This is a genomic window from Priestia sp. ST2 (assembly GCF_055810735.1).
Genome location: NZ_JBVVNT010000002.1, coordinates 863,702 through 1,197,818, shown reverse-complemented (window position 1 = coordinate 1,197,818; position 334,117 = coordinate 863,702). Strand labels below are relative to the sequence as shown.

Annotated in this window: 324 protein-coding genes, 6 pseudogenes, 1 riboswitch and 1 other annotated feature (1 of these 332 only partly in view); of the genes and pseudogenes, 238 read left to right on the top strand and 92 right to left on the bottom strand. The window is 36.1% G+C overall.

Annotated features, from left to right (window positions below; all coding sequences use genetic code 11):
* Positions 1-200: 200 nt before the first annotated feature.
* Positions 201-404 carry a hypothetical protein gene (locus AC0KUU_RS12480; RefSeq protein ID WP_043979244.1) on the top strand — a complete coding sequence of 68 codons (204 nt, stop codon included), beginning with the start codon at positions 201-203 and terminating at the stop codon, positions 402-404.
* 593 nt (positions 405-997) lie between these two features.
* On the opposite strand, the gene AC0KUU_RS12475 is transcribed toward AC0KUU_RS12480, so the two are convergent.
* Positions 998-1,180: an aspartyl-phosphate phosphatase Spo0E family protein gene (locus AC0KUU_RS12475; protein ID WP_043979242.1), complete on the bottom strand. Its 183-nt coding sequence runs from the start codon at positions 1,178-1,180 to the stop codon at positions 998-1,000.
* Between the two features lie 634 nt (positions 1,181-1,814).
* Here AC0KUU_RS12475 and AC0KUU_RS12470 point away from each other — a divergent pair.
* A complete protein-coding gene (locus tag AC0KUU_RS12470) occupies positions 1,815-3,428 on the top strand; it encodes a C40 family peptidase (RefSeq protein WP_322551922.1) in 1,614 nt (537 codons plus the stop codon).
* Between the two features lie 130 nt (positions 3,429-3,558).
* Positions 3,559-3,945, top strand: coding sequence for a hypothetical protein (locus AC0KUU_RS12465; protein WP_043979239.1), 387 nt, complete (start codon positions 3,559-3,561; stop codon positions 3,943-3,945).
* Between the two features lie 545 nt (positions 3,946-4,490).
* Here the strand turns inward: AC0KUU_RS12465 and AC0KUU_RS12460 are convergent.
* Positions 4,491-4,868: a RidA family protein gene (locus AC0KUU_RS12460; RefSeq protein WP_043979237.1), complete on the bottom strand. Its 378-nt coding sequence runs from the start codon at positions 4,866-4,868 to the stop codon at positions 4,491-4,493.
* Positions 4,869-4,912: 44 nt separating this feature from the next.
* On the opposite strand from AC0KUU_RS12460, the gene AC0KUU_RS12455 reads away from it, so the two are divergent.
* The 6 genes from AC0KUU_RS12455 to AC0KUU_RS12430 all read left to right on the top strand — a co-directional run bounded on the left by AC0KUU_RS12455 (position 4,913) and on the right by AC0KUU_RS12430 (position 8,613).
* On the top strand, positions 4,913-5,812 hold the full coding sequence (locus AC0KUU_RS12455) for a DinB/UmuC family translesion DNA polymerase (protein WP_241771355.1): 900 nt from the start codon (positions 4,913-4,915) through the stop codon (positions 5,810-5,812).
* 14 nt (positions 5,813-5,826) lie between these two features.
* Positions 5,827-6,162 carry a YolD-like family protein gene (locus tag AC0KUU_RS12450; protein ID WP_043979234.1) on the top strand — a complete coding sequence of 112 codons (336 nt, stop codon included), beginning with the start codon at positions 5,827-5,829 and terminating at the stop codon, positions 6,160-6,162.
* Between the two features lie 83 nt (positions 6,163-6,245).
* The gene (locus tag AC0KUU_RS12445) at positions 6,246-7,448 is read left to right on the top strand and encodes a macrolide family glycosyltransferase (RefSeq protein ID WP_043979231.1); all 1,203 of its coding nucleotides are present in this window, start codon (positions 6,246-6,248) and stop codon (positions 7,446-7,448) included.
* Between the two features lie 279 nt (positions 7,449-7,727).
* Entirely contained in the window at positions 7,728-7,877 is a 150-nt protein-coding gene (locus AC0KUU_RS12440) for a hypothetical protein (protein ID WP_165575345.1), read from the top strand.
* A gap of 73 nt (positions 7,878-7,950) precedes the next feature.
* Complete coding sequence (locus AC0KUU_RS12435; RefSeq protein WP_473452315.1) at positions 7,951-8,127, top strand: DUF8096 family protein; 177 nt, start codon at positions 7,951-7,953, stop codon at positions 8,125-8,127.
* Between the two features lie 27 nt (positions 8,128-8,154).
* Positions 8,155-8,613 carry an SMI1/KNR4 family protein gene (locus AC0KUU_RS12430; RefSeq protein ID WP_043979228.1) on the top strand — a complete coding sequence of 153 codons (459 nt, stop codon included), beginning with the start codon at positions 8,155-8,157 and terminating at the stop codon, positions 8,611-8,613.
* A 244-nt stretch (positions 8,614-8,857) separates the two neighbouring features.
* On the opposite strand, the gene AC0KUU_RS12425 is transcribed toward AC0KUU_RS12430, so the two are convergent.
* Both AC0KUU_RS12425 and AC0KUU_RS12420 read right to left on the bottom strand, forming a co-directional pair.
* Positions 8,858-9,418 (bottom strand): CBO0543 family protein, encoded by a 561-nt coding sequence (locus tag AC0KUU_RS12425; RefSeq protein ID WP_052500314.1) that lies wholly within the window; start codon positions 9,416-9,418, stop codon positions 8,858-8,860.
* 415 nt (positions 9,419-9,833) lie between these two features.
* Positions 9,834-10,172, bottom strand: a complete 339-nt coding sequence (locus AC0KUU_RS12420) for a winged helix-turn-helix transcriptional regulator (protein ID WP_029324137.1) — start codon at positions 10,170-10,172, stop codon at positions 9,834-9,836.
* Between the two features lie 615 nt (positions 10,173-10,787).
* On the opposite strand from AC0KUU_RS12420, the gene AC0KUU_RS12415 reads away from it, so the two are divergent.
* The 5 genes from AC0KUU_RS12415 (at position 10,788) to AC0KUU_RS12395 (ending at position 13,964) form a co-directional block, all read left to right on the top strand.
* The gene (locus AC0KUU_RS12415) at positions 10,788-11,330 is read left to right on the top strand and encodes an ester cyclase (RefSeq protein WP_377570263.1); all 543 of its coding nucleotides are present in this window, start codon (positions 10,788-10,790) and stop codon (positions 11,328-11,330) included.
* Positions 11,331-11,380: 50 nt separating this feature from the next.
* Entirely contained in the window at positions 11,381-11,932 is a 552-nt protein-coding gene (locus AC0KUU_RS12410; protein WP_322551924.1) for an NAD(P)H-dependent oxidoreductase, read from the top strand.
* Between the two features lie 32 nt (positions 11,933-11,964).
* A complete protein-coding gene (locus tag AC0KUU_RS12405) occupies positions 11,965-12,678 on the top strand; it encodes an SDR family oxidoreductase (RefSeq protein WP_165575344.1) in 714 nt (237 codons plus the stop codon).
* Between the two features lie 276 nt (positions 12,679-12,954).
* Complete coding sequence (locus tag AC0KUU_RS12400; RefSeq protein WP_322551926.1) at positions 12,955-13,206, top strand: hypothetical protein; 252 nt, start codon at positions 12,955-12,957, stop codon at positions 13,204-13,206.
* 482 nt (positions 13,207-13,688) lie between these two features.
* Positions 13,689-13,964: a hypothetical protein gene (locus tag AC0KUU_RS12395; RefSeq protein WP_237074719.1), complete on the top strand. Its 276-nt coding sequence runs from the start codon at positions 13,689-13,691 to the stop codon at positions 13,962-13,964.
* A gap of 381 nt (positions 13,965-14,345) precedes the next feature.
* Here the strand turns inward: AC0KUU_RS12395 and AC0KUU_RS12390 are convergent, their stop codons facing one another.
* On the bottom strand, positions 14,346-14,639 hold the full coding sequence (locus tag AC0KUU_RS12390; protein ID WP_427670722.1) for a VOC family protein: 294 nt from the start codon (positions 14,637-14,639) through the stop codon (positions 14,346-14,348).
* Positions 14,640-14,781: 142 nt separating this feature from the next.
* On the opposite strand from AC0KUU_RS12390, the gene AC0KUU_RS12385 reads away from it, so the two are divergent.
* Together AC0KUU_RS12385 and AC0KUU_RS12380 are read left to right on the top strand one after the other, a co-directional pair.
* Entirely contained in the window at positions 14,782-15,102 is a 321-nt protein-coding gene (locus AC0KUU_RS12385; RefSeq protein ID WP_165575342.1) for a hypothetical protein, read from the top strand.
* A gap of 145 nt (positions 15,103-15,247) precedes the next feature.
* A complete protein-coding gene (locus tag AC0KUU_RS12380) occupies positions 15,248-15,697 on the top strand; it encodes a DUF6843 domain-containing protein (protein WP_043979212.1) in 450 nt (149 codons plus the stop codon).
* A gap of 204 nt (positions 15,698-15,901) precedes the next feature.
* On the opposite strand, the gene AC0KUU_RS12375 is transcribed toward AC0KUU_RS12380, so the two are convergent.
* Both AC0KUU_RS12375 and AC0KUU_RS12370 read right to left on the bottom strand, forming a co-directional pair.
* The gene (locus AC0KUU_RS12375) at positions 15,902-17,326 is read right to left on the bottom strand and encodes a spore germination protein (protein WP_322551927.1); all 1,425 of its coding nucleotides are present in this window, start codon (positions 17,324-17,326) and stop codon (positions 15,902-15,904) included.
* 209 nt (positions 17,327-17,535) lie between these two features.
* Entirely contained in the window at positions 17,536-18,429 is an 894-nt protein-coding gene (locus AC0KUU_RS12370) for an EamA family transporter (protein WP_043979210.1), read from the bottom strand.
* A gap of 336 nt (positions 18,430-18,765) precedes the next feature.
* Here AC0KUU_RS12370 and AC0KUU_RS12365 point away from each other — a divergent pair, with 336 nt between their 5' ends.
* On the top strand, positions 18,766-19,299 hold the full coding sequence (locus tag AC0KUU_RS12365; protein ID WP_043979207.1) for a GNAT family N-acetyltransferase: 534 nt from the start codon (positions 18,766-18,768) through the stop codon (positions 19,297-19,299).
* On the opposite strand, the gene AC0KUU_RS12360 is transcribed toward AC0KUU_RS12365, so the two are convergent.
* Positions 19,280-19,657 carry a L,D-transpeptidase gene (locus AC0KUU_RS12360; RefSeq protein WP_237074721.1) on the bottom strand — a complete coding sequence of 126 codons (378 nt, stop codon included), beginning with the start codon at positions 19,655-19,657 and terminating at the stop codon, positions 19,280-19,282. The two genes, AC0KUU_RS12365 and AC0KUU_RS12360, sit on opposite strands and share 20 nt — an antisense overlap.
* Before the next feature lie 236 nt (positions 19,658-19,893).
* On the opposite strand from AC0KUU_RS12360, the gene AC0KUU_RS12355 reads away from it, so the two are divergent.
* Complete coding sequence (locus AC0KUU_RS12355) at positions 19,894-20,379, top strand: PaaI family thioesterase (RefSeq protein ID WP_043979205.1); 486 nt, start codon at positions 19,894-19,896, stop codon at positions 20,377-20,379.
* A gap of 38 nt (positions 20,380-20,417) precedes the next feature.
* A complete protein-coding gene (locus AC0KUU_RS12350; RefSeq protein WP_162213935.1) occupies positions 20,418-20,666 on the top strand; it encodes a group-specific protein in 249 nt (82 codons plus the stop codon).
* A gap of 254 nt (positions 20,667-20,920) precedes the next feature.
* On the opposite strand, the gene zwf is transcribed toward AC0KUU_RS12350, so the two are convergent.
* A complete protein-coding gene (gene zwf / locus AC0KUU_RS12345; protein WP_162213936.1) occupies positions 20,921-22,435 on the bottom strand; it encodes a glucose-6-phosphate dehydrogenase in 1,515 nt (504 codons plus the stop codon).
* Between the two features lie 164 nt (positions 22,436-22,599).
* Here zwf and AC0KUU_RS12340 point away from each other — a divergent pair, with 164 nt between their 5' ends.
* The 10 genes from AC0KUU_RS12340 (at position 22,600) to AC0KUU_RS12295 (ending at position 36,352) form a co-directional block, all read left to right on the top strand.
* A complete protein-coding gene (locus AC0KUU_RS12340; RefSeq protein WP_043979201.1) occupies positions 22,600-22,965 on the top strand; it encodes a winged helix-turn-helix transcriptional regulator in 366 nt (121 codons plus the stop codon).
* Positions 22,966-23,167: 202 nt separating this feature from the next.
* The gene (hxlA, locus tag AC0KUU_RS12335) at positions 23,168-23,809 is read left to right on the top strand and encodes a 3-hexulose-6-phosphate synthase (protein ID WP_322551928.1); all 642 of its coding nucleotides are present in this window, start codon (positions 23,168-23,170) and stop codon (positions 23,807-23,809) included.
* A gap of 363 nt (positions 23,810-24,172) precedes the next feature.
* Positions 24,173-26,596, top strand: coding sequence for a GcvT family protein (locus AC0KUU_RS12330; RefSeq protein ID WP_322552494.1), 2,424 nt, complete (start codon positions 24,173-24,175; stop codon positions 26,594-26,596).
* Positions 26,597-26,626: 30 nt separating this feature from the next.
* The gene (solA, locus tag AC0KUU_RS12325; protein WP_322551929.1) at positions 26,627-27,787 is read left to right on the top strand and encodes an N-methyl-L-tryptophan oxidase; all 1,161 of its coding nucleotides are present in this window, start codon (positions 26,627-26,629) and stop codon (positions 27,785-27,787) included.
* Between the two features lie 66 nt (positions 27,788-27,853).
* A complete protein-coding gene (locus AC0KUU_RS12320) occupies positions 27,854-29,002 on the top strand; it encodes an aromatic ring-hydroxylating oxygenase subunit alpha (RefSeq protein WP_043979196.1) in 1,149 nt (382 codons plus the stop codon).
* A gap of 80 nt (positions 29,003-29,082) precedes the next feature.
* Positions 29,083-30,336 carry a quaternary amine ABC transporter ATP-binding protein gene (locus tag AC0KUU_RS12315; protein WP_043979194.1) on the top strand — a complete coding sequence of 418 codons (1,254 nt, stop codon included), beginning with the start codon at positions 29,083-29,085 and terminating at the stop codon, positions 30,334-30,336.
* A 2-nt stretch (positions 30,337-30,338) separates the two neighbouring features.
* The gene (locus AC0KUU_RS12310; protein WP_043979191.1) at positions 30,339-31,202 is read left to right on the top strand and encodes an ABC transporter permease; all 864 of its coding nucleotides are present in this window, start codon (positions 30,339-30,341) and stop codon (positions 31,200-31,202) included.
* Positions 31,203-31,223: 21 nt separating this feature from the next.
* Complete coding sequence (locus tag AC0KUU_RS12305) at positions 31,224-32,105, top strand: glycine betaine ABC transporter substrate-binding protein (RefSeq protein ID WP_322551930.1); 882 nt, start codon at positions 31,224-31,226, stop codon at positions 32,103-32,105.
* Between the two features lie 620 nt (positions 32,106-32,725).
* Complete coding sequence (locus AC0KUU_RS12300) at positions 32,726-35,479, top strand: CHASE3 domain-containing protein (protein ID WP_322551931.1); 2,754 nt, start codon at positions 32,726-32,728, stop codon at positions 35,477-35,479.
* Positions 35,480-35,497: 18 nt separating this feature from the next.
* The gene (locus tag AC0KUU_RS12295) at positions 35,498-36,352 is read left to right on the top strand and encodes a CheR family methyltransferase (RefSeq protein ID WP_013056253.1); all 855 of its coding nucleotides are present in this window, start codon (positions 35,498-35,500) and stop codon (positions 36,350-36,352) included.
* A 28-nt stretch (positions 36,353-36,380) separates the two neighbouring features.
* Here AC0KUU_RS12295 and AC0KUU_RS12290 read toward each other — a convergent pair whose 3' ends face one another.
* Complete coding sequence (locus AC0KUU_RS12290; RefSeq protein WP_028408099.1) at positions 36,381-37,523, bottom strand: SpoIIE family protein phosphatase; 1,143 nt, start codon at positions 37,521-37,523, stop codon at positions 36,381-36,383.
* Positions 37,524-37,708: 185 nt separating this feature from the next.
* Complete coding sequence (locus AC0KUU_RS12285; RefSeq protein ID WP_322551932.1) at positions 37,709-38,323, bottom strand: LysE family translocator; 615 nt, start codon at positions 38,321-38,323, stop codon at positions 37,709-37,711.
* A 289-nt stretch (positions 38,324-38,612) separates the two neighbouring features.
* Here AC0KUU_RS12285 and AC0KUU_RS12280 point away from each other — a divergent pair, with 289 nt between their 5' ends.
* The 16 genes from AC0KUU_RS12280 (at position 38,613) to AC0KUU_RS12205 (ending at position 58,621) form a co-directional block, all read left to right on the top strand.
* Complete coding sequence (locus AC0KUU_RS12280) at positions 38,613-39,986, top strand: amino acid permease (RefSeq protein ID WP_043979177.1); 1,374 nt, start codon at positions 38,613-38,615, stop codon at positions 39,984-39,986.
* 172 nt (positions 39,987-40,158) lie between these two features.
* Positions 40,159-40,851, top strand: a complete 693-nt coding sequence (locus AC0KUU_RS12275) for a Crp/Fnr family transcriptional regulator (RefSeq protein WP_043979174.1) — start codon at positions 40,159-40,161, stop codon at positions 40,849-40,851.
* Positions 40,852-40,887: 36 nt separating this feature from the next.
* On the top strand, positions 40,888-41,604 hold the full coding sequence (locus tag AC0KUU_RS12270) for a YjjG family noncanonical pyrimidine nucleotidase (protein WP_043979171.1): 717 nt from the start codon (positions 40,888-40,890) through the stop codon (positions 41,602-41,604).
* Positions 41,605-41,833: 229 nt separating this feature from the next.
* Positions 41,834-43,522, top strand: coding sequence for a gamma-glutamyltransferase (gene ggt / locus AC0KUU_RS12265; protein WP_043979169.1), 1,689 nt, complete (start codon positions 41,834-41,836; stop codon positions 43,520-43,522).
* 588 nt (positions 43,523-44,110) lie between these two features.
* Complete coding sequence (locus AC0KUU_RS12260) at positions 44,111-45,565, top strand: glycoside hydrolase family 68 protein (protein WP_043979166.1); 1,455 nt, start codon at positions 44,111-44,113, stop codon at positions 45,563-45,565.
* A 97-nt stretch (positions 45,566-45,662) separates the two neighbouring features.
* Entirely contained in the window at positions 45,663-47,228 is a 1,566-nt protein-coding gene (locus AC0KUU_RS12255; RefSeq protein ID WP_165575336.1) for a glycoside hydrolase family 32 protein, read from the top strand.
* Between the two features lie 107 nt (positions 47,229-47,335).
* A complete protein-coding gene (locus AC0KUU_RS12250) occupies positions 47,336-47,770 on the top strand; it encodes a ferritin-like domain-containing protein (RefSeq protein ID WP_013056263.1) in 435 nt (144 codons plus the stop codon).
* Between the two features lie 301 nt (positions 47,771-48,071).
* Positions 48,072-49,532: an MDR family MFS transporter gene (locus tag AC0KUU_RS12245; protein ID WP_322551933.1), complete on the top strand. Its 1,461-nt coding sequence runs from the start codon at positions 48,072-48,074 to the stop codon at positions 49,530-49,532.
* Positions 49,533-50,007: 475 nt separating this feature from the next.
* Positions 50,008-51,198 (top strand): glycine C-acetyltransferase, encoded by a 1,191-nt coding sequence (locus AC0KUU_RS12240; protein WP_043979160.1) that lies wholly within the window; start codon positions 50,008-50,010, stop codon positions 51,196-51,198.
* Between the two features lie 37 nt (positions 51,199-51,235).
* Positions 51,236-52,195, top strand: a complete 960-nt coding sequence (locus tag AC0KUU_RS12235) for an L-threonine 3-dehydrogenase (RefSeq protein ID WP_043979157.1) — start codon at positions 51,236-51,238, stop codon at positions 52,193-52,195.
* Between the two features lie 210 nt (positions 52,196-52,405).
* Entirely contained in the window at positions 52,406-52,870 is a 465-nt protein-coding gene (hutP, locus tag AC0KUU_RS12230) for a hut operon transcriptional regulator HutP (protein ID WP_013056267.1), read from the top strand.
* Positions 52,871-53,225: 355 nt separating this feature from the next.
* Positions 53,226-54,446 (top strand): MFS transporter, encoded by a 1,221-nt coding sequence (locus AC0KUU_RS12225; protein WP_028408110.1) that lies wholly within the window; start codon positions 53,226-53,228, stop codon positions 54,444-54,446.
* A 258-nt stretch (positions 54,447-54,704) separates the two neighbouring features.
* Positions 54,705-55,370: a type 1 glutamine amidotransferase domain-containing protein gene (locus tag AC0KUU_RS12220; protein WP_043979154.1), complete on the top strand. Its 666-nt coding sequence runs from the start codon at positions 54,705-54,707 to the stop codon at positions 55,368-55,370.
* Between the two features lie 203 nt (positions 55,371-55,573).
* Positions 55,574-55,864: a putative quinol monooxygenase gene (locus AC0KUU_RS12215; RefSeq protein ID WP_028408112.1), complete on the top strand. Its 291-nt coding sequence runs from the start codon at positions 55,574-55,576 to the stop codon at positions 55,862-55,864.
* Between the two features lie 316 nt (positions 55,865-56,180).
* Entirely contained in the window at positions 56,181-57,620 is a 1,440-nt protein-coding gene (locus AC0KUU_RS12210; protein WP_043979153.1) for an aldehyde dehydrogenase family protein, read from the top strand.
* Between the two features lie 152 nt (positions 57,621-57,772).
* Positions 57,773-58,621, top strand: coding sequence for an MBL fold metallo-hydrolase (locus AC0KUU_RS12205; RefSeq protein ID WP_043979152.1), 849 nt, complete (start codon positions 57,773-57,775; stop codon positions 58,619-58,621).
* Between the two features lie 139 nt (positions 58,622-58,760).
* On the opposite strand, the gene AC0KUU_RS12200 is transcribed toward AC0KUU_RS12205, so the two are convergent.
* Positions 58,761-58,997: a hypothetical protein gene (locus AC0KUU_RS12200; RefSeq protein WP_043979151.1), complete on the bottom strand. Its 237-nt coding sequence runs from the start codon at positions 58,995-58,997 to the stop codon at positions 58,761-58,763.
* 165 nt (positions 58,998-59,162) lie between these two features.
* Between AC0KUU_RS12200 and AC0KUU_RS12195 the strand changes: the two genes are divergently transcribed.
* The 3 genes from AC0KUU_RS12195 to AC0KUU_RS12185 all read left to right on the top strand — a co-directional run bounded on the left by AC0KUU_RS12195 (position 59,163) and on the right by AC0KUU_RS12185 (position 61,471).
* The gene (locus tag AC0KUU_RS12195; protein ID WP_280559338.1) at positions 59,163-59,789 is read left to right on the top strand and encodes a LysE family transporter; all 627 of its coding nucleotides are present in this window, start codon (positions 59,163-59,165) and stop codon (positions 59,787-59,789) included.
* Between the two features lie 127 nt (positions 59,790-59,916).
* Positions 59,917-61,260 carry an amino acid permease gene (locus AC0KUU_RS12190; RefSeq protein ID WP_097823860.1) on the top strand — a complete coding sequence of 448 codons (1,344 nt, stop codon included), beginning with the start codon at positions 59,917-59,919 and terminating at the stop codon, positions 61,258-61,260.
* A 70-nt stretch (positions 61,261-61,330) separates the two neighbouring features.
* Complete coding sequence (locus AC0KUU_RS12185; RefSeq protein WP_013082476.1) at positions 61,331-61,471, top strand: hypothetical protein; 141 nt, start codon at positions 61,331-61,333, stop codon at positions 61,469-61,471.
* Positions 61,472-61,514: 43 nt separating this feature from the next.
* Here AC0KUU_RS12185 and AC0KUU_RS12180 read toward each other — a convergent pair whose 3' ends face one another.
* Both AC0KUU_RS12180 and AC0KUU_RS12175 read right to left on the bottom strand, forming a co-directional pair.
* A complete protein-coding gene (locus tag AC0KUU_RS12180) occupies positions 61,515-61,667 on the bottom strand; it encodes a YpzG family protein (protein ID WP_014460817.1) in 153 nt (50 codons plus the stop codon).
* Between the two features lie 228 nt (positions 61,668-61,895).
* Entirely contained in the window at positions 61,896-63,569 is a 1,674-nt protein-coding gene (locus AC0KUU_RS12175) for a ribonuclease J (protein WP_043979148.1), read from the bottom strand.
* Between the two features lie 218 nt (positions 63,570-63,787).
* On the opposite strand from AC0KUU_RS12175, the gene AC0KUU_RS12170 reads away from it, so the two are divergent.
* From AC0KUU_RS12170 to AC0KUU_RS12155, 4 genes are all read left to right on the top strand, one after another.
* Positions 63,788-63,928, top strand: a complete 141-nt coding sequence (locus AC0KUU_RS12170; RefSeq protein WP_165575335.1) for a hypothetical protein — start codon at positions 63,788-63,790, stop codon at positions 63,926-63,928.
* 68 nt (positions 63,929-63,996) lie between these two features.
* Complete coding sequence (locus AC0KUU_RS12165; RefSeq protein WP_157842256.1) at positions 63,997-64,143, top strand: hypothetical protein; 147 nt, start codon at positions 63,997-63,999, stop codon at positions 64,141-64,143.
* A gap of 181 nt (positions 64,144-64,324) precedes the next feature.
* Positions 64,325-65,911 carry a type 1 glutamine amidotransferase family protein gene (locus AC0KUU_RS12160; protein ID WP_162213950.1) on the top strand — a complete coding sequence of 529 codons (1,587 nt, stop codon included), beginning with the start codon at positions 64,325-64,327 and terminating at the stop codon, positions 65,909-65,911.
* A gap of 147 nt (positions 65,912-66,058) precedes the next feature.
* Positions 66,059-66,283: a hypothetical protein gene (locus tag AC0KUU_RS12155; protein ID WP_028408120.1), complete on the top strand. Its 225-nt coding sequence runs from the start codon at positions 66,059-66,061 to the stop codon at positions 66,281-66,283.
* 96 nt (positions 66,284-66,379) lie between these two features.
* Here the strand turns inward: AC0KUU_RS12155 and AC0KUU_RS12150 are convergent, their stop codons facing one another.
* A complete protein-coding gene (locus AC0KUU_RS12150) occupies positions 66,380-67,111 on the bottom strand; it encodes a ZIP family metal transporter (protein WP_043979143.1) in 732 nt (243 codons plus the stop codon).
* A 462-nt stretch (positions 67,112-67,573) separates the two neighbouring features.
* On the opposite strand from AC0KUU_RS12150, the gene AC0KUU_RS12145 reads away from it, so the two are divergent.
* The 3 genes from AC0KUU_RS12145 (at position 67,574) to AC0KUU_RS12135 (ending at position 69,693) form a co-directional block, all read left to right on the top strand.
* Positions 67,574-68,959, top strand: a complete 1,386-nt coding sequence (locus AC0KUU_RS12145; RefSeq protein WP_043979140.1) for an amino acid permease — start codon at positions 67,574-67,576, stop codon at positions 68,957-68,959.
* A 155-nt stretch (positions 68,960-69,114) separates the two neighbouring features.
* On the top strand, positions 69,115-69,336 hold the full coding sequence (locus AC0KUU_RS12140; RefSeq protein ID WP_043979137.1) for a hypothetical protein: 222 nt from the start codon (positions 69,115-69,117) through the stop codon (positions 69,334-69,336).
* A gap of 156 nt (positions 69,337-69,492) precedes the next feature.
* The gene (locus AC0KUU_RS12135) at positions 69,493-69,693 is read left to right on the top strand and encodes a hypothetical protein (RefSeq protein WP_165575332.1); all 201 of its coding nucleotides are present in this window, start codon (positions 69,493-69,495) and stop codon (positions 69,691-69,693) included.
* A gap of 89 nt (positions 69,694-69,782) precedes the next feature.
* Here the strand turns inward: AC0KUU_RS12135 and AC0KUU_RS12130 are convergent, their stop codons facing one another.
* Both AC0KUU_RS12130 and AC0KUU_RS12125 read right to left on the bottom strand, forming a co-directional pair.
* Positions 69,783-69,992, bottom strand: coding sequence for an alpha/beta-type small acid-soluble spore protein (locus tag AC0KUU_RS12130; protein ID WP_013058452.1), 210 nt, complete (start codon positions 69,990-69,992; stop codon positions 69,783-69,785).
* 90 nt (positions 69,993-70,082) lie between these two features.
* Positions 70,083-71,066, bottom strand: coding sequence for a LacI family DNA-binding transcriptional regulator (locus AC0KUU_RS12125; protein ID WP_043979135.1), 984 nt, complete (start codon positions 71,064-71,066; stop codon positions 70,083-70,085).
* 327 nt (positions 71,067-71,393) lie between these two features.
* Between AC0KUU_RS12125 and AC0KUU_RS12120 the strand changes: the two genes are divergently transcribed.
* From AC0KUU_RS12120 to AC0KUU_RS12065, 12 genes and pseudogenes are all read left to right on the top strand, one after another.
* On the top strand, positions 71,394-72,635 hold the full coding sequence (locus AC0KUU_RS12120; RefSeq protein ID WP_043979132.1) for an MFS transporter: 1,242 nt from the start codon (positions 71,394-71,396) through the stop codon (positions 72,633-72,635).
* A 12-nt stretch (positions 72,636-72,647) separates the two neighbouring features.
* Entirely contained in the window at positions 72,648-74,114 is a 1,467-nt protein-coding gene (locus AC0KUU_RS12115) for a glycoside hydrolase family 32 protein (protein WP_043979130.1), read from the top strand.
* A 273-nt stretch (positions 74,115-74,387) separates the two neighbouring features.
* On the top strand, positions 74,388-75,848 hold the full coding sequence (locus tag AC0KUU_RS12110; protein WP_280559348.1) for a protein adenylyltransferase SelO: 1,461 nt from the start codon (positions 74,388-74,390) through the stop codon (positions 75,846-75,848).
* 588 nt (positions 75,849-76,436) lie between these two features.
* Positions 76,437-77,888: a glycoside hydrolase family 68 protein gene (locus tag AC0KUU_RS12105; RefSeq protein WP_043980541.1), complete on the top strand. Its 1,452-nt coding sequence runs from the start codon at positions 76,437-76,439 to the stop codon at positions 77,886-77,888.
* A gap of 352 nt (positions 77,889-78,240) precedes the next feature.
* Positions 78,241-81,027 (top strand): sigma-54-dependent transcriptional regulator, encoded by a 2,787-nt coding sequence (locus AC0KUU_RS12100; protein ID WP_280559354.1) that lies wholly within the window; start codon positions 78,241-78,243, stop codon positions 81,025-81,027.
* Between the two features lie 254 nt (positions 81,028-81,281).
* Positions 81,282-81,722: a mannose/fructose/sorbose PTS transporter subunit IIA gene (locus AC0KUU_RS12095; RefSeq protein ID WP_014460796.1), complete on the top strand. Its 441-nt coding sequence runs from the start codon at positions 81,282-81,284 to the stop codon at positions 81,720-81,722.
* Complete coding sequence (locus AC0KUU_RS12090) at positions 81,719-82,213, top strand: PTS sugar transporter subunit IIB (RefSeq protein ID WP_013056296.1); 495 nt, start codon at positions 81,719-81,721, stop codon at positions 82,211-82,213. The genes AC0KUU_RS12095 and AC0KUU_RS12090 overlap by 4 nt, the downstream gene beginning before the upstream one ends.
* Positions 82,214-82,225: 12 nt before the next feature.
* Entirely contained in the window at positions 82,226-83,038 is an 813-nt protein-coding gene (locus AC0KUU_RS12085) for a PTS mannose/fructose/sorbose transporter subunit IIC (protein ID WP_280559359.1), read from the top strand.
* Positions 83,039-83,064: 26 nt separating this feature from the next.
* Positions 83,065-83,892 (top strand): mannose/fructose/sorbose PTS transporter subunit IID, encoded by an 828-nt coding sequence (locus tag AC0KUU_RS12080; RefSeq protein WP_013056298.1) that lies wholly within the window; start codon positions 83,065-83,067, stop codon positions 83,890-83,892.
* A gap of 86 nt (positions 83,893-83,978) precedes the next feature.
* A complete protein-coding gene (locus AC0KUU_RS12075; RefSeq protein WP_322551934.1) occupies positions 83,979-87,557 on the top strand; it encodes a GH32 C-terminal domain-containing protein in 3,579 nt (1,192 codons plus the stop codon).
* Positions 87,558-87,751: 194 nt separating this feature from the next.
* Positions 87,752-88,547, top strand: a pseudogene (gene map, locus AC0KUU_RS12070) (type I methionyl aminopeptidase).
* A gap of 230 nt (positions 88,548-88,777) precedes the next feature.
* Positions 88,778-89,086 (top strand): DUF5634 family protein, encoded by a 309-nt coding sequence (locus tag AC0KUU_RS12065; protein WP_052500311.1) that lies wholly within the window; start codon positions 88,778-88,780, stop codon positions 89,084-89,086.
* Positions 89,087-89,952: 866 nt separating this feature from the next.
* On the opposite strand, the gene AC0KUU_RS12060 is transcribed toward AC0KUU_RS12065, so the two are convergent.
* Positions 89,953-90,426 carry a YbaK/EbsC family protein gene (locus tag AC0KUU_RS12060; protein WP_013082511.1) on the bottom strand — a complete coding sequence of 158 codons (474 nt, stop codon included), beginning with the start codon at positions 90,424-90,426 and terminating at the stop codon, positions 89,953-89,955.
* A 315-nt stretch (positions 90,427-90,741) separates the two neighbouring features.
* On the opposite strand from AC0KUU_RS12060, the gene AC0KUU_RS12055 reads away from it, so the two are divergent.
* The 8 genes from AC0KUU_RS12055 (at position 90,742) to AC0KUU_RS12020 (ending at position 98,428) form a co-directional block, all read left to right on the top strand.
* Positions 90,742-90,933, top strand: coding sequence for a hypothetical protein (locus tag AC0KUU_RS12055; RefSeq protein ID WP_034275619.1), 192 nt, complete (start codon positions 90,742-90,744; stop codon positions 90,931-90,933).
* Between the two features lie 37 nt (positions 90,934-90,970).
* Entirely contained in the window at positions 90,971-91,795 is an 825-nt protein-coding gene (locus tag AC0KUU_RS12050; protein WP_043979105.1) for an aldo/keto reductase, read from the top strand.
* Between the two features lie 356 nt (positions 91,796-92,151).
* On the top strand, positions 92,152-93,663 hold the full coding sequence (gene hutH, locus AC0KUU_RS12045; RefSeq protein ID WP_165575984.1) for a histidine ammonia-lyase: 1,512 nt from the start codon (positions 92,152-92,154) through the stop codon (positions 93,661-93,663).
* 50 nt (positions 93,664-93,713) lie between these two features.
* The gene (hutU, locus tag AC0KUU_RS12040) at positions 93,714-95,375 is read left to right on the top strand and encodes a urocanate hydratase (protein WP_043979099.1); all 1,662 of its coding nucleotides are present in this window, start codon (positions 93,714-93,716) and stop codon (positions 95,373-95,375) included.
* 16 nt (positions 95,376-95,391) lie between these two features.
* A complete protein-coding gene (hutI, locus tag AC0KUU_RS12035) occupies positions 95,392-96,681 on the top strand; it encodes an imidazolonepropionase (RefSeq protein ID WP_043979098.1) in 1,290 nt (429 codons plus the stop codon).
* Positions 96,656-97,639, top strand: a complete 984-nt coding sequence (locus tag AC0KUU_RS12030) for an agmatinase family protein (protein ID WP_043979095.1) — start codon at positions 96,656-96,658, stop codon at positions 97,637-97,639. The genes hutI and AC0KUU_RS12030 overlap by 26 nt, the downstream gene beginning before the upstream one ends.
* A 189-nt stretch (positions 97,640-97,828) precedes the next feature.
* Positions 97,829-98,260 carry a MarR family winged helix-turn-helix transcriptional regulator gene (locus tag AC0KUU_RS12025; protein ID WP_165575328.1) on the top strand — a complete coding sequence of 144 codons (432 nt, stop codon included), beginning with the start codon at positions 97,829-97,831 and terminating at the stop codon, positions 98,258-98,260.
* Positions 98,261-98,263: 3 nt separating this feature from the next.
* Positions 98,264-98,428 carry a hypothetical protein gene (locus AC0KUU_RS12020; protein ID WP_164797590.1) on the top strand — a complete coding sequence of 55 codons (165 nt, stop codon included), beginning with the start codon at positions 98,264-98,266 and terminating at the stop codon, positions 98,426-98,428.
* Between the two features lie 85 nt (positions 98,429-98,513).
* Here AC0KUU_RS12020 and AC0KUU_RS12015 read toward each other — a convergent pair whose 3' ends face one another.
* Together AC0KUU_RS12015 and AC0KUU_RS12010 are read right to left on the bottom strand one after the other, a co-directional pair.
* On the bottom strand, positions 98,514-99,452 hold the full coding sequence (locus AC0KUU_RS12015) for a nucleoside hydrolase (protein ID WP_230184315.1): 939 nt from the start codon (positions 99,450-99,452) through the stop codon (positions 98,514-98,516).
* 39 nt (positions 99,453-99,491) lie between these two features.
* Complete coding sequence (locus AC0KUU_RS12010) at positions 99,492-100,562, bottom strand: isocitrate/isopropylmalate dehydrogenase family protein (protein ID WP_322551936.1); 1,071 nt, start codon at positions 100,560-100,562, stop codon at positions 99,492-99,494.
* Between the two features lie 434 nt (positions 100,563-100,996).
* On the opposite strand from AC0KUU_RS12010, the gene AC0KUU_RS12005 reads away from it, so the two are divergent.
* The 4 genes from AC0KUU_RS12005 to AC0KUU_RS11990 all read left to right on the top strand — a co-directional run bounded on the left by AC0KUU_RS12005 (position 100,997) and on the right by AC0KUU_RS11990 (position 108,564).
* Entirely contained in the window at positions 100,997-102,418 is a 1,422-nt protein-coding gene (locus AC0KUU_RS12005) for a YfcC family protein (RefSeq protein ID WP_097823843.1), read from the top strand.
* Positions 102,419-102,481: 63 nt separating this feature from the next.
* Entirely contained in the window at positions 102,482-103,654 is a 1,173-nt protein-coding gene (iadA, locus tag AC0KUU_RS12000) for a beta-aspartyl-peptidase (RefSeq protein ID WP_162213957.1), read from the top strand.
* 92 nt (positions 103,655-103,746) lie between these two features.
* Positions 103,747-106,299, top strand: coding sequence for a cyanophycinase (locus tag AC0KUU_RS11995; RefSeq protein WP_322551938.1), 2,553 nt, complete (start codon positions 103,747-103,749; stop codon positions 106,297-106,299).
* A gap of 219 nt (positions 106,300-106,518) precedes the next feature.
* The gene (locus tag AC0KUU_RS11990; RefSeq protein ID WP_280559364.1) at positions 106,519-108,564 is read left to right on the top strand and encodes a sigma 54-interacting transcriptional regulator; all 2,046 of its coding nucleotides are present in this window, start codon (positions 106,519-106,521) and stop codon (positions 108,562-108,564) included.
* 74 nt (positions 108,565-108,638) lie between these two features.
* Here the strand turns inward: AC0KUU_RS11990 and AC0KUU_RS11985 are convergent, their stop codons facing one another.
* Entirely contained in the window at positions 108,639-109,715 is a 1,077-nt protein-coding gene (locus AC0KUU_RS11985) for a cyanophycinase (protein WP_047930844.1), read from the bottom strand.
* Between the two features lie 423 nt (positions 109,716-110,138).
* On the opposite strand from AC0KUU_RS11985, the gene AC0KUU_RS11980 reads away from it, so the two are divergent.
* Both AC0KUU_RS11980 and AC0KUU_RS11975 read left to right on the top strand, forming a co-directional pair.
* On the top strand, positions 110,139-111,407 hold the full coding sequence (locus AC0KUU_RS11980) for an MFS transporter (RefSeq protein ID WP_043979070.1): 1,269 nt from the start codon (positions 110,139-110,141) through the stop codon (positions 111,405-111,407).
* Positions 111,407-111,793, top strand: a complete 387-nt coding sequence (locus AC0KUU_RS11975) for a MerR family transcriptional regulator (protein ID WP_043979067.1) — start codon at positions 111,407-111,409, stop codon at positions 111,791-111,793. Before AC0KUU_RS11980 ends, AC0KUU_RS11975 begins: the two co-directional genes overlap by 1 nt.
* Before the next feature lie 109 nt (positions 111,794-111,902).
* On the opposite strand, the gene AC0KUU_RS11970 is transcribed toward AC0KUU_RS11975, so the two are convergent.
* Positions 111,903-112,649 (bottom strand): phosphorylase family protein, encoded by a 747-nt coding sequence (locus tag AC0KUU_RS11970; protein ID WP_165575325.1) that lies wholly within the window; start codon positions 112,647-112,649, stop codon positions 111,903-111,905.
* 281 nt (positions 112,650-112,930) lie between these two features.
* Here AC0KUU_RS11970 and AC0KUU_RS11965 point away from each other — a divergent pair, with 281 nt between their 5' ends.
* From AC0KUU_RS11965 to AC0KUU_RS11955, 3 genes and pseudogenes are all read left to right on the top strand, one after another.
* Entirely contained in the window at positions 112,931-113,503 is a 573-nt protein-coding gene (locus AC0KUU_RS11965; RefSeq protein WP_043979063.1) for a GNAT family N-acetyltransferase, read from the top strand.
* A gap of 51 nt (positions 113,504-113,554) precedes the next feature.
* Positions 113,555-114,004 (top strand): GNAT family N-acetyltransferase, encoded by a 450-nt coding sequence (locus AC0KUU_RS11960; protein ID WP_165575324.1) that lies wholly within the window; start codon positions 113,555-113,557, stop codon positions 114,002-114,004.
* Positions 114,005-114,148: 144 nt separating this feature from the next.
* Positions 114,149-114,912: pseudogene (locus AC0KUU_RS11955) on the top strand (class I SAM-dependent methyltransferase).
* Positions 114,913-114,963: 51 nt separating this feature from the next.
* On the opposite strand, the gene AC0KUU_RS11950 reads toward AC0KUU_RS11955, so the two are convergent.
* Positions 114,964-115,464, bottom strand: a complete 501-nt coding sequence (locus tag AC0KUU_RS11950) for a GNAT family N-acetyltransferase (protein ID WP_097823833.1) — start codon at positions 115,462-115,464, stop codon at positions 114,964-114,966.
* 109 nt (positions 115,465-115,573) lie between these two features.
* Positions 115,574-116,218 (bottom strand): YczE/YyaS/YitT family protein, encoded by a 645-nt coding sequence (locus AC0KUU_RS11945; RefSeq protein ID WP_322551939.1) that lies wholly within the window; start codon positions 116,216-116,218, stop codon positions 115,574-115,576.
* A gap of 116 nt (positions 116,219-116,334) precedes the next feature.
* Here AC0KUU_RS11945 and AC0KUU_RS11940 point away from each other — a divergent pair, with 116 nt between their 5' ends.
* Both AC0KUU_RS11940 and paiA read left to right on the top strand, forming a co-directional pair.
* On the top strand, positions 116,335-116,787 hold the full coding sequence (locus AC0KUU_RS11940) for a MarR family winged helix-turn-helix transcriptional regulator (RefSeq protein WP_043980681.1): 453 nt from the start codon (positions 116,335-116,337) through the stop codon (positions 116,785-116,787).
* A 19-nt stretch (positions 116,788-116,806) separates the two neighbouring features.
* Positions 116,807-117,331 carry a spermidine/spermine N(1)-acetyltransferase gene (gene paiA / locus AC0KUU_RS11935; protein WP_043980683.1) on the top strand — a complete coding sequence of 175 codons (525 nt, stop codon included), beginning with the start codon at positions 116,807-116,809 and terminating at the stop codon, positions 117,329-117,331.
* A 278-nt stretch (positions 117,332-117,609) separates the two neighbouring features.
* On the opposite strand, the gene AC0KUU_RS11930 is transcribed toward paiA, so the two are convergent.
* Positions 117,610-118,191, bottom strand: a complete 582-nt coding sequence (locus tag AC0KUU_RS11930) for a DUF2087 domain-containing protein (RefSeq protein WP_097823829.1) — start codon at positions 118,189-118,191, stop codon at positions 117,610-117,612.
* Between the two features lie 332 nt (positions 118,192-118,523).
* Between AC0KUU_RS11930 and AC0KUU_RS11925 the strand changes: the two genes are divergently transcribed.
* Positions 118,524-119,192: a type 1 glutamine amidotransferase domain-containing protein gene (locus AC0KUU_RS11925; RefSeq protein ID WP_043980686.1), complete on the top strand. Its 669-nt coding sequence runs from the start codon at positions 118,524-118,526 to the stop codon at positions 119,190-119,192.
* A gap of 122 nt (positions 119,193-119,314) precedes the next feature.
* Here AC0KUU_RS11925 and AC0KUU_RS11920 read toward each other — a convergent pair whose 3' ends face one another.
* Positions 119,315-119,509: a hypothetical protein gene (locus AC0KUU_RS11920; protein WP_165575323.1), complete on the bottom strand. Its 195-nt coding sequence runs from the start codon at positions 119,507-119,509 to the stop codon at positions 119,315-119,317.
* A gap of 232 nt (positions 119,510-119,741) precedes the next feature.
* Between AC0KUU_RS11920 and AC0KUU_RS11915 the strand changes: the two genes are divergently transcribed.
* The 20 genes from AC0KUU_RS11915 (at position 119,742) to AC0KUU_RS11820 (ending at position 139,536) form a co-directional block, all read left to right on the top strand.
* Positions 119,742-120,206, top strand: a complete 465-nt coding sequence (locus AC0KUU_RS11915; RefSeq protein ID WP_043980687.1) for a hypothetical protein — start codon at positions 119,742-119,744, stop codon at positions 120,204-120,206.
* Positions 120,207-120,255: 49 nt separating this feature from the next.
* Complete coding sequence (locus AC0KUU_RS11910) at positions 120,256-120,615, top strand: hypothetical protein (protein ID WP_043980689.1); 360 nt, start codon at positions 120,256-120,258, stop codon at positions 120,613-120,615.
* 29 nt (positions 120,616-120,644) lie between these two features.
* Positions 120,645-120,839 carry a DUF6980 family protein gene (locus tag AC0KUU_RS11905; protein ID WP_016763636.1) on the top strand — a complete coding sequence of 65 codons (195 nt, stop codon included), beginning with the start codon at positions 120,645-120,647 and terminating at the stop codon, positions 120,837-120,839.
* Positions 120,840-121,206: 367 nt separating this feature from the next.
* Entirely contained in the window at positions 121,207-121,731 is a 525-nt protein-coding gene (locus tag AC0KUU_RS11900; protein WP_043980690.1) for a hypothetical protein, read from the top strand.
* Between the two features lie 693 nt (positions 121,732-122,424).
* Positions 122,425-122,640: a DUF6366 family protein gene (locus AC0KUU_RS11895; RefSeq protein WP_043980691.1), complete on the top strand. Its 216-nt coding sequence runs from the start codon at positions 122,425-122,427 to the stop codon at positions 122,638-122,640.
* Between the two features lie 392 nt (positions 122,641-123,032).
* A complete protein-coding gene (locus AC0KUU_RS11890) occupies positions 123,033-123,704 on the top strand; it encodes an HAD family hydrolase (RefSeq protein WP_043980694.1) in 672 nt (223 codons plus the stop codon).
* A gap of 799 nt (positions 123,705-124,503) precedes the next feature.
* Complete coding sequence (locus tag AC0KUU_RS11885) at positions 124,504-127,017, top strand: PEP/pyruvate-binding domain-containing protein (RefSeq protein WP_322551940.1); 2,514 nt, start codon at positions 124,504-124,506, stop codon at positions 127,015-127,017.
* Positions 127,018-127,118: 101 nt separating this feature from the next.
* Entirely contained in the window at positions 127,119-127,694 is a 576-nt protein-coding gene (locus tag AC0KUU_RS11880) for a TetR/AcrR family transcriptional regulator (RefSeq protein WP_251468295.1), read from the top strand.
* Between the two features lie 16 nt (positions 127,695-127,710).
* The gene (locus tag AC0KUU_RS11875) at positions 127,711-129,057 is read left to right on the top strand and encodes an MFS transporter (RefSeq protein WP_165575320.1); all 1,347 of its coding nucleotides are present in this window, start codon (positions 127,711-127,713) and stop codon (positions 129,055-129,057) included.
* A gap of 311 nt (positions 129,058-129,368) precedes the next feature.
* Complete coding sequence (locus AC0KUU_RS11870; protein WP_308115081.1) at positions 129,369-130,220, top strand: transketolase; 852 nt, start codon at positions 129,369-129,371, stop codon at positions 130,218-130,220.
* Positions 130,220-131,167, top strand: a complete 948-nt coding sequence (locus tag AC0KUU_RS11865; protein WP_013056350.1) for a transketolase family protein — start codon at positions 130,220-130,222, stop codon at positions 131,165-131,167. The genes AC0KUU_RS11870 and AC0KUU_RS11865 overlap by 1 nt, the downstream gene beginning before the upstream one ends.
* 49 nt (positions 131,168-131,216) lie before the next feature.
* Positions 131,217-131,975: an SDR family NAD(P)-dependent oxidoreductase gene (locus tag AC0KUU_RS11860; RefSeq protein ID WP_043980703.1), complete on the top strand. Its 759-nt coding sequence runs from the start codon at positions 131,217-131,219 to the stop codon at positions 131,973-131,975.
* 208 nt (positions 131,976-132,183) lie between these two features.
* Entirely contained in the window at positions 132,184-132,894 is a 711-nt protein-coding gene (locus tag AC0KUU_RS11855; protein ID WP_043980704.1) for a FadR/GntR family transcriptional regulator, read from the top strand.
* A 703-nt stretch (positions 132,895-133,597) separates the two neighbouring features.
* Positions 133,598-134,929, top strand: a complete 1,332-nt coding sequence (locus AC0KUU_RS11850; RefSeq protein ID WP_237074739.1) for an MFS transporter — start codon at positions 133,598-133,600, stop codon at positions 134,927-134,929.
* A gap of 106 nt (positions 134,930-135,035) precedes the next feature.
* On the top strand, positions 135,036-135,992 hold the full coding sequence (gene pfkA / locus AC0KUU_RS11845; protein WP_162213975.1) for a 6-phosphofructokinase: 957 nt from the start codon (positions 135,036-135,038) through the stop codon (positions 135,990-135,992).
* An 89-nt stretch (positions 135,993-136,081) separates the two neighbouring features.
* Positions 136,082-136,216, top strand: coding sequence for a GapA-binding peptide SR1P (locus AC0KUU_RS11840; RefSeq protein ID WP_107917869.1), 135 nt, complete (start codon positions 136,082-136,084; stop codon positions 136,214-136,216).
* A 75-nt stretch (positions 136,217-136,291) separates the two neighbouring features.
* Complete coding sequence (rpiB, locus tag AC0KUU_RS11835) at positions 136,292-136,756, top strand: ribose 5-phosphate isomerase B (protein WP_165575318.1); 465 nt, start codon at positions 136,292-136,294, stop codon at positions 136,754-136,756.
* 284 nt (positions 136,757-137,040) lie between these two features.
* Positions 137,041-137,478: an NUDIX hydrolase gene (locus AC0KUU_RS11830; protein ID WP_162213977.1), complete on the top strand. Its 438-nt coding sequence runs from the start codon at positions 137,041-137,043 to the stop codon at positions 137,476-137,478.
* A 104-nt stretch (positions 137,479-137,582) separates the two neighbouring features.
* Positions 137,583-137,966 carry a YkvA family protein gene (locus AC0KUU_RS11825; RefSeq protein ID WP_043980709.1) on the top strand — a complete coding sequence of 128 codons (384 nt, stop codon included), beginning with the start codon at positions 137,583-137,585 and terminating at the stop codon, positions 137,964-137,966.
* 100 nt (positions 137,967-138,066) lie between these two features.
* Positions 138,067-139,536, top strand: a complete 1,470-nt coding sequence (locus AC0KUU_RS11820; RefSeq protein WP_043980710.1) for a hypothetical protein — start codon at positions 138,067-138,069, stop codon at positions 139,534-139,536.
* Positions 139,537-139,701: 165 nt separating this feature from the next.
* On the opposite strand, the gene AC0KUU_RS11815 is transcribed toward AC0KUU_RS11820, so the two are convergent.
* On the bottom strand, positions 139,702-140,214 hold the full coding sequence (locus AC0KUU_RS11815) for a DUF2062 domain-containing protein (RefSeq protein WP_043980711.1): 513 nt from the start codon (positions 140,212-140,214) through the stop codon (positions 139,702-139,704).
* A 315-nt stretch (positions 140,215-140,529) separates the two neighbouring features.
* Here AC0KUU_RS11815 and AC0KUU_RS11810 point away from each other — a divergent pair, with 315 nt between their 5' ends.
* Complete coding sequence (locus tag AC0KUU_RS11810) at positions 140,530-141,441, top strand: C40 family peptidase (RefSeq protein ID WP_043980712.1); 912 nt, start codon at positions 140,530-140,532, stop codon at positions 141,439-141,441.
* A gap of 223 nt (positions 141,442-141,664) precedes the next feature.
* Here the strand turns inward: AC0KUU_RS11810 and AC0KUU_RS11805 are convergent, their stop codons facing one another.
* The gene (locus tag AC0KUU_RS11805; protein ID WP_237074744.1) at positions 141,665-142,855 is read right to left on the bottom strand and encodes an FtsW/RodA/SpoVE family cell cycle protein; all 1,191 of its coding nucleotides are present in this window, start codon (positions 142,853-142,855) and stop codon (positions 141,665-141,667) included.
* 142 nt (positions 142,856-142,997) lie between these two features.
* Positions 142,998-144,167, bottom strand: a complete 1,170-nt coding sequence (locus AC0KUU_RS11800) for an FtsW/RodA/SpoVE family cell cycle protein (protein ID WP_237074745.1) — start codon at positions 144,165-144,167, stop codon at positions 142,998-143,000.
* An 845-nt stretch (positions 144,168-145,012) separates the two neighbouring features.
* On the opposite strand from AC0KUU_RS11800, the gene AC0KUU_RS11795 reads away from it, so the two are divergent.
* Positions 145,013-145,609: a YdcF family protein gene (locus AC0KUU_RS11795; protein WP_043980719.1), complete on the top strand. Its 597-nt coding sequence runs from the start codon at positions 145,013-145,015 to the stop codon at positions 145,607-145,609.
* 112 nt (positions 145,610-145,721) lie between these two features.
* Here AC0KUU_RS11795 and AC0KUU_RS11790 read toward each other — a convergent pair whose 3' ends face one another.
* Positions 145,722-146,336 (bottom strand): DUF998 domain-containing protein, encoded by a 615-nt coding sequence (locus AC0KUU_RS11790; RefSeq protein ID WP_043980720.1) that lies wholly within the window; start codon positions 146,334-146,336, stop codon positions 145,722-145,724.
* A gap of 262 nt (positions 146,337-146,598) precedes the next feature.
* A complete protein-coding gene (locus tag AC0KUU_RS11785) occupies positions 146,599-147,033 on the bottom strand; it encodes a diguanylate cyclase (protein ID WP_162213980.1) in 435 nt (144 codons plus the stop codon).
* Between the two features lie 96 nt (positions 147,034-147,129).
* On the opposite strand from AC0KUU_RS11785, the gene AC0KUU_RS11780 reads away from it, so the two are divergent.
* The gene (locus AC0KUU_RS11780; protein WP_162213981.1) at positions 147,130-147,633 is read left to right on the top strand and encodes a DinB family protein; all 504 of its coding nucleotides are present in this window, start codon (positions 147,130-147,132) and stop codon (positions 147,631-147,633) included.
* Positions 147,634-147,835: 202 nt separating this feature from the next.
* Here AC0KUU_RS11780 and AC0KUU_RS11775 read toward each other — a convergent pair.
* Positions 147,836-147,937, bottom strand: a pseudogene (locus AC0KUU_RS11775) (GNAT family acetyltransferase); the annotation flags it as partial.
* A gap of 130 nt (positions 147,938-148,067) precedes the next feature.
* On the opposite strand from AC0KUU_RS11775, the gene AC0KUU_RS11770 reads away from it, so the two are divergent.
* The 9 genes from AC0KUU_RS11770 (at position 148,068) to AC0KUU_RS11730 (ending at position 153,438) form a co-directional block, all read left to right on the top strand.
* On the top strand, positions 148,068-148,373 hold the full coding sequence (locus AC0KUU_RS11770) for a hypothetical protein (protein WP_162213983.1): 306 nt from the start codon (positions 148,068-148,070) through the stop codon (positions 148,371-148,373).
* A gap of 211 nt (positions 148,374-148,584) precedes the next feature.
* Positions 148,585-148,815: a DUF3923 family protein gene (locus AC0KUU_RS11765; protein WP_074897119.1), complete on the top strand. Its 231-nt coding sequence runs from the start codon at positions 148,585-148,587 to the stop codon at positions 148,813-148,815.
* Between the two features lie 41 nt (positions 148,816-148,856).
* Positions 148,857-149,057, top strand: coding sequence for a hypothetical protein (locus AC0KUU_RS11760; RefSeq protein WP_322551943.1), 201 nt, complete (start codon positions 148,857-148,859; stop codon positions 149,055-149,057).
* 115 nt (positions 149,058-149,172) lie between these two features.
* A complete protein-coding gene (locus AC0KUU_RS11755) occupies positions 149,173-149,523 on the top strand; it encodes a hypothetical protein (RefSeq protein WP_237074747.1) in 351 nt (116 codons plus the stop codon).
* Positions 149,524-149,633: 110 nt separating this feature from the next.
* Complete coding sequence (locus AC0KUU_RS11750; RefSeq protein WP_237074749.1) at positions 149,634-149,966, top strand: hypothetical protein; 333 nt, start codon at positions 149,634-149,636, stop codon at positions 149,964-149,966.
* 95 nt (positions 149,967-150,061) lie between these two features.
* Positions 150,062-150,409 carry an outer membrane protein assembly factor BamD gene (locus tag AC0KUU_RS11745; RefSeq protein ID WP_162213987.1) on the top strand — a complete coding sequence of 116 codons (348 nt, stop codon included), beginning with the start codon at positions 150,062-150,064 and terminating at the stop codon, positions 150,407-150,409.
* Between the two features lie 280 nt (positions 150,410-150,689).
* Entirely contained in the window at positions 150,690-151,265 is a 576-nt protein-coding gene (locus AC0KUU_RS11740) for a hypothetical protein (protein WP_237074750.1), read from the top strand.
* Between the two features lie 394 nt (positions 151,266-151,659).
* Positions 151,660-152,583: a LysR family transcriptional regulator gene (locus tag AC0KUU_RS11735; protein WP_237074795.1), complete on the top strand. Its 924-nt coding sequence runs from the start codon at positions 151,660-151,662 to the stop codon at positions 152,581-152,583.
* A gap of 165 nt (positions 152,584-152,748) precedes the next feature.
* Positions 152,749-153,438 (top strand): alpha/beta fold hydrolase, encoded by a 690-nt coding sequence (locus tag AC0KUU_RS11730; RefSeq protein WP_237074751.1) that lies wholly within the window; start codon positions 152,749-152,751, stop codon positions 153,436-153,438.
* Between the two features lie 87 nt (positions 153,439-153,525).
* On the opposite strand, the gene AC0KUU_RS11725 is transcribed toward AC0KUU_RS11730, so the two are convergent.
* Both AC0KUU_RS11725 and mle read right to left on the bottom strand, forming a co-directional pair.
* The gene (locus tag AC0KUU_RS11725) at positions 153,526-154,113 is read right to left on the bottom strand and encodes a DUF4825 domain-containing protein (RefSeq protein ID WP_162213993.1); all 588 of its coding nucleotides are present in this window, start codon (positions 154,111-154,113) and stop codon (positions 153,526-153,528) included.
* A gap of 230 nt (positions 154,114-154,343) precedes the next feature.
* Complete coding sequence (mle, locus tag AC0KUU_RS11720) at positions 154,344-155,183, bottom strand: alpha/beta fold macrolide esterase (protein WP_322551944.1); 840 nt, start codon at positions 155,181-155,183, stop codon at positions 154,344-154,346.
* Between the two features lie 441 nt (positions 155,184-155,624).
* Here mle and AC0KUU_RS11715 point away from each other — a divergent pair, with 441 nt between their 5' ends.
* The 3 genes from AC0KUU_RS11715 to AC0KUU_RS11705 all read left to right on the top strand — a co-directional run bounded on the left by AC0KUU_RS11715 (position 155,625) and on the right by AC0KUU_RS11705 (position 158,419).
* Positions 155,625-156,401 (top strand): SDR family oxidoreductase, encoded by a 777-nt coding sequence (locus tag AC0KUU_RS11715; RefSeq protein WP_043980738.1) that lies wholly within the window; start codon positions 155,625-155,627, stop codon positions 156,399-156,401.
* 283 nt (positions 156,402-156,684) lie between these two features.
* On the top strand, positions 156,685-157,476 hold the full coding sequence (locus AC0KUU_RS11710; RefSeq protein WP_043980740.1) for an aminoglycoside phosphotransferase family protein: 792 nt from the start codon (positions 156,685-156,687) through the stop codon (positions 157,474-157,476).
* A 703-nt stretch (positions 157,477-158,179) separates the two neighbouring features.
* Positions 158,180-158,419, top strand: a complete 240-nt coding sequence (locus AC0KUU_RS11705; RefSeq protein ID WP_043980742.1) for a hypothetical protein — start codon at positions 158,180-158,182, stop codon at positions 158,417-158,419.
* A 218-nt stretch (positions 158,420-158,637) separates the two neighbouring features.
* Here the strand turns inward: AC0KUU_RS11705 and AC0KUU_RS11700 are convergent, their stop codons facing one another.
* The 3 genes from AC0KUU_RS11700 to AC0KUU_RS11690 all read right to left on the bottom strand — a co-directional run bounded on the left by AC0KUU_RS11700 (position 158,638) and on the right by AC0KUU_RS11690 (position 162,072).
* The gene (locus AC0KUU_RS11700; RefSeq protein ID WP_043980744.1) at positions 158,638-159,990 is read right to left on the bottom strand and encodes a sensor histidine kinase; all 1,353 of its coding nucleotides are present in this window, start codon (positions 159,988-159,990) and stop codon (positions 158,638-158,640) included.
* Positions 159,968-160,687, bottom strand: coding sequence for a response regulator transcription factor (locus AC0KUU_RS11695; protein ID WP_043980746.1), 720 nt, complete (start codon positions 160,685-160,687; stop codon positions 159,968-159,970). The genes AC0KUU_RS11700 and AC0KUU_RS11695 overlap by 23 nt, the downstream gene beginning before the upstream one ends.
* A gap of 92 nt (positions 160,688-160,779) precedes the next feature.
* On the bottom strand, positions 160,780-162,072 hold the full coding sequence (locus AC0KUU_RS11690; protein ID WP_043980748.1) for a VTT domain-containing protein: 1,293 nt from the start codon (positions 162,070-162,072) through the stop codon (positions 160,780-160,782).
* Between the two features lie 484 nt (positions 162,073-162,556).
* Between AC0KUU_RS11690 and AC0KUU_RS11685 the strand changes: the two genes are divergently transcribed.
* The 4 genes from AC0KUU_RS11685 (at position 162,557) to AC0KUU_RS11670 (ending at position 165,814) form a co-directional block, all read left to right on the top strand.
* Positions 162,557-163,759 (top strand): MGDG synthase family glycosyltransferase, encoded by a 1,203-nt coding sequence (locus tag AC0KUU_RS11685; protein ID WP_043980750.1) that lies wholly within the window; start codon positions 162,557-162,559, stop codon positions 163,757-163,759.
* Between the two features lies 1 nt (position 163,760).
* The gene (locus tag AC0KUU_RS11680) at positions 163,761-164,459 is read left to right on the top strand and encodes a polysaccharide deacetylase family protein (protein WP_043980752.1); all 699 of its coding nucleotides are present in this window, start codon (positions 163,761-163,763) and stop codon (positions 164,457-164,459) included.
* A 315-nt stretch (positions 164,460-164,774) separates the two neighbouring features.
* Entirely contained in the window at positions 164,775-164,897 is a 123-nt protein-coding gene (locus AC0KUU_RS11675; protein WP_255255999.1) for a hypothetical protein, read from the top strand.
* A 521-nt stretch (positions 164,898-165,418) separates the two neighbouring features.
* Entirely contained in the window at positions 165,419-165,814 is a 396-nt protein-coding gene (locus AC0KUU_RS11670; RefSeq protein WP_377560003.1) for a YczF family membrane protein, read from the top strand.
* A 9-nt stretch (positions 165,815-165,823) separates the two neighbouring features.
* Here AC0KUU_RS11670 and AC0KUU_RS11665 read toward each other — a convergent pair whose 3' ends face one another.
* The 6 genes from AC0KUU_RS11665 to cax form a co-directional block, all read right to left on the bottom strand.
* Positions 165,824-166,927 (bottom strand): GerAB/ArcD/ProY family transporter, encoded by a 1,104-nt coding sequence (locus AC0KUU_RS11665; protein ID WP_043980756.1) that lies wholly within the window; start codon positions 166,925-166,927, stop codon positions 165,824-165,826.
* Positions 166,928-166,946: 19 nt separating this feature from the next.
* The gene (locus tag AC0KUU_RS11660) at positions 166,947-168,140 is read right to left on the bottom strand and encodes a Ger(x)C family spore germination protein (RefSeq protein WP_080781648.1); all 1,194 of its coding nucleotides are present in this window, start codon (positions 168,138-168,140) and stop codon (positions 166,947-166,949) included.
* 30 nt (positions 168,141-168,170) lie between these two features.
* Positions 168,171-169,679: a spore germination protein gene (locus AC0KUU_RS11655; protein ID WP_043980761.1), complete on the bottom strand. Its 1,509-nt coding sequence runs from the start codon at positions 169,677-169,679 to the stop codon at positions 168,171-168,173.
* A gap of 518 nt (positions 169,680-170,197) precedes the next feature.
* Entirely contained in the window at positions 170,198-171,091 is an 894-nt protein-coding gene (locus AC0KUU_RS11650) for an AraC family transcriptional regulator (protein ID WP_043980763.1), read from the bottom strand.
* 492 nt (positions 171,092-171,583) lie between these two features.
* Entirely contained in the window at positions 171,584-173,098 is a 1,515-nt protein-coding gene (locus tag AC0KUU_RS11645; protein WP_043980787.1) for an arylsulfotransferase family protein, read from the bottom strand.
* Between the two features lie 434 nt (positions 173,099-173,532).
* Positions 173,533-174,576 carry a calcium/proton exchanger gene (cax, locus tag AC0KUU_RS11640; protein WP_043980765.1) on the bottom strand — a complete coding sequence of 348 codons (1,044 nt, stop codon included), beginning with the start codon at positions 174,574-174,576 and terminating at the stop codon, positions 173,533-173,535.
* A 433-nt stretch (positions 174,577-175,009) separates the two neighbouring features.
* Here cax and AC0KUU_RS11635 point away from each other — a divergent pair, with 433 nt between their 5' ends.
* A complete protein-coding gene (locus tag AC0KUU_RS11635) occupies positions 175,010-176,506 on the top strand; it encodes a class I adenylate-forming enzyme family protein (RefSeq protein ID WP_043980767.1) in 1,497 nt (498 codons plus the stop codon).
* Between the two features lie 92 nt (positions 176,507-176,598).
* Here AC0KUU_RS11635 and AC0KUU_RS11630 read toward each other — a convergent pair whose 3' ends face one another.
* Positions 176,599-176,820 (bottom strand): hypothetical protein, encoded by a 222-nt coding sequence (locus tag AC0KUU_RS11630; protein WP_043980769.1) that lies wholly within the window; start codon positions 176,818-176,820, stop codon positions 176,599-176,601.
* A gap of 263 nt (positions 176,821-177,083) precedes the next feature.
* A complete protein-coding gene (locus AC0KUU_RS11625; protein ID WP_043980771.1) occupies positions 177,084-179,306 on the bottom strand; it encodes an MMPL family transporter in 2,223 nt (740 codons plus the stop codon).
* A gap of 135 nt (positions 179,307-179,441) precedes the next feature.
* Here AC0KUU_RS11625 and AC0KUU_RS11620 point away from each other — a divergent pair, with 135 nt between their 5' ends.
* From AC0KUU_RS11620 to AC0KUU_RS11595, 6 genes are all read left to right on the top strand, one after another.
* The gene (locus tag AC0KUU_RS11620) at positions 179,442-180,062 is read left to right on the top strand and encodes a TetR/AcrR family transcriptional regulator (protein ID WP_043980773.1); all 621 of its coding nucleotides are present in this window, start codon (positions 179,442-179,444) and stop codon (positions 180,060-180,062) included.
* 330 nt (positions 180,063-180,392) lie between these two features.
* Positions 180,393-181,166 carry a TerC family protein gene (locus tag AC0KUU_RS11615; RefSeq protein WP_043980775.1) on the top strand — a complete coding sequence of 258 codons (774 nt, stop codon included), beginning with the start codon at positions 180,393-180,395 and terminating at the stop codon, positions 181,164-181,166.
* Positions 181,167-181,852: 686 nt separating this feature from the next.
* Positions 181,853-182,050, top strand: coding sequence for a hypothetical protein (locus AC0KUU_RS11610; RefSeq protein ID WP_016766364.1), 198 nt, complete (start codon positions 181,853-181,855; stop codon positions 182,048-182,050).
* A gap of 17 nt (positions 182,051-182,067) precedes the next feature.
* A complete protein-coding gene (locus AC0KUU_RS11605) occupies positions 182,068-182,358 on the top strand; it encodes a spore coat protein (protein WP_043980777.1) in 291 nt (96 codons plus the stop codon).
* Between the two features lie 259 nt (positions 182,359-182,617).
* Positions 182,618-182,944 carry a YflT domain-containing protein gene (locus tag AC0KUU_RS11600; RefSeq protein ID WP_043980779.1) on the top strand — a complete coding sequence of 109 codons (327 nt, stop codon included), beginning with the start codon at positions 182,618-182,620 and terminating at the stop codon, positions 182,942-182,944.
* Positions 182,945-183,671: 727 nt separating this feature from the next.
* A complete protein-coding gene (locus tag AC0KUU_RS11595) occupies positions 183,672-184,433 on the top strand; it encodes a PAS domain S-box protein (RefSeq protein ID WP_043980783.1) in 762 nt (253 codons plus the stop codon).
* Positions 184,434-184,738: 305 nt separating this feature from the next.
* Here AC0KUU_RS11595 and AC0KUU_RS11590 read toward each other — a convergent pair whose 3' ends face one another.
* Both AC0KUU_RS11590 and AC0KUU_RS11585 read right to left on the bottom strand, forming a co-directional pair.
* Positions 184,739-184,951, bottom strand: a complete 213-nt coding sequence (locus AC0KUU_RS11590) for a hypothetical protein (protein ID WP_016766369.1) — start codon at positions 184,949-184,951, stop codon at positions 184,739-184,741.
* 266 nt (positions 184,952-185,217) lie between these two features.
* Positions 185,218-185,640, bottom strand: coding sequence for an Lrp/AsnC family transcriptional regulator (locus AC0KUU_RS11585; protein WP_182006884.1), 423 nt, complete (start codon positions 185,638-185,640; stop codon positions 185,218-185,220).
* A 144-nt stretch (positions 185,641-185,784) separates the two neighbouring features.
* Here AC0KUU_RS11585 and AC0KUU_RS11580 point away from each other — a divergent pair, with 144 nt between their 5' ends.
* On the top strand, positions 185,785-185,991 hold the full coding sequence (locus AC0KUU_RS11580) for a DUF1272 domain-containing protein (RefSeq protein ID WP_080781682.1): 207 nt from the start codon (positions 185,785-185,787) through the stop codon (positions 185,989-185,991).
* Positions 185,992-186,382: 391 nt separating this feature from the next.
* On the opposite strand, the gene AC0KUU_RS11575 is transcribed toward AC0KUU_RS11580, so the two are convergent.
* On the bottom strand, positions 186,383-186,880 hold the full coding sequence (locus tag AC0KUU_RS11575) for a DinB family protein (RefSeq protein ID WP_043981797.1): 498 nt from the start codon (positions 186,878-186,880) through the stop codon (positions 186,383-186,385).
* 214 nt (positions 186,881-187,094) lie between these two features.
* Here AC0KUU_RS11575 and AC0KUU_RS11570 point away from each other — a divergent pair, with 214 nt between their 5' ends.
* Entirely contained in the window at positions 187,095-187,889 is a 795-nt protein-coding gene (locus tag AC0KUU_RS11570; RefSeq protein ID WP_043981798.1) for a hypothetical protein, read from the top strand.
* A 41-nt stretch (positions 187,890-187,930) separates the two neighbouring features.
* Positions 187,931-188,443, top strand: coding sequence for a DIP1984 family protein (locus AC0KUU_RS11565; RefSeq protein WP_016766374.1), 513 nt, complete (start codon positions 187,931-187,933; stop codon positions 188,441-188,443).
* Between the two features lie 237 nt (positions 188,444-188,680).
* Here the strand turns inward: AC0KUU_RS11565 and AC0KUU_RS11560 are convergent, their stop codons facing one another.
* Together AC0KUU_RS11560 and AC0KUU_RS11555 are read right to left on the bottom strand one after the other, a co-directional pair.
* Positions 188,681-188,992 (bottom strand): DMT family transporter, encoded by a 312-nt coding sequence (locus tag AC0KUU_RS11560; RefSeq protein ID WP_043981799.1) that lies wholly within the window; start codon positions 188,990-188,992, stop codon positions 188,681-188,683.
* Positions 188,992-189,330 (bottom strand): DMT family transporter, encoded by a 339-nt coding sequence (locus AC0KUU_RS11555; protein ID WP_016766376.1) that lies wholly within the window; start codon positions 189,328-189,330, stop codon positions 188,992-188,994. The genes AC0KUU_RS11560 and AC0KUU_RS11555 overlap by 1 nt, the downstream gene beginning before the upstream one ends.
* A gap of 184 nt (positions 189,331-189,514) precedes the next feature.
* Here AC0KUU_RS11555 and AC0KUU_RS11550 point away from each other — a divergent pair, with 184 nt between their 5' ends.
* Positions 189,515-190,408, top strand: a complete 894-nt coding sequence (locus tag AC0KUU_RS11550) for a LysR family transcriptional regulator (protein ID WP_043981800.1) — start codon at positions 189,515-189,517, stop codon at positions 190,406-190,408.
* A gap of 298 nt (positions 190,409-190,706) precedes the next feature.
* Here AC0KUU_RS11550 and AC0KUU_RS11545 read toward each other — a convergent pair whose 3' ends face one another.
* A complete protein-coding gene (locus AC0KUU_RS11545; protein ID WP_013056404.1) occupies positions 190,707-190,853 on the bottom strand; it encodes a BH0509 family protein in 147 nt (48 codons plus the stop codon).
* A 947-nt stretch (positions 190,854-191,800) separates the two neighbouring features.
* Between AC0KUU_RS11545 and AC0KUU_RS11540 the strand changes: the two genes are divergently transcribed.
* Complete coding sequence (locus tag AC0KUU_RS11540; protein ID WP_013056405.1) at positions 191,801-192,004, top strand: cold-shock protein; 204 nt, start codon at positions 191,801-191,803, stop codon at positions 192,002-192,004.
* 283 nt (positions 192,005-192,287) lie between these two features.
* Here the strand turns inward: AC0KUU_RS11540 and AC0KUU_RS11535 are convergent, their stop codons facing one another.
* On the bottom strand, positions 192,288-192,491 hold the full coding sequence (locus AC0KUU_RS11535; RefSeq protein ID WP_043981801.1) for a cold-shock protein: 204 nt from the start codon (positions 192,489-192,491) through the stop codon (positions 192,288-192,290).
* A gap of 284 nt (positions 192,492-192,775) precedes the next feature.
* Between AC0KUU_RS11535 and cshA the strand changes: the two genes are divergently transcribed.
* Positions 192,776-194,176, top strand: a complete 1,401-nt coding sequence (cshA, locus tag AC0KUU_RS11530) for a degradosome RNA helicase CshA (RefSeq protein ID WP_043981802.1) — start codon at positions 192,776-192,778, stop codon at positions 194,174-194,176.
* Between the two features lie 295 nt (positions 194,177-194,471).
* Here cshA and AC0KUU_RS11525 read toward each other — a convergent pair whose 3' ends face one another.
* Positions 194,472-194,672, bottom strand: coding sequence for a cold-shock protein (locus tag AC0KUU_RS11525; protein ID WP_013056409.1), 201 nt, complete (start codon positions 194,670-194,672; stop codon positions 194,472-194,474).
* Between the two features lie 620 nt (positions 194,673-195,292).
* Positions 195,293-195,937: a hypothetical protein gene (locus AC0KUU_RS11520; protein WP_043981803.1), complete on the bottom strand. Its 645-nt coding sequence runs from the start codon at positions 195,935-195,937 to the stop codon at positions 195,293-195,295.
* Between the two features lie 458 nt (positions 195,938-196,395).
* On the opposite strand from AC0KUU_RS11520, the gene AC0KUU_RS11515 reads away from it, so the two are divergent.
* The gene (locus AC0KUU_RS11515; RefSeq protein WP_162214008.1) at positions 196,396-197,991 is read left to right on the top strand and encodes an acetolactate synthase large subunit; all 1,596 of its coding nucleotides are present in this window, start codon (positions 196,396-196,398) and stop codon (positions 197,989-197,991) included.
* Positions 197,992-198,051: 60 nt separating this feature from the next.
* Here the strand turns inward: AC0KUU_RS11515 and AC0KUU_RS11510 are convergent, their stop codons facing one another.
* A complete protein-coding gene (locus AC0KUU_RS11510; RefSeq protein WP_322551945.1) occupies positions 198,052-198,612 on the bottom strand; it encodes a hypothetical protein in 561 nt (186 codons plus the stop codon).
* A 351-nt stretch (positions 198,613-198,963) separates the two neighbouring features.
* Complete coding sequence (locus tag AC0KUU_RS11505) at positions 198,964-200,394, bottom strand: PQQ-dependent sugar dehydrogenase (protein WP_322551946.1); 1,431 nt, start codon at positions 200,392-200,394, stop codon at positions 198,964-198,966.
* Between the two features lie 316 nt (positions 200,395-200,710).
* Here AC0KUU_RS11505 and AC0KUU_RS11500 point away from each other — a divergent pair, with 316 nt between their 5' ends.
* The 3 genes from AC0KUU_RS11500 (at position 200,711) to AC0KUU_RS11490 (ending at position 202,300) form a co-directional block, all read left to right on the top strand.
* Positions 200,711-201,085, top strand: a complete 375-nt coding sequence (locus AC0KUU_RS11500; protein ID WP_043981807.1) for a cupredoxin domain-containing protein — start codon at positions 200,711-200,713, stop codon at positions 201,083-201,085.
* Between the two features lie 256 nt (positions 201,086-201,341).
* Entirely contained in the window at positions 201,342-201,530 is a 189-nt protein-coding gene (locus tag AC0KUU_RS11495) for a hypothetical protein (RefSeq protein ID WP_043981808.1), read from the top strand.
* 452 nt (positions 201,531-201,982) lie between these two features.
* A complete protein-coding gene (locus AC0KUU_RS11490; protein WP_014460657.1) occupies positions 201,983-202,300 on the top strand; it encodes a DUF3243 domain-containing protein in 318 nt (105 codons plus the stop codon).
* Positions 202,301-202,548: 248 nt separating this feature from the next.
* On the opposite strand, the gene AC0KUU_RS11485 is transcribed toward AC0KUU_RS11490, so the two are convergent.
* Together AC0KUU_RS11485 and AC0KUU_RS11480 are read right to left on the bottom strand one after the other, a co-directional pair.
* On the bottom strand, positions 202,549-202,719 hold the full coding sequence (locus AC0KUU_RS11485) for a hypothetical protein (RefSeq protein WP_165575304.1): 171 nt from the start codon (positions 202,717-202,719) through the stop codon (positions 202,549-202,551).
* Between the two features lie 117 nt (positions 202,720-202,836).
* Positions 202,837-203,016, bottom strand: a complete 180-nt coding sequence (locus tag AC0KUU_RS11480) for an H-type small acid-soluble spore protein (protein ID WP_043981809.1) — start codon at positions 203,014-203,016, stop codon at positions 202,837-202,839.
* 405 nt (positions 203,017-203,421) lie between these two features.
* Between AC0KUU_RS11480 and AC0KUU_RS11475 the strand changes: the two genes are divergently transcribed.
* The 3 genes from AC0KUU_RS11475 to dapA all read left to right on the top strand — a co-directional run bounded on the left by AC0KUU_RS11475 (position 203,422) and on the right by dapA (position 205,480).
* Positions 203,422-203,709 (top strand): hypothetical protein, encoded by a 288-nt coding sequence (locus AC0KUU_RS11475; RefSeq protein ID WP_043981810.1) that lies wholly within the window; start codon positions 203,422-203,424, stop codon positions 203,707-203,709.
* Between the two features lie 61 nt (positions 203,710-203,770).
* Positions 203,771-204,028, top strand: a complete 258-nt coding sequence (locus tag AC0KUU_RS11470; RefSeq protein WP_043981811.1) for a hypothetical protein — start codon at positions 203,771-203,773, stop codon at positions 204,026-204,028.
* 258 nt (positions 204,029-204,286) lie between these two features.
* Positions 204,287-204,465: riboswitch (Lysine riboswitch) on the top strand.
* A gap of 127 nt (positions 204,466-204,592) precedes the next feature.
* On the top strand, positions 204,593-205,480 hold the full coding sequence (dapA, locus tag AC0KUU_RS11465; RefSeq protein ID WP_043981812.1) for a 4-hydroxy-tetrahydrodipicolinate synthase: 888 nt from the start codon (positions 204,593-204,595) through the stop codon (positions 205,478-205,480).
* 262 nt (positions 205,481-205,742) lie between these two features.
* Here dapA and AC0KUU_RS11460 read toward each other — a convergent pair whose 3' ends face one another.
* On the bottom strand, positions 205,743-206,588 hold the full coding sequence (locus AC0KUU_RS11460; protein ID WP_043981813.1) for a DMT family transporter: 846 nt from the start codon (positions 206,586-206,588) through the stop codon (positions 205,743-205,745).
* A 368-nt stretch (positions 206,589-206,956) separates the two neighbouring features.
* Here AC0KUU_RS11460 and AC0KUU_RS11455 point away from each other — a divergent pair, with 368 nt between their 5' ends.
* Complete coding sequence (locus tag AC0KUU_RS11455) at positions 206,957-207,382, top strand: CBS domain-containing protein (RefSeq protein WP_043981814.1); 426 nt, start codon at positions 206,957-206,959, stop codon at positions 207,380-207,382.
* Positions 207,383-207,571: 189 nt separating this feature from the next.
* Here AC0KUU_RS11455 and AC0KUU_RS11450 read toward each other — a convergent pair whose 3' ends face one another.
* Positions 207,572-208,222 (bottom strand): DUF421 domain-containing protein, encoded by a 651-nt coding sequence (locus AC0KUU_RS11450; RefSeq protein ID WP_043981815.1) that lies wholly within the window; start codon positions 208,220-208,222, stop codon positions 207,572-207,574.
* A 478-nt stretch (positions 208,223-208,700) separates the two neighbouring features.
* Between AC0KUU_RS11450 and AC0KUU_RS11445 the strand changes: the two genes are divergently transcribed.
* Both AC0KUU_RS11445 and AC0KUU_RS11440 read left to right on the top strand, forming a co-directional pair.
* On the top strand, positions 208,701-208,904 hold the full coding sequence (locus AC0KUU_RS11445; RefSeq protein ID WP_411970565.1) for a hypothetical protein: 204 nt from the start codon (positions 208,701-208,703) through the stop codon (positions 208,902-208,904).
* Between the two features lie 190 nt (positions 208,905-209,094).
* Positions 209,095-210,321, top strand: a complete 1,227-nt coding sequence (locus AC0KUU_RS11440) for a CynX/NimT family MFS transporter (protein WP_043981816.1) — start codon at positions 209,095-209,097, stop codon at positions 210,319-210,321.
* A 128-nt stretch (positions 210,322-210,449) separates the two neighbouring features.
* Here AC0KUU_RS11440 and AC0KUU_RS11435 read toward each other — a convergent pair whose 3' ends face one another.
* Positions 210,450-210,731 carry a YesK family protein gene (locus tag AC0KUU_RS11435; protein ID WP_043981817.1) on the bottom strand — a complete coding sequence of 94 codons (282 nt, stop codon included), beginning with the start codon at positions 210,729-210,731 and terminating at the stop codon, positions 210,450-210,452.
* A gap of 56 nt (positions 210,732-210,787) precedes the next feature.
* Positions 210,788-212,170, bottom strand: a complete 1,383-nt coding sequence (gdhA, locus tag AC0KUU_RS11430) for an NADP-specific glutamate dehydrogenase (RefSeq protein ID WP_043981818.1) — start codon at positions 212,168-212,170, stop codon at positions 210,788-210,790.
* Between the two features lie 169 nt (positions 212,171-212,339).
* Between gdhA and AC0KUU_RS11425 the strand changes: the two genes are divergently transcribed.
* The 15 genes from AC0KUU_RS11425 (at position 212,340) to AC0KUU_RS11355 (ending at position 228,924) form a co-directional block, all read left to right on the top strand.
* Positions 212,340-213,245 carry a LysR family transcriptional regulator gene (locus AC0KUU_RS11425; protein WP_043981819.1) on the top strand — a complete coding sequence of 302 codons (906 nt, stop codon included), beginning with the start codon at positions 212,340-212,342 and terminating at the stop codon, positions 213,243-213,245.
* Positions 213,246-213,788: 543 nt separating this feature from the next.
* Positions 213,789-215,414: a nickel ABC transporter substrate-binding protein gene (nikA, locus tag AC0KUU_RS11420; protein WP_043981820.1), complete on the top strand. Its 1,626-nt coding sequence runs from the start codon at positions 213,789-213,791 to the stop codon at positions 215,412-215,414.
* A 16-nt stretch (positions 215,415-215,430) separates the two neighbouring features.
* Positions 215,431-216,375: a nickel ABC transporter permease subunit NikB gene (nikB, locus tag AC0KUU_RS11415; RefSeq protein WP_043981821.1), complete on the top strand. Its 945-nt coding sequence runs from the start codon at positions 215,431-215,433 to the stop codon at positions 216,373-216,375.
* Positions 216,372-217,205, top strand: a complete 834-nt coding sequence (gene nikC, locus AC0KUU_RS11410) for a nickel ABC transporter permease subunit NikC (RefSeq protein ID WP_043981822.1) — start codon at positions 216,372-216,374, stop codon at positions 217,203-217,205. Before nikB ends, nikC begins: the two co-directional genes overlap by 4 nt.
* A 16-nt stretch (positions 217,206-217,221) precedes the next feature.
* Entirely contained in the window at positions 217,222-218,049 is an 828-nt protein-coding gene (gene nikD / locus AC0KUU_RS11405) for a nickel import ATP-binding protein NikD (RefSeq protein ID WP_043981823.1), read from the top strand.
* A gap of 32 nt (positions 218,050-218,081) precedes the next feature.
* Positions 218,082-218,903, top strand: coding sequence for a nickel import ATP-binding protein NikE (gene nikE / locus AC0KUU_RS11400; protein WP_162214016.1), 822 nt, complete (start codon positions 218,082-218,084; stop codon positions 218,901-218,903).
* A 106-nt stretch (positions 218,904-219,009) separates the two neighbouring features.
* Positions 219,010-220,326, top strand: coding sequence for an MATE family efflux transporter (locus AC0KUU_RS11395; RefSeq protein WP_165575300.1), 1,317 nt, complete (start codon positions 219,010-219,012; stop codon positions 220,324-220,326).
* A gap of 579 nt (positions 220,327-220,905) precedes the next feature.
* A complete protein-coding gene (locus AC0KUU_RS11390; RefSeq protein ID WP_043981826.1) occupies positions 220,906-221,601 on the top strand; it encodes a Na-translocating system protein MpsC family protein in 696 nt (231 codons plus the stop codon).
* Between the two features lie 177 nt (positions 221,602-221,778).
* Positions 221,779-221,994, top strand: coding sequence for a hypothetical protein (locus AC0KUU_RS11385; RefSeq protein ID WP_043981827.1), 216 nt, complete (start codon positions 221,779-221,781; stop codon positions 221,992-221,994).
* A gap of 141 nt (positions 221,995-222,135) precedes the next feature.
* The gene (locus AC0KUU_RS11380) at positions 222,136-222,825 is read left to right on the top strand and encodes a Na-translocating system protein MpsC family protein (protein ID WP_043981828.1); all 690 of its coding nucleotides are present in this window, start codon (positions 222,136-222,138) and stop codon (positions 222,823-222,825) included.
* A gap of 117 nt (positions 222,826-222,942) precedes the next feature.
* On the top strand, positions 222,943-223,374 hold the full coding sequence (locus tag AC0KUU_RS11375; RefSeq protein WP_043981829.1) for an anti-sigma regulatory factor: 432 nt from the start codon (positions 222,943-222,945) through the stop codon (positions 223,372-223,374).
* A 504-nt stretch (positions 223,375-223,878) separates the two neighbouring features.
* Positions 223,879-225,267: an aminotransferase-like domain-containing protein gene (locus AC0KUU_RS11370; RefSeq protein WP_043981830.1), complete on the top strand. Its 1,389-nt coding sequence runs from the start codon at positions 223,879-223,881 to the stop codon at positions 225,265-225,267.
* Between the two features lie 112 nt (positions 225,268-225,379).
* The gene (locus AC0KUU_RS11365; RefSeq protein WP_116733229.1) at positions 225,380-226,708 is read left to right on the top strand and encodes an MFS transporter; all 1,329 of its coding nucleotides are present in this window, start codon (positions 225,380-225,382) and stop codon (positions 226,706-226,708) included.
* A 498-nt stretch (positions 226,709-227,206) separates the two neighbouring features.
* Positions 227,207-228,469 (top strand): glycoside hydrolase family 18 protein, encoded by a 1,263-nt coding sequence (locus AC0KUU_RS11360; RefSeq protein WP_043981832.1) that lies wholly within the window; start codon positions 227,207-227,209, stop codon positions 228,467-228,469.
* Positions 228,470-228,588: 119 nt separating this feature from the next.
* Positions 228,589-228,924, top strand: a complete 336-nt coding sequence (locus AC0KUU_RS11355) for a L,D-transpeptidase (protein WP_013082624.1) — start codon at positions 228,589-228,591, stop codon at positions 228,922-228,924.
* A gap of 147 nt (positions 228,925-229,071) precedes the next feature.
* Here the strand turns inward: AC0KUU_RS11355 and AC0KUU_RS11350 are convergent, their stop codons facing one another.
* The 3 genes from AC0KUU_RS11350 to lgt form a co-directional block, all read right to left on the bottom strand.
* Positions 229,072-230,031 (bottom strand): aldolase catalytic domain-containing protein, encoded by a 960-nt coding sequence (locus tag AC0KUU_RS11350; RefSeq protein ID WP_322551947.1) that lies wholly within the window; start codon positions 230,029-230,031, stop codon positions 229,072-229,074.
* A gap of 476 nt (positions 230,032-230,507) precedes the next feature.
* Positions 230,508-231,554 carry a YeiH family protein gene (locus AC0KUU_RS11345; protein ID WP_043981834.1) on the bottom strand — a complete coding sequence of 349 codons (1,047 nt, stop codon included), beginning with the start codon at positions 231,552-231,554 and terminating at the stop codon, positions 230,508-230,510.
* Between the two features lie 281 nt (positions 231,555-231,835).
* Positions 231,836-232,651, bottom strand: a complete 816-nt coding sequence (lgt, locus tag AC0KUU_RS11340; RefSeq protein WP_043981835.1) for a prolipoprotein diacylglyceryl transferase — start codon at positions 232,649-232,651, stop codon at positions 231,836-231,838.
* A 260-nt stretch (positions 232,652-232,911) separates the two neighbouring features.
* Here lgt and AC0KUU_RS11335 point away from each other — a divergent pair, with 260 nt between their 5' ends.
* From AC0KUU_RS11335 to AC0KUU_RS11320, 4 genes are all read left to right on the top strand, one after another.
* Positions 232,912-233,481, top strand: a complete 570-nt coding sequence (locus AC0KUU_RS11335; RefSeq protein WP_043981836.1) for a MarR family winged helix-turn-helix transcriptional regulator — start codon at positions 232,912-232,914, stop codon at positions 233,479-233,481.
* A gap of 87 nt (positions 233,482-233,568) precedes the next feature.
* Entirely contained in the window at positions 233,569-234,597 is a 1,029-nt protein-coding gene (locus tag AC0KUU_RS11330; protein WP_043981837.1) for a serine hydrolase domain-containing protein, read from the top strand.
* A 229-nt stretch (positions 234,598-234,826) separates the two neighbouring features.
* Positions 234,827-235,645 carry a mechanosensitive ion channel family protein gene (locus AC0KUU_RS11325; protein WP_043981838.1) on the top strand — a complete coding sequence of 273 codons (819 nt, stop codon included), beginning with the start codon at positions 234,827-234,829 and terminating at the stop codon, positions 235,643-235,645.
* Positions 235,646-235,871: 226 nt separating this feature from the next.
* Positions 235,872-236,633, top strand: coding sequence for a class I SAM-dependent methyltransferase (locus AC0KUU_RS11320; protein WP_043981839.1), 762 nt, complete (start codon positions 235,872-235,874; stop codon positions 236,631-236,633).
* A gap of 173 nt (positions 236,634-236,806) precedes the next feature.
* Here AC0KUU_RS11320 and AC0KUU_RS11315 read toward each other — a convergent pair whose 3' ends face one another.
* Positions 236,807-237,211: a MerR family transcriptional regulator gene (locus tag AC0KUU_RS11315; protein WP_043981840.1), complete on the bottom strand. Its 405-nt coding sequence runs from the start codon at positions 237,209-237,211 to the stop codon at positions 236,807-236,809.
* A gap of 244 nt (positions 237,212-237,455) precedes the next feature.
* Here AC0KUU_RS11315 and AC0KUU_RS11310 point away from each other — a divergent pair, with 244 nt between their 5' ends.
* The 4 genes and pseudogenes from AC0KUU_RS11310 to AC0KUU_RS11295 all read left to right on the top strand — a co-directional run bounded on the left by AC0KUU_RS11310 (position 237,456) and on the right by AC0KUU_RS11295 (position 239,126).
* Positions 237,456-237,776 (top strand): carboxymuconolactone decarboxylase family protein, encoded by a 321-nt coding sequence (locus tag AC0KUU_RS11310; RefSeq protein ID WP_043981841.1) that lies wholly within the window; start codon positions 237,456-237,458, stop codon positions 237,774-237,776.
* A 17-nt stretch (positions 237,777-237,793) separates the two neighbouring features.
* Entirely contained in the window at positions 237,794-238,189 is a 396-nt protein-coding gene (locus tag AC0KUU_RS11305) for a cupin domain-containing protein (RefSeq protein ID WP_043981842.1), read from the top strand.
* A gap of 201 nt (positions 238,190-238,390) precedes the next feature.
* Positions 238,391-238,513: pseudogene (locus AC0KUU_RS11300) on the top strand (TetR-like C-terminal domain-containing protein); the annotation flags it as partial.
* A 139-nt stretch (positions 238,514-238,652) separates the two neighbouring features.
* Complete coding sequence (locus AC0KUU_RS11295) at positions 238,653-239,126, top strand: hypothetical protein (RefSeq protein ID WP_043981843.1); 474 nt, start codon at positions 238,653-238,655, stop codon at positions 239,124-239,126.
* A 214-nt stretch (positions 239,127-239,340) separates the two neighbouring features.
* Here the strand turns inward: AC0KUU_RS11295 and AC0KUU_RS11290 are convergent, their stop codons facing one another.
* Positions 239,341-239,715, bottom strand: coding sequence for a winged helix-turn-helix transcriptional regulator (locus AC0KUU_RS11290; protein WP_043981844.1), 375 nt, complete (start codon positions 239,713-239,715; stop codon positions 239,341-239,343).
* 102 nt (positions 239,716-239,817) lie between these two features.
* On the opposite strand from AC0KUU_RS11290, the gene AC0KUU_RS11285 reads away from it, so the two are divergent.
* The 3 genes from AC0KUU_RS11285 to AC0KUU_RS11275 all read left to right on the top strand — a co-directional run bounded on the left by AC0KUU_RS11285 (position 239,818) and on the right by AC0KUU_RS11275 (position 242,267).
* Complete coding sequence (locus AC0KUU_RS11285; RefSeq protein WP_043981845.1) at positions 239,818-240,477, top strand: MBL fold metallo-hydrolase; 660 nt, start codon at positions 239,818-239,820, stop codon at positions 240,475-240,477.
* Positions 240,478-240,488: 11 nt separating this feature from the next.
* Positions 240,489-241,295: a carbon-nitrogen family hydrolase gene (locus AC0KUU_RS11280; protein WP_043981846.1), complete on the top strand. Its 807-nt coding sequence runs from the start codon at positions 240,489-240,491 to the stop codon at positions 241,293-241,295.
* Positions 241,296-241,673: 378 nt separating this feature from the next.
* Positions 241,674-242,267, top strand: coding sequence for a hypothetical protein (locus AC0KUU_RS11275; RefSeq protein WP_043981847.1), 594 nt, complete (start codon positions 241,674-241,676; stop codon positions 242,265-242,267).
* Positions 242,268-242,592: 325 nt separating this feature from the next.
* Here AC0KUU_RS11275 and recA read toward each other — a convergent pair whose 3' ends face one another.
* The 4 genes from recA to AC0KUU_RS11255 all read right to left on the bottom strand — a co-directional run bounded on the left by recA (position 242,593) and on the right by AC0KUU_RS11255 (position 246,239).
* Positions 242,593-243,636 (bottom strand): recombinase RecA, encoded by a 1,044-nt coding sequence (gene recA / locus AC0KUU_RS11270; protein ID WP_322551948.1) that lies wholly within the window; start codon positions 243,634-243,636, stop codon positions 242,593-242,595.
* Between the two features lie 491 nt (positions 243,637-244,127).
* On the bottom strand, positions 244,128-244,550 hold the full coding sequence (arsC, locus tag AC0KUU_RS11265) for an arsenate reductase (thioredoxin) (RefSeq protein ID WP_043981850.1): 423 nt from the start codon (positions 244,548-244,550) through the stop codon (positions 244,128-244,130).
* A 24-nt stretch (positions 244,551-244,574) separates the two neighbouring features.
* Positions 244,575-245,873: an arsenic transporter gene (locus AC0KUU_RS11260; RefSeq protein WP_318331380.1), complete on the bottom strand. Its 1,299-nt coding sequence runs from the start codon at positions 245,871-245,873 to the stop codon at positions 244,575-244,577.
* Positions 245,874-245,891: 18 nt separating this feature from the next.
* Entirely contained in the window at positions 245,892-246,239 is a 348-nt protein-coding gene (locus tag AC0KUU_RS11255; protein WP_028410070.1) for an ArsR/SmtB family transcription factor, read from the bottom strand.
* Between the two features lie 407 nt (positions 246,240-246,646).
* Between AC0KUU_RS11255 and AC0KUU_RS11250 the strand changes: the two genes are divergently transcribed.
* Positions 246,647-246,976 carry an ArsR/SmtB family transcription factor gene (locus AC0KUU_RS11250; protein WP_165575295.1) on the top strand — a complete coding sequence of 110 codons (330 nt, stop codon included), beginning with the start codon at positions 246,647-246,649 and terminating at the stop codon, positions 246,974-246,976.
* A gap of 50 nt (positions 246,977-247,026) precedes the next feature.
* Positions 247,027-247,455 (top strand): ArsI/CadI family heavy metal resistance metalloenzyme, encoded by a 429-nt coding sequence (locus tag AC0KUU_RS11245; RefSeq protein WP_162214031.1) that lies wholly within the window; start codon positions 247,027-247,029, stop codon positions 247,453-247,455.
* Positions 247,456-247,504: 49 nt separating this feature from the next.
* On the opposite strand, the gene AC0KUU_RS11240 is transcribed toward AC0KUU_RS11245, so the two are convergent.
* Both AC0KUU_RS11240 and AC0KUU_RS11235 read right to left on the bottom strand, forming a co-directional pair.
* On the bottom strand, positions 247,505-247,738 hold the full coding sequence (locus AC0KUU_RS11240) for a hypothetical protein (RefSeq protein WP_043981855.1): 234 nt from the start codon (positions 247,736-247,738) through the stop codon (positions 247,505-247,507).
* A gap of 347 nt (positions 247,739-248,085) precedes the next feature.
* Positions 248,086-248,283: pseudogene (locus AC0KUU_RS11235) on the bottom strand (MerR family transcriptional regulator); the annotation flags it as partial.
* Between the two features lie 1,092 nt (positions 248,284-249,375).
* On the opposite strand from AC0KUU_RS11235, the gene AC0KUU_RS11230 reads away from it, so the two are divergent.
* Complete coding sequence (locus AC0KUU_RS11230; RefSeq protein ID WP_013056497.1) at positions 249,376-249,576, top strand: cold-shock protein; 201 nt, start codon at positions 249,376-249,378, stop codon at positions 249,574-249,576.
* Positions 249,577-249,843: 267 nt separating this feature from the next.
* Here AC0KUU_RS11230 and AC0KUU_RS11225 read toward each other — a convergent pair whose 3' ends face one another.
* A complete protein-coding gene (locus tag AC0KUU_RS11225) occupies positions 249,844-250,047 on the bottom strand; it encodes a cold-shock protein (RefSeq protein WP_043981856.1) in 204 nt (67 codons plus the stop codon).
* 640 nt (positions 250,048-250,687) lie between these two features.
* Between AC0KUU_RS11225 and AC0KUU_RS11220 the strand changes: the two genes are divergently transcribed.
* The 4 genes from AC0KUU_RS11220 to AC0KUU_RS11205 all read left to right on the top strand — a co-directional run bounded on the left by AC0KUU_RS11220 (position 250,688) and on the right by AC0KUU_RS11205 (position 253,511).
* Positions 250,688-251,542, top strand: a complete 855-nt coding sequence (locus tag AC0KUU_RS11220) for a hypothetical protein (RefSeq protein WP_043981857.1) — start codon at positions 250,688-250,690, stop codon at positions 251,540-251,542.
* Between the two features lie 315 nt (positions 251,543-251,857).
* Positions 251,858-252,046: a hypothetical protein gene (locus AC0KUU_RS11215; protein ID WP_013082641.1), complete on the top strand. Its 189-nt coding sequence runs from the start codon at positions 251,858-251,860 to the stop codon at positions 252,044-252,046.
* Positions 252,047-252,335: 289 nt separating this feature from the next.
* Complete coding sequence (locus AC0KUU_RS11210) at positions 252,336-253,004, top strand: DUF3885 domain-containing protein (RefSeq protein ID WP_165575293.1); 669 nt, start codon at positions 252,336-252,338, stop codon at positions 253,002-253,004.
* Between the two features lie 174 nt (positions 253,005-253,178).
* The gene (locus AC0KUU_RS11205; protein ID WP_322551949.1) at positions 253,179-253,511 is read left to right on the top strand and encodes a hypothetical protein; all 333 of its coding nucleotides are present in this window, start codon (positions 253,179-253,181) and stop codon (positions 253,509-253,511) included.
* Between the two features lie 192 nt (positions 253,512-253,703).
* Here AC0KUU_RS11205 and AC0KUU_RS11200 read toward each other — a convergent pair whose 3' ends face one another.
* On the bottom strand, positions 253,704-254,429 hold the full coding sequence (locus AC0KUU_RS11200) for a ZIP family metal transporter (RefSeq protein WP_098248815.1): 726 nt from the start codon (positions 254,427-254,429) through the stop codon (positions 253,704-253,706).
* Positions 254,430-254,614: 185 nt separating this feature from the next.
* Between AC0KUU_RS11200 and AC0KUU_RS11195 the strand changes: the two genes are divergently transcribed.
* On the top strand, positions 254,615-255,058 hold the full coding sequence (locus AC0KUU_RS11195; RefSeq protein WP_043981861.1) for a hypothetical protein: 444 nt from the start codon (positions 254,615-254,617) through the stop codon (positions 255,056-255,058).
* A 167-nt stretch (positions 255,059-255,225) separates the two neighbouring features.
* On the opposite strand, the gene AC0KUU_RS11190 is transcribed toward AC0KUU_RS11195, so the two are convergent.
* Entirely contained in the window at positions 255,226-256,602 is a 1,377-nt protein-coding gene (locus AC0KUU_RS11190; RefSeq protein ID WP_043981862.1) for an amino acid permease, read from the bottom strand.
* A 43-nt stretch (positions 256,603-256,645) separates the two neighbouring features.
* Positions 256,646-256,860, bottom strand: a binding site (T-box leader).
* A gap of 531 nt (positions 256,861-257,391) precedes the next feature.
* On the opposite strand from AC0KUU_RS11190, the gene AC0KUU_RS11185 reads away from it, so the two are divergent.
* Together AC0KUU_RS11185 and AC0KUU_RS11180 are read left to right on the top strand one after the other, a co-directional pair.
* Positions 257,392-257,907, top strand: a complete 516-nt coding sequence (locus tag AC0KUU_RS11185; RefSeq protein ID WP_043981863.1) for a DinB family protein — start codon at positions 257,392-257,394, stop codon at positions 257,905-257,907.
* Positions 257,908-258,244: 337 nt separating this feature from the next.
* Positions 258,245-258,421: pseudogene (locus AC0KUU_RS11180) on the top strand (IS3 family transposase); the annotation flags it as partial.
* Positions 258,422-258,598: 177 nt separating this feature from the next.
* On the opposite strand, the gene AC0KUU_RS11175 reads toward AC0KUU_RS11180, so the two are convergent.
* From AC0KUU_RS11175 to AC0KUU_RS11165, 3 genes are all read right to left on the bottom strand, one after another.
* A complete protein-coding gene (locus tag AC0KUU_RS11175; RefSeq protein ID WP_322551950.1) occupies positions 258,599-259,798 on the bottom strand; it encodes an MFS transporter in 1,200 nt (399 codons plus the stop codon).
* Between the two features lie 100 nt (positions 259,799-259,898).
* Positions 259,899-260,345, bottom strand: coding sequence for a MarR family transcriptional regulator (locus tag AC0KUU_RS11170; protein ID WP_043981865.1), 447 nt, complete (start codon positions 260,343-260,345; stop codon positions 259,899-259,901).
* Positions 260,346-260,678: 333 nt separating this feature from the next.
* Positions 260,679-261,722 carry a PocR ligand-binding domain-containing protein gene (locus AC0KUU_RS11165; protein WP_116733231.1) on the bottom strand — a complete coding sequence of 348 codons (1,044 nt, stop codon included), beginning with the start codon at positions 261,720-261,722 and terminating at the stop codon, positions 260,679-260,681.
* 311 nt (positions 261,723-262,033) lie between these two features.
* On the opposite strand from AC0KUU_RS11165, the gene AC0KUU_RS11160 reads away from it, so the two are divergent.
* From AC0KUU_RS11160 to AC0KUU_RS11150, 3 genes are all read left to right on the top strand, one after another.
* Entirely contained in the window at positions 262,034-263,167 is a 1,134-nt protein-coding gene (locus tag AC0KUU_RS11160; protein ID WP_097823719.1) for a glycerol dehydrogenase, read from the top strand.
* A 1-nt stretch (position 263,168) separates the two neighbouring features.
* Positions 263,169-264,932, top strand: coding sequence for a dihydroxyacetone kinase subunit DhaK (gene dhaK, locus AC0KUU_RS11155; RefSeq protein WP_322551951.1), 1,764 nt, complete (start codon positions 263,169-263,171; stop codon positions 264,930-264,932).
* A 378-nt stretch (positions 264,933-265,310) separates the two neighbouring features.
* Positions 265,311-265,466: a hypothetical protein gene (locus AC0KUU_RS11150; RefSeq protein ID WP_237074799.1), complete on the top strand. Its 156-nt coding sequence runs from the start codon at positions 265,311-265,313 to the stop codon at positions 265,464-265,466.
* A 627-nt stretch (positions 265,467-266,093) separates the two neighbouring features.
* On the opposite strand, the gene brnQ is transcribed toward AC0KUU_RS11150, so the two are convergent.
* Both brnQ and AC0KUU_RS11140 read right to left on the bottom strand, forming a co-directional pair.
* Positions 266,094-267,446 carry a branched-chain amino acid transport system II carrier protein gene (gene brnQ, locus AC0KUU_RS11145; protein WP_043981872.1) on the bottom strand — a complete coding sequence of 451 codons (1,353 nt, stop codon included), beginning with the start codon at positions 267,444-267,446 and terminating at the stop codon, positions 266,094-266,096.
* Between the two features lie 542 nt (positions 267,447-267,988).
* A complete protein-coding gene (locus AC0KUU_RS11140) occupies positions 267,989-268,231 on the bottom strand; it encodes a hypothetical protein (protein WP_043981873.1) in 243 nt (80 codons plus the stop codon).
* 154 nt (positions 268,232-268,385) lie between these two features.
* On the opposite strand from AC0KUU_RS11140, the gene AC0KUU_RS11135 reads away from it, so the two are divergent.
* From AC0KUU_RS11135 to ppsA, 9 genes are all read left to right on the top strand, one after another.
* On the top strand, positions 268,386-269,651 hold the full coding sequence (locus tag AC0KUU_RS11135) for a Y-family DNA polymerase (protein ID WP_116515720.1): 1,266 nt from the start codon (positions 268,386-268,388) through the stop codon (positions 269,649-269,651).
* A gap of 14 nt (positions 269,652-269,665) precedes the next feature.
* On the top strand, positions 269,666-269,998 hold the full coding sequence (locus tag AC0KUU_RS11130) for a YolD-like family protein (protein WP_097823712.1): 333 nt from the start codon (positions 269,666-269,668) through the stop codon (positions 269,996-269,998).
* A 121-nt stretch (positions 269,999-270,119) separates the two neighbouring features.
* Positions 270,120-270,635 (top strand): SMI1/KNR4 family protein, encoded by a 516-nt coding sequence (locus AC0KUU_RS11125; RefSeq protein ID WP_116515721.1) that lies wholly within the window; start codon positions 270,120-270,122, stop codon positions 270,633-270,635.
* A 13-nt stretch (positions 270,636-270,648) separates the two neighbouring features.
* The gene (locus AC0KUU_RS11120) at positions 270,649-271,026 is read left to right on the top strand and encodes a hypothetical protein (protein ID WP_043981877.1); all 378 of its coding nucleotides are present in this window, start codon (positions 270,649-270,651) and stop codon (positions 271,024-271,026) included.
* 132 nt (positions 271,027-271,158) lie between these two features.
* Positions 271,159-271,491 (top strand): hypothetical protein, encoded by a 333-nt coding sequence (locus AC0KUU_RS11115; RefSeq protein ID WP_043981878.1) that lies wholly within the window; start codon positions 271,159-271,161, stop codon positions 271,489-271,491.
* Between the two features lie 80 nt (positions 271,492-271,571).
* Positions 271,572-272,072, top strand: coding sequence for a hypothetical protein (locus AC0KUU_RS11110; RefSeq protein ID WP_043981880.1), 501 nt, complete (start codon positions 271,572-271,574; stop codon positions 272,070-272,072).
* Positions 272,073-272,192: 120 nt separating this feature from the next.
* Positions 272,193-272,636, top strand: coding sequence for a hypothetical protein (locus tag AC0KUU_RS11105; protein ID WP_237074801.1), 444 nt, complete (start codon positions 272,193-272,195; stop codon positions 272,634-272,636).
* A 165-nt stretch (positions 272,637-272,801) separates the two neighbouring features.
* Positions 272,802-274,022 (top strand): NO-inducible flavohemoprotein, encoded by a 1,221-nt coding sequence (gene hmpA, locus AC0KUU_RS11100; RefSeq protein ID WP_322551953.1) that lies wholly within the window; start codon positions 272,802-272,804, stop codon positions 274,020-274,022.
* A gap of 979 nt (positions 274,023-275,001) precedes the next feature.
* A complete protein-coding gene (gene ppsA / locus AC0KUU_RS11095; RefSeq protein ID WP_322551954.1) occupies positions 275,002-277,608 on the top strand; it encodes a phosphoenolpyruvate synthase in 2,607 nt (868 codons plus the stop codon).
* Positions 277,609-277,753: 145 nt separating this feature from the next.
* Here ppsA and AC0KUU_RS11090 read toward each other — a convergent pair whose 3' ends face one another.
* Positions 277,754-278,500 carry a gamma-glutamyl-gamma-aminobutyrate hydrolase family protein gene (locus AC0KUU_RS11090; protein ID WP_043981888.1) on the bottom strand — a complete coding sequence of 249 codons (747 nt, stop codon included), beginning with the start codon at positions 278,498-278,500 and terminating at the stop codon, positions 277,754-277,756.
* A 290-nt stretch (positions 278,501-278,790) separates the two neighbouring features.
* Between AC0KUU_RS11090 and AC0KUU_RS11085 the strand changes: the two genes are divergently transcribed.
* The 9 genes from AC0KUU_RS11085 (at position 278,791) to AC0KUU_RS11045 (ending at position 288,696) form a co-directional block, all read left to right on the top strand.
* Positions 278,791-280,329 (top strand): ABC transporter substrate-binding protein, encoded by a 1,539-nt coding sequence (locus tag AC0KUU_RS11085; protein WP_043981890.1) that lies wholly within the window; start codon positions 278,791-278,793, stop codon positions 280,327-280,329.
* A 59-nt stretch (positions 280,330-280,388) separates the two neighbouring features.
* The gene (locus AC0KUU_RS11080; protein ID WP_043981892.1) at positions 280,389-281,342 is read left to right on the top strand and encodes an ABC transporter permease; all 954 of its coding nucleotides are present in this window, start codon (positions 280,389-280,391) and stop codon (positions 281,340-281,342) included.
* Positions 281,343-281,351: 9 nt separating this feature from the next.
* On the top strand, positions 281,352-282,260 hold the full coding sequence (locus AC0KUU_RS11075; RefSeq protein WP_043981894.1) for an ABC transporter permease: 909 nt from the start codon (positions 281,352-281,354) through the stop codon (positions 282,258-282,260).
* Complete coding sequence (locus tag AC0KUU_RS11070; protein WP_162214050.1) at positions 282,257-283,255, top strand: ABC transporter ATP-binding protein; 999 nt, start codon at positions 282,257-282,259, stop codon at positions 283,253-283,255. Before AC0KUU_RS11075 ends, AC0KUU_RS11070 begins: the two co-directional genes overlap by 4 nt.
* Entirely contained in the window at positions 283,248-284,237 is a 990-nt protein-coding gene (locus AC0KUU_RS11065; RefSeq protein WP_043981897.1) for an ABC transporter ATP-binding protein, read from the top strand. Before AC0KUU_RS11070 ends, AC0KUU_RS11065 begins: the two co-directional genes overlap by 8 nt.
* Positions 284,238-284,496: 259 nt before the next feature.
* Positions 284,497-284,979, top strand: coding sequence for a Cys-tRNA(Pro) deacylase (gene ybaK / locus AC0KUU_RS11060; protein WP_043982614.1), 483 nt, complete (start codon positions 284,497-284,499; stop codon positions 284,977-284,979).
* A 175-nt stretch (positions 284,980-285,154) separates the two neighbouring features.
* Positions 285,155-285,439: a DUF5316 family protein gene (locus AC0KUU_RS11055; RefSeq protein WP_043981900.1), complete on the top strand. Its 285-nt coding sequence runs from the start codon at positions 285,155-285,157 to the stop codon at positions 285,437-285,439.
* 656 nt (positions 285,440-286,095) lie between these two features.
* Positions 286,096-287,442 (top strand): MFS transporter, encoded by a 1,347-nt coding sequence (locus AC0KUU_RS11050; protein ID WP_043981901.1) that lies wholly within the window; start codon positions 286,096-286,098, stop codon positions 287,440-287,442.
* Between the two features lie 285 nt (positions 287,443-287,727).
* Entirely contained in the window at positions 287,728-288,696 is a 969-nt protein-coding gene (locus AC0KUU_RS11045) for an extracellular catalytic domain type 1 short-chain-length polyhydroxyalkanoate depolymerase (protein WP_043981903.1), read from the top strand.
* Positions 288,697-288,832: 136 nt separating this feature from the next.
* Here AC0KUU_RS11045 and AC0KUU_RS11040 read toward each other — a convergent pair whose 3' ends face one another.
* Positions 288,833-288,988 carry an aspartyl-phosphate phosphatase Spo0E family protein gene (locus tag AC0KUU_RS11040; protein WP_016763750.1) on the bottom strand — a complete coding sequence of 52 codons (156 nt, stop codon included), beginning with the start codon at positions 288,986-288,988 and terminating at the stop codon, positions 288,833-288,835.
* Between the two features lie 326 nt (positions 288,989-289,314).
* Between AC0KUU_RS11040 and AC0KUU_RS11035 the strand changes: the two genes are divergently transcribed.
* Positions 289,315-289,761 (top strand): hypothetical protein, encoded by a 447-nt coding sequence (locus AC0KUU_RS11035; protein ID WP_043981904.1) that lies wholly within the window; start codon positions 289,315-289,317, stop codon positions 289,759-289,761.
* Positions 289,762-289,832: 71 nt separating this feature from the next.
* Here AC0KUU_RS11035 and AC0KUU_RS11030 read toward each other — a convergent pair whose 3' ends face one another.
* Positions 289,833-289,973, bottom strand: coding sequence for a hypothetical protein (locus AC0KUU_RS11030; protein ID WP_013082747.1), 141 nt, complete (start codon positions 289,971-289,973; stop codon positions 289,833-289,835).
* Between the two features lie 511 nt (positions 289,974-290,484).
* Here AC0KUU_RS11030 and AC0KUU_RS11025 point away from each other — a divergent pair.
* Positions 290,485-291,936, top strand: coding sequence for an NADP-dependent glyceraldehyde-3-phosphate dehydrogenase (locus AC0KUU_RS11025; protein ID WP_322551955.1), 1,452 nt, complete (start codon positions 290,485-290,487; stop codon positions 291,934-291,936).
* Between the two features lie 106 nt (positions 291,937-292,042).
* Here AC0KUU_RS11025 and AC0KUU_RS11020 read toward each other — a convergent pair whose 3' ends face one another.
* Positions 292,043-292,339 (bottom strand): hypothetical protein, encoded by a 297-nt coding sequence (locus AC0KUU_RS11020; protein WP_013082749.1) that lies wholly within the window; start codon positions 292,337-292,339, stop codon positions 292,043-292,045.
* Positions 292,340-292,829: 490 nt separating this feature from the next.
* Between AC0KUU_RS11020 and AC0KUU_RS11015 the strand changes: the two genes are divergently transcribed.
* Both AC0KUU_RS11015 and fsa read left to right on the top strand, forming a co-directional pair.
* On the top strand, positions 292,830-293,339 hold the full coding sequence (locus tag AC0KUU_RS11015) for a hypothetical protein (RefSeq protein ID WP_025749002.1): 510 nt from the start codon (positions 292,830-292,832) through the stop codon (positions 293,337-293,339).
* A 60-nt stretch (positions 293,340-293,399) separates the two neighbouring features.
* Positions 293,400-294,068, top strand: coding sequence for a fructose-6-phosphate aldolase (gene fsa, locus AC0KUU_RS11010; protein WP_013082751.1), 669 nt, complete (start codon positions 293,400-293,402; stop codon positions 294,066-294,068).
* Positions 294,069-294,131: 63 nt separating this feature from the next.
* Here the strand turns inward: fsa and AC0KUU_RS11005 are convergent, their stop codons facing one another.
* Entirely contained in the window at positions 294,132-295,025 is an 894-nt protein-coding gene (locus AC0KUU_RS11005; RefSeq protein WP_043981908.1) for a hypothetical protein, read from the bottom strand.
* Between the two features lie 296 nt (positions 295,026-295,321).
* Here AC0KUU_RS11005 and AC0KUU_RS11000 point away from each other — a divergent pair, with 296 nt between their 5' ends.
* Both AC0KUU_RS11000 and AC0KUU_RS10995 read left to right on the top strand, forming a co-directional pair.
* Entirely contained in the window at positions 295,322-295,846 is a 525-nt protein-coding gene (locus tag AC0KUU_RS11000) for a DinB family protein (protein ID WP_043981910.1), read from the top strand.
* A gap of 189 nt (positions 295,847-296,035) precedes the next feature.
* Positions 296,036-297,091: an aldose epimerase family protein gene (locus AC0KUU_RS10995; RefSeq protein ID WP_322551956.1), complete on the top strand. Its 1,056-nt coding sequence runs from the start codon at positions 296,036-296,038 to the stop codon at positions 297,089-297,091.
* 60 nt (positions 297,092-297,151) lie between these two features.
* On the opposite strand, the gene AC0KUU_RS10990 is transcribed toward AC0KUU_RS10995, so the two are convergent.
* Together AC0KUU_RS10990 and AC0KUU_RS10985 are read right to left on the bottom strand one after the other, a co-directional pair.
* Entirely contained in the window at positions 297,152-297,277 is a 126-nt protein-coding gene (locus tag AC0KUU_RS10990) for a hypothetical protein (protein WP_013056562.1), read from the bottom strand.
* Between the two features lie 65 nt (positions 297,278-297,342).
* On the bottom strand, positions 297,343-297,765 hold the full coding sequence (locus tag AC0KUU_RS10985) for a CBS domain-containing protein (RefSeq protein ID WP_013056563.1): 423 nt from the start codon (positions 297,763-297,765) through the stop codon (positions 297,343-297,345).
* A gap of 246 nt (positions 297,766-298,011) precedes the next feature.
* Here AC0KUU_RS10985 and AC0KUU_RS10980 point away from each other — a divergent pair, with 246 nt between their 5' ends.
* Positions 298,012-298,476: a hypothetical protein gene (locus tag AC0KUU_RS10980; protein WP_043981912.1), complete on the top strand. Its 465-nt coding sequence runs from the start codon at positions 298,012-298,014 to the stop codon at positions 298,474-298,476.
* A gap of 178 nt (positions 298,477-298,654) precedes the next feature.
* Here the strand turns inward: AC0KUU_RS10980 and AC0KUU_RS10975 are convergent, their stop codons facing one another.
* A complete protein-coding gene (locus tag AC0KUU_RS10975) occupies positions 298,655-299,887 on the bottom strand; it encodes a cytochrome P450 (RefSeq protein WP_043981914.1) in 1,233 nt (410 codons plus the stop codon).
* 267 nt (positions 299,888-300,154) lie between these two features.
* On the opposite strand from AC0KUU_RS10975, the gene AC0KUU_RS10970 reads away from it, so the two are divergent.
* Positions 300,155-301,051: a TetR/AcrR family transcriptional regulator gene (locus tag AC0KUU_RS10970; RefSeq protein ID WP_322551957.1), complete on the top strand. Its 897-nt coding sequence runs from the start codon at positions 300,155-300,157 to the stop codon at positions 301,049-301,051.
* A gap of 264 nt (positions 301,052-301,315) precedes the next feature.
* On the opposite strand, the gene xylR is transcribed toward AC0KUU_RS10970, so the two are convergent.
* Positions 301,316-302,473 carry a transcriptional repressor XylR gene (gene xylR / locus AC0KUU_RS10965; protein WP_028408895.1) on the bottom strand — a complete coding sequence of 386 codons (1,158 nt, stop codon included), beginning with the start codon at positions 302,471-302,473 and terminating at the stop codon, positions 301,316-301,318.
* Positions 302,474-302,707: 234 nt separating this feature from the next.
* Between xylR and xylA the strand changes: the two genes are divergently transcribed.
* The 10 genes from xylA to AC0KUU_RS10915 all read left to right on the top strand — a co-directional run bounded on the left by xylA (position 302,708) and on the right by AC0KUU_RS10915 (position 313,746).
* A complete protein-coding gene (gene xylA, locus AC0KUU_RS10960) occupies positions 302,708-304,045 on the top strand; it encodes a xylose isomerase (RefSeq protein WP_162214056.1) in 1,338 nt (445 codons plus the stop codon).
* 58 nt (positions 304,046-304,103) lie between these two features.
* The gene (xylB, locus tag AC0KUU_RS10955) at positions 304,104-305,606 is read left to right on the top strand and encodes a xylulokinase (RefSeq protein ID WP_165575280.1); all 1,503 of its coding nucleotides are present in this window, start codon (positions 304,104-304,106) and stop codon (positions 305,604-305,606) included.
* A 301-nt stretch (positions 305,607-305,907) separates the two neighbouring features.
* A complete protein-coding gene (gene xylE / locus AC0KUU_RS10950) occupies positions 305,908-307,329 on the top strand; it encodes a D-xylose transporter XylE (RefSeq protein WP_162214058.1) in 1,422 nt (473 codons plus the stop codon).
* Between the two features lie 205 nt (positions 307,330-307,534).
* Entirely contained in the window at positions 307,535-307,681 is a 147-nt protein-coding gene (locus tag AC0KUU_RS10945; protein WP_157842273.1) for a hypothetical protein, read from the top strand.
* A gap of 383 nt (positions 307,682-308,064) precedes the next feature.
* Complete coding sequence (locus tag AC0KUU_RS10940; RefSeq protein WP_165575981.1) at positions 308,065-309,003, top strand: cytochrome c oxidase subunit II; 939 nt, start codon at positions 308,065-308,067, stop codon at positions 309,001-309,003.
* 1 nt (position 309,004) lies between these two features.
* The gene (qoxB, locus tag AC0KUU_RS10935; protein ID WP_237074807.1) at positions 309,005-310,972 is read left to right on the top strand and encodes a cytochrome aa3 quinol oxidase subunit I; all 1,968 of its coding nucleotides are present in this window, start codon (positions 309,005-309,007) and stop codon (positions 310,970-310,972) included.
* A gap of 1 nt (position 310,973) precedes the next feature.
* Positions 310,974-311,573: a cytochrome o ubiquinol oxidase subunit III gene (cyoC, locus tag AC0KUU_RS10930; protein WP_043981922.1), complete on the top strand. Its 600-nt coding sequence runs from the start codon at positions 310,974-310,976 to the stop codon at positions 311,571-311,573.
* The gene (gene cyoD / locus AC0KUU_RS10925) at positions 311,574-311,870 is read left to right on the top strand and encodes a cytochrome o ubiquinol oxidase subunit IV (RefSeq protein ID WP_043981923.1); all 297 of its coding nucleotides are present in this window, start codon (positions 311,574-311,576) and stop codon (positions 311,868-311,870) included.
* A gap of 147 nt (positions 311,871-312,017) precedes the next feature.
* A complete protein-coding gene (locus tag AC0KUU_RS10920) occupies positions 312,018-312,512 on the top strand; it encodes a universal stress protein (RefSeq protein ID WP_043981924.1) in 495 nt (164 codons plus the stop codon).
* Between the two features lie 349 nt (positions 312,513-312,861).
* A complete protein-coding gene (locus tag AC0KUU_RS10915) occupies positions 312,862-313,746 on the top strand; it encodes an SDR family oxidoreductase (RefSeq protein WP_043981925.1) in 885 nt (294 codons plus the stop codon).
* Between the two features lie 45 nt (positions 313,747-313,791).
* Here the strand turns inward: AC0KUU_RS10915 and AC0KUU_RS10910 are convergent, their stop codons facing one another.
* On the bottom strand, positions 313,792-314,694 hold the full coding sequence (locus AC0KUU_RS10910) for a COX15/CtaA family protein (RefSeq protein WP_322551958.1): 903 nt from the start codon (positions 314,692-314,694) through the stop codon (positions 313,792-313,794).
* 390 nt (positions 314,695-315,084) lie between these two features.
* On the opposite strand from AC0KUU_RS10910, the gene AC0KUU_RS10905 reads away from it, so the two are divergent.
* From AC0KUU_RS10905 to AC0KUU_RS10895, 3 genes are all read left to right on the top strand, one after another.
* Entirely contained in the window at positions 315,085-316,521 is a 1,437-nt protein-coding gene (locus tag AC0KUU_RS10905) for an NAD(P)-binding domain-containing protein (protein WP_043981927.1), read from the top strand.
* Between the two features lie 37 nt (positions 316,522-316,558).
* Entirely contained in the window at positions 316,559-316,885 is a 327-nt protein-coding gene (locus AC0KUU_RS10900) for a Na-translocating system protein MpsC family protein (RefSeq protein WP_043981928.1), read from the top strand.
* 255 nt (positions 316,886-317,140) lie between these two features.
* The gene (locus AC0KUU_RS10895; protein ID WP_322551959.1) at positions 317,141-318,517 is read left to right on the top strand and encodes an NCS2 family permease; all 1,377 of its coding nucleotides are present in this window, start codon (positions 317,141-317,143) and stop codon (positions 318,515-318,517) included.
* A 79-nt stretch (positions 318,518-318,596) separates the two neighbouring features.
* Here the strand turns inward: AC0KUU_RS10895 and AC0KUU_RS10890 are convergent, their stop codons facing one another.
* The gene (locus AC0KUU_RS10890; RefSeq protein WP_043981930.1) at positions 318,597-319,931 is read right to left on the bottom strand and encodes an ArsB/NhaD family transporter; all 1,335 of its coding nucleotides are present in this window, start codon (positions 319,929-319,931) and stop codon (positions 318,597-318,599) included.
* 474 nt (positions 319,932-320,405) lie between these two features.
* Here AC0KUU_RS10890 and AC0KUU_RS10885 point away from each other — a divergent pair, with 474 nt between their 5' ends.
* From AC0KUU_RS10885 to AC0KUU_RS10835, 11 genes are all read left to right on the top strand, one after another.
* On the top strand, positions 320,406-321,398 hold the full coding sequence (locus tag AC0KUU_RS10885; protein ID WP_043981931.1) for a thiamine pyrophosphate-dependent dehydrogenase E1 component subunit alpha: 993 nt from the start codon (positions 320,406-320,408) through the stop codon (positions 321,396-321,398).
* Positions 321,399-321,416: 18 nt separating this feature from the next.
* Positions 321,417-322,451 (top strand): alpha-ketoacid dehydrogenase subunit beta, encoded by a 1,035-nt coding sequence (locus AC0KUU_RS10880; RefSeq protein WP_013082775.1) that lies wholly within the window; start codon positions 321,417-321,419, stop codon positions 322,449-322,451.
* Positions 322,452-322,475: 24 nt separating this feature from the next.
* Positions 322,476-323,702 carry a dihydrolipoamide acetyltransferase family protein gene (locus tag AC0KUU_RS10875; protein WP_322551960.1) on the top strand — a complete coding sequence of 409 codons (1,227 nt, stop codon included), beginning with the start codon at positions 322,476-322,478 and terminating at the stop codon, positions 323,700-323,702.
* Positions 323,703-323,717: 15 nt separating this feature from the next.
* A complete protein-coding gene (gene lpdA / locus AC0KUU_RS10870) occupies positions 323,718-325,097 on the top strand; it encodes a dihydrolipoyl dehydrogenase (protein ID WP_237074811.1) in 1,380 nt (459 codons plus the stop codon).
* A gap of 264 nt (positions 325,098-325,361) precedes the next feature.
* Positions 325,362-327,239 (top strand): sigma-54-dependent Fis family transcriptional regulator, encoded by a 1,878-nt coding sequence (locus AC0KUU_RS10865; RefSeq protein ID WP_322551961.1) that lies wholly within the window; start codon positions 325,362-325,364, stop codon positions 327,237-327,239.
* A 54-nt stretch (positions 327,240-327,293) separates the two neighbouring features.
* Positions 327,294-328,343, top strand: coding sequence for a 2,3-butanediol dehydrogenase (locus AC0KUU_RS10860; protein ID WP_322551962.1), 1,050 nt, complete (start codon positions 327,294-327,296; stop codon positions 328,341-328,343).
* Positions 328,344-328,795: 452 nt separating this feature from the next.
* Positions 328,796-330,010, top strand: a complete 1,215-nt coding sequence (locus AC0KUU_RS10855) for a cystathionine gamma-synthase family protein (RefSeq protein WP_322551963.1) — start codon at positions 328,796-328,798, stop codon at positions 330,008-330,010.
* Between the two features lie 232 nt (positions 330,011-330,242).
* Positions 330,243-330,821, top strand: a complete 579-nt coding sequence (locus tag AC0KUU_RS10850) for an HTH-type transcriptional regulator Hpr (protein ID WP_043981939.1) — start codon at positions 330,243-330,245, stop codon at positions 330,819-330,821.
* A gap of 193 nt (positions 330,822-331,014) precedes the next feature.
* Positions 331,015-332,112 carry a GerAB/ArcD/ProY family transporter gene (locus AC0KUU_RS10845; protein WP_043981941.1) on the top strand — a complete coding sequence of 366 codons (1,098 nt, stop codon included), beginning with the start codon at positions 331,015-331,017 and terminating at the stop codon, positions 332,110-332,112.
* Positions 332,099-333,622: a spore germination protein gene (locus tag AC0KUU_RS10840; protein ID WP_052500347.1), complete on the top strand. Its 1,524-nt coding sequence runs from the start codon at positions 332,099-332,101 to the stop codon at positions 333,620-333,622. The genes AC0KUU_RS10845 and AC0KUU_RS10840 overlap by 14 nt, the downstream gene beginning before the upstream one ends.
* Positions 333,622-334,117: the 5' portion of a Ger(x)C family spore germination protein gene (locus AC0KUU_RS10835; RefSeq protein WP_230184721.1), read on the top strand. It continues 665 nt past the right edge of the window; the window shows 496 of its 1,161 coding nt (coding positions 1-496); its start codon is at positions 333,622-333,624; its stop codon lies off the right edge, out of view. Before AC0KUU_RS10840 ends, AC0KUU_RS10835 begins: the two co-directional genes overlap by 1 nt.

Genomic DNA, 334,117 nt, shown 5'->3' with positions numbered 1-334,117 from the left:
CACATTTCCTCATGCAACCGACAGACTCGTTATCAAGAATGCCGTTTCGGATGGAGATCATCTTCGCGTCTAGATGAGTAGCGTTAGCTACACTGTAAGAAAGCGACTTCTTGTCGCACCATAATACCAATTATCGGTAGAAGTAAAACACATTTTAGATAAATATGATAAAATTGAGAAAACTAAACTTAGGGGTAAATATGAAAACAGATGATAAGAAAAAACAGATTCAACAAAAATATAAGGAAGAGCTTGAGAATAAGAGTGAGTCCAAGCATTATCCTAAGAAGTTGCTCATTTTTGCTGTAATTGTTGTTATCTTTTTTGTTTTTAGCTACTACTTTGGAATAAGACCTTTTCCAAAAAAAGAAGAACCTGAAATTATCAAACCAATAAGTGAATAAATAAAAGCCTTCTATATAGCTAGGAGGCTTTTATTTCATATCAATCATTACTTTAATTTAATATTATTGTTGTTTCTTTTTACTTCTTAATAAAACAACGATCCATATTAAAGCAATCGTATTAATTAATTCTAATAAATGGCTAATCCTAGCTAAAAATAAACTAATAACATTCCATAACATTTACTTTTCACAACCTTCTAATCCAAGCTTGATTTGTAACACTTTAAAATGTATGTATCGACTTTTCGCTATGAATACTATATACAACATCAGTTTACATAATTCCTCTTTCCGATACACAACCCAAAAAAGAACCCTTGTCGCAGAACGGTTCCGCCGAGGGTTCTTTTTCCGGAGTATGCAGCTTTTTATACATCCTTGATGTAGCAACGTTCTCTAGCAAGGGTATTAGCAAAAGTGATGTATAAAAAGTGCACCTTTTATCCATATGCTTGTACGGTAAAATATAGTCTTTATGGAAAGAATATGTTACTATTTATCTAAAGTTATAGAGTTACCTTAAAAAGCAACCTCACTCCAATGCCATTAGAGAATGAGGTTGTTTTTACTCTTTTCATAAAAAACCAAAACTAATCAGTTGAAGTGATCTTTTCTAAGTGGTTTAACAATTGATCAACTAATTGACTGATTAGAATGGTATTATGACTAGTAAACCCTTCTTCTAACCCTACTTTAATCATAAGTTCTCTTGCTGCCTCTATATCTACAAGTAAAGCCTTTCTTAAAGTACCGTCATATCTATATCTCTGCAATTATGTAGTCACCTATCCCTCTAAGTTGTTAAATCTTTATTTAACAACAACTGGACTTCTACCGTATAACAATAATTGTTCTTGTAAAATGTAATTAAGAGCGTAGAATGCGGATTTTAGGGTTTGAACAGTTAAGTTTTTATACTTAATGCATAGTGTAAAAGTATACATTTTTAGTTACCATAATGAAGTTTATAATGATGCTAGAATTGATAAAAAAGGCTTTTCTCTATTAAGAAAAAGGCTTTTCTCTATTAAGAGAAAAGCCTTTTTCTTAATGCCTATCAGTTTGTAAACTGATTTGATCACATATTCATTATTTAATGCGATGAGTTTTATAAGTTTACCTTCCAAGTTCTTGTTCGCCATCTTGATGTATCATTCGCTATATTTGCATGTATAAGCTCTTTTTTCATTTTTATTAGAAAGAACTAAATTAGTAAAAATGCATAACTAGAGGTTTAACTGCAACAAAACAAATACAACTATATAAAAAGCGTATCTCTGTGATAAAATAAAATTCTGTTTTATCTAGTAGATATTGGGTAACTAGACAAAAAACAGTTTTTTTAGATGTTTTATCCACTATCTAGTTACCAAAATAATAGTGAAGTAAAAAGAAAGGGTGAGAGATTTGCCAAAATGGTCGCATATATATATATTCCTAGGCGTTTTTTTTCTATCTGTTTTTCTTACTAATCCAGCGCTGGCAGATGAAGAACTAAGTATTTCGGAAACAGCTCAAAAATACTTGGGTGCTTCTTACCTTACAGACGGTCAAGAACCCAGTGAGGGATTCAGTACAGGTGGACTAGTTCAATATGTCTTTAAAGAAGCTAAAGGTGTAGAGTTACCTTTGTATCCAAGAGAACAATTCAAGCTTGGTATAGATGTGGACAAGGGGGATCTACAGCCTGGTGATCTCGTCTTTTTTAAAGGGGCAAATACGGATAATGTCACAAGTGTTGGCATTTACAATGGCAATAATGAAATGATTATTAGTTCTGTTTCAAAGGGCGTCATAAAGACTGAACTAACAGAGGGAGGCTACTACAATGATAAGTATATTGGTGCAAAACGCCTAGATACTGATAATATCTATCAGGTCGAATCTCCTCTTTTAAAAGAAGCAATGAAATACATAGGTGTAGACTATTCAGACAGTGGAAAGACACCTGATGAGGGCTTTAATTCTGCAGGATTTGTTCAGTATGTGTTTGAACAAGCCTTAAATCTTAAAATCCCAGATAATTCAAGTGAACAGTGGAGTTTAGGACAAAACATATCAAAGGAAAATCTTCAGCCTGGTGACGTTCTTTTCTTTAAAAATCTAGATACAGACTATATTACAACAACGTCTTTTTATCTAGGAAATAGGCAAATGATTTATAGTTCACCTTCAAAAGGCATTACCTTAGCTAATTTTGAGGATTCTTCTTATTGGAATGATCGTTTTTATGGAGCTAAACGAATAGAAGAAGTTGCAGATATTGATCGTGGAGATCCCTTAATCACCGAGGCTTTGAAGTATATAGGGGTACCTTATCTCGAAGGTGGAAAAACACCAAATGGATTCGATTGTTCTGGATTCACAAAATATGTGTATGAAAAAGCGATGGGAATTTACTTGCCAGGTGCACCTGAACAACAATGGGAGGTAGGTACACCTGTTGAAAAGAAGGATATTCAAGTAGGCGATCTAGTGTTCTTTCAAGATACGCATCGACCAGGTATATCCCACGTGGGAATATATGCAGGAAACAATCAAATAATACAAGCGTCAAGAACTGATACGGCACAGGTAAGAATCAATTACTTGTCCTATAATTTCTATACAGAAAAATTCGCTGGTATTAGACGTGTGAGAAATCTAATCATTCCTAAGAATATCCCAGTTGTTAAAGAAGCTACAGATCTTCTAAATGTTCCCTATCAATCAGGGGGGACATCACCCCAAGGGTTTGATACTGGTGGGTTTGTTCAATATGTTTATAAACAAGTAGGTATCAACTTACCTCGTTATGGGAAAGACATGCTTCAAAATGGAACAGAAGTGAAAGAGGAGGATTTACAACCAGGAGACCTCGTATTCTTTGAATCCACTAGCATCATCCCTGCCATCTATGTTGGAAATGGGCAAATTGCAGTGGTTTCGAGAAACGACGGAGTTCAAATTGTTAATTATAAAGTGAGCTCTTATTGGAACCCCATTTATTATGGTGCCAGACATATCAACATCGGAGAGTAAATTATTCTCATCATCGCTTTAACTATGTGATGATGAGAAGTTTTGGTTCTGGTGTAAAAATACTTTTTAGAAATATAAAGCGTCAATTTTGTCCTTAATTTAAAAACTATAAAGAAAGAGAAAGAGAATAATGGATAATTATAATGTATTTAGATTAAATTTGATCTTACGTACGGATAGTATGAGAACCTTGAAATTACTCGTGAATGATATAGTAGCAGAGGACATCAAAGGAGACTATTTTTACAAACTTAAAAACCATGAAGATTTTGTGAAAAGTTTAGAGCATCTGGTAAGTCAAAAATCTATATTGACTAAATCAAATCTCCTGCTATCTGATATGGAATATGTCTTTTTAAATGCAAATAATTATTTATATGATTCATACCTTCAATATTATCTTATTGATAAAATGCCAGAAATAAAGAAAGCGAAGATTATGAGGGTAGGTGAACTAAGAAAATTAATAGAAGAATATAATAAATTACATAAAGAATTACATAAAGAAAATTTTTGACTTCATTCCTTTAACGTTTGAAATGAAAGCAAACACACAGTCCGTAAAAGTATAACTTTACGGACTGTTCCGAGTATTAATTTTTGGAGACTATTCTTAATAAACTTAAGCCTAAATTTGTAATTCAGACATTGTATTCCTCAACACTATAAAGGCTAAAAGAATTATCTAGTTATCAAACTTACCCTTCATAAAACCAAGCTATGTATAGAAAAGATTACTGTGTAGAAATTTGAACAGTAGTTTTCCTTGTTTCTAGACTGTAAAACATATACGTTCTCATTACAAAAATAATTGTAATTATGGAATATAGACTATAGGTGTAAACTTTCTAGGCATCAAGAATTTACGAGTTGCTATAGTAAGATAAATCATTTGTTTTTTTCCTCATTATTATAAATTGGCTCACTAAGTAATACTGTGCCAATTTATAATTCTTGTCAAATGGCTTTATCTTGTATTTTTAGTTATATAAAACATTCTTTCACTCAAGTATCCACTAGAGTAGAAAAGTGCTCTATCCACAAGATAATTTCCTATATTTGTTATCTCTTAGCGATCATCTCTATTTCAATTCGTGCACCCATAGGTAAAGAGGCCACGCCTATAGTTGTACGAGCTGGATATGGTGCAGAAAACCGCGAAGCATAAACTTCATTCATTTTCGCAAAATCATCCATATTTGTTAAAAATACATTCACTTTTTTTACATCCTCAGGAGTTAAACCTGAAGCTTCTAATACATTAAATAGATTCTTAAAACATTGCTCTGTTTGGTCTGCGATATCACCTTTCAAAAGTTTTTGTGTCTGTGAATCTATAGGAGTTTGACCAGATAAAAATATTAAATCTCCTGCTTCAACAGCATGAGAATATGGACCAACGGCCACAGCACCTTCGGAATTAAAGCATTTTCGTGTCATGCAGAACATCCCCCTTAGTAATTATCCTTACCATAATTAAATCAATGCATTTATTTGCCCGAACACCAGAGGAGCTAGCTCATCGAATACGTAATGAGATCTATCGTAAAACAAGACTGACAGCTACCGCAGGAATCGGTCCTAATCTCTTACTAGCTAAAGTCAGCTTAGATCATGAAGCAAAGCACAGCCCAACAGGGGTTGCTTATTGGCGATATGAGGATATTCCCTTTAAGTTATGGTGCATTCATCCAATGAAGGATTTCTGGGGGATCTCGTCAGCTACAGAAAGACGCTTAAATCGTTTAGGTATCCATACCATAAAAGAACTCGCTCTTTCTTCGAAGGAGATGTTACAAAAAGAATTTGGCATTATGGGCGAAGAATTACACCAACATGCGAATGGAATTGATTTTAGTCGTATTTCCGATGTGTACATCCCTAGTTCCCGTTCCTTTGGGAAAAGTCAGATTCTCTTTCGAGATAATACAAGCCGAAAAGAAGTGGAATTATTACTATTGGAGCTATTGGACGATGTTTGTTTTCGTTTACGCATGCATCAAGTGGTAGCTCAAACGATCCATTTATCCATTGGCTATAGCAAACAAACAGGTGGAGGCTTCTCAAGACAAAAGAAAATGGGGCGAGCTTCGAACTTAAGCCACGATATCTTTCCGTACTGCTTAACCATTTTACATACGTTTGATAGTGGCATGCCCATCCGTTCTATTGGGATTTCACTATCGGATACGAGCATTGAAGAAGAGGAGCAAATGAGCTTATTTGAGAATATCGATCAGCGTGAAAGAGCCTATGCTCTTGCCAAAACGATAGATGAAATTAGGCTGCGTTATGGGAAGAATAGTGTTCTGCGGGCTTCAAGCTATCTAGATCATTCAACAGCTCGTTATCGAAATGGTCTTATTGGCGGCCATAAAGCTTAAAGGAGGATGATATCATGAATAACGATAGAGGAATGAAAAAATGGCGCCCGTTTGCGAGTATGCCCGAACAATACCTAGGATTGCAGGAAGTTATAAACAAGCAAGCAGAGGTACCTCAACCTCTTTTAACAGAAGAACAAATGGAACATATTAATTTCACCTTGATTAAAGCCTTACATACAAATAAACAAGTTTATCTTACATACTACAAAAAGGGACAATGTATTACAGAAAAGGGATTCATCCAATTTGGTGATTCCCTGGGGAATTTGTTTGTTTTTATCGATGAAGTGTTTGAATTAAAGAACAAAATGAGGTTAAGTGAACTAATTGATGTTCGATTCGTTTAAAATTAAATTTAGTTTCATTATTTTAAGTTAAGTAAGAGTTTTCAGTGGAATCCAAATAATATTTAACTTGAGGAGGAGTTATATTGGCACGTGTTTTATTTATTAATGGTGGATCAGAAGGACATGTCAATCCAACCATTGGAGTTGTACAGGAGCTTATTTCGCGTGGAGAAGAGGTCGTATACTTTTCAATAGAAGAGTTTCAAGAACGTATTGAAAAGACGGGAGCTGATGTGAGAACATTTGACGGCCAAAAATTTTTAAAAGCTTTCATCTCAGGTGGAAGAAATTATTTGATTGAAAGAATTAACGGTCTTTTACATACAGCAGATATCGTTATACCTAGTGTTCTTGAACAGATACAGGGAGAACATTTTGATTACATCATTCACGATTCTATGTTTGGGTGCGGGCGTTTACTTTCTCAAATTCTAAATCTCCCGGCCATTAACTCATGTACATCTTTTGCTCAAACTGAAACATCGTTTAAAAAAATGTTCGAATATCTATCTCAAAATATTCCATTAGAACATGCTAACAGAATAAATGGTGAGTTTCAAAGCTTAACAAGAAAGATTAAAGAGAAATATGGGGTTGAAATCACTTCTCCTTACGAAGTTTTTTGTAATCCTGCACCACTTACTATTGTATATACAACGAGGGAATTTCAGCCTTCTGGAGAAATGTTTGATCAAACATACAAATTCGTAGGGCCATCTATTGCTACAATGGAACCACAAGGAAGCTTTGATTTTTCTGTATTAAAAGGAAAAGACGTTATTTACATTTCATTAGGTACTGTCTTTAATCAAGAGATTGATTTCTATAAACTTTGCTTTAAAGCTTTTGAGAACACTGACTATACCGTCGTTATGTCTATTGGTGAAAAAACTCAACTATCTGATTTAGGGAAAATCCCTAAAAACTTCATTGTGAAAAATTACGTTCCACAAACTGACGTGCTAAAGTACACGAAATTATTTATCACACATGGTGGAATGAATAGCACCAGTGAAGGTCTCTATTATGGGGTGCCACTTATTGTAATCCCACAGAGTGCAGATCAGCCAGTGATTGCTCAACAAGTTGAGCATCTTGAAGCTGGAATGAAGTTGCAAATGCAAAACTTAACTGTAAATCAACTATGTGAAACTGTGAATCATGTGTTGGAACATTCCTCTTTCCAGAAAGCCCTTACAGATATAAGAAAATCTTTTCAAAAATCAGGGGGATACCGTCAGGCTGTAAATGAGATTTTTAAATTTAACAGGAAATTTAATATTTAAATAGAGAGCATATAAGAAATGGAACAGATGAATTTCACCTTAATTGAAGCCTTACATACAAATAAACAAGTGTACCTTACCTATTATAAGAGAGGCCAATGCATAACAGAGATAGGATTCACTCAGTTTGTTGATTCTCTAGGGGATTTATTTATTTTCATCGATGACGTATTTGAGTTAAAGAATAAAATGAGGTTAAGCGAGCTCGTCGATGTTCCCTTGGCCTAGCTCCTGAAGAAATCGCGTACAGGAATCATTTATTTTGGTGGAGGTATATTCATGTGCAATTTTAGAGTATACACCTTACGTGACGGTTCGAAGAGAATCATTAAACTAAAAGAAGGAGAATCATTTCAACAGGAACTCCAAAGAGCAGGTATTCAAGAAACGCAAATTTTTCAGATGCAGCTAGTGGAGAAACCTGAGTAATTTTAACATGCCCCTTTTATATAGACATAAGTGTGTTAGTCTAATAAAAGCCAAATAGAAAAGAGTGATTAACCTGGAAGAAACAAAAGAGCAAGAAACAGATCTTGATAAAGTGTATGAATACGATGAATTTCCGGATAAAGTTAGTAGAAGATACGATCACTGCAACTCAGCTTACTTCAAAAGTTCCGTAAAAGGTGGCATTTTCTTACGTGAATGCAGGGAATGTGGCATGAAGAAAAGCATTTAGTTGGTAAGGGTTGAAAGGGATGGGGAAATGAGAGATATTTGGGATGATGGATACAGTCAATCAAAAAAATTAACAGAAGAAATGGTCAACCAAGCAGAAAAGAAGTTGGGTGTGAAGTTACCAAAATCCTATATTGAGTTATGTAAAATACAGAATGGGGGCAATTTAAAGTATTGTGACTATCCTACCTCTGTTCCAACAAATTGGGCAAACGATCATGTAAACGTTCCTGAAATTTATGGAATAGGAAAAGAAGGCATTTTATCCAGTGATTATTATATAGAAGAATGGGACTTACCTAAAGATATTGTTCTGCTATGTGGAGAGGGCCATTGGTGGGTTGCATTTGATTATCGGAATACAAAAGATACTCCTCCTATAATTTATATGGATCTAGAATGGGGAGAAGACACACTTATTTTGGAATTAGCTCCTGATTTCGAAACATTCGTAAATGGCTTATTTATTTATAAAAATGAAGAATGACTACATTTATACAATAAAAAGGAACTGGCAATCAATTGTCGGTTCTTTTTTATTGTTTTCGTATGATTTGATTCACCAAGCTCCCACTTATTCTCCTTTAGTCGTCGGAACCTCTTTGGACCTCGTCCATATTGAGGTATATATGACTCTGTCCCCTAGGAACGTTCTAAATGGTTTCATTATCCTTTATTCTCAGTGATTCAGAATCTTTAACATTATAAAGGGTATTTACACCTGTTAACAATCACTTAAGTGGTTTAGTGGCCTTACTGTTAACCAAATAATGAGCAATTAGATATATGACTATAAAAAACGGAAAAGACAAAATTGAATTCCATCCTGGATAATGATAATAACCTAACCAAAGAAACAAAGGTTCTGCTAAGAACGCTGTTATACTTGCAAAAATTAAAGCTTTAATAAACGGATTTGCCTTTGGTTTAATCTGTAAGAAAAACATTACTGTAACTGGCATCAGAGCAAAATCCCAGGGTATATAATCTGGCATTAATGGTATTAATTTATTATAGTATCTCCATAAGCCCATTGTCACCCCAACATAATCTAACCATGTAGAAATAAACATAGCCCAAAGTCCTCCCAATAATAAAATAGTTTTACTCTCTTTATTTCTAAAGATAAACCATACTATCCATGGGATAACAGTAAGAAATAATGATGTCCACCAACCAAAAGAAAAGACGATATTATCTGTCCAAATTTCCGTTAATTTATTATGAGCATCATCTAACATTCTATATTTTTCGTCAATTTGTGTTTTTATATTTTCTGAAGGACTGAACAATATGGAGGATCTTCCCTTCCTTTTAATTTTATAATAATCTTTTAGTTATAGTTCCCATTCCAGGATTGTTTATCCTTTTTAGACTAACCTGCCCATTCAGCGTTTTTTAACAATTAACTTTGCCTAAATGTTCTATGCCAAGGGCAATAGCCTGAATGTTTTTGTATTACATTCAACTCTAGTCGTTAGGACATCTTTTGCTCTTTTTATAAAAAAGATAAGCTAATAGGCCAAGCCCCACCATGTAAAAACCCATTACTTTTTACATAATTACCTACCCCTTACCTACTGCGATAAGGGTTTTATGTTATTAACTACGCATAGCTGGTTCGGTTGTTCTCCATAAATCAAATCATATCTAATATCGTTCATAATTGACGCACTCAAATTTAAAGAATGATCTATATTTAATCTCCTATAAATTTAATCCAAATCTCTTTAATTCAATGAAGATACTTTCCAATCGTTTCCCTTTTTCCGTTAACGTATATTCCACACGAGGAGGGACCTCTGGAAACACCTTTCTTTCCACTATCCCATGATTCTCCAGTTCCTTAAGGCGTAATGAAAGTGTTTTTGGACTAATTCCATCCATTGATTTCAACAAATCACGGAATCGCATCGTTCCTTCGATAAGCAGATCCCGAATAATTAAAAAGGTCCATTTAGTACCGATCACGTCAAGCGTTTTAGCAATGGGACAAGGCTCCCCTGATGTTCCTTTGGTTAGTACAACCGGCTCAATAGCACTCATCTGACACATCCTTCCTAAAAATTTTTTTGGCTAATTTTCCTTATCATATCACAATAGTATACTTTCAGAAACTTTATGAAATAAATATCACTACTTCCCTAAAGAAACTTACTATACATATAATATCGATGAGCCTATTATTCTAACCCTACATTGAGGAGGTGATCAAAGTTAGTGCGAGCAATCAACCAATCACACTGCCCTTATTGCTCATTACTCTCTTAATCAGTACTTTTGCTATTGGTACTACATATTTTGTCATCATTGATATTCTTCCAAATGTAGCAGAAGGTTTGAATGTTACCTTAGCGCAGCAAGGTTATTGGTTACGTCGTTCAGCTGGTCCCTGAATCGAGGAGAGGAAACGTATCCTACATTAGCTGAGCTTGAATAAATCTGCGTAACTGCAAATTATGTATAAACGTTTATTGATGGAGAGGCACTTTAGAAAAAAGCACAATATCTCATTCCCTTGGGGCTTTCATTGTAAGTCCACACTTAGGGAGAAAGATTCGCAACCTATATCAAAACATTTGAGGAGAAAATATGATGAGGTTACAAAAAAGAACGATTCGATCGATAGTTAGTATTACCATGGCTCTTGGGGTAACACTCATGAGCGCCGCATGTGCCAAGAACAATACTGACTATAAACCTGCTAAAACAGCTCATGCAGACATTCAACTATTAAAGGATTTACCTCAACCAAAATCGATGACAGTCGATCTGTCATTGAAACCAAAAGAAGCTACGGCCATGGTTCAAACCGCCCAGCGTTTTTATGGGTTCTGGAATACTGGAAATGAGGATCTTATTTCACAAGCCGTTGCCTCTAACTTCTTTGATAACACATTGCCGAAGGGAAGACCTCAAGGTCCGGAGGGATTGGCCTTCGCTTCTCGCAACTTTCGTAAAGCTGTTCCTGATTTACGCTGTACTATTGAGGATTTAGTGGTATCTGATAACAAGGCTACAGCCCGTCTCTCATTCACCGGGACATACAAGGGTGAGTTTATGGGGAGAACGCCAACAGGGAAGCCGGTTCATTTCTTTGCCATTGATATTTTGCATATCAGGAATGGGAAAATCGTTGAGGATTGGCACTTAGAGGATAATCTTACATTAATGCAACAGCTCGGAGTAGTGTCTGAAAATTAAAGATCAACGGATTTTTTAAAGATTACAGAATTAAAGGGGACGGAAAAAAATTGAAAAATATACTTGTTATTAACGGCCATCAGAAATATGGTTCAGCGAAAGGGACTTTGAACCAAACATTGATGAACAAAATGATCAGTTTGTTAAGTGAAAAGAACAATATTAAAACAACAAATATTCAAAATGGATATAAAGTCGAAGAAGAACACCAAAAGTTTTTATGGGCTGATATTATAATTTACCAAACATCTATCTATTGGTTCAGTGTCCCAGGCTTATTGAAGACGTATATGGATGAAGTTTATGCTTATGGTTTATTTTTTAAGGGTGCTGATCAATATGGAAGAGGTGGGTTATTGACCGAAAAGAAATATATGTTTTCGACTACCTGGAATGCTCCCGAACAAGCATTTAACAATCCAACTCAATTTTTTGAAGGGAACAGCTTAGAAGATACATTAAGCCATTTACATCGTGTACATAAATTCCTCGGAATGAAACCTTTAAAGAGTTTCACTTGTTATGATGTAATTAAAAATCCCAATATTGAAAAATTTATATTCGAACTTGATATACATCTGAAAGAAGTATTGGATCTTTAATCTATTAAGTAAAATCATGGGGAGGTAAAAGCATGTTAAAAGGTAAAAAAATTGTGATTATTGGTGGAAGCTCAGGGATTGGTTTTGAGTCAGCTAAACAAGTAATAGCTCAAGGAGCAGAAGTAATTATTGCTAGCCGTTCCAAAAATAAATTACAGAATGCAAAAGAGCAACTAGGGGCTAGGGCCACGGCTTTTACGCTAGATACAACTCAAGAACAGCAAGTTCAGTCTTTCTTTGAAAAAGTTGGCCAATTCGACCATCTTGTGGTGAGCGCCGCAGAAACATCCAGTGGGTCATTCCTAGACACCAATACAACCCAAGCTCGGCAATTGTTTGAAAACAAATTTTGGGGCCAATACTACGCAGCTAAATACGGAGCTCCAAAAGTTTTACCACACGGTTCGATCATTTTATTCTCTGGAGTGGTAGCCTACAAATCGATGGTTGGTTCGTCAATGCTAGGTGCAGTCAATGCCGCCGTTTCAAATTTAGCTCAGACCTTGGCATTAGAACTTGCTCCGATCCGAGTGAACATCATTTCACCCGGTATCATTGATACACCTTCCCGCAACAAAATGCCAGAAGAAATCCGTAACCATTTCTATGCTACGATGGGAAACAAACTTCCTGTGAAACGAATAGGAAGAGCTGAAGATGTTGCACAAAGCGTATTATACTTGCTCCAAAATAGTTTTGTGACTGGAACCGTTCTTCACGTGGAAGGCGGGCACATTTTATCTTAATAATTTGAAGAAGAATTAGAAAGAGCATATAGATATGGGGTGCACATTTTATACATCTTATCTTCAATTATCTGCAGAGAAAAACGCGTTCTATCAAGGATGTATAAAAAGAAACAGGACCTTATCTAGACCCCTTCTCCCAAGAGGATTCTTTTTAGCGATGTGTTCTGGGAGGTATTATGTAAACTGATTTTGTATATGGTATACAGTTGTTAATCCCGATAAAGGTATAATTAAAGAGTAACACTTTTCTTCTAAGGAGGGAGGGATGGCTGAATGATCGATAATAGATTATCTAAGATTAAGAATCATGAAGTGGATGATTCTTTGAGTGAACTTACTGACACAGACATTTTGTTGAATTTCCAACAAGCAATTACGAGCTTATACCCTCATCTAATTCCCATACATGCTCATGCTTATGATGCTTGGGACGATATTGTCATTCCATTGTTTTATGAAATGGTTTATAAGACGTTTACTTATAAATACGGTATTGAGATTGAGCCAAATGAAACACGCGCTTAAATGTTTAGCTTAAGATGTTATGAAGGTATCCATCATATTGAATGCTTTCCAAAAATGATACCCTTTAAAGGCATACTGAATAACAATTATTTTGAGGTTAACGATAAGGAACTAAAAGGAAAAAGGCTTGTTTTCAAGTCTTTTGGAGATAGTGTTCACTATTTAACAACTGGTTTGGATACTGAAAATACTGATGCTATTAATTTTAAATTAGTTGAGGTAGACGTTATATGTTCTCAATCAAACAGGATTACAGATATTGATGGATGTACTACATTTTTTATCCATAAAGACGATGTAGAATTTATGTTTATTGCTGAGACTTTTAATCAAGACTTTCAGAAATAAAGAGGAGCTAGAGCTCCTCTTTTTACTTCCTAGAATTTTGATTATGTTAACTAGATATGTATATGATACACACTTCTTATAACGATTGGTATGATATAAATAAAGAAGCTTTTGGGTTGAAAGGTGGCGTTTTTTTGGATCATTTTTTTGTTGGGTTAATTCCCAATGGATTTTACGATTATGAAGAGAGTGAAACGCTACCAGCGCATGATTTAATTCTTCATCCACTGCTTACATATGCTCAGGAATGCTATGTTTATGGCCTTAACAAAGACACAGAGTTATTTCATCAGTGCACGGATATACTTTCTCTTACTCGTAACAAGTATCAACTAGATTTAAAAAAGAAGTTATCAAAGGATATGAACAGCTTTGGAATGCAACAGGATGGCAGAGGGGTTTTATTTTAATCTTTCTAGGGATAGAGAAGTTCAAGGAGCTAAGTATTTTTGCTTCCAGCTATGATCCTGGTATCTTGGAGAATCCGAATACAGGAGAAAGTATTGCAGCCATTAGGTTCTGTAAAGATGTAATCCGGAAAGAAAAAAAGTGGGTCTTTGTTTTTCAGTTTCTAATGGCATTGAGTGGATGAAAGTTTATGCAGAAAAGGATACATTGAAAGAGTTATACCAGTTTGCCATAGTACAGTCATTATCTTCAAGTTCAGACTCTATATATAAAGTTAAAAAAAACGTAGGAACTTGCCTAAATAGCAAGATCCTAAAATTAACATTAAGTTAACTTATTTTTCTATATGGGTTTCATAGACTAAAGTGGTTTTGTCATGGTACTTAACATGGTTGAGAAAATCGTAACAAATAACCATCTGGATCTTGAACTATAAACTCTTTTTGAATAAATCCACTATAATTATTTAGCATACTCTCTCTAAAAAGTTTGATTCTGTGCCTCTTTAAGTTTTGTAAGATACTTTCTATGTTTTCTACTTCAATTTGAAAGTTGATTCCTCGACCATATGGATATTCAAGTTCTCCAGTTTGCCAGTGTCCATTACATTCTTCGATCATTATTTGAGCACCGTTGAGTGAAATAAATGCAAACTTTTCTTCTGCGCGTTCATATATAAGCTGAAATTCAAGAATTTCTAAATAGAATTCTTTTGATCTGTTTATATCTATTACTTTTCATGTATTTCCTTTATTTGTAGTGCTATATTAATATTAAAAAGGAAAAGTTATACATTTTATGATAAAGAAAAGGAAAAAGATGTTTGCTGTTGTTATCATTGCACTGTTATTAATCGGTTATTTCAAGCTGGCTTATACTCCATCTCATGATGTTGAAGAATTTCCTATACCTCGCGAAGCCCACTTAGTAAAAACAACTGTAGGTGAGGACTATGTCACTGAAAAATATAAATGGTTTATTGCCTCTGAAGCAGGAAGTATTACTCCTTGGTACCAAGTAAGTATTTGGTTATATGGATGGAGAAAGGGAGAAACAATGGGGGCAGATCAAGTTTATAAAAAAGGTTCTAGAGAAGTTAATCTATCTACTTTTGATAAGGAATTTTACCTTAGTAAATAAAATAAAGGTATGGAAAAGGACTTAATATGACCGCAGGCTCCTTAAGAGGAGTCCTTTTTATTAGCGATAACGTTTGTCATATGAACTAACCTTGTATTTTTTATAAATTTATTAAAGATTTGTGCTGAAATCGAAGGAGTAAAGAATGAAAAAAATCGGATACATATTTATGGGATTATTGTTGTTAGTTGGTACAATCTATTTTTTGTTTTTTCATGAACGAAAGGGAACAGACACTGTATATTTGATCCCGAATGGTTATACGGGTTGTGTGGGTATCTTTTATGATGTGAAAGGCAAGGCACCTTTAAAGGTCCAAAATGAGAAAATCATTCATAAAATTTCTAAAGATGGAAGGTTGGAAACGTCTTCCCCAGAATCTTTTGGTTGGTATTCAATGGTAGATTCAGGTTGGCATAACTCAGAATATTATTATGTGAATGAGCAGGGGAAAAAAGTAAAAAAATTAAATTGGGAAAAAGACATTAATTGGGAAATGACGGCTGAAGATGACTACAACGGGAACTATTTTACCTTTTTTGTAGGTGGGAAAGACGATGCTAGCACACTTCAACCCGAATGTTTTAGTCAGTAAGTATAAATTAGTGTTTTTGTACCCTTTTGCCTATAAGTAACATTATGGTAACTAACTTTGTATACGATATACAGCTTAAAAGCAGAAAAAACAACTGGGGCCAATCAGTTGTTTTTTCTATTTCATGAATGGTAATCAATGCTTAGCTGACGTTTCAGAACATCTTGGATAATTTGTTCAAAACGTTAAAAGTTTATGTTTTATCTATTCAACATTTGGAAATTCATGAGACTTTCTTTGAAGTTTACGCAAATTCCCACGGACGAATATATCTTGAAATTCATCACACCTAAATGGAATAAGAGGTGATAAATACGGTACACCTACTGATTTTAACTGTACAAGATATAGAATAACAATAGTTGAAACAAGCATAATGCTTGGCAAACCAAAGTAATAGCAAGTAAAGAAATATAAAAATCTTAATGAACCTATTCCACTTTGTCCTCGATAAATAACTAAAGTAGATAGATAAACACTTAATCCTGTTACTACTAAGCTTGCGGGATGGATAAGTTTAGCTGAAACAGACATTTCACCAATAACAATAGTTGCTAACAATGTGATGATGATAACCGTTCCTTTGGGAGCACGTGTGCCTATATCAATTAATATACGAAATAAAATAAGTAAAAGGGCTATTTCCCAAAACGTAGGTAATAATTCCCCATGGTTAAACAGATCTTTTTGGATTTTTTTACTGTATGTATCACTATGGAATTTTTCTAGACCAACATAAATGCCAGGAATAAAAATCGAAGTAATAAAGCCAAAATATCGAATAGACCGATTGATCAAACGTCCAGTTTTTAAATGAAAGTCATCTGCGGATTGAAAGAAATCGACAAATAAACTCGGGGCTATAATCGAATAAGGGGATCCATCTACGAATACAATTACTTTACCTTCTAAGAGAGCTGAAGTCGTTGTGTCCACACGCTCTTTTGTCATAACTAGGTTAACAAAAGTTTTAGGTTTTCCTTCAATAGCATCTTCGACTATTCTTGAAGCTAGTATGTAGTCTACATCTATCTTAGAGATTCGATGCTGTACTTCTTGTAAAATGGATCGATTCACCAAGTGTTTCATGTAAATGATAGATATATCTGTTTTTAAATGTGTGCCACATGGTTTTGTATCAATGATTAATTGGGGTGTCTGAATAATACGTCGTATTATATTTATATTGGTCGTTAGAGTTTCTGTGAAACCTACTGCTGGTCCTCTTATCGCTCGTTCTCCTAATGTTTCTTCTAACCCTCGCTCTATCCATTTAGTTGTAGGTATAAGCAATCCACTTGTTTCTCCCTCTATAAGAAGAAAGGTATTTCCTTTAACCAAAGCATCTTGGATCTCTTCAACTGACTGAGTTTCTTTCAGAGAAGCAGAATTAACAATAGTCTTTATTTGCTGGATAGATGGATTATCTTCATTAACCGTTTCCCATGTTTGCTGTAAAGGTTCAATAATATATTTTTGTATCTGGTCTTTATCTACAATTGTATTTAAATAAAATATTGTAATTTTATCTTTTAAAATAGTCCTTTTCTCAAAATCGCTTGTGATTTGAAATTGTCTTTCAATTCTCTTTGAAATATTTTGAGAAGATTTATTTAATGAAGAAGACATTATATTCACCTTTAAATTAGTTTTATTGTTTAATTTGTGCATATTCAACCATTATTATGCGGTGTATATAATCGTTAAGAAAATAAAGCTCTTACCCAATATCAGTTAGAATGGAATATTATATATCATTAAGTAAAAAAACTACCCTTTGCCAAAATAGATTGTTTGGCAGGGTAACTTTTCAATTATAGAAATAGTGAGTGCAAATGTTATACGTTTTTCTTTATTAAACGAGTGGTCTTATGACTCTGAACGTTTGGATACGCAATTCCACCTAGAATGATGATCACACCGATCCATTGAAGGAAGGTGACGGTTTCGTGGAGAACAAGTGTAGACATAATTACGGCCGTTGGTAACTCTGATGCACTTAGAATGGTCCCTAAGCTTCCACCTACTTTAGGCATGCCAATATTAAAAAAAATAGGTGGAACAAGTGAACCGAAGAATCCAGTAAGAAGACCATACATGAATAGTCCATCTGTAAGCGCACTGTTTATAAGAAATACTGGTGGTAATGAAATAAATATAAGCAATGACGCTCCGGTTGTCATAATAGCGCTTTTATAAATAGGATGCACAGATATATTTGTGTTCCCACTTATAAAAATAAAGAAAGCAAAGGAGCAAGCAGCAAGTATACCCCAACTGATTCCAGCAAAAGAAAAAATGATGCCAGTTTGCAAAAATCCAGAAGCAAGGACAGAACCGAGAAGAATAATTATCGTTGAGATGAAGCTTTTTCGACTGGGTGCTTCTTTAGTAAATACATATTGCAAAACCATACTTATCCATGTGAATTGCAGTAGAAGGATGATGGCAAATGAGGCATTAATATAACCAAGCGCTTGATTATAAAAAATACCTGTTAGCCCCATCGGTATGCCTCCTATGGCCAAAGTAACCCACTGTTTACATTTCAAACGGTCTTTTGGAACAAAGATTGCAATAGCCCACAACATGATAGCACCAAAAAAATATTGACTTCCTGTTACTTCACTTAGTCTAAATCCCTCACCATACCCTAATTTGACAAACGTTGATACCACTCCATAAGAACAACCACCCAGAAAAACAAGTAAAGCATAGTTTAAAATTTTCATTATTAAATCCTCCATACAACACAATAAAGCCACCCATCTCAAATATGAGATGGGTGGCGAAAAGTAAAATAATAAATTCAAACGAAAAATCCACCTGCTGTAAACAGACTTTTACAGCTTTTAGTTATTTTAATAATTTATATTATAGAATTCCCACCCTTAAGTATCAAGCTGAAATTTAGAGAAGACGCTGGAAGAACTATAATTTCCGGGAATTTACATTATGGTAACTACCTCTGTATATCACATACTTTCAATATTAGATAATAAAACTTTTTTTTTATATAGTAAGTACATAAAGTTAATTATGTTTAGAATGTAGAAGGGGTGCTTAAGGTGAAAATTAGAAAAGCAAACATAAACGATATAAGGGTGATATCAAAGATTTATGTTGATACGTGGAAGACAACCTATAATGGTTTAGTTCCAGACAACTTTCTAAACGAACTATCGTATGAAGAAGCTAAAAATAAATGGATGAAATTTTTTAGTGATTCACTACATAAATCATTTATTTACATTGCTAGTAATGACTCTGAAGAAATTATTGGATTTGCAGCAGCTCAAATTAATAATGACAAGGAATTTAAAGGAGAATTATACGCACTTTACCTGTTACCTGCTGCTCAAGGACTAGGTACTGGAAGAAGTCTAATTTCAACTGTTGCTGAACATTTTATGAATGAAGGTATTTCTTCTATGATGGTATGGGTGATGAAAAATAACAAATCTGGACGTGGATTTTATAAACGTTTGGGAGGTAAGTATTATACTCACCGAGAGAGCCAATTTGGAGAGTGCATAGTAGAAGATGAAGCATATGGATGGAAAGATATTTCCATCCTATCGCTCAGTAATAGAAGTAAATAATTATGAAACAACAAGCATTGTTATTGCCGTGAATACCGTTTGCATTTAATCCTAACCACCCTTTTCCTAATGGGTTGCGAGGATCGCCCCCAGGAATATGTCCTGTATAGTAAGGGCGGTTTTTAATTTTGTTTACCACCTTAAAGAAGCCAACAGATGTTTTTCCCGTTGCTACTGGATCAACGATTTCAATATAACCATTATGAAAATAGGCAAGCTTGTTATAGTACTTGTTAATGATGATTAGATCTTGATTCGCTGGTTTACTTGCTGCTTCTGTTTTCACCTGATTTACTCCACATAATGCGACCATTAATAAGGTAAGAACGGTCATTGATTTCATAAAAATGTTCTTCATAAAAACTCTCCTCTTTTTTATATTTTTATAAGAAACAAAAAAGCACCTTTCAATTAGAAAGATGCTTTCTCGTCACCATCATTTATAAATAAAAACCTAGTTAATCGATTATTTTTCAAGTGAGGCTTTTCTTCTATGATGATTTTTAGTTATTTAAGCTTGAAAATAGTCCGTTTAGTTCTAACGATTGTAGGAGAAAATGTGTTAAAATATTCTGAAAAAAGGAGTGGTGAAGCATGGGAAAAGTAGTAAAAGCGATTCAAGACGAATATCCGGATGATTTTGCATGGTGTTACGGCTGCGGCCGATTAAATCAGGACGGCTATCATTTTCGGACAGGATGGCTAGGAGAAAAAACCATTACCCTTTATACACCTAAGCCTGAACATACAGCCATACCAGGATTTGTTTATGGCGGACTTCTTGCCTCACTGATTGATTGCCATGGAACAGGCTCTGCATCTCTTGCTCTATACCGTAAAAATGGCTACGAAATAGGAGATTCAGCAGAGCCGCCGCGGTTTGTTACCGGTTCTCTCCACGTGGATTTTAAAAAACCAACGCCGCAGGGTGAAGTACTAAAAGCAATAGGAACGGTTGAAGAAATTCACCCGAAGAAATGGAGAGTTAAAACAGAAGTATACGCGAGTGACATCATTGTTGCGACCGGAGAAGTTGTGGCAGTTGTTATGCCAAGTACGTTTAAACGAAAAGAAGACTAAAAAATGCAAAACAGTTACATAAAAAGGGAGGAAAAGGTATGGGTAAATGTAATTTAGACCACTCGGTAGAAGATGTACAGCAGAAGTTTAACTCGCAGTCACAATGGCTGCCAGAAGATATTCGCTCGTTATTTCATGAGTTTCTCGTACGAAATCCTTCGCAAACAACATTAAACGAGATGTTTCACTTGCTGAAGAAATATGATTTGGTTGATGAACAAGAAAAAAAAGAGCGAGATCGAAAAATCAAATGGCTGATATTAAATAAAGAAGATACGAACAACTAATATACATGAGCTGAACAGCTTGTGATACGGCAGCTGATTTCCCTACAAGACTTCGCTTTCCGCAGGCGGCAGGAGTCTTCGTCTTGCCCTATCAACAATTAGAAGCAACTACATACATTAAACCTGCGTTTACAACCACAATGAAAACATCCGAACGAGTTGGATTCTCCATCAAGAATCTCGCTTCATCGTTCGGATCTTTCTTCAAATAAAATGCTTTTACCCCAGCCTCTTTTTAACGAGATTAAAAGTAATCACCACCACTTAAACCCGTCGTCTTCTAACAAATGATTTGAAGCTGCTGGGCCCATCGTACCCGCAGGATAAAAATGAAGAGGAAAGCGTTCATTATTAAAAACTTCTAAAATAGGTTGCACCCATTTCCAAGATAATTCAACCTCTTCCCAATGAGCAAAAAATGTGGAGTCTCCCTGTAAAGCATCAGATAACAGCAGTTCATAAGCTTCGGGTACTTCTTTTTGATTTGTTGAGAAATTGATGAAAATAGGTTCGATTTTATTGTCATTCAAAGGATTTTTGCTGTTTAATTGCAGTGAGATACCTTCATTTGGGCTGATTTCGACAACCAAAAGGTTAGGAATAACTTCTTCATCTTTATAAACATCTTTTAAAGGATGTTTAAATTCAATGACGATACGCGTGCATTTTTTACTCATTCGTTTTCCTGTGCGAAGATAGAAGGGTACTCCTTTCCAAAGCTCATGATCAATCCATACCCGGACTGCTATAAATGTGTCATTAACGGAAGCTGCATTGATGCCGGGCTCATCTTTATATCCTATAACGGAACGATTTTGGATTTTTCCTCCTTCGTATTGACCTCTTATGACGTTCGAATGGATAAACTCTTTTTGTAGAGGGCGAAGGCTTTTCATAATTTTTATCTTTTGTTGGCGAGTTTTTGCGATGTTAAGTGTCTTTGGCAGCTGCATGGCAGTCATCATCAGCATTTGAAGCATATGGTTTTGGAACATATCCCTAATTGCACCGGACTGATCATAGTAAGGCGCTCTTTCTTCTACACCAACTGTTTCACTAGCTGTAATTTGGACATTTGCAACGTAGTGATGATTCCATAGTGCTTGTAAAATAGGGTTTGCAGATGCTAGAGCCTCCAAATTTTGAATCATTGGTTTTCCCAGATAGTGGTCGATACGATAAATCTCTTCTTCATTGAACGTTTCAGTAAGCTTTTGATTTAACACTTGAGCAGATTGTAAATCGTGTCCGAAAGGCTTTTCGATAATAAGACGTTTCCAGCCTTTTGTAGATCCCAATCTGCCGCTATTTATATTTGAAGCAATAACGTCTACAAATTCAGGAGCCACTGATAAATAGAAAAGACGATTTTCAGGAATATTTAATTCTGCTTCGCCTTCTTGAATAGCCTGCAGCAACTGGTCATATCCATCACTATTGGTAACATCCATTTTATGATAGCCAACTGTCTTAAGAAATTCTTTTATCTTGGATTCACCTTGGCTAAAGCGCCTTGAAAAAGTCTTTACTGATTCTTCTACATATATTTGAAAGGCATCATTAGACCAGTTGCTTCTACCCGTACCAACAATAGAAAAGGAAGAAGGCAGTTTTTTATCTAAAAATAAATTATATAACGCAGGAAAAATTTTTCTTTTAGCTAAATCTCCTGTTGCTCCAAATAAGATAAAGGTCATGGAATCCACTTCTAACGCTTGTGGTGAATGAGACTTGAGACAATTATCACGTGAACGAGCTACACTGCCCAATTGATCTCCTCCTTTATTTTAACGGTCTATTACAGTGAATATAGTCTTTTACCGTCTTTACAGATTACAGTATAGCAGGTACAATTTTCCTTTATAAGTAGGCACTTTATTTTCATATAGTGTCTAAAACTATACTATTACGCATAAAAAGGGAGGAAAAAGGATTGAGCAGACTTTTTAGCAAAACGTTTAACTGTGAAAAGGAATTAACGTTAACGATTATTGGAGGCAAGTGGAAAATGTTGATTATGTGGCACCTAGGAAAAGAAGGGACGAAACGATTTGGGGAGTTAAAGTCCATGATGCCGGGAATTACTCAGCGAATGTTAGTAAGTCAGCTGCGAGAATTGGAAGAAGATCAAATCGTTCACCGAAAAGTCTATCCGGTTGTCCCTCCAAAAGTTGAATATTCCTTGACTGAACACGGGAGAAGCTTGATGCCCATCCTTGAGAGCATGGATGAGTGGGGAAAAAATTATATGGAAACCGTTATAGATCCTGAAATGAATAATTCCAGCCATATGGGTTAAAACCTTTTGTTGAAAAAGAATAAAACTACCCTTATCATTCAGAATTTTCTAAAATAAACACGAATGATACGCTGCATTGAAGCGTCCATAGTATATTTTTAGTGACTATATGTTTTAAAAGTGCCTACTTTTTTTTTGAAAGTAACGGTTTTACAATGAATTCATGCTAGACAACCCCATTTAATGAAGGAGTGAAGTAAGTATGGAACTTCAATTAGCATTGGATCTTGTAAATATTTCAGAGGCAAAAGAAGTAGTGCAGGAGGTTCAAGAGTATATCGATATTGTAGAAATTGGAACTCCAGTTGTGATTAACGAAGGGCTAAAAGCAGTCAAAGAAATCAAGGAAGCCTTTCCGTCTTTAAAGGTATTAGCTGATTTGAAAATTATGGATGCAGGTGCTTATGAAGTAATGAAAGCTTCTGAAGCGGGGGCTAGTATTATTACCATTCTTGGCGCTACTGATGATTCGACTATAAAAGGCGCTGTAGAAGAGGCCAAAAAACAAGGAACACAAATTCTTGTTGATATGATTAATGTAAAAAACCTTGAACAACGTGCAAAAGAAGTCGATGCACTCGGTGTTGACTATATTTGTGTACACACAGGGTATGATCTTCAAGCTGAAGGAGAAACCCCGTTCGATCACCTTCAAACGATTAAACGAGTTGTGAAAAATGCAAAAACAGCGGTCGCAGGAGGTAGTAAACTGAATACACTTCCTGAAATCGTGCAGTCACAGCCGGATCTTGTGATTGTAGGCGGGGGGATTACAAGTGAAAAAGACAAAAGAAACGTTGCAGAAGAAATGAAAAAAGTAGTCAAACAAGCAACTTTGGTCTAAAAATAAGCAAAAGTATTTAGACCTTCAAAATTAATTAATCGGTAAATGGTTGAAAAAGAAGATAGCTAAGTTATTTTAGCTATCTTCTTTCCGTCATTTTTTGGTATAACCATTCATTGATAAGTGTCATTTTGACAGATAGATAGTTTCTTTAAAATTCGTTATTCGAAAGAAAAAGACGGCAGTTTTTCTGGTATTTTAAAGTTAAGAAAGCGTTATCCGAACATTAGCGGAAGAAAGTCTGAAAAAATCTATGTCACACTTTTTGACAAAATACTTTGAAAATTATGAATATTAAAAATATAATTAACTATCGACAATATTTAACATCTTCAAACCAAAAAAGGAGGGAGATATGAAGTGATGGAACATAAGAGGATAGTAGTGATAGGAGCTGGAATTGTCGGGTGCAGCATTGCCTACTATTTAAGCAAAATGGGGCAAAGAAACATAACAGTGATTGAGCAAGGCCCTTTGTTTGAAACGGGAGGATCTACTTCTCACGCTCCGGGGCTTGTATTTCAGCTTAGCTTTTCAAAAATCCTGACAACACTAGCTTCTCAAACAGTCGAGACCTTTAAAGAGTTGAGTACAGATGAACAGCGCTCGTTTTATCCTGTCGGCAGTTTAGAAGTTGCCCGTACACCAGAGCGATTAGAAGACCTAAAGAGAAAGGCTGGTGTTGCCAGCTCATGGGGAATCGAAGCTTTTCTTCTTTCACCGCAGGAATGCGCGGAAAAAAATTCGCTGATTTGTCCTGAGCGTATTTGCGGAGGTCTCTATGTTCCGTCAGACGGTATTGCCAAACCTTTGCATGCCGTTGATAAAATGACTCGTTTTTCTAAAGAGTGTGGAGTAGAATTTTACGGTCATACAGAAGTGAAGAATATCGAAGTGACAAATGGTCAAGTAAAGGCAGTGTACACGAGCGCTGGAAAATTTGAAGCAGATGTAATCGTGTGCTGTGCCGGATTTTGGGGACCTCGCATCGGAGAAATGGTTGGTGTAACGATTCCTCTTCAGCCGATGGCTCATCAATATGTGTTTACAAATGATTTACTTGAATTAAACGGAGAAACGGAAGAAGCCGCGACTCCTCTTATTCGAGATCAGGATAATGCAATTTATTTTCGTCAGGTAGAGAAAGGGCTTGGGATTGGATCATATCAGCATGAGCCGTTTCCAGTCGAACTCAGTGACATTACAAAATACGGAGAAACAAAAGAAATGCCTTCAGTTAATCCTTTTACACCAAAAGATTTTGAAAAACCGTGGGAAGATGCAATGGAATTAATTCCGGCATTAAAACGAGCAGGAATAAAAAAAGGAATCAACGGCATTTTTTCCTTCACACCTGATGGGATGCCGCTGCTTGGTAAATCACAAGCAGTAGAGGGATTTTGGGTAGCCGAAGCCATATGGGTAACGCACTCTGCAGGTGTCGCTAGACAAATGGCTGAATGGATGATGAATGGTGCCCCGACTGTGGATTTGGAGCTATGCGATATCAATCGTTTCGATACGTATGCATGCAGCCCTGTTTATTACAAACAGCGGTCTATTGAAGAGTATGAAGAGGTTTATAGCATTCATCATCCATTTATGCAGCGAAAAGTATCGCGAAACATGCGCGTAAGTCCATTTTATATGCGTCAGCAAGAACTAAAAGCGTATTTTAACGAAAAAGCAGGGTGGGAGCAGCCGCAGTGGTATGAAGCTAACTATCCGCTTATATCCACATATGAAAAGAAGATGGTAATAAGAAAGGGATGGTCCGCTGAATATTGGTCACCGATTATCGAGGCTGAACAGTTGCATACTCGTCAGTACGCAGCGATTTACGATACAACGGCAGCAAAGAAAAGGTTGGAAATTAAAGGGGAAGGAGCTCTCCAGTTTTTACAGAAGCTAACGACAGGAAATATAGACATTACAGTAGGTCAAAGCATACGTACGTGTATGTTGCATGAGCGAGGCGGCATAAAAGATCAAATAACGGTTATTCGCAAAAATATATCCACTTTCTTGATTGTTTGTACGGGAGCTGTAGAAGCAAGCTGGATTCAAAAACACGTGCCTCAGGACGGTCAAGTCGTTTTTCAAGATGTAACGTCAGGGACATGCAGTATAGCATTAATTGGTCCTAGAGCTAAAGGAGTAATGAAGTCCGTGGCTCAACGATCAGACCTTAGCAGCGCTTGGATTCAAGGGCAAGCGAAAACCCTGTTTATTGAAAATAGTTCAGTTCTTGCTCTGCGTGATTCCTACGGGGGAATGGAGAGCTGGGAGTTGATTACGACTTCTGATCAAGGCCTGAATTTATGGGATTTATTAATTGAACAAGGACAGCCTTATCAGCTGATTGCCGCGGGAGACCGGGCTCTTGAAAATCTTCGAATTGAATCTTTTTCGTTAAAAAGCGGGAAAGACTTTTGGAGTGAGCATCATCCATATGAAGTTAACCTTCATAAAATGGTTGATTTAACAAAACCATTTTTTATTGGAAAAGAGGCATTGCTTGATCGTCAGCGAAAAGATTCTGAAACAGTATTAGCGACGCTCATATTAGATGATCCTTCAGCGATAGTAATGGGATATGAACCGGTCTTTTATGGAGAAACAGCCCTCGGATTTGTGACAAGTGCCGGCTATTCATACAGCTTAGGAAAAGGAATTGTACACACTTTATTATCTCGAGCTGTAGATGAAGAAATGGTTTTAGAAGTCGAATACTTTGGTCAGCGTTATAAAGCAACAATGATGACACACTCCCCAGCGGTAGTTTAATTGATCAATCGAAAGACAGGAGGAATGCAGATGTCAACACATTATGATGTCATTATTATCGGATTAGGAGCTATGGGGAGTACGGCTGCTTATCAGCTCACCAAAAAAGGTCAGCGGGTATTGGGGTTAGAACAATACGGTCCCGCTCATGACCTAGGATCGAGTCACGGCGGTTCTAGAATCATTCGACAGTCGTATTTTGAAGACCCTGCTTACGTTCCATTATTGCTTCGCGCCTACGAATTATGGAATGAAATTGAAAGAGAAAGCGGTCAAGAAATTCTTACGGTTACCGGTGGACTTATGATGGGACCTCCTGATAGCTTGACGGTTTCTGGAAGCATCGAAAGCTCTAAACAGTGGAATCTTGCGTATGAGATTCTAGAAGCAAAGGATATTTACAAACGGTTTCCGGCGTTTACACCTTCACCTGCTACGGTTGCTCTATATGAAGAAAAAGCTGGATTCGTTAGGCCGGAAGCGAGCGTATATACTCACCTTCTTCAAGCAGAAAAGTACGGAGCTGAGCTTCATTTTTTTGAGGAAGTGGTGTCGTGGGAAGCTCATCCTTCTGGTGAAGGCGTGCGCGTTGTAACAGCTAATGGAATATATGAAGCTGGAAAAATCATTATTTCTGCAGGCGCTTGGGCACCCGATTTATTACGGGATTTAGGTGTTAGCTTACAAGTAGAGCGTCATATGCAAATGTTTTTTGAACCAACACAAGGAATAGATGTTTTTTCAGTGGGAAAACAGCCGATTTATATTTGGGAAGCAGATGATTATGTACAGTTGTATGGTTTCCCTTCTTTTGGATTAAAGGCTGAAGGAGCAAAAGTGGCGTTTTTTCGAAAAGGAACAGCGTGTACGCCGGAAACGATTGATCGAAATATATATGAAGACGAAGTGAACATGATGCGGCACTATCTATCTCAAGGTATTCCACAGCTTAACGGTCGATTTTTACAAGGGAAAACGTGCATGTATACCAATACACCAGATGAGCATTTTGTCATTTCACTGCATCCTGAATATCCTCAAGTAGCGATTGCAGCTGGATTTTCTGGACATGGTTTTAAGTTTGCAAGCGTAGTAGGAGAGATTTTAGCAGATTTAGTGATAGAGGGAAAAACTAATCACCCAATTGATTTGTTTACTCCGCAGCGATTTGCGGCGAATAAAATAGTATAAATCGTCGTCAGCTCTTGCGAATGGTTCTATTTAAATGTTTCTAAAGAAGCGAAGGAGGAATAGTAGATGGTTATGGAACATGGTTTAGTGAATGATAATGGGAGACTTGAGCCCACGTTGAAAGGAGAGCTGTATACATCTTCGGACATTTTTAAGTTAGAAAAAGATCATATATTTTCTAAATCATGGAGTTTAGTTGCATTTGAATACGAAATAGCAGAGCCGGGACAATATATTACGACGAGAGTTGAAGGCGAAAATATTTTAATTACTAGGGGAAAAGATCACGTGCTGCGTGGATTCTTGAACGTATGTCGGCATCGAGGAGCTAAGCTGTGCAGCCAAGCATCCGGTAAAGCAGGTGTTATTCGCTGTCCATATCATTCGTGGAGTTATAGCTTAGATGGTGATTTAGTGGGTGTTCCTAACACAAGCCACTGTCGAGAAGAACTCGTGCATAATGAAAATTACGGACTAACATCCGTTCACATTGAAGTGTGGCACGGTATGGTTTGGGTTAATTTATCTGACAATCCTATGTCTGTTGAATATCAGCTAGACGCACAAATTTTTGATCGTTTTGGAGAACTTTATACGTTTGCTAGATATGAAATTCAAAACTTGAAATCCGCTCATCGTGAAGAATATGAAGTCGAGGCAAACTGGAAGCTTATTGTAGAAAACTTTCAAGAGTGCTATCACTGTTCCTCTATTCATCCTGAACTTACGGCCACGCTGCCTGAATTTCGTTTGGGAGTGGGCACTCAAAATTCCGTGGGAGGCGGAGCTAAGTTTGGAAATGAATTAGAAGCTTTTTCAATCAGCGGGAAAGGAAGCCGTCCTATGCTAAAAGGATTGCTTCCGGAAGATGACCGCACGTATTTTGGCATTACCGTTCTGCCGCTTGTATTTATCAATTTAACACCGGATCACGTTATTATTCATCGTATTATTCCAATTAGTGCGGAAAAGTCTAAAGTGATTTGTGAATGGTTATTCGACCCGGAAGAAATGGCTAAGTCTGATTTTGACCCAAAAGATGCCGTGGAATTATTTCACCGCGTTAATTTACAAGACTTTGAAGCGTGTGAGTGGTGTCAAGAAAATATGAGCTCAAAATCTTATAAAGAAGGAGGTATTTTAGTACCTATCGAACAGCACGTTTCTCATTTTTACAATTATGTATTGGAAGCAATCGGTATGAAGGTCGAATAGTAAGTGGAGGTGGTCTGACACGTTACCTTGAGGTGTCAGACCACCTCTAACAATCTACTTTAAAATAAGGGGGAAATAAATTGAGTACAAGCTCTAAACTAACAGAACCCATTATCCGCGTTACCGATGTTTCAAAAGTATTTGGTCGCCAAAAAGAACAGGCTCTTAAGCTACGAGAAGCTGGAGAAAGTAAATATGAAGTCGAACAAGCTACTAAGACAACCGTTGCTATTTACAATGCTCATTTCGAAGTGAAAAAGGGAGAAACCTTTGTGTTAATTGGATTATCAGGAAGCGGGAAATCTACTTTACTTCGATGCTTGAACGGGCTTGTAGAACCGACAGAAGGGACGGTATATCTAGAAAACAAAGATATTTCTCATATGCCAAAAAGACAACTTCAGGAAGTCCGGAGAAATAAAATTGGGATGGTCTTTCAAAATGTGGGCCTCCTTCCAAACCGCACCGTGATTGACAACATTACATTCGGTCTAGAGATACAAGGTGTATCAGCAAACGAAAGAGAAAAGCGAGGGAAAAAGGCCCTTGAAATGGTGGGCTTAAATGGACAAGCTTATAAAAGAATTTATGAACTATCAGGAGGTATGCAGCAGCGGGTTGGACTAGCGAGAGCTCTTGCTTCTGAACAGGAGATTTTGCTGATGGATGAGCCTTTTTCAGCTTTAGATCCTCTTATTCGAAGAGATATGCAAAAGCTATTTCTTGATATTCAGGGAGAAGTACAAAAAACAGTTATTTTTGTGACGCATGATTTAGATGAAGCATTAACTTTAGGCCACCGGGCTGCCGTGATGAAAGACGGGGAAATTGTACAGCTTGGAACCGCTGAAGATATTTTAAGTCAACCGGCAACCGGTTATGTAAAGCTGCTTGTTCAAGACGTTAATTACGGTAAAATTCGCCTTGCTAAAGACGCGGTGGTTCCGGTAGAAACGGCTGCCTATGAGTATGAATCACCGCAAGTCGTATTAAGAAGAATGAGAACCAATCATTTATCTACTATTTTTGTTCTTGATAGTGCTGACCGCTTATTGGGCTTAATGAGCATTTATACGGTGATGGAGCTGATAGAAGCTCATAAGCATGATTTAAAAGGAAAAGAAATGACACAGCCGCATTGTGTTAATCCCGATATGTCTTTACAAGAAATGATTCCTTTATTTACAGACAGTCATTCGCCTGTAGTCATTGTTGATAATCATCATCGCCTACAAGGTATGATTTCCCCAAGCACCCTTATTGCAAATCTCACTGAACGTACTGCAGTGACGGAGCAACAAGAAGTTAAGTCATATCAAATGGAGGTCCGATAAATATGATGGTAAATTCCGCGACGATTCCTCGTATTCCTTTAGATAAATGGGCAAACTCATTTGTTGATTACATGATTGATAGTTTTTCAGGTGTATTTACTGGAATCAACCAAATAATGACCAGCTTAATAAGCAGTCTCGAATGGGTATTGACCGCTTCTCCTCCGCTAGTAACGGTCATTGTTTTTGTTCTATTAGCGCTATGGTTAACAGATTGGAAGATAGCTGTATTTACGTGTTTTGGTTTACTTCTTATTATTAGCTTGAATTTATGGGAAGCATCGATGCTGACCTTATCTCTCGTTTTAGCTTCTACTATTATCTCACTTCTATTTGGCGTTCCTTTAGGCATATTATCACACCGCTTTAACAAAGTTGGAGCAGTGATAAAGCCCATTCTTGATATTATGCAAACAATGCCTGCTTTTGTTTACTTAATTCCGTCCGTACTTTTATTTGGATTAGGGAATGTTACAGCTCTTATTGCTACTTTTATTTTCGCAATGCCGCCTGCCGTTCGTCTGACGCTGCTTGGACTTCAGCAAGTTCCCCAGACCACTTTAGAAGCAGCAGAAGCTTTTGGAGCGACGGAATGGCAAAAATTAATTAAAGTCCAGCTGCCGCTCGCTTTGCCTATGATTATGTCGGGTGTAAACCAGGTTATTATGCTATCTCTTTCGATGGTTGTTATTTCTTCAATGGTCGGTGCAGGGGGCTTGGGTGCTGAGGTATTAAGAAGCATCAGTATGTTGGATGTAGGCTTAGGATTTATCGGCGGGATTGCAGTTGTCATTATTGCCGTTATTTTAGATCGTCTGACGCACCTTTCTACTCAAAAAAGAAAAGGTATTCAATCAAGTAAATAAAATGAATAAAGGTGGGAGTATATGAAACAATCAAAAAAATTTTCTTTTATTATGCTAACAATCGTCATTATGCTGCTTGTCTCCGCATGTGGTAATAGCAATACGGCAAGCAGCACGACGACTAAAAAAGAAATTACAATTGGATACATACCATGGGACGAAGCCGTAGCTGTTACGTTTCTATGGAAGGAATTATTAGAGGAAAAAGGTTATAAAGTTAAAGCAGTTCAAAGCGACGTAGCTCCGCTTTTCTCAGGAATTGCTCAAGGAAACATTGATTTATTTTTGGATGTATGGATGCCGACCACCCATAGTTCTTATATGAAAAGATTTGGAAAACAAGTTGACGTGCTCGGTACTTGGTATGATCAAGCAGATAGCGGATTGGCCGTTCCCGACTACGTAGACGCGCAGTCACTAGCTGATTTAAAAAATAAGAAAGATGAGTTTAACGGAAAGATTATTAGTATTGAACCAGGATCTGGAATAAATGGTCTTACTAAAGATCATGCGATGCCAAGCTATGGGTTAAAAGACTGGAATTTAGTAGAAAGCAGCACAGCCGCCATGTTATCGGAATTAGATAAAGCCATTGCTAATAAAGAACCCATTGTTGTTACGTTATGGCGCCCGCACTGGGCTTTTGAAAAGTATAATCTCAGATACTTAAAAGATCCCAAAAATACGATGAATCCAACTGGACCTGAAAAAATACAGTCGATTAGCAAAAAGGCATTTAAAGAAGATTATCCAGAAGCAGCAAAGTGGCTGAAAGATTTTTCTATTAGTGCCGATCAACTAGCATCTTTAGAATCAGAAATTAACAGTGCAAAAGACGAAACAAAAGGTGTGAAAAACTGGATTTCTAAAAATAAAAAAGTGACGGAAAGCTGGGCAAAATAATAGAAGGAAAAGAAAAGGCTGTCTCATAAGTGAAGCTATTAACTTAGAGACGGTTTTTTTGTGGGAGAACTTTTTATCTGCAGCTTTTCTAACGGAGTAAGGTCGGTAAAAGCTCAATAAATGAAAGTTTTTTAACCTGATATGTAAATTAAAAAAATATATGTAAATTAAAAAAAGTGGCATTGCTTTCTACTATCCAAGTACAATTTAAATAATGAATGCTTTACGTTTCGCATGTAAGTATTTATTTATACCTATGTTGTCATAATTTATGTGATTCCCCAAAGCATAAATTACTTTTCATTACCTTATTGTGTACAAAAATAGTGTAAGATAGGCTCATGCTTTTAACAGCATGGGCCTATTTTTATAGACAGCTTGAAAATAGATATTTCCAAACTGGAAAATTAATCTTTCCCTCTTGTACAATAAATATTCTTCTGTACAAAAATAGAGTGTATAATAGGAATGTTGAATTGATAGGAAAAAGAGAGAAGCCCTATCAAGCAAAGGAAGATGGAGTGGAGAGTGTGTACTGAAAGTAAAATTGTCCAGCGGCAAAAATAAACATGTTTTTCGGATGCTTCTAGAAGAATATCTAGAATGAAAGTAGGAACATTATGGAAAAGAAAATGAGGTTTGGCATTAAATCCAAAATTATTATTGGATATTTAATTGTTATTGTCTGTTTATTTATTGCATTTATTGTTTTAAACAGTCAAATTTCATCTTTGCAAAAAGAACGAAATTTTATCATTGATCATGATATTGAAGTGCATGATCTGACCAATCGAATTGAAAAACACCTGCTCGATATGGAAACCGGACAAAGAGGCTATATTATTACAGGAGAAGCGAGTTACTTAGAACCTTATAACAGCGCAGCATCAAGTTGGGAAAAAGATTATAATGCACTGTATCAGCTTCTAAATAATAATCCAAATCAGCAGGAGAAACTGGAGAAGATTAAAGGAAGCATTCAAGACTGGATTGAAGCCGCTGGTGAACCGACCATTGCATTAAAAAAAGAAAATAATACAAAAGAGCTTCAGCAGTTTTTTGAGAAAGATCCTGGGCGCCAGTATATGGATGATATACGCAGCCAGTTTACTTCTTTTAGAAATGTAGAGAAAAAATCGACTGAAACAAGAGCAACAGAGTTAGACGAGAAAAATCAAAAAATTAAAATTGGACTTTACGGTTTGCTGTTATTTGTTACGCTTATTTCACTTGCTATCGCTATTGTTTTATCCAATTCCATTGTGAATACGATTAAAGAAGTTACGCAAACGATCAAACGAATTACGGCTTCAAAAGGCGAGTTAAAAGGAAGAATTAAAGTTCGATCTAATGATGAAATTAAAGATTTAGGGATAGCCACGAACGCGTTGTTAGAAAATATTGAAGAGCGAAACTGGCTGCAAACGAACATTGCTCATGCTGTAACGATGTACCAAGGCATAGCATCTGTAGACAAGCTTGCGGAAAAATTTCTCTTTACGGTTTCAGAAATGACAGGAGCTTCTTTCGGAGCATTTTATGTTCGAGAGGAAAATGATAAAGGAGATCTATTCGTCAAACAAGCTGCTTTTGCAGATAGAAAAGGCGACGCGGGAAGAGAGAGCTTTTTGATAGGCCAAGGGCTCATTGGACAAGCTGCTTTAGAAAAAAGAACCCTTGTCATAAACGATGTACCTGACACGTACCAGCTCATTGCTTCAGGATTAGGAGACGTAAAACCTAAGAGTATTTTTATTGTGCCCGTCTTATTTGAAGATGAAGTAATTGCAGTTATCGAGCTGGCATCGCTGCACGAATTTACAGTTTTAGAGCAAGAACTTATTAGTCAAGTGATTGAAACGTTTGGTCTCACTATCAATGGTGTAATCAGACGAATGGAAATTGCCCGTCTATTAAAAGAATCTCAGGCGATGACAGAAGAGCTCCAGGCTCAGTCTGAAGAACTTCAAACACAGTCAGAAGAACTGCAAATGCAGTCTGAAGAGCTGCGTATGATTAATGAACAGCTAGAAGAAAGAACGAAAGATGCAGAAGAAAAATCGTTTGAATTAGAGGCTGCAAAAGAAGATTTAGAAGAAAAAGCGCATCAGCTGGAATTGAATTCTCAATACAAATCTGAATTCCTTGCTAATATGTCGCACGAGCTTCGAACACCGCTTAACAGCATTCTTATTTTGTCTGAAATGCTTGAGGAAAACGCGGCTAAAACGCTATCTGAAGATGAAGAAGAATATGCTCGTATTATCCATTCTTCAGGAAAAGACTTGTTGGCATTAATCAACGACATCTTGGATTTATCAAAAGTAGAGTCTGGAAAACTAGATGTCTTGCTTGCTGAGATGAATATGAGTGAGCTTCCAGATCAAATTGAACGTAATTTCAGCCACGTTGCTGAACAGAAAAAAGTACAATTAAAAATTAATAAAGCACAAGATGTACCTGACATCATTCACACAGATGAAAAGAGATTCCAGCAAATTGTGAAAAATCTTTTATCAAATGCATTTAAATTTACGGAATCGGGATCTGTCACAGTATCTATTCAACGAGTAGCTGACCATCGTCTTACAACAGCTATGCGTACAGTGGATACGGATTGCTGGCTAGAAATAGCTGTAGCTGATACAGGGATTGGTATACCAAAAGAAAAGCATCAGCTTATCTTTGAAGCGTTTCAGCAGGCCGATGGAGCTACGGTTCGCAAGTACGGAGGAACGGGACTTGGCTTATCTATTTGCAGTGAGTTTGCAAAATTATTGGGCGGCTGGATTTCCCTAAGCAGTGAAGTAGGAAAAGGAAGTACGTTTACACTCTATCTTCCTAGTCTCTCTAACGGTCTTGTTGACTATGAAAAAGTAAATTTTGCATATGAAGAAGTAGCAGTATCTGTAGAAGAAGCTGAACCTGAAGCAGAAATAACTGAAATTGATCATCCTGTACAACCAGTTGAACCTTCATTACAAGATGATGAAAATGTATTTCAGGATAAGCGAGTGCTCATCGTAGATGATGACCAGCGCAACATCTTTGCCTTAAAAACTGCGCTAGCTAAACAAGGTATGAGCATTATGACAGCTCATAACGGAATAGAGTGTCTTGAAATGATGAAGAATAGTGAACCATTTGATCTCATTTTAATGGATATTATGATGCCGCAAATGGACGGATATGAAGCGATGCAGAAAATTAGAGGAGAGCTAAAGCTTGTTGATTTGCCTATTATTGCACTAACCGCTAAAGCGATGAAAAATGATCGTGAAAAATGCTTGGAAGCTGGAGCATCAGATTATATCAGCAAACCTTTAGATTTAAATCAGCTGTTCTCCGTTATGCGTGTATGGCTAGTAAATTAAGCGGGGTATGAAACATAAATGGATATGAAGCACCTAGACTTAAGTGAAGACTTAGTTATGAATAAAAAAACAGATTTGGAGATTGATTTACTGCTGACGGCTATTTATCGATTAACAGGATTCGATTTCAGACAGTACGCTAAATCTTCTATCTGTCGCCGGGTCTATAATCGAATGAAAATTGAACGTATTCCAACTGTGTCTCGATTGCTAGAAAAAGCGATTCACGAAGAAGAATTTATGAATCAGCTTTTAAATGATTTTTCGATAAATGTGACAGAAATGTTTCGCGATCCGAGCTTTTTTAAAGCATTTCGCACAAAAGTGATTCCGGTATTAAAGGATTATCCGGAAATTCGCATTTGGCACGCTGGCTGTGCAACGGGCGAAGAGGTATTTTCTATGGCGATTCTTTTAGAAGAAGAAGGGTTAATGGATAAAACGGTCATTTACGCAACCGATATGAACGAAGATGTATTAGAAAAAGCAAAACAAGGTGCCTTTTCTTTACGTAAAATGAAGTCATATACAAAAAATTATATTCAAGCCGGTGGAAAGAACGCCTTCTCAGAATATTATCAGACGGATCATCACTATGCATATTTTCATCCGTCGCTGTTAAAAAATATTATCTTTGCTCAGCATAATTTAGTCACGGATCAGTCATTTAATGAATTTCACGTCATCATTTGCCGAAACGTCCTTATTTATTTTACAGCTCAGCTGCAAAATCAAGTGTATAATTTATTTTCAGAAAGCCTTTGTGCAAAAGGATTTCTTGGGCTTGGTGATAAAGAAACGCTTCGCTTTGCTGAAGGAGCAGCTTCTTATATCGAGTTTGCAGGGAACGAGCGCATTTATCAAAAGCAATAAAAAAAGACCTCATTTATGAGGTCTTTTTTTATTGTGCTTGTGCTTGAATCATAAGCACGCACATATCATCAGGCTGATTTAACTTTTGTTCTTCTGAAAAAATTTCATTCATAAATGTCTGCGGATTTGTCCATTTTTGTTCAGTAAGCTTTTGAAGACGAAGGGCAGATTCATTTTCGCAAGGGCCCATTGATTCAAGAGCTCCGTCTGTAAATAGCAAAATTTGCACATCGTTCTCAAAGCTGACAACAGATTTCTGAACGTCCATTTCTTCAAAAAACCCTACAGGGCAGCTTCCTCGTTGAAGAGGAACAAGCGTATGTTCATCCACTAACATATAACCTTCTGGATGCCCGGCATTCACATATTCTACTGTCTTAGCTTCCGTATCAATCACTAAATAAATAGCAGTGAAATAGTAAGGGATTTCATCTTTTTCGCTGTGCAATAATTCCATGTAGCGATTCAACTCTGTAATAACCTGCTCAGGGTCTACGAGAGACTTGATAGCTTCTCTGAGCACAGACGAAATAAACATACAAACAAGCGAGGCAGAGATGCCGTGCCCCATCATATCAAAAAGGATAATTCCGTACCGGTGCTCGTCAATTTTGTGCCAATAGTACATATCACCCGCTAATTTAAAAGAAGGATAATATGAAACTTCCATTTGAATATCTTTCTCTCGTAGAGGGGGACTGAGTAAGTTTTGCTGTACGTGCGTAGCTAAATCTAACTCAGTTTGAATTTTCTTTTCATGTTCCGTGTGCCAGTCAATTTCTGCCTTAAGGCGTAAAGCTACCCGCATACGAGCCAGCAGTTCCACTTTATTGATCGGCTTTGTGACGTAATCTGTTCCACCGGCGTCTAGAGCTTCTACTAATTTGCTGCTGTCCTCTAGAGCTGTGACAAAGATAATTGGAATATGTTTTAAGCGTTCTACCTGTTGAATTCGCCTGCAGGCTTCGATTCCATCAATTTCGGGCATCATAATATCAAGTAAAATCAAATCGACCGAATTCGTTTTTGAGTTCTCATCGTCCAGGTTAAGATAGTCGAAAAGGGCATGGGCAGACGTAAGAGACACACAGTTATCGTAGCCAGCGCCTTTTAAAATTTTTTCAATCACAAATAGATTGACTTGATTGTCATCTACTAGAAGAATGGTCATGCTTTATTTCCCCTTATTATGTTTGAAGACTAATGATTGAATATGTAGTTTTCAAGCATTTTTATACTTTTTCTGTTTTTCTATTTATCTATTATACAGAAAAGACAGCGTTTAGGGTATTTTTTAAGATTATTCTTTTCTATTAAAAAAGTCATTCGTCCCCAGAAAAGGAGACAAATGACTTTTTATAGCAATTTGTATAACGCAAATATCCCGAAAGTCAGTACAACCGCTCCCGAAATACGATTTACCCAGATTAAGCTGTTATTCGTAAACTTCGAACGGGCAAGACTAATAGCAAAACTGAGCGAAAGCCACCAGCAGGCCGATCCTAAAAATACGCCTGCAACCATTGTCAAAGCAGAAGCAGCATCAAATGCTGATTTACTAATGCCTACACCAGAAAATACGCCAATAAAAAATAAGATCGTCATTGGATTCGTAACCGTTAAAAAAAGAACGGATGTATAAGAACGAAGTAAACCTTCTCCTCTAGCAGCGGCAGCGTGCTCTGCAGGTCGAGAACGAAAAGTTTGTACACCTAAATAACATAAAAATAATCCCCCAATCAGCTGAAGCCAAATCTTTTGGGTTAGTAAAAAGGTTGTAATGAACGTTAGGCCAAACGCAGCGATGCATCCATAAAGAGCATCTGCTGTAGCTGCTCCCAGACCAGATACAAATCCGTGTAATCGCCCTTTAGATAACGTGCGATTAATACATAAAATACCAATGGGACCGACGGGTGCAGCAACGGAAAAGCCGATCACTAACCCCTTTAGAAAATAAAATAAGTTCATCTTTTAAGTAGCTCCTAAGAAGTTTTTCTTTAGTATAGTACAAAAGCAATCGTGAATGAAGCCAATTTTGAGAAAGTTGTTAACACATATTTTTAGTCTGTTCGGGTACATCATAATGATGTTATAAAAAACATCACTAGCAAATTTATTTTAATCATTAAAAAGTTCAAAAACTAAATTATTTTACACAGAAAATTAAATGTAGTAAAATAATTCACTGTTACATATATAGAAAGATCTACCACTAAAAAGTAGTCATTCGTAATGAGATGAAGAGAGGTTAGTCATCATGAGTAATCTGTTTGCAAAAAAAGATGTTAACAAGCTGTTAGAGGAAAATGCGGCAAAAGAATCAACTAAGACACTAGGGTTATTTGATGTGATTTTGATGGGAGTAGGAGCAACTATTGGGACAGGAGTTCTGGTTATAGCAGGGTTAGTTGCCGCGAGGGATGCAGGGCCCTCGGTCTCCATTTCCTTTGTTATTTCTGCAGTAGCCTGTATTCTTGTTGCGCTGTGTTATGCAGAATTTGGTTCAGCTATTCCAAGTTCAGGAGGCGCATATACATACATATATGTTTCACTAGGAAAATTTGTAGCGCATTTGATAGGATGGTCCATCGTGGGATGCTATACGGTATCTTTAGCTTCCGTAGCGGGCGGATGGTCATCTTATGTGAATAATGTGCTTACTGAATTTGGTATTAGACTTCCTGAATCGTTCACGGCCATACCAAGCGGTGGAGGTATTATTAATCTTCCTGCGGTATTTATTGTGCTGTGCATGTCGTTTTTATTAACAAGAGGGGTAAAAGAAAGTAAAAAAATAAATAACTTAATGGTTTTAATCAAGATAGGTATTGTTCTTTTATTTGTAGCCGTCGGCGTCTTTTTTATTCATACAAATAACTGGCACCCATTTACTCCTTTTGGTGTGAAAGGAATCTTTGCAGGCGCAGCTTCCGTCTTTTTTGCTTATAACGGATTTGATGCCATTTCTACTTCGGCAGAAGAAGTGAAAAATCCGCAAAGAAACTTGCCGCTAGGCATTTTGATTGCACTAAGTGTTTGTGCAGTCATTTACGTAGTAATTGCATTAGTATTAACAGGAATGGTTTCTTATAAAGAGCTAAACGTAGGTGATGCGTTGTCATATGCGCTCAATAGCGTAGGACAAGAATGGGCAGCGCTCATTGTATCTATAGGAGCGGTTATTGGTATTATGGCCGTCGTATTTGCTTATTTGTTTGTCGTGCCTCGCATACTGATGTCAATGAGCCATGATGGATTATTGCCGTCTCTTTTTGCGAAAGTAAACCGAAAAAACAGCGAACCTGTCATATCCACATGGCTTGTGGGCGCGTTAGGCGCTGTTGTAGCTGGTTTTGTTGATTTAAAACAGCTGGCAGATTTAGCGAATATGCTAGCGATTGTCACGTTTGCTGCCGTTTCATTTTCGATTTTGGTTCTGCGAAAAACTCAGCCTAACCTAAAGCGCGGTTTCAAAGTACCTTTTGTACCATTTATTCCGATTATTGCTATTCTTTGCTGTATCTTTCTCATGTTCAACTTATCAATGAAAACGTGGATGTATTCAATCGGCTGGATGCTGATTGGCGTCTTTATTTACGTTGGATACGGTAGAAATAAAAAGAGCGTTTAGCAAAAAAAGACTCTAAGCGAACAAGCTGGAGTCTTTTTTGTGTATATATTTATCTTGAAAGTGAGCTATGAACATAACGTAAAAATTAAAAATTTATTTGAGACATATGTCCTTTTTATTTTAGGAAATGTTATTGTTTAATAAAAGAAACCGTTATGATGGAGAGGAAAACATGAGGGAAATTACAAGTGAGAAACAGCTGATGGAGTATATAAATACTTATAAATTAGAGTCGGTTTTCAAAAAAGAGTTACTACCGCATTTGTCACTGTATGATGTCGACGCAGGGGAACGTCTTTGTTCTCAAGGAGATGCGTCCCACTGTTTGTACATATTGATGAAAGGCAAGGTTAAAGTTTATACCATATCGCCCGAAGGCAAGACGCTTGTTCTTTCTTTTAAACAGCCCCTGGAAGTAATAGGTGATATTGAGTACGTACAAGATGTTGATATTATGAATACGGTTGAAGCCGTTTCACCTTTAGTTGTTATTGGTATACCATACAAACGATTAAAACAGTATGCGAGCAAGGATCCACAGCTGCTGACGTTTTTATTGGAAATGCTCACAAAAAAGTTTTGCGCAAAATCGAACTCGCTAAGCTTTAATTTAATGTACCCAGTTGAAGTGCGGCTGGCTAGTTACTTACTCTCTATTTTTTGTGAAGAATCGCATTTGGTTATGAATCAAAAAACAGAAAGCTTAAAAGATATAGCTAATTTAATCGGAACGACTTACCGGCATTTAAATCGTGTTCTTCAGAAATTTGTAGCGCAAGGAGTTATTGAAAAAAAGAAAGGCTCCATTATTCTCAAAGATAAGGAAAAACTGAGCTGTCTAGCAAACGACAATATATACGAATAGAAAAAGCAATAGATTAGTTGAAGGGGAGAGAGAAGAATGAAAACATACCGAACGCTGCTATTTGACATTGATAATACACTTTTGGATTTTAACGCAGCCGAAGAGCAGGCTTTACAGCTTCTTTTTGCTAACCACGATATTCCGCTGACTGAGGAAAGCAAAAAACGTTATAGTTTGATCAACCAGGGGTTATGGACAGCTTTTGAAGAAAATAAAATAAGCCGTGAGCAAGTTGTAAATACCCGCTTTTCTACTCTATGTAAAGAATATGGAATAGAAAAAGACGGAAAGCTACTTGAAACAGAGTACCGAACATATTTGAACAATGGCCATCAGCTCATTGACGGAGCGTTTGAGGTAATTAAAAACCTGAGCTGTCACTATGAGTTATATGTTGTTACAAATGGCGTATCGGCTACGCAATATAAACGCCTTCAGGACTCAGGTCTATATCCTTATTTTAAAGAAGTATTTGTTTCAGAAGATACGGGCTTTCAAAAGCCTATGAAGGAATATTTTGATTATGTTTTTTCACGTATAACAGAGTTGTCCGTACATGAAACATTAATTATTGGAGATTCTTTGAGTGCAGACATTCAAGGCGGGCAGCTGGCGGGTATTGACACGTGCTGGCTTAATCCTCAGAAAAAAAAGAATGATACAAATTGGAATTCAACCTATGAAATAGGAAGACTTCTAGAGCTTTATGACCTGCTGAACGTAAATAATGAAGTAGCTCCGGTACAAGTGTAAAAGTGTATAAACGTTAGAAAACGCAAAAAGTGCTAACCTTTTTTAGAACAAAAAGGGTGGGCACTTTTTCTATTTTACGGCTTTCAAAGGCTTAAAATACGCTAGGGATATTGGTCTATAAATAGGATTGTTAAAGTAATCAATACAAATTTAAACAGTTTTATCTCAAAAGCAATAGGGTATTTTACCAATATCCCAGATAAAGTAAGTAACTAGGAGGTCGTAAAAGATGATTAATGGCAAAAGTTTATCTCGTTCAGGAAAGAGTTCATATAGAAGAGAAACAGCGGTTGGAAAAACAGGAATGGTAGCCAGTGCTCATCCAATTGCAACAGATGCCGGAGAACAAGTGCTAAGAGCCGGAGGCAATGCAATTGATGCAGCAATTGCCGTTCAGTTTGGGCTCAACGTTGGAGAGCCGATGATGACGGGTATTGGAGGCAGCGGCTTTTTTATGGTATACCACAATGAAAGCAAAACAACTAAAATTTTTGACGGGCATTCTCAGGCTCCTAAAGCAGCCTATCCTGAAATGTTTCTTGATGAAAATAAAGAAGTTATTCCGTTTAGAAAGCGTTCTACTCATGCAACGGCAATTGGAATTCCAGGGATTTTAAAGGCGATGGAAGCAGCTCGTAAAGAGTATGGAACAAAACCCCTTGCTGAATTGATTGAACCGGCTGCCAAAGCAGCAGAAGCAGGTGTGGAAACAAACTGGGTTCTTGGAGATATTTTAAAAACATATGCCTATCGACTAGGAGAACATGCTAAGCAGCTATATTCTCCAAACGGCAAGCCTATGCAAGAAGGAGATATGATTAATAAAAAAGATCTTGCTAAAACCTTCCGCATTCTTCAAGAAAAAGGTATTGAGGCTTTTTATGAAGGTGAAATTGCAGAAGCCATTATTTCAACGATCAAAGAGCACGGCGGTTTTATGGAACTGTCGGATTTGAAAGAATACCAGATTAAGATTGATGAGCCCGTGTGGGGAGATTATAAAGGATACCGAATTGCTTCTTCCAACATGCCTAGTGCAGGAGGAACCACCGTGCTGCAAATCTTAAAGATATTAGAGGACTTTGATGTGTCTCAGTACGACGTGAAATCTTGGGAAAAGTATTATTTGTTTGCAGAAGCTATGCGTATTGCATTTTCAGATAAAATTGCATTCTCTGGAGATCCAGCCTACAGTGATATTCCACTAAAAGGGCTTTTAAATGATGAATATATAAAGGAACGTCAAAAATTGATTAATTGGAAGCATAAAAATGAGAAAGTTGATTTTGGCAACCCGTGGGATTATGAGAAAGGCCAAAAAGTGAACGTTGTGCGTCAGCCTTATGAACCTGAACGTGAGCTTAGTGAAACAACTCACTTCACGGTAGTTGACCGCTGGGGCAATATTGTCGCTTGTACATCAACTGTGGAACATCCTTTTGGTACAGGAATTATGGTTAAAGACCATGGGTTTTTACTCAACAACGAGCTTACTGATTTTGATGCTATTCCTGGAGGATTAAATCAAGCGGATGCAGGAAAGCGTCCGGTTAGCTGTAAAAGTCCAACCATCGTTTTTAAAGACAGCGAACCTGTACTTACTTTAGGGTCTCCAGGCGGACCAACGATTGTAGGGTCTGTGTTTCAAACGCTTATGAATGTCTTAGACTATGGAATGGATATAAAAGAAGCGATTGAAGAACCAAGAATTTTTAATAGTACAGGATCACTTATCGGTTGGGAAGCCGGAGTGGATATGAATGCCAAGGGAGAGCTAGAAGCCATGGGATTTAATTTTGGAGATGAGCCATTCCCAATCGGAAATGTTCAAGGTATTCAAATTGATAAAGAAACCGGCCGTTTATTTGGAGCAGCTGATTCCAGCCGTGAAGGAAAAGCAACTGGCTTAGACTCTTAATATTCAAAAAATGCATTATACGCTCTCTCTTTTTACAAAAGGGAGAGCGTATAATGCATTAAAAAAGATAAAAATGAGTAGGTAAAAAGAAGGAATATTTTTTTCTAAAAACATACTTTAGACCTTTATTATTATCATCCTAATCTTTAGAAAGGAAAAAGAATAGAACGTTTTCATATCCGGCTAATAAAAAAAAGTACTGATTTTTTCAAGAGATTGATGAAAATAGAATAGTCGGAAAGTATAAAAAACAGAATAGCGCTTTCAATGCTGGAAAGATAAAGTGTTTAATCATGTAGAAAGTATAAAACGCAACGGCTGGAAATCGTGGTTTGAAATATAAAAAAAGCCTTACACTTTTGTTGGAAAAACGGTTACATAAAAAAGGCCCTTACACGTAAACTTTGGTCCTAGTTACAGCTCAAGGAAAAAGATAAAAATGAGAAATAGCTACATTTGGCATGTTTGACTTTCGCCATTTATCCAAGTAATCTTTTGGTTGAACGGAACCGGTTCTGTTTTCGGATTTTTGATAGCTAATTGAATTAATAAATTTATATTCTTTACTAACACAAAAGGAGAAAACATATGAAAATGAAACGAGTTGCTAAGCATACAACTGCTGCTACATTGGCTGCAGCCCTACTAGTAGGCGGGGGATATCAAACATTTGCTAAAGGAAACGACAGCAAAGACTTTAATAATAGCTACGGAATTTCGCATATTACTCGCGATAATATGGTGAAAATTCCACAGCAGCAAAACAGTGATCAGTTTAAAGTTCCTGCTTTTGATGAATCAACTATTAAAAACATTGCTTCTGCTAAAGGAAAAAATGCATCCGGAAATACAATTGACTTAGATGTATGGGACAGCTGGCCATTACAAAATGCTGATGGAACAGTAGCGACTTATCATGGATATCAAATTGTGTTTGCCCTAGCAGGTGATCCAAAAGATTCGAATGACACGTCTGTTTATCTTTTCTATAAAAAAGCTGGAGACAAATCAATTGATAGCTGGAAAAACGCTGGAAGAGTGTTTAAAGACAGCGATAAATTTGTTCCAAATGACCCGCATCTTAAAAATCAAACACAAGAATGGTCTGGTTCTGCCACGTTAACAAAAGATGGTAAAGTTCGTTTGTTCTACACGGATTATTCAGGTAAACAATACGGAAAACAAACGTTAACGACAGCTCAAGTGAACATGTCTCAGCCAAACGATAATACGTTAAAAGTTGATGGAGTAGAAGATTACAAGTCAATCTTTGACGGTGACGGAAAGATTTATCAAACGGTTCAGCAGTTTATTGATGAAGGCGGTTATGACACAGGGGATAACCATACGCTAAGAGATCCTCATTACATAGAGGACAACGGACATAAGTATCTTGTTTTCGAAGCTAACACAGGAACAGAAGATGGCTATCAAGGCGAAGACTCTCTATATAACAGAGCATACTACGGAGGAAACAATCCTTTCTTCCAATCTGAAAAGAAAAAGCTTCTTGAAGGATCTAATAAAGAAAAAGCTTCTTTAGCAAACGGGGCTTTGGGCATTATTGAGTTAAATAATGACTATACGCTCAAAAAAGTAATGAAGCCGCTTATTACATCAAACACAGTTACAGACGAAATTGAACGTGCAAACATTTTCAAAAAAGATGGAAAATGGTACTTGTTCACCGATTCTCGCGGATCTAAAATGACGATTGATGGAATCGGGCAAGATGATGTGTATATGCTAGGCTATGTTTCAAATACATTAACAGGAAAATATAAGCCTTTAAATGATACAGGATTAGTTCTTCATATGGATTTAGATCCTAATGATAAAACATTTACGTATTCTCACTTTGCTGTACCTCAAACAAAAGGCGATAATGTCGTTATTACAAGCTACATGACAAATAGAGGCTTTTATGAAGACAACCACTCTACATTTGCACCAAGCTTCTTAGTGAACATTGACGGTTCAAAAACATCTGTTGTAAAAGATCGTGTTCTTGAGCAAGGTCAGTTAACAGTAGATGAAGACTGAGCGCTTTGCAATAGCAATAAAAGGAAATGGTGATTGTAATCACCATTTCCTTTTGTTTTATTCGATGTAGACAAAAAAGAGAAAGGTTGGGGTTTGTTTGAAGAAAAAAGGTGCTTATAAATGGATAACGCTTGCCGTTCTTTTAGTTATAATAGCCGGACTTATTATAACAGCCGTATCCAAAAAAGAGGATACAAAAGACCAAGGAAAAGAAAAAGAGAATAAAAGTGAATCCACTTATCGCCCGGTGTATCACTTTAGTACGCCTGATAAATGGAAAAATGATCCTCAAAAGCCCATTTATTTTGACGGGAAATATCATTACTATTACTTATACAATCATGATTATCCTAAAGGGAACGGGACGGAATGGCGACATGCAACGTCTAAAGATTTGGTTCATTGGAAAGATGAAGGAGTAGCTATTCCAAAGTATACAAATAAAAATGGCGATATATGGTCCGGATCCGTTGTAGAGGATAAAGATAACACAGCAGGCTTTGGTAAAGACGCAATTGTAGCCATTATGACCCAGCCTTCTGCCGATGGACAAAAGCAAGAACAGTATCTATGGTATAGTACCGATAGAGGAAAAACCTTTAAATCATATAGCAAAAATCCTATCATGCCTAATCCAGGCACCAAAGATTTTAGAGATCCCAAAGTCATATGGGATAATGAACATGACAAGTGGGTTCTCGTCATGTCAGAAGGTGAAAAAATCGGATTTTATGAATCTTCTAACCTAAAGGATTGGACGTATACGGGAGGATTTGTAACTAAAGACATTGGCATTACCGAATGTCCAGATCTTTTTCAAATGAAGGCAGATGACGGGACAGTTAAGTGGGTTCTCGGGACAAGTGCAAATGGAAAAGAAAGCGGAAAGCCAAACACCTATGCTTATTGGACAGGAAATTACGATGGAACAACATTCACTCCCGATATGGACGAGCCGCAATGGCTCGATCATGGTTTCGATTGGTACGGAGCAGTAACGTTTGAAGACGGTAAAAATAAAGGTTCCTTAGAAAAGCGCTACGCTTTTGCATGGATGAACAACTGGGATTATCCGGATAAGACGCCAACGATGAAAGAAGGGTTTAACGGCTTCGATTCAGTAACCCGGGAAATTACGCTTTCAAAACAAGAAGACGATCAGTACAGCCTGTTATCAAAGCCTGTCGAAGAATTAAATCAGCTAACTGATTCAACAAACTCTGTTGAACAAGTAGAAGTAAACGGAGAGAAAAAGTTAAAGGTAAAAGGTGAAGCTTATCAGCTTGATACAGATATTTCATGGTCAGATGCAGAAAATGTAGGCTTACGACTTCGAGAGTCCGCAGATCAAAAGCGGCACATTGATGTGGGCATTTTTGCAAAAGATAACGTCTCATATGTGAACAGAAGCTATAGCAATCAGCCTGATCAAAGCAAAAAGTATGTGGAAAGCCGTGATTACTTTGATGCAGGCAAGAAAAATGTTCATTTGAAGATATTGGTAGATAAAACAAGCATTGAAGTCTTTGTTGATGATGGAAAAACCGTGCATTCTAGCGAAGTGTTTCCGCGTCACAACGACCAAGGAATTACGCTTTTCTCTCAAGGAGGAACGTCTCTCTTTAAAAATATAGAAATCAAACATCTTCGCTCTCTTCAGTAATTTCCCTACTTTTAAAAAGAAGGAGCAGAATATCGCCTTATTGTGGTTTAGGACTAGATAGAAAGGGTACATGTCTACTAACAGCAAATGAAAGGGTGTTTATTCAAATGGAAGAGAAAATGAGACAACTAATAGAGGGACTTAATACCGATTTAGCGGGTGAATATTCGGCGGTTATTCAGTACACTTACTATGCGTCTACAGTAACCGGCCTAGAATATCAAATTTTAAAACCTTTCTTTGAAGGAGAAATTCCTGATGAGCAAGGACATGCCCTTTATTTATCAGAAAAAATCAAAAACCTTGGCGGTGAGCCAACAACAAAGCCAGCTGAGGTGAAGCACGTCTCAAACGTAACGGAAATGCTTAAAGAAGCGAGCAAGGCTGAAAAAGAAACTATCCAGCGCTACGAAGAGCGTAAAAAACAAGCGGAAGAGTTAGGGTTAACAGAGCTTGTTGTAAAGCTTGAAGATATGATTGCAGATGAAACAAATCATATGGAAGAAATGGAACGTTTATTAAAAGATCCCCGCTTAAGTTGATCATACAAAATATATAAAAGCATCCCGTACCAGGTGTTACGGGGTGCTTTTTTGCAATTTAAAAAGGAAATAAAACATCATGTACGCATGTTTCTATCAATGAGAGGAAAGTCATATTTTTGAAATTATCTATCGCTTTGGAAAAATTTATAGTAAAATAATTATTTGGCTGCATATGGCAGCAACTATATGCGGGGCATCACATACATATAAAGGCTAAAAGGGTATCCGTATATTGAAACCGCTTTTATCTTCTATAAGAAAAAACATGGTATGCCCGCAGTTGCAAGGAGAGAGAAAGATGAGGAAACGAATCATGACAGCGCTGCTGCTTGTCACTGTTTTAGCTGCAATGGAAGGAACCATTGTCAGTACGGCTGTTCCAAGAATTACAAGTGATTTGTTGGGCATTGAGCTAGTTAGCTGGGTATATGCCATTTATATGCTGACAACTGCTGTATCTACACCTATATACGGAAAGTTAGCGGATCTATTCGGCCGCAAAAAAGTTATGCTTGTTGGAATCATTATTTTCTTAATCGGATCGATACTTTGCGGACTTAGCTTTTCGATGCAGCAATTAATTGTCTATAGAGCGATCCAAGGGCTGGGCGCCGGGGTCGTTATGCCGCTTACAATGATTATTATTGGCGACTTGTATGAAGAAGCAAAAGAAAGAGCCAAAGCGCAAGGGTGGATTAGCGCAGTTTGGGGAGTTGCGGGAGTTCTCGGGCCTCTTCTTGGAGGATTCTTAGTGGATACGCTGTCTTGGCGCTATATTTTCTTTTTAAATATACCGTTTGGACTAATGGCTTTTTTTGTTCTTTTAGTAAACTATAAAGAAGAAGTGGTAAAAGAAAAACGTTATATCGATTATATTGGAGCGGTGACGTTTTCAGTGGGAACAATTGCGTTTTTATACGCGCTTTTAACCGGAAGTCAGCATCAAAACTGGGGAGATCCGACCATTATAGGGTTATTTGTTCTAGCTGTTCTAACATTCATTGGCTTTATTTATATAGAAAAGAAATCTCCCGAACCTCTTATCCCGCTTGAACTGTTTTCCATTCGAAGTGTATCTGTTATAAACTTATTAACACTTCTTGTGGGATCAGTAGTTATTAGTATTACGGTCTACCTTCCAATTTGGAGTCAAGGAGTGCTGGGGAAAAGTGCAACCGCTGCTGGTTTTGTATTAATGCCTATGCCAGTATGCTGGACGATTGGTTCACTGCTTTCAGGGAATTTAGTAGGGCGTCTTAAAACGCACTCCATCCTTACGCTGGGCACGGCAATTGTAAGTACGGCTTGTTTTATGCTGTTTTTAGTTTCCACTCACTCACCCGTATTTTTAATTTATGTAGCCGTTGGGGTCCTTGGGTTAGGAATGGGTATTATTACGCCTATTTTTATGCTAGTTATTCAATCATCGGTCCCGGCTAGCAAAAGAGGAGTAGCGGTGGCTCTTAATACGTTTACAAATACATTTAGTCAAACGCTAGGTTCTGCGGTGTTTGGTACAATCTTTAATTTAGTGACACTTTCACAAGCAAAGAAATTAGGGCAAGAAAATTTAAATGCTTCGTTTGAGACAGGCGGAGTACCAGCAGAAGAACTGTCAAAGCTGCATGAAATTCTTGCATCAGGTGTGCACATTATTTACAGTGGAACGTTTTTAGCTGCATTACTAAGCTTTGCTGTTTCATGCTTATTAGTAAAAAACGAACATAAAAAAATAAAGACTATATCTATGCAAAAGTAACGAAAGAGGCTGTTACAAAACCAGTTTAGTTGAAGGATAATCCGAACGAGTTTGATTAGGAATCAAATTCGTTCGGATTTTTTATAGGTATGGTGAATGTAGCTTTCACATATCTAGCTGTTGAGTGGATTGATTTCGTTATATATCAGTCTCTTCCTTGGAAGAATTATCAAAGAAAGAAAATAAAAAAGATATTGTCTGATAACGTTCCCGTAAACTCATTCATAATAAGAAGGATTCTTATCAATGCAGAAAATTTTTTATTTTTTGTTTTTTTAGTATGGACATTTACCTAGTTGTTTATTATTATGAATTCTATAAGTATTGAATTTTAAGCGCTTTCAAAAGAAACATTTGTCTTTCTCAGGAATACACTTGATTTTTAACTCATATACTGTAAGTGCTTAGATTAATCTTTTAATGGGGAAAAGAGAAGTTTATAAGAGGCGTTGAACAACAATGAGGGGGATGGAAGATGACAAGCAGACGTTTAAAAGAATTCTTGAATAATAATTTAGAAGATTTAAAAGATAAAGGATTATACAATGTCATTAATCCGGTAGAGGGGCCAAACGGACCTGTGATTCAAATTGAGGGAAAGCAATTAATTAATTTATCATCCAACAATTATTTGGGTCTTGCTACAGACGAGAGGCTTATTAACGCGTGCAACGAAGCCACTGAAAAATACGGAGTGGGGGCTGGAGCTGTCCGAACGATTAATGGAACTCTAGATATTCACATTAAGCTAGAGGAAAAGCTAGCCGAGTTTAAGCATACAGAAGCAGCTATAGCTTATCAGTCTGGCTTTAACTGTAATATGGCAGCCATCTCCGCGGTTATGGATAAACATGATGCGATTTTATCAGATGAGCTGAATCACGCTTCAATTATTGACGGATGCCGGCTATCAAAAGCAAAAATTATTCCTTTTAAGCATTCAGATATGGAAGATCTTCGTGCAAAAGCGGGCGAAGCACAAAAATCCGGTTTATATAATAAAATAATGGTAATTACCGATGGTGTATTCTCAATGGATGGAGACATTGCTAAGCTTCCGGAAATTGTAGAAATCGCAGAGGAATTTGACTTAATCACATACGTAGATGATGCTCACGGGTCGGGCGTATTAGGGAACGGCATGGGCACAGTCAAACATTTTGGCTTATCTGAAAAAGTAGACTTCCAGATTGGAACATTATCAAAAGCGATTGGAGCTGTAGGTGGGTACGTAGCCGGAAAAAAAGACTTAATCGACTGGTTAAAAGTAAGAAGCCGTCCGTTTTTGTTTTCGACTGCTATTACACCAGGCACGGCTGCTGCCTGTATAAAAGCAATTGAAATCCTAAGCACAAGTACAGAGCTGCAGCAGCAAATGTGGGAAAACAGTCGGTATTTAAAGCAAGGACTAAAAGAACTAGGCTTTAACATTGGAGAAAGTGAAACACCTATCACTCCGTGCATCATAGGAGATGAAAACCAAACGCAGATTTTTAGTGAGAGATTAATAGAAGAAGGGGTATACGCTAAATCAATTGTTTTCCCAACCGTTCCAAGAGGGACAGGACGCGTTCGCAATATGCCGACGGCTGCTCATACGAAAGAAATGTTAGATGAAGCACTTCGTATCTACAAAAAAGTAGGCAAGGAAATGAAATTAATCTAAACGTTTAATCTAGGCAGTACACGAGGAGGATATTGACATGAAAAAAGTATTAATAACGGGTTCTTTAGGGCAAATCGGTTCTGAGTTAACGACGAAAATGAGAGAGATATATGGTTCAGAAAATATTATTGCCACCGATATTCGCAAAACGACGAGCGATGTCGTGACTTCAGGTCCATTTGAGATTTTAGATGTAACGGATCAGACTGCGTTATTTACGATCGCTAAAAAGCATAAAGTTGATACGATTATTCACTTGGCTGCGCTGTTATCAGCGACAGCCGAGCAAAAACCGCTTCTAGCTTGGAATCTAAATATGGGCGGATTAGTAAACGCGCTCGAAGTAGCACGCGAGCTGCAGTGTCAATTTTTCACTCCAAGTTCAATTGGTGCATTTGGTCCAACGACTCCAAAAGACTGGACGCCGCAGGATACAATTCAACGTCCTACCACGATGTATGGTGTTAATAAAGTAGCGGGTGAATTACTTTGCGATTACTACCACCATAAATTCGGAGTAGATACACGAGGGCTGCGTTTTCCAGGTTTAATTTCATACGTAACGCCTCCAGGTGGAGGAACAACGGACTACGCTGTTGAAATTTATTATGAAGCCGTTAAGCATAAGCGATATACGTCCTATATTGAAAAAGGAACATATATGGATATGATGTATATGCCTGATGCATTAAATGCTGTTATCCAACTAATGGAAGCAGACGGTTCTAAGCTTAAGCACCGAAATTCATTTAACGTTTCTGCCATGAGCTTTGATCCAGAACAAATGGCGACTGAAATCAGAAAAACGATTCCGGAATTTGTGCTGAATTATCAAGTAGATCCTGTTCGACAAGCAATTGCTGAAAGCTGGCCTAACCATATAGATTCCAGCTGTGCGATAGAAGAGTGGGGATTTAAAACAGAATATAACCTAGAAAAAATGACGAGAGAGATGCTGGGAAAGTTAAAAGTTGAATCACAGCTTGTCTTAACGTAAGTAGAGAAAAATGATTTCTTCTTTGAAAATAAAGTAAGCGCTTACTAAAAGGTGGGTTCCTTGTTTATGCAAGTTCTACTTCGTAACAGTGTTGGACAATACACATAGATCTCCTAATCCTTTAAGTGAGCGCTCGTTCGTTGAATAATCAGCACCTTTTTAGGTACCGTCTGTTAAAATAATAAGGGGATAGAAGGGAGGGAATTACAGTTGAGCAATAAATTTCAACAAGTTAATGATTTTTCAATGGGAAGATTAACATCTTTACTCGTTCTTTTACATAATACGGAACTAGCTGAAGGTATTGAAAAGGAAATTAATGAGAGAGGATACAGCTACACAGTAGGAAAAGTCGGAGCGATGGAGCTGTCTAAAGTCGTGGCGGCAATTGAAACGAGCGCCAAGACAAACAAAATTATTAATGCCCAGTCGTACCGGGAAGTTCACGCTCTTTATCATGCTATACTTGAAGCCATTCAAGGAGTTAGTCGAGGAACGCTGCAGCTGGGTGATATTTTACGGACGGTCGGACTCACATTTTCAATCGTGCGCGGAAAAATTGAGTTTTCAGGATCAAGCGACGAATGGATTAGCGTTTGTGTGTATGGAACGATAGGTGCGCCTAAAAAAGGCTTTGAACATGATACATTAGGCTTTGGTTTTAACCATATTTGAAAAAATAATGAACGAAATAGTATGTATGTAAAAAGTGAAAGATGTACATAGCTGCTTTAAAGAAGATATTTTTCTTATTGAAAGGTTCTGTGCGGCGTGTTAACATAATGATTAATATAATAACTGCCTTTAAGACGGTCCAGAGAGGCCGAAAAGGACGGATCACTCATTTACTGCTTCTATGCCTATCTGTGCCCTTTTGCCCTCTGCGACAAAAGGGCTTTTATGTGTTACTTACCTCTTTTAAACGAAGTCCAGAGAGGCTTCAAAAGAGAATGGAGATATGTTATTTATCCATTCCTTCAAAAAAGAAAGAGCGTTGATACGGAAAGAATACACTGGAGGGTGGAACAATATGAATTATCGTAACAAGACAGTTGTAGCATCAGTAGCAGGTTTGACGTTAGAAGGGATGGACATTATGTTTATCTCGTTTGCTATGTCAATGATTATTGCTGAATTTCACATTGATTTAGCAACAGGTGGACTTATTTCTTCTATTACGAATATAGGAATGCTGATAGGTGGAGTCATCTTCGGAATTTTAGCAGATAAATTTGGAAGGGTGCGGGTTTTTACCTACACGGTTCTTCTATTTGCAGTCGGAACGGCATTAACAGGTTTTGCAGCAAATGTTGAACAAGTGTATGCTTCGCGATTTATTGCCGGAATTGGGGCTGGAGGAGAGTACGGGATCGGTATGGCTCTTGTAGCAGAAGCGTGGCCGAAACATAAGCAAGGACGAGCTTCATCCTATGTTAGTATTGGCGCACAATTTGGAGTGATCCTTGCGGCGCTTTTAAGTTCTCTGATTCTGCCGATTTTCGGATGGAGAGCGCTGTTTTTTGTGGGAATCATCCCCGTCATTTTTGCTTTTATCGTACGAAAAAATTTAAACGAATCTCCTGAGTGGCTACAAGCTCAAAAAGAGAAAACAGCGGTTGTTAAAAATAATGGTAAGCTTCGTCAATTATTCGCTACGCCTAGGACGGCGATGACGACTATTTCGCTGGCAGTGATGGCTACAGTCCAAATTGCAGGCTATAACGGACTTATGATATGGCTTCCGTCTATGCTTCAGCAATCACAAGGCCTCTCTGTTTCAAGTTCAGCTCTTTGGACAATCAGTACAGCCGTTGGAATGATTATAGGCATGCTAACATTTGGTCAATTTATGGACCGTTTTGGATCGAAACGTACTTTTGGAATCTTTCTTCTTGCTTCAGCTTGTGCGGTATTTTTATACTCGTATGCCGAAGGAGGTGCAGGGCTGCTTATAGGAGGAGCTGTGGTCGGATTTTTCTCAAACGGAATGTTCGCGGGATACGGAGCATTGATCAGCAGCCACTATTCAGTAGAAGTTCGCAGCACTGCAACGAACACCATTTTTAACTTTGGGCGAGCGCTCGGAGGGTTATCACCCATTCTTGTCGGCTATCTTTTGCAAAGCTATGATATGACAGTAGCGATGACGTACTTGGCGGGGCTGTACTGTATTTCGTTTATTTTTATGGTAAGTCTTAAAAGAACGGGAGAAAAGAAAGTGAAACAAATGAACGCTCAATCTGCTCTTTAAAATAAAAGATAGATTCTATGCTTTTCTGGAAAAAACCGCGCTTATTCAAAAGGGCGGTTTTTTTGAGTGTATAAAAAATAAATTCAGATATACGGTTGTTTTTTCGCAGGTGCTTTATTAACAAAGACACATTATCTATAAAAATATTTATGGATAAGCAGATATTTTCTAATTTGTATTATAGTAATTCCTCTCTTACAATAGGGTGTGTAAGGCAGAAACAGAAAATACTATCTTTATTTACAGGAGGACGTTACTATGTCTAAACATATATTAATGGTCGTAACAACGGCTGACAAAATGAAAGAAAATCATCCAACAGGCCTTTGGCTTTCAGAATTTGGTGAAGCGTACGTAGAGTTCGAAAAAGCTGGATTTACGATTACTGTAGCAAGTCCTGTAGGAGGAAAAGCGCCGGTGGATGCTCGCAGCCTTGAAGGGGAGACTTCTCAAGAAATCTTAAATACAGCTAAGCATCTAGAGAATACCCTAAAACTTGATACCATTACAGACAGTGCTAAATTCGATGCTGTTTTCTTACCAGGCGGTCACGGCACAATGTTTGATCTGCCAGATAATCAAACGCTCCACGCTTTAATTCGTGAACTATACGAAGGAGACAAAGTAGTAGCCGCTGTATGCCACGGACCCGCAGGCTTAGTAGGTGTTACATTATCAGATGAAAAGCCGTTGGTCGAAGGAAAGGATGTCGCTGCGTTTACAGATGATGAAGAACGTGAAACAACATTGGACCGCTTCATGCCGTTTCTTTTGGAAACACGTCTGCGTGAACTTGGGGCAAATGTAGTAACTGCTCCAAACTGGGCAGATAATGTACAAGCAGATGGCAACCTAATAACAGGTCAAAATCCTCAGTCAACAATCAGTGTAGCTAAAGCAGTCGTGAAACACTTATTGAAATAAGATGTAAAAAAGCCTGTAGGCTTATAGCCTACAGGCTTTTTTATGAACAGCATCAAGAAAGACCGATGTGGATAACATGTATGTTGTGCCGTCTTGAACTAGAGAAATCAATCATCATACAAAAAATATGATGGTCAGTGTAATAAATTCAAAAAGAGGGAAGCTTTTTATGGAGAATATTTTTAAAGAAATGAGGAAAAACGATGTCAGAAATTATTATTAACGCCATTTTGCAAGCCAAGCCAGGAAAAGAAGAAGAGCTTCGATCAGAGTTAGTAAAAGTTATTAAACCATCAAGAGAAGAAAAAGGATGTATTCAATACACTCTCCACCAGGATACAGACAAAGCAGGCACATTTGTTTTTTATGAGAAATGGAAAAGCCAAGAAGATGTTGAAGCTCACATTGAAACACCTCACTATCAACAATACAGACAGCAAACAGAACCGTTAATTGAAAGCAGAGCGGTACATCGTTTACAAGAAGTACGTTAATACAAAAAGAAGGGGAACAAAAGTGTTTTAGTTGAAGGAAGATCCGAACGAGGAACCGAGATTCTTGATGGAGAATCAAACTCGTTCGGATTTTTTTGTGGTTATGGTGAACGTAGGTTTCATTTAGTGAGATCACGCAGAAGCGTAAGCGATGAGGAAAAATAATGTCAGCTGCGAAACGCCGATTGGAAAAGTGGTAAGACAGTGAAAGAAACAAAAAATAATAGAAGCGGTGTTTGAGAAGCAGACAGGCGGGTAGATAAAAACTAGATGACATAGTTCAACAATTAACAAACTAAAAGGAGAGATCAAATCAATGCGTACAAATTTAAAACACTTTATTAACGGAGAATGGATTGAATCAACAGGAAACGAAACGTCAGATGTGATCAATCCTGCTACTGAAAAATCAATTGGCAAAATTAGCTTAGGCACAAAAGAAGATCTAGATAAAGCCGTGGCAGCAGCTAAAGCAGCTCTTCCCACATTTTCAAGAACAACAAAAGAAGAGCGAATTAAAATGCTTCGCAATATTGCAAAAGGATATGAAAAGCGTAAACAGGAGCTTATTGAAGTTATGACTGAAGAGCTTGGCGCTCCTTTAAAGATTTCAGAAGAAGTTCACTATGAAATGGGACTTAGCCACTTTAAAGAAGCAGCTAATGCACTTGAAGAGTACACATTTGAAAAAGATCATGGAAGCTACAAGGTCGTGAAAGAGTCTATTGGAGTAAGCGGACTTATTACACCATGGAACTTCCCAACAAATCAGACCTCTACTAAAATTGCAGGAGCTATCGCAGCAGGAAGTCCAATGGTATTAAAACCATCAGAACTTACACCGTATGCAGCGATGATATTAGCAGAGATCATTGATGAAGCTGGTGTACCAAAAGGTGCCTTTAACCTTGTAAACGGAACAGGAAGCACAATCGGTGACGGTATTAGTTCTCACCCGGACATTGATTTTGTATCATTTACAGGATCAGGTGCTGTAGGCGAGAAAATTATGCAAAACGCGGCTAAAACAATCAAAAAAGTAGCGCTTGAGCTAGGCGGGAAATCACCGCTAGTTGTATTAGAGGATGCGGATGTAGAAGAAGCGGCTAAAATAGCAGTTTCACACATTGCAATGAATACAGGGCAAGTATGTACGGCAGCAACGCGCATTATCATTCCTGCCTCTATGAAAGAAAAATTTGAAGAAGCAGTGAAGAAGGTTCTACCATCATTCCCAGTTGGTGATCCATTAAATAAAGACAACGTAACTGGACCGCTCGTAGCAGAAAAACAGTGGGATCGCGTACAGGATTATATTAAAAAAGGAATGGACGAAGGTGCAACACTTCTTACTGGCGGAACGGGTAAACCAGACGGCTTAGAGACAGGATATTTTGTTAAACCGACAGTCTTTACCGACGTTTCAAATGATATGGTTATTGCACAAGAAGAAATCTTTGGACCTGTAACAACTATTATTACGTATAAGGATCTAGAGCAAGCTCTTGAAATTGCGAATGATACAATTTATGGACTTGCAGGCTATGCGGTCGGAAAAGATCAAGAAACACTTGACTATGTTGCTAAAAATATTAGAGCTGGTCAAATCATTGTTAACGATGCCGAGCAAGACAGAGCTGCACCATTCGGTGGATTTAAGCAATCTGGTATTGGACGCGAGTGGGGAGCATTTGGTATCGAAGAATATTTAGAGCCAAAAGCGATCATGGGTGTTAAAGTTCCGGCAAAAGTATAATTGGTGTAAAAAAAAGAAAGGAGTTTTTCTCCTTTCTTTTTTTATGGATACATAAAAGAGAGCTAGTTAAAAAAAGAATAACGAAAGCAAAGGTGGATAGCATAAACGTGTATGGCGCATATGAAGTGACACGTTAAAGGAGGGAATTATAATTGGATAGAGAGATGCACGGAAGTTCATCAACGGAAAGCTTTATTCCCATGAGCTCTATAGCCAGTGGAAAAGGAGTCGAAGTGGCACCGGATATCTACAGCTACACTACGCAGATTGTTAACATATGTTTTATAGGAAATCCAGATAAAGATAATAGTTTTGTACTTGTGGATGCGGGAATGGCTAATTCGGCTTCTATGATTATCAAAGAGGCAGAAGAAAGGTTTGGAAAAGGAAAAAAACCAAAAGCAATTATTCTTACACATGCACATTTTGATCATATTGGATCTATTATTGAACTAGTGGAGAAGTGGAACATACCGGTATATGCACATCCACTTGAACTTCCATATGTGACGGGTGAAAAAAATTATCCTGCACCGGATGGTACAGTGGAAGGCGGGCTCGTGGCAAAGCTTTCTCCACTATTTCCAACGGAAGCCATTGATTTAGGCTCTCATGTGCAAGCTTTACCAGCCGACGGCTCTGTACCTCATATGCCGGAATGGGAATGGATTCACACCCCTGGCCATTCTCCAGGACATATTTCTCTTTTTAGAAAGCAGGATCTTGCACTTATCGCAGGAGATGCTTTTGTTACCACTAAGCAAGAATATTTACTGGATGTACTAGAGCAAGAATTGGAGATTAGCGGTCCTCCTCGTTATTTAACTACGGACTGGGCATCTGCTAAAAGATCAGTTGAAGTGCTTCAGTCACTTCATCCGTCTGTGGCGGTGACCGGACATGGAAAACCGGTTTCCGGAGAATGGCTTTCAACTAATTTATTGAAGCTTGTTAAAAACTTTGATAAAATTGCCCGTCCGGATTACGGAAAGTATGTATAAGAATAAAGAAATAACTCTAATCTTTACTCAGGTCTTAAAAGTTGCAGATGAAGATCAAAAGCTCTACGAACTCACTGAGTTCGTAGAGCTTTTTTAGTTTTTTCTTATAAAAGTAAGAAAAGAGCTATTTTTACTTTCATTAAAAATTTTGCTGAATAGCCTGCTGGGCTTCGCGTAAATGTCTTAAATGCTCTTCTATTCGTCTTAATTCTTTATCGCCAGACGTTGCTTCTTTTTGTTCATTAATTTGCTGCTGAACGATGTTCAAATGCATTTGAGCATTTTGAAAATTAGCTCCATTCAAATTCATCTGTCCTTGATAAACAGCTTGTTCAGCTAATTGTAGTGCTTCTTTAATATGAGTGTATGAATTCATGCCTCTCATCCTTCTGTATAGTATTTACAGTTAACATGCGCTGGTTTTTCGCAGGTATACAAACGGATTTAGAAAAAAATAAAAATTACGTAGTACAAGCTAAGCAGGCTGCATACATTTATCATAGTTCAATTTATAAAACCTCAGAAGCAGGGAGGGATGCATGTGGGAGCTTTTTTTAGCTATATGTTATTAGGGCTATCGTTAGCCGCACCAATTGGTCCTATCAACGCCGCTCAGCTTGATAAAGGAATCAAAAATGGCTTTTTACATGCTTGGTTCTTAGGGATAGGAGCAACATCGGTTGACGCTCTTTATATGCTTGTAGTTTATTTTGGGTCCGTTCATTTTTTAAGCAGCGATTTTATGAAAACGTTTCTTTTTTCGTTTGGATGCTTCGTATTAATTTATACCGGTATTGAAGGGTTAATGAGCGCAGGGGAAATTACACAGCATCGGAACGCAAAAGGAGATTCGGTCGTAAAGTGTTTTTTTTCAGGTTTTTTAATTTCATTAACAAACCCGCTTACTATTCTTTTTTGGCTCGGTATTTATGGCTCTGTTTTAGCCAAAACAGCTAATACATACGAAACAGAACAGCTTATTTTATACAGCTGTGCTATTTTTACAGGGATTTTATGCTGGGATATTGCTATGGCAGCTTTAGCAAGCACTTTTCGCAGGTATTTAGCAGCGACGTTTTTGACTGCAGTTTCCGTTATATCCGGCCTTTCTCTAATAGGATTTGGTATATATTTCGGCTGGCAAGCTGTACAGCAATTCATTATTTAAAAGGAGAGAAAGCAGAATTGAATTTAAAGCGTTTTCTATCTGCTGAAAAATAATAGAAAGCTGCCTCTTTTTGCGCATAAATTTTTCAAACTATCACACACTACATCGAGGTGTAAGGAGTGATAGTATGAAAAAGAAAATAGGCTGCGGAAGTCAGGTTGAAGGGAAATTAAAATGGTGGCAGCTGTCTTTAATCGGAGTAGGGTGCATCATCGGTACAGGCTATTTTTTAGGATCAAGTATTGCAATAAAAGCCACGGGTCCCTCTGTATTAATTGCTTTTTTACTAGCAGCAGTATGTACATTTATTGTATTTGACGCTCTTGCTAAAATGAGTGCTCAAGATCCTCAAAAAGGTTCGTTTCGCTCGTATGCTAAAAAGGCTTATGGAAGATGGGCAGGCTTTAGCAGCGGATGGGTATACTGGAGTTCAGAGATGTTGATCATGGGGAGTCAGCTCACTGCTTTATCTCTTTTTACACGTTTTTGGTTTGATGGTATTCCACTGTGGGTCTTTGCCTCTATTTACGCTGTTTTAGGCATTGCTGTTGTATTAATAGGAACAAAAGGCTTTGAACGAATGGAAAATGTATTTGCTGTCACAAAAGTGGCTGCCATTTTAATGTTTATTGTATTAGCTAGTCTCGCTTTATTTGGATTTTTAGACGAAGGTGCCAAACAAGGGATGCCGCGAACGATAAGTGAAGTATTTCCCCACGGGTTTTTAGGTTTATGGGGCGCTTTGCTTTATGCCTTTTATGCTTTCGGCGGAATCGAAGTCATGGGGATCATGACGGTTCGTTTGGAAAAAAAAGAAGACGCACCGAAAGCAGGTAGAAGTATGCTTATTCTCCTTGGAATTATTTATATCGCTTCACTGAGTTTAGCTATTTTAATTGTGCCATTTCATGATTTTCATGGAAATCAAAGTCCATTTATAACGGCTTTAGAAACATACCATCTTCCATTTTTCCCTCATGTTTTTAATGGAGCAATGATTATCGCTGGATTTTCAACAATGTCGGCTTCTTTCTTTTCTGTAACAACGATGATTGTCACTCTTTCAGAAGATGGAGATGCTCCTGCATTGTTTTCAAAGCAAAAAAAGAAAAAGCTGCAATTTCCTATACCGGCTTTACTTTTAACAACAGCGGGATTAGTTGTTTCTATTGTTCTTTCCTTGCTATTGCCCGGGAAAATTTATGAGTATATTACAACAGCAGCTGGACTGATGCTGATTTATAACTGGTTCTTTATTTTAATTTCTTTTCATCGCTTAATCAAACAAACAGTTTGGGATAAAGTAAAACAAGCTGTTGGCCTCTTATTAATACTGCTAGCGGTAAGCGGTACGCTGTTAGAATCTGCAAGCAGGCCAGGTTTCTTTGCAAGCTTAGGCTTTTTAATTGTTATAAGTCTTGTTATTTTGAAATTGCGCCATAAGTGGAAAGAAGAAGAAGCCGCTAGCTAACATATATTTAATCTTTATGAGGGACACTATGCACGTTGTACAATTACAAAAATAAAAGGTGGTTATGATCATGCCAAAAAACAAGCAGACTCCTTCTTCACAAGTAGATCAAAAACAAGTAGTAGATGACAAAGCAAAAGCGCTACGAGAAAATAATTATGAAGATGGTCATATTCGCAAGATAACTCAAAGCGGGGCAGACGGCCAATAACAAAAAAAGACGCGTTCGCGTCTTTTTTTGTTGAAGTGTATCCTTACCAACGATGAGCTTTTGCATTACTTCGCAGGATGATGTTCGTTTGAGACATCTCTGTATGTCCATTTACTTGGGACTTTGAACGCTTCGGTCTCGTCCAGTTGTGGCGGAATAGTTCTGAATGCTGATCTACATGATTTTTATCATTCATCATAATCACCTCAAGGATAGGATACTTTCACAAGATATTTGCGGTGAAATATCTCTCTTATAGAATGGGGTAAAAAAGAAGAAATACACCTAACACTTTTAACCATACATATAAAAGCAGTGCCTATTCATAAACTACAGAAGGCCACTTCTAACTTTAGGTTAAGCTTCGGATTTATAAAGCAAAAACTGCCTTAGTGGGGACTAAGGCAGTTTTTTAGTGGAGTAATCAAACTTCAATAATGACAGGAAGGATCATAGGTCTTCTTTTGGTTTGGTTATATAAAAATTGGCCAAGCGTTGTCTTGATTTCTTTTTTCATAATGCTCCATTGGTGAACATGAGCTTTTTGTAATTGGTTTACAATTTTAGTCACTTGTCGGTTAACATCTTTTAATAACTGCTCTGAGTCTCTTGTATAAACAAATCCTCGTGAAATGGTATCTGGACCAGACACAATTTTCCCTTCCGCCTTATTCAGAGTAATAACAATAACCAGCATACCATCTTCTGAAAGCTGTTTGCGGTCACGTAAAACCGCGTTTCCAACATCCCCAATGCCAAACCCATCTACATATACATTGCCTGCAGGGATTTTTCTTGTTTGAACAGCTGTTCCGCCCTTGATATCAACAATATCACCGTTATTTATAATGAAAATGTTCTCTTTTTCCACCCCGACGGATTCTGCTAATAAGCTGTGGTGATGAAGCATTCGAAACTCGCCGTGAATGGGGATAAAATACTTTGGCTTCATCAATGTAGCCATTAATTTTAGCTCTTCTTGATAGCCATGTCCTGATACGTGCATACCTGTTGCGCTTCCTGAACCGTAAATCACATGAGCCCCGAGTGTGAAAAGACTGTCGACAATACGAGAGATATTACGTTCATTGCCAGGAATAGGCCCTGCTGATAAAATAACCGTGTCTTCAGGAAGAATTTCTACTTGTCGGTGATTTCCACTGGCTAATCTAGATAGAGCGGCCATCGGCTCGCCTTGGCTTCCAGTGCAGAGAATAGCGACTTGTTCAGGCGCAAGTGAATGTACTTCATAAGGTTCAATTAGCATCCCTTCAGGAATAGTTAAATACCCTTTCTCTAACGCAACTGATACAACGTTAACCATGCTTCTTCCAAGAAGCGCAAGCTTTCTATTCGTTTTAATCGCTGCATCTACAATTTGCTGTACGCGGTTAACGTTGGAGGCGAAAGTAGAAATAATCACTTTTCGCTTTGCTTTACGAAAAGCTTCTTCTACATGTTTGCCAACTAGCTTTTCTGAAGGCGTAAATCCAGGGCGTTCAGCATTTGTGCTTTCGGATATTAAAGCCAGTACACCTTCACTGCCGATTTTCGCCATTTTATGAAGATCTGGATATTGGTCGTTAACAGGAGTTAAATCAAACTTAAAATCTCCCGTATGCACAACAGCTCCTTCAGGGGTATGAAAGACAATGCCGAGACAATCTGGAATGCTGTGATTCGTTTTAAAAAACGAAAGCGGAATATTGCCTAATATAATTTCGGACTCTTCGTTGATTTCAATAAGCTCCGTCTCAGCAGATAATTGATGCTCTTGAAGTTTAATATCAATTAATCCAAGGGTAAGGCTTGTTGCATAAATAGGGAGATTTAACTGTTTTAAAAGATAAGGAATACCTCCAATATGGTCTTCATGACCATGAGTCACAACCAGTGCGCGAACTTTTTCTCGATTCTCTTGTAAGTATGTAATATCAGGTATGATCAAATCAATTCCTAATAAACTTTCATCAGGAAATTTAGACCCGCAGTCAATCACAATGATGTCATCGTCATATTGAACGGCATACATATTTTTTCCTATTTCATTAATGCCGCCTAAAGCAAAAATGGATAGTGTATTGCTATTTGTACTCACGCTTATTTCCTCCTATATTTTCAAAATGAATATGCAGAATTTCTACTCTTAGTATGAACATTTATTTCTGGTGCATTCTGTTAAATATGGAGATTTTATTTTTATTTAAATAGGAGGAATACAAGCAAAAAGAAAAGAAGGTCATTTTCCTAATACTACCTCTTATTTTCTTTTTATAACTCCATAAAATATAGATGTTACACGTGGAGGTGGATGGAATGAGTAAACAAAATAAAAGCAAAAACCAAGGATTCAGCAGCAGTGAAGCTGCTGTCGATAATGTGAATAAAAGTATTTTATCAAACGATATTCATACAGATGAGCTTCAAAAAGCAAAAGTAAGCCGTCCTAGCAAATAAAAGAATGACAACCAAAAGAGCAGCTTTGAGCTGCTCTTGATAAAATAGAGATAGGGAAGTGAAAAAACGTGTCAGAAAACAAAAGTTCTCAATATAAAGAAGAAAATATGTCAACTCCTAGTCGTCCTCTTGAATATAAAGAACGCGCGAACGAATCAAAAAGTACACGTCAAATGCTGCGCAGTATTCTTGAATATTCAAGTCGTTATCGTTAACAAATTTTACATATAATCATGGGCATATTTCAAAGGGCTCCTATCGACAAATATAAGGTATAAAGAACCTTTTTTGAAAAAATATATATTATTTACAATAAATTTAAAAAAATCATAAATGAACCTGCTATAATCCTCTTGAAAAGACAAGCCTTGCAAAAATTTGAGAGGAGCATTTTATATGCGAAAAAAATATAATCGCGTAGGTTATGCCGTTTTAACAATGTGTACAGCTTTATCTATCTCACTGCCTTTTACTACTCATTCAGCATCAGCAGAAAGCGCTGCTGACCCTGCACCAGAAATTAAAGCCTCTGTCGTAAATGAAAATAACGGTAAAAAAATCTTGTTTGATAATACGCATGGTCAAACTGCGGGTACAGCAGATTGGGTTATTGACGGAGGTTTTTCTGATTTTGGGAAAGGACTGGCAGGTAGTGGGTTTGATGTAAAAGAGCTGCGAAAATCTACGCCGATTACATACAATGACCTCAGTGGCTATAGCGTGTTTGTTGTGCCAGAAGCGAATATTCCGTATAAATCTTCTGAACAAGCCGCCCTTTTACAATATGTTCAGAACGGGGGAAGCGTCTTTTTTATTGCTGATCATTACAATGCAGACCGAAACAAAAACCGGTGGGACTCTTCAGAAGTTTTTAACGGATACCGTCGCGGAGCATGGACAAATCCCGCAAAAGGCATGACAACGGAAGAAGTAACCTCCGATGCAATGCAAAACGTAACAAGCTCTGATTGGTTAGCGAGTAACTTTGGTGTTCGCTTTCGCTATAATGCCATTGGTGATGTGACAGCCAATGATATTGTAGCTCCTTCTCAGGCATTCGGTATTACGCTAGGTGTTTCCACCGTTGCTATGCATGCAGGTTCTACGATTGCTATTACGGACCCAAACAAAGCAAAAGGAATTGTGTATCTTCCTAAGACAACGACAAAATGGTCAAATGCTGTAGATCAAGGAGTGTACAATGGAGGAGGAAGAGCCGAGGGACCTTTTGCTGCTGTTTCAAAAGTAGGGACAGGTAAAGCTGCTTTTATTGGGGATTCTTCACCGGTTGAAGATGCTACACCAAAATATAAACGAGAAGATACAGGATCTTCTAAAACCACATATGACGGATTTAAGGAACAAGACGATTCTACACTGCTTGTAAATATGGTCAATTGGTTAGCGAAGCAAGAAAGCTATACCTCTTTAAATCAAGTCTCAGGACTTCAATTAGATCAGGCTACAGCATTACTTTCGTCGGAAACGCCAAGTCAGTCCACTGAGCCTCAGCCAGAGCCATGGTCAGCACCTACAGCAGGCTATAAATGGTACGATACGTCAACTTTTGCATCTGGTTCATATGGTTATAAAGGTGGAACCACACAGCCCCCAGCTGCTAGTGCTTACGTGTTGGAACATCAAGCCATTTTACCAACGAGCGGCATATTCCAAATACGCGTAAAAGTAAGCGGACTTTCAGCTAACACTACGTACAGCACGTTTAATCTAGGTGCATATAACGGATCAGGAACTCAAATTGCTAAAGTTCAAAACGCAGATGGAAGCTGGCCGTCATCGTATGGATACAGCAGCAATTTTTCAATTACAACGGACGCAGCTGGAAATGGAGAAAAGGTTTTGAATGTCCAATTAAATCCAAGCGCAGCGGGGAGTGCCAATCTTCGCTTACGCCAAAGCGGTACGAATGCATATACAGAAGCTGTGACGGTAGGGAACGTAGCGGTTGAACCATTGCCTTAATAAGGCGGAAGCAAGCACTTGTGCTTGCTTTTTTATTGTTGTATTCTCTATCTTTGAGCGTTAAAGAAGCGTCAGACGAGAGGCTTATCCATAAAGGAGAAATATGATATCTTAGAAGAAAGAATGAAGTAAAAGGAGTCAGCTAATATGTCTAAATATAAAGAATTAGAGACGGGTTATCTAATGGATAAGATTAAAGAATACAAAAACTTAATTTGGAGAGTAGGACCAGGAAGTGAAAGAACTATAGAAGCTGTTCAAGAGATTCAAGGAATGGAAAAAGAGTTAAAAGCACGCAATGCAGAATTTGAAGCTACGGATTGGAAAGCTTTTACTCGGGAAATAAAAGAAAACTACGATTTTACTTATTAAGAAGACACATTCATAATAATGTGATAAGGAAACACGTCTCCAAGTAGAAGGCTTTGTGCTTTCTACTTGGAAACGATAGAAATAGTATGAAGACAATTAAGAAAAATGATCTAATATCAGCGAAGCAAGTAATCCAAGTGCAGCAATTAATCCCGTAATAGAACCTCCTTCTTCATAGGCCTCTGGCATCATTGTAGAACCTACCATAGCAATGATACCACCGCCGGCAAAAGCAGCAATAGCAGCCATAAGTGTCTCAGATGCATGGTCTAAAAAAACAAAACCTGTCCATGAGCTAAAAGCTGAAATGAACAAAACAGCTGCCCATAGGAAAAAAATTTTCTTTTTAGAGAATCCGCTTTTTACTAGACCGGTCGTACTGGACAGTCCTTCAGGAATATTACTTATAAAAATAGCGATAACAAGAAGCCAGCTAACGGTTGCATTTTCAATTAAGCTAGCCCCAATCATAATGGACTCTGGGATGGCATCCATTACGGTTCCTATAAATATAGCAATTCCAGAACTACTCGCAGCCATTTGTTTGGTAGACCTCTTTCTTTTATTCGCTCCTTGACGTGAAATTAGATAGTCTAAAAAAGTAAAAACGACAGCCCCGGCAAGAAAACCAAGAGAAGTAGCTTTTAACCCGCCGTTATGAACCGAGTCTCCAAGCAGCTCATAGGTAGATGCTCCGATTAATACACCTGTCCCAAAAGCCATAATATAACCAATTATCTTTTTGCCGATAGGCAAAAAAACTGCTGCCAAAGCACCAAGAAGGACAGCTGATCCTGAAATTCCGCCCCACATCGCAGCTTGCCACATGAAAAATCCCTCCTCATCTCTATTTTCTATGGATACTTTCCCTAAGAAGAGAAAGAAGAAACGTAAAAGGAGAAGAAAGGAATTTTTTCGATTAAGTAGTGGTTTCATTTCGTTAGCCTTAAGAAATAGAGTGTTCCCGTACCCTGCGCCTATATTTATTTTGAATGTTCATAAAATTTAAATTATACTGAAATAAAAAACTATTTCACTCAAATGATTGATTTAATAAAGGTTAAAGGTTTAATTGAGTGTTTTTCTGAAAAAAAACAATTGTATTTCTGAGGGAAATTTATTATTATAAAATAAGTAATTATACAGTCGGATAGCTAAAAATAGAAAAAGTAGTTTAGTTGTAAAGGTACTAGGTAAAAATGGAAGGTTTTAAAAACGATAGCTGTTCCATCAGACACAAAAAGTATCTTTCCTAACAGAGCTATAACAAGTTTAGGAGGAGGAAATGGAATGGCAGACAAAGAGCTAAAAAGAGGCTTAGAATCCCGTCACATTCAAATGATCGCGCTAGGCGGAACAATTGGCGTTGGATTATTTATGGGATCAGCAAGCACCATCCAATGGACAGGTCCATCGGTATTGCTTGCTTACGCAATCTGCGGAATGTTTATTTTCTTTATTATGCGTGCCATGGGCGAAATGCTGTACATGGAACCAAGCACAGGTTCATTCGCTACATTTGGCCACAAATATATTCATCCATTGGCAGGTTATATGGCTGCGTGGAGCAACTGGTTTCAATTTGTAATCGTAGGGATGTCTGAAATTATAGCGGTGGGAGCATATATGCATTATTGGTTCCCACATTTACCAGCTTGGGTGCCTGGTATTATCGCCATGTTGATTTTAGGTACAGCAAACTTAATTTCAGTAAAATCATTTGGAGAGTTTGAATTTTGGTTTGCGATGATTAAGATTGTAACAATTATTTTAATGATTATCGCAGGACTTGGGTTGATTTTCTTTGGATTTGGAAATGGCGGAGACGCAATTGGGTTATCAAACCTTTGGGCACACGGCGGTTTCTTTGCAGGCGGATGGTCAGGCTTTTTCTTTGCTCTATCTCTTGTTATTGCAGCTTATCAAGGAGTCGAGCTAATTGGTATTACAGCTGGTGAAGCAAAGGATCCTAAAAAAACGTTAACAAGCGCAATTCAAAGCATCATCTGGCGAATTTTAATTTTTTATATTGGAGCAATTTTTGTCATCGTGACGGTATATCCGTGGAATGAGTTGGATTCCTTGGGAAGTCCGTTCGTATCTACATTTGCTAAAGTTGGCGTTACAGCAGCTGCAGGTATCATTAACTTTGTAGTTATTACAGCAGCGATGTCAGGCTGTAACAGCGGAATTTTTAGTGCAGGACGCATGCTTTATACGCTTGGTGTAAACGGTCAAGCACCTAAATTCTTCACAAAAATTTCTCGTAACGGTGTTCCGATTTACAGCACACTCGCTGTTATGATTGGGTTAGTAATTGGAGTTATTTTAAACTATATCGCTCCACCGAATGTATTTGTTTATGTATACAGCGCTAGCGTGCTTCCAGGAATGATTCCTTGGTTCATTATTCTTATCAGCCAAATTCGTTTCCGTAAAGCTAAAGGGGCTGAAATGGACAGTCATCCTTTCAAAATGCCTTTTGCGCCTGTAACAAACTATATAACTATTGCTTTTTTACTTATGGTGCTTGTAGGCATGTGGTTTAATGATGAAACGCGTATTTCACTTATTGTAGGGGTTATTTTCCTGGCTCTTGTTGTCATCAGTTTTTACGCATTCGGAATAAATAAGCGCATGATACCTGATACAGAGAACGATCAACTAAAGAAATAACTATGCTTTTTCATAAATGAAAAGCAAAACAAAAAAACGGCTGAGAAAAGCCGTTTTTTTGTTTTGTTTAAATGAAAGATACAAGAAAAATGTTATTGTGCGCTGATAGTTTGGATAAACTATATTCGTTCATATAACGTAAAGGAGCGAATGTTATGAGAAGCCACAGATATATTATCAAAGATTCACTAAAAGCTGATGAAGTTGCTAGAGATTTGGAACTGCAGCTGGATATAAACCGAATGTCGGATGTCAGAATCCTTTCGGTAAATGCACAAAACCAAATACTCGTTCAAATGGAGGAGGAGAACGAAGAAGCAGGAGATGTTATTGATGTATTTATGAAAGAGTATAAAACCGCAGAAATTATTGAATAGCATGTAATTGAGAAGAATATTGAGGGGTTTCGTTGAATAAATAAAAAGAAAACACCTTTAATTTTTATTAAAAAAGGAACGCACGAAGAAAACTTCTTGTTTATCAAGAAGTTTCTTTTGTATCTGAACATTCGTTTGTATAGGTAAGGAGAGGTGATGAAGGTGAAAAGAAATGGTGAGGGTCACGTCTTTTTTATTATTCTTGGAGGCCTGTTTATTTTAATAGGCACACTCTTTGCAAATACTTCCGTTTATTTTCTCATCTCCGGATGGATAGCAGCCGTCTGTTGTTTAGGAATCAGCGCTGCACTAAAGAAAGGAAAAACAAAATCAGTCAGTAAAGAGGAGGAAGAATAATAATTTTTATATAAAAATGGAAAGTAAATATATGAAAAGGAAGAATGGATATCCATTCTTCCTTAAGTCATGGTGTGTATGAAATTGTCTTAGAAACGTCCGCCGCCAAGTTGTTGCTCAGCTAATTGTACAAGACGTTTTGTGATTTCGCCGCCTACTGATCCGTTTGCACGTGCAGTAGTGTCAGCTCCTAAATTTACTCCGAACTCGCTAGCGATTTCATATTTCATTTGATCGATTGCTTGTTCAGCTCCGTATACTAATAATTCATTATTATTGCTGCTTTTGTTGTTTGCCATTGTATTCAACTCCTTTCTGTAACGTTAAGGTGTGAATAAAGGAAGAAGAATATGCAACAAACTGATATTTATTTTATAAAAAATGTATTTTTACGTTGTTTGTCCTTCTAGAAGCTTAACGGGAAGGCAGATTTCACGAGGTATATTGCTGAATTCTCCTTCAATTTCTTTTAGTAAAATATCAATGGCTGTTTGAGCAATCGATTCAATGGGCTGTTGAACTGTAGTTAGACCAGGTAACAAAGTCTGACTGGCCTCCGTTCCGTCATAGCCCACGATTTTTAAATCTCTTGGGATGTTTTTTCCTCTTTTTTGTGCTTCTGCAACTACTAAAGCTGCAAGTAAGTCATCACTTGCAAAAATACCATCTACTTCCGGATTTTCTTCAAAAACCTTAGAAATAGTTTCTCTCTGGATGTTGCGGTCGAAGGTATTTGAAATTTCATACGTGATAGGCTGTTTTTCGTATTTTTTCATCACGTTTTCATAAGCTTTCCTTCTTAAGTTAGCTGGAGTTTCGAGTTTAAGGGGGCCGTTAATATGAATAATATGCTTACAACCTTTTGAAATGAGCAATTCCGTGGCTTGTTTTCCTCCAGCATAGTTATCAGAAGATACGGTAGGAATATCTGTTGATAAATAATGATCCACTGCTACCACAGGAAGACTTTGACTTTCTGAATCAAAAATACCTCTATTATAAGTGACGGCAATCACACCATCTACCTGATTTCTGATAAGCATCTCTACATATTTTTTTTCTTTATCAATTCGATTAAGACTGTTGCAAAGAAGTACTTTGTAGTTAAGAGAAGCACATATACTTTCAATGTGAAAGGCTAACTCTCCGAAAAAAGGGTTGCTCGTTTGCGGGACAATCATACCGATTAAATTTGTTCGCTTATTAAATAATGAACGTGCAATATCATTTGGGAAATAATTAATTTCTTTCATTGCTTTATAAACATTTTCTCGCGTTTCTTTGCTTATGTAACCACGGTTATTTAATACACGAGAAACGGTAGTCGGTGAAACACCTGCAATTTTTGCTACATCACTAATCTTGGCTTTCATCTAGTTTCCTCCTAATTTCTCCAAAACATTGCTTTTATAGTATATATCAGACATGTAAAAGCCTTAAAATAAATTGCAATCAAGCAAATAGCTTTCAGTCGTTACGTTTTCTTTTGAGTGATAAAAATCTATGTAAGGATTGTAAACGGTTTATTAAACAATTTAAACATACCACAAAGCCCACTTTTACACCTAATACAATCTTTTTTTAAATATAAAATGTGAAACCGGTTGACATATGAAACCGGTTGACATAAAATCAAATTGAAAGTGCTTTCATTTTGTTAGATAAAAGATTTTATATCTTAAGCTAAAGGGGTAACTAAAATGAAAAGTTCAAAAAGTTTATATTGGAAGCTGAGTGCATATTTTTTCTTCTTCTTTTTTACGTGGTCGTCAAGCTACTCTTTATTTTCTATCTGGTTAGGGCAAGAGATTAAGTTGAACGGATCAGCAACAGGCTTAATCTTTTCTGTAAACGCTATCTTTGCTTTGTGTATGCAGCCTTTGTACGGATATATATCTGACAGGATAGGTTTAAAGAAACACGTTTTATTTTTTATTAGCTGTCTTTTAGTGTTTGTAGGACCATTTTATATTTTTGTTTATGGACCTTTGCTTCAATACAATGTGTTGATAGGGGCTATTATTGGAGGCCTATATTTAGGAGTAGCGTTTTTGGCGGGCATCGGAGCGATTGAAACATACATAGAGAAAGTCAGCCGAAAATATAAATTTGAGTACGGAAAATCTAGAATGTGGGGGTCATTAGGCTGGGCTGCAGCTACGTTTTTTGCAGGACAATTGTTTAATATTAATCCTCACATTAATTTTTGGGTGGCATCTGTTTCAGCAGTTATCCTAGTGGCTATTATTTTTTCTGTAAAAGTAGAAATGAGCAGTTATGAAATGGAAAAAGCTGAATCCGTCACGCTAAGAGATGTAGGGAGTTTATTTTTATTGAAGGAATTTTGGTTTTTTATGATTTATGTTGTTGGTGTTACATGCGTATATGGGGTATATGATCAGCAATTTCCTATCTATTATGCATCTTTGTTTCCTACTGAATCGATAGGTAACCAAGTATTTGGCTACTTAAATTCGTTTCAAGTATTTTTAGAAGCTGGAATGATGTTCGCAGCACCGTTTATTGTAAATAAGATCGGTGCAAAAAATAGTTTAATTTTAGCAGGGTTTCTAATGGGATTTCGTATTATTGGGTCAGGGCTTGTTGTTGGTCCAATTGGAATATCTTCGATGAAGCTTATTCATGCATTAGAACTTCCTATTATGCTCATTGCCATCTTCAAATATTTGGCAGCTAACTTTGACACGCGCCTATCTTCTATCCTTTATTTGGTTGGATTCCAATTCGCTTCACAAATAGGTGCTTCAGTTCTTTCACCCATAGCGGGAGGATTATATGATAGCGTAGGTTTTTCCCGTACCTATTTAATTATGGGAGGTATGGTTTTGGTATTTAACGTTATTTCAATGTTTACACTACTAAACTCTAAAAAACATAGATTTATAAGAAAAGATGTACAAGAAAACACGCAGATTATATAGGGGGATATGATGATGTTAACGGTAAATAAAATCGAGCAAGCTCAACATTCATTAAATGAAGCAGAGAAAAAGGTGAATCATCAATATCGGTTAGGGTATCATATTATGGCGCCAGCGAACTGGATTAATGATCCCAATGGGTTGGTTCAGTATAAAGGAGAATATCATGTTTTTTATCAACATCATCCTTATGACGAGAACTGGGGACCGATGCATTGGGGACATGTGAAAAGCAAAGATCTTGTTCATTGGCAGCACTTGCCGATTGCTTTAGCTCCTGGAGATCCATTTGATAAAGATGGATGTTTTTCTGGAAGTGCCGTGGATAACGAAGGAGAGCTTACGCTAATTTATACAGGACATAATTATATAGACAAAGAGCTGGATACTTTTTTTCAAAACCAAAATATAGCTGTTAGTAAAGACGGCATTACCTTTGAAAAAGCAGAGGCCAACCCAGTTATTGCTGAGCCGCCAGCAGATAGCTCTCATCATTTTCGGGATCCTAAAGTATGGAAGCACGAAGATTTCTGGTATATGATTCTAGGAAACTCAACAAAGAAACAAGAGGGCCGTGTTATCTTATACCGATCTTCAAATTTACGAAAATGGGAATATGTTGGTGTCCTTGCTAAAAGCGATGGAGATCTAGGGTACATGTGGGAGTGTCCAGACTTCTTTGAGTTAGACGGAAAGCATGTGTTAATGATTTCTCCTCAAGGGATAGAAGCAAAAGGTGATTCCTATCACAACCTTTTCCAAACGGGATATTTAGTTGGAGAATATAATTATGAAACCAATACATTTCATCATGGGTCATTTACTGAATTAGATTACGGCCACGATTTTTATGCTGTTCAAACGCTTTTAGATGATAAAGGGCGGCGAATTGCAATTGGCTGGATGGACATGTGGGAAGCTAATATGCCAACGAAAGAGGATGGATGGTGCGGTGCGCTAACGCTTCCGAGAGAACTAACTTTAAGAGGGGATAAAGTGTTAATGAACCCCGTCCAAGAGCTTACATCACTTCGGAAAACTCAGTATAATATGCTAACCAATAAATCTCTTTCTAACAGTTATGTAGTAGAAGTAAATGAAGACTTGCTAGAGATACAAGCTGTATTTGATTTAGCGGACTGCCAAGCTTCATCGGTAGGAATAAAAATTCGTGGAATAAACAACGAAGAAACGCTTATGTGTTACAACCTTAATGAGCAAAAGCTATTGCTTGACTGTACTCACTCGGGAAAAGAAGATGGAGTGAGGAAAGTAGCGCTACAAGCAGGTGAGACACTAGCTTTACGAATATTTGTGGACCGTTCTTCCGTTGAAGTATTTGCAAACGAAGGCCAAGCGACCATGACGAGCCGTATTTATCCAAAAGAAAGCAGGCTCGGAATTGAATTATTTACTGAAGGAGGAAACGTAATCGTAAAAGAGTTAACGTATTGGAATTTAAAAGATATTTGGGGGTAAAATACAGAGGAAGAAGTATATTAATACTTCTTCTTTTTTGAGCATTTAATAGCTCGTCAACAAAGCGGAGGTATATAAATGGATAAGGCACTTTAGATTAAAAGTACGAGCAAATACGATATAATAGTAAAAGAGAAAATAAATGAAAGAGAAACTGTCCTGCTCTAAGACCCCCAAAAGAAAGCAGGGTAGAGCAAGGCTTACTGCGCTTATAAAACAACGATCAGTAAAGAAAGAATTATTTTTTAAGACACAAAAAGAAAAGGAGATACGATGACTAATCAAAAAGAAACAGGATGGAATTTACGTAATAGCTATGCGGAGTTACCAAACATCTTTTTTACCCCTCTTGATCCTAATCCAGTGAGTTCACCTAAAATAGTTAAATTTAATGACTCTTTAGCCGCGTCTCTAGGATTACAAAAAGAACAGCTGCAAAGCCCAGAAGGAGTTAGCATTTTGGCTGGAAACAGTTTTCCAAAAGGTGCTTTCCCGCTTGCACAAGCTTATGGGGGGCATCAATTTGGCCACTTTAACATGCTAGGAGACGGCCGGGCTATGTTAATAGGAGAGCAAGTTACGCCTTCGGGTGAGAAAGTAGACCTTCAGCTTAAAGGCTCAGGCCGAACACCGTATTCCCGAGGAGGAGACGGCCGGGCAGCTCTAGGACCTATGCTGCGTGAGTATATTATTAGTGAAGCCATGCATGCTCTTGGTATTCCGACTACTCGGAGCCTAGCAGTCGTAACAACAGGTGAATCCATTGTTCGTGAAAAAGAACTGCCGGGGGCGATTTTGACGCGTGTAGCTTCCAGTCACCTTCGTTTTGGCACATTTCAGTTCGCTGCAAAATGGGGAACGGTCGAAAACCTTCAAGCTTTAGCTGACTATGCATTAGAACGTCACTTTCCCCACATAGAAAAGAACGAAAAAAAATATTTATCATTGCTTCAAGAAGTGATTAAGCGTCACGCTACCCTAGTTGCTAAATGGCAGCTTATTGGTTTTATTCACGGCGTCATGAATACGGATAATATGACAATTAGTGGAGAAACAATTGATTACGGACCATGTGCATTTATGGATACCTATGATCCAGAAACTGTATTTAGTTCAATTGATGTACAAGGGCGCTACGCTTATCAAAATCAACCAGGCATTACAGGGTGGAATCTTGCGAGGTTTGCTGAGGCTTTATTACCGCTATTGGATCAAGATATAGAAAAAGCAGTTGAAATAGCGCAAAGCGCTGTGACCGAATTTCCAAAATTCTATCGGGAAAACTGGCTGGCAGGTATGCAGGCTAAACTTGGGCTTTTTAACGAAGAAAAAGAAGATGAAGCATTATTCCAAGACCTTCTTACAATAATGAAAACCTATAAAGCTGACTATACAAATACGTTTCGTGCATTAACTTTCGATAAGCTAGAAAATAGTGACTTGTTTGAAAGCAAAGAATTTGCACAGTGGCATGAGCTATGGCAGAAAAGATTAGGTAGACAAAAACAATCTAAAGCGGAGTCACAAGAGCTTATGAAAAATAATAATCCGGCTGTCATTCCTCGAAATCACCGAGTGGAAGAAGCGTTAGACGCAGCACAAAAAGAAGACTACAGCGTCATGGAAACCCTTCTTGAAGTGCTTTCTAGCCCATATGAATCTCCGATTCAGCCAGAGTATTGTACACCGTCTGCTCCGTCTAATCAGCCTTATCAAACGTACTGCGGAACTTGATTCTTAAATAAGAACTGCTATTTAAAAACAGCATAAATGACGTCAAAAAGAGCTCTTTATAAAGAGCTCTTTTTGATTTCCTGAAAAATGTATTATTGATTCATTAAAATGATAACGATTTCTCGTGAAAAGCTACATAAAATTTAATAGGATGAAAGAATCAATTCAAAAATTAATTATCTAATTCTTTTGTCTCTTATTATTTCCAATAGGAACTATTATATAATAAATTATTCCACTATTTCACAAAAAATACATTAACGATATTTTTTTGAAAATGGCTTACTTAAACAGCTGTAGAAGAGCTTATAAAAAATATCAGGTTAAATATGATGATGAATTTGCCCATTTAATCAAAAAGTTGAAGGTGTAAGACTTTATAACCAAATGAAAAATATAAGGGGAGAAAAAATGAGAGGATTACTCCATTTTACCTATTTGACTTTTCAATATTATGCAAGTAATCTTGGAAAGGTAATGGAACCGGTTCTGTTATTTCGCCAGATTGATATTACTTCTCGATACATAGAAAATGAATTGCTTGTGAGTGACACAAGAAAAGGTATTGTACAAAAGGGAGAAAAACAGATGAATATTAAGAAAATAGCAAAGCAAACTACAGCTTTATCTTTTGCTACAGCTCTGTTAGTAGGTGCTGGATCTCAAACATGGGCTGCTGAAAGCAATCATAAAGATACCAACAATAATTATAGAGTTTCCCATATTACGCGTGATAACATGCTGAAAATTCCTCAGCAGCAAAAAAGCGAACAGTTTAAAGTTCCAGCTTTTGATAAATCAACAATCAAAAATATTGCCTCTGCAAAAGGGTATGATAAATCGGGCAATTTAATTGATTTAGATGTATGGGACAGCTGGCCTCTGCAAAATGCTGACGGAACAGTAGCCAACTATCATGGTTACCAAGTTGTATTTGCACTAGCAGGTGATCCGAAAGATGCTGATGATACATCTATTTATGTGTTTTATCAAAAAATCGGTGAAGATTCGATTGACAGTTGGAAAAATGCAGGAAGAGTGTTCAAAGACAGTGACAAATTTGTACCGAATGATCCTCATTTGAAAAAGCAAACACAAGAATGGTCAGGATCTGCTACTTTAACATCAGACGGAAAAATACGCTTATTCTATACTAACTTTTCAGGTACAAACTATGGAAAACAAACCTTAACAACAGCTCAAGTAAATGTATCCCAGCCAAGTGGAGATACGTTAAAAATTGAAGGTGTTGAAGATCATAAATCCATTTTTGATGGTGATGGTAAAAAGTATCAAAATATTCAGCAGTTTATTGATGAAGGCGCATATGGTTCAGGAGATAATCATACATTGAGAGATCCTCACTATGTAGAGGATAAAGGGCATAAATACCTTGTGTTTGAAGCAAACACAGGAACTGAAGATGGTTATCAAGGTGAAGATTCCCTTTACAATCGAGCTTACTACGGTGGAAATAATCCATTTTTCCAATCAGAAAAAGAGAAATTACTTCAGAGCTCTAATAAAAAGAAAGCCTCTTTAGCAAACGGTGCATTAGGCATTGTTGAACTAAATAACGATTATACCTTGAAAAAAGTAATGGATCCACTGATTACTTCAAACACGGTGACAGATGAAATTGAACGCGCAAATGTATTTAAAAAAGATGGGAAATGGTACTTATTCACAGATTCTCGCGGATCTAAAATGACTATTGATGGTATCGGCCAAGATGACGTATATATGCTAGGGTACGTATCAAATACGCTGACAGGAAAATACAAGCCGCTAAATGATACAGGACTTGTTTTACATATGGACCTCGATCCTAATGACAAAACGTTTACGTATTCACATTTTGCAGTTCCACAAGTGAAAGGAGACAATGTCGTAATCACAAGTTACATGACAAACAGAGGCTTTTATTCAGAGGAACATTCTACTTTTGCTCCTAGCTTCTTGTTAAATATTAAAGGATCAAAAACAGCTGTTGTGAAAAACAGTATTTTACCACAAGGGCAATTAAGTACCGATAAATAATTTTTAAAAACGAAAGAAGATGGCGGTAACTGCTGCTGTTTTCTTTCGTTTTATTATTTAATCAAAAATGTGCTGTAAACGCAGTGCTGATTAAAATAAAAAAGCAGTATATACATTGATAGTTATTTAAAAAAATGAAATATTCAGACAGAATATAACTTTAAGAATGAAACCGGTTGACATGCAGGTTTGACTAACTTAATATATTTACATATAATGGTTTGAAACGTTTTCATAGATTAGTATGACATGAGGGTACTTGTAGATGAAATAGCTTGTAGTAGTAGGGAATGATCATTTCTTTGAAAGAGAAAATTCCAATCGTGAACTGAAAATAAAGAAGGTGCTTCTAATGAAACGAATTGATAAGGTATACAATCAGCTGTTGAGTAATTTTCAAGAGTTTACAGAAGTGGAACTTTTACATAAACAAGGAAGCTCAGCGATTGAAATTGCTGAACAGTTAGATTTAGAGAGATCTAATGTAAGTCTTGAACTTAACAAACTTGTCCGCATGCAAAAAGTAATCAAAATTAAAATGTTCCCCGTTCGCTACGTTCCGCTAGAGGTTGTTGAAACCATTTGCCATCAAAAGTGGGATACGAATAAGATGGAAGTAGAAAAACTAGAGCAGCTATCTAATGGAGGAAAAGAAGAAGCTCTTCCTGCTAATCCTTTTGAATTAATGATTGGAGCTACCGGAAGTTTGAAAAAATCGATTTCTCAAGCAAAAGCTGCTGTTCTTTACCCGCCTAATGGATTACATATGCTGCTATTAGGTCCCACGGGATCGGGAAAATCTCTTTTTGCAAAACGAATCTATCAATTTGCCTTATATTCAGAGAGGCTAAAAACAGATGCCCCGTTCATTACCTTTAACTGCGCTGATTATTACCATAATCCTCAACTACTTCTTTCTCAGTTATTTGGTCATAAGCAAGGGAGTTTCACCGGAGCAACTGAGAGTAAAGTAGGTTTAGTAGAACAAGCAAATGAAGGGATTCTCTTTATGGATGAAGTACACCGGCTTCCTCCCGAAGGCCAAGAAATGCTTTTTTACCTCATTGATCAAGGTACGTACAATCGCCTAGGGGAAACAGATCATAAGCGAACGTCTAAGGTATTAATTATTTGTGCTACAACTGAAAATCCCGGTTCAGCCTTACTGCAAACTTTCTTAAGAAGAATTCCGATGACTATCCATATTCCCTCATTAGAAGAGAGGTCTTTAAAAGAAAAAATTCGCCTCACCACGTTTCTTTTAGAACAAGAGGCTAAACGAATTAATAAAAAGCTAAGTGTTCACATTGATGTATTAAATGCTTTAATCCACACTGAAAAATTCGGAAATGTAGGGCAGTTAAAGTCGAATGTGCAGCTCGTTTGCGCACACGGATTTTTAAATAACCTTGATAGTAAACATATGGTGGAACTTACAGTGCGAGATCTGCCTGACGATATTAAACGAGATTGGATTTCAAATAGTAAAAATATGGAGCGTAGCAAAAAAATTTCTGAATATGTAAACCTTAAAACGATTATCTCCCCGGCTATGGAGAGCCAAGAAATAAAAATGGAGGAAGACGTATCATTTAATTTATATCAGTTAATAGAAGAAAAAGTAGATGTTTTAACAAAAGAAGGTTTATCTCAAGAAGACATCAATCAGTATATTCTTACCGACATTCATTTGAATGTTCGAAGCTTTTTTAATCAAAAAAATGGCCAGAGCTCTAATTTAATGAAATTCGTAGAAGACGATGTGATTCAGCTTACAAAAGAATTAAAACAGTTGGCTGAAAAAGAATTGAACTGTAAATTTGATCGCAGATTTATCCATTTTTTAAGTATGCATATGGAATCCTTTTTAAAACGAAAAAAACAAGTAGACGTATTAAATATAAAGGAGATAGATGAAATTCGTGAAACATATCCAAAAGAATATGCGGTAGCACTGCTTTTTAAAAATCGAATTGAAAAGTGGTTTAACATTAGCGTGCCAGAAATAGAAGTCATTTATCTCACAATGGTTATTCAATCAATTCGAACGTTAGAAGAAAATAAACGAGTAGGGATTGTAGTTGCTGCCCATGGAAACAGCACGGCAACTTCTATGGTTGAAGTTGCTACGGAGCTTTTAGGAAGCACTCCTATTATAGCTATTGATGTGCCTTTGACGGTATCTCCGGTTGAAATTGTAGACAGGTTAATCCAAGGAATTAAGAAAGTAGATGAAGGAGAAGGCGTATTAATGCTCGTGGACATGGGTTCGCTTGCCATGTTAGAAAGCAAGTTGGAACAAAAAACAGGGACTAAAATTAAAACCATCAGCAATGTGACGACGTCTATGGTATTAGACACCGTTAGAAAAGTAAATTATTTAGATTTAAATTTATATGCCATATTTGATTCAGTGCAAAAAGACTTTATGGAATTTATAGATAAGCAGCAGCACGTGTTTGGAAAAAAGAAAGCACTTGTTTCTATTTGTACAACAGGAAGCGGTACAGCAAAACAATTAGAAAAAATCTTAACGATTATTTCACGCAAAGTATCTCAAGAACCTATTAAAATTCTAACCGTTTCTTCTATTAAATTAGCAGCAAACATTCGAGAAATTCAAAAAGAATATGAAATTGTTGCAACGGCAGGTACTAAAAATCCAAGGATTGATGCGCCTCATGTATCATTAGAAGTCCTCATTGAAGGGCAGGGAGAGCGAATACTTCAACAGGCAATTACAAAAGAAACGATAAACTATGATGATGAGAAAACCGAAGCGAATATTGTGGTGCGTGAACTTTGCGAAGAAAACTTGCGAAAGTACCTTCTATTTATTAATCCGTACCTCATAAGTGAAATTCTGTTAGAATGGTTAAGTCATGTACAAGATGAGTTAGAAATGGAATTAAGCAACACTGTTATGATTCGAATTGTGATGCATACAGCCTTTGCTTTAGAAAGAATGATAAAAAATGAACCTCTTACTTTTCCCGAGGATGAAGAAATCACTCACCAGTTAGAAAACATTTATCAAAAAACGGAAAAAACATTACAAGCCGTCGAAAAAAAGCTGAAACTTACCTTAACAAGAGATGAAAAATTATTTATTGCCACCATTTTTGCGGATGAAATGTAAAAATCATATTATAATTCTGAGAAACTAGTTTGATTTATATGCCACTAGTTTCTTTTTTTATCCCATTTTTTAAATAACAGAAAAACCTGTATTAAAACGCATGACGTTTTGATACAGGTTTGTTTATTTTAAGGAACCTGTATCGACAACGCAGAAAAAGGTATTGAAAAATAAATGAAAGCGCTTAATACTCTTTGTTGGCACGATACTTGCAATAAATAAGTGTAGAACGTAAAAGAGAGGAGCAAGTGTACATGATTTCAGTCATTATTAGTGGACATGGTGATTTCGCGCCAGCGTTAGAGGGGTCTTCCAAAATGATATTTGGTGAAGAGAATCACGTAGTAGCCGTACCTTTTCTAAAAGGCGAGGGTATCCAAACCCTTGAAGAAAAATATAAGCAGGCACTAGAGGAGATGCCCTTAGAAAATGAAGTGCTTTTTTTAGTAGATATTTTCGGAGGTACACCCTACAATGCGGCTACTCCCTATATCCTTAAAAATAAAACAGCGGATATGGTATCCGGAGTTAACTTGCCTATGTTATTAGAAGTGTTAGCCATGAGGGAACACGTTACATTAAAAGAGATGCTAGGAAGATTAAAGCAGGTGAATGAAGAAAGTTTTCAAGTGTGCAGTGAACATTTGGAGAAAATCCAGCAAGCAAACCAAATCGGAGAGGATGGATTATTATGAAAATCGTTTTAGCAAGAATTGATGACCGCTTTATTCACGGGCAGGTATTAACAAGATGGATCAAAACAAATGCAGCAGATCGAATTATCATTGTTTCAGATGAGGTGGCAGCGGATGAAATGCGAAAAACGCTTATTCTTTCTGTGGCTCCTTCGAATGTAAAAGCGAGCGCTGTCTCGATTTCTAAAATGACAAAAGCATTTCACAGCCCTCGCTATCAGGATACAACAGCCATGCTGCTGTTTGAAAACCCCGCAGACATTGTCGCTCTTGTTCAAGCGGGCGTACCTATTGAGACAGTAAACGTAGGGGGCATGCGTTTTGCTAATGACCGAAAACAAATCACTAAATCTGTAAGCGTTACCGAAAAAGATATCGATGCTTTTGAGAAACTGCAGGAACTAGGCGTAAAGCTTGAGCTGCGCCAATTACCTTCAGATTCTAGTGAAAATTTTATTCAACTACTGAGAAACGAAACAAAAATCAAATAAGGAGATGAGTTTATGTCTTCCATACAAATTATTTTATTATTAGTCATTGCAGCAATAACTGGCATCGCCAGCGTGTTGGACGAAGGGCAATCCCATCGTCCTCTCATTGCCTGCACGTTAGTAGGCTTGGTGCTTGGAGATTTAAAAACCGGCATTATTTTAGGTGGAACACTGGAATTAATGGCTCTTGGATGGATGAATGTTGGATTGGCGATGGCACCTGATACGGCTATTGCTTCTGTTATTTCAACTATTTTAGTTATCACAGCTGGTCAGGGGATTGGTGAAGGCATTGCGGTAGCCATAGCTTTAGCAGCTGCAGGGCAAGTACTCACCATTTTTGTTCGTACCATCACAGTATTTTTAATTCATCGAGCTGATAAGTACGCGGAAGAAGGAAACTTTAAAGGAATTGAAATTATGCATATTACTGCTATGGGTTTTCAGGCTCTACGCGTTATGATTCCAACTTTAATTGTTACATTAATCAGCGTAAGCGCCGTGCAAACTTTCCTCGGAAATATTCCGGAAGTTATTACAAAAGGCCTGCAAATTGGAGGAGGCATTATCGTGGTCGTAGGATATGCCATGGTTATCAATATGATGAACATTCCTCATTTAAAGCCCTTTTTCTATATCGGGTTCTTATTGGCGGCATTTACAGGGTTTAACCTGGTAGGATTTGGAGCGCTGGGTCTTTGTTTAGCACTTCTTTATCAGCAAGTAATGCAGCAGCGAAATCAAATGCAGCCGGCAGGCGTTCCCGCAGCTACAGGGAGCGAACAAGTATATGATGATGACGATGACGATGATTTAGATGCCTAAACGGCGAACTTAAGGGAGGGATAGAGATGGAAAATGAAAAAAGATTAACGAAAAAAGATATCTTTAGCATGTTCATTCGTTCGAATTTTTTACTCGGTTCATTTAACTTTGAGCGTGTTCAAGCAATGGGCTACTGTTATGTTATGATTCCAGCAATCAAACGCTTATATGGACCAGGAGCTCAGCGAAATGCAGCATTAAAGCGTCATTTAGAATGGTTCAATACACACCCATGGATTTCCGCACCTATATTCGGCGTCACGGCAGCAATGGAAGAAGAAATGGCAAACAAAAAAGATTTTGATGAAAAAGCTATCAGCGGAATGAAAATTGGATTAATGGGCCCACTTGCTGGTGTAGGAGACCCTATTTTCTGGGGAACGCTTCGACCAGTTCTCGCAGCCCTAGGCGCCTCGCTTGCGTTAGGCGGTAACATTGCCGGACCACTGCTGTTTTTCATCTTAATTAATGCAATTCGATTAAGCACAAAATATTATGGATTAAAATATGGCTACTTAAAAGGAACAGAAATTTTAAAAGATTTAGTAGGGAATCGAATTCAAAAACTGACGGAAGGTGCATCCATTTTAGGACTCTTCGTAATGGGAGCGTTGGTTTCGAAATGGACTACTATTAATATACCAGTGGTTGTTTCTAGGATCAAAGATGATTCTGGTAAAGTTGTGGTAAAAACTGTGCAAGATGTACTTGATAGTATTCTACCGGGGCTGCTTCCTTTAGCGCTAACTTTATTAGTAGCATGGATGCTTCGAAAAGGTACAAATCCGCTGCTTATTATTTTCGGTATTTTCTTAATTGGTATAGGGGGTTATTGGATAGGCTTTTTAGGATGATAAATAAGAGGAGTCATCTATTCTTTTAGCATCTGCTGGTGAAAATGTTTTACATAACCAGTATGCAAATAAAGGAGGAAAGGAAGATGAAAAGAACCGTTAAAAAGTTATTGATGATTGGAGTCGCTTGTTCCATAAGCTTGTTTTCTGCATGCCCTGTATTAGCTGATAATACAGGGTATTATCAAGAAAAATACCGGAATCAATTTCATTTTTCTCCAGAAGCGAACTGGATGAACGATCCAAATGGAATGGTCTATTATAACGGAGAGTATCACCTTTTTTATCAGTATTACCCTTACGGTACCACTTGGGGACCCATGCACTGGGGGCATGCAGTTAGTACAGATTTAGTGAAATGGAAACACCTGCCGATTGCTCTTTCTCCAGATGAGAACGGAGAGATTTTTTCCGGAAGTGCCGTTATCGATTGGAATAATACCGCAGGGTTTGGAAAAGAAGCAATGGTAGCTATCTTTACACACTCGGGCAGAAAAGGACAAGTGCAAAGTCTAGCATACAGCAAGGACAGCGGAAGAACGTGGACCAAGTATGAAGGAAATCCTGTTATGCCGAATCCCCCAGTTCCTGACTGGCGCGACCCAAAAGTGTTTTGGCATGACCAAACCAAGCAGTGGGTGATGTCTTTAGCCGCTAAAGATAAAATTATGTTTTATACATCACCTGACTTAAAAAATTGGAAATACACAAGTGAGTTTGGACCTGATGGAGGCATCCAAGCAAACGGTCAAAGTGGTGCCTACACATATACTTTATCCGAACAAAAAGGTCAATCCTTTACTCTGGAGGGAGAAATTACGCTTGTAGAAAAGAATGGACGCGCAGGCGCAGGCGGTCTTGTTTTTCGTTCTAATAAAGACGCAACAAACGCATATACCGTCAATTTAGATGCAGAAAAGAACCTCTTAACACTTAACAAAGTAGAGAAAGGAAACGTAACGACCGTTGTTTCAAAGTCGGTGAGGCTTGATACATCACAAGCATATCATGTAAAAGTAGAAGCAAACAGTCACTACTTTAAGGTACTGTTAAATGGAAAACAAGTTCTAGAAGGCAGTGATGCATCTTTTGAAAATGGTCAGTTTGGATTAACAGCATGGAATTCCACAGCTGTCTTTCGTCATGTTAAATTTACGAATCAATCTAATTTTATAACCAATCTATCTAACTGGAAACCTGTTACGGGAACGTGGAATGATACTGCTGATGGAAAAATCGGTAAATCTGACAGCGATGGATATATTATGAGTGAAGAACAGGGAGATCAGTTCATTTTTAAGTCAAATATGACATTTTTAGATGAAAATCCTGGTTCAGGTGCACTACTCTTTCGGGCAGACGCGGAAGCCAAAAACGGATATATAGCTAGCGTGGACGCTTCTAAAGATACAATCAAACTAGTAAAGCTTCAAAATGGCATTTCAACTGTCCTTGCCGACACAAACGAAAAAATTGATACGAGCAAATCACATCAAGTAAAAGTAACTGCATCGGGAAATAAACTTGATTTGTATATAGACGATAATTTCACCCTTACTGCAAAAGATGAAACTTTTTCAAAAGGATTGTTTGGATTACATGTTCATCAATCTTCAGTCCAGTTTCAAGATGTTAACATGACCAAGTTTATTGATACAGATGAAAAGGAAATTAAAAATAAAAGTTTTGAAACAGGCGATCTCACCGGCTGGAAAACGATAAAAGGAAATGCATTCACAAACGATCATGTAACGGATGCAACCGCAAATTGGAGCGGTCTCTTTGAACAAAAAGGAAAGTATCATTTATGGGGGTTTTCCGATAAGCAAGATGGCGATAATGCCACTGGAGAATTACATTCATCTTATTTTAAATTGAGCGGCTCAGGTGAAATCAATTTGTTAATGGGAGGCGGAAACGACCCCACAAACCGCTATGTCTCCTTAGTCAGGGCCTCTGACGATAAAGAATTGATTCGTCAAGCGAATACAAAGTTTGCAGATGAAAAGTATCAGCGCTACGTATGGGATGCTTCTAAGTATATAGGAGAAGTATTGTATATTAAAGCCGTTGATCAAGCTGTAGGCGGATGGGGGCATATTAATCTAGATGATGTTAATGTATTTAATACAGAAAAAATGCCGGATAAAGTAGACAGTGTAGCAAAAGAACCGGAGGAAGTTAAACAAAGGGAAAGCGGAGAGCTTTCAGATTGGAATACTGTGTCAGGAGAATGGGTGAAATCAACTCATGGAAGCAACGGAGGGATTTGGGAGTGTCCTACTTTACTCGAACTGCCGGTTGATGGAGACAGCACAAAGAAAAAATGGGTGCTGCAGGTAAGCATCAATGATGGAGCGGCAGCTGGAGGTTCAGGTATGCAGTACTTTGTTGGTGATTTTGACGGAAAAACATTTAAAAATGAAAACCCGCCAGAGGAAGTGCTTTGGACAGATTATGGTGCTGACTTTTATGCTGCTGTAGATTGGAGCGGAGTTGAAGGAGATAACGGAGAAAAGTATTGGCTAGGCTGGATGAGCAACTGGCAATATGCAAACAATACCCCAACTACTACTTGGAGAAGCTCTATGTCGATTCCAAGAAAAATAGAACTCACCAACACAGCAAAAGGACTTCGTTTAAAACAAATACCTGTTTCAATTGATTCAATTCGCAATAAGCAAGAAAAAAAGGTGTTGAAGAATCTGATGGTCGTTGAAAATAAAAATCTTCTTTCGGGCATACAGGAAAACAAATATGAAATTATGGCAGAATTCGATGTTTCTAATACAGATGCACAAGAATTTGGTTTTCAAATTCAAAAAGAAGGCAGTGAAAATACAAAAGTCAGCTATAACGTAAACAAGCAGCGATTATTTGTTGACCGAACAAACTCTGGAAATTTTGATTTTGGTGAAAATGTGAAAGGCAAACACTCTGCTTCCATGTTTCCGAAAGACGGAAAGGTTAAGCTTCATATGTTTGTAGACCAGTCATCTGTAGAAGTATTTGGTAATGACGGCACGGAAGTAATAACAGATCAGCTCTTTCCAACGCTTTCAAGCAATAAAATAAGGCTTTATAGCAAAGGAGGAGCTGTGAAATTGAATTCCCTGAAGATGTATCCATTAAAATCTATTTGGAATAAAAGTCCTGTTGAGACAAATTTATCAGTGTGGAAAAGCATTAGCGGACTATGGGCCGATACGATTAATGGAAAACAAGGACGAAGCAAAGAAGATGCCTTTGCTTTATCATCAGAAAAAGCAAAGAATTTTATATATGAGGCAAAGATAAAGGTGTTAGACGATCCTGTTTCAAATTCTACAGGAGCAGGAGCTCTAGTATTCCGTTCGGATGAACAGGCAAATAACGCTTACGCTGCGAATGTAGATGTGCTTAATAATCAAGTAAAACTCATTGCGTTTAGAGACGGAATAGGCAAAGATCTCATTATTTACGATGATGGGGGAAAGCTGGATTTAAAGACAAATACGGATTATCGCTTGAAAGTAACGGCTGAAGGAGAACACATTCAAGTTTATCTCGATGATAAGCTTGTGATTGATGCAGTGGACCATACCTTTTCAGAAGGCTATGCGGGGTTGAATGTATGGAATTCTACTAGTTTGTTTAATGAAGTGAAGTTTGAAACAGTGGATTAAGGGATTGTGAAAGCTTCTGCTTGTTTGAGGGAGCTTTTATATAACATAAAAAAGCATGCTGCGGTAAAGTAGCATGCTTTTTTGAATTTCATAGGTTAATGAAGAGGATTTTGACATATGATAAATATCTTACTAGTCTAATTAATCGTACATTTTAGTTCTTAAAAGGTCTTTTGAAAAATCCTCATAGAAATATGATAAAATCGGATAGGATATATATTTCGAGGAAGGAAAGTGTTTTTTATGATTATTGGTAACGAACAAGATTTAGAAAGTTTACGCAAAATTGGACGCATCGTTGCACTTGCGCGCGAAGAGATGAAAAACCAAGCAAAAGCAGGCATGACAACAAAAGAGCTTGATATGATCGGTAAAAAAATATTGGATGAACACGGTGCTATTTCTGCACCTGAAAAAGAATATAATTTCCCAGGTGTAACGTGCATTAGTGTAAACGAAGAAGTGGCTCACGGTATCCCGGGAGATCGAGTATTAAAAGATGGCGATTTAGTAAATGTGGATGTATCTGCCGTACTTGACGGCTATTATTCAGATACCGGTATTTCATTTGTTATTGGGCAAGACGAAGAAAAAGAAAAGCTGTGCCAAGCTGCAGTAGATGCATTTTGGGCAGCCATGAAAAAAGTAAAAGCTGGTTCAAAACAAAACCAAATTGGTCGTGCTGTCTCTAACTTTGCACATCAAAACGGATATGCTGTTATTGAAAACTTGACGGGTCACGGTGTGGGCCGCAGCTTGCATGACGCTCCTAACCATATTTTAAACTATTATGATCCAATGGATAAAGCCCTTTTGAAAAAAGGCCTTGTTATTGCTGTAGAGCCGTTTATCTCTATGAAAGCTGATCATATCATTGAACGCGGAGACGACGGCTGGACGTTTGTTACACCTGATAATAGTCTTGTAGCACAATGTGAGCATACAATTGTTGTAACAAACGGTGAACCAATTATTTTAACGGAACTATAATCAAGTTTCGCACGTCTTCTTATTTTTATAGATTCCATTAATTAATAAAAAGCTACTTCACTTAGCAATGTTTTTTTATTGTGTTATAGTGAGGTGGCTTTTTTGATTTATTATGCAATCACTGATGATCATATTGATTTGCTTTGTTCAGATAACGTTTGAAAGATAGTGTAATTGAATATGCTCAAGGGAATGCTAAACATAAATCAAAATGAAAAGGGGTATAAAATGTGGAATATGTAAAAAGAGAAACGGCTATAAGTGAACTGACGCATCATATGGATGACATTTTAAACAAATATAACCTTCAAGGCGTCTCCGTATATGAAGAAGAAGGAGAAGGTAATCACTATTATCTTGGCTACACAGTAAAAAAGAATGATCAGGTGTTTATGCTTAACAGACCTTATCTAAAAGATAAAGACGGGAAACTAGCAGTAGAAAAGCAAGAATGGACCGTTCAAGGTAACGAAGGAGAAACAAATGGACATGCTTCACTTGAAGATGCATTTCAAAAAATTGATGAAATCATACATTAAATAAATTTGATGAATTTCACTGCGGATACTTTTCTTTGAACGCTTGAGTACGAGCAGTAGAAGCGCTAATAGGTGACGGGTGTCTTTCATCTATACTATCTAAATTTTCTTTGCTTTAAAATCTAGAAAATTATATAATAAAAAATTGTTTTTTTAGGTTTTACTATATAAATACGGGGTACACATATAGTACAGCAGCTATCATGCAAATGGTTGTTGTCAAAGGTTAAATACTTAGCGTATGAAGGGACTGATTAGTTTTGAAAGGCTTAACAGCGACTTCAGCAAATGTATTACCGCAAATTGAAAGCAGATATTCGTATCTGACACAAGGCACTTTGGTTATGAACCGATATACGTAACGAAAGGGCCTGAATAGGCAAACAAAGGAAAGACTGAATCAACGAGAAGAAGCCTGCATCTAAAAATGTAGGCTTCTTCTTTTTTACAGATGAAACTAAGATGACGAAGGAGTACATAGCGGGTATGAATTCAAAAGATTCACATTCAATCAATTTTCCGTGCACGTTTTTCTTGAAAAAAGGTCATAAGTTGAAGATACTGTATATAACTATGTAAAAGAATTTTTGAAGACAAAATAGTAAATCTGCTTGAGGTGAAAATGATGAGAAAAGCAAATAAAAGTGAATTTCTGTGGAATACGTTAGACGGCTGGCTTTTTATCCCTAGGAACATTCCTTTACTATTTCTTTTTGTATTTCTCTTAGGGGTTTCTTACCTAGGTTGGGTTAAGCTGTTTCATAAATTCGTTTAGATACACCAACAAGCTGAAACAAAAACTGTTTCAGCTTGTTGGCGTGCTGATTGATTTATTTTATGTATAGCTGTACTGTAATTCACCTAAATTATTCATTCCACCCTTTGCATACATCAACCCACTTTAAGCATTTCGAAAATTCTTCTAGTTCGGGTATTGTTAATTCGATTGCACTATTTCCACTTCCACAGGCAGGGAAAACGGTGACAAAACGTTTCAGAGATTCATCTAGATACACGTGAACACCTTCATTAACGGCAAACGGGCATACTCCGCCTACAGCATGACCAATCAGCGTTTCTACTTCACTTGCTCCAAGCATTTTTGCTTTGGTTCCGAACTCTTCTTTATATTTTCGGTTATCAATTTTCGCATCTCCTGCTGCCACAATCAATAGAACAGTTCCTTCGGCGTTAAAAGAAAGACTTTTTGCGATCCGTTTCGGCTCGCATTTTAAAGCTTGCGCTGCTAGTTCTACAGTAGCACTGGACTCATCCATTTCGATAATTCGATTCTCCATACCGTATTGTTTAAAATATGCTTTTACTTTTTCAATCGCCATTTTTTATATCCATTCCTTTCGTTAACTCTTGCAAATATGTATGATTGCCTTACAGAGAATGTGCAGTTGTTCTTTACAGTGAAAAAATCTTATTATTTTAATATACAGAAATCATACAAAACTTTGAAGTTAAAAGCACATATTCGTTTTAATTAAAAAAGTTACGTAGGTAAAGTATTTTTAACTGATTAAAGCAGGATTACGGAACCCTTTGACGAATGTAACTATGTCGGCTGCGAAAACATAGGCATTAGAACGAAAGATAAATGATGAAATTGAAAAGGCGCAAACGTTCTAGTGAAATGAGGAGAAGTAATGCCAAATTTACACACTGTCGTCAGTTTTTTTAGCAGTACATGTATGGCAACGATGAGTATGATTTATTTGTTTTCCCTTGTGCCGCGCGCATGGTCTTTTAAATTTCGATTTGGAGCCATGATTATAGGAATCCCAGTCGGCATTATAATGGGACAGGTTGCTATGCTGATCGGCTGGCACCATCATTAAAACTTTGAACTTTTTAACAAAAAAGGAGACGTGTAAAATGAATATTGTTACATTAAACAACGGTTTAAAAATGCCTCAGCTTGGATTTGGCGTATGGCAAGTAGAAGATAACCAAGCAGCAGCTGCAGTGTCAAAAGCAATTGAGGTTGGGTATACCTCTATTGACACAGCCATGATTTATAAAAATGAAGAAGGAGTAGGTCAGGCGATTAAAGAATCTTCTGTTTCTCGAGAACAGCTGTTTATTACAACAAAAGTTTGGAACAGCGACCAAGGCTATGAAAATGCATTACGTGCATTTGATGAAAGCTTAGAACGATTAGGACTTGATTATGTCGATTTATATTTAATTCACTGGCCTACACCTCAATATGATGAGTATGTGGAGACGTATAAAGCATTAGAAAAGCTTTATCACGATGGAAAAGTAAAAGCAATTGGCGTCTGCAACTTTGAGATTGAGCATTTAGAGCGCTTGTTAAACGAATGTGATGTAACACCGGTTTTAAACCAAATTGAGTGCCATCCGTATCTTGCTCAAAACGAATTAAAAGAGTTTTGCGCCAAACATAATATTTTTGTGGAAGCATGGAGCCCTCTTGATCAAGGAGGAGAAGTGTTACAAGACGAGGTCATTCAAAAAATTGCTGAAGTACATAGCAAAACTCCGGCTCAAGTTGTATTGCGCTGGCACTTACAAAACAACACAATTGTCATCCCTAAATCAGTTACACCGTCTAGAATAGAAGAAAACTTTAACGTGTTTGATTTTGAACTCACTGCCGATGACATGGCAGAGATTAATGGGTTAAACAGCAACCGCCGCAAAGGTCCGCACCCAAGTGACATGAACGTCCGATAACGTTTAAAGAAATAAGAATGTGCAGCTGTGAACCATCGCTGCTATAAGAAATAATGAGTTTATTTCAGATTATTTAAAATTTTCTTAAATAATAATTGACAAATGATTAATTCAGCGTAATACTTAGTGTAGGTACTCTAGTTGCTTTAAGTTGTACAGCTTAAAGTGTATAGTGGTTTAGTCATTTAGTGATTGTTTGTATGTATAAGTTGAAATGCCGATTATTAATAAAAGCCCATAGTGTAAGTAGGTTAGTTTATAGGGGGCTATATCAAAAGGAGCTTGTTTCCTCTTTGATATAGCCCCTTTTTGTGTTCAAAAAAGGTAGTCTACAGTTTAACAAGGGAGCGGATATGATGTTTATTCAAATCGACGGAAATTCACTGACGTTCGACCAAATCTACAAAGTTATTTACCAAGGATACTCCGTGAAAATTAGCGATCACGCAGTTGAACATATACAAAAAAGCAGAACGTTAGTTGAAGAGAGTATTACGAACAACAACGTAATTTACGGAGTAAATACTGGATTCGGAAAGTTTAGCGATACGGTTATTTCAAAAACGGACTTAGCTGATCTGCAGATTAACTTGATTCGCAGTCATGCCTGCGGGCTAGGAGAACCATTCTCTTTAGAGGCAAGCAGAGTGATGCTGCTGTTACGAGCGAATGCATTATCTAAAGGGTATTCAGGCATACGACTGGAAACCTTGCAGCTGCTTATCGATTGCTTAAACCAAAATGTAGTGCCGGTTATCCCAAGTCAAGGTTCACTTGGAGCTAGCGGTGACTTAGCTCCATTATCACATCTAGCGCTGCTGTTAGTTGGAGAAGGGGAAGCTGTATATAATGGTCAGCGAATGCAGGGAGAAGAAGCTTTAAAGCTAGCGGGGCTTGAACCTATCCAATTACAAGCAAAAGAAGGGCTAGCTTTAATCAACGGCACTCAGGCAATGACAGCTGTAGGAGTAGTTTCGTACCTTGAAGCTCAAAAGCTAGCTGATCTTGCTGACGGGATTGCAGCACTGACGTTAGAAGGTCTGCAAGGCATTTTAGATGCATTTATGCCCGAGTCTCATGCGTTAAGACCTTATCCGGAACAACAGCAGGTAGCTGCCCGAATTCTTTCTTATTTACAAGGCAGTCAATTAACTACTTCTCAAGGGCAAATAAGAGTGCAAGATGCTTATTCACTGCGCTGCATTCCTCAAGTTCATGGTGCTATTTATCAAGTTTTAAATTATGTAAAAGAAAAGCTGTTAATTGAAATTAATTCAGCAACCGATAACCCGCTCATCTTTGCCGACAGCGGCAAAGTAATTTCTGGAGGGAACTTTCACGGGCAGCCCATTGCGTTTGCTATGGATTTTCTAGGAATTGCACTGGCGGAGCTTGGGAATATTTCTGAACGGCGCATTGAACGAATAGTCAACCCTCAGCTTAGCGGGCTTCCGGCATTTTTAAGTGCGGATCCTGGTTTAGAGTCTGGGCTCATGATTACTCAATACGCTGCTGCTTCATTAGTTTCCGAAAATAAAGTATTGGCGCATCCATCAAGTGTCGATTCTATCCCATCTTCAGCGAATCAAGAAGATCATGTCAGCATGGGAACGACTGCTGCACGTCATGCTTATCAAATTATCCAAAATACACGAAGAGTTCTATCGATTGAAGCAATTTGTGCGGCTCAAGCAGCCGATATTCAAGGAGTCGATAAACTTGCTTCGGAAACAAGAAAAATTTATTCAAGAATTAGAAAAACCGTACCAACCATTACTAAAGATCGAATTTTCTCACGTGATATTGAAGCGTTAGCAGCTGATTTCAAAACCTTTGTGCAAGATACTAATTATGAACTAGCGCTGTAATAAAAATGTTCGTTTAACAGTTTTTCATTTTTATAGAGGAGGAAAACAAAATGGAGACAAAACAAAGTGGAATGAAAGCACCTCGTGGGACGGAACTAACGACAAAAGGCTGGGTACAAGAAGCTGCTCTTCGCATGCTTCTAAACAATTTAGATTCTGAAGTAGCGGAGCATCCGGAAAAGTTAGTCGTATACGGAGGAATCGGAAAAGCAGCCCGTAACTGGGAGGCGTTCGATCGTATTGTCGCAGCGTTAAAAGAGTTAGAAGAAGATGAAACGCTTCTCATACAGTCCGGTAAGCCTGTTGCGGTTTTTAAAACCCACAGTGATGCACCGCGTGTTTTATTAGCGAATTCGAATCTTGTTCCTGCTTTTGCAAATTGGGAGACGTTCCATGAGCTTGATAAAAAAGGGTTAATGATGTACGGACAAATGACTGCAGGAAGCTGGATTTATATCGGAAGCCAAGGCATTGTTCAAGGAACGTATGAAACATTTGCTGAGTGTGCCAACCAGCATTTTAACGGAACTTTGAAAGGAACGATTACGGTAACAGCCGGATTAGGAGGAATGGGTGGTGCACAGCCGCTAGCCGTTACGATGGCAGGCGGCGTTGTAATTGGAATTGATGTTGATCGCACGCGTATTGAAAAACGTATCGAAACAAAATATTGCGATACGGTAGTCGAAAGTGTAGCTGATGCAATCACGTTAGCTGAAGATGCAAAAAGATTGGGCAAAGCGCTTTCCATTGGGTTAGTTGGAAATGCAGCCGAGATTCTTCCTGAAATGATAGAGCGAGGATTTATCCCAGATATTGTGACGGATCAAACATCGGCACATGATCCACTTAACGGATATTTGCCGATTGGAGTCAGCTTAGCAGAAGGAGAAAGATTGCGGAATACAAATCCAAATGAATATATAAAACAATCAAAAGCCAGTATGGCTATCCACGTTCAAGCCATGTTAGAGATGCAAAGAAAAGGCACGGTTGCTTTTGACTATGGCAATAATATTCGCCAAGTGGCGCTTGATGAAGGCATCAAGAATGCATTTGATTTCCCAGGATTTGTCCCAGCGTATATCCGTCCGCAGTTCTGTGAAGGAAAAGGACCGTTTCGATGGGTCGCTTTGTCAGGAAACCCAGAGGATATTTATAAAACAGATGAAGTCATTTTACGTGAGTTTTCGGATAATACGCATCTTTGCAACTGGATTAAAATGGCGAGAGAAAAAATTGAGTTTCAAGGATTGCCGGCTCGCATTTGCTGGCTAGGATACGGAGAAAGAGCGCGCTTTGGAAAAATTATTAATGATATGGTAGCAAACGGAGAACTGTCAGCACCTATCGTTATTGGCAGAGATCATCTAGATGCCGGTTCTGTGGCGTCGCCAAATCGTGAAACTGAAGCAATGAAAGACGGCAGTGATGCAGTAGCAGACTGGCCGATTTTAAATGCATTAGTTAATACGGCAGCAGGCGCAAGCTGGGTATCTGTTCACCACGGAGGAGGAGTAGGCATGGGGTATTCTCTTCACGCTGGAATGGTTGTAGTAGCAGACGGGACGGAAGAAGCCGCCAAACGTCTAGAACGTGTTTTAACAACAGACCCAGGCATGGGTGTAGTTCGTCATGTAGATGCCGGCTATGATAAGGCCATTCAAACTGCAAAAGAAAAAGGAATACAAATTCCGGGGTTAAATGAATAAAAAAGGAGGGATACGTATGACTATTACGTATATCAAATGCGCTGCACAAGTCATTACGGTTAAGGGAGGAAGTCAGCCTAGACGATCGGAGGAAATGTCAGATCTAGGAATCATTGAAAACGGCAGCGTACTCGTGAAAAATGGAAGAATTGTATTTGTTGGGCCTGACGTCAAAGCGCAGGAATACCTTGAGCATATTCATGAACCTATTAATATAATTGATGCCGAAGGAAAAATCGTAACGCCTGGGTTAATTGATCCACACACTCACCTTGTGTTTGGCGGCAGTCGTGAAAAAGAATTAGAAATGCGCTTAAACGGGGCAAAGTATATTGATATTTTAAAAGCGGGAGGAGGAATTTTACAAACAACCGTTAGTACACGACAAGCAACAGAAGAGGAGCTAATCAAGCAATCTACAAAACGTTTAAATAAATTTCTGCAGTACGGAGTTACAACTGTCGAAGCCAAAAGCGGGTACGGTTTAAATCTTAAAGATGAAATCAAACAATTAAAAGTAGCGAAGAAACTGAATGAACAGCATCCGGTAGATGTTGTTTCAACCTTTATGGGAGCTCATGCGGTGCCAGTTGAGTACAAAGGAAATGAAGATGAGTTTGTTCGTTTCGTTATCGAAGAAATGATACCAATCGTTGCAAAAGAAGAGCTAGCGGAGTTTTGTGATGTATTTTGTGAAGAAGGCGTGTTTACAGTTGAACAGTCAGATCGTATTTTACAAGCTGGAAAAGCATACGGACTAAAACCTAAAATCCACGCCGATGAAATTGTGTCTTTTGGAGGGGCAGAATTAGCGGCTAAAGTGGGAGCTGTGTCAGCGGATCATTTGTTAAAGGCATCGGATCAAGGAATTAAGCAAATGGCTGAAAGCGGAGTTATAGCCGTCCTATTGCCGGGTACTGCATTCTTTTTAATGGAAGAGCCGGCGCGTGCTAGAAAAATGATCGAAGCAGGAGTGCCTGTTGCTTTGTCTACAGATCGAAACCCAGGATCTTCTCCTACGGAATCGCTGCCGTTTATTATGAATTTAGCTTGTTTAACGATGAAGATGACGCCAGCAGAAGTTTTAACCGCCTGTACGATTAACGCGGCTCATGCCATTTGCAAAGGGGATCAAATCGGAAGTATTGAAGTAGGTAAAAAAGCCGATTTAGTGCTATTTGACGCTCCCAATTACCAAACGCTGCAGTATAACTATGCCGTAAATCTTGTAGACACGGTATTAAAAGATGGAAAAGTTGTGGTTGAAGGCGGTGTTTTACATGAACTATCCGTACCCACAGCTTGATCGACCGCCTTTTTGCTGGCAGCGTCAAAGTACTTCTGACCCCAAAGTAAGTGATTGGATTCAGACAGTTGAAGATGGGAGCAACGTCGACTTTACATCGATAGATATTACGGTCTTAGGCGTACCTCTTTCAAGATCTTCCATTAGCGCTTCTGGAGCCAGTGAGACGCCAATGGCCATGAGGAAGCTCTGGAAATCCTTTAACCCGTATCATATCGAGTATGATACGGATTTGACTTCCTTGTCAGTGCTGGATTTAGGAGACGTCAAGCAGCACGTCACGGATATAGGGAAGTCTCATCAGTATATAAAAGAAGCGATGATGTCTATGCGGAAATGCCATCCGCATGCGCTTCCTATTATGCTTGGAGGAGATCATTCTATTACAGCTATGTTAGTAAAAGGGTGGAAAGAGTCATATCCCGAACAGAAAATAGGGATTTTACAGTTTGATACGCACTTTGATTTACGCAGCTTAGAAGATAACGGTCCTTCTAACGGAACCCCTATACGTAATTTAATCGAAAGCAACACGATTGATGCAGCTCATGTATGGAATATCGGACTTCACGGGTTTTATAATTCAAAATCGTTAAAGGAATATGCAGATAGCAAAGGCGTCCATTATGTAACGTTACTGCAAGCAAGAAAAGCAGGAATAACTCATACGGTGAAAGAAGCATTAAAACAGCTGAGCAAAGAGGTAGACATGATCTATTTAACAGTTGATATGGACGTGTTAGATATCGCTTACGCACCGGGAGTTCCAGCAGGAACGACAGGCGGAATGAGGACAGATGAGTTGTTTGAAGCAGTATACACCGCCGGGAGTCATCCGCTTGTTCAAGCAATGGACATTGTATGTCTAGATCCGCTGCGTGATGTAGGAGAAATTACCGTGAAAGCAGGCGTACACGTGTTTTTGAATTTTTTAACGGGCGTTGCAAACAGAAAGTAAGGAAGTGTGCTTCCTTACTTTTTTTATGGCTCTTTTTATAAGATTAAGAAACGATTGTTGAGATTGGGATAAAATAACTTTAGAAGTATGTATGGATTTTAGTAAATATATTTTTACTAAAATAAACGATTTTTATTGTTTTTATTCAAATTTAGTAATAATATATTTACTAAAGAAGGTGGATATCTCATGAAGGAAAAGCTGGCTAAGGAATATATCGCTTTAATACCGGTTTTATTTGAAAATTTCAAGAACTTAAATAAAAATGAAGTGAAATTAACACATTTACAAAATCACGTAGTTGAATTTATGTATATGCAAAAAAAAGATTTGAATATTAAGGAAATTAGCCAAGGGTTAAATATTGCCAAACAACAGTTAACGAATGGTATCAGTGAATTAGAAAATGAAGGATATTTAATCAAAATGCCTGATCCGCGAGATAAGCGTGCGGTTTTAGTCTCATTAACGTCTAAAGGAAAAAGTATTCAAGAGGAAAAATGGAGAGGGATTTATAGTAACTTTCATGCAAATCTTGCGAAGTTAAATGAAGAAGAACAATTAGACCTGCACTTCGCTCTTCATAAATTAAATGTTTTATTAAAAAAGATGGAGGGATAAATCATGAATCAAAGAGAGCGAATTTCACTTATTAGTGTAGGCGTTATAGGCGGGACAGTAATGGGAGTAATTTATAAAGATATATCAAACTGTTTAATTACAGGTGTTATTGTTGCTTCAATCATTACTGTAATGCTCAATCAAAAAGCGAAAAAAACAGCTAGATAGTATGAATAAAAGTAAGTCAGCACCAGCAAGTTGCGAACTCGACGTTCTGGTGCTGATCTTATAAAACCTATCTTCTAGATGAACATTACGAAGCCGAATATGTGTTAAGAGCCTCAATCATTAAATCCCAAAAACCATCTACATCAAGGGTTAAACCAAACTTCGCATTTGCTTTCCTTCCTGTAACTCCAAGCAAATCAACTGAAGTCGTTCCAGCCGTGTATTCTCCGCGTGTTTCTACTACAATATTAACTTCTTTGAGCGTAAATAGTTCTGGAGCTATGCAATAAGCAACGGTTAATACATCGTGAACAGGCGGACCATCAAAGCCAAACGTTTCTTTATAGGCAGATTTAAAAAACGCTAATAATTCACCCACCTTTTTTGCTACGTTATTATCAATGTTCATCACTTGGTTAATAACGTTATCTGTTGCAACGGCTTGATGCGTAATATCTAACCCCATTACTACTAGTGGAATACCGCTATCAAACACTTTTTTAGCCGCTTCTGGATCTGCCCAAATGTTAAACTCAGCCGTTGGCGTCCAGTTCCCGAAGGTTCCACCGCCCATAAGGATAATCTCTTCAATGTTTTCTTTAATTTCTGGAGCTTTTATTAAAGCTAAAGCAATGTTCGTTAAAGGACCGGTAGGCAAAAGCGTAACGGGATCTTCTGACTCTTTGACCATTCGTATAATAGTATCTACTCCGTGTTCTTCGCTCCAGCTGCGAGAGAGAGCCGGGAACTCAGGGCCGTCTAATCCTGAATCCCCGTGTATACTAGGCGCGTTTTCACGTCTGCGCATCATTGGTTCGCTTGCTCCTTTTGAAACAATCACGTTATGTAACGATACTAAATCACACACTTTCAAAGCATTCATCGTCGTTTTTTCAATTTCTGCGTTTCCTGAAACAGTTGTAATCGCTAAAATATCTAATTCCGGTCGTGCGGCAGCCAAAATAATAGCAATAGCATCATCATGACCTGGATCACAGTCCATAATAATCTTTCTTTTTTTCATTATGATCACCTCTATAGAATGGATAAATTGCTGTTAATTTTACATGGATTTTATTTTTTCTAAAATAGCTTCTGTAAACTCCGACGTAGAGGCATGTCCGCCTAAATCTTTCGTTTTCACTTCAGCTAGGAGCGTTTGATAAAGTGCGTGTTCTATTGTAGCAGCTACTTCTGTAAGTTTGTGATCCGCATGTTTTTCAGCCAACCATTTCAGTAGCATGGCTGCTGAAGAAATAATACCGGTTGGGTTTGCTATGTTCAAACCTGCGATATCTGGCGCAGAACCATGAGCTGCTTGTGCCATAGCGATATGTTCATTTGCATTAAGAGAAGGGGCTAATCCTAAGCTTCCTACAAGCTCGCCGGCTAAGTCTGAAAGAATATCACCGTACATGTTTTCTGTCACAATGACATCAAAATCGGCTGCACGACGTACGAGATGAGCAGCCATGGCATCGATATGGTAGTCGTCCACTTTTACTTCAGGATATTGCTCAGCTATTTCTCGACAAACGTTTAGAAATAGTCCGGTACTTAATCTTAAAACATTTGCTTTATGTACGATTGTTACTTTTTTACGACGCTGCATAGCCAATGCAAAAGCTTCACGCGCAATTCTTTCTACGGCTTTTCGCGTAAATACGCCCGATGTCACCACAACGTCTTTTGTAATCTGCCATTCCCCATGTCCAGAATACATATTACGATCGGCATAAAATCCTTCTGTATTTTCTCGGACGATCACTAAATCAGCTTCTTTCACGACGCTTTTAATACCTGGCATTGTTTTAGCAGGGCGAATATTTGCGTAAAGATCTAAACTGTGACGAAGCTCTCCGCTAGGATTACGCTTTTCTTTGTGTTCAAGAGGGTAAGCCGCAGAATCATGCGGGCCAAGTATCCATCCATGCGTATGTTTTAAAGCATCTATCGTTACTTCTGGAAGAGGATCGTTATATTGTTTAATTCCTTCCCATCCCATAGGCAGATAAATCCATTCCATTTTTACTCCTGCTTTGCAAGAAGCATTTTTAACTACCTTAACTGCGGCATCGACAATCTCCGGCCCGATGCCATCGCCCCCCAATACCCCGATACGATAAACAGTCATTGTTTTGAACACCCTTTCATTATGCGCAATGCTTTTATAAATAGATTGAAGGTTTATAGTATTAATCTACTTAAAGAAAAGACAATAATAAAATAGTATTTTTTTATGTTTATAGATTAAATTCTTTTATCTTTCTTTTTGCAGCTTTTTAAAAAAAGAACTAGCTAATGCTTCGTGCTCCAGATTTTCTATCAACCAACATCTTAATTGGCGCTGTTAATTTTTTAAAAACACCCAATTAACACCTAAAACACGATTTAATTATATCATAATTCAGAAAATTAAACGGTTCTACGTTGGCACGAAAATTGCTTGTACTGTATATGAGGAATACAAAAGAAAGGAGCAATATGTAGTCGCAGATAAGGAAGCTGCTTTTAAAGAAAGAGATGTTTGTCTAAAGCTATTATTTCACAATGAAGGGGAGAAGAAGAATGAGTGAACCGCAAAAGGAAATGAGTTCATTAAATCAGGTACGGAAAAAAGAGAGGAAAATAAACGTTTTTGCTTTATTGTTAGGCTTTCTTGTGATTGCTACCATTTTAACGTATATCTTGCCAGCTGGAGAATATGCGCGTGTAGAAGTAGACGGGAGAACAACGGTAGATCCTCAATCGTTTAAATGGATTGATTCTACACCTGTTGGATTCTTTGAAATGGTCAAAGCAATACATACAGGAATGGTAGAAGGAGCCGACATTATCTTTTTTGTATTAATTATCGGCGGTTTCTTTGGGGTACTAAGTGCTACGGGGACAGTAGATGTATTAATTACAACGATGGCTAAAAAACTTGCTACCCGAGAAAAATTATTAATTCCTGTTATGATGTTATTTTTTGCAGTAGGCGGTTCTTTAATGGGGATGGCGGAAGAAACGCTAGCCTATATTCCTCTTTTAATTCCCTTGGCACTTGCTCTTGGATTCGATGCATTAACAGGGACTGCTATTGTGTTAATTGGCGCATCGGCTGGTTTTACTACGGCAGTTATGAATCCATTTACAGTTGGTGTTGCGCAAGGAGTAGCAGAGCTTCCTATGTTTTCTGGAATGGGCTTTCGACTCATCTTGTTTGTAGTTGTTTACGCTGTTTCAGTTTGGTTTGTCTACCGATATGCGATGAAAGTGAAAAAAAGTCCTTCTATTGGGACGTACGGAAAATACAGCATAACCAGCGCAAATAAACTTTTAAACTCGGATGCCAAGTTAACTAGAAAGCATAAATGGATTATGGCAGCATTTCTTGTTAACTACGTAATTCTTGCTTTTGGCGTTATTAAGTATAAGTGGTACATTACTGAAATTGCCTCTTTATTTGTCATTTTGACTGTTGTGATTGGGATTATTGGAAGGCTCTCTGTTGAAAATACAGTTAAGTCATTTACAAACGGGGCAGCAGCACTAGTTGGAGGAGCGCTTGTTATCGGAGTTTCTCGTGCTGTTCTTGTTGTTTTAAATGAAGGACATATTGTAGACCCTATGCTTCATCAAGTATCTGGAGCTATTCAGCATATTCCGGGATATTTAAGCGTCATCGGAATCTATAACTTCCAAGCGCTGATTCATCTTATTTTAGCATCTGGAACAGGTCATGCGATGCTGACGATGCCAATCATGACGCCTCTTGCAGATTTACTTGATATTACAAGGCAAACAGCAGTATTATCTTTTTCTTTTGCAGATGGCATTGGAAATATTATCTTCCCGACAGCTGGAACATTAATGGCTGGTTTAGCGATTGCGGGAATTTCATGGACAAAGTGGGCCAAATGGGTGTTGCCGTTAGTCCTTATTCAATATGTGATTGGTTTAATTGCCGTTGTGATTGCTTATTTTATCAATTACGGACCATTTTAAGCATTAAAATTATATAGAAAAATGTTATTCGTAAGTTGAGCTTACTAGTAGGAGGAATAGAAGTTGTTAACCTTAATCAAAAACGCAGAAGTATATGCACCAGAGTATTTAGGAAAAAAAGACGTATTGCTTGCAGACAGCAAAATCATCCTTATAGAGGATTGTATTGATCATGTAAATACGTCCATTCCTATTCATGTTGTAGACGCTGCTAATGATGTTATAGCTCCAGGCTTTATTGACTCACATGTTCATATTATTGGCGGAGGAGGAGAAGGCGGATATAAAACACGCACGCCTGAACTAATGTTAACCGATGCAACGACTGCCGGTGTTACAACTATTGTAGGTGTACTTGGAACAGACGGTACAACAAGAAGAATGGAAAGTCTTCTTGCTAAAGCAAGAGGATTAGAAGAAGAAGGAATTAGCTGCTTTATTCACACAGGTTCTTATCAAGTACCAGTAAAAACGTTAACTACCAGCATCGAAGAAGATCTTATTTTAATTGATAAAATTATCGGAGTAGGTGAAATTGCCATTTCTGACCACCGTTCCTCTGAACCGACATTTGAAGAACTGGTAAAGGTGGCTTCTGCTGCCCGCAATGGAGGGATTTTATCAGGGAAAGCCGGAATATTAGAAGTTCATGTAGGGGATGGAAAACGGAAATTATCTTTATTAAATCAAATCGCAGATGAAACAGATCTGCCAATTCGTCAGTTTCATCCTACACATATTAATCGAAATGAAGAACTGTTTAAAGAAGGAATTCAATTTGCAAAACGAGGTGGCTATGTAGATTTTACAACTAGCACCATTCCATATTTTTTAGAAGAAGGCGAAGTTAAGTGCAGCAAAGGGTTACGTATCATGCTTGAAGAAGAAGTTCCAATCTCGAGCATTACGTTCTCATCCGATGGACAAGCGAGCCTGCCGTTTTTTGATGATAACGGAGACTATAAAGGGCTTCAAGTTGGAAAAGTGTCTTCTTTATTTCAAGAAGTACGAGATGCAGTATTAGAAGAATCAGTGCCGTTAGAAACAGCTCTTCAAGTCATTACTTCTAATCCTGCCAAAGTATTAAAACTGGCCAGTAAAGGGCATATTGAACCTGGAAAAGATGCAGATTTAGTCCTTTTAGACAAAGAGACACTAACAATTAAAACAGTTTTTGCTCAAGGTAAAGTAATGGTAAAAGACGGTGTCCCTGTTGTGAAAGGAACGTTTGAATAACAGGTTTTAAACATCATTTAACGAAAGTATCGAGGAAGGATACGAGCTAGTCAGAGAAAGATATTAAAATTTGCGTGGAAAGGATCTTTCAAATGAAAAAGAAACTTGTTTCATGTCTTATCAGCTTTACATTACTTTCTTCTTTGAGTACACCGCTGCTTGCAAAAGCACAAGAAAATACTGAAGACATTAAAGGCAGCCTTGTTATTGCAGGCGGAGGTATAGGGACATCTAATCACGAAATCTATGAAAAGTTTCTCTCGCTTGCTGGAGGAAAAGAAAAAGCAAAAGTAGGGATTATTCCAGCTGCTAGCACAACGCTGCAGTCTTCTAAAAAGTTTAAGGAAGACCTCGTAAAATACGGAGCAAACTCAGATTCTATTAAAATTCTTCCCGTTTCAAATCACGATTTTTCTGATACACAAAAGGACGAATCAACCTGGAAGAATCAAGTAAATGATAAGAAGTTATCCCGTACGATTAAAGGACTAACGGCAGTTTGGTTTGTTGGAGGAGATCAAACCAAAATTGTGGATTCTCTTCGTCAAAATAATGGAAGTGATTCTGAAGCGTTAAAAGCTATTTGGGATATATATCGTAAAGGAGCAGTAATCGGAGGCACAAGTGCAGGAGCTGCAATTATGAGTGACGTCATGATTACAGGAGGAGACAGTCTAGGAGCGTTAAAAGACAGTTTAGAAAACAAGGAAAATAAACATGTAAGCAAAAACAAACGCAGTCAAAAAGAGTACGAGCCTCTATCAATTCAAAAAGGGCTGGGGTTTTTCAAACACGGCATAATTGATCAGCACATGGATGAACGAGCACGACTTGGGCGACTTGCAGTAGCTGCATATATTTCTGAACGTGACAAAGAAAAAAACTTTGCATACGGTGTGGACGAAGATACGGCTATGGTCGTTAACAATAAAGATCAAAAGATTGAAGTTGTTGGACGAAGCGGAGTAGCCGTCTTGGATATGAGCAAAGCTAAGCTTGTATCTAAGCAGAAAGCTCGTTCGGGATTAGAGAATATGAAGGTTAGTTACTTATCTTCTGGAGATAAAATTAACTATCATTTAAAGTCATTTGAATTTCCAAAAGAGAAAGTAGAAACGAAGGGATTTGAATATTACTCGTTTAACGCACTGCCTGCTACGGGTGTTTTTACGCCATATGGCAGATTAAAGGCTTATTTATCCTATTCTCTTGTTGACAATGAATCGATGAAATCTGCGAAAAGCTATGTTTATGACAGTAAAGGGTCGGGATATGAAATTGCTTTTCAAAAGGACAATGATACAAACGGCTACTGGAGATATACTGACGGACAAAAAGACGACTATTCCATTGTAAATGTCAGAATGGATATTACGCCTAAAACCTTCAAATTCCAATCGGATAGAAAAACTAGTTTAACGTATAAAAAACCTACTTTTTCTTCATCTGAAAGTCCTGCATACGATTCGATTAAAGGTAATCTCTTAATTGCAGGAGGAGCGCTTGGCAGCAGCAATTCAAGCGTGTATAACAAGTTTATTAATCTTGCAGGAGGAAAACAAGCCAAAATAGGAATTGTGCCTGCAGCGAGTACTAAGTTCGACTCTTCTAATCAGTTTAAAAGTGATTTAATTAAATACGGAGTGAAAGCGGAAAATATAGAGATTTTACCTATTTCGAACCATGACTTTAAAGGGACTTCTGAAAATGAGTCGACTTGGAAAACAAATATGAACAGTGATAAACTAGCGCAAAAAGTCAAAGGGCTAACGGGCATTTGGTTTGTAGGAGGAGATCAAACCTTGATTACGGGCTCCTTGCGTAATGAAAATGGTTCGGACTCAAAAGTTTTACAAGCTATATGGCATACGTATAAAAACGGAGCAGTACTTGGCGGTACGAGCGCCGGCGCTGCAATTATGAGTAATACTATGCTCGCAGGCGGAGATAGCTACGGAGCTCTTTCTTACGGATTTACAAACACATATAATGATATGACTCAGCAAGAAGGCGGGCCTGCTTATTTGGAAAAAGGTCTTGGCTTTTTCCAATACGGTCTTGTTGATCAGCATTTTGACAACAAAGCAAGACTCGGACGTCTTATTACAACAGCATATGAAAAAGGAAATAAAAATCAGCTTTCATACGGAATTGATGAAGATACTGCTATGGTGGTAAATAATAAAGCAAAACAAATAGAAGTTGTGGGAAGAGGCGGTATTACGCTAGTTGACTTAGCGAAGGTACAGACAAATGACAAATTTCCGAGTGATTACAAAAATATTCTTATCTCTTGTATCACTCCAGGCGACAAAGTAAATCTCACAACAAAAGAAATCGTCATAAACCCAGCTAAAACATCTACTAGAAAAAATGAATACTACAGTGAAAAAGTTGGACCAAATACAGGTCTTTTCTCTCCGCACGGTGTACTAAGCAAGTTCTTAGCTTACGATCTTGTTGATAACGCTCAGAGTAAAGAAATAAAGAGCTATGCATTTAACCAAAACAAAGGTTTTGAGCTTACCTTCCGAAAAAGTGCTGAAAGCAATGGTTATTGGGCTTATACAGACGGTCAAAAAGACAATTATTCCATTGTGAAAGTTGCGTTAGATATCAAACCAATAAAAGTAGCTATTAAATAAAAAGAGAACAGACAGTAATTCAATGCATCTAGCACTTTAGCATATTGTGCCTCCACCTATTAAAGCGGAGGCACTTTTTTCTACTTATTTTTATTTGCAATAGGGACAAACGTCCGCTAGATGAAATGCAGGGCAACGTATAAAATGATAGGTACAGTATTCCAAGACTAATCTCTGAAGGCAAGCAAATTTAAAGGCCTGTAGAAAGGTGTTCATACGATGAAAAAGAAATTAGTTTTAATAACAGGAAGCAAGCAAACTAGAATCATTTTGCACAATCAATTAAAAGAGCTGCTAGACGATTACATTTTTATTGAATGCTTTGCGATTGACGAAGAATTACCGGGTGAAATTGATGGCGATGTTGTACTCTACTCATCAGAGAGTATAAAGCACGAACTGAAGGACAGATTAGACGTTCAGCATGCACATGAAATTGTAGGAAATAGAACGATTCACCATAAACATATAAATGAATTGCTGCAAATCCCCGCCCATACAAAAGTATTAATTGTAAACGATGACGATAAAGAAACCCTTAAATTAATAGAATCTCTCTATCAAGTAGGTATTAATCATGTTCAGTTTATTCCTTTTAAAAAGCAAAAGACCTATTACGAAGGTGTGGAAGTTGCTGTTTCTCCAGGTGAGATTCACTTATGTCCGCCATATGTAAAACATGTAATTGATATAGGCGTTAGGCTTTTTGATATGGCGACCATTTTTGAACTTATAAAATCATTTGGTTTTAATCAGTCTAATCATTCAATTATTTGGGATCGCTATTTACGAAATATTATTGAGCTGCAAAAAAAGCTAATAGAAGCAGAAGGGCAAATGAAAGAACTTCACCTCCATGTAAAGAGTGTTGTAAATGTAGTAGAAGATGGGGTCCTGGCCGTGGATTTCAATAAAAGAATTACGTTATTTAATAAAAGGTTAGAATCATTGTTTCAGCTATCTTCTTCTGATGTTGTAAATCGTGAAATTCAACATGTCATTTCTAACGAAGGCCTTGTGGAGTTTATTACATCGTCCGACGAGAAAAGTCAGTACTTTAACGTAAACGGATACGAAATGGTTATCTATAAGTCTATGATTCAGGAAAGCAATACTACGGTAGCAACGTTTAAAAGTGTGAATCAAGCTGTTGAAATAGAAGGAAAAGCGCAGTCAGAACTTAGAAAAAACGGCTTTTCTGCTAAGTATAATTATCAAGATATTATCGGAGAACACCCAGCTTTGCTTAAAACGATTGAAATTTCCCGGAAAATGGCGGTTACTGAGTACCCTATTTTAATTCAAGGAGAAACCGGTACAGGAAAAGAGCTGTTTGCTCAGGCTATCCATAATCATTCTACACGTAAAAACGGACCGTTTCTTGCCGTGAATTGCAGTGCCATGACCGATACATTGCTAGAAAGTGAGCTGTTTGGGTATGAAGAAGCCAGTTTTACAGGAGCCCAAAAAGGCGGCAAAAAAGGGCTGTTTGAGAGCGCTGATAAAGGTACGATCTTCCTGGATGAAATTGGTGATATCAGTCCGCGTTTACAAACTCAGCTTTTAAGAGTGCTTCAAGAAAAAGAAATTAGACGGGTAGGAGGGACAAGAGTTATTCCGATCAATGTAAGAATAATAGCAGCTACTCACAACAATTTACTACATAAAATGAAAGAAGGGTTGTTTCGAGAAGATTTGTACTATCGTTTACACGTATTATCTTTAACGATTCCTCCTTTAAGATATAGAAGAACCGATATTCCTTTACTGATTCATCATTTTATTTCTAAATCAAAAACGTGGACGCATATCCATCCAGAAGCGATGAAGCTGCTTATCGAATATGAATGGCTAGGAAACATAAGAGAATTAAAAGGAGTCATCGAGTATTTGCTTACTGTCTGCGATGAAAACGAAGTGAAAGCAAAAGACGTAGAGTATAGGCTTAGTAGTCAAAAGGAGGAGCATACTTTACATGAAATTGAAAATGAATCGGTTGACTTGATCGAACTTCAAGAAAATCACGCTCTGTTAGAAACGATAAAGCAGTGTAATGATACAGGAAAAGCAGCAAGCAGAAAGTGGATTACACAGCATTTAAAAGGCTTTACTCTTACAGAACAGCAGGTGAGAAATCGTTTGGATGTACTAGAAGAAAGAGAGTATATTATAAAACGCAGAGGCAGAGCAGGAACGAAAATAACAGAAAAAGGACTGCATTATCTATATCATTTAAAAACAAAACAGCACTTAATCAATCCTTAATATACGGAAGAAAGGGAAACTTCACTAATCAAGTTTCCCTTTTCTATAAAATAGTGTCGTCATAGACTGGGCGTTTACGGCTGATTTCCTCCGTATACTTTTCCTGTAGAGGAAGTAATAACACCGCCGTTTACGTTTAAAGTATAAGCTAACCCTCCAGAACCCGTCCAAGTGGAAAGATTAAAAGTGCTGCCATTAAATAGTTTATAGATAGAAATATTATTAAACGTCAGCGGCTGACCACTTATACAAGTAGCAGGCGCCTTATTCGTTTTAGCTAGATAAACAGCTGCATTTGTAGAGCCTGGCTGTGTTACTACTTTAGCTGAACCATCTTTTTCTACCAGAAGCGCTGACTGTTCATTAACAGCAATTCCCTTGGCGCTTGTTCCAGTTTCTTCTCCGTCTTGGATATTACGTGCAAGAAATGTTAAAAAACGTCCCATTCTATCTCGTTGTTCAAAATGAGTGTCTGTTTGAATGTTATTATTATGCGGGGTTTGAATCAAATAATCTGTAAAAGAAATAAGAGAACTATAGGGATTGTTTAGCGCTGTTTTCGAATCTAAAGTTGTAGAGCCTGCTGAGATAGAGTCATAAACGTGATCACCTTGAATCATGGTGCCGGCACTTGTTCCTCCAAAAGGAATGCCTTGATTAATACGATTATTTAAGGCTGTAAGAGCTGGGGATCCTTCTAAGAAATCTACGTAATCAGCTTGATTGCCTCCAGCAAAAAAGATGCCTTCTGCTTTGTTAATTTTGTCAATTAAAGAAGAGTCTGAACCTGCTCTTATTAAATCATCAACAACAATTGTGCTAACAGAGTTAAGGGGCTTACCTATGCTTTTGGCGAGGTCATAGATATATGAATTATAGGCGTCAGTACCCGTCGCTCTTATAACCAAGAAATCTCCGCCGTTTGCCTTTTGAATCATCCATTTGAATGCTTCATCTACATCGATGCTTCCGCCCATATAGACTTGTCCGAAGCTTGTACTAGTAGCTTTGTCTGCAGTACTTCCGACTTGATAAAGCGTATAAGGTGCAGAAGCAGCGGAAGTGGAGATTGGAAGTAAAAGAGATGCCGCGAGAACAGCACAAGTAATGACCTGCTTTTTAATACTTTTCTTACGTTCAGCTTTTTTCATAAAGTTCTCCTCCTTTAATAAGTGTTCATAAATGAACATGCAAGTTTTATACCAACTTATGGAACACCGGCAAAATAGTGAAAGAAAGCTTTTTTTAAAAGCTCTATGTGTAATACAGGTTATTTATGGGTCATTATTAAGGTTTTTTACACCCGAAAAATGGCGAGAACGACTCTAACTTGGATATCTAATAGTGAAAAGAAATTGCAAAAGGTATATTACAAGATTACATCCCTCATTGAAAAATCACCTTTAAAAACTTAAAATTATAATAGAAAGGAAAAACAAGGATAAAAAGAAGAGCTGTCCGCAATAGCGACTTATTTATCAAACAGACCTTCATTCTATCAATATGTTCATCTCTTAAACATTTTCCACCAGCATTTCTACGCAGAAAAATTATACATGAGAGGATCTGTCAAAATGAACAAACAGGAAAGTAGCTACAGATGGGTTGTTTTTGGAACCGCTTTATTAGCGTATTATTTGATTGTCAGTCAACGAACAGCCCCTGGACTTATTACAGAACAGTTAATGAAAGATTTTCACGTTTCAGCGTCTGTTATAGGATTAATGACTAGTATACAATTTTTAGCATATGCAGGTCTTCAGATTCCTATTGGTTTACTTTCTGACCGATACGGTCCCAATCGATTTTTGATTATAGGGTCGCTTTTAACAGGAATAGGAAGTCTTATCTACAGCACGTCTCCTAACGAATATGTGTTAATTTTCTCTCGTTTACTAGTCGGTACGGGAGACTCCATGATTTTTGTCAATTTAGTGTTAATTTTAAGTCAGTGGTTTAAGGGAAATGAGTTTGTAAAGCTATTAGGTTTAATTGGGCTGGTAGGAAGTGTAGGTTCATTATCAGCTACCGTGCCTTTGTCTATGTGGATTTCATTTTCAGGCTGGAGGGTTCCCTTTCTTAGCATAGGTCTAGTTTTAATGGCGGTATCCTACCTGCTTTATGTCGTTTTGGTGGTGAAACCTAAACGATTATTTCAAGATGATGCTAAAGCAAATAAATCCTCTGTTAAGACTCCGGAAAGTGTATGGGCGATCCTAAGGAGAGTGATGACGACTCGCCAAGCCTGGGCAACATTTCTTTGTCATTTTGGTGTAGTTGGTACATATATCGGTTTTATTGGTTCTTGGGGAGTTCCTTATGGAATGAATGTGTTCCATTTATCTCGCGCTGATGCAAGTCAGCTTATTATGTATGGTCTGTTTGGCGCTATGATTGGCGGACCTTTAATCAGCTGGATATCAAGCAGGTTAAATTCCATTAAAAAAATTTATTCACTTATTCATCTTATTGTGGTGCTTAGCTGGACTGGGTTATTACTTTCCGGCGTGAAACCTTCATTCATGCTAGTCGTTATTTTGCTTTTTATCATCGGCTTTGGAAACGGCGCAAGCGCTTTGACATTTGCCGTAGTACGTCAATCCTTCTCAGTAAAAGAAGTAGGAGTTGTATCAGGTTTTGCCAATATGGGAGGCTTTTTAAGCGCAGTATTATTACCTAGTATTTTCGGAAATGTCCTGGATTTATTCCCCGAGCGTTCGCTGCATGTTGGTTATCATTATGCTTTTATGATTCCCATTTTGTTTTCAATGATGGGGTTGTTAGGTGTCTTACTAATTAAAGAAAAAGGAAAAAAGGAGCAAAAGGTGCTGAATGCTTCTTAATGTCTTATACAATGAGAGACATGCAAGAAAAAACGGGGCTGTCTGCGCCCACTCTGCGATACTACGAAAAGGAAGGCATTTTACCATTTGTGGAACGAAATGAACATGATCACCGTCTATACAATGACCAGAATATCGAGTGGGTCAAGTTTATTTTAGCCTTACGTGCAACAGGGATGCCGCTTGTCGAGATTAAACAGTATGTAGAGTCATATAAAAAAGGAGAAAGTACCATCAGCGAACGTAGAAAGATGATGCTTCAGCATAAAAAGAAAGTGGAAGCAGACATGTCGCAAACCTACCTGCATCTAGAACGAATTAATTATAAACTTGCGCTGTACGATACGTTGGAAGCTGGTTTAAACAATAAACAAATAAAAATTTAAATGCTGATAACAGAGAATCCTGTTCATACCCAAACTATACAGGTGTTAAAAACTGCGAAACAAACAAAACAAGATAACTGCACAGTTATCTTGTTTTGTTTGTTCTATTCTAGTATGTACTGCTTAAATAAAGAGCTACATCGCGAATTGCTTTATCAGTTGCACTTTCTATTAACTCTCTGTCCTTTGTATACGAATAAAGAGTATCGCCGTGAAGAAGGTGGTCTGATAAATTTAATAAGCCGACAGCCCGCTTGTTGAATTTATGAGCAATGGCCAAAGTGGTAGCTGTCTCCATATCCACACCGAGAAAACCTGCAAGCGACCATTCCTTTACCATGTCAAGTGTCTCGATCAGCATGGCACCCATACTGACCACGTGTCCTTTTATATAGCTGTAGCCTTTTTGTTCACAATATCTACAGGCGGCTTCCACTAACTCTTGGTCAGCTTCTACAAGCGTTTTTTCTGGTAAATACCAGTGTGATACGCCATCTTGCATTTTTGCTGCAGATACGATTAAGATATCTCCATATTGTATAATAGAAGATAAGCCTCCAAAATATCCCGTTTGAATAAATAAGTCGGTTCCGCTGCCGGCAAATTGATGTACGATGTTTGACGCCATCGGACTGCCGTACACATTCGCAAATCCTATGTTTCTTTTATTTAACTTACCTATTACCGTGTTCCATTTAGGCATATGAACATCAGTGGATAAGATCTCCTTCCATAAATTTATATTATCTTGAAATTCCCACTCACCATGAATAATAAATGCATTAGGCAGCTCTTTTTCTGGTAGCTTTAATACGTTTAGCCAATCTTCTTTTTCAAAATCGCCATACAGCTTCATCTTTTTCTCCTTATTTTCTCATTTAGACTAGTTAGAAAAGAATTCTTCATTACTAGCTTTCATTCCTTTAATTTTTAGAACTAACAAATATAAAAGAAATGACAGTGCTGATTTAAAAATGAAGTTATGCGTGCTTTTTTTGCTCATTTCTCGACAAATATTTAGAATTAAAAAGGAATTCAGTAATAATAAAAGAAATTTCTTACTAACGCTTATTTAAATTAGATAAAGCTGTGAGAAAAGCTCCGTTTAGTGAATGGATAAGAGGAGGGAAGGTACAGGTGTCAAATTATTTTCCCATAATTAAAACAAAAAGGCTTACCCTAAGGGAGATTGTAGCAGAAGACGCAGGCAGTATTTTAAAATACCTATCCGATAAAGAAGTAATGAAACACTACGGTCTAGAGCCTTTTACAACGGTTGAAGATGCTTCAAATGAGATTGCGTGGTATAAATCGATCTTAAACGAAAAATCTGGAATAAGATGGGGTATTACTCTTAAAGAACAAGACGACATTATTGGCAGCTGCGGGTTTCTTAATAGAGTTCATAACCATTACCGTGCAGAAATTGGATATGAGCTAAGCAAAGATTACTGGGGGAATGGGATTGCTAATGAGGCATTGGGCGCTGTTATAAAATATGGTTTTACACATTTTAATTTGCGGAGAATTGAAGCATTAATAGAGCCTGCTAATACTGCTTCACAAAAATTAATAAAAAAGCATAGCTTTATAAAAGAAGGCTTATTAAGAAGCTATGAATTTACGTGTGGAAAATTTGATGATTTATATATGTATTCTTTATTAAAACAAGATTTTGACAGGCTTCAACCACATGAAGGGAATATCTAGACATCGTTATTAAGAATACGAATAGCATAATGACAGATAAGGGGAAAATGTATGGCCCATTTTAATGTTGATATTGTTCACTATCATCCTCAATTTGCTGAACAAACGGTAAAAATGTGGAGAGATAGTAAAGAAAAAGCGATTGAACAAAAGGAAATGCACAGTTTTGACCGTCATGTCTATTTTTTAAATCATATATTGTCAGCACACTATAAAATTGAATTAGCGTTAATGGATGAACAAATAGTAGGAATGATTGCTTATCATGCTGACGAAATTAGCCAACTGTACGTTCATGTAGATTATCAAGGAGGAGGAATCGGACAGCTTTTACTCGAAAGAGCCAAGACAGAATCAAATGGAAAATTAATATTACGTACATTTGAACGAAATAAAAATGCCCAGAGGTTTTACGAGAAACACGGCTTCAGTATTATAAAAAGAGGATGTGAAAACGAAGAGAAACTACCCGATATTACATATGAATGGACAAACAAATGAAGCATACGTAATTTTAATAAAGGAGCGGTTAGTGTGAATACGTTAGCACATGAAACATAACAACGCTGTCTATATGTCCGTGGTCCGCCTTTTACTAGTTTAAGATAGATGATTAATGCTAGCTATAAAAAGGAGGAGTTTAATATGATAACGGACAAACATTTTTTAAACGCTGTAGACGATACAAATGTTGATTTTACTGGATGGGATTTTTCTATTATTACTCGTACTGGTCGTATGGATAGCGACATGCTTTCGTGGTCGTACGGAAGTGAAGCTTTTCGTCTTATTCAAAACTCTAATGCCGCTTTAGATATGGGAACAGGAGGAGGAGAATTTTTATCTTTGTTACAGCCTTTTCCTCACGTTATGTACGCTACAGAAGGATACAAACCTAACGTTCCAATCGCTAAAAAACGTTTAGAACCGCTTGGTGTCACAGTTGTTGAACGAACTGAAGACGCAAATTTACCGTTTAAAGATGATACATTTGATTTGATTTTGAACCAGCACGAATCTTTTCGTGCTTCAGAAGTAAGCAGGATTTTGTCAAAGGAAGGCACGTTTTTTACGCAACAAGTGGGGGGTTAGACTGTTCACGAATCAATGAATGTATAGGGGTTCCAATAAATAAAGAGTTTTGTAATTGGAACTTAAAGAAAGCAATAGAAGAGCTTAACCAAAGTTCTTTTAACATCATTTCTTGCAAAGAAGAGTTTCCTGTACAGAGATTTTATGATATTGGAGCGCTCGTCTTTTATTTAAAGGCAATTCCTTGGCAAGTTTCTAATTTTGATATCGAAACACATATCGGCGGATTGTATAACATACATCAAATTATAGAGTCTGAAGGTTTTTTCGACGTAGAACAACATCGTTTTATTATTAAAGCTGAGGTAAATAAATAGGTAATCAACCAGAGAAAGCCGATCTCTAACTGGAGACCTGCTTTCTCTGGTTTAATTATGTAATTGTTTGCTAGATAAATCTAGCTCAAAAAGAAGAGAATTTCGATCTGGATAATCATATTGAACTGTCAGATCCTTTTTGGTCACTTGTTTAAACCCAGCTTTTTTATAGAAATTATGTGATCGAGTAGCTTGAGATGGAGTATCTAAAATAATTTTAGAAAACCCGTGCTTCTGCACAAAAAGAAGTAAAGAAGCATAAAGATTTTTTCCTATTCCAAACTCTTTTCCTCTATAGTGCTTGTAGACAAAAAATTTCTTTAATATGCCTATTTCACTGGTTTTCTTTTGCAACCCAATACATCCTACTACTTCTTGCTTATCATTCAAAGCTATCCAAAAGTTACCGCCGGTATGGAGATAGTTTGACTTAATGTCTAAAATATCCGGCTGTTCTTCAACACTAATACCTACACCAGCTTCTACATTTTGTACATGCAATATTAGTTGAATAACTGCTTCTTTATACTTATCTTCATACAATACAATCATTGATTAATAATAACCCCTTTCCTTCATTAAATGTTTCCTCCTCATTGCTCTTATTATATCTAGTACTATGGTGCAAATCTATTACGATAGTTGAGTAATAAAAATGTATCTATATGGAACGCTTGTTGTCTTGAATATGACTTTGTGAGGTATGAGATTTTGGTAATATGCAGTCTACTGCTTTTTTTGTAATGGGCATAAAAAAATTAAGCAGCACGCCGCCTAAAAACACGGTTAATAGCGTTCCGACACCAATTGGTCCGTCTAAAAGCATCGCAGATAGTAAAAATGTGAAGTAAATCAATGTTCTTGCGAGAAATAAATTTGTGTTAGCTAGTTTTTGTATGATTAATGTTAAGCGGTCAATTGGAATGGGTGCAAAATTTGTATGTAAGTAGGTTGAGGTTCCTACACCTATAATGATTAAACCAATTCCAAAACAACATAATTTGCTGTACCACATTTCAAAGGGAGCCCAACTCTCTAATAAAAAAAGCCATACATCAATACCAAGACCCGTTATGAATGCTGTTAACAGTCCCAGTACTTCCGGCTTTTGTTTGCTTAAAAGGGCATTACCACAAATTAATACACATGCAAGTATCATTTCCCAGCTTCCAACGCTAAGGCCTACGTTTAGGGACAGTCCAACTAAAAGTGCATCAAAAGGTGAAGCTCCTAGGTTGGATTGGATCGTTAAAGAAATTCCCAGAGTTAATAGTAAAATTCCTCCTACATAAACAACATATTTCACTGTAATCAGCTCCTTTACTTATTATTTTTTGTTGCAAATGCAACTATTTTAAGGTACATTAAACGTATATTATTTTTATTGTATTTGCAACAAAAATATGTGCAAAGGAGATATTTATGAGTGAAATTCTGCGTGAAATTGGAATGATAGCAAGAGCATTGGATTCGATTAGTAATATAGAATTTAAAGAGTATGACCTGACTAAGGGGCAGTATTTGTATTTAGTGCGAATATGTGAAAATCCGGGAATCATTCAAGAAAAGTTAGCTGAGTTGATAAAAGTAGATCGAACAACAGCGGCTCGGGCTATAAAAAAGCTTGAAATGAATGGTTTTATTGAGAAGAAAGACGATCCCCACAATAAAAAAAATAAAAATCTTTTTCCAACTGAAAAAGGGAAGAGCGTATATCCAGTTATAAAAAGAGAAAATGATTATTCCGATAAAATGGCATTAGAAGGTTTTACCCAGGAAGAAACAGATACCATTCTTAAGTTGGTTCAAAGAGTAAGAAAAAATATAGAAGCAGACTGGGAGTTTGTCAAAAAAGGAAACAAGAGAAATTATTGAGGATATAAAGGAGAGGCGTATGTCAGTGATGATGGATATAAAAAAGTGTACTCTTGAAGATGTAAATCACCTTCAAGATATTAGTTACAAAACATTTAATGAAACATTTAAAGATCAAAATTCACCTGAAAACATGAAAGCTTATTTAGAAAAAGCATTTACAGTAGAACAGCTACAAAAAGAACTATCAAATACGTCCTCGCAATTCTTTTTTATGTATGTTAATCATGAAATTGCAGGTTATTTAAAGGTTAATACGGGTGATGCTCAATCTGAAGAGATGGGGGAAGAAGCGCTTGAAATTGAAAGAATTTATATAGGTAACAGCTTTCAAAAACAAGGGCTTGGTAAACATTTATTTAATAAAGCAGTAGAGATAGCAACGACACTTAATAAAAAGAAAATTTGGTTAGGTGTATGGGAAAAAAATAAAAATGCGATTGCTTTTTATAAGAAACAGGGATTTGTTCAAACCGGATCTCACTCGTTTTACATGGGAGACGAAGAACAAATAGACTTTATTATGGTTAAAACACTTTTATAGTTTTTTAAAAGATAAATAAAGTACGATAAGGATTATTGACTAATTTAGTTGGTAGAGGATAATCCTTATTGCATACAGAGGTTTTATGATTTTTTTCAAAGCAGATGCTTTTAGATTAAGCAGTAAGCAAACTAATATGACTGCTGTGCCAGCATATAGGAGAATGAAATTAATGTCACATGCTTACCAATTTACTTTAATTCTATTTGAAATAACATAGACTAATTAGATATATATCGAATTAGAAAGCTTAAAAAATGAACGTTTTTACGTCCATTTTAAAAGATAACGGGCCACATCTCTTTCGGATTTAACTCGTATTCTCCATTTTGCCTATACATAAAATGCTGCATAATTAACTCTCTGCGAATCGTTGCATAATCTTCATGATATTTTTTTATATGTTCATTCAGTTCTTTTTCTTGATACATTTTTCCATGCTGTAAATCACGTATTAAATAAGCTAATATCACGTTCTTTTTCTTTCTTTGACTTGGAATGATCTTTAAAGTTCCATCACTATTTATAAAGTTTTTAACAATTGATAATTTGTCTTTATCCTGTAAATGGTTTTCTTGATTTTCCATCGAATCCTCTCCAATATTCAAAATAGCCTTCGAGTTATATTCGAGTCTTTCAAGGTCTAGATAAAAATAAATAATGTTCCCTTGTCTTCTTTGATAAATAATTCCTACATCTCTTAGCTTTGAAATGTGATGAGTAATAGTTGAAGGCTGTAACCCCAGCTTATAAGCAATGGCTTGCCCGTGAAGAGGCCCTTTTTTTAATAGTGAAATAATTCTAATCCTGGTAGGGTCACCAATGGCTTTATGATAATTCACCAACTTATCTAATTGCATAGCGTACTACCTTCTTTCCTTAATTCGATATACATCTAATTAGATAATAATCGAATTAGATGTATATGTCAAAAAAGTAAAAATATTTAAAGTGATCACTTTTCACACTGCGTATAAAAAAATCTGCCCTGTATAGTCTTCAAACTATAAAAAAAGCGTCTATTTCTTCGTATAATTTAACCATTGTTTTTACCTGTTCTTTTTATTATTAAGAAAAAGTTACCATGTTTTCATCAAATAATACCGGGGAACATGTTCAAAGAGATAAATGAATTATTAAAGATACATGTATGTAAATAATAAATAATAAATGAAAAAGGAATGAGTAAATCATGACAGGAAATTCAAAAATTTTAATGGTTGTTACAAATGGACATACAATGGAAAACGGAGAACTTGCTGGCATTTGGCTTACAGAATTCTCTGAAGCATATTTAGCATTTAAGAAAGAAGGATACGAAGTAGTCGTAGCAAGTCCAAAAAGCGGAAAATCACCTGTGGACCCTAACAGCTTAACAGATGATGTGACGGACGAAGACAAAGAAGCAGGAAAACTTTTAGAGAATACAAAATCATTAGCTGAAGTAAGTTCACAAGACTTTGCAGGCATGTTTGTACCTGGAGGGCACGGAACAATGTTTGACTTTCCAGACGATACGCACTTACACCGTTTGTTAACAGAGTTTGCTGAAGACGACAAGCTGATTGCAGCAGTATGCCATGGACCGGCAGCTCTTGTAGGCGGAAAGCTTAAAAACGGTGAGCCGATTGTAAAGGGTAAACGTATTACAGCGTTTACTGATTCAGAAGAGAAAGATACAACGTTAGATAAATACATGCCGTTTCTTCTTGAAACAAAGCTTCGTGAGCTAGGCGCTGAGTTTATTGCAAAAGATAATTGGAGCGATCATATCGAAGTAGACGGAAAGCTTTTAACAGGACAAAATCCACAGTCTACAATCAGTCTCGCAAAAGAATTTGTGCGTGCTTTAAACGCGTAAAAGTATGTATGACCTTAATAGGGATGTCTCATGATTGTTTGAGACATCCCTATTTTCTTTAGGGTGAAATAAAATAGGAATTAAGGAAAATAAAAAGGGCAGCTATCTAAATAGCAGCCCTTTTATTTGTTAGAAGGTTTGTTTCTGAAAATATATGTAGTAATTCCTGTCACAATGATAACAGCCACAACACAAATGATCAGACGAACAATCTGTGTCACAAAGATATTATCTGCAATGCTCATGTTTTTGGTTAAAATCAACGTTCCATAAGCAGCTAAGACAGATAAAAACATATTGATGATTCGTTGAGCCATGTTGTTTTTACTCCTTTCGCTTCACTACTTTACACTTTAACACATGTGTTCGCTGTAAAAAATATTGAATTACAAGTATGTCAGAAAATCAGCACTCCAGTAAAAGAATCTACTTGTAAGGAAGTAGCTGATATCCTATTAGTTATGACAACTAGAGCTCAGAGAAGGAAATGAGGTTTCTTTAGTCGAATTTAACATGCTTGTATTATTTTTTTAGATAGGTGGGAAAAGCTTGTTTGATAAATTAAAAAAGCTATTTATGGATAAACAGGATCAGGAAACAGATGACAAATATATTTTAGTCCCTGAGAGTGAAATAAATGAGAATTTAAAAAGAGATATAGTGAAGTTGGAAGAAGTAGGAGAGGCATACTGCAAAAGTCTTCAGCACAAATATAGAAATAAATTTGAACGTGAGGATAAGCAGAACTTAAAAATATGGGTGTGTCGGGATATTGATGGCGACCAACTGCCAAATCTAAGTTCGGAGCAGTGTTTAGAAAAAGAATATCGTTCCCAGGTTGCAATAAACTTTGAAGGGTTTACAGATGAAGAAGATGCATACGTTCATTACATCCAATTATGGTATTCCTTTAGTGGGTATTTTAAAGGGACAGGCACTTTGTATGATTTGTCAAAAAATCATTTAGAAGCTGATATTGAAGAAAAGTTAGAAGAATTACTGAACCAATTATAGATTTCTACTTAGCACTGAGATTATTTGTTAATACACAGGGGGAAGGAATATGAGGGGGCGGCCAGAGTTAGAAATAGAAAGGGAAAAAGTTTATAAAACGAAAAAAAATCCTAATGGAACATTTATAGCGCGAATTATTCAAGTGCCTAAGGAAGAAAATATGTTAGATTTTATTCTAGAAATCAAAAATTTAAAGAAAAAGGAACTTTCTTATAGAAGTTTATTAGTAAGGACTGAAAACTGGTACTATTCTTTTCGTCTTGCTAGAGGAGATCTGAAATGGGTATCTTTGCATACAGTAGCGGTATGGGACCGGCTAGGACATAAATTAGTTGAGGTAGCGGCCCCAATCGGTAAGGAAAATTATCGTATTTCCGATGAACACTGTTCAGTTTACCGAGAAAAGTAATAGTGACCATATAGTTAAGGAGAAAACGAATGAAAAAGCATTGCTGTGATTATATGAATTATCATGCGAACTTTACGTGTGATATTCACAGTGATCCGTTTGATTGTCCAGATAATCTTATCTTATTTGATAAAACAAATAAGGAATACGGTTTAATTATCCATGATGGTGGTTCATCCATCATTGGAATTTCATTTTGCCCATGGTGTGGTAAGAAGCTTTAACTTAAGTATGAAGGGGAGATCCTCTTCATTTCTGGAATGGGGGATTGGGCTTGATTTTTCGTTATCTAGCTATGTTATAATAATCATAAATATCCAAATAAAGGAACGTTATGTTGTTATGAATCGTAAATTTAATTCTCTATTTATAGTCTATCCTATCGTTTTCTTTGTAGTGCGTACTGTTTTTTCTTTTGTGAAAAATAGCGCTGCGGAATCTGTCTATGAGACGTTAGCTATACTTGCCATGTATTACTTTGCAGCTAGTATTTTCTATTCGATTGACTTGTATATGCAAAAGAAAAATAGTTAATAGATTAGAAAATGCTGAGAGTCAGAGTAAAAACAAACGATATAAAGGAGTCCAACAGTGCGCATTAAGAGCTATTTTTTGTTTATTTTCCCACTCATTTTACTATTATTAGCAAGCTGCGATCCATCTTCTACACCTAAAGAAAAGTACTATTCAAGCACCAAAACAACAAATCTTGAATTAGAAAACGTTAAGTCAGTATCAATAGGAAGTTCTAAATATGACATAGCAAGTTGTTTGAGGAAGAAACCAAAATTTATAGAGGTTACTGAGCAGCCTCCGTACACTACCTACATTTATGGAAAAAGTACAGAAAAGTATGATGTTGAATTTAAAATAGTAGATAATAAAGTCAGCAGGTATGACTTGATTAGTAGCAAGTATAGTACAGAAAAGGGAATACATACTGGTGACAGCAAAAAAGATGTTATTAGGGCGTATGGAGAAAATTATTACGAAAGAGAAGATACCGGAGCAACAATAATAGGGTATTTTGATAAAAATCATAAACTCAATATTGAGTTTTCTTTAGATGACAAGGATAAAGTTGGAGGCATTTTGGTTCAAAAAATAAATAATTAAGATGAGTAATAATCATTTTTGCTGCAGCTTTTAATATGTACTTATTTATGTAAATTGAGTATGTTTGAGCTATAAATCTAAAACAAATAATCAGAAAGGTTTTTTTCCTATTGAGTACGTTTACTAAAGTAGTACCGTCAGCTTTTATACTTCTCTATATAGTATTTTTCTTTTTAGATATTTCTTATCATTATGGTGTTCCTTATTCATATAGCTTTTTTCTTTTTTTATTTTTGTCCTTAATATCTCTAGTTTTATGTTTAGTAATATGGTTTAAGGACAGGGAACGTCTTTTTCTATTTTTGGCTGTAGTTTCAACCCTCCAACTTACGTTTACTGTCTTTATTTATCTTTTGCCAGAAGCAGGAACTAAACCATTAATTTATGAAAAAGCAATCACAAAAGAAGATGTTTTACATAAATAAGCTTACACAAAAAAACTTGAAGAATGTGTATCTAGTATAAGGTTATTAAAGAGATCCCCTTAAATAAAGAGGATCTCTTTGGTGTAGGTGTTTGTAATAGTAATTATATTAACTAGCTCTGTATACTTCTTCATTACAAAGCAGTGTTCCATACTTATTAAAAAAAGAAATGTGTACAGTTTAGTGTAAGAAAAGGGATCTAACAAAAACCATTAATTTATATTTTAACCATAATATGTTATGGTATTCCGGAAATGGTGGTGTGAAGATGAGCGAAGATACAGAAACACCTGAAAGAAGAAGAGAGAGATTAAAACACGAAGAGGTAAAGAGAAACCCCACAGGGAATATGAACGATGCATTTAACAGAAATGAAGCTGGAAACCTATCTGGTTTAGCAGGCAGCTTAGGATGGAAGGGGCTAGGTATACTTATTACTGTACTGATTATAGGCTTTATCGTTGTGTCCCTATTTTTAAAATAATATGAGGTTTATAAATTAAGAGTACTGGAGGAGTCATTTTGAAAAATTATGCAGTGTTTATTGGTAGTTTTATAGTGTTACTGTTTGCTTTTCAAATTGTTTCTGAGCTATTTCTTACACTTACATATGTACCTGAGACTTCACAGCATTTGAGTAGCTCAACGCTCAGTATTTTTTCTTTTAATTATCCATTTTTAAGTTCTATTATAGCAGCGACTTTTTCATTTATTATTTCAAACAAAGTATGTAAAGTTAAAAAGAGCACCTATAAATGATTAGGTGCTTTTTTGTGCTAAAAATATTCATTATGGTTTTTAATAACTGCTAATTTTCCTTTTTATGGTATTATATATAGATACGTATTCAGTACTGTTGAAAGAGGGAGATACTTAATGTTGCAATCACTGATTTTTGATATGGATGGAACGCTGTTTCAAACAGATAAAATTTTAGAATTATCGCTTGACGATACCTTTAACCATTTACGTGCACTCAATCAATGGGATACTGGCACTCCTATTGATAAGTATCGTGAGATTATGGGTGTACCTTTACCAAAAGTATGGGAAGCTTTATTACCTAATCAATCAGATGAAATAAGAAAATATACAGATGACTATTTTTTAAAAAGCTTAGTGGAGAATATAAAAAAAGGGAAAGGTGCTTTATATCCCAATGTAAAAGAGGTCTTTAGCTATTTAAAAGAAAATAATTTTTCCATTTACATAGCAAGTAACGGTTTAAAAGAATATTTAGAAGCAATTGTAGACCATTACGATTTGAATAATTGGGTGACAGAGACATTTAGTATTCAACAAATCCAAACCCTCGATAAAGGAGAGTTAGTCAAAACAATTATAAAGAAATATGATATCAAACATGCTGCAGTAGTAGGAGACCGCCTATCTGATATAAATGCTGCAAGAGATAATGGTTTAATGGCAGTGGGGTGTAATTTTGATTTTGCTCAAGAAGCTGAGCTTGTGCAGGCTGATGTGGTAATAGATGATTTGAAGGAGTTAAAAAGGATTGTATCTAACATAAATAGTAGCTTGTCAATCTAATAGACTGATCTTTGTACGTAACCGTTATAGATGGTTAATGTCTCAATTTTATTAAGAGAATAAATTTTTTATATGCTATGTAAAAGGATAGGTCTTTAAAGGCCTATCCTTTTGATTTACCTTACAGCATTGGCATCCACTTGATTTTGAATCTTCACTGCAGTTTCTGCTTCGTCAATGAATTCATACATATAGAAATCTCAATCTATTGAAGTTGAAACATAACTAATGAGTGGTTCCCCTACAACTCTCCAATGTTTACATAATCTTTTCTTGTCATTAATAAATCGTTTACAATCCTGAGCTATGCTTAGGTTAAGATTTCCAAAATAGTTTTATATTAAAAATAATTCTATGAGAAAGGAGATTTTTGATTATGACTTCGCATATGATTCGTAAATCTGATAGCGCTCAGTTATATATTAGAGGATATAAGATAAAATTGACACTCAGCCAGTGGAAGCTTGTAAGCACTCAGAGATAATGAATGGTTAACCCAACTATAAAAAAGGAAACCTCCACCATAATTTAGGTGGGGTTTTTTGCATTTCTTTTATTAACTTTTTAATTGGTTAACTATTTAGACTTTATAATAAAAAAGACTAATAAAAGTTAAAAAATGTAATAAAAAAGAGGAATATTATTTAAGTGAAATTAAAATAAAGCACAACTAAATATGCATTTTTTAAATGTTTTACCACTTTTTATTGACCATAAAAATTTAAAAGAATTAAAATAAATATAAAGTAAGTAGTTACTTACATTTTAAAACTAATTTGTAGGAGGATGAATATTTTTAATGTATAGTTTAAGTTTTCAAAAGGTGGACGAGGCGAATGAAAAAGTTGGAGCAAAAGCTTTAAACCTTATAAAAATGAAAAAAGAAAATTTACCGATTCCGGATGGCTTTGTTATTCAAACAGAAGCTTTAAAGCGATATATCGAATGGAATGGGATTAATCGTCAAACGGATAATATCCACGAGAGAATTTTGCAAGGGGAAATTCCTATTGAAATTGAATCGGATCTCATAGAGGCATTTAGAAATCTAAAAAGCTCTTATACATCAGTAGCTGTTCGATCATCATCCAGTGCTGAAGATTTAGAAGGTGCATCGTTTGCTGGCCAGTATGAAACCTATCTTAATGTGAAAAGCCCTGAGGATTTTTTAAGTAAAGTAAAAGCGTGCTGGGCCTCATTTTTTACTGAAAGAGTCGAACAATATACTCAAAATATGTATGCTGATTTTGATGAAATTTCAATGGCAGTTGTTGTTCAAGGATTAATTGAGTCCGAAGTATCGGGAGTCATATTCAGCCAAAACCCTGTTACTCATAATACAAAAGAAATGATGATTAATGCCAGCTATGGACTAGGAGAAGCAATCGTATCGGGCATAGTAACACCTGATGTTTACCTGGTTAATAAACAAACCTTTGAGATAGAGAAAGAGAAAGGGCTAAAGGAAGTGAAAATAATTCCACTTGCTGAAGGCGTTGAAGAAATCGAAACAACGGAAGATGAACAGCAAAGGTTTTGTTTAACAGACGAGAAAATCATTGAATTGGGCGAAATAACAAAAGAAGTAGAAGCTCTTTACCAACATCCCGTAGACATAGAGTTTGGTATTCAAGACAATCAAGTATATCTATTACAGGCAAGAGCGATTACCACATTAACAGAATCAAAAGAATTAACTCCTTTCCAAAAAGATATATCTTTAAGTTTCGAGGATATGGAAGAGTTTTGGATTTTAAATGACACAAGTTTTTCTCATGCTGTTAGTCCTTTGTACGCTTCATTTATTATTCCGGCATTTTCTGAAGGAACAGCTGCTAGTTTTAAAAAGTTAAAGTTTATGTTTAATAGACTTAATTTAAAACTTTATAAAGGTCATATCTATACAAAAATGGAGCCTTTTAAAGGAGATTCCAAGAAAAGATTCCAAGAAAATAAAGAATTGATGGAAAGTATTTATCCAATCCTAACAAAACGAATGAATCAAATAATTACGGAACAATTCTTGCCTTACTATAACAAGTTAGATAGCTTTACCGGAGGAAATCTCAATCTTCAGAGAGGAAAAGAGATTCTTCAAAGTTTGACTGATTTTTATAAAACGGCATATGACTTGCATTTTGACATTGTTATGCCTCAAATGTCTTTAAATACTAAGGCTGAAGAATACTATAAAAACCTTACAAATAAAAAATCCGGACATGATGTTTATGAGCTATTGACCGGGAAAATGAACAAATCGTTGGAAACGGATCAACAGCTTTCTAGACTTGCTTTAACAGTTAAAGACGATGCGGAACTTACTAAGATCTTTGAAGAAGAATGTACAGAAACTTTATTAAAGAAATTAGAGGAAAATAAAGCAGCAAAAAGCTTTATGGCTGAAGTAGATACTTTTCTAAAACAGTATGGATATCGAAGCGTCGTAAGTCACGATTTTGTAGGGGAAACTTGGCTAGAGAATCCTCTTCACGCGTTATTGATTATTCAAGGGTATGTTAATGACGGTTACAACTTTGATGAGAATTTCAAACAGACGGTCAAAAAACGTGAACAGAACTATAATGAATTTCTGGAACAGATAGCGGATAGCACACACAAAGAAGAGTTTAAAAAATATTATCAGTGGGCATTAGATGCATCTGTTATAAGAGATGACCACCATTTTTATATCGATGCAATGTTGGATGCAAAAGCTCGTTTATTCCTAATCAAGCTAGGTGATTTATTAGTACATCATCATGTTTTTCTAATGAAAGAAGATATTTTCTTCTTATATCTTGATGAGGTAAAGTCTCTTTTAGAAAATCCGGTAGACGTGACAGAATTAGTTGAGAAACGTAAAAAAGAACACGCAGAACATGAACAAATGCCTAATTTGCCTAGATACTTCGGCGTCCCTGAGCCAGCTCACCTAAAAGAAGCTGAGAAATATATGGGAGCTATTGAAGAAAATGACGATAACAGCGAACATTCTATTAAAGGATTAGCCTCTTCTTCAGGAACCTATACCGGAAAAGTAAAAGTCATTTCAAATACGAAGGAATTTTATAAGCTGGAAAAAGGTGATGTTTTAGTATGTAAAACCACTACTCCACTTTGGACTACTTTATTTCAGACTGCGGGGGCTGTTATTACTGACGCTGGAGGCATTCTTTCTCATTCGGCAATAATTGCACGTGAATATGAAATTCCTGCAGTGGTTGGTACGAAAATAAGTACAAATAAGCTAAAAGATGGCGATATAGTTATGGTGGATGGTACGAATGGAATTGTCACGCTTTTAAATGAATAAATAGTTCTCTTCGCTTCCATTTGACAACAGCTCTTTTTCCTTTATATACTGCCTAATGGAAAGTAAATACTTACATTCAGGAAGCATAAAGGATGATTAACATGAAAAAAGATGAAACAAAAAAGAAGATAACAAAAGCTACAATAGAACTGCTTAAAGAAAAAGGCTACAAAGGTACTACCACTAGAGAAATTGCAGAACAAGCTGGCGTTAATGAATTAACTGTTTTTCGCCACTTTGGCAATAAAGAAGGCATTATTCAAGCTATTGTCAAAACAACAAGCTTTTCGCTTGAAATTTTTGATAAATCAATTGAATGGGAGCTTGAAAAAGATTTGACGAATTTCGGTTACCTGTTACTAAAAGACTTTGATAATAACCGAGACATGATTTCAATTGCTTTAAAAGATCCTTTAATTTTCTCACAAGCGCACGAAGAAATTTTGAAAAAAATTAATGATACGAAAGAAATACTAAAAGAATACTTTGAAGAAATGCAAAGGAAAGGATATATCAAAGAATTAGATTGCTGTACACAAGCGGAGATTTTCCTAAGTACGTATTGGGGATATTTTATGTATAAACTAAATTTTGGAGACAAAGCCTTACATGCCGATTATCAAGATATGATAAAAAACAGCATAAACACGTTTATAAAAGGAATTTCTCTCCACTAAAAGGAGGCAATAATGTTTGGGTAAACATAAAGAGCTTATCTTGATTATTTCATTACTAATTGGGACATTTCTTGTACCAATAAATTCGACAATGATTGCCGTTGCTCTATCAACCATATCGGCTCATTTTAATGAACCACTTGCAAGTATTTCTTGGGTAGTAACTATTTATTTAATTGTAATGGCTGTCACTCAGCCTATCGCTGGAAAGCTAGGAGATCTATATGGAAACAGAAATATCTATTTATGGGGCGTGGTGTTCTTTCTGATAGCATCTTTAGGCTGTATATTTTCAACTAATCTCATTTCTCTTATTATCTTTCGATCACTGCAGGCAGTAGGAGGAGCTTTACTTACTCCAAACACTATAGCAATCATTAGATATGTGGTGCCAAAAGAACGGCTTCCTAAAGTTCTGGGTATATTTGGAATGGGGATGGGTTTGGGTGCTGCAATTGGACCTTTATTAGGGTCTGTCCTGCTTGAAAACTTCAATTTGGAAGCTATATTCTGGGTCAACGTTCCTTTTCTTTTCTTAGCTTTAATCGGCGGAATAGTTATGATTCCTAAATTTAATGTTAAAAAGCAAACAAGTACTTTAGATATTCAAGGTTCCATTTATTTAGCAATTAGCATTTCTTTATTGATCTTATTGACACACGGTATGGAATTTACCAAGGCTTTAATAATGGGAATACTATTTATTTTATCTACAATCTTGTTTATCAAAAGAGAAAATACGGCAGAAAACCCGATTATCGATTTTTCTTTATTTAAAAATTCCACCTTTACAAGCGCTAATTTATCTATTATGCTTAGCAACTTTGTTATGTATGTGATTTTATTAATTATGCCTCTGTTAATGAAGTCTCAATTTCATTTATCTACAGCGCAAACAGGGCTTGTTTTATCAGTTTTTTCGATTTCAATGTCTTTAAGCGGCTGGATAGGTGGATTATTAAACAATAAGTTTAGTTCTAAAAAAGTGATTGGGTTTTCTTTTGCTATGATTATTGTCTCTAATATTCTTTTTCTATCTTTAGAGAACGTTGGATCTATTCTTTTTCTTATAGCGGCTTTAATTATTGGAGGTTTTTCGACCGGAATAGGTTTAACAAGCATGCAGGTTGCCTCGTTGGACTCCGTAAGCAAAGAACAGTCTGGTACAGCCTCTGGTATTTATTCAACGTTTCGTTATTTCGGAAGTATTATTTCGTCCACGCTTATTGCTCTTGTTACAAGTTATAACTACATCTTCATTATTTTAGGGATATCGGGGATAGTAGGTATACTAGTAGCTAGAAGCATTAAATCTAGTAGCCAAGATGTAATAAGCAGCAATAATTCTAGCGCGAAAGCATAGTTGTTTTTGATAAAGCTTTTGTTTATATACACAATTTACTAATTAATCAATAAAAAATAAGTACTGCTTCTAAGATAGGAGCAGTACTTATTTTTTTGCTTAAAAATCTTGGAGAAAATGGCAGATGAATTCATCTGTCCTTCAAAAATGACTTGTTTTAAATAAAAAAATTCTAATAATTCAATCTTGTTATTGACGAATTCGCATTTCAGATGTACACTTAAGTCACAAAGCTACTTAGTATACAAGTTACCTAAGTATACTAAATTATATGTTAATGAATATATCATTTAGAAAACAGCAAGTCATAAATTAATGAGGTGACTAAAATGAAAGAAATTAGTATTGAAGAATTAAAAGAAAAAGCCATTCAATTAAGAAAAACAGCTCTTACAATGATTTATGGAGCACAGTCTGGCCATCCAGGAGGTTCACTTTCTGCGGCTGATATTATGGCAGCGCTTTATTTTAAAGAAATGAATGTTGATTCGCACAACCCTAACTGGGAAGATCGCGATAGATTTGTACTTTCTAAAGGTCACGTTTGTCCCATTCAGTATTCCGCTTTAGCTTTACGAGGATTCGTTCCCTATGAAACGATATACACGTTAAGAGAATACGGTTCTCCGTTTCAAGGGCATCCAGATATGAAAAAGTGCAAAGGTATTGATATTTCAACAGGCTCACTAGGACAAGGACTTTCGTGTGGCGTAGGTATGGCAATCGCAGGTAAACGAGATTTTAAAGACTATAGAGTTTTTTCTTTAGTAGGAGACGGAGAATGTCAAGAAGGACAAATTTGGGAAGCTGCTCAAACAGCAGTTAAGTACCAATTAGATAATTTAGTTGTGTTTGTAGATAATAACAGACTTCAAATCGATGGATTTTGTGATGAAATTATGCCATTGCAAGATTTAGAGAAAAAATTTGATGCATTTGGTTTTGAAACAAAGCGAATTAATGGACACTCCATGGAAGAGATTGTAGCAACATTGGATGAAGTAAGAGTAGCGAAGAATGGAAGACCAAAATGTATCATTTGTGACACGGTAAAAGGTAAAGGCGTTTCGTTCATGGAGGATGTGGCTGATTGGCACGGAGTTGCTCCTAATGAAGAACAATATCATCAAGCAATGGAAGAAGTAGCAGGAGGTTTAAGATAATGAGCATACTAGAAAAAGATCTTACTGTAAAAAAAGCTACGAGAGAGGCCTTTGGAGATGAAATCGTAAAATTAGGGAAAGAAAATAAGAATATTTATGTCATTGATGTAGATATTGCAAAGTCGTGTAAAACAGTAAACTTTATCAAGCAATTACCTGACCAGCATATTAATGTAGGAATTGCAGAGCAAAATGCGGCTGGGTTAGCAGCTGGACTTGCTACGACTGGTAAAATTCCTTTTGTAAGCACTTACGCGGTTTTTGGTTCGTTAAGAATGCTTGAACAAATTAGACAAGAAGTCTGCTATCCTAACTTAAATGTAAAGATTGCTTGTTCACACGGGGGGTTAACGCCAGCTAATGATGGCGGAAGTCATCAAGCTATAGAAGATATGGGTGTATTAAGATCGGTTCCAAATATGACCGTCATTATGGGAGCTGACTATTATTCTACTAGAAAGCTAGTAGAACAAGCTGCTAAAGTGTACGGACCTGTATATCTTCGTTTTACTCGCGATACGGTTCCAATGATTTACGATGAAAATGAAGAGTTTACAATTGGAAAAGCGAAGAAAATTAAAGATGGAAGCGACATCGCTATTATTGCCAACGGCGATACAGTACGACTCGCTTTAGAGGCAACGAAAGAATTAGAGAAACAAGGCATATCTGTGAAATTACTAGACATGCATACGATTAAGCCTTTAGATCGAGAAGCAGTGGTTGATTGCTTAAATATCGGAAAAATCATTACGGTTGAAGACCACAATATTCTAAACGGCCTTGGCAGTGCCGTATGTGAAGTAGTTGCGGAAGAGGGAAAAGGTACAGTTCGAAGAATTGGTGTACAGGATCAATTTGGACAATCTGCACCTTATGAAAAACTATTAGAGTTAAATGGAATTACTGTAGAAAATATTATCAAAACAGCTAAAGAATTGATTTAAGACTAACTATATTAAATAGATAAAGCTAACAAGATGGGGGAAATATAATATGTTTGATTTAAAAGAGAGAGTAGCAATTATTACTGGTAGCGGTTCCAAAAAAGGAATTGGACGTACAATCGCCCTGACACTTGCAGAGCAAGGAGCAGCTGTTGTTATAGCAGATATCAATTTTGATGGCGTGCAGGATACCGTAAATGAAATAAAAGAAGCTGGCGGCAAAGCCCTAGGAATAGAGTTAAATGTAACAAGTAAAGATTCTTGCGATGCGATGGTTAAACAAACACTTGAAGAATTCGGCAGAATTGATATTTTAATTAATAATGCAGGGATTTCTCAAAAGGTTACCGTTCAAGATATGACGCTTGAAGACATTACAAAAGTGTTTAACGTCAATATGTTTGGATTGTTTCTATGTACGCAAGCAGTATTAGAGACAATGAAAGATCAAAAGTATGGTCGAATTATAAGCCTGTCTTCTGTTTCGGCTAAAAGAGGTGGAGGAGTTTTTGGAGGACCGCACTACTCGGCATCTAAGGCCGCAGTACTAGGTTTTTCAAAGAACTTAGCGCGCGAGGTAGCCTTAGATGGTATTACGGTTAACTGTGTAGCTCCTGGACTCGTTAATACAGAAATTTGGAAATCCCTTCCTGAAGAAGATGCAAAGTCTGTGATTGATAGTATTCCTATGGGGAGACCAGGTGAAGTAAAAGAAATCGCAGCTACAATTGCCTTTTTAGCTTCAAAAGAAGCTTCTTATATTACAGGAGAAGAAATTGATATAAACGGTGGCTCACATATGGATTGATATTCAAGTTTGTTATACAGGCATGCCATTATGGTATGCCTGTATAGCTGTTTATTGATAAAATTATTAGTGAAATGAGAAACTGACTACATAAATAAGGATTTTTTTGCTAGAAGGTGCTAGGCTTGTTGCCCCTAAAAATAGAACAGTATATAATAATTATGTCTACTTAATTATGAATAAAATGAGCTAATAATTATAGAGAGAAGTGATTTCCATTAGTTTTAATCCAGTTTCCAATAATAAATTATATATTCAAATTTATAATCAAATTCTTTCTGAAATTCAATCTGGAGCGTTCCAAGTAGGAGACAAACTCCCTGCTGAAAGGGAGCTGTGTGAACAATTTGGTGTAAGTCGAGTACCTGTTAGACAAGCCCTTAGCGCCCTAGAATTGAACGGTTTTATTTATTCTCGCCAAGGAGAAGGTGTATATGTTAAAGAGTTTCAAACAGAAGCTGAAAATTCTCAATCCACACTTTTAACGGAATCTACCTCCCCTGAAGACATTGTGGAAGCAAGAATGAACATAGAGCCTCTTATTGTACGTTTTGCAGCTTTGAGAGCTACAGAAGAAGACATTAAGGATCTGCGTGCAACAATTGATAAGATGGAGGAAGAAACGAACGCAGGCGTGTATGTACCAGAAACAGATGAAGCCCTACATAATGGTATAGCAAAGGCTTCTCATAATGATTTATTTATTAGTATTATGGCAGCTATTAGCAATGCGATGAAACAGCAGGAAATGTGGAAGTTTATAAGAGATCGAACCGTCACGAGACCTGACTACCGAGAAGTTAATTTTAATGAGCATAAATTACTTATTAATGCTATTGAACAGCATAATGAAGAAGAAGCTGTGAGAATTATGAGTTTTCACATGCAAAATTTATATGATCGTTATTGGAAAGCTTAATTCCAACTAATTTTTTATTAGAATAATACCAAATATAGAGGTAAAAGGCAGCTAAAGTGTAGCTGTCTTTTTGCTGTTGAAAAGACAGCATAAAATGAGTAAGATTCAGTGTTTTCTTTCCAAACTAACTGTGTATTTCTTTTCATTTTTAATAAGGTTCAGAAAATATTTAATATAATAATTATATTGACAATTGATAGGTATGTAAGTACACTGTTTATATAAGGTAACTTAGTATACAAGTAGCTAAATCTATAAAACGGAGGTAATGTAAATCTTAAAATTCATTATTCTTTACAGCTCGATATTTTTTGAAGAGATTAGCAGAAGGATTCAAAAATGTAAGCGTTTTTTATCGTTATCGTGCATTACAAATGTTTTGGATTATTAGGATAGAAAGTAGAAAGTAGATTTATAGTGTTTTCATATCGCTAGTAAGGTTTTGGTGTATGATATTTTCTAGTAGTTCTTACTTTTTTAAATGATAAATAATACAGGGGGATACTTCGCTTTTTCATTTTTTATATTCCCATATGAAAGGGATTACAGAAGTAGGGACTAGATTTACTCAGACTTAGAAATAGATCAATCATCTTTTATGTAAACTTTTAATTCTTTCTGTCAATTAGCCTAGAGCAAACACTCAGGTCAAAGACTGAAGAGTATGAAGAATAGAAGGATGGTAACCCAGGGAGGAATTATTTTGGATCCAATTAACTTAGAACGTTCAACTACTAAAAAAGTAACGTTAAGGCTCATTCCATTTCTATTTTTATGTTTTACCATATCGATACTTGATCGAGTAAATATTGGGTTTGCTGCATTACAAATGAATGAAGATTTAGGTTTTTCTAATGCTGTTTTTGGATTAGGGGCAGGAATTTTCTTTCTTGGCTATTTCCTTTTAGAAGTACCTGGCAGTGCTATGATGACAAAGGTCGGGGCTAGAAGATGGATTAGTAGAATCATGATTACATGGGCAGTAATTGCTATTTTAATGGCTTTTATCCAAACACCATGGCAGTTTTATACAGCAAGATTTCTTTTAGGAATTGCTGAAGCTAGCTTTTATCCTTGTATGGTCTTTTATCTAAGTGGTTTTTATCAAACAAAACATCATGCAAAAGCAATTGCTGGATTTATGATTGCGATCCCTGGTGCTAATGCAATAGGATCTCCTCTTTCTACTTATTTATTAGGTATTGACTGGTTAAACATGGATGGATGGCAATGGCTTTTCATTTTGGAAGCGATTCCAGCTTTAATCTTAGGTGTGATATGTTTCTTCTATCTTGACGATAAGCTTGAGGATGTAAAATGGCTGACTAACGAGGAGAAGAAATGGTTAATCGACGTTACAACAAAAGAGAAGTTAGAAAAGCAGGAAGCCAAACACTATACATTCGCTCAGGCCTTAAAAGACCGTGACGTATTAACCTTATCTTTAGGATACTTTTTCTGGATGGTTGGCTACTACGGCATCGTCATGTTTTTACCGACAATTTCAGAAGGTTTATCTAAAACGACTTCTCTTAGCACGCATGCTATGGGGTGGATTTTAGGATTAATGTATGTTTGTGCAATGGTAACCATGATGTTGGTTAGTAACCACTCTGATAAGAAAAATGAAAGACGCTTTCACGTAGTTGCTTGCTTAGTAACAAGTGGCGTGGCATTGATTATCAGTAGCTACGTTGCAAATATGAACATTGTTTTATCATTTATATTCTTAACGATCAGTCTTTGCGGAGCGTTCGGAGCATATTCTCCGTTTTGGGCAATTCCACCGTCTTTCTTAACGGAAGCTGCTGCTGCAGGTGCCATTGCCCTTATTAATAGTATTGGTAATCTAGGTGGTTTCTTCGGACCTTACATCGTGGGATATATTAAAGATATGACCGGATCTTTTAATGCTAGTATGACATTTCTAGGTGTCAGCATGTTCGTAGCGTCCTTTATCGTAGCTTTTTTATTAAAACAATCAGGAAGAGCTATTAAAAAAAATACAGTTGATCGATTAGAAAAAACTAGTTGATTCTTGTTTGAAAGAAATTTGTACTACTAGGAGGGGCGGGCAATTAGTTTCTAGAGACTGTCGGCCAACTTTCTTACATGGATAAGAATAACAGGGGTGTATGGCAATGATGAAGCTAGGAGTTTTAACAAGTGGTGGAGACGCTCCAGGAATGAATGCTGCTATTAGAGCAGTAGTAAAAACAGCTAACTATCATAACATAGAGGTAATGGGAATTGAGGGTGGTTACCAAGGTTTAATAGAAGGTAAACTTCATAGATTAACCTCTACGGATGTAGACTACATTGCGGATAAAGGCGGGACATTTTTAAAAACCTCCCGCTGCGCAGAATTTATGAAAGAGTCGGGCAGAATGAAAGCCTTAAGTGTATTAAAGGATTATGGAATTAATCATTTAGTGGTAATCGGCGGTGAAGGCTCTTTTAAAGGAACACAAAAATTACATCAATTAGGTGTAAATGTCATTGGTATACCGGCAACGATTGATAATGATTTATCTTACACAGATTATTCAATTGGATTTGATACTACATTAAATACGATATTAGAATGCCTCGGTAAAATTAAGGATACAGATTTATCTCATGAAAAGACTACCATTGTAGAAGTTATGGGAAGATATTGCGGAGATTTAGCCCTGTACTCTGCTTTAGCAGGCGCAGGGGAAATTATCTCCACACCTGAGAGAAAATTAAGTTTTGAAGAGATATGTTCCAAACTGAACGAGAAAATGAAAAGCGGCAAAAAAGATAACCTAATCCTGATTACTGAAAAAATGTACGATATTCAAGACCTGCAAAAATATGTCGAGGATCGATTAGATATTAGCGTCAGGACAAGTATATTGGGTTTTATTCAAAGAGGAGGACAGCCGTCCGCATTTGATCGTATATTAGCAAGTAAAATGGGGGTCACAGCAGTAGAATTATTACTCAAAGGGTATTCTGGTAGAGCTGTAGGAATCAAAGAAAATGACTTAATTAATGTAGATATTGAAAAAGTTCATTCGAAGTTATCTAGTAACGATGATAAATACAGCTTACTGGATACCATTCTAGCTTAAGGATATCTTTTCTAACATACAATGATTGATCTCTAAAAAAATGTATTTGAATACAAACGAATTTTTCTAATAAAAAGGAGGAAATAGAAATGAATAAGCAGGTTAATGTAAAACAGGGAACTATCGTTTGTCAAGTATGTGGGAAAGTTATTGAGAATGTAGACAACTCTGAAGGGGTTAAAACATGGTACGGGAAGTGTTCTGAAGATTGTTCTAGGAAATAACGTATTGGTAAAAAGAGACTCCCAAAATCATTAGAATTTTAATTAAGACTATAGCTGAACAAGGAGAGTAATCTTATGAAAGTTATAATTGCTTCAGATCATGGTGGGATAAATATTCGTAAAGAGATTATAAATCTATTAGATGAAATGTCCATAATATATGAAGATCTAGGCTGTGAATGCAGCAGTTCAGTCGATTATCCGGACTATGCGATTCCAGTTGCCCAACGAGTAGCAAATGAAGAAGCGGATTTTGGAATTTTAATCTGCGGTACGGGAATTGGCATGAGTATTGCGGCTAACAAAGTAAAAGGAATTCGTTGCGCACTTGTTCATGACGTTTTTTCAGCTAAAATGACGCGTGAACACAACGATACGAACATTTTAGCCATGGGGGAACGAGTAATTGGGCCAGGTTTAGCCCGCGAAATTGTGAAGACTTGGTTAACAACCCCATTTATTGGAGGCCGTCATGAAAATCGTATCTGTAAAATTACAGAATACGAAAATGTATCACAACCTTCTCTTGAAAGAAAATAAAGATAAAAAGGCAAGAATCAATTTGATTCTTGCCTTTTCCTATTATTTCACTTACTGATATGATGATTATAGATCCTATCAGAATAGCAAAACTAACCATTCCAATTCCCATACCAGTTAACCTTCCGTAAAAGCAGCTTATTATGACAACAATGAGACTAATTATTTTTGCAATTAAAATAGATGTAATAAAATATGTCTGATTTATGCTTAGGAGTTAAAGAAGTTTGTTTGCTGATGAAAAAATCTGTACGGTTAGTATCTATATATAGGAGGAAGCGAATATGCAGGGTAAAACGTTGATAACAAAAGTTATGGCTTACATAACTAGGTTTAATGGTCATCATACAGAGTTATTAGTTTACAAACACAAAGATTATCCAGAAGCAGGAGTTCAAGTTCCAGCAGGTACTGTAGAACAGGGAGAAACAATTGAAGAAGCTTTATATAGGGAGGTCAAAGAAGAATCTGGATTAATGGAGTTTTTATCAGTAACAAAATTGAAAACATATATTTATCATCATGAAGGTAAAAGCCAGTATCATGAACGACATGTTTTTCATTTGGAAATTAAAGAAAAAACTGCAGAACGGTGGGAATATAAGGTTAATTCTAAAGGGGAAGATGCAGGATTAATCTTTTCATACTATTGGGCTCCTATTCAAGCTATTCCCAAACTAGCTGTAAATCAAGATGATTGCATTAATCAGTTATTTTTATAGTTCTAAATTTATTAATAAGAGAAATATGTAGGTATCAAAAAGAATAAAAGTAATTTTATATTACATCAAACCGTCCAGATATATAGCAAAGGAGACTAGGAAACATGCTTAATCAATTAAAGCTGTGGGCTAAAAAGTTAAAAAAGCAGCTATTTATCTTATATTTAGCTTATAAAGATGAACGAGTATCTTGGTATATCAAATTATTTACTGCTTGTGTTGTTGCATATGCCTTCAGTCCAATCGATTTAATTCCTGATTTTATACCGGTTTTAGGCTATATTGACGATATAATCATTGTTCCTTTAGGAATTATGCTTGCTTTGAAAATGCTACCTGCAAGTGTTATAGAGGACTGCACAATCAAAGCAGAAGAGCTCATTGGAAATGAACGACCTAAAAATTGGGTTGCGGGTTCAATTATTATCGTAGTATGGCTACTTATTTTTATGTGGAGCTGTTTTACTGTTTTTAAATTATTAAATTGAATGAACTCTTATTAAGAAAAAATATAGTAGGTTTACTATCGATCGTTATGATGCAAAATGGTAAACGATATATATAATTGAAAGGAGTACATTAGAACAAATGCAGCAAATTGATATCCAAGAAAAAAAGATAGACAGAGCTCTCTTTCAATTTGTTTTCCCTTTTTCCTTAAAGCAAGGAACTGAATCTAGTATCTCCCTTTTTTTAAATAAGAGCGGGTTTAAGCTATTTCAATTAAATCAACTAGAAGACGAATGTGCATATTACGGCGATTTTAAAGTCTCACATCGTGATATGGAGGCGTATTATTTGTCTTTCACTAATAAGATACTCTTTCCACACTCAGAAAAAGAAAAAGGCCTTCATAGATATTCAAAACCTTTAAATATAAGAGGTAAGTTAATTACAGATACAGAATGCATTCTTTTTCAAATACACTCTGTTGATTTAACGACATGTCCTTATGAACTTGGGTTTTTAACCATTCGAACTGAGTTGAACCCCTTTACGTCTGTGTCATTGTCTCATTCTTTAGAATTCGCAGATCGCTTTCGCGTATTAGAACCACGAACACGAAAGGATAGCAGTACAAAAATTGAATGCGATGGCAAGATATACAAGGGAGCAGGGGAATTTGTATTTAACAACCTCTTTGAGGGGCTTTCCCGCTTTTTTGAAGGTGATTCAAAGGAGAATTCTTATTTTGAAACCTTTTCTTTTTTTGAAGATGAAAGAATGTATGTCCAATCTTTAGTGGCATTAGAGAAAAATGAAAAAATCGATGTAGTTGATGTTTATCGAATGGGAAGTCTTTGCGGCTTAACTGTAGAGGGGAAGCCATATGTTCATGCTAATAACCTTCCTTACATTCAAGATTATTTACAAAAACATGCTTATCAGCGCTGGGCTCCTAGCACTTATTTTCTGATAGAAGAACATATTTTTACTTGTATAACGATTCAAGATGAACGTACAACTCCTGATTTAGCTAATCAGTTTTATGGAGAATTTTACTACGGGCTTGTATTAAATCTGTTTCACAAGATCGTTTTATTAAAATTAGCTAATACCTATACAGAGCTAAATATTGAAAAAGACGTAAAAGAAATGGAAAAATTAATTTATTCCATTAATTCCTTTACCGCCAATTATTTTTCGCTTGAAATAGTATCTCAGTCCCGGAGCCGTGATATTTTCTATCTTCTTAGGAAAAATTTCAATATTGAGTTGTTATATAAGGAAGCTAAACAATCTCTAGAGAGTTTATTTAGATACCAGGAAAACGTTAATGCGAAAAAAGACAGCCTGTTATTACTGATTTTGACTCTTTATTCCGTAGTAGGTCAAATGCTTGGAATGGGGCTTGTAGTAAATGATTTTATTGGAAGAATCAAATGGAGAAATATACTTGCGTACAATCCTGTAGAATATTTTGCATTAATCCTGGCAGCGAGCGGTGTTATAATTTCTCTGATACTAGGCATACAAAGTTTATATCAATGGATCATTGACCAAAGAAATCGAAAAAAATGGGTGAAACAAACTGTATTATCTTCAACAAAGGAATGAGAGCAGTCCTTTATTTCCTCCATATTTATCTTAAAACAGAAACAAAGATCGTAAGCCCATAATTGATACCTATGGTTATCAATTATGGGCTAATTTATCTCTATGCCTTTTAAAAAAATGTTCAGCTATATCGCTTTACAATTAAAGATAAATGTTGAAATTAAGCTAATTATCCGTTTTTTTAGTGTGTTTTTTTACTGTCCATTTCTTATAGATGTAGTGTAAGAGGAAGCCTCTGTACTGATTTATAATATAGTAACTAACAATATAAAGTATACTTCCAAACAAAAAGCTATTAAGAACCATTCCTATTAAAAAATTCTTTCCTACTTTCGCTCCTAGTTCTAGTCGATTATCTAAATCTTCATCTGCATTCTGAAGCAAAGTTTGATTAAGGTCGATTGGAAATATATATCCTCCCACTACTGTATTCAAGTAAAACATCAACGGAAAGGCCCACATAAAAAACATTCCACCAATAAGGCCTGCTATGCTATTTCCTTTACATAATTTAGCTAAACCTACGGATATTATAAGGCCCAATCCAAAGGTAGGAACAAAGTTCACAACAGAACCTAGACTAAAACCTAGCGCAACTTTATGTGAATGATCTTTTAATCTTAATAGTTTAATAAGTAAGTATTTAAACCGGCGCTTCAAAAACACTAATTTGCTCACATTATTCCTCCTATCTCTTCGCGCTGGCATCCTATCTTTCCTTTTGGTGTCCACCATTACAGAAAGGTTTTTTATTGTATTCAAGATTTAGCGTCACATAAGTAAAAAGAAAAATGAGGTTCAAGAACAACAGATTTAACCATTATAAGTATATTTATACTTTATATGACAAAATAAATAGTTACCTCCTAATAAATCAAGTGATTTTTGAAAATGTCACAAAAAATTCACAAATAGGTTGTTTCTTTTCTCTTTCTCCCTGCTAAAATTTTATAGTCAAGAACAAGAAAAATATAACATCGGGGGATATACTTAGTGAAAAAGATAATTTCTTCATTAGCTCTATGCTCGTCATTGATTGTGTTACCAACAATAAGCCAGGCAGCTTTAGGAGACAAGCTATTAAAAGAAGGTATGACAGATCCAGACGTAAAAGAATTACAGGATGTTTTAAGACAGAAGGGGATATTTTCAGCTACTTCGACTGGCTATTTTGGTTCAATTACAAAAGATTCAGTTTTAAGCTTTCAGCGTTCTCATAGTTTAACCGCTGATGGAATTGTAGGATCTAATACATATCAAGCGTTAATAGGTAATTCAACAAGTACGGTTACAAACGGTACACTTTTAAAATATGGAATGACTAGCAATGAAGTTGAAAAAGTACAGCAATTGTTAAAGGGAAAAGGTTACTTTAATGCCACACCAACAGGATATTTTGGTACAGTTACTCAAACTGCTGTTATGAATTTTCAACGGGATCATGGCTTAGCCGTGGATGGAATAGTAGGTCCGGCTACTTTAAATGCCTTAAATAACGCATCTAACGGCTCCACTGGTTCTTCAACTGTCAATAGTTCAACGCAAGCGACAGCTAGTGATATTGTTGCTTATTCCAAAAAATTCATAGGCGTACCATATGTGTGGGGAGGAACGTCTCCGAGTGGTTTCGATTGCAGCGGTTTCATTTATTATGTATTTAAAAATGGAGGTGGAGTAACTGTACCGCGAACAGTAGCTACCTTGTATCAGTCAGGAAAAAGTACATCTACTCCAAATGTAGGAGATATTGTGTTCTTTGATACTACTGGAGGTCCTTCACATGCTGGAATTTATATTGGAAACGGGCAGTTTATTCATGCTGGCAGTTCAACTGGTGTAACTATTGCATCGTTAAGCAATTCTTACTGGGCCCCTCGTTATTTAGGAAGTAAATCTATTCTCTAATAGATTACTAGTAAAAAAATATAGCAATTGAAACTAAGCAACTTTATTATTTGTGTAAATAAAGTGAAAAGTCCTGATATATAGTCAGGACTTTTTGTTATAGCAGCGAACAATGGTCTTAATATAAAGGGTGAGCTTCCTTGAAAGAATGAGATGTATGTCTCCTGTAGCAGCTTGTTAATAACAATAACGCTAGCTAACATACACCATTTAGCCATTCAGACTAAACACTCCTTATATAAGCTTGTTCCATTGAATGGCTTCTGAATGTTTGAGTGTACGTGTTAAACATCGAAACATTGGTAAGTATTCCTGCAGCAAGCATTAACAATGTAAGCGAAGAACCTCCAAAGCTTATAAAAGGAAGGGTGACACCAGTAATAGGAAGAAGGCCCGTGACAGCCCCAAGGTTTACAAATACTTGAACAGCAATCATAACGGAAATACCGATAGCTAACAGTGCTCCAAAAGGATCACGACACTTAATAGCTGTTTTTAATCCTTTAAAAATAATAAAAAACAGTAGCCCCAATACAAGAAGTACACCCCAAAATCCCAGCTCTTCTGCAATAATGGCCATAATAAAATCCGTATGTGATTCAGGCAAGTAGCCCGTTTTTTGAACGCCTTGTCCTAATCCCATACCTAATATTCCTCCGTTTCCTATAGCCACATAAGAATTAACAAGTTGATATCCATCGCCTTGTTGATTTTCAAAAGGATGCAAGAATCCGGTAAAACGAGCTAAACGCCCCGGAGAAAACAAAAGATCCATGTTTCCGGTTACTAATAAAACGGTTAACATAACAAGTGTTCCAATTAGGCCTAATAAACTAATTTTTAAAATAGATTTCTTTGAAATCCCTGAACATAACACAATAGCTGCAACTGTTCCTAAAATAAGCAAGGCTCCGCCATAGTCAGGCTGCAAGATAATTAAGAAACAAATAAAAAGCACAACCACCATAGGTGGAAGAATCGACCTTTTTAAATCATTGATATACTCTTGTTTGTTTGCAAAAACAGCGGCTAAATAGATAATAAGCGTTAATTTTGTTATTTCTAACGGCTGAATAGCAATAGGCCCTATTTTAAACCAACTTTGTGCATTACCTGCTGTATGTCCAAAAGCTAAAACTAAAATAAGGAGTGAAATAGTGACACCTAATAAAAATTTTAATACTGCTTTTTCTTGATAAATTTTATATGGTACGATAGCTGCTAATGTGAAAAGGGTAAAGCCTGCTATAAGAGCAAGCTTTTGTTTTTTATAAAAATAATCCCCAGATACACCATAACGGCTAATTGCTGTTACCATGCTGGCACTATAAACCATAATTAAACCGATCAGGCTTAGAACAATTAACGCAGCAATAAATTTGTAATCGTAACACTTTAGAATTTTTTTGAACATAAAAAACTCCTCCTAAAAAAACGACCTAATAACGGCTATATACAAGAGAGAAAATAAAAAAATACACATATATTTCAATACTTTTATACGAATCTTTAGGTCTAAATTTATCTCTTTAGCCATTTTTTTATTAGTCATTGTATTACCTCACATCCTGATCAAACATATAAGCTTTTGATCGAAAGCTTATATTTAATACTAGTCCCATCAAAAACATCGTACTCATTAACGCACTTCCCCCGTAGCTTATAAACGGCAGTGGTATTCCCGTTATCGGAAGAAGTCCTATACACATGCCCACATTTTCTAAAACATGAAAGAAAACAATTGAAATAACGCCGGTACAAATGTATGTAGAGAATTGATCTTTCGTATGAAATGCGACAGTAATAATTTGGTAAATCAGCACCATAAATAAGAAAAGAATAAGGCTAGTTCCTAAGAAGCCGTAACTTTCTCCAATTGCACTAAAAATAAAGTCTGAATGTTTTTCGGGCACATATACTGAAAATTTTGATGTATCTCTTCCTGAAATGGATCCGGCACCTATTGCTTTTAACACTTGCATATAGTTGTAAGACAAGCTGCCTGCATAAGATTCTGGATCAAACCACGCATAGATACGATCAAACTGATAGGATTGAACGTGCAAATATTTTTCCAATATTTTTGGGTGGTTCAAAACCATATATAAAATACCTGAAGCAATTCCTATAATTGAAGTAAAGGTAGGAAGAATGAGCTTAAAACTTACTCCTGAAACGAATATCATGACAAAGAATAAAAAGATCATCACAAGTGCCGTTCCTAAATCGGGCTGCTGCATAATAAGAAGAATAGGGACCGCTAACGTAGCTCCTAGCTTTCCAACGAGTAAAACGTCGCTTCTTATATCTCTTACGCGAAATTTTTCGTTATGATTTCGTATCACTTTACTAAATGCTAAGATTAAAGAGATTTTTGTGAACTCTGACGGCTGTATCGATCCAATACCAGGAAGGACGAACCAGCTTTTTGCACCATTTTTGACAGGAGCAATACTTTGGGGAGAAACGATGAGTAAAATAAGGATAAAAATATTTAGCCCATAAAAGAACCATGTGAATCGGTCCCATTGTTCCTCATCGGGCCTCATGGTGATGAAGATAATCCCAATACCTACTGCGTACCATTCAACTTGTTTAATTACGAAGTTTGTAGAATACTGTCCTGTTTTTTGCGCGTTATAAATAGTTATACAGCTAATAATAAAAAACAGCAGCATTGTAAAAGCAAGACCATAATTAAAGCTTTCTGACTTCTTGCGTTCCATCTTTAAAACACCTTTTCTTTATTAAATTTCCATTCCAATTACTGAATATAAGTTTCTCTAATATATGCTAGAAAAATATCAATAAAATAGATTTCTTCTCATGATCTATCACAAACCTCCAATCTGTTTTACCCGTGATGTTTTATATAAAAGGTCTACCATACGATAGCCTGTATAATCAAAACGTGTATTAGCCCTAATTTAGTGAAAAAGATATTTTCTTGACTTCAGCTTATTTTTTTTATTAAATACTATAAATTTGCCTATAGGAAACTTTTTGGGCATAAGAAACCCTTTGGAAATAAAATTTTGACTTAGAACAGACTGAAATGCCTATAGGTATTAACAATTCATATATTTAAATGCTAATTCATTTTTCCTTAGGGAAACAGTTTAACATTGAGGAAAAATATTTGTCTAATAAAAACCTTAAAATTTAACTAAAAACCGAATTACTTTCGTTAAATCAGTATAGAAAACTAATGATGTAACTAACTCTCTTTACACTAAAAAACTGACCATTATGGTCAGTTTTTTAAGGTTAATAAATAAGTTATTTTGCTCACTTCTCATATCGTTTGTAATTTTATCATTGAAAAATGAAAAATAAGTAAAAAAACCAATATTAATACAAATAAGTGAAAAAATATTTAAGTTTGTATAAAATTCATGGTATTCACAAAAATATTGAGAAAGAATGTTCGTTGAAATTTTTAATGTTAACTTTTATATAAAAGCTGTGATTGCTTACAGAATGCAAAGTTTTTTTGAAAGCACCTTTTTATTTTTATGAATATTGAGCTTTATGATACGATATGAAGTGAACTTTTTAAATGAGGGTCTATATGCAAAAAATTAAAGGTAAAAGAATAAAAATCAGTATATTTATGCTGGGATTAGGGATTGTTTTTTTTCTGTTTGCCGGGAAAGAGCTTGTGGTAAACGAAAAGCCGGTAAAATCTGACGTGATTATTGTGTTAAGTGGTGATAATGATCGACTGGAGAAAGGAATTGAATTATATAAAAAAGGCTATGCGGCTCATTTAATCCTTTCGAATGGTCAAGAGAATAATTTTTATCATCAAGCCAAGGAATCAGGGATACCTGAGAATTCAATTATATTAGAAAATCACGCTACAAGTACTACGGAAAACGCTAAATTCACAAAAAGGCTAATGATGAACTATCATTTTCAATCCGCTATCGTTGTTTCTTCCAACTATCATATGAAAAGGGTAGAAAAAAACTTTAATAAAGAATTTAAGGATACCCAAATACAATTAACCTATTGTTCTAGTGGAAGTCGCTATTATAATCCACAGAGATGGTGGGAAACTGCTTTAAATAGAAAAGTTACCTACACAGAATACGTCAAGCTTATTGGCAATTATTTTGGTTTTAGCGGAAAGAAATCTAAAGAATTATTAAGAGAATTTATCTAACAAAATCGTATAAAAAGTCCATAGGGGATGTCTCTATGGACTTTTTGCTATTTAAAATTACGAGTAGTTGAACGTAATCTTGTAAGCTCATATGAAACGGAATGATAATGGATTACTTGTTTAACATAAAGGAAAGCACGGTGCCCCATATAAAGATTACTAAATAGAATAATCTTTGCAGCAGACCGGTAGGCATAGGAACAAAAAATACAAACATAATGAGTATGAGGATGACTAGTAAGGAGACTAAACAGCCATAAGTCCAATACTTGCCGCTGGTTAAAGATGACGCATACATCCAAAGACCAGCTAAAACAGTGATCATGCCAAGTTGAGCGAATATTGAATGCCAAAATAAATTTATATCAGCCGGTATAAAGCCTGAAACAATGTTACCCAAAGCTAATATAAGAATAAAAGCTGTTGCTAGTTGGGTTATTTTTGTTTTCTTTAGGTTTTGTGAAATGTACAGAACACCAATTGAAAGTGTTAATCCGTTTATAATAAACAATACGTTCATCCAGAAATGGTGAGGAGAGCAAATTTCATGAGGTGCAATTGAATAGGTATAGGTTCCACAAGAAGTTACGCCAAGATCACTCATTGCGTGATGTAAAAAACTGTAGGGAGCAGTTGAAGTCAAAATAAAAAAAGGTTCAACTAAAAAATACAAGCAAGTAGCAAACCAGCTTAAAATGCCAAGCTTTTTCGATATATACAGAATCATCACCTCTTAAAAAGTGTTATATACGAATTGTATATCCAAATAATGTTAAACAGAATGGTCTTGAAGCCTATTTTTAAGTAAGGCTTGAGGTTGATGCGAGGAAGGAGGACAAAGTGTTTAAACTTGAAGGTGCTTAGGAAAAGACCTCTTTACTAATGTTTTGTAGCGGTAAAGAGGTCCAAAAGCTGCTTAATTAGAAATGAATAACGGCTGATTATGCACCCCCATACGTAAAGTTAATGTATTCCAAACGCGGTGACATTCAAGACATTTTCTCTAGAATTTTATAATCTGATGTTTTTTGAATATCTACATCATATTCATGTGCAAATATTTCTAACTTCTTAAAAACATTCGGTGGATTAAATAATGCTATTCGCATATTCCACCCGTTTTCTACTTTTACTACTGCCAATTTTGTTTTCCAACTTAACCGTTTAAATACAATTCTTTTAATGTCCATTGGTTTAACGGTTTTTGCATATACTTTAAACCATAATATATATGTTCTATAGGTTAAAGTATCTTTGTCTATTTGAAATTCATATCTGAGGCACAGGGAAAGAAACGAACAAAGGATAGCAAAAAGAAGTAAAAAATCAAATGCTTTATATTGAACCGCTTGAATGCATAATAAAGCATTTAAAGGTAATAGAGTGAAAATAATAGTTTTTTGAGCAGTAGCTTTAAATAACATAGAATCTCCTTTCTTTAGTAAATAAGCCAACTGGTTTTTTCTATGATATTATTTAAGTGTTAATTTAGATTAGATTTATATTGGGAGGTCTTTTACATGTATAATACCATTTCAGATTTTATCAAAGAATGGAACAACGAAGCTATGCTAACTCAAAAAGTTTTGGATAGCTTAACAGATGATTCATTGAAACAACAAGTTTACCCTGAAGGACGTACGTTAGGAAGAATTGCTTGGCATTTTACAACCAATATTCCAGATTATCTAACTGAATTTGGACTGAGCATAGACAGAATAGAAAGTACAGCAAGCGTTCCATCTTCTGCCCAGGAAATCGCTATAACCTTTAAAAATGTAAGTTCTCACGCTGCTAAAATCATTGAACAGCAATGGACAGATGAATCTTTAGAACATACGCAAGAAGCATTCGGAAGAACCCAATCAAATGCCACAATCTTAATGGGACTAATCAAGCATATTGTTCATCACCGAGGTCAAATTACCATTCTGATGCGTCAAGCAGGACTAAAACCGCCTGGAGTTTATGGGCCTCCAAAAGAAGATTGGGTTCATTTAGGTGTGGAAAACTCACCGCTTTAATAATATCAGGTAAATAAAAAAGAGGCTGTCCATAGAAAATACTATAAAATTTTTTTCTAGGCAGCCTTTAGGTAAAACCTAATTAATCAGTTAGTACTTACTCTGAAAAAGCTTTTGAGCACTGCACAACACCTTGCATATTTTTTAATAATCCCTCTGTTAACTCTAAGGTCATAAAGAATTCTTCAGGAAAGTCAAAAGGTTCTTTCTTATCGCTGTATTCCTCATTTAAAAAAGCGCTTTTCACAACTTCTTCAGTTTTATTATATTCTTCAGTGAGTTCTTGTTTAATTAAGATATCCATAATTAGTATGTATATATTTTATAGTGTTATATTTTATGAGTCCACCTTTAATACATAATATTTGTAAATTTTTATGGTAAAATATACTATATATGTTAAATTAGAGTGTGTGAAGAAGAGGTAATATCTGATGTTGAACGTATTATTTATATGTTTAGTAAGCTGCTTCATTATTTGTATTGGGAAACGTGTATGGAAAAAAGGTAATACTAATTTCATTGCTGGGTATGGAAAGATATTTACACCTAAGGATGAAAAACAGCTCGCTAAAGGAATTGGCCTTATTATTATGTTATTTGGCTTTGGATCTATAATATTCCCCATTCTCTCTTTGTTTTTTGAAGGGATTGGCTTTTATTATGGATTGCTGGTTGTGTTGAACTTCTTCGCTATATTTGGACTTATGATAAAGGATCAGGTGCAGGGAAAAGTCTAAGGAGGAGAAAAAGATCAATAAAAATATTCGACTTATGATTGGTTTACTCAGCACCATTATCCTGTGTTTTTATGGAGTAAGAGGTTTATTCATACATGAAATAATATCGTTTTCTTCTTACCTCTTTGCGGTAGATGGAGCTATTTCTACCATTGCTCTTATCTGGGAATTTAAAAAGAAAAATGCAGCTTAAATTGAAAGGAGTGATGGTGTGAAAAGACGATGGATTTCCTGGTGGATAGCTAATATAATTTGGATCATACTTTTCGTCGTAGGTACAGCTGTTGTCTGGACAAGGGAAGTGGATGGAGCGGGTGTTACCCAAACACCGGAGCTAAAATTGTTCGCATTTATAGTGTTGCTAATTGCATTTATTTTCCCTTTGATTATTCAAGTTATATGGCTAATTATTAATTTTAAAACTAGTAAGCACGTACTATAGAAACTAGAAATGATGTTATGGAATAGAGAGGGATGATGTGTATGCAAAGCAAAAAGTGCTCTAAATGTGATTCAACTCTAATCAAAGCTCGTATTCAAGCATCACCTGGTACAGTAGGTGTAAATAAAACACCGAGCAGCGTATTAAATAACAATCACAATTACAGTGAGTTAATACCTTATGTTTGTTCAAGCTGCGGTTATGTGGATTTTTATGTGGAGGAGCCTGAAAAGTTTGTTTAATAGAACTTTTAGGATTATTCGTTTTCGAATACATTATGATACGGCACTGAACTTGGTATATCGCCTAATATCAATTTTAATCAAAGGGCAAGGAAAATGATTTCCGGAGGCTATTATGAAGAGAACACATAGTTTTCTGCCAGTAGTTTATTTAACCGTTCTAACTGCATGTAATCAAGAAAGTACAGGGGAAAATATAGAGAGTTCTGCTATCATTGTGGTAGTTGAAAACAAGGAATATAACGGAACAGAAGATAAATTAGATCAAACACAAGAAATAGGAGACCAAATAGGAACCCTAAAAAAGAAAACTAAAGCAACTACGATGCCCGAAGGTAATAATCAATCAAACTATTTTACAGTTGGTTCAGAAATCTATTCAGTAAAAGGAACAGAGGATTATATTATAGTTAAAGATAAAGATCATAAAAGTCAGTTAATGAAAAAGGTAGCCCCAAAAAGGTGAGTATTATTTAAGTTGACTACTTTTTCTTTCAGAAAATACGTTCTATGTGAGCGTATTACATATATCAAAACCTAATTATAGTAAAACAAAAAAATTTTAAGAGGTCGAAAGTGAATAAAAAAATTCGATGTGGCTTAGCTAGTTGTATACCAATTCTAGGGGCGTTAAGTATATATTTTTTGTTCTTTTCTTACGATAAGTTTTATGTAACGAAAGACGATAATATGTTTAACACAAAGCTTTTAAGTGATACATATGGAAATTATGAGTGCGTGGAGATGGCTGATCAAACAAAGTATGACTCTAAGAAATATTTTAGAGCCTTTGGCAAAACACAAAATGGGGATTTTGTTTATGCTATTAAAGGTGATCCTAAGCATAAACAAGTGCTGCTAATTGAAAACACGGAGATGCCTGCGTGGTTTTTGTATTCTCGTCAATAAAGGTGCTAAAGTGTCTGTAAAACCCATTATGTTAAATAAAGATGTTGTATTATTTTTCTTTTGAAATATATTTCGAATAAAGAAGGGGCTGTGTTATGAAAAAGTGGTTATACTTACCTTTTATTCTATCTTTGGTTATTCTATGTGCAGCATGTTCAAGTTTAACTTGGAAAAAACAATACGCGGATTCTCCACCTAAGGAGTTGTTGTCAGATGGAGAAGAATATTCTATTTTGGCAGTAGGTGAAGACATCGATCATCCAGAGGAAATAATGGGTTTAAAACAAGTTCGATATTTTTCCTCGTTGGAAGAAGTAAAGAATCAATATCCAGACTTAAAGGTAGAGGGCAGCCCTTTCTTTATTATTTTTAATGATAAAGAAGTCGTTTTAAGAACTTCAGAATTAAACAAAGCGATACGTTTTGTAGAAGAAAATTACTAGATACAAAAACAAATAAATTTTGTATCATCTTTTCCTCCTACAAAAAATGTATAATAAGCTTCATTACGTTCATCTTCCACATTCATCTTCCACATTCATCTCCAAATCTAATTTTTTAACTAAACGCTTAAAAACTAATAAAAGACACCAAGGAAACATAAAGCACCTTGGTGTTTTTACGTTTAATAATATCTCATATGACAATTATAAAATACAAAATATGGAGAATATGATAACATATGTTTATTGTTGTGGGATAAAAAATGTTTGGAGGAGAAATATGAAAAAGTTCTATCTTGGTTTGTTTGTTATTTGTTTAGTATTTATCATTTCCGCTTGTTCAAAAACCGAATATGTAAACAATGTTGAGTACTTAAAATTACAAAAAGCAGAGGTAACGTTAACAGATGATGAAAAAATCGTTGGGGAAATGATAGTACCTGATAAAAAGAATAAAAGTAAACGTATCGTTCCAACAGAGTTACACTATACATTCACGATGGAAAATACGTCTAATAATATTATGGCTCTCTCTGATTTTGCTAAAACAAACATTCGCATAGAACCAGATAAGGAGTTAGTATCAGCTGTAAAAGAAGCAATTGGTTCAAATATTTATAATATGGATAACAACAAGTTAGGTATTGGTATGAGTATAGGAGAAATTCCATCTAAAGGAACAAGTAAATTTACTCTTAGTTATACCTTAGGAGCAAAGGAAAAAAATAATGAATTACCTCTTTTGCCAACTGAAGAAAAACTAAAAAAGCTACAAGCTAATGCGTTAAAGGGTACACTCATTATCTCCCAAGATGACAAGGATATTGCAAAGTTTAGGTTAGATTCAAGCCAATAAACATGATTACAAGTTTAAATAATAGATTAATAGCTCGCTAATCCTGTATATCGTCAGCGTTAGCGAGCTATTGTTTTTATATTTATACGCTTGTATGTGGATTTACTTTTTCAAAAAATAAAATTGATTAGCCTTACTTATTTGGTTACGATAAGCGCTCGAATAATTTCATTCCAATAGTATTTGAAGTTTTTGTCACTTGTATTTTTTTGCATTAGAACGGTTTGTTCCTTTGTATTCTCTTTTTTTATAGACATTATGATTTCCCCTTATCTCTTTATATTTAGTATGTTGTGGTTTGATTTACCATATTTTATAATGAAATTAGCAATCGTTACAGATGAACATTACGATTGAATCAATCGAAATATCCGATTATAAAGAGGTGAGGAAAATCGAAATAAAACAACTGATTACGTTTAAAACAGCTGCAGAAAATTTAAATTTTACGTATACAGCTAAAATTTTGAACTTTGCTCAATCAAGCGTTACCGCTCAAATAAAAGCTCTTGAAAATGAACTTGAAACTCCTTTATTTGAACGTCTCGGAAAGCGCTTGGTTTTAACAGAAGCAGGTAGAGAATTTAAAAGGTACGCCGATAAAATGATTCAATTGACTAAGGAAGCAAAAAACGCTGTAAGTGGAGTGGAAGAGCCTGCGGGTACACTTATTATTGGATCTTCTGAAAGCCAGTGCACGTATAGATTGCCTCCAATATTAAAAGAGTTCAAGGATCAATTTCCAAAGGTTAAAATGATTTTTAAGCCCACTTACTCTCAAGCACAAACAAGAGCGCAGCTACTAGACGGCACTCTTGATATCGCCTTTACGATGGGGCCTATCCAGCATCATGATGCAAATCTACATACACAATGTCTTGTTGCAGAAGACTTGAAAATTATTGCTGCTCCTCAGCATCCTTTAGCTGATAAAACGGATATCTACTTAGAAGAGCTTGAAAATGAGACTCTTTTGTATACTGAGTCGGGGTGTTCATACCGGGTAGTATCGGAAAATTTGTTTCGCGAGGCGGGTATTTGTACATCAACTAAATTTGAATTTGCAAGCGTGGAAGCTATTAAGCAATGCGTCATGCTAGATTTAGGTATTGCGATATTGCCCGAAGTAGTGGTAAAAGGAGAGCTTGAGAAAGGCATGTTAAAAGAATTGGCTTGTACTAAAATTGATACGCCTCTTTATACACAAATGTTTTGGCATAAAGATAAATTTATGTCTCTTCCTTTACAATCTTTTATTCAATTGGCTTACAGTACTTTTGGTTTAAATTATATAGGTATCGAAAGTAAAAAACTCTAGGTGCATTATGCTGACTAAAGAATTACACTGGATACATAAAATAATCTAATATCTTTCCTAATAAGATAAGAGGTGAAGGAAATCTTCATTCCTTCGCTAATATATAGATGAACCTTAATAAACTAGATTTTAATTGGTGAAATCTGAGTTAGGAGTTGATCTAATTTGAAAATGCGAGTAAATCAAATTGAACTAAATGGTTTAACATTTCAATATCGAGAGGCAGGCGAAGCTTCGGCACCCGCTATTATTGCACTTCACGCTTTGGGAATGAGTGCAGAGTCTTGGGATGAAGTAGCAGCTGTATTAGGAGAGGAATATCGATTTTTAGCTTTAGATCAGCGAGGACACGGTGGAAGTGAAAGAACCAGCACCTATACGTTTGAACTTATGTGTGATGACTTGCTTCAGTTCGTGAATGTGATGAATTTGGAGCGTTTTACGTTGATTGGGCATTCTATGGGGGGGACGGTGTCCTATCTTTTTTCTGAAACATTTCCAGAAAGGGTAGATCGGCTGATTGTTGAAGATACTCCTCCACCTTTTACAGGAGAAAAGTTCGAAATTCCTGCCAAACCGCCTGGTTCTTTACCGTTTGACTGGGAGGTTGTACCTTCAATTCTTCAACAGTTAAACAACCCCAATCCTAAATGGTGGGGAAGTCTTACAGAGATAATTGCACCTACTCTCATCATAGGAGGAGGATCCAGCCATATTCCTCAAGATAAATTGCAAGAAGTTTCTAAGCGCATTCCAAATTGTAAATTAGTAACGATAGAAGGGGCTGGACATGAGGTGCATGCAGGAAACTTATCCGCTTTTTTAACTGCTGTGAAAAGCTTCCTTGATTCGTGACTTTCTGGAGCTTTTATTTAATCTGAAAGTTTGGTTAAGTAAATAGAAAACAAATAAAGAGCCTTATTTAAGGCTCTTTATTTGTTCTTATTCTTCTACGATAGGAACATTCTTAAAAAATTGTTCTCGAATAGTTGCCGATTTAACTGCTTTATTAATCTTCTCTTTATTATTATCTATAAATTGCTGTGCGTTTTCTTTATCAAATAACTCATTGCTACTTGGTAAAGTTTGAATGTTTTTGGAAATGAATTGTTTCATTTCTTGTCTAGATACTGAGAATTTCTGATCATCTATTTTAAAACTGTACCCTTCAGCATTAGGTATTAGTATCGTTAAATAAATAGCATTGTAAAGAAAATTTTTCTCTAATGTATTCTTACCGTCAAACCAATATTTTAACATTTCATCTTTTGATAAAGAGCCCTCTTTAGTACCATACATTATTTTTGGTGTTTTATTATGTAAATCAATTTCTTTAAATGTTTCCCCTCCAGGCAATGCTCTTACGATAGCTACTACGTTAGAATTATCTCCAACATAAGTTCCACTGTGGTCTTTAAGATCTTTTACATCAACAGTGTTAATGCTTGTGACTTCTTCTTTTGAAGAACAGCCGGTTATACCTACAAGGATTAATAAGATTAAACCAAAAAGTACCTTAAAATATTTCATAATAACCTCCATTTTCTTACTTTAATACCCTTATGTGGATATTTCACGAATTATCAGTGTATCGTAAATGTGATGTTTTGAAAAGTTGTAGGTACTTTTGTACAAAACACCCTTTGCTATAGGAAACGTTTTGTCTACTGTAAGTAGAAGGAAGGAACTTTGAAACATGAAAAGACCCCAAAGCTTTCTTGAAAAAACGCTTTGAAGTCTTCATATCTCATGTTTTGATTTTAGGAGCTAATCCTTACAATTGATTTGATGATTTGTTCCCAGTCTTCACTATGGACTTCATGTCCCGTACGATCAAGAGCTATTAAATTAGCATGAGCAATAGCTTTTGCAAGAGCAAGTCCATGTTCGTATGGGAGTGCCGGATCTTCTGTTCCATGAATAATCAGTGTAGGTATAGTAATTTCACTCAATCTGTCATAATATTGGCCTCCTCCTTGAAGCAAAGCATGGTTAAATCTACTCGGCAGCTGTTTGGCGCGGGCAGCTTCTCTTTCTGCTAGCTTATACATTCTTTTCTCTTCATAAGGTTTTGTTCCACTTAAAATTTTCCATCCACCTGCAAGGTAGGGAACAGTCTCCTCTTGATTTGACCAGTCTATGGAAGCGCTCTTCGTGTGGTAATCAAGTATCCGCTGATCCATTGGGGGCAATTTTTCCGCCTCCGTTCCAAATACGCTTGATGCAATTAAAGTAAGGGAGTCTATGCGATCCGGATATCTAAGAGCAAGGATTTGTCCTATCATCCCGCCCAAAGACATTCCCACAATATGAGCTTTGTCTATAGAGTAAGCATCTAAAACACCAATTGCATCGTCAGCCATATCCGTTATTGTATAGTTAGACGTACCGGGTGGATAAGTGGTAGATCGCCCTAAATCACGATGGTCGTAACGAATAACAAATCTCTCATGTTCAGCGAAGCGAAGACAGAAGTCTTCATCCCACCAATCTAATGAAGACATTGCTCCCATTATTAAAAGTACAGCAGGATTCTTGGGGTTTCCAAAACTTTCTGTACAAATCTCAACGTTATCAATTTTTATTATCTCTTCATTCATTCGTGTACCTCCTTTTAAGTGTTAGAGAAATGAAAAGCAGTCCTTTATTCAGTTCTCTAACATAGGGATATTTCCTTTTAGAATTTTATTTAGGAAATCCATTATTCTACCTATCTCTTTACCTTTTTACTAAAAAGTAAAATATAACGTTCTTGAAAATGTAACTAAGGAAAGAGCCTAAACTTGTTGGAGACTAGGGGGATTCAGCTTTTGCTGTCTGAAACATGTTGATAAGGCAGGAAAGTTGAATGCATATATGGAAAAATACTTATGTGAGGTGAAATAAAAATGAATGATTACTATGGAGAAAATACCTTTTAAACTTTAATTACATTTTTTCATTTATTACAACTTGATAGATTAATATACATATACAGGATTGCTGAGTTCGTGTGCTATTGGTGAGCATATGAATTCAACGTTCTGATGAGGAGATGCTTTATGAAGCGGTTAATAAATAAAATTGCGATTGTTACTGGTGCTAGTCGGGCAAAAGGTATTGGTACTGAAATATGCAGGGAATTAGCTAGAGAAGGCGCAGATATTTTTTTCACTCATTGGTCAAAGTATGATCGTTTAATGGATTATTGCAATGAGGATGATTTTAAATGGTCGAAACATCTTATGGAAGAGATTCGCAGTCTGGGAGTGCGATGTGAATCAATGGAATTGGATTTATCGCAACCTGATGCACCAAGAAAGCTGCTTGGTGAAGTTCAAAACAAACTAGGTTCTCCATCAATCCTTGTAAATAATGCAACACATTCCGTGGACGTAGATTTTCGTTCTATAGATGCTGATATGCTTGATGCTCATTATAACGTGAATGTTAGAGGAACGTGTCTTTTGACTGTTGAGTTTGCACGTCTAATCGAAGGTAAGCATGGCGGTCGAATTATTAATATGGTTTCAGGTCAAGATAAGTCACCTGAGCCTGGGAATTTGGCTTATGTTGCAACAAAAGGGGCTGTTTCTACGTTTACTAAATCAGTTGCTATTGAATTAGCACCTCTTAAAATTACTGTTAATGCTGTAGATCCTGGACCAACTAACACTGGCTGGATGAACAGTGAGTTAAAGGAAGAGCTACTGCCAAAGTTCCCAATGGGTCGACTTGGTGAGCCCCGCGATGCCGCAAAATTAGTTATCTTTTTAGCAAGTGAAGAATCAGAATGGATTACTGGACAAATTATTCACTCAGATGGAGGCTTTTGGTGATTTAACATAGTAGCGGTCTTCCACTTTTTAGCGGATTTTTGTATGAAACAAGCAGTTAAAAGGATCTTCGAATGAAGATTCTTTTTTATAATGTAACGTAATATGACGATAACCGATTTTCTCCACTTTATTAGTCAGTCCCAAAGGATTGTTGATGGGCTACAAAAGAAAAAGTACGGGCTTTTCTAAATCAGTAGTAAAATGAGATATTTCATTTATGACGAATGCTTTATCATTTTCACTTATTGACGACAAATAGGATATATTCAGGGGGAATGTTTATATGTCAAGCTTTGAGGACGAAGAAGTGCTAACAGGAGGGAATGTCTCTAACGTTTATCGCTTGGGAGATACTGTACGACGAGAATTAAAATCAGATAGTCATAAATTTCATAAACTATTAAAGCATTTAGAGAACAAAGGTTTTAGTTATGCACCAAAATTTTTAGGCATTGATGAAAAAGGGAGAGAGGTCTTGTCATTTATTGAAGGTGAAGCTGGTAATTATCCCTTGAAGAAATATATGTGGTCTGACGATGTTTTAATAGAAATAGGGAAAATGCTCCGTCTTTATCATGATTCAGTGAGTGATTTTTCATTTGATGACAGCTGGAAATCAATAGATAACACTCCTAAACCATTTGAGGTACTATGTCATAATGATTTTGCCATATACAACATCATTTTTAAGCACAAAAGACCAGTAGGCGTCATTGATTTTGATGTTGCTGGGCCTGGTCCAAGAATTTGGGACATTGCTTATACTCTTTATACGTGCGTCCCCTTAAGTAGATTTTATCTTTCTGACACAGGTGAGAGGATTTATTATAATTCATTGCAGCACGCTCAACATATAAACCAAAGAGTGAATTTATTTTTTGAATCTTACGGCGAAGAAGTACAAGAAGGTTATTTGGAATTGGTATTGCTGAGATTAGAGGGGTTATGTAAAACAATTACAAGAAAAGCCAGCGAAGGCGACAGTGCGTTCCAGAAAATGATACACCAAGGGCATCTTGAACATTATCAAAATGATATTAAATTTATTCGTGAACATAGGAAAGAATGGGTTTAAGGATAAGTTTTAATTGAAGAAGCAACACACTTTTATTAAAAAGCATGTCTATAACATCCTTTATGTAAATGATGGCTGTTATTCCTGGTAGAGGAGCACTTGTTATGCGAATTATTAATATTAGAGAACAGGTATAGTACAAAGATAAAGCTATTGAATATATTCAGAGATTGTATTTAATAGATTAACTATTAATTTTTATTTAAAATGTTTTTTACTGTTTCAATCAGTGAATAGCGGGTATAAATTGATTATACAAGCGTAGTGCCCCCCAGGAACATGCATGTATATTTCTTTTTCTTACTTACCCTGTTTGAATCCTCTTTTTATGGAGGGTTCTTTTTTTTGCGTCTAAGAGGTATAACTTTTTTAATTATATATATCAAACTCTTTAACATATATGTATTTTATACTCAATAAATCAATGCAACAACAGCAATATAAGATGAAAGAGATTCAGTGTGTTTGTAAGTTGCAGCAACAAAAACAATCGTTATGCACTAAGAGCTAGCTTTTTATATGTGCCCTCGAAAGAGCATCATGTTGACTAGGGGGTAATGTAAGAAGTATTGCAGAAATACTATGGACAGGGATGGCCAAATTTTCAATTTGTAAAATATTTTTTTTGCTTTTACGCGTTTTGCTTATGCCAATTTTTGTTTTTTTTATAGTATGTACTATAAATGTATAGGGAGGTGAAGTTATGCCAGGACGTCGTAGTGGAGGTCGCCGTACATCTCAATCTCAATCTCGTTCTATAGTAGATAATTTTCGAAGAGGAGATAAAATTCAAGTTTTTTCTGCAGGAAGACAGCTTGATGGAAATGGTACGTTTATTCGAGCAGAAGGCGGATTTTTAGTATGGGAAGATAATTCAGGTAATAGAAATACGACTAGTTTAGAAAGTATCAGCGTTCGCAGATTAAGAAAACGTAGTTGCTAATAATTTGGACAGGCTCTGATTTTATATAAATAAAAAACACCTTCAAGCTGATAACCGGGTATGGAGTACCGAGCAATCACTTGGAGGTGTTTTTTCTGATGAAAAAACTGGTGATTCTGTTTTGAATGTATCCATTAGGTAGCATTTTTAGAAATTAAATATTGATAGTTGCTTCCTCACTAGTGGTACATGAGCTAATTTATATAAAAGCGACTTACTCAGTTTGTAAGGGGAAAAGTAACTTTAATCTCTGTTCCAGCATGTTCTTTGCTTTGTATATCAATTTCTCCTTTATGGAGGTTTACAATATTTTTAGCAATAGCTAATCCGAGTCCACTTCCTCCTGAATCCCGTTTGCGGGCTTTGTCTACTCGATAAAACCTTTCAAAAACATGAGATTGTTCGTCTTCTGGTATGCCAATGCCATAATCTTTTATTCGGAGAATCGCTTTATGCTGATTACTTTCCAAAAAGACCTCAATTACATCGGTACTATACTTTATAGCATTATCTAAAAAGATAATGATCACTTGTTTCAGCTTCAATTCATCTCCCTTGATGGAAATGGAGTGGGAATTTTTATGCAGAATAATAGGTCGGTCATAAACTTGCATGAACTGAGTTACAAGGGCTGTGCTGAGAGAGACAAGGTCAACTGATTTTATATCAACAGGTTCGGAGTCCTCTAATTCAGCTAAGCTTAATAGTGTTTTAGTCAAATTTTTCATTCTATTTGTTTCTGAATAAATAGCCTCAATTGCTTCTTTTGCTATTGTTTCGTCTTGTGTTCCATGCCTTCTAAGAATCGTAATAAAACTGCTAATAACAGTCACAGGTGTTTTTAACTCATGAGAGGCATCGGAAATAAATTGCCTTTGTTTATCTGAGTTTTCCTTCAGTTTACTAATCATACGGTTAAATGTAGCTGCCATTTTGTACACTTCATCTTTTGTTTCAGTTTGTATACCAATCTTTTTCAGCGTTCCACTTTGTTCAATATCTTCCATTGTAGAGATCATTGATACAATAGGCTTCATAATGATAGCTGATAGCCATCTGCCAGCTAGAAAAGAGAGAAGAACAGAAACCAGGGTAACAGTCCCCATTATGGATAAAATAATATCTTTGCGGCTTTCTAGTCCTGATAACCGCTCACTTATTTCTAACGTGCCGATTACTTTGTGATTCTGATGAATCGGTACGTGAACTACTAAATTTTGATGTTCTTGAAAAGGTCTAAGTTCAAAGTTCTTTTCTGTTGAAAAAGTAGGGGGGATTTTTTGAACAAGGACTTTGTCGTTAGTGACTTGATTAATAGTTGTAGAGTTCGGCCCAACGATTCGAATAAAAGAGTGACTAGGCATGTAAGAGTTTAAAAGGTTTTTGTCTAGTGTTAAGGATTTGGAAATGTGGTATTTTTTCAACATTTCACTCGCATTTTTAAAGACTAAGTGTGCTTCCATATTAACGGTCGTTTTCATAAATAAGAAAAATACAATCGTATTTACAATGAGCAAGCTGACTAACAAAGAAACTGTAATAAACAAGTTAACCTTGGTAGTAATTTTCATATGGTTCCTTTCTTATCACATATCCTACTCCTCTGACGGTGCGAATCAAGGGAGAGTTAATCTCTTCTTCTATTTTCTTTCTCAAATGTCCAATATACACATCTACTACGTTTGTTTCTCCTTCATAATCGTAGCCCCAAACGGTCAAGAGGATATTTTCTCTGCTCAGTACGATATTTTGATTTTTTAGTAAATAAACAAGCAAATCATATTCTTTCGGGGTTAGTATAATCGTTTTGTTTTTTCTTATCACTTCTCTGGTCTCTAAATTCACAGATAAATCTTCTATTGATAAATGAACATCTTTTTTTTCAGTAACTTCTTGAATGATAGCTCCATGGCGAAGACTATTGCGCACTCTAGCTAATACTTCTTCTATTTCGAAGGGCTTGGTGATGTAATCATTTGCTCCATGATCTAGTCCCATCACTTTATCTAGCGTAGTGTCACGGGCTGTCAAAAGAATAACAGGGAGGCAGGCGTTCTTTTTTCTAATTCTTCGAAGGACTTCGATACCGCTAAGTTCTGGAAGCATAACGTCTAATAAAACTAGATCAATGCTATTATGTAAAGCAGCTTCAAGGCCGCTTTTTCCTTCATGCTCTACGAATACTTTGTATCCTTCATGTTCAAGCTCAATTTGAAGAGCTCGTGCAATCATTTCTTCATCTTCAACGATTAAAATACGGTTTTGCATGCAGCTTCTCCTTTCCCGTCGTTCAAAATATAATAAATGCCATTTGGACAAGATAAGTTCCTGTTTAGTTTGACTTTCTTTTTAGTGAACCGCTATAGACTAATACCTTTCATAAGGCGGAAGGTTTCAAGAAGCAAAACGTTTAACCCTAACCATACTCCTCCAAATACATATCCTGCTGCAATATCGCTGGGATATTGTATGCTGAGGTACAAACGACTAATCGCAATAAGCAATAAAATAAGAATGGCTGCTATTGGTGCTAATGTAGGAGTCCATAATCTTTTAGAGTATCGAACCAGCATAAATACAGCAAACCCATAAATAACAAAAGCCATCAAAGACTGCTCGCTTGGAAAGGTGTATGAAAGCTGTTCTATCAACGATTTTCTAATAGGGGAGAAATGGTGGAAAATTCGTCTTAGGCTTTCTTCGTATAGCTCTCCGCCGCCTGCAACAGCTACCAGAGATAATAATTCGATTTTTTTATCTCTGCCTTTCCATAAAATCCACACAAGTGTAAAGGAAATTAATGCCACCAGAACTTGCCTGGATCCCAGCATGAAAAATATCCGCATTGGTACATTCCAATCTTTATTAAAAAGGGCTGTTATTAATAGACTCGTTATTTTGTTAAAATCTCCAAACTCGTTTGCGATAAAGTCTTGCGTCATTCCAATCATAAGCAGAATAAACCCTAATGTTACTAATGCTGTAAATATAAAAACAAGCCCTGCCCGTTTCCGCGTATGAAACACATTTACTATCCACTTGAGACAATTAATTGCTATCTTTTTAATCGTTACTTTGAACTTTTTATAAATGTAAATAGCAACGAACAAACTTACAGCTACAATCATCCCAATGATAAAGTACTTCTTGATAGAATTATGAAACTGTTCCCACTGAGGTCCGAATAACTTTCCTAGAGTAATAAATGTGGTGACCCAAAGAAATGATCCGCTATAGGCGTACAGTGCATACGTACGAAAAGGAAGCCGAGTAATTCCTGAAAAATATCCTGTAATATGTCTAATAACAGGGAGGAAATAAGCAATAATCAACAGTTTGTTTCCATGCACACTAAACCATTTTGACATTCTTTCAATTCGCTCTGGCCCCATATGAAGGGTTTTTCCGTATTTATCAAAAAAAGGAGTCCCTAACTTATAACCAACTCCGTAGGCTATGGTCATTCCAACCATACTCCCCATATCAGCCACCAAGATACTTCCCATCCAGCTCAAATGTCCTTGAAAGGCAAGAACCCCAGCGTAGCCCATGAGCAGCTCCCCTGGAAGAGGAAGAGCGAGCAGTTCCAGCATCAATGCTAGAAACAGCACGATATATCCGTATTGATTTATATAAGATGTGATAAAATCCATGGTTTGTCCTTCTTTCATAATATGTATTTGCCTAAAGCACAGTGAATAACTCAAATATGCTTGAATTTGATTGAAAATAAGCTAAGTGAAAAGGTTAATTTCACCTTTGCTTTTCTTTTAATGTAGCACTATTTATAAAAAAAACTTTCTTTTTCATTGATTTTTAATGTTATTTTTAGCCTATTTTTAACTACAAACCGTAGACTGAAAATGTGCTATTTGAAAGCTCAACCTAAGACTGTATGTGTTTCTAATAAATAGTGTAAGAAATTCCTAAACAATCTATGTAACGAAAAAGAAGAAAAGATACACCACACAAATTGATGAAAAAGGCTAAATACCCGGTATTAATTTTTTTATCATGTTTACTCTTTTATCAGTAGAGTAAATCTTTACTTGCATAAACAAAAGAACAAAAAGATGTGGTGAATATTTCAGGTTCCATCATATGACGAAAGAATAAAAACTATAAGGAGGGAAAGTCATGAATAATCGTGAGAAGGATAAATACCTCATTCTTTCCGCTACATTTGGAGAGGGACATAAACAAGTGGCTAATGCGATAAGCGAGGCAGTAAATGAGATGGCTGCTGATGCTGAGCCCATTACTATGGATATCATGGAGTGGATTCATCCCACCCTCTATCCAATCAGCCACTATATTTATAAAAAAAGCATTAAGAAGTTTCCTCAAGTGTATAGCTTTTTGTATAAAAAAACTCGTGTAAAAAATTCATTTTCCATTAAGCTAAATTCGATCTTTTTGTCGGGCATGCAAACCGTGCTTAAAATCATACAGGAAATAAAACCGAAGGTAGTGGTTAGTACCTATCCATTTGCCGCCGGGATTATATCAAGATTAAAAGAGCAAGGGTTAATTGATATTCCAGCGGTAACCATCATCACAGATTATACGGATCATTCTTATTGGATTCATCCCTCTACAGACCAATATGTGGTAGGGTCTGCTCGATTGCGTGATCAATTAATTGCGTTAGGGGTAGAGGCAGACAAAATTAAAAACACTGGAATACCTGTACGGAAAAGATTTATGGATGTTCTTCCAAAAGACCTTCTCCTAGATAAATATATGATTAATCCAAATATGTTCACCCTGCTCATCATGGGAGGGGGAGACGGATTTTTTGGAAAAGGGATTTCAACCTTTAAGGCATTAGAATCCATTTCCACACCGATTCAACTTTTTATAGTATGTGGTAAAAATAAGAAATTAAAAACACAATTAGAGTGGGAATTAAAAGACTCGAAGCATGACGTGAGAATTTTTGGATACTGTGAAAAGGTTGAAGAATTAATGGCTATTGCAGATTTAATGATCAGCAAGCCGGGGGGAGTAACAACCTCTGAGGCAATGGCGATGGATCTACCAATACTGCTTTATCATTCGTTACCAGGACAAGAAGAAGACAATGCAGAGTATTTATGCCGTTCGGGATTCGCACTGTCTGCACAGTCAGAAAAAGAGTTAATTGCGCAAATTGAAAATCTTGTCCACGATTCAGCACCTTTAAGATGGATGAAACAAAGAATGAAAAAATATCAAACCAAAACATCATCCATAGACGCTCTCTATGTCATTATCGAAGCAGCAAGACGCGGTCCATTACGTAACGTAACAGATAGTAGAACGATACAAAAGCAAAAGGAGATAGAGGTGAGTATATAATATGGAGTTCATGATTTCTGCTATTATTTTTTTTATTTTATTATACACCGTTATTCCGTATTTCTTATCACGTGGTCTAGGAGTGAACGTAGTTAAAAGAGGAAGGGATTTATCTAAAATTGCTTTTACGTTTGATGATGGTCCGAACCCTATTTATACGCCGATACTTCTTGATTTATTGAAGAAAAATGAGGTGAAGGCAACCTTTTTTGTGGTCGGTACTAAAGCAGAAAAGTACCCTGAACTGATTCAGCGCATGCATAATGAAGGCCACTTAATCGGAATTCATAACTACGTACATCACTCCAACTGGTTTATGTCGCCTTGGAAAGTTAGAAATGGACTTAAGAATACAGCCAAGGTGATTAAATCTATCGCTGGAGTCACACCTATTTATTATCGCCCGCCTTGGGGAATGCTCAACCTTTTCGATTTTATGAGAAGAGGTAAATATAAGATTATTCTATGGTCAATCATGGCGGAAGATTGGCGCACCGCTGGCGGAAGTGAAAAGATCAAAAAACGCCTGGCAAACATAAAAGGCGGGGACGTCATTTTGCTGCACGACTGCGGAGATACGCTCGGGGCTGAATCCGACGCTCCAAGAAACACAATTAATGCGTTAAAAGATGTATTAAAAACAGTGCAAACAAAAGGATTCACTTGTGTCCGTGTTGATGAATTGGTAGAGAAGCTATAGATAGTAAGAGGATTAGAGGATTGTCTTTATTAAAACTTGCGAATGAAATTTTAATTCTTGTTATTTATTACCGTAACTAAATATCTTGTCTGTTATAAAAAAAGAACCTCTATTTTAAAGAGGTTCTTTTTTATGGTCAGTAAAAATATATGGTAATATAATCATATATTGGTTATATTTATAATTTCTTGATTTTTAAAATCTGTGTTGAATCAACAGTCAATTTAAACGAAATCTATGAAAGTAGGGTAGTTCTTGAAAAAAGTTATTTTGAAATTCTTTGTATATTTTTTAATCTTCTTTGGAGGAAACTTAATGATTAATATTCTGTTTACTTCTAATTTTGATCTTTTAACAGCATTTTCAACCGCTTTTGGAGTTTCCTTTGGGATTGCTATCTTTGAGTATTATACACATAAAAAAGGCAAGGTAGCATAAGGTGCAGTGTTTTTCACCCAATACATAAAAGATTTTATTAGAAACTTAAATATCATAGTATTAAATTATAAAAATTTTGAGGTTTGAGATGGGAAATTTGTTGAATTACATTTATTTTTTTATTGCCATTTTAGTTGGCTTGTACTTTTTTATCACCAATAAATACTCTAGAAAGCCACTATTCATGTTGTTACTATCGATGCTTTTATTTTATAGCAGCGCGTATTTCTTTTACTATAAGACTTATCCAATTAACTTACTCAGTACATTATCCATACTTGTGCTTTGGTGGATTATCCTTTTATTGCTAAGAGAGGTTTACTCTAGAGAAGAAAATATTTTCTGGAATCTTTGTTTAATCTATGTAGCGCTATACCACTCTTTGCATTATGTTTTTGATTCATTGGCTCAAAAGAACTTTTTGTATGGATTTATCTTTTATTTTTATACAAATGTAGGATTACTTCTGCTTGGCTTGTACTATTTCTTAAGAGTCTATAAAAATAGAACCGTGCATTAGAATGAAAAAAGCTCTTTGGAGATCAATGTCCGCAATTCTTGTGGCGTTAAATTTTTATAACAGATTGCTTTGCAGAAAATCAATTATTTTTCATCATTTAATAAATATTATTAAATCTCATGGACGCCTTGTATATTTTTATATTATTTACCGCACTTTAAAAGAAAAAGGCGAGGCTGATATAATGGCTAAAATAATTCCATCCTTATGCATTTTGCTCGGGGCTTATGTTCTTATTGTATTCATCGACGTTTTTCAGGGAAGCTATATGTTTCAATCGTTTTATAACCTAAAACAATATTTTGTAATTGCTCGTGGGGAAGATTATTTTTTGGTTATTTTATTTGCTTTACTATTCCTTGCTGTTAGCATTTTTCCTGTTTTAAAAAAACAATAGCCTCCCTTGTCATAAAAGGGTAGGCTTTATTTTTTGTTTTATATATGCTGTAATCAGCAATAGGATGGGAATTGCTATATGAAAAGGGAGGTGCAATAAATAAGGAACAATTTTGAGTCCTTCATTTATATGAGCTTGATAACTAGGAGCAATCATCAGTGAGGAGAAAAAAATAACACCGCCAATTAAATAAATGTTTGTAACAGAAGGTTTCATTCGAAACAAATCAGCCGCGCCAATCACTGCACAAAAGAAATAAATGGTTATTTTAACAAAACCTAAAATGACCATGAGAATGAGAATAAAGGTATCCAGTCTTTGAATAAAACTAGCTATGTTAATGTAACTCACAGCTGTAAGAGCCGGGAAAGAGGATCTTAAAACAGTCTCTGGTCCGAGTACACACAAAAGAATAATTGAATTAATGGTTAAGACCATTCCTCCTATTATGATGGCGGATAACCCAATTGTTGCGGCCTGACTTTTTTTATTTAAATAAGGAAGAATCATAGTAAAGGTAATCAATTCCCCGAAAGGTACAGTAATGCCAAGGGGGACTAACTCTTTTCCTATGTTTCCCCATCCATTCGCTAATACGGGTTGAAGATTCTCCACCTTGATGTAGCCTCCTACTACATACAAAACATTTAATATAAAAAGAGTCAGTAAAATAACAACAAAACATAAGCATGTAACTCGTGCGAATGCTTCTATTCCTAAGTGAACACTATAAATTAACACAAAGGTCATGCATATGCCCAGCGTAATAATCGATGTAACATAGTAAGAAGAGCTAATTAGTAATTCTTCAAAATCACGCAATACTCTGGAAGCAATATAAACAAAATATATAATATAACAAAAGCTGATAGCACCGCCTACGTATTTACCCCAGATTTTAATGAGGTAGCCAGTCAAAGGCATATTAGGGTATCTCTTATATAAGGAGATATAGATTAAATACAGTACACATCCAAAAAAAGTAGCCAGCAGGGGGACTATCCATGCATCTTGCCTAGCAGCCTTTCCGATATCTAAAAGCAACGTACTGCCTAATATAAAGATAAACATCATACAAAATAATTGAAACCCATCGATTTTTATTTTAGTCAATGCTTTTTCAGCTCCTCATCTAATTTACCTCATAAGGATTTGTCCGCATTCCGGTATTTACAATACTGACGTTCACATTCATCGATATTTTAGCGCTTGAAAATAGATTCTCCCAATTCTGTTTATGCTGACGCCAGTAACTAGGGTTGGTTCGAGACAAGCTATCACCAAAGCCAAATATATCTGTCTTTTCTTTTTGTGCGATGCGAATAGTTTTTGTGATTTCCTTTTGCAATTCCTTTTGTACTTCTTTTTCCAATTCTTTTAATACCTTAGGGTTGCTTAAATCTTTTTGGCATGTTGTTTCCGTAATTTCTCCCATGACGTTCAAATCTGTATGAATGAAAGGTTGCCTATGGCGGATTGCTGTTTTCATTTGGCTTTTTATTCCGGTCGCTGTAACTGTGATATTCTCATTTATACTGCAAGGGAAAACGAGGGCTGTACTCTTTACTTCAGAAGTAACAAGCTGGACAGATCGAGCCTCATCGCCATCTAGCCATCGAACTAATTTTCCTTTTCTAAACATGGCTAATCCTTTTACCTGCATAGCACTTGGGCTGGTATTCTCTAAATTGCCTGCTTCTTCTGCCTTCTGAGAGGGCTTGTTAATGCTGATTCCAGGAAGAGATAGATCTTTTCCCTCACTTAAAAGCATAGAAATAACTTCATATGCTTGTACATTACTAACTATTCCGTACATTTTTTGATTGTTCTGGCTGGTACTTAGGATACTTTTGACTGGAGTAACCTCAAAAGGTTCAATCACACCGAGCAATTTCTCAGCAGTCCCATCACGTGCAATAAAAACTGGAATACTTGTACGAGCTTGTTTGCCTCGATCCAAAGCATCAAATAATAAGCTAAGGTCATTTCTTGCTAATTTTTCACCTATAATGATAAGCGAAAGATGTGAAGTAATATGTTCTCTTGGAATGACGATGGAGGCTTTTTTTAATGCCTCTACTAGTGTTTTGGCAGTTACTGTGTAGTTAATGACAGGAAGACCCTGTCCTCCTGTCGAACTGCCCTGTGATAAACCACTTGGATTAATGATCTGATAGGTTACTTTATAAGGTTGTTCCAAGTTTTCGTTCTCATCAATTCCCAATCCTATAATAACTCCTATTTGGTTTAATTCTCGGTAATTCGAACATCCTGAAACGCATAAACAAATGGCAGCGATCCATAAAAGCGAAAGATAAGTTTTCATTTTCTATCCTCATTCATCTTTATACGACGTCTATTTATTTTGATGTTTTTTCAACAGAGATGGTAAAGAGAATCGAACTAAAGTATCCTTTTGCTCTTTAAAATCAAAGGGAGCAAAAGGTGAAAAGTAGGGAATACCAAAAGATCTTAGACTACTTATATGAAGCCATATACATAAGGTCATAAGCAAAATTCCATATAAGCCAATAAATGCTGAAATTAGAATCAAGATAAACCGAAAACCACGGGCCGCATTGACAATGCTAGTAGATGGCAGTGTAAAATTGCTGATGGCAGAAATAGCAACAATAATTACAACAGCCGCTGATACAAAACCTGCTTCTACAGCTGCTTGTCCTAAAATCAGTGCTCCTACAATGGAGACTGCTGGTCCGATTGCTCTAGGCATTCGGATTCCGGCTTCTCGCAACATCTCAAAAGCTAGTTCCATCACTACCATTTCTACAATTGCTGGAAAAGGAACTCTTTCTCTTTGCGCCATTAAGCTGACCATTAATGTGTTCGGAATAAGTCCCTGATGATGCGTAATCAATGCTAAATAGATAGCAGATGCATACATAGAAAGAAAAAAAGAACCAAATCTTAGTATCCTTAAAAAGGAAGCAATATAATAATTTTGATAATAATCTTCGGGAGACTGAAAAAATTGAGAAAAAATAGCAGGCGCAATTAATACAAAGGGTGTTCCTTGTACAATAATAGCAATTCGACCTTCTAATAAATTTCCTACGACGGCATCAGGTCGTTCCGTATTTAATAAAAGTGGGAAAATAGTGGTACTATCATCCCGGATAAATTCCTCAATATAGTTCGACTCAAGGACCCCATCTACCTTAATCTCTTTTAAACGTTCTTTGATTTCCTCTACAATACGTTTATCTGCATTCCCTTGAATATACATGATTCCTATATCTGTTTGGGTTACGCTTCCAATTTTCATGCTTTCTAAGCGTAAATTAGAATCCTGAATTCTAGCTCGTATCAAGGAGGTATTAGTCCTTAAATTCTCTGTGAAACTATCTTTGGGTCCTCTAACAACAGTTTGACTGGTTGGTTCTGTTACTGCGCGGGACTGAAGTTTTTTTGTATTGCCAATGAAAATTTTAGAACTCCCATTCAGTAGGATGACCGTATCACCGGTTAAAACGGCTGACATAAATTCATGCCAATTCTCTTTTATAGTCAATTGAGATACAGTTAATATCTGGGGTATTTGTTCTTCTATCTCTTTGACGGTTACTACTTGATTACTTTCTTTAAGCCACTGAATAAGAGGCGTCATGATATTCTCATTTATAATGTTTTCATCTGCTAATCCGTCAAGGTGAATAACGGCTGCTTTTAACGTTTTTTGATAGGGAGACTCAACCATTCGAAACGATACATCAGAACTATTTCCTAATTCGTTTAATAGTCTCTCTATATTTTTATTTACATCATCATATAAGGGAGTTGCTGAACAATCTGTTGTCTTTTCCTTATTAGAATTAGAGCTTTTCAAAAGATATCTTTGTCGCACGTTTTACCACCTTTTATATGAGTGAATATTTGTTATACAACGAGTAACGTTATCATTCCTATAAAATGTAAAAAATATGTACGTGAGGAAAATACATAAAATAAAATGATAGGAAATGCATCTAACTTTGTTTTCTGTTTTGCCGCATTAGTTGAACGTCAAAGTAAAGCTGAGGATTCTTTAGAGTTTTTAGATGAAAATCAAAGCGGGTTAGCTAGTATTACTTTATATCCAGTGACAGATCAGAAGGTATTGTTTTAAGAGTTAAGGAATTGGAGAGAAAAGCATCTCACACTTCTCTGGATATCTGATGTTTTTATGGCCGATATCGTACATTATGATAATTAAAAATGAAGTGAATATTCACATTGATTGATTTCAAAATTTCCAATGCAAAAGAATAAAAAGCCCTCTCTTAAGTTTAATTGCTTAGAGATTGGGCTTTTGTATAGGAATATCTTCAGTATTATAAATGAATTTCTACGCTACTTTTCTCTTAAACAAATGGGAGTTCTCTTTTATGCTTTAACAGTCTGTTTTTTTACAGGAATGTAGATATCAATCTCTTTATTTTCTGAACCATAACATCTTTTATCATACAGTTCAAATTCCATTGATCCGTAGTGCTCATAACCCGATTCAGGGAACCATTCTGTAAAAACATAATTCCATGTGGACTGAATGGAAGAAGTAAAAGATTCTTCATTTGATTTTGGTGTAGTAAATACGGCATAGTCTAGTTCAGGGAAACTTCTGTAAACTGTTCCTTCAGGCGCTGAAGTGCCTTCCTTTACTTCCATGCCAATTACATAAACAAACTCACCCGTTTCAGGATTAAAATCAGTGCAAATACCAAGCTCCGTGTTTTCTTTTAAGGGATTGGGGATTTTAGAGCCTAATCCATTTTGCATGTACTGTTGCCAAAATTCAGGAATGTCTTTGTTATTCTGGCCACCCTCGTTCTTCGTTTTTAGCTCATATCCAATGACATAAAAAGCAGATTTAGTGACTAGTTTTGGTTCCATCTTATTTCCTCCTGACAAAAGTGTGGTAGTTAGGTAGGCTTTTCCCCGCAGCGGTCCAGATATTCTCCTTGCGTTACGGTATTGCTTCGGTGAAACATCATAAAAGTTTTTGAACGCTCTGTTAAATGATTCTTGATATTGGAAACCAACATCAAGTGCGATATCAATGACTTTTTCATCTGTAAAAAATAAGCGTTCTGCTGCGCGTGTAAGTCTTCGTTTCCTCACATAATCCATCACCGATTCTCCAACCATGGCTTGGAAGACACGGTGATAATGAAAAGGAGAAAAGCAAGCAATTTCTGCTAACTTTTCTAAAGTAATTTGTGTCTCCAAATTCTCCTCAATGTAATTTAGCGTTCTTTGTATACAAGTTACATAATTCATTTACATTCACCTACCTTACGTTCACTATAACAGCAAACAAATCGTTGTTCTTAACATTTTTTGCTATATTCAATTAGATGAGGATAGTTTTGCAATATACGCCTCTAGAGGTATAGTTTTAAAGGGATGCAGATAGTGAATTTTTTTATGTAAATTAATGATATTGATACATATTTAAAGGGAAAGTTTGAATTGATTTTATGAGGAAGTCCATTTAATTATTATGAAACTATAAATCAAAAGTTACCTAGTGAATTATCTTATCTAACCTTAAAAAAATGCTTAAGAACGCTGAATTTTAAATTTTATTGCCTTTTTCATCATAAGCTTATTATTTGAAAAAGGGGATTCTGGTACTAATTATGAATACAATTTATAATATGTTTTAAATATATTCTTCAAGAATTAAAAATTCCCCCACCTTAGGCTTGCTAAGTAGGGAGAATCCAGTATAAGAATATTTTTAAAAATCTAATAGAGGATTATTAATGCTCACTTTCGTCTATTTCGTCTTATTTTTACGTAAGTAGTCGATGATGTACCAATGACGTTCCCGCAGGAGTCTAATGCTTTTACTTGAAAATAGGGGCCAACTGCCTGAGCATGAATATCTGTTTCGAATCCAGTACAAGGGGTACTAAATACCACTACTGCTAATTTAAAAGGTGTTGGGCCTGCCAGTACCTGCCAAGCGACCGTTTCTGTTGAACCATTCCATGATGCGTAAACTGTAGCTTCACCGTCATGCAATAAGTCTACAGTTATGCTAGGCGGATAAAGTGGTAGACCTACCCACTTATTTTTAAACGCTCGATACGAAAGATTCTGATTTGGATACTGCATATCATATAACAAGTTAAATGAATGGTTTCTCCTTGTATTGCCAGCGTTCCTAAATTCCGAAAGGTACGGTTCTTGCCCCCACCCAATGAGTTGATTTCCATTAGAAAGCTTTTGCGCATTTCCTTGACTTGGAACATATAAAGCTGGGTCATGATAATACGTTCGATCTATACTGGCGATCTTGTGTTTATAATCTAAGTGAAGAATTAAACCACGCGCTTGCTCTTGAGGTGGAGAATCAGGAGAAGCACAGCAGGCATTGTCAAACAAGCTTATCCTGTTTTCGGACCTGTATCGTGCATCATGCTGCCAAGAAAATGTAGCGTTCGGCTCAAGCTTAAAATCACTTTGCTTTCCACCAAGTTGCCAAATTACCTTTCCCGTATCTTTGTCAATGTTATAAATAGCCCACATACTACGCATGCTCACTAAAAGTGTGTTGTTTGGACCTTCTTCGACTGAATTTACGTGGTAACAATCCCATATATTATTAGAGCTTGTGGCGGATGAAGCAGGTACCATCGAATCAGCTGGATTAATATGTTTAAGTACATCCCAAAAGAAGAGAAGCTCTCCCGTCTCAATGTCTATTTCTTGAATAGAGTAATTACTAAAATACCCGTGTAATGGCCCTCCATACTTAGATAAATCTGCAGGTACTTGTTTTACCCCTGTGAACAAAGCCGTATTCCGTTTGGTGATTGTAAACTCGTGCAAATCAGAGGTAAACCCTTTTTTAGCAAATAACTTTTTAATGACCTCATAATGCTGATTGATAATTTGAAAATGAGCACCAGGCTCAGGTTCACCCACTGGAAGGTTAGGGTTTGCAGTTTGAGTTCCTGAAATTGTTCCTTGCCACATCGTAAGAACAGGGTTTTCATGGTACATTTGTACTCGAAAGTCTGTGTTTTGGATATACCTACTAGCAAGCGGTCTAAACCACACTGGATTACCCGTCTGATCCATAATTAGTGCCCCAGTTTGCCCAATCATCGCTGCTTCATATACCGTATAGGGCGCAACAAATAATAGGCCGGGAGCTGTTCCAGGCTTATCAACATTAACGGTAACCTTCATGGGATGTAAATTAGGAGCTGAAACAAAATTCCATACTTGCGGGTTTGAATGACTAGTGAATGATTGTGAATTAAAATTATTCATTCCCACTCTCATCTCCTCTAACTTTTATTATTAAACACTGTCTCTTGAGCTATTAATATGTCATTTGCTTCAAAATATGTAGGTGCTGTTTAGGTTTAGTTGTGTCTTTTGTTTGCTCGTGATTAGCAGGTCAAGAGAAGTGTAAAACGAAAAGTAGCGGAGACTTTATAAATAAAAATAAAGCCGCAAACGGAAGGGAAGAGGAAAAGATAGAGAATTTTCTAGGTAAAAGAATATTAATACGGAAGGATCTTGGACGAAAAAGTTAAAAACAATTTAATAAATAGAAGAGTTTAGTATATTTTAAATACTTATATATAGATAAAACATACTTGAAAAACGAGCTCTTGTTTATGAAGGGCTCGTTTATGCATCATTGGTGTAGAAAGACTTTGATTATGTTTAAAAATTTCTGCTTTGTTGCGAGAGTGATTCTATAAAAGGTAAAAACTAAAGCCTATCGCAATGTAGGTACCAACAAGTAAAACACCTTCGAACCAGTTGGAATCACCGTCGTTCACAACGGTCACCGTCATGAGAGCGGCAAGGATCATCGCAATCATTTCCGCTGTATTAAATACAAGAGGCAAGAAATCATACAAGTATGAAAACAGAACGAGTATAGGAGCAACAAACATGGCCGTTTGGACGGTTGAACCAATGGAAATCTCCACCATTACGTCCATTCTGTTATTATAGGCCATTGCAATTGCTGACACGTACTCTGCAGCACTTCCGACTATGGCCACAACAATAATTCCAATAAAAACGTGACTCCAGCCTAAGGCAGCACCTACTGGCTCAATGGTGCCAACAAGTTTTTCACTAATATAAGCTAGTACAATTGTGGCCAGTCCAAGCACAACGATTGCTTTCTTTTTTCCCCATTCTGGTTCCTCTCCATTTTCTTCTGCGTTCCCAGTAAAAATCCCCTTATGCGTGACAAGTTTAAAAAGAAGAGCAAGCAGGTAAATGGTCAGCATCACAATAGCAAAAGAAGTTGATAGAACCTGCATATCTTTATCATCCAAGCGTTTTGCAAAGATAAATGGCAATACAAAAGTTACGATAATAGCAAACATTAAGAGAGAGGTATTATGTCGTGTTTTAAACACACTAAATTTTTGCTTTTTAAATCGAATTCCTCCAACAATCATTGATATTCCGCTCGCAAAAAGTAGATTAACGAGAACTGCTCCAGTAATAGAGGAAATGACGATTGTATTTAGTCCTTTACTTAATGCAAAAAACGAAATAATAATTTCTGCAGCGTTGCCAAACGTAGCATTAAGTAATCCCCCTGCTGTTGGACCTACTACAACGCTAAGGCTTTCAGTAGAACGTCTGATGTAATTAGCCAAACTAATTAATGTCACACAATAAATAAAGAACATTAAAATATAATTCCAATTAAAAATGCTGCCAATAATTGAAAGAGGTACACCAATAATCATAAAAATGAAAAAGACTTTATTCATATTTTCCTCCATGGTCATTTATAGATCCTATAGCAAGAAGAGAAGCTCTATATTATCTTAGCGTTTTTATTAATATAACTCTTAAGACTTTTGTTATTCACATGGAGAGTGCAACTAGCAATCAACTCGACGCATAGAAAGAGAACATACTTAATAATAGCTGGTGTAAAGTTAAAAAAGAAAAGAATCGTACAAGATAAGGCGCTATGAACTCCTCAAGATAAGCTTCAAAGTATATTGAATAGTCTGCTCTGAATAACCAATATGTATCTTTTACATGCTAAAAAGATATGAATTTTTCAAACGCCCATAATTAACGTTTGCGTTAACGTTAATTATGGGTAATGTAGTTTATAGATTTAAAAATAATTAGAATGAAGCACCATTTAAATATGATTCAAACTGGTCATTATCATTAAAGGAGAGAGCTATTATGTATACACTTGGAGAACTATTAGAGCAAAGGGCTACACAATCTGCTGAAAAGGAGGCTTTAATTTGGAGTACATCTTACCATACATTTAAAGAATATAATGAACGTGTCAATCAACTCGCTCATTACCTGTTAAGCCATAACATTAAAAAAGGGGATCGAATTGCAATTCTCTGTCAAAACAATCATCCGTTTCCTACGATTCTGCTAGCCGCATTAAGAATCGGAGCCGTAGCGGTTCCTATTAGCTGGCAGCTTACGAAGTATGAAATTATCGATATTTTAGATAGTGCACAACCTAAAATTATTTTCTACGACCAAAAATTTCATGAGGTTATTCCTTTTGATTCTGAAATATTAAATGACGTGATTACTTTACAAGTAGGAAGAAAAAATAGTGTGCAGACAGTTGAAGAATATAATGAAATTTTTTCTGCGTATTCTATACTAAATCCCAATATACAGGTCTCTCAAGATGACATAGCTATGCTTCTTTTTACTTCCGGAACAACTGGCAACGCAAAAGGCTGTATGATTGAGCATGGTCATGTGTATTCTTATATACAACCATCTAGTCAACGAATCGATTATGAAAAGGATGGTCGTTTTCTTGCCTCGCATCCTTTTTATCATATGAGTTCTATTAATAATATTTTGAAATCTGTTTCCAACGGGATGGGATTATTTTTGTTGTCAGATCCTACACCGGAAATCATTTGGGAAACGATTGAAACTCATAAGATCACTATGATGTTAGCGTTTCCCTCTATGTACATGCAAATGCTCGAAGCGGTGAAAAATGAAGGGGCAAAGAAATCTTCACTAAAGGTTGCTATTGCTGGAGGGGCAAAAGTTCCTGCTTATCTTATTAAGGAATATGAAAAATTAGACATCAGCATGATACAAGGTTATGGAAGTACAGAAGCATGGACAGTCAGTGTATGGACACCAAATATGGGAAATGAAAAAATTGAATCAGCAGGTAAGCCTCTTTCTGGTGTAGAAGTGAAAATTATTGATCCCGAGTCAGGACAAGAAGTGAAAACAGGAGAAGTTGGAGAAATTATCATAAAAAGCCCCTATTGTTTTAAAGGCTATTGGCATAATCAAGAGGCGACTGACAAAGTCCTTAGAGATGGCTGGTTCTATATGGGGGACGCTGGAAAGGTAGATCAAGACGGCTTTTTATATATTATGGGACGCTTTAAAGATGTTATCGTATATGGCGGTGATAATATCTATCCTGATCAGGTAGAAGAAATAATTGAGCAAATAGATACGGTTATAGAAGCTGCTGTAGTAGGAGTAGAAGACCCAGTTTATGGAGAAAAACCTAGAGCGTATGTGGTAAAAGATCCTCATTCTTCTTTAACAAAAGAAGATATCTTAAAATATTGTAGAGATCGTCTAGCAAGCTACAAAATTCCCGAAGTTTATTTTATTGATCAACTTCCTAAAAATCAGCTCGGTAAAGTATTAAAAAGAGAACTGAAATGAAGATAGTTAAAGCGTGGACTGAATGCAGTCCACGCTTTTAAGATGGGGGAGATCCTACATAACAAAAGCTTCATTATTTTAACGCAAAAATGTTAAGTGGAAAGCTTCTTGATATCAGTGTAACAAATACGAAGGGTATTCTCATATTCAGATTCATAGCCTGTAAATAACACCTTTTTTTCTTTATTATCATAGTGAAATCCGAAGTTTTTTAAATCATTTCTCAATATATCTTCACTAATTTTAATGGAAGAAGCAATATCTTCATAAGTAGCACCATTATTTAGTTTTTGAACAATCTCACTGATTAACAAATTACGACCTCCAGTAGTATACGTGTCTGAAGTAATACTTTATCCTGAAGGGCTGCTTTTATGAATTGCAAGTAAAGGTAACAATTTAAATGAACTTGGTATTAAAAGAAGTGTAGAAAGCCACATGTTTCTGCTGAGGAATTGTTCTTCTTACCTTTGTATTTCTCACTAATAATAGTAAGAAGTATCACCCTATGTTATGACCTGGGTTTGCTGAAAAAGCAAAGAGAATATTCTCTTTGCTTTTTTCTTGGTTTTAATATTTAATGCTCTTTTTCTGGTACCATTTCAACTTTACCTGGCCAAAAAGCAAATCTTCCTAAAACCGTAGTAATCGCAGGTACAAGGAACGGCCGCACAATAAATGTATCTAACAGAACACCTAAAGCCGTGATAATTCCAAACTGAACCAGAACTTGAATAGGCAGTGTTGCTAGAACCGCGAAGGTAGCAGCTAAGATGATTCCAGCTGATGTAATAACACCGCTTGTTTCGCTTACGCCTTCTTTAATTGCTTGCTTTAATGGCATATGCTTCTTTTTCTGCCAGATGCTTGAGATCATAAAGATATTATAATCCTCACCAAGCGCCACTAAAAATACAAATGCGTATAAAGGGATCGCTCCTTGGATAGCATCTGCCCCCATGATATTGTGAATAATAAGCCAGCCTAATCCTAAGGCTGCACTGTAGGATAAGATAACCGTTCCAACCAAGTAAAGCATGGCTACAATGGAACGCAAGTAAGCTAATAGCAAGAGCGATATAAAAATAATAATTAATGGGACAATGATACTGTCGTCTTTATCACTCGTGGTCATTGTGTCATACTGTGTTGCTGTTTGACCGCCGATCCATACTTTGGATTTGACTGCAGAAACTCCGGACTGTGACAGCGCCTTTTCAGCTGCATCTCTCAAGTCTGGAATAGCTTTCATTGCTTCTATACTATATGGATTCACATTAAACGTAACGTCATATACTTTTAGATCCTCATTATTTGTACCACTTTGAGGTGCAGAAACAGTACTAATAAGGTCATTTTTCTTTAATGCTTTTTCAAGGTCAACCGATTTTCCTTCCGTATCAATGACTACTTGTGCTGGTGCTAGTTCACCAGGAGAGTAAGCATCAGAAATAATCGTAAATCCTTCACGAGAAGGCATATCTTCAGGGAAAGAAGACAATAAATCATATGTGTACTTGATTTGACTAGAGTAAATGGATAAAGCTCCAAAAAAGACTAGACAAGCTACAATGATTGTCCATGGTTTCGTCGTAACCACATTACCAATCCAATTCCCGAAACGGTTTTTCGCTTTTCGGTCACGCACCGGTTTTCCTTTCTTTTTCGCCAATTCTTCTTCCATTTCAGGAGTACGAGGGACGAAAGGATAAAAAGAACCTCTTCCCATAACCGAAAGCAGGGCGGGAATAAGTGTTAAACTTGCTAATCCCATAATTAGAATAGATAAGCTAAAAGGGATTGCAAAACGGTGGTAAGCACCGTATTTTGCTACAATCAAGGCCAGAAGAGAGATGACAACTGTAAATCCACTCATAGCTATAGCACCTGAAGCACCTTTAAAGGCATTGATAAGGGCTTGTCTCTTATCTTTTACTTTACGAAGCTCATCACGATAATGAGAAATTAAAAATAAACAATAGTCTGTTCCTGCTCCAAATAACAAGACCGTCATAATGGATATGGACTGCGAGTCAACCGTAATCCATTCTTTATCTGCCAAAATACCGAGAATCGGACTCAGAACCCCATAGGCAAAACCCACACCGATTAAAGGAATAATCGCTAAAATTGGGGAACGATAAATGACAAGAAGTAAAATTAAGACTAATAAAACTGTCGCGATTAGTAAGGAAACGTCTGCTCCTTCAAATAAGCTGGTTGCATCTACTTGAATTCCTACAGGTCCGGTAACGCGCGTGCTTAGCTTATCTTTTGCATCGATATCTGTAGCAAAAGAATCATATGAAACCTGTTCTTTTACTTGTTTTTTAATCGTGTCTAGATTTTTTTCTAGTACATCTGTTTCAACGTTTTCTTTAAAGAAAATGGGCTGTACAAGCGTTGTACCGTCCTTTGAAATCATTTTTTGTAAAGCTGCTAACGGTAATTTGTGCAAAGGCGGAGTAGACGTTTGTTTTTCTAATGGTTTCTTTTCTAAATCTGCCGCCACTTGCTGAATAGATTTTAAGTCATCGGTATTCAAACCGGATTCTTTATGCCATGTAAGTAAGGCAGGAACCCCTGAAGAGTTAGGGAATTCTTTCTTTATAAGATTTTCAGCCTCTACGGAAGGTGAATTCTCACTTAAGTTTGGTGCATTGTTCACTTCCGTTTTATTAACGGCAGGCCAAGCAATTGTTAGAACTGCAGTTGCCAAAATCCATACGGCAATAACAACCCAACGACTCACTTTTCCAGTCATCAATCGACTGAATGTTGCTAAAGGTGATTCTTTCATTAATTCTCCCTCATTTCCAAATCTGTTTGTTTCTATTACAATATATATAGAACCTTCAATAATTATATATACCAGAAGGTTAATTAATCAACTAGTTTAAATGTGCCAATTTCTTGAACTAGAAGGAGGGCCCTTATGAATACGAACCAGACACCAAAAAAAAAGCCTGGCAGACCTAAAATAACAACTGAAAATAATATAACAAGAGAGCAAATTTTAAAAACAGCTGCCCATCTCTTTATGGCATATGGATACGAAAAAGTTTCAATGGAGCAAGTGGCTGAAGCAAGCGATGTGACCAAGGCCAGCGTTTACTACTATTTTAAAAATAAGGCAACTTTGTTTACCGTTTCGGTATCAAGTATGTTCCAACGTATCACAAAACAGACAGAGAAATTATTACAAAACTCCAAAGGACTGAAACACAGATTATATGAGGTAACCTTGGATCATTTAAAAAGACCGCATATTGATTTTGAAACATTATTGCAAGAAGCGACTTCTTCGCTTACAGAAGGTCATATTCATGAAATTCGTGAAGCAGAGAAAGCGATACATGAGGCATTAGAGAACGTATTCAAGCAAGCTGCAAACAGCGGAGAAATCGTCGTAGCAAGTCCCAGATTGCTTGCGCATACATTTTCCACGGTAACAATGATTCGGAACAAGAAAGAATTAATTGCAGAATTAGGAGGCCCTGAAAAAACGGCTCAGGCTCTAGTAGATCTTTTTTGGGTAGGGATTAGTCCTAATTAATTTTCTTATTCCACTATAAAAACCGGCTGTAATATATTAGTTAATATGTTACAGCCGGTTTTTTTATTGTTCACAGGTACTTCTTGAGAAAAGGGGAAGGGCATAACAATAATAGGGTGACTTTCTAACCTATGTAAGTATGTTGACATAAACTATTTACTGACATACTGGAATTTGTATTTATGTTTATCTTAAGAGATGTTCAATTGTTGATTAGTGTTAAAAAAATGAAAATTTTATCTTTTAGAGTTTACTGCAGTATATATGGTTATTCTATTGTAAACAAAACCTTTAGCATAACAGCTTATATTTTGGAAAGGGGAGAAGCGGATGGAATCTATTTGGCTCGAATATGTATGGGCATTATTGATTCTAATCGGGTTAGAAGGATTATTATCAGCTGATAATGCTCTTGTACTAGCAGTTATAGCTAAACATTTACCCGAGGATCAGAAGAAAAGAGCGATTAATTACGGAATTCTTATGGCGTTTATTTTTCGATTTGGAGCTCTTTTTGCCATTTCATTTATCGCCAACGTTTGGTGGATACAGGCGATAGGAGCAGCTTATCTTCTGTATTTAGGTTTAAAGCATGTCATTAAGGCACGGTTTGGGAAAGACAATGAGAATATTCATAATGATGATGAAAAGGAGTCTGCTGGCAAAGGGTTCTGGCCGACGGTGGGCAAAATTGCGTTAGCCGACCTAGCTTTTGCCATTGATTCTATTTTAGCTGCGGTTGCTATAGCACTTGGACTTCCGGATTCACAGTTTGGAGAAATCGGTGGTATGGATGGAGGGCAGTTTGCAGTTGTAGTTCTTGGAGGGATTGCAGGTCTTATTTTAATCAAGTTTGCAGCGACCTGGTTTGTAAAACTCCTTGAAAAGCGACCTGCCCTAGAAACGACAGCATACGCCATTGTTGCCTGGGTAGGGGTGAAACTTGCTGTTATTACTTTTGCACATAAAGATATTGGTGTCTTAGATCCCCATTTTCCTCATAGCACCATCTGGACTCTAATTTTCTATGGAGTATTAGTTGGTATTGCTCTATTAGGTTGGTTTGCACCGGGCAATAAATCATCAGAAAAATCATCGGCCTAGAAGGTAATCGAGTGTGATAATCACCCTGAATTCATCAATTAACCGTACTCTTTCCTTCCAAACGGATCCTCGCTTTAATATTTAAAAGCATGTTTAGATTTTATAGAAAAGTGAGTTATGTTGATTCAAGTGTAACCATCAAGTGCGTTAATCCAAACTGGGTTAACGCACTTTTTAATTGAAATGGCTGCGCAAATGAACGTGGTTATTTTATTTATGATTTTTGTGCCTTTTGATAATCAGTAAAGCAGGAAATTAAGAAACTCCCAATAAAAAAACCGATAAGACTTTCTATTTGAACATCTTTTTCTCCAATTATTTGACCGTAAATTACCCTGAATATAACACCAACGAAAGAGAGAACAACAGCCTTGATGGTAATATGTAAAAAATTAATAAAATCACACCTTTTCACAAAATATAGTACCCGATTTTAAACGATTAAAAAGTTCTAGAAAGAAAGACTTACAATTTAAGGTTTATTTAAGGGTTACATATTACACCTAAAGGGATTTATTCTGCAATACAATAGAAGGTCAATTGCAAAAACAGGTGATTATTTTTGTTAGTTTTAGTATTCCTGTTTCTTTTTCTGGAATTTTTAAAAAATAACGAATACTTGTTTAAATGGAAATGATTTGGGAATATAATTCACAAGTCAAAAAAATGACAAGGAGGATGCAAACATGGCAAAGGGACTAGCTATGCACGAAACGCTAGAAGTTCATGAAATCTTAACGCTTAAAACATCATGTGTAACAAAAGGAACAGCGATGTTGGAATTGGTAGAGGATGAGGAATTAAAAAAGATTCTTGAAGAAGATGTTCAAACATCTACTGAAGCGATTAAAGAATTGAAAAAAATCTTAAAGAAAGCTCAATAAATAGGAGGGGTAGAAAAATGGCCACTAAAAGTACTCTTACTAAAACGTTAGATGATCTTGCTATTGCGACTGATTTATTATTATCAGCTAAGAATGGTGTACGAACATATGCGGTAGCGCTTACAGAAACGGCGACGCCCGAAGTTCGAAAGGTATTAAAAAAGCAATTAGATAAAGCCATCGAGCTTCATGAAAAGATTGCTCAATATATGATTGATAATGAAATGTATCACGCCTATGATGTAGAAGAACAAGTAAATCACGATTTAAAAAAGGCAGATAAAGCGTTAGATGTAGCGAAAGGTTAACTAAAATTCTCCCTCTGACAATAGAGGGGGAATTTTTTTAAGGTTACATAAAAAGTTCTCTTTTGATATTTCTACAAAGGAAAAGAAGTCTATATTTTATTCTCTTAGAAGTAGATAGTTTACCCCATTTTATACAATATTTAGATGATATTTTATAGTCTTTTATCCCATATCCGAATAAATTGGTTTTAATTGGCTGCTGAAGGATACACCTATTAGTAGAACGACATATTCTATAGGGATAGAGGAGGAGAAAATAGTGAAGGAAATTAAAGTAGCAGAAAATAGTGGTCAGGCAAATAAGTTTATTGAAGAGTTTTTTGCTAACGGGTTTCGTAAAAACGAAATTTATTTATTGACCTATAATAAAGAGCGCTCGGAATATTTAACAAATACAACAAATACAAAAGAATATCGAGCTTCTGAACAAGGAGTTTTTGAATCTGCAGTTAATAAGTTATTTTCTCGTGAAGATGAACTTCATTCTAAAATGGCCTCGTTAGGTTTAACCCAAGAAGAAGCTAAACAGTGTGTCGGTGAAATGAAACAAGAACGTATAATCATTATTGCAAAAAAAGATGTGTAATGGTTCTCCTTTGCAATAGCTTTTGAGGAAACTAAGTGATCGAGAAGTATTAGTAAATCATACTAGCATGTTGCTTTATATATAATATTTATTTTTCTATACGAATGTTTTATAAATCGGAAAGATACTGAACGAAAAGTATATTACTTGAGTCGTTTACTACTCTCATATGGAGGTGAAAGGGTAATGATTCAATTTTTTGGTATCCACATAGGGACGTTATACTTTCCTACAAGTATCCTTCTAATTACTTTATTAGTTTTAGTAGGTTTTGTTATCTATTTTCTTAGTAGAAGAAAAAGAAATAGAGATCAAACGATTCATTCAAATGAGAATAGGGTAAAGGGCAAAAGAGGAAAAGATAAAACTCTGTAAATGATCTAAAAGAAGAATTAATATATTTCGTCATCAAAAAGAATTCTCGTTTGAAATGAAAAAAAATCATCCTAATCCTACAGTTCCTGATACAGCCTTACACCATGATTTAACTCCTGAGAAAGTATGATTTAAATAAATGCAGAGAGGGCCCTTGAATTCATTTCTAAGGGCTGTTTTTATTTTTGTTCTGTAAAGGACAGACGACCTTTTAATCTTCTATTTTCTTACTATTTCTTATTTATAACTTCAAAAGAAACTTTATTATCATTTTTTAAGATCTTAAACAAGCAATTGAACCCTTGATAAATTTGAAATAGTAGTCTAACCTTCATATTAAGGAGTGAAAATTATGAATGAAAACATTTCGGGTATTGATTATCAGGAAGTCATTGAATATGCGTTAGATCCACTCATTATTCATTCAAATCATAAGATTATATATGTTAACCACGCAGCTGAACATTTTTTTAGAGGAAAAAGGGAAGATATCATAGGTGCCAGTCCTTTAGATATATTTCAAGAAACATCTAAAGCAGCAATAAGGAAAAGAATCCAATCTGCTTATGAACGTCCAGCAGAGCTTATTGAGGAAACCATATTTAGATTGGACGGGACAACTGTTAATGTTGAATTATATTGTCATCCCTTGCTGCTGGGAGATAAAAAAGTAATCCAAACCTATGTGAGAGATATTACGGTAAAAAAAGAGAGTGAAACAAGACAAAAAGAAATAATAAAGCAAATAAATGAACTGTCTACAACCCTCGTTCCTCTTTTAGAGGGAATCGCTGTACTTCCCTTAGTAGGATCCATAGATGAGGAAAGAGCAAACCAACTTTTAATGGCTGTTCCAGTAAAAGTGCAGACACAAAATATAAATTGTTTAATTATAGATTTTTCCGGTATTTATACATTGAATTCAATTGTAACGGAGCATCTTTTTAAAATTAATAGCGTTATGTCACTACTTGGAGTGCAATGTATCTTAACAGGATTAAGGCCCGAATTATCTCGCTCTGCTGTTCAGCTAGGTATTAATTTAGATTCTACTCGGACAATGGCTACTGTAAAAAACGCACTTCATTTTTTAGGAATTACTTCTAGTAAATAATCTTTAAAATGAAAATAACTAAAGTAACTTGTACGTTTTTAAAGATACATATGATATGAATCTTTAGATGGTACTACTGTCAGAGGAAGTTTCTGATTAAAGAAATAGTGGCATCGTCTTTACGATTTCGTGCTGTTTTAAATATTTTTAGATGGTTTTTTAAAATGAGATTTGTATCTTGTATACATTAGAAAAACAAAAGAAACTCCTGAACATATATCAGGAGTTTCTTTTGTTTAAAATAACATATTGTGCAATCCCACGTTTGTTAAATAAAAGATAGAAGAATCATTGAATCGCTTTCTTCAGTTTAAGATCTTGTATAAAGCTTCAGAAGCGTTATCTATATCATAATCGTTATAATTTAAGGTTTTTTGATCCGTAAGTGTAGTGATTTGAAAAATCTTAGATGTTTTACAATACGACAGTTCCAGTACTTGAGGAATGGTATGAGTAATAGCACTATCTTCATATTGAATAAGAGTATAAAGCGTTTTTTTTATTTCAAGTATATTCATAAAAGTACCTCTTTCCATTATAAGGAAACCCAGGGTACAAAGAGACCATATAATTTTAATTTATGTTCTTTCTCTATTGTAACATATGAACGTATAGAAAAATACCTGCCGAGAACAGACAGGATGGTAACTGCAATTGTAAATTCTATGCACTTCTAATTCTGCTAGCTGGTCAGTTAAAAAGGTGACCAGCTAGCAGAACATGTTCTTCTTATAATAGAATTACCTTGAATAGATTCAGTAATAAAAAAGAGTAGATTATTAACCTAATTTATTGCTTTATAAACAACTGGTGAGGAAAGTTTAATCAATGTAGATGGCTGCCCAAAAGCCATAGATTCATCAATGAATGTTTCAAGAGATTGAACGGAATTAGTTAAAACTTTTACTAAGTAGTTGTATTGACCTGCCAGACGATGACATTCGATAACTTCAGGGTGTTCTTTGCAATATTCTACAAATTGTCTGCAGTTTGTATTGCTGTATAAAATAAAAGCAGTTACAGGTTTGTTAAAATTTTCAGGATTAATTATTGCTCTATATCCATCTATTATATTTTTTTCTTCAAGTTTTTTTACTCTTTCATTAACAGCAGGGGTAGATAAACCAACCAACTTTCCCAACTGTGTAACGGACAAACGAGCATTCTCTTGTAGATGTAGTAATATATTTTTATCAATTTCATCCATAAAACATACCCCGCTTTAAATTATAAATTAAAATAATAGGTTTTCCGTCAATATTAAAGTTATTACTTAGTAATACAATAAGAAACATATGTAAAAATAGAAATTTATAGAATACAATTTGATTATATCAAAAGGAGGGATTTAATGGCTTTAGAAATGAGAAATACATGCGAAAAGTGCAATAAGAAACTCCATAATAGCTCTGTTGCTTATATCTGTACACATGAATGTACATTTTGTGATAAATGTAGTGAAAGCGAGATGTATATTTGTCCTAACTGTGGAGGAGAACTAGTTAAAAGACCAAGGGGCAAAGAACATTCGTTAAGTTGCTCACTGAGCTTATCGTAAATTTAGACACAACATTCTATAAATAGTGCAGTCAAAGCAGCTATGGTCAATGGGGTGGGCATTCAACAGCGAACCGCAACAGGTTTAAGTACGGAACAAATTATAAAGCATCATTGTGGTGAAAGTCTACATGGTCATTGCAATGTTGGACACTTTTCAATTGTCAGAAATGCAGAAGAAGACTTGTTTCGTCCGACACATTATTCTTATAGGTAACTAATTGCACGAAGACAAATATTTTTGGAGTACTGAAAATCGAATTCAGTAATCAATTGATTTATAGATAAAACAAAAGGTAATAGCACATAACTAAAATAAAGCCCTAAAAGTGTCTAATCGACGATTGTTAGGGCTTTGTTTCTGCCAATCATTGGGGCTCAATCGGTTTTTATTAAGCAGGAAAGCCTCCTGTTGGCGGTGGCCATGCTCCGTTTAACCTTCTCATAATGACAATTTCACCTAGATGATAGCTGTTGTGAGAAGCAATATTACGCAGTAATCCCCCTGGGGTTTCACTTGGCCAAGCATCCAGAGGTTCTTCGATTGCTAATGTATCAGCTAAGTGACATGCTTCGTCAATTCCATTACAAAAATGCTGGATTGTCTTTTTCCATTCTTCCTCATCAACCGGAGCAGGGTGTTCAGGCCAGCTTTCACTTGCACTTTTCGGTCTTTCAGGGTTTTCTCCTTTAGCAAGGGCAAGTAAAAAGTCTTGCCAATAGCTCATATGCTTCACTAATTGATAAATAGAATAAGGTAATTCCTCTTGTTTATGTGAAGCAAGCTCTATATTAATATCAGTTATTGCGTTAATCGTCGGAAGATGGCCTCTTTCACCTCGCAGTGATTTGATAAGCGCATCACGAAATGCTGTATTCGTTTGTGTCATGTTTTTTTCAGCCTTTCTTTTTCAAAGTATTAAGCTTGTAACAGTCTAACACAAATCAGTTTAATATATGTACTTCTGTGATTAACGACTTACTATAACAAAGCCACTAAAACAATTAGTATCAATCACAATTTTTTGTTTGTAAGTCACCTTTATATGAAGAAATATGGTTTAATATAAAATATATAGAAATAAGTAGAAAAAGGTACCCTTTATGGAAAGTGAAAAAGATTATGTGATTTTGAGAAAGACGATAACAACTCTTTCTACAAGCTTTATTTTAGCTTACCTTTTGACAATAACAGGTCTGATTCAACAACTAACTGACGGAGAAGAACTATCGTATCATACTGGAAATGACATGGCAGGATGGTTCCTTGTATATCTTTTTTATGTAGGGGCCGTTATTGCTGTATACGGAAATTTTGTCTCAGTTATACTGGACGCTATTCGAAAGAAATGGCTTCCCAACATGAGGTGGCTATTTGTCTTCTTCCACGGCATATTAGGCTTAATTAACGGTTTGTTTTTTCAAGATACATATTTGGCTTATTACGGGATGGCAGCCGCTATGTTATATGCATGTATAGATTGGTGGGTAGAAAGAAGAATTGACAGGGAAAAAAGTACAAAAGTATTGCTAATTATACCTCTTATTCTTTTACTTCTCAGTTGGAGTATATTAGAAGCGCTATCACCTAGCCTTCCGCCATTTACGAAAGAAGATGCCATAGAGTTTGCGACAAGTGGTGAAGGAACAGATATTGATTTATTTCCTGCTAAAGCTGGAACATGGAAAGGAACTTTTGGAGGGTATCAAATCGAAAGAAAAACTCGTCCTAAAAAATTAAATAAAGAGTTTTATCTAGTGACGTTTGAAGAAAACTGGACTAAAGGTAAACAAAAAGGACGCTATGTAATGTCTTATAAAGTAGATCGCAGCAGTGTCTCAGGGGATGGCGGAAGTGGCACAACACCTCCTTATTATGAAAAGGTATTAGAACAATAAAATAGTAAAAATTAAGTTTATGAATAAAGGAGCTTTGATCTATGTCTAAGATTTCTCTAGCAGAGGCTGTGAAATTGAAAAGTGTATTATCAAAACGAATACATGAATTAGAAGAAGAGATGGACCGAGTTGCATTTGTAGAGATCGAAAAAGGGGAGAAGATTCCTCCTCAGGCTCGATCACTATCTGATGTTGAACAGGATTTAGAGGACATTCGAAAGGATTTGCGTCTACTTGATAAATTAATGTATCAAGCCAATATTCAAAATAATATTACTTATAATGAACACAAACTAACAATTGTAGAAGCGATTGAATATGCCACTCAATTACGTGCTAAAGCAAGAAAATATAAGGAGTTTGGTTCATCATCTAAAGAAGAATATCCTTACTACGGAGAAGGGGTATCCATTATTAAAGTGGCTACATTTGATCCTGAAGAATATCGTCTAAGAGGGCTAGAGGTTGAAAAGAAAGCAAATAGATTATCAAATTTAATTAACGCTAAAAACTATCAAATAGAGTTAGAGTTTGATGGAGATAAATATTTTTAACCCTTGAAGAGGTGAGACTCCCTTCAAGGCATAGAAGGAGAATGTTTAGTGTACTCAAAGTACTATTGTGATGGCAAGTGATAAAACCAATAATCCAATGACCCATTACACTGTTACTATTTACCAATAACCAACTATAGCAATGGACGGTCGATGACCAATACCTCCTTGTTTTTAACTCCTTCTATGGTGCCCTTACTTGTAAGTTAAGTAAGGGCCTTATTTATCTTATTTTTATTAGAAAGCTTTCAGTATAATAACACCTGTAATAATAAGAGTAACCGAGATAATCTTTCTTTTGTTTTTTGATTCCTTAAATGTATAAATACCTAACAGCGTCGTACTAACAATCGTCAGCCCTGCCCATATAGCAAAAACAATTCCCATTTCAAAATAGTGCGTCGTTAGAGAAATAAAATAAATACAAGCAATGAAGAGTAGAAATGCGCCTATCGTGGGAACAGTTTGTCTAAAGCCTTTAGATAGTTTTACACACATTTGGCCTGCAATGCCTAAAACTAAGCCCATCGTTAAAAATACGTATCCCATTACGCTGTCCTTCTTTCTTTAGAGCTCCCTTTAATGTTAAGAGAAACTGCACCGATTATAATAAGAGACACTCCTAAAATTTTAGATAAAGAAATAGTTTCATCAAAAAAGATAATACCTGTGACAACAACAAGTACGGTTGCTCCTCCTGCATACAAAGCACTTGCTACTCCTACTTCACCTTTGGCGTTAAGTAGCATATAAGCAGCAATTGAAGAACAATAAAATAGTATGGCGAGAACAGTAGGAACAAAGTTTGTGAATCCATTTGTAAGATTAAGAAAAAATACTGCGATTACCTCCAAGATGATGGCAAGAAACAATAGTAAATAAAACAATTAGATCTCCTCCTTTCAGTCGCCTCATTTTAAGAACTTTACGTAATTGCTACTAAATAGTTGTAGTAGCACTCGGATGTCATTATTTTATCTAGAGCTTGATATCTTGTAAAATAATGATAAATGATTATAGATATCACTATTATTAATACCTAAATGAATGTAAGTGGAAAGGAGGATGTTTATGGAAGTAGAAGATATACGCATATTTATGGCTGTAGCAGAATACGGCAGTGTAAGCCTTGCCGCTGATAAGCTAGGCTATGTCCAACCAAATGTAACAGCACGTATTCGGTCTCTTGAACGAAAAATTGGACACCCATTGTTTCATCGTCACAGACGAGGAATGACATTAAATGTAGAAGGTCGAAAACTTTTAACATATGGAGAACAAATGATGCGGCTGATGGATGAAATACAGAAAGCATTTCAAGATGAGCGTAACCTTGTTGGATCATTATGTATTGGATTAGTTGAAACGGTAGTAGGGTTTCCTGAAATCATTTCTTCCTATCATAATAAGCACAAAAATGTGGATATTTCTCTAGTATCAGGAGTAAGTACACAATTAATAGAGAAAGTTCTTAAGTTTCAGTTAGACGGGGCATTTGTAGCAGAACCAGTAAATGTGTCAACGCTTGATCAAATTCCAGCTTTTGATGAAGAAATTGTACTTGTATGCAGTGTAAATGAAAAAGGGAAGAAGCAGATTCAGTCTGCCAAAGAGTTACTGCACTTACCATTCATTTTATTTAATGAAGGCTGCCAATATAGAGAAAGACTGCAGCAGTGGTTAAAAGACGAACAAATAGTATCACCAAAAATCATGGAATTTGCTACACTTGAGACGATTATGGGGACAGTAGTTTCTGGTCTTGGTGTGACACTTATAGCCCGGTCATTAGCGGAAAGATATGAGCGGGAAGGGTTAGTACAACTCTTTTCAATACCTGAACCTTACAGAAACCTCAGGATTGTGTACGTTCGTCGCTCCGACTCCTATCTAGGAGTAACTGAGGGCGAATTTATAAAGACAATCAGCGAAGTAAGAGAAGGGAAAAATCAGAGAACGAATTGAATCGATTATAAAAGATATAAACGAACACACGATTGTAGAAAGAGTTGACTCGGACGAAGTAGGAGGGCTAAAGATCTTTTTATCTCAAGGTTATTTATTGGAGGTATTTCCAGATACGTCAGAAGACGATGAATACAGTGAGTTCTGGAGACTTTTCAACCGGAAGGAAGACACCCCTCACTTTGTTGTCACAGGAAATGGTGTTAAAAACGAGTAATCCTATAATTAAAGAAACGAAAAAAGCACAAACCCGTTGGAACCAAACGTTTTTGTGCTTTTTTCTTATTTTATAATTGAGTTACATATAATCATAAGCGGAATCATCAAAATAGAGCCAGTGATAATATTCAACCTGCGGATCTGTCATCTTCGAAACTTCTTCTTCATTGAATTTTTGATACTCAACTAATTTCTGCACTTTAGAATTTCTTTCCACTTGGCTCATTTTAAATCCTCCTTATAGTTTGAGAAGTAACAATGTATTTAAATATAGAAAGCGTTTTCTTTTTCTTGCTTTTATTATATATCTCAATATGAGATTAAAACAATATCAATTATAGATGATTTTTCAAAAAACAATATAGAAATGGTATCATGGCGTCAGATGGGGACAACAAGGCTTCTGCAATCGAAATTAAATAATGGGTGATTCCCAATGGCAAGGCTAAAAATTTTTTGTTAGTATCGTTGCTTAATCCCTAAAAAACATTGTGATAACTAGCTCTATAAATTAGAAATAAAGCTAGCTGTGTTAAGCTAGCTTTATATTTTTTATGCTGTTTTCCAGAGCCGTAAATTTTCAACTGTCGTTCACTTTGTTATAAAAACTCTTTAACATTTTCATCATGTTACGTCCTGAAGTTCTTGACATTTGATTATTATCTTCATCATCATGAGTACTCAGGTACCAACTTCCTTTGTTATCTTCATTTAATCTATATACCTTATTGGTTCTACTATCTGTATAAAAGTTTCCATCCTTCAGTCTCACACAATCCCCCTCTACCAAGTGTCTATCCTGTATTATGCCCAAGATATCAATTTTATGAAAAATTTCATATACACAAAAACAGCAGGTTTCTTAATGCGCTTATTATTTTGTAAGTAATCTATAGAGGTGCAAAAATGGTGAAAGTCCATTAAATTTATGTACTGCTAGTAAACCTTAAATTAGTTCTTATTATGATACCTATATTTCCATTTTAAAATTTTATCTATTTTTCTGTATTTGCTATCTTCGGTTCTGTGTGTTACGCTTAGGTTAATTATTTTTGTTCGGTGTAGGATTGAGAGAAGAGAAATCTCTTCCATAGAAATTTTCATCTTAAGATAGTATGGTTGGACAAGGGTAGTAATACAAGTGTGGAGTATTCCACACCAGGAGGCACTATTATGGAACAAGGTACAGTAAAATGGTTTAATGCAGACAAAGGCTTCGGTTTTATCGAAATTGAAGGCGGAGACGATGTATTCGTACATTTCAGCTCTATTCAAGGTGAAGGCTTTAAATCATTAGAAGAAGGTCAAAAAGTAACGTTTGACATCGAACAAGGTCAACGTGGAGCACAAGCTGCTAACGTTCATAAAGTAGCATAATTAAAATGAGTAAAAAAGACTCCACCTAGGAGTCTTTTTTTTACTTTTGGTTTCACTAGCTAACAAAAGACATATTATATCTGATTTTAAAATCTCGTTATAATAGAAAAACCAGCGTTTTAAGTCTGGTTTCTGGGTCATACGAAGGGTACAAGGTATGAACTAGTTAACCATACACTAGAAATACAAAGCAAATATGGCATGTTTGTTTGGTAAGAAGTTTACTTTCAGTTAAAGAAGTGCCGTAAGTTTTTTATAGATTTATACAACAGACGGACATGAATTATTTTTGATGGGGATTAGGAGACGCATCTAAAAGCCGTTCTCCTGTTCTCATTTTATGGCCACATAAAGGACACTTTTGGTGTTTTTGATAAGAGAAATTTTTTCTCATCCAACCATTACATTCTTCTGATTCACATTCCCAAATCTCTATTTGTTCTTTAGGTAAGGGCTCTTGATTTTTCTTCCTATGGTTATAATACATAACTACATCATCCCTCCTCCTAAATAGTATACCTTTTAAAAAAGAAATAGTGAGAACCATATCTTTCTAAATTAAACCACACTTTATAGATCCTATAAAAATTTATAAATACACGGAAGCGCGGATAAAATAAGGTATGAATTCGCCTTGTATAGATACGCTAAAATAAGATGTTCGTGAATAATAACCCTGATTTCCAATACGCAGAAATGAATAAATAATATCTCTCGTTAAAGAGTACTTTTCTCATTTCTGAATTTAAGTAAGAGAAGGAGCACGAAAAAATGAAAAAATTTTCTGATTTTAATTTAAGCAAGGCCATTGAAAAGGCAGTTCATAACTTGGGTTTTGAAGAGGCTACGCCGATTCAGGCTGAATCCATTCCGATAGCTATGACGGGTAAAGATCTAATTGGACAAGCTCAAACCGGTACTGGAAAGACAACAGCTTTTGGCATTCCCCTTATAGAGCGGGTTGAGCTTAGTGAAGAAGGGATTCAGGGAATAGTCTTAGCACCGACACGCGAACTGGCTATTCAAGTAGCAGAGGAGTTAAACCGAATTGGGCAGGTAAAAGGAGTTAAAACGCTGCCCATTTATGGAGGTCAGGATATTAATCGTCAGATCAAAGCCCTTAAAAACAGACCGCATATTATTTCAGCAACCCCAGGACGCCTTAAGGACCATATGAAAAGAAGAACCATTCGTTTAAATCATATTCGTACAGCTGTTCTGGATGAAGCAGATGAGATGTTAAATATGGGCTTTATTGAAGATATCCAAACGATTCTTGGTGGAATCTCTTCTCCCCACCAAACCTTGCTATTTTCAGCAACCATGTCGAAGCAAGTACAAAGTCTAGCCCAGAAATTTATGAACGATCCTGAACTCGTAAAAGTAAAAGCGAAGGAGTTAACGGTAAAGAACATCGAGCAGCAATATATGGAAATTCCAGAGAATCGAAAATTTGATGTTCTTTGTAATCTCGTAGATCTTCAATCACCAGACCTTGCTATTGTGTTTGGACGCACAAAAAAACGTGTGGATGAACTTGCTGAAGGGCTAAAAAAGCGTGGATATGCAGCAGAAGGCATTCATGGAGATCTGACGCAATCCAAACGTGCCGATGTAATTCGTCAATTCAAGAATCATACGATTGAGATTATGGTTGCAACCGACGTTGCAGCAAGAGGACTTGATATTACAGGTGTTAGCCATGTCTACAATTTTGATATTCCTCAGGACCCTGAAAGCTATGTTCATCGTATTGGCCGAACAGGGCGGGCAGGTACTAAGGGATTGGCAGTTACCTTTATAACTCCAAGAGAACGTAATCACTTAAAAGTAATCGAAGATGTCACGAAAACCAAAATGTCTAGACAATCACCTCCTACTTCTAGTGAGGTAATGGCAGGGCATCAGGAAGCAATCATTCACCAGGTTTTGACCGCTATCGACAAGGGGGAGTTTGTGGAATATAAGCCAATGGCGGAAAAGTTATTAGAAGAAGTGGATTCTGTTTCTTTACTGTCAGCCACTTTAAAGCTTTTAACAAAAGAATCAAATATGACCTCTGTCCAATTGTCTGAAGTGGCACCACTTCGTAATAAAAAGGCAAAAACAGAACGTAAGAGAAATAGAGGGAGAAAAGAAACAGTAGGCCGTAAAAAAACATATAGAAAATAATCCCTGATTATTTTTGATGCGAGAAAGGATAATGGCTATGAGTGAGAAAATATTTAGTAATGGAGAAGTAGTAACTATAAGAGTATCGAATGAATTAGTGACAATCTTAAAAAGTCATTATGTAAAAAATATGAAAAGATACTCTTATACAGTCGATAAATACCCAAGTACCTTTTTCTTTGAAGAAGAATTAAAAAAACACGAACTATAATTATTGATGAATAAGTTCTGATATAAAAATCTTTTTAAGTAAAAACAGACTCTGAAAATAGAGTCTGTTTTTTAGTATGGTTTCTTATGCTTTATTTACGTTTGTCGCTTGTGGTCCACGTTGCCCCTGTTCGATATCAAAAGTCACTTCTTGACCTTCATCCAAGGATTTAAAGCCTTCACCTTGAATAGCTGAGAAGTGAACAAACACATCTTCTCCACCTTCGCGCTCAATAAATCCAAAACCTTTGTCAGCATTAAACCATTTTACTTTACCGTGTTCCATTTTTTGTTGCCTCCTAAAATGTAGAAAATAAACCAGATTATCATTAAATCTAGCTTATTTATATATTATCCCAATGGAGACATCTTAAACTTAAATTAATTTGATCTTTTTAACTTTCTTTATCATCACTCATTCCATTAAAATGTAACAAGTGTATGACTATAACATCATAGTGAGGTTCTCGTGCAAAAATTTCAAATAAACATGGAAATGATAGAAGTCAAATATTAGCCACTGTTCACACAATCATTAAGGGCATTGCATTCATAAATATGAACCTCAATTAGATATGAGAGCATAATGGGAGCCGTCTGTCCAAAAGAAAGGGAAGTTCACTCAAAAAATTTTTGAATAGTAGTGTAAAAATACATTCGATTAGATAGAAATCTATATACCTTTTTCATATAAATACAACCTTCGCACTAGAATCAGTAACCTTGTTTCCAAATAAAAAATGACGCCGTTTTAGGCGCCATTTTTTATAGAATAGAGAAGGACACACCCTATGCACGGGCGGTACTCTTAACACATCGTCTTGATTTGATAATACCCAGTGTTTAAATTTACTAAACCTTTGGTTAGGATGCTTTATGCAGAATATCTACGTGTACCTATTAAAATTATTTATTAAATTTCTTTGGAAACTGCTTCATAACTCCTGCAGATATAGTATCTGCCATTAAGATAATATGCGATACTCCTTCATCAATTGCAACGATTCTCGCCTCCCAGTCTCTTTTTAAGCTTGCAGATAAATCATTTGTCACTAATTTTAGATGCGTATACAGTAATTTTTTCAAATCTTCATTTTTAAAATAAGGGTTGGCCTGGCTAAGGAACGCTGCTATATCATCAGCATTTCTATACCATTCTTGGTTTAATTGATTCACCAAGGCTTTCTTTCCCGTTTTAGCCGCATCTACAATCTTGCCAGCAATCACAATATGTTCCTTGAGCAAATCCGTAAGTTTATTCCCAGCTTTCTCTCCGTATATCGGCTTCACAGCATTCCCGATATCTTCTTGATTTTTTAATAACCTTTTCAACACTTGTTTTTGGTCTTCTGATCCTGCTGTTGTTGCACTTGTAATATAATTGCTTGTCCACAGTACATGATCCATCCAAAGTCTTCTCAATTCATTTTCAAACTTTACCTGAGGTTGACTAACACGATGCTCTTGTGTTTCAGCACGAGCACTACTGGGTTCAACCAGCATGTTTAGCGAAAATAACAACATAAATCCCATCAATAATAATCTTTTCATAAAAACGCTCCCTCCAATTTAAACGAGTATGTGCCTTATTATTTGTATATGGGATTTTTTACATTCCTCAAAATGTTACGTTCTAATAATAATTTTTTATAGGGTATCTTTACACTTTCAATCAGCCAACATAGAGGAAGGGGAAGAGAGAGGATACCTTTTTGTAAGGTTAGAGCAGAAAAAATAAAGCTTTTTTTGTTCACTAACAAAGAAACAATTATTGCCGTCTAATTTCCTTCCAAGTTTTTTGACTCATTCAATTATTTATACATTCTCTAAAAAATGTCTTTAACATAAGAACCTAATGGCAACACTATAAACAATAGTTAGTGAATAGGATTTCTTTGCATAAATTTGGGGTTTTTGCGAGCTGAAACTCAAAAAATACGATAAAGATTAATGAGCTATTCCTTTCACATAAGCTTGTCAGAATACTATCTAGAGAGAGGTCGAACAATATGAAAGTGACGGATACACTTGTTCAATGTTTAGAAAATGAGGGAGTTGAATATATTTTCGGAATACCCGGTAAAGAGACCTTGGATTTTATTGATTCCTTATCCAACTCTAAACAGATTCAATTCGTGAATGTGAGGCATGAGCAAGGAGCTGCTTTTATGGCAGATGTATACGGAAGGTTAACAAACAAAGTAGGGGTATGTTTATCAACATTAGGCCCTGGAGCGACTAATTTATTGACAGGTATATCTAGCGCAAAGCTAGACCATTCCCCTGTTGTTGCTTTAACAGGACAGGCTGCTTTGGGAAGGCAGCATAAAGATTCGCATCAGTATATGGACATTATCAAAATGGTGGAACCGGCAACGAAGTGGGGTGTTCAGATAAAAGATGCACAAACGCTTCCTGAGATTATTCGAAAAGCATTTAAAATTGCACAAATGGAAAAGCCAGGACCCGTAGTAGTAGAATTGCCAGAAGACTTAGCAACTCAAATCGTTCCCATTAAACCTATTTTACCTACATCTATACCCGTAAGCATACCTATATTTGAGTCAATTCAGGCTGCCAATACTCTTATTAAACAGTATGAGAGACCTTTTGTTATTATCGGTAACGGCGCTGTTAGACAGGGAGCTGTGGATGAGCTTCAACCATTTATTGAACGCCTTCAATCACCGGTTACCCATAGTTATATGGCTAAAGGTGTACTGTCTAAAGATCACCCACAAAATTTCTTTACGTTTGGATTTAATGAAAAAGATGAAGTGCTAGCAGGCTTAAAGGAAGCTGATCTACTTATTGTAATTGGGTTTGATCTTGTCGAAAGGTTACCCAAAGAATGGAACACAGAAAAAACATCAATTTTACATATAGATACTTTACCGGCAGAAGTAGATGAATATTACCCTATAGAGGTCGAATTGGTTGGAGATATAAAGCAGACTTTACGAGTATTCAATCAGCTTGATATTCCTTCTAAACCATGGATTCCCTCTGGTAATCTCCAGAAACAAATTAAGCAATCTTATCACATTGAAGAGAAAAAGATAGATAGCGATTTGCTGCCTTTGACAATCGAGAATATCTTGCATATTATTGACAAGCTCTCTTCAGAGAAAACAATTGTGATTTCAGATGTGGGAGCTCATAAAGTATCTATAGCCCGAACTTATCAACCTAAAAACCCTAACAGGCTCATTATATCAAATGGTCTAGCTTCCATGGGTATTGCTTTACCAGGCTCAATTGGAGCTAAGCTAGCCTGCCCTAATGATCCAGCTATTTGTATTACTGGAGATGGAGGAGTTTTAATGAATTTTGCTGAAATAGAGACGGCAAAACGCTTAGGGCTTTCATTCATCATTATTGTTTTAAACGACTCTACATTAAAAATAGAGCAGGAAATGATGAACAAAAAGTTTGGTAAGAGCTATGGAGTAACTTTTACAAACCCAGATTTTGTTCAACTGGCAAAAAGCTTTGGAATTAAAGGGGAACAGGCAAATAGTTTAGTTGAATTTGAAAATATAATGAAAAGAGCCTTACAAAGTTTAGATGAGATTGTCCTAATTGACGTTCTTCTAAAAAACTGATTGCGATTTCTCCATTATTTTAACGAGTTATCTTTGTTAAGGGATTAATTTGTAGATTCACTAGGAAATAAATGTTTTTAATTTTTTAAAATAAGCTAAGCTGAGTTCAACCCAAATCCAACTATAAAGGAAAGTAAATACAAAAATTAAACCAGTAGTAGAAAGAGAAAAATTTTTAGAAATCACGGGACCTAGTACTGGGAATTTGAAACCGTACAATAGGGTAATAATCCCAACAGTTAATAGAGTGGCCCCACTTACAACAATGTATAATCTCTTTTTAAAAAAGTAAAAAGCAGTTCCTATGCCCATTCCCAATATTCCTGTTGTAAAAGGAAAAATAATAAGTTCACTTGGCTGGATAATCAGAAGAAGCAGGTTTGTTAGTATATAGGTAATAAATCCTAGAGGGAGCGAAAGTGTAAAACAAAAAAGAATGGGTGCAGTAGAGAATGGACTAATAAAAACTCCTATTCCTGGTAAGAAACCTCCTGCTGATTGAAAAAGGGCTGCTAAGCTGGCGAAAAGAGCGCCTGATACAAGCTGCTTAGTTTTAGATAGTCTATTAAAAAAAAGCTGCGCACAGTTTACTTCATTTGAAAGAGACTTTAAAAAGTACATGAATTTCACCTCGGTTAACTGTTTTTACATTATAAGGGGTTAAAGAGAGATTTAGATCATTGCCTGATATATCAACTCTTACATGTAATATATGAAGAAATTAAGAGGGAGGACTAATAAGTCGCATTTACTTTTAAAGGAATAGGTCATATCCGTTAAGATAAATTTCTTTATCTTTCTAAAGGTATGTACTGTAGCCCATAAAATGAACCTTTTATGGGCTTTATTAATTAAAGGCTTTTTTATTTTCTAGGAAGTTCATTTGTTTATTCCTATAAAATAGCTGGTAAAAAAATTAAGCTATAACTTTTAGGAGAAAATCAATACCCAGTCGAATTTTATAAATATAAGTCATGGAACAATTTCAAAAACAGTACCTTGATTAAAGTCAGACACTTTCATAGAGCCATAAACTCCTAAATAAAGCCTGGTTTGATCCAGATTCGTTCCCAAACTAACGTAGTAAGCTGATTGAGAACCAAAATTATAATCAATTTCCACCACACTAAAATCATTTAGCTTACAATCTGTACCTGCCCTGGTATAAGCTAAAACCCCTTTAACTGGGGAATGAGATTCTTTAACCTGTGCAATATCTGTAAACATAACGCTTCCTGTTAAGCTAGGGATATTATTTCCCATATATGGCTGAACTCCTGTAAGGGAGGTCCCTCCAAATTTATTGGGGCGGGGATCTTTATGAAAATAACTAGTTAAAGGCTGAAGACGTCTCACTGAAGTTTTTACCGCTTCATTGTAATAAGCAATTATTTTCTCATCCAAGGCCGGATTTTCAGAACACCTTTTTATAAACGAAGTCGGAAAATCTCCTTCCCATCCCCGCCAGCCAAGGTTAATAAATCCTTCTTGGCTGGGTTTAGCTCTCATTAAAGAAGCTTGAACAAGTTGAGGAACAGGTATTGACTTATAATGAACAAATGAAAAAATCGACTCTACTACGTCTTGTCCAACATTTCCCACATATTTGATGTACTGATTATAAAATTTTTGAAATGAAATGCCCGTTATATTGCGAACACCCTTAGCAATGAGCGTAAGAGTTTCCTGAATAGGTGAGGGGAGTTCACTAAAACGTGTGACTACGGGTGGATTATGGATAAATGTATTCTTACCTACATCAATTTCAATTATTTTCCCGTAAATTTCTATATCATTCTGACTTAAGTTAAAGGGGTCATAGCCTGATCCACCATCTCCGGTTGTAAAGATAAGTTTTCCAGTTTCAGGTGAAAAGTTTAAGCTGTTGACACCATTATGATTAAAAAATGGTCTTCTTAAGTTAAGTAACGTCCGTCTTTTTTGAGGCTGAGCATTTGGTTGGAAAATCCATTCTTCCACTGTATCAATATGATCATATTTAGTTTCTCTATTTATCCACCTTAAGTTTGAAGTTTTAGGATCACACGGGTTAGGTCTATAATGTTCGGAAAGTGCACCTGGGCCTTGTGTTCCAGCTACTGAGTAATGAAGATAAAACAGACCGTTATAATAAAATTCTGGATGAAACGCTAGCCCTAGCAATCCTCGTTCATCATATCCTCCGCGGGAAACACCTGGTTCAGACGTACCTAATTTTATGATTCGTGAGCGAATATCTAAAAAAGTCTGTATAGCTTCGTCTCTTATGTAAAAGATCTCTCCTACTTGGGTTGCAATAAATAAACTTTCAAATGAGTCACCAGGAAGTATAGCTGTTTTCAAAATGGTAGGTAAATTTATCTTACTAACAATAGGCCGTAAACTAACCTTAGCTTTTATCAACTAACTTGACACTCCTTTTTATGGTTTTCTTTTATAAGAATATGATTGTAACTGTTCTATTAGTATCAATACTATTTTATAAAGTTAGGCAATTTAATGGAGAGACCTAATCGAGAAGCTTCTTTCATAAAACTTATTTAGTCCTGATTAAGCCTGCTATTTTCTTCTCTCAACACTCAAGATTCTCCCAACGTTCATAACTATTTGTGACTCCCCAAAATTGAAATTAAGGAAAAATAATAATTAATTTACAAAAAATAGTGATATTATTTTATAAATTGGAAAAGAATATGACTTATGAAAGGAGTGAATGCAAATGTCTGTGAAAAACTGGTTAATGGGACTATTCGTTTTGTTTGCGATGGTTATCAGTGTGATGACTTCAGGATCACTCGGCGTTTTGGCCGAATCAGACATGGTAAGACAAAAAACCATGGAGGTTCAGTTGAACGATGATTACTTTAATCCAGAAACCATCACTATCCCGAGTGGAAAAACGACAACATTGATATTAAAAAATGAAGGTCAGAAAGAGCATACCTTCACAGTAGAAAAGCTCGGAATTGACGCTGAAGTCCAGCCTGGAAAAGAAAAAACCATTACCGTAAAACCACAAAATCCTGGTACATATGAACTGATATGTAGGTATCATTTTAATAGTGGAATGGTGGGGAAAGTGATAGTCAAATAACAAGCAGGGCCAATGGGTCTCTGCTTTTTGAAGTGAATATAACATACTTTCTTAATTAACATAATGGATTTTAAAGGTATAAATAAACCGTTCACAATTTCAAAAAAGTAATAAATATTTATTTCAAATATATACTAAATGAAGAAAAAGCACAGGAAAGTATAGAATAAAAACAGCATTTATATCCAGGTTATTAAAAAATGTATCCTTAATGAATGAGCAATGAGCATTGTTTAATTAAAAGGAGGAATTTTATATGGGCGATAATCAATCAAATAATTTAGAACAGGTATCAGAGAATAATACAGATGAAACCAAATTAGGTGATCTTGAGAAAGAGTTTGTAACAAAGCCTGCTAAGTCTTCTGATCCTTATCCGCATAAATATTATACTGGAGACATTTCTATAGTTTCTAATGCTATGCCACGAAACGAGAAAGAATAAAAGTTTCTTATATATTAATATATAAGAGAAACTTTAGACCATTTAAGCTTAAGCTCTGTATTTTTTCAGAACCAAAATACATCTCATAAAAAACAGTTATGTTTCATTTAGTATTTTAAATCCAAAGTAATCGCTTTCATTTTTTGTTTTCTCGAAATCATTGATAGGTTATAATAAATATCTACAAAAATATTAAATGATATGTAAGTAACAAGTAATTACACCCTTAATATTAAAAAAAGAAAAACTCCCTTAACGCACTAGGGGAGTTTTTCTTTTTTAAAATATCCAATATATTACATTTAAACTCATCAAAAAAGAGGTGTTCACTATGTTGAAGCCCGTTAACTATTCTACTTAATATATGAGTAGGCTACGAAATGTTTATATACCTGTAAATGGGCGATTTACCATATAAGAACATTAATACTTAATTGGAAGGAGAATGAAAAATGAACAATAATACTGAAACCGTTGAAAATAAAGTAGAGGATAAACTAAATGAAATGAGTCAAGAGAAGAAAGACAACATCCTTTCTAGTTTTAACGAATTTAAAAGTTACTTAGGAGATAAAGTCACAAAAGGTGAGAAACTAGGGTTAAATGATAATCAATTAGCTCTAGCAGCTAAAAAAATAGCTGATTATCTCGCAACACATGAGGAGCCACAAAATGAAGAGCAATACTTGTTACATGAGTTATGGAAAGTTGGAAATGAGGAAGAACAACATCATCTTGCTCATATGCTTGTTAAATTAGTTAAAGAATAAGCTAAATCCCTAATAAATTGTTATTTGCCATTATTTATTAGGGATTCAAGTGTATTCAATTAACGTAGCAAAGAGCCACTTGCGTAAAACAATTGGTTCTTTATATTCGTTATGTGTTAGGTAATATCTTTGCAGAAGTAAGAATAAGCCGAGATTGAAATATGGTATCTGCAACCCCTTTTATTGACAACTTATTAAGAATGTATAACTAAAGAAAAGAAATAAAGATCGGTTATTTTCTTCCCTCTTTATTCATTTTCTTTAGAATCTTCCTGGTAATGTTCATTTAAGTATGGGTTCTCTGTCGTAGCAAAATTAACAGATTGAAGGCTAGTTTCAGGATCCATTCCATAATAGCCTTTTAGTTCCGCATTTTCTAGCTCGCCACTTCTGAATTGTGGTTCTTTTTTCTCTTTCATGCTGCACCTCTTTTTTCTTATAAATAAAGCTTAGAGAAATATGGTATTAGTTATTCGGTTCTATTTGGAGATGGAAGAAAAGAATATGAAAATTCCATATCCTTCCTTTGTGACTTTTTATTTTTCTTCTAAATCAAGGACTGGAACCATACGGTCTTCATCATGTGTTCCTCTCGCATGAACGGTAGCCATACTTGATGTTTCATCTACACTTTTAATCCAAATAGGAACTCCGTGGTAATGAACATCAATTTCCTTGGGTGAAGAAAGAATTTGCTTAGCTCGATCTATTTCCATATTATCACCTCATTTTTTAGTATGTCCCTGCAATGCATCAATTAAAAGATAAAGCTATATTTCCTCAACAATAATTTGACTACACGCTACAACTCATTCCCTCAAAAATTAATCTATCCTTTAACCTTACAAAAATCGAACATCAATGGGTTTGCTTAACCTCATTTTATTCTTTAATTCGAATACGTATAAATACGAAAAATGAGCACATACTGTACCTAATCAGATTCCTCCTTTTGCTGACAAATCATTTCTCCTTTAATATGTTAAGTTTACAAAAAACATCTGTCTTCACAGGTGTTTTTTATTTTGAGAAAATATATTAATTTGTATACAAACTAAGTTTTATTTTACTTCTAGTAGGGGAATAAAATAGTAAATTAAATTGGAGAGGATGAGGGGTTTATGATAGAGATGGAGGTAAAGAACCTTCAAAGGTCAGAAGCTAAATTTAGAAAGGCTGAATCAGAATACTTAAATAAGGCAATCGAAGAGTATTTCGTTCGTCGTACATACCATAATGCACCAGTAGTTGATGCACTTCGATATGTACTAACGATTGATAATAAAAGGGAACATTTAGAAAGTGCCGTTGAACTTTTTGGAGATAATATCAAAGAAGTAAATAACCAAGATATTATAAACTATTTAAATCAATGTAGATGTTATAAGGAAATAAGAGATATAGTCTAAATTTGATGCTATCTTATGAAAAAATTTATTGTTCATAAATAACCAAAAGGGGATTGGAGATATGAACTATAAACAAAGGGATTATTATATTAGCGCAAAAGAAAATGAATATTATAAAGTACTAAATGTAGTCGATTATATGTTAGAGGAAGCAAAAAGCAACAATAAATATCCTATATGGGGTGAAAAGCTAAGAACTGAGTTAAAAGAAAGTGCTGGCAACAATCTTACTCCATGGCATTTTAATACAATAATATCCGTACTTTTAGATTACGTACCTGATGAAGTAAAGAATAAACCTAATGCTAAGTCACTCTAAGCGGGTGGCTTTTTATGATGTGCATAATATGTAAGTTAAAACATGTGGTGAATAGCAAAAAGAAAGGTGAAATAGTAATATGAGTGATACTGAGATTGTGGGTTTGAGTCAATAATCCGGAGTCATTCTCTCAAAAATAAGTGTAAGGACTTAATTACAAGGTTTCCATAAAATTATACTTAAATGATTCTTGCGTGAAAGGAAATTTACTGTTATATTAAATTCAATTAAATATTTTCTTATTTCAATATTTTTTGAAGTGAGGATAGAGGCGCAAAGATCATAAGTATACAATTTGAGGAGAATGAGATCCAATGACAATTGTGGAAAGGGGTATTTGCCGAAGCCGAAAGAATCTCATGTTCTTGAAGCTGGTTCTGCTGTTGAATAAATACAGAACTGTCATATGGGAAACTGTATGGAGGGCTATCTTACGCACGGAAACTATTTTTGATAAATATTGTTTCTACTGCAGCAACGAATCCCTCGTTGCTGCTTTTTTGCGTTTCTTATGAATGGCCCTAACCCCTCTAATTTTTAAAAATTTATAAAGGGTGTGTAGTTATGAATTTTGGCCAAGTATTAACAGCAATGGTTACCCCGTTTGATCAGAATGGCGAAATTGATTTTAACGCGACGAAAATGTTAGTTGAGCATTTAATTACAAATGGCACAGATAGCTTAGTTGTAGCTGGTACAACTGGAGAGTCTCCAACATTAACCACAGAAGAAAAAATTAAATTATTCCAATGTGTGGTAGAAGCTGCTGCGGGAAGAGTCCACGTCATCGCTGGAACTGGCTCAAACAACACGCAAGCTTCGATTAGCTTAACGAAACTTGCAGAGGAAACAGGAGTCGATGGTATTATGCTCGTTGCTCCATACTATAATAAGCCGTCTCAAGAAGGCTTGTACCAGCACTTTAAAACGATTGCCCAGTCAACCTCTTTACCAGTTATGCTTTACAATATCCCAGGGCGAAGCGTAGTTAACATTTCTGTTGAAACAATTGTTCGTCTATCAGAGATTCCTAATATTGTATCAATTAAGGAAGCAAGTGGCAACTTGGATGCCATGGCAGAGATTATTAGCAAAACACCTAGCGACTTTACACTATACAGCGGCGATGATGGGTTAACAATACCAGTATTAGCAATTGGCGGGGCAGGAGTTATTTCAGTTGCTTCCCATATCATTGGCAATGATATGCAAGAAATGATTAATGCCTTCAAAAATGGCGATGTCCAAAAAGCTGCTGCTACACATCGCAATCTGCTTCCAATTATGAGAGCATTATTTATTGCGCCAAGTCCTTCACCAGTAAAAGCTGCATTAAATCTAAATGGAATACAAGTTGGCGGTGTTCGTTTGCCAATGGTTCCTTTAAGCAATAAAGAGCAAAGTGCGCTAGAAGAAGTTCTGCAAACTAGCGGCATTAACGTTACCTGTTGAAATAAATAAAAACAGATTAGAAGAGAGAGCATAGCTAAAACGACCGATTCAATCGATGCATTAAGGCAAGATTGGTGCACAAAGCTCAAGATGGATGAATCATCATTTAGCTAACTCCTAAAAACAGAAAAACTCCCTTAACGCATTGGGGGAGTTTTTCTGTTTTTTCTATGTATGTATACTATATACATCTTCAGTTGCCATACAGAGGGAGACCTATTTCACTATATGTTCGTTCTTCTGTCGGTATTGGTGCAAAAACTTATATCTTAGTCAACACGATTCCGCATAAAGTAAGAATAATTCCTATTAATTGATATTTTTTAAGTCTTTCTTTAAAGATAATTAAGCTCCCAATTAAAACAACAATACAATTTAAACTAATGATTGGATAAACCACGCTGGATGGACCTTCCTTTAGGGCGAATAAATAACAGCTGTAACCAATCGTACTTAATATACCAACTAGTATACCTATCTTTATTTCAATTTTATGTGCAGTTAATTGTTTAAATTCTTTCCGAGCTAATAAACTTAAATAGACAGCTCCTCCACCATACATTGAAACAAGCATTTCACCCATGCTAAAGTGCTGATACGTGCTGAATTTCATAATAACACCAACTGTGCCGATAGATAGAAGAGCTAAACAGCAGCTCAAAATCCATAATTTATACTCTATGTGTGCCGTTTTGTTTGGTTGATACTGAATAATACAAGCTGCCAATATAATAATGACGATACCAATCCAATTTGTTAAAGGAATGGATTGAGGAAATAATAAGGATGTAGCTATAACAACAATGACTGTATTCATCGCAATAATGGTAGATGTAATACTCGCAGGTCCTTTCTCAAAGGCTTTCGACATTTGGATATTGCCATTGGCATTTAATATACCGATTAGTGCCCCCGTTAAAATAGGTAAAATGTGAAATTCAAAACTTCCTTTAATAAGAGTAAATAATAAGAGGATAAAAAAAGAAATCCAATAAAAGAAAAGTTGAATACACACTTTAGATAAATGTTGAAGAGCACCCCATTTAAATAAAGTATTATTTACTCCGAAGCATACAGCTGTCCCTAAAGCAGATATAAACCATAACATAGTGTGTAATTCCTTCCTAGTAGTTTTTATACTACTAAATTATACAATTTATATAATAGTTTTAATATTTCAATTTAATGAAAAATAGTTTCGAATAACTCTTTTGTAAAAGTATAAAGATGAGAAGAGGAGAAGTATAAATTTATTACGAACCAACGGATTGTGCTCTTTTATTAAAACCTCGTTTCCTATTATTCTTACACCTTTTTACTGTCCAATAAAATGCGATGAATTTTTCAAATCCATTCACCATTTTCTTCTCATTAAAACCTAAAGCTTTGTATCCTAAAACTCAAATGGACGTTTTAGAAGATGAGGTGCGGGAATCAAGTGAAGTAAGACAATGATTAAATAAAGGAGGAGTTGCTATGAATATAACAGAAGTGATGACTTCTAATGTTGAGACAGGTAACCTTAAAAGTTCATGTGGTGAGGTAGCTAATATGATGAAGAATGTAGATGTAGGAGTTATTCCAATTTGTGAAAATGATAAACTAATAGGCCTAATAACGGATCGTGATTTAGTCGTCAAGGGATTAGCTAATAATTTTAATACGAATACACAAATATCTGAAATGATTACCACTGATGTCATTACTGGTACAAAATGCATGTCTGTAGAGCAGGCTTCAGATCTTATGTCTCAGCATCAAATACGCAGACTTCCTATTGTAGAAGGTGGAAAACTCATTGGAATGGTTTCTCTGGGAGATTTAGCGGTAAGTAATACTTCAAATAAAGAAACAGGAAAAGTTCTTGAGAATATTTCAGCTCCTGCTGAGCTTAATAAATAAAAAAAACTCTTTTTGTACTTCATCTTATAGATAAGAGCAAGCTAATAAAAATTAGCTTGCTCTTAGTTTATATATAACAACACATGGCTATTACAGCTTTTAAAGATCTTGTATTCAATAGCTCCAGCAGTTTATGGCTTTCTATAGAATTAGCCAAGTTTAAACCCATTTTCGTCCTGGATTTTTTTATCATTCATTTTTTATATCCACAAAAAGTTGCCCGTTTAAAAAACTACAATATAAAATACGTTTCACGTCTTTGTATCCTCTTTGTTTCAATTCGTTGAAAAGCCAAGAAGAGTTTTTATTTATTAGATTTAAATGCTTTTCTTGAATGATCCCATCAATAACAAGGGGAAGTAAAAATACAGATCCTGATTTATCTTTGCTTTCTGGTTTTTTAAATACAGATAATGTACCCGAAGGCTCTAATATCGCATAATCCACCTCACGGATATCTCCTATATTTTTATCCCGAAGCTGTAAAAGCAAGTCGTCCAAATTATAACGTGATTTCCTCATTTGCTTTTCATCAATCTTTCCTTGTTTTATTACAATAATAGGTTGCCCATCTAGTACTCTGCGTAACTTTTGACTTTTTAATTGGATATATGTAAGGCCTATTTGGATAACTGTTAATATAAGAATAGGTACAAGTTGATAAAGTAAAGAACCTCCCGTATCCTCAATTGCAACAACTCCAAGTTCACTTATCATAAGCACAACAACAAGGTCAATGACATTTAGCTGATTTATGCCTCGTTGGCCGATAAAACGAAAAATAATAATAATAACAACATATAATAATATTGTACGCCAGCTTACTTCGATGATTTCCACTTTACGCTCTCCTTTCATTAGAATCTTTTTCTCTCTTGGAACAGGGATGAATGTAATATATAGATTTATACACTTAGCTGATTCTCTAGGATGTTTATTTCTTTATGTTAAAAATTAAATGAGTAACGTACAAAGTGTTTAAAGTGTTATTCATGGCACTAGATTTTTAACAGAAGCATTATATAAACAATTAACTGGGGAGAACCTTCATTATGTTAACTTTGTTTTGTATATCATATGCATTAAAAAAGATGCCGTTTAGGCATCTTGAATAGTTTGCTCAAGGTATTAGTATTTATACATTTAGCTGTCTAATACCGCAGCCATATTTATACTCTCATATATATGTGCTAAAATAACCAGTGAACCAATCCCTCTAAAAATTAGAGGGATGTACAGTTGATATATTAAAGGCAAATCGTATGTCACTTGTAGAAGAAGTTGTTTTCCAAATCGAATCCTTAAATGAATATAGAGTATATGGGAAAATAGAAGACAGATCCTTTCTGAAACGAATTTAATGCAACAATTTGAAGTGAACCGAAATGCATTGAGAGAGGCTATACAATCTGTCGTACATACTGACCGACTACAAACAAAGCAGGGAAAAGCTTATGAAAAAGCTGACATCCAGCTGCATAAAACAATGTTAGAAGCATCACATAAATCATATGTTAATTGATTTATATAACCATAGGATAGATTTTTTACATACATCTGGTCATCAAATAGTTGAAGTAAGTTCTCATACCGATTTTAATTGAACCTACTTTGTAAACTTGTGGATGCTACCATGGCAATCTGCACAGTAAATGAATATATTACTTAATTTTAAAAACTTTAAGATTATATACGGAGGGTCTATAACTACCATGGGTATCCCACACACAACAAATCAACTAGAACAGCCAAAACTAAATATAAATCCTAAAATAGGATTACTGATTATAGGCATTATCCTAATTGGAGCTAATCTCAGAGCCCCTTTAACATCTGTGGGCCCACTGGTAGCTTCTATTCGTAACAGTTTAGGAATATCTAATACTTTAGCAGGAACAATAACTACAGTGCCTTTACTAGCTTTTGCATTCCTATCTCCTTTTGCTCCCAAGTTAGCTCGGCGTTTTGGCATGGAGTTTACGCTATTTATTTCTTTAATCTTATTAACAATCGGAATTGGAATACGCTCTTTTGGTGGAGTAGAAACATTATTTGTAGGAACGATCTTAATTGGTTTATCTATTGCTATTGGAAATGTATTGTTACCTAGTCTAATTAAACATAACTTTGCACAAAAGATAGGCATGATGACAGGAATTTATGCAGTTTCTATGAATTTATGCGGCGCTATTGGGTCTGGTATAAGTATTCCCATTTCTTCAGTATCAGGTTTAGGATGGACCGGAGCCCTTGGATGTTGGGGGATTTTATCTCTTCTTACCATTTTCATTTGGCTACCACAATTGCGAAATCGACATAAGTCTACGAAGTCTCAACAAACAGTGCAAAAGGTTGAATCTATTAACTTATGGCGTTCTAGATTAGCATGGAATGTCACATTGTTTATGGGATTTCAATCCTTTATCTTCTATACAGTTATTACATGGATGCCGGAAATTCTTGAACAAAAAGGATTGAATACTCAGGACGCTGGCTGGATGTTATCGTTAATGCAGCTTGCTGTACTTCCTATTACGTTCCTCGTTCCTATTTTAGCCGACCGTTTGCAAGATCAGCGTTTATTAGTAGTCATTCCAGCTGTTTTGCTTATTGGAGGATTATTCGGTATCTTGTACGGAAATACACTCCTTATCCCATTGTGGATTATTATGGTTGGAATTGGAGTCGGGTTTGTATTTAGTTTGGCAATGATGTTCTTTAGCTTACGCACACAAAGTACTAACGAGGCAGCAGAATTATCCGGTATGGCTCAATCATTCGGTTATCTTTTATCTGCTGTAGGGCCTGTGTTATTTGGAGGGCTACACGACATTACACACAGCTGGACTATCCCTTTATTGATGCTAGTTTTAGTTTCAATCTTTATTTTTATCGCCGGTATGGGAGCAGGGAAGAATGAATATGTGACTTCTAAATAATAAAGAGGTATAAAAGCCCTTTAGAACTGAGGTTTTAAAGGGCTTTTATACTTGGTATTATTTGACGGCTTCTTTTTCTACCAATCATCCGCATTATATAAACTGACTTTGTATGTGCTATACATACTTTAGTGGTGAATGTTTTTACTAAATTTTCTTTTCACAGATTCAGCTATAGATATAATTAGTAGGGAGATAAGTGATGAGATAAAAGCAGTAAAGCTAATTGTTCCTACTCTCATCCCAATCCAGCCTCCGATAAGGAAACTTACGATAACAACGCCAACACTAACCACTCCTACAATTAGAGGTGTTATATATTTAATAGTAGGTTTTTTTCTGCTGAGTGCATATGAAAGTGCAATTAAACCAGCAATTATAATTGTAGAAACTATCTGTAAGTCACCCATTATTAACAGCCTTTAAATTCAAGATATCCATACTAGTATATTCTCCTAATAAAGTATCAAATAACACCTTGCTCAATCATAGCATCAGCAACTTTTATAAATCCGGCAATGTTTGCACCTACGACAAGATTACCAGGAGCGTTGTATTCTTGAGCAGCTTTCTTGCTATTTTGGTATATGCTTTTCATAATCACATGTAATTTGCTATCGACTTCTTCAAAAGTCCAAGAAAGCCTAGTGCTATTTTGAGCCATTTCTAATGCTGATACAGAAACACCACCAGCATTTGCTGCTTTAGCAGGGGCAAATAAAATATTGTTCTCTAAGAAAATCTCGACAGCTTCTAATGTAGATGGCATATTTGCACCTTCACCAATTGCTTTTACTCCATTGGAAACTAATAATTCTGCAGAGTTTTGATCGATTTCATTTTGAGTAGCACATGGTAAAGCAATATCACATGGTACTGTCCAAATCCCATTACAACTTTCCACGTAAACCGCTTCGGGATGATCATTTACATAAGTACTTATGCGTTTCTTTTCTACTTCCTTAATCCGTTTAACTGTTTCTAAGTTAAGACCATCTTCGTCATAGATATAACCATTCGAATCGCTGCACGCGACCACTTTAGCCCCTAGCTGCATTGCTTTTTCAATTGCATAAATTGAGACATTTCCTGACCCTGACACAACAACTGTACTGCCTTTAAAGCTGAGATTATTATCTTTTAACATTTCTTCAACAAAGTAAACTGTTCCATATCCAGTTGCTTCTTTACGAGCTAAACTTCCACCGTAACTAAGGCCTTTTCCTGTTAGAACGCCTGCTTCAAAGGTGCTACGCATTTTTTTATATTGCCCAAACAAAAAGCCAATTTCTTTACTTCCTACACCAATGTCACCTGCAGGAACATCCGTATCAGGTCCGATATATTTGCTAAGTTCTAGCATAAAGCTTTGACAAAAACGCATTATTTCTCCATCTGATTTTCCTTTAGGATCAAAATCAGCACCGCCTTTACCGCCACCAATTGGTTGACCAGTTAGAGAGTTTTTAAAAATTTGCTCAAATCCTAAAAATTTAATAATACTTGCGTTGACAGATGGGTGAAATCTTAATCCGCCTTTATATGGACCAATTGCGCTACTATATTGGACGCGAAACCCTCGATTAACTCTAACATTTCCCATATCATCGACCCAAGATACACGAAAAGAGATGACTCTCTCAGGTTCAACGATTCTCTCCAGAATAGCTTGGTTAATATACTGAGGGTTTTTAATAAGAACAGGTATTAAAGAATCGAATACTTCTTTGACTGCCTGATGAAACTCACTTTCACTTGAATTTCGTTTTTTTACTGTTTCAAATACTTGATTAACATAATTCTGCACGCTTTCTGTATTCGTCGATTGATTTTTTTCAATTGTTATCATACTTATCCGTCTCCTATTTATCGATTTATAATGAAAATTTAAAAAATTCGTCGTAATTTTTTAGGGTTGTTAGTATAAAATATTTTATAATTGAAATAATGATCGAATCAATATAAAGAAACGATAATATCAATGCGTTTTATGCATTAACTAATAAGGAGGATATAAAATGGACTTTAGACAAATCCGTTATTTTATGGAGGTTGCTACACGCGAACACGTAACTGAAGCCGCCCATTCTTTACATGTAGCACAATCCTCGGTAAGTCGACAAATAGTAAATTTAGAAAATGAATTAGAAGTTGACTTGTTTATCAGAGAAGGAAGGAGGGTACATTTAACGCCAATTGGAAAAATATTTTTTGAACGAATGAAACATGCCATGAATGTGATAGACGATGCGAGACGTGAGGTTAAGGAATATTTAGATCCTGAAAAAGGAACAATACGCATTACTTTTCCGATAAGTTTAGCAGCGTATACATTACCAACTGTAATCTATGCATTTAGATTGCGCTATCCGGAAGCAAAATTTCAGTTAAAACAAGCGCTTTACCAGAAATTAATTGAAGGTGTGATTAAAGGAGATTTTAATCTTGGTCTGATAGGTCCACTTCCTCTCAAAGAAAAAAAACTTGAACAAAAAGTTTTATTTACGGAAAATATTGTGGCTCTTTTGCCAATTCACCACCGCCTTGCAAAAGAATCCTCCGTAAAACTTCAAGAACTAGTAGACGAACCGTTTGTTTTATTACCTAAGGGTTTTGTCTTTCGAGATATTGTTGTGAATGCTTGTCAGAATCTTGGCTTCACACCAAATGTTGCCTTTGAGGGGGATGATATCGATGCGTTGAAAGGGTTAGTTTCTGCTGGTTTAGGTGTAACACTCATGCCGGAAGTCACGCTAGTCGATAGCTTGCCGCGCTCAACAGTTAAAATACCACTGGTTGAACCAAACGTAACAAGGACTGTAGGCGTTATTACGCCAAAAGAACGAGCACTACTTCCAACAGAAAAGTTATTTTATGATTTTCTTCAGGAATTTTTCACTAGATTAGATGATTTTAAGAGCTGATTTATACTCAAGAAAAAGCACGTGATTAGCAAAGAAAAGTAATATATTACATTTTCTGTTACCTAGATCCCTTTTTTTGGAATATAAACAAAAAAGAATCCCTTGAAAACAAGGGATTTAAGAAAGGCTACGATTACGAATTATGCAGCTTTTATACATATGCTTATCTTTATAATAAATCGCTTTTATGAAAAAATATGTTGTAATTTACTTACTAACACACATTTCATATCTAGTTTTATAAAAAGCTGCCTCTCCTGACACTCCGAGGCAGCTTTTTATCTCTTTAACATGTTAACAATAGCTGTTCAGTCAACGTTACTTTGGTTTGTAGAACAGTTTTTAAATACTTAAGTCTTTTGATTTTTTCTTAAATCTCAAGGGGTTTTTCTTTAAAAAGGGCAAGCATTCCGTCCGGAAAAGTTACTTTCACAGATAGATAACAATACTGAAAATAAAGTTTTCAATATTACATTGACAAGAATGCGAATCCTGCTTACAATTGAAAACGATTATCAACATCAAGTAGGAGGAGACACCGTTATGTTTAAGGGTAAAATTAGTCTGAAAATTAAGTTAACTTTTATGTTTATTTTAATTTTGTCGACATTATTAGTTGGTTGTTCAAACGCTAATAATGAGGAATCAACATCGAAAGACAATCATGATAACATGCTTACGATTGCTTGGCCGAGAGATGTAGGAGAAATGAATCCGCATGTCTACAATCCTTCACAATTATTTGCTCAATCTATGGTATATGAACCGTTAGTAAGCTATCAAGCCGGCGGTAAGATAAAACCAAATCTAGCTAAGTCATGGGAAATCTCTGAGGATGGTAAAGTATACACGTTTCATTTGCGTGAAGGTGTAAAATTTTCCGATGGAACAGATTTTAATGCAGAAATTGTTAAAAAGAATTTTGACACTATTTTGAATAATAAAGAATTACATAGTTGGTTGGGTTTCATTACAAAAATAGCTCAAACAGAAGTAGTGGATAAAAATACTTTTAAATTAACATTGACTGAACCATATTACCCAACAATTCAAGAGCTAGCTGTAGTTCGACCAGTTCGTTTCTTGGGTGAAGCTGGTTTTCCTAAAGATGGTGATACTTCAAAAGGTATCGTTAAACCGATAGGTACAGGGCCATGGATTTTAGAAAAGTATAAAGCAGACGAATATGCTATTTATAAACGAAATGAAAATTATTGGGGAGAGATTCCAAAAGTAGAAAAAATCAAAGTGAAAGTTATTCCAGATGCGGAAACGAGAGTACTCGCATTTGAAAAAGGTGATTTGGACATGATTTATGGAGAAGGAGTTGTCAGTCTAGACACGTTTAAGCAATTAAAGTCTACTGGAAAATATGAAACTAGGGTTTCTGAACCAATTGCCACAAGACAGCTTGTTATGAATACAAAAACAGAACAGCTTTCAGATGAACGTGTAAGACAAGCCCTGCATTATGGTTTTAATAAAGAAGCGTTGGTTAAAGGAGTGACTTCAGGTTTAGAAGAAAAAGCAGACCATATCTTACCTACAAATTTACCTTACACGAAAGATGTTGATGTGAAGTTGGTAAAGTATAATGTAGAAAAAGCAAAGGCACTATTAGACAAAGCAGGATGGAAACTCCCTAAAGGAAAAACAGTTCGTGAAAAAGATGGAAAGTTACTTGAAATTGACCTAATGTATGATTCAGCAGAATCAATTCAAAAAGCAATGGCCGAAACTCTTCAATCTGAATGGGCGGCAATTGGTGTGAAATTAAACATTGAGGGAGTTGAACTACCAGATCAAGTTCAAAGATTTAAAGATAATAAATTTGATATTAATTTCTATAGTAATTTTGGTGCTCCTTATGATCCTCATACATTTTTAAACATTGTCTCATCAAAAGGGTATGGGTTTAATGAAGCTATTTCAGCATATCCAAATAAAGATGAATTAATTAAACAAATGGCGAAGGTTCCTCAAACAACAGATGAAAAAGAGCGCCAACAGCTCTATTCGTCTATTTTAAAGTCAATACAAGACCAAGGAGCTATTATTCCTATTTCGTATATGAAGAAAACAGCCATTTATCAAAAGAATGTAACGAATTTTAATTTCCCTGCTAATCGTGACGAGAATCCATTCACAGGAATTAGCATCAAACAGTAACTAGCAGGAGGTTTTCATGGGCAATTATATACTGAAACGAATTATGTCCATCATTCCAGTTTTTCTTTTGGCCACACTTCTCACGACTGGAATGGTTCACCTTTCATCGGTGGATCCAGCTGAAGCTTATTTAACAGCAGCCCATATCCAGCCGACTGATGAGATTTTAGCTCAAAAAAGACATGAGTTTGGTTTAGATCAACCATTCTTTATTCAATATGCAAACTCTATTATGAAGATATGCCAACTTGATTTTGGCATATCTTATGTTTCGAATAAGCCGGTTTGGGATGAGGTTATATATCGAATACCAGCGACCATCCAACTAGCTATAGCAAGTATATTAATAGCCGTGTTCGTCAGCGTGCCTCTTGGATTTTTGGCGGGAGTAAAGAAGGGTAGCGCTATTGATCATTTTAGTCGTTTACTTTCCTTTTTTGGTGCATCTATTCCAAGTTTTTGGCTGGGCTATATATTGGTCTTTTTCTTTTCTGTTAAGCTTAACCTTTTTCCAGTTGAAGGGATTGGGACATGGCAGCATCTTGTACTGCCTTCCATTACGCTAGCTCTTCCTTTAATAGCGATGTATACAAGATTATTACGTGCCAGTGTTCTTGAAAACTTGCAGCAACCATATGTGCTATTTGCTCGAACTAGAGGACTTAAAGAAAAAACGATTATGACAAAACATGTGCTGAGAATTGCTATTTCTCCAATGATAACTGGGCTTGGAATGAATCTTGGGAAATTACTTACGGGCACAATTATCGTTGAATCGGTTTTTTCTTGGCCTGGATTTGGACGTTATTTCATTGAAGCTATTTTTAATCGTGATATACCTGTTATACAATGCTATGTACTAATAGCGGCTAGTTTATTTATTTTGAGTAACTTAATTGTAGATATAGTTCAAATGTATATCGACCCGCGTATTTCCAGGAAAGAAGGGCAACATCGATGATAACAAGTATACGTACGATATTAAAAAATGAAAAAGTAATTCCCATATGTTCAACGATATTAGGTATTCTTTTTATCATCGCCATTTTGGCCCCTTGGATTACACCAAATGATCCCATTGCCGTCAATTTAGCTTATAAATTGCAGCCTCCAAGCTGGAATTTCCCATTAGGAACCGATCATTTAGGAAGATGTAACTTGTCACGTATTTTATATGGAGCACGCATCTCATTAGGTTTTGCTATACTTATTTTTATTTCATCATTAGCCATTGGTTTAATTATTGGAACTTTTTCAGGTTATAAAGGTGGCTGGGTCGACCATGTTTTAATGAGATTTTGCGATGCTGTTATGGCTTTTCCAAGCCTTATTCTTGTATTAGGATTGGTTGGTATATTTGGTCCTGGACTGTCACAAGTAATCTTAGCGCTGATGCTTGTACAATGGGTTTATTACGCGAGAATGTTCCGAGGAATGGCCCTTAGTTTGAAAGAGCAGAACTTTATCCCTGCTGCGAAGATCAGTGGTTCTTCTCAATGGAAGATCATTAAAAATCATATTATCCCCAATGTGTTACCCCCGCTTGTCGTAATGGGTACATTGGAAATGGGCTGGGCAATCATGGATATATCTGCTATGTCTTTTCTGGGATTAGGCGTTCAGTCTCCTACACCTGAATGGGGAGCAATGATTCACGAAGGAAAATCATATATTCGGACGAATCCGGAACTGATGCTTTATCCAGGTTTGTCTATTATGCTTGTTATTGTTACATTCAATCTATTAGGTGAAGCATTATCAGAGCGTTACGGTGTCAAACGTCGATTTTAAAAAGGAATGAAGAAAGTTGGGAACAGACAAGTCAAAAGTATTACAAGTTAGAGATTTACATGTTCAAATAAAAGCAAAAAACGGTATTACAACTCTCGTTCAAAATATCAATTTTGAACTGAAGCCTGGGGAGATTCTTGGTCTTATTGGTGAAAGCGGTTGTGGTAAAACCGTCACAAGTATGTCTATTCTTCAGCTCCTTAATCGTAAGGAAACAACAATTGAAGGGAGCATAATGCTAAAAGGACAAGAATTAAACGGTTTAGCTGAGAAAGAAATGCGTAAGATTCGTGGCAAGGACATAGCGTTTATTATGCAAAACCCGATGAATGCTTTTACACCAGTTTTTACTATTGGGCACCAATTTGTTGAGACTATTCGCTCTCATACGAGCTTGAATAAAAAACAGGCAACAGAGCTTGCTATTGAGTCAATGAAACAAGTAAACTTACCTGATCCTGACAAGCTTTTGAAATACTATCCTTTTCAACTAAGTGGGGGTATGCTTCAACGAGTAATGATTGCTATTGCAGCAAGCTTGCATCCAGCTGTTATTATCGCTGATGAACCGACCACCGCGTTAGATGTAAATAATCAGAAGAATGTACTACGTCATTTGGATAAAATTCGTTCCGAATATGGTTCAGCAATTTTATTAATATCACACGATCTAGGAGTTGTCTCTGAAATGGCAGATGAAGTAGCCGTTATGCAGCATGGGAAAATAGTAGAAAAAGCAGGTGTATTTCAGCTGTTTGATTCACCCAAGCATGAGTATACAAAGAAGCTGTTAAATGCAAGACCAACATTATATTTAGAAGAACCTATGACCAACTTAATTTGATATGGGGAAAGCATTTTATAAGAGGTGAACAAGTGAGTTTATTACAAGTAAACGAAGTCACTCATAGCTACGGAAGCCGAACTTTTTTTAAATGGCAAAATCGTTCTAAGAAAGTACTTTCTGATATCTCCTTCTCTATTGAAGAAGGAACATGTTTAGGAATGCTGGGTACGAGTGGAGCCGGTAAAAGTACGTTAGGAAAAGTAATCCTTGGTTTGGAAAAGCCAAAGCATGGACAGATTCTTTTTCAAGGACATGACATCTATACGGTAGATAAGTACACTCGCCAAAAAATTCGGCGTGATCTTCAAGTTGTTTTTCAAGATTCATACTCAGCAGTTAATCCCCGAATGACCGCCGAACGTATTATTGCAGAGCCGTTAGAAAACTATGAGAAATTAACATTAGCTGAACAAAAACGAACTGTAATTGAATTATTAGAAAAAGTAGGGCTCGGTGAAAAGGACTTGAAAAAATATCCACATCAATTTAGTGGTGGTCAGCTGCAAAGAATTAATATTGCAAGGGCAGTCTCTCTTAAGCCGAAGCTCATTGTCTTAGACGAATCTGTAAGCAGTCTAGACATGGTTACGCAAACTCTTATTCTAGAACTATTAAGGGAGTTAAAAGAAGACTTTGGCTTATCGTATTTTTTTATTACACATGATATCAAAGCCGCTTGCATGATTAGCGATACATTAGGTGTATTAGAAAAAGGAGAATTAATTGAATATTATAATTCGAAAAATGAGTTCTTTACTTCAGAAAATCCTGTGGTAAAAGAGATGAGAGGTTCTATACTTGCCGAGCATCCACGTTTTCGCTCGATTAGAACAAAGAGCAATTATATTTAATTTAAAGATATTACTATACTCATGCATTTTAAGACCTCGATTTCATCCACGTAATCGAGGCTATTGCTGTTATGTTTAACTCGAAACGATAGAAGGAGGCCGTTGGATGAATCATCGTACGTATCTTACTTTGGCGATTCCCCTGACAATCTCAACCATGACTACGCCCTTATTAGGTGCGGTGGATACCGCGGTTGTCGGGCAACTTTCAGCTCCAGCTTATATTGCAGGAGTTGCGGTAGGAACTCTTATTTTTAATACGTTATATTGGGTATTTGGCTTTTTAAGAGTTAGTACATCCGCCTTTGCTGCACAAGCAAATGGGGCAAGCGATCCAGATCAGGGAGTACTTGCTTTATCCCGCCCGTTTTTATTAGCTTTAATAGTAGGGGTGCTTTTTATTCTTTTACAATGGCCGATTGAACATACGGCTCTCCTAGTGATTTCTCCCGATGTTGATGTAAGCAGGTTTGCAGTAGAATATTTTAGAATTAGAATATGGGGAGCACCCTTTACACTGATGAACTATGTAATTCTTGGTTGGTTAATGGGAATGGCCAAGATCAGAGAATCTTTATGTTTACAGATACTAACAAATGTTTTAAATATGCTTTTAGCTATTCTTTTTGTCCATGTTTTTTCTTTTGACGTACAAGGAGTTGCTACAGCAACCTTGATTGCTGAAGTTACAGCCTTCATATTAGGATTATTCATTATTTTGAAAGTATCTCCATTTAAATGGAAAATGCCATCAATTCAGGCACTTATAGATACAAATTCTACGAAGAGGATGTTTAATGTTAACAAGGATTTGTTTATTCGAACTATTTGTTTATTAGTCGTTATTAATATGTTCACAGCAAAAGGTGCTTCATTTGGCACAGAATTTCTAGCTGCAAATGCTGTATTATTTCAAATTCACTATATAATGGCTTATTTCTTTGATGGATTTGCTAATGCTTCTAGTATCCTAGTTGGCAAAGCAGTAGGGTCAAATGATAAAGAATTATTTAAAAAAACACTTACTTTGTCTAGACAGTGGTCGATAATAACAGCTGTTATTATAGCTAGTTTATATGCACTTTTTCAAAAGCAGGTTATAGGGCTATTTACGAATTTGCCTGATGTGATTGAACTTTCACTTGCGTATGGAGTATGGCTTATCATCTACCCCTTTGTTGCTTGTTTTGGCCTTGTCCTTTATGGGGTTTTTACAGGAGCAACTGAAATTGTTCCCGTTCGAAATTCTATGATTTACGCGATGGTTATCTATATCATTATACAGATTACAGCAACTCCTATTTGGCATAATCATGGCCTATGGCTGGCTTTCATCATCTATACTATCGGGCGATCAGGGTTCCTAGTTATGTACACTCCGCGATTAAATAAAAAATTGGTAGAGCTAAAGGGAGAAGGCTGAAAAAATTATAACAAAATAGTTCCGGTTCAATCATGGAGGAATCCATCAAACGCCGATGTACTACCGGTGCTGCTACTCTCTTAAATAGATGGGGTTATTAAGAAAGAAAGCGGTCAGGGAGGAGGATCTTCTTTCTTAATAAAGGTCTGTTAAATGATTAGTAGATTTTTATTTAAGTAAAGCAAGAAAGAAATAAGCAAGCAGCCAAATGCTTTTTAAGAAAGCTTTGGCTTTTTTGCACGTTTCCAAAGCTTAATTCTCTTTTACAAACAATTGATCTTCCCTTCAAAAATATATAGATTGCTACTAAGAAATAAAAAAATTTTGTTCATCATCGTATAATAAATTTCTTTATTGAAAACAGCAATACGAATCTAATGGATTCGAATTTTTCGGTGACATTCAAAATACTTCCTAAGCAATAGAAAGAAGAGGTTTTGAACGTCTATAATTAGGTTAAACGTATTGTAACATTTATTTTTTATTTATTCTGTATATTTAAATTATTCGTTCATAATGGTACAATAAAATGATGGAAAGAGGATATGATGCTTCTTTCTTAATAAAGGATGAAGAAATATGGATATTAAAGCTCAGCAAACAAAGCTGGCGAATAATTTGGGCAAATTGTTACGAGATAACTTTGGAAAAGGCCCTGAGGCTGTTCATGTTACGATTTATGAACCTTATGTTGTTATTTATGTCAGTGGCTTCGTATCACCTATGGAGCAAGTACTGTTAAATCAGAATGAAGAACTTCAAGTGATGACTACAAGAGAGCTGTTGGTAAAAACTCTTGAACCTCAAATCACTGGTCAAATTAAAGGGATTACAGACCTCGACATACAGCACTTATATTATGATTGGAATTTAGATCACCACTCCGGAATTTTTGTGGGAGTGTGTCTGGACGATTTGAAAGCCGATTTGACTGAGGGTGACCCTTACCCAGGAAAACAAGCAATTCATGATCGAATTATAAAGATGAGTGAGATTGCCCAAAAAGGACCTGAAAAAATTTCTTCATATAAATTAAGCGATCGTACATTGGTCATCGTACGCGAGGGAATATTGGTGGCTATTGAAAAACAGCTAATTTCGTTGGGTTTTGATGACACCTTACGCATCTCTAAACGTCCTTTGGAAAAAGGAATCTTACGACAAAACGATGACTATGATGAGATATTAAATGCAGACATTCTTGATATTTTTGTAGATTGGGATTTTGAAAAGGATAATAGTATTATTACGCTTATCCTAAAACCAAAAAAGTAATGAGGCAGTAATGAATTGGACACACTGTGCCAAACATAAGCCGAGGAAGCAAAGGACATACCTTTTCTTTTTCGGCTTATTTTTGTTGTCTAAAAAGAGTAAGTCCTTTTGTAACGGAATAATTCCCTAAAACAGCACCTAAAAATAGGATGTGCCAACAGAAAGGATTTGGTCGGGATGGCTGATAATCATGAGATTGTATTGTTTATAAAAGAGCTTCGTCGATTGTTGCAGGATTACCAAAAGTATGACAATGAATTATACAAAGAAGAAATTAGCAAGGATATAATACTTTTAAGTACCATTATCTATGGAAGTAAAATTGGAATTTTAAATAAAAGAAGAATCTTGAAACACAGAAAATACAAAGGTAAACAGAAACCAATCTATTAAAGATATACTAGTATGCCTTTCGTTTACACTTTATAAAAAGTGAATTCTTATTACCGAAAATGATCTTATGAGGAAGAAGGGTTTTTCATAAAACATCACGAATAGTATACCTTATGAAACTAGAAACTAGGTGCACCATCTATGGATAAAACGAAACTGGAAAAAGAATTAAGTAGTTATATGGGAAGGTTACTTCGTGAAAACTTTGGAAGAGGTCCTGGAGGTGTATTCACCGTCATTTCTCCTCCTTTTATAACCGTTTATTTTAAAGCCTTTTTATTACCTTTAGAAAAGGTTTTGTTAGACAAGGAACAAGTTATCTATGTTCAAAAAACACGTGATTTGTTAATGGAGACTTTAATTGAAGAGATAAAAGGATATATACAATTAAATATACATTTAGATATTAAAGAATTTTATTATGATTGGAATTTAGAGCTGCAGTCTGGGATGTTTATCATGATCCATTCTGATAAAGAAAACATAGCTAATCATTCCTATAAAAATCAGAAATTGCTACATAAAGAAGTTGAGGAAGTAACTCAAAAAGCAGAAAAATTCCCTCACGATGTTTCTTCTTATTTATTAGATCAGAGAACACTTCTTATAATCAGGGAAGGTATTATGGTAAATATAGAGAAAGAATTAGTTCAATTAGGATTTGAAGAAAACCTTACATTGGCTAAAAGAAATCTCGAAAAAAGGCTACTTCATGAACATAGTCAATCATTAGAAGTAATTTTAGATTCAAAGGTAACAGATATACTAGTAGCATGGGACTTTCATAAAGATAAAAGTACAATTCTTCTGATTTTAAACCCAACTTCATAACGGCATTGATAAGCTAGGCACTGAACTAGATGTAGGCCAAAAAGAAAGGTTATATAACCTTTCTTTTTGGCCTATTGTTTTTTTACTACTATTAAAATAAAGAAAGTGGTGATAATTATGCTATTTCAATCGGATGAAGGAAAGGAACCTTTAACTGTTGAGATACACACTGAAGTGGATATAGTAGAAGCGCGTCAGAAAGGGCGAATGTTTTCTAACTGCTTAGGCTTCAGCACACTTGATCAGGCCCGAATTATTACGACTATTTCAGAATTATCCAGAAATATATATAAATATGCCACTACCGGAAAAATTACAATGGAAATAATAGAGAAAAAACCTGAAATAGGACTCAAAATAATAGCTATAGATAAAGGACCTGGCATTAAAAATATTCAAAAAGCGCTGGAAAGTGGCTATACAACGTCAGGAGGGTTAGGCGTTGGTTTATCAGGGGTGAAAAAATTAATGGACGAATTCACCATATCATCTCAAGAAGACCATGGCGTTAACATCCAGGTTATAAAATGGAAAAAAAGAAATAAGTAAAAGGAAGACAAGTTAAACTGTAAACGTTTATCTACAACAGTAGGTAAAGATTTGTATAGATTTATGAGTAGCTAGACTGAAAAATCTATTTTTCATTAAGCACTATTAAGGTCAAGAAATTTTAAAAAGTTTAAGAAAGAACGGACTTCCTCTTTACAAAAGACTCCTTTATTGAATAGAAGATAGCTTCTAAAAACATCATCCCCTGATGATCCGGCTCTAGGATAAGGTTAAGATATTTCACATGCGTGAATTGGTACCTTCAGCATGTGCTTCTCCTCTATTAACTCTTAGCAGTAGGACAAAAATGTTTCTTCGCAGTGTCACAAGAGGCTTAGAAACATGAGAAAAAGGTGTAGAAAATTATGATCAATTATATTTAATCGTTAAAATAATTGACCATAATCAAGTCTCAAAAACCATAGATTCTTGGAAATTATTAATAATGATAATTGTGATATAAACAGTACAGGTATATAATTGTGTGAAAAAAGGATGGATACTATGCCGATTAATTCGTTTGAAAACTATCCGATGAGCTGGAAACCATCTGTTGATAAAACAAGAAAGCCTATTTACCAAGCCATTGCAGGACAATTGGAACAGGATATTATCAAGGGAGTTTTATTACCTGGAACAAAACTTCCTCCACAGAGAGAGCTAGCCGATTATTTAGATTTAAATTTGAGCACGATTTCAAAAGCATTTAAAGTGTGCGAGCTAAAGGGTTTATTAAGTGCTACTGTTGGAAGCGGTACATTCGTATCGTATGATGCGTTATCGAATGCGTATTTACTCGAAGATATAAAGCCTAGCCACTTAATTGAAATGGGCGCGACACTGCCAGACAATGATTCATACGAGCCGCTTCTCCTTCAACTAAAAGATATGCTACAAGAGACTGATTACGAAAAGTGGTTTAGTTATGGGAGGCCAGGTGAAAGTCTTTGGCAAAAAGATGCAGCTGTAAAGCTGATGAGAAGAGGCGGATTCAAAACAACAGTTGATCACGTTTTATTTGCAAATGGAGGACAAAATGCAATTGCTGCAATACTAGCGAGTCTTTGTCAGCCTGGAGATCGCATCGGGGTTGATCATCACACTTATCCAGGTTTAAAAACGGTTGCAGCTATGCTTAGTGTACAATTAGTACCGATAAAATCAAAGAATTATGAAATGAGTCCAACTGCTTTTGAATATGCATGTAAAAATGATAATATTAAAGGCATTTACTTGATACCAGACTACCATAATCCAACTGCTTGCTGTATGTCTGTTGAAAACCGAGAAAGGCTTGCCGTGATTGCAAAAAAATATGACCAATTTATTATTGAAGATGCAACGTATCATCTCCATCATGAGCAACCAATGCCAGCAGTGGCATCATATGCACCAGAACAAGTCATCTATATTGCGAGTTTATCAAAATCAATAGCACCAGGGTTACGACTAGCATATGTAGCAGCGCCTAGTCGATTTAAAGAGCCTATTTCAAAAGCACTTTATAATTTAAATATATCAGTTTCACCATTATTAGCAGAGCTAACAGCACGTATTATTGTGTCAAATCAATTTGAACCCTTAGTAGAGAATCATCGTCAACAAGCTATTCTCAGAAATCGAATTGCAAATCAACATTTAGAAAATTACACGTGTTTAGGTATGGAAACTGGTATATTTCGTTGGTTACTATTACCAGAAAAGATTACAGGTGCTGAATTTGAAACATTAGCTGCGCAGCAGGGCGTACAAGTGTATGCAGCAGAACGCTTTGTAGTGGGAAACAGTTGTCCAGACAGAGCTGTAAGGATCGCTGTCTGTGCACCGAAAACGATTGGAGAGCTTGAGCAAGGATTGATTATCCTTAAACGTTTACTTAACGACTATTTATAATATTGTTTGCCATACAATTATAATATTGTATGGTTTTTTTATGCGTGTTATGATAATCCAAATCTAGGGAGAATATTTTCAAAAATAAAATGAGTTTTCTGAAAGGAAGGTTATGATGGTAAACGAGGATCATGTAAAAGCTTCAGACACCCAATCAACTTGTTTACAAGAATATGTTAATTCACCAGAGAAACAAAAAGCTTTATATAAACGAACCTTATTTGTTGTAAGTGTTTCTCAAATCTTTGGCGGTGCAGGATTGGCAGCAGGAGTTACTGTCGGTGCACTTATTGCACAGCAAATGCTTGGTACAGATGCCTATGCAGGAGTACCGACGGCTCTATTTACTTTAGGATCTGCAGGAGCTGCTTTGTTAGTAGGAAAGCTTTCTCAAAAAAAAGGGCGTCGTGCAGGACTTACAACGGGTTTTATTCTAGGGGGAGTTGGAGCAATTGGTGTTATTTTTTCTGCCATTCTTAATAGTGTTTTTCTTCTTTTTCTTTCGCTCCTCGTTTATGGGTCAGGAACAGCTACTAATCTACAAGCGCGTTATGCAGGAACAGATTTAGCCAAAGCAAAACAACGGGGGACCGCTGTTAGTATGGCCATGGTTTTCACTACATTTGGAGCCGTTGCAGGTCCGAATTTAGTTAATGTAATGGGAGATTTTGCTCTTTCTATTGGTGCCCCAGCACTTGCGGGACCTTTCATTTTAGCAGCAGTTGCATATATAGTAGCTGGTCTTGTATTTTATATTATGCTACGTCCGGATCCGTTACTGATTGCAAGAGCAATAGAAGCGAATGAACAAGAACGTGATGCTCAAAGAAATTTAATAAATACTGAGCGATCAACGAACAAAAAAGGAGTGGCTGTTGGCGCCACAGTTATGGTCCTTACTCAAATTGTAATGGTTGCTATCATGACCATGACACCTGTGCACATGAAACATCATGGCCACGGGCTAACTGAAGTAGGAGTTGTAATTGGCTTTCATATTGGTTCTATGTATCTTCCTTCATTATTTACAGGGGTCTTAATTGATAAAATTGGACGAACGGCGATGACAATTACTTCAGGAATTATCCTTCTTTTAGCTGGGCTGGTAGCAGCTATGGCACCGAGTGATTCAATGGTTCTTCTAGTGGTTGCTCTATCGTTACTTGGATTAGGATGGAACTTAGGTTTAATTAGCGGGACAGCTCAAATAGTGGATGCTACAGAACCATTAACACGTGCGAAAACACAAGGTACTATAGACGTTTTAATTGCTTTAGCGGGAGCTTCCGGAGGAGCTTTATCCGGAATGGTTGTGGCTCAATCAAGTTATGCCGTTTTATCATTAAGTGGAGGAATTCTGTCTTTGATATTAATTCCGGTTATCATATGGGCTTATAGGAGTACAGGTGAAAATAAAGTTAAAGTAGGTCAAGGACTTTAATTTATCTGCGGTATGGAAGCCCGGCTCTGAAATAAATCATGTCACTCAAATTTACTTGTATTCTTCCACTTCCGTTTAAAGAATTGAATTCTTTTTTACAGAGACTACATTGACATTTCAATTACACGAATGACCTTCTACCTAACAGAGGAGAAGGTTTTTCGATTTTAATTATTCATTAAGACTAATATTAATCGCCGCGTTGTTTATATTGTTTAAAATAGTTTTATTTCTTAACGTAATCCTACCCGACAAATAACCACCCTTTTTCAAGCACGCTAAAAGCATACGTTTATGATATATAGATTTTGATGTAATCTTTGGAACATTTCTACCCGTATGAGGGGCGCAATAGAGGAGGGAGTGTGTAAAGAGGTTCCCCCTCACTTAACTCAGTTATATATACAAACAATACTCATATACATTTATTGAATGGCTTCTTTAAACTTGTCACGAAATAAAACATAATTCGATAAAGAGTACATAGGAGGAGAAAACATGTTTGTTCATATAGTTCAACCTGGTGATACCCTGTCTTCAATAAGCAGTAGATATGATTATCCCATTGCGCAGCTTAGGAGGGTAAATGGTTTAGAAGAAACAAATGTTGTTCCAGGTCAAGCCTTACTTATAGCTTCTTATGTATACACAGTTCAACCTGGTGATACGATGAGGAGTATTGCTAAAAAAGCTTATGTATCCTTAGAACAATTAAAAAGAGCTAATCCTTCAGTCCATTATAATTATTTGCAGGTGGGAATGAAAATGAAAATCCCTAATATATCAGACTATATTGCAGGTACACTGGAGTATTATGCCGTTCGAAATCCAGAATTAGATCGCGATTTAATTACTGATTTTGCAACTTATTCCTCGTCCATTTCTATCTTTGAATATCATTTTGGCAGCAATGGAGATATTATGAATGATTTAAACGATTTAGTAGCAATTGAAACGACTTGGAAAAACCGAGTTACACCGTTAGTTACGATTACTAATCTAACTTCTGAAGGGTTTAGTTCGGATCTTGCCCATCAAGTTTTAAATAATCCTCAGGCAAGAAACAATCTTGTTAATAATATTTTTTATTTAGTATCTAGAAAAGGCTACGGCGGGGTGAATATTGATTTTGAACGTGTAAAGGCCGAGGATAGAGATCTTTTTACAGGATTTTTACGTCAGCTGGGTGAACGTTTAAAACCTGCCGGATACGTGCTGACCATAGCGGTTCCAGCGAAGACAAGCGAAGATATTCCTTGGTTAAAAGGATATGATTACGGTGGAATAGGTGCCGTTGTTAACTATATGTTCATTATGGCATATGATTGGCATCATGCAGGCAGCGAACCAGGGCCTGTTGCACCTATTACTGAAGTAAAAAAAACAATAGAATTTGCGATAAAAAGTGTTCCGCGAAGAAAGCTTATCATTGGAGTCCCTTTGTATGGATATAACTGGTCAATTCCTTACAAGCCCGGCACAGTAGCATCTGCTATATCCAATCAAGATGCGATTAAAACAGCGATGAGATATCAGTCGCCTATCCAATATTCAAAAGAGTACAAATCGCCATTTTTTCAGTATAGAGATCAAGCGGGACAGATGCATGAAGTATGGTTTGAAGATGTAAGAAGCATGAGTGAAAAAATGGTGTTAGTTCGTAAATTTGGTTTGCAAGCAATAGGAGCTTGGCAATTAACACTTGGATTTACGCCAGGGCCTTGGCTTTTAAAAAAATTTTTCACTATTAGAACGGTATAAATAGCATTAGTTTTTATGGATTAATTTAGATATTTTTCAGTTAACAGTTATTCGATATACGTGGTTAACAATAAAAAAATTCTATTTATAGTAACTTATAAGAAGTTGGAGGTACTGCCATGGCAAAAAGGATAGATGTCTCAATAAAGCAGCATCAATTAAAACTATATGATGGAGCTAAATTAGTAAAGACATATCCTATTGCTGTAGGGAAAATGATTACGCCAACTCCAACTGGAAAATTTAAAATCATTAATAAAGATACTACCCCTCCAGCTGTATTTGGTCCCTTATGGATGGGACTATCAAAACCTACATATGGAATACACGGGACTAATGATCCAGCTTCTATTGGCAGAGATATGTCACATGGATGTGTCAGAATGGACAATGAAGATATTCTAGAACTTTCCTCTGTAGTTCCCATTGGAACGCCGGTTTACATACATAAATAATAGTTTAAGAAGAGCACGACTGTTTACATTTAGCTAATTGTCGAGATCGAGGGTATCAAAGTTTAAGTAGATGCTATACAATCATGGGCTTTTTGTACAAAAACAAAAAAGTACCCCGATTAACAGAGGTACTTTTAGCATTTTAACTTATTTTGATGATGGAGACGTAGTAACTTCTGGAGATGTCACTTTGTCATAAAAATCTACGAATTTGTCACGATCCTCGCTATCACGGTAAGCCATAGCAACACGTGGATGTTCATTCAGTACACCAGAAATCATGTAAGGAATGATATAGCCCCATTCCCACTTTTGACGCATTTCAAGCATATGTTTTTCAATTACGCCAAGAATCGGCTTCATTTCATAGCTTGGTTTTGGGATGTAGCTAACAAGCAGCTCTGTGTTACAGTTACCAGCTGCACGGCCCATACCATAAACAGATGAATCAAGGAATGTAACGCCACTGCGCATTGCAGTTAATGTATTAGCAAAAGCTAGCTGCATGTTGTTATGGGTATGGATCCCAAGCTGTTTGCTAGGAATCATGGCTTGAAACTTTTTCACTTGATGCTCAATATCCGCAGGTTCTAGGCTTCCAAAGGAGTCAACGATATATACAACATCTACAGGGCTTTTCTTTACCATTTCAAATGCTTCAATAAGCTGATTTTCCGGTACGCTAGATAGTGCCATAATGTTAAGTGAGGTCTCATAGCCCAAATCATGAAACATTTTTATAAGCTCTAAGCCTTTATCTACTTCGCGGATATAGCATGCCACTCGAATCATATCTAACATACTTTGTTCACGTGGCAGAATGTCATTTGGATCTACACGCCCAATATCTACTAAGGCAGATAGCTTCGTGAACTTTTTCTCAGGGATAATTTCTTTGAGAAAGTTATCGTCAAGAAATCTCCATGGATTGGGCTCAGTTGCTTGAAGAAGCTTAGGTGAATTTTTATAACCGATCTCCATGTATTCAACGCCGGCTGCGCTTAGGCCGTTATATAAGTCTTGCACAAATCCAACGCTAAAATCCCAATTATTAATTAAACCTCCGTCACGAATGGTACAGTCTATAATTTTGCTATTATGTCCCATGGTAGTTGTTTCCTCCTATGTATTCTATTTATATAAATATTGTTTTAAACTTTATCGCTTTTATGCTTTTAAGTGCTAAACTCTCCTATTGTGTTTATACCATGACTGATTCAGGGGCGTCAATGTATTTTCTAAATGTTTCACTGCTTTACTGCATTTCATGGTAGGAGATGCTTCGGCTTTTTATCCGCTTGATGCTCTTAAAACAACACCAAGTCCAGCACTACAACCCCTAGTATATACAAACACAACCTTTATTACATCACTACTTACTGCAATAAAGATTGTTTTTTAATTGAAAACGTTTATTAGGGAGGGAACTGCCATTAGTATCTAGGTTATAGGTTTAGATTTCTCTATAATTAATCCATAAATTTGGGAAGAGATTTAAAACCTGAGAAATAAGAAACTTTTTTCGCATTAACAGTTGTATAGGAAGTAGTAGCTGTTACTTAATCATTTTAATTTACTTGTCTTTACATCGTCCAAAACGTAAGAAATGATAAGAGTATAGAGGTAATAAACATCGCAATCAACGGCTTTAATGCTTTTGTTCGAAGAGCCTTCAAACTTACATTTAACCCTAGCCCGACCATAGCCATTGTTAAAAGAAAGGTAGTTAGAGTTGAAATATCATCCATGATCGTTTTAGGTATTATAAGGTGCTTACCAACGACATAACTCCCAAAAATACTCATGATTATAAAACCTATTAAAAACCAAGGGAATTCAATCTTAGTATCCTTTTCAATTTTTCCTGTTCGCTTCATCCAGTACATTAAGATAAAGCTTAATGGCACAAGTAAGAGCACTCTGCCTAACTTGGCCAACAGGCCAATAGCTAGGGCATCGCGTCCAGCCGGTGCTGCCGCTAGAGCTACATGGGCAATTTCATGGAGGCCAACGCCTGACCAAATTCCATATTGAATATTTGTTAAATGTATATAAGGTCTTAAAATGGTATATCCAATCGCAAATAGGGTTCCCACTAAAGCAATAACACCAGCTCCGATAGCTGTATCTTCTTCTTTTGCTTTTATAATTGGAGAAACAGCTGCGATAGCTGCAGCACCGCATATTCCTGTTCCTATCCCTAAAAGAAGGGATAAACCGCTATCAGCCTTCATCCATTTGGCTAGAAAAACCGTTAAAACAATTGCAAATAAAGCCGTTCCCACATCGTGAAGCAACAATCCTAATCCGTGATGAATAACAACATCAATATTAAGCTTTAGGCCATATAAAATGATGGCATAGCGTAACAGCTTTTTAGAAGAAAATTCAATTCCAGATCTTATTTTTTCAGGGTACCCCAAAATTTGACGATAAATGACTGCCATTATAATTGAACAGGCTAGTGGACCGATATGATTAAACCCCGGGAATTTCGCTAAGCCATAAGCAAGTAAAGCAAAAAGAAAAGTAAAAGCAATTCCTTCAGCCCATAAAAAAACATTAGGTGACGTCTGGGCATTTGTTCGTGGGAATAGAGTCCGTTTTTGGGCTTTATTTATATTTATCATACATTTCATCTCCAATATGAATTCTTATCAAGTGCAGCTTCACACAAGAAGTGTATACCTTAACTATAAAAGACGATTTATTATTAGTAAAATATATATAAATCATAGTTTAGATTAAAAATATTAATAACTAATGCGTAAAAGCAGCAAGTTGATCTTCAGATTCACTGAAAATCAACTTGCTGCTTTTATTGGTTTTTTATTTCTCATTACACGTTTTGATATCTGAAACATAGTCCATCAACTACTAATTTTACAAAACTGCATAAAAATATCGGTTCTTATGAGAGAAAGACAGCCTTACTAGTTGCTAAGCCTTTTTTGCGTCTATACCATAGCAGAATCAAGCTGCCTAGCACACAAAGGAAAGAAACTAATTGAGCTATTCTGATATGAGAGGTTAACATTAAGCTATCTGTACGCAGTCCTTCTATAAAAAATCTTCCTATCGAATACCATAGCAGGTAAGTAAGAAAGACTTCGCCTCTTTTTAACAAGGATTTTCTTAGTACGATTAGGACAAGCACACCTATTATGTTCCAAAGTGATTCATAGAGAAACGTAGGATGATAGTAAGTTCCATTTATATACATTTGGTTAATAATAAAATCAGGCAAATGTAAAGCTTCTAAGAACTGACGTGTAACAGGTCCGCCGTGTGCTTCTTGATTCATGAAGTTTCCCCACCGGCCAATAGCTTGGCCTAATAATAAGCTAGGAGCTAAAACATCAGTCATTTTCCAAAAAGAAAGATTCTTTTTTCTGCAAAACCATATAGCTGTTAATACAGAGCCAATAATTCCACCGTGAATAGCTATGCCTCCATGCCAAATTGCTATAATTTCGCCTGGGTGGTCTTTATAATAACTCCATTCAAAAAGTACGTAGTAAATTCGAGCAGTAATGATAGCAATGGGTAGTGCTAGCAGAAGTAAATCAGAGATGGTTTCTGAAGAGATCCCTCGTTTCTTTCCTTCTTTCGAGGCTAACAAGAAGCCTAAGAAAGCGCCTATTCCTATGATAATTCCATACCAATGGACTTCAAGTGGACCAAGATGGAAGGCGATAGAGCTTAAAGGTTGTGTGTGTTGGTTCATGTCTTTTCTCCTTTACTTCATATCGATTTTCTTACATTTTTTAAGAGCAGTATTAAATTGGAGTGCCTTTTTAGTATATCTAATTGGATAAAGAAAGGACAACTTTTGCTTACGAACGATCATGATTTCTTTGCCTACTTTAGTGTAACAGAATAATCTCCTTAGAATAGTCAAAATTAAAATAGACAGTATATTGACTTAATTACCAAAATGTACTATCCTCATTTTAGACAATATACTGTCTAAAATGGAGGGTGAATATGGATATTTATAAAGAGCTTTTCTTGATGCAGCAAACTTACGCTACCTTATTTTCTCTGGCAAATAAAATTCAAGTAAAAGGTGATAAATCTCTTGAACTTTTAACATCAAGACAGCATATGGCGATGGTGGCAATTGCACATTTACCTGAAGATGAAACAACGTTGAATAATATTGCTAGAAAATTAGGAACTACAAAACAAAGCGTCAAACAGTTGATTACCATTATGGAAAAGAAGGGTTATGTTGACGTAGTTCCTAGCAGTAAAGACAAGCGTGCAGTTAACGTAAAAATTACGAAAGCGGGAAAAGAAGCACTGCTTGTTGTCTCAGAAAAAGGAATTTTCTTTTTGGAAGAACTTTTTAAAAAGTTCTCAACTGAAGAGTTGGAAATAATGTGGAAGCTTTTAAAGAAACTCTATAGCTTCGATGGGGAAGAACATGATGGATTTGAAGAAGAAGGCAACATCAAAATGGATGATGATCACAATGAATTACAGTTTAGAGTAATAAGGGAGCTTGAAAGTCGAAGAGTTCAAGCAATTGATAATATGAGAAAGAATATATAAAAAAACTGGATAAGCTAATCTAACTTAAAGCATATCGATTAATCCTTTTAAAATTTTAAAAATAAAGGATAAGGGAGAGCAATCATTATGTTTGAAATCAGCGATGAAACATTACGATTAATTAATAAAACCTGTAAAGGAAAAAAGCACTTGAAACTAACCGTTGGCTACTTAACGGACAATCAGTCTATTATAAAAGTCTATAATGAAAGCGGTGAAATTGACTCGGCAAAAAAATATCATTATGAAATTGGTTCTATTACGAAAACTTTCACTGTATCGCTGTTATCAAAATACATATTTGAAAACAAGGTGTCGTTAAACGACTCTATACAAAAATACATAAAAGAACTTAAAGAAGATACGTATTATCCTACATTGCTCCGCCTCGCTACTCACTCTTCTGGATATTCAGGAAGCTTACCTTTAAATAAACGAGAATATTTTAAAATAATTTTAGGTTTGATTTTTGGCGGAAGTGATTTGAACAAAAATAATCCGTTGCATATGGATTTTAACAAAATGAAAATGCTAATTGAAAGAACTAAATTGAAAGAAGTAGATTATTCATGGAAATATTCTAATTTCGGTATTTCACTTATTGGGTATGTGTTAGGAACTGTCTCAGGCAAAGGATATTGGGACACTATGAATGACTTTCTTCATAATGAGCTTGGACTAAAGGATACTTGTTTAGGCACTTCACACAATAATTTACAGGGCTATGACCGCAAAAATAATGATTGCGGCAACTGGCAGTGGGACAAAGAAAACTTTATATCACCTGCGGGGGCAGTATCCTCAACGGCTGAAGATTTACTTAAATACGCAAAAATAAATATGTACGAAGATAAACCATATCTTTCTTCTTGTCATAAAAAACACGGTAATGGAATAAAGAAATTTGATATGGGTCTTGGATGGTTGCTTTTAAAGAAAAATAATAATGTAGTGTTGCACGGCGGTGGAACAGGATGCTTCAGCTCATTTTTAGGGATTGATAAAGAAAATAAAGTTGCGTCCGTCGTTTTAGCTAATTATAGATTAGGTAGAAATAATGATGAACATATAGGAATGTCTTTATTAGAAAGTCTGCAAAAGTCAAAAGATATATAAGAATAGTCTACAAAATAACGAAGAAAATTAGTCTATTAAAGTTCACCTCACCCCTTTAATATCAATTAATTGAGAGATTATCATCAATATACCGACCTTCAAAAAGCATAGATACCGCTTCTTTTTTTGATGAAACCGTGCTATTATCATTAAGGTTTATGAAGAACAGAAGATTTTTGTCTTTACGTACATTCTTTTGGTATAGTGTTAGAAATAAGGAGTGGGTAAGTTGGTTTTCACTGAATTCTTCCAGCAGTTTCCCGTAAAGGTTTTAACGGTAGCGCTGCTGATTATACTTATCGTTTATTTTATTCGCAAATTCATTAAGCTTTTCTTTGATAAAACGAGCTTTTTAGATGAAAAACGAGAAGAAACCTTAATGCATTTTTCTAATCAGGTGACAAGAGTAGTAGGCCTGGCTTTTTTCTTTATTTATGTGCTTAGCCATTTCTTTGACTTTGGAAAGATACTCACTAGTTCAGTAGTGTTGGCCAGTGCCTTGGCAATAATCCTCCAGCATATTATCCGTGATTATATAATGGGACTGACTTACCTGTTTGAACGTCAGATCCATCACGGAGATTATGTTATTCTCAACGGAAACCGCCAAGGAAAAATAGAAGAAATCACCATGCGCTACTTAAAGATTCGTCAGTATGACGGCTACCTCTATACCGTCTCATATAGCAACATTACGGAACTTCAGAATGGAACCCGAGGAAGACGCCGGGTAAATGAAAGTCTTATTCTCAACTATAGACAAAATCCGGAAGATGCCTTCAAAGTAATGGAGCAAGTAGCACAAACATGTAACGAGAAATATGGCCAGTATTTGTTGAAAGATGTGAATGGAATTCCTATAGAGAGCTTTCAATTCAATCAAATTACTGAACTGAACGTAGATTTTAAAGGTCACCAATATTCAGTATCAGGCCTTGTGAAGGAAGCTGATTTTGTAGAAGCGGGTCAAAAGGTGAGATATGAACTCGCAATGGCTGCCTACAAAAATGATCTAATGATGGCTGAAAGCTTCGAGACAAGCCATTAAAAATAAAACTCGTATCTTATTTATATACAAGCTTTTATACTTAAGATAAAAACACCCTTTTAATTTTTTAAAAGGGTGTTTTTATTTTAAAAAATATCTATTAAGTACTTCTCCAGTACAGATTAATTATCTGAAACAGAAAAAATTAATTAGTACATCTAAATTATTCTTCTAGCGATATGGTAAAATTAAACAAAATACTAAAAGAGATAAAGGGGGAGTAACTATGTCACAAAAAGCTAATTATACAAAAATCAACTCCAAAATGTGGGATGAGTGGGCTTCAGCTGGAGGAGAATGGTCATTAGCTATTAATCATCAAGATTTTGCAGATGCAACTCAAGGTATTTTTGATATTTACTTAACACCTTGTAAGCCTGTTCCACATAACTGGTTTATTCCATTTAAAAAAGCAAAAATATTGGGACTTGCTAGTGGAGGAGGACAGCAATGCCCAGTCTTTGCAGCGCAGCATGCAGAAGTTACAGTGTTTGACTACTCTGATAAACAATTAGAATTAGAAAAAATGGTGTCCGCTAGAGAAGGCTATTCTATTGATTTAGTTAAAGGCGATATGAGTAAGACATTTCCCTTTGAAGATGAGACGTTCGATATGATTTTTAATCCCGTATCAAACTGCTATATTCAAGATGTTGAACACGTTTGGCAAGAATGTTTTAGAGTTCTTAAAAAAGGTGGCGTTCTGCTATCTGGCTTTGCAAACCCTGCTCTCTATTTATTTGGAGAAGATGAGAAAGAATTACAAGTGGTTCATAAATTACCTTATGACGGAACTAAAAGTACGATAGAAAATGATGAAGAACTTATAAAGAACGGCGGTGTACAGTTTAGTCATTCTTTAGAAACTCAAATTGGTGGACAGCTAAAAGCTGGATTCACTCTACAAGCTCTTTATGAAGATCATCACCACAAAGGGAAAATCACTGAATATATGCCTTGTTATATTGCAACTAAATCCATTAAATAATAGTTGGTTATCATGTTGAATGAATTACCTCAACTTTTTCTAACAGACGATCAAAAGGGGACAAGCAATTTTGTTCATTCCTATACTAGCCGAATAGATTAAAAAAATACATTTTAGAAAAGAGATTTCCACCTAAACATAAGACAATAGAAAAAGTTTTCTATTGTCTTATGTTATGAGTTTGATTCTTCATTTGGATAAAGAACAAAATCATATAATTCGCCTCTTAACCGATCGTTATAAAATTCAATTTTACGATTTAAAATGTCTAGACTCTGTTGTAAAGTTTGTATTTCCTGTTGTACAAGGTGTTTGCGGTTTTCAAGTAGATGTAATCTCTCTTGTATTGTTTTATCACCTATTGCACGCCATTTAGTGTATTGTTTTAACTCTGTTATTAACATGCCTGAACGTTTTAAATGGAGGAGAAACTTCGCCCATTCAATATCATCATCCGTATATCTTCGTAAATTATTCTCATCCCGATTAGGTGTAAGCAAACCTTGTCTTTCATAATATCTGAGGGAACTTGCTGTTACGCCAAGGATTTTTGCAAATTCTCCAATTGAATAAGCCATCGTATTCACCTTTTCTATCATTTATTTGGACTAATACTGAATGCTTAAAGTCGGTTATATATAATTGTTTTTTCTTTAGTATTGTCTCCTTATATCTATTGAACTTATCATTTAAAGTCGACTTTAAGTCAATAATGAATTTCTTCTTAAAACATCGACATTCTCTTGTTGACTTAAACCTAAGTTTAAGTCTTATACTACATCTGTTGTAACGATCAAAATAGAAAGAAAGGATGAGAGAGAGATGCCGGAAAAACAAACCGCAGGACGAGAGCTGTTAGGGGGATTTGCTCCAAAGTTTGCTGAGCTTAATGATGATGTTTTGTTTGGCGAAGTATGGGCGCGAGAGAAAGAGTTATCTCCGCGTGATCGAAGTATGATTACAGTTTCTTCCTTAATTGCGGGTGGAAACTTTGAGCAATTAACGCCGCATCTTCAAAAAGCAAAGAAAAACGGAGTAACCAAAGACGAAATTGTAGAAGTGATTACTCATCTTTCGTTTTATGCAGGGTGGCCCAAAGCATGGTCTGCTTTTAATATTGCTAAAAAAATTTATAACGCTTAAAAGGAGAGAGAAGAAATATGAAGCATGAAGAATTAAGTAATAGCACAATCTTTCCACTAGGACAAAAAGTGGAAGCCAATTTTAGTGGAAACGCCTATTTAAAAATGGTATTTACAGACGAAAAGCCGCTTAACACATCTATTGGAAATGTAACTTTTGCTCCAGGATCTCGTAATAACTGGCATTCTCATAAAGTTGGACAAGTATTATTAGTAACAGGTGGAGAAGGCTGGTATCAAGAAGAAGGTAAAGCAGCACAGTTAATAAAAAAAGGTGATGTCGTGAACATCCCACCAAATGTGAAACATTGGCATGGCGCCACAAAGGATAGCTGGTTTGTGCACTTAGCAATGACACCAGGAGAAACAGAATGGCTAGAACCTGTTGATGATGAATGGTTTAATAAGCTATAAGCATAACGTATATATGCCGTTTTAAGAAACTGGTCACATGATTACTCGCTTTTCATTTTATGGCTAGCAGCAATTGGCTCTGAAGAACCCAATGAAAAGCTTTTCAGCGATAAGAAACAAATCGATTGGTAACACCCGTGAGTAAAGATCAAAAAAGATTTATAAAGAGAAAAGCTGTATGTAAAACTAAATGAATTATTACTTGCTGAATTTGTTGCTAATGTGTACGTCAGCGTAGTTGAGTGGTGGCTCAAAAATGAAAAGCCATATTCACCGAGAGAAATGGCAGAAAAAGCAGGAGAGCTTTTAGAAAGAAACTTATAAACTTAGGTTTGGTTGGACAAAAGCTTTAGAAGAATAAAATTATCCATCTCCCATTCTTAATTATAATATCTTTTTTTGTTTTAATTTGGTAATAAAGGGTAAATGTTCTAAGAATCACCTAAAAATAGGAGGAGATCAAATGAGAAAAGCGAAACAAGCTGTTGTAGCTTCTGCCGTAGGTTTAGCTGTGTTAGCGACGCCATTAGCTCTACCGAATTTAGGAGGTTCTGCAGGCTCTGCAGAGGCTGCAGAAGTTGGAGGAGACGTAACAGTTGATCCCGTAGCCATAGGACAAGCGATTGCAGATGCGGCTAAAACAGCCGACAATCGAAGTGGTTTCGTCAAGGGAGCAATGGAAAAAGCATTCTTTGAATCAGGTCAACGATACAATGTAATGGTTATGAATTTGAGCCAAGGGTATAATTCAGATCAATTACAAGGTGTTCAATATTTTGACACCGTAGATTATGATGGTATTACCTATGGTGTCTGGGTATTTGAAGAAGGAACATTTATTAATGAAGGCGATGGAGGTTATGATAACTGGGCTTTTAGAGGATGGTTTGAACGAACAGGAGATGACGAGAAAACAGTCAATTTTCATAGACCTTAATGAAAAATAGAGATAAAGATAACAAGAGATTCCCATTAGGGAAGAGCATAGGAAGAGCCTTTACCGCCATGGTAAAGGTTTTTCTCATTGAATAAGTTTGCATTTTCAAGTTAATATAGTTTCGCGGATACTACTTAATTAAGTACTTACATTATAAAAAAACAAGGCGTCATTAAAAAGAAATAAAATATATTTAAGGAGTTTATTTAAAACGTTACAATTTTTTTAATTCTTCTTCCTGCTGACTTATATAAGCATTGCCCCACTTCTCTAAAGAATTTAGTATTGGAACAAAACTTTCTCCAAGATCTGTTAAATAATATAAAACCCTTTTAGGGTTATCGTTTGTTTCTTCTCTTTTAATCAATCCTTTTTTTTCCATATCCCTAAGCTGCAGTGTAAGGATACGCTGGGTAATACCCGGTATTTCACGGCGCATTGCATTATAATACATGGGTGATTTTGATAACAAAGATAAAATAATACCTTTCCATTTACCACCCATCATATGCATCGTTAACTCAATTGGACAAGCACGCTTTACAGTTAACGTACAAGGACCGTATTGATCACTTTTAAAGTCTGACATTTTTTCACCTCAATGGCTAGTAACAAAATTGTGCCTTCTTGTTACGTCTATTTTTTCTTACTAAACTTATATTATCAAATAAAACAAAAGAAGGTGCATCGATTGGAATTTGTCCAAATTTCTAGACATATTTACAAACTTACTTACAAAACTGTTGTAGGAATTCCTGTCAAAATTAATACATGGTACGTGCTAGATGGTGAGAGTGTTCATATCATTGATACAGGAATGAAAGACTATGCACATACTCAGTTAAATATAGCAAAATCTTTAGGTATCCCCAAAAGTATTTTACTCACACATGGCCATTTAGATCACATTAATGGCGCCAAGTATTTAAGAGATAATTTAAATATTCCTATTTACGCCCACGAAGTTGAAGCGCCTTTTATCAATGGCGAAAAACCATATCCAAATAAGGCAGAAAAGGAAACAACAGGGGTGGAACATCAAGTTGAAAGTCTAAGTAACAACATCATTAAAAAGTTACCTTTAGATGTGTATTTAACACCCGGTCATACACCAGGACATGTGATATACCACCATAAAGGTGACAATGTGCTGCTAACTGGAGACTTATTCTTTTCTAATGCTGAATCCTTACATCCGCCGATTCGAAAGTTTACAGTTGATATGGGTGAAAATATTAATAGCGGACGAATTATAGATGAAATTAAACCTTCTATTATTTCTTCATCACATGGCGAAGATGTCAAATACAACTGTGATTTATATCCTATTTATAAATTTATATATGAATAAGAGGGAGAAAAATGAAAATACAATTATTTCAAACAGAGATTATAGAAGGTGAAGTTAAGCAAAACGAAAACCGCATTGAGTCCTTATTTGAAGAAAAGCTGCATATAGATACTGAGATTGTTGTGATACCTGAAATGTGGAATACAGGTTATGATTTAAAAAATGTAGCAGAAAAAGCAGATATTGATTTAAAGAGAGCTTTTCCCTTTATTCAACGTTTAGCAATCAACCATCAAGTGAATATCATTGCAGGTTCAGTTTCAAATAAAAGAAATGAAAATATTTATAATACAGCCTTTGCTGTATCAAAAACGGGTAAGCTGCTCTATCAAAAAGATAAGATACATCTCGTGCCGATGTTGGATGAACATCATTATTTAACAGGGGGAGATGAAGTCCCAGATGTCTTTGAGATTAACAATATCAAAGCCAGTCAAATTATATGCTATGATTTACGTTTTCCAGAAATCACACGCTACCCAACGTCTCAAGGTGCAAAAGTCATATTCTACGTTGCACAATGGACTACCAGAAATATAGACCATTGGAGAACACTATTGAGGGCAAGAGCTATAGAAAATTGTGTTTATGTCATTGCATGTAACAGCGTGGGAAAAATGAGTAATGAAAATCATGTCGGCAACACATACGCGGGGCATTCAATGGTCATTGATCCCAATGGAAACATCGTAGAAGAGGGGGGAGATCAAGAAGAGATTATAACAGCGGAAATTGATATACAGAAAGTTACAGAACAACAAACATACATTCCAATATTTGAAAGCCTGAGACCGGATGTTTATAAGCATGCAGAATAGAAATTTGTATATCATCTTAAATTTGGATGTTATCAGAATATCTTATAAAGGTTTACTAAAAAAAAGAGGCAGTTTCACCTGAAAATACTATATTTTTTAAAATTAACATATGTATAAAAGGTGCACTTCTTATACATTAGTTTCTCATCCACCTACTGAGAAAACGTTGATCAGTCAACAATGTATAAAAAGCTGCATACTCCGGAAAAAGGATCCTTGGAAGAACTATCCTTCGTCAAGGGTCCTTTTTTATAATGTTTTCTGGAAGAGTGATTGTGTTAACAAATTATGTATGAATTATACATACGCTTTTATAAGGATTTTAATATATAATTATACTTAAGGTAAAAAAGAATTATTTTAGGAAGAGGAAAATGTGTGAAATGTAGTCGATTGTTGCTTTTATCGTTAATTAGTAGTTTTTTCGTTATTTTAGTGTCCTTGTTCCAGTGGGATCTGGTTGATATGATAACAGAATTTTTAATGTTACCTATTTGGTTATTTGTATATGCTTTCTTTATCATAATGACTATATGGACATTAATTCATCTTTTTAAAAAGAGAAAGTGGCAGCCGTTTGTTATTCAGCTCATTACTATCTTATTATGGTTTTTCTTTCCATTCAATCAAGTCAACTTAGATCTCAACTTTAAAATCCATCAAGATAAGAGAGAAGAGGTTGCAACTCAAATAGAAAATGGTGTTATTAAACCTAATGTATCTGATAGTCCATCACTTATTCAATTACCTAAAAAGTATACTCAATTGTCTAAAGGTGGGGGCGACATCGTAGTAGAAACAAAAGGAAAGGCTAAATCAATTCTTTTCTTTACATACCGTGGGATGCTAGACAATTTTTCGGGGTTTGTATATAACCCAAACGATAACAAACCTTCAAAAAGCGATTTTAACGGGGATTTTGAACAAATAAAAAAAGTACATAAAAACTGGTATTATGTATCTTCTTATTAAAAAGAACCTGCTGTTTTGACAGCAGGTCCTTCTTGTTACTTATTTCTTTTTTAACCTTTTAACAACTTTAAAAGCTAGGAATCCTATTAAACCAATAATTATTAAGAATAATAGCAATACTTTTTATTTCATTGAAACAAAGAGAAAGGTGCGTTCATTGTAAATATACAAATGGATTGCAAGAAGATTCATGCTGTTTCTCTATATGAGTAGTGTTTATTTAGGTACAAATCAATAGCCTTGACATAAAAACACCCCCATCATTAGAGTTTTTTTATCTAATAATGGGGTGCAGTTCAAACCGTGGGAAAGGTGTTTTATGCCTTTATTGGTTTTCGTTTTCGCTATCGCTATCGTTATCTATAACATTATCGTTATTAATATTATCACCATATTTGAAATCAATAATTCTTTTTCTAATTTCTTCTCTAATTTCAGGGTTTTCTTTTAAGAAAATCTTAGCGTTTTCTCGTCCCTGTCCTAAACGCTCCTCATTATATGAAAACCAGGATCCAGACTTTTGAACAATATCTACTTCAGAACCGATATCTAAGATTTCTCCTTCTCTTGAGATACCTTCTCCATACATAATATCTACTTCAGCAATGCGGAAAGGAGGCGCCATTTTATTTTTGACTACTTTAATTCTTGTTTTGTTACCAACTATGTCATTTCCTAGTTTAAGTTGTTCAGCACGGCGAACCTCAAGACGAACGGAAGAATAGAATTTTAGTGCTCTTCCACCTGGCGTTGTTTCCGGATTTCCAAACATAACGCCTACTTTCTCCCTGATTTGGTTGATGAAGATGGCAATGGTTTTGGACTTATTGATTGCTCCAGATAGTTTACGAAGAGCTTGAGACATCAAACGAGCTTGTAGACCTACGTGAGAATCTCCCATTTCTCCTTCAATTTCTTTTTGGGGAACTAATGCAGCTACTGAGTCAACAACAATAATATCTACAGCGCCACTTCTAACTAATGCTTCAGCAATTTCAAGTGCCTGTTCACCAGTATCTGGTTGAGATAACAGTAACTCATCAATATCTACACCTAGTTTTCTTGCATAAACTGGATCAAGTGCGTGTTCAGCATCAATAAAGGCAGCTCGGCCTCCATTTTTTTGTACTTCTGCAATTGCGTGTAAGGAAACGGTTGTTTTACCTGAACTTTCGGGCCCGTAAACTTCCATAATTCTTCCTTTGGGATAACCATTAATTCCAAGAGCTATATCTAAAGCTAATGAGCCTGAGCTAGATGCCTCAACTTTTGTATGTGTGCCTTCGCCCATTTTAATAATTGATCCTGTACCGAATTGTTTTTCAATTTGTTTTAGAGCCATGTCTAGTGCTGCTTTTTTATCATTCATAATTTGAAACCTCCGATTGTTATTACGTTTACAATAAACGCCAAGGTATTTCGATAAAGAATAAGAGTTGGCTCAAATGTTTTTGCTCAGTGCGAGAAAATTTTGTGTTTAACTGTCTTAGTTTGCTCTGGTATTCCTTTATTCATCTCTAAACCCTTAGTGTCGAACAAATGTTCCTGTTGTGTAATCATACAATAAACGCATCTAATTGTAAAGGCGAAAGTTTTTCTACAAACTAGCTAAAAGAATATCTTATATTTATAAAAAGTAAGTTTATACTTTAGCATTTACTTATCAAATGATAGAAATTAGGGGAAAGGTAGCTTTTTATATAAGTAGAATCGATTACAATCTACATTTTTAAATTTGGGTATATATGAATCTACAAATCTGGTTAGACTAATAACGCATTCCGGATATTCTTAGTTACTATAAAACAGATTTCAGGAAGAAATAAAGCAGTCTACACAAATAGACTGCTTCTTGATTAATTATTTACCTGTTTCAGCAAAACGCTGAATACGTTCAGCGATTTCATCACGTACACGCTGGAAGAACGCCCATTTCTCTTCATCTGTTCCTTCAGCTTTTGCAGGATCGTCAAATCCCCAGTGTTCACGTTTCACATGGGGAGGCGTTACTGGGCAGTGATCTGCTGCATGGCCACATAATGTAACGACCAAATCCGCATTATTTAAAATTTCAGGGTCAATGACATCAGATGTTTGGTTTGAGATATCAACACCAGCTTCTTTCATTGCTTTTACAGCATTGGGATTTAATCCATGAGCTTCTAACCCTGCACTGCGTACATCCCATTCATCATTATTTAGATATTTTTTTGCCCATCCTTCAGCCATTTGGCTACGGCAAGAGTTACCTGTACATAAGAAATAAAGTGTTTTTTTAGACATGTGTAAAATCTCCTTTATGATGTGTTAAGAAATAATTGATAACCAAATATATAAACCAACAAGCGTAATAAACAATGTTGGGATGGTTAAGATAATACCTGTTTTAAAATAGGTTCCCCAAGAAATCTTAACTCCTTTTGTCGAAAGAACGTGGAGCCATAAGAGAGTGGCTAGAGAGCCAATAGGTGTAATTTTTGGTCCTAAGTCCGAACCAATGACGTTTGCATAAATCAAGGCTTCTTTAATTGTACCTGTTGCAGAAGTTGCATCAATGGCCAAAGCATCAATCATCACGGTTGGCATGTTGTTCATAATCGATGAAAGTATGGCTGCAATGAATCCCATGCCAATGGTTGCAGCAAATAATCCATGGTCAGCCGTTGCTTGAATGAGGCTTGCTAATACTTTAGTTAGCCCTACATTACGTAATCCATAGACAACAACATACATACCAATCGAAAAGAAAACAATCGCCCACGGAGCTCCTGCTAACACTTTTTTAGTGTGAACAGCGGGACTCTTTCTTGCTATTCCTAAGAATAAAATCGCAATAATACCTGCGATAATAGAAACAGGAATATCGAAAAACTCACCAATAAAGTAACCAAGAACTAAAATGAATAAAACGATTCCTGATAAACGGAACATTTTCTTATCTTTAATGGCTTCAACCGGTTTCTGTAAATCATCTAGATTGTATTTCTTAGGGATGCTTTTACGAAAGTACAAATATAAGACAACAATACTTGCCAAAAGTGAGAACAGATCTGGCACAATCATACGTGATGCAAATTCAGAAAAGCGAATACCAAAGAAATCAGCTGATACAATGTTGACCAAGTTACTTACTACAAGAGGTAACGATGTTGTATCTGCAATGAATCCACTGGCGATAATAAAAGGGAAGACCATTTTATCTTCAAATTTAAGTGCTCGTACCATGGCAAGTACAATAGGTGTTAGAATTAAGGCTGCTCCATCGTTTGCGAATAATGCTGCTACTACAGCTCCAAGGAGGGATACATAAACGAACATGCGAACGCCATTGCCTCCTGCAGTACGCGCCATATGTAAAGCTGCCCACTCGAAAAATCCAATTTCATCTAAAATTAAGGAAATAATAATAACTGCAATAAACGTTAATGTTGCATTCCATACAATTTGAGTTACATCCAGCACGTCATGGAAATCAACCACACCTGCTAAAAGAGCTAATACTGCGCCTCCACATGCTGACCAACCAATAGACAAGTTCTTTGGCTGCCAAATGACAAAAATCAATGTCACTAAGAAGATGAGGGAGGCTACTATAACTGATATCACTTTACAGACCTCCTATTATTAGCAACAATTAATACGTAAACCTTGCTTTTCTAGTTCTTTTAATCGTTCATCTTCGCTTGGTAAAGAATCGAGTATATCAAGGACAAACTGATAATAGCTGTTTTCTTTATTTAAGGAATAGAAGATCCAATGTCCTTTTCGTCTTTCACTTACGAGTTCGATAGCTCTTAACTTCCGCAAGTGTTGGCTAATAGCCGGTTGACTTGCTTTATAAATTTCAACTAGCTCACAAACACAGCACTCGTTATTTTGGAGCAGCTTCATCATTGACAATCTTGTCTTATCTCCAAGCAGCTTCAGTATCTGTACTGCTTTTTCCACTTCTACCTGCGCTTTTACATCCATTATGACTCACCTCCTTATTTTCAAATATAATTATATAAGTATTTTATTATATATTCAACGAAAATATACATTTTAAACATTAATCAAAAAAAGTTGATTAATTTCTTGATTTATCTAAATTTTCCAGGTATGATGAATACATCAAAAAAAATTGATTTATGAAAGTGAGGATGAAAGCAGTGAGAGTCAACAACTCTGGAAACTTATCTGTTACATACTTTCGAGCCTATTTTCATTTAGTTATGAACACCCAAGGGATGGACCAGAAGGAAGCACAAAACTTAATCTTTCAGCGTTTTTTTCATCAAGATCCTATGCTAAGAGGGGAAACTACATATAGTAACTTTAAAAAAGCTGCCGAAAGCTTCGATCATTAAATCAAAAAAAGTTGATGAAGGAGAATGACAATGGAAACAGTTAAGGAAGGAAAGCACCCATTTAAACAGTACGAACAAAAATTTAAAGCACTTGCTGATCAAAAGAGATTAGAAATTATGTATGAGCTCTGCCAGCGGGGACAGACATGCGTATGTGACCTAACTGAATTCTTTGGGATGTCTCAATCTAAACTTTCCTATCATTTAAAAATTTTATTAGAAGCAAACCTTATCACAAAAGAAACAAAAGGGACATGGAGCTATTATGATTTACATGATAAAGAGGTAAATCACCTGTTATCTGAGGAGCTTTGCTGCTTGTTTAGAAAAGATACAAGTAAAAGCGGCTACTGCTCTTAAATTAATATATTTAAAATAATATTGTTTATAATGCGAAGGAGGAAGTGTAAATGAAATATGTTCACGTAGGAATTAATGTAACGAATCTAGAGGCGTCCATGGAGTTTTATCAAAAGGTATTTGGCGTTCAACCTGTGAAAACGAAAGTAGATTACGCTAAATTTTTAGTAGATGAGCCAGGATTAAATTTCACTTTAAACGTACGAGACGAAGTAAAAGGTAATCAAGTGAATCATTTCGGCTTCCAAGTAGAAACTCCTGAAGAAATCCATTCTCATAAATCACGATTAGAAAAAGAAGGCTTCTTTGCTCGTGAAGAAATGGATACAACTTGCTGCTATGCTGTGCAAGATAAGTTTTGGGTAACAGATCCGGATGGAAACGAATGGGAATTCTTTTATACGAAATCTGATAGTGAGGTTCACAAGAACAGCGATGGGCCAAATGAAAAGCTACCTGTAACTAATGCTTGTTGTTAATCATTAGTTAACATAAAACCATTTATCGGTAAAAATAAAAAGCAGACCTTTAATTAAAGATCTGCTTCTTTTCTTTAGCAAAAACTAAATATGTTCCCACTAAAAACATGATGCCCAAACCTATAAAGATTAACCAGTACGTTAAAGGGAAACTATAGGAAACTTTCATAACTCCAGTATTTCTATCTAATATTCTAACGGTGTAAGGAGTATATGCTGTCTTAATAGTTAAGTACGTTAATAAAGCTTGAGCAATAAGAACTATCCCTATTGCACATTTCATTATATTGCCCCCAGACTCATACATGTTTCTGTGTACAGTTTAACACAAAGGGGCTTACTTAATATGCTAGTTACCATAATCACTCTTTCAGGAACATATGAAAAAGAGAAACTTTATGGGAATAAGGGTTCTAACAGAGTCATTTTTATAAAATATAGACATCTTTATACGTCCCTTATGTATCGATGTTTCTGTCTAGGCTAAATAATAATGGAGTGCATAAAAGTCTTATCTTATATACATTTATAAAAAATCCGAATAAAAATAACCCAGTAAATATTGAATATAGAGATTGAGTAAGCATGAACAAAGACTAAAAGAACAAATCAAATTTACCTACTTTAAAATAAATCCTTACGCATTTCCCGTGTTCTAACACCATCTTCAATTTTTTCTGCAATGTCCATTAACCTTTCAATGTCGGAAAAGGAATACATTCGGGTACCTGAAGAGTTTCGTTTTGGAAAAATAAGCTCTCGCTCTTCATAATAACGAACTTGTCTTTCTGATAAACCTGTCATTTCAGTAACGATTTTTATAGTCATAACTTTCTCATCTAAATATGGATGATTTTTAGTCAAGATTATCCTCTCCTATTTCCATTCTTTATCAGTATATATGTTATTAACTTTTGGTTTGTATATAGAAATGAAGTTTATTAAAAATAGCACGTTATAAACACTTCTTGATGAAAGGCGTTTGTAGTTATTGAGAGTGACATTAGGTTAACTAATTTCAAAACAAGTGTTTCAAAATCAATAATAAGAAGAAAATAAGAGCTTCTAAATTGCTCAAATTTACGTCGAACTATTTATTTTATTATATGTAAAACCAAAGTTCATTCCCTCAGAGAGCGTTTCTCTGTATATTTGAAATATATTTTAATCTGATTACTAATGAAATATATGGATACGGTGCAACCTATATCATTCTAGGCATTTTCATTCCGATAAATAAAAAGACTTGCTTTAGATAGAAAGCAAGTTGAAAGAAGGATAATCACTTTGGTGATTCCATTATAATCCAATAATTATAGTGAATCATTAAAATATGGTTAAAAATAAATTAAAAGTAAATTAATTCATTAAAAGTATTAATTAACCTCTTTCAAGTTTCGTTAAAGTAATTTTATTAATTCCAATAAATTTTTTAACTTTATTCCTTTAGTGTTTGAATAAAGTTAAAAATTAGGAGTCCGTAAAAGTATATTTTTTCGAATGGGATAGCTGTTTTTTTAAGTCATTTTTTTACAATCCCAAAAAGTGTACTTTTTGAGACTATCTATATTGGAAAAACTTAACCATAAATTAACTATACATAGTTAAGGGGATTCTGGTGCATAAGTGTTGAAATGTTGTACTGAGAAGCTATCAAAAGAAGATATTCTTTATTTCGCGGGTGATTGTCCACTCGTTCCAATTCTGAGCGTTTCTCATAATACTGTTTTTAGTGAAGAACGGAAAAAAGCAATTATTTGCTATCAATATCTCTATGTGTTACACTATGTTTAACTTGTTTTTGTTCGGTATAAGATTGAGAGAAGAAAAACCTTAAACAGAAGTTTTTATCTTGAAATAGTATGATTGGGCAAGAAAGGTAATACATTTGTGGAATATTCCACAGCAGGAGGCAACATTATGACACAAGGTACAGTAAAATGGTTTAATGCAGACAAAGGTTTCGGTTTCATTGAAATCGAAGGCGGAGACGATGTATTCGTTCATTTCAGTGCTATTCAAGGTGAAGGTTTCAAATCATTAGAAGAAGGTCAAAAAGTGACTTTTGATATCGAGCAAGGTCAACGTGGAGCACAAGCTGCTAACGTTCACAAAGCATAATCAAAAGTGATAACAAAAAGGACTCCTTATGAAGGAGTCCTTTTTTTATGGTCTTATAATTAGAAAACCATGATTTATCTACTATTAGTTCAGTAGAAAACCCAGGCTTTTAAAAAAAAGCCTGGGTTTTAGACAAGACGATCGATACAAGGTATAACTAGTTATAACATACATTAGAAATAGAAAGCAAATGCAAATAAATTAGCTATATTTTCAATTAAATAATATAGTAGTAATTTTTAATCTATGCGATAGCATTGGTACAAATTATCTTCGATGGGGATTAAGGGGGATTTTATTAATAAGCCGTTCTCCAGCTTCCATGTGATTTCCACACAAAGGGCATTTTTGGTGGTTATCGTAAGAGAAATCTTTTCTCATCCAGCCCTTACAATCTTCTACTGTACATTCCCAAACCTCTGTTTTTTCTTGAGCTAAAGGTTCTTGGTTTCTTTTGCCGTAATAATACATACTAACATCACTACTCCTCATATTACATTATAGCTTATAAAGGAGTAATAATCATTTATATAAATTAGTGTTTCTTACCATTTTATTTTCATGGAATAATGCACGGAATTTTTGATATAAGAATTTCTAAACACTTAGTAATAATGTTCATATCTTCTTCTTTTGCTTTTTAATTGCACCACTTACCGTAGTAGTACATCCCTAAACTAAGCCGCCAACGTAAGGAGGGTTAGTTTAAAGATTAGTTTAATCGTGGAATCATTTCGCTTATCACCGGTAATCAAATGGTTATTTATAGGGACTTTCCAGAAGTTTCATGACTTGTTGGAAACTTTTATTTCGAGTTATTATAAATAATAAAACTTCATTTTACCTCAAATTAAAATATATTGTCAATGAAAAATTTGTAATATTTTCAAAAAATGTTATAATAGTTTTACAATTGTTTTTTCGATCGTATTCCGAATTCCGCTGTGTTTTTTTCAGATAGAATTATGGATACATTTTTTCAATACCCTTTTTTAAAACTGAAAAAAACTCAAACAGTTGTGTGAGCTTTAAAGGTAAGTTAGTTGAATAAAATTATTAATTTACCATCTAATAGTAACCGAGTTTTTATTCTACAAGGAGGCCTAGAATAATGAATCTAATCAATAAGAAAGTTACACACAAGCTTTTTGGGATAGGTAGTATAGTTAAATGTAATGATTCTAGTATTGAAATACATTTCGCATCGGAAAATAAAAAGTTTGTTTTCCCTGATGTATTTGGAAAGCATCTAAAACTGCATGATAAAAGTGTTGCTCATTCACTCGAAAAAATTATAGAAAAAAAGGAAATGGAACACAACGAGGAAGAACGGAAGAAGGAAGAGGAAAAAAAACTACAACGAAAAAACCAGGAACTTCGCTGGGGACTTGAAAAACTTATGAAGAATCATAAACTTCATTCTGAATCACAAATGGTTTTTTGGTGTGACATAGAAGAACAGAATAGTTCTTTTTTAGAGTGGAAGGTTTTTTCAGGTGTAATAAAAAGTGGTAATAACAAGGGGAAGCCAACCAAACCCATCCGTTTGCACCAAAATAGTGCTGTCTTGTTAACAGCAATAGATTCCAGTATGCCTGAAAAAGACAGACGTATCTTAGGCGTCTATATGGTGAATGAAGATTTTATCGGTAAGCTTTGTGAAGATGGATATATTCCTGCTCATTCAAAATACAGACTCCAGCTTACAGAACAGGAATCGGATCAGATGCCTTTCTGGAAATATTATGTAAATGAAAGAACATCCCAAAAAATGACATGGAATACAGGTAAATACCGTTATTTTGATAATTTATGGATGGCTCAAATTTTGCTTGATATAGCTGAGTTAAAAAGTGACCCAAAGGAAAGAGAGCTGGCACAACAATTTTTTGAACATTTTTGTAAAATGAATCTGATAACAGCTGAGGAGTTACCAAAGCCTAATGGCGCATTGATGCGTATGTAAACGTTAGCCCAAAGATAATAGGACTGACACATTTTTCTCACCCATCATTAATAGCGAACATTCCTTAGCTGTTCGCTATTAAAAAGGCAAGAACAGAACGTAGGAGAGAAGATGAAGGATATAACGTGAAAATATTTAGTGATGGAAAAACAGTAACTATAAGAGTATCGAATGAATTAGTAACAATCTTAAAAATTCATTATGTAAAAAACATGAAAAGATACTCTTATACGGTTACTAAATATCCAAGTATTTTTTCTTTGAAGAAGAATTAATGAAACAAGAATAATAAGTAGATAATGAGGAGATACACCTATGCTTAAATTTAAAGTTATTTTCGAATTTATAAATGGCAGGACAAAGGAATTAAAATTCGAAGCCGCATCAAAGAAAGAAGTCATTAGTCATATAACAAAATATGAAAGATTCATTTCGAATGAAAAAGAGTTAGTGCACATCAATTTAAATAACGTGGTACAGTTTATGATTACAGAAGAAAAATAATAATAAAAACTAGGCATCTATTAATTGAGGTGCTTTTTATTTTAATAAATAGACTGATTTAAATTTAAATAACATTTCTGAGAGTAGTAATAAAATTGAGCGGTTAATTGAAGCTCTTCTTAGCTCTTCACTAGATAAAGAGAAAGTTATAGAACAATTAATTGAAATGGAGTTAGAACTTGACCATATTAATGGGCGCTATAAAAGCTTAAAAAAAAGAATTAAAACAATTACTTAATGTTTAAGTAAAAAAAGTTACTTATAAACTATAAAATATGGAGAAAAATACATGAGCACTAACACTCTGCCTTTATTTTCAGAAAAATACTTTGAAGGATTAACTTTAAGTCCAGCTCTGTTTTATTCCTGGAAATATAGCATTCGCTTTGAAATATCAGATCCATTAATTTCATCTCACGAAAAAGATTGTTTGAATCAAGCTTTTCATCGATCAATCACATTATTTCAAAGGGTATTTGGAGAGGGAGATGAGATTCTTTTTGTTACGGATGTGCATACTACGAACAAAGATCGTTTCCTTCAAAAAAGACCTTTAAACGTTTATTTAAAATACATAAAAGATAAACAGCGGCTATATCAATTAAACCATCACTGTTTGCCGAGTATATTTCAGGATGAAGATGAAGACGATGATCAATCTTTGACCCATCGCTTTGGACTTTCTTGTAAGAAAACAGAATTAAGATATGCGCAGCTTTTAAAGGCTATTAATTATGAAGACTTTGCTCATCCATCTACTATTCTGAAGAGTAATTCCCAAAGTAGTTATGATATTTACTTTATTAATCTCTCTAAAAAAATGATTTTTCATTTGTATGATGACCGCGGATGTGATGTCTTAGCCTCAAGTAAAGAATCTATACGCTTTCTTTATGAAGAATATAATAATTGGATTTTGGATTATGATCGAGAAGAAATTGACCTTTTATTTAAGTGAAAAGTAGGATTCATCCACTAATTAGCACATTTTTTATATCCATAATCACCTGTCTTACAGTAACTAAAAATAAAAAGGGTATCTACAATCTTCTAGGTTAATTTTGATATATAATCAGATTAGCATTAGGCTTATAGCTCAATGGAAATATGACCCTAAGGAGATATTACAATAATGCAAGACCTAAAAAATAATAAACCGACAGTAGCTTGGCAACAAAGAATGGAAGATGATGAAATTTTCACTGTAGAGAATATTAAAGCCACTGATGAAATCCTTGATACTTATATGAATAGACTTAAAGATTCTGTAGATAAAATGTCAGAACAAGATATCTTAGAATATGTAAAAGAGATAGTTATAGGATTAAACGAATTAAATGAACAATTTGATTATTTCATTGAAACGTTAGAAAGAGAAGAACTTTGTGAGTTTATCATTAAAGCTGCAAATGCAGCTGGCTTAGAGACTGAAGAGGATATTACAGAAGAGTGGAGAGAGTGGTAACATACAAAAGCTTACATATAGGAGAATTAAATATGGATTCTAAGCAGTTATTTCTAGTTACCATAATCATGACCCTAGGAAGTAATGTAAAAGAAGAACATTGTGTGAAATGTTCTTCTTTTATAAATGATCAGAGTGAGGTATAGCTGTATACATTTGCAGGTGTCTTTTTGACACTTAAATTTAATCGTTCTAATGGCCATGAAATAATGAAAGAGAATATTGATAAACATAAATAATTACGAATCCTAGCGAAATTAATAGCCATACATGCAATTTCCTGAAGTGCTTGATGGTATTTCCAATTATTTCATGAAAGATAACAAAAGACAGTGTACCGATTGCTGCGCCAGTCGATAAAGCTTGTAGTTTAAGTGAGGAAACTTGTACACTTTCACCAATGAATAAACTGCCTCCTAAAGACAGCGACAGAATGGCTATAATTAGTAAAAAGAAGGTGTTAGGTATTTTTGCTATAGAGAGGACTGTCATAATTGCCATCCCCTCTGGGACCTGATGTAAAAGGGTAGCTGCGAATACAGAAGCTGATTGGTGCATATCTGTTATTCCAAATGTAATACCTGTGATGACATTATGAAAAAAGATAGCAACCGTTAATAAGATAAGTGCCTGTAAGGGTGAAATTTCGCTGTTTTGTTTATGCAAAAAGAGGTCAATGCATAGCATGATGATATATCCGGCTACAATTCCTAATAAAACGCCTCTTAAATCATATAGATGCCAAGTAGACGGAAGGATATCAAAGAACAATAAGCCCAATAAGATTCCACCGCATATAGCATACATAAATTGGATTCTTCCCCTTGCCAGATGGTTTACTAATCTGAGAAGTCCTCCCCCTGCTAATAAACCCAGTAAAGAACCTAAAGTAAATAAGATATTCATTTCTATATGCATAATTGCTACTTCCTTTCGGCTATATGGTTTTTTACAACTAACCTATTCAAAGGAAAGGCAATCATACCTATGTTTTATAAATGGTTAAAAAAATAAAAGTACACGATATTAACTTGGGAGTAATTTTTAGGTAAATCACTAATAAAAAAGGACATACTAACGTTATCTAAAAAAGAGGTGTTACTATGGAATCTCCTTTTGAAATGATAACCAATGTGGACAAGGTCGAAAATGCTTATTATATAGAAGTGAAACCAGGTGAGTACAATGCAAAGTATTGGAATAAAGAATCAGTCTATTTTGCTGATGAAGCTTTTGCTTATTTCTATACCACGATTTGCAAGTATGTGCCACAGTATCAACCTACCCAAGTGACAGAAATCAAAGTAGAAACATGGCTGAGGATCAGTAATCAGCTGCAAGAACTCGCATATTTTTTGAGCACTAATCCGCCTATGATTAAACTAAAGAAATGGATTGATTTTAGCAAAGTAGCGGGAACGTACAAACAGTTTGAACATCAAAAAAACAAGTACATTCGCGAGTTAATTAACATGATTAACGAATTTACAGTGTGGATAACAAAGGTATATCAAACGCAATCATATATCACCATTTTGGGCACTTAACAGGCCTTGAAACCTTAGAGGCTTGGAATGAAGAGCAAAATCCCAAAAACAAATCGTGAGTTAAATCACTAAAAATGCCCTCAGATGAAGCAAGTGATTCTATAAATCAAAAAAAGATACTTTATAAAGTATCTTTTTTTGATTTAAGTTTTTGAAGAATGTAAAATCTAATTGGTATCATTCGGTACTTCAAGAGAAGTAGGTTTGGTGTTCCTTTTGAAAAATGAAATAATTACCATTATAAGAACGAATGCTACACAAACTATAGAGCTTAACCTATTCGCACTGTCTATGAGAAAAACTATGAAGCTAATAATTAATGTACATGCGGCAAAAAGCGTTAAATAAGGGAAGCCCCAAAGTTTAAAATATGGTTTTTCTTTATATTGAGGACGTAGCTTTAGCTGAGCTAAGCAAATACTAATCCATATAAGAGAAACTGTAAATCCAGGAATAGCTAATAAATAAGAAAAAGCTTTTTCAGGATATAAGTATACGAGGTACGTTCCCAATAATAAAAATAGGACACTGAAAGCTAAACTGTAAACAGGTACGCCTTGTTTATTTACATAGGACAAACTTTTAGGAGCATCTCCCGACTGAGATAAAGAATGAAGCATCCTTGTACAGCCATAAATACCTGAATTGGCTGCTGAAAGGACAGCTGTTAATAAAATAAAGTTCATAATATGAGAAGCACCTTGAAGCCCGGCTGTTTCAAATACTTGGACAAAAGGGCTAGCATTTGCATCAATTTTATCCCATGGTATCAAGCCACAGATAATAAAAATAGGCAAAGTATAAAACAGAACTACTCTCCACATAACGCCTTTAACTACCCCTGGTAATACCTTTTCAGCATCTTTTGTTTCCGTAATAGTTAAACCAATGAGTTCTGATCCTCCATACGAGAAAATGACTACAAGTAATGTAGAAAAAACGGCTTTCCAGCCATTTGGCACAAAATCACTATAATTATGAAGATAATGAGAAGATGAATTATTACTTGGCATAATTCCAAATAGTATCGCTATACCTAATAAAATAAAAGCAATAATAACAAAGATTTTAATACCAGCAAACCAAAACTCAATTTCTCCAAAAGACTTTACGCTTGTAGCATTAATTAAAATAAGTACAATTGAACAAATAAGACAAAGAATCCATAAAGGAATAGAAGAAAACCAATATTGCAGAAAACTACCTGCAGCGATGACTTCAATAACGCACACAGTAAGCCACATAAAGCAATAAGTAGCCCCCATTACAAAAGAAAAACGTCTTCCAAAAGCTTTTTGAATTAGATCTTTCATATTGTGGGATGGGTATACAATAGCCATTTCAGCCAAAGCTCCCATTACAATGAGAAGCAATAGTCCAGCAAATAGATACGAAAAGATAACCGAAGGTCCTGCTAATCCAATTGTATCAGCACTCCCTTTAAAAATCCCTGTTCCAATCATTCCTCCAATAGCAATCATTCGAATGTGTCGCGGTAATAATTGCTTTTTTAACGTATTCTTTGATGCAGTATTTTCTTTCATGATGCCCTCCTTTTAACATAAAAAAGTCCCTGCTGAATTATTCAGCAGGGACGAAAATTTCGCGGTACCACCCTATATTGTAAAAACATCTTACCTCTTAATTACCATAACGGTTTTATCCGTCCTCTCTAAAACACTATTAGAAGAGGAAGCTCTAGGAGTGAATTTCATCTCTAATCTTTGTACTGACTTCCACCAATTATCAGCTCTCTATAACAGGGAGATTAGGATTACTTAAGATCCTATCTTAGCTTTTGTTTATTAAATTAAAGTGTATGTAATGTATATCATCATAGTTAGTTTGAAATTAAATGTCAATATGTTTTTATCTATTTACAGCTATAAGAAGAGTTATTAGATTTTACATAAAGATAATCATTACCACTATTCGGTATTTAATCATTCCTTTTCCAATCATTTGTACTGTGATTGAATTGTACGCTTTTCTATAATAGAAAACCTACTGTGCAAACAAGAGTACAGTAGGTTTTCAAATCAGAATAAAAATGGTGAGGAAATATCTCAGTATTGTATCCTAAAGAATATAACAAGGCAAGAGTTATTATCCTTTTTGGAACTTTTCTTTTACAAAATTTGAATTATAAATATATAAAAACCTTTAATAATAGGAATTTTAAAGGTTTGTTACTTCTTATAATTCATATTAAGTGAACAAAAAACTCCTTTAAACAAAAGGTCTGGAGGATATTTTTATAGAAGTATAGTTAAGTTGACTACTGATACCTTGTGTAATGTCGATAATGAATTGGGAAATAGGGGGAGTTTTAAATGTCACATCACTCATTAAAATTGTACGACTACCATGTATGGGCAAACCAAAAAATTTTCGACCGATTAAAAGAACTTTCTGAGGATATTTACGAAAAGGAAATTCAGAGCGTTTTTTCTTCTATATCAAAGGTGATGGCGCACATTTATGTCTCTGACAACATATGGTTAGATTGTATTTCTGGTGAAAAGTTTGATGAAGCATTTGCGTCGGCTAATCAATTGAGAGAACAGATTGAAACGAAAAGAATTGAGGAATTAGAAACGATGTTTTTCGATTTATCAGGCCGGTACAAAGCGTTTCTCAATCATCAAGAAGATATAGAAAGCGACTTTGTGCTTGAAACTTCATTTGCTGGACGACTCGAAACCCGTTTATCTGATGTAGTACAACACGTTGTCAATCATGGAACATATCATCGTGGCAATATTATAGCTATGCTACGGCAATTAGGCCATCCCGGTGTTATGACTGATTATATTTTATATTTATATGAAAGGGATACAAAAGAGTAGTTTCTCCTCTATCTAAAAGGGGTAGTATCAGGAAATGCGGATTTACAACGTCAAGGGAATTCTAATATTAAAAGGCCCAATTCCTAAGTATTAAACTAGAGAAATTGGGCTTTTTTTCGTTCCTCCATTTTTATATTTTTATAAGAAACGAAAAAGTACCTCCCGTACAAATAGAAAGATGCTTTCTCGTCACAATCATTTATAAATAAAAACCTAGTTAATCAAAGACTTTGAAATGCAGAGAAATGCTCGCTGACAAAATTAACTTTTGTTTTTCATATAACTCCTGATTCAACGCAAATTTCCGCGTTATAGAACCCTTTATTTTCTTGTTATTAATTTATTTCCCAAACTGAAGTCAGAGCTTTTATACCTTCAATAATTTAAAGATATGGACCATTTTGAGAGAGAGCTAAAAGAATATGTACATTACTACAATAACACTCGCATTAAGGAAAAATTGAAAGGCATGAGTCCAGTCGAATACCGTACTCAAGCCAACTACGTTGCTTAAATATAAATTGTCTAACTTTTTGGGTTCAGTTCATTTCCAAGTATTCTCTTTTTGCGTGTGTTCCGGAAAGAGTGTTTATGTGAACTAACTGCTTATAAGGTATACAGTTATAAAACAGAAAAAACCCCCATCGGTTAAGAGGCAGTTCTTCTGTTCTTGTTTAAGGGTTGTTTTTTATTAACTATAACGATGCTTTTTTGATAAAACGAGAGTAGAGATACCAATCAATACCACACCCATGACGGCTGGAGTAGTGTGGCTAACTACTGAATACAACTGACCGCCAATAATTGGTCCAATGAACCGAGCTAGAGATTGAATGCTTTGGGCTCCCCCTAGTATATGCCCTTGCTCACTGTCACTAACTGATTTTGAAAGCATACCGTTAAATGATGGCCCAAAGACCGAATCACCCAGCCCGAAGAAAATCATCCCAACAATAAAGACGAAATAAAAATCTGTAAGGGCTGAAATTGAAATAAGGATAAAACCAATAATTTGACTTATCATGCCTAAAAGAGCAATTTTTTTATCTGTCAAGAATTTGAGTAATCGTGGCATAATGATTGTTTGTGAAAAGATATCAAGTACACCTATTATAGAAAATGTCAGACCAATAAATATAGGCTGCCATGCAAAGGTATCTATTGAAAACTGAGAGAAGATAGCTTGTAATGATCCGTTAGGAATCCAAACTAGGAACCCAGCAATTAACAGCCATTTAACAGATTTAAAGGAAAAAACCTTGGATAATTGTATAAATGGATTAAGCTCTCTAACAGAAATACTGAAAGAGCGTCTGGACTTCTCAAGACTCTCAGGCATAAAAAAATAGCCATATATGGCATTAAGCAATGTGATAACCGTACCAGCATACATAGGAACACTGTTTCCGAAAGTCGCAAGTGCACCTCCAATTATAGGGCCAAGAGCAGTGCCAACCCCAACAACAGCACTAATCCAACCAAAGTACTTAGTGCGTTCATTTGAAGAGGTAATATCTGCAAAGTAAGCAAAAATCGCTGAAATTTCGCCACCTGTCAAACCTTCAATGGTACGGCCAAGGAAGAGAATCCAAAGTGCACCTCCAAGTCCAAAGATAAAATAACCAAAGGCAGAGCCGATAAGACTAATAATTAATACTGGACGACGGCCATACCTATCGCTTAACGCACCTAAAACTGGTGCAGCCAAAAAGACAGAAAGAGCGTATATAGACGTAAGTAATGTTACTGCAGTAGCCTGACTGCTGGGACTACTAGTATAAGTCTTTACTAAAAAAGGTAAAACGGGGCTAACTATAGTCAATCCAAGACCAGTTAAGAAGACAGTGATAAACCCAAACGTTAGGGGATGTTTATTTATTGAAGTATCCACGATAATTCTCCTTTAAATTTATTGTTTCTCAGGAAACAAACATAAGTTTACCGTTTTATTGTTTCCTCGTCAACAATAAAACAACATAAAAAAATACCACTTACTCAGTGATATTTTTCAGATGATGTCTATATCGACCAATGAAACGAAAAATAGTGTCAAATTCTTCATCGGTCATGTGCTTAAATACTTCTTTATCACGTTCAAGAAAAGATTGGTGTAATTTTTGATGGATATCATTTATTTTTTGTCCATTGGTTGTTAGTCGAAAATATATTTCCTTTTTATTTTCGACACTTTGATAACTCTCTATAATATTTTTAGCTATTAGCTTCTTGGTAAGCTTGCTTATAGCACCTCGAGTCATGTAGCTTGCAGCTGCAAGTCTTGTTACATTCGCATTTGGGATTAGAGAGATATTTTCAATTAATTCTATTTCACTCAACGTATAGTCCTTTAAAGCCAATTCTACTTCAGGTTTATTACGCCAGATTATCTCATTACACAAGTCCATAAGTTCACTCATTAACTGCTGTCGTTTATCCATAATAACTCCTCCCTAATTTGTATACAGTATAACGAGTTTTTGTTTCTTTCACAACAAAACCACCAAATCACTTTAATGTTTATTACGAATACGTAATAAACGTTATTATTAATGAGAAGTAAATGATTAAACTACTTTATTAAAACTATGGAGTAAATAAAAAATTTGTTTATTTACTATGCTGCTTGTTTATTTCTTATTTTACTCAGATAAAAATCAATCGTGTTTCCACTTAAAGAGATTTTGCTTTTCCATACTGAGAGTATCCCTTTTTAGAGTAATAGTATCAGTATGGAAAAGTTATATATATTTCTTACATCAGGACTGAAAATTCTACAGCTTTTCTTGATAATATTTCCGATAGACGTTAGGAGTTATATTTTCATATTTTTTAAATGTCTTGATGTAATACCCGGGATCGTTAAAACCCAATTCATCACTAATCTGTGCAATAGACAAATCCGTTTTTTCTAATAATTGTTTAGACCACTCTATTTTTTTGAGAGAAATAAAAACAGAAAAATTCATACCCGTTTCTTTGGTAAATACACGGCTGAAATAACCTGTACTAATGTGACATAAATCAGCCATCTTTTGTTGAGATATTTTTTCTCTTTTATGCTTATAAATGTAGTCAAAGGCTGGCTGTAATACTTTGTTTTTACAAACTAAGTGATCGTTAATAGACGTTTTTACGTAAGCATTAGTAACGGTGTTGGCTAATTCCTTTTTTATATTTTGAATATTATCTAGAGAATAACCGTAAGAAATGTCTTCAGTAGAAAGGTCCTCTTTTACTGGAGCCATCTTTTCATATACTTCTAAAATTAAGTTTTTATTCATAGCTTCCTCTACAATGTAGTTACAAAGCCTATATAACATTTGAGCAGCGTCGTTAATTTCTGTATAGGATAGAGTAGGAATAGAATCATATAGACGCTGTATTTCCTCATTATTATTTAAATTTTGTTCAAATCCCTTTGATGGAACAGTAAGCATTTGTTCCAAGGGAGGATGTTTGTCACCGTCCTTAATTTTCACTTCTCCCGCCATGATAGCACCTACATATTTATCATCAATTATAATGGGAATGGCAATATCGATAATATTCCAGTGACATAAATAGATATAAGGAGCATTGGTTCTGACTGCCTCTAACCCTCCCCGCGCATCGCACTTTTCACAAAGCTTTGCTGTATTAGGATCTTTACGCATAGTCTCACAAAACGGACGTACACCACTGTGTTGAGAAATGGGCACTCCTTTATAGTTAACCGTGACAATCGCTAATTTTGTAACAAGCGCAAGCGAATCTTGAAGGTTTCGCCATTTCTTTAAATCTAGTATTTTATCTAAATTCATGTAAGTAGTTTTCAATGATGTTTTATCTCCCTTGCTTCTACTTTCCGTGCGGTAGTTTGGATTACCTATTTGAGAATATCTTTATTTTATTCCTGAGTTCGTAAAATAAAAGATTGTTCAGCGATAAAGGTAACCTCTTTTCAACGTGAACTTAGTAGTATTTTTACCTAAAATAATGTCATAATAATACCATATTAAATGAAGAGAGCAAAAAAATACGATAAAAAGTTGTAAAAACTCGTCACTTAAGACTAATGTAATCTTATACAAAAGATAGTAAAATTCCGATTGTAAGGGATTACAAAGTTAATTAGGAGGTTTTATTTATGAGAAAAGCATTTATTAGTCCTTCAAAATATATTCAAGGCGAAGATGAAATTTTAAATTTAGGTTATTTTGTGAAAACATTTGGTACTTCTGCACTTTTAATAGCACATCCTGAAGATATTAAACGTGTACAAGACAAATTAGATGCAACAGCAGAAAAATATGGTATTACATTTTTTGAAGGCGGATTCAATGGCGAATGTTCAAGACCAGAAATTTCTAGATTGCAGGAAATAGCGAAAGAAAACAACTGTGATTGTACAATTGGTTTAGGTGGCGGTAAGGCAATTGATACAGCAAAATGTGTGGCTGAGGGAGAGGGATTAATTATCGTCCCAACAATCGCTGCTACGGATGCACCTACAAGTCATTCCGCAGTTATCTATACACCAGAGGGTGCTTTCGATGATTACGCATACTTTAAGCAAAGCCCAAGTGTTGTATTAATTGATACAACAGTCATTGCTAATGCACCTACTAGATTCTTAGTATCTGGTATGGGGGATGCGTTATCCACTTATTTCGAAGCAAGAGCAACAGCACGTTCTTTCTCTAATGTAAATGCTGGATTACCTTGTGGAGTACGTGAGGACTTATGTTCACCAGCAAAAGGTACAAATGCAGCATTAGTGTTAGCAGAACATTGCTACAACACTCTATTAGAGGACGGGGTTAAAGCAAAAGCTGCAAGCGATCATAATGTTGTTACTCCAGCCTTAGAAAACATTATTGAAGCCAATATCTTATTATCAGGATTAGGGTTTGAAAGTGGTGGATTAGCTGGAGCACATGCGATTCATGATGGGCTTACTCTTTTAGAAAGTGCGCACCACTACTTCCACGGTGAAAAAGTAGCTTTTGGTACATTAGCACAATTGGTATTGGAAAATGCGCCAACTGAGGAAATAGAAGAAGTGTTAGATTTCTGTTTAGCAGTAGGACTTCCAGTTTGTCTCGCTGATATTGGAGTGGAACAAATTACACAAGAAGAGTTAATGGAAGTAGCTAATAAAGCTTGTATTCCAGAGGAATCTATCTATTCTATGCCATTCCCTGTTAATCCAGAGTCAGTAGCTGCAGCTATTCTTGCAGCAGATCAAATTGGAAATGATTATAAGAAGAGGTTGATATAAAATGAAAAAAATTATTAATAAACCGGAAGATGTTGTACTTGAGATGTGTAAAGGGATGGTTCTAGCACATCCTGAACTGAATTTAATTGAAAAATATAAAGTCATTAAAAAAGACCAAATTAATAAAAGTAAAGTAAGTATAATTAGCGGGGGCGGAAGTGGACATGAACCTGCTCACGCTGGATATGTAGGAAAGGGCATGTTAGATGCAGCAGTTTGTGGTGATGTATTTGCTTCACCTTCTCAAATACAGATTTATCAAGCTATTAAAGAAACAGCTAGCGATAAGGGAACTTTACTAGTGATTAAGAACTACAGTGGTGACATGATGAATTTCAAGAATGCTGCTTATCTAGCAGAAGAAGATGGAATTCAAGTGGATTATGTAAAAGTAGATGATGATATTGCTGTACAGGACAGTTTATATACAGTTGGAAGACGCGGAGTAGCTGGTACTGTTCTTGTTCATAAAATAGCAGGTGCTGCAGCAGAACGCGGCTATGATCTACCAAAAGTGAAAGAGGCAGCAGAAAACGCTATTGCGAATGTTAAAAGCATTGGCTTTGGACTAACTTCCTGCACAGTTCCTGCTAAAGGAACTCCTACTTTCGAGATTGCAGAAGATGAGATGGAGTTTGGCGTTGGTATTCATGGAGAACCTGGTATCCGTCGTGAAAAAATTATTTCAGCAGACGAACTCGCAGAGCGTACGGTAACTTCATTATTAAAAGAAGTAGGGATAGAAGATGGAAAAGGAGAAGTGGCTGTCCTAATTAATGGATTTGGAAGCACACCTCTTCAAGAACTATATTTATTAAATCATTCTGTCATTCGTGAATTGTCACGTAGAAACGTAACGATTGCAAGAACGTTTGTCGGAAACTATATGACAGCCATCGATATGGCCGGTGCTTCTATTTCAATTATGAAATTAGATGAACACTTAAAGAGTCTCCTATCTGAAGAGTGCGATACTCGTGCGCTAAAAATCAAAGGTGAAGTACCAGCTGTCACTTATAATGAAATCATCGGTACCGCGGAGGCCCCGAAAGTGTCCTATGAGGTGCAAACCAACAAAGAATATTCCATAGTAACCGAAAATCGATTGACGTTGAATAATATTATTTTCATGGTTGACCAAATGAGTGAATGTATTATTAGAAATGAAATACCATTCTGTGAATTAGATTCCCATGCTGGTGACGGAGACTTTGGTATGAGTGTTGCTAAAGGGTTCAAACAGTTGAAAGCTGAATGGCACGAAATTCTCGAAAATAAATCAAATGATATTGGAAACTTCTTAGAGGCGTGTTCTATCGTTATCATGGAGCACTGTGGCGGAGCATCAGGCCCTATTTGGGGATCAGCATTTCGCGCGGCTGGAAAGAACGCCGAATCTAAAACCGAACTGAATTTAACAGAATTTGCTGAAATGATCCAAGCGTCTGTAAAAGGAATTCAAGCAACAGGAGAACGTTCTTTTGGACGTGGAGCTGTTGTGGGAGATAAAACTTTAATCGATGCCTTAGTACCTTATGCAGATACGTTAACATCAAGTGCTGCTGAAGGTGAAAGCATGAAACATGCTCTTGTCAAAGCAGCAGAAGCTGCTGTTGAAGGAGCAAAATCAACCGAACAGATTGTTGCACGTATGGGACGTGCTGGTACGGTTGGAGAAAGAAGTCTTGGTTATCCGGACGCAGGTGCACATGGCTTAGGCGTAATTTTTACTGAAGTAGCTCAAGTAATGCGAGAAAATAAGTAAAATTTGGTATTATCCCCTCTAAATATAGTGTGAAAAAATTACTCTTTGAGAGTGAGGATGACACTGTACATGGAGGGGAATTTTTTATGGGTCACTAAGGACGATCTTTTACAATCTCGTTTAAGCTAGAAGTGATAAAAATGTACAATAACCAATGGTATTTCAAAGATAAAAAAGAAAAACAAAAAGTGAACGATCCCTTGATTATCAAGGGATCGTTTTTTATATGTTTTCTGGAAAGAGTGATTATGTTAACTAACTTTGTATATGATATTCAAGTTTCCCAACTCAATTTTGATATATAATTAAAATAGAATAAACCTGTGATTTAGTCTATTTAGATGGCAAAACATAAAGGTTATAAAGGAAAATATAGAGATGAATGTAAATAAAAAATGGTTTTTAGCTAAGTATGAGCCAGCATCCAAAGTAGGTGCTTATAAGTGGGACTACAAGTTTGATAATAGTATTGAAGCAATGCGGTTAGTAAATAGATATCTAATTGAAAGTTTAGATACAGTTATTTATCTATGACCAAGTAATAAGTTAAAGAATACATAACTACAATAAAGCCTCAAGAAGTATGTAACACTTCTTGAGGCTTTATTTATTCCTATAAAATCGTTTTATGTTAATCAGTTTTAGATATTGTATATGTTATTAAAATCAAAAAAGAGCTAACTATAGCCCTTTTTTGATTTTAATAGATAGTTCTACATTATCTTCTGGGTTTTATCGGGGTATATATTAACCTTTAATATGTATTTTTTTGCAGTTATAAGTTACAAAAAAGGGAAATATAGAAGTTTTTTATATCTAAGAACAGGAATCTAATAATATTTTATTAAAAACATATATAACAAGAGAAACGCGTAAAAAGAGGCTTTTACTTCGTGTAAGTAAAAGCCTCTTTTTACATTTGCTTTATTATTTAAGAGAATTTTTAAGCAATTCATCTTCTCCCATTAAATCTTCTTTAATCTTATCTAAATACTAACGCATCCATACAGCTATAAGCTTGTGACGTTTTCTTCATAGTTATACTCCCTTATTTAGAAGTTAATTGAAACTTCATTTTATACTAAGTGCGAAATAGTAATAAAAGGAGGCTTCAAAGTGGTCATCTAAATGCTTTAATTTAATCAGAGAATTAAAGTGAATTTATTTATTTAACCTTGTTGATTTAGAAGTAAATTGCTCTTTATTTTTAAACAAGTTAACTCCATAACCTGCAAGACCTCCAATAATTGCAGGGAATATCCAACCTAATCCAATATGGTAAAGAGGAAGATAGTAAGTAAATAATTGGTCAATACCAGGGATGTGTAAACCAAAATCATTTAATCCATCTATCAGGCTTACAACAAATGTTAAGAATAGGCTGCCTTGGTATACCTCAGCACATCCTTTAAATAAAGAATGAAGGAAAGTCAAAAAGATTAGAACGATTGCTAATGGATAGAGCACTGTTAAAACAGGTACTGAAAAAGAAATTAAATGATTCAATCCAACATTTGCGATGATTGCGCTAAACACGGATAAGCTAATCGCAATTTTCTTATAAGAAATAGAAGGTAATAATTTATGGAAATAAGAAGAGCATGAAGTAATAAGCCCTACGCTAGTTGTCAGACAAGCTACTGTGATCATTAAGCCTAATAGTAATCCTCCATATTCTCCAAAATAATAATCAGAAACTTTCGCTAACACCGTACCACCATTATCTAAATGCCCAAGCTTTTCTACACTTGAAGCGCCCATGTACGAAAGGGCAGAATAGATAGTTGCAAGAATAATAGCAGCAATTCCTGTAGCTTTTAGACAAACAGTTATAATTTGCTTCTTTGTTTTAGCGCCTTTTTCTTTAATTGCATTGATAATAATGATTCCGAAAACGAAAGATGCAAGAGTATCCATTGTTAGATATCCTTCTTGGAACCCATTAAAAAAAGAGTTTGTTACATATTTTTCTGTGGGTGCTTGAAATTTTCCAATAGGATGAATAAAAGCTACTAGAACTAGAATTCCGATGAATGTTAATTTAATTGGCGTTAAGAATTTTCCGACAATATCGACAATTTTCGCCGGATTGAGAGAAAAAAAGCATGTAATGCTGAAAAATATAATAGTAAACACAAGTAAAGCTATAGAACTAGAGCCTTCAGAAATGAAAGGTTTAAGTCCGATTTCAAAAGAGACGTTACCTGTTCGTGGGATAGCAAATAAAGGTCCAATAGCTAGATAAAGAACAGTTGTAAATACTAAACCAAAGATAGGATGTACGCGACTTGCTAATGATTGTAAATCTTCCTTTCCAGAGAATCCAAAAGCTAGTACACCAAGTAAAGGCAAGCCTACTCCAGTAACTAAAAAACCTGCATTTGCTGACCAGATATTTGCTCCCGCTGACTGGCCAAGCATGGCAGGAAATATTAAATTTCCAGCTCCAAAAAATAATGCAAATAACATTAAACCAATGATTACTATAAAAGAAAACGGTACTTTGTTTGACACGGTGAAACCCCCATTAATAATATTCTTCATAAAAAATTAAATTTTCAGACAACTAAACCTGCAAATAACTTATCTTTTTTGTATTATAAACAGTCAAATTACATATTTCAATATAAAAAATAAACTTTTTTAATAAAATTTAAAAATTATCAATTTTCCGTTCATTATTCATTATTAAAATAAAAATAATATTAAAAAACAAAATCTTTATTCAAATCGCGTACATTAAGTAGTTTAATACGGATATTTTTTTGAAAAGATCATAAATAATATTCAAAACGCGTATATTATTCTATTAATTAATGGGATTTAATTACATGCAAGAAAGTTTATAAATATAGTACTACGAAACTTATAAAGCTTTTTAAAATGGGCTGAACATCAAAAGTAAAATCAATTATTTAATATCTATAAAATACATAATAAATTTTATAGATACTGAAAAGACCTTATTAACATATTAATTAGGGTCTTTTTATCATTATTTCTTATTCCGATTAAATCCAACGATCTATATTACTTTCAAAGTACTTTATTTCACCTTATCTTTTTCTTTTGAATCCAAAACTCACCATATAAGCTATTGCTAATGAGATAAAAGCAGCAATACTAAACTTTATGTAAGAAATCTCTAAAGCCCAAAGGCCGTATTTGTCTGCATTTAAACGATACATAGACCACCACTGTCCATTTTCACCTTTGAATAATGAAACGACAATCCACAAAAGAACTAAGAATAAAAACCATGAAAAAAAGATAATATAGTTAGTCATTTTCTTATTCATTTGCCATCTCCTTTATCTTCCAAATTTACTCACAATATTCTTGTCTCCTATTATATTAACAATAATCGGGAAAACTTTAGAGTTTTTATTGAATAAAGAACATTTGTTCGTATATAATAGAGAACAAACGTTCTTTATTTAAGGAGTTATTCCAATGGATTATGAATATCTACCAAACAGAGTCATTATTTGTATTGATATGAAAGCATTCTTTGCTTCTGTTTCATGCGTGATACGTAGGCTAGATCCATTAAAAACAAAGTTGGCAGTTGTAGGAGATACAAAGCGGTCGGGATCAGTTGTGTTAGCTGCCACACCCTTATTAAAGAAAGAAGGGATCAAAACAGGCAGCCGTCTTTTCGACATTCCTAGAAGGAAAGATATCCATGTCGTAAATCCATCCATGGAAAGGTATGTCAAGGCTTCGAACTATGTTTCTAGTTTGGTATTACAGTATGTGGCTCCTGAGGATTTTCATGCGTATAGCATTGATGAGTTGTTTATTGATGCCACAGCTTCTTTGCATTTATTCGCTCGCACACCAAAAGAATTAGCCCGTAAAATCATCAACGAGATTTATCGCAAAACACGGCTGACAGCTACTGCAGGCATAGGTCCGAATCTCTTACTGGCTAAGGTGAGCTTAGATCATGAGGCCAAGAATAGCACAACAGGGGTAGCTTATTGGCGATACGAAGATATTCCTTTCAAATTATGGTCGATTCACCCAATGAAGGATTTCTGGGGAATCTCGTCTGCTACGGAAAGACGCTTAAATCGTTTGGGCATTCACTCCATAAAAGAACTCGCTCTTTCTTCTGTAGAGATGATACGTAAAGAATTTGGTGTCTTAGGAGAGGAAATCCACCAACATGCAAATGGAATTGATTTTAGTCGCATTTCTGACGTGTATATTCCGAGCTCTCGATCATTCGGGAAGAGTCAAATTCTGTTTCGAGACTATACAAATCGAAAAGAAGTGGAATTGCTGCTATTAGAACTGTTAGACGATGTGTGCTTTCGTTTACGTATGCATCAAGTCGTGGCACATACTATTCATTTATCCATTGGCTACAGCAAACAAACAGGTGGAGGTTTCTCGAGGCAAAAGAAAATGGAGCGAGCTTCGAATTTAAGTCAAGATATCTTCCCTTATTGTTTAACCATCCTACACACATTTGATAGCGGAATGCCCATTCGATCGATTGGAATTTCTTTATCGAACACCCTTATTCAAGAAGAAGAGCAAATGAGCTTATTTGAAGATATTGACCAGCGCGAAAGAGCCTATGCCCTTGCTAAAACGATTGATGAAATTCGTATGCGTTATGGGAAGAATAGCGTTCTGCGAGCTTCAAGCCATCTCGAGCATTCAACAGCTCGTTATCGAAACGGCCTTTTAGGAGGTCATAAAGCATAAAGGAGGAAGATGACATGCAAAACAGAGGAATGAAAAAATGGCGACCGTTTGCCACTATGCCCGAGCAATACAAAGGATTACAAGAAGTTATAAAAAAGCAATCAGAAATACCTCAACCTTTTTTAACAGAAGATCAAATGGAACAAATTAATTTTACCTTGATCGAAGCTCTCCATACACATAAAAAAGTATACCTTACGTATTACAAGCATGGGCAATGTATAACGGAAACAGGAGTTATTCAATTTGTAGATTCCCTTGGAGGGTTATTTGTATTTATAGATGAAGGATGTAAGCAAACGAACAAAATGAGGTTAAGCGAGCTAATTGATGTTCGTTTCATGTAGTAGAAAATAATAAAACCGTTTATTTACATAAGATTTCCATACATAATTAGTATAAGTTTAAAAAATATCTAATCATTTTTCCTAGATTCATTTAATGACGTTATATAAGGAGGCTCCTAATATGAAGCAAGTTTGGAATGAGTTTGAGCAGTGGTTAAAAATAAATCGACCAGAAGCAGCAGGAACGCTTAAAGAAGCAGCTACTGAATTAGAAATTGCAGAGGTTGAACAAAAGATGGGACTAACATTCCCCAAAAACCTTAAAGACTGGTTAATGATACATAATGGACAGCGTGATGAATATATAGCAGTTATTGAAAATTATACTCTATTACCTTTAGAGGAGATTCTGTATACGTGGCAAACATTAAAAGAGCTTTTAGACGGAGGAGAATTTGAAGATTTTCCAGAAATTGAACCTATTGGGCCAGTAAAAAAAGAATTTTGGTGGAACCCACGTTGGATTTCGATTGCCACGAATGGGGGAGGAGATGATATTTGTATAGACTTGGATCCTGATGAAGGAGGGAAAATTGGTCAAATTATCACCTTTTGGCATGATTGGGAACAGCGTGAAGTAATAGCAGACAGCTTAGAAGAATGGATAACAGCCACGATAAGTCATACAGATCATTAAAGGGGAGAAGCAAATGATAAAACCTGATATAGAGAAAATCTATAAAATTCTTAAAGAACTTCCAGGTACGTCAGTGAAAGTAGAATTTGAAGATGAAGTGGGAGAAATTCTTTCTGCTCCTTATTACATCTACCTTAAAAGCGAGTTTTTAGATGGCCAATTAGGCTACAGAGAAGATTTAGAAGCAAATTCCCTTATAGGAAATCAAGAAGGAGATTGGCAAGAAAACTGGTTTGTCATAGGGTATGATGAAGAAATAGGCGGTGACCCGCTCTTTATTGATATAGGGAATGTAGATTACCCAGTTTTCACAGCTGAACATGGCATGGGTGAATGGGACGCTTTAGAAATGTATGATTCTCTAAAAGAGTTTGTAGAAGAGGTTACTTAATTATTGCTTCGTTAAAAGATTTTGATAAAAGTACGGCCAGAGAAGAACAGATAGTAGTTTAGTATATACCTAGCTGTCCTCTTTTTTAGTACCTATTAAACTTAGAAAGAATGTAGAGGAAGGAAGGGCCTGATGGTAGGAATCGATTTCTGCATTGCCGATAATAAGAAAGAAGCAGCTTTTTCTACTAAATGTGTAAAATTTGAGGAAAGAGTACACGACTACCTGTTAACAAGAGAATTCAGACATTCGTTTGAATTATTGACAGGATTAGATCAATATGGGGACAAGTTGTTTTCTGTACAAGAGATAAATCAATTAATCAAGGTATGTGAAGCATTACAGACAATCTGTAGACAATCAACGGAGATAGCCCTGAAGACGAAAACATTTGCTGAAGCATTAAAGAGCCTTTGCTTAGAGGCACTGAAACTAAATAAATTAGTATTTGCCTCTGGCGATTAATGTAAAATTAAAACTGAAATCAATGTTGTAGTTCCATCGCTTCGATAATATGAATTAATAAATTCAAGGGAGAAAACGTCTTGAAAAAAACATTTCTAAATAAAAATAAAACACTTATAGGGTTAGGATATGAATTTCTAGTCGTTTGTCCACAATGCGCCTCTTGTGCAAAAGTCATAGCTTTAGATGATTCGAGTCCCTACGTCGCTAACGTCAGAAGAAGGTTTGTTTGTACTACTTGCGGAACCACAAAAGACAAAGTTATAAAAGCAAACGGTTACGGACAAGCAAGAGTATCGTACGAACGTAAAGCTGATTATGAAGTAATTTTAATTGGAGATCCCTGCGACTGGTATTTTCAACTTCCGCTCTATTTACAAATTGAATGTAGTGGAAACACCTTATGGGCATTAAACCTGGAACATTTAAATTATATCGAAAGCTATATAGAAGCTGAACTCAGGGAATCACATCCCTATTATTTAAGCGTCGAGAGTCGACTGCCAAAGTGGCTGAAGTTTGCTAAGAATAGAGAAGATGTATTAAAAGCTATTCAGAAACTAAAGGTGAAGACTTATTAGGTGCTTTGGCTGATTTGTTATAATTGCCCGTATATCTTTCTAATCATCTTATAAATTAAGCTAAAGAATTCTGCAACTGAAGGTAACTGTTAAATAGCCTAAGTATGGGAAGTGAAGAGTTTGTATCAAACCATAAAAATTAATGATTGGATTTTAGAAATTGATGTTGAAGAAACAAAAACACAGTATTTGAAAAAATGGGATTTGTGCGATTGTCTATATTGTCTAAACTTTTATGAAGCTATGAAGTCCCGATCAGAGATAGAGCTTCAGTTTTTTAACCGACTAGGTATTAATCCTTCTCAATGTAATCACTTATCACATTTTGATTCTCAAGAAAATGGACTCCACTTCTATATTGGCTGCTATCATATGGTAGATAAGGTATCTAACAAAACACCTCTTGAAATTATGAATTCAGATGGTGCAATTGAAATAAGCAATAACCTACATATTGGCTTTTCCAACGATTTAGAATTTGTCCCTGGCGGATTTACCAGACCCGTACTTCAACTTGATTTTGAGATAGAAGTCCCTTGGATACTTGTTGAAAAGCCAAATTAAAGTAATGTCAAATCTAATAAAGTTGTTTCTTAAAAAACCTATTCATTACGGTAACTAAAGTTAGTATTTTCATTCCAGTATAGGATAATCCAAATTTAGCCATATTAAATTGTAGTATTAAAAAAGATTAATACATATGAAAAATTCTTAAAAGGTGGATGTTATATGCTTGATTCTAAAACGATTGAAATTGTCCAATCAACAGTGCCAGTTTTGAAAGAACATAGTAAACAAATAGGAAAGAGATTTTATGAATTGTTATTTGAAAAAGCGCCAGATTTATATAATATGTTCAATCAAACAAATCAAAAAAGAGGAATTCAACAGGAAGCATTAGGATATGCCGTGTATGCTGCAGGAGAACATATTACAAACTTAGAAGCCATTAAACCTGTAATTGAACGGATTTCACAAAAGCATCGTGCGATAGGGGTAAAGGCAGAACAATATCCAGTCGTTGGTAAAACGTTACTTCAAGCAGTAAAGGATGTTTTGGGAGATACAGCTTCAGATGAGATTATTGAAGCATGGGGAAAAGCGTACGGATATATTGCCAATGCTTTTATTGAGCTAGAAGAAGCTCTCTACGAAGAGACAGAGAGTCAACCTGGAGGTTGGGAAGGATATCAAAGCTTTTATATAGATAAGAAAGTAGAAGAAAGTGATAATGTAACGTCTTTTTATTTAAAAGCTAAAAATGAGAAAGAAATTGCCTCTTATAAAGCAGGACAATACCTTACATTAGCAGCAAATGTTCCGGGAGAGAAATACACGCATATTCGCCACTATAGTCTTTCTGAAGCCCCTGGAAAGGATTATTATCGAATCAGTGTAAAACGAGAAGAAGGGCATGACGGTGCGCCAGCAGGAATCGTGTCAAACTATTTACATAAACAAGTTCAGACAGGAGATACTCTTAAGTTCTCAGCTCCAGCTGGAGATTTTGTACTTGATCACAGTGAACTTCCCGTTGTGCTAATTAGTGGAGGTATAGGTATTACACCTTTGCTTAGTATGCTGAATACCATTGTAGAAAAACAACCTACACGTAAGGTTACCTTTCTTCATGCAAGTATTAATGGGAAAACGCATGCTTTTAAAGAACATGTGGCTCAACTAAATAGAAATAACGAAAATGTTACCTCCTTCATCTGTTATAGCTCGCCTAATGAAGGGGATGGACTTGGCACTGATTTTGATAAAGAGGGTTATATTGATTTAGAATTGTTACAATCCGTTGTTCCTTCAAAAGAAGCTGTCTTTTATTTCTGCGGGTCGATTCCGTTTATGGAAGCTATTCTTAAAGCACTACATAGATGGGATATACCAAACGAACGTATTCATTACGAGGTATTTAGCCCTGTAGCCATTTTAGGAGAAAAATAAAGAAGTAATTGTTACCAGTAAACGGAAAATGTTCGATGAAAACACACGTTCTGTTTAAATAAATATGCTGTAAAAAAGCACTCATAAGCGTGCTTTTTTACTTTGCCCTAAGGAATGATTCTACAAACGATCATGATACATATAAGTATTTCTACACTCTCTGCGTACAAAAAACTGGAAAAAATTCTCTTCGGTAATTTATAATAATAGAAAACTATGTCGAACCCCAAATATTGGAGAGACTACTATATGAGAAGACTACTCCCTTTTATAATTTTTACCATTTACTGCATTCCATATGTTTATTTATCTATGCGAAAAGATTTTGAGGATGATTCAAAGGTAAGCTATATAATCATGGCCATAGTTACAGTAGCACTGTCTTATCTAAGTGGGCTTATTAGAGCGGATTTATCACTTATTTTAGGAAATATAATTTCTTTTAGTACCTCATATTTTTATAACGCATTAAGGCTTCCTGATTCTAAATGGGAGAAATATTTTTCGCCCTTTAATTCTGTCGAACAAGTAGTACTGATAAGCCTTGCGGCGCTTGTGCTGCAGGTGATTATTTATACACTTGCTAGAAAACGAGCGAAGAGATACATTCGTAATACTATGGTTTCGGAATAGTTCAAAAAAAGAGAGTTAATCATCTAATGAGCTAGACTCTTCAGGTGACCAAATGAAAGAAGGGTTAAAATGAGGAGAGATGTTGAAATTTCATTCTCTAAAAAGAAAGTGTTAAATGAGGAAGAACAACAAATCCTTCAAACGTGTACTTACCTGCTTTAAAAAGGATACGAATCAATTAGATAAGTTAGTTATACAACTTTTAAAAATGTAACCGCAAACAAAAAGGTATGTATTTCTCTTCCTACTTTAATTATACCACATAAAAAAACGCCGATATAGACTGTTTATTCTCATTTACTGCTGGTAAAATCAATAAAACATTACCGGTTAGGAGAGATGTTGAATGAACTCTTTAGTTCTTAGCTTTCAAGAAATAAAAGATACACAGCTTTCACTTGTTGGAGGAAAAGCCTTAAATTTAGGCGCGTTATCAAAAATTCAAGGAATACAAGTACCGGAAGGATTTTGTGTGACAGCGGCCGGGTATCAAAAAGCCCTTGAACAAAATGAAACGTTTCAAGCGTTACTGAACCAGCTGACGATGCTAAAAGCTGATGACCGAGATCAAATTGGTGAAATTAGCGAAAAAATCCGCCAAATCATTCTGGAAATAAAAATTCCTTCGGACGTTGTAAAAGCAGTTATTCATTCTCTCTCTCAGTTTGGGGAAGAGCATGCTTATGCCGTTCGTTCAAGTGCGACTGCTGAAGATTTGCCACATGCTTCTTTTGCTGGTCAGCATGACACCTATTTAAACATCAGAGGCAAAGAAGCTATTCTGCAGCACATTAGCAAATGCTGGGCTTCCCTGTTTACAAATCGTGCGGTAACCTACCGTATTAAAAATGGATTTGACCATAGTCAAGTGCACGTATCTGTTATTGTTCAACGAATGGTTTTTCCGCAGGCTTCAGGTATTTTATTTTCCGCTGACCCAATTACTTCTAACCGAAAGCTGTTATCAATCGATGCGGGATTTGGACTTGGAGAAGCGCTAGTGTCAGGTTTGGTCTCTGCCGATTGCTATAAAGTAAAAGAAGGCGAAATCGTCGATAAAAAAATAGCAGCTAAAAAGGTAGCTATTTACGGATTAAAAGAAGGCGGAACAGAAACAAAGGAAGTTCATTTCGATCTACAAAAAACGCAAGCGCTCACTGACTCTCAAATTTTACAGCTAGAACGCGTTGGAAGACAGCTTGAAGCTTACTTCGGTTGTCCTCAAGATATTGAATGGTGCTTGGCTGAGGATACATTTTATATTGTTCAAAGTCGTCCAATCACTACTTTATATCCAATTCCTGAAGCACATGATCAGGAAAATCGCGTTTATGTATCTGTTGGACATCAACAAATGATGACCGATGCCATGAAACCACTGGGGTTGTCTTTTTTTCTGTTAACGACTAATGCACCTATGCGTACAGCCGGTGGAAGGCTGTTTGTTGATGTCACCCCTATGCTGGCTTCATCTGACAGCAGAAAAATGATGTTAGGTGCCATGGGACAACATGATCCCCTCATGAAAGACGCACTTACAAGCATAATAGAGCGAGGAGACTTTATAAAACCTTTACCAAATGATCAAAGTTCTGGTAAAAGCAATAAAAGCATGCCGCCTACGAAGCCTAAGACACAAATCGAAAACGACTCGACCATAGTTTCTGACTTGATCAAGAAAAATCAAGCATCAATAGAAGAGCTAAAGCAAACCATCCAAACGAAATCTGGGTCGGAATTAGTCGATTTTATTTCAGAAGATATCGGGACATTAAAGAAGATTTTATTTGACCCACAAAGTACAGCTGTGTTTATGGCTGCTATGGATGCTTCATCATGGATCAATGAAAAAATGGAGACGTGGCTAGGTGAAAAAAACGCAGCAGACGTGATTTCTCAATCTGTACCAAACAATATTACATCAGAAATGGGTCTGGCGCTATTGGATGTCGCAGATGTGATTCGTCCTTATCCAGAAGTCATCCATTATTTACAACACGTAAAAGATGATAACTTTTTGGAGAAACTGGTTAAGTTTGAAGGCGGAGAGAAAACTCAAGACGCTATCTATGATTATCTCAGCAAATACGGAATGCGATGCCCCGGCGAAATCGATATTACGAAAACTCGCTGGAGCGAAAAGCCGGCTGCACTTATCCCTGTGATTCTTGGTAATATTAAAAACTTTGAGGCTAACGCTAGCAAGCAAAAATTTGAAAAAGGCCTGCAGGAAGCCTTGAAAAAAGAGCAAGAGCTATTAAACCGCTTGAAGCAATTGCCGGATGGTGAACAAAAAGCAAAAGAAACAAAAGAAAAGATTAATCTCATGCGGAATTTTATCGGTTATCGTGAATATCCCAAATACGGCATGATTAATCGCTATTTTGTTTATAAACAGGCTCTGCTGAAAGAAGCCGCTCAGCTTGTAAAAGCCGGTGTTATTTCTGAAACAGAAAATATATACTATCTGACGTTTGACGAACTTCAAGAAGTCGTGCGCACACATAAAGTGAATGATCAAATCATTACCAAGCGAAAAGAAGAATACCGATTATACACAAAGCTAACATCTCCGCGTGTAATCACGTCTCATGGCGAAATTGTTACAGGTGCGTACAAACGAGAAAATCTTCCGTCCCAAGCAATTGTAGGTTTACCGGTTTCTTCAGGAGTGGTAGAAGGGCGAGCGCGCGTCATTTTAAACATGGAAAATGCTAATCTATCAGAGGGAGATATATTAGTTACTTCCTTTACTGACCCTAGCTGGACCCCGTTATTTGTAGGGATAAAGGGGCTTGTTACGGAAGTTGGCGGACTGATGACTCATGGAGCAGTCATTGCACGTGAATACGGATTGCCAGCGGTTGTCGGCGTAGAGAATGCTACTCGGCTGATAAAAGACGGACAGCAAATTCGCGTACATGGAACAGAAGGATATATTGAAATATTGTAAAAGCTAAAGATGCTTGCGCTGTTTTCCTTCTTTATTAATAGATGAAAATTTGTCTAGATTTCTATGCGTATCTTCAGGTAATACAAAAAGGCAGGCCATTATAATGGCCTGCCTTTTTGTATTGGTGACGCAGTAGATTAAAACGTCAAATGCTGACTTTTTTTACAGCCGACTGCTGCACATGCTCCATAAACAGTTTGAACAAGTTTAGCATTGAAGTATGTTCTTTTGCCATCATTTCTGGATGCCACTGGACGCCGACTACAAATTGTTTTCCTTGTTTTTCAATGGCTTCAATAACTCCATCTTTTGCCCATGCAGAAACTTCAAAACCTGGCGCTACGTCTTTAATAGCTTGATGGTGAAATGAATTAATAAGAGCTTGATTACCGTAAAGGTCATGCAGGCGTGTTCCGTCTTTAATCATGATGGAATGAGAAGGGTCGCTTGTATTTTTGTATTGATCATGTTTGATAAATGACTCTTTAATGTCTGACATGTCTTGATAAAGAGTCCCGCCGTAAGCAACGTTCAAAATTTGTAAGCCGCGGCAAATCGCTAACACCGGCTTTCCTTGATCGATCACATGCTTTAACAATAGCTGTTCAGACTGATCTCGTGCTAAAAAAGGTGAACCCGTTTTGGTTGTCGGTTCTTCTCCGTATAAAAGGGGATTAACGTCTTGACCACCTGATAAAATCAACCCGTCTATACTTTCTGCCTGCGCTTTAATCATTTCTTCATCTTTTAGCACTGGCAAGATAAAAGGAATTCCGCCGCTGAGCGCTGTTGATTCGATATAGTCATTATTCACATACGCTCGCTTATAGCCTGGAAAGCGTCCTCCTTGATCCACAATAATGCTTCCTGATATGCCAATTAAAAATCCCACTGTTGTTTTCTCCTTTTTGTTAAATTACCATTTCTTGAGATGTTCTTTCTTTTTTACTGCGTTGATAAAGTGTGTTCAATCTCTTGCTTTATAAGAAATAAATGGTTCTTTTGTTCAACTATTATACATATATACCATATTTACTTAATAGAAAATGGTATAATAGCCTCTGTATGTTAAAAATACTAATTGCCAAAGGTAGAAGGTAGTGCTACAATTGTTCACATTCCTACTATTCTTCTTATTATAGTCGGATTAAAATTTTATACAAGGAAATAGGAGTGATTTTAGTGAAAAGGACTTATTTACTTTTCATCTCTCTTTTAACCATTGTCCTCATGGTAGCAGGGTGCAGTGGTAATGCAAGCAAAAATTCTTCAAGTGAAAAAGAAGGAAAAGAAGGTGGAACGCTAAACGTCGCGTCTCAAAGTGAGCCAGCAACGCTAGATGCTCAAATTACTGGGGACTCAGATGTGAAAGACGCAACGCGCAGTATCTACGAAGGACTAATGATTTTAGACGAAAAAGGAAATCCTAAGCCTGACTTAGCGTCTAAAGTAGATATTAGCGATGATAATAAAACATACACGTTCCAATTAAGAAGAGGGGTTAAATTCCATAACGGTAAAGAAATGACTGCAGATGACGTTGTCGCTTCTATTAACCGCTGGATTAAGCTATCGTCTCTTGGGAAAACAAACTTCTCTGGTGCTGAAATGACCAAAACCGGTGATTATACGGTAGAGCTTCATTTACCATCACCAAACGTTAACACGCTTTCTTTATTAGCTGATCCAATCCCCGCAGCAGCTATTTTACCAAAAGAAGTCGTTGACAATGCATCTGATGAAGGGATCAAAGACTACATAGGAACAGGTCCATATAAAGTAAAAGAGTGGAAGAAAAATCAATATCTTTTATTAGAGAAATTTAAAGATTATTCTTCGAAAGGCCGCGAAGTTAAGAAAACTCCTCACGTCGATGAAATTAAGATTAGTTTCGTAAGCGATGAGTCAACTAGGATTTCTGGTATTACAACCGGACAATTTGACGTTGCGCTATCTGTATCAAGCGATAATGCCAAACAAGTTGAAGGCAGTCAAAATGCAAAAGTAGAAACATCACCAGGCGGATTTATGGGACTTTTCTACAACGCAGATAAAGGCGTCTTTAAAGACATCAATGCACGAAAAGCAGTTAACGCAGCTCTTAACTCAAAAGACATCTTAGACAGTTCTTACGGAAACTCGGATTATTACAAGCTTTCTTCATCCATTGTGAACAAAGAGTATCCAAATTACTACAGTACAGCTGGAAAAGAAGAATATAACCAGCATGATAAGAAAAAAGCAAAAGAATATTTGAAGAAATCTGGTTATAACGGAGAAGAAATTCGCTTAATGGCGTCTCGTGATTACCAAGATCAATACAATACAGCTGTTGTGGTTCAACAAGAGTTAAAAGACATTGGTATGAATGTAAAATTAGAAGTATACGACTGGGCGACATTCAGCGATAAAATGAGTGATACAAGCCAATGGGACATCTATCCTGTTGACTGGAACGCTCGTTCTACCATCTTCCAAGGATTCTGGACTACAAAAGGTACATCAGTTGAAAAATCAATGGACTACTTAAACAAAATTAAAGCTGCTCCTTCTGTTAAAGAAGCTCGCGGTGACATTGATGCAATTCAGCAATACGTATGGGACGAGCTTCCGTTTACGCTTATTGGTCATAAAGTGAACATCAATGCCGTTTCTAACAATGCAAAAGGCTATGAGTATAATTTAGGTCCAATTTTCTACAATATGAGTTTAACAAAATAATATCTTATTATTCTAATAAACAGAGGGCTTACGCTCTCTGTTTTAGAAAGGAGTTTACGATGGGAGCTTATACACTTAAGAGACTTTTTGCACTAATCCCTGTTTTATTCATTGTATCTATTGTTGTGTTCTTAATTACGCGCTTAACGCCTGGGAGTCCCGCAGCAATCATTTTAGGACAAGGCGCAAGTCCGGAACAAATTGCAGCGCTGAGCAAAGAAATGGGATTGGATGAGCCTGTGGTAAACCAATACTTTATCTGGCTATCTAACATTTTCCACGGAAATTTTGGCTATTCTTACTTTTTAAATAAACCTGTGCTCGGGGCAATTTGGGATAATGTAGGCCCTACGGTTTCTCTAGCTATACTCGCGCAAATTTTTGGTGTGGCGTTTGCTTTACTATTTGGTATATATGCAGCTAAACATAAAGGAACGATTCGTGATGAAAGCATTATGGGAGCTAGCCTTTTAGGTATTTCCATTCCTAGCTTTCTTCTCGGTTCATTCCTTATTTTGCTTTTTGCGGTACAGCTTCGAATTTTTCCTGTTTCAGGATACGTTCCGTTAAATGCTGGATTATTTGAGTATTTAAAGTACTTAGTTTTACCAACGATTACGCTTGGAGCGATTCAAGCTGCATTAATTACGCGTATGACGCGTTCATCTTTACTCGATACCATTTCTGAGAACTTTGTTAAAACGGCAAAAGCAAAAGGATTAAATGAACGCACAATTATGCTTAAGCATACGCTGCGCGTGAGTTTTTTACCGATTTTAACAGTTATCGGAGAATCATTTGCGGGACTTGTGACCGGAGCGGCGGTAACAGAATCATTATTTAACATTCCAGGGCTAGGTCAGCTGATTGTTTCATCAATTGAACGCCGGGATTACGCGCTTATTCAAGGAGCCGTACTTTTAATTACGGTTGCTTATGTGGTCATCAATTTAGTTGTTGATTTGCTGTATGCCGTGATCGATCCGCGTGTACGCAATTCTTATCATGATTAAAGGAGGGTGATGAATGTGAACGCACAACAAAATACAGAGACCATTTCAGTAACTGTAAAGAAAAAAAGAAACCCAGCGGTAGTGCGCTTTTTCTCAAATCGTTTGCTAGTAAGAGGAGCGATACTTATTTTATTATCTATTTTGATTGCTGTTTTTGCTCCGCTCATTTCTCCTTTTGGCAGCTTACAAATCGACCCTGCAAATCGATTAGCACCGCCGTCAAGCACGCACTGGTTTGGAACGGATAACTTTGGACGAGATGTATTTAGCCGGACAATGTACGGCGTCAGAATATCATTAATGATTGGAGCCGCAGTAACGATTATTGCTACTGTACTTGGTTTAATCGTTGGACTTTTATCTTCTTATTATAAAATTCTTGATTATATTTTAATGAGAATTTGTGACGGCTTGTTTGCTTTTCCATCTATTTTACTAGCAATTGCTATTATGTCTGCTTTAGGACCTAAAACAAGCAACGTTATTATCGCACTGAGCCTTGTATTTATTCCTTCGATTGCGAGAATTGTTCGTTCAGCTGCGCTTGTTGTAAAAGAAAAAACGTTTATTGAAGCGCTAAAAGCTCAAGGAGCAAGCTCACTTCGAATCATTTGTTTTCATATGGCGCCAAACGTCTTATCGCCTTTAATCGTTCAAGTAACATACGTGTTTGCCGTAACGATTTTAACTGAGGCTTCGCTAAGCTTTTTAGGAGCCGGGATTCCTGCGCCGACACCGAGCTTAGGAAATATGCTGTATGACGGAAAGCTTGCGATTTACAACGCATGGTGGATGACCGTGTTTCCGGGTGTATTCATCATTTTAATTGTACTTGGCCTTAATTTATTTGGTGACGGTCTGCGGGATTGGTTAAATCCGAAAAACGTAATGCTGAAGAAAAGGAGGAAAAAACGTTGAGTAACGCCCTTTTAAAATTAGAAGACTTACAAGTAACTTTTACAACGTATAGCGGAGAAGTAACGGCTGTTGACAATGTATCTCTTCAATTAAATAAAGGAGAAGTATTAGGGATTGTCGGTGAATCAGGGTCTGGAAAAAGCGTAACGTCCGAATCTATTCTTCAGCTATTAGATGAAGACCTAACAAGCTACGATGGCAAGATTTTGTTTGAGGGAAAAAACTTATTAGAGATGTCTTCAAAGCAAATTCAAAAGCTAAGAGGAAACGAAATCTCAATGATTTTCCAAGACCCAATGTCGTCATTAAACCCCGTTATGCCCATTGGAAAACAAATTGCTGAAGTGATTCGTCTGCATCAGAAAGTCTCCAAAAAAGAAGCGCAAAAGAAAGTCGTAGAGCTTTTGAGACTAACAGGCATTCCGTCTCCAGAACAGCGAGCAAAAGAGTATCCGCATGAAATTTCCGGTGGAATGAGGCAGCGCATTATGATTGCGATGGCTTTAGCCTGTGAGCCAAAGCTTCTTATTGCCGATGAGCCAACAACAGCTTTAGACGTAACCATTCAAGCGCAAATTCTTGACCTCATGATGGATTTAAAAGACAAGCTCAACATGGGCGTGCTTTTCATTACCCATGATTTAGGCGTTGTAGCTAATATTTGTACAAAAGTAGCCGTGATGTATTTAGGACAAGTGATGGAAGAAACGGACGTTAAAACGCTGTTTTCAAAGCCGCTTCATCCTTATACAATGGGCCTAATTAAGTCGGTTCCTCACTTAGATGGCGACAGAACACAAGAGCTTTCGTCCATTCCGGGAACGGTTCCGCCGCTTTCAAACGTGCCAGACGGCTGTCGTTTTGCACCAAGATGCCCGTTTGCAACGGAAAAATGCCATAAAGAAGTACCTGTTTTAGAGCATGCCGATGATACGCATCGCATTCGGTGCTGGCACTATGAAAAAATTCAAGAAGGAGAGGTTGCGTATGTCTAGTGAAGCAAAGCAGCAAAGCGCCAAGCCCTTGCTTGAAGTTCGCAACCTGCAAAAATATTATCCGGTTCGTTCTGCTTTAGGGAAAGCAAAAGGCCAAATCAAAGCAGTTCAAGATTTATCCTTTGATATTTATGAAGGCGAAACGTACGGATTAGTAGGTGAATCTGGCTGCGGGAAAAGTACAGCGGGGCGCACGCTTTTAAAATTAGTAGAACCAACGGGCGGAGAAGCACAGTTTAATGGAGAAAGTATTTTCGAATCTAAAGCATCACGCTTACGAACAATTCGTAAAGATTTACAAATGATTTTCCAAGATCCACATACTTCCCTTAATCCAAGAAAAAAGATTGGTGCTTCCATTCAAGAAACATTAACAATTCATAATGTAGGCGCAAAAAGCGAACGAAAGCAGCTTGTCATTGAGTTATTAAAAAAGCTTGGATTTAACGAAGAAGATTACAACCGCTATCCGCACGAATTTTCAGGAGGTCAGCGCCAGCGCATAGGCATTGCGCGTTCATTGATTTTAAACCCCAAGCTTATCATTTGTGATGAGCCGGTTTCAGCACTGGACGTATCCATTCAAGCACAAATCTTAAACTTACTGCGCAGTTTGCAAAGAGAAATGAAGCTTTCATATCTTTTTATCTCCCACGATTTAAGCGTCGTAAGACATATTGCAGACCGCGTTGGTGTGATGTATTTAGGAAGATTAGTAGAAGAAGGGCCAACAGATGAGATTTTTTCAAATCCTCGTCATCCTTACACAAAACTTCTTTTGTCATCTGTCCCGGCAATTCACGAACATGAAAAACGCGAAAAAATTGAGGTTAAAGGTGAAATTCCTTCTCCTCTTAATCCACCTTCAGGCTGTGCGTTTCATAAAAGATGCCCGTTCGCATTTGACCGCTGCATGAAAGAAACACCTGAAGATACAGTGATTGACAACAAGCATAAAGTAAAATGTCATCTTTATAGTTAAGGTGAAAAGCTGTAGCGATAGAGAAAACAAACGTATTGATGCAGCAGCACAATCGAATAGATAGAAATGGAAAAAGTCACTAGTGCCTCTAGTGGCTTTTTTGTGTGAAAATAGCGGATTTAAAGGGTGGTGAAAAGTCATTATTCAGCGTATTAGATTCATTTTCATATAAAAGATATAAATAATCCTTACTAACCTATCTATCCTAATATATGGAGATATGAAAACAAAACGTGTTATGATGGTATCGGTGATAATTATGGGTAAAAAAGCAGATAAAACGAATGTCATGCGAATTTTAGATCAGAAAAAAATTGTGTACAACTATTATTCTTATGACACTAAAAAGCTGAGTGGGGTACAGGTAGCTACTTCGCTCGGAGAGGATCTTGCTAAAGTCTTTAAGACACTGGTGACCGTAGGGAAATCAAAAGAACATTATGTCTTCATGGTACCGGTTGAAAAGGAGCTTGATTTAAAGAAAGCGGCAAAAGCGGCTGGTGAAAAGTCCTTAGAAATGATTCCTCAAAGAGAGCTGTTACCTCTTACAGGATATGTTCACGGCGGGTGTTCTCCTATCGGAATGAAAAAGCAGTTCGAAACCTTCATTGACTCTACAGCAGAAAACTGTGAAACGATTTACTTTTCAGGTGGACGTGTAGGTCACCAAATACAGTTAACGTTAAGTGACTTATCAAAAGTAATTCGCTTAAGTTTAGCAGACATCACAAAAGATAGTTAAAATGTAGTTCCCTTGAGCGAAACGTACTCAGACATGAGCGTTTCGCTTTTTTAGTTCCCTTAATTACTGTCTTTTTATCTGTTAAAACAATAAAATAAAAGTAAAAATATAGAAAAAATGATATTATATAGTTAATATGTGGAAAATTTATAAAAAGGCTAGGAGGAAGACAAAAATGATTAAATCAATTATTGGCGGGTTCATTTTATCTTTTATTCTTTTATTAGGATGTACAATAGCAAACGTAAATTCAGAAACAGTATTTTTCGTAGCGTTCATTATACTAGTAGGGCTAGCCATTATTATATCTGGAGCAGCTGTAAGCGGTGATCGAATGAGAGCCAATCTGGCCACGGAATCAAAAACGGACAAGAAGTGGAGAATTAGAAATTCTATAAACCTTATGTTAGCTGCGGCTCCAGTTCTCGGCGTATTTCTTCTCATTCATTATTTTATATAGTTTGGTTTCCAAACAACAAGCTTAGGTGAAAAATATCTCGGGATAGAACGCTTTTTATGTGAATTTAAAATTAAATGAGCCAAATTAAGGTCGCCAATGCAACAAAATTATAGAGCATCCATGGCTGTATATATAATAAGAGATAAGATTAAAATTCGATAATTATCTTAAATTTAGGTTAGAGCTTAGTACAAGTTATGTTTATTCTACATATTATGTAAATGTAAGCAGCTTACACTCACAAGTTGATAAGAGTATTTTCTTAACCATGTTCTCATTTAAAGAACATGGCTTTTTTTCTGTTTGTCATATAAATTAGAAAGCCGAACTTTGTAAAATTTTTGTATAAATAATTAGAAAATATTATATTTTCTAATAAATCAATAGTACAATATATAAATGGAAGGGAGGATTAACACTACATATGTAATAGACAGCCGCCGCTTTTAAAACCACTTATCTTATTATCTATAGATGATACTGAAATGAATTATCCAACCTTTTTTAAGCGCTCTCATTATATAAGTAATTGGTTGAACAGGTTTTATAGAAAGCAATACAATCTAGCTGTTTAAAAAGATTTGCTGGTAAATTACTTGCTACTTCATATTACAGGAGAACCAACATTAAACACTCAAAGAAAAGAGGGATCACTCATGGCTCATACCAGTGAAGCTACAAACAACAGGCGTGTTACAAGTAATATTTTTAAAGGATCTGTTGGGAACTTAATTGAATGGTACGATTGGTACGTTTACTCTGCTTTTGCCGTCTATTTTTCATCGCAATTCTTCCCGGAAGGTGATTCAACAAGTCAGCTGCTTAACACAGCGGCAATCTTTGCCGTCGGTTTCTTAATGCGTCCAATCGGAAGTTTATTAATGGGACGCTATGCGGATCGATATGGTCGTCGGGCTGCGCTTACCTTATCTATTACCATTATGGCGAGCGGTTCTTTTATTATCGCCTGTACTCCTAGCTATGGCACAATAGGGTTATTATCTCCTATTATTCTAGTATTAGCGCGTTTGCTGCAAGGAATCTCCTTAGGAGGAGAATACGGAACTTCTGCAACTTACCTTTCTGAAATGGCAAGCAGGGGGCGAAGAGGATTTTATTCAAGCTTTCAGTACGTGACGCTTGTTGCTGGTCAGCTGGTAGCATTAGGTGTTCAAATTATTCTGCAAAACGTTCTTAGTGAAGCAGATATGATTTCATGGGGCTGGCGTATTCCTTTTGTCATTGGAGCAATCGGCGCGCTAAGCGTTTTATGGTTGCGCCGTACAATGGATGAGTCAGAACAATTTTCTAAAATGGACGCTGAAAGCCGTGAAAATGCAGGGACAATTAAAGCACTTATGAAGCATCCTAAAGCGGTGTTGACCGTTATTGGCTTAACATTAGGAGGAACGGTCGCTTTTTATACGTATACAACATATTTGCAAAAATTTATGGTAAACAGTGTAGGACTAGATAAAGGGGTCGTAAGCTGGATTAACTTCTGTGCACTGCTTGTATTTGTTGTCATTCAGCCAATAGCAGGTATGCTATCAGATAAAATTGGACGCAGACCGCTGTTAATGAGCTTTGGTATTTTAGGAACATTATTGACTGTACCGCTGTTTCTTTTTATGAAACAAGCACATAACCCAGTCATGGCTTTTTTATTAATGACAGTTGGACTTATCATTGTAACAGGCTATACATCTATTAACGCTATTGTAAAAGCTGAGCTTTTCCCAACAGAAATTCGAGCTCTTGGTGTAGGATTACCGTATGGACTTACAGTTGCCATATTTGGAGGCACAGCAGAATTTATCGCCCTATGGCTAAAAAGTATTGGCCATGAATCAATTTTCTTTTTCTATGTAGCAGGGTGTATTGCCATCAGCTTTCTTGTTTATTGGCGTATGGGAGAATCCTCTAAAGATTCATATATAGAATCTGAGCTCAAGAAAGAGGACAAAGGAGACAATGTACCGCCAAATAATATCAGTTTTTAATTTTGGTTAAATAAATAATCGTTTGATAACATAAAAAAGGACGGGCTTTTATAGCCAGTCCTTTTCTAGTATTCCGCGCGTATACATGTATTAAACGTACTAAGTGACTGTTCTTGCTATAGAATTCTTTTTTCTATAGTTTTGCATTATGAATTTGTACGACTAAAGCATGAAGAGGAAAATAATTAAAGGCATATAAAAAAGATCAGCGCCATAATAAAAGGATTATTTTGTGATATAACGAAATAGAGAGTATACATCAGAAATAGAGAGAGGGTAAACTTCGTGAATACTTTATGTTCCTTTTTTATGAATCCAGTTTTAAGCGCTTCAACGTTTTTAATAGAATTACAGAGTGCGTTCTTTCGTCCTATTTGGAAAGAGTATAATTATGATGATTACTTTACCTACAAGGTATATGTTCCAAGTACATATACTGGGTTAAGTAAAGTACCATTAATCGTTATGCTTCATGGATGTCAACAAGATGCAGATGATTTTGCTGCGGGTACGGAAATGAATAAGCTAGCGGAAGAAAAAGGCTTTATTGTTCTTTATCCTCAGATGAATTACTTTGCTAATTCCAACGGGTGCTGGAATTGGTTTTATGAGTATAACCAGTTTCGCGGCAATGGAGAGCCAGACATAATAAAAGATATGATTGATCACATAACCGCTAAATATGCGATTGATTCTACTAATATATACCTTGCTGGTATGTCAGCTGGAGGCTTTATGGCAAATGTGATGGCTATTGCTTATCCTGATGTATTTAAAGCGGTAGGCATTCATTCAGCAGGCAGTAATGCTTATGCTGTAGATCTCATCACAGCTGGAGAAGTCATGCTATATGGATCTCTAAATCCTGAACTTGACGGTGATGAAGCTTATAAAAAAATGGGACCTTATGCACGGCCTGTTCCCATCATTACGTTTCACGGTCAATCAGATACAACAGTCAACCCAATTAATGCGTCTACATTAATTCAACAGTGGATTTATACATATAAGTATTTCGGTATCGACCTACATGAAAATGCAGCTTCTTATACTTCAAGGGAAAACGAAAATCACTATAGTTACATAACGTATGACTACGTAGATACAGAAAATAAAATGTGGATGAAAAAAATTATGGTAGAGGATATGGGGCATGCATGGTCAGGAGGAAATGACAATGGATCGGATACTGATTCAAAAGGTCCTAATGCTTCAAAAATGATGTGGGATTTTTTTGAAGCCCACAATGATTAAATAGAGCACGAAAGAGAGATCACAATATGCTATTAAATAACATTAGCCTTTTATTTTTTTGAAACGAATAATCGTCTACCAACAGTAAAAAAGGATCTTATTGAAAGATCCTTTTTCTGTTATCAGCCAGCATTTCTTAACAAGTAGCTTCAAACCGATTTAACAATACATCTAGATCCTGACTAATTTTAATCGTATTACTACTTGTAAACCCTTCTTCTAGGGCAATCATCATCATCATTTTTCGTATAAATTCTATCTTTATCAGCAGTAGTCTACATTTGAAACACATTAAGTTTCCTCCGCTTGCCACGTCATTTTAAAGGCTTAAATTGTTGAATCATTTATGTAAAAATGGTTCCAATCTAAAAATAGAACCTAAAAAATATAGTAACAAATAGCTAGTGTCGAAGTCTGTCGTATTTTGAATTCAGATATTTTCATTTAAAAAGAATTAACTTTTAAACGTTTTGCTGGAAGCTGTGCTCTGTCTTAATCATGATTGTTCCACCGGTTGTAAAGAACTCACGGAGTAACAGAGCTTACTCTGTTTTGCGGACATAGGCATAATCCGATTACATTTAGGCATGTTAACATAAGAAAGGAGAATTTACTAATATGCCCAATGTCATCAGAATTCTTCAATTGTTTCTTCCATGGATCTCCCTTGTTTTTATGCCGAAAAAATCAATGAGAACCTATTTTCCCGCTTCTCTTTTTGCCTCATCGTTAGTAATTGGAATGTGCTCATTAGCTATTCCTTACAAGTGGTGGAGGGTAAAAGGAGGGTGGAAAGGGAAAATTTTAAACGATAGCAGTTTTATTTTTGGCCCCTTTTTAGTAGGGACACTGTGGATCTTTCATTTTACGTTTGGTAGCTTCAAACGATTTTTCTTCGTTAATTTACTAATGGATTCACTATTTGCTTTTCCGCTAAGTTACTTGTATCAAAAATTGGACTTATTTAAGTTAGTTAACTTTAAACCAAAACATATCTTTTCTTCATTTATTAGTTTCTGTTTAACTATTTATGGCTATCAGGCGCTGATAAATAAAGATAAATGATAGGTGAGGGCCGTTTTTAACCGCTATAGACTTTGTAAAAAGCGCAACAAAAAAGCGTCTGTTAAGACGCTTTATATATAATACATATACTGCTCTTCTTTATTAACATTTGTGGTTTCATGGATTATTTCTTCCGGGATATTGGACGTCCGATTAGTAAAAAGCATAAACAAAGCAATAATTGATGCCGCAAAACCTAAAGTAACAATCACAATAAATCCCTCCCTTTAGAATATATATTCTACTTTTATCTTCATTTTCCTATATTTATTATATACCCTTATTTTATTTTCTCAACACATAGAACAAAAAGAGTAGTGCATCTCCTCAATATCTCCCTCAAAATAAATATAATCAAGGGAACTTAAAACTCCCATTTTCCCTAAAAAAGTAGGAAGCCATAAATTTTTTTGTATGGGGGACATAAATCATTAACATTATTAATCGTTGAGATAACTTTTTTGTATTGTACGAATGAAAGAAATTTATATATATTAAAAATACAAAATATTCATTAAATTATATGATGCTTTGGTTTTGAGTCGAAAAGAGAAAAGCTGCTGCTTTAAAGGCAACAAGTTTAAGGAAGTTACAAGCGATATAAAAAGTTATAGAAATGGATGTATCTAGAATTCTTTTTGCTCAGATATTCACAGAGTTTTCATTCGTAAAAAAGACTGAAAATTTTGATAATAATTTCACTTTTATTAAGGGGGACTTTTTATGACAACAACGGTATTAAATGTATCAACTTATTCTTTTTATCTTAACGGTGAGTGGAAAGAAAGTAAATCAGGGCAGACAATTGACATTGTTTCTCCATACCGTCATGACGTGATTGGAAAAGTGCAGGCTATCACAAAAGAAGAGGTCGATGAAGCAGTACATGCCGCGCAAAAAGCTCAGAAAGGGTGGACAGAAACTTCTCTGCAAGAACGTGCCAAGTATTTATACAACTGGGCGGATGAGCTGGTAAGAATGCAGAGTGAAATTGCCGAAATTATTATGAAGGAAGTTGGAAAAAGCTTAAAAGATGCAAGGAATGAAGTAGTGCGCACAGCAGATTTCATTCGCTATACAGTTGAAGAAGCCCTTCATATGAACGGAGAAAGCATGAAGGGAGATAGTTTTCCTGGCGGTTCTAAGTCTAAAGTTGCTATTGTTGAACGCGTACCTTTAGGAGTTGTACTCGCAATTCCTCCTTTTAATTATCCGGTAAATTTAGCAGCTGCTAAACTAGCGCCTGCGCTTATTTCAGGAAATGCAGTTATCTTCAAACCTGCAACGCAAGGAGCGATCAGCGGTATTAAGATGATTGAAGCTCTTCATCAAGCAGGTATTCCACAAGGTCTTGTAAACGTCGTGACGGGCCGCGGATCTGTTATTGGGGATTATTTAGTTGAACATAAAGGCATTAACATGATTTCATTTACCGGGGGAACAAATACGGGTACTCAATTAGCTAAAAAGGCAGGCATGATTCCTCTTGTACTAGAACTTGGAGGAAAAGACCCGGGTATTGTATGTGAAGATGCAGATTTACAAGAAGCAGCAAAACATATTATAAGCGGAGCATTTTCTTATTCCGGTCAGCGCTGTACAGCTATTAAACGTGTACTTGTGCATGAAAAAGTGGCAAACGAGCTCGTAAATATTTTAAAAGAAGAAGTACATAAACTATCAGTCGGTTCTCCTGAAGATGGATGTACGATCGTTCCATTAATTGATAGCAAAGCAGCTGACTTTATTCAGATTTTAATTGCAGATGCACTAGGAAAAGGTGCAACAGTTGTGACTGGAAACAAGCGTGAAGGAAACCTTATCTATCCTACGCTTTTAGATGACGTGAATGATACTATGCGCGTAGCATGGGAAGAACCATTCGGTCCTGTGTTACCAATTATCCGCGTCGCTTCTGATCAAGAAGCCGTTGATATAGCAAACGAATCAGAATTTGGCTTACAAGCAAGCGTTTTTACAAAAGATATTAATAAAGCCTTCTCAATTGCAAATAAAATTGAAGTGGGCTCCGTTCAAATCAACGGCCGTACGGAACGCGGCCCTGATCATTTTCCTTTTATTGGCGTAAAAGGATCCGGTATGGGTGCTCAAGGTATTCGTAAAAGCATTGAATCCATGACTCGTGAAAAAGTAACGGTATTAAACCTTCAATGATTGAATTCCAAGAGCTCTCCAAATCGAGCTAGTCGAGTGTAGACAATCTCATGGAAAAAAGCCTGTGCTCCAAAAAGCACAGGCTTTTAAACGTTTTATTTACCTATCACTCGATTCCGTCTTTATAGTTCTTATGCCAGTTTTTATCACCTTTGTGCTCGATATCCTCAACGGTTTTTTCAAGCTCTGACATAATGAGTGTTTTTACTTGATAAATGGTATCAAAAAAAGCTTTCTCTTCATCCGGATTCGGCTTTATTTTGGCTGCTGCCGAAATATCAACATATCTGCGATGTTCAGTTGTTAATTTATCAAGCGCATCAAAAATATGAGAGGTCAGAACAGCAACCTCCTTATGATTATCAGGCAGCTTTTCTTTTAATGTTTCAATTCTCTTATCCATGTTAAAGTCCCCCTATAACGTGTTGTATTTATGTAACTTTCCCACTAATAAAAATGAATAACCTTAAATAGCAAAAAATCATGGGAATTAGCACGTGAAACAAAAGTATACTACAAGATATCATGTTAAAGTGAAAAAATGGTGAAACGAATGAGTATATTTTTCCAGAAAGGGTATGTAATAAAAGTCGTTTTTTTGGAAAAGGTAATTACCTTAAGAAACTTTGAAGCACGTAATCAACATAAAAGTTCCTCTATTTTTAATGAACAATGACCTTTTTTGACTACTTTTTACGATTTCATGACTTTTTTTGAATGAATTTGATTGTTTTTGATGATTTTTCGAATAATCTGATATATAATGAAAGCGTAAACAGTAAAACATGTCGGTTGGTTAAGAAAAACATCCACAAAAATGGGATTCGTTATTACATAAAATCAGACCTCTGTTTTTATAAAAATAAATAGAATTTGAGAAAAGGAGAATGAGGATGGACATATTGGATGCAAAAGTAGTGAATACAAAGTATGGTTTAGAAACATATCTGGATGTATCAGAAAGCGTAGAAATAAAAGAAATTCATATGCCGAGTTCAGAGAACCAATCTCATAAAATTAAATTTGGAATCAAGTATTTTCTTTTAAGAGAAGGAAAGTATTACGATAGCCAAAAAGGTTATTTTTGGCTTTGTATGAATCACGATTTTAGCAGCCTTATGCTGAGTGAAACGGAAACAGAGAGTTTGTTTGCAGTTAAAAGTGAAGAAGAAAGAGAAGCAACAAAAACGCTGTTAGCAGAATGGTTTATCCAAACGAATGCGTACAAAGAAGTCATCAACGAATGTATCCATCAGATTAAAACGGAGAATATTCGTACAGAAGAAGACATTGAAGACCGAGTGGACGCTATACAATTTTTAGAAAAATTAAAGGTATTAACTGCAAAAGAGATTGAAAACGCTTCTATAGAAAATCTATATGCCCTTCAGCAAATCGGCTAGACTATAGTTCGCGCAAGTTGAAATGCAGATTGATGTATAACAATAAGGAGGAATAGTGAGATGAAATTTTTTATTGATACAGCAAACCTTGAGGATATTAAGAAAGCATACAAAGTAGGTGTTCTAGCTGGTGTGACAACCAATCCATCTTTGGTAGCAAAAGAAGGCGTAAGATTTGAAGACCGCATCGAAGAAATTCTTCAAATGGTACCGGAAGTTGAATCCGTTTCCGCTGAGGTAACGCCTGACGCACTTTCTGCTGAAGACATGATTGCTCAAGCTGAAGAACTGATTAAAATTAACGACGGAGATAAAAACATTACGATTAAGCTGCCTATGACATTAGCTGGTTTGGAAGCGACGCGCTACCTTGCTAAAAAAGGCGTAAAAACAAATGTAACCCTGATCTTTACAGTAAACCAAGCGCTTTTAGCAGCTCGTGCTGGAGCGACGTATGTTTCTCCATTTTTAGGACGTCTTGATGATATTTCAGAAGACGGAGTACAGCTGGTATCTAAAATTGCTGAGTTATTCCGCGTTCAAAACATCGACTCTCAAATTATTGCGGCATCTGTAAGACATCCGGATCATGTAACGCGTGTAGCACTTGCAGGAGCTCATATTGCCACAATTCCATACGCTGTTATTGAGCAATTAGCAAAACATCCGTTAACTGACCAAGGAATGGAAAAATTTGCAGCAGATTGGGAAAAAGCAGTTAAAGCTTAACAAAAAGTCATATCAATAAAAAAAGCTTGGAGTAAGCATAGCTTATTCCAAGCTTTTTATCGTTTAACTAACTAGTTTCTTTTTACGTAAACGCTCTAAGCGTCGCTGCACGCTATTTCTCGAACGCCCGAGCAGCTGTCCAATTTCTCGCTGATTGCGCTTTTCCTGATAAAACATACGCCACAATCTGGCATCTTCTTCTGCTGTCCACTTTTTATGCTCGTATTTAGGGCGCTTTACATAGTCTAGTTTTCTTTGTTCATTCACCCACGCTGGTTCTGGAATAAGCGTATTTTTAGGTATTTTAAAAAAGTTAAGGCACGATTTATTTTGTTCAGCCCAATTCCAAAAAGATTGAATGTCAATTCCCATAAATGTTCTGGTCTTGGCGATGATCATTTTGTACGATAGATTCTCTTTATGAATCCACTTGTAAATTGTATGAACATCTACTTCAAGGCAGGCTGCTAGTTCACACGCTGTAATATGTCCTACGTGTGCTTTGGCTCCATACACTTCTAAACGGTTCAACCTCGATTCTAGCGCTTGCACACTTCGCTGTAATTTAGCTGATATGTGTGAAAGAGGTTTTACCCCGTAATACCTTAGCAAATATTCGTCTTCTTGCAGCGTCCATCTTCGCATCGCCGTTTTTCGTGTTAGTCCCAAAACTTTTATGCGCGTAGCAATAGAAGAAGGACTCCTGCCTAAGGAATGTGCCATTTCACGGTTATTCATGATATCAATGTTCTCCTGCAAAAAAGCATCTTGTTCAAGCGTCCATTTTTTACGTAAAGCTGTATCCGAAGCACGAAGATTTAATCGAGTAAGTCGTTTATTAACCGATTCCTTGCTTCTATGTAAATACTTACCCATCTCTTGAAGCGTCATAGCGCCATAGTGTTGGATAAGAAATCTATCTTCTTCTTTTGTCCATCGCTTTTGATTTTTACTCACTGTTGTCTCACTCCAATCCACACGGAAAGTTCAAGATGAAAAAGCCTCTAGTAATCTATTTTCCGGATGAGCAATATCTATTCAGACTGATACTCACTACGTTTTAGCCTATATATATTTTATCATATTTCTAGAGAAAAACCAAACGTGTGTTCTTGTTTTAGTCATCATAAAAGGAATTAGAAAAATAGTTGGCACCTTTAATAGAAGCGAATTATGGTAAAATTGACTATAATCTCTAAAGGATTTACATAACTGACAGCTCAGCATCATTACGTTGAGAAAGGGGAATTGATATGAATTTTAATTTAAAAGAAGCGATTGAAATACTTGAGCATACGCCACAAACGCTTGAAAAACTTTTGTCGGGACTATCTGCAGGGTGGCTGCAATGCAATGAAGGAGAAGGAACGTGGAATACCTCCGAAGTCATAGAACATTTAATAGAAGCAGAAAAAAACAATTGGATACCAAGGCTAGAATTTATCCTTCAAAAAGGAAAAGAGGGAGCTTTTCCTCCGTTTGACCGCTATGCCCATTTAAACAAGGAATCTGCTAATTCTATTGAAGAGAAGCTTCTTGAATTCAAAAAGGTAAGAATACAGAATTTACATCAACTAAAGCTGCTAGTTAAGCATGAAAAGCACCTTGAAGTGAGAGGAGAACACCCTGAGTTTGGGGAAGTAAAAGTCAGAGAGCTGCTCTCGACTTGGGTTGCTCATGATTTAACCCATATTGCGCAAATTGTTCGAGTAATGGCAGAACGATACAGAGAAGATGTAGGACCTTGGGAAGAATACTTAGGAATACTAAAGAAATAGCAATGACACACAGTGGCCAGCCTTTATCATTCAAGCTTGAATTAAGAAATGTACACGATTACAATAAAATGAGAATAATGAAGATTCAGGAAGGATTGCAGAGGGAACTATAACAACATATCCGATGTTTATAACATGTAGGGTCCGTTAAGCAATTTACGAATAAAAAGAGGATTGGACTGATTAAAAGTGAAAGTGAACTCAGAGAAATTTGGCGAACTAAACAATCAAGCTGTACATGCTTATACCTTATTAAATGATGAAGGGCTTAAAATCACCTGCCTTGACTATGGATGTGTAATATCAAATATTGAAATGCCGGATTCTGAAGGGAAGATTGAAAGTGTTGTATTGGGATTTGATTCAATAGAAGAATACCAAAAGTATTCTCCTTATTTCGGAGCTGTGGTTGGACGCGTAGCAGGGCGTATAGGTGGAGCATCGTTTGAGCTTAATAATGAAACTTATCGTCTAGAGAAAAATGAAGGAAACAATCATTTGCATGGCGGAAAAGAAGGATTCAGTCATAAAATATGGAATGCCAAAACTATTGAGACAACTGATCATGTAGGTGTTGAATTTACATATGTAAGTAAAGACGGAGAAGAAGGGTATCCCGGCAACCTTGAAGTGAAAGTTACGTATACATTAACGAATAAAAATGAGTTCCATATTTCTTATGAAGGAACAACAGATCAAGACACTCTTATCAATTTAACAAATCATACGTATTTCAATTTAAACGGAAATCTAAAAGAAACGGTCTTAGATCATGTTTTGAAGATGAAAAGTAACGAATTCTTAGAGTTGAATGATGATCTTTTACCTACTGGAGAAACGCTAAACGTCACAGATACTCCATTTGATTTTAGAGAAGGACATAGTCTCAAGGAAGGTGTGGACTCTACACATCCGCAAAATATATTAGTGGGTAAAGGGTTCGATCATCCATTTCTTTTAGAAGCAGAAGCTGAAAATCAGATGTCATTATTTGATCCTGCAAGCGGCCGCAAAATAGAAGTCAAAACGGATCAGCCTTCAGTTGTTCTCTATACGGGAAATCATCTAGACGAAGAATTCGAAATTAGAGGGGTTCACTCAGAGAAATACCTCGGTGTTTGCCTAGAAACACAAGGTTTACCAGACGCTATTCATCATAAGCATTTTCCTTCTTGTGTATTAAAGCCCGGTGAGAAGTATGAAGCATATACTCACTATACATTTATAACTGATCGCAGCCTGTAACAAAACGGGATGATAAAAAGGATTACAAACGAGCCTCTGCCGATTGTAATCCTTTTATTGTTACTTTTTCTTTTGGCTTTTTGCACGATTAGCGTCAAGCTCAGCCGCATATTCTTCTTGAGACTTTCCTTGCTTTTGACTCTCAGACTGAATCTTTTTAAATTTGTTATCGTTTAAATTTGGCATGTTAGCACCTCCTTGCAGACAGGGTTATTTTGTACAAGCATTAAGGATTTATATGCTGAAAAGTTTTAATGAACTTGGTTAGAAATTTCGCTTAATGCTGCACCGGCTTCATCAACATATACGTTCACTGTCGCAAGGTCGCCGATTGCACAGATTCCAACCATATTATTATTCTCCACTACAATAATGCGGCGAATTTGATGGTCAGCCATCATACGTGCACACTCGTGAATATCCGTATCCGGAGAACACGTAATTACATCTTTAGTCATACAATCATGGCAATGCACAGTGTTGCAATCTTTTCCATCCGCCACGCAATTTAACACGATATCACGGTCTGTGATCATTCCCATTACTCGATTTTCTTGACACACCGGCACAGAACCACAATTAATATCACGCATTAATTTTGCAGCTGCTGTTACTGGGTCGTGCGGTGCACAAGCTTTCACATCTTTAGTCATAACTTCACGTACTGTAGTCATTTTTATTTCCTCCTTTTAAACATTCACCTCCGTATTTTCTCCATGCACATGCAGAATATGAGACTCAATAATTTCCTAAAAGCAAAAAAGTACAGGATTAAAATAAAGAAAGGAAAAAATTTTGTAACAAAAGGCGAATAAAAGAACTAACGCAGTGTAATAAGCACATAAAAAAGAGCCTATTACACAAACTAAAGAGGATATGATCTAGCTTACATTTTCGTAACGGCAGGAGTTGGGTACATAATGAAAGGAAAGTTAACGCTTTTGGCAGTACTTTTATTGCCTTGGCTGTCTATAGTAAAAGTTGATAAATTTGTCTTTAAAAGATACCTACCTGTTTTAACGTTTAGTTCATTGGTTATTGCTTTTATCAGTGAGTTATCTAAAAGCTTTACTTGGTGGAAAGTGAGAAAACCTCTTTTCCCTAAACTTGCAAGCGATATATCTTTTATCTTTGGCCCATTTTTTGTAGCTAATTTTTGGGTATTCAAGCTGACCTATGGAAATTTTAAAAAATATTTGCTGATTAACGTTCTATTTGATTATCTATTTGCTTATCCTTTGACGAGTCTGGCAGAAAAACTAAAGGTATACAAAATGGTCAACATGACGCGTTTTCAACTTTTTATCATCTCGATTGCGACTGCTCTTATTAATTATTTGTATCAGCATTTTATAGAAGATGCTTTAAGGCAGAGAAGGCAATAGCTGATATTTCGTTAACCAGCTCATCGCCACTTATATTTCGGTACTGTCAGCTTTAAATCGTATTAAAGCCCTCCTAAACTTGGTACATAAGTAGTTAAACGAGATAATAAAAGAAAAGAGAAACATGAGAGAAGATAAACCTCTTTCACGTTTCTCTGCTTTGTCATGCACATAAACTTTATCTGTACACCTTCATCGGCAAATACGTTAAAGATTGCCCCGTAGCTGAAGAAGTTAAATGCGATTCTAATTCAAAATCTTCAAATGGTTCGATATGAGAAAAGGCCTCTAAAAATGCTTCTAATATGATTTTCATTTCAAGTCGGGCAAGAGGGGCGCCCAAACAAAAATGAGGTCCGTTTCCAAACGTTAAGTGTTTTTTATTAGTTTGGCGGTGAATGTCTACAGAAAAAGGGTTTTCAAACATATTCTCATCCATATTACATGCACTCATCCACGCAATAACGACATCTCCTTTTTTTAGCTTAACGCCTAATAAATCGTTATCTTGTTTAACCGTCCGATCTCGTCTGGAGATGTGAAACCGATATCGAAGCATTTCTTCTACTGCTTTTGGAGCTAATTCTCTATTGTTTCTCAGCTCGCTGTATAACGACTCGTCGTCATATAAAAAAGAATAAAACATATTTGCAATGGCGTGACTTGTGGTTTCAACTCCTGCACCTAAAAGCAGCATGGTAGCGTGTACAATTTCTTCATCTGTGAATGTTTCACCATCAACTTCGGCTTGAATTAAGTCTGAGATAATATCATCAGAAAGGTTGGAGCGCTTTTCAATGACAATCGGGTAGAGGTATTGAAAATATTCAGCTCCTGCACGCTGCTTTTCTTGTTCAATCTCTTCTAATCTTTCTTGGTCATAAGGCTGAAACAGAATATCTACCCATTTTTTGAACTGATATTGGTCTTTTACCGGTACACCGAATAAATCTGCTATAACTAAACTAGGAAAAGGAGAAGATAAATCGTCAACAATATTAATAGTTGAATTCTTTTGTATGGCTTCTACAAGGTCTGCTGCAATTTGTTTGATTCGCGGTTCCCAGTTCTTTAAACTGCGAGGAGTAAAGGCTGCAGCAAGCAAAGATCGCGCTTTCCGGTGGTCAGGAGGATCTAAGTTTGTAAGATTGGTAATTGGAGATGTGCTTTTTTTCTTACTATTATCCCCAACAAAAATAGTGGTTCTTTGCCCATCGCTTGAAAAGAATTCGTAGTTGCTCAAGACTTGTTTAACATGGTCGTATTGGAATACATTCCATGTGTTTGTTTCTTCATGAAAATAAACAGGGTGGTTGTTCAGCATTTCTTTATACCATTGGATAGGGAAAAACTCTTCTGCACGTGATTGGAATTTTGGAATTTCTGTAACGGGAATGACTTCTTTGTTCATATGATCTTATTCCTCCTTCAGAATAGGTATAAATTTGGAATTTACTAGCTACATAGCGCTTAGTAGTTGTCACTTGCTAGATAAATAGTTGCTTTGTTTAATTAACCTATACTATTAGTACATTTTTATACCACATGTATAAAAATGTACTAATAGTATATAATTATTTTTATTTATTTATCAAGGAAAAAGGATAAAATTCACGTAGGAAAAGGCAGATAAGTTATACTAAATAAAAAGTAAATTGTAAACAGAGGAGTAGCAGCAATGAACCAAAAACAGCTCGATATTTTAGGGCATACGCACCAGCTTTTTATGGAAAAAGGATACGTAGACACTTCGGTACAAGATATATTAGAAAGAAGCGGTATTTCAAAAGGAACATTTTATAAATATTTTTCATCTAAAAGCGAACTCCTTCTCTCATTACTTTCGTCTTTGCAAGAATCACTTATTCTCCAAAGAGAAAAAGTAGCCATTGAATATAAAGGAGACAATCAGAAGGTATTTGAAGAACAGATAATTTTTATGCTGAACTTTGCAGAGCAAAACAAAATTCCTGAAATGATTGAAAGTACACTCATTTTAAATGAGATCAAAACATTTCAATATATAGAGGAGTTAAAAACAGCAACATTCAACTGGATATATGAACGTTTGCAGCAGATTTTCCCGTCTAAGACTTTTCCTTATTTATTTGATGGAGCTGTGCTGCTAGAAGGAATGCTTAACAATATATTTAAAATGAATAAAGCACTAAACTATCCATTGCCTATTGAACAAATTGTCCGTTATTGTATGAGGCGTATAGAGGAGATCGTAATCGAAGTAGCAGAACAAAAAGAACAGTTATTTAATCCTTCCGTTTACTCTGCGGTATTTAATGAGAAAACAGAAAGTCATTTTTCGACTGAGCTTATGCGCGTAACCGCGAAGTTAAAACGGGTGATTGAAAATAAACTAACAAATGAAGAGGAACAAAAGAAGAGTCTGGAATTTGTGACGTTTATATCTGATGAATTACTGCAAAATGATACGGAGCCTCGCACATTTATTATTCAGAGTTCTCTTTTATCGCTAGAGAAAATCAATACTCTCGCACAGACCAAAGAGTTAGAGGAATATAAAGAAGTCATAACTACTCTGACAAGACATGCTTCATAATGTGAAAAGCAGGTAAATTAACCCAAAAGGCAAGACTCTCCGTAGTTTAGAAAAGAGCAGGTTGCCAATAACATATAAACAGCCAGTTGCCGTTATGATAGGTGACTGGCTGCATGGGATGAAAAAGGTGGCGGAGACAGACATAACACTCTTATTAGAAGAGGGTAATTCTTTCCCTTTTATAGAAAATCAATTAATCGAAAATAGCTGCTTCATTCTTAAGATCAAACGTGATATAGTTTGCTAACCTTTGCGTTCACTTAACTAACTTATAGGGGTAACACTTAAAAAAGAATCAATAACGATAGAAACCGCTCCTAAAGCAGGTGCATTTTTTCCTAACGAAGAAGGCAATAGTTCACATTTATTGTCTAAATGAGAATGGACTCTAGAAGAAACTTCGTTTTTAATCGTATTTAAAACAATGGGATGAGATTCAATTATATGATTTCTCAAGATAACAGCTTCTACATCAAATGTATTAAGAATATTGGTTAATCCAATTCCGATATAAAAGCCAAAGTTTTGAAGTGCATTTAACATTTCTACATCATTTTTATTTGCACGTTCCACAATCTCTTTTCGAGAAATATTCTTTTCTTCTTTAGAGAGCGAAGCCAGTAACGCTTTTTCAGAAGCATATAATTCCCAACAGCCCCGATTTCCACAGCTACATTTGGGGCCATTAAAATCTATCGTCATATGACCCATTTCCCCAGAAAAACCCTGAACACCTTTATACAATTCGTTGTTAATAACAAGTCCAGTTCCAATTCCGACATTAATACTGATGTAAACGATGTTTTCGTAGTTTTTTGTCATACCAAATACTTTTTCACCGTATGCTCCTGCATTAGCTTCATTTTCAACAAAAACCGGAACATTAAACTCACTCTCAATTAAAAACTGCAAATCTTTGATATTCCAATTTAAGTTAGGCATAAAAATAATTTGCTGATGACGATCTACAAGACCTGGAACACAAATCCCTATTCCCACTAGACCATAAGGGGACTCAGGCATATGGGTTACAAAACCATGAATAAGTGCAAATAAAATCTCTTTTACTTCACTAGCAGAAGAACTAGACAAGTCAGAAGTCTTCTCAAGAATAATATTTCCTTCTAAGTCGGTTAGAATTCCGTTAAGATAGTCGACTCCTATATCGATACCGATCGAATAGCCTGCATTCTTATTAAAAACAAGCATTACAGGTCTTCTGCCGCCTCTGGATTGCCCTGCCCCAATTTCAAAAATAAAATCTTTTTCAAGCAGTGTATTTACTTGAGAGGAGACAGTAGACTTGTTTAATCCTGTAATCTCAGAGAGAGTTGCCCTGGAGATAGGGGAGTTCTTTAAAATTTCATCTAATATTAATTTTTGATTCATTTTTTTTACTAAAGCTTGATCTGCAATTTGAATAATAACCACTCCTTTGTTTATCTATCGAACTAAGTTGGTGTTTTTTGAAGCTTGAATTAGATATTTAAAAGTATCATATCTAATATTATAACTAAATTTTCTAAAAAAAACATTGAAATAAACATTTATTTTGTATATGATGAAATAAAGTTAGTTTATTGGATAAACAAACTAACTGAATCAAGATAGTTAATGGATAAACTTGTTCACTTAAATCGAAGGGGGAAATGACAAATGGTCCAAACTAGTACTAATAAAATTAATTATTTTGAAAGCGCAAACAAAGTTTTATACGAAGGTAAAGATTCTAAAAATCCTTTAGCTTTTAAATACTATAATCCTGAAGAAGTAGTAGGCGGTAAAACAATGAAAGATCAGCTGCGTTTTTCTGTTGCTTACTGGCACACGTTTACAGCAGATGGTACGGATCCTTTTGGTGCAGCTACTATGCAAAGATCTTGGGATAGATATGATGGAATGGATTTAGCAAAAGCTAGAGTTGAGGCAGCTTTTCAACTTTTTGAAACATTAAATGTTCCATTCTTCGCATTTCATGATCGAGACATTGCTCCTGAGGGCAGTACGTTGCAAGAAACAAATAAAAATCTTGATGTTATCGTCACTATGATCAAAGAATATATGCAAACAAGTAACGTAAAGTTATTATGGAACACAGCGAATATGTTTACAAATCCCCGGTTCGTTCATGGTGCAGCTACTTCTTGTAATGCAGATGTATTTGCTTATGCGGCGGCTCAAGTAAAAAAGGGGCTTGAAACAGCAAAAGAATTAGGCGCAGAAAATTATGTATTCTGGGGCGGCCGTGAGGGATATGAAACACTGCTTAACACAAATTTACAGTTAGAGCTAGATAACTTAGCTAGATTTATGCATATGGCTGTAGATTACGCAACCGAAATTGGATATACGGGGCAGTTTTTAATTGAACCTAAACCTAAAGAACCTACGACACATCAGTATGATACCGATGCAGCAACAACTATTTCATTTTTAAGACAATACGGATTAGATAAATACTTCAAACTTAATCTAGAAGCTAACCACGCAACGTTAGCTGGGCATACATTTGAACACGAATTACGAGTAGCTAGAGTACAAGGCTTCTTAGGATCAGTGGATGCAAACCAAGGTGACCCTCTTTTAGGCTGGGATACAGATGAATTCCCAACGGATTTATATTCTACAACGCTAGCAATGTATGAAATCCTGCAAAATGGAGGGCTGGGAAGCGGAGGATTAAACTTTGATGCCAAAGTACGCAGAGGTTCTTTTGAACAAGACGATTTACTCTATGCTCATGTAGCAGGAATGGATGCGTTTGCTCGAGGATTGAAAGTAGCACATAAATTAGTAGAAGATCGTGTTTTCGAAAATGTTATCAACGAGCGCTACAGCAGCTTTAAAGAGGGAATTGGGCTTGAGATTGTGGAAGGAAAAGCTAACTTCCATACACTGGAGCAGTACGCGTTTAAAAATCCGAATATTATGAATAAATCAGGAAGACAAGAACGATTAAAGGCTATTTTAAATCAATATATTTTGGAAGTTTAAAAAACAAACGAGAGTAGAAACGATTTCTACTCTCGTTTATAAACGCGGAGGTATTAAGATGAAATATGTAATTGGAATTGATCTAGGAACAAGCGCCGTAAAAACGGTTTTAGTTGATACAAAAGGCAAGATTTGCGCTGTGGTTTCTAAGGATTATCCTCTCCTTCATGAAAAAACAGGGTATAGCGAACAGAATCCAGAAGAATGGGTTCAGCAGACGGCTAGTGCTTTAAGTGAATTAATTGCTAACGCTAATATAAAACCCGAAGATATAGAAGGAATTAGTTATTCTGGACAAATGCATGGCCTTGTGATGCTGGATGAAAACTATAACCTATTACGTAACGCCATTTTGTGGAATGACACAAGAACAACAGAACAATGTCATCATCTCTATAAAGTCATTGGAGAAAAACGTCTTTTAAAGATAACAAAAAACCAGGCTTTAGAAGGATTTACTCTTCCTAAGTTATTGTGGGTAAAAGAGTATGAACCGGCTATATTTGAAAAAGCAGCTGTATTTATGCTGCCTAAAGATTATTTACGCTTTAAAATGACCGGCTTTATTCATAGTGAATATTCAGATGCTGCCGGTACATTATTATTAAACATCAGCAAGAAAAAATGGGATGATGAGCTTTGCCAATTAACAGGAATCAATATTAATCTTTGTCCGCCACTAGTTGAATCTAGTGAATGCATAGGCAATATTAGTGAAGCGTTCTCTCAAAAAACGGGATTAGCCACTTCAACGAAAGTATTTGCAGGTGGAGCTGATAATGCTTGCGGAGCAATTGGCGCCGGCATTTTATCATCAGGGGAAACACTATGTAGCATTGGGACATCAGGTGTTGTTCTTTCTTATGAGGAACGAAGCGATAGAGACTTTAATGGAAAAGTCCATTATTTTAATCATGGAAAAGAAAATGCCTTTTATACGATGGGCGTTACGCTATCTGCGGGTCACAGTTTAAGCTGGTTTAAGGAAAATTTCGCAGAAAACGACACGTTTGAAGAATTGTTGGCTGACCTAAAAAATGTACCAATCGGATCAAACGGCCTTTTATTTACCCCTTACTTAGTTGGGGAACGTACACCGCATGCAGATGCTACGATTCGCGGAAGTTTTATAGGAATGGACGCCTCTCATAAAAAGAGAGACTTTACGCGAGCGGTTATTGAAGGTATTACGTTTTCTTTAAATGAGTCAATTGAAATCTTTCGAGAAAGCGGAAAGGAAATTACGTCTATTGTATCAATTGGCGGAGGAGCAAAAAATGATCATTGGCTTCAAATTCAAGCAGACGTTTTTAATGCAAAAATCGTAAAGTTGTCTACTGAACAAGGCCCAGCGTTAGGAGCAGCCATGCTAGCAGCTTATGGCTGTGGCTGGTATAACTCATTGGAAGAGTGTGCAAACGTATTTATTACCTCGTCGAAAACATATTATCCTAATGCAGAACATGTACAAGTCTATAAACAGCTTTATGAATTATATAAAGAAGTCTACCTTCAAACAAACGACTTAAGTAAAAAGCTAGGCGAATTTAAAAGGAAATAATAGGTTGCAAAATATGCAACCTTACTTTAAAAAGAAACTTCATATGAAAGTAGCTTGTATCAATTGATTATGGTTGTATATCGATATACCTAACACAAAAGGAAGTATAGAAAATGCTGTAGTAAGATTTGATTCACTAGAAAAATACGTACATTGGAGGGGAGGATAAGAGCAGTTAGTCGAATAGACGACGAAAATTTCTTTTGTGTTCCAAGAATTTGAAAGCGTATTCAAATAAGTGCGAACTCAGTTAGAAATAGAACTTCTACTGTTACTTTTAACTAACTGCTTTTAACAACGCATGAAACAAAATCGAAACTCATTATATATTTTTTCTATTACCTTAGTTGCCGCTATCGGAGGGTTACTGTTTGGATATGATACAGCTGTAATATCTGGAGCTGAAGAATCATTAAAGGTGTATCTTATTGACAGCTTAGGGTTAGGATCTTTAGCACATGGTGTTACTGTATCAAGTGCTTTAATAGGATGTATTATTGGAGGATTGGTATCTGGTTATTTTGCGACGAAACTAGGACGCAAACAATCACTTATACTAGCAGCTATTCTTTTTATAGTCTCAGCGTTAGGCGCTTCTTATCCTGAGTTTTTATTTTTCACAAAAGGGGAACCGACACTCTCTTTGTTACTTGCTTTTAACTTCTACCGCATTATAGGTGGGATTGGTGTTGGCTTAGCATCAGCCATTTGTCCCATCTATATAGGAGAAATTGCACCGGCAGATATTCGCGGCAGATTGGTATCGTTCAATCAATTTATGATTATTTTTGGAATGTTAGTCGTTTACTTCGTGAATTGGGGTATTGCAAATGGGGAAACCTTAGAATGGATTAATGATGTAGGTTGGAGATACATGTTTGCTTCAGGAGCCATTCCAGCTTTACTCTTTGCAGCACTCTTGTTTTTAGTTCCTGAAACGCCTCGCTACTTAGCTATACAGAATCAAGATCAAAAAGCTTTAGCCATACTAACTAAAATTAATGGATCTTCAGAAGCGAAATCAATTTTAGAAGATATTAAACAAACAATTTCTACCAATGTTTCGTCTGAAAAATTATTGGCATATGGAAAATTAGTTATCGTTGTAGGTATACTGCTTTCTGTATTTCAACAGTTTGTAGGAATCAATGTAGCTCTATATTATGCTCCGCGTATTTTTGAAAGCATGGGAGCAGCTAAAGGTTCTTCTATGCTGCAAACTATTATTATGGGATTAGTAAACGTTATTTTTACAGTAATTGCAATTTTGACGGTTGATCGTTTGGGAAGAAAACCTTTATTAATAACAGGGTCTATCGGAATGGCCATTGGAATGTTCGGTGTAGCAAGCATGGCTTTTTCAAACATCATTGGTATAGGGACGCTTGTATTTATCATTATTTATACAGCTTCCTTTATGATGTCATGGGGACCAATTTGTTGGGTGCTCATTTCAGAGATTTTTCCTAATAAAATTAGAGGTCGTGCTGTAGCTATTGCCGTAGCTGCTCAGTGGGCGGCTAACTATTTTATTTCCTCTACATATCCCGTGATGATGGAATATAGCGGAGGATTAACATATGGTTTTTACGGTTTAATGAGTATACTTTCTGCTTTGTTTGTCTGGAAATTTGTTCCTGAAACAAAAGGTAAAACTCTCGAACAAATGGAAAATATGTGGAGAAAAAAAGTAGGGGCTTCAAAGAGTAAGAAGGCCATATAACCATTGAGCTTTTACTTAGAGAATAGATGAATATAAAAATTTCAAAAACACCTAAACTATCTTTAGGTGTTTTTAATATGTAAGCTTTATGAAGAAAGTGGATAGCTTTTTTAAAAAATATTGCTATAGTGATAAGTCTCTTTGAAAATAGAAATATAGTTTTCTTTATGAGGAGTGTTTCATCGTAAATATAAATAACGGTGCAATGAATTTACAAAAAATCTGGGGGTATCCGCTATATACGGAATATCCTAAAGAATTAAAGTATGATCATGCTTCCTGGGTTCCCGCGTATCAGAATCGGAAAATGATTGATTGGATGTTTCAGCAGGTCAAACAAGCAAATCAGTAAGTGTTAAAGCTCAATACTTCATCTAGTACTTATAAAAAACTCTTTCAGTTAATAAAAACTGGAAGAGTTTTTTTCTTTTATTAGGATAGTCACAAGGCACCTTTTATTCCCCACAATTACCCAAATATGTGACGAATTTATGGTAAAGCCATTTAAACTAGATAAAAAGCGCTTCAAGTGTGATGAATATCACACCTTTTAATGATACAACATGATAATTTTTTAGGAGTAAGCAATATGTCATGACAAACTTCAATATGTTAGGAGGTTATTAGCCTTTTGATCTGTTGAGATGCATCTCTAATATCCACGTTTATATACCATTATTATGTACAGAGATTTAGAAGAAGGGAGCCTGAGCTTAGGTGAGAAAGCAAAAATCAATGCATATTGGCAAGTTAATCATTCTCTCCGTATTCATCACAATTTTTTTAGCAGGCTGTGATAGTCGTTATTTGATTTTAAATCCGCAGGGGGCGGTGGCTCAAAAAGAATACCAGTTAATTATTTTTTCCATAATTTTATGCACAATTGTTGTTATTCCTGTTTTAGGTCTGCTTGTGTATATCGTTTTACGCTACCGTGATAAGCCTGGAAATAAGGCTTCGTATCGGCCAGACTGGGACGATAGTAAGCGTCTTGAATTTATTTGGTGGAGCATCCCCATTATTATTATTGGTATTTTAGGTTTCGCTACGGCCAAGACGACGTATGACTTAGTAGATCCGCCGAAAAAAGATGTAAAGCCACTAACAATTGAAGTAACATCCCTTGACTGGAAATGGTTATTTCAATATCCGGATCAAAATATTGCGACAGTGAACTATGTCAACATTCCAAAAGATGTGCCCGTTCAATTCGTGCTAACGTCAGATGCCCCTATGAATTCTTTTTGGGTACCGGAGCTGGGAGGACAATTATATACCATGCCGGGAATGGCAATGGGGCTTTGGCTGCAAGCTGATCACAAGGGAGAATATTTTGGTTCGGGTGCTAATTTTACGGGTGAAGGGTTCGCTCATATGAACTTTAAAGTTAAATCTACATCGACAAAAGAATTTAATCAATGGGTAAAGCAAGTGAAAGAAACATCACCAGCTTTAACAAAAGCTGATTATAGCAATCTTGCCCAACAAGGTCTTTCTCTAGAAAAATCGTATTCTACCATTCCTAAAGGCTTATTCCAAGAAATTGTCATTAAAAACGGTGGTCAATATTATAGTCAGCATCACCATATGAAAAATGAAGACATGAAGACTATGAATGTGGCTTCTGAAGAACAAGTACATGCACAGCATGAGCACCAGGAAGGAGGAAAATAAGTTGTTAGAAAAATTAAAAGATTTTTCATCTCATTTTTTTGTGACAGGAGAACCGATGATTTATGGAGCAGATGTCGCCATTTTATTAACATTAGCCGGTATTATTTTTGTTCTTACGTATCTTAAAAAATGGAAGTGGCTATGGCGTGAGTGGCTCACAACGGTGGATCATAAAAAAATTGGTATTATGTATATGCTTTCTTCATTATTAATGCTGTTTCGAGGCGGAGTAGATGCATTATTAATGCGTATGCAACTAGCATTCCCTCAGTGGCATTTTCTAGATTCTAATCATTACAACGAAATTTTTACTACGCACGGAACCATTATGATTCTATTTATGGCAATGCCGCTTATGTTTGCGTTCTTTAACATTGTTGTACCTCTTCAAATTGGAGCAAGGGATGTCGCCTATCCTTTTTTAAACGCGGTAAGCTTTTGGCTATTTTTCTTTGGCGCCATGCTTTTCAATTTGTCGTTTGTAATCGGCGGCTCGCCAGATGCAGGATGGTTGAGTTATCCTCCGCTTTCTGGCATGCAGTTCAGTCCTGGACCAGGTCAAGATTTTTATATTTGGGGCATTCAAATATCAGGTATTGGCAGCTTGGCTTCTGGAATTAATTTTATTATGACTATTTTAAAAATGCGTGCACCGGGCATGAAACTTATGCATATGCCCCTATTCACGTGGTCCGTTCTAGCAAGCTGTATTATTATCATTTTCGCGTTTCCTGTATTAACCGTAACGCTTGCTTTATTGTTTATTGACCGCTTCTTTGACGGACACTTATTTACTATGACCGGCGGAGGAAATCCGATGATGTACATTAACTTAATTTGGATGTGGGGACATCCTGAAGTGTATATCGTTGTACTTCCTGCATTCGGCATTTTTTCTGAAATCGTTGCAACGTTTTCTCAAAAGAAGATATTTGGCTATAAGTCTATGGTTTTTTCAATGATGATTATTAGCGTTCTATCGTATTTCACATGGGTACATCATTTCTTTACGATGGGTGCAGGTGCTAATGTGAATGTGTTTTTTGCTATTACGACGATGGCTATCGGAATTCCAACGGGTGTTAAAGTGTTCAACTGGTTATTTACGATGTTCCGCGGCCGTATTCAAATGACGCAGCCAATGCTATGGACAATTGCTTTTATCCCGTGTTTTGTTGTGGGAGGAGCAACGGGTGTTATGCTTTCAGCAGCTCCCGCAGACTATCAGTATCATAATAGCTACTTTTTAGTTGCACACTTTCACCAAGTGTTAATTGGAGGCGTTGTATTCGGCTTTTTTGCAGGTTTGTACTATTGGTGGCCAAAAATGTTTGGCTTTAAATTAAATGACCGTCTTGGTAAATGGGCGTTTTGGACATGGAATATTGGTTTTTATGTATGCTTCATGCCTCAATACGCATTAGGGTTTATGGGAATGACACGCCGTATTTATACGTACGACTTTGACATGGGATGGGGACCACTGAACGTTATCTCTACAGTCGGAGCTTTCTTTATGGGCATAGGGTTTATCTTTCAAGCATGGCAGATTCTTCATGGCATTAAGTACGGCGAACAAGATGTAACAGGGGATCCTTGGAATGGACGTACATTAGAATGGTCCATCCCTTCACCGCCGCCGCACTACAATTTTGCAGTGATTCCAACAGTAACGGGGCAAGATGCGTGGTGGACAATAAAAGAAGAAAGAAAAAAGAAAAAAGCGAAGGAAACAGCTGCTTTCTCTCCGATTCATATGCCTAAGAATTCAGGTATTCCATTTATCATGTCGGTTTTCTGGTTCATTGCTGGTTTTGGCTTAACGTTCCACTGGGTGTGGATGGCGATATTCGGTTTGACAGGAGTCGGAGCTTGTTTACTAGTTCGTTCTTTTCAATACAACTCGGACTATTATATTCCGGTGGATGAAATTCGACATACAGAAGATTCAGTAGGGAGGGTTGGCTGACATGGCTTATGCGACAGCGCACCACGAAGAACATCATGATGAACATGATGAAGGAATCAAAGTTATGGGTTTTTGGCTTTTCCTCGTAACGGACTGCATCCTATTTGGAGCATTATTTGCTACGTATGCCGTTCTTGTTAATCATACTGCGGGAGGCCTTACAGGAAAGGAATTTTTTGAAGTTCCAGGATTTGTTTCTGAAACGTTTATCTTATTAACGAGCAGCTTTACGAGCGGATTAGCTGTGCTGAGCATGCACAAGGGAAAAATAAAACCTTTAATTGGCTGGCTAATCGTAACTCTGCTCTTAGGTATGTGCTTTGTGGGCCTTGAAATTCATGAATTTCAAACAATGGTTCATGAAGGAGCAACCATTTCCACCAGCGCATTTTTTACAGCTTTCTATACGCTAGTTAGTACGCACGGGCTGCACGTTTCTGTCGGCATCATTTGGATGATTTCAATTACAATCCAATTAAAACGATATGGAATTACCTCTGTAACAAAGCGAAAAGTGACGATTATCAGCTTATACTGGCATTTTCTTGATGCTGTCTGGATCTTCCTTTACACGGTTGTGTATTTAATGGGGGTGATGTAGATGGAGAACCATGGATCGTTAAAAGCTTATACAATAGGATTTATTTTCTCGATTATTTTAACCGTTATTCCTCTGATGCTGGTATTAAACCATGTATTTTCTAAAAATATATTACTAGCTAGCATTCTAGGAATGGCCGTGCTTCAATTTTTCATTCAACTGTTTTTCTTCATGCATATCAAAGACGGAGAGAAGCCCCGCTATAATGTGATGGCTTTAATACTTGGAATCGTTTTTGTTATTACGATTGTAGCAGGATCGATTTGGATAATGACTTTTAACTCTCAAGTTCAATAAAAATGGAGCCGTGCACTACACACGGCTCCATTTTTATTAATTTCTATATATTGTGATAAAAATCACATACTTTCGTTTGCGCAAGAAGTAAAATAAAAGTGTAGCAAGGAAAGTTCTTTATAAACGAAAGACAAAGGAGAGATTATGATGAATATGGCTTATCGTAACATCCTCGTAGCAGTAGACGGTTCTGTAGAAGCAGAGTGGGCATTCAAAAAAGCAGTTAACAGTGCGAAAAAAAATAACGCTCATTTAATAGTTTGTCACGTTATCGACATACAGGCGTTAAGTCCATCACCTTATGCATTCTATACAGATACACGCTTTCAAGATGCAGAGAAATTTGCTGAAGAACTTTTGACCAACTATAGTAACCTAGCTCTTAAGGCTGGAGTAACGAAAGTCGAGACATTAATTGAACACGGTTCTCCTAAAACAAAAATATCTAAAAAAATTGCTCCCGATAAGCACGTTGATTTAATTATATGCGGTGCGACGGGGCTAAACGCCGTAGAGCGCATTTTAATCGGAAGCGTATCTCAGCATATTTTACGCTATGCCAAATGTGATGTGTTAATTGTTCGCACTCCTAAAGAAGCCGAAGAAGAATCAAAGCCTTTACAAGTGGAACTAACAGAGTAGCAGAACAGAAGAAAAAGAACGCTTATTGTTCACAGTAAAATACAAAGCTCTCACCATTTATTTAAAGAGGGGGGGATAATTGTATCTTAGTTAAAAGAAGATCTGAACGAGGAATCGAGATTCTTAATAAAGAATTCGACTCGTTCGGATTTTTTTATTGTGATGGTAAACGTAGATTTCAGGTATGCAGCTGTTTTTAGCTGTTGATTGAAGGGGAAAGGTAATGAAAGAAAAGTGAGGATAATAGAGCACATCAAGCATGTTTACTAAAGAAGAGGACGGGAAGAACAAGTATATAGAAAACTTTTCCTTAGTTGGTTAAGGATTCATTCATAAAGGAGTGACGAATATGTCAAAACTAAATAATCCATTAACTCAATATTTCCATGAAGACTATCCAAAACAGTATCAAGAACCGCCCGGTGTACAAAAAGAAATGAACGTCATCCCGGACTGCGGGGAAAACAGTTACATAGGTGCAGGTAAATTAAAAGGCAGAAAAGCTCTTGTGACGGGCGGAGATTCAGGTATTGGCCGGGCAGCAGCGATTGCTTACGCAAGAGAAGGTGCAGACGTTGCGCTTAATTACTTGCCACAAGAGCAAGCAGATGCAGAAGAAGTACAAAAGCTTATTGAAGCAGAAGGAAGAAAAGCCGTTCTCATACCTGGTGATGTAGGCGAAGAAGCTTTTTGCAAAGAGCTAGTAGAAAAAGCTTATAAAGAATTAGATGGTTTAGATGTTCTAGCGCTCGTAGCTGGCAAACAGCAGGCAGTAGAAGATATTGCTGATTTAGAAACGGACCAACTGCGCAAAACCTTTGAAGTAAATGTATTCTCTTTATATTGGACCGTAAAAGCAGCGCTGCCTTATTTACCGGCAGGTGCTTCTATTATTACAACAAGTTCTGTACAAGGCTATAGCCCAAGTCCTAATTTATTAGACTATGCAGCTACAAAGTTTGCCATTAACGGATTCACTCGCGGACTAGCCAAGCAATTAGCTCCAAAAGGTATTCGCGTCAACTCCGTTGCTCCAGGACCTATCTGGACGCCGCTGCAAATTTCTGGAGGGCAGCCAAGCGACGCTATTCCAGGCTTTGGACAAGATACACCGTTGCAGCGTGCTGGTCAGCCAGTAGAGTTGGCAAATGTATACGTATTTTTAGCTTCAACGGATGCAAGCTACGTAACAGCTCAAGTTTACGGGATTACAGGCGGAATAGAACTAGCTTAACTCAAAAAAACACGTGCAGTTATGAACTGCACGTGTTTTTTTGAGTTATCGTCTTTTACCTTTTAAAGTCTGTACACAAATGTAGCTAAGCGTAGCGAATAACGCTGTAATAAATGCTGAGTGAGACAGTGTAGCAAAGACATTTAAACGAGACATGACAACAAAGATACCGCTGAATACTTGAGCAATGGTTAAAGCAACCGCAATGATGGACGCGTAATAAATATCACGGCGAGTTTCTTTGTACTGTTTGATGGCAGATACCATAATCCAAATGATAAGAACAAACAGTACAAGAGCAGCAAATCGGTGGGCAAAATGAATACCTATTGTTCCTGAAAGTTTTGGAATAAGCGTATTGCCATAACAAGCAGGAAAGCTTGTACATGCTAAGCTTGCACCTTTGTGACGCACATATGCACCTAAATAAATATCGCAATAGGTAAATATAAGCGTAAACCATGCGAGCCCTTTAAATTTGCCTGTGACCGCTCCTTTAATAAAATGATCCGAACGGTCTTTTTGAATAACAAACATGGAAAGCAAAAATACGCCGGTAAACGCAATAAGCGAAAGACCGAAATGCAGTGCTAGCGCTTCAGCTGACTGAGGCCAGATAACTGCAGAAGCCCCGAGTAATGACTCAATAACGATAAATGCAATACTCAGAATCGCTAAAATTTTCACTTCACGGTTTCTGCGGTAACGAATCCAAGCCCAAATAGAAAATGCTAAAACGAGAAGACCTGCAAATGCGGTAATCAAACGATGCGTATATTCAATCATTGTTGCTACCGCGTATTCGGGTATTAACTGCCCGTTACACAGCGGCCACTCGTTTCCGCACCCTAATCCAGATCCTGTGGTTGTGACCAGACTGCCGGCAATCATTAAAATAAACATAACAATCGTTGTAAATATAGCTGTTATTTTAAATAAATTTCTCATACGTTGACTCCCTTTGCTGAGTTACTAATTATGACTATAGATTTGATGAATACGATAGTCAAGTAGTAGAGCGTAATTAACAAATAACTGTCACAAACTTGCACATGTTCCCCTTGAAATTTATGTCAGAAAAGCTTTCTTCATTAAACTTTGTAATGGTTTTTTCCTTTTAAACGATGTAAATATGGTTCCATACATAAGATATAAAAAAATTATATTAGTGATTTTATACAATTTGCAAAAAAAACTTTAGAGAGAATGGAGATACAATCATATTCCAAAAGTGATAATATAAATATAAATTAAACGATGTTATAAAACCTATCATTTTGTGTTAGGTATAAAATAAACTTTTATCACGGAGAAACTTTATTGAAAGGAGAGATAGCGATGAGCTTAGAAGCTTTAAATAAAAGAGTAGAAACCGATCTTTCTTATCTTTCCTTTAGGAAACCAACAGAGGTACAGCCAATTACCCCTAAGAGCGGACACGTATACGATGTAATCATTATTGGAGGAGGTCAAAGCGGTTTAGGAACAGCCTTTGGCTTGCTGCGAGAACGCGTGTCGAATATTCTTGTTATTGATGAAAATCGTTCGGGTTTAGAAGGTCCGTGGGAAACGTACGCGCGAATGATTACGCTAAGAACGCCCAAAAACTTAACATCTATCGATTTAGGAATTCCTTCACTGACGTTTCAAGCGTGGTGGGAAGCACAATTCGGCTCAGAAGGATGGGAAGCTCTTGACAAAATTCCAAGAGGAGACTGGATGAATTATTTGCGCTGGTACCGGAACATTCTTAACCTTCCTGTGGCGAATGAAATAAAATTAACGTTAATTGAGCCAGCAGAAACAGGTATCCATCGCTTGCATATTGAAGGGAATGGAGCCGTGTGTTCTACACTGATGGCACGTAAAGTGATACTAGCTACAGGAATTCAAGGAGGAGGAGAATGGCATGTTCCACCTATGATTTCTGAAAAATTGCCGCCTCATCTTTATTCTCACACTTCACAAACCATTGATTTTACTACGTTGAAGAACAAAAAAGTAGCTGTTTTAGGAGGAGGAGCATCCGCGTTTGATAACGCCAACTATGCGCTTTCCGAAGGAGTTGCTGAAGCTCATGTATTTGTTCGACGAAAAGAACTTCCGCGTATTAATCCAATCAGACAAATGGAAGCTTCAGGAATGATTGAACGTTTCCATGCTCTGTCAGATGCTGAAAAATATGAAGTGATGGCTCATTTTTTCGAATACAATCAGCCGCCTACGAATGATACATTTGGACGCGCTTCCTCATGGCCAGGTTTTCATTTGCACGTACATGCCCCATGGCTCGACGTCGAGGAAAAACACGACAAAGCAGTTGTAACCACTCCTCAGGGAACGTTTACGTTTGACTATTTAATTATTAGCACCGGACTTCTAACAGATCCGGCTCTGCGTCCAGAATTGCAACTTGTTGAAAAACACATCGCTCGCTGGAACGATCATTACAAAGCACCGCATGAAATTGCCAACCCAGTATTGGATGCCCATCCTTACCTTAGTAACGGCTTTGCTTTTTTAAGTCGTAATAGGGAAGGTCAAAAAATGGTATATGGCCTTTTTGCTTTTAATTATTCCGCTTTAATTAGCTGTGGAATTTCTGCATCCGCTCTTTCAGGGCTAAAATATGCGATACCAAAGCTCGTCTCAGAAGTCGCCAATCAGCTTTTTATTGATAATCGCCATGAGAATTTAACTAATTTCTTTGACTATGATGAGCCTGAATTTGTCGGCAGCTGGTCAAAGGACAATAATCAAGTGAAAACAATATAGCAAAAACATATTTTTAACAATGAAAAAGGTGAAGCATATGGAGCCGATCTCTAAAAAGAAGATAGCTACTTTGTATACTCAAATTAGCCAAGAAATTTTTCATGTAGGCGTGAATACTCAAAAAATAGATATTATTGATAATAAAATTCTTATACTAGCTCAATCAAAAAGAATGCCGGCACTCGAAGCACTCAGTGAAGAATATAGAGAATTAGTGATGTCTCTTGATGCCGCTTTGTCGACTAAATATAAAAAAATGCTAAAGCAAAAAGTGGAGCTTTTATTTGATATCCAGGTCACTTCTTTATTTAGAGACTATGATCCTGTTACAGAGAATTCTTGTACGGTTATTTGCTTTAAATAACTTCGCTATATAAATTGCAAAACGTTCGATGAAATCGTTTGTTGTGCAAAATACGTAAAAAACGGATGCTTATCTTCTGTTTACAGAAGCAAAGAGCCGTGAAAACAGAAGGATTCCCTTCTGTTTTCACGGCTCTTTTTATAGATATTTTCATGAAAAAGAGAGGGGAAATGGTTAAAAACACACTGTTTTATAGAGGAGCTGTAAAAGCGAGTTAAAAGAGAATGAATCGAAAATTAAAGGAGTGAAAAGCAAGTGGCGATAAATGAAAAAGTTGAAACTCAGCATATGGAACTAATAAAAAAATCAGCACCTAACCCTTCATGGTTGGATAAGCTGTTTCATTTAACCGAACGCAAAACAGATGTAAAAACAGAAATTCTTGCTGGAATTACTACTTTTGTGACGATGAGCTATATTATCTTTGTTAATCCGACGATTTTAGCAGATGCAGGCATTCCAAAAGAAGCGGCAATTGCAGCGACGATTTTTGCCACTGTCTTTGCTACTCTTTTGTTTGCATTATGGGCGAACATGCCTATTGCAGTAGCACCAGGAATGGGGCTGAACGCTTTTTTTACGTATACAGTGGTATTGGGTGAAGGGCTAACGTGGCAAACAGGTTTAGGAGCCGTATTTATTTCAGGGGTTGTATTTTTTATTTTAACGATAACAGGCTTACGCAAGAAGATTATTGAAGGGATACCCGCTATTTTAAAAAGTGCTATTTCTGTTGGAATCGGTCTATTTATTGCTTTTATCGGTTTTAAGCAAGCAGGCATTATTGTAAGCAACAAAGAAAATTTAGTAGCTCTTGGTCAGCTTACAAAACCGGGCCCATTCCTTGCTTTATTAGGTTTTATCGCGGTAACTGTATTAACTGCTCGAAAAATTAAAGGAGCTGCACTGATTAGCATTTTGCTGGTATCAATTGCCGGGATGGTGCTGGGCATAGTAGAAGCACCTAAAAGCATCAGCAGCGTGGTGTCATTTTCAATGCCGAGCATGTCGGAAACTTTTTTACAAATGGATATTAAATCCGCTCTTCATTACGGTCTTTTTTCTATTATTTTTTCATTTACACTTGTGGAGCTGTTTGATAATTTAGGATCGATGATTGGATTATCTAAAAAAGCTGGATTAATGGATGAAAAAGGTGAAATTAAAGGGTTAGATAAAGCGCTTATGGCAGATTCTCTTGCGACAATAGCCAGTGCTGCTATGGGATCTACCGCAATGAACGCGTATGTAGAAAATGCTGCGGGAATTGCAGAAGGAGGCAAGACGGGCCTTAAAGCACTGGTCGTTGCCATGTTGTTTTTAGTGAGTCTTTTATTTAAGCCATTAATTAGCATTATTCCTGCTTTTGCTACAGCGCCTATTTTAATTATGGTTGGAGCTCTCATGTTAACGGAAATCAAAAACATCCCTTTAGACGAGATAACAGATGCTGTGCCTGCTTTTTGTACCATTATTTTGATGCCGTTAACGTTTAGTATCGGCGAAGGCTTAGCGCTAGGGTTTTTATCTTATACATTCGTTAAATTGTTAGCCGGCAGGGCGAAGGAAATTCACTGGATTATGTATATGATTAGCGCCGCTTTTATTATCAACTCCGTTTGGGCTGCTTGAGCGCATATATCTAGAGCAAAAAAGACTTCTCAGCTGAGAAGTCTTTTTACTGTTCATGTAAATTTTAATTGCTCTTTTCTTACAGGAATAAAAGGTAGCGAAGAAAGATATATAACGTTGAAATCAAAAGAGATACAAGCATAATTGGAGCCCCAATTTTCAAAAAATCCATAAACGAAAATTTATGTCCTTTTTTTACAGCCATGCCAGCTACAATGACGTTGGCAGATGCTCCAATTAACGTACCGTTTCCTCCCAAACATGCTCCTAGAGCCAATGACCACCATAGTACATTGATTTGAGCAGAATCAGGGCTCATTCCCATTCCATGAGCCATATCTTGAATAAGTGGAATCATTGTAGCAACAAAAGGAATGTTGTCAATAACAGCTGAAGCAATTCCACTAATCCACAAAATGAGATAAGCTGACAGTGCGATGTTGCCGTCTGTAACGTTTAAAGCGCCAGCAGCCAGTTTTTTGATGATGCCTACATCGATTAAGCCTCCGACAAGAACAAACAAACCTGCAAAGAAAATAATGGTTGTCCATTCAACAGAATCAAACGCGCTTTCTACTTCATCATGAGTTCTTAATCCAATTACCAATAGTACAGCAGCACCTGTAATGGCTACCATAGCCGCATCAATATGCAAAACGGAATGCAGGGTAAAACCTAGAATCGTTAAGACGAGTACAGTTAACGATTTTTTCATTAAAACGGAATCTTGAATATAATCTTTTTCATTTAAACTCATCAGCTCTTGCTTTTTGCTATCTTCTACTTTTAATTTTTTGCGATAGATAAGAACAAGAATCCCCAGTGTAACAACACCGATAATTAGCACTGCAGGAGCTAAGTTTAATAAAAAAGCGTTAAAATCAAGATGAGGATTTGCTGCTCCAATCATGATATTAGGTGGGTCGCCTATTAAAGTAGCCGTTCCCCCAATATTTGAAAACAGCACTTCTGATATAAGAAACGGAAAAGGATTAATATTTAAAATAGTAGTAATTGAAAAAGTAACGGGAACAATTAATAAAACCGTCGTTACATTATCTAAAAAAGCAGATCCGACGCCTGTTAAAATTGATAAAATAACTAGAATTCGAACTGGATCACCTTTAGCGATTTTAGCAGACTTGATGGCTGCGTATTGAAACACGCCCGTTTTATTTGTAATGCCGACTAGAATCATCATACCCATAAGAAGGACAATCGTTTCCCACTGAATGTGTTCGGTAATAGCATTATTAAAATCAACAATGCCTAACAAAATCATTAATATAGCACCTAAAAGAGCTGCTGAAGCGCGATTGATCTTTTCAGTCATAATTAAAAAATATGTAATGATAAATATAATAATGGCTGCGTATACATGAAAATTTGTAATGTGTTGAATTGCATTGTGCATAACAGTAACCTGGCGATATGTCATCTAGACATCACGAAGTGTAGATGACAAAAACTTTGGATGTTTTCCAGGTTTTCACCTCATCTTTCATTGTTTAATTTACATCCAACTTTACGGTAAAACTTCTATAAAGCCCGTTTTTCTTTAACCGACCTCCTTTAAAAGCCTTGGTGTTCCTCAAAATTAAGACGATTCCTTCAGCATTATATCATATTTACATAAAAGCTTTCTCGCTAATTATTCAATGTGATTTTCAACCCACACACTTATTATGCACCTTAAATTCAGTTTACATAATTGATTCCTCTAAGATTGGACAAAGTTAGACAAAGTTGGAACAGTGTCCAATTTTGTCTAACTTTATGAGGCCAAATACAATAATAGATTGCTAGTATAAAGGGATTTTACTATTGGCACGGTACTTGCAATAGTAGTTAAGTGAAGTTTGATAATCAAATGAGGAGGCTTACCATAATGAAAACTGCTCAAAACAAAACAGAAAAGCTTACGAAAGAAAAAGCCAGCTGGATGTATCAGAAAATGGTAGAAATTCGAAAGTTTGAAGATGAAGTACATCAAATTTTCGCAAAAGGTGTACTGCCTGGTTTTGTTCATCTGTATGCAGGTGAAGAAGCGGTAGCGGTTGGAATGTGCGCTCATCTTAATGACAGTGACAGTATTACAAGCACTCATCGCGGACACGGCCATTGTATTGCTAAAGGCGGCGATTTAGATGGAATGATGGCTGAGCTTTTTGGAAAGGTAACCGGGTTAGGCAAAGGAAAAGGCGGATCCATGCATATCGCGGATTTAGATAAAGGAATTTTAGGGGCAAATGGAATTGTAGGAGGAGGCTTTCCGCTTGCATGCGGTTCTGCTTTAACTGCTAAGTATAAAAAGACAAAAGATGTAAGCGTTTGCTTTTTTGGAGACGGAGCGGGCAATGAAGGGACGTTTCATGAAGGAATTAACTTAGCAGCCATTTGGAAACTGCCGGTTGTTTTTGTTGCTGAAAATAATGGCTACGGAGAGGCAACTCCATTTTCTTATGCTTCGAGCTGCAGCGCGATTGCAGACCGTGCCGCATCTTATAACATTCCAGGGGTACGAGTGGATGGAAAAGACGTGATAGCAGTTTATGAAGCAGCTGCAGAAGCTATTCAACGAGCCCGCAGAGGGGAAGGGCCAACGTTAATTGAATGTGTAACGTATCGAAATTACGGACATTTTGAAGGCGACGCACAAACGTATAAATCAGGAAATGAAAAGAAAGAACATCTCCAGGAAAAAGATGCTATCGCTCTTTTTGAAAATTACTTGCTTTCAGAACAAGTAATAACAGAACAAGAACTTAGAGAGATTGAAGGTGAAGTAGAAAAAGCAGTAGAACGCGCAGTTGAGCTAGCAGAAACAAGCGATTATCCTGATGCTTCGGAACTATTAACGGATGTTTATGTATCTTATTAATTAAAGGGGGAAAAGGAAATGACTAGAAAATTAAGCATGTCTGAAGCTATTAATGAAGCTATGAAACTAGCGATGCGAAAAGATGAGAATGTGATTCTTTTGGGAGAAGATGTAGCTGGCGGAGCGGAAATTGACCACTTGCAAGATGATGAGGCGTGGGGCGGGGTTCTTGGAGTGACAAAAGGGCTTGTGCAAGAATTTGGACGTGAACGAATTCTTGATACGCCGATTTCAGAAGCAGCTTATATAGGAGCTGCAATGGGAGCGGCAGCTACAGGGTTAAGACCGGTTGCAGAATTAATGTTTAATGACTTTATTGGCTGCTGTTTAGATCAAGTGCTGAATCAAGGCGCAAAATTTAGATACATGTTTGGAGGAAAAGCTGAAGTGCCCGTCACGATTCGAACGACTCATGGGGCAGGGTTTAGGGCTGCAGCTCAGCATTCTCAGAGCTTGTACGCTTTATTCACTAGCATTCCTGGCATTAAAGTAGTGGTGCCTTCTAACCCTTACGATGCAAAAGGATTATTGTTAGCAGCTATTGAAGACAATGATCCGGTTATCTTTTTTGAAGACAAAACATTGTACAACATGAAAGGAGAGGTTCCTGAAGGCTACTATACAATTCCGTTAGGGAAAGCTGACGTGAAACGCGAAGGAACAGATTTAACCATTGTAGCAATTGGAAAACAAGTAAATACTGCACTTACGGCAGCAGATCAATTGTCTCACAAGGGAATTGATGTAGAAGTAGTCGATCCGCGAAGTCTATCACCTTTTGATGAAGAAACCATTCTTTCTTCTGTAGAAAAAACGAATCGATTAATTGTCATTGACGAAGCCAATCCAAGATGCAGCATCGCAACGGATATTGCCGCGCTAGTTGCTGATAAAGGATTTGACATGCTTGATGCACCTATTAAACGAATTACAGCACCACATACACCTGTGCCGTTTTCGCCTCCATTAGAAGATATTTATCTGCCGACACCACAAAAAGTAATTGAAGTTGTATCGGAGTTACTAGGAGATAAATCGCTTCTAAGCGTGTAATTAAAGAAAAGGAGGAGGAAGCAAATGGCTGCAGAGGTTGTAATGCCAAAACTAGGTATGGCAATGAAAGAAGGAACTGTTTCGACGTGGAACAAAAAAGTTGGAGACTCCGTTTCAAAAGGAGATATGATTGCAAGCATTAATTCTGAAAAAATCGAAATGGATATTGAAGCGCCGCAGGACGGTGTGATTCTTGATATTATTGTACAAGAAGATGTAGGAGTGCCTCCTGGAACGATTATCTGTTATGTTGGAAAGCCAAACGAGCAGCTCACTGAGCAAAACAGTTCAGCAAATGAGCTGCAAGCGCCTAAAAACGAGGTAGCGGCTGCTATCTCGTTAGAAGAGCCACCAGCAGACGCAGCTCCATCAAAAAAGAGGAAAGAAACGGTGCTTATTTCACCAATTGCACGGAAAATAGCAGAATCTGAAAACCTTAATGTTGAAACGATTAAAGGCACAGGACCAAAAGGAAGAATCACCAAAGCAGATGTAGAGAAAGTGCTGGTGGAAAGAGCTTCAGAAGCGAGTCGTCCACCAGCAGAAATAGATAAAGCTATAAAAAAAGAAACGCTTCCAGTAGCGGGCATGAGAAAAGTCATTGCAAGTCGAATGCATAGTAGTTTATTAAACAGTGCCCAATTAACAATTAATATGAAAGCTGACGTGACGGATTTGCTGTCTCTTCAACGGGAAATCAAAGATGTGATCCAACAACGCCATAAGGTGAAGATATCTCTAACTGATTTTATTGCTCGCGCTGTTGTTCTTTCACTTCAAGAACATAAACAAATGAACAGTGCCTATATAGATAACGAAATTCATCTCTATAACCATGTTCATCTTGGAATGGCCGTAGCTTTAGAAAATGGGTTAGTTGTCCCTGTTATGCAACATGCTGAAAAGATGTCGTTAGTTGAATTAGCTGCAGAGATCAAAACACGAGCAGCAGATGCTCGGCAAGGTCAGCTGGCCACTGATAGAATGCAAGGTTCTACATTCACTATTACTAATCTCGGTGCTTACGGAGTAGAGTATTTTACACCTGTATTAAACCCGCCTGAAACAGGAATTCTTGGTGTTGGAGCTACTGAAGATGTATCGATGTATAAAGGAGACGAATTACAAAAAAGAAACTTGCTGCCTTTAAGCCTGACGTTTGATCATCGCGTACTGGACGGAGCACCTGCAGCTAATTTCCTTGGAACTATTAAACAATACTTAGAACAGCCTATTTTACTACTCTTATAGAAAGGGGTGCATTCCGTGAAACCTTTAGTTGTGATTGGAGGCGGTCCAGCAGGATATGTGGCGGCAATCACTGCCGCCCGGCAAGGAAAACAAGTTACGTTAATCGAACAAAAAGATTTAGGTGGAACCTGTTTAAATGAGGGCTGTATGCCAACAAAGTCGCTATTAGCAAGCGCGGAAGCCTATGAGAAAATTAAGAAAGCTGAGCAATTCGGCATCAATCTTCCTTTAGAACAAGTGAAAATTAACTGGGATGGCGTTCAGCATCATAAAACAACCATTGTTAAAAACTTGGTCAGGGGAATCGGCTATTTGATGAAAAAGAACAGTATTAAAGTCATAAAAGGAGAAGCTTCTTTTTTGACAAATCATTGTCTAGCCGTGCGAAACGAAAATCACGTAGAAGAGATAGAGGCTGAACAGTTTATTATTGCTGCGGGTTCAGAACCTGCTAGCCTGCCATTTGCTCCTTTTGATGGAAAGTGGATCATTCACAGTAAACAAGCAATGTCGCTGCCTGCTATCCCTTCATCTCTTTTAATAGTAGGAGGAGGTGTAATTGGATGTGAATTTGCAAGCATTTACAGCCAAATGGGAACAAAAGTAACGATTGTGGAAGCAGCAGATCAGCTGCTTCCTGGTGAAGATGCCGACATCGCATTGACGTTACAGGAAGAATTAGAGAAAAAAGGCGTAGGGATTTATACATCCGCTTCGCTAACGGAAATGAAGCCAGAACATAAAACGGCTCTATTTAAACATAAAGAAGAGCTGCATGAACTGCAGGCTGAGTATGCATTAATTTCAATTGGCAGAAAACCTAGAGTGCTAGGTTTGGGTTTAGAACAGGTTGACGTACATTTTTCAAAACAAGGAATTGATGTTAATGAGCATATGCAAACGAATATACCTAATATCTATGCTTGTGGAGATGCAGTTGGCGGAATTCAGCTTGCTCATGTCGCCTTTCATGAAGGCACAGTTGCTGCTTTGCACGCATGCGGAAAAGATAAGAGCGTAAATTATCGAGCTGTACCCCGCTGCATTTATACTCACCCTGAAATTGCAAGTGTCGGTATGACAGAAAAGCAGGCTCGAAGCGAATACGGCGATATTCGCGTCGGAGAATTCTCGTTTACGGCAAATGGTAAAGCAATGATTGCAAATGAGTCCGTTGGAAAAGTGAAAGTAATCGTAGAACCGCAGTTTAATGAAATTATTGGGCTTTCCATTGTAGGTTCACATGCTACAGAATTAATTGGACAAGGAACCATTATGATGCACGGAGAGTTGACCACAGATATAATGGAAGACTTTATCGCTGCCCACCCTACATTATCTGAAGCCATTCACGAAGCTCTTTTGCAGTCGGCGGGTCAGGCCGTTCACTCCTGATTACGCAGGTGCCCAAGTTATTAAACTTTTTGAGGATAAAAAGTAAAAATGAATGATTCAAAAAGATAACTAGAGGATGAAGGAATCACGGAAGCGGTATAGTAGTTTTCCTGCATCCTCGTCTAGTTTCTTTATTAATTTTTACATAACGTGAGTTTAAAAATCTATCATTTGGTAATGATAACGTTTTCTTTGTGATTTATAATAATGGTAACAAGCCTTGATTTACTATATTCAATTAAGTTTATAGGGGAGAGGTAAAAAATGGAATCCACACTTTCTTTAAACACATGGAAACGTTTTGTAAACGAAGGAGCACTTGAACCTTCAAGGTTAAACGACATTATTGTAAAGTCGTGGCATCGTTGTAAAAGCGCAGATGTTAATCCTTACCTAGATAAAGGCAGATCGATTTTAAGAAATGAAGACTTTCATTCTCGAAAACAAATGAACTCTTTATTTCTTGAGACGGCTTTGCCGCACTTAGAAAGAATCAGACAATCAGCGGCGGACTTAGGAATGGTTGCTTTATTAATTGACCCAGAAGGCTATATTTTATCTATTACAGGAAATAGACTTACACTGAATGAAGCAAGGAAAATTAATTTTGTGGAAGGTGCCTGTTGGACAGAAAAAGAAGTAGGCACAAATGCAATCGGTACGGCTCTGCAAACGGAAGAGCCCATTATGATAACGGGTACAGAACATTATTCGATTGCTTCGCATCAATGGAGCTGTTCGGCAGCGCCTGTTCGAAATGACGACGGAAATTTAATTGGGATTATTAATATTTCTTGTCCTGTAAACAGAGCTCACCCTTATACACTTGGAATGGTTACGTCCATTGCGTATACAATTGAGCGGGAGTTAAGCATTCGAATGCACAAAGACGAAATTGAGTTGGTTCACGCTTCTATGAATTTTGTTGATAGCAAACAGCTCTTGCTGCTTTGCAATTACAAAGAAGTGATTGTGGGAGCAAGCAAAACCTTGCGAGAATGTATACCAAAATGGTCAGGTCTGCAGTTAAATACGATTGTACAACAGGGGTTTCCTATAGTGATGGAAGTGCCTGTAATTTCAAAAAGACACGGTCATTCTATTGGAAAGATTATTTATTTATCAGAAGAAGCGTACCACAACCAAACAACTACACAGATCCCTGCTCAATCATTTTCTTTTAAAGGGGAAGCAGGCATAAGCCGTTCCTTTCAGCAAACACTAGAAGAAATAAAGCATGCGGCTCCTACGGATACAACAGTCTATATTTTAGGGGAAACAGGTACCGGAAAAGAAGTAATAGCTCAAACAATTCATGAAAACAGCTCGCGTAAAAACGGGCCTTTTATTGCTCTTAATTGTGGTGCTATTCCGAAAGAACTTATGGAAAGTGAATTATTTGGCTATGTGGAAGGAGCATTTACAGGAGCACGGCGTCAAGGATATCAAGGAAAGTTTGAGCAGGCTAATCACGGTACGATTTTTCTTGATGAAATAGGTGAACTTCCTCATTCTATGCAAGTTTCTTTGTTAAGAGTATTGCAAGAGCGCAAGGTAACGCCTGTTGGAAGCAATCAGGAAATTCCGGTAGACATCCGTATTATTACCGCTACTCATCGAGATCTTCGTCAACTTGTCAGTGAAGGGAAGTTTCGAGAAGATTTATATTACCGGCTTCACGTGTATCCCGTGCATGTTCCGCCTTTGCGAGAAAGGAAAGAAGATATTCCACATCTGATGCGCTACTTTTGTCAAAAGAATGCTTGGAATATGAATTTCCCCAAGGAATTAGTAGATAAACTAATAGATTATCAGTGGCCCGGCAATATTCGAGAATTATTTAATGTACTTGAACGCTTGAAGATCTCGCTTAAAACAGAAGCAGAAAAAGAGAAGATATTGAATTATTTGAGTTCTTTAAGTCTTGGTGGCCAAAAGAACATCTCTAACTCTGATACTTCACAAGAAATAGAAGACAATGATTTTACGTCCCTCCCCGTACTCACATTTCGTGAAAAAGTTCAAAAAGACTTAATGATGGATGCTTTACGTAAAACACAGGGAAATGTGTCACTTGCCGCTAAGCTGTTAGATATACCAAGAAGTACATTTTATAACAGATTAAAAAAATTCAATTTGTAAGCTGAGAGTTCGTAGCTGTTTTAAATTTTTAAATAAGGATAGGAGCTGAGTAGAATGAAAGCATTAAGATGGCATGGCGTTAAAGATGTAAGGTTAGAATATATTGCAGAACCTACTGTCTCTCAAGGAAAAGTGAAAATTAAAGTAGAATGGTGTGGAATTTGCGGAAGTGATTTGCATGAGTACACGGCAGGACCTATTTTTATTCCTACAGAAGAACCCCATCCATTAAGTAAAGATAAAGCGCCGGTTGTGCTGGGACATGAATTTTCTGGACAAGTTGTAGAAATCGGAGAAGGTATTACGAATGTAAAAGTCGGAGACAGAGTAGTGGTAGAACCTATCTATGCATGCGGAGAGTGTGAAAACTGTAAACAAGGAAAGTATAATCTTTGTAATAAAATGGGGTTTTATGGTCTTGCCGGAGGTGGCGGAGGTTTTTCTGAGTATGCCTCTATACCGGTTGAAATGATTCATAAAATACCAGAAGCGGTGTCTTACGAGCAAGGAGCTCTCGTAGAGCCTTCAGCTGTGGCTCTTCATGCTGTGCGTCAAAGCAAACTAAAGGTAGGAGATAAAGCCGCCGTATTTGGGACGGGGCCAATCGGTTTGCTAGTTATTGAAGCGTTAAAAGCATCGGGTGCATCTGAAATTTATGCGATTGAACTATCGGAACAGCGCAGACAGAAAGCTGAAGAACTTGGGGCGATTGTGATTAACCCGCAAGAATACGATCCCGTAGCAGAAGTACATAAGCGCACAGGCGGAGGTGTAGACGTTTCCTATGAAGTGACAAGTGTTCCCTTAGTTTTAACTCAAGCCATTAATTCTACCAAAAGTGGCGGGGAGACAATGATTGTTAGCATATTTGAAAAAGAAGCGTCCATTCATCCTCAAACAATCGTTTTACAAGAGCGTACAGTAACAGGTATTATTGGCTACCGCGATGTATTTCCAGCGGTTATTAGTTTAATGGCAAAAGGCTATTTTTCGGCTGATAAACTGGTGACAAAACGTATCAAGCTAGAGAATGTAATTGAAGAAGGTTTTGAGACATTGTTAAAAGAAAAGGAACAGGTGAAAATTTTGGTGAAAGCTGAATAAAAAAAGAGGCTGGGACAAAAGTATTTTAGACGAAGTAAAAAACGAACCCTTGATCAAAATTTTTGATTAGTGGTTCGTTTTTTTGTTAGCGTGAGCGTATGTTCGGTTTGTTTAGGCCCTTCTAGCAGTCGATTGCAGGGCAAGATGAGGAATCCTGCGGGAAAAGCGGAACAGATGAGACCCACAGGAGCGTATGCGACGAGGAGGCTCAGCGCCCATGTAAAGCGAAGTCTTGCACGGAAATCAACTGCCGTGTCATAAGCGGTTCAGCTCATCTATCCTATTTGTTCGTCTTTAGATTGGATTCATTTCGTTATGTCTCAACCTCTTTAAATTGAATAAGGTAAGTATGGTTATTTTATTATCAGATTATTCTGTATTATATACAGTATATTGTATACAATATATAATCTAATCATTATCTAATTAATAAAATCAGAGGTGATGAGTGAATGACAGACAAACAGTTTAAAAATGTACAAGACGGAACCAAAGCGGTATGGGCGGGAGAAAAAGAATCCCTTGCTTACAATGCCACTCAAGTTCCTGTCGTCTTCAGCGTAGCTTACAATTATGATGATGTAGACGAATGGCAAGAAGTTGCGTTAGGAAACAAACCAGGCTATACGTATAATCGCATGAGTAATCCTACAGTTAAAGCTTTTGAAGAAAAAGTAAGGATACTTGAAGAAGCAGAAGAAGCGGTCGCATTTTCCTCCGGCATGGCGGCTATTAGCAGCACTTTATACACGTTTTTAAAACCTGGAGACCGCGTCGTATCGGTAAAAGATACATATGGAGGAACAAATAAAATCTTCACTGAGTTCCTTCCTAACATCGGAGTGGATGTAACCTTATGCAATACGGGGAATCATGAAGAAATTGAAGCGGAAGTAAATAAAGGATGTAAAGTGCTATATTTAGAGTCACCTACAAATCCTACGATGAAAATTATTGATATTGAAAAAATAGCAAAAGCAGGAAAAGCAGTAGGGGCAGTCGTCATTATTGACAATACGTTTGCGACACCTATTAATCAAAACCCTCTTCAATTAGGGGTGGATCTTGTCATTCACAGCGCAACAAAATTTTTAAGCGGACATGCGGATGCCTTAGGAGGAGCAGTATGCGGCTCTAAAGAATTAATGAAGCATGTGTATCACTACCGTGAGATCAATGGCGCGACCATGGATCCCATGTCAGCGTATCTTATTTTAAGAGGAATGAAAACGTTAAAATTACGTATACGTCAACAAGAGCGAAGCGCTTTGGAAATTGCTAAATTTCTTCAAAAGAAAGAAGCGGTTGAAGCCGTCTATTATCCTGGATTGGAAACACACCCTCATCATCATATTGCCAAAAAACAAATGAAAGGCTTTGGCGGGATATTAAGCTTTGTTTTAAAAGGAGAAATGGAAGCTATTAAAATTTTGCTGCCAAAGTTAACGTATGCAAATAAAGCCGGCAATTTAGGAGCGGTTGAAACAATTTATGGACCAGCAAGAACGACTAGCCACGTAGAATGTACGCTTGAAGAACGTAAAGTTCTTGGAATATCCGAAGGACTGGTTCGCATATCTGTAGGAATTGAAGATACGGAAGATTTAATTGCAGACTTAGCACAAGCATTTACTCACTTGGAATCCGCATCATCTATTAGTAATTAAAAAGACGCGTATTACTTTTTTTAATAAAAATAAAGTAAGTACCTCTTTTTAGTTGGTAGACACGTCTTCAGAATTATAGAAATTTTGTGGAATAAAGCTGATAAATTAAACTGTACGTGTATTTTTTCGTCTGATTTTGTAGGTATACTGATAAATTAGATGAAATAAAAATGTTTTTACGCGTTTTAAAAATAAACTAACTTACAACAGCCTACAAATAAGGAATGATAGTATGTCGAAACAAGAACAAGAAAGTGAATACACAATAAAAGATGCATCATTGTTTGGATTAAAATTAATGCAGGTAAGTAAAGCCATCTGGAGAGCTGCAGAAGATGACTGGGAGCAATGGGTGAAACCTTATGGACTAAACGTAAATGAGCATCATATTTTATGTTTAGCTAGTAACACGGGAGAAATCTCTATGTCAGAGTTAGCTAATTTAGGAGCTATGCATATCTCTACAGCGTTTAATTTTTCAAAAAAATTAGAAAATCAGGGATATCTGCATTTGTCCAAAAGAGAAAATGATAAAAGAAACACCTACATCAAATTGACTGAAAATGGCGAACAATTATTGCTTGATACGCTCAAAGGGTATGAACCACATAACAGTAAGATATGTAAAGGCGCACTTCCTTTAAAAACGTTATACGGCAAATTCCCCGCTTTTCCAGAGCTAGTAACCGTTGTTCGCCATGTTTGCGGCGGCGAGCTTGTGACCGTTGCTGATCAACCTTTTGTGAATATAAAAGAAGCGGGAATAGAAGAAAATGAAGATAAGAAAGAAGTCCAGCTAACTAGTAATTGAACGCAGTGAATAATATGCAGACAATAGGGCTTCATGAAAATAAGTGAATAACAGGCGAGCTGTTTTATACGTGAGAAATACGACGTATAAAACAGCTCTTTTTTATTTTTCGAATAATGATTCTCCATTATATTATGAGAAATTTAGGATAAGCTACCAGTAGTAAATTTTCTGAAGAGAAGGAGTGATTACCATGAATAAGTCAGACTCAATTTCTGTTTTTCAATTGATCCTTCTTTCAATGACGTTTATTGGCTTAAAAACTCATGTGATGCTCATATCTCCATTAATTAAAACGGCAGGACGAGATGCTTGGATCACCGTTCTTCTTACTTGTCTTTTAACACTCATATGGGTTCCTTTACTCGTATATGTAAATAAAAAAACAAAAGGCGAACATCTTTTTCGATGGATGAAAAAGCATGTGAATAAGTCATTTACCAATGTCGTTATTTTTCTTACAATCGTTTATTTGACCCTTATGGAGATCGTCACTTTACGAGAGACGATTACGTGGATTAATATTATTTTTCTTCAGCGAACACCTTTAATTATTCTCGTTTTACTATTTGGTTTTACCTGTTGCTTACTTGCCGCTACGAGTCTTAGAACGATTAGTATTGTAAACGTATTTCTTTTATTTTTTATTGTAATATTAGGTTTCTTTGTTTCTTTTACAAACTTTCAATTTAAAGATTATTCTTTATTGCAGCCTGTTTTAGAAAATGGCTATTTTCCTGTTATTAAAAGTATTGTATTTCAAGGATCAGGGATGGTAGAGCTGCTGCTGCTGCTCTTTTTGCAGCACAAAGTGCCGCAGCCTATACGCTATAAGCATTTAGCGGTGGCTGCAATTCTCTTAACAGGCCTTACGATTGGACCTCTCATTGGAGCAATTACTGAATTTGGCCCTGTAGAAGCCTCTAAGCAACGTTTCCCTCCCTATGAAGAATGGGGAATTGCATCGCTTGGAAAGTTTATAGAACATATCGACTTTCTATCTATTTATCAGTGGTTGTCGGGTACCTTTATCCGCATTTCGACCTTTCTTTTTATTATGAAAGAATTAGTTTCGTTTCAAAAAGGCCAAAAAAGGTTTCTTTTACTCATTCTAGTGGTTATTACTGTATGTACGCTGGCTCCTATAACGGACTTTGCTTTTTCAAATCTTTTATTTTTTACAATCATACCGGCTACTTTCTGGTTATTTGTTGCTTTCTCTCTTTTCTTAGTAGTCATAGTCTTTCTATTTTCTCATAAAACAAGGAGGGATAAGAGTGGAATTTTTTAAGAAGAAAAAAGACTACAGCTCTAAAAAACAAGAGGCGGAAAGTCTTTTAAAAGAAAGTTCTTCTCGTGCTCAGATAATCAATGAGTGTACGTTAAGAGATTTATTTGGAAAATGCAGCGATATTAACTTCGAGACCGTTTATTTTTATAACAAACGAGTGCTTATGATTTATTGTACCGGTCTAGTTAGTACGGAAATGCTATATGAAATGATTCCTAAAAAATTAGAGGAATGCTGTGCTAAGTTAGAGGGTGAAGTAGAAGGAGACAAGATCATAAAATTATTAAATCTTCCCTCAGTTTCCATCGTTCAAGATGAAGAACAGGCAGTTTCAGAAATTTTTTCCGGGAAATTATTCATTGATTTTGGATCACCACAATCAGTTGTTTCTATCGATATTTCGGACCGTCCTCAAAGAAGCCCAGAAGAAACGAAAAATGAAGTAACCATATTGGGTCCTAGAGATAATTTTATTGAAGACTTACCTGTCAATATTGCTTTAATTCGCAAGCGTCTTAAATCAGTTTCCTTGTTAACAAACTCTTTAGAGATTGGAAAACGAACAAAAACAAAAGTAAGCATTTTATACATGGAAGATGTAGCTGACAAGAAGATACTTGACGAAATTATGGAAAAGTTAGGAGATATCGATATCGACGGTATTTTCAGCGGAACACAGTTAGAAGAGCTCATTAATAAAAATCCGTATAGCTTTTTTCCTCGACACGCTTATACAGGAAGACCTGATTTTGCGGTTCAATCTCTGTTAAATGGCCGGTTTATTATATTAATTGATGGAACTTCATATGCGTATGTTACACCCATTAACCTTTTTTACTTATTAAAGGGATCTGAAGATAAAGAAAATACATATTTATACAGCTCTTTTGAGCGTATTCTTCGAATCTTCGGGCTTTCTATCGCTGCTTTTTTGCCGGGTTTTTGGGTTGCAATGACGGCTTTTCATCAAAATCAGCTTCCGCTCAGCCTGTTAGCTACGATTGTTGAAGCAAGAAGAGGTGTTCCGTTTCCTACCTCTCTTGAGGCAATATTAATGCTTCTTTTATTTGAATTGTTTCGAGAGGCAGGGTTTAGACTGCCGACTTCTGTCGGGCAGACCCTCAGTGTAATTGGAGGGCTTATTATCGGTGATGCAGCCATTAGAGCCGGTTTAACCAGTCCTGCCATGCTTGTTGTCATTGCAGGTTCTACAATTGCTACGTTTACGCTAGCTAATCAGTCTCTTATAGGAACAATTTCACTAATCCGCTTTTTTTGTATTATCTGTGTCAGCATCTTAGGTTTCTTTGGATTTTTTATTTCCATCTTTTTAGTCATGATCTATATTACAAACATCCGAACGTTTGGTGTGCCATATTTTGAGTTAGCAACCCGTTTAGACGTGAAAAATATTTTAAAATCTCTCTTCCGTCTTCCCGAAAGTAAAAAAGCAACAAGAGCTAGTATGCTTAACCCAAGCGATTCCACACGCGAAAAAGGAGAAAGTTAGTGAAAGGGAATATAAGGAATTTACTTATACTTATTATGAGCTCTTTTTTATTGTTTCTTTCGGGATGCTGGGATACGAATGAACCGGAACAAATGGTATATGCACAAGGAATGGGGGTAGATTTTAAAGATAACCGTTACGTTCTTTACCTGCAGACCATCAATTTAAGTTTATTAGCAAAATCCGAGGCAAGCGGTGCTGGCGCGGGTCAAGTCAAAGTAGAAGTTGGTTATGCAACAGGGAAAACCATTGATGAAGCTATTTTTAGATATTATCAAATTTCTCAGCGCAGAATCTTTTTTGGGCACTTAGCTTTCCTTGTTCTAACGGACGATGCGTTAAAGCATGGCGCTGTCAAATCGGCAGTGGATTTTTTAGATCGTTATCGGGAAACGAGATACAACATCTGGATGTATGCTACGAAAAGTCCTTTGAAAAAAACGTTGTTAGCTACGCCTATGTTCGAAGTATCGAACGCTCTTTCTCGCTTGAGCG

Coding starts and splice junctions, on each gene's coding strand:
- AC0KUU_RS11980 (WP_043979070.1), top strand. CDS start 110,139: ATGAACAAACAGGAAAGTAGCTACAGATGGGTTGTTTTTGGAACCGCT.
- AC0KUU_RS11440 (WP_043981816.1), top strand. CDS start 209,095: ATGGGTATCCCACACACAACAAATCAACTAGAACAGCCAAAACTAAAT.
- AC0KUU_RS11860 (WP_043980703.1), top strand. CDS start 131,217: ATGTTTGATTTAAAAGAGAGAGTAGCAATTATTACTGGTAGCGGTTCC.
- rpiB (WP_165575318.1), top strand. CDS start 136,292: ATGAAAGTTATAATTGCTTCAGATCATGGTGGGATAAATATTCGTAAA.
- AC0KUU_RS12240 (WP_043979160.1), top strand. CDS start 50,008: ATGACAAGCAGACGTTTAAAAGAATTCTTGAATAATAATTTAGAAGAT.
- AC0KUU_RS11685 (WP_043980750.1), top strand. CDS start 162,557: ATGAATAATCGTGAGAAGGATAAATACCTCATTCTTTCCGCTACATTT.
- AC0KUU_RS12305 (WP_322551930.1), top strand. CDS start 31,224: ATGAAACAATCAAAAAAATTTTCTTTTATTATGCTAACAATCGTCATT.
- AC0KUU_RS11000 (WP_043981910.1), top strand. CDS start 295,322: ATGAATTTTAATTTAAAAGAAGCGATTGAAATACTTGAGCATACGCCA.
- AC0KUU_RS11930 (WP_097823829.1), bottom strand. CDS start 118,191: ATGCAATTAGATAAGTTGGTGAATTATCATAAAGCCATTGGTGACCCT.
- AC0KUU_RS11625 (WP_043980771.1), bottom strand. CDS start 179,306: ATGAAAGAATCACCTTTAGCAACATTCAGTCGATTGATGACTGGAAAA.
- AC0KUU_RS11470 (WP_043981811.1), top strand. CDS start 203,771: ATGAACTATAAACAAAGGGATTATTATATTAGCGCAAAAGAAAATGAA.
- AC0KUU_RS11150 (WP_237074799.1), top strand. CDS start 265,311: ATGAATGTAAATAAAAAATGGTTTTTAGCTAAGTATGAGCCAGCATCC.
- AC0KUU_RS12130 (WP_013058452.1), bottom strand. CDS start 69,992: ATGGCAAACAACAAAAGCAGCAATAATAATGAATTATTAGTATACGGA.
- AC0KUU_RS11500 (WP_043981807.1), top strand. CDS start 200,711: ATGTCTGTGAAAAACTGGTTAATGGGACTATTCGTTTTGTTTGCGATG.
- AC0KUU_RS12185 (WP_013082476.1), top strand. CDS start 61,331: ATGCCAAAAAACAAGCAGACTCCTTCTTCACAAGTAGATCAAAAACAA.
- AC0KUU_RS12280 (WP_043979177.1), top strand. CDS start 38,613: ATGAGTAATCTGTTTGCAAAAAAAGATGTTAACAAGCTGTTAGAGGAA.
- AC0KUU_RS12090 (WP_013056296.1), top strand. CDS start 81,719: ATGAAAATCGTTTTAGCAAGAATTGATGACCGCTTTATTCACGGGCAG.
- AC0KUU_RS12245 (WP_322551933.1), top strand. CDS start 48,072: ATGAGGAAACGAATCATGACAGCGCTGCTGCTTGTCACTGTTTTAGCT.
- cax (WP_043980765.1), bottom strand. CDS start 174,576: ATGAATAAAGTCTTTTTCATTTTTATGATTATTGGTGTACCTCTTTCA.
- AC0KUU_RS11790 (WP_043980720.1), bottom strand. CDS start 146,336: ATGATTCTGTATATATCGAAAAAGCTTGGCATTTTAAGCTGGTTTGCT.
- AC0KUU_RS10940 (WP_165575981.1), top strand. CDS start 308,065: ATGCATATTGGCAAGTTAATCATTCTCTCCGTATTCATCACAATTTTT.
- AC0KUU_RS11580 (WP_080781682.1), top strand. CDS start 185,785: ATGGCTTTAGAAATGAGAAATACATGCGAAAAGTGCAATAAGAAACTC.
- AC0KUU_RS11825 (WP_043980709.1), top strand. CDS start 137,583: ATGCTTAATCAATTAAAGCTGTGGGCTAAAAAGTTAAAAAAGCAGCTA.
- AC0KUU_RS11065 (WP_043981897.1), top strand. CDS start 283,248: ATGTCTAGTGAAGCAAAGCAGCAAAGCGCCAAGCCCTTGCTTGAAGTT.
- AC0KUU_RS11565 (WP_016766374.1), top strand. CDS start 187,931: ATGTCTAAGATTTCTCTAGCAGAGGCTGTGAAATTGAAAAGTGTATTA.
- AC0KUU_RS10865 (WP_322551961.1), top strand. CDS start 325,362: ATGGAATCCACACTTTCTTTAAACACATGGAAACGTTTTGTAAACGAA.
- AC0KUU_RS12440 (WP_165575345.1), top strand. CDS start 7,728: ATGTGCAATTTTAGAGTATACACCTTACGTGACGGTTCGAAGAGAATC.
- AC0KUU_RS11805 (WP_237074744.1), bottom strand. CDS start 142,855: ATGTTCAAAAAAATTCTAAAGTGTTACGATTACAAATTTATTGCTGCG.
- AC0KUU_RS11705 (WP_043980742.1), top strand. CDS start 158,180: ATGCCAGGACGTCGTAGTGGAGGTCGCCGTACATCTCAATCTCAATCT.
- AC0KUU_RS12480 (WP_043979244.1), top strand. CDS start 201: ATGAAAACAGATGATAAGAAAAAACAGATTCAACAAAAATATAAGGAA.
- AC0KUU_RS11280 (WP_043981846.1), top strand. CDS start 240,489: ATGAAAATACAATTATTTCAAACAGAGATTATAGAAGGTGAAGTTAAG.
- AC0KUU_RS12330 (WP_322552494.1), top strand. CDS start 24,173: ATGGAACATAAGAGGATAGTAGTGATAGGAGCTGGAATTGTCGGGTGC.
- AC0KUU_RS12300 (WP_322551931.1), top strand. CDS start 32,726: ATGGAAAAGAAAATGAGGTTTGGCATTAAATCCAAAATTATTATTGGA.
- AC0KUU_RS12125 (WP_043979135.1), bottom strand. CDS start 71,066: ATGAAAGCCAAGATTAGTGATGTAGCAAAAATTGCAGGTGTTTCACCG.
- AC0KUU_RS11585 (WP_182006884.1), bottom strand. CDS start 185,640: ATGGATGAAATTGATAAAAATATATTACTACATCTACAAGAGAATGCT.
- AC0KUU_RS12120 (WP_043979132.1), top strand. CDS start 71,394: ATGAAAAGTTCAAAAAGTTTATATTGGAAGCTGAGTGCATATTTTTTC.
- AC0KUU_RS11960 (WP_165575324.1), top strand. CDS start 113,555: ATGGCCCATTTTAATGTTGATATTGTTCACTATCATCCTCAATTTGCT.
- AC0KUU_RS11225 (WP_043981856.1), bottom strand. CDS start 250,047: ATGTATTATTACGGCAAAAGAAACCAAGAACCTTTAGCTCAAGAAAAA.
- AC0KUU_RS11550 (WP_043981800.1), top strand. CDS start 189,515: ATGGAAGTAGAAGATATACGCATATTTATGGCTGTAGCAGAATACGGC.
- AC0KUU_RS11865 (WP_013056350.1), top strand. CDS start 130,220: ATGAGCATACTAGAAAAAGATCTTACTGTAAAAAAAGCTACGAGAGAG.
- AC0KUU_RS11645 (WP_043980787.1), bottom strand. CDS start 173,098: ATGAATAATTTTAATTCACAATCATTCACTAGTCATTCAAACCCGCAA.
- AC0KUU_RS11240 (WP_043981855.1), bottom strand. CDS start 247,738: ATGAAATGTGCAATAGGGATAGTTCTTATTGCTCAAGCTTTATTAACG.
- AC0KUU_RS12135 (WP_165575332.1), top strand. CDS start 69,493: ATGAAGGTGAAAAGAAATGGTGAGGGTCACGTCTTTTTTATTATTCTT.
- AC0KUU_RS11380 (WP_043981828.1), top strand. CDS start 222,136: ATGGATAAAACGAAACTGGAAAAAGAATTAAGTAGTTATATGGGAAGG.
- AC0KUU_RS11215 (WP_013082641.1), top strand. CDS start 251,858: ATGCTTAAATTTAAAGTTATTTTCGAATTTATAAATGGCAGGACAAAG.
- AC0KUU_RS11355 (WP_013082624.1), top strand. CDS start 228,589: ATGGCAAAAAGGATAGATGTCTCAATAAAGCAGCATCAATTAAAACTA.
- AC0KUU_RS10990 (WP_013056562.1), bottom strand. CDS start 297,277: ATGCCAAATTTAAACGATAACAAATTTAAAAAGATTCAGTCTGAGAGT.
- nikA (WP_043981820.1), top strand. CDS start 213,789: ATGTTTAAGGGTAAAATTAGTCTGAAAATTAAGTTAACTTTTATGTTT.
- AC0KUU_RS12170 (WP_165575335.1), top strand. CDS start 63,788: ATGAGTAAACAAAATAAAAGCAAAAACCAAGGATTCAGCAGCAGTGAA.
- AC0KUU_RS11620 (WP_043980773.1), top strand. CDS start 179,442: ATGAATACGAACCAGACACCAAAAAAAAAGCCTGGCAGACCTAAAATA.
- AC0KUU_RS11990 (WP_280559364.1), top strand. CDS start 106,519: ATGAAAAAGAAATTAGTTTTAATAACAGGAAGCAAGCAAACTAGAATC.
- AC0KUU_RS12145 (WP_043979140.1), top strand. CDS start 67,574: ATGGCAGACAAAGAGCTAAAAAGAGGCTTAGAATCCCGTCACATTCAA.
- AC0KUU_RS11570 (WP_043981798.1), top strand. CDS start 187,095: ATGGAAAGTGAAAAAGATTATGTGATTTTGAGAAAGACGATAACAACT.
- AC0KUU_RS10850 (WP_043981939.1), top strand. CDS start 330,243: ATGTCGAAACAAGAACAAGAAAGTGAATACACAATAAAAGATGCATCA.
- AC0KUU_RS11795 (WP_043980719.1), top strand. CDS start 145,013: ATGCAAAAAATTAAAGGTAAAAGAATAAAAATCAGTATATTTATGCTG.
- AC0KUU_RS11710 (WP_043980740.1), top strand. CDS start 156,685: ATGTCAAGCTTTGAGGACGAAGAAGTGCTAACAGGAGGGAATGTCTCT.
- AC0KUU_RS10920 (WP_043981924.1), top strand. CDS start 312,018: ATGAATATGGCTTATCGTAACATCCTCGTAGCAGTAGACGGTTCTGTA.
- AC0KUU_RS11395 (WP_165575300.1), top strand. CDS start 219,010: ATGAATCATCGTACGTATCTTACTTTGGCGATTCCCCTGACAATCTCA.
- AC0KUU_RS11135 (WP_116515720.1), top strand. CDS start 268,386: ATGGATTATGAATATCTACCAAACAGAGTCATTATTTGTATTGATATG.
- AC0KUU_RS11025 (WP_322551955.1), top strand. CDS start 290,485: ATGACAACAACGGTATTAAATGTATCAACTTATTCTTTTTATCTTAAC.
- AC0KUU_RS12460 (WP_043979237.1), bottom strand. CDS start 4,868: ATGACACGAAAATGCTTTAATTCCGAAGGTGCTGTGGCCGTTGGTCCA.
- AC0KUU_RS10890 (WP_043981930.1), bottom strand. CDS start 319,931: ATGCACAATGCAATTCAACACATTACAAATTTTCATGTATACGCAGCC.
- recA (WP_322551948.1), bottom strand. CDS start 243,636: ATGAATGATAAAAAAGCAGCACTAGACATGGCTCTAAAACAAATTGAA.
- AC0KUU_RS11510 (WP_322551945.1), bottom strand. CDS start 198,612: ATGTACTTTTTAAAGTCTCTTTCAAATGAAGTAAACTGTGCGCAGCTT.
- AC0KUU_RS12060 (WP_013082511.1), bottom strand. CDS start 90,426: ATGGCGATTGAAAAAGTAAAAGCATATTTTAAACAATACGGTATGGAG.
- AC0KUU_RS10855 (WP_322551963.1), top strand. CDS start 328,796: ATGACAGACAAACAGTTTAAAAATGTACAAGACGGAACCAAAGCGGTA.
- AC0KUU_RS10915 (WP_043981925.1), top strand. CDS start 312,862: ATGTCAAAACTAAATAATCCATTAACTCAATATTTCCATGAAGACTAT.
- AC0KUU_RS11210 (WP_165575293.1), top strand. CDS start 252,336: ATGAGCACTAACACTCTGCCTTTATTTTCAGAAAAATACTTTGAAGGA.
- AC0KUU_RS12080 (WP_013056298.1), top strand. CDS start 83,065: ATGGAAAATGAAAAAAGATTAACGAAAAAAGATATCTTTAGCATGTTC.
- AC0KUU_RS12465 (WP_043979239.1), top strand. CDS start 3,559: ATGGATAATTATAATGTATTTAGATTAAATTTGATCTTACGTACGGAT.
- AC0KUU_RS11635 (WP_043980767.1), top strand. CDS start 175,010: ATGTATACACTTGGAGAACTATTAGAGCAAAGGGCTACACAATCTGCT.
- AC0KUU_RS12030 (WP_043979095.1), top strand. CDS start 96,656: ATGAACTATCCGTACCCACAGCTTGATCGACCGCCTTTTTGCTGGCAG.
- AC0KUU_RS10975 (WP_043981914.1), bottom strand. CDS start 299,887: ATGAACAAAGAAGTCATTCCCGTTACAGAAATTCCAAAATTCCAATCA.
- AC0KUU_RS12200 (WP_043979151.1), bottom strand. CDS start 58,997: ATGAATTCATACACTCATATTAAAGAAGCACTACAATTAGCTGAACAA.
- AC0KUU_RS11365 (WP_116733229.1), top strand. CDS start 225,380: ATGATGGTAAACGAGGATCATGTAAAAGCTTCAGACACCCAATCAACT.
- xylB (WP_165575280.1), top strand. CDS start 304,104: ATGAAATATGTAATTGGAATTGATCTAGGAACAAGCGCCGTAAAAACG.
- AC0KUU_RS11830 (WP_162213977.1), top strand. CDS start 137,041: ATGCAGGGTAAAACGTTGATAACAAAAGTTATGGCTTACATAACTAGG.
- nikB (WP_043981821.1), top strand. CDS start 215,431: ATGGGCAATTATATACTGAAACGAATTATGTCCATCATTCCAGTTTTT.
- AC0KUU_RS11760 (WP_322551943.1), top strand. CDS start 148,857: ATGCAAAGCAAAAAGTGCTCTAAATGTGATTCAACTCTAATCAAAGCT.
- AC0KUU_RS11080 (WP_043981892.1), top strand. CDS start 280,389: ATGGGAGCTTATACACTTAAGAGACTTTTTGCACTAATCCCTGTTTTA.
- AC0KUU_RS11170 (WP_043981865.1), bottom strand. CDS start 260,345: ATGGATAAACGACAGCAGTTAATGAGTGAACTTATGGACTTGTGTAAT.
- AC0KUU_RS11350 (WP_322551947.1), bottom strand. CDS start 230,031: ATGGGACATAATAGCAAAATTATAGACTGTACCATTCGTGACGGAGGT.
- AC0KUU_RS12105 (WP_043980541.1), top strand. CDS start 76,437: ATGAATATTAAGAAAATAGCAAAGCAAACTACAGCTTTATCTTTTGCT.
- AC0KUU_RS12095 (WP_014460796.1), top strand. CDS start 81,282: ATGATTTCAGTCATTATTAGTGGACATGGTGATTTCGCGCCAGCGTTA.
- cshA (WP_043981802.1), top strand. CDS start 192,776: ATGAAAAAATTTTCTGATTTTAATTTAAGCAAGGCCATTGAAAAGGCA.
- AC0KUU_RS11480 (WP_043981809.1), bottom strand. CDS start 203,016: ATGGAAATAGATCGAGCTAAGCAAATTCTTTCTTCACCCAAGGAAATT.
- AC0KUU_RS11675 (WP_255255999.1), top strand. CDS start 164,775: ATGATTAATATTCTGTTTACTTCTAATTTTGATCTTTTAACAGCATTT.
- AC0KUU_RS11970 (WP_165575325.1), bottom strand. CDS start 112,649: ATGAAGCTGTATGGCGATTTTGAAAAAGAAGATTGGCTAAACGTATTA.
- AC0KUU_RS11605 (WP_043980777.1), top strand. CDS start 182,068: ATGGCCACTAAAAGTACTCTTACTAAAACGTTAGATGATCTTGCTATT.
- AC0KUU_RS12415 (WP_377570263.1), top strand. CDS start 10,788: ATGAGCGCCGCATGTGCCAAGAACAATACTGACTATAAACCTGCTAAA.
- AC0KUU_RS12005 (WP_097823843.1), top strand. CDS start 100,997: ATGAGTGAACCGCAAAAGGAAATGAGTTCATTAAATCAGGTACGGAAA.
- AC0KUU_RS10885 (WP_043981931.1), top strand. CDS start 320,406: ATGAAAACTGCTCAAAACAAAACAGAAAAGCTTACGAAAGAAAAAGCC.
- AC0KUU_RS11120 (WP_043981877.1), top strand. CDS start 270,649: ATGATAAAACCTGATATAGAGAAAATCTATAAAATTCTTAAAGAACTT.
- AC0KUU_RS12115 (WP_043979130.1), top strand. CDS start 72,648: ATGTTAACGGTAAATAAAATCGAGCAAGCTCAACATTCATTAAATGAA.
- AC0KUU_RS10945 (WP_157842273.1), top strand. CDS start 307,535: ATGAATTTACAAAAAATCTGGGGGTATCCGCTATATACGGAATATCCT.
- fsa (WP_013082751.1), top strand. CDS start 293,400: ATGAAATTTTTTATTGATACAGCAAACCTTGAGGATATTAAGAAAGCA.
- AC0KUU_RS11050 (WP_043981901.1), top strand. CDS start 286,096: ATGGCTCATACCAGTGAAGCTACAAACAACAGGCGTGTTACAAGTAAT.
- AC0KUU_RS12290 (WP_028408099.1), bottom strand. CDS start 37,523: ATGACCATTCTTCTAGTAGATGACAATCAAGTCAATCTATTTGTGATT.
- AC0KUU_RS11115 (WP_043981878.1), top strand. CDS start 271,159: ATGGTAGGAATCGATTTCTGCATTGCCGATAATAAGAAAGAAGCAGCT.
- AC0KUU_RS10880 (WP_013082775.1), top strand. CDS start 321,417: ATGACTAGAAAATTAAGCATGTCTGAAGCTATTAATGAAGCTATGAAA.
- AC0KUU_RS11195 (WP_043981861.1), top strand. CDS start 254,615: ATGGAATCTCCTTTTGAAATGATAACCAATGTGGACAAGGTCGAAAAT.
- AC0KUU_RS11370 (WP_043981830.1), top strand. CDS start 223,879: ATGCCGATTAATTCGTTTGAAAACTATCCGATGAGCTGGAAACCATCT.
- AC0KUU_RS12320 (WP_043979196.1), top strand. CDS start 27,854: ATGGTTATGGAACATGGTTTAGTGAATGATAATGGGAGACTTGAGCCC.
- AC0KUU_RS11230 (WP_013056497.1), top strand. CDS start 249,376: ATGACACAAGGTACAGTAAAATGGTTTAATGCAGACAAAGGTTTCGGT.
- pfkA (WP_162213975.1), top strand. CDS start 135,036: ATGATGAAGCTAGGAGTTTTAACAAGTGGTGGAGACGCTCCAGGAATG.
- AC0KUU_RS11695 (WP_043980746.1), bottom strand. CDS start 160,687: ATGCAAAACCGTATTTTAATCGTTGAAGATGAAGAAATGATTGCACGA.
- hutI (WP_043979098.1), top strand. CDS start 95,392: ATGACTATTACGTATATCAAATGCGCTGCACAAGTCATTACGGTTAAG.
- AC0KUU_RS11755 (WP_237074747.1), top strand. CDS start 149,173: ATGAAGAGAACACATAGTTTTCTGCCAGTAGTTTATTTAACCGTTCTA.
- AC0KUU_RS11895 (WP_043980691.1), top strand. CDS start 122,425: ATGAGCGAAGATACAGAAACACCTGAAAGAAGAAGAGAGAGATTAAAA.
- hutH (WP_165575984.1), top strand. CDS start 92,152: ATGTTTATTCAAATCGACGGAAATTCACTGACGTTCGACCAAATCTAC.
- lgt (WP_043981835.1), bottom strand. CDS start 232,651: ATGAACCAACACACACAACCTTTAAGCTCTATCGCCTTCCATCTTGGT.
- AC0KUU_RS10860 (WP_322551962.1), top strand. CDS start 327,294: ATGAAAGCATTAAGATGGCATGGCGTTAAAGATGTAAGGTTAGAATAT.
- AC0KUU_RS11890 (WP_043980694.1), top strand. CDS start 123,033: ATGTTGCAATCACTGATTTTTGATATGGATGGAACGCTGTTTCAAACA.
- AC0KUU_RS11160 (WP_097823719.1), top strand. CDS start 262,034: ATGAGAAAAGCATTTATTAGTCCTTCAAAATATATTCAAGGCGAAGAT.
- AC0KUU_RS12450 (WP_043979234.1), top strand. CDS start 5,827: ATGAATAACGATAGAGGAATGAAAAAATGGCGCCCGTTTGCGAGTATG.
- AC0KUU_RS12160 (WP_162213950.1), top strand. CDS start 64,325: ATGCGAAAAAAATATAATCGCGTAGGTTATGCCGTTTTAACAATGTGT.
- AC0KUU_RS11495 (WP_043981808.1), top strand. CDS start 201,342: ATGGGCGATAATCAATCAAATAATTTAGAACAGGTATCAGAGAATAAT.
- AC0KUU_RS11700 (WP_043980744.1), bottom strand. CDS start 159,990: ATGAAAATTACTACCAAGGTTAACTTGTTTATTACAGTTTCTTTGTTA.
- xylE (WP_162214058.1), top strand. CDS start 305,908: ATGAAACAAAATCGAAACTCATTATATATTTTTTCTATTACCTTAGTT.
- AC0KUU_RS12100 (WP_280559354.1), top strand. CDS start 78,241: ATGAAACGAATTGATAAGGTATACAATCAGCTGTTGAGTAATTTTCAA.
- AC0KUU_RS11455 (WP_043981814.1), top strand. CDS start 206,957: ATGAATATAACAGAAGTGATGACTTCTAATGTTGAGACAGGTAACCTT.
- AC0KUU_RS12155 (WP_028408120.1), top strand. CDS start 66,059: ATGTCTAAATATAAAGAATTAGAGACGGGTTATCTAATGGATAAGATT.
- AC0KUU_RS10910 (WP_322551958.1), bottom strand. CDS start 314,694: ATGAGAAATTTATTTAAAATAACAGCTATATTTACAACGATTGTTATG.
- ggt (WP_043979169.1), top strand. CDS start 41,834: ATGATTAATGGCAAAAGTTTATCTCGTTCAGGAAAGAGTTCATATAGA.
- AC0KUU_RS11745 (WP_162213987.1), top strand. CDS start 150,062: ATGAAAAAGTGGTTATACTTACCTTTTATTCTATCTTTGGTTATTCTA.
- AC0KUU_RS12405 (WP_165575344.1), top strand. CDS start 11,965: ATGTTAAAAGGTAAAAAAATTGTGATTATTGGTGGAAGCTCAGGGATT.
- AC0KUU_RS12210 (WP_043979153.1), top strand. CDS start 56,181: ATGCGTACAAATTTAAAACACTTTATTAACGGAGAATGGATTGAATCA.
- AC0KUU_RS12140 (WP_043979137.1), top strand. CDS start 69,115: ATGAGAAGCCACAGATATATTATCAAAGATTCACTAAAAGCTGATGAA.
- AC0KUU_RS11595 (WP_043980783.1), top strand. CDS start 183,672: ATGAATGAAAACATTTCGGGTATTGATTATCAGGAAGTCATTGAATAT.
- AC0KUU_RS11615 (WP_043980775.1), top strand. CDS start 180,393: ATGGAATCTATTTGGCTCGAATATGTATGGGCATTATTGATTCTAATC.
- AC0KUU_RS10905 (WP_043981927.1), top strand. CDS start 315,085: ATGAGCTTAGAAGCTTTAAATAAAAGAGTAGAAACCGATCTTTCTTAT.
- AC0KUU_RS11185 (WP_043981863.1), top strand. CDS start 257,392: ATGTCACATCACTCATTAAAATTGTACGACTACCATGTATGGGCAAAC.
- AC0KUU_RS11055 (WP_043981900.1), top strand. CDS start 285,155: ATGATTAAATCAATTATTGGCGGGTTCATTTTATCTTTTATTCTTTTA.
- AC0KUU_RS10970 (WP_322551957.1), top strand. CDS start 300,155: ATGAACCAAAAACAGCTCGATATTTTAGGGCATACGCACCAGCTTTTT.
- hxlA (WP_322551928.1), top strand. CDS start 23,168: ATGGAACTTCAATTAGCATTGGATCTTGTAAATATTTCAGAGGCAAAA.
- dhaK (WP_322551951.1), top strand. CDS start 263,169: ATGAAAAAAATTATTAATAAACCGGAAGATGTTGTACTTGAGATGTGT.
- AC0KUU_RS11245 (WP_162214031.1), top strand. CDS start 247,027: ATGAAATATGTTCACGTAGGAATTAATGTAACGAATCTAGAGGCGTCC.
- AC0KUU_RS10875 (WP_322551960.1), top strand. CDS start 322,476: ATGGCTGCAGAGGTTGTAATGCCAAAACTAGGTATGGCAATGAAAGAA.
- AC0KUU_RS11435 (WP_043981817.1), bottom strand. CDS start 210,731: ATGGGTGACTTACAGATAGTTTCTACAATTATAATTGCTGGTTTAATT.
- AC0KUU_RS11540 (WP_013056405.1), top strand. CDS start 191,801: ATGGAACAAGGTACAGTAAAATGGTTTAATGCAGACAAAGGCTTCGGT.
- AC0KUU_RS11460 (WP_043981813.1), bottom strand. CDS start 206,588: ATGTTATGGTTTATATCTGCTTTAGGGACAGCTGTATGCTTCGGAGTA.
- AC0KUU_RS12010 (WP_322551936.1), bottom strand. CDS start 100,562: ATGACTGTTTATCGTATCGGGGTATTGGGGGGCGATGGCATCGGGCCG.
- AC0KUU_RS10900 (WP_043981928.1), top strand. CDS start 316,559: ATGGAGCCGATCTCTAAAAAGAAGATAGCTACTTTGTATACTCAAATT.
- AC0KUU_RS11190 (WP_043981862.1), bottom strand. CDS start 256,602: ATGAAAGAAAATACTGCATCAAAGAATACGTTAAAAAAGCAATTATTA.
- cyoD (WP_043981923.1), top strand. CDS start 311,574: ATGGAGAACCATGGATCGTTAAAAGCTTATACAATAGGATTTATTTTC.
- AC0KUU_RS12260 (WP_043979166.1), top strand. CDS start 44,111: ATGAAAATGAAACGAGTTGCTAAGCATACAACTGCTGCTACATTGGCT.
- AC0KUU_RS11785 (WP_162213980.1), bottom strand. CDS start 147,033: ATGTTATTTAAAGCTACTGCTCAAAAAACTATTATTTTCACTCTATTA.
- AC0KUU_RS11290 (WP_043981844.1), bottom strand. CDS start 239,715: ATGTCAGACTTTAAAAGTGATCAATACGGTCCTTGTACGTTAACTGTA.
- AC0KUU_RS12380 (WP_043979212.1), top strand. CDS start 15,248: ATGAAAAAAATCGGATACATATTTATGGGATTATTGTTGTTAGTTGGT.
- AC0KUU_RS11375 (WP_043981829.1), top strand. CDS start 222,943: ATGCTATTTCAATCGGATGAAGGAAAGGAACCTTTAACTGTTGAGATA.
- AC0KUU_RS11520 (WP_043981803.1), bottom strand. CDS start 195,937: ATGAAAAGATTATTATTGATGGGATTTATGTTGTTATTTTCGCTAAAC.
- paiA (WP_043980683.1), top strand. CDS start 116,807: ATGTCAGTGATGATGGATATAAAAAAGTGTACTCTTGAAGATGTAAAT.
- nikC (WP_043981822.1), top strand. CDS start 216,372: ATGATAACAAGTATACGTACGATATTAAAAAATGAAAAAGTAATTCCC.
- AC0KUU_RS12310 (WP_043979191.1), top strand. CDS start 30,339: ATGATGGTAAATTCCGCGACGATTCCTCGTATTCCTTTAGATAAATGG.
- AC0KUU_RS12295 (WP_013056253.1), top strand. CDS start 35,498: ATGGATATGAAGCACCTAGACTTAAGTGAAGACTTAGTTATGAATAAA.
- AC0KUU_RS11920 (WP_165575323.1), bottom strand. CDS start 119,509: ATGGCTCAACGAATCATCAATATGTTTTTATCTGTCTTAGCTGCTTAT.
- AC0KUU_RS11485 (WP_165575304.1), bottom strand. CDS start 202,719: ATGAAAGAGAAAAAAGAACCACAATTCAGAAGTGGCGAGCTAGAAAAT.
- AC0KUU_RS12215 (WP_028408112.1), top strand. CDS start 55,574: ATGTCAGAAATTATTATTAACGCCATTTTGCAAGCCAAGCCAGGAAAA.
- AC0KUU_RS11690 (WP_043980748.1), bottom strand. CDS start 162,072: ATGGATTTTATCACATCTTATATAAATCAATACGGATATATCGTGCTG.
- AC0KUU_RS11330 (WP_043981837.1), top strand. CDS start 233,569: ATGTTTGAAATCAGCGATGAAACATTACGATTAATTAATAAAACCTGT.
- AC0KUU_RS11995 (WP_322551938.1), top strand. CDS start 103,747: ATGAAAAAGAAACTTGTTTCATGTCTTATCAGCTTTACATTACTTTCT.
- AC0KUU_RS11560 (WP_043981799.1), bottom strand. CDS start 188,992: ATGGGATACGTATTTTTAACGATGGGCTTAGTTTTAGGCATTGCAGGC.
- AC0KUU_RS12225 (WP_028408110.1), top strand. CDS start 53,226: ATGAATTATCGTAACAAGACAGTTGTAGCATCAGTAGCAGGTTTGACG.
- AC0KUU_RS12025 (WP_165575328.1), top strand. CDS start 97,829: ATGAAGGAAAAGCTGGCTAAGGAATATATCGCTTTAATACCGGTTTTA.
- AC0KUU_RS11660 (WP_080781648.1), bottom strand. CDS start 168,140: ATGAAAACTTATCTTTCGCTTTTATGGATCGCTGCCATTTGTTTATGC.
- AC0KUU_RS11880 (WP_251468295.1), top strand. CDS start 127,119: ATGAAAAAAGATGAAACAAAAAAGAAGATAACAAAAGCTACAATAGAA.
- AC0KUU_RS11125 (WP_116515721.1), top strand. CDS start 270,120: ATGAAGCAAGTTTGGAATGAGTTTGAGCAGTGGTTAAAAATAAATCGA.
- AC0KUU_RS12360 (WP_237074721.1), bottom strand. CDS start 19,657: ATGAAGAACATTTTTATGAAATCAATGACCGTTCTTACCTTATTAATG.
- AC0KUU_RS11940 (WP_043980681.1), top strand. CDS start 116,335: ATGAGTGAAATTCTGCGTGAAATTGGAATGATAGCAAGAGCATTGGAT.
- AC0KUU_RS11725 (WP_162213993.1), bottom strand. CDS start 154,113: ATGAAATATTTTAAGGTACTTTTTGGTTTAATCTTATTAATCCTTGTA.
- AC0KUU_RS12220 (WP_043979154.1), top strand. CDS start 54,705: ATGTCTAAACATATATTAATGGTCGTAACAACGGCTGACAAAATGAAA.
- AC0KUU_RS11525 (WP_013056409.1), bottom strand. CDS start 194,672: ATGGAACACGGTAAAGTAAAATGGTTTAATGCTGACAAAGGTTTTGGA.
- AC0KUU_RS11670 (WP_377560003.1), top strand. CDS start 165,419: ATGAAAAAAGCTCTTTGGAGATCAATGTCCGCAATTCTTGTGGCGTTA.
- AC0KUU_RS11020 (WP_013082749.1), bottom strand. CDS start 292,339: ATGGATAAGAGAATTGAAACATTAAAAGAAAAGCTGCCTGATAATCAT.
- AC0KUU_RS12420 (WP_029324137.1), bottom strand. CDS start 10,172: ATGAGTGCTATTGAGCCGGTTGTACTAACCAAAGGAACATCAGGGGAG.
- AC0KUU_RS12400 (WP_322551926.1), top strand. CDS start 12,955: ATGATCGATAATAGATTATCTAAGATTAAGAATCATGAAGTGGATGAT.
- AC0KUU_RS12430 (WP_043979228.1), top strand. CDS start 8,155: ATGAGAGATATTTGGGATGATGGATACAGTCAATCAAAAAAATTAACA.
- AC0KUU_RS12350 (WP_162213935.1), top strand. CDS start 20,418: ATGGGTAAATGTAATTTAGACCACTCGGTAGAAGATGTACAGCAGAAG.
- mle (WP_322551944.1), bottom strand. CDS start 155,183: ATGAATGAAGAGATAATAAAAATTGATAACGTTGAGATTTGTACAGAA.
- AC0KUU_RS10985 (WP_013056563.1), bottom strand. CDS start 297,765: ATGACTACAGTACGTGAAGTTATGACTAAAGATGTGAAAGCTTGTGCA.
- AC0KUU_RS11475 (WP_043981810.1), top strand. CDS start 203,422: ATGATAGAGATGGAGGTAAAGAACCTTCAAAGGTCAGAAGCTAAATTT.
- AC0KUU_RS11515 (WP_162214008.1), top strand. CDS start 196,396: ATGAAAGTGACGGATACACTTGTTCAATGTTTAGAAAATGAGGGAGTT.
- AC0KUU_RS11905 (WP_016763636.1), top strand. CDS start 120,645: ATGAAAAAGCATTGCTGTGATTATATGAATTATCATGCGAACTTTACG.
- AC0KUU_RS11770 (WP_162213983.1), top strand. CDS start 148,068: ATGTTGAACGTATTATTTATATGTTTAGTAAGCTGCTTCATTATTTGT.
- AC0KUU_RS11575 (WP_043981797.1), bottom strand. CDS start 186,880: ATGACACAAACGAATACAGCATTTCGTGATGCGCTTATCAAATCACTG.
- AC0KUU_RS11305 (WP_043981842.1), top strand. CDS start 237,794: ATGAAGCATGAAGAATTAAGTAATAGCACAATCTTTCCACTAGGACAA.
- AC0KUU_RS11680 (WP_043980752.1), top strand. CDS start 163,761: ATGGAGTTCATGATTTCTGCTATTATTTTTTTTATTTTATTATACACC.
- AC0KUU_RS11490 (WP_014460657.1), top strand. CDS start 201,983: ATGAACAATAATACTGAAACCGTTGAAAATAAAGTAGAGGATAAACTA.
- AC0KUU_RS11715 (WP_043980738.1), top strand. CDS start 155,625: ATGAAGCGGTTAATAAATAAAATTGCGATTGTTACTGGTGCTAGTCGG.
- dapA (WP_043981812.1), top strand. CDS start 204,593: ATGAATTTTGGCCAAGTATTAACAGCAATGGTTACCCCGTTTGATCAG.
- AC0KUU_RS11840 (WP_107917869.1), top strand. CDS start 136,082: ATGAATAAGCAGGTTAATGTAAAACAGGGAACTATCGTTTGTCAAGTA.
- AC0KUU_RS11885 (WP_322551940.1), top strand. CDS start 124,504: ATGTATAGTTTAAGTTTTCAAAAGGTGGACGAGGCGAATGAAAAAGTT.
- AC0KUU_RS11295 (WP_043981843.1), top strand. CDS start 238,653: ATGAGAAAAGCGAAACAAGCTGTTGTAGCTTCTGCCGTAGGTTTAGCT.
- AC0KUU_RS11255 (WP_028410070.1), bottom strand. CDS start 246,239: ATGGATGTAAAAGCGCAGGTAGAAGTGGAAAAAGCAGTACAGATACTG.
- AC0KUU_RS11950 (WP_097823833.1), bottom strand. CDS start 115,464: ATGATTGTATTGTATGAAGATAAGTATAAAGAAGCAGTTATTCAACTA.
- AC0KUU_RS12270 (WP_043979171.1), top strand. CDS start 40,888: ATGAAAACATACCGAACGCTGCTATTTGACATTGATAATACACTTTTG.
- AC0KUU_RS12015 (WP_230184315.1), bottom strand. CDS start 99,452: ATGAAAAAAAGAAAGATTATTATGGACTGTGATCCAGGTCATGATGAT.
- arsC (WP_043981850.1), bottom strand. CDS start 244,550: ATGTCTAAAAAAACACTTTATTTCTTATGTACAGGTAACTCTTGCCGT.
- AC0KUU_RS12385 (WP_165575342.1), top strand. CDS start 14,782: ATGTTTGCTGTTGTTATCATTGCACTGTTATTAATCGGTTATTTCAAG.
- AC0KUU_RS10845 (WP_043981941.1), top strand. CDS start 331,015: ATGAATAAGTCAGACTCAATTTCTGTTTTTCAATTGATCCTTCTTTCA.
- AC0KUU_RS11925 (WP_043980686.1), top strand. CDS start 118,524: ATGACAGGAAATTCAAAAATTTTAATGGTTGTTACAAATGGACATACA.
- AC0KUU_RS11390 (WP_043981826.1), top strand. CDS start 220,906: ATGGATATTAAAGCTCAGCAAACAAAGCTGGCGAATAATTTGGGCAAA.
- AC0KUU_RS11780 (WP_162213981.1), top strand. CDS start 147,130: ATGTATAATACCATTTCAGATTTTATCAAAGAATGGAACAACGAAGCT.
- AC0KUU_RS11345 (WP_043981834.1), bottom strand. CDS start 231,554: ATGATAAATATAAATAAAGCCCAAAAACGGACTCTATTCCCACGAACA.
- AC0KUU_RS11130 (WP_097823712.1), top strand. CDS start 269,666: ATGCAAAACAGAGGAATGAAAAAATGGCGACCGTTTGCCACTATGCCC.
- AC0KUU_RS11650 (WP_043980763.1), bottom strand. CDS start 171,091: ATGAATTATGTAACTTGTATACAAAGAACGCTAAATTACATTGAGGAG.
- AC0KUU_RS11200 (WP_098248815.1), bottom strand. CDS start 254,429: ATGCATATAGAAATGAATATCTTATTTACTTTAGGTTCTTTACTGGGT.
- AC0KUU_RS11315 (WP_043981840.1), bottom strand. CDS start 237,211: ATGGCTTATTCAATTGGAGAATTTGCAAAAATCCTTGGCGTAACAGCA.
- AC0KUU_RS12285 (WP_322551932.1), bottom strand. CDS start 38,323: ATGAACTTATTTTATTTTCTAAAGGGGTTAGTGATCGGCTTTTCCGTT.
- AC0KUU_RS11385 (WP_043981827.1), top strand. CDS start 221,779: ATGGCTGATAATCATGAGATTGTATTGTTTATAAAAGAGCTTCGTCGA.
- AC0KUU_RS12275 (WP_043979174.1), top strand. CDS start 40,159: ATGAGGGAAATTACAAGTGAGAAACAGCTGATGGAGTATATAAATACT.
- AC0KUU_RS11425 (WP_043981819.1), top strand. CDS start 212,340: ATGGACTTTAGACAAATCCGTTATTTTATGGAGGTTGCTACACGCGAA.
- AC0KUU_RS12085 (WP_280559359.1), top strand. CDS start 82,226: ATGTCTTCCATACAAATTATTTTATTATTAGTCATTGCAGCAATAACT.
- AC0KUU_RS12370 (WP_043979210.1), bottom strand. CDS start 18,429: ATGAAAATTTTAAACTATGCTTTACTTGTTTTTCTGGGTGGTTGTTCT.
- AC0KUU_RS12355 (WP_043979205.1), top strand. CDS start 19,894: ATGGGAAAAGTAGTAAAAGCGATTCAAGACGAATATCCGGATGATTTT.
- AC0KUU_RS12455 (WP_241771355.1), top strand. CDS start 4,913: ATGCATTTATTTGCCCGAACACCAGAGGAGCTAGCTCATCGAATACGT.
- AC0KUU_RS12110 (WP_280559348.1), top strand. CDS start 74,388: ATGACTAATCAAAAAGAAACAGGATGGAATTTACGTAATAGCTATGCG.
- hmpA (WP_322551953.1), top strand. CDS start 272,802: ATGCTTGATTCTAAAACGATTGAAATTGTCCAATCAACAGTGCCAGTT.
- xylA (WP_162214056.1), top strand. CDS start 302,708: ATGGTCCAAACTAGTACTAATAAAATTAATTATTTTGAAAGCGCAAAC.
- solA (WP_322551929.1), top strand. CDS start 26,627: ATGTCAACACATTATGATGTCATTATTATCGGATTAGGAGCTATGGGG.
- AC0KUU_RS11610 (WP_016766364.1), top strand. CDS start 181,853: ATGGCAAAGGGACTAGCTATGCACGAAACGCTAGAAGTTCATGAAATC.
- AC0KUU_RS11545 (WP_013056404.1), bottom strand. CDS start 190,853: ATGAGCCAAGTGGAAAGAAATTCTAAAGTGCAGAAATTAGTTGAGTAT.
- ppsA (WP_322551954.1), top strand. CDS start 275,002: ATGAACTCTTTAGTTCTTAGCTTTCAAGAAATAAAAGATACACAGCTT.
- AC0KUU_RS11310 (WP_043981841.1), top strand. CDS start 237,456: ATGCCGGAAAAACAAACCGCAGGACGAGAGCTGTTAGGGGGATTTGCT.
- AC0KUU_RS10980 (WP_043981912.1), top strand. CDS start 298,012: ATGAAAGGAAAGTTAACGCTTTTGGCAGTACTTTTATTGCCTTGGCTG.
- AC0KUU_RS11140 (WP_043981873.1), bottom strand. CDS start 268,231: ATGAATAAGAAAATGACTAACTATATTATCTTTTTTTCATGGTTTTTA.
- AC0KUU_RS11205 (WP_322551949.1), top strand. CDS start 253,179: ATGCAAGACCTAAAAAATAATAAACCGACAGTAGCTTGGCAACAAAGA.
- AC0KUU_RS11040 (WP_016763750.1), bottom strand. CDS start 288,988: ATGTGTTTCAAATGTAGACTACTGCTGATAAAGATAGAATTTATACGA.
- AC0KUU_RS11015 (WP_025749002.1), top strand. CDS start 292,830: ATGGACATATTGGATGCAAAAGTAGTGAATACAAAGTATGGTTTAGAA.
- AC0KUU_RS11320 (WP_043981839.1), top strand. CDS start 235,872: ATGTCACAAAAAGCTAATTATACAAAAATCAACTCCAAAATGTGGGAT.
- AC0KUU_RS11250 (WP_165575295.1), top strand. CDS start 246,647: ATGGAAACAGTTAAGGAAGGAAAGCACCCATTTAAACAGTACGAACAA.
- AC0KUU_RS11360 (WP_043981832.1), top strand. CDS start 227,207: ATGTTTGTTCATATAGTTCAACCTGGTGATACCCTGTCTTCAATAAGC.
- AC0KUU_RS11075 (WP_043981894.1), top strand. CDS start 281,352: ATGAATGTGAACGCACAACAAAATACAGAGACCATTTCAGTAACTGTA.
- AC0KUU_RS11035 (WP_043981904.1), top strand. CDS start 289,315: ATGCCCAATGTCATCAGAATTCTTCAATTGTTTCTTCCATGGATCTCC.
- AC0KUU_RS12235 (WP_043979157.1), top strand. CDS start 51,236: ATGAAAAAAGTATTAATAACGGGTTCTTTAGGGCAAATCGGTTCTGAG.
- AC0KUU_RS11740 (WP_237074750.1), top strand. CDS start 150,690: ATGAAAAAGTTCTATCTTGGTTTGTTTGTTATTTGTTTAGTATTTATC.
- hutU (WP_043979099.1), top strand. CDS start 93,714: ATGGAGACAAAACAAAGTGGAATGAAAGCACCTCGTGGGACGGAACTA.
- AC0KUU_RS12150 (WP_043979143.1), bottom strand. CDS start 67,111: ATGTGGCAAGCTGCGATGTGGGGCGGAATTTCAGGATCAGCTGTCCTT.
- AC0KUU_RS11985 (WP_047930844.1), bottom strand. CDS start 109,715: ATGAAAAAAGCTGAACGTAAGAAAAGTATTAAAAAGCAGGTCATTACT.
- AC0KUU_RS12075 (WP_322551934.1), top strand. CDS start 83,979: ATGAAAAGAACCGTTAAAAAGTTATTGATGATTGGAGTCGCTTGTTCC.
- AC0KUU_RS12020 (WP_164797590.1), top strand. CDS start 98,264: ATGAATCAAAGAGAGCGAATTTCACTTATTAGTGTAGGCGTTATAGGC.
- AC0KUU_RS11800 (WP_237074745.1), bottom strand. CDS start 144,167: ATGGAACGCAAGAAGTCAGAAAGCTTTAATTATGGTCTTGCTTTTACA.
- AC0KUU_RS11975 (WP_043979067.1), top strand. CDS start 111,407: ATGTCTTATACAATGAGAGACATGCAAGAAAAAACGGGGCTGTCTGCG.
- AC0KUU_RS12375 (WP_322551927.1), bottom strand. CDS start 17,326: ATGTCTTCTTCATTAAATAAATCTTCTCAAAATATTTCAAAGAGAATT.
- ybaK (WP_043982614.1), top strand. CDS start 284,497: ATGGGTAAAAAAGCAGATAAAACGAATGTCATGCGAATTTTAGATCAG.
- gdhA (WP_043981818.1), bottom strand. CDS start 212,170: ATGATAACAATTGAAAAAAATCAATCGACGAATACAGAAAGCGTGCAG.
- AC0KUU_RS11590 (WP_016766369.1), bottom strand. CDS start 184,951: ATGAATATACTTGAAATAAAAAAAACGCTTTATACTCTTATTCAATAT.
- AC0KUU_RS12250 (WP_013056263.1), top strand. CDS start 47,336: ATGGAAGAGAAAATGAGACAACTAATAGAGGGACTTAATACCGATTTA.
- AC0KUU_RS12050 (WP_043979105.1), top strand. CDS start 90,971: ATGAATATTGTTACATTAAACAACGGTTTAAAAATGCCTCAGCTTGGA.
- AC0KUU_RS11535 (WP_043981801.1), bottom strand. CDS start 192,491: ATGTATTATAACCATAGGAAGAAAAATCAAGAGCCCTTACCTAAAGAA.
- AC0KUU_RS12055 (WP_034275619.1), top strand. CDS start 90,742: ATGCCAAATTTACACACTGTCGTCAGTTTTTTTAGCAGTACATGTATG.
- cyoC (WP_043981922.1), top strand. CDS start 310,974: ATGGCTTATGCGACAGCGCACCACGAAGAACATCATGATGAACATGAT.
- AC0KUU_RS11220 (WP_043981857.1), top strand. CDS start 250,688: ATGAATCTAATCAATAAGAAAGTTACACACAAGCTTTTTGGGATAGGT.
- AC0KUU_RS11335 (WP_043981836.1), top strand. CDS start 232,912: ATGGATATTTATAAAGAGCTTTTCTTGATGCAGCAAACTTACGCTACC.
- AC0KUU_RS11820 (WP_043980710.1), top strand. CDS start 138,067: ATGCAGCAAATTGATATCCAAGAAAAAAAGATAGACAGAGCTCTCTTT.
- AC0KUU_RS12180 (WP_014460817.1), bottom strand. CDS start 61,667: ATGAATGATAAAAATCATGTAGATCAGCATTCAGAACTATTCCGCCAC.
- AC0KUU_RS11910 (WP_043980689.1), top strand. CDS start 120,256: ATGAGGGGGCGGCCAGAGTTAGAAATAGAAAGGGAAAAAGTTTATAAA.
- AC0KUU_RS12190 (WP_097823860.1), top strand. CDS start 59,917: ATGAAAAAGAAAATAGGCTGCGGAAGTCAGGTTGAAGGGAAATTAAAA.